Source organism: Cohnella lupini (genome assembly GCF_003386205.1).
GTDB lineage: Bacteria > Bacillota > Bacilli > Paenibacillales > Paenibacillaceae > Cohnella > Cohnella lupini.
On record NZ_QRDY01000001.1, the window covers coordinates 173,015 to 634,387 of the forward strand.

General features: G+C 51.7%; 447 protein-coding genes, 4 tRNA genes, 1 other RNA gene, 1 riboswitch and 1 other annotated feature (2 of these 454 only partly in view). Of the genes, 392 read left to right on the forward strand and 60 right to left on the reverse strand.

Going from position 1 to position 461,373, the window contains the following annotated elements; translation table 11 throughout:
* From spoVAD to DFP95_RS00805, 14 genes are all read left to right on the forward strand, one after another.
* Positions 1–60 carry the final stretch of a stage V sporulation protein AD gene (gene spoVAD, locus DFP95_RS00740; protein WP_181907236.1) on the forward strand. The gene continues 978 nt to the left of window position 1, outside the view, so the window shows 60 of its 1,038 coding nt (coding positions 979–1,038); its start codon lies off the left edge, out of view; its stop codon occupies positions 58–60.
* A 2-nt stretch (positions 61–62) separates the two neighbouring features.
* Complete coding sequence (gene spoVAE / locus DFP95_RS00745) at positions 63–413, forward strand: stage V sporulation protein AE (protein ID WP_115991310.1); 351 nt, start codon at positions 63–65, stop codon at positions 411–413.
* Between the two features lie 172 nt (positions 414–585).
* Entirely contained in the window at positions 586–1,539 is a 954-nt protein-coding gene (locus DFP95_RS00750; RefSeq protein WP_115990657.1) for an AAA family ATPase, read from the forward strand.
* A 2-nt stretch (positions 1,540–1,541) separates the two neighbouring features.
* A complete protein-coding gene (locus DFP95_RS00755; protein WP_115990658.1) occupies positions 1,542–2,783 on the forward strand; it encodes a DUF58 domain-containing protein in 1,242 nt (413 codons plus the stop codon).
* Positions 2,780–4,990, forward strand: a complete 2,211-nt coding sequence (locus tag DFP95_RS00760; protein WP_181907197.1) for a transglutaminase TgpA family protein — start codon at positions 2,780–2,782, stop codon at positions 4,988–4,990. The genes DFP95_RS00755 and DFP95_RS00760 overlap by 4 nt, the downstream gene beginning before the upstream one ends.
* Positions 4,991–5,171: 181 nt before the next feature.
* Positions 5,172–5,696 (forward strand): YqeG family HAD IIIA-type phosphatase, encoded by a 525-nt coding sequence (locus DFP95_RS00765; protein WP_115990660.1) that lies wholly within the window; start codon positions 5,172–5,174, stop codon positions 5,694–5,696.
* A gap of 1 nt (position 5,697) precedes the next feature.
* Positions 5,698–6,819 (forward strand): ribosome biogenesis GTPase YqeH, encoded by a 1,122-nt coding sequence (gene yqeH, locus DFP95_RS00770; protein WP_115990661.1) that lies wholly within the window; start codon positions 5,698–5,700, stop codon positions 6,817–6,819.
* 18 nt (positions 6,820–6,837) lie between these two features.
* A complete protein-coding gene (gene aroE / locus DFP95_RS00775; protein ID WP_115990662.1) occupies positions 6,838–7,716 on the forward strand; it encodes a shikimate dehydrogenase in 879 nt (292 codons plus the stop codon).
* Positions 7,716–8,012: a ribosome assembly RNA-binding protein YhbY gene (yhbY, locus tag DFP95_RS00780; RefSeq protein WP_115990663.1), complete on the forward strand. Its 297-nt coding sequence runs from the start codon at positions 7,716–7,718 to the stop codon at positions 8,010–8,012. The genes aroE and yhbY overlap by 1 nt, the downstream gene beginning before the upstream one ends.
* A gap of 21 nt (positions 8,013–8,033) precedes the next feature.
* Positions 8,034–8,621 carry a nicotinate-nucleotide adenylyltransferase gene (locus DFP95_RS00785; RefSeq protein WP_115990664.1) on the forward strand — a complete coding sequence of 196 codons (588 nt, stop codon included), beginning with the start codon at positions 8,034–8,036 and terminating at the stop codon, positions 8,619–8,621.
* A complete protein-coding gene (gene yqeK, locus DFP95_RS00790) occupies positions 8,611–9,174 on the forward strand; it encodes a bis(5'-nucleosyl)-tetraphosphatase (symmetrical) YqeK (protein WP_115990665.1) in 564 nt (187 codons plus the stop codon). Before DFP95_RS00785 ends, yqeK begins: the two co-directional genes overlap by 11 nt.
* Positions 9,175–9,201: 27 nt before the next feature.
* Positions 9,202–9,546, forward strand: coding sequence for a ribosome silencing factor (rsfS, locus tag DFP95_RS00795; protein ID WP_115990666.1), 345 nt, complete (start codon positions 9,202–9,204; stop codon positions 9,544–9,546).
* The gene (locus DFP95_RS00800) at positions 9,543–10,472 is read left to right on the forward strand and encodes a CvfB family protein (RefSeq protein WP_115990667.1); all 930 of its coding nucleotides are present in this window, start codon (positions 9,543–9,545) and stop codon (positions 10,470–10,472) included. The genes rsfS and DFP95_RS00800 overlap by 4 nt, the downstream gene beginning before the upstream one ends.
* A gap of 37 nt (positions 10,473–10,509) precedes the next feature.
* Positions 10,510–11,304 (forward strand): class I SAM-dependent DNA methyltransferase, encoded by a 795-nt coding sequence (locus tag DFP95_RS00805; protein WP_115990668.1) that lies wholly within the window; start codon positions 10,510–10,512, stop codon positions 11,302–11,304.
* Positions 11,305–11,373: 69 nt separating this feature from the next.
* Here the strand turns inward: DFP95_RS00805 and DFP95_RS00810 are convergent, their stop codons facing one another.
* Positions 11,374–13,602 (reverse strand): MMPL family transporter, encoded by a 2,229-nt coding sequence (locus tag DFP95_RS00810; RefSeq protein ID WP_115990669.1) that lies wholly within the window; start codon positions 13,600–13,602, stop codon positions 11,374–11,376.
* Between the two features lie 148 nt (positions 13,603–13,750).
* Here DFP95_RS00810 and DFP95_RS00815 point away from each other — a divergent pair, with 148 nt between their 5' ends.
* The gene (locus DFP95_RS00815) at positions 13,751–14,368 is read left to right on the forward strand and encodes a TetR/AcrR family transcriptional regulator (RefSeq protein WP_115990670.1); all 618 of its coding nucleotides are present in this window, start codon (positions 13,751–13,753) and stop codon (positions 14,366–14,368) included.
* Positions 14,369–14,427: 59 nt separating this feature from the next.
* Positions 14,428–14,674, forward strand: a binding site (T-box leader).
* Positions 14,675–14,746: 72 nt separating this feature from the next.
* Positions 14,747–17,182, forward strand: coding sequence for a leucine--tRNA ligase (gene leuS, locus DFP95_RS00820; protein ID WP_115990671.1), 2,436 nt, complete (start codon positions 14,747–14,749; stop codon positions 17,180–17,182).
* 603 nt (positions 17,183–17,785) lie between these two features.
* Here the strand turns inward: leuS and comER are convergent.
* Positions 17,786–18,619 carry a late competence protein ComER gene (gene comER, locus DFP95_RS00825; RefSeq protein ID WP_115990672.1) on the reverse strand — a complete coding sequence of 278 codons (834 nt, stop codon included), beginning with the start codon at positions 18,617–18,619 and terminating at the stop codon, positions 17,786–17,788.
* A 111-nt stretch (positions 18,620–18,730) separates the two neighbouring features.
* Here comER and DFP95_RS00830 point away from each other — a divergent pair, with 111 nt between their 5' ends.
* The 7 genes from DFP95_RS00830 (at position 18,731) to holA (ending at position 26,863) form a co-directional block, all read left to right on the forward strand.
* Positions 18,731–19,279, forward strand: coding sequence for a ComEA family DNA-binding protein (locus tag DFP95_RS00830; protein ID WP_115990673.1), 549 nt, complete (start codon positions 18,731–18,733; stop codon positions 19,277–19,279).
* Positions 19,280–19,373: 94 nt separating this feature from the next.
* Entirely contained in the window at positions 19,374–20,666 is a 1,293-nt protein-coding gene (locus DFP95_RS00835) for a homocysteine synthase (RefSeq protein ID WP_115990674.1), read from the forward strand.
* 26 nt (positions 20,667–20,692) lie between these two features.
* Complete coding sequence (locus DFP95_RS00840; RefSeq protein WP_425453214.1) at positions 20,693–21,220, forward strand: deoxycytidylate deaminase; 528 nt, start codon at positions 20,693–20,695, stop codon at positions 21,218–21,220.
* 132 nt (positions 21,221–21,352) lie between these two features.
* Positions 21,353–23,935: a ComEC/Rec2 family competence protein gene (locus tag DFP95_RS00845; RefSeq protein ID WP_115990676.1), complete on the forward strand. Its 2,583-nt coding sequence runs from the start codon at positions 21,353–21,355 to the stop codon at positions 23,933–23,935.
* Between the two features lie 193 nt (positions 23,936–24,128).
* On the forward strand, positions 24,129–24,677 hold the full coding sequence (locus DFP95_RS00850) for an RNA polymerase sigma factor (RefSeq protein WP_115990677.1): 549 nt from the start codon (positions 24,129–24,131) through the stop codon (positions 24,675–24,677).
* A gap of 14 nt (positions 24,678–24,691) precedes the next feature.
* On the forward strand, positions 24,692–25,612 hold the full coding sequence (locus DFP95_RS00855) for an anti-sigma factor family protein (protein WP_281273389.1): 921 nt from the start codon (positions 24,692–24,694) through the stop codon (positions 25,610–25,612).
* A 219-nt stretch (positions 25,613–25,831) separates the two neighbouring features.
* Positions 25,832–26,863, forward strand: coding sequence for a DNA polymerase III subunit delta (holA, locus tag DFP95_RS00860; protein WP_115990679.1), 1,032 nt, complete (start codon positions 25,832–25,834; stop codon positions 26,861–26,863).
* A 136-nt stretch (positions 26,864–26,999) separates the two neighbouring features.
* Here the strand turns inward: holA and rpsT are convergent, their stop codons facing one another.
* Positions 27,000–27,272 (reverse strand): 30S ribosomal protein S20, encoded by a 273-nt coding sequence (gene rpsT, locus DFP95_RS00865; protein ID WP_115990680.1) that lies wholly within the window; start codon positions 27,270–27,272, stop codon positions 27,000–27,002.
* 129 nt (positions 27,273–27,401) lie between these two features.
* Between rpsT and gpr the strand changes: the two genes are divergently transcribed.
* From gpr to deoC, 18 genes are all read left to right on the forward strand, one after another.
* Positions 27,402–28,406, forward strand: a complete 1,005-nt coding sequence (gene gpr / locus DFP95_RS00870; protein ID WP_115990681.1) for a GPR endopeptidase — start codon at positions 27,402–27,404, stop codon at positions 28,404–28,406.
* A gap of 197 nt (positions 28,407–28,603) precedes the next feature.
* Positions 28,604–29,872: a stage II sporulation protein P gene (locus tag DFP95_RS00875; RefSeq protein WP_115990682.1), complete on the forward strand. Its 1,269-nt coding sequence runs from the start codon at positions 28,604–28,606 to the stop codon at positions 29,870–29,872.
* Between the two features lie 19 nt (positions 29,873–29,891).
* Positions 29,892–30,272, forward strand: coding sequence for a hypothetical protein (locus DFP95_RS00880; protein WP_115990683.1), 381 nt, complete (start codon positions 29,892–29,894; stop codon positions 30,270–30,272).
* Between the two features lie 451 nt (positions 30,273–30,723).
* A complete protein-coding gene (locus tag DFP95_RS00885; protein ID WP_115990684.1) occupies positions 30,724–32,673 on the forward strand; it encodes an endonuclease MutS2 in 1,950 nt (649 codons plus the stop codon).
* A gap of 104 nt (positions 32,674–32,777) precedes the next feature.
* On the forward strand, positions 32,778–34,595 hold the full coding sequence (gene lepA / locus DFP95_RS00890; RefSeq protein WP_115990685.1) for a translation elongation factor 4: 1,818 nt from the start codon (positions 32,778–32,780) through the stop codon (positions 34,593–34,595).
* Position 34,596: 1 nt separating this feature from the next.
* Positions 34,597–35,781 (forward strand): radical SAM family heme chaperone HemW, encoded by a 1,185-nt coding sequence (gene hemW / locus DFP95_RS00895; protein ID WP_115990686.1) that lies wholly within the window; start codon positions 34,597–34,599, stop codon positions 35,779–35,781.
* Between the two features lie 232 nt (positions 35,782–36,013).
* Positions 36,014–36,514, forward strand: a complete 501-nt coding sequence (locus DFP95_RS00900) for an N-acetyltransferase (RefSeq protein WP_115990687.1) — start codon at positions 36,014–36,016, stop codon at positions 36,512–36,514.
* Positions 36,515–36,653: 139 nt separating this feature from the next.
* The gene (gene hrcA / locus DFP95_RS00905) at positions 36,654–37,679 is read left to right on the forward strand and encodes a heat-inducible transcriptional repressor HrcA (RefSeq protein WP_115990688.1); all 1,026 of its coding nucleotides are present in this window, start codon (positions 36,654–36,656) and stop codon (positions 37,677–37,679) included.
* A 52-nt stretch (positions 37,680–37,731) separates the two neighbouring features.
* Positions 37,732–38,328 carry a nucleotide exchange factor GrpE gene (gene grpE, locus DFP95_RS00910; RefSeq protein WP_245987264.1) on the forward strand — a complete coding sequence of 199 codons (597 nt, stop codon included), beginning with the start codon at positions 37,732–37,734 and terminating at the stop codon, positions 38,326–38,328.
* Positions 38,329–38,383: 55 nt separating this feature from the next.
* Positions 38,384–40,231, forward strand: coding sequence for a molecular chaperone DnaK (gene dnaK, locus DFP95_RS00915; RefSeq protein ID WP_115990689.1), 1,848 nt, complete (start codon positions 38,384–38,386; stop codon positions 40,229–40,231).
* An 86-nt stretch (positions 40,232–40,317) separates the two neighbouring features.
* A complete protein-coding gene (gene dnaJ, locus DFP95_RS00920; RefSeq protein ID WP_115990690.1) occupies positions 40,318–41,445 on the forward strand; it encodes a molecular chaperone DnaJ in 1,128 nt (375 codons plus the stop codon).
* Between the two features lie 128 nt (positions 41,446–41,573).
* A complete protein-coding gene (locus DFP95_RS00925) occupies positions 41,574–41,717 on the forward strand; it encodes a YfhD family protein (protein WP_245987266.1) in 144 nt (47 codons plus the stop codon).
* A 5-nt stretch (positions 41,718–41,722) separates the two neighbouring features.
* Positions 41,723–42,106, forward strand: a complete 384-nt coding sequence (locus DFP95_RS00930; RefSeq protein ID WP_147304116.1) for a hypothetical protein — start codon at positions 41,723–41,725, stop codon at positions 42,104–42,106.
* 537 nt (positions 42,107–42,643) lie between these two features.
* The gene (gene prmA, locus DFP95_RS00935; protein ID WP_115990693.1) at positions 42,644–43,663 is read left to right on the forward strand and encodes a 50S ribosomal protein L11 methyltransferase; all 1,020 of its coding nucleotides are present in this window, start codon (positions 42,644–42,646) and stop codon (positions 43,661–43,663) included.
* Positions 43,660–44,373: a site-2 protease family protein gene (locus DFP95_RS00940; protein WP_245987268.1), complete on the forward strand. Its 714-nt coding sequence runs from the start codon at positions 43,660–43,662 to the stop codon at positions 44,371–44,373. Before prmA ends, DFP95_RS00940 begins: the two co-directional genes overlap by 4 nt.
* Positions 44,374–44,433: 60 nt before the next feature.
* Complete coding sequence (locus tag DFP95_RS00945; protein WP_115990694.1) at positions 44,434–45,213, forward strand: 16S rRNA (uracil(1498)-N(3))-methyltransferase; 780 nt, start codon at positions 44,434–44,436, stop codon at positions 45,211–45,213.
* 1 nt (position 45,214) lies between these two features.
* Positions 45,215–46,564 (forward strand): tRNA (N(6)-L-threonylcarbamoyladenosine(37)-C(2))-methylthiotransferase MtaB, encoded by a 1,350-nt coding sequence (mtaB, locus tag DFP95_RS00950; protein ID WP_115990695.1) that lies wholly within the window; start codon positions 45,215–45,217, stop codon positions 46,562–46,564.
* A 110-nt stretch (positions 46,565–46,674) separates the two neighbouring features.
* Positions 46,675–47,379, forward strand: a complete 705-nt coding sequence (gene deoC, locus DFP95_RS00955; RefSeq protein WP_245987269.1) for a deoxyribose-phosphate aldolase — start codon at positions 46,675–46,677, stop codon at positions 47,377–47,379.
* On the opposite strand, the gene DFP95_RS00960 is transcribed toward deoC, so the two are convergent.
* Entirely contained in the window at positions 47,376–48,347 is a 972-nt protein-coding gene (locus DFP95_RS00960) for a Na/Pi cotransporter family protein (protein ID WP_181907199.1), read from the reverse strand. The genes deoC and DFP95_RS00960 overlap by 4 nt on opposite strands.
* A gap of 70 nt (positions 48,348–48,417) precedes the next feature.
* Here DFP95_RS00960 and DFP95_RS00965 point away from each other — a divergent pair, with 70 nt between their 5' ends.
* The 32 genes from DFP95_RS00965 (at position 48,418) to rnpB (ending at position 83,722) form a co-directional block, all read left to right on the forward strand.
* Positions 48,418–49,809: a class I SAM-dependent rRNA methyltransferase gene (locus DFP95_RS00965; protein ID WP_115990696.1), complete on the forward strand. Its 1,392-nt coding sequence runs from the start codon at positions 48,418–48,420 to the stop codon at positions 49,807–49,809.
* A gap of 131 nt (positions 49,810–49,940) precedes the next feature.
* Positions 49,941–50,162: a hypothetical protein gene (locus DFP95_RS00970; RefSeq protein ID WP_115990697.1), complete on the forward strand. Its 222-nt coding sequence runs from the start codon at positions 49,941–49,943 to the stop codon at positions 50,160–50,162.
* 148 nt (positions 50,163–50,310) lie between these two features.
* Positions 50,311–53,847, forward strand: a complete 3,537-nt coding sequence (addB, locus tag DFP95_RS00975; RefSeq protein ID WP_115990698.1) for a helicase-exonuclease AddAB subunit AddB — start codon at positions 50,311–50,313, stop codon at positions 53,845–53,847.
* Positions 53,844–57,716: a helicase-exonuclease AddAB subunit AddA gene (gene addA / locus DFP95_RS00980; RefSeq protein WP_245987271.1), complete on the forward strand. Its 3,873-nt coding sequence runs from the start codon at positions 53,844–53,846 to the stop codon at positions 57,714–57,716. Before addB ends, addA begins: the two co-directional genes overlap by 4 nt.
* 64 nt (positions 57,717–57,780) lie before the next feature.
* Complete coding sequence (locus tag DFP95_RS00985; RefSeq protein WP_115990700.1) at positions 57,781–58,395, forward strand: hypothetical protein; 615 nt, start codon at positions 57,781–57,783, stop codon at positions 58,393–58,395.
* Positions 58,396–58,888: 493 nt separating this feature from the next.
* Positions 58,889–59,416 (forward strand): hypothetical protein, encoded by a 528-nt coding sequence (locus DFP95_RS29675; RefSeq protein ID WP_342768164.1) that lies wholly within the window; start codon positions 58,889–58,891, stop codon positions 59,414–59,416.
* Between the two features lie 136 nt (positions 59,417–59,552).
* Positions 59,553–59,909, forward strand: a complete 357-nt coding sequence (locus DFP95_RS00995) for a histidine triad nucleotide-binding protein (protein ID WP_115990701.1) — start codon at positions 59,553–59,555, stop codon at positions 59,907–59,909.
* Between the two features lie 153 nt (positions 59,910–60,062).
* Positions 60,063–60,236 carry a 30S ribosomal protein S21 gene (gene rpsU / locus DFP95_RS01000; protein WP_115990702.1) on the forward strand — a complete coding sequence of 58 codons (174 nt, stop codon included), beginning with the start codon at positions 60,063–60,065 and terminating at the stop codon, positions 60,234–60,236.
* 15 nt (positions 60,237–60,251) lie between these two features.
* On the forward strand, positions 60,252–60,695 hold the full coding sequence (locus tag DFP95_RS01005) for a GatB/YqeY domain-containing protein (protein WP_115990703.1): 444 nt from the start codon (positions 60,252–60,254) through the stop codon (positions 60,693–60,695).
* A gap of 157 nt (positions 60,696–60,852) precedes the next feature.
* Entirely contained in the window at positions 60,853–62,223 is a 1,371-nt protein-coding gene (locus DFP95_RS01010; protein ID WP_181907237.1) for an NfeD family protein, read from the forward strand.
* 66 nt (positions 62,224–62,289) lie between these two features.
* Entirely contained in the window at positions 62,290–63,288 is a 999-nt protein-coding gene (gene floA, locus DFP95_RS01015) for a flotillin-like protein FloA (protein WP_115990705.1), read from the forward strand.
* 45 nt (positions 63,289–63,333) lie between these two features.
* Positions 63,334–63,825 carry a hypothetical protein gene (locus DFP95_RS01020; RefSeq protein ID WP_115990706.1) on the forward strand — a complete coding sequence of 164 codons (492 nt, stop codon included), beginning with the start codon at positions 63,334–63,336 and terminating at the stop codon, positions 63,823–63,825.
* Between the two features lie 180 nt (positions 63,826–64,005).
* On the forward strand, positions 64,006–64,299 hold the full coding sequence (yqfC, locus tag DFP95_RS01025) for a sporulation protein YqfC (protein WP_115990707.1): 294 nt from the start codon (positions 64,006–64,008) through the stop codon (positions 64,297–64,299).
* Between the two features lie 108 nt (positions 64,300–64,407).
* Entirely contained in the window at positions 64,408–65,586 is a 1,179-nt protein-coding gene (yqfD, locus tag DFP95_RS01030) for a sporulation protein YqfD (protein ID WP_115990708.1), read from the forward strand.
* Between the two features lie 30 nt (positions 65,587–65,616).
* Entirely contained in the window at positions 65,617–66,582 is a 966-nt protein-coding gene (locus DFP95_RS01035) for a PhoH family protein (protein ID WP_115990709.1), read from the forward strand.
* 22 nt (positions 66,583–66,604) lie between these two features.
* The gene (locus DFP95_RS01040; protein WP_115990710.1) at positions 66,605–68,872 is read left to right on the forward strand and encodes an HD family phosphohydrolase; all 2,268 of its coding nucleotides are present in this window, start codon (positions 66,605–66,607) and stop codon (positions 68,870–68,872) included.
* Positions 68,869–69,405, forward strand: coding sequence for an rRNA maturation RNase YbeY (gene ybeY / locus DFP95_RS01045; RefSeq protein WP_115990711.1), 537 nt, complete (start codon positions 68,869–68,871; stop codon positions 69,403–69,405). Before DFP95_RS01040 ends, ybeY begins: the two co-directional genes overlap by 4 nt.
* Positions 69,402–69,779: a diacylglycerol kinase family protein gene (locus DFP95_RS01050; protein WP_115990712.1), complete on the forward strand. Its 378-nt coding sequence runs from the start codon at positions 69,402–69,404 to the stop codon at positions 69,777–69,779. The genes ybeY and DFP95_RS01050 overlap by 4 nt, the downstream gene beginning before the upstream one ends.
* Before the next feature lie 20 nt (positions 69,780–69,799).
* Positions 69,800–70,225, forward strand: a complete 426-nt coding sequence (gene cdd / locus DFP95_RS01055) for a cytidine deaminase (protein ID WP_245987273.1) — start codon at positions 69,800–69,802, stop codon at positions 70,223–70,225.
* Between the two features lie 21 nt (positions 70,226–70,246).
* Complete coding sequence (gene era / locus DFP95_RS01060) at positions 70,247–71,149, forward strand: GTPase Era (RefSeq protein WP_115990713.1); 903 nt, start codon at positions 70,247–70,249, stop codon at positions 71,147–71,149.
* A 118-nt stretch (positions 71,150–71,267) separates the two neighbouring features.
* Positions 71,268–71,417 (forward strand): YqzL family protein, encoded by a 150-nt coding sequence (locus tag DFP95_RS01065; protein WP_115990714.1) that lies wholly within the window; start codon positions 71,268–71,270, stop codon positions 71,415–71,417.
* Between the two features lie 6 nt (positions 71,418–71,423).
* On the forward strand, positions 71,424–72,236 hold the full coding sequence (gene recO, locus DFP95_RS01070; RefSeq protein WP_115990715.1) for a DNA repair protein RecO: 813 nt from the start codon (positions 71,424–71,426) through the stop codon (positions 72,234–72,236).
* Between the two features lie 329 nt (positions 72,237–72,565).
* Positions 72,566–73,453, forward strand: coding sequence for a glycine--tRNA ligase subunit alpha (gene glyQ / locus DFP95_RS01075; RefSeq protein WP_115990716.1), 888 nt, complete (start codon positions 72,566–72,568; stop codon positions 73,451–73,453).
* Positions 73,446–75,533, forward strand: a complete 2,088-nt coding sequence (gene glyS, locus DFP95_RS01080) for a glycine--tRNA ligase subunit beta (RefSeq protein ID WP_115990717.1) — start codon at positions 73,446–73,448, stop codon at positions 75,531–75,533. Before glyQ ends, glyS begins: the two co-directional genes overlap by 8 nt.
* A 28-nt stretch (positions 75,534–75,561) precedes the next feature.
* Positions 75,562–76,368 (forward strand): pyruvate, water dikinase regulatory protein, encoded by an 807-nt coding sequence (locus tag DFP95_RS01085; RefSeq protein WP_115990718.1) that lies wholly within the window; start codon positions 75,562–75,564, stop codon positions 76,366–76,368.
* A gap of 435 nt (positions 76,369–76,803) precedes the next feature.
* On the forward strand, positions 76,804–77,280 hold the full coding sequence (locus tag DFP95_RS01090) for a YaiI/YqxD family protein (RefSeq protein ID WP_342768176.1): 477 nt from the start codon (positions 76,804–76,806) through the stop codon (positions 77,278–77,280).
* An 87-nt stretch (positions 77,281–77,367) separates the two neighbouring features.
* Positions 77,368–79,188, forward strand: a complete 1,821-nt coding sequence (gene dnaG, locus DFP95_RS01095; protein ID WP_181907200.1) for a DNA primase — start codon at positions 77,368–77,370, stop codon at positions 79,186–79,188.
* 38 nt (positions 79,189–79,226) lie between these two features.
* On the forward strand, positions 79,227–80,369 hold the full coding sequence (gene rpoD / locus DFP95_RS01100; RefSeq protein ID WP_115990719.1) for an RNA polymerase sigma factor RpoD: 1,143 nt from the start codon (positions 79,227–79,229) through the stop codon (positions 80,367–80,369).
* Between the two features lie 91 nt (positions 80,370–80,460).
* Entirely contained in the window at positions 80,461–81,294 is an 834-nt protein-coding gene (locus DFP95_RS01105) for a hypothetical protein (RefSeq protein ID WP_115990720.1), read from the forward strand.
* The gene (locus tag DFP95_RS01110) at positions 81,294–82,130 is read left to right on the forward strand and encodes a tRNA (adenine(22)-N(1))-methyltransferase (protein WP_181907201.1); all 837 of its coding nucleotides are present in this window, start codon (positions 81,294–81,296) and stop codon (positions 82,128–82,130) included. The genes DFP95_RS01105 and DFP95_RS01110 overlap by 1 nt, the downstream gene beginning before the upstream one ends.
* Positions 82,097–83,212, forward strand: coding sequence for a Nif3-like dinuclear metal center hexameric protein (locus DFP95_RS01115; protein WP_115990722.1), 1,116 nt, complete (start codon positions 82,097–82,099; stop codon positions 83,210–83,212). The genes DFP95_RS01110 and DFP95_RS01115 overlap by 34 nt, the downstream gene beginning before the upstream one ends.
* A 91-nt stretch (positions 83,213–83,303) precedes the next feature.
* Positions 83,304–83,722: RNase P RNA component class A (rnpB, locus tag DFP95_RS01120), an RNA gene on the forward strand.
* Positions 83,723–83,792: 70 nt separating this feature from the next.
* Here rnpB and DFP95_RS01125 read toward each other — a convergent pair.
* Entirely contained in the window at positions 83,793–85,655 is a 1,863-nt protein-coding gene (locus tag DFP95_RS01125) for a S8 family peptidase (protein ID WP_115990723.1), read from the reverse strand.
* Between the two features lie 229 nt (positions 85,656–85,884).
* Between DFP95_RS01125 and DFP95_RS01130 the strand changes: the two genes are divergently transcribed.
* The 5 genes from DFP95_RS01130 (at position 85,885) to thiI (ending at position 89,984) form a co-directional block, all read left to right on the forward strand.
* On the forward strand, positions 85,885–86,385 hold the full coding sequence (locus DFP95_RS01130) for a YpuI family protein (RefSeq protein ID WP_115990724.1): 501 nt from the start codon (positions 85,885–85,887) through the stop codon (positions 86,383–86,385).
* 82 nt (positions 86,386–86,467) lie between these two features.
* Entirely contained in the window at positions 86,468–86,680 is a 213-nt protein-coding gene (locus DFP95_RS01135; protein WP_115990725.1) for a DUF1540 domain-containing protein, read from the forward strand.
* Positions 86,681–86,783: 103 nt separating this feature from the next.
* The gene (locus tag DFP95_RS01140) at positions 86,784–87,467 is read left to right on the forward strand and encodes a lytic transglycosylase domain-containing protein (RefSeq protein WP_245987274.1); all 684 of its coding nucleotides are present in this window, start codon (positions 86,784–86,786) and stop codon (positions 87,465–87,467) included.
* 112 nt (positions 87,468–87,579) lie between these two features.
* Positions 87,580–88,758 carry a cysteine desulfurase family protein gene (locus DFP95_RS01145; protein ID WP_115990727.1) on the forward strand — a complete coding sequence of 393 codons (1,179 nt, stop codon included), beginning with the start codon at positions 87,580–87,582 and terminating at the stop codon, positions 88,756–88,758.
* Positions 88,755–89,984, forward strand: coding sequence for a tRNA uracil 4-sulfurtransferase ThiI (gene thiI, locus DFP95_RS01150; RefSeq protein WP_115990728.1), 1,230 nt, complete (start codon positions 88,755–88,757; stop codon positions 89,982–89,984). The genes DFP95_RS01145 and thiI overlap by 4 nt, the downstream gene beginning before the upstream one ends.
* 26 nt (positions 89,985–90,010) lie before the next feature.
* On the opposite strand, the gene DFP95_RS01155 is transcribed toward thiI, so the two are convergent.
* On the reverse strand, positions 90,011–90,739 hold the full coding sequence (locus tag DFP95_RS01155) for a TerC family protein (RefSeq protein ID WP_115991319.1): 729 nt from the start codon (positions 90,737–90,739) through the stop codon (positions 90,011–90,013).
* 145 nt (positions 90,740–90,884) lie between these two features.
* On the opposite strand from DFP95_RS01155, the gene DFP95_RS01160 reads away from it, so the two are divergent.
* The 8 genes from DFP95_RS01160 to DFP95_RS01190 all read left to right on the forward strand — a co-directional run bounded on the left by DFP95_RS01160 (position 90,885) and on the right by DFP95_RS01190 (position 96,881).
* Positions 90,885–91,568 carry a TerC family protein gene (locus DFP95_RS01160; RefSeq protein ID WP_115990729.1) on the forward strand — a complete coding sequence of 228 codons (684 nt, stop codon included), beginning with the start codon at positions 90,885–90,887 and terminating at the stop codon, positions 91,566–91,568.
* Between the two features lie 158 nt (positions 91,569–91,726).
* A complete protein-coding gene (locus DFP95_RS01165; RefSeq protein ID WP_115990730.1) occupies positions 91,727–92,209 on the forward strand; it encodes a hypothetical protein in 483 nt (160 codons plus the stop codon).
* Between the two features lie 81 nt (positions 92,210–92,290).
* The gene (locus DFP95_RS01170; protein WP_181907202.1) at positions 92,291–92,848 is read left to right on the forward strand and encodes a GNAT family N-acetyltransferase; all 558 of its coding nucleotides are present in this window, start codon (positions 92,291–92,293) and stop codon (positions 92,846–92,848) included.
* Between the two features lie 235 nt (positions 92,849–93,083).
* Positions 93,084–94,925 (forward strand): translational GTPase TypA, encoded by a 1,842-nt coding sequence (gene typA / locus DFP95_RS01175; RefSeq protein WP_115990732.1) that lies wholly within the window; start codon positions 93,084–93,086, stop codon positions 94,923–94,925.
* A 4-nt stretch (positions 94,926–94,929) separates the two neighbouring features.
* Positions 94,930–95,070: a hypothetical protein gene (locus DFP95_RS28750; protein WP_181907203.1), complete on the forward strand. Its 141-nt coding sequence runs from the start codon at positions 94,930–94,932 to the stop codon at positions 95,068–95,070.
* Positions 95,040–95,357 (forward strand): YlaH-like family protein, encoded by a 318-nt coding sequence (locus DFP95_RS01180; protein ID WP_115990733.1) that lies wholly within the window; start codon positions 95,040–95,042, stop codon positions 95,355–95,357. The genes DFP95_RS28750 and DFP95_RS01180 overlap by 31 nt, the downstream gene beginning before the upstream one ends.
* A gap of 79 nt (positions 95,358–95,436) precedes the next feature.
* Positions 95,437–95,751: a hypothetical protein gene (locus DFP95_RS01185; protein WP_181907204.1), complete on the forward strand. Its 315-nt coding sequence runs from the start codon at positions 95,437–95,439 to the stop codon at positions 95,749–95,751.
* Positions 95,748–96,881 carry an LCP family protein gene (locus DFP95_RS01190; RefSeq protein ID WP_115990734.1) on the forward strand — a complete coding sequence of 378 codons (1,134 nt, stop codon included), beginning with the start codon at positions 95,748–95,750 and terminating at the stop codon, positions 96,879–96,881. The genes DFP95_RS01185 and DFP95_RS01190 overlap by 4 nt, the downstream gene beginning before the upstream one ends.
* Positions 96,882–96,963: 82 nt before the next feature.
* Here DFP95_RS01190 and DFP95_RS01195 read toward each other — a convergent pair whose 3' ends face one another.
* Positions 96,964–97,983 (reverse strand): anthranilate phosphoribosyltransferase, encoded by a 1,020-nt coding sequence (locus DFP95_RS01195; RefSeq protein WP_115990735.1) that lies wholly within the window; start codon positions 97,981–97,983, stop codon positions 96,964–96,966.
* Positions 97,980–98,606: an ANTAR domain-containing response regulator gene (locus DFP95_RS01200; RefSeq protein WP_115990736.1), complete on the reverse strand. Its 627-nt coding sequence runs from the start codon at positions 98,604–98,606 to the stop codon at positions 97,980–97,982. Before DFP95_RS01200 ends, DFP95_RS01195 begins: the two co-directional genes overlap by 4 nt.
* A gap of 320 nt (positions 98,607–98,926) precedes the next feature.
* On the opposite strand from DFP95_RS01200, the gene nirB reads away from it, so the two are divergent.
* The 3 genes from nirB to DFP95_RS01215 all read left to right on the forward strand — a co-directional run bounded on the left by nirB (position 98,927) and on the right by DFP95_RS01215 (position 102,001).
* A complete protein-coding gene (gene nirB / locus DFP95_RS01205; RefSeq protein ID WP_115991320.1) occupies positions 98,927–101,365 on the forward strand; it encodes a nitrite reductase large subunit NirB in 2,439 nt (812 codons plus the stop codon).
* Positions 101,366–101,387: 22 nt separating this feature from the next.
* The gene (nirD, locus tag DFP95_RS01210) at positions 101,388–101,699 is read left to right on the forward strand and encodes a nitrite reductase small subunit NirD (protein WP_115990737.1); all 312 of its coding nucleotides are present in this window, start codon (positions 101,388–101,390) and stop codon (positions 101,697–101,699) included.
* A 104-nt stretch (positions 101,700–101,803) separates the two neighbouring features.
* Positions 101,804–102,001, forward strand: a complete 198-nt coding sequence (locus DFP95_RS01215) for a PNPOx family protein (protein ID WP_115990738.1) — start codon at positions 101,804–101,806, stop codon at positions 101,999–102,001.
* 19 nt (positions 102,002–102,020) lie between these two features.
* Here the strand turns inward: DFP95_RS01215 and DFP95_RS01220 are convergent, their stop codons facing one another.
* On the reverse strand, positions 102,021–102,584 hold the full coding sequence (locus DFP95_RS01220) for a YhcN/YlaJ family sporulation lipoprotein (RefSeq protein ID WP_245987279.1): 564 nt from the start codon (positions 102,582–102,584) through the stop codon (positions 102,021–102,023).
* Between the two features lie 201 nt (positions 102,585–102,785).
* On the opposite strand from DFP95_RS01220, the gene DFP95_RS01225 reads away from it, so the two are divergent.
* Complete coding sequence (locus DFP95_RS01225; RefSeq protein WP_115990739.1) at positions 102,786–104,117, forward strand: PhoH family protein; 1,332 nt, start codon at positions 102,786–102,788, stop codon at positions 104,115–104,117.
* Between the two features lie 26 nt (positions 104,118–104,143).
* Here the strand turns inward: DFP95_RS01225 and DFP95_RS01230 are convergent, their stop codons facing one another.
* The gene (locus DFP95_RS01230; RefSeq protein ID WP_181907205.1) at positions 104,144–104,614 is read right to left on the reverse strand and encodes a hypothetical protein; all 471 of its coding nucleotides are present in this window, start codon (positions 104,612–104,614) and stop codon (positions 104,144–104,146) included.
* Between the two features lie 168 nt (positions 104,615–104,782).
* On the opposite strand from DFP95_RS01230, the gene DFP95_RS01235 reads away from it, so the two are divergent.
* Positions 104,783–106,087: an ABC transporter substrate-binding protein gene (locus DFP95_RS01235; protein ID WP_115990741.1), complete on the forward strand. Its 1,305-nt coding sequence runs from the start codon at positions 104,783–104,785 to the stop codon at positions 106,085–106,087.
* A 6-nt stretch (positions 106,088–106,093) separates the two neighbouring features.
* Here the strand turns inward: DFP95_RS01235 and DFP95_RS01240 are convergent, their stop codons facing one another.
* On the reverse strand, positions 106,094–107,179 hold the full coding sequence (locus tag DFP95_RS01240; protein WP_115990742.1) for a coiled-coil domain-containing protein: 1,086 nt from the start codon (positions 107,177–107,179) through the stop codon (positions 106,094–106,096).
* Positions 107,180–107,323: 144 nt separating this feature from the next.
* Between DFP95_RS01240 and DFP95_RS01245 the strand changes: the two genes are divergently transcribed.
* The gene (locus DFP95_RS01245) at positions 107,324–108,511 is read left to right on the forward strand and encodes a class I SAM-dependent methyltransferase (RefSeq protein WP_115990743.1); all 1,188 of its coding nucleotides are present in this window, start codon (positions 107,324–107,326) and stop codon (positions 108,509–108,511) included.
* Positions 108,512–108,614: 103 nt separating this feature from the next.
* On the opposite strand, the gene DFP95_RS01250 is transcribed toward DFP95_RS01245, so the two are convergent.
* Positions 108,615–108,851 (reverse strand): DUF2626 family protein, encoded by a 237-nt coding sequence (locus DFP95_RS01250; protein ID WP_115990744.1) that lies wholly within the window; start codon positions 108,849–108,851, stop codon positions 108,615–108,617.
* 303 nt (positions 108,852–109,154) lie between these two features.
* Between DFP95_RS01250 and DFP95_RS01255 the strand changes: the two genes are divergently transcribed.
* The 26 genes from DFP95_RS01255 (at position 109,155) to DFP95_RS01380 (ending at position 139,025) form a co-directional block, all read left to right on the forward strand.
* Entirely contained in the window at positions 109,155–109,799 is a 645-nt protein-coding gene (locus tag DFP95_RS01255; RefSeq protein ID WP_115990745.1) for an RsfA family transcriptional regulator, read from the forward strand.
* Between the two features lie 95 nt (positions 109,800–109,894).
* Entirely contained in the window at positions 109,895–110,812 is a 918-nt protein-coding gene (locus DFP95_RS01260) for a ketopantoate reductase family protein (RefSeq protein ID WP_115990746.1), read from the forward strand.
* A 20-nt stretch (positions 110,813–110,832) separates the two neighbouring features.
* Entirely contained in the window at positions 110,833–111,228 is a 396-nt protein-coding gene (locus DFP95_RS01265) for a DUF3397 domain-containing protein (protein WP_115990747.1), read from the forward strand.
* 203 nt (positions 111,229–111,431) lie between these two features.
* A complete protein-coding gene (bshC, locus tag DFP95_RS01270) occupies positions 111,432–113,081 on the forward strand; it encodes a bacillithiol biosynthesis cysteine-adding enzyme BshC (protein WP_115990748.1) in 1,650 nt (549 codons plus the stop codon).
* Between the two features lie 42 nt (positions 113,082–113,123).
* Positions 113,124–114,386 carry an adenosylhomocysteinase gene (locus tag DFP95_RS01275; RefSeq protein WP_115990749.1) on the forward strand — a complete coding sequence of 421 codons (1,263 nt, stop codon included), beginning with the start codon at positions 113,124–113,126 and terminating at the stop codon, positions 114,384–114,386.
* 152 nt (positions 114,387–114,538) lie between these two features.
* Positions 114,539–115,702, forward strand: a complete 1,164-nt coding sequence (locus tag DFP95_RS01280) for a DUF4349 domain-containing protein (RefSeq protein ID WP_181907206.1) — start codon at positions 114,539–114,541, stop codon at positions 115,700–115,702.
* Between the two features lie 127 nt (positions 115,703–115,829).
* A complete protein-coding gene (mraZ, locus tag DFP95_RS01285; protein WP_115990751.1) occupies positions 115,830–116,267 on the forward strand; it encodes a division/cell wall cluster transcriptional repressor MraZ in 438 nt (145 codons plus the stop codon).
* Between the two features lie 74 nt (positions 116,268–116,341).
* Positions 116,342–117,298, forward strand: coding sequence for a 16S rRNA (cytosine(1402)-N(4))-methyltransferase RsmH (rsmH, locus tag DFP95_RS01290; RefSeq protein ID WP_115990752.1), 957 nt, complete (start codon positions 116,342–116,344; stop codon positions 117,296–117,298).
* 43 nt (positions 117,299–117,341) lie between these two features.
* Complete coding sequence (gene ftsL / locus DFP95_RS01295; RefSeq protein ID WP_115990753.1) at positions 117,342–117,773, forward strand: cell division protein FtsL; 432 nt, start codon at positions 117,342–117,344, stop codon at positions 117,771–117,773.
* Positions 117,774–117,803: 30 nt separating this feature from the next.
* Positions 117,804–120,068, forward strand: coding sequence for a penicillin-binding transpeptidase domain-containing protein (locus DFP95_RS01300; protein WP_115990754.1), 2,265 nt, complete (start codon positions 117,804–117,806; stop codon positions 120,066–120,068).
* A gap of 88 nt (positions 120,069–120,156) precedes the next feature.
* Positions 120,157–122,079, forward strand: coding sequence for a stage V sporulation protein D (locus DFP95_RS01305; RefSeq protein WP_115990755.1), 1,923 nt, complete (start codon positions 120,157–120,159; stop codon positions 122,077–122,079).
* A gap of 87 nt (positions 122,080–122,166) precedes the next feature.
* Positions 122,167–123,654 (forward strand): UDP-N-acetylmuramoyl-L-alanyl-D-glutamate--2,6-diaminopimelate ligase, encoded by a 1,488-nt coding sequence (locus tag DFP95_RS01310; RefSeq protein WP_115990756.1) that lies wholly within the window; start codon positions 122,167–122,169, stop codon positions 123,652–123,654.
* A complete protein-coding gene (locus DFP95_RS01315; protein WP_342768177.1) occupies positions 123,654–125,054 on the forward strand; it encodes a UDP-N-acetylmuramoyl-tripeptide--D-alanyl-D-alanine ligase in 1,401 nt (466 codons plus the stop codon). Before DFP95_RS01310 ends, DFP95_RS01315 begins: the two co-directional genes overlap by 1 nt.
* Positions 125,055–125,058: 4 nt before the next feature.
* Positions 125,059–126,021, forward strand: coding sequence for a phospho-N-acetylmuramoyl-pentapeptide-transferase (gene mraY, locus DFP95_RS01320; protein ID WP_115990758.1), 963 nt, complete (start codon positions 125,059–125,061; stop codon positions 126,019–126,021).
* Between the two features lie 61 nt (positions 126,022–126,082).
* The gene (murD, locus tag DFP95_RS01325) at positions 126,083–127,516 is read left to right on the forward strand and encodes a UDP-N-acetylmuramoyl-L-alanine--D-glutamate ligase (protein ID WP_115990759.1); all 1,434 of its coding nucleotides are present in this window, start codon (positions 126,083–126,085) and stop codon (positions 127,514–127,516) included.
* A gap of 45 nt (positions 127,517–127,561) precedes the next feature.
* Positions 127,562–128,659, forward strand: a complete 1,098-nt coding sequence (spoVE, locus tag DFP95_RS01330) for a stage V sporulation protein E (protein ID WP_115990760.1) — start codon at positions 127,562–127,564, stop codon at positions 128,657–128,659.
* A gap of 5 nt (positions 128,660–128,664) precedes the next feature.
* The gene (gene murG, locus DFP95_RS01335; protein WP_115990761.1) at positions 128,665–129,774 is read left to right on the forward strand and encodes an undecaprenyldiphospho-muramoylpentapeptide beta-N-acetylglucosaminyltransferase; all 1,110 of its coding nucleotides are present in this window, start codon (positions 128,665–128,667) and stop codon (positions 129,772–129,774) included.
* Between the two features lie 155 nt (positions 129,775–129,929).
* Entirely contained in the window at positions 129,930–130,835 is a 906-nt protein-coding gene (gene murB / locus DFP95_RS01340) for a UDP-N-acetylmuramate dehydrogenase (protein WP_115990762.1), read from the forward strand.
* Between the two features lie 16 nt (positions 130,836–130,851).
* Positions 130,852–132,126, forward strand: coding sequence for a UDP-N-acetylglucosamine 1-carboxyvinyltransferase (murA, locus tag DFP95_RS01345; RefSeq protein WP_115990763.1), 1,275 nt, complete (start codon positions 130,852–130,854; stop codon positions 132,124–132,126).
* Between the two features lie 120 nt (positions 132,127–132,246).
* Positions 132,247–133,032 carry a cell division protein FtsQ/DivIB gene (locus DFP95_RS01350; RefSeq protein ID WP_115990764.1) on the forward strand — a complete coding sequence of 262 codons (786 nt, stop codon included), beginning with the start codon at positions 132,247–132,249 and terminating at the stop codon, positions 133,030–133,032.
* A 187-nt stretch (positions 133,033–133,219) separates the two neighbouring features.
* Positions 133,220–134,467 carry a cell division protein FtsA gene (gene ftsA / locus DFP95_RS01355; RefSeq protein ID WP_115990765.1) on the forward strand — a complete coding sequence of 416 codons (1,248 nt, stop codon included), beginning with the start codon at positions 133,220–133,222 and terminating at the stop codon, positions 134,465–134,467.
* Positions 134,468–134,519: 52 nt separating this feature from the next.
* Positions 134,520–135,656 (forward strand): cell division protein FtsZ, encoded by a 1,137-nt coding sequence (gene ftsZ, locus DFP95_RS01360; RefSeq protein ID WP_115990766.1) that lies wholly within the window; start codon positions 134,520–134,522, stop codon positions 135,654–135,656.
* A 157-nt stretch (positions 135,657–135,813) separates the two neighbouring features.
* Positions 135,814–136,812: a sigma-E processing peptidase SpoIIGA gene (gene spoIIGA, locus DFP95_RS01365; protein ID WP_115990767.1), complete on the forward strand. Its 999-nt coding sequence runs from the start codon at positions 135,814–135,816 to the stop codon at positions 136,810–136,812.
* Positions 136,813–136,827: 15 nt separating this feature from the next.
* Complete coding sequence (gene sigE / locus DFP95_RS01370; RefSeq protein WP_115990768.1) at positions 136,828–137,550, forward strand: RNA polymerase sporulation sigma factor SigE; 723 nt, start codon at positions 136,828–136,830, stop codon at positions 137,548–137,550.
* A 124-nt stretch (positions 137,551–137,674) separates the two neighbouring features.
* Positions 137,675–138,457: an RNA polymerase sporulation sigma factor SigG gene (sigG, locus tag DFP95_RS01375; protein ID WP_115990769.1), complete on the forward strand. Its 783-nt coding sequence runs from the start codon at positions 137,675–137,677 to the stop codon at positions 138,455–138,457.
* Between the two features lie 301 nt (positions 138,458–138,758).
* Positions 138,759–139,025 carry a hypothetical protein gene (locus DFP95_RS01380; protein ID WP_115990770.1) on the forward strand — a complete coding sequence of 89 codons (267 nt, stop codon included), beginning with the start codon at positions 138,759–138,761 and terminating at the stop codon, positions 139,023–139,025.
* A 79-nt stretch (positions 139,026–139,104) separates the two neighbouring features.
* Here the strand turns inward: DFP95_RS01380 and DFP95_RS01385 are convergent, their stop codons facing one another.
* The gene (locus DFP95_RS01385; RefSeq protein WP_181907207.1) at positions 139,105–140,028 is read right to left on the reverse strand and encodes a transposase; all 924 of its coding nucleotides are present in this window, start codon (positions 140,026–140,028) and stop codon (positions 139,105–139,107) included.
* A 560-nt stretch (positions 140,029–140,588) separates the two neighbouring features.
* On the opposite strand from DFP95_RS01385, the gene DFP95_RS01395 reads away from it, so the two are divergent.
* From DFP95_RS01395 to DFP95_RS01435, 9 genes are all read left to right on the forward strand, one after another.
* Positions 140,589–140,867: a YlmC/YmxH family sporulation protein gene (locus DFP95_RS01395; RefSeq protein ID WP_115990773.1), complete on the forward strand. Its 279-nt coding sequence runs from the start codon at positions 140,589–140,591 to the stop codon at positions 140,865–140,867.
* A gap of 65 nt (positions 140,868–140,932) precedes the next feature.
* Complete coding sequence (pgeF, locus tag DFP95_RS01400; protein ID WP_245987280.1) at positions 140,933–141,763, forward strand: peptidoglycan editing factor PgeF; 831 nt, start codon at positions 140,933–140,935, stop codon at positions 141,761–141,763.
* 7 nt (positions 141,764–141,770) lie between these two features.
* A complete protein-coding gene (locus DFP95_RS01405) occupies positions 141,771–142,469 on the forward strand; it encodes a YggS family pyridoxal phosphate-dependent enzyme (RefSeq protein ID WP_115990775.1) in 699 nt (232 codons plus the stop codon).
* A 2-nt stretch (positions 142,470–142,471) separates the two neighbouring features.
* Complete coding sequence (locus DFP95_RS01410) at positions 142,472–142,930, forward strand: cell division protein SepF (RefSeq protein WP_115990776.1); 459 nt, start codon at positions 142,472–142,474, stop codon at positions 142,928–142,930.
* A gap of 7 nt (positions 142,931–142,937) precedes the next feature.
* On the forward strand, positions 142,938–143,204 hold the full coding sequence (locus DFP95_RS01415; RefSeq protein ID WP_115990777.1) for a YggT family protein: 267 nt from the start codon (positions 142,938–142,940) through the stop codon (positions 143,202–143,204).
* Positions 143,205–143,220: 16 nt separating this feature from the next.
* A complete protein-coding gene (locus DFP95_RS01420) occupies positions 143,221–144,006 on the forward strand; it encodes a YlmH family RNA-binding protein (protein WP_115990778.1) in 786 nt (261 codons plus the stop codon).
* A gap of 83 nt (positions 144,007–144,089) precedes the next feature.
* Positions 144,090–144,575, forward strand: a complete 486-nt coding sequence (locus DFP95_RS01425) for a DivIVA domain-containing protein (RefSeq protein WP_115990779.1) — start codon at positions 144,090–144,092, stop codon at positions 144,573–144,575.
* Between the two features lie 482 nt (positions 144,576–145,057).
* Positions 145,058–148,150: an isoleucine--tRNA ligase gene (gene ileS, locus DFP95_RS01430; protein ID WP_115990780.1), complete on the forward strand. Its 3,093-nt coding sequence runs from the start codon at positions 145,058–145,060 to the stop codon at positions 148,148–148,150.
* A gap of 142 nt (positions 148,151–148,292) precedes the next feature.
* Positions 148,293–148,694 carry a DUF5665 domain-containing protein gene (locus tag DFP95_RS01435; protein ID WP_220376307.1) on the forward strand — a complete coding sequence of 134 codons (402 nt, stop codon included), beginning with the start codon at positions 148,293–148,295 and terminating at the stop codon, positions 148,692–148,694.
* 211 nt (positions 148,695–148,905) lie between these two features.
* Here DFP95_RS01435 and DFP95_RS01440 read toward each other — a convergent pair whose 3' ends face one another.
* On the reverse strand, positions 148,906–149,658 hold the full coding sequence (locus tag DFP95_RS01440; RefSeq protein WP_115990781.1) for a TraR/DksA C4-type zinc finger protein: 753 nt from the start codon (positions 149,656–149,658) through the stop codon (positions 148,906–148,908).
* Positions 149,659–149,826: 168 nt separating this feature from the next.
* Here DFP95_RS01440 and lspA point away from each other — a divergent pair, with 168 nt between their 5' ends.
* The 27 genes from lspA to DFP95_RS01580 all read left to right on the forward strand — a co-directional run bounded on the left by lspA (position 149,827) and on the right by DFP95_RS01580 (position 181,650).
* Complete coding sequence (gene lspA, locus DFP95_RS01445; RefSeq protein ID WP_115991324.1) at positions 149,827–150,354, forward strand: signal peptidase II; 528 nt, start codon at positions 149,827–149,829, stop codon at positions 150,352–150,354.
* Entirely contained in the window at positions 150,323–151,321 is a 999-nt protein-coding gene (locus DFP95_RS01450) for an RluA family pseudouridine synthase (RefSeq protein ID WP_425453230.1), read from the forward strand. The genes lspA and DFP95_RS01450 overlap by 32 nt, the downstream gene beginning before the upstream one ends.
* Positions 151,322–151,458: 137 nt before the next feature.
* Entirely contained in the window at positions 151,459–152,712 is a 1,254-nt protein-coding gene (locus DFP95_RS01455; RefSeq protein ID WP_115990782.1) for an LL-diaminopimelate aminotransferase, read from the forward strand.
* Positions 152,713–152,990: 278 nt separating this feature from the next.
* Positions 152,991–153,551 (forward strand): bifunctional pyr operon transcriptional regulator/uracil phosphoribosyltransferase PyrR, encoded by a 561-nt coding sequence (pyrR, locus tag DFP95_RS01460; protein ID WP_115990783.1) that lies wholly within the window; start codon positions 152,991–152,993, stop codon positions 153,549–153,551.
* 47 nt (positions 153,552–153,598) lie between these two features.
* Positions 153,599–154,903, forward strand: coding sequence for a dihydroorotase (locus DFP95_RS01465; RefSeq protein ID WP_115990784.1), 1,305 nt, complete (start codon positions 153,599–153,601; stop codon positions 154,901–154,903).
* A gap of 12 nt (positions 154,904–154,915) precedes the next feature.
* A complete protein-coding gene (locus DFP95_RS01470; RefSeq protein WP_115990785.1) occupies positions 154,916–156,061 on the forward strand; it encodes a carbamoyl phosphate synthase small subunit in 1,146 nt (381 codons plus the stop codon).
* The gene (carB, locus tag DFP95_RS01475) at positions 156,048–159,266 is read left to right on the forward strand and encodes a carbamoyl-phosphate synthase large subunit (protein WP_115990786.1); all 3,219 of its coding nucleotides are present in this window, start codon (positions 156,048–156,050) and stop codon (positions 159,264–159,266) included. The genes DFP95_RS01470 and carB overlap by 14 nt, the downstream gene beginning before the upstream one ends.
* 86 nt (positions 159,267–159,352) lie before the next feature.
* Positions 159,353–160,093 carry an orotidine-5'-phosphate decarboxylase gene (gene pyrF / locus DFP95_RS01480; protein ID WP_115990787.1) on the forward strand — a complete coding sequence of 247 codons (741 nt, stop codon included), beginning with the start codon at positions 159,353–159,355 and terminating at the stop codon, positions 160,091–160,093.
* Entirely contained in the window at positions 160,090–160,737 is a 648-nt protein-coding gene (pyrE, locus tag DFP95_RS01485) for an orotate phosphoribosyltransferase (protein ID WP_115990788.1), read from the forward strand. The genes pyrF and pyrE overlap by 4 nt, the downstream gene beginning before the upstream one ends.
* Positions 160,738–161,092: 355 nt before the next feature.
* Positions 161,093–163,216 (forward strand): S-layer homology domain-containing protein, encoded by a 2,124-nt coding sequence (locus DFP95_RS01490; protein WP_115990789.1) that lies wholly within the window; start codon positions 161,093–161,095, stop codon positions 163,214–163,216.
* 97 nt (positions 163,217–163,313) lie between these two features.
* Positions 163,314–164,072: a YveK family protein gene (locus tag DFP95_RS01495; RefSeq protein ID WP_181907208.1), complete on the forward strand. Its 759-nt coding sequence runs from the start codon at positions 163,314–163,316 to the stop codon at positions 164,070–164,072.
* Positions 164,053–164,748, forward strand: coding sequence for a CpsD/CapB family tyrosine-protein kinase (locus DFP95_RS01500; RefSeq protein WP_115990791.1), 696 nt, complete (start codon positions 164,053–164,055; stop codon positions 164,746–164,748). Before DFP95_RS01495 ends, DFP95_RS01500 begins: the two co-directional genes overlap by 20 nt.
* A gap of 21 nt (positions 164,749–164,769) precedes the next feature.
* A complete protein-coding gene (locus tag DFP95_RS01505; RefSeq protein ID WP_115990792.1) occupies positions 164,770–166,611 on the forward strand; it encodes a polysaccharide biosynthesis protein in 1,842 nt (613 codons plus the stop codon).
* Between the two features lie 46 nt (positions 166,612–166,657).
* On the forward strand, positions 166,658–167,278 hold the full coding sequence (locus DFP95_RS01510; RefSeq protein WP_115991325.1) for a sugar transferase: 621 nt from the start codon (positions 166,658–166,660) through the stop codon (positions 167,276–167,278).
* The gene (locus DFP95_RS01515) at positions 167,259–168,176 is read left to right on the forward strand and encodes an NAD-dependent epimerase/dehydratase family protein (protein ID WP_245987281.1); all 918 of its coding nucleotides are present in this window, start codon (positions 167,259–167,261) and stop codon (positions 168,174–168,176) included. The genes DFP95_RS01510 and DFP95_RS01515 overlap by 20 nt, the downstream gene beginning before the upstream one ends.
* Before the next feature lie 11 nt (positions 168,177–168,187).
* Positions 168,188–169,285: a glycosyltransferase family 4 protein gene (locus tag DFP95_RS01520; RefSeq protein WP_115990793.1), complete on the forward strand. Its 1,098-nt coding sequence runs from the start codon at positions 168,188–168,190 to the stop codon at positions 169,283–169,285.
* A 79-nt stretch (positions 169,286–169,364) separates the two neighbouring features.
* Positions 169,365–170,687: a flippase gene (locus DFP95_RS01525; protein WP_115990794.1), complete on the forward strand. Its 1,323-nt coding sequence runs from the start codon at positions 169,365–169,367 to the stop codon at positions 170,685–170,687.
* A 72-nt stretch (positions 170,688–170,759) separates the two neighbouring features.
* The gene (locus DFP95_RS01530) at positions 170,760–171,860 is read left to right on the forward strand and encodes a nitroreductase family protein (RefSeq protein WP_181907210.1); all 1,101 of its coding nucleotides are present in this window, start codon (positions 170,760–170,762) and stop codon (positions 171,858–171,860) included.
* Positions 171,861–171,900: 40 nt separating this feature from the next.
* Positions 171,901–173,046, forward strand: coding sequence for a polysaccharide pyruvyl transferase family protein (locus DFP95_RS01535; RefSeq protein ID WP_115990796.1), 1,146 nt, complete (start codon positions 171,901–171,903; stop codon positions 173,044–173,046).
* 17 nt (positions 173,047–173,063) lie between these two features.
* Positions 173,064–173,864 (forward strand): glycosyltransferase family 2 protein, encoded by an 801-nt coding sequence (locus tag DFP95_RS01540; protein ID WP_115990797.1) that lies wholly within the window; start codon positions 173,064–173,066, stop codon positions 173,862–173,864.
* A gap of 1 nt (position 173,865) precedes the next feature.
* Positions 173,866–175,122, forward strand: coding sequence for an O-antigen ligase family protein (locus tag DFP95_RS01545; RefSeq protein WP_115990798.1), 1,257 nt, complete (start codon positions 173,866–173,868; stop codon positions 175,120–175,122).
* A gap of 68 nt (positions 175,123–175,190) precedes the next feature.
* Complete coding sequence (locus DFP95_RS01550) at positions 175,191–176,504, forward strand: UDP-glucose dehydrogenase family protein (RefSeq protein WP_115990799.1); 1,314 nt, start codon at positions 175,191–175,193, stop codon at positions 176,502–176,504.
* Positions 176,505–176,563: 59 nt separating this feature from the next.
* Positions 176,564–177,226 carry a hypothetical protein gene (locus DFP95_RS01555; RefSeq protein WP_115990800.1) on the forward strand — a complete coding sequence of 221 codons (663 nt, stop codon included), beginning with the start codon at positions 176,564–176,566 and terminating at the stop codon, positions 177,224–177,226.
* Entirely contained in the window at positions 177,186–177,914 is a 729-nt protein-coding gene (locus DFP95_RS01560; RefSeq protein ID WP_115990801.1) for a hypothetical protein, read from the forward strand. Before DFP95_RS01555 ends, DFP95_RS01560 begins: the two co-directional genes overlap by 41 nt.
* Positions 177,915–177,944: 30 nt before the next feature.
* Positions 177,945–178,889, forward strand: a complete 945-nt coding sequence (locus tag DFP95_RS01565) for a copper amine oxidase N-terminal domain-containing protein (protein WP_115990802.1) — start codon at positions 177,945–177,947, stop codon at positions 178,887–178,889.
* Positions 178,890–179,597: 708 nt separating this feature from the next.
* Positions 179,598–180,527, forward strand: coding sequence for an ABC transporter ATP-binding protein (locus tag DFP95_RS01575; protein WP_115990804.1), 930 nt, complete (start codon positions 179,598–179,600; stop codon positions 180,525–180,527).
* 1 nt (position 180,528) lies between these two features.
* Positions 180,529–181,650, forward strand: a complete 1,122-nt coding sequence (locus DFP95_RS01580) for an ABC transporter permease (protein WP_245987286.1) — start codon at positions 180,529–180,531, stop codon at positions 181,648–181,650.
* Between the two features lie 184 nt (positions 181,651–181,834).
* On the opposite strand, the gene nagZ is transcribed toward DFP95_RS01580, so the two are convergent.
* On the reverse strand, positions 181,835–183,151 hold the full coding sequence (gene nagZ / locus DFP95_RS01585) for a beta-N-acetylhexosaminidase (protein ID WP_115990806.1): 1,317 nt from the start codon (positions 183,149–183,151) through the stop codon (positions 181,835–181,837).
* A 72-nt stretch (positions 183,152–183,223) separates the two neighbouring features.
* Positions 183,224–184,876, reverse strand: coding sequence for a glutamine--tRNA ligase/YqeY domain fusion protein (locus DFP95_RS01590; RefSeq protein ID WP_115990807.1), 1,653 nt, complete (start codon positions 184,874–184,876; stop codon positions 183,224–183,226).
* A 308-nt stretch (positions 184,877–185,184) separates the two neighbouring features.
* Between DFP95_RS01590 and DFP95_RS01595 the strand changes: the two genes are divergently transcribed.
* The 12 genes from DFP95_RS01595 to DFP95_RS01650 all read left to right on the forward strand — a co-directional run bounded on the left by DFP95_RS01595 (position 185,185) and on the right by DFP95_RS01650 (position 194,936).
* A complete protein-coding gene (locus DFP95_RS01595; protein ID WP_115990808.1) occupies positions 185,185–185,967 on the forward strand; it encodes an ABC transporter ATP-binding protein in 783 nt (260 codons plus the stop codon).
* Positions 185,927–187,039 (forward strand): efflux RND transporter periplasmic adaptor subunit, encoded by a 1,113-nt coding sequence (locus DFP95_RS01600; protein WP_181907211.1) that lies wholly within the window; start codon positions 185,927–185,929, stop codon positions 187,037–187,039. The genes DFP95_RS01595 and DFP95_RS01600 overlap by 41 nt, the downstream gene beginning before the upstream one ends.
* Positions 187,040–187,042: 3 nt before the next feature.
* Positions 187,043–189,907 carry an ABC transporter permease gene (locus tag DFP95_RS01605; RefSeq protein WP_115990809.1) on the forward strand — a complete coding sequence of 955 codons (2,865 nt, stop codon included), beginning with the start codon at positions 187,043–187,045 and terminating at the stop codon, positions 189,905–189,907.
* Positions 189,908–189,910: 3 nt separating this feature from the next.
* Positions 189,911–190,801, forward strand: a complete 891-nt coding sequence (locus tag DFP95_RS01610; protein ID WP_115990810.1) for an ABC transporter ATP-binding protein — start codon at positions 189,911–189,913, stop codon at positions 190,799–190,801.
* Positions 190,798–192,321, forward strand: a complete 1,524-nt coding sequence (locus tag DFP95_RS01615; protein ID WP_115990811.1) for an ABC transporter substrate-binding protein — start codon at positions 190,798–190,800, stop codon at positions 192,319–192,321. The genes DFP95_RS01610 and DFP95_RS01615 overlap by 4 nt, the downstream gene beginning before the upstream one ends.
* A 184-nt stretch (positions 192,322–192,505) precedes the next feature.
* Positions 192,506–192,670 (forward strand): hypothetical protein, encoded by a 165-nt coding sequence (locus DFP95_RS28755; protein ID WP_181907212.1) that lies wholly within the window; start codon positions 192,506–192,508, stop codon positions 192,668–192,670.
* A gap of 69 nt (positions 192,671–192,739) precedes the next feature.
* Positions 192,740–192,925, forward strand: coding sequence for a YycC family protein (locus tag DFP95_RS01625; RefSeq protein ID WP_115990813.1), 186 nt, complete (start codon positions 192,740–192,742; stop codon positions 192,923–192,925).
* Positions 192,926–192,998: 73 nt separating this feature from the next.
* Positions 192,999–193,075 (forward strand) — tRNA-Met (locus DFP95_RS01630).
* 23 nt (positions 193,076–193,098) lie between these two features.
* Positions 193,099–193,175 (forward strand) — tRNA-Ile (locus DFP95_RS01635).
* 70 nt (positions 193,176–193,245) lie between these two features.
* Positions 193,246–193,334, forward strand: a tRNA-Leu gene (locus DFP95_RS01640).
* An 88-nt stretch (positions 193,335–193,422) separates the two neighbouring features.
* Entirely contained in the window at positions 193,423–194,124 is a 702-nt protein-coding gene (locus DFP95_RS01645; RefSeq protein ID WP_115990814.1) for a uracil-DNA glycosylase, read from the forward strand.
* Complete coding sequence (locus tag DFP95_RS01650; RefSeq protein ID WP_115990815.1) at positions 194,121–194,936, forward strand: SPL family radical SAM protein; 816 nt, start codon at positions 194,121–194,123, stop codon at positions 194,934–194,936. The genes DFP95_RS01645 and DFP95_RS01650 overlap by 4 nt, the downstream gene beginning before the upstream one ends.
* Here the strand turns inward: DFP95_RS01650 and DFP95_RS01655 are convergent.
* The 7 genes from DFP95_RS01655 to DFP95_RS01680 all read right to left on the reverse strand — a co-directional run bounded on the left by DFP95_RS01655 (position 194,933) and on the right by DFP95_RS01680 (position 198,321).
* Positions 194,933–195,811, reverse strand: a complete 879-nt coding sequence (locus DFP95_RS01655; RefSeq protein ID WP_115990816.1) for an S-layer homology domain-containing protein — start codon at positions 195,809–195,811, stop codon at positions 194,933–194,935. The two genes, DFP95_RS01650 and DFP95_RS01655, sit on opposite strands and share 4 nt — an antisense overlap.
* Before the next feature lie 149 nt (positions 195,812–195,960).
* Entirely contained in the window at positions 195,961–196,173 is a 213-nt protein-coding gene (locus tag DFP95_RS01660) for a DUF3006 domain-containing protein (RefSeq protein WP_115990817.1), read from the reverse strand.
* The gene (locus DFP95_RS01665; RefSeq protein WP_115990818.1) at positions 196,173–197,210 is read right to left on the reverse strand and encodes an MBL fold metallo-hydrolase; all 1,038 of its coding nucleotides are present in this window, start codon (positions 197,208–197,210) and stop codon (positions 196,173–196,175) included. Before DFP95_RS01665 ends, DFP95_RS01660 begins: the two co-directional genes overlap by 1 nt.
* Positions 197,211–197,390: 180 nt before the next feature.
* Positions 197,391–197,603, reverse strand: coding sequence for a DUF378 domain-containing protein (locus tag DFP95_RS01670; protein ID WP_115990819.1), 213 nt, complete (start codon positions 197,601–197,603; stop codon positions 197,391–197,393).
* Positions 197,604–197,680: 77 nt separating this feature from the next.
* Positions 197,681–197,905 carry a hypothetical protein gene (locus tag DFP95_RS01675; RefSeq protein WP_147304118.1) on the reverse strand — a complete coding sequence of 75 codons (225 nt, stop codon included), beginning with the start codon at positions 197,903–197,905 and terminating at the stop codon, positions 197,681–197,683.
* Positions 197,906–197,981: 76 nt separating this feature from the next.
* A complete protein-coding gene (locus tag DFP95_RS29580) occupies positions 197,982–198,116 on the reverse strand; it encodes a hypothetical protein (protein WP_281273385.1) in 135 nt (44 codons plus the stop codon).
* 129 nt (positions 198,117–198,245) lie between these two features.
* Positions 198,246–198,321, reverse strand: a tRNA-Val gene (locus DFP95_RS01680).
* Positions 198,322–198,506: 185 nt separating this feature from the next.
* On the opposite strand from DFP95_RS01680, the gene DFP95_RS28760 reads away from it, so the two are divergent.
* Positions 198,507–198,680 carry a hypothetical protein gene (locus tag DFP95_RS28760; protein WP_181907213.1) on the forward strand — a complete coding sequence of 58 codons (174 nt, stop codon included), beginning with the start codon at positions 198,507–198,509 and terminating at the stop codon, positions 198,678–198,680.
* A gap of 210 nt (positions 198,681–198,890) precedes the next feature.
* Here DFP95_RS28760 and DFP95_RS01685 read toward each other — a convergent pair whose 3' ends face one another.
* Positions 198,891–199,664, reverse strand: a complete 774-nt coding sequence (locus DFP95_RS01685; protein ID WP_115991328.1) for an MBL fold metallo-hydrolase — start codon at positions 199,662–199,664, stop codon at positions 198,891–198,893.
* 182 nt (positions 199,665–199,846) lie between these two features.
* On the opposite strand from DFP95_RS01685, the gene DFP95_RS01690 reads away from it, so the two are divergent.
* The 3 genes from DFP95_RS01690 (at position 199,847) to DFP95_RS01700 (ending at position 201,250) form a co-directional block, all read left to right on the forward strand.
* Positions 199,847–200,050, forward strand: coding sequence for a hypothetical protein (locus tag DFP95_RS01690; protein ID WP_115990821.1), 204 nt, complete (start codon positions 199,847–199,849; stop codon positions 200,048–200,050).
* Between the two features lie 197 nt (positions 200,051–200,247).
* A complete protein-coding gene (locus tag DFP95_RS01695; RefSeq protein ID WP_115990822.1) occupies positions 200,248–200,826 on the forward strand; it encodes a copper amine oxidase in 579 nt (192 codons plus the stop codon).
* Between the two features lie 124 nt (positions 200,827–200,950).
* Complete coding sequence (locus tag DFP95_RS01700; RefSeq protein ID WP_115990823.1) at positions 200,951–201,250, forward strand: DUF1292 domain-containing protein; 300 nt, start codon at positions 200,951–200,953, stop codon at positions 201,248–201,250.
* Between the two features lie 95 nt (positions 201,251–201,345).
* Here the strand turns inward: DFP95_RS01700 and DFP95_RS01705 are convergent, their stop codons facing one another.
* Positions 201,346–201,765, reverse strand: a complete 420-nt coding sequence (locus DFP95_RS01705; RefSeq protein WP_115990824.1) for a DUF1885 family protein — start codon at positions 201,763–201,765, stop codon at positions 201,346–201,348.
* Between the two features lie 166 nt (positions 201,766–201,931).
* Here DFP95_RS01705 and DFP95_RS01710 point away from each other — a divergent pair, with 166 nt between their 5' ends.
* The gene (locus tag DFP95_RS01710) at positions 201,932–202,219 is read left to right on the forward strand and encodes a DUF3055 domain-containing protein (RefSeq protein ID WP_115990825.1); all 288 of its coding nucleotides are present in this window, start codon (positions 201,932–201,934) and stop codon (positions 202,217–202,219) included.
* Positions 202,220–202,284: 65 nt separating this feature from the next.
* Here the strand turns inward: DFP95_RS01710 and DFP95_RS01715 are convergent, their stop codons facing one another.
* Positions 202,285–203,757: an aminotransferase class I/II-fold pyridoxal phosphate-dependent enzyme gene (locus tag DFP95_RS01715; protein WP_115990826.1), complete on the reverse strand. Its 1,473-nt coding sequence runs from the start codon at positions 203,755–203,757 to the stop codon at positions 202,285–202,287.
* A gap of 240 nt (positions 203,758–203,997) precedes the next feature.
* Between DFP95_RS01715 and DFP95_RS01720 the strand changes: the two genes are divergently transcribed.
* A complete protein-coding gene (locus DFP95_RS01720) occupies positions 203,998–205,173 on the forward strand; it encodes an MFS transporter (protein WP_115990827.1) in 1,176 nt (391 codons plus the stop codon).
* A 77-nt stretch (positions 205,174–205,250) separates the two neighbouring features.
* Here the strand turns inward: DFP95_RS01720 and DFP95_RS01725 are convergent, their stop codons facing one another.
* The 3 genes from DFP95_RS01725 to DFP95_RS01735 are packed head-to-tail and all read right to left on the reverse strand — an operon-like array spanning position 205,251 to position 207,737.
* Positions 205,251–205,916, reverse strand: coding sequence for a TetR/AcrR family transcriptional regulator (locus tag DFP95_RS01725; protein WP_115990828.1), 666 nt, complete (start codon positions 205,914–205,916; stop codon positions 205,251–205,253).
* A gap of 43 nt (positions 205,917–205,959) precedes the next feature.
* Positions 205,960–206,985, reverse strand: a complete 1,026-nt coding sequence (locus DFP95_RS01730) for an ABC transporter permease (RefSeq protein ID WP_115990829.1) — start codon at positions 206,983–206,985, stop codon at positions 205,960–205,962.
* A complete protein-coding gene (locus tag DFP95_RS01735) occupies positions 206,982–207,737 on the reverse strand; it encodes an ABC transporter ATP-binding protein (protein WP_115990830.1) in 756 nt (251 codons plus the stop codon). The genes DFP95_RS01730 and DFP95_RS01735 overlap by 4 nt, the downstream gene beginning before the upstream one ends.
* Positions 207,738–208,003: 266 nt before the next feature.
* Between DFP95_RS01735 and DFP95_RS01740 the strand changes: the two genes are divergently transcribed.
* Positions 208,004–211,024, forward strand: coding sequence for an efflux RND transporter permease subunit (locus DFP95_RS01740; RefSeq protein WP_281273386.1), 3,021 nt, complete (start codon positions 208,004–208,006; stop codon positions 211,022–211,024).
* A gap of 94 nt (positions 211,025–211,118) precedes the next feature.
* Here DFP95_RS01740 and DFP95_RS01745 read toward each other — a convergent pair whose 3' ends face one another.
* Entirely contained in the window at positions 211,119–211,763 is a 645-nt protein-coding gene (locus DFP95_RS01745; protein WP_245987288.1) for a YktB family protein, read from the reverse strand.
* A gap of 237 nt (positions 211,764–212,000) precedes the next feature.
* Here DFP95_RS01745 and DFP95_RS01750 point away from each other — a divergent pair, with 237 nt between their 5' ends.
* On the forward strand, positions 212,001–212,600 hold the full coding sequence (locus DFP95_RS01750; protein ID WP_115991331.1) for a hypothetical protein: 600 nt from the start codon (positions 212,001–212,003) through the stop codon (positions 212,598–212,600).
* A gap of 106 nt (positions 212,601–212,706) precedes the next feature.
* On the opposite strand, the gene DFP95_RS01755 is transcribed toward DFP95_RS01750, so the two are convergent.
* A complete protein-coding gene (locus DFP95_RS01755) occupies positions 212,707–213,237 on the reverse strand; it encodes a YceI family protein (RefSeq protein ID WP_115990831.1) in 531 nt (176 codons plus the stop codon).
* Positions 213,238–213,406: 169 nt separating this feature from the next.
* Between DFP95_RS01755 and gndA the strand changes: the two genes are divergently transcribed.
* Positions 213,407–214,822: an NADP-dependent phosphogluconate dehydrogenase gene (gene gndA, locus DFP95_RS01760; protein ID WP_115990832.1), complete on the forward strand. Its 1,416-nt coding sequence runs from the start codon at positions 213,407–213,409 to the stop codon at positions 214,820–214,822.
* Position 214,823: 1 nt separating this feature from the next.
* Here the strand turns inward: gndA and DFP95_RS01765 are convergent, their stop codons facing one another.
* Positions 214,824–215,108, reverse strand: a complete 285-nt coding sequence (locus tag DFP95_RS01765; RefSeq protein WP_425453218.1) for a hypothetical protein — start codon at positions 215,106–215,108, stop codon at positions 214,824–214,826.
* 134 nt (positions 215,109–215,242) lie between these two features.
* On the opposite strand from DFP95_RS01765, the gene DFP95_RS01770 reads away from it, so the two are divergent.
* Positions 215,243–215,779: a shikimate kinase gene (locus DFP95_RS01770; RefSeq protein WP_245987290.1), complete on the forward strand. Its 537-nt coding sequence runs from the start codon at positions 215,243–215,245 to the stop codon at positions 215,777–215,779.
* Here DFP95_RS01770 and DFP95_RS01775 read toward each other — a convergent pair.
* A complete protein-coding gene (locus DFP95_RS01775; RefSeq protein ID WP_115990833.1) occupies positions 215,776–216,081 on the reverse strand; it encodes a rhodanese-like domain-containing protein in 306 nt (101 codons plus the stop codon). The two genes, DFP95_RS01770 and DFP95_RS01775, sit on opposite strands and share 4 nt — an antisense overlap.
* Before the next feature lie 78 nt (positions 216,082–216,159).
* Here DFP95_RS01775 and DFP95_RS01780 point away from each other — a divergent pair, with 78 nt between their 5' ends.
* From DFP95_RS01780 to ptsP, 6 genes are all read left to right on the forward strand, one after another.
* Positions 216,160–216,540, forward strand: a complete 381-nt coding sequence (locus DFP95_RS01780; RefSeq protein WP_115990834.1) for a fluoride efflux transporter FluC — start codon at positions 216,160–216,162, stop codon at positions 216,538–216,540.
* The gene (locus DFP95_RS01785; RefSeq protein ID WP_181907214.1) at positions 216,537–216,917 is read left to right on the forward strand and encodes a fluoride efflux transporter FluC; all 381 of its coding nucleotides are present in this window, start codon (positions 216,537–216,539) and stop codon (positions 216,915–216,917) included. Before DFP95_RS01780 ends, DFP95_RS01785 begins: the two co-directional genes overlap by 4 nt.
* A gap of 28 nt (positions 216,918–216,945) precedes the next feature.
* Entirely contained in the window at positions 216,946–218,238 is a 1,293-nt protein-coding gene (gene aroA, locus DFP95_RS01790) for a 3-phosphoshikimate 1-carboxyvinyltransferase (RefSeq protein WP_115990836.1), read from the forward strand.
* Positions 218,239–218,275: 37 nt separating this feature from the next.
* Positions 218,276–218,704, forward strand: a complete 429-nt coding sequence (locus DFP95_RS01795) for a CoA-binding protein (protein ID WP_115990837.1) — start codon at positions 218,276–218,278, stop codon at positions 218,702–218,704.
* A 181-nt stretch (positions 218,705–218,885) separates the two neighbouring features.
* On the forward strand, positions 218,886–220,733 hold the full coding sequence (locus DFP95_RS01800; RefSeq protein WP_425453231.1) for a glucose PTS transporter subunit IIA: 1,848 nt from the start codon (positions 218,886–218,888) through the stop codon (positions 220,731–220,733).
* The gene (gene ptsP, locus DFP95_RS01805) at positions 220,730–222,484 is read left to right on the forward strand and encodes a phosphoenolpyruvate--protein phosphotransferase (protein ID WP_115990839.1); all 1,755 of its coding nucleotides are present in this window, start codon (positions 220,730–220,732) and stop codon (positions 222,482–222,484) included. The genes DFP95_RS01800 and ptsP overlap by 4 nt, the downstream gene beginning before the upstream one ends.
* A gap of 75 nt (positions 222,485–222,559) precedes the next feature.
* On the opposite strand, the gene DFP95_RS01810 is transcribed toward ptsP, so the two are convergent.
* Complete coding sequence (locus DFP95_RS01810) at positions 222,560–223,084, reverse strand: type 1 glutamine amidotransferase domain-containing protein (RefSeq protein WP_115990840.1); 525 nt, start codon at positions 223,082–223,084, stop codon at positions 222,560–222,562.
* Between the two features lie 109 nt (positions 223,085–223,193).
* On the opposite strand from DFP95_RS01810, the gene DFP95_RS01815 reads away from it, so the two are divergent.
* From DFP95_RS01815 to DFP95_RS01835, 5 genes are all read left to right on the forward strand, one after another.
* A complete protein-coding gene (locus DFP95_RS01815; protein WP_245987292.1) occupies positions 223,194–223,607 on the forward strand; it encodes a VanZ family protein in 414 nt (137 codons plus the stop codon).
* Positions 223,608–223,677: 70 nt separating this feature from the next.
* Positions 223,678–224,088 (forward strand): TraR/DksA C4-type zinc finger protein, encoded by a 411-nt coding sequence (locus DFP95_RS01820; protein ID WP_115990841.1) that lies wholly within the window; start codon positions 223,678–223,680, stop codon positions 224,086–224,088.
* A gap of 106 nt (positions 224,089–224,194) precedes the next feature.
* Positions 224,195–224,554 carry a bacillithiol system redox-active protein YtxJ gene (gene ytxJ, locus DFP95_RS01825; RefSeq protein ID WP_115990842.1) on the forward strand — a complete coding sequence of 120 codons (360 nt, stop codon included), beginning with the start codon at positions 224,195–224,197 and terminating at the stop codon, positions 224,552–224,554.
* A gap of 131 nt (positions 224,555–224,685) precedes the next feature.
* Positions 224,686–225,699 carry a catabolite control protein A gene (gene ccpA, locus DFP95_RS01830; protein ID WP_115990843.1) on the forward strand — a complete coding sequence of 338 codons (1,014 nt, stop codon included), beginning with the start codon at positions 224,686–224,688 and terminating at the stop codon, positions 225,697–225,699.
* Positions 225,700–225,793: 94 nt separating this feature from the next.
* Complete coding sequence (locus tag DFP95_RS01835; protein ID WP_115991335.1) at positions 225,794–226,495, forward strand: 5'-methylthioadenosine/adenosylhomocysteine nucleosidase; 702 nt, start codon at positions 225,794–225,796, stop codon at positions 226,493–226,495.
* A 55-nt stretch (positions 226,496–226,550) separates the two neighbouring features.
* On the opposite strand, the gene DFP95_RS01840 is transcribed toward DFP95_RS01835, so the two are convergent.
* Positions 226,551–227,765: an acetoin utilization protein AcuC gene (locus tag DFP95_RS01840; protein WP_115990844.1), complete on the reverse strand. Its 1,215-nt coding sequence runs from the start codon at positions 227,763–227,765 to the stop codon at positions 226,551–226,553.
* Positions 227,766–228,398, reverse strand: coding sequence for a GNAT family N-acetyltransferase (locus tag DFP95_RS01845; RefSeq protein ID WP_115990845.1), 633 nt, complete (start codon positions 228,396–228,398; stop codon positions 227,766–227,768).
* 247 nt (positions 228,399–228,645) lie between these two features.
* Between DFP95_RS01845 and acsA the strand changes: the two genes are divergently transcribed.
* On the forward strand, positions 228,646–230,370 hold the full coding sequence (acsA, locus tag DFP95_RS01850) for an acetate--CoA ligase (RefSeq protein ID WP_115990846.1): 1,725 nt from the start codon (positions 228,646–228,648) through the stop codon (positions 230,368–230,370).
* Between the two features lie 78 nt (positions 230,371–230,448).
* Here the strand turns inward: acsA and DFP95_RS01855 are convergent, their stop codons facing one another.
* The 4 genes from DFP95_RS01855 to rpsD all read right to left on the reverse strand — a co-directional run bounded on the left by DFP95_RS01855 (position 230,449) and on the right by rpsD (position 235,226).
* Positions 230,449–233,544, reverse strand: coding sequence for a transglycosylase domain-containing protein (locus DFP95_RS01855; RefSeq protein ID WP_115990847.1), 3,096 nt, complete (start codon positions 233,542–233,544; stop codon positions 230,449–230,451).
* Positions 233,545–233,706: 162 nt separating this feature from the next.
* Positions 233,707–234,213 (reverse strand): ferritin, encoded by a 507-nt coding sequence (locus tag DFP95_RS01860; protein ID WP_115990848.1) that lies wholly within the window; start codon positions 234,211–234,213, stop codon positions 233,707–233,709.
* Between the two features lie 62 nt (positions 234,214–234,275).
* Positions 234,276–234,500 (reverse strand): DUF1450 domain-containing protein, encoded by a 225-nt coding sequence (locus DFP95_RS01865; protein ID WP_115991336.1) that lies wholly within the window; start codon positions 234,498–234,500, stop codon positions 234,276–234,278.
* Between the two features lie 126 nt (positions 234,501–234,626).
* Positions 234,627–235,226, reverse strand: coding sequence for a 30S ribosomal protein S4 (gene rpsD / locus DFP95_RS01870; RefSeq protein ID WP_115990849.1), 600 nt, complete (start codon positions 235,224–235,226; stop codon positions 234,627–234,629).
* Between the two features lie 335 nt (positions 235,227–235,561).
* On the opposite strand from rpsD, the gene DFP95_RS01875 reads away from it, so the two are divergent.
* From DFP95_RS01875 to DFP95_RS01895, 5 genes are all read left to right on the forward strand, one after another.
* The gene (locus DFP95_RS01875) at positions 235,562–237,541 is read left to right on the forward strand and encodes a sensor domain-containing diguanylate cyclase (protein ID WP_115990850.1); all 1,980 of its coding nucleotides are present in this window, start codon (positions 235,562–235,564) and stop codon (positions 237,539–237,541) included.
* 110 nt (positions 237,542–237,651) lie between these two features.
* On the forward strand, positions 237,652–238,398 hold the full coding sequence (locus DFP95_RS01880) for a hypothetical protein (protein ID WP_115990851.1): 747 nt from the start codon (positions 237,652–237,654) through the stop codon (positions 238,396–238,398).
* Positions 238,399–238,423: 25 nt separating this feature from the next.
* Positions 238,424–239,539: an aminopeptidase gene (locus tag DFP95_RS01885; RefSeq protein WP_115990852.1), complete on the forward strand. Its 1,116-nt coding sequence runs from the start codon at positions 238,424–238,426 to the stop codon at positions 239,537–239,539.
* An 83-nt stretch (positions 239,540–239,622) separates the two neighbouring features.
* The gene (locus DFP95_RS01890; RefSeq protein WP_115990853.1) at positions 239,623–239,862 is read left to right on the forward strand and encodes an HPr family phosphocarrier protein; all 240 of its coding nucleotides are present in this window, start codon (positions 239,623–239,625) and stop codon (positions 239,860–239,862) included.
* Between the two features lie 224 nt (positions 239,863–240,086).
* Positions 240,087–240,377, forward strand: a complete 291-nt coding sequence (locus DFP95_RS01895) for an Fpa/YlaN family protein (protein WP_115990854.1) — start codon at positions 240,087–240,089, stop codon at positions 240,375–240,377.
* A 67-nt stretch (positions 240,378–240,444) separates the two neighbouring features.
* Here the strand turns inward: DFP95_RS01895 and cax are convergent, their stop codons facing one another.
* Entirely contained in the window at positions 240,445–241,503 is a 1,059-nt protein-coding gene (cax, locus tag DFP95_RS01900; protein WP_245987293.1) for a calcium/proton exchanger, read from the reverse strand.
* A gap of 199 nt (positions 241,504–241,702) precedes the next feature.
* Here cax and DFP95_RS01905 point away from each other — a divergent pair, with 199 nt between their 5' ends.
* Positions 241,703–242,083: an Asp23/Gls24 family envelope stress response protein gene (locus DFP95_RS01905; RefSeq protein ID WP_115990856.1), complete on the forward strand. Its 381-nt coding sequence runs from the start codon at positions 241,703–241,705 to the stop codon at positions 242,081–242,083.
* A 67-nt stretch (positions 242,084–242,150) separates the two neighbouring features.
* Here DFP95_RS01905 and ftsW read toward each other — a convergent pair whose 3' ends face one another.
* Positions 242,151–243,344 (reverse strand): putative lipid II flippase FtsW, encoded by a 1,194-nt coding sequence (gene ftsW / locus DFP95_RS01910; RefSeq protein WP_115990857.1) that lies wholly within the window; start codon positions 243,342–243,344, stop codon positions 242,151–242,153.
* 19 nt (positions 243,345–243,363) lie between these two features.
* A complete protein-coding gene (locus DFP95_RS01915; RefSeq protein WP_115990858.1) occupies positions 243,364–243,708 on the reverse strand; it encodes a YugN family protein in 345 nt (114 codons plus the stop codon).
* Positions 243,709–243,969: 261 nt separating this feature from the next.
* Between DFP95_RS01915 and DFP95_RS01920 the strand changes: the two genes are divergently transcribed.
* From DFP95_RS01920 to DFP95_RS01955, 8 genes are all read left to right on the forward strand, one after another.
* Positions 243,970–245,145: a M20 metallopeptidase family protein gene (locus DFP95_RS01920; protein WP_115990859.1), complete on the forward strand. Its 1,176-nt coding sequence runs from the start codon at positions 243,970–243,972 to the stop codon at positions 245,143–245,145.
* Between the two features lie 112 nt (positions 245,146–245,257).
* Positions 245,258–246,961, forward strand: coding sequence for a DNA repair helicase XPB (locus DFP95_RS01925; protein WP_115990860.1), 1,704 nt, complete (start codon positions 245,258–245,260; stop codon positions 246,959–246,961).
* Positions 246,962–246,965: 4 nt separating this feature from the next.
* Positions 246,966–248,927 (forward strand): helicase-associated domain-containing protein, encoded by a 1,962-nt coding sequence (locus tag DFP95_RS01930; protein WP_181907215.1) that lies wholly within the window; start codon positions 246,966–246,968, stop codon positions 248,925–248,927.
* Positions 248,928–249,048: 121 nt separating this feature from the next.
* On the forward strand, positions 249,049–249,531 hold the full coding sequence (locus tag DFP95_RS01935; RefSeq protein ID WP_245987343.1) for a YlbF/YmcA family competence regulator: 483 nt from the start codon (positions 249,049–249,051) through the stop codon (positions 249,529–249,531).
* A gap of 28 nt (positions 249,532–249,559) precedes the next feature.
* Complete coding sequence (locus tag DFP95_RS01940; protein WP_115990862.1) at positions 249,560–249,823, forward strand: YlbG family protein; 264 nt, start codon at positions 249,560–249,562, stop codon at positions 249,821–249,823.
* 281 nt (positions 249,824–250,104) lie between these two features.
* Positions 250,105–250,542, forward strand: a complete 438-nt coding sequence (locus tag DFP95_RS01945) for a hypothetical protein (protein ID WP_115990863.1) — start codon at positions 250,105–250,107, stop codon at positions 250,540–250,542.
* A gap of 132 nt (positions 250,543–250,674) precedes the next feature.
* Positions 250,675–251,580 carry a LysR family transcriptional regulator gene (locus DFP95_RS01950; protein ID WP_115990864.1) on the forward strand — a complete coding sequence of 302 codons (906 nt, stop codon included), beginning with the start codon at positions 250,675–250,677 and terminating at the stop codon, positions 251,578–251,580.
* Positions 251,570–252,424 carry a PHP domain-containing protein gene (locus tag DFP95_RS01955; protein ID WP_115990865.1) on the forward strand — a complete coding sequence of 285 codons (855 nt, stop codon included), beginning with the start codon at positions 251,570–251,572 and terminating at the stop codon, positions 252,422–252,424. Before DFP95_RS01950 ends, DFP95_RS01955 begins: the two co-directional genes overlap by 11 nt.
* A 58-nt stretch (positions 252,425–252,482) precedes the next feature.
* On the opposite strand, the gene DFP95_RS01960 is transcribed toward DFP95_RS01955, so the two are convergent.
* Entirely contained in the window at positions 252,483–254,225 is a 1,743-nt protein-coding gene (locus DFP95_RS01960; RefSeq protein WP_115990866.1) for an Rqc2 family fibronectin-binding protein, read from the reverse strand.
* A 179-nt stretch (positions 254,226–254,404) separates the two neighbouring features.
* On the opposite strand from DFP95_RS01960, the gene DFP95_RS01965 reads away from it, so the two are divergent.
* The 20 genes from DFP95_RS01965 (at position 254,405) to spoVM (ending at position 277,278) form a co-directional block, all read left to right on the forward strand.
* The gene (locus DFP95_RS01965; protein ID WP_181907216.1) at positions 254,405–257,218 is read left to right on the forward strand and encodes a calcium-translocating P-type ATPase, SERCA-type; all 2,814 of its coding nucleotides are present in this window, start codon (positions 254,405–254,407) and stop codon (positions 257,216–257,218) included.
* Positions 257,219–257,381: 163 nt separating this feature from the next.
* Entirely contained in the window at positions 257,382–258,542 is a 1,161-nt protein-coding gene (purT, locus tag DFP95_RS01970) for a phosphoribosylglycinamide formyltransferase 2 (protein WP_115990868.1), read from the forward strand.
* Positions 258,543–258,671: 129 nt separating this feature from the next.
* Positions 258,672–259,505 carry a diaminopimelate epimerase gene (gene dapF / locus DFP95_RS01975; RefSeq protein WP_115990869.1) on the forward strand — a complete coding sequence of 278 codons (834 nt, stop codon included), beginning with the start codon at positions 258,672–258,674 and terminating at the stop codon, positions 259,503–259,505.
* Positions 259,506–259,653: 148 nt separating this feature from the next.
* Positions 259,654–259,935 (forward strand): ArsR/SmtB family transcription factor, encoded by a 282-nt coding sequence (locus DFP95_RS01980; RefSeq protein WP_115990870.1) that lies wholly within the window; start codon positions 259,654–259,656, stop codon positions 259,933–259,935.
* Positions 259,936–260,003: 68 nt separating this feature from the next.
* Positions 260,004–261,215 (forward strand): MFS transporter, encoded by a 1,212-nt coding sequence (locus DFP95_RS01985; RefSeq protein WP_115990871.1) that lies wholly within the window; start codon positions 260,004–260,006, stop codon positions 261,213–261,215.
* A gap of 137 nt (positions 261,216–261,352) precedes the next feature.
* Positions 261,353–263,236: a bifunctional homocysteine S-methyltransferase/methylenetetrahydrofolate reductase gene (locus DFP95_RS01990; protein ID WP_115990872.1), complete on the forward strand. Its 1,884-nt coding sequence runs from the start codon at positions 261,353–261,355 to the stop codon at positions 263,234–263,236.
* A 190-nt stretch (positions 263,237–263,426) separates the two neighbouring features.
* Positions 263,427–263,687, forward strand: coding sequence for an extracellular matrix/biofilm regulator RemA (gene remA, locus DFP95_RS01995; RefSeq protein ID WP_027084220.1), 261 nt, complete (start codon positions 263,427–263,429; stop codon positions 263,685–263,687).
* A 13-nt stretch (positions 263,688–263,700) separates the two neighbouring features.
* Positions 263,701–264,327 (forward strand): guanylate kinase, encoded by a 627-nt coding sequence (gene gmk, locus DFP95_RS02000; RefSeq protein WP_115991338.1) that lies wholly within the window; start codon positions 263,701–263,703, stop codon positions 264,325–264,327.
* A 13-nt stretch (positions 264,328–264,340) separates the two neighbouring features.
* Positions 264,341–264,559, forward strand: coding sequence for a DNA-directed RNA polymerase subunit omega (rpoZ, locus tag DFP95_RS02005; protein WP_115990873.1), 219 nt, complete (start codon positions 264,341–264,343; stop codon positions 264,557–264,559).
* 110 nt (positions 264,560–264,669) lie between these two features.
* Positions 264,670–265,929, forward strand: a complete 1,260-nt coding sequence (gene coaBC / locus DFP95_RS02010) for a bifunctional phosphopantothenoylcysteine decarboxylase/phosphopantothenate--cysteine ligase CoaBC (RefSeq protein ID WP_115990874.1) — start codon at positions 264,670–264,672, stop codon at positions 265,927–265,929.
* Positions 265,926–268,421: a primosomal protein N' gene (priA, locus tag DFP95_RS02015; RefSeq protein ID WP_115990875.1), complete on the forward strand. Its 2,496-nt coding sequence runs from the start codon at positions 265,926–265,928 to the stop codon at positions 268,419–268,421. The genes coaBC and priA overlap by 4 nt, the downstream gene beginning before the upstream one ends.
* Positions 268,422–268,511: 90 nt before the next feature.
* The gene (gene def / locus DFP95_RS02020) at positions 268,512–269,003 is read left to right on the forward strand and encodes a peptide deformylase (RefSeq protein WP_115990876.1); all 492 of its coding nucleotides are present in this window, start codon (positions 268,512–268,514) and stop codon (positions 269,001–269,003) included.
* Position 269,004: 1 nt separating this feature from the next.
* Positions 269,005–269,958: a methionyl-tRNA formyltransferase gene (gene fmt, locus DFP95_RS02025; RefSeq protein WP_115991339.1), complete on the forward strand. Its 954-nt coding sequence runs from the start codon at positions 269,005–269,007 to the stop codon at positions 269,956–269,958.
* Positions 269,959–270,068: 110 nt separating this feature from the next.
* Positions 270,069–271,469 (forward strand): 16S rRNA (cytosine(967)-C(5))-methyltransferase RsmB, encoded by a 1,401-nt coding sequence (rsmB, locus tag DFP95_RS02030; protein WP_245987294.1) that lies wholly within the window; start codon positions 270,069–270,071, stop codon positions 271,467–271,469.
* An 80-nt stretch (positions 271,470–271,549) separates the two neighbouring features.
* Entirely contained in the window at positions 271,550–272,596 is a 1,047-nt protein-coding gene (gene rlmN, locus DFP95_RS02035) for a dual-specificity RNA methyltransferase RlmN (protein WP_220376316.1), read from the forward strand.
* Positions 272,596–273,369, forward strand: coding sequence for a Stp1/IreP family PP2C-type Ser/Thr phosphatase (locus DFP95_RS02040; protein WP_115990879.1), 774 nt, complete (start codon positions 272,596–272,598; stop codon positions 273,367–273,369). The genes rlmN and DFP95_RS02040 overlap by 1 nt, the downstream gene beginning before the upstream one ends.
* Positions 273,366–275,444, forward strand: coding sequence for a Stk1 family PASTA domain-containing Ser/Thr kinase (gene pknB, locus DFP95_RS02045; protein WP_115990880.1), 2,079 nt, complete (start codon positions 273,366–273,368; stop codon positions 275,442–275,444). The genes DFP95_RS02040 and pknB overlap by 4 nt, the downstream gene beginning before the upstream one ends.
* A 63-nt stretch (positions 275,445–275,507) precedes the next feature.
* Complete coding sequence (gene rsgA / locus DFP95_RS02050) at positions 275,508–276,413, forward strand: ribosome small subunit-dependent GTPase A (RefSeq protein WP_115990881.1); 906 nt, start codon at positions 275,508–275,510, stop codon at positions 276,411–276,413.
* Between the two features lies 1 nt (position 276,414).
* A complete protein-coding gene (gene rpe / locus DFP95_RS02055; RefSeq protein ID WP_115990882.1) occupies positions 276,415–277,059 on the forward strand; it encodes a ribulose-phosphate 3-epimerase in 645 nt (214 codons plus the stop codon).
* A gap of 138 nt (positions 277,060–277,197) precedes the next feature.
* On the forward strand, positions 277,198–277,278 hold the full coding sequence (gene spoVM / locus DFP95_RS02060) for a stage V sporulation protein SpoVM (RefSeq protein ID WP_041064529.1): 81 nt from the start codon (positions 277,198–277,200) through the stop codon (positions 277,276–277,278).
* Positions 277,279–277,367: 89 nt separating this feature from the next.
* On the opposite strand, the gene rpmB is transcribed toward spoVM, so the two are convergent.
* Positions 277,368–277,556 carry a 50S ribosomal protein L28 gene (gene rpmB, locus DFP95_RS02065; protein WP_115990883.1) on the reverse strand — a complete coding sequence of 63 codons (189 nt, stop codon included), beginning with the start codon at positions 277,554–277,556 and terminating at the stop codon, positions 277,368–277,370.
* Between the two features lie 203 nt (positions 277,557–277,759).
* On the opposite strand from rpmB, the gene DFP95_RS02070 reads away from it, so the two are divergent.
* The 7 genes from DFP95_RS02070 to DFP95_RS02100 all read left to right on the forward strand — a co-directional run bounded on the left by DFP95_RS02070 (position 277,760) and on the right by DFP95_RS02100 (position 284,655).
* Complete coding sequence (locus DFP95_RS02070) at positions 277,760–278,119, forward strand: Asp23/Gls24 family envelope stress response protein (protein WP_115990884.1); 360 nt, start codon at positions 277,760–277,762, stop codon at positions 278,117–278,119.
* Positions 278,120–278,241: 122 nt separating this feature from the next.
* Complete coding sequence (locus tag DFP95_RS02075) at positions 278,242–280,074, forward strand: DAK2 domain-containing protein (RefSeq protein ID WP_115991340.1); 1,833 nt, start codon at positions 278,242–278,244, stop codon at positions 280,072–280,074.
* Positions 280,075–280,103: 29 nt separating this feature from the next.
* Entirely contained in the window at positions 280,104–280,961 is an 858-nt protein-coding gene (locus DFP95_RS02080) for a DegV family protein (protein WP_115990885.1), read from the forward strand.
* A 38-nt stretch (positions 280,962–280,999) separates the two neighbouring features.
* Positions 281,000–283,051 carry an ATP-dependent DNA helicase RecG gene (gene recG / locus DFP95_RS02085; RefSeq protein WP_115990886.1) on the forward strand — a complete coding sequence of 684 codons (2,052 nt, stop codon included), beginning with the start codon at positions 281,000–281,002 and terminating at the stop codon, positions 283,049–283,051.
* Positions 283,052–283,137: 86 nt separating this feature from the next.
* Entirely contained in the window at positions 283,138–283,431 is a 294-nt protein-coding gene (locus DFP95_RS02090) for a stage VI sporulation protein F (RefSeq protein ID WP_281273387.1), read from the forward strand.
* Positions 283,432–283,578: 147 nt separating this feature from the next.
* Positions 283,579–283,962 (forward strand): YybH family protein, encoded by a 384-nt coding sequence (locus DFP95_RS02095; RefSeq protein WP_115990887.1) that lies wholly within the window; start codon positions 283,579–283,581, stop codon positions 283,960–283,962.
* Positions 283,963–284,004: 42 nt separating this feature from the next.
* The gene (locus DFP95_RS02100) at positions 284,005–284,655 is read left to right on the forward strand and encodes a helix-turn-helix transcriptional regulator (RefSeq protein ID WP_115990888.1); all 651 of its coding nucleotides are present in this window, start codon (positions 284,005–284,007) and stop codon (positions 284,653–284,655) included.
* A gap of 74 nt (positions 284,656–284,729) precedes the next feature.
* Here DFP95_RS02100 and DFP95_RS02105 read toward each other — a convergent pair whose 3' ends face one another.
* Positions 284,730–285,386: a Crp/Fnr family transcriptional regulator gene (locus DFP95_RS02105; protein ID WP_115990889.1), complete on the reverse strand. Its 657-nt coding sequence runs from the start codon at positions 285,384–285,386 to the stop codon at positions 284,730–284,732.
* Between the two features lie 272 nt (positions 285,387–285,658).
* Positions 285,659–285,868 (reverse strand): hypothetical protein, encoded by a 210-nt coding sequence (locus tag DFP95_RS28765; RefSeq protein ID WP_181907217.1) that lies wholly within the window; start codon positions 285,866–285,868, stop codon positions 285,659–285,661.
* On the opposite strand from DFP95_RS28765, the gene DFP95_RS02110 reads away from it, so the two are divergent.
* The 11 genes from DFP95_RS02110 (at position 285,843) to DFP95_RS02160 (ending at position 298,707) form a co-directional block, all read left to right on the forward strand.
* Positions 285,843–287,384: a peptide-binding protein gene (locus DFP95_RS02110; protein ID WP_181907218.1), complete on the forward strand. Its 1,542-nt coding sequence runs from the start codon at positions 285,843–285,845 to the stop codon at positions 287,382–287,384. The two genes, DFP95_RS28765 and DFP95_RS02110, sit on opposite strands and share 26 nt — an antisense overlap.
* Before the next feature lie 96 nt (positions 287,385–287,480).
* A complete protein-coding gene (locus DFP95_RS02115; protein ID WP_115990891.1) occupies positions 287,481–288,824 on the forward strand; it encodes a M20/M25/M40 family metallo-hydrolase in 1,344 nt (447 codons plus the stop codon).
* Positions 288,817–290,010 (forward strand): M24 family metallopeptidase, encoded by a 1,194-nt coding sequence (locus DFP95_RS02120; RefSeq protein ID WP_115990892.1) that lies wholly within the window; start codon positions 288,817–288,819, stop codon positions 290,008–290,010. The genes DFP95_RS02115 and DFP95_RS02120 overlap by 8 nt, the downstream gene beginning before the upstream one ends.
* 11 nt (positions 290,011–290,021) lie before the next feature.
* Complete coding sequence (locus tag DFP95_RS02125) at positions 290,022–291,308, forward strand: M20/M25/M40 family metallo-hydrolase (protein ID WP_181907219.1); 1,287 nt, start codon at positions 290,022–290,024, stop codon at positions 291,306–291,308.
* 12 nt (positions 291,309–291,320) lie between these two features.
* On the forward strand, positions 291,321–292,493 hold the full coding sequence (locus tag DFP95_RS02130; RefSeq protein ID WP_115990894.1) for a M24 family metallopeptidase: 1,173 nt from the start codon (positions 291,321–291,323) through the stop codon (positions 292,491–292,493).
* A 31-nt stretch (positions 292,494–292,524) separates the two neighbouring features.
* Complete coding sequence (locus DFP95_RS02135; protein ID WP_115990895.1) at positions 292,525–293,490, forward strand: ABC transporter permease; 966 nt, start codon at positions 292,525–292,527, stop codon at positions 293,488–293,490.
* Positions 293,491–293,518: 28 nt separating this feature from the next.
* A complete protein-coding gene (gene opp4C, locus DFP95_RS02140) occupies positions 293,519–294,439 on the forward strand; it encodes an oligopeptide ABC transporter permease (protein ID WP_245987296.1) in 921 nt (306 codons plus the stop codon).
* A gap of 14 nt (positions 294,440–294,453) precedes the next feature.
* Positions 294,454–295,560, forward strand: coding sequence for a M24 family metallopeptidase (locus DFP95_RS02145; protein WP_115990896.1), 1,107 nt, complete (start codon positions 294,454–294,456; stop codon positions 295,558–295,560).
* The gene (locus DFP95_RS02150) at positions 295,545–296,531 is read left to right on the forward strand and encodes an ABC transporter ATP-binding protein (RefSeq protein WP_115990897.1); all 987 of its coding nucleotides are present in this window, start codon (positions 295,545–295,547) and stop codon (positions 296,529–296,531) included. Before DFP95_RS02145 ends, DFP95_RS02150 begins: the two co-directional genes overlap by 16 nt.
* Positions 296,528–297,499, forward strand: a complete 972-nt coding sequence (locus DFP95_RS02155) for an ABC transporter ATP-binding protein (protein ID WP_115990898.1) — start codon at positions 296,528–296,530, stop codon at positions 297,497–297,499. The genes DFP95_RS02150 and DFP95_RS02155 overlap by 4 nt, the downstream gene beginning before the upstream one ends.
* Positions 297,500–297,522: 23 nt before the next feature.
* Positions 297,523–298,707, forward strand: a complete 1,185-nt coding sequence (locus DFP95_RS02160) for a pyridoxal phosphate-dependent aminotransferase (protein ID WP_115990899.1) — start codon at positions 297,523–297,525, stop codon at positions 298,705–298,707.
* A 122-nt stretch (positions 298,708–298,829) separates the two neighbouring features.
* Here the strand turns inward: DFP95_RS02160 and DFP95_RS02165 are convergent, their stop codons facing one another.
* The 5 genes from DFP95_RS02165 to DFP95_RS02185 all read right to left on the reverse strand — a co-directional run bounded on the left by DFP95_RS02165 (position 298,830) and on the right by DFP95_RS02185 (position 303,564).
* On the reverse strand, positions 298,830–299,684 hold the full coding sequence (locus DFP95_RS02165) for a class I SAM-dependent methyltransferase (RefSeq protein ID WP_181907220.1): 855 nt from the start codon (positions 299,682–299,684) through the stop codon (positions 298,830–298,832).
* Positions 299,681–300,391 (reverse strand): glycosyltransferase family protein, encoded by a 711-nt coding sequence (locus DFP95_RS02170; RefSeq protein WP_115990901.1) that lies wholly within the window; start codon positions 300,389–300,391, stop codon positions 299,681–299,683. The genes DFP95_RS02165 and DFP95_RS02170 overlap by 4 nt, the downstream gene beginning before the upstream one ends.
* The gene (locus DFP95_RS02175; RefSeq protein WP_115990902.1) at positions 300,375–301,991 is read right to left on the reverse strand and encodes a bifunctional glycosyltransferase family 2 protein/class I SAM-dependent methyltransferase; all 1,617 of its coding nucleotides are present in this window, start codon (positions 301,989–301,991) and stop codon (positions 300,375–300,377) included. The genes DFP95_RS02170 and DFP95_RS02175 overlap by 17 nt, the downstream gene beginning before the upstream one ends.
* Positions 301,988–303,076 carry a tetratricopeptide repeat-containing glycosyltransferase family 2 protein gene (locus DFP95_RS02180; protein ID WP_115990903.1) on the reverse strand — a complete coding sequence of 363 codons (1,089 nt, stop codon included), beginning with the start codon at positions 303,074–303,076 and terminating at the stop codon, positions 301,988–301,990. The genes DFP95_RS02175 and DFP95_RS02180 overlap by 4 nt, the downstream gene beginning before the upstream one ends.
* A gap of 89 nt (positions 303,077–303,165) precedes the next feature.
* A complete protein-coding gene (locus DFP95_RS02185; RefSeq protein ID WP_115990904.1) occupies positions 303,166–303,564 on the reverse strand; it encodes a hypothetical protein in 399 nt (132 codons plus the stop codon).
* 175 nt (positions 303,565–303,739) lie between these two features.
* A riboswitch (TPP riboswitch) is annotated at positions 303,740–303,854 on the forward strand.
* 160 nt (positions 303,855–304,014) lie between these two features.
* On the opposite strand from DFP95_RS02185, the gene DFP95_RS02190 reads away from it, so the two are divergent.
* The 5 genes from DFP95_RS02190 (at position 304,015) to DFP95_RS02210 (ending at position 307,377) form a co-directional block, all read left to right on the forward strand.
* Positions 304,015–305,022 carry an ABC transporter substrate-binding protein gene (locus DFP95_RS02190; RefSeq protein ID WP_115991343.1) on the forward strand — a complete coding sequence of 336 codons (1,008 nt, stop codon included), beginning with the start codon at positions 304,015–304,017 and terminating at the stop codon, positions 305,020–305,022.
* Positions 305,023–305,047: 25 nt separating this feature from the next.
* Positions 305,048–305,350 (forward strand): thiamine-binding protein, encoded by a 303-nt coding sequence (locus tag DFP95_RS02195; protein ID WP_115990905.1) that lies wholly within the window; start codon positions 305,048–305,050, stop codon positions 305,348–305,350.
* A complete protein-coding gene (locus DFP95_RS02200; protein WP_115990906.1) occupies positions 305,340–306,125 on the forward strand; it encodes an ABC transporter permease in 786 nt (261 codons plus the stop codon). The genes DFP95_RS02195 and DFP95_RS02200 overlap by 11 nt, the downstream gene beginning before the upstream one ends.
* Positions 306,122–306,910, forward strand: coding sequence for an ABC transporter ATP-binding protein (locus DFP95_RS02205; protein ID WP_115990907.1), 789 nt, complete (start codon positions 306,122–306,124; stop codon positions 306,908–306,910). Before DFP95_RS02200 ends, DFP95_RS02205 begins: the two co-directional genes overlap by 4 nt.
* A 98-nt stretch (positions 306,911–307,008) precedes the next feature.
* Entirely contained in the window at positions 307,009–307,377 is a 369-nt protein-coding gene (locus tag DFP95_RS02210; RefSeq protein WP_115990908.1) for a 4-fold beta flower protein, read from the forward strand.
* A gap of 16 nt (positions 307,378–307,393) precedes the next feature.
* On the opposite strand, the gene DFP95_RS02215 is transcribed toward DFP95_RS02210, so the two are convergent.
* Both DFP95_RS02215 and DFP95_RS02220 read right to left on the reverse strand, forming a co-directional pair.
* Positions 307,394–307,798: a DUF948 domain-containing protein gene (locus DFP95_RS02215; RefSeq protein ID WP_115990909.1), complete on the reverse strand. Its 405-nt coding sequence runs from the start codon at positions 307,796–307,798 to the stop codon at positions 307,394–307,396.
* Between the two features lie 142 nt (positions 307,799–307,940).
* Positions 307,941–308,192, reverse strand: coding sequence for a hypothetical protein (locus tag DFP95_RS02220; protein ID WP_115990910.1), 252 nt, complete (start codon positions 308,190–308,192; stop codon positions 307,941–307,943).
* Between the two features lie 199 nt (positions 308,193–308,391).
* On the opposite strand from DFP95_RS02220, the gene DFP95_RS02225 reads away from it, so the two are divergent.
* Positions 308,392–308,601 carry a hypothetical protein gene (locus DFP95_RS02225; RefSeq protein WP_115990911.1) on the forward strand — a complete coding sequence of 70 codons (210 nt, stop codon included), beginning with the start codon at positions 308,392–308,394 and terminating at the stop codon, positions 308,599–308,601.
* Between the two features lie 59 nt (positions 308,602–308,660).
* Entirely contained in the window at positions 308,661–308,927 is a 267-nt protein-coding gene (locus DFP95_RS02230; protein WP_115990912.1) for a YolD-like family protein, read from the forward strand.
* A 71-nt stretch (positions 308,928–308,998) separates the two neighbouring features.
* Here the strand turns inward: DFP95_RS02230 and DFP95_RS02235 are convergent, their stop codons facing one another.
* The gene (locus DFP95_RS02235; RefSeq protein WP_115990913.1) at positions 308,999–309,343 is read right to left on the reverse strand and encodes a WGxxGxxG family protein; all 345 of its coding nucleotides are present in this window, start codon (positions 309,341–309,343) and stop codon (positions 308,999–309,001) included.
* A gap of 762 nt (positions 309,344–310,105) precedes the next feature.
* On the opposite strand from DFP95_RS02235, the gene rsmD reads away from it, so the two are divergent.
* Positions 310,106–310,735: a 16S rRNA (guanine(966)-N(2))-methyltransferase RsmD gene (rsmD, locus tag DFP95_RS02240; RefSeq protein ID WP_115990914.1), complete on the forward strand. Its 630-nt coding sequence runs from the start codon at positions 310,106–310,108 to the stop codon at positions 310,733–310,735.
* Positions 310,710–311,240: a pantetheine-phosphate adenylyltransferase gene (gene coaD / locus DFP95_RS02245; protein ID WP_115990915.1), complete on the forward strand. Its 531-nt coding sequence runs from the start codon at positions 310,710–310,712 to the stop codon at positions 311,238–311,240. The genes rsmD and coaD overlap by 26 nt, the downstream gene beginning before the upstream one ends.
* Before the next feature lie 57 nt (positions 311,241–311,297).
* Here the strand turns inward: coaD and DFP95_RS02250 are convergent, their stop codons facing one another.
* Positions 311,298–312,548 carry a nucleoside recognition domain-containing protein gene (locus tag DFP95_RS02250; protein ID WP_115990916.1) on the reverse strand — a complete coding sequence of 417 codons (1,251 nt, stop codon included), beginning with the start codon at positions 312,546–312,548 and terminating at the stop codon, positions 311,298–311,300.
* 111 nt (positions 312,549–312,659) lie between these two features.
* Entirely contained in the window at positions 312,660–313,895 is a 1,236-nt protein-coding gene (locus tag DFP95_RS02255) for a nucleotidyltransferase (RefSeq protein WP_115990917.1), read from the reverse strand.
* A gap of 156 nt (positions 313,896–314,051) precedes the next feature.
* Here DFP95_RS02255 and DFP95_RS02260 point away from each other — a divergent pair, with 156 nt between their 5' ends.
* The 12 genes from DFP95_RS02260 (at position 314,052) to ftsY (ending at position 326,559) form a co-directional block, all read left to right on the forward strand.
* Positions 314,052–314,573, forward strand: coding sequence for a YceD family protein (locus DFP95_RS02260; RefSeq protein ID WP_115990918.1), 522 nt, complete (start codon positions 314,052–314,054; stop codon positions 314,571–314,573).
* A 54-nt stretch (positions 314,574–314,627) separates the two neighbouring features.
* Entirely contained in the window at positions 314,628–314,801 is a 174-nt protein-coding gene (gene rpmF / locus DFP95_RS02265; RefSeq protein ID WP_115990919.1) for a 50S ribosomal protein L32, read from the forward strand.
* A gap of 367 nt (positions 314,802–315,168) precedes the next feature.
* Positions 315,169–315,744, forward strand: a complete 576-nt coding sequence (fapR, locus tag DFP95_RS02270) for a transcription factor FapR (RefSeq protein ID WP_115990920.1) — start codon at positions 315,169–315,171, stop codon at positions 315,742–315,744.
* Positions 315,745–315,758: 14 nt separating this feature from the next.
* A complete protein-coding gene (gene plsX, locus DFP95_RS02275) occupies positions 315,759–316,748 on the forward strand; it encodes a phosphate acyltransferase PlsX (RefSeq protein WP_115990921.1) in 990 nt (329 codons plus the stop codon).
* Positions 316,749–316,757: 9 nt separating this feature from the next.
* Complete coding sequence (locus tag DFP95_RS02280; protein ID WP_115990922.1) at positions 316,758–317,744, forward strand: beta-ketoacyl-ACP synthase III; 987 nt, start codon at positions 316,758–316,760, stop codon at positions 317,742–317,744.
* A 19-nt stretch (positions 317,745–317,763) separates the two neighbouring features.
* Complete coding sequence (gene fabD, locus DFP95_RS02285; protein ID WP_115990923.1) at positions 317,764–318,690, forward strand: ACP S-malonyltransferase; 927 nt, start codon at positions 317,764–317,766, stop codon at positions 318,688–318,690.
* 40 nt (positions 318,691–318,730) lie between these two features.
* Positions 318,731–319,483, forward strand: coding sequence for a 3-oxoacyl-[acyl-carrier-protein] reductase (gene fabG / locus DFP95_RS02290; protein WP_115990924.1), 753 nt, complete (start codon positions 318,731–318,733; stop codon positions 319,481–319,483).
* Positions 319,484–319,545: 62 nt separating this feature from the next.
* A complete protein-coding gene (gene acpP, locus DFP95_RS02295) occupies positions 319,546–319,779 on the forward strand; it encodes an acyl carrier protein (protein WP_115990925.1) in 234 nt (77 codons plus the stop codon).
* A 108-nt stretch (positions 319,780–319,887) separates the two neighbouring features.
* The gene (gene fabF, locus DFP95_RS02300; protein ID WP_115990926.1) at positions 319,888–321,126 is read left to right on the forward strand and encodes a beta-ketoacyl-ACP synthase II; all 1,239 of its coding nucleotides are present in this window, start codon (positions 319,888–319,890) and stop codon (positions 321,124–321,126) included.
* Positions 321,127–321,204: 78 nt separating this feature from the next.
* Positions 321,205–321,906 carry a ribonuclease III gene (gene rnc, locus DFP95_RS02305; protein WP_115990927.1) on the forward strand — a complete coding sequence of 234 codons (702 nt, stop codon included), beginning with the start codon at positions 321,205–321,207 and terminating at the stop codon, positions 321,904–321,906.
* Between the two features lie 30 nt (positions 321,907–321,936).
* Positions 321,937–325,515 carry a chromosome segregation protein SMC gene (smc, locus tag DFP95_RS02310; RefSeq protein WP_115990928.1) on the forward strand — a complete coding sequence of 1,193 codons (3,579 nt, stop codon included), beginning with the start codon at positions 321,937–321,939 and terminating at the stop codon, positions 325,513–325,515.
* Positions 325,516–325,557: 42 nt separating this feature from the next.
* A complete protein-coding gene (gene ftsY, locus DFP95_RS02315) occupies positions 325,558–326,559 on the forward strand; it encodes a signal recognition particle-docking protein FtsY (protein ID WP_115990929.1) in 1,002 nt (333 codons plus the stop codon).
* An 83-nt stretch (positions 326,560–326,642) separates the two neighbouring features.
* On the opposite strand, the gene DFP95_RS02320 is transcribed toward ftsY, so the two are convergent.
* Positions 326,643–326,822: a hypothetical protein gene (locus DFP95_RS02320; RefSeq protein WP_115990930.1), complete on the reverse strand. Its 180-nt coding sequence runs from the start codon at positions 326,820–326,822 to the stop codon at positions 326,643–326,645.
* 156 nt (positions 326,823–326,978) lie between these two features.
* Between DFP95_RS02320 and DFP95_RS02325 the strand changes: the two genes are divergently transcribed.
* The 33 genes from DFP95_RS02325 (at position 326,979) to DFP95_RS02485 (ending at position 358,464) form a co-directional block, all read left to right on the forward strand.
* Entirely contained in the window at positions 326,979–327,869 is an 891-nt protein-coding gene (locus DFP95_RS02325) for a helix-turn-helix transcriptional regulator (protein ID WP_281273390.1), read from the forward strand.
* 605 nt (positions 327,870–328,474) lie between these two features.
* A complete protein-coding gene (locus DFP95_RS02330; RefSeq protein ID WP_115990931.1) occupies positions 328,475–330,079 on the forward strand; it encodes a PucR family transcriptional regulator in 1,605 nt (534 codons plus the stop codon).
* Between the two features lie 41 nt (positions 330,080–330,120).
* Complete coding sequence (locus DFP95_RS02335; protein ID WP_115990932.1) at positions 330,121–331,446, forward strand: 5'-deoxyadenosine deaminase; 1,326 nt, start codon at positions 330,121–330,123, stop codon at positions 331,444–331,446.
* Between the two features lie 16 nt (positions 331,447–331,462).
* Positions 331,463–332,518 carry an XdhC family protein gene (locus DFP95_RS02340; RefSeq protein ID WP_115990933.1) on the forward strand — a complete coding sequence of 352 codons (1,056 nt, stop codon included), beginning with the start codon at positions 331,463–331,465 and terminating at the stop codon, positions 332,516–332,518.
* The gene (locus DFP95_RS02345) at positions 332,478–333,137 is read left to right on the forward strand and encodes a nucleotidyltransferase family protein (RefSeq protein ID WP_181907221.1); all 660 of its coding nucleotides are present in this window, start codon (positions 332,478–332,480) and stop codon (positions 333,135–333,137) included. Before DFP95_RS02340 ends, DFP95_RS02345 begins: the two co-directional genes overlap by 41 nt.
* On the forward strand, positions 333,085–334,620 hold the full coding sequence (locus tag DFP95_RS02350) for an ABC transporter ATP-binding protein (RefSeq protein ID WP_115990935.1): 1,536 nt from the start codon (positions 333,085–333,087) through the stop codon (positions 334,618–334,620). The genes DFP95_RS02345 and DFP95_RS02350 overlap by 53 nt, the downstream gene beginning before the upstream one ends.
* A complete protein-coding gene (locus DFP95_RS02355; RefSeq protein ID WP_115990936.1) occupies positions 334,617–335,741 on the forward strand; it encodes an ABC transporter permease in 1,125 nt (374 codons plus the stop codon). The genes DFP95_RS02350 and DFP95_RS02355 overlap by 4 nt, the downstream gene beginning before the upstream one ends.
* A gap of 15 nt (positions 335,742–335,756) precedes the next feature.
* Positions 335,757–336,686 carry an ABC transporter permease gene (locus tag DFP95_RS02360; RefSeq protein ID WP_115990937.1) on the forward strand — a complete coding sequence of 310 codons (930 nt, stop codon included), beginning with the start codon at positions 335,757–335,759 and terminating at the stop codon, positions 336,684–336,686.
* A 23-nt stretch (positions 336,687–336,709) separates the two neighbouring features.
* Entirely contained in the window at positions 336,710–337,639 is a 930-nt protein-coding gene (locus DFP95_RS02365; protein ID WP_115990938.1) for an FAD binding domain-containing protein, read from the forward strand.
* Entirely contained in the window at positions 337,626–339,899 is a 2,274-nt protein-coding gene (pucD, locus tag DFP95_RS02370; protein ID WP_115990939.1) for a xanthine dehydrogenase subunit D, read from the forward strand. Before DFP95_RS02365 ends, pucD begins: the two co-directional genes overlap by 14 nt.
* Entirely contained in the window at positions 339,896–340,399 is a 504-nt protein-coding gene (locus DFP95_RS02375) for a (2Fe-2S)-binding protein (RefSeq protein WP_115990940.1), read from the forward strand. Before pucD ends, DFP95_RS02375 begins: the two co-directional genes overlap by 4 nt.
* Entirely contained in the window at positions 340,396–340,908 is a 513-nt protein-coding gene (gene uraD / locus DFP95_RS02380) for a 2-oxo-4-hydroxy-4-carboxy-5-ureidoimidazoline decarboxylase (RefSeq protein WP_115990941.1), read from the forward strand. The genes DFP95_RS02375 and uraD overlap by 4 nt, the downstream gene beginning before the upstream one ends.
* A gap of 24 nt (positions 340,909–340,932) precedes the next feature.
* Entirely contained in the window at positions 340,933–341,883 is a 951-nt protein-coding gene (gene pucL / locus DFP95_RS02385; RefSeq protein ID WP_115990942.1) for a factor-independent urate hydroxylase, read from the forward strand.
* Positions 341,883–342,242: a hydroxyisourate hydrolase gene (uraH, locus tag DFP95_RS02390; RefSeq protein WP_115990943.1), complete on the forward strand. Its 360-nt coding sequence runs from the start codon at positions 341,883–341,885 to the stop codon at positions 342,240–342,242. The genes pucL and uraH overlap by 1 nt, the downstream gene beginning before the upstream one ends.
* A gap of 11 nt (positions 342,243–342,253) precedes the next feature.
* Positions 342,254–343,519 carry a Zn-dependent hydrolase gene (locus tag DFP95_RS02395; RefSeq protein ID WP_115990944.1) on the forward strand — a complete coding sequence of 422 codons (1,266 nt, stop codon included), beginning with the start codon at positions 342,254–342,256 and terminating at the stop codon, positions 343,517–343,519.
* Complete coding sequence (locus DFP95_RS02400) at positions 343,516–344,754, forward strand: pyridoxal-phosphate-dependent aminotransferase family protein (RefSeq protein WP_115990945.1); 1,239 nt, start codon at positions 343,516–343,518, stop codon at positions 344,752–344,754. Before DFP95_RS02395 ends, DFP95_RS02400 begins: the two co-directional genes overlap by 4 nt.
* Positions 344,755–344,961: 207 nt before the next feature.
* On the forward strand, positions 344,962–345,315 hold the full coding sequence (ylxM, locus tag DFP95_RS02405; protein ID WP_115990946.1) for a YlxM family DNA-binding protein: 354 nt from the start codon (positions 344,962–344,964) through the stop codon (positions 345,313–345,315).
* 68 nt (positions 345,316–345,383) lie between these two features.
* Positions 345,384–346,772, forward strand: coding sequence for a signal recognition particle protein (gene ffh / locus DFP95_RS02410; RefSeq protein WP_115990947.1), 1,389 nt, complete (start codon positions 345,384–345,386; stop codon positions 346,770–346,772).
* 43 nt (positions 346,773–346,815) lie between these two features.
* Entirely contained in the window at positions 346,816–347,085 is a 270-nt protein-coding gene (gene rpsP, locus DFP95_RS02415) for a 30S ribosomal protein S16 (protein WP_115990948.1), read from the forward strand.
* Positions 347,086–347,111: 26 nt separating this feature from the next.
* Positions 347,112–347,345 (forward strand): KH domain-containing protein, encoded by a 234-nt coding sequence (locus DFP95_RS02420; RefSeq protein ID WP_115990949.1) that lies wholly within the window; start codon positions 347,112–347,114, stop codon positions 347,343–347,345.
* A gap of 266 nt (positions 347,346–347,611) precedes the next feature.
* Positions 347,612–348,133: a ribosome maturation factor RimM gene (gene rimM, locus DFP95_RS02425; RefSeq protein WP_115990950.1), complete on the forward strand. Its 522-nt coding sequence runs from the start codon at positions 347,612–347,614 to the stop codon at positions 348,131–348,133.
* Between the two features lie 2 nt (positions 348,134–348,135).
* Complete coding sequence (gene trmD, locus DFP95_RS02430; protein WP_115990951.1) at positions 348,136–348,918, forward strand: tRNA (guanosine(37)-N1)-methyltransferase TrmD; 783 nt, start codon at positions 348,136–348,138, stop codon at positions 348,916–348,918.
* Positions 348,919–349,087: 169 nt separating this feature from the next.
* Positions 349,088–349,432 carry a 50S ribosomal protein L19 gene (gene rplS / locus DFP95_RS02435; protein ID WP_115990952.1) on the forward strand — a complete coding sequence of 115 codons (345 nt, stop codon included), beginning with the start codon at positions 349,088–349,090 and terminating at the stop codon, positions 349,430–349,432.
* 77 nt (positions 349,433–349,509) lie between these two features.
* Positions 349,510–350,232, forward strand: a complete 723-nt coding sequence (gene lepB / locus DFP95_RS02440; RefSeq protein WP_115990953.1) for a signal peptidase I — start codon at positions 349,510–349,512, stop codon at positions 350,230–350,232.
* Between the two features lie 53 nt (positions 350,233–350,285).
* Entirely contained in the window at positions 350,286–351,152 is an 867-nt protein-coding gene (gene ylqF, locus DFP95_RS02445; RefSeq protein ID WP_115990954.1) for a ribosome biogenesis GTPase YlqF, read from the forward strand.
* A 142-nt stretch (positions 351,153–351,294) separates the two neighbouring features.
* On the forward strand, positions 351,295–351,753 hold the full coding sequence (locus tag DFP95_RS02450; protein ID WP_115990955.1) for a thiol-disulfide oxidoreductase DCC family protein: 459 nt from the start codon (positions 351,295–351,297) through the stop codon (positions 351,751–351,753).
* Positions 351,754–351,900: 147 nt separating this feature from the next.
* Entirely contained in the window at positions 351,901–352,548 is a 648-nt protein-coding gene (locus tag DFP95_RS02455) for a ribonuclease HII (protein WP_115990956.1), read from the forward strand.
* A gap of 425 nt (positions 352,549–352,973) precedes the next feature.
* Positions 352,974–354,803, forward strand: a complete 1,830-nt coding sequence (locus DFP95_RS02460; RefSeq protein ID WP_115990957.1) for a hypothetical protein — start codon at positions 352,974–352,976, stop codon at positions 354,801–354,803.
* Positions 354,800–355,135: an EscU/YscU/HrcU family type III secretion system export apparatus switch protein gene (locus DFP95_RS02465; protein WP_245987301.1), complete on the forward strand. Its 336-nt coding sequence runs from the start codon at positions 354,800–354,802 to the stop codon at positions 355,133–355,135. Before DFP95_RS02460 ends, DFP95_RS02465 begins: the two co-directional genes overlap by 4 nt.
* A 13-nt stretch (positions 355,136–355,148) precedes the next feature.
* The gene (locus DFP95_RS02470) at positions 355,149–355,559 is read left to right on the forward strand and encodes a YraN family protein (protein WP_115990958.1); all 411 of its coding nucleotides are present in this window, start codon (positions 355,149–355,151) and stop codon (positions 355,557–355,559) included.
* Positions 355,560–355,735: 176 nt separating this feature from the next.
* A complete protein-coding gene (hflK, locus tag DFP95_RS02475; RefSeq protein ID WP_115990959.1) occupies positions 355,736–356,812 on the forward strand; it encodes an FtsH protease activity modulator HflK in 1,077 nt (358 codons plus the stop codon).
* A complete protein-coding gene (hflC, locus tag DFP95_RS02480) occupies positions 356,809–357,675 on the forward strand; it encodes a protease modulator HflC (protein ID WP_115990960.1) in 867 nt (288 codons plus the stop codon). The genes hflK and hflC overlap by 4 nt, the downstream gene beginning before the upstream one ends.
* A gap of 24 nt (positions 357,676–357,699) precedes the next feature.
* Positions 357,700–358,464 carry a GTP pyrophosphokinase gene (locus tag DFP95_RS02485; protein ID WP_115990961.1) on the forward strand — a complete coding sequence of 255 codons (765 nt, stop codon included), beginning with the start codon at positions 357,700–357,702 and terminating at the stop codon, positions 358,462–358,464.
* A gap of 55 nt (positions 358,465–358,519) precedes the next feature.
* On the opposite strand, the gene DFP95_RS02490 is transcribed toward DFP95_RS02485, so the two are convergent.
* Positions 358,520–360,067, reverse strand: coding sequence for a YifB family Mg chelatase-like AAA ATPase (locus DFP95_RS02490; RefSeq protein WP_115990962.1), 1,548 nt, complete (start codon positions 360,065–360,067; stop codon positions 358,520–358,522).
* Positions 360,068–360,332: 265 nt separating this feature from the next.
* On the opposite strand from DFP95_RS02490, the gene DFP95_RS02495 reads away from it, so the two are divergent.
* The 3 genes from DFP95_RS02495 to DFP95_RS02505 all read left to right on the forward strand — a co-directional run bounded on the left by DFP95_RS02495 (position 360,333) and on the right by DFP95_RS02505 (position 363,474).
* Positions 360,333–361,649, forward strand: coding sequence for a type 2 periplasmic-binding domain-containing protein (locus tag DFP95_RS02495; protein ID WP_115990963.1), 1,317 nt, complete (start codon positions 360,333–360,335; stop codon positions 361,647–361,649).
* 104 nt (positions 361,650–361,753) lie between these two features.
* Entirely contained in the window at positions 361,754–362,638 is an 885-nt protein-coding gene (locus DFP95_RS02500) for a carbohydrate ABC transporter permease (RefSeq protein ID WP_115990964.1), read from the forward strand.
* Positions 362,635–363,474, forward strand: coding sequence for a carbohydrate ABC transporter permease (locus DFP95_RS02505; protein WP_245987302.1), 840 nt, complete (start codon positions 362,635–362,637; stop codon positions 363,472–363,474). The genes DFP95_RS02500 and DFP95_RS02505 overlap by 4 nt, the downstream gene beginning before the upstream one ends.
* A 73-nt stretch (positions 363,475–363,547) precedes the next feature.
* Here the strand turns inward: DFP95_RS02505 and DFP95_RS02510 are convergent, their stop codons facing one another.
* Positions 363,548–363,916: a hypothetical protein gene (locus DFP95_RS02510; protein WP_115990965.1), complete on the reverse strand. Its 369-nt coding sequence runs from the start codon at positions 363,914–363,916 to the stop codon at positions 363,548–363,550.
* Positions 363,917–364,274: 358 nt separating this feature from the next.
* Here DFP95_RS02510 and sucC point away from each other — a divergent pair, with 358 nt between their 5' ends.
* The 95 genes from sucC to DFP95_RS02985 all read left to right on the forward strand — a co-directional run.
* On the forward strand, positions 364,275–365,435 hold the full coding sequence (gene sucC, locus DFP95_RS02515) for an ADP-forming succinate--CoA ligase subunit beta (protein ID WP_115990966.1): 1,161 nt from the start codon (positions 364,275–364,277) through the stop codon (positions 365,433–365,435).
* Positions 365,436–365,466: 31 nt separating this feature from the next.
* Positions 365,467–366,393 carry a succinate--CoA ligase subunit alpha gene (gene sucD / locus DFP95_RS02520; RefSeq protein ID WP_115990967.1) on the forward strand — a complete coding sequence of 309 codons (927 nt, stop codon included), beginning with the start codon at positions 365,467–365,469 and terminating at the stop codon, positions 366,391–366,393.
* A 145-nt stretch (positions 366,394–366,538) separates the two neighbouring features.
* Complete coding sequence (dprA, locus tag DFP95_RS02525; protein WP_115990968.1) at positions 366,539–367,720, forward strand: DNA-processing protein DprA; 1,182 nt, start codon at positions 366,539–366,541, stop codon at positions 367,718–367,720.
* Positions 367,721–367,778: 58 nt separating this feature from the next.
* Entirely contained in the window at positions 367,779–369,875 is a 2,097-nt protein-coding gene (topA, locus tag DFP95_RS02530; protein WP_115991347.1) for a type I DNA topoisomerase, read from the forward strand.
* 29 nt (positions 369,876–369,904) lie between these two features.
* Positions 369,905–371,236, forward strand: a complete 1,332-nt coding sequence (gene trmFO / locus DFP95_RS02535) for an FADH(2)-oxidizing methylenetetrahydrofolate--tRNA-(uracil(54)-C(5))-methyltransferase TrmFO (RefSeq protein WP_115990969.1) — start codon at positions 369,905–369,907, stop codon at positions 371,234–371,236.
* 83 nt (positions 371,237–371,319) lie between these two features.
* The gene (gene hslV, locus DFP95_RS02540; RefSeq protein WP_115990970.1) at positions 371,320–371,865 is read left to right on the forward strand and encodes an ATP-dependent protease subunit HslV; all 546 of its coding nucleotides are present in this window, start codon (positions 371,320–371,322) and stop codon (positions 371,863–371,865) included.
* A gap of 32 nt (positions 371,866–371,897) precedes the next feature.
* Positions 371,898–373,286: an ATP-dependent protease ATPase subunit HslU gene (gene hslU / locus DFP95_RS02545; RefSeq protein ID WP_147304121.1), complete on the forward strand. Its 1,389-nt coding sequence runs from the start codon at positions 371,898–371,900 to the stop codon at positions 373,284–373,286.
* A gap of 203 nt (positions 373,287–373,489) precedes the next feature.
* Positions 373,490–374,257 carry a GTP-sensing pleiotropic transcriptional regulator CodY gene (codY, locus tag DFP95_RS02550; protein WP_115990971.1) on the forward strand — a complete coding sequence of 256 codons (768 nt, stop codon included), beginning with the start codon at positions 373,490–373,492 and terminating at the stop codon, positions 374,255–374,257.
* Positions 374,258–374,512: 255 nt separating this feature from the next.
* A complete protein-coding gene (gene flgB / locus DFP95_RS02555; protein WP_115990972.1) occupies positions 374,513–374,926 on the forward strand; it encodes a flagellar basal body rod protein FlgB in 414 nt (137 codons plus the stop codon).
* 3 nt (positions 374,927–374,929) lie between these two features.
* On the forward strand, positions 374,930–375,373 hold the full coding sequence (gene flgC, locus DFP95_RS02560; RefSeq protein WP_115990973.1) for a flagellar basal body rod protein FlgC: 444 nt from the start codon (positions 374,930–374,932) through the stop codon (positions 375,371–375,373).
* A gap of 58 nt (positions 375,374–375,431) precedes the next feature.
* The gene (gene fliE, locus DFP95_RS02565; protein ID WP_115990974.1) at positions 375,432–375,740 is read left to right on the forward strand and encodes a flagellar hook-basal body complex protein FliE; all 309 of its coding nucleotides are present in this window, start codon (positions 375,432–375,434) and stop codon (positions 375,738–375,740) included.
* Between the two features lie 91 nt (positions 375,741–375,831).
* Positions 375,832–377,403 carry a flagellar basal-body MS-ring/collar protein FliF gene (gene fliF, locus DFP95_RS02570; protein WP_115990975.1) on the forward strand — a complete coding sequence of 524 codons (1,572 nt, stop codon included), beginning with the start codon at positions 375,832–375,834 and terminating at the stop codon, positions 377,401–377,403.
* A gap of 11 nt (positions 377,404–377,414) precedes the next feature.
* The gene (gene fliG, locus DFP95_RS02575; RefSeq protein WP_115990976.1) at positions 377,415–378,425 is read left to right on the forward strand and encodes a flagellar motor switch protein FliG; all 1,011 of its coding nucleotides are present in this window, start codon (positions 377,415–377,417) and stop codon (positions 378,423–378,425) included.
* Positions 378,418–379,260 carry a flagellar assembly protein FliH gene (gene fliH / locus DFP95_RS02580; protein WP_115990977.1) on the forward strand — a complete coding sequence of 281 codons (843 nt, stop codon included), beginning with the start codon at positions 378,418–378,420 and terminating at the stop codon, positions 379,258–379,260. The genes fliG and fliH overlap by 8 nt, the downstream gene beginning before the upstream one ends.
* Positions 379,247–380,566, forward strand: coding sequence for a flagellar protein export ATPase FliI (fliI, locus tag DFP95_RS02585; protein ID WP_115990978.1), 1,320 nt, complete (start codon positions 379,247–379,249; stop codon positions 380,564–380,566). Before fliH ends, fliI begins: the two co-directional genes overlap by 14 nt.
* A 12-nt stretch (positions 380,567–380,578) precedes the next feature.
* Complete coding sequence (gene fliJ, locus DFP95_RS02590) at positions 380,579–381,025, forward strand: flagellar export protein FliJ (RefSeq protein ID WP_115990979.1); 447 nt, start codon at positions 380,579–380,581, stop codon at positions 381,023–381,025.
* Positions 381,026–381,068: 43 nt separating this feature from the next.
* Positions 381,069–381,980 (forward strand): magnesium transporter MgtE N-terminal domain-containing protein, encoded by a 912-nt coding sequence (locus tag DFP95_RS02595; RefSeq protein ID WP_115990980.1) that lies wholly within the window; start codon positions 381,069–381,071, stop codon positions 381,978–381,980.
* A 38-nt stretch (positions 381,981–382,018) separates the two neighbouring features.
* Positions 382,019–383,443 carry a flagellar hook-length control protein FliK gene (locus DFP95_RS02600; RefSeq protein WP_115990981.1) on the forward strand — a complete coding sequence of 475 codons (1,425 nt, stop codon included), beginning with the start codon at positions 382,019–382,021 and terminating at the stop codon, positions 383,441–383,443.
* A gap of 23 nt (positions 383,444–383,466) precedes the next feature.
* The gene (flgD, locus tag DFP95_RS02605) at positions 383,467–383,928 is read left to right on the forward strand and encodes a flagellar hook assembly protein FlgD (RefSeq protein ID WP_115990982.1); all 462 of its coding nucleotides are present in this window, start codon (positions 383,467–383,469) and stop codon (positions 383,926–383,928) included.
* The gene (locus DFP95_RS02610) at positions 383,921–384,307 is read left to right on the forward strand and encodes a TIGR02530 family flagellar biosynthesis protein (RefSeq protein WP_115990983.1); all 387 of its coding nucleotides are present in this window, start codon (positions 383,921–383,923) and stop codon (positions 384,305–384,307) included. The genes flgD and DFP95_RS02610 overlap by 8 nt, the downstream gene beginning before the upstream one ends.
* Before the next feature lie 95 nt (positions 384,308–384,402).
* A complete protein-coding gene (gene flgG / locus DFP95_RS02615) occupies positions 384,403–385,224 on the forward strand; it encodes a flagellar basal body rod protein FlgG (RefSeq protein ID WP_115990984.1) in 822 nt (273 codons plus the stop codon).
* A gap of 64 nt (positions 385,225–385,288) precedes the next feature.
* On the forward strand, positions 385,289–385,522 hold the full coding sequence (locus DFP95_RS02620) for a flagellar FlbD family protein (protein ID WP_115990985.1): 234 nt from the start codon (positions 385,289–385,291) through the stop codon (positions 385,520–385,522).
* The gene (locus tag DFP95_RS02625) at positions 385,519–385,998 is read left to right on the forward strand and encodes a flagellar basal body-associated FliL family protein (protein ID WP_115990986.1); all 480 of its coding nucleotides are present in this window, start codon (positions 385,519–385,521) and stop codon (positions 385,996–385,998) included. Before DFP95_RS02620 ends, DFP95_RS02625 begins: the two co-directional genes overlap by 4 nt.
* Positions 385,999–386,091: 93 nt before the next feature.
* The gene (gene fliM, locus DFP95_RS02630; RefSeq protein ID WP_115990987.1) at positions 386,092–387,093 is read left to right on the forward strand and encodes a flagellar motor switch protein FliM; all 1,002 of its coding nucleotides are present in this window, start codon (positions 386,092–386,094) and stop codon (positions 387,091–387,093) included.
* The gene (fliY, locus tag DFP95_RS02635) at positions 387,083–388,288 is read left to right on the forward strand and encodes a flagellar motor switch phosphatase FliY (RefSeq protein WP_115990988.1); all 1,206 of its coding nucleotides are present in this window, start codon (positions 387,083–387,085) and stop codon (positions 388,286–388,288) included. Before fliM ends, fliY begins: the two co-directional genes overlap by 11 nt.
* Positions 388,289–388,309: 21 nt before the next feature.
* Complete coding sequence (locus DFP95_RS02640) at positions 388,310–388,672, forward strand: response regulator (RefSeq protein ID WP_115990989.1); 363 nt, start codon at positions 388,310–388,312, stop codon at positions 388,670–388,672.
* A gap of 26 nt (positions 388,673–388,698) precedes the next feature.
* On the forward strand, positions 388,699–389,241 hold the full coding sequence (locus tag DFP95_RS02645; protein WP_115990990.1) for a flagellar biosynthetic protein FliO: 543 nt from the start codon (positions 388,699–388,701) through the stop codon (positions 389,239–389,241).
* Positions 389,238–389,984, forward strand: coding sequence for a flagellar type III secretion system pore protein FliP (gene fliP, locus DFP95_RS02650; RefSeq protein WP_115990991.1), 747 nt, complete (start codon positions 389,238–389,240; stop codon positions 389,982–389,984). The genes DFP95_RS02645 and fliP overlap by 4 nt, the downstream gene beginning before the upstream one ends.
* 33 nt (positions 389,985–390,017) lie before the next feature.
* The gene (gene fliQ / locus DFP95_RS02655) at positions 390,018–390,287 is read left to right on the forward strand and encodes a flagellar biosynthesis protein FliQ (protein WP_115990992.1); all 270 of its coding nucleotides are present in this window, start codon (positions 390,018–390,020) and stop codon (positions 390,285–390,287) included.
* 6 nt (positions 390,288–390,293) lie between these two features.
* Positions 390,294–391,079, forward strand: coding sequence for a flagellar biosynthetic protein FliR (fliR, locus tag DFP95_RS02660; protein WP_115990993.1), 786 nt, complete (start codon positions 390,294–390,296; stop codon positions 391,077–391,079).
* Positions 391,080–391,108: 29 nt separating this feature from the next.
* Positions 391,109–392,197, forward strand: coding sequence for a flagellar biosynthesis protein FlhB (flhB, locus tag DFP95_RS02665; protein WP_115990994.1), 1,089 nt, complete (start codon positions 391,109–391,111; stop codon positions 392,195–392,197).
* Positions 392,198–392,401: 204 nt separating this feature from the next.
* Positions 392,402–394,435, forward strand: a complete 2,034-nt coding sequence (gene flhA / locus DFP95_RS02670) for a flagellar biosynthesis protein FlhA (protein WP_115990995.1) — start codon at positions 392,402–392,404, stop codon at positions 394,433–394,435.
* Positions 394,432–395,877, forward strand: a complete 1,446-nt coding sequence (gene flhF / locus DFP95_RS02675) for a flagellar biosynthesis GTPase FlhF (protein WP_115990996.1) — start codon at positions 394,432–394,434, stop codon at positions 395,875–395,877. Before flhA ends, flhF begins: the two co-directional genes overlap by 4 nt.
* A complete protein-coding gene (locus DFP95_RS02680) occupies positions 395,870–396,736 on the forward strand; it encodes a MinD/ParA family protein (RefSeq protein ID WP_115990997.1) in 867 nt (288 codons plus the stop codon). The genes flhF and DFP95_RS02680 overlap by 8 nt, the downstream gene beginning before the upstream one ends.
* Before the next feature lie 72 nt (positions 396,737–396,808).
* Positions 396,809–398,293, forward strand: coding sequence for a protein-glutamate methylesterase/protein-glutamine glutaminase (locus DFP95_RS02685; protein ID WP_115990998.1), 1,485 nt, complete (start codon positions 396,809–396,811; stop codon positions 398,291–398,293).
* Positions 398,294–398,335: 42 nt separating this feature from the next.
* Complete coding sequence (locus DFP95_RS02690; RefSeq protein WP_115990999.1) at positions 398,336–400,429, forward strand: chemotaxis protein CheA; 2,094 nt, start codon at positions 398,336–398,338, stop codon at positions 400,427–400,429.
* Between the two features lie 30 nt (positions 400,430–400,459).
* Positions 400,460–400,921 (forward strand): chemotaxis protein CheW, encoded by a 462-nt coding sequence (locus DFP95_RS02695; protein WP_115991000.1) that lies wholly within the window; start codon positions 400,460–400,462, stop codon positions 400,919–400,921.
* A 37-nt stretch (positions 400,922–400,958) separates the two neighbouring features.
* Positions 400,959–401,543, forward strand: a complete 585-nt coding sequence (locus tag DFP95_RS02700) for a chemotaxis protein CheC (RefSeq protein ID WP_425453232.1) — start codon at positions 400,959–400,961, stop codon at positions 401,541–401,543.
* Positions 401,540–402,037, forward strand: a complete 498-nt coding sequence (locus DFP95_RS02705) for a chemotaxis protein CheD (RefSeq protein ID WP_115991002.1) — start codon at positions 401,540–401,542, stop codon at positions 402,035–402,037. The genes DFP95_RS02700 and DFP95_RS02705 overlap by 4 nt, the downstream gene beginning before the upstream one ends.
* Before the next feature lies 1 nt (position 402,038).
* A complete protein-coding gene (locus DFP95_RS02710) occupies positions 402,039–402,455 on the forward strand; it encodes a hypothetical protein (protein WP_115991003.1) in 417 nt (138 codons plus the stop codon).
* Between the two features lie 16 nt (positions 402,456–402,471).
* On the forward strand, positions 402,472–403,260 hold the full coding sequence (locus DFP95_RS02715) for a FliA/WhiG family RNA polymerase sigma factor (protein ID WP_115991004.1): 789 nt from the start codon (positions 402,472–402,474) through the stop codon (positions 403,258–403,260).
* Between the two features lie 15 nt (positions 403,261–403,275).
* Positions 403,276–404,691 (forward strand): flagellar assembly protein A, encoded by a 1,416-nt coding sequence (locus tag DFP95_RS02720; protein ID WP_115991005.1) that lies wholly within the window; start codon positions 403,276–403,278, stop codon positions 404,689–404,691.
* 46 nt (positions 404,692–404,737) lie between these two features.
* The gene (locus DFP95_RS02725; RefSeq protein ID WP_115991006.1) at positions 404,738–405,055 is read left to right on the forward strand and encodes a hypothetical protein; all 318 of its coding nucleotides are present in this window, start codon (positions 404,738–404,740) and stop codon (positions 405,053–405,055) included.
* Positions 405,056–405,081: 26 nt separating this feature from the next.
* Positions 405,082–405,696: a hypothetical protein gene (locus tag DFP95_RS02730; RefSeq protein ID WP_115991007.1), complete on the forward strand. Its 615-nt coding sequence runs from the start codon at positions 405,082–405,084 to the stop codon at positions 405,694–405,696.
* A complete protein-coding gene (locus tag DFP95_RS02735) occupies positions 405,689–406,261 on the forward strand; it encodes a hypothetical protein (RefSeq protein WP_115991008.1) in 573 nt (190 codons plus the stop codon). Before DFP95_RS02730 ends, DFP95_RS02735 begins: the two co-directional genes overlap by 8 nt.
* 213 nt (positions 406,262–406,474) lie before the next feature.
* The gene (gene rpsB, locus DFP95_RS02740; protein ID WP_115991009.1) at positions 406,475–407,173 is read left to right on the forward strand and encodes a 30S ribosomal protein S2; all 699 of its coding nucleotides are present in this window, start codon (positions 406,475–406,477) and stop codon (positions 407,171–407,173) included.
* Between the two features lie 139 nt (positions 407,174–407,312).
* Positions 407,313–407,963 (forward strand): translation elongation factor Ts, encoded by a 651-nt coding sequence (gene tsf / locus DFP95_RS02745; RefSeq protein WP_115991010.1) that lies wholly within the window; start codon positions 407,313–407,315, stop codon positions 407,961–407,963.
* 101 nt (positions 407,964–408,064) lie between these two features.
* Complete coding sequence (gene pyrH / locus DFP95_RS02750) at positions 408,065–408,793, forward strand: UMP kinase (protein ID WP_115991011.1); 729 nt, start codon at positions 408,065–408,067, stop codon at positions 408,791–408,793.
* Complete coding sequence (gene frr / locus DFP95_RS02755) at positions 408,793–409,347, forward strand: ribosome recycling factor (protein WP_115991012.1); 555 nt, start codon at positions 408,793–408,795, stop codon at positions 409,345–409,347. Before pyrH ends, frr begins: the two co-directional genes overlap by 1 nt.
* Before the next feature lie 89 nt (positions 409,348–409,436).
* The gene (locus DFP95_RS02760; RefSeq protein WP_115991013.1) at positions 409,437–410,237 is read left to right on the forward strand and encodes an undecaprenyl pyrophosphate synthase; all 801 of its coding nucleotides are present in this window, start codon (positions 409,437–409,439) and stop codon (positions 410,235–410,237) included.
* Positions 410,238–410,240: 3 nt separating this feature from the next.
* Positions 410,241–411,032, forward strand: coding sequence for a phosphatidate cytidylyltransferase (locus tag DFP95_RS02765; protein WP_115991014.1), 792 nt, complete (start codon positions 410,241–410,243; stop codon positions 411,030–411,032).
* Between the two features lie 42 nt (positions 411,033–411,074).
* Entirely contained in the window at positions 411,075–412,217 is a 1,143-nt protein-coding gene (locus DFP95_RS02770) for a 1-deoxy-D-xylulose-5-phosphate reductoisomerase (protein WP_115991015.1), read from the forward strand.
* 89 nt (positions 412,218–412,306) lie between these two features.
* Positions 412,307–413,569 (forward strand): RIP metalloprotease RseP, encoded by a 1,263-nt coding sequence (gene rseP, locus DFP95_RS02775; RefSeq protein ID WP_115991349.1) that lies wholly within the window; start codon positions 412,307–412,309, stop codon positions 413,567–413,569.
* A 64-nt stretch (positions 413,570–413,633) separates the two neighbouring features.
* A complete protein-coding gene (gene proS, locus DFP95_RS02780) occupies positions 413,634–415,082 on the forward strand; it encodes a proline--tRNA ligase (protein WP_115991016.1) in 1,449 nt (482 codons plus the stop codon).
* A 225-nt stretch (positions 415,083–415,307) separates the two neighbouring features.
* A complete protein-coding gene (locus tag DFP95_RS02785; protein WP_115991017.1) occupies positions 415,308–419,621 on the forward strand; it encodes a PolC-type DNA polymerase III in 4,314 nt (1,437 codons plus the stop codon).
* Between the two features lie 194 nt (positions 419,622–419,815).
* Positions 419,816–420,277 (forward strand): ribosome maturation factor RimP, encoded by a 462-nt coding sequence (gene rimP / locus DFP95_RS02790; RefSeq protein ID WP_115991018.1) that lies wholly within the window; start codon positions 419,816–419,818, stop codon positions 420,275–420,277.
* A gap of 74 nt (positions 420,278–420,351) precedes the next feature.
* A complete protein-coding gene (gene nusA, locus DFP95_RS02795; RefSeq protein ID WP_115991019.1) occupies positions 420,352–421,449 on the forward strand; it encodes a transcription termination factor NusA in 1,098 nt (365 codons plus the stop codon).
* Between the two features lie 11 nt (positions 421,450–421,460).
* A complete protein-coding gene (gene rnpM / locus DFP95_RS02800) occupies positions 421,461–421,781 on the forward strand; it encodes an RNase P modulator RnpM (RefSeq protein ID WP_115991020.1) in 321 nt (106 codons plus the stop codon).
* Positions 421,765–422,097 (forward strand): YlxQ family RNA-binding protein, encoded by a 333-nt coding sequence (locus tag DFP95_RS02805; protein ID WP_115991021.1) that lies wholly within the window; start codon positions 421,765–421,767, stop codon positions 422,095–422,097. Before rnpM ends, DFP95_RS02805 begins: the two co-directional genes overlap by 17 nt.
* Positions 422,090–425,206 (forward strand): translation initiation factor IF-2, encoded by a 3,117-nt coding sequence (gene infB / locus DFP95_RS02810; protein ID WP_115991022.1) that lies wholly within the window; start codon positions 422,090–422,092, stop codon positions 425,204–425,206. The genes DFP95_RS02805 and infB overlap by 8 nt, the downstream gene beginning before the upstream one ends.
* Before the next feature lie 30 nt (positions 425,207–425,236).
* Positions 425,237–425,593: a 30S ribosome-binding factor RbfA gene (rbfA, locus tag DFP95_RS02815; RefSeq protein ID WP_115991023.1), complete on the forward strand. Its 357-nt coding sequence runs from the start codon at positions 425,237–425,239 to the stop codon at positions 425,591–425,593.
* 21 nt (positions 425,594–425,614) lie between these two features.
* Positions 425,615–426,607 carry a DHH family phosphoesterase gene (locus tag DFP95_RS02820; protein WP_115991024.1) on the forward strand — a complete coding sequence of 331 codons (993 nt, stop codon included), beginning with the start codon at positions 425,615–425,617 and terminating at the stop codon, positions 426,605–426,607.
* Positions 426,604–427,566 (forward strand): tRNA pseudouridine(55) synthase TruB, encoded by a 963-nt coding sequence (gene truB, locus DFP95_RS02825; RefSeq protein WP_115991025.1) that lies wholly within the window; start codon positions 426,604–426,606, stop codon positions 427,564–427,566. Before DFP95_RS02820 ends, truB begins: the two co-directional genes overlap by 4 nt.
* Positions 427,567–427,581: 15 nt before the next feature.
* Positions 427,582–428,565 carry a bifunctional riboflavin kinase/FAD synthetase gene (locus DFP95_RS02830; RefSeq protein WP_115991026.1) on the forward strand — a complete coding sequence of 328 codons (984 nt, stop codon included), beginning with the start codon at positions 427,582–427,584 and terminating at the stop codon, positions 428,563–428,565.
* A gap of 176 nt (positions 428,566–428,741) precedes the next feature.
* Positions 428,742–429,011: a 30S ribosomal protein S15 gene (rpsO, locus tag DFP95_RS02835; protein WP_115991027.1), complete on the forward strand. Its 270-nt coding sequence runs from the start codon at positions 428,742–428,744 to the stop codon at positions 429,009–429,011.
* Between the two features lie 208 nt (positions 429,012–429,219).
* Positions 429,220–431,322: a polyribonucleotide nucleotidyltransferase gene (gene pnp / locus DFP95_RS02840; RefSeq protein ID WP_115991028.1), complete on the forward strand. Its 2,103-nt coding sequence runs from the start codon at positions 429,220–429,222 to the stop codon at positions 431,320–431,322.
* Between the two features lie 159 nt (positions 431,323–431,481).
* Positions 431,482–432,486 carry a polysaccharide deacetylase family protein gene (locus tag DFP95_RS02845; protein ID WP_115991029.1) on the forward strand — a complete coding sequence of 335 codons (1,005 nt, stop codon included), beginning with the start codon at positions 431,482–431,484 and terminating at the stop codon, positions 432,484–432,486.
* A gap of 69 nt (positions 432,487–432,555) precedes the next feature.
* On the forward strand, positions 432,556–433,836 hold the full coding sequence (locus DFP95_RS02850; RefSeq protein ID WP_115991030.1) for a M16 family metallopeptidase: 1,281 nt from the start codon (positions 432,556–432,558) through the stop codon (positions 433,834–433,836).
* Positions 433,799–434,242 (forward strand): dUTP diphosphatase, encoded by a 444-nt coding sequence (gene dut, locus DFP95_RS02855; RefSeq protein ID WP_115991031.1) that lies wholly within the window; start codon positions 433,799–433,801, stop codon positions 434,240–434,242. Before DFP95_RS02850 ends, dut begins: the two co-directional genes overlap by 38 nt.
* A 184-nt stretch (positions 434,243–434,426) precedes the next feature.
* Positions 434,427–435,326 carry a dipicolinate synthase subunit DpsA gene (gene dpsA, locus DFP95_RS02860; protein WP_115991350.1) on the forward strand — a complete coding sequence of 300 codons (900 nt, stop codon included), beginning with the start codon at positions 434,427–434,429 and terminating at the stop codon, positions 435,324–435,326.
* Positions 435,323–435,919: a dipicolinate synthase subunit B gene (locus DFP95_RS02865; RefSeq protein ID WP_115991032.1), complete on the forward strand. Its 597-nt coding sequence runs from the start codon at positions 435,323–435,325 to the stop codon at positions 435,917–435,919. The genes dpsA and DFP95_RS02865 overlap by 4 nt, the downstream gene beginning before the upstream one ends.
* A gap of 36 nt (positions 435,920–435,955) precedes the next feature.
* Positions 435,956–436,996: an aspartate-semialdehyde dehydrogenase gene (locus DFP95_RS02870; RefSeq protein WP_115991033.1), complete on the forward strand. Its 1,041-nt coding sequence runs from the start codon at positions 435,956–435,958 to the stop codon at positions 436,994–436,996.
* Positions 436,997–437,072: 76 nt separating this feature from the next.
* Positions 437,073–438,296: an aspartate kinase gene (gene dapG, locus DFP95_RS02875; RefSeq protein WP_115991034.1), complete on the forward strand. Its 1,224-nt coding sequence runs from the start codon at positions 437,073–437,075 to the stop codon at positions 438,294–438,296.
* A 24-nt stretch (positions 438,297–438,320) separates the two neighbouring features.
* Entirely contained in the window at positions 438,321–439,202 is an 882-nt protein-coding gene (dapA, locus tag DFP95_RS02880) for a 4-hydroxy-tetrahydrodipicolinate synthase (protein WP_115991035.1), read from the forward strand.
* 308 nt (positions 439,203–439,510) lie between these two features.
* Entirely contained in the window at positions 439,511–441,190 is a 1,680-nt protein-coding gene (locus DFP95_RS02885) for a ribonuclease J (protein WP_115991036.1), read from the forward strand.
* 156 nt (positions 441,191–441,346) lie between these two features.
* A complete protein-coding gene (locus tag DFP95_RS02890; RefSeq protein ID WP_115991037.1) occupies positions 441,347–442,108 on the forward strand; it encodes a ClpP family protease in 762 nt (253 codons plus the stop codon).
* Positions 442,105–442,365 carry a YlzJ-like family protein gene (locus DFP95_RS02895; RefSeq protein WP_115991038.1) on the forward strand — a complete coding sequence of 87 codons (261 nt, stop codon included), beginning with the start codon at positions 442,105–442,107 and terminating at the stop codon, positions 442,363–442,365. Before DFP95_RS02890 ends, DFP95_RS02895 begins: the two co-directional genes overlap by 4 nt.
* 63 nt (positions 442,366–442,428) lie before the next feature.
* The gene (locus DFP95_RS02900; RefSeq protein ID WP_425453222.1) at positions 442,429–445,107 is read left to right on the forward strand and encodes an FtsK/SpoIIIE family DNA translocase; all 2,679 of its coding nucleotides are present in this window, start codon (positions 442,429–442,431) and stop codon (positions 445,105–445,107) included.
* Between the two features lie 165 nt (positions 445,108–445,272).
* Positions 445,273–446,052 (forward strand): spore cortex-lytic enzyme, encoded by a 780-nt coding sequence (gene sleB, locus DFP95_RS02905; protein ID WP_115991040.1) that lies wholly within the window; start codon positions 445,273–445,275, stop codon positions 446,050–446,052.
* Between the two features lie 205 nt (positions 446,053–446,257).
* Positions 446,258–447,538: an EF-P 5-aminopentanol modification-associated protein YfmF gene (gene yfmF, locus DFP95_RS02910; RefSeq protein ID WP_115991041.1), complete on the forward strand. Its 1,281-nt coding sequence runs from the start codon at positions 446,258–446,260 to the stop codon at positions 447,536–447,538.
* 3 nt (positions 447,539–447,541) lie between these two features.
* On the forward strand, positions 447,542–448,822 hold the full coding sequence (gene yfmH / locus DFP95_RS02915) for an EF-P 5-aminopentanol modification-associated protein YfmH (RefSeq protein ID WP_115991042.1): 1,281 nt from the start codon (positions 447,542–447,544) through the stop codon (positions 448,820–448,822).
* On the forward strand, positions 448,819–449,553 hold the full coding sequence (gene ymfI / locus DFP95_RS02920) for an elongation factor P 5-aminopentanone reductase (protein WP_115991043.1): 735 nt from the start codon (positions 448,819–448,821) through the stop codon (positions 449,551–449,553). The genes yfmH and ymfI overlap by 4 nt, the downstream gene beginning before the upstream one ends.
* 76 nt (positions 449,554–449,629) lie before the next feature.
* Complete coding sequence (locus DFP95_RS02925; protein ID WP_115991044.1) at positions 449,630–449,884, forward strand: DUF3243 domain-containing protein; 255 nt, start codon at positions 449,630–449,632, stop codon at positions 449,882–449,884.
* 212 nt (positions 449,885–450,096) lie between these two features.
* The gene (locus DFP95_RS02930) at positions 450,097–450,867 is read left to right on the forward strand and encodes a DUF3388 domain-containing protein (protein ID WP_115991045.1); all 771 of its coding nucleotides are present in this window, start codon (positions 450,097–450,099) and stop codon (positions 450,865–450,867) included.
* Between the two features lie 41 nt (positions 450,868–450,908).
* Positions 450,909–451,757 carry a helix-turn-helix domain-containing protein gene (locus DFP95_RS02935; RefSeq protein ID WP_115991046.1) on the forward strand — a complete coding sequence of 283 codons (849 nt, stop codon included), beginning with the start codon at positions 450,909–450,911 and terminating at the stop codon, positions 451,755–451,757.
* Between the two features lie 104 nt (positions 451,758–451,861).
* The gene (locus tag DFP95_RS02940) at positions 451,862–452,353 is read left to right on the forward strand and encodes a YajQ family cyclic di-GMP-binding protein (RefSeq protein ID WP_115991047.1); all 492 of its coding nucleotides are present in this window, start codon (positions 451,862–451,864) and stop codon (positions 452,351–452,353) included.
* 84 nt (positions 452,354–452,437) lie between these two features.
* On the forward strand, positions 452,438–453,766 hold the full coding sequence (gene rimO, locus DFP95_RS02945; protein WP_115991048.1) for a 30S ribosomal protein S12 methylthiotransferase RimO: 1,329 nt from the start codon (positions 452,438–452,440) through the stop codon (positions 453,764–453,766).
* Entirely contained in the window at positions 453,763–454,341 is a 579-nt protein-coding gene (pgsA, locus tag DFP95_RS02950; RefSeq protein WP_115991049.1) for a CDP-diacylglycerol--glycerol-3-phosphate 3-phosphatidyltransferase, read from the forward strand. Before rimO ends, pgsA begins: the two co-directional genes overlap by 4 nt.
* A 58-nt stretch (positions 454,342–454,399) precedes the next feature.
* On the forward strand, positions 454,400–455,653 hold the full coding sequence (locus DFP95_RS02955; protein WP_115991050.1) for a competence/damage-inducible protein A: 1,254 nt from the start codon (positions 454,400–454,402) through the stop codon (positions 455,651–455,653).
* A 235-nt stretch (positions 455,654–455,888) separates the two neighbouring features.
* On the forward strand, positions 455,889–456,947 hold the full coding sequence (gene recA / locus DFP95_RS02960) for a recombinase RecA (protein WP_115991051.1): 1,059 nt from the start codon (positions 455,889–455,891) through the stop codon (positions 456,945–456,947).
* A 99-nt stretch (positions 456,948–457,046) separates the two neighbouring features.
* Entirely contained in the window at positions 457,047–458,039 is a 993-nt protein-coding gene (locus DFP95_RS02965; RefSeq protein WP_115991052.1) for a regulatory protein RecX, read from the forward strand.
* 254 nt (positions 458,040–458,293) lie between these two features.
* The gene (rny, locus tag DFP95_RS02970; RefSeq protein ID WP_115991053.1) at positions 458,294–459,835 is read left to right on the forward strand and encodes a ribonuclease Y; all 1,542 of its coding nucleotides are present in this window, start codon (positions 458,294–458,296) and stop codon (positions 459,833–459,835) included.
* Between the two features lie 118 nt (positions 459,836–459,953).
* Entirely contained in the window at positions 459,954–460,748 is a 795-nt protein-coding gene (locus DFP95_RS02975; RefSeq protein WP_115991054.1) for a TIGR00282 family metallophosphoesterase, read from the forward strand.
* A 169-nt stretch (positions 460,749–460,917) separates the two neighbouring features.
* Entirely contained in the window at positions 460,918–461,178 is a 261-nt protein-coding gene (gene spoVS / locus DFP95_RS02980) for a stage V sporulation protein SpoVS (RefSeq protein ID WP_027084382.1), read from the forward strand.
* 163 nt (positions 461,179–461,341) lie between these two features.
* Positions 461,342–461,373, forward strand: the start of a protein-coding gene (locus tag DFP95_RS02985) for a dipeptidase (protein WP_115991055.1). The gene runs 913 nt beyond the window's last position; 32 of the gene's 945 nt are visible here — the first part of the coding sequence; the start codon lies at positions 461,342–461,344; its stop codon lies off the right edge, out of view.

A 461,373-nucleotide genomic window follows, 5' to 3' on the forward strand; every position in this document is an offset into this window, starting at 1 on the left:
GCGCATGCCGTCGCCATCGAAGCGCCGCATAAATCGACTCAACGGGGAGGTGACGCTTAATGATGCCTTACGTATGGGCGTTCGTCGTCGGCGGAGCGATCTGCGTCGTCGGACAAATTCTGTTCGACGTGGTCAAATTGACTCCAGCTCACACGATGTCGTTGCTCGTCGTTACGGGAGCGGTTCTGGATGCCGTCGGTTGGTACGATCCGTTAGTCGACTTTGCCGGGGCGGGAGCTACCGTGCCGATCACGAGCTTCGGGAACGCTCTTGTGCACGGAGCATTAACCGAGCTGCAGGAGGTCGGGTGGATCGGCGTTATAACGGGGATTTTCAGCGTGACAAGCGCCGGCGTATCCGCGGCGATCGTATTCTCTTTCCTCGCCGCGTTAGTCGTGAAACCGAAAGGATAAAAGGAACGAAAAATATTTCCAAAAAGGCCAAACAGCCAGACCCCGTAGGGGTTTGGCTGTTTCTCTATTGTTTTTTGGAAGAAACTAAAATTTACGACAGCATCCAAATTCCGGTATAATAAGTGGAGGACTATATAAAAACATCAAAGTAGATCCCATAGGAGGAACGGGAATGGATCAGCATGCCGCGATGCAACTTTTAGATCTTATCAGACGAAACATGGAATCATGCATTTATGGCAAGAAAGAGGAAATCGCTTCCATGCTAACCGCGATGCTAGCAGGCGGTCATGTTCTTATCGAAGACGTTCCGGGAACCGGAAAAACTCAAATGGTCAAGGCGCTCGCGTTATCGATCGGCGGCGTGTTCCACCGCATTCAATGCAATCCGGATTTACTACCTACAGATATAACAGGAGTCTCCATCTATCATCCTAAATTAGAAGAATTTGTATTCAGGCCCGGTCCGGTCATGGCGAATTTATTGCTTGCCGACGAGATCAACCGCGCGACTACGAAGACGCAGTCGGCTTTGCTTGAAGCGATGGAAGAGAGAAGGGTATCCGTCGACGGGGAAACCCATGTTCTTCCCCATCCTTTCATGCTGTTCGCCACGCAAAACCCGATCGAATTCGAAGGAACCTATAGCTTGCCCGAAGCGCAGTTAGACCGTTTTCTTATGAAAATAAAGCTGGGATACCCCGACGAAGCTTCGGAAAAGCGGCTGGTGCTTGAGCCGAGCGCAAGCCGGGCCGCCGAATCGTTGAAGGCGGTCGCCACGGTCGAAGACGTTGCCCAGATGCAACGACTGGCGGAAGGCATACATTTGGAGACGACGGTAGCGGATTACTTAATCGCTTTGATTCGTGGCACCCGCCAGCATTCCGCGGTGCTGCTCGGCGCGAGTCCCCGCGCTGGCGTGGCATTGTCCTCGGCGGCCAAAGCTTACGCATTCTTGAATCATCGTACGTTCGTGCTTCCCGACGACGTGAAGGCGATGGCGCCACTCGTTCTTAGCCATCGGTTGCATCTCCGCTCGGAAGCGCGGATGCAAGGCGTCACGACGGTGCAAGTGCTGCAAGACGTTCTTCGCCTCTTGCCGGTGCCCGTTGGAATGGAGCGTTAATCATGTCGCGGCTGCTTTTTCCGCGCGCTTGGTGGCTAAGCGCGGTACTGTACTTAACCGCGTTCTGTTATTTGCTGTTCCAAGGAGGCAAAACCTCTCTCATGCTGTTCGTGATCATGAACGCGCTGGCCGTCTACCTGATGCTTGGGCGCTGGAGCGGCATCGGAGGGGTACAAGGCATAAGGGTTACGGATACGGGGGCGGGGAATTCCACGCTCTTGACCGCTGGAATGAGATTGCAAGTGAAGTTGCATATGCAGATTCCCGGCATATGGCCTCTTCCTTATATAATCGTTCGGGAGAAGCTGATCCGCTCCGCGGGCGGAGAATCCCAATTGTACGAAATGTCCTTCGTGCCGGATTATCGCCGCAGAGGGCAAGTTCAGTTCGAGACCGCTCCGCTACGAAGGGGAAGATACCAATTTCAACAAACGGATTGTTCGACGAGGGATATCTTCGGATTGTTCGAGCATCGGGGATCGTTTTCCGAGCCGCTTCATGTCCAGGTGCTACCGAGAACGATCGCGCTTAAAGACTGGAAGCTGTTCCGCCGGTCTCAACGCGGGGTGTTCCAGCATACGTTCAACTCGTTATGGGCGAGGGAGACTACGCAGATCGACGGAGTCAGGGAATACATTCACGGCGACCGGCTGTCGCGGATTCACTGGAACGCCACCGCCAAAACGGGGCAATGGAAGTCTAAGGAGTTCGAGCGGGAAGCCCTTCCGCGAGTCGTATTCGTTCTAGACCGCAATACGGCGTCCTACCGTTCGGCGGACCAATTCGAGCTCGCCGTCTCCGTTGCGGCCTCTATGCTCGAACTGACGATCGCCAAAGGCATGCCTATCGGTTTCGTCTCCTCGGGTCAAACCTCTTACCGATTCGGAGAAGGCAGAACTCCGGTTTCCAAGGACGAGGTTCTCCAGCATCTGGTCGATGTCGAACCCGACGGTAAACGGTCCATGGGAGAGGTGCTCGCTCAAGTCGCGGAACGCTTCGAGCCCGGGATTCATATCGTTCTCATCGGATCGTCGATGGACAATCAGACGGTACTGGCGATGAATGCTCTCGAAGGTAAACGGATGGTTCCCAACGTAGTTCATATTTCGGACAACCACCTGTCTTCGGAAGAGGTCGCTAAGCACCGCCAATGGCAGCTGTTGTGCCAATCTAAGCAATGGGAGTTCTGTTCCGTTTCGCAATTGGATCATTTGCCGCTCGCATTGGGGGTGGTATCGGCATGAAAAAGTTACTCTTAGGCCAATTCTGGCGCAGTTTAGTCCTGGAGAGACTTCATAGGTTATTGGCAATCGTCATCGTTTTACAGCTCATCCAATGCTTCTCCGATTACTGGTGGGAAGAAACGTACTCGATCGTTTACGGTGTCATGATCGTTACGGCGGTTACCGAATTGCTCTTAACGCGTTGGTTCGCCGTTCGTTACGCCGTTCAATGCCTATCCATCTTGGGATTTATTTTGTGGAAAATACCGATCGTTTGGTATGGGTGGCCCGCAAGCTGGAAAGTATGGGCGGACGTAACCCAATTCGTCTCGATTCACGTACAACAGTTGCATCCCTTCTATGAATTATCGATCGGAGTACTCGCGCTAGTCCACTTCATGTCATGGGTAGGCTCTAGGCGTATCGGCGCGATTATCGTCGTAGTGGTTTCCATTGCCCTTATGGCTACCGTTGATTCTTTCTTCCCGTTGGAGCTATGGCATAACATCGCGTGGATCGTTACGGCGGGCCTGGCTTGGCTTGTCGTTATGCATTTAAGACAATTGCAAGTCCGGCATCCGGATAGCTGGGAAGCCTTGGCGGAGAGACCGCTCGATATCGCGTTCCCGGCCGTTATCATTATTACCGTAGTCATCTTGGCGGGTATTTTCATGCCGAGAGCTCCGGTTATTCTCGAGGATCCTTATACGATATGGACGGAAGCCCAAGGTCGGGAAGTTCCGGTCTTCTCCGGAGAAGGCGGCGTGCAGAAGGTCAGCGCCGGAAGCGGGAACAAAGGATCCTCGCTATCCGGATACAGCAGGGACGATCGGAAGATCGGAGGCGGGTTCCAGTTCGATTATTCGCCGGTTATGACGATTACGACCTCGCAGAGCAGTTATTGGCGCGGAGAGACGAAAGCGATTTATACAGGTAAAGGCTGGGGTGACGTCAAGTCTCCGGAGCTGGTCGACAACGTTTACGGCAATGAGGGAGAGCTGGAGCTGGCAAGTCCCCGCGCCGACGAGGCGGCTACGAAGGAAGTCGTGCAGACGGTTACGGTCTTGCGCAAAGATAAGCTGCCCGTGTTATTCGGAGCCGGACCTGTTTCCCGAGTGTCGGAGCTGAAGAGCGACAATAACGCCGGCTTAAGATGGAACCCGGAAGAGTGGGAACTTCGTTGGAGCAAGCCGTCCCGCGTCCAATCCTATTCCGTCGTTTCGAATGTCGTTATTCTGGACGAGGAAGCCCTGCGCAAGGTTGAACCGTCGACGGTCGACGCCCGTTACTTGGAATTGCCGGATACGTTGCCGCAACGCGTTCGTGACCTGGCCATGGAGCAGACAGTCGGCTTGACGAACGACTACGATCGCGCGAAGAAGCTCGAGCAATATCTTAAAGATACGTTTCCTTACACGAACACTCCGGATGTGACTAAGCAAACCGATCGGGCAAACGGAGATATCGTGGATGCGTTCTTGTTCGAGATTCAAGAAGGTTATTGCGATTATTTCTCCACTTCTTTCGTAGTCATGGCCCGATCGCTTGGCATTCCTACCCGATGGGTTAAAGGTTATGCGACCGGCTTCGATCCGAACACATTGGAACGGGCCAGATTCGGAGGCCCTTCCGAGGAGCCGGACCCGTCCGGCGCCGGAACGTATACCGTACGCAATGCCGATGCCCATTCGTGGGCGGAGGTGTATTTCGAAGGATACGGTTGGATTCCCTTCGAGCCGACGTCAGGCTTCTCCGTCCCTCAGCCGGTCAAGGAAACCGTTGTTCAGGAGACTAGCCCCGAAGTAGCGGTTCCCGAAGCGCCGGTCGAGGAAGGAACGACGGAAAGCAACAAGGATTGGTTGGTTCTGGCAGGCGCGGCAGGCGTCGTTCTGATTATTCTGGTTCTCGTATTTATCGGATACCGGAGCAGACGAGCGCGTCAGTTGTGGAATCACATTCGCAACCGAGGCAATACGCCTAATCAGAGAGTCGTTCGCGAGATGGAGAGGTTGCTTTCCTTCCTCCATCGCCAAGGGTTGCGCCGGGAGTCTCACGAGACCATCCGGGAAACGTTCGATCGTTGGGGCAAAAGGTTTACGTCCCTTCACGGCGAATTCGAAGGAGCGGCGAAGACCTTCGAGAAAGCCAGGTACGGATCCGATGGCGGCAGCAGCCAAATGCTGGATGAATTCAACGAGGCCGCCACGAAAATTCGCAAAGCGTTATAGCGGGAATGTTCAATCGGAATCATCTTGTCGACAGTCCTATCGGGGAAGCGCGGGTCGTCCGCGCTTCCTTGTTTTATGGCATGGAACGAATGTGAACCTCTCGGATGTTTTACTTGATCGGGTGGGGTGTGGTATATTTTGAGGAAGTATAGCCGTTAACAGACAGGAGTTATTATTGAAGATGTTCAAGCGTTTGCTTCCCGATCAAATCGTGAATACCGTATTTGATATTGATTTGGACGAGTTGAAAACTCAAGGAGTTCGTGGCATCATTACGGATCTGGACAACACCCTGGTAGGCGCCAAAACTCCGCTAGCGACCCCGGAACTGGTAGGCTGGCTGGATTTAGTCAAGGAGCGGGGGTTTCAAGTTGTCATCCTTTCCAATAACAACGAGACTAGGGTAGGTAAGTTCGCCGTGCCTTTGGGTATACCGTATATCCCTGCGGCTCGCAAGCCTAGAGGCGCAGCTTTCCGCCGGGCGCTCAAGCTAATGGAATTGCCGTCCGGGCAAGCCGTCGTCGTCGGAGATCAAATGCTTACGGACGTGCTCGGAGGACGCCGGGCAGGATTGCATACGATCCTCGTAACGCCGATCGCTCCGCGCGAAGAAGGCTGGGCAACGCAAATCAACCGCAGGATAGAGAAGATCGCTCTGGCAAGACTGCGAAAAAAAGGGCTATGGCCGGACAAGGGAGGGCGCTAACATGACGCTGAATCAACTTAAACCTCCCCGTTGCGCAGGGTGTGGAATTCCGCTTCAAAGCGAAGATTCCATGAAGCCGGGTTTCGTTCCCGCTTCATCGATAGATAAGGAAGAGGCCGTATGCCAACGTTGCTTCCGAATCAAGAATTATAATGAAGTTTCATCCGTAACCGTCGATCAAGACGAATTCCTGAAGCTGCTCGGCGGAATCGCTTCGACGGATAGCTTGGTCGTGCATATCGTCGATTTGTTCGATTTTCAAGGCAGCTTGATATCCGGTTTGCAGAGATTCGTCGGGAATAATCCGATATTATTGGTCGTCAATAAGATCGACTTGCTTCCGCCGGTCACGAACTGGAACAGGCTTCGGAATTGGGTGCAGAAGCAAGCCCGCGAAGAAGGGCTGAAGGTCGTCGACGTCGTGCTCTGCAGCGCTAGGCGCAACATCGGATTCGATCGCGTCGTCGAAGCCGTTAATACGTACAGGCAGAACAAGGACGTATACGTCGTAGGCGCGACGAATGTCGGCAAGAGCACGGTAATCAACCGATTAATCTCGGATTACAGCGATTTGAAGCGTGAGCTTACCGTTTCCAGATATCCGGGAACGACGCTGGATGCCGTGCACATTCCGCTTGACGACGGCAAGAGCATCATCGACACGCCAGGTATCGTCTATTCGTGGAGGATGTCCGAAATCGTTCCCCGCAAGGACTTGGCCGCATTACTCCCGGACAAACCTCTTAAACCTCTTACTTATCAACTCAACGAGAAGCAATCGCTGTTTTTCGGAGGGTTGGCGAGGTTCGACTTCGTGGAGGGAGATCGTCAATCGTTCACTGTGAATATATCGGGCGGATTGACGGTCCATCGGACCAAGCTGGAACGGGCGGACGAGCTATACGAGCAGCATCGCGGCGTGATGCTAAGCCCGCCGAGTACCGAAGATCTTGATACTTTCCCGACATGGACCCGGCACCGCCTGAGGATCGCTCCGAATTCCAACCAAGATATTTTCATATCCGGACTCGGGTGGATCCAAGCGAACGGAAAGCAAGGCGCGACCGTCGACGTCCACGCTCCGCGCGGAATCAGAGTGTTGCTAAGGGAAAGCATTTTGTAATAGAGGAGCACGTTACCGATGGACAGCCATACCGTCTTATTCGGGGTTATCGGCGATCCCATTCGTCACTCCAAATCCCCGGTTATGTTGAATAGGGCATTCGGAGCGATAGGTATCAACGGAGCCTATGCCGCTTTCCATGTCTTACCCGATCAGTTGGAGCATGCCATCGCGGGCATTCGGGCCCTCGGGTTTAGGGGATTGAACGTCACCATTCCGCACAAGATCGAAGTCATGCGGTTTTTGGACGAGATCAGCGTCGGGGCTCAAGCAGCCGGCGCGGTTAACACGATCGTTAACGAGAACGGTCGATTGGTCGGATATAATACGGACGGGATCGGATACGTTCGCTCGTTGAAGGAAGAAGCTGAGCCGGATTTGGCCGGCAGAACGATCGTTGTGCTGGGTGCCGGAGGTGCGGCAAGAGGAATCTTATGGGCGTTGGCGCAAGAGAAGCCCGCCGCGATTCTCGTCGCTAACCGCACGGAATCCAAAGCAGCCGAACTCGCCGCGACGTTCGATTCGGAATTCCGTATTCAATCGATTCCTTGGGGCGATTTGGAAGCGGCATGTTCGACAGCGGACGTGGTCATCAATACGACTTCCGTTGGCATGTCTCCCAATATTGAGGCTCTTCCTCTAGATCCGGCTTGGCTTAAGCCAGGATCCGTCGTAAGCGATTTAATCTACAATCCGCTCAAGACCGCCTTTCTAGAGCAGGCCGAGCGGCTCGGATGCCGTATACACGGCGGTCTGGGTATGTTTATTTATCAAGGCGCGTACGCCTTCGAATACTGGACCGGACAGTCGGCTCCCGTCGACGAGATGCGGGAAGCGGTGTTGGAGTCTTTCCCGCAAACAAACGAGATTTTCCATAATAGAAAGCAGGAAACTTAATGCTAACAGGTAAACAGAAACGCCATCTTAGATCGCTAGCCCATCACTTGACGCCGATCTTCCAAGTCGGTAAAGGCGGAACCAACGATCATTTGATTCGCCATATCGAGGAAGCGATCGAAACGCGCGAGCTGATCAAGGTATCCGTGCTGACGAACTGCTCGGACGATCCCCGCGAGATCGGGGCCGAGCTTGCCGAGAAGTCGGGGGCCGAGCTGGCTCAAGTCATCGGCAAAACCATCGTCCTCTACAAGGAATCCAAAGACCACAAGCAAATCGTGCTTCCACGCAAATAGGGATCGGAAGGACTGGAGCTTATGCGCAGAATCGGATTGCTCGGAGGTACGTTCGACCCGGTCCACAACGGACATTTGATTGCGGCGCAAGCTGCCCGCGAGGCGGCGAAGTTGAACGAGGTATGGTTTATTCCAACGTCCACCCCTCCGCATAAACCTCAACCGGGCGCGGACGGCGAGAATCGGCGTCTTATGCTGGAGGCGGCCATCGGGGGGAATTCCTCGTTCCGGATAGAGGACATTGAGCTTCGGCGAGAAGGAACGTCTTATACGATCGACACCGTGACGGCCCTGCAAGAACAATTTCCGGAAGTTCAATTCTATTGGATCCTTGGATCGGATATGCTAATGGACTTACCCAATTGGCGCAGGATAGAAGAGCTCGCGGAACGTCTTTCCTTCATCGGATTGGAACGGCCGGATCAACCGGGCGACGATGGCTTGCTGCCCGTATTTATCAGACGCCGCTTGATCAAAGCCAAGATGCCTCCCATGGGGATTTCCTCTTCGGAGATCAGGCACCTGCTTAAAGAAGGGCGATCCATTCGTTATATGCTACCGGATTCGGTCCTTGATTTTATTCAAAGGAATGATTTGTATGAATCTTGACGCATTAAGGGAAGCAACCCGAAGCCAGATGCCTGAGAAGAGATGGAAGCATACGTTGGGCGTCGTCGAGACGGCCATTGCGCTTGCCAACCGCTACGGCGGCGACCCTGCTAAAGCGGAGCTGGGCGCCTTGCTTCACGATTATTCCAAAGCGTGGGCGATCGATCGGATGGAAGCGATTATTCGGGAACACGGACTTCATGGCGAGTTGCTGATTCACGACAAGGAGCTATGGCACGCCCATGTAGGCGCATGGGCGGTTCAATCGGAGCATGGCGTGACGGACGTAGAGGTTTTGGACGCGATCCGTTACCACACTTCCGGACGGGAAAACATGACGAAGCTGGACAAAATCGTTTGTTTAGCGGATTATATAGAACCGGGCCGAGATTATCCGGGAGTTAGCAAGATTCGCGAGCTCGCAGAGCATAGTATGGAGAAAGCGCTAGTAAGGGCTTTCGATTCGACCATAGAGGTGTTGATGGAGCGAGGAAAACGTATTTTTCCGTTAACCGTCCTCGCACGAAACGATCTCATTATTCAATACAAATAATTAACATTACAAAACGGAGGCTGAGACATGGCAGTAAATTCGGAACAGTTATTGAAATCGGTGCTTAACGCGGCGGAAGAAAAGAAAGCGCACGACGTCGTGGCTTTGAATTTGCAAGGAATTTCATTGATCGCGGACTATTTCGTGATTTGTCACGGAAACTCGGATACCCAGGTGCTCTCGATCGCTACGGAAATTCGCAAAAGCGCGGAATTGAGCGGCAAACGCGTTCGCTTGGAAGGCATGGATACGGCTCGTTGGGTGCTGGTCGACATGGGAGATGTCGTGGCTCACGTATTCCACAGAGACGAAAGAGAGTATTACCATTTGGAACGTTTGTGGTCCGACGCGAAGGCAGTTGAATCGGTATGAATTTAACGGCCGGAACCTTGCAGAGATTGTGGGTTCGCAGGGAGCTGTCCCCTTATGGATGGTTCCTTGGTTTTGGGCCGGAGGACGGCCCGGAGGTTCATCTTCCTTACGGGGAAGCCGCAGGTAACAAACCGGAAATCGATACGGATATCGAAGTGTTCCTCTTCCACGACGATAAGGAGCGGATCACCGCTACCTTGCGCAAGCCTTTGATCGTGCTAGGGGAAATGGCAAGGCTTACGGTCGCGGATTTCCATCCTCATTTCGGGTTTTTCCTGGAAATGGGGATCGGACGCCAGCTGCTGCTGCCGTTGAAATCCTTTCCCATCGAACGAAGGAACGTGTGGCCGCAAAAAGGGGACGAGCTATTCGTCGTCATGAAGCACGACAAAGAAGGACGGATGCTTGCCCGTCTGGCCAAGATCGACGATTTCGCTCCGCATGTATTCCGCGCTCCGACCACATGGCTTAACGAATGGCGGGAAGGCTGGGTTACGGACGTTTATCGCGATGGCGTATTTACGCTCGTGGAAGGCGGAGTGCTAGGATTCGGCGCCCTTGGCTACATAAACGACTCGACCATGAACCATCCGCTGAGGATCGGGCAGAAGTTCAACGCCCGCGTCACTCAAGTCCGGGAAGATGGCCGCGTTTCCCTAAGCATTCGGGCAACGAAGGAAGTCGGTCGGGTCGAGGACGCGGATCGCATTCTCGCGTTTATTAAAGAGCGGCCGGGCGGAGCGATGCCTTACTCCGATCAGACCAGCGCCGAGGATATCCAGCGCCGCTTCCAACTAAGCAAGTCCGCGTTCAAACGAGCGCTAGGCAAGCTGATGAAGGAAGGACTCGTTACGCAGAAGGGGAATTGGACTCATCTGAACGAGGTCGACGGAGAGCCCGAGAGTAAACCTGAATCGGATAATTGATATATCCGATAGAGACTGGAAGACTGGGGAGACAATCATGCGCACTTATCGGCAGTTTGCTGCCGTCTATGATCGTTTGATGGAAGAGATGCCTTATTCCGAATGGATGAGCTTCGCCCGCCGGTGCTGGGAAAAGTACGGCATACCGGCAACGGTCGTCGATCTCGGCTGCGGAACGGGCAATATGACGATCCCGCTTGCCCGCTCGGGGTTCACCGTCTTCGGAATCGATCTCTCCTCCGAGATGCTTTCGGTTGCCAGAAGCAAATGGGATGAACCGACGATCCGAAGCGGTTACAGGGATGAACCGGGAACGATCCGGTGGCTGCAGCAAGACATGCGAGATTGGGATTTGCCTCAGCCCGTGGATGCGGTAATCAGCTTCTGCGATTGCCTGAATTACTTAACCGAGCCCGAAGACGTTACGGCTACGATTCGGCGAACCTATGAAGGTTTAACCCCAGGTGGATTATTCCTATTCGACGTCCATTCGCCTAAGCAATTGGAAAGATACGCGGAGGAACAGCCTTTCGTTTACGACGAGAAGGACGTCGCGTATTTATGGACATGCGATTACGATCCGTCGCGGCTGGAAATCGAGCACTCGTTGACTTTTTTCATTCAGGAAGAGTCCGCCTCCAAGAGCGGAAGCGGCGTTTTATATAGCCGATTCGAGGAGTCCCACGTACAGAGGGCTTACGATCCCGATTGGATCGCGGATCAACTGGCGGAAACGGGATTCGAAATTCTTCATCGCGTTGCCGATTTCAAGTGGGAAGAGCCCGACGAGGAATCGGAAAGGCTGTTCTACGTCGCTCGCAAACCGGAGTAACGACGAAGCGGATTACCAAGCGGGGCTGCCCTCGAAGTCGAAGTCGACGTCGGAGCAGCCCCGTTTCGTTTATTTTCCGGCGGAAGTTTGGACTTGTTTTTGCACCGTCTCGTATTTGCCGGGCCAGAAGGAAAGACGCCCCAGTAATAACGTAATGGCGGGAACCAAGAACGGCCGGACGACGAAAGTATCGAGCAAGACGCCGATTGCCGTTATCATGCCGAACTGCACGAGCACTTGTATCGGAAGGGTAGCCAGCACGGCGAAGGTTCCTGCAAGAATGAGTCCGGCGGAAGTTATAACGGAACCGGTCTCTCCTACGCCTTCTTTAATGGCCTGCTTTAGCGGCATATATTTTCTTTTCTGCCAAATGCTCGAGATCATGAAGATATTATAGTCTTCTCCCAATGCGACGAGGAATACGAATGAATACAGCGGGATCGAACCCTGAATCGCATCCGCCCCCATGACATGATGTACGATGAGCCAGCCAAGTCCAAGTGCCGAGAAGTAAGATAGAATAACCGTGAGAACGAGATAGACGGTGGCAACGACGGAACGAAGATAGGCGAGCAGGAGCAAGGTAATCAAGCCGATAACGATCGGAATAATAAGCTTCGTATCCCTTTCGCCAGTCACCCTCGTATCGTGTTGCTCCGCGGTTTGACCGCTTATCCATACTCGTTCTTCCGGGTCGGAGACGCCGGCATCCGTTAGAGCGGCCTCCATCGCGGTTTGTAATTCGGGAACTTTGTCCATGGCTTCCAGCGAATACGGATTCAGATTGAATTCAACGTCGTATGCAATGATTTGCTCGTTCTGCTGACCGATATGCGGCTGGGATACATTATTGATATAGGGAAGTGCGGCAAGCGTTCGGTCCAGATCAATCTGTTTTCCTTGCGTGTCGACGATAACCTTGGCCGGAGCAAGTTCACCGGGAGAAAATTTCTCTCCGATCATGGAGAAGCCCTCGCGCGACTCCATATCCTTCGGAAAAGAAGACAAGATATCGTAGGTTGTCTTAATTTGCGTTGCGAAAGCAGCGAATCCGCCGAGGATTACGATACAGATAATCACGATCAACCCCGGTTTTCTGATTACGGCGTTGCCGACCCAGTTCCGTGGTTCCTTGGGCTCGACGATAGGAACGGGTTTGCCTTTGCGGACTGCCCGTTCCTGCTGCATTTCCGGCGTTCTTGGCACGAAAGGAAAGAAAGCGCCTCTGCCGATAATGGCGAGCATCGCCGGAACGAGAGTAAGGCTGGCAATGCCCATAATTAAAATAGCTATGCTGAATGGCGCAGCGAATCGATGGTAGGAGCCGTACTCCGCCACCAATAGCGCGAGCAACGACAGAACGACCGTAAGTCCGCTCATGGCAATCGCCCCCGATGAGCCCGTAATGGCCGCGAGCAATGCCTTGCCTTTGTCACTCTCTACTTTAAGAAGTTGGCGAAAGCGAGAGATGAGGAACAGACAATAATCCGTTCCGGCACCGAATAAGAGAACCGTCATGATCGAGATCGCCTGCGAGTCGACGACGATCCAGCGTTCATGCGCCATCCAACCTAACACGGGGTTAATGACGCCGTATGCGAAACCTACGGCAATGAGCGGAAGAAATGCGAGAATCGGCGAACGATAGATTAAGAGCAATAAGACGAGTACCAGAAGTACCGTACCGATCAATAACGAAATATCGGCGTTGGAGAACAGGCCGGTCGCGTCGATTTGAATGCCGACGGGTCCGGTGACACGGGCGCTTAACCGGTCGACGGAACCTTTGGCAACCGAGTAAGGATCCTCGCCGAACGTATTCACCGTATACTTCTTTATTTGGTCGACGCCTTCTTTTAATCCATCCACTTCCGCTTGTTTGTCGAACAAGACCGGGGTAACGAGCGTGCTTCCATCCTCGGATAAACCTTCTTTGAGAGCTTCGATCGGCATCCGATGATAAGGAGGAACGGAGGTTTGGTGGGATACCGGTACTGCGGTGAGCTTCTCGGCGAGTTGTTGAATTTTTTGCAGATCGGCATCCTGTAGACCGCCTTCTCTATGCCATACGAGAAGAGCCGGAATGTCGGCGCCCGCGGGAAACTCCCGCTTCGCGATCTGCTCCGCCTGAACAGAAGGTTTGGTGTAGCTTAAGTTAGGCGCGTTGTTGATTTCCTCATCGGTGACGGAGGGAAGCAGACTGGTTAATAGCCCCGCTGCCGCAATCCAGACGAACAACGTGATCCATTTACTCTTTTTGCCTGCAACCCATTTGCCTAATCCTTTACTTTGGTTCATGGTATAAGAGTCCTCCTTACGATTTTGACGATGTTTGCGCTAATCATTTGGGATATAATCGAAATATTAAGATCAACCTAATTATATATACCGGAAGGTTAATTATACAACTATTGAATTCGATCATCGGGAGGGCAGCCCTTTTCATATGACAGAACCTCATTCCAAGCGTTCTCCAGGAAGACCGAAAGCCGAATCCGGAGAAGCATCGATGCGAGATAAAGTACTCATGGCCGCTTCCGCGATGTTCATGGAGTTCGGGTACGAACCGGTGACGATCAACGCGATCGCGGAGCGAGCCGGAGTGACCAAGGCCTCGGTCTATTATTACTTTACGAACAAAGCCGTTCTTTTCGCGAAGTCCGTTTCCGCGATGATGCGGCGGATTTCGAGCTCCACCCGGAAGATACTGGAAGCGAATTCGGGTATACGGGATAAGCTCGAGCAGCTAGCGTTCACGAAAATGTCCCGCCCCCATTTGGAGTTCGAGAGCCTGTTAAGGGAAGCGATTCCCTTCCTCTCGGCGGAGCAACTGGACGACATTCGCAAGGCCGAGCATTCGATACACGAGGTCATTGCCAAGACGTTCCAGGAAGCGATGGATGCGGGAGAGATCGCCCGTGCCAATTCTCTTCTGCTGTCCCATGCCTTTACGGCGCTCTTGATGATCGGGACCAGGGAGCAGGTCGGCGAAGTCCATTATTCCGGACGGGAGCTGTCAGACGCGATCGTAGCTTTGTTCTGGAAGGGAATATCGCCCGATTAAGTTAGAGCAGTATCGTATCGCTTGACATCGTTCGAGTGAATTGGCTATAATCATGGCATACTTTGGCTGTGATAAGGAGCAGTACTCGTTAGACGTTACCCAGAGAGCCGGCGGATGGTGCAAGCCGGTTAACGCAGACGACGAACTCGCCTTGGAGCCTCCGAGCTAATCGGTTCATCCATTTGCGGATGCTTTCCGTTAAGCAAGGCGTCACCTCTCGTTACGAGGGCACAAGTGGGCGGCGATCCAAGCAGGATATCCGTCAACTAGGGTGGTACCACGGGAATTAATCCTCTCGTCCCTAGCGACAACGCTAGGGGCGGGAGTTTTTTGTTTGACCAGACGCGAATTTAAGAGAACATAAGGGAGTTAACGAACATGTCGCAAGAACAAGGACAAGGCTACCAACCATTGAAGATCGAGCCGAAATGGCAACGTTACTGGGACGAAAATAGTACTTTCCGCACGACCGAGGAAGCGGGCAAGCCTAAATTTTACGCGCTCGATATGTTTCCTTACCCGTCCGGCGCCGGCTTGCACGTAGGTCACCCGGAAGGATATACGGCGACCGATATCGTGAGCCGTTTCAAACGGATGAAAGGCTATAACGTTCTTCATCCGATGGGCTGGGACGCTTTCGGGTTGCCTGCGGAGCAATACGCGTTGCAGACAGGGCGCCATCCGCGCGAAATCACGGTGGAGAATATCAATAATTTCCGCCGTCAGATCAAATCCCTCGGTTTTTCTTACGACTGGGAACGCGAGTTCAGCACTACGGATCCGGATTATTACAAATGGACGCAATGGATATTCATCCAATTGTATAAGAAAGGTCTGGCTTACGTAGCGGAAGTTCCGGTTAACTGGTGTCCGGCTCTCGGTACGGTGCTCGCGAACGAAGAAGTCATCGACGGGCTGAGCGAGCGCGGCGGACATCCGGTCATTCGCAAACCGATGAGACAATGGATGCTGAAGATTACCGAATACGCAGAGAGATTGCTTGAGGATCTCGAGGAGTTGGATTGGTCCGAGAGCATCAAGGATATGCAGCGCAACTGGATCGGCAAGTCGACCGGCGCGGAAGTCGAGTTTGCCATCGACGGCCATGAAGCCGCGTTGACCGTGTTCACGACGCGGCCGGATACGTTGTTCGGCGCTACCTATTGCGTCCTGGCTCCGGAGCATGAACTTGTCGGAGTGATCGCTTCGCCCGAACAGAAGGCAGCCGTCGAGGCTTATGTCGATCAGGCCGCGCGGAAGAGCGATCTGGAGCGTACGGACTTGGCGAAGGACAAGAGCGGGGTGTTTACGGGTGCATATGCCGTTAATCCGGTTAACGGAGCAAAGGTACCGATCTGGATCGCGGACTACGTGCTCGGCGGTTACGGTACCGGAGCCATTATGGCCGTACCGGGACATGACGAGCGGGATTGGGAGTTCGCCAAGAAGTTCGGTCTGCCGATCATCGAAGTCGTCGCCGGCGGAGATGTAGACGCGGCGGCTTACACGGGCGACGGTAAGCTGGTGAATTCCGAATTCCTTAATGGTTTGGCGACGGCAGAAGCGATCGCGGCCATGATCGCCCGGTTGGAGAATGACGGTAAAGGGAAAGGCAAAGTGACCTACCGCTTGCGCGACTGGTTATTCAGCCGTCAACGCTATTGGGGCGAGCCGATTCCGGTATTGCACTACGAAGACGGGACGATGGATACGATTCCGGAGGAAGAGCTTCCGCTTCTGCTTCCGGAAGTCGATGCCATTCAGCCTTCGGGCACAGGTGAATCGCCGCTGGCGAACGTTACGGACTGGGTGAACGTAATCGATTCGCGCAACGGCAAGAAGGCTCGCCGCGAGACGAATACGATGCCGCAATGGGCGGGTAGCTGCTGGTATTACCTGCGCTTCATCGATCCGCATAACTCCGAAGAAATCTGTTCGCCGGAGAAGCAGCGCGAGTGGCTTCCGGTCGATTTGTACATCGGCGGCGCCGAGCATGCTGTTCTGCATTTGCTGTACGCCCGTTTCTGGCACAAGGTGCTATACGATATCGGCGTAGTGAATACGAAGGAGCCGTTCTACAAGCTAGTTAACCAAGGTATGATCTTGGGCAACAACAACGAGAAAATGTCCAAATCCCGCGGGAACGTTATCAACCCGGACGATATCGTCGGAGAATTCGGCGCGGATACGTTGCGCGTGTACGAAATGTTTATGGGTCCGTTGGAAGCGACGAAGCCTTGGAACACGAACGGAGTGGAAGGCGTCTACCGGTTCCTGTCCCGCGTCTGGAGATTGTTCGTTGACGAGAGCGGCAATCTGAACGGCAAGATCCAGGATGTTTCAGGGGACGAATCATTCCGCCGGACTTGGCATAAGAGCTTGAAGAAGGTCGGCGAGGATTACGAGGCGCTGCGCTTCAATACGGCGATCAGCCAAATGATGATTTTCGTCAACGAAGCCTACAAAACGGAATCGTTGCCTAAGGAAGCGATGACGCATTTCGTGCAGATGCTGTCTCCGATCGCGCCGCATATCGCGGAAGAGCTGTGGGAGCTGCTCGGTAATACGGGCTCCGTCAGTTATGTCGCATGGCCGCAATACGATGTGTCGCTTACGGTGGATGCCGAAGTCGAGATCGTCGTTCAAGTCAGCGGCAAGATCGCCGATCGGTTGAACATTGCGGCCGATCTCGACGAAGAGGGCATGCAAGCACTGGCCCTTGAATCGGAGAAGGTGAAGGAATTGCTCGCAGGCAAAACGATCCGCAAGGTCATCGCCGTCAAGGGCAAGCTCGTTAATATCGTCGCTAACTAAGTGCCGAATGAAACTAATGAATCAGTATCAAGTATGTAGCGTGAAGCACACGCCGTTTGCTCCTTTGCCGGAGCGAGCGGCGTTTTATATTTAACTTTCAGAAAGTATAAAATTTTGAAGGAAGTCGGCTGGGTGAAAGAGTTATCCGGTTCCGATACGATGTATTTCATTGTATTTTTGAAGCACGCTCAAGAATTAAGCTGGATAAGAATGTTTTTTATCCCTATTGGTCTCCGTTTGTTCAATTCCTTTCCTAAAATACGATCTATAGTGATGTTTTTCATCCTACTTTGATTGCAAATCTGCTCAAAAGCTCCAATAACGATGATTACCATTCTTATTACCTTGATTTCACCTTTTATAGCTTTGATAGGATCAAATCATCCGCAGAGCACGTTTTAATCTCGAAGAGACGGACGCGATTCCGGTTTTCTATCGAATTCGATAAGCACATAAATATGTAGTTATATTAAACGAGCTGCTTGGCTGGATAGCTACTTTGGTGGGGGTGGAGCAAATGAAATCCAACAAAAAAAGGCGGTTTTCACCGCCTAAGCCGGAACAAGCAAAGAAAGTGGGGGCTTCAGTCGGGCGAATCCGCGCCTAAGTGCGTTCCCTAGGAAAAAGCGAGGAATCGACTCGGTCGAGATCGTCGGCGAATTTCTCGTGGGTCGTGTAGAGAACTTGGAGGAAGGCTCCGCGGGTCGTTTTGCGGAGAACGTCTAGCGCCGCCGCGGTGATTCCGCCGGGGACGGAAACCTTCGCTTGCAATTCGTTCGGGGAGCAAGGAAGCTCCAGCATGAGCCGAGCCGTTCCGAGCATCATTTCGCAGGCCAGGGCGGTTGCTGTTTCGCGGTCCATTCCGGTAGATTTCACCGAGGCATCGATGAATTGCTCCAGCAGAAACGCGAGGAAAGCGGGGCCGCAGCTCGACAGGTCGGACGCGACTCGTACTTCCTCTTCGAGAATGGCAATCGGCCGGCTGATGGCGGAAAATAGGTTCCATAATGCATTCCGGTCATCCTCGGTCAGACGCGTGCCCCACATGAACAATGAAGCTCCGCTACCGACGGCGTTTACGACGCTGGGGATGATTTTGGCGACTTTGCAGGGGAGAAGCTCTTCCAGCGACGATATTTTGACCGGACTCGTAATCGAGATGACGATCTGGTCGGGTGTCATCACGGGAGCGATTTCATCGAGTACCCTGCGAAAATCCATAGGTTTAACGCATAAGAACAAATAATCGGCCCCAATCGCCGCTTCCTTGTTCGAAGCCGCAACATGCAAGCCGGGATATTGATTGGCCAGTTGATCAAGCTTGGATGCCGTTCGAGAGCTTATCGTGAGCTGGTCCGGCTGCATGGCACCGGCGCGTACGAACGCTCCAACTAATAAGCTTCCCATACTTCCCGCACCAATGAAGCCGATTCTCATCCTGTCCCCTCCCAAGGCGAATTCTTTACATCCCAATATATGAACCAATGCTTGGTTATCATGACGGTTTTCATTTTCATGCAAGACAATCGAGGAATGGAGGTTTGAATTATGTTTCGAAAATTCCTTTCATGGGATTCGCGTAAAATAGTCGTTTGCGCGTTGATGATAGCCGGGGGCTCATTGCTTGCTTACGGACTGTATCGCGGATCGATCGCTTCTCCAATTGCTGGCTGGACGCCCGTTAACGGACCGTTGACCGAAGCGCTCGATAAAATCACCGAGAATGGCGAAGAATCCGCCGTGCCGTTAGCTCGTCCTACTTTTCTTACTCCCGAACCCGAACCCGACTCCAGTTCAAGTAACGGAGCCGGCACCGATTTGTCCCCTATACCGCCCGAGACCGGCGAGACGAATAACGAACCTTCAATATCTAATTCGAATGAATCTATCTCGAACGAGGAGGGCTTGATGGACCTGAACGAGGCGACGCAAGCCGAGCTTGAAACGCTGCCCGGAATCGGCTCCGCCAAAGCCAGAGCGATATTGAACTACCGTGATCGGGTGCAAGGGTTTAGCAGCGCGGACCAATTGCTAGAAGTAAAGGGGATCGGACCGAAAATATTGGAGAAGATCATTCCCCTTATCCGAATCTCGTAGGAAATAAAATCCAATTCCGCCTTTTACATTCGTTCCGAATATGAGAAAATAGCAAAGTATGCATTCATCTATTTCCTTTGGGAGGTTTAATCGAATGAGCAAACAATCATCGTATTCACTGGAAACGCTAGCCGTCCACGGCGGGCAACAAATAGACCCCACAACGATGTCCCGCGCGGTACCGATTTACCAGACGACTTCTTATGGATTCCGCGACACGGAGCATGCGGCCAACTTGTTCGCATTGAAGGAATTCGGCAATATTTACACTCGTATCATGAACCCGACTTCGGATGTTTTCGAGCAACGAGTAGCGGCTTTGGAAGGCGGAGCCGCGGCATTGGCGGTCGGTTCGGGTCAGGCGGCGATTACATACTCCATCCTGAACATCGCGGGAGCGGGAGACGAGATCGTCTCCGCTGCTAGTTTGTACGGCGGAACGTATAACCTGTTCTCCACTACGTTACCTAAGCTTGGAATAACGGTGAAGTTCGTGGATCCGTCCGATCCCGAGAATTTTCGGGGAGCGATTACGCCGAAAACGAAAGCGATATTCGCCGAAACGATCGGCAATCCTAGAGGGGACATCCTCGATATATCCGCGGTAGCCGCCATCGCCCACGATAACGGAATTCCTCTCATTATCGACAGCACGTTCGCTACGCCGTTCCTTTGCCGCCCGCTTGAGCATGGCGCGGACATCGTGCTGCATTCCGCGACGAAATTCATCGGCGGGCATGGAACTTCCATCGGAGGCATCGTCGTAGACGGAGGCAAGTTCGATTGGAAAGCAAGCGGCAAGTTCCCGGGCCTTACCGAGCCTGATCCGAGCTACCATGGCGTTGTGTACGCGGATGCCGTTGGCCCGGTTGCTTATATTATCAAAATGCGCGTCCAGTTGCTTCGCGATATGGGAGCTGCCCTTGCCCCGTTCAATTCCTTCATGTTCCTGCAAGGCCTGGAGACTTTGCATCTTCGCATGGAGCGCCATAGCAGCAACACGCTGGCGGTTGCTAAGTTTCTCGAATCCCACCCTGCGGTCGAATGGGTTAACTACGCAGGCTTGGAAAGCCATCCATCATACGAGTTAGGTCAACGTTATTTACCTAACGGCCAAGGAGCGATTCTGACCTTCGGCATTAAAGGCGGAATAGAAGCCGGGAAAAAAGTCATCAATTCGGTCGGATTATTCTCGCATTTGGCGAATGTCGGCGATTCGAAGTCGCTCATTATCCACCCCGCGAGCACGACGCATCAGCAGCTTAGCGAGTCCGAACAGGAAGCCGCGGGCGTCCAACCCGGCATGATTCGTCTGTCGGTCGGAACCGAAGGCATCAAGGACATCCTAAACGATCTGGATCAAGCTTTGGCGGCAAGTCAGAAGTAAGAGGCTTAACAAGCTAGTCGGAGGTAATGAGTGATATGACAGCCCTGCGCAAGGACTGGGATACGTATTTTATGGACATCGCGTTCATGGTTTCGACCCGTTCGCGTTGTCCGCGCCGCCATGTAGGCACGGTTCTGGTCCAAGGGAAGAAGCTGCTTGGAACGGCATATAACGGAGCGCCGATGGGCGTGCAGGATTGCTCGGAGGCCGGTTGCATGATCGTCGAAGAATTCGAGCCCGCGTCGGCCGGTTCGTCGTCGGCGGAGATGGTCAAGAAGCAGCGGTGCATCCGGACGATCCATGCGGAGCAGAATCTGTTATTGTTCACGGATCGCGTGGACCGGGAGGGCTCGGTCGTGTACGTAACGGATCAGCCTTGCTGGACCTGCGCGAACATGTTGGCGAATAGCGGAATCGCGGAAATCGTCTACCACAGGCCATATCCTAAGGATCATGCTAAAGTCGCTTCCTTAATGGAACAGCGAGGGTTGCTGTTCAGGCAAATCGGGAATTACGTTCCCCCCGCGGATACCGAGGTACAGGACGGGTCTTAAGGTCATCTTCAAAGTCATGGAAGAGGAAGCACCTCTTCATCGAGCCAATCGGTTCGATGGAGGGGTGTTTTTTTGCCGACCCAAAGGAAGGCGAGGCCGTTAATACTTAGTCGGCGAGAAGGGGGCGGAATAATGAACGGGAGGCCGCTAGTCGCGATCGCTTGCTTCTGGATCGCGGGGACTTCTATCCTCTCGATTAGCAAAGGGACGGCCGCTTATATTTCGTTGAGCGCGATCCTGCTCCTCCTATTCGGATGTCATTTACTTGGGAGATTAACGCTGCGATTAACAATCCTATGCATCTTAGCTTTATTGTTATCGTTCGGCGAGAGAATAGGGGCCGAGCAACGAAATCTCTCGGATATCGAAGTTTCCGACGTCACGATGGAGAGCGAGGTCGAATTGACGGGCAACGTGGCTTCGGTCGTCGATGTGGACGGAGACGTAGTTACTTTCATGCTGACTGCGCATTCGGTAAAGCTCGCGGGTGCTTCCTCCGAACAAGCGATCAGGGATGCGGTAATCGTAAGGCTTAAGTTAAGCCGTCAACAGGACCAAGCGATTGCGTCGGATTGGAGACGGGGAGATAGCCTGCTTGTTAAAGGCGTTATAGAGCTTCCCGGAGATGCCGGGAACTTCGGTTCATTCGACTATCGCGAGTATTTGAATAGACTCGGCGTATTTTGGCAGGTAAGCGCCAAAGGCATAGATGCTATCACTCCGACGAATGTACCCATACCTTTATACTTCAAACCGCTTCGCTTTTTCGATCTATTGCGCGAACGAATCGGCGAGCTAATGGATCGATTGTATTCGGATGGAGATGCAGGTTATATGAAAGGGTTGGTGGTCGGCATCCGGTCCGACCTCGATCCCGGACAATACGATAATTTCGCGCGGCTCGGATTGACTCATGTGCTTGCGATCTCGGGATTGCACGTAGGGGTAATCGTCTATTTATTACTTCAGATCGGCGCTTGGATGAGATTAACCAGGGAACGAACGATCGATCTAACGATCGCGATGATGCCCGTGTATATGATGGTTACCGGCGCTTCTCCTTCGGCCGTCCGGGCATGCTTAATGGCCATGATCGCGCTGTGGCTTGCGCGACGTCACGCTTTGAAGGACGGACTGCATCTGCTGCTTGCCGCCGCCATGCTGATGCTGATATGGAATCCCTTGCTCATCGAAGACGTTAGCTTCCAGCTTTCTTTTCTCGTGACGGCGGGCCTGATTCTATTCGTTCCTACGGTTACCGCTTCGCTGCCGATCCCATGGAAATGGCTCAGAGGACCGGTTGCTGTAGCACTGACGGCGCAGGCGGTTTCGTTTCCCGTGACGATCTATTATTTTCACGCCGTCCACCTCTTGTCGTTACCCGCTAATTTCCTGCTCGTACCTTTTATCAGCTTCATTGTGATGCCGCTCGGAATGGCTTCAATCGCTTTCGGCGCAGGGTGGCTTCCGCTCGGACTCATTCCCGCCAAGCTGGCGACGTTAGGAAACCGACTGACGTTCGGGTTGGTAGATTGGCTTAACGGCTTCATCGATCTGAGAACGGTGTGGCCGCAGCCTTCGTTGCTATGGGTAGCGGCAGCTTATGTACTCATGGGAATCGGGATCGTCGGTTTAAAAAGAAGACTTGTCCGCAAGGATGAGCATGAATGGTGGAGGCAACAGGCTATGGAAGGCTCGGCCGGGGATGTCACGGCACCGTTGCCGGTTAACCCAAGCGCTGCGGTATACGGCTATTCCACTCGGCTTTCATTTGCTTTTCGCGTAACTTTTCTTGTTTTACTTGTTGGTTGGCTCGCGTGGGGGTATCAGCCTGCTTGGTTTAATCGCCAGGCAACTTTATCATTCGTTAACGTCGGTCAAGGAGATAGCATCTTGATCCGAACCGGAAGCGGTAAACATATTCTGATCGATGCGGGAGGGACGCTCGATTTCCGCAAGCCCGGCGACGAATGGCGTATTAGGAGGGATCCTTACGAAGTGGGCAGAAAGCTGCTTGTTCCTTTGTTATTGACGCGCGGAGTTCGGGAGTTGGATGCCCTTGTGCTAACTCACTTGGATTCGGACCACATCGGCGGCGCTCAGGCGGTGCTTGGCAATATCCCCGTGCGAAGACTTCTCTTTAACGGGACGATTAAAGACTCTCCCAGCGCGCTCGGTATATTCAAGGCGGTAACCGATAGGTCGATCGCAAGCTACGCGATCCATGCGCCGATGGAATGGCAGGTGGACGATTCCACGAAAATCGAAATCCTTTTTCCGCGATATGAGCAGCCGAATAGTAAAGCTTCCGAGAACGAGGTAACGGTCAGGGACGAACAAAACAACTTAAGTATCGTACTAAAGGTCACTATTTATGGCCGAACCTTCCTTCTTCCGGGAGATCTGGAAGAGAGCGGCGAGCGGGAGGTCGTCGCGACGGAACGAGCAAAGGGGGAGGCTGCGAGCGCAATCGACGTGCTCAAAGCAGGTCACCATGGCAGCAAAACCTCGACGATCGACGAGTGGGTAACTTATTGGAAGCCTAGGGAGACGGTGATTTCGGTAGGCGCGAACAATTTCTACGGACACCCGAATCAAGGCGTGCTTGATCGCTTGACCCGATCGGAAAGCCTGATCTGGCGGACGGATACGAACGGGGAAATCCAATATCGAATTCACCGCGACGGTACTATGGATAGAAGAAAACTCAGATAAGTCACCTCTATCCTATCAGACAGTGTATAATGGGATTCGGCTTGGATTATCCAGCATAAAACATTATGCCTTTGCGAATATTTTTGCTAGACTAAAAGTTAGATATTTTAAATTACCGTAAATTCCCTTGGGGGGATTGCAACCTTTATTTAGACCATAACGTCTGTGAAGGTGCAGGGGAGGAGGATCTTCTGTGGTGGAGCCGGCTCTGATTAAAGCCGCACAAGCGGGCGACCGGGAAGCACTCGTTACGCTACTCCGCGAAATTGAGAGTCAAGTATATCGCACTGCTTATTATTTGTTGAATAACGAGCAAGATGCTTTGGATGCGTCGCAGGACGCGCTTATCCGAATTTATACTAAAATCGATTCCTATGAAGAGAAAGCTCAATTTCGCACGTGGGTGCAACGAATCGTAACGAACATATGCATTGACAAATTTCGCCGTAAAAAACCTGCGGTATCCATTGACGAACATGATATGGTGTTTCAAGCCGGGGATAATGTAGAAACCGAGGTTCTTTCCGCATACGCCGCGGAGGAAATCCGCGAAGCGATCGGCAAGCTGCCGGAGCATCATCGTACAGTCGTCGTGCTGCGTTATTTGCAGGATTTCTCGTACAACGAAATAGCCGATTCATTAAATTTGCCGCTCAATACAGTTAAATCTTACTTGTTTCGAGCCCGACAACAACTGCAAACTCTTCTTCATGATTATCAGAAAGGTGGTGTCCGGGGATGATTTGCCAAGAGGTGATGGAACTCATGCAGCGTTACATTGACGACGATTTGGATCAACAAGAAACGTCGCTCATGATGGATCATATTGGTCAATGTCCTGACTGCGCCGCCATGTTGGCAAGATTGCAGAAATTATCCAGCGAATTGGAACAATTACCGCGCGTAGTTCCTAGATTCAGCCTGGTGGATGCGATCATGCCGGAATTGGAACGGCTTCATGCATCTGATTCGTCTGGCGGTTCCCATAACGACTCGGAAGTTTCCGAGTCCAAGCCTATAGTAAGATCAAGACGTCCGGCCCGTCATTTGTACGGGAAAATAGCCGGAGTCGTCGCTGCCGGAGTCGTCGCTGGCCTGTTGTTGTTCAGCAACCCGGGTCAATGGACGCTCGGCGGAAGCGGCAGCCAGAACGATGCGGCCGGTCCCGAAATGTCGCAACCAGGGGTTCAGGCTCAAAGAGGCCAAGACCCGGCGGCTAAAATAACGACAAATGACGTTAGGCTAATGGATCAATCCGAGTCTAAAAATGGATCCGATGCCGGCAACGGAGAAAACGGCTCTAACGCCTCCGGTGCCGAGAATTCGGGAGAGGGCGGCAGCGCAGGACTTGCTCCTCCGTTAAACGCTCCGGCTCCGGAAACTCCGGTCGAGGGAAGTAATGAAGGTTTTGCTCCGTTAGTAGACATTCCAGCAACATGGGCGGAATCCGCCGACGGGCAATGGAAAGCGATCGCGGTAGTCGACGCCGGTACGTTCCAAGTGTATAAAACGGGCGAAAAAGGCGAATGGTATACTTCCGCAATTCGCGACGGCAAGATCAGCTTGCTCAGCTGGAACGAGTCGAGCACGATTCTCTATTTTACTTTCACGGATGCCGGCGGCACGGAAACCCAATGGCAATTCGATACGGCTACGAGTACGGAATCATTGCGTTAATTCCATTGTCACCATTTGCTCCTTCGAGCGTATAGTGTACAGATGAAGTTGACGGTCGTTTTTGGACCATCGTCACGGTCGTTCGCGCACGGCACCATGGGCCGGCCTTCGAACGTTGATATAGATGTCCGAGAACAAAGGGATCGCGCCTTGCAAAAGGTGTGATCTCTTTGTTTTTTATTGTACAATCAAGAAAGCATATATACTTGGGGGAGAGCAATGGACGCCAAACAGGCTTTTCGCACAATCAAGCAAGGTAATGTATCCCCTATGTACGTTTGCTTCGGAACCGAATCGTACGTCATGAACGAATTCATCGAGCGGTTGCTGGAGAGTCTGGTTCAGCCGGAGCACAGGGAGATGGCTATCGTTCGCTTCGATACGGGGGAAACTCCGCTGGATGTCATCATCGAGGAGGCGGAGACGCTGCCGTTCCTCGTTCCGAGCAAGATCATTCTGGTCAGGGACAGCGTGCTGTTCGCGGCGGGCAAGGAGTCGTCCAAGGTAGAGCATCGTCCCGAGAGACTTCTCGAGTACATGGGACAGCCGTCGGAGACGACGGTTCTCGTCTTTATGGTTCCTCACGAGAAGCTGGATGAACGCAAGAAGCTGGTGAAGACGGCCAAGGGAAACGAATACGTCGTTTCCTTCAGCCCGTTGCAGTCCGAGGAGCTGCTTCAATGGCTGTTGAAACGGGCAGCGAACCAAAATCGCACGATGGGCAACCCGGCAGCGGAAGAACTGCTTAGGCGCGTCGGCACCGATATGCACTCTCTGGCCGCGGAGACGGACAAGCTGTGCTTGCACGCGGGATCGGGCGGCACCGTGACGCTCGAGTCCGTTCGATCGCTCGTGCCGATGGCCACGGAGCAGAACGTATTTAAGCTGACGGAGGAGCTGGCTGCTTTACGTACCGCCGAGGCGATCACGCTGTATTACGATTTGCTGAAGCAACGGGAAGAGCCGATTAAACTCATGGCGCTGCTCGTTCGCCAATTCCGGAACATGCTCTACGTCAAGGAATTAAGCAGCCAAGGCTATTCGCCTCAGCAGATGGCTTCCCAGTTAGGTTTACACCCTTATGCCGTTAAGATCACGGGGGAACAAGCGCGCAAATTCAGTCTGGATCGATTAGCCTCCATGTTATCGGAGCTGGCCGATCTCGATTACGCGATGAAAACAGGCCGCGTCGAGAAGTCTCTCGGACTTGAGCTTTTTCTATTGCGGACCGGCTCCCAAGGCGCGAGTTGAACAATTGGTTTCAATCAAATTAATGAAACCCGACAAAAAAAGCCATCCTATTAGCAGTGACCTGCTGAGGAATGGCTTTTCTTTGGCTGCAGTATCTTTAAGACAAGGCAGCCGCATATGCGTCAGGCACAAGAGATTAGGCTTGCGCGGACAATGCGTTGAGTTTTTTGGCCAGACGGGACTTTTTGCGAGCAGCAGCGTTCTTGTGAATGATTCCTTTGGTTGCCGCTTTGTCCAACTTCTTCTGAGCCGCGCCGTAAGCCGCTTTAGCTGCGGTTGCGTCCGTTCCTACGACCGCTACGTCAGCTGTTCTCACGACAGTACGTAGAGCGGATTTAGCCGAAGCGTTGCGTTGACGGCGTGCTTCGTTCGTTTTGGTACGTTTAATGGCGGATTTGATGTTTGGCATTTCTTTTCACCTCCAGCAAAAACAGAAGTATTTCTCCACACAACTTGTAACATTCTATCATGCAAGGGGGTAAAAAGCAAGTTGATTTCCCACCACAATCCGTAAGCGAAAGGGGCTTAATTTCACCCGATGGATAAAGATTTGGCTTTATATAACGTGCGAACGGATCTGGCGCTTGAAGCCCGGGAGATCGCGACCCAAGGACGAGAGACGACCGAGATCCCGGGGGTCTGGTCCGAGACGGACAGCGCGGATGGAATTACCGTTACCCGCATGGAGATCAAGACCGAGGAAGCCGCGCAGCAAATCGGCAAAATAATCGGACATTACGTTACGCTCGAGGTGCCGGAGCTGCGGAACGGGGATACGACGCTGCAGGACAAGGTAGCTACTTCTTTCGCGAAGGAATTCGAAGCTTTCTTGACTCGAATCGGCGTGAACGAGAAAAGCAGCGTACTTATCGTAGGGTTGGGAAACTGGAACGTAACACCGGATGCCTTGGGACCGATCGTCGTCGAGAACATCATGGTAACCCGGCACTATTTCGAGCTGATGCCGGACCAGGTCAGCCCCGGGTACAGGCCCGTCAGCGCGGTTGCGCCGGGCGTGCTCGGAACGACCGGCATCGAATCGAGCGACATCGTATTCGGAATCGTGGAAAGCTCCAAGCCGGATTTGATTATCGCCATCGACGCGCTTGCGGCCAAGTCGCTGGAGAGGGTGAACACGACGATCCAGATCGCCGATACGGGCATTCATCCCGGCTCGGGCATCGGCAACAAACGCAAAGGATTGACTAAGGATGTTCTAGGCGTGCCTTGCATAGCGATCGGCGTGCCCACAGTCGTATATGCCTCGACGGTCGTCAACAATACGATGGACATGGTATTCGAGCATATGAAGAAGCATACGGCGAATACGGAACCGCTGTTCGGAGTGTTCGGTCAAATGGACGAAACGGAGCGGCTGCAGTTGGTTAAAGAAGTGTTGAACCCGTTGGGCCACGATCTTCTCGTGACGCCCAAGGAAATCGACAAATTCATGGAGGATATCGCGAACGTCATCGCCAGCGGACTTAACGCAGCGTTACACGAAGCGGTTGACAAGAATAATGTAGCCGCCTATACGCATTAGCCCTCGATAATTGAATAGCGCAATTAAGCTACGATCCCGGCTCTTATTAAAGCCGGGATTCTTTGCGTTTCCAAACTCGACTCTATCAACCTCTGAAACGGGGTTCTATCATTTTCGATTCTCTCATATGATGGGATACCTTTAGAAAATAAGAGAAGGAACCCGCTGACTTTTAGGGATTCCGGGGAGGATGAGCGATGAAACGTATCGTCGTGGCGATGAGTTGGCCGCAAGTGCGCGCCAAATGGCGACGCATTCTGATTACCGGGCGCGCTTATTTCATCTTAAGCGTTTGTTCCATGGTTTTATTCGTATTGCTAGGTTTAGGAGGGATGCTGCAGAAGTCCTTGGCGGCGTCTCCGGTACAATCGATGAAAGGATTCGCAGCTTCCTTGTCCGGGCAGTTTTTTCAATCGCTGCTGAGCATGGAGCTTCCCCATATGGACGCCGCGGAAGGTTCTCCCTTTCAAACGGGCAGAATGGCTGCCTTCCTGCTAAGGTTTATGACCGACTTGAACCCTAACGATCCCAAGAGCTTACTCGCGTTGGAGATGCCGGGCATGGATCGGGACGAATCCGTATTGCTGAGACCCGGATCGGGAGAGCCCGAAGCTCCCGAGGATCATGGCCCTCTTGATGATTCCGCGCAGCAACCGGATGGCGGATTTACGGATATAACGGGCTTGCCGGAGCCGGGCGAAAACGCGCAACCCGATCAGAGTCCGAATTCTCCGGACGAGAATGTATCGCCTGATCCGTCTCCGACGCCGACGGATAGCGATAAGGCGAATGCGACGGACAAGCCGTCCACGGACGGTCGCAAAGTCGTATTCATCTACCATTCGCATAATCGCGAGTCTTGGTACCCTGAACTGAAATCGGAGAACAAGGATCCGAATTCCGATTCCGTGAACGTTACTTTGGTCGGAAAAAGGCTTGCCAATAAGCTGGAATCGTACGGCGTGGGATCGTCCCATTCTTCTAAGGATTATCCAACCTCTATAAGTGGGTATAATTGGAATTATTCCTATAAATATTCGTTGCAAACGGTGCAACAGGCGCTAGCCTCCAACAAGCAATTGAAATTTTTCTTCGACATTCACAGAGACTCGCAGAGACGGAAGAAAACGACCGCCACGATCAGGGGAAAGGATTACGCGCAAGTATACTTTATTATCGGCCATCGCAATCCGAACTGGCGGGAGAACGAGGAGTTCGCCAATCAGATTCACGAGCGGCTGGAGAAGGAATACAAGGGCTTATCCCGGGGAGTGTGGGGAAAGACGGCGGCCAACGGCAACGGAGAGTATAACCAATCGGTAGCTCCGGACAGCGTGCTGCTGGAAATCGGCGGAGTAGACAATACGCTGGAGGAATGTTACCGCACGGCGGACGCGCTGGCGAAAATCATCTCGGAGTTGTACTGGGAGAACGAAGAAGCAATCAAAGCAAGCACGTTAAAATAATCTAAAGGAGGGGACGTCCATGCGCCGGGATACATTTAAACTGCTGGTTTTCGCAGCGATCGTGGGATTTGCCATCCTGTACGGGATGGAGCTATCCTCGAAAGGAATCGAGAACGTTAACGGCCCCATGGAATCGGCTAACCCGAGCGAAGGGAGGGCGACGACGGTCGACGAGGGGGATTGGACGTTGCCTCCCCGGGAAACCGCGCAAGATAATCGAGTATCCGATAGAGACGCCGAACGGAACTATTGGGGGGACGAGGAAGAGTACGCCGTTCCTCGCAACGACCGCGAGCCGATCGTCGATCGCGTATCGGGCAAGACGGCCGACGTTCTCCACGATCTGTCGCGCAACGGCATACGGATGGTCGTATCGATTTTCGATCGAGTGACAGGCTAAGTTTGTTTCGTTAAATAGCTTTGTAGACAAGCCTTGAGGATCCGGGCTTGACGCTAAGGCGGGACTGATTTAAGATGGGGCTATCATGTTTTAAGGGGCAAATTTCTATGTTGGTATTGGTTCTTAACTGATTTATCCGATAGTCGCGAACGAGTAAGGGTGCAAAACCGTCCTTTGGAGGGTTTATTTCTCTGCTACAAATTCGCGGTACCGATAACCAGTGAAGAACCGGTCAAGACCGCCCCTACGAAGATTGATTTCGGGGAGATCAGCCGTGCTCATCAGGGTACGGCTTTTTTGCGCCAAAAAACGGGGATAAAATCCTGCTTTTCTTAGCGTACTCCGCGATACGATTTCCGGCAGGCCGCGAGCTTGCGCCGATGGCGCACGACTTTCGCGGCCTGTTTTTTTATACCCTCAACAACCCATAACGATCTGGAGGATCAATTAAATGAGACAACATTCGCTTAATAAATTGGAATACAACCGCGTAATCGATATTTTGAAGACTTATACGACCACCTATTTAGGCAAACGCCTTGCCGAAGCATTAAAGCCGCTCCAAAACAAAGAAGTCATCGGCCAAAGGTTAAACGAAACGAAGGAGGCTTCCCGCCTATTGGCAAAAGGAGGACATCCGCCTCTTCCTTCTTTGGATGGGATGGAGACGATGATGGGGCTGTTGGGAACGGGATACGTCATGGCCGAGCAGGATTTCGGCTTCATGGCGCAGTTCGCGAGAAGCTGCGAGCAATTGCGGCAGTATATGTCCTCGAAGAAGGCGGAGGCACCCGTCGTTGCGGCATACGGAACATCCATGTATGACTTGAAGCCGTTGAGAGAAGCGATAGAGGCATGCATCGATCGCGGCCGAATCGTGGATACGGCGAGCTCCGAGCTGCAGAAGGTCCGCAAGAAAATCCGCGTCGCGGAGGAAAGATTGCAGAAGCGATTGGAAGGGTTGCTGTCCAAGCACTCCGATATTTTGCAGGAGCGATTAGTTAGCCAACGGGGCGGGAGGTACGTGCTTCCGGTGAAAAAAGAATACCGCAAGAGGATTCCGGGGACGGTGCTCGACGAATCGTCTAGCGGGCAAACCGTGTTCGTCGAGCCTTCGGAGCTTGCGGGTTCGCAAATGGATTTAAGCGCGCTGAGGGCAGAGGAAAGCCGGGAGGAGACGCAGATTCTCGCCGTGCTGACGGGGGAAGTCGAGGGCTACTCCTATGAGCTGTCGGTGAACGTCGATACGGTCGGACATTACGACTTCCTGTTCGCCAAAGCGAAGTGGGGACTCGCGTTGGGCGGAATCGCGCCGGAGCTGAACGACAAGCGGCTAATCGACTTGCGGGAAGCACGCCATCCCTTGCTGTCGACGAAGCCGGTTCCGCTGAATATCAAAGTAGGCGACGGATATCGTGCATTGCTTATCACCGGCCCGAATACCGGGGGCAAGACGGTCGCGCTTAAGACGGTGGGACTGCTGACTCTTATGGCGCAGTCCGGATTGCTTATACCGGCTTCAGAAGGCAGCAACGTCTGCGTGTTCGGATCGGTGGAGGTGGATATCGGAGACGATCAGAGCTTGGATTCGTCTTTGAGCACTTTCTCGTCGCATCTTCGCAACGTTATCGATATTCTCTCCCATGCGGGATCGTCTACGTTGGTATTGCTGGACGAATTGGCGACCGGAACGGATCCGGGAGAAGGAGTTGGACTGTCCATTGCCGTTCTCGAAGAATTGTACCGCCGTCATTCGGTCATCATGGCTACGACCCATTTTAACGAGATCAAAGAATACGCCCGGGTGACCGACGGTTTCCGGAACGCGCGTATGGCCTTCGACGAGGAGACGTTGAGCCCGCTCTACCGTCTGGATATGGGGGAGGCCGGGAACAGCTACGCCTTCGTCATCGCGGCGAAGCTTGGGATATCCGCCGCTATTATCAAACGGGCGAGGACGATAGCGGACAGCTTGAAGGAAGGCAAAGGAAACCGCGAGATACCTAAGCAAGCGAGCGGAGGTTATGCGCAATCGCGCGGGGTGAAGGAGAGGAAAGGGAGAGCCGATTCGCGACAAGCGAAAGCTTCCGATGCCGGCGCCGAGCAATTGTCCATAAAGTGGTCCGTCGGAGACGTCGTATTCATTCCTCAACTGCGTAAGCCTGGAGTCGTATACCGGTTGCCGGACGAAAGGGGCAATATGATCGTGCAGGTGCAGAAGGAGAAAATCACGATCAACCACAAACGGATTCGCAAGTTCATCGACAAGAAACACCTGTATCCGGGAGAGGATTACGATTTGGATATCGTGTTCGAATCCGTCGAGAATCGCAAGAAGAGACATTTGATGGGCAAGCGGCACGTGGACGGTTTAACGATAGAGAAACCTTCCGAGGAATGATGCCGCTAACGAACAAGGCCAGCTCATTGATGCCATGGGAATACGCTGTTATAATGAAGTGATCGTCAACTGACGCATGGAACCGGCTGGGGGTACTCATTGGAATGGCTGAAATTACTTTTAAACAGACTCACATTCGCAATTTCTGTATTATCGCGCATATCGACCACGGCAAATCGACGCTGGCCGACCGCATATTGGAATATACGGGCACGTTGACTTCCCGCGAGATGCAGGATCAGGTATTGGATTCGATGGATCTCGAACGCGAACGGGGGATCACGATCAAGCTGCAAGCGGTTCGTTTGTTATACAAAGCGGACGACGGAGAAACGTACATGCTTCATCTGATCGATACCCCGGGACACGTGGATTTCACGTACGAGGTTTCTCGGAGCTTGGCTGCTTGCGAAGGCGCTCTGCTAGTCGTAGACGCCGCGCAAGGCATCGAAGCGCAGACATTGGCCAACGTCTATCTGGCGCTGGACAACAATTTGGAAATCGTGCCGGTCATCAATAAGATCGACTTGCCGAGCGCGGACCCGGAGCGGGTCAAGAAGGAAGTCGAGGACGTCATCGGTCTCGACACGAGCGACGCGGTGTTGGCATCGGCCAAGAACGGCATCGGAATCAAAGAAATCCTGGAGCAAGTCGTTCAGAAAATACCGGCACCCTCAGGAGATCGTAACAAACCGCTTAAAGCGCTCATTTTCGATTCCCATTACGACCCGTACAAAGGGGTTATCTGTTATATCCGTATCGTGGACGGCACGATTCGCGCCGGCACGCGCATGAAGTTCATGGCTACCGGCGCGAACTTCGACGTCATCGAAGTCGGCACGTTCATGCCGCGTCCTACCGCGGTTACAGAACTAGGACCCGGCGATGTAGGTTTCGTGACCGCTTCGATCCGGAACGTGAAGGATACCCGCGTGGGGGATACGATCACGGACATGAAGAACCCTACCGCGGAAGCCTTGCCAGGTTACCGTCGCGTTAATCCGATGGTGTTCTGCGGACTGTATCCGATCGAGACGACCGATTATAACGACTTGCGTGACGCTTTGGAGAAGCTGGAGCTTAACGATGCATCCTTGCGCTACGAGCCGGAATCTTCCCAAGCGCTCGGATTCGGCTATCGCTGCGGGTTCCTCGGCATGCTTCACATGGAGATTATCCAGGAGCGCATCGAGCGCGAATTCAATATCCCGTTGATTACGACCGCTCCGAGCGTTATTTACAAAGTCACGCAAACGAACGGCGACATATTGGAGATTTCCAATCCGGCGGATTATCCGGAAGCGGGTAAGATCGATTTCGTGGAAGAGCCTTACGTAAAGGCTTCCATCATCGTGCCCAACGATTACGTTGGAGCGATCATGGAGCTTTGCCAGAATAAGCGCGGCGAGTTCATCGATATGCAGTACTTGGACACGAATCGCGTGACGATCAAGTACAACATGCCGCTCGCGGAGATCGTCTACGATTTCTTCGATCAATTGAAATCCAGCACGAAGGGATACGCTTCGTTCGACTACGAAGTGATCGGCTACCGTCAATCTAGCCTGGTCAAGATGGATATTCTGCTTAACGCGGAGAAGGTCGACGCGCTTTCCTTCATCGTGCATAAAGACAGAGCGTACAACCGCGGACGGGTCATTTGCGAGAAGCTCAAAGAGCTTATCCCTCGCCAGATGTTCGAAGTGCCGATCCAAGCGGCTATCGGACAGAAAATCGTTTCCCGCGAATCGATCAAGGCGATGCGCAAGAACGTTCTCGCGAAATGTTACGGCGGAGATATTTCCCGGAAGCGCAAGCTGCTAGATAAGCAAAAAGAAGGTAAAAAACGGATGAAGCAGGTCGGTAACGTCGAAGTTCCGCAAGAAGCGTTCATGGCCGTGCTCAAGCTGGATAATGATTAATATGGCAACCGAATCCATCACCGTGCCACAAGTTCATCTGTGGACTCCGCGAGCGCTTTATATCCATATTCCTTTTTGCACGAATAAATGTTTTTACTGCGACTTCAACTCCTACGTAGCCGCCGGACAGCCGATCGACGCCTATTTAGACGCGTTGGAGAACGAAATGAAGCTTACGGTCGCGGAGTTGCCGCCGACGGTCATCGATACCGTTTTCGTAGGCGGAGGTACGCCAACGGTGCTTACGCCGACTCAGATGACGAGGTTCCTGGCGTCCGTTCGGAAGCACTTTCCGCTTGCGGATAACGTTGAGTTTACGATGGAGGCTAATCCCGGAACGACGGACATGGAGAAGCTGGCGGCTATGCGCGAAGGCGGCGTTAACCGGATCAGCTTCGGAGCCCAGACGTTCGATAACGGGCTGCTCGAGACGATCGGCAGAATCCATGCGGCCCAGGACGTCGTGGAGAGCATCGCGAACGCCAAAGCCGCCGGATTCTCGAATCTCTCCATCGATCTGATGTTCGGCTTGCCGAACCAGACGTTGCAGCAATTGAAGGACAGCGTGTCCAAAGCGTTGGAGTTGGATTTGCCGCACTATTCTCTGTACGGGTTGAAGGTGGAGGAAAACACGTTATTCCACCGCTTGTACCAGCGAGACGAGCTGCCTCTTCCCGAGGAAGACGACGAACTGGCCATGTACGAGCATTTGATGGAAAGACTAGGCGGCGCGGGTTATCGGCATTACGAGATCAGCAACTTCGCGAGACCGGGCTTTGAAAGCCGGCATAATACGACTTACTGGCACAATGAGCCGTATTACGGTTTAGGTGCCGGAGCCCATGGTTATGCGCTAGGCAAGCGCCATGTCAACATTAAAGGCGTTCAACCTTACATCGATTCGGCGAATAAAGCGCTGCCCCGATTAGAGGAAAGCTCCGTTAGCTTGGAAGAAGCAATGGGCGATTTCATGATGGTCGGCTTGCGATTGCAGGAAGGCGTGAACGCATCGAGCTTCGCCCATCAGTTCGACGGTGCGGATCTGGAGCAAATATACGGAGCCGAACTGAAGAAAATGGTCGGTCAAGGATTGCTCGAGCGTTGCGAACGGGACGATTCGGCAAGCTATCGGTTGACGCACCAAGGGATTCTGTTCGGCAACGAAGTATTCGGCGCTTTCGTATAAGCAGGGGCCAACGATTCGTTTAGATCTATCCGATCCGCCCTTGGCGATGCTTAGCATCTGCCGACCGGCGGATTTGTTTTGTTCGAATTGGCGTCTTAGACGAACTAGCGCCGAACGGTTAAATCTAAGCGCTAGATCGTCTAGTCGCTATGTTGGAAATGTCTCTTGAGAATTCATTCGCCATGTTGTATATTTATACATACAATTGATGCTAGAGAAAGAAGGAATCCACATGTCGGTCATCTGCCGTAAAGCGCAGCAAGAAGACGTTGATGCGCTTTATGAACTCATACAAGGGTATGCCGCCAAAGGCATAATGCTCCCCCGTTCGCGCGAGGCTTTGTCGCGTAATATCGATACGTTTATCGTCGCTCAAGACGGAGAACGGCTTATCGGGTGCGGTTCATTATGCAAGCTAGGCAGCGATCTCGTTGAAATACGGTCGCTCGGCATCGTGGATGGCTATAAAGGGCAAGGGATCGGCAGCAAGCTGGTGGATGCCTTAATGGAAGAAGCCAAAGCTCTCGGAATCCCTAAAGTCATGGCGCTCACGTACGAGTCGGCTTTCTTTCAGAAAAACGGATTCAATATCGTGGATAAAGAGATTTTCCCCGAGAAAGTATGGACGGATTGCGTACATTGCGCCAAGCAGCATTGCTGCGACGAGATTGCGGTCGTAAGGCTGATCGAACCCGCGGCCGTCGGAGAACGATTAAGTTTCGCCCAAATATGATCGAACATGCCGAATCGAGCCGGAACGTCCTTGACATGACCGCCCTCGGTTTGGTATTTTTGTATTAGCATTTAGCACTCAACGAAATGGAGTGCTAACGATAACCGAAATACGGTAACCTAAGAAGGGGGAGTCTAGCATGCTGAGCGAACGTCAAAGAATGATTCTCAATGCCATTATCGACGATTATATTCGTTCCGCCGAACCTGTCGGGTCTCGCAGCATCTCGAAGCGCGGCGACGTTACCTTTAGTCCGGCCACCATTCGCAACGAAATGGCGGACTTGGAGGAGATGGGCTTGCTCGAACAGCCGCATACTTCGGCAGGCCGGATTCCTTCCATTAAAGGTTATCGTTATTACGTGGATCACCTCGTTACCTTGGATGGAGTAGGAGATCAGGATGCCCGTAAGCTCCGGACGTATTTCGCGGAGAAAATGAACCATTGGGAAGGCGTAATCGGTCATGCCGCGACGATATTGTCGCAATTGACCAATTACACGTCAATCGTGCTCGGTCCGGAGATGTTCAGCACGACGCTGAAGCATTTTCAACTCATTCCGATTAACGACGTCTCCGCCGTGGCCATTATCGTAGCGAATACCGGACATGTGGAGCATAGAACGATTACGATCCCCGAAGGGATCTCGATGGACGATATGGCCAAGATCGTTAACCTTCTGAACGATAAGCTTTCCGGCGTTCCGTTCTACAAGGTTAAGTCCGTATTGCACAGCGAGATAGCCAAGGAATTAAGCCGCTACGTCGAGCATTGCGAAGATATTCTCGCGTTGCTGGAGCAGACGATTACCGAAGAGCAGGAACCCAAGGTTTTCTTGAGCGGAGCATCGAACATGCTCACTCAGCCGGAATTCAAAGATGTGGACAAAGCCAAGAGCATTCTGGGAATGTTGGAAGAGACGCAGCTGCTGATGCAACTGTTTCAGTCCAATCCCGGCGGGATCCAAGTGAAGATCGGCACGGAGAATACGTTGGAAGCCATCAATCAATGCAGCTTGATTACGGCGACCTATTCTTACGAAGGGCGGTCGCTTGGCACGATCGGCATTTTAGGCCCTACTCGAATGGAGTATGGCAAAGTCATTAGTTTATTGAATTATTTATCCAATGATATCGCGTTGATGATGTCGCGCTGGTATAAGTAAGGCATTGCATAGCCCCCGCTCAAGGGTGGCACGGTAAGGAGGTGAATCCTACATGAATACGAATGAAACGAAGGAGCCGGCAAACATGAATGAACATCAAGAAGACTCTTCCGAAGCAGTGGAAACGGGTTCGGAAGAGAACGAGGTATCTTCGCCGGAAGGCGAAGAGGTTTCTGCGGAACAATCCGGCGAAGAAACGTCTCCGGCCGTGTTAGAGCTTCAACGCTTAGCGGACGAGAACCATAGCCGATATTTACGGGCGCAAGCCGATTTCGATAATTTTCGCCGGCGGACGTTAAAGGAAAAAGAAGAGCTTACTCAGTACGCTTCCTTGAAGCTGATCACGCAATTGCTTCCCGTTCTGGACAATTTCCAGCGCGCGTTGCAAACCGGCGGAGAAGGCGCGGAAAGCGGTTCTTTCGCCAAGGGCGTAGACATGATTTACAGGCAGCTGACGCAAGTGATGGAATCGGAAGGATTGAAGCCGATGGAGTCGGTCGGTCAACCGTTCGATCCGGAATTGCATCAAGCGATCATGCAAGTCGAAAGCGACGAGCATGAAGAAGGTATCGTAGTCGAGGCTATCCAAAACGGCTATTGGCTGAAAGACAAAGTTATTCGGCCGGCAATGGTTAAGGTAAGCGGCTAAATCGTTTCGTTTTCACCCCAATAATTGCACTTATATGAAGGAGGAACATACAGTTATGAGTAAAGTAATCGGTATTGACCTTGGTACGACTAACTCTTGCGTAGCGGTAATGGAAGGCGGCGAAGCCGTAGTTATCCCTAACGCGGAAGGAAATCGCACGACCCCCTCGGTCGTAGGCTTCAAGAAAGACGGAGAACGAGTCGTTGGAGAGACGGCTAAACGTCAAGCAATCACCAATCCGGATCGCACGATAAGCTCCATTAAACGTCATATGGGAACTAGCCACAAGGAGTCGATCGAAGGCAAAGCGTATTCCGCTCCGGAGATTTCGGCGATCATTTTGCAGAAGCTTAAAGCAGATGCGGAAGCTTACTTAGGTCAACCTGTAACGCAAGCGGTAATAACGGTTCCCGCTTATTTTAACGACAGCCAGCGCCAAGCGACCAAAGATGCCGGAAACATCGCTGGCCTTGAAGTTCTTCGTATCGTTAACGAGCCTACGGCGGCAGCTCTAGCATACGGCTTCGAAAAACAAGAAGACCAAACGATTCTCGTGTTCGACTTGGGCGGCGGAACATTCGACGTCAGTATTCTCGAACTAGGCGAAGGGTTCTTCGAAGTTAAAGCGACAAGCGGCGATAACCACTTAGGCGGCGACGACTTCGACCAGATCGTTATGGAATGGCTAGCTGGCGAATTCAAGAAAGAGCACAGTATCGACCTGTTGAAAGACAAAGCGGCGGTGCAACGTCTGAAGGATGCTGCGGAAAAAGCGAAAAAAGAACTTTCCGGCGTCGTGTCCACGACGATCTCATTGCCGTTTATCACGGTCGTAGACGGAGTTCCTCAGCATTTGGAGCTTAACCTTAGCCGTTCTAAATTCGACGAATTGACTGCGGGCTTGGTTGAGCGCACGATGGGACCTACCCGTCAAGCGCTCTCCGATGCCGGAATGACCGCTAAAGACATTCACAAAGTCGTATTGGTCGGCGGATCCACTCGGATTCCTGCCGTTGTCGAAGCGATTAAGAAGCTGACGGGTCAAGAGCCTCACAAAGGCGTTAATCCGGATGAGGTCGTTGCTCTAGGCGCAGCTGTTCAAGCGGGCGTATTGACGGGCGAAGTTAAAGACGTCGTATTGCTGGACGTTACTCCGCTGTCCCTCGGTATCGAAACCGCAGGCGGCGTATTGACGAAAATGATCGATCGCAACACAACGATCCCGACGAGCAAATCGCAAGTTTATTCCACTTACGCGGACATGCAGACGCAAGTCGAAATCCACGTTCTGCAAGGCGAACGCGCGATGGCGAAAGACAATAAGACTTTGGGCCGCTTTATTCTAAGCGACATCCCGGCAGCTCCGCGGGGAGTTCCTCAGATCGAAGTTACTTTCGACATCGATGCCAACGGTATCGTTAACGTGTCCGCGCTGGATAAAGGAACGGGCAAAACCCAGAAAATCACGATTACTTCTTCCGGCGGCTTGAGCAAGGAAGAAATCGATCGCATGCAGCAAGAAGCCGAGCTTCACGCGGAAGAAGACAAAGCTCGTCGCGAGCTTGTCGAAGCGAAGAACAGCGCGGATCAATTGATTTACAGCGCGGAAAAAACGATCAAAGACCTTGGCGACAAAGTCGATGCGGGCGAGATCGATAAAGCGAACGCCGCGAAAGAAAGGTTGACGGGCGCGCTCGCTTCCGATAACCTTGAAGAGATCAAAACGGCTACGGACGAACTGAGCGAGATCGTTCAACAGCTTTCCGTCAAGCTCTACGAGCAAGCTGCGCAAGCTCAGGCTGCGCAAGGCGGAGCAGATGGCGCCGATGCCGGTCCGGGACCGTCTAAAGATAACGTCGTTGACGCGGATTACGAAGTCGTCGACGAAGACAAGAAAAACTAAGGTTATCTAGCATAAACCGAAAGTCAAAGTGACTTCGTCCTATTGGGCGGATTCATTTTGACTTTCCTTCATGAGGAGGTGGAGAAGTGGCGGACAAAAAGGATTACTATGATGTGCTGGAGCTGCAGAAGAACGCCTCCGCGGACGACGTAAAGAAAGCTTATCGCAAGCTTGCGCGTCAATACCATCCCGACGTGAACAAGGCGGCGGATGCGGAGACGAAATTTAAGGAAGTCAAGGAAGCTTACGATGTCCTGAGCGATGATCAGCAACGGGCTCGTTACGACCAATTCGGCCACCAGGATCCGAATGCGGGCTTTGGAGGCGGCGGAGGAGGAGCGGACTTCGGCGGCGGCTTCGGAGATATTTTCGATATGTTCTTCGGCGGCAACGGCGGCGGACGGAGAGATCCGAACGCGCCTCAGCGCGGCAACGACTTGCAATATACGATGACGATCGAATTCAAGGAAGCGGTATTCGGCAAAGAAACCGACATCACCATTCCTCGCACCGAGACTTGCGATACGTGCCATGGGAACGGCGCCAAGCCGGGCACGAAACCGGAAACCTGTACGACTTGCCGCGGCTCCGGCCAGCAGGATGTCGCTCAGAATACGCCGTTCGGAAGAATCGTTAATCGTCGCCCATGTACGACATGCTCCGGTCGCGGAACGATCATCAAGGAACGTTGCGGAACTTGTTCGGGCAGCGGCCAAGTGAAAAAACAGCGCAAGATTCACGTCAAGATCCCGGCAGGCGTCGACGAAGGCGCTCAGCTTCGCGTAACAGGCGAAGGAGAAGGCGGAGTGCGCGGCGGTCCGTCGGGCGATCTTTATATCGTGCTACGAGTGAAATCGCATGAATTCTTCGAGCGCGAGGGCGACGATATTTTCTGCGAAATACCGCTTACCTTCACGCAGGCGGCTCTAGGCGATGAAATCGAGATTCCTACGCTGACCGAGAAAATAAAGCTGAAGGTACCCGCCGGCACGCAGACGGGAACATACTTCCGCTTGAAGGGCAAAGGCGTTCCCAAGCTGCGCGGTTACGGGCAAGGCGATCAACAGGTGAAGGTGACGATCGTTACTCCGACCCAGTTGAGCGAGGATCAACGCGAGCTCTTGCGGGATTTCGCATCCAAGAGCGGAGAATCCACTCACGAGCATAGCAAGTCGATTTTCGAAAGAATGAAGCGCGCAATCTTAGGCGATTAATAGGAATTAGGAAGACCGTCGGGAAACCGGCGGTTTTTTGTTTGCATAAGCGGGAATCGGATGGAGAATGATAGGTAAATCATTGCGCTACGGACCTTGTCCGCTCGCAAGAAGGAGGAATGATGAAATTGACCGAAAATCATAAACACTTGCCCGTCGTTTCCGCGGCGGATGTGGAATTCGCCGACGAGCTTGCGGATGCGGACGACAAGGAAGCTCAGGAACGGGCGGCTGCGGCAGATCGGCGCGTAACCGAAGGCGAGGGGGAATGACGGCGTTGGATATGCAACCTCTTCAGGCAAGGTTCGCGTCGCAGGATCAGGCAGAAGCCGCCATGCGAAAGCTTGCCGCGCTTCGAAGCGATCGATTCAGGTTGGAACGGGCTGGCGCCGGAACTGCGGGGGAAGCTTTTGCTTCCGTCGAGATGCAGCAGCCATCTCAGGATGCCGCAATAGACGGATTAGCGGCATCCGTAATGGAGGCCGGCTCCGCTATTCAAGCATCAGCCGGAGTCATGGCATCCACGGATGTCACGGCATGGGGCGTGACGCCTCAAAGCTCGGGACTTGTTGCCGAATTTACTCTATCCGCGAACGTTCCGGATTCCGCGACCGAACAAGCTCGAACCGTCATCCAGCAAGCAGGCGGCGAGCTGATCTAACCCTCGAAGACGTATCGCGCACTTACGCGCGGTGCGTCTTTTCTTTTTTTCTACCCCTATCGCCACTATCCCGCTCGCTCAGAACCGTGCCGCCGCCATCGTCGCCTCGACCTTCTATCGCCACTATCCCGCTCACTCAGAAATCGCTCTACCGTCGTTGCTCCGGCTTCTATCGCCACTATCCCGCTCGTTCAGGTTCCGATCTTTCGCTTAGGACGAAGATAGGCTGGAATGAAAAAAGAATAGTTAGTTGTTGGAAACGCTGAACAGCGACTGAACAATGCAGCTTCTGAACGAAGGGGATAGTGGCAAGAGGAATGGGATGGGGGAGACGCGTTTATTACTATTTTTGTATCCGAAGGCTTAGATGAAGGGCAAGAAAAATATAGCGCCTGAACGAAGGGGATAGCGGCAAGAGGAATGGGACGAGAGATTCGCGTCTCGCTGGTAGAGATGTATTTTTGCATCCGACAAAACAGTGCGTGTATAATGGGATTCATTGAACAGCCGTAGGGTTGCATACAGGGAGGAACGGATTTGCGCTGGCATGAACTGACCGTCTTAGCGACGGAATCGTCTCAAGAAATGGTTACGCATTATTTAACGGAGCTTGGAGCGGGAGGCGTTTCCGTCGAAGAGTCTTGGTCTGAGGACAAGCCGAGGGATACCTCGTTCGGGCAATTATACGATACGCCGTTAAACGATATCAGACCGGGCTACGCGGTCTTTAAAGCTTATTTCTCCGAAGACACCCTAATGGAGCCGATAACGGTAGAACTGAAAGCGCTATTGGCCGGTCTTCCGGAGTTCGGGTACGATGCCGGAGAGTTTACGATAGAGATCGGCGACGTGCATCAGGACGATTGGGCGGATGCCTGGAAGCAGTATTTCAAACCTATCGCGATTACCGATCGGCTAACGATTAAACCGACTTGGGAGGACTATACTCCCCATGGAGACGAACTGATAATCGAGCTTGATCCGGGCATGGCTTTCGGAACGGGGACTCACCCAACGACCGCGCTCTGCCTCAAAGCATTGGACAATGCCATTACCGGCGGAGAACAGATCATCGACGTCGGCACGGGTTCGGGCGTGCTTGCGATCGGGGCGATGAAACTCGGCGCGTCGAAAGTTTTGGCGCTTGATCTGGATCCGGTAGCGGTCAAATGCGCGCAAGAGAATATCGAGCTTAATGGCTACGAGAAAGACATTGAAGTTCGGTTAAGCGATTTGCTAGGCGTACTCCACGAAAACGAGAACTCATCGGAACAATCAACAGCGGGGGAAGCGTCATCGGAAAAAACCGTCCAAGTAACGCCACCGGTCGATCTGGTCGTCGCAAACATTCTCGCGGAGATTATTTTGCTTTTCCTCGGCGATGTCATGGAAGTGCTTAAACCCGGCGGCATCTATATCACTTCCGGTATTTACAAGAACAAAGAGATGATCGTGGAAGCGGGGTTGCTCGCTGCCGGCTTCGAAATCATCGACGTGTTAAGGCAAGAGGAGTGGATCGCGTTCGTTGCGGGTAAACCTAAGGGGGACGGCCAGTGAGCTTTTTCTGGTTTCCGATAGAACATCTTCCCATTATTATCTTGATTATGCTAATCGCTTTTAGCGTGCACGAATTTGCCCATGCTTGGACTGCATGGAAGTTCGGAGATAATACGGCTTATCTCGAAGGACGGGTTACATTGAACCCGCGAGCCCACTTGGACTGGATCGGGATGTTATTTCTGGTTATAGCGGGATTCGGTTGGGCGAAACCCGTACCGGTCCGCCGAAGTAAATTCAAGCACCCTCGGCTTATGAATATTATCGTGACAGCGGCCGGTCCCGTTAGCAATCTATTGTTGGCTTTTTTATTTTTGCTGCTGATAGATATCTTGCATGCGTTCCATGTATTCGATAATGTATCGGGGGATTTTCTGAATAACGTCGTTATTTTCATCGTGTACTGGTCCCAGATTAATATGGCTTTATTTCTTTTTAACCTCATTCCCGTGCCTCCGCTTGACGGATACCGGATCGTGGAAGAATTTCTTCCCATAAGACTTCGCATCAAGATTCAAGAAGCCGGCCAATGGATTACGTTCGCTTTCTTGCTTATCGTCTTCGTTCCGCCGCTTCGCGACTCGACGATAGGCCCATTAATGAGCCTAAGATCGCCTATCGGCCACGGAATGACTTGGATATTGGATAAGTTATTTTCGTCATCCGGGGGAAGCCTGACCAAGGCTATTTTCGACAGTATTGGGTGGTAGCAAAACAACCGAGAACAAGGTATGATGGACGATGGAGTATAATGCGGGAGGCAATTAGGGATGCAGCGTTATTTTGTTCCGGCGACGCAGATGGGACAGCAATCCGTCGCGCTTGAAGGAGAAGACGCCCGGCATGCGGCCGCCGTCATGAGATCCAAACCCGGAGATTGTTTCATAGCTTGCGACGGTCAAGGCAGAGACGTATTGGCTAAGATCGTAACGGTTGATAAAGATAACGTTCATGCGGATATTATGGAAGAGCTGACGTCGAACGCGGAAATGGCTTGGCAGGTAACGGTTGCGCAAAGCTTGCCCAAAGGGGACAAGCTCGAGATCGTTATCCAGAAAGGGACGGAAGCTGGAGCGGTCGCTTTTCAGCCGTTTCTATCCCAGAGAACCGTCGTCCAATACGACGATCGTAAGGAAGCCAAGCGGATCGAACGCTGGCGCAAAATAGCCAAGGAAGCGTCAGAACAAAGTCACCGGAGTCTCATTCCGACTATCAATGCAGTTCTGACATGGAAGTCGCTAATCAAACAATTCGCCGAATTCGATCTTGTCTTATTGTGTTACGAAGAAGAAGGCAGAGCCGGCAATGAAACGGGAAACGGCTTACGAGATGTTTTGCGTGAATTCAAGCAATCTCAATCGTCGACCGCCCCCCGCGTTATGGTCGTGATCGGGCCCGAGGGAGGCCTTACCGCGCAAGAAGCGGAAACGGCAGCGGCATCCGGCGCGAAATTGATCGGATTAGGAAAAAGAATATTACGGACGGAGACGGCGGCTTTATTCGCGCTTGCTTGTCTTGCTTACGAGTCCGGAGAGTTAGGAGGGAACTAGGATGCCGAACGTGGCATTATACACGCTGGGCTGCAAAGTCAATTTTTACGACACCGAGGCGATCTGGCAGCTCTTCAAGAACGAAGGCTACGAGCAGGTCGATTTCGAGCAGACGGCGGACGTATATTTGATCAATACATGTACCGTAACGAACACGGGCGACAAGAAGAGCCGGCAGATTATTCGCCGCGCCATTCGCCGCAATCCGGACGCCATCATCGCGGTAACCGGATGTTACGCCCAGACTTCGCCCGCGGAGATCATGGCCATTCCCGGCGTCGATCTTGTTATCGGCACGCAGGACCGGGAGAAGCTGATGTCGTTCGTTACCGAAATTCAGAACGATCGTAAACCGGTTAACGCCGTTCGCAACATCATGAAGACTCGGGAGTTCGAGGAATTGGACGTTCCGGATTTCGCGGAGCGTACCCGCGCGTTCCTCAAGATCCAAGAGGGCTGCAACAACTTCTGCACGTTCTGCATCATTCCTTGGTCCAGGGGCTTATCGAGAAGCCGTAAGCCGGAAAGCGTGCTTAACCAAGCTCGGCAGCTCGTGGAGACAGGGTATAAAGAAATCGTTCTGACCGGCATTCATACGGGTGGTTACGGAGACGATTTGGACAATTACCGTCTCGCGAACCTGCTTGCGGATCTCGATAAAATCGAAGGGCTCGAGCGCATTCGCATCAGTTCGATCGAAGCGAGTCAAATCGACGAGAAGGTGCTCGCGATTCTGAACGGTTCTCCTAAGATGTGCCGCCATTTGCACATTCCCCTTCAAGCCGGCGACGACGATATTTTGAAAAGAATGCGCCGTAAATACACGACCGCGGAGTTCGCGGAGAAAATTCGGCTGATCCGGGAAGCGATGCCGGGTGTCGCCATCACGACCGATGTTATCGTCGGATTCCCGGGAGAAACCCAGGAGCAGTTCGAGAACGGATATAAGTTCATGCAAGAGATGAACTTCGCCGAAATGCACGTATTCCCATACTCCAAGCGGACGGGAACGCCGGCAGCCCGCATGGATGAACAAGTGGACGAGGAAGTCAAACACGATCGCGTTCATCGGCTTATCGACTTATCCGAACGGATGCAAGCGGCTTACGGCCGCGAGTGGGTGGGGCGGGTGCTTGACGTTATACCGGAGCGCGAAGCGAAGGGCGCCGAGGGAACCGGTTTGATTTCCGGGTACACCGATAATTATATTCAGGTCGTCTTGAACGGAGATCCCTCTCTGATCGGCAAGCTTTGCCGCGTACGGATCACGGATTCCGGAGTGAACGATTGCAAGGGCGAGCTCCTGGAGGTACTGGAGTCGGAAGGACGTCCGGCCGTCATGCAAGCTTAGTAGCAAGAGCGAAGATTTCATCGCGGAGGGCAGGCATTCAGAAGCTTGCTCCGAGCGGTGAAGTCTTTTTCTCGTCAGCAGGATTGTAGGTATAAACGAGGTGAATCCCATTGCCCGAGGAAATACGTTTACCCATATGGCGAGCGGCGGACAGCTTGGCCTTATTCATCGATAACACGCTCGTCGAATCCGGGGCGGGAGCCCAAGAAGTAATCAAATCGTGCGAGGAAGCCGTTCGCGAAGGCTTTCACAGCCTGTGCGTCAACGGCGGATGGGTCCGATTGTGCAGGGAAAGATTAAGCGGAACTAACGTCAAGGTGAGCGCAGTCGTCGGATTTCCTTTGGGTGCTCACGCTACGAGAGCGAAAGCCTTCGAAGCCGCGGCCGCGCTTGACGACGGCGCTTCCGAGATCGATATGGTATTGCCCATCGGCAAGCTCAAGGACGGCGATCATGACGCGGTCGAAAGAGATATCGCCGCGGTCGTGCAGGCCGTTCAAGGCGGCGCGTTGATCAAGGTTATTATGGAAACGGGATTGTTGACCGACGAGCAGAAAAGGCTTGCCTGCGGCATCGCCGAAGCGGCGGGAGCCGATTATGTTCAAACTTCTACCGGGTTTGGGGGAGCGGGCGCGACGGAGGCGGACATTAAGCTGCTCAGGCAATCGCTGTCGCCCACTACGGGCGTTAAAGCCTCGGGAGGCATCCGTAACGCCGAAACGGCTATAGCGTTGCTTAAAGCCGGAGCAAACCGGATAGGCAGCAGTTCGGGACTCGCGATCTTGCGAAGCTCGGTCGAAGCAGATCCGACTTAAGCCGACTTCGTCGCGGAGTCGCGAAAGGTTATATAGGCAAACGGAAGGGCAAGCAAGGAGCAAGCGACGTTAAATATCGTTTGCGCATGGGCGATTTGCGCGGATGGATCGCCGGGAGCCAATGCAATCGCAATTGAATTCAGAACTCCGATCAACGGGAAGAAGAGCAAAGCGCCACCAGTGTTCAGGGCGAGCTGCGCCAAAGCGACGAATCGTCCTCCGGGACCTCCCCCGAGCGAAGCGACCATTCCGGTGAAGCAGGTACCTATGTTCGCGCCGAGAACGATCGCGATGCCGGCTTCCGGCATGATCGCTCCCGTGGCAGCTAGTCCCATGCACATGGCGATGACAGCAGCGCTGGAATGAACGAGCGCGGTAAGCGCGGCGCCTCCGAGCACCGCCCACAGCAGGTTGTCGTTCGCGTGGCTCATCATCGCATCGAAGGCGCCGTTGTCCCGCAGGACGGGACCGACCCCTTGCAGCAGCTTGAAGCCGACGAGCAACAACCCGAAACCGCCCATAGCAACGGATACATAACGAATGGATTGACCCCATCGGGGAGTGGCGTGCGGGTCTCGCATTTCGTTTACAGCGAATGTTGCGATCCATCCGATAGCGCTCAAGGCGAGAATCGGCCATCCGTAACGATGCAGTTGAAGGCTCATAAGCTCTGTCGTCACGCACGTTCCCACGTTCGTGCCCAGGATGATCCCGAAGCTGCGGGAGAGGGTAAGCCATCCGGCATTGACGAAGCCGATCGTCAGAACGGTTACGGCAGTACTGCTCTGAAGCAGGGCGGACGCTGCCGTTCCTACGGCGAATCCCCGAAGGGGAGTGGCGGTCGATCGGGAAATCCAGGCTGAAAGCCTTCGGCCGGCCCAACGCTGAAGCGCGACCTCCATGACCTTCATACCCGACAACAACAGGGCAAAACCCAATAAAGACGGAATAATGAAACCAATTATCAAATTCTCACCCCCAACTTAACACTATGCTTCGAACGGACAAGTTTATGATCGGATAAGGAGTGGACGTCTAATGAGCAATCAAGCATCGGTATGGTTAAATAAAAGCAGGCGCCCCCGTCTGGAAGAAGGCCATCCGTGGATATTCGCCAACGAGATCGCCAAGACGGAGGGAGAAGCGGTACCCGGGCACTTAGTCGAGGTGCGCGATCATCGCGGCCAGTCGTTAGGCACCGGTTATTGGAATCCGGCATCGCAAATCACCGTTCGAATCGTGGCTTACGGTCCGTTGGAACGGATGGATACGGACTTTTTCCGCACGCGGTTCTTAAGAGCAGCTTCCCATCGCTCCCGATTTCTGGGAGAAGACGTATCTTGCAGGCTTGTTTACGGAGAGGCCGATTTTCTGCCCGGGTTAGTCGTCGATCGGTTTAATGACATTCTGGTCGTGCAAGTATTGACTTTAGGCATGGAAATCGCGAAGGAAGAATGGCTTAAGGCTTTGATAGAAGTATTCTCGCCAAGCGGCGTTTACGAGAGAAGCGACGTCGGTGTGCGCACGCTGGAAGGGCTGGAAGAAAGAACCGGCGTTCTATACGGGGAATGTCCGCGGCACGTAGAGATCGTCGAGAACGGACTGAAGGTGCAAGTCGACATCGAGGGCGGGCAGAAAACGGGCTATTTCTTCGATCAACGAGAAAATCGGGCATCCATCAAGCCGCTGGTCAAGGGCTGGGGTGCACGAAGCGGAATCAAGCTCGCCGAGAAGACGAACGACGAGGGCGTTAGCGAATGGATTCCCCTCAACGAGAAAGGGAGCCACGTGACGTTCCCTTATTGGGACGGAGCGACCGTGCTGGAGTGCTTCGCGCACACGGGAAGCTTCACGCTTCACGCCTGCGATTACGGCGCCAAGAAAGTGACCTGCTTGGACATTTCCGAGCATGCCTTGCAGACGGCCCGTCATAACGTGGAGATTAACGGGTTCTCGGATCGCGTGGAGTTCGTGGCGGCGGATGCTTTCGAATACTTGCGTCAACAGGTTGCCGGTCGGGACGAGAGGCAGGTCAGGGCGAATGCCAAAGCCGCCGGAGTTAAGGTCGATACCTCCAAACCTCTCGTTGCGGAGGGAAGAACTTGGGACGTAATCATTCTGGATCCGCCTGCGTTCGCTAAGACCAAGCGGGCGGTCGAGGGAGCATGCCGGGGATACAAGGACATCAACCTGCAAGCCATGAAGCTGCTGAACGAGGGAGGTTACCTGGTTACGGCAAGCTGCTCTTATCACGTTCGTCCCGAGCTGTTCCTTGAAACGATCCAGGAAGCGGCCAAGGACGCGGGCAAAATCATTCGGCGAATCGAGTGGCGAGGGGCGGGAAAAGATCATCCCCAGCTCGCCGGAGTCGAAGAGGGACACTACTTGAAATTCGGTATTTTCGAAGTTCGAAGCCGCAAAGAAATTTAACTTCAAGCCTCCGATGTATTTGTTAAGAAAATGTTAGCAAATCGCGGAATGATTTCCTCCCGTTTCGGGAACATTTCTAACGCCTCTGGATTATCTTTAAGGGTAGAGGCAGGGAAACGGGAGGAATGGAAATGGTACACGAAGTCATTTTATTCGGGAAAAGGGCCGTGCCGCTCGAGAATAGGGCGAAAGCGCTGAGCAGCCGGAGCCGATTCAACAACCGAATGCAAGATATGAAAGGCGATCTGGAATTTCGTCGCAGGTGGAAGCACGTAAGCTGTATCGAGCTTTGGTCGGACGCCGCGATATTCAAATACGACGACGGCAGCAAGTGGTACATGAACATTTCGTGATTCGCCGTCGTCCGAACGCACCTACCCGGTTACGGGAGGTGCGTTCTTTTTATGCCGATGACCGAACGCCTGTGCGCCTATTGGCATTTGTGGTACAATTAACTCCATATGCGATCATGCCGATCGGTGCGGGAGAGGGGTTGTCGAAATGTCGCTTAGGCTGATAACGGGTCGTTCCGGAAGCGGAAAGACGCGCCTTTGTTTGGATGAAATTCGGACCAAGCTGCAGGAAGATCCGCTGGGTCCGCCGCTTATATTGCTAGTGCCGGAGCAGGCGACCTTTCAAGCGGAATTCGCGATGGCTACGACGCCGGGGTTGAACGGATTCATGAGGGCGCAAGTGCTAAGCTTTCGCAGGCTCGCGTTCCGCGTTATGCAAGAGACCGGCGGATCGGCCGTCGTTCCCATACAAGACAATGGTAAAGCGATGCTTTTACATAAGGTTCTCGAAGCAAGAAGAGAAAGTCTCCGTTTGTTCCGGGGGGGCAAGGCGGAGTCGGGTCTGATTAGCCGAATCAACGATTTGCTTACGGAGATGAAGCGTTACGGAGTAAACGGGGACAAGCTGGCGAAGCAGGCCGAAGCAGTGGCGGCGAGAGCGCGATCAGGCGGCGAATCGCTGCTGCTCTCGGACAAGCTGCACGATCTGTCGTTGATTTATACAGAGATGGAGCGGCAATTGAGCGGTCATTGGCTGGATGGCGAAGATATGCTGGATTGGCTTGCCAAAGGGGCTTCCGAGTCCACGTTGCTGAATAACGCCGAAATATGGTTAGACGGCTTTCACGGCTACACGACGAGCGAATATGCCGTCGTGGAGACGTTGCTCCGCAAATCCGACAAGGTGAGCGTTACGCTGTGCGTAGATCGGCCTTACGGAGCGGGAGAACGTCCGGACGAGTTGGACGTTTTCCATCCGACGGCGGAAACTTCGGCGCAATTATGCGAGCTGGCTCAATCCGCCGGAATAGCATTGGAGCCTCCCGTGCTTCTCGAACCGGATATTTCACCGAGGTTCAAAGACAGCCCGATGCTCGCGTTCATGGAACGAAATTGGGGTAACCGGCTAAGGTGGGATGGCGATACCGAGGTATTGCGGCCGGATCATGACCGCTGCGGGCTCTCGCTTCACGCGGCCGTCAATCGCAGAGCGGAGGCGGAAGCCGTTGCCAGGGACATGCTGTTCAGGGTCAGGGAGCGGGATTACCGTTGGCGCGATATGGCGATATTCGTTCGTAAAATGGACGATTATGCCGATTTGCTCGCGGCCGTGTTCGGAGACTATGGCATACCGTATTATTTGGACGGCAAAGCGGGCGTTTCCCATCATCCCTTCGTGGAATTCATCCGCTCGGCTTTGGAATGCGTGACCGGAGGCTGGAAAGCGGAAGCCGTATTCCGATGCGCGAAAACGGATCTGCTAGGAACGCCCGAAAGACGCGTTACCCGGGATGAAATCGATAGGCTGGAAAATTATACTTTGGCTGCGGGGATCGACGGATGGCGGTGGCACTCTAGGCAGTCGTGGTTCCCGCTGTATCGGGGCGATCTTGAGGAAGAGACGTCCGGCGTCGATGCGGACGAAGCGATGCAAGGATTGCTCGAAGTGCGCGACGCCCTTCTCCTGCCGTTGTTGGCTCTGGAGGAAGGGATGAAAAGGGCGGGCTCCATGAGGGACCTATGCGAGAGCCTGTACGAGTTTCTCGAGCGAACCGGCGCCGCCGACACGCTCGAGAGCTGGAGCCGCGAAGACGAGCTGGCCGGCAAGCCGGGACGAATGGCCGTTCATCGCCCGTTATGGGACGGAGTCGTTCAATTGCTAGACCAATTGGTAGAGTTGATGGGCGAGCAATCTCCCGATTCCCTCTTGTTCGCGGGTATGGTAGATTCCGGGCTGGAGGAGCTGAAGCTCGGCGCCGTTCCTCCGTCCCTGGATAGCGTGCTGATCGGAAGTCCGGAGAGGACGCGGTCCGATCGGATTCAGGTCGTCTATTTGCTAGGAACTAACGACGGCGTCATGCCGATGCGGTTTCCCGAGAACGGATTGCTCGCCGAAGAGGAACGCGACAGATTGTCTGCATCGGGGTTGAAGCTCGCTCCGGGCTCTCGACGGCGGTTGCTGGACGAAGCGTTCCTAGGTTATTTGACCTTGACGACGGCATCGCGCCATCTATGGATCAGTTACCCGCTGGCCGACGATGAAGGTCAAGGTCTCTTGCCTTCGGAATGGATAAGCAGGCTGAAGAAAAAGTTCCCTGGTATTCCCGTCCGAACGATAGCCGCGGAACCTCAAGAAACGCAGTCGGAAGAGGAACAGTTGGGCTTCGCGGCGCATCCGGGAAGGGCGATGACCCACTTATTGTCGAGATTGCGAAGCTGGCGGCAAGGGGAAGCCCTGTCTTCAGGTTGGTGGTCGGTGTATAACTGGCTAAGGGAACAGGATAGCTGGAAGGACAGGCTAGGCTCCTTGATTTCTTCCTTGCACTATACGAACGAAGAGAAGCCGCTGGCTCCGGAGACGAGCAAATTGCTGTACGGAGATAGGTTGTTGGCCAGCGTGTCGCGGATGGAACGCTTCATCGCATGCCCGTTCCAGCATTTCGCGGTCCATGGCCTGAAGCTTCAGGAACGCCGGTTGTTCAAGGTCGATTCTCCCGATATCGGTCAGCTGTTCCATGCCGCGCTAAGGCAAACGACCGAGAAGCTATTTGCGGAAGGAGCCGCGGGCATGGATGCGATGCGGTGGCAGATCGAGGCCGCAGCCGCGGTGGACAGGCTACTGCCTCGCGTGCAATCGCAAATTCTGTTGTCCACGCAACGCCATCAGGTGATGGCGCGCAAGCTGCGCGATATCGTCACGCATGCTTCGGCCGTACTGGGCGAGCATGCCGCGTTATCCGCGTTCAAGCCGGTCGGGCTCGAACTGAGCTTCGGACCGAACGGATTGCTTCCTCCGCTATCGCTGCAATTGGAAGGCGGAAGCTGGATGGATATCGCCGGCAAAATCGATAGAGTAGACGCGGCGGAATCCTCGTCGGGGCTGCTTCTTAGAATCATGGATTATAAATCCAGCGCGATGAAGCTGAAGCTGGACGAAGTGGCGCACGGCTTGTCGTTGCAGATGCTGACGTACTTGGACGTCGTCGTCACGCACGCCCCTCACTGGCTGGGACGTGCCGCGAAGCCGGCGGGGGTGCTATATTTCCACGTGCAGAATCCGCTGCTGCTCACGCCGAACGGGATGGCTCCTGACGAAGCTAGGAATGCCTTGTTCCGCCAATACCGCATGCAAGGCTTGCTGGTCTCGGACGGGGAATCCGTCAAGCTGATGGACGAATCGCTGAATCAAGGCAACAAGTCGGCGGTCATTCCGGTAGAGTTCAAGAAGGACGGGACGTTCTCCGCCCGCTCGCAAGTCGCGAACCGGAGCGAATGGGAAGTGCTGCGGGGCTCGGTCCGCTCGCAAATCCGCAAAATCGGCAAGCGGATCGTGGACGGGGACGTGGCGATTACGCCTTACAGGCTCGATAAGCGAAGTCCGTGCGCCTATTGCGATTTCCGTCCGGTTTGCCATTTCGACAGTCAAGTCGAAGGCAACGCGTATCAATCGTTAAGCAAAGCGGGAAGCCGCGAGCAATTATGGCAAAGACTGGCCGACGGCATCGAAAGGAGGGAACCGCATTGAAGCAAGGCAGGTTTTGGCCCGCCAAGCCGGCGAATAGCCGCTGGACGGACGAGCAATGGGCCGCCATAACGGCGGACGGTTCCAACCTTCTCGTCGCCGCGGCCGCGGGTTCGGGCAAAACGGCGGTGCTTGTCGAGAGAATCATATCCAGGATAGCCGACGAAGAAAGACCGTTGGACGTCGATGCGATGCTCGTGGCCACGTTCACGAAAGCGGCGGCCGCGGAGATGAAGGAAAGAATCCGTCATGCCCTCGACGACGCGTTGGAGAGCAATCCGGAATCCAGACATTTGCGACGGCAGCTCGCGTTGCTTCCGAGGGCGTCGGTGACGACCCTTCACTCGTTCTGCCTGGAGGTCGTCGAACGTTACGCTCCGTTAATCGAGCTCGATCCCGGATTCCGAATGGCTAACGAGACGGAAGCCGAACTGCTCCGGATGGACACGCTCGACGAGCTTTTCGAGGAAAGATACGAAAGCGAAGGGGAAAAGGGCGAGTTAGCGGCGCTCGCCGACAGGTTCGGAGGAGAAAGAAGCGACGAACCCCTTCATAGGCTAGTATTAGAGTTGCACGAATTTGCGGGAAGCCATCCATGGCCGGAACAATGGCTAAGGAGGACGGCTGGCGAGTTCCGGGATGCTCAATCGGACACGCTTCCGAAATCCCAATGGATCAAAAGCTTGCGCCAGGATGCCGCGTTGTTGCTGCAAGGAACGCTGCACCTGCTTCGGGGGGCGCTTCGCACGGCTCACGAGCCCGGCGGTCCGGAACCTTATATAGACACCCTATTCGCCGATATCGACGGATTGGAGAAGGTCGCGGCGGCTTTCGACGACGGCGGTTGGGAGGACTGGCAAGCCGCGGTGGCCGATATCTCCTTTGGACGGCTTAAACCGTGCAAAGGAGACGAATACGACGTCGCTCTTATCGAACGGGTCAAAGGATTGCGAGACGCCGCCAAGAAAGCGGCGGGCAAGCTTTCGGAAGAGTGGCTCGTCCGATCGCCGGAACAATACGCGTCGGAGCTTCGGACGCTAGCTCCTTCGATGGAACAGCTTGCCGAGCTTGCCATTCAATTCGGCGCGCGTTACGAGCAAGCCAAAAGAAGCAAAGGGCTGCTCGATTTCGGCGACTTGGAGCATTACGCGCTAAGAATTTTGCGTGATCCGTCCTCCACGCCGGACCGAAGCGTGCCGTCGTTGGCGGCGCAAAGCTTCGTCGACCGTTTCTCGGAAATTTACCTGGACGAATACCAGGATACGAACGAGGTACAAGAAGCGATCGTTTCCCTGATCTCAAGGAAGGAACCGGGAAACGTATTCATGGTCGGCGACGTCAAGCAGAGTATTTATCGCTTCCGCTTGGCAGAGCCGGGATTATTCCTAGACAAATACAAAACGTACGAAGCTTTCTCGACAATCGGCGATATGTCCGGCGAGGCGCCCGCGGACGGCTTGCGAATCGATTTGGCGCGTAACTTCCGCAGCCGAAGGGAAATCGTGAACGCGGTCAACCATGTTTTCCGATTGATCATGCGCGAGCCCGTAGGGGAAATGAACTACGACGAAAACGCAGAGCTGATATACGGCGATGGATATCCGGATGCGGAGGAACCGAACCCGTATGGCGTAGAGATGATCTTGATCGATTCCGCCGTCCCGGCCGCGGCCACGGAAGAGAAATCCGTTCCTCCGGCTGCGGAAGGCGACGAAGGCATGGAGTCTCCGGATGCCGGAGTCGCGGAAGAAACCGAGGATTTGGAATCCGCCCAGTTGGAAGCGAGAAGCATCGCGGCCGAAATTCGCAAGCTGATGGGGGCGGACGGGGAAGCTCAAACCCCGTTCATGGTTTACGACGGCAAAGCCAAGCTCCACAGACCGGTGCAATACAGGGATATCGTTATCCTGCTTAGAGCCGTTACCGCGCTCGCGCCTACTTTCATCGACGAGTTGAAGGCGGCGGGCATTCCCGCTTACGCGGACTTGGCGACCGGATATTTCGCGGCGACGGAAGTCGATATCGTGCTGTCTCTTCTCTCCATCATCGATAATCCGCATCAGGACATCCCTCTTGCCGGAGTTCTGCGTTCTCCGATAGGAGGCTTGACGGCCGAGCAGCTGGCGCAGATTCGATTGGTCCGTCGATACGGCTCCTTCTGGGAGGCCGTGACCGATGCCGCCGCAGGTCGCGACGACGTCGATCTTATCAACGCCGAGCCTGAAGGATTAGGCAAAGCTTTGGCGGCGTTCGTAACGAAGCTCGGCGAGTGGCGCGATTTCGCGCGCAGGGAACCGCTTGGCGACCTGCTGTGGATGTTGTATCGCGAAACCGGCTATTACGACTACGTAGGCGGATTGCCGGGAGGCGGACAGCGGCAGGCCAATTTGCGGGCGCTCGTCAACCGGGCCGTTCAATACGAGCGGTCCTCCCGTTTTCGCGGACTGTTCCGGTTTCTGCGTTTTCTCGGCAGGATGCGAGATACTGGCGCGGATCTCGGTGCCGCCCGAGCGCTCGGCGAGAGCGAGAACGTCGTGCGAATCGTGTCGATACACCGTAGCAAAGGACTTGAATTTCCGGTCGTGTTCGCGGCCGGGTTGGCGCGGAACTTTAATCGGAGAGATCTTAACGGAGCCTTCCTTAAGCATAAGAAGCTTGGCTTCGGTCCGAGGGTCGTGGAGGAAGAGGCGCGCGTGGCCTATCCTTCGTTACCCCAGCTAGCGATTCGAAGGAAGCTGGCAGCGGAGATGCTTGCCGAGGAAATGCGCGTCTTGTACGTCGCCCTGACGCGTCCGAAAGAAAAGCTTTATCTGATCGGTACGAGCAAGGACGCGGCCAAGCAATGGGAACAATGGAGCGAAACCGCGGCGATGGCGGAGGAAAGCCTTCCTACGTACTCCGTAGCGGCTGCGGGCAAGTATTTGGACTGGCTAGGTCCCGCGGCCGTGCTGGCAAGCAGGATGACGGATGCCGCGCGGAAGTGGACATGCCGGATCGTTCCGGCAACGGCTTATACCCGTCAAACGACGACGTCGTCCACGCGGACGGAAGAGGGAACGTTGTGGAATTCCGTGCTCGCCGGAGACAAGGTAGAAACGGAGGCATCGGCGGCGGCCGAGCTCGCAGCCCGTATTCTATCGTGGACTTATAAGGAAACGGCTGCTACGAAGGTTGCGGCCAAGACGTCCATTACCGCCTTGAAGAAACAATTGAATTCGAACTCGGATCGGATTTCGGCCCAAAACGAAGGCTGGACGGAAGCGGCGGAACAGCCGTTCGATCGACCGCAGATCGTTGCCGGGGAGACGTTCCGGCTACGGCGTCCGAGGTTTATGTCGGACAAACGGCTGACTCCGGCTGAACGAGGCACGGCATTCCATTTGGTCATGCAGCATCTACCCTTGAAAGAGGGAATCGGCGCCGAAGAAATCGCGGATTTGCTCGAAAGCATGGTAGAGAAGAGGATTTTGTCGCCGGAACAGAGAGCCGGGATCGATGGCGGAATCGTCGAGGCGTTCTGCCGAACGTCGCTCTACGGACGATTGCGATCGGCTTCGAGGGTTTGGAGGGAAATCCCTTTTACTTACGGTATGGAGGCATCCGCGGTATATCCGGACGTCGACGACCCGCTTGCCGGGGAGACCGTTATCATCCAAGGCGTAATCGATTGTTTGTTCGCGGAAGCGGACGGGCTCGTTCTGGTCGACTACAAAACGGATTTGCTTAAAGGAACGAGTGCCGCGGAAGCCGCGGAAATTCACCGTTTTCAAGTCGAAAAATACGGCGAAGCGGTGCAGAAGATTTTGGGTTTGCCCGTGAAGGAAGCTTATGTCTATTTCTTCGACGGCGGCCACGAGCTACGCTTGATTTGAGCCTGCTCTTTAAATTCAACTTTTTGAGCTTGCCATACGGCAAGTACGCAGGAGGAAATTTTCCATGTCGGATAACGTTCAAAGAAAAAGATCTTATGCGGCTCCCGTGCTATTCGTCATCATGGTCGTGCTCGTGACGATGATCATCATGGCTTATTCGAAGTACCTTCTGACCCGGCAGACCCACACGACGGATCAAGGGCAGCAACTTTCCGAGCAATACAAGTACGCGCTTATCTTCGCGAATCGGCTTCACGAGGGCTCCGAAGGCTTTCTGAACGCCCGAAACGAAGCGGAAAAATTGCGCGCGGCCCGTATGCTTGGTGAAGCGTCGATAGCATCTACGGAGTCGTTGGAATTGTTCGCGGAAGCCGAGCTGCTGTCGAACGGGAAGTCCGACGACGACAACCGCGAGGCGCTGACCGCGGCGATGAATGCCGTTATCGGGCCGGACAGCCTTATGGCGAGCATCGGCGAGCATGAGGGGCCTCTAACCGACGAAGAGAAAGCTACCTTGACGGTCGTCCGCGACGGCGCGGAACGGATGAGGCAAAGCCTTAGCCGGTTTCGTCCGCCATCAGGCGAGGCCGGCTACCGCCAGATGATGACGATCGGGGAATGGATTCCGAGCGCAAATCAAGCCGGAGTCGAGCTCAAAGCTTTGTCTGCCCAATTATAAAGTTCATAACCGCGTGATCAAAAGCCGATTTTTCGAACCACAGTTCAGATCAAGTTCGAAAAGTCGGCTTTTCAGCACCGAGAAAATTGGATGAAGCTTAGGAACAGAGGAACGGAGCGTAGGCAAAACCTACGTGAGCACCGGAAGGGCCGGCTGAATTCAAGATTCGACGTCGAGTCCGCTCCATGCATAACCACATGATCAAAAATCGATTTTTCGAACCGCAGTTCAGATCAAGTTCGAAAAGTCGGCTTTTCAGCACCGAGAAGATTGGATGAAGCTAAGGGACAGAGGAGCGGAGCGTAGGCAAAACCTACGTGAGCACCGGAAGGGCCGGCTGAATTCAAGATTCGACGTCGAGTCCGCTCCATGCATAACCTCGTGATCAAAAGTCGATTTTTCGAACCGCCTTGCGCCCATTTTGATTCTTGGAGTAGCCATTCGCCCATAAGCGCATATGCTGTGGGAAAAGGCGCCCAAGGAGGGAATGCTCATGGAAAAAACAAAGCCGGCCCAACAGGCGGCGAATCAAATACCTAAACATTCGAATCAGGCGGTCATATCGCCGGTTCAAACGATGCCAATGCCGATGAATGCACCGATGCAAATGCCGATGCAAATGCCGATGCAAATGCCGATGCAGATGCCGATGAAGACACCGATGCAGATGCCAATGCAGACGCCAATGCAGACGCCAATGCAGATGCCGATGAAGTCCAATGTATCTGCTCAACCAATAGCCAAAAAAGTTACGAAATCCCATTGCGAAGCGCATATGCACCGGTACGTCGAGATTCAAGCGGCGGACGGATACTGCTACGACGGAATCGTAGAGCATGTCGACAACGAATGGATATGCCTCGCCGTCCCGGGATGCGTAGACGAGATGCGCGGCTTTTTTCCGGGTGCGCCGTTCTATCCGCCGTTCGGACCGGTCTATCCTTACCGTCCGCGCAGGTTTAACCGGCTCGTGCTTCCGTTGGCGGGATTGGCGGCTTTATCATTATTGCCCTATTATTGACGAAAGCCGATAGGAACGGACTCGGGGACCCGCAGAGTTGCTGCAGGGTCTCTTTTTCTTTTACTTGTTATACGGTTGGACGGGGCGGGCGGAAATGCGTTATGATGGAGTTAGCCGACGTTAAGGGGTGAATAAATTGTCCGATTGCCTTTTCTGCAAAATCGTCGAGGGAACGATTCCTGCTCGTAAAGTATACGAGGATGACTCCGTCCTCGCCTTTCATGACATTCAGCCCCAAGCTCCCGTGCATCTCTTGGTCATTCCCAAGAAACATATCGCCACGATGAACGACTGCCAACCGGAAGATGCCGAGTTGTTGGGAAGAACTTTGCTTGCCGCTCAGCGGATCGCCGGAGAAGCGGGATTGGCGCAAGAGGGATATCGGCTCGTGAACAACTGCGGAAGCAATGCCGGGCAAGTGGTATTCCACCTGCATTGGCATATTCTTGGCGGGGAAAAGCTGTCCGCTCTAAATCCGGTTTCGAACTCGTAATACATATCGAATGACAGCCCATGCGGGAAAGGAAAAACTTAGCGCCGAATTAATCTTATTTTTCGGCAGTCTCAAGTTGACACCCCCTTTCTTCATCACATATAATATAGTTTGATAACCGTGTTGGGTCTGTTGCGGAGGGAGGGAAAACAGGTGGCCGAAACAAAAGTACGAAAAAATGAAACAATCGACGCTGCACTCCGCCGCTTTAAGCGTTCCATTGCCAAAGACGGCGTTCTCGCGGAAGTGAAGAAACGTAAACATTACGAGAAACCGAGCGTTAAGCGGAAGTTGAAGTCCGAAGCCGCGCGTAAACGGAAGTTCTAGGAGGAATCCGCACTCATGAATCTTGCGGAACGATTGAACGAAGACATGAAGAAAGCGTTAAAGGACGGAAACAAATTTCGCCTACAGACGATTCGCATGGTTCGTGCCTCGATCAAAAACCAAGAAATCGAGCTGCGCCGCCCGCTTGACGATAACGAATTGCTTAATATATTGAGCCGTGAACTCAAGCAGCGACGCGATTCCCTCCAAGACTTCGAAAGAGGCGGAAGGGAAGACCTCGTAAGCAATGTCAAAGCAGAAATTGAGATCATCTCTGAATATCTACCACGACAGCTTACGGAAGAAGAAGTCAAAGTTATTGTTGTACAGACCATGCAAGAAACCGGTGCTTCTTCTAAAGCCGACCTGGGGAAATTAATGGGTGCCCTTATGCCCAAGGTGAAGGGAATTGCTGACGGCAAGCTCGTCAATGCAATTGTCCAACAATCTCTGCAATAATTCCGACTTGAACGACAGGCATCCCCGCGAGGGGGTGCTTTTTGCTATACTAGGTTATAGTTACATATTCAACCAGCATGAAACTATAGTCGGAAGGAATCGTATTAAATCGTATCTAGAAAAAAACGCCACATCGGGAGGAATGGTCTTGATTTCAATGGTTCTAAGCCGCCAAGCCAGAACAGGTTGGTCAAGCGCAATGAGATTGGTGTTACTGATCATGCTATCCTTTATTCCCCTAGTGGGCATCGTCGACGGCGTTCGCGCCGCGGATTCTCCGTCGGCTGGCTCGGTTTACGTCATCCCCGTGCAACAGACGGTGCAAAGCGGACTCGCATCCTTCTTGGATCGCGCTTTGAAGGAAGCGGAGGAAGCTAAAGCTTCGCTCGTCGTACTCGATATCGATACTCCCGGCGGCAGGCTTGACACTGCCGAGGAAATTGGTAAGCGCATACGCGGATCGTCCGTCCCGACGGTAGCGTTCGTAAGCGGCAAGGCGGCATCGGCCGGCGCCTATCTCGCATTAAACGCGGGAGATATCGTCATGACTCCCGGATCCACGATCGGAGCGGCGATGATCGTCGACGGCTTGGGCAATGCCGTCGAGAATCCGAAGCTCGTATCTTTCTGGAGCGCGGAGATGGCCGCCGCCGCTCAGATTAACGGTCGCGAACCGGCGATCGCGGTCGGGATGGTGGATCCTAGCCGAGTGGTCGAGATGAAGGAAATCGGCGAGACCAAGGAAACGGGGCAGATCATTTCCTTGAGCGCCGATAAAGCATTGCAAGTCGGTTACGCGGATAAGCTGGCGAAGACGGTGGAGGAAGTCGCCGCATGGAAAGGCTTATCCGATCGTCCGGTCATCGAAATTAAGCCCTCGATCGCCGAGAGGATTTCCACCGCCGTCACGAGCCCGGGAATGGCCACGCTGCTTCTGATAATCGGCATCGCGGGCATCGCCATCGAGTTCCTTGTACCGGGCTTCGGAGTACCGGGGATCATCGGTTTGATCTCGTTCGGGCTATATTTCTTCGGACAATCGATCGCGGGCTTCGCGGGGATGGAGGCATTGGTCGTATTCCTAATCGGAATCGGTTTGCTTATCCTAGAGGTTTTCATTCCAAGCTTTGGAATACTTGGTATACTTGGAATAGCGGCGTTGGCGTTCGGGATCACGATGGGTGCCTACGATACGGGAAGCGCTTTGCAATCGCTCGGAATCGCCTTCCTCGTTGCCGCGGTTATCGTGATCGTATTCGTCTATATTTTCCGCAAGAGGGGTATTTGGAACCGGTTTATCTTAAGCGATCAGCTTACGACGGACAAAGGCTTCGTTCCCCAGCAATCACGCGAGCAATGGATCGGGCAAGAAGGGTTGACCACATCCCTGCTCCGTCCTTCGGGAATGGCGGATATCGGCGGGCAACGCCTCGACGTCATTACGACCGGGGAGTATATCGAGAAGGGCAAGCCGGTACGAGTAGTGTCGGCCGATGGAACTCGGATTGTGGTAAAAGAGATCAATTGATGGGCTGGACCGAAATTCTAGAAGAACTGTTTCGAGGTAAGACCAATAAACCGTCGGAGGTACACAATGGATAATGCGGACATTCAGTTATTGGTAATCATTGCGGTTGCCGTTGTAGCGATTTCGATTTTTATGAGCTTCTTCCCGTTCATGCTTTGGATATCGGCTTTGGCTTCGGGCGTACGGATCAGCATTATTACTTTGGTCGCCATGAGACTGCGCCGGGTCGTTCCGAGCCGGATCGTCAATCCGTTAATCAAAGCGACCAAGGCAGGCCTTGGTCTGAACATCAACCAGCTCGAAAGCCATTTTCTGGCCGGGGGCAACGTGGATCGCGTCGTCAATGCGCTAATCGCCGCTCAGCGCGCCGATATTCCGCTTATCTTCGAACGGGCCGCCGCCATCGACTTGGCTGGCCGGGACGTACTGCAGGCGGTTCAAATGAGCGTAAATCCCAAAGTCATCGAAACTCCCGTCGTCTCCGCGGTCGCGAAGAACGGTATCGAGGTTATGGTTAGAGCCAGAGTAACCGTGCGCGCGAATATCGACCGACTCGTCGGCGGCGCCGGAGAAGAAACGATACTAGCCCGCGTCGCGGAAGGCATCGTCAGCACGAACGGCGGTTCGGAATCCCATAAAGACGTTCTAGAAAACCCTGATCTCATTTCCAAAACCGTCTTGGCGAAAGGTTTGGACGCGGGGACCGCTTTCGAAATCCTGTCCATCGACATAGCGGACGTAGACGTAGGCAAGAACATCGGAGCCCATCTGCAAACCGAGCAAGCGGAAGCGGATAAACGCATCGCCCAAGCGAAAGCGGAAGAACGCCGCGCAATGGCCGTCGCCCATGAGCAAGAGATGAAAGCGCGCGTGGTCGAAATGCAGGCTAAGGTCGTAGAAGCGGAGTCCCAAGTGCCTCTCGCGTTAGCGGAAGCCTTAAGGGCCGGGAAAATCGGAGTCATGGATTATATGAATTTGAAAAACATCGAAGCCGATACCCAAATGCGCGGATCCATAGGCAAACAAAACGACGTGCCTGGCGAAGACGGAAACGTTAAGCCATGATCTTGCGTTGGGATGTAGTATGGATGGAAGGAGGCTGATTGAATCATGGAACAACTGATTTCGTTCCTGATGCATAACTTTTATTTCGTCATCGTTGCGGTAGGAGTTATCTATTCGTTGTTTTTTCGCAAATCTCCTTCCGGGCGGAGGTCTCCTAACCGGATGCCGGACTTCGGAGGCGGCGGCAAGCGGCTTCCTAGAAGGCCTGATGAGTCGGGGGCGCCCATTCCTTCGACTTCGCTCCCCGAATCGGAGGAGAGGCCTTCGCAAGCCCTAAGACGGCAAACGCCGCCTCCGGTGGCAAGGCCGCAGCAACCCGTTCGCGCCGAAACAAGGCATTTGGATGCGATTGCGTCGCCTTTGTCTTCTCCGATTGTCGCCTCTGCGAAACCGAGATCCAGCGCGGCCCCGACTCCAATGTCATCATCGCTCGTGGGCTCCGACGTCAGGGGATTATCCAAGGAAGACTTGACGCGAGCGGTCGTATGGGCTGAAATTCTTGGTCCTCCGCGGGCGCGCCGTCCTTATCGGAGATGAATAAGCTCGAACGTTATTAACATTACTTACGCGACAGGTCCTTAGGGGGCCTGTTTTTTATTTCCCCGAAGGATTCGGAATCCGCTCTTCTTTCGTTCGGGCAAGTAGCTTGACCTCGTCGTGCTTCATAAAGAACGGTGCTTGCGCATATGTTTACCCTATAGGAGGGAGGACCGCCCAATGATGCGTGTAAGTCGGAAGCTGCGCAAATGGACCGCAACGATTCTCGACCTGCCGCAGGATGTGGTGCTGGACTTGCCGCGCATCACGATGATCGGGGGCCTTCAGATCACGGTGGAGAACCACCGCGGGATCCTCCATTTTTCCCCGCACAATCTCAGGCTGGCTATGGATAACGGGGAATTGGAAGTAACGGGCCAAGATTTGATTATCCGGAATATCGGGGCAGAGGAAGTATTCGTGGAAGGAAAAATAACGGGCGTCCAATTGCACCAGAAGGGGCAATCGAATTAATAACGGGCGCGAATAGATCTTTGAGGTATACGAACGAGTCCGTTTGATCGCGAAAAGCGGACTTTCGTCTTGTGCCAGGACAAGCTCTAAGTCGGGGGGAGAGCAAGGATGAAAGGGACTTGGGTAGCAATGTTGCGCGGTTACGTTTGGGTCAAGCTAGTCGGGGGAGAAGCGGAATCGTTCCTCAACGCGGCGACGCGAGATAACGTAACGCTATGGGATATCGCTTTTACGCCGTCGGGGGAGCTGACTTTCGGGATTGCCGTTCCCGATTTTTTTCGCTTGCGACCGTTATTGCGCAAGAACGGCAGCCGAATCAGAATTCTGTCCAGGCATGGGCTGCCGTTTAAGATGGAACGCCTGTCGAGAAGAAAAACGTTCGCCGGCGGGATGCTTGCGTTCGTCGCCGCCATGTTCGTTCTCTCCATGCTAGTCTGGAACGTGAAGGTGGAGGGAGGCTCCGCAATCCCCGAGGAAAAAATACGTCAAGCGGCCATGGCCGAAGGGATATATTCCATGCAGTGGTCGTTCCGTCTCCAAGACGCAGCTTCCCTTTCACAGCGGTTATCCTTGCGGTTGCCGGAGGCTGCTTGGGTCGGCGTGGACAAAAAAGGGACTTCGATCACGATTACGGTCATCGATTCGACGCAACCCGAGAAGAAGGTGCTGGAAAATCCACGGCACCTGGTAGCCAAAACGGACGCGGTCATAACCCGGATCGTCGCCGAGAACGGAAGGCCGAAGGTAGAGCGCAACGACCGCGTTCGCAAAGGGGACATCTTGATCTCCGGTATTCTGGGGGACGAGAAGCATAGTAAAACGGTCGTTTCCAAAGGTAAAGTAATGGGGTTGGTGTGGCATGAATACCGAATCGTTTCGCCGTTAACGACGAAGGCGAACAACCTGACCGGGCAATCCCAAGAGCGCAAATATTTGCTGATCGGCAATCGGGCTTTGCAAATATCCGGATACGGCGGAGAGCCGTTCCCGCTTTCGCAGACGCGCACGACGATTCAGCGCAAGTCGTTGTGGAATCGAGTGTTGCCATTCGGAACGATGAAGGAGAGCGAGCTCGAGGTAACGGAGACGGAGAAGAGGCTGACTCCCGCCGAAGCGAAGGAAGCGGGGCTAGCGCAAGCGCGCGCCGAATTGCTCGGCAAAACCGGACGGGACTCCACCATAAGAGCTGAAAACATTTTGCATGAACATACCGAGAATGGTAAAGTGTTGTTAACCGTTCTTTTTGAAGTGGAACAATCTATCGAGGTCGAACGTCCTATACTATAAGCATCCATCGATTTGGGGGAATGAGGCTTCTTGACGGAACTGAAAGAATATACGACTATCCCGTTACGCAATGCGGCCGAAGGCCTAGCGCTATTCGGTCCGCAGGACAAGTTCCTGCGTCTAATCGAGAAGGAAACCGTGTCGTTGATTCGTTCGAGGGACGCGGAAATTTATATTGAAGGACCGGCCGAAGAGGTGAGATCCCTCCAGCAGTTATTCGATACCCTCATTCAGCTCGTGCAGGGCGGACTGCAACTGAATGAACGAGACGTCCGGTACGCTTTGGAGTTGTCGCGCGAGATGAAAGCGGATGAATTGCTTTCCTTGTTCAAAGGCGAGATCATTTCGACCTTCCGCGGTAAGCCGGTTATCCCTAAGACTCTAGGGCAAAGGCATTACGTGACGACGATCAGGAAAAAGGAAATCGTACTCGGAATCGGCCCGGCGGGCACGGGAAAGACGTATTTGGCCGTTATGTGCGCGGTTTCCGCGTTGAAGGAAGGCAGGGTTAAACGGATCTTGCTGACCCGTCCGGCGGTTGAAGCGGGCGAAAGCTTGGGCTTCTTGCCCGGGGATTTGCAGGAGAAGGTCGATCCTTATTTGCGGCCGCTCTACGATGCTCTTAACGATGCGCTCGGACTTGAAGGCGTAGCGAAGGCCATGGAACGCGGTCAGATCGAAATCGCTCCGCTCGCCTACATGAGAGGTCGGACGTTGGACGATTCTTTCGTTATATTGGACGAGGCGCAGAATACGACGCCCGAACAAATGAAGATGTTTTTGACGCGTTTAGGCTTCGGTTCCCGGATGGTCATCACGGGAGACGTGACCCAAATCGATCTTCCGAAAGGGAAAAAGTCGGGCTTGATCGAAGCCGAGCGGATTTTACGGGAAATCGAAGAAATCGGCATCGTTTATTTCACCGATCAAGACGTCGTCCGGCACGCGCTCGTGCAAAAAATAATATTGGCCTACAACGCGAACAACGAACAATGATTATAAGGGAGGGGAGTGCCGGATGAGTCGGAAAAACAGCGGCCAGCCAAGCAATCCGATTTCCTTATCTGGGGCAGCGGCAGGATGGAAGCATAGCGCGGCGATGCGCTGGCTCCTGCTCCTGCTTTTTGTATTTTTGTTTTATTTCAGCATATCTCCGCGGCTTGTACCGGAAACCTACGATATTACGCTAAACGCCAAAAGCGACAAAGATATCAAGGCGCCTAGGCAGGAATTGGACGAAAAGGCGACGCTGCAAGCACAGGACGAAGCGGCGGAAAAAGTCGGACCTATTTATTCGATCGTAGCGCTGAGAAACGAGGCGTTGATCGACGAAATTTTCACGAGGATCGAGGAGCTTAATCTAGACGATTTGATTACGGTATCCGACAAGGTCGATATTTACCGCAGGGTCATTCCTGAACGCGTCGATCAATATATCGTGAATTTCGTAACCGCCAACAAAGGATCGGAAACGTATTCCGAAGGGCTATTGGCGGAAATGGAAAGCGTGATCCTATCGCAGAAATACTCCATTCCCGAAGAAACGTTCTACAAGATTCCGAATTTGACCTCGGATCAATTGCTAGAAATGCGTTCCGTCGGCCGCGAAGTCGTGCGCAAGCTGACCGGTGAATCGCTTACGCAAGCGGAGACGGCCAGAACGAAAGTGGCGGAGCTCGTCAATGCCAGCTCGCTTTCCCAGAGAACGGAACGGGAAATCGTTCAGGAGTTGGCCAGGCTTGCGATTCTGCCCAATAAATTCTATGACAAACAGGCCACGGAAGATGCCAAGGTAGAAGCGAAGCAAAATACGCCTCCCGTATTGATCAAGCAGGGAGATATCGTCGTCAAGGCGGGGCAGGTCATTACCGACAGCATTTACGAAAGGCTCGACTCCCTAGGTCTTCTGCAAGAGCGCAAAAGCTATCTGCCGCAGCTAGGGGTACTTCTGTTCTCGATTATTTTCACTTTAGCCTTATACGGTTATGGGGAATTAACGACGAACGCAGCGGGCGCGCAGAAAAGGACGAACGTGCAGTGGGTGATGCTGTTGCTCATTTTTGCGCTCAACATCCTGTTTATGCATCTCGTGGCGTTAACTCACAGCGAAGAATGGCCTTTCGTCGGATATTTGGCGCCGATCGCGATGGGAAGCATGCTCGTGACGCTCTTATTGGATATGCATATCGGGTTGGTCAGTTCGTTCCTGTTTACGCTTCTCGCCAGCCTGATCCTTAACGTGGAGCAGGAGCATATTTTCGATTTTCACTACGGGTTCGTAGCTGCCGTCGTTACTTTTACGTCGGTATTAGCCATACATCGCGCTAGTCAGCGATCGTCCATATTAAAGGCGGGAATAATGGTCAGCCTGTTCGGCTCGGTTGCGGTCCTCGCGCTTATGCTGGTTAATCCGGAGCCAAGCCGAGTCCAGCTCGTCCAATCGGTTATCTTCATGTTCTCGAGCGGGTTGCTCACGGCGGTATTGGTAATCGGGCTTATGCCGTTCTTCGAAGTGACGTTCGGAATTTTGTCCGCGCTTAAGCTCGTAGAGCTGTCCAATCCGAACCATCCGTTACTCAGGAAGCTGCTCACGGAGACGCCGGGGACCTATCATCACAGCCTTATGGTCGGCAATCTATCCGAAGCCGCGGCCGAGTCCGTGGGAGCGAACGGCTTGTTATGCCGCGTCGGCTCGTTCTATCACGACGTAGGCAAGACGAAGAGACCGCTCTATTTTATCGAGAACCAGAACGCATCCGGCAATCCGCACGATAAGCTCGATCCCAAGGTTAGCGCGTCCATCATCATCGCCCATGCGAAGGACGGGGCGGACATGCTCAAGGCTCATAAGCTGCCTAAACCGATCAGGGACATCGCGGAGCAGCATCACGGGACGACGTTCTTGAAATACTTCTATTACAAGGCGGTCAAGCAAGCGCAGGAGCAAGGCGTGGAGAACCAGTGGACGGAAGACGATTATCGTTATCCGGGTCCGAAGGCGCAATCCAAAGAATCGGCTATCGTCGGAATAGCGGACTGCGTAGAAGCGGCCGTACGCTCGCTTAATCATCCGAAGGTGGAGCAAATCGAGGAAATCATCGGCAAAATCATTAAGGACAGGTTGGACGACAACCAGTACAACGAGTGCGACCTTACGCTAAGAGAGCTGGACAAAATCGCGGAGACGCTGAAGGAAACGGTCATCGGGATGTTTCATTCCCGAATCGAGTATCCTGACGATAAAGAGATTAAGAAAATGAAGGAAGCAAAGGAGATTCGGGCATGACATTGAGCTTGGAATGGATCGACGAACGGGAAGGCGGGGCCGGTGCCCGCGAGGAACAATGGATGGATATGCTGGAGAAGCTGCTGAAGATAGCCGGGGAAAAAGAAGAATTCACGACCGGGATCGTAACGCTCACTTTGACCGACGACGAAGGCATTCGCGAGCTGAATCGTCAATATCGCGGATTGGACAAGCCGACGGACGTATTATCCTTTTCGTTGCTCGAGGGAGAACAGCCGGATATTCAGTACGACGGAGACTACGAAGGCTCGGAAGAAGGCGACGAGGAGTGGAAGGACGAAGACAAAGCGGGAGATCCGTTCTCGGATCTGCTTGGGGATATCGTCATTTCCGTGCCTAGAGCCGAAGCGCAGGCGGAAGATTACGGGCATAGCTTCGAGCGCGAGCTCGGGTTCTTATTCGTTCACGGATTTCTGCATTTGCTCGGATACGATCACGGCGACGAGGAACAAGAGCGGGAAATGTTCGCGAAGCAAGAAGAGGTGCTTAAGGAAGCTGGGCTTATCCGGTGAGCGGCCGGCGTTCGCGAGAGCTTGATTCTTTCCGTTACGCGATTTCGGGAATCGCCGGTGCGCTGAAGAGCGAACGTCATATGAAATTTCACATGCTGGCTGCCGTGGCCGTCGTTGTTTTATCGGCGTTGCTAGGAATTTCCCGTTCCGAATGGCTTTGGATATTGGCTGCCATCGCGCTCGTCTTAGTGTCGGAGCTGTTCAACACGGCGGTAGAACGAGCGGTGGATCTCGCATCCCCGGAGATTCATCCGCTAGCCAAAACGTCCAAAGACGTCGCTGCCGGCGCAGCGCTCGTCGCGGCTTTGTTCGCGCTGTTCGTCGGAGCGCTCGTACTCGGCCCCCATATATGGACCGCTATTATCGATAGATGAATGATTCGGAGGAAATCGTAATGAGCATGAATGGCCTACCTCTAACGCATGATGAATTATTGGAAGCAGCTAAAATCGCGCGTGCCCGCGCGTATGTACCTTACTCGGGTTTCGCGGTCGGCGCCGTGTTGGTCGATTCGCAAGATAGGCTGCACTATGGCTGCAACGTTGAGAACGCGGCTTACAGCCCAACGAACTGCGCCGAGCGCACGGCATTGTTCCGCGCCATCGCGGATGGCTGCCAAGCGGGTGAATTCAAGGCGCTAGCCGTCATCGGAGATACGGATAAGCCGATTACGCCTTGCGGAGTCTGCCGGCAGGTTATCGCGGAGCTATGCGACCCGGAAATGCCCGTCATTCTAGGTAACATGCAAGGAGACTCCCGGGTAACGACGATGTCCGAGCTGCTTCCAGGAGCGTTCACATCCCGGGATTTGAACAATTGATCGATCCGAAGGAGAATAACGATGAATAAAAAAGGCTTTAAATCGGGGTTCGTAGCTATCGTAGGGCGGCCCAACGCAGGCAAGTCGACTCTGATGAACCAAGTGATCGGACAGAAAATCGCCATCATGTCGGATAAACCTCAAACGACCCGCAACAAAATCCACGGCGTCTATACGACGGACGACATGCAAATCGTATTTTTGGACACTCCGGGCATAACCAAGCCGAATTCCAAGCTTGGCAATTACATGCTTAAAGCCGCGGAAAGCGCATTTAACGAAGTGGAAGCCATTCTGTTCCTGACGGACGTGACCGAACCGATAGGCGGCGGGGACCGTTACATCATCGAACAGCTTAAGAAGGTACAAGGTACTCCCGTGTTTCTGGTGCTTAATAAGATCGACAAAATCCATCCCGAAGCTATGCTTCCGGTCATCGATAAATACCGCAAGCTGATGGATTTCGCGGAGATCGTGCCGGTGTCCGCCCTTCAAGGCAACAACGTGAACTCGCTTCTGGAGCAAGTGTCCAAGTACTTGGGCGAAGGCCCGATGTATTATCCAGCCGATCAAATCACGGATCATCCCGAGCAATTCGTTTGCGCGGAACTGATTCGAGAGAAGCTTCTGCAGCTTACGCGCGAAGAGGTTCCGCATTCCATCGCCGTGGAGATCGAGAGCATGAGCGTGGAGGACAATGGTCTGGTAAACGTAGGAGCGGTCATCTTCGTAGAACGGGACTCGCAGAAGGGAATCATCATCGGCAAAAGCGGAGCGCTTCTGAAGGAAGTAGGACGGCTGGCCCGAGTCGATATGGAACGGTTGCTCGGATCCAAGATTTTCTTGGAACTGTGGGTTAAGGTGAACAAAGATTGGCGCAACCGGGATTCGATGCTTAAGACTCTTGGTTACCGTAACGATTAACCGCGTAAACATAACAAACCCTGATTTGTTTATATGTGTCAGGGATATCGCAACCGTACAAGTGACATCCTAATCCTTGAAAGTGCAATTCATTTTCGCCCGGAGAGGATGAGGCGCTGTGCGGGATTTCACGTGGCACGTGTTTACGCAAACCGGCGATATCGAAGCATACCTGCTGTACAAAGAAGTGCGCAATTTAGGCGCATCGGAGCTTGGAACGAATATCGGGGTTGAGGACGAAGATGGCAACGTCGCGGACGAGGAATGAGAGCCGATGCTTTATCGGGTAGAAGGATTAGTCATTCGAAGCACCGATTACGGAGAAGGAAATAAAATTATTACCCTGCTTACGCCGACATACGGGAAGCAGGGCATTGTCGTGCGCGGAGCCAAGAAGCTGAAGAGCAGATACGGTTCGTTGGCGCAATTGTTTACATACGGAGATTTCTCTTATTACAAAACGGGAACGTTAGGCACTTTGAACAGCGGCGAGATTATCGAATCGTTCCGGGAGCTGCGGGAAGGGCTTGAAGGTCCGGCATACGCGGCTTACGCTTCCGAGTTGACGGATCGGGCAATCAACGACGACGAAGCGGCGGCTCACTTGTTTCATCAGTTAAAGGCTTGCCAGTCCGCGCTCGCCGGAGGTAAAGATCCTCAGATCGTTATTCGAGCTTACGAAATGAAGGTTGTTAACGCCTCGGGATACGCCCCCATGCTCGACGAGTGCGTGAACTGCGGCAGACAGGATGGGCCTTTTCGTTTTAGCGCAGCGGCAGGAGGGGCTTTATGCTTGTCGTGCAAGCACAAGGATCCTACCGCGTTGGAGTTAGAGGAAACCGTATGGAAGTTGCTGCGCGTTTTCTCGGCATTGGATTTGCGCCGGTTAGGCAACATAGCGGTTAGAGACAGCTCGAAACGCCAATTGCAGCTTGCGCTTCGCCGTTGGATGGACGTTCACTTGAACTTGAATTTGAAATCGCGTAATTTTCTCGACCAATGGGAGAAATACGGAGATTTGCTTGGCGAAAGGATGAAACGTCCCGAGCCGATACCCGAAACCGAAGCGGGGGAAGGGAAGGTTTGACAGCCCGCGCTTAGGTAGTTTAGAATGGCATCATATGTTATTGTCCCCGCGAAGGAGAAAGTAACCGAATACCGTTAGCAACATCAGCGAGCCGGGGATAGTGCAAGCCCGGAGACACGGATCGGCGAAGGGCGCTCTGGAGGGATTGCGCAAGAAAGAGGAGGGCTATCTTGAACGGTATCCGTTGCGATTCATTTCGCCGAAACCGTTAAGGAGCCAAGTAGGGTGGAACCGCGGGAATGTTCAGCTCCCGTCCCTACGTCTGCCAAGGCAGACGTAGGGACGGGAGCTTTTTATGATGATTAGGAACGCAAAGGGGCGAATGATCTATGAATTTTCAGCAAATGACGTTAACGCTGCAGCAGTTTTGGGCCGAGCAGAATTGTATCGTCGTACAGCCGTACGATACGGAGAAGGGCGCGGGCACGATGAATCCGATGACATTCCTGCGCGCGATCGGACCCGAGCCGTGGAACGTGGCTTACGTGGAACCGTCCAGGCGTCCGGCGGACGGACGATACGGCGAGAATCCGAACCGTCTTTACCAGCACCATCAATTTCAGGTCATCATGAAGCCTTCGCCTGACAATATTCAGGAGCTATACTTGGAAAGTCTGAAGAAGCTCGGTTTGGATCCTCTGGATCATGATATTCGATTCGTCGAGGATAATTGGGAATCTCCTACTTTGGGGGCATGGGGCTTGGGTTGGGAAGTTTGGCTGGACGGAATGGAAATAACCCAATTCACTTACTTCCAGCAAGTCGGAGGCATCGATTGCCAACCCGTAGCCGTAGAAATTACTTATGGCATGGAGCGGCTGGCTTCTTATATTCAGGACAAAGAGAACGTGTTCGATTTGGAATGGGTTAACGGGGTCTCCTACGGAGACGTCTTTAAGCAACCCGAATACGAGCATTCCAAATATACGTTCGAAGTATCGGATACGGCGATGCTCTTTCAATTGTTCTCTACTTATGAAGGCGAAGCGAAGCGGGCGATGGACGTTAATCTCGTGTTCCCGGCTTACGATTACGTGTTGAAATGCTCCCATGCGTTTAATTTATTGGACGCAAGAGGGGCGATCAGCGTAACCGAACGGACGGGTTATATCGCGAGGGTACGTAACTTGGCTCGCCAGGTGGCGGCCACTTATTTGCAGGAACGGGAACGCCTAGAATTCCCGTTGCTGAAGAAGGGAGCCGTGAATCATGGTTAAGGATCTGCTACTGGAAATCGGATTAGAAGAGGTGCCGGCCCGCTTCGTGCGCGCCGCCATGGAGCAATTGAAGGAGAAAACGGAGAAGTGGCTGACGGACAGCAGACTGGCGTACGAACAAGTTAAAGCTTATTCGACGCCTCGCCGTTTGACCGTTCTCGTTCGGGGACTGGCGGATAAGCAAGCGGACGTCAGCGAGGAAGTTAAAGGCCCTTCCCGCAAAATCGCGTATGACGAGAACGGAGCCCTTAGTAAGCCTGCGTTAGGCTTCGCGCGCAGTCAAGGCGTAGATCCTGATACGTTGTTCATTCGCGAGGTAGCCAACGTCGAATACGTATTCGCCGTGAAGAGCAGTCTTGGTGTAGAAACCTCCTCCTTGTTGCCCGCAGCGCTTCCGGCGTTGGTCACTTCGCTGAGCTTTCCGAAGAACATGAGGTGGGGCAATTACGAGCTGAAATACGTTCGTCCGATTCGTTGGCTCCTGGCTCTTCATGGCAACGAAGTCGTGCCTTTCGAAATTACGGGCGTGAAGACGAGCAATATTACGCGCGGCCATCGCTTCCTTGGAACCGAGACTGTCGTGGACGAGCCGGCTTCATACGTAGATAAATTACTTGCCCAGCATGTCATCGTCGACGTGGACAAACGTCGGGAGACCATACTTGCGGGAATTAAGAGTCTTTCCGAAGAACGGGGATGGAATATCGCGGTGAAGGAAGATTTGCTCGAGGAAGTACTGTTCCTCGTCGAGACTCCTACCGTTCTTACGGGCTCGTTCGACCCGTCTTTCCTGGACATCCCGCAAGAGGTTTTGATCACGTCGATGAGGGAACATCAGCGTTACTTCCCCGTATTCGATGGCGAAGGTCGTCTTCTGCCTCATTTCGTAACGGTACGCAACGGAGATAGCCGCTCACTCGAGGTCGTTTCGAGAGGTAACGAGAAGGTGCTGCGCGCGAGGTTGTCGGACGCGAAGTTTTTCTACGCGGAGGACGAGAAGCTAGTCATCGGGAACGCGTTGGCCAAGCTGGAAAACATCGTATACCACGAGGAGCTGGGATCGGTCGCGGATAAAGTCCGCCGCGTTCGGGCCGTCGCCGACCGGATTGCCAAGCATTTGCGCTTGGAGACGACGGAGCTCGAGGACGTCAGCCGTACGGCCGATATTTGCAAATTCGACCTGGTATCGCAAATGGTATACGAATTCCCTGAACTCCAAGGCATCATGGGCGAAGACTACGCGCGCAAAGCCGGCGAACGCGAGGCGGTAGCCAAGGCGATCAACGAGCATTATTCGCCTCGCAACGCGGGTGACCGGCCGGCTGCTTCGTTAGTCGGAGCGATCGTAGGCATCGCGGACAAACTGGATACGATCGTGGGCTGCTTCTCCATCGGTATTATTCCGACGGGATCCCAGGATCCATATGCTCTTCGCAGGCAAGCTGCGGGAATCGTCAATACGTTGCTTGTTCATGAAATGGAAATTACGTTGGCCGAGTTGTTCCAATTGGCTCTAGACGTTCATGCCGGCAGAGGCTTTAAACGCGAGGCTTACGATATCGTCAACGACATGCAGGAGTTCTTCTCCTTACGGATCAAAAACGTGCTATCCGACCAGTCGATTCGATACGATGTCGTAGATGCGGTGCTTGGCGCCGGCGTCAAAGACGTGCGCAGAGCGGTGCTTCGGGCACATGCCCTGCAAGCTGCGACCGATTCGGAGAGCGGTAGTAAAGCCGAATTCCGTCCAGCTGTAGAAGCCTTCAATCGCGTTTGCAATCTCGCGGCCAAAGCCGATTCGAAGCAAGTGGACGCGAATTTGTTCGCGGACGAGGCGGAGAGATCTTTGTACGAAGCATGGCAGCAAGCGCACGGACAGTTTCTAGACGCCGTCACGCAAGCGGATATGGCTGGCGCTTTATCCTCGTTGTCTTCGCTAAGCGGACCGGTATCAACATTCTTCGAGGCGGTCATGATCATGGCGGAGGACGAAGCATTGCGTCGCAATCGCCTGGCCATATTGTCGCTTGTAGCGGACGACGTCAAACAATTCGCGGATTTCTCCAAGTTGTCCGGTTGAATCGACTCGAGAGGGAGGAGCAGGGTTCATGTCACAAACTAGCGTAACCGTGTACGTGGTTTCCGACTCCGCCGGCGATACGGGCGAACTGGCCGTGCGCGCGGCGGCCGCGCAGTTTCATCCCTTGACCGTACACATTCGGCGGGCGGCGTTCATACAAACCCGTGAAGGGATTGACGCGGTTCTTGCGGCTGCCGAAGCCGAGAACAGCATCGTGCTCTACACATTGGTTATTCCGTTCCTTCGGGACTACATGGTCGAACAAGCGGAACAATTGCAATTGTCCGCGATAGACCTGCTCGGACCCTTGATAGACAATCTCGAGCGCACCCTCGGCCACGAGTCCCGTCACGTACCGGGCTTAAATCATATTCTCAACGCGGATTATTTCCGCAAAGTCGAAGCGGTCGAGTTCGCGGTCCGATATGACGACGCGAGGGATGTAACGGGAATCCTCAAAGCCGATATCATTCTCGTCGGAGTGTCTAGAACGTCCAAAACCCCGCTGTCGATGGTGCTTGCGCACAAAACATTCAAAGTCGCCAACGTCCCGCTGATTCCCGAGCTAGTCCCGCCAAGAGAATTGTATTTGGCCTCGCCTAACAAGGTTATAGGTCTTACCATCAATCCGAATTCGTTAAACGCCATTCGCAAAGAGCGCCTTAAAGCGCTCGGATTGCCCGATTCTGCGCCCTACGCGACATCGGAAAGGATTCACAAGGAATTGGAGCACGCAAGACAAGTAATGGAGAAAATCGGTTGTATCGTCATCGACGTTTCCAATAAAGCGGTGGAGGAGACGGCCAGCCTGATTCTGGAGCATTTCCAGAAGTGACTTTCGATTTCCGGCCAATACCGATTCGCGCTTGACAGGGTTTAATCGGTGGCAAAACGGTCGATGATAGCAATTAGCGAGTGGATGTTTCTTTAGACGCGTTTAGACGATTTCAAACTTTTATTACAAGTGTGAGCATTGTGTGAACGATAACCGCAACCTCCAAACGGGAATAACGATTCAAAGAGCATGTCGAATTTGTCCTAAATTGTCGATTTTTGCGTTGATATCGAATAATTTGCGGGGTTTGAAACCTATATTCTCTTATTTTCGTATAAATATGGAATAGGCAAATGATATTTTCATGGTCCCAGCGAACGTAAAGATTCAAACGGCTTTAATGGGGAAACATAAAATTTGATAAGGCCAAGGCAGGATTTTGGATCCCGTTAGCGTATATAATAATACGGCAAACTTTGGGTGAATCGTGTGGTGATGTCGATGCTTGTCCCGCGTCATCGGGTAGTGGTGGATGGCGACGCTTGTCCGGTTAAGGCGGAAATTGCCAGAACGGTGAGAGGTTGCGGAGCGACGGCGCTACTCGTATCGAGCAATGCGCACGTGTTGGTTCCGGAGCCTTCCGTGGAAGTCGTTACGGTGGACGCCAGCGATCAATCGGCGGATCTCTATATCGCTAACGTTCTGAACAAGAACGATATTCTAGTTACAGGCGATTATGGATTAGCGGCTTTGGGGCTTGCCCGGGGAGCGGCGGTCATAACGCCAAGAGGCAAAGAGATCAGGGAGGCCGATATCGAAGGCTTGTTGGAACAACGTCATTTCTCGGCGAGATTGCGCCGCGGAGGCGTGCGGACGAAAGGTCCGAGGGCGTTCACGGAAGAAGATCGCGACCGGTTTCAACAAAAACTGACAACTCTATTGCATGGGTTGCAGGAGATTCCCGACCTTTAGCGAATTGTATTACGTGCAAGAAATCGACTGACTCTGAGGAGTATTCATCCGGTCGGTCGGGTGCACTGGGAAGATAAGGTGGAAATCATGAATTACGGAATGATACCCCAATCGGTTATTGACGAAGTGCTGCGGCGCCATGAAATATCGGAAACGGTAGGCAAATTCGTTCATCTGACCAAGAACGGTAAATACTTGAAGGGACTCTGCCCCTTTCATTCCGAGAAAACGCCATCGTTTACCGTAACGCCCGAAAAGCAGATCTTTCATTGCTACGGCTGCGGAAAAGGCGGCAACGTCATCAAATTCATTATGGAAATGGAAGGGGAATCGTTTCCAGAAGCGGTCAAAGCGCTAGCCGAAGATGCTGGCATTCCCGTTACGTGGACGACCGCAAGTGCCGACGAACCCTCCGCTTTCCAGAAGGAAAAGAAAGTTCTTCACGAAGCTCATGATTACAGCGCTAAATTGTATCATTATCTTCTTCGCAATACGGAAGTGGCAAAGCCGGCTCTGGACTATTTGCTTTCCCGCGGATTCAACGACGCCTTGATCGAGCAATTCGGAATAGGTTACGCTCCCGCAAGATGGGACACGTTGACTCAAGCGCTGGAACGCAAAGGGTATGCTCTTGCCGAGATGGAAGCGGGCGGATTGCTCTCCCGCAGACAGGAATCCGACGGTTACGTCGATCGATTCCGGGATCGGATCATATTTCCCATTCATGACTCTAACGGGCAAATCATCGCTTTCGCGGGAAGAATGCTTTCGGATGGACAGCCTAAGTATCTGAATTCTCCCGAAACCGTGCTCTTTAACAAAAGTCGCACGTTATATCGGTTGCACGAAGCGCGTCCGGCCATTCGCCGAGCGAGGCAAGTCGTTCTATTCGAAGGCTACGTAGACGTCATTAAAGCTTGGTTCGCGGGAGTCCATAACGGAGTAGCGACGATGGGCACGGCGTTGACCGGCGAGCATGCGGCAATGCTAAAGCGGTTCGCCGACGAGGTCATTTTATGTTACGACGGAGATGATGCAGGACAAGCCGCTGCTCATAAGAGCATACCTTTGCTGGAAGAAGCGGGATTCCGGGTGCGGGTTAGCGTGCTTCCGAACAGAATGGATCCCGACGAGTACATCTCGTCTTACGGACAAGAGCCGTTCGTACGGGAATTCATCGAGGGAGCGGTATCCGCAGTCAAATTTCAGCTTATATATTTAAGGAAATCCCATATACTCCTAGAAGAAGATGGAAGGATTAGGTATTTGCGCGATGCCGTTCGGATCGTAGCAAGACGGGATTCTCCAACGGAGCGGGAGTTGTTGCTTAAGGAGCTAGCCAATGAGTTCGGCGTTTCCTTGGATACGCTGAAGCAGGAAAGCCTCGAGTTCAGGCAACAGGAGAAATTGGGAAACACAGGGGATATTCCGGCTGGTTCGTGGAATAATGTATGGAATGAAAAGAGAACTACATCCAAGAACCCGCCGCTGGGAGCCGCGAACGTAAATGCGGAACGCCAACTGCTGTCCTGGATGATGCAGGACAAAGAAACGGCAGTCCTCGTTCAGCAGAAGCTTGGCGACCGTTTTTACGTAGAGGATCACGCGGCTTTAGCTGCTTATTTATATGCTTATTACGCCCAGAACAATGATCCTGATGTCGGCAGGTTCGTTGCGGTCTTGCAAGACGACCGTTTAGAACGAACGGCCAGTGCCATCGCATTAATAGACATCCCGTATGGCGAACGGGAACTGGAAGATTTGGTTAGAACCATCAACGACGCATACTTGACTCGGGAGATCGAACAATTGACCGAGGAAGGAATTCGGGCGGAGCGAGCTGGAGATTATTCTCGCGCAATACAAGTGGGAACAGAGATCATCGCCCTGAAAAAGCAACGCAAGTAATTGGATGCGCGCGCTTCTCAGGGAGGAGGGAGTCGGTAATGGCAAACGATCAACACACCGGACTGGAAACGGAATCGACACTAGAACAGGTCAAAGCTCAGCTCATAGAACAAGGTAAGAAAAAATCTTCCTTGACCTATAAAGACATCATGGAGAAGCTTTCTCCATTCGATCAAGATCCGGAGCAAATCGACGAGTTTTTCGAGCAGTTGGCGGATATCGGAATTGAGGTCTCCAACGACCACGACGAATTGGGACGCGAGAGACACGGTCATGGCAACGGAGAAGAGGAAGAGCGGGACGAATTCAATTTCGACGACGATCTTTCGCTACCGCCGGGTATCAAGATCAATGATCCGGTTCGCATGTATTTGAAGGAAATCGGACGGGTACCGCTTCTCGGCGCGGATGACGAAGTCGAATTGGCCAAGAAGATCGAAATCGGTGGTCCGGACGGCGAAGAAGCCAAAAAAAGGCTGGCGGAAGCCAACCTTCGTCTGGTTGTCAGCATCGCTAAGCGTTACGTCGGACGGGGAATGCTCTTCTTGGATCTAATCCAGGAAGGAAATATGGGGCTATTGAAGGCGGTCGAGAAATTCGATCATGACAAAGGCTTCAAATTCAGCACTTACGCGACGTGGTGGATTAGGCAGGCGATTACCCGCGCGATCGCGGATCAGGCGAGGACGATTCGGATTCCCGTGCACATGGTCGAAACCATCAACAAGCTCATTCGCGTCTCGCGGCAGCTCTTGCAGGAATTGGGCAGAGAACCTACGCCCGAGGAAATTGCGGAGCAAATGGAATTAAGCGTGGATAAAGTCCGGGAAATCATGAAAATAGCGCAAGAGCCGGTTTCCTTGGAAACGCCGATTGGCGAAGAAGACGATTCCCACTTGGGCGATTTTATCGAAGACCAAGAGGCATTAGCTCCTGCCGATGCCGCGGCGTACGAGCTTCTCAAAGAACAATTGGAAGACGTGCTCGACACGCTGACCGAGCGGGAAGAAAACGTGCTTCGCTTGCGTTTCGGATTGGATGATGGGCGTACACGCACGCTCGAAGAAGTAGGCAAAGTATTCGGCGTAACGCGCGAGCGTATTCGTCAGATCGAAGCCAAAGCTCTTCGCAAGTTGCGCCATCCGAGTCGAAGCAAACGCTTGAAGGATTTTCTAGAATAATCGATAATTAGAAAATAATATGGATTATGAGACCTTTGCCGTTATGGTTGAAGGTCTTTTTCTTCAAATGGCAATAGGAGGGACCGTCGGCATGGCCGCGTTGGATGAAGAGAAGCGCAATTTAGTCGTTAAAGAAATTGAATCTTGGCGCCGCAGCAAGCTGTTGCCGGAGCAGTATTGCGACTTCCTGCAGAACCTATATTTAGAAGATTTGAATGAGCGTTCGCAAGGATATATGGGTAATGCGATCAAGAAAATCGGTCAAGCTTCATGGAAGCTCTGGCTTCTTGCATTTGGAAGTTTTACCTTGATTTGTTTTGTTGTACTTCATTTTAGCGCGTTTCCATTGCCATTGCAAATAGGACTTCCCGGTGTAGTTACAACGGCTTTTGTGTTCGTTGGAGTCAAACAAAGAGGCAATAATCCAACGCGGGGATTGCTGCTGATCGGGGTCGGCATGGCAATACCTTTGGGCGTCGGATTCGCGGTTTTGCGTCTGAACGGATGGATGGACGACTTCGGCCCATTGTGGCTACTTGGCCTTTGCGCGATAACATGGATTAGCTGCGGAATTTATTTAAGTTATGCGTTGCTTCATTGGTTCGGATGGATGGCGACCATCGTGACGTACGCGTTACTGTTAGCTAGGCAAGCTCCGAATCCTTCGATTCTCGAGGTTCAAATATTCTGGATACCGGCTGCGTTATTGTTTATCTGGTTAAGCTGGTTTCTTCACGTTCGCAACAAATCCGTCGGAACGGTTTTATTCGCGACGGGTTTGATCCTATGGTTTATGCCCGAAGTGTATTCGGCTTTGTATGGCATTCGAGAGAACTGGATTCAGCTGGAAATCATGATTAAGATTTTAATTGCGGGAGTCGCAATGTTCCGGTTAAGAAAACAATGGATGGAATGGGTTGCTTAATGATGACGAATACGAAAGAGAATGATACGAAAATGTTCAAGGTTGAAGGAGTAGCGCTGAAGCTGTCCCGCCGATTATCGGCATTGGCGGATTGGGTTCCTCAAGGGGCTCGCTTCGCCGATATCGGGACGGATCACGCATTGCTTCCCGTTTTTTTGGCGCAAAGCGGCAAAATCGTCTACGCGGTAGCGGGAGATGTCCATGAAGGGCCTGTTGACGCAGCTAGACGCCAAGTTTCGGAAGCCGGATTGGATAGCGTCATCTCCGTACGTCTAGGCGACGGAATGTCCGTGCTGTCGTCCGGAGAAGTAGATACCGTCACGATTGCCGGAATGGGCGGGAGCTTGATGACCCGCATACTTGAACAGGCTGGCGACAGCCTGCTGGGAGTCACGACGCTTGTGCTTTCGCCTCACGTAGCGGAAGATGCTGTTAGACGTTGGCTAACTAAGAATCATTTTGTCCTCGATCGGGAAATGCTTCTGGAGGAAGACGGCGTTATCTATACGCTTATGCGCGCCGTTCTCGAGTCGGATGCTGATGAAGCACGTGCCCGTAATATGCGTTTATACGATGCGTCTATGTTAAATCCGAAAATGCCTGCGATTTCTTCAGCCTTGTTGTACGAGATGGGACCTCTGCTTTTAAGTAACTCGAACGAAGTCTTCCATAGGAAATGGGAGGAAGAAATCGCCAAACGGGAAAGAGTCATCAATCAGCTCAGTCATTCCACCGCTCCCGAGGCCGCAGAAAAAGCCAAGGAATGGCAAGAAGACGTGCGCGAGATTCGGGAGGTGTTAGCATGTTTGCCCGCGGAGAAACCATCCTCCAACTAATGGAGCGACTCGCACCTAAGCATTATGCGGTTCCGGACGATAAGATCGGTCTCCAGGTAGGGTCGGTCGCCAAAGAGGTACGTAAGGTGCTCGTCACGCTGGATGTGACCCCGGCGGTAGTGGAAGAAGCGGCCGAGCTTGGAGCCGAGCTCATTATCGCGCACCACGCCGTCATTTACCGTCCGTTAGCTCATTTGCGCACGGATACGCCTGCCGGAGCTTTGGCGGCTAGCTTACTTCGGAAAGATATCGCCGTCTACGTTTCCCATACGAATTTAGATGCAGCCGAAGGCGGCATTAACGATTGGATGGCCGATGCGTTGGAGCTAACAGGTCGCGACGTTTTGGAGGAAGTGCATACCGACAAACTGTTCAAGCTCGCGGTGTTCGTTCCGGAGTCGCATCACGAGCAAGTTAGAGCCGCGATGTTCAATGCCGGCGCTGGATGGATTGGCGACTACAGTCATTGCAGCTTTAATACGAAGGGGATTAGCACCTTCATGCCCCTCGAAGGCAGCGAGCCGTTCATCGGCAAGCAAGGTAAATTGACGCAAGCCGAAGAAATCAAATTGGAAACCGTCGTATCCCATAGCAGCAAGAAGAAAGTGATTTCCGCTATGCTGAAGGCACATCCGTACGAAGAGGTTGCTTACGATTTATACGGCATGGATTTGAAAGGACGATCTTTCGGCCTCGGAAGAGTGGGTGTGCTTCCGGAGAAGGAAAGCTTGGATCGATTCGCGGAAAGAGTCAAGACGGCGTTGCAGGTCCCGTTCGTGCGAATGGTCGGGGACGGTTCGAAACCGATCCGTAAAGTAGCCGTTTTGGGCGGGGCGGGGGCAAGATACATCCGCCACGCCATCTTCGCGGGGGCAGACGTACTTGTAACGGGGGATATCGATTTTCACTCCGCTCAAGATGCGCTGGCCGCAGGAATGTCCATTATCGATCCCGGTCATCATGCCGAGAAAATCATGAAGCCCCATGTCGCTAAGTGGTTGTCCGAGCAGCTTCTTCAGAAGGGATACGCGACCGAAGTATTCGCTTCCCGCTTGGACACCGAGCCGTTCCAATTGCGATGAACGGCCGGATAATATCGCCGGATTGCGAAATCTCCATTCATTGACGTTGTCAGGGCGGTCGATTCGCGATATACTAGTCGTTGCAAACCGGAAAGTTTGACAGACAATCGCTGGTGGCTTCGCGCCACGAGAGGAAAGTCCGGGCTCCACAGGGCAGGATGCTGGATAACGTCCAGTCAGCGCGAGTTGAAGGATAGGGCCACAGAAATGGACCGCCGATGGCTGCTAACGCAGCACAGGCAAGGATGGAACCGTGGTGTAAGAGACCACGAGGAGCACTGGTGACTTTGCTCCTGGTAAACCCCATTTGGAGCAAGACCGAGGAGAACGCCGAGCGCCGTCAAAGGCGACTCAGCCCTAGCCCGGGGTGCGTTCGGGTTGGTCGCTTGAGCCGTATAGCAATGTGCGGCCTAGAAAGATGATTGTCGCTTCAGCAAGTGGGAGGATCGCTTCGAGCGATCCGTTATGACCACGTGAAGTACAGAACCCGGCTTACGGCAAGCTTTCCGGCTGTCCTTACTAAAGACGAAGAGGCTATCCCATCGAGGGATAGCCTCTTTTTTAAGTTGTATAAAGCGAGTTACTCCTTGGTATTTAATCGTTCGAGCTGACGGCGGACTTGAAGCGGATAGAGCTGCAAAGATGTATCCGTACCGCTGGCCGATTGCAATGCGGATTTGACGTCGATCTGTCCATATCCGTAATCATTGTCTTTACCTGACGGGCCTAAATCCTTTGCGGTGCTTCTAAGCAAGTCCATGACCTCCGCATTGGACAGATCGGGATTCGCGGAACGGACCAACGAAGCCAGCGCGGCGACGTGAGGCGAAGCCATCGAAGTCCCTGACAATGCGGCATAGCGGCTGCCCGGATACGTACTCGGTATGGACGTTCCCGGAGCCGCAACGTCGATATAGTCCCCGAAATTAGAATATTCGGCCCGCGATTCATCGGGATCGGTCGCGGAAACGCCGATCACTTCGTCGTACGCCGCCGGATAGCCCGGCCGGTCCGTACTGTCGTTGCCGCTAGCCGCAACAATCACGATTCCTCGATCATAGGCATATTTCAGCGCATCGTGCAGAAAGTCGGCTTCAGCGTAATTTCCCAGGCTCATATTAATGACTTGCGCTCCGTGGTCCGCCGCCCATATGATGCCTTCGGCAACGGAGTAGGTAGAACCTGCCCCCGAACTGTCTAGCACCTTGACAGGCATAATCTTGGTAAACCACGTCATGCCCGCTACTCCTTCGTTATTGTTGATTTCGGCAGCGATTATTCCGGCTACGTGCGTACCGTGCCCGACATCGTCATCGGGAGGCTGGGAAGGATCGACGATATTGGTTCCCTTTACTAAGCGTCCCTTAAGATCCGGATGATCCATTTGAACCCCGGTATCCAATACGGCAACGACGACTTCCTTGCTGCCTTTCGTAATCGCCCAGCCGTTTGCTGTGGCGATTTCCGGCAAATTCCATTGATACTCCGAATATAGTGTATCGTTGGGGACAATGGTCTCGTTATCCGCGCTTTCGATCCGGCTATTGGTTAAATAAAGATAGTGGGGCTCGACGAATTCGGGATTCCATTTGTCCTCGAAGTATTTCTTGAGTGCTTTAGTCTCATGCTTCTTGGAACGGAATACATAAGTTCTGCCCGTATGGCGAACGATCGTGAGGCTAAGCTCCTGACGAAGCTGCAGCAATTGCCTGTCCGTCAGCGGAGCGCGAAACTTAACGACGATTTCGTCAACCGAGTAATGGCTGGCATTGCCGTTATCTTCTCCATCGTGGACCGTCGTTTCTTCATTGGAACCCGGAACTACCGACTCCGTGCGATATCGTCCTTCCGGAGGAAAAGGCACGAGACGGAGATTGCGCCGTTGATGCCGTTCCACGGCTTGGATAACCTCGGTGGAAATTAAAGCGGCGACACCGTGCTTTCCGTTAGGAGCAGGCTGGGACAAGACGAAATAACTAAATCCGTCATGGGAGAAAGTAGGGGATGCATAACTATTTCCTTGTCTGATTGCGGTTCTGGCTTTGTCAAGATAAGAGTTCGCCTCTTGCATAAGTTCAGGTTTAGGCTTGCCGTAGGTTTTGTTCTTCTCTTCGTTCGCCCATTCCGCGTAAAGAATTTCGGGATGCGTTTTTAACAAAGCCTGAGATTGAAGTCCGAAGTCGGCGACGGGACCTTCCCGCAGGAACTTTCGGATATCCCGCGTCACTTGCGAGCGCGATAATCGGTCGGTCGCTTCCATGTCCCTTTTCACGGTTTGCAATTTATACGTTTTCTCGTTGGCCTTCTCCGAAGCGGATCGCATGGTGCGAGGGTGAGAAGGAGCAGCCCCATTATCGGGCTTCGCGGTAGGCAACAAAAAGGGAAAAGCGAACAGAACGACGGCAACGATAAATAAGAAGACTAACAGCTTGTTTCGGCGCAAGGCGCACCTCTCCTTTACGGCTCTATTCTAAAGGGAGCACATGCCATTAGGATGAAGGGGAAGCGCTAAAAATATACGGCTCAATTTACCCTTGACAGTACCGTTTTCTCCGGATTTGTGTTACGATAATTAGGGTTTCGCGAGTTCTTCTAACAGCGGGACTTTTTAACTTGATAACCATCAATGTCCATAAGGATATGTTTTTGCACAATGGAAAGGGGAACAACCCATGCCAGTTACCAATATTAAAGCGCTGTCCGAATCCAGCAGAGACAAACTAAAAGCGGCGATCGATCCGATCGAACAATTTCTAAACCACAACGCGCTGGGGCAACTCGTTTCTGAGGACAACCCCGATAGCCCAATTTTCTACAGCGGATTATTGTCCGACTTGCGTCATCTGCTCGTATTCTCCGAAGTCGCTTACGAGAAGCTCGGAGCTGTGCTTAGACGCCCGAATTTCGATAATGAGCTGGCTGAACGGGCGTTATACGAAGTGTATCATAACGGCGTGAATTCGTTTTTCTATCCGAAAAACGAATGTTATTCCGAGGACGGCCGTTACGCTTACACTGGACAAGACGCGATCCGGTTCCGCGCTAAGCCGGTTCGTTCCGCTCGCGACGTCATCTTGAGCATTTCCCGCATTTACGAGGAATTGCGCGACGATCTGTCTTATTATGAGAGCGACTACTTGACGCACCGCCGCATGCAAAGCCAATCTAAATAACATTTATGCCTGCAACCTCCACCCCTCTGTCCGCATACCCTCCTTCTCTGGGTACACAATAGGACAGGGGGGTGATTTTAATATGCCGAATGGCGTAGCTTGCAGCGTAAGCAATTGTTCATTTTGGAATAAAGGAAATCAATGCGGAGCAAGCGATATTGCCATCGAAGTCGATTCTCACTCCAAGAATCATTGGAACGAGGAATTCGCCAACGAATTTTTCTCCCATCAAGACATGGCTCGGTCGTCGTCCATTACCTGTTGTCTAACTTTTCAACCGAAAGGCGACAAATAGGTCCAAGGAACGAGTTGCGCGGATTTTGTCGGGACTAGCCGGAGTCCGATAGTTGATGTACAATGGGAATAACCTACAAATTGACTATCGGGAGCTAACCGACGTGAATGTAACGACGGATCCACGCATCATAAAGCAAATTCTTCTCACGCAATGGATGTCCGAGTTGAATCCTTTAAGCAACGTCAAGGAAACCGATGGAACGGCCAGCGAAGGCTCGAGCCTATTCGACATGTTATTGAATCAATTATCGACGAATACATCGTCCCAAGCTTCGATTGTTGACGCTTCGGCTGATTTATCTCGTATTTCGGCGCTTTCAATGCCGACTGCTTCCTGGGGAGGGGCATTAACCGACGATAGCGGTTCGTCCTCGGCATACGATGATTTAATTGCCGCCGCCGGCGCGAAATACGGCGTAGATCCGGCATTGATTAAAGGAGTCGTCCAATCGGAGTCGTCCTTTAATCCGAATGCCGTTTCCTCGGCGGGAGCCAAAGGACTTATGCAACTCATGGACGATACGGCGAGGGGCTTAGGCGTGGAAAATTCCTTTGATCCTGCACAGAATATCGACGGCGGAACGAGATTCCTATCGTACTTGCTCCGCAAATACGAAGGGAACGTGTCGACGGCTCTTGCCGCATACAATGCGGGGCCGGGTCGCGTAGACCGTCTGGGTATTAAGAATGATCAGGATATCGCCATTAACCTGGACAAGCTGCCGTCTGAGACGCAGAAGTATATTTACAAGGTTCTGAACGCATCCGCGCAATGGAGCATTTAGAAGCGTTTAACAATTAAAACAAAGGCTTGCAAAGGGGATCAAGACGGGAGTTATCCCGTTTTTGATCCTTTTATTATGAAATATGCCGGCATGAAAAGAATGGAGTCATCGAATGAAAACCTACTATTTCGACCATAGCGCGTCAACCCCGATGTTGCCGACCGTTATCGAAACGATGAGCGAGCTGATGAAGCTTCATTACGCCAATCCGGGCGCTTTGCACCGTTCCGGTGCGGAAGCGCTGAAGCTGGTAGACAGGGCTCGCGGGAGCATCGCCGAGAGAATGGGGGCGAAGCCCGAAGAAATTATTTTTACGTCGGGCGGAACCGAGAGTAACAATCTGGCGATAAAAGGATCGATCCATAAAGCGACAAGGGCAAACAAACATATTATAACTTCGGCCGTGGAGCATGCTTCCGTGTACGAGTGCGTACGTCAGCTTGAAGCGATGGGTATTCGTACGACGGTCGTACCCGTAGATCGGTTTGGCAGAGTGAATCCGGAAGACGTGGAAAGTGCGATCACTAAAGACACGGTACTCGTTAGCATCATGCAGGTAAACAACGAAACGGGAGTCGTTCAACCTATAAGTGAGCTAGGCAATGTCATTTCCCGGTTTCCTCATGTTCGTTTCCATGTAGACGGAGTGCAGGCGATCGGCAAAGTACCCTTCGATTGGACGGGGTGGGGCGTCCATATGTATTCGGGATCGGCCCATAAATTCGGAGGGCCGAAAGGAATGGGTTTCCTTCTGCTTAAATCGGGAGTCGAGCTTGCTCCCCTGTTGAATGGCGGCGATCAAGAACAAGGCTTCCGTTCGGGTACTCAGAACGTTCCTGGCATCGTTGCGATGTCCCAAGCATTGAGGTTGACCATGGAGAGCAGAGACAGCAGAAGAGCGCGGATGTACGCTATGAGACGCCAATTGCTGGACGTCGTGGATCAGATACCGGAGCTGTTCATAAATGGCGTACATTCGAACATGGATAATGCCGAAACGGAGACAGCTCCGCACGTAGTGAACTTATCCTATCCGGGAATGCGTCCCGAAGTTATAATTCATATGCTTGAAAAGCACGGGATTCTCGTGTCCACCCAATCGGCTTGTTCCTCCAAGAGCTTGTTGCCGAGCAGAGTGCTCCTTGCGATGGGACACGACGAGGATCGAGCATCGGGAAGCATACGGATTAGTTTCGGAGACGAGCATACGGATAAGGATATCGAAATTTTAGGCGAAAGGCTGAAGAGCGTCGTCGCCAAGCTCAAGCCGTTGGAAAGGAACATCAAATGAATTACGAGCTGATATTGGTTAGATTCGGGGAAATTACGATTAAGGGGCGCAATCGCAATCGGTTCGAGATGATGCTGCTCACGCAAATCAGGTTGGCGCTAAAGGCAATGCCTTTATTGACCTTTGAGCGAGGATACGCGAGAGTGTACATTCGCTTAAACGGGGAGAAATACGAAGCGGTAGCGGCGCGGCTTAAAGATATTTTCGGCATCGCGACCTTTAGTCCGGTAATGAGCTCGGAGCAAGAGCTAGAGGCGATCCAGCAATGTTCCCTGGAAATGATGAGAAGCTTAAACCCCGCTCCGAAGACGTTTAAGGTGTCGGTAAAGCGCGGGTGGAAGCAATATCCTTATGATTCGGTTGAAATGAATCATTTGGTCGGCTCTCACATATTGCGCAACACGCCGGAACTGAAGGTAGACGTGAGACAGCCGGAAGTCGAATTGAAGGTCGATATCCAGCATCAAACCACTTATATTTATTGCGAAGTAGTGAAGGGCGCGGGGGGATTTCCGCTCGGGATGAACGGCAAGGCGATGCTCCTTCTGTCGGGGGGAATAGATAGTCCCGTCGCGGGCTGGATGGCTATGAGAAAGGGACTTAGGATCGAAGCGGTCCATTTCCACAGTTATCCGTTCACGAGCGAGCAAGCCAAAGAGAAAGTGATTACGCTGTCGAAGCGTCTGGCGTATTACGGCGGTAAAATCAATTTGCATCTCGTACCGTTTACGGAACTGCAGACGAAGCTGGCTCAGTCCGGACACGATAGCTTGATCATTACTTTGATGAGACGGAGCATGCTGAAGATAACGGAGCGATTAGCGGAGAAACACGGGGCGCTTGCGATCGTGTCCGGAGACAGCCTCGGGCAAGTCGCGAGCCAAACGCTCGGCAGCATGAACGTCATCGGGCGATCATCGTCGCTCCCGATGTTACGCCCGCTCGTCATGATGGACAAGCAGGATATTATCGGATACGCGGAGAAGATCGGTACGTTTACGACTTCGATATTGCCTTTCGAAGATTGCTGTACGTTATTCGTGCCGAAATCGCCCGCGATCAATCCCAATTTAAGTCTGGTGGAAAGCATTGAGGCTTACTTGGGGGAAGAGCTCGAACGATTGATCGACGAAGCGGTGAAGGGAACGGAAGTGCTTGTGTTGAAAGAGGACGGAGAATCGACGAGCGCGGATTTGGACAATAATCCCGAGGATGCATGGTTCTAGTTAAAAAAGTAAAGCCGTGAAACGCATTAATGCGTTTCGCGGCTTTTTTTCGTGGCAAGCGGAGGGGCGACTTTTTTTACTTTTTCGTCTTTGCGGCGGGCGTTGATCGCATTCGTCCATACTCCCGCTACCATGACCAGCACGACCATAGTCGCGATGAATATCCAAGTGAGTACGGGATTGCTTATGAAATAGCTTTTGAATTCGTTCTCGTGCGTTATCATTTTCGCGGCGGTGTAAGCAAGAACGCCGGAGCCTAAGTAGATGATCCAAGGGAATTTCTCGATAATCTTGATGAATAACGTGCTTCCCCAAACGACGATCGGAATACTGATCAGAAGTCCGAGAACGACAAGGAAATAATCTCCATGGGCCGCGCCGGCTACGGCAATGACGTTATCGAGGCCCATCGCCGCATCCGCTATGACGATGGTTCTTATGGCTGCCCATAATGTAGTACCGGGTTTAACGTTTTCTCCGTGGGCTTCTTCTTGAACGAGTAGCTTGTATGCAATCCAGATAAGCAAGACGCCCCCGATGGCAAGCAAGAACGGAATTTTAAGTAAGGAGACGACAAGCATAGTGGCCACGATACGGATGATAACCGCACCCGCTGTTCCCCAGATAACGGCTTTCGTTTGCATTTCCTTTGGTAAGTTTCTTGCAGCGAGACCAATGACGATCGCATTATCTCCAGCCAACAATAGATCGATGAATATGATCGTCATTAAGATCGACCAGAATTCCAAGCTCATTAAATCCCATCCGAATAGTTCCACGATTAGTCCCCCCTATATTATTCCAACCAGTAATACGTGCGGTATTCGAAAACGATTCAAAAAAAAGTGGCTACATATCTGGAGCGGCTTGTACATAAAACTGGAAGGAGGAGGTGTGCGCATGGGAACGATGGAAACCTTGATCATTTTTCTTGAAATCGTCATGATTAATTTGCTTTTAAGCGGCGATAACGCCATCGTCATAGCTATGGCAGGACGCAGATTGCCGGCAGCGCAAAGAAGGAAGGCCGTATGGTGGGGCGCCGTCGCGGCGATAGGTTTGAGATGCATACTTACGATAGGCGCGATAAAGCTCCTGCATGTGCCTTTCCTTCAAACGGCGGGAGCGATATTGCTCCTTATTATTGCCTTGCAGCTTCTGCTTGACAACAAGGAGAAGACGGAAGCGACCAAAGCGGCTGCCTCCACGTTAGCGGGAGCCGTATGGACGATCGTCGTGGCCGATTTCGTCATGAGCCTCGATAACGTGTTAGCCGTCGCGGCGGTCGCGAACGGCGATACCGCCATGTTGATAATCGGAATCGTTATGAGCATACCGATTATCATTTGGGGTAGCACCTTTATTATGCGAATGCTAGATCGGCTGCCGGGTTTGCTGTATCTCGGAGGCGGTCTGCTCGGATATACGGCTGCGGAAATGATGTTAGGGGATCCGGGATTGAAGGCGTACGTACATTTGCTTCCCCATGACTTCGATAAGCTTTTTCCGATATTCGCCGTAGGTCTTCTCTTAATCCTTGCCTTGATTCTCAGAAGGCGGTCCCACGGGCAAAGCAATCATTAATATTCGTTCATAGAATGCGCGTTCCGGTCGATAAAGGGAAATTTTTGCTTCTATGAACTAGTTTTTTCCCCGAACTTCCATTAAACTAAAGAAAAAGATGTCACGTTGCGTAACTTAGCCGTGGCGCACAGAGAATGGTATGAAGTGGGGGAACCTTTGTGAACAGACAATCCGCCGCAGTCGGAATCGGAGTCGTGGCTGTTGGATTGATTATTCTTTTGGGCAAATTGGGCGTATTTTCATTTTTCGGCGCCGTATTCTGGCCGCTGTTCGTTTTAATACCCGGCGTACTTCTTCACGTCCTTTATTTCGGCCGAATGGTTCCGTCCGTAGCATTGATTCCGGCCGGAATCCTCACCGTCGTCTCGGTCATTCTATTGATCGGAAATTGGTTCGGATGGGGTTTGATGAAGTATTTATGGCCGTTATTTATTTTTGCTATCGCGGTCGGTCTATACGAATATTACGTGTTCGGGTATAGCCGTTCCAAACAAATATGGACGCTGTCGGTCGGACTTACCGTCGTAGCGGCGATTCTATTCGGATTGACTTTGCTATGGACTTGGGGAATATATTTGATCGCGGCGGGGCTGATCGGTTTCGGGGCATGGCTTGTCATTCGCAGACCTAGATCATGGTGAGATAGAATTTATAACGGAGGAGCCCGAACCTAGGGCTCCTATTTTGTTCTTATCCCGAACGCAGGAAGGAAGGGCTATGGTTTGGATTACCGATCGACGGACCAATGGAACGAATCTTTGTGGTCGAGGGCGGAAAAAGTCTACGATGACGCGTTTCCCGAGCACGGAAGGAAAACACTGACGATCATTCGCCGGATGTTCGATAGAGGCATGTGCACGTTGGATACTTGGAGCGAACAGGGGGAAGTCGCGGCGATGGCGCTTACCTCGTATAACCTTCAAGACAAAATGCTGGTCATCGATTATCTAGCGGTTGGACAAGATTGGCGCGGTAAGGGAATAGGCATGCTGTGCATCGAAAATATTCGAAAGCGGATTTCGGCAGCCATGCCGGATTGTCGGGGAATCGTCATCGAGGTAGAAGCTGAACGATCGAAGGAAAACGAGGAACGCATTAGATTTTGGAAAAAGGCAGGGTTTCATTTAACAGAATACGTGCATTCCTATATCTGGGTCCCGGAAAAGTACAGGGCAATGTTTCTAAGCTTGGATGGTGATTCGACATTGGCGGACGACGGAAAAAAGTTGTTCGAGACCATTACGAAGTACCACGAGAAGGCATACCGCGGGAGGGCTTGAACATAGTTCTGTACAATGTTGTTGGCTTTTCGAATTTTGTAGCGTATAATAGAAGGGATTAAGACTAACGCACTCTTGTAGTCGCGATACGTCAGTCGTACCGGTGATGCAAATTAACGTCGGCCTCGAGTCGGCGTTTTGTTTTGTGGATTTAGAGAACCCTATATGAGCAAGTTCAAAAAAACCTTTTTGAACAATCAATATAAGGGACCAGAGATAAACGAGGAGTGGAAGTATGCATTCAAGAGACCGTATTCGTAACATCGCCATTATTGCCCACGTTGACCATGGCAAGACAACGCTAGTAGACCAGTTGCTTCGTCAATCGGGAACTTTCCGCGATAACGAACAGCTTCAAGACCGCGCGATGGATTCCAACGATCTGGAACGCGAACGCGGAATTACCATTTTGGCTAAAAACACGGCCGTGCAGTACAAAGATTACTTGATCAATATCGTGGATACGCCAGGACATGCCGATTTCGGCGGAGAAGTGGAACGTATCATGAAAATGGTTGACGGTGTTCTTCTTGTCGTCGACGCGTTCGAAGGCTGCATGCCGCAAACGAAATTCGTGCTTCGCAAAGCTCTTCAGCAAGGTTTGACTCCGGTAGTCGTATTGAACAAAATCGACCGTCCCGCCGCTCGTCCCGCAGAAGTGGTAGACGAAGTACTCGAGCTGTTCATCGAGCTTGAAGCCACGGACGAGCAATTGGAATTCCCGGTTGTTTACGCGTCCGGACTTAACGGAATCGCGGGCAACACGCCGGATGATTTAAGCGCTACTATGGAGCCATTGTACGAGATGATTCTCGAGCACATTCCGTCGCCGAAAGAAAACCCGGACGAACCATTGCAATTCCTTGTTACATTGCTTGATTACAACGAATACATGGGACGCATCGCCATCGGTCGCGTGAACCGCGGACGTATCGCTCAAGGTCAAGTCGTTGCGGTTATCAATCGCGAGGGACAAGTCAAGCAAGCCCGAATCGAGAAGTTGTTCGGATTCCAAGGACTTAAACGGATCGAAGTCGAAGAAGCCGCAGCCGGCGACATCGTAGCGATTGCGGGTCTTAAAGAAATCAACATCGGCGAAACGATTGCCGATCCGGCTAACCCGGAAGCATTGCCGGTTCTTGCGATCGACGAGCCGACATTGCAAATGACGTTCCTCGTTAACAATAGCCCGTTCGTAGGACGCGAGGGCAAATGGGTAACTTCCCGTAAGCTTCGCGAACGTTTGTTCAAGGAAATCGAGACCGACGTCAGCTTGCGCGTTGACGAAACGGATAGCCCGGACGCATTCGTAGTAAGCGGACGCGGTGAATTGCATCTTGGTATCCTTATCGAGAATATGCGTCGCGAAGGCTTCGAGATTCAAGTTTCCAAGCCGGAAGTTATTCTTAAGTTGATCGACGGCGTGAAGAGCGAGCCGATCGAGCGTCTATTGATCGACGTACCGGAAGAGAGCATGGGCTCGGTCATGGAAAGCTTGGGAACGCGTAAAGCCGAAATGGTCAACATGATCAACAACGGAACGGGCCAAGTACGTTTGGAGTTCTTGATTCCAGCGCGCGGTCTGATCGGTTACCGTACGAACTTCCTGACCTTGACTCGCGGCTACGGCGTCATGAACCATGCGTTCGATAGCTATGGCCCTTTGATCGGCGGCCAAGTCGGCGGACGCCATCAAGGCGTTCTCATTGCCAGCGAAACCGGCAAAACGACTATGTACGGCATGATGTCCGTCGAGGATCGCGGAATTCTGTTCCTTGAGCCCGGATTGGACGTTTACGAAGGCATGATCGTTGGCGAGCATACGCGCGACAACGACATCATCGTTAATATCTGCAAAGAAAAAGCATTGAACAACATCCGTACGGCGAACAAAGAAGAGACGGTAAAGTTGAAATCGCCGCGTCTGATGTCGCTTGAAGAAGCGTTGGAATATTTGAACGACGACGAGCTCTGCGAGATTACTCCTAAGAGCATCCGTCTTCGTAAAAAAGTTCTGAACAAGAGCGAGCGCGAACGTTCCGAGAAACAACGCCGCACGGCTGATTCCGGAGTATAATAGCATGGTGAAGACGACCGACCTGCACGTAACCGCGCAGGTCGATCGCATCGTGAAGACGACCGACCTGCACGTAGCCGCACAGGTCGATCGCATCGTGAAGGAGGGATTTCTATGCAGCAGTGGTTTCATGATCACCAGTTGATTTCCTATCTGCTCATTGTCGCCTGTACGATTTATATCTTTAATACCGTATTCAGAATGGGTAAGCTTCCCATCCTTAAGGAGATTCTCGTTCATATCGTATTGGCGCTCGGCTGTTTGGTCTTGCTTGTGTTGCAGCTGGACAAATTGCCGATCATCCAATGCATGGCCGTTGCCGTCGGGATGATGGCGCTTCTGAGGATGCGTCAATTCTACGACAAGCGTAAAGCTTATCGCGCGAATAAGGCGGGCGGTTCGCCCGGAGTGAATTCGGCCGATCCGCAATAGCTTAGCTATGACAAAAGCGACAATCTCTGTCCAATAGGGGACGGCGATGCCGTTTTACTTGGAGAGGGGTAAAACGCCAATGTCTTTAATGGATGCGTTGTTTTATTGGTTACAGATGAAGTGGGTTTCCTCCGCCCATCCCGATGATGAGGCGGCGAGGGAAACACTTCTCTTTTTTGCGCAGATTTTGTCGGAAGATCACGAATTGGCGTCGCATGAAGTCGATTCTGTGGATGCCGCCAAAGTACATGTCACCTATGTAAAGACTGACGGTTCCACTCGTACCGTTTGGTTTGATCGGGAAGCCGTGGAGCAATTAAACCGGGACATGTTCGGCGCCCCGGATATCACGGAAGAAGATTCCGGCGAAGAGGATGAGGAGGAAACGGTTTGAGTCAGGATACACCATTGCCGTCTCGCGGGACCAATCGGGTTTCACCCCCGAAAAAACCGATACCGAAGAAAAATAAATTTCGGTGGGGCAGGTTCATATTTCTTATTGTAAGCCTTTTTATAGTTGCGTTGATCTGTTACGCAGGATATCTGTACATAATCGGAAATAAAAATCTCGATAAAATAGCTCAAAAACCCGAAGGCGGCAAGGGCAGCATTAGCATTCCGAAAGAAGATCGCGCGCAAGTCAAGCCGATCGCGTTGGTTCTGTTGGGATTGGATACGCGAAGCGAAACGGGCAGCATGAATACGGACGTTATGATGGTGGCCGCGTTTAATCCGAAGACGAAAACCGCAACGGTCGTATCCATCCCCCGCGACAGCGATCTGAACATGGAAGGCTATAAGCGGCACAAAGCCAACGGGTACTACGCGGCTTTCAATTCGTTCGGACGTAACGAGGAGGATTTGGAAGGCGAGCAGGTTCCGGCTTACGCGAGGGACGAAACGAGGAAAATGCTGGCCAAGTTCTTCGGAATTTCTATCAACTATACGGCAGTTATAGACTTTCAAGGATTCGTTGACGTCGTGAACGCGCTCGATGGCGTAACCGTTACGGTCGACAAAGACATGCGGTACGTGGATACGGTCGACGATACGGATATCAACCTGAAGAAGGGCGAGCAGAAGCTTAACGGCGAGCAGGCGCTAGGATTCGTTCGTTACCGGAAATCCAATCATAACAAGGGCTTCGAGCCGACGGCGGAATCCAGCGATTTCGAGCGCAACGAAAGACAGAGTCAAGTGCTGGGAGCGATTACGGACCGTTTGAAGTCCTTCGGTACCATCGGCAAGGTGGACGATATTCTCAACGCCATGGGCGACAATATGAGAACGGACATCCCGAAAGCGCAAATAGAAAATATGATCAAAACGTATTTCGGCATTAACCGTTCGGATATTCGGTTCATCCCGCTGGCCGGCACGTGGAAGAGTCCTTACGTTTACTTGGACGAAGAGAAGCTTCAAGAGGCGAAAACCGCCTTGGCGGAAGAACTGATTCCCGAAGGGCGTCCCGTTTCGGATGTTTCTTCTTCGCCGAACGCATCGTCTTCGGCGACGTCCGAGTAGTTAATTTCGAATGAATGGCAAAATCCCCCTGGGGCAGCGTAATGCTGCTCCAGGGGGATTTTTTTTGCCGTGCCGGCTCGGTTCATCTTGCGAGAAGGCTGCGCCATTTCGTATACGTATTCCAGGCATCGCCGGATTCCAGCAGTGCTTTGCAAATGTATAAGGCTTCTTCTACGGAGCCAGCACGATCCGCATGATGCAGCCTATAAGCCGCGTTCAACAGCACTTGATGCATGAATGCCATATCGGCCTCTCCGCGCAGCACTTCCTCGGTTACGCTAATCTGCGAGGCCGCTGTCCAAACCGTCTCGGGTATCGGCGTATCAAGGCCTAACGTCTCCGGGTTAACGACGTGCAAGGTAGCGATTCCGTTCTCCACGATGTAGGTACGAGTCGGACGGTCGATGAACAAGTCTTCTGAGCCTTCCGTTCCTTGCACGATTAGAGATTTTCGATAATTAAGCTTAGTCATTAACCGCGATAGCCGGTCGAAAACCGTGTTGTGATAGACGCCAAATACGAGATAGGGAGAATGGCTATAATCTATGAGCTTCTCCGCGGTATTCAAGACCGTTCGCATGCCGAGCTCCTCTCTGATCGGACGCAACGCCTTTAGCGGCGGGCACCACTCCTCGGCGGGGACATAGAGCACGCCTGTTTCCTTGGATGCGCGGATCCAATCTTCGCGCTCCAAGGAATCGGGTTGGATTCCGATCTGACCGAGCAGATCATGGAGCGTGATTCCCCACTTTGGAGGAAGGGATGCAGTTCCGTGAAGCGTAACGGGCAGGCCGGCCGCCGCCAGAACGAAAGAGCAAGCGAACGTGGCATAGAACGACTTTTTACGTCCGTCATACGGCCCGGCGCAATCGATGCCTTCTTGGGATGGCAGCCGGTAGGCGGATTGTCGGCAAACGTCGACGAACGCCTCCAGTTCTTCGACGCTCTCCATTTTAATGCGTTCGGCGATGAAGAAGGCTCCGATCTGGGCCGGGGTTGCCCGCAAGCTCAATATTTCCTCCGCTGCCCGCAACGATTCCTCGTAAGTCAAATCCCGGGCTCCGCGTTTGCCGCGTCCGACTTCTTTGAGTAAAGTGATCATTTACGCTTCGCCCCGTTTCCTTTGTTCTCTTGCAGCAATTGATAGACTTTAACGATCGAGGTAGCTACGTCGACCATTCGCTTGCGTTCGTTCATCGCCTGCTTGCGCAAAATGTCGTAAGCTTCGGATTCCGTTACGTTCTTAATCTCGCAAAGGATGCTCTTGGCCATGTCGATCCATTTCCGCTCCTCGATTCGGCCGAGCAATTGCTCGCGTTCGTTATGCCACTGACGCCGTTCCATGAATTGCTTGGCGCTGAAATGCAATGTCCAATGAATCTCATGGCCGACCATCGAGGGAGTAAGCAAGCCATCCATCATGACGTCGTCCTCGCAGGCGTCCAAGGATTCGGATGCCGCGGTTTCGTCGCACCACCACAACAAAGGCAGCTGCTTTAATTCCAATAAATGATTGCTCCATTCTTTGATTTCCGATATCGGCAATTGTAGAATGACCGCATCCGCGTCTACGATGAAATGCGCGGTCTCTTCCTTCAACTTGGTCCGCGTGACGATATAACCGTGCGACCGAAGCACGAATTCGGGGGGGAGGGACTCCGGCGAGGAGGCTAGAGTTCTCGCCGGTGCCGACGTTTGGTTGTGAACTACCAACAAAGAACGCATGTTAAACGACCCCCTCTCATAATTAATTACTCTAAATATTAGCACACGCGTCACATAAACTCACGTAAATTATATACCACAGGTCAATTCGAGCTGTCTATCGGGAAAATTTAATTTTAATGTGTTAGGTATATTGACATAACTCTCGCGAATGTTGTATATTCGGAATAACAACTGAATTATATATTGGGGTTACAATGAAGTACCTTCCAATTGCGGCAATGAAGCCTGCTAACGAATTCACGGAGAATTATTTTCCGCGAAGCGTAGCGGGCTTTTATGTTTTGATCCGGGCAACGCGAAGGGAGAGGGAGAGAAATATGAAGAAAACAAAGAGGAAATTGGTGCTTGTCGGCAACGGAATGGCTGGCGTGAGAGCGATCGAGCATTTGATCAAGCTGGCTCCCGAAGCATATGAAATTACGATCATAGGGGCTGAGCCGCATCCCAATTACAATCGGATCATGTTATCTTCCGTTCTGGCCGGCGGAGCGAGCCTTAAAGAAATCGTCATTAACGATTGGGAATGGTATAAGGATAACGGCATTAGGCTACTCGCGGGCCATCGCGTTACGCAAATCGATGCGAACCGCAAACGGGTCGTATCGGATCAAGGAGCGACGGTCGACTACGATGAATTGATTTTGGCTACCGGCTCGAATCCTTTCATGCTACCGCTGCCTGGAGCGGACAAGGAAGGCGTCATCGCTTTCCGCGATATCAAAGACTGCGAAACGATGGTGGATACGTCTAAAAAATATAAAAAGGCAGTCGTCATCGGAGGCGGCTTGCTGGGTTTGGAAGCGGCAAGGGGATTGCTGCATTTGGGAATGGACGTTTCGGTCGTTCATATCAACCCTTACTTGATGGAGCGTCAGTTGGATGAAACGGCGGCCAAAATGCTGCAAAAGGAACTGGAGCAGCAAGGGATGAAATTCCTGCTTCGCAAAAACTCGGGAGCCATTCTCGGGAAGAAACGGGTCAGAGCCCTTAGCTTCACGGACGGGACGGAAGCGGAAGCCGATCTTATCGTCATGGCGGTCGGCATTCGGCCGAACGTAGAATTGGCGAAATCGTCGGGCATCGAAATTAACCGGGGAATCGTCGTCAACGATTGGCTGGAAACGAGCGTCGAAAGAATCTACGCCGTCGGCGAATGCGCGGAGCATCGGGGAATCGCATACGGCTTGGTAGCGCCGCTATATGAGCAAGGGTCCGTCCTTGCCAAGAAGCTGGCAGGCTTGGAAACGACGGGGTACGCCGGCTCGGTCACTTCGACGAAGCTGAAGGTATCGGGCGTGGACGTGTTCTCAGCAGGCCGATACGACGAGCCGGAAGGATCGAGATCGCTTCGATACCAAGACGAGGTCGACGGAGTCTACAAGAAAATCGTCATTCAGAACGACAAGCTGATCGGTGCGGTACTGTTCGGCGATACGAACGATGGAGCAAAGCTTTTCTCGATTATCAAAAGCGGCGAATCCGTCGTCGGGCGGGAGAAGGAGCTGCTGCTTGGAATGGCGGTCAGCGGCCAAAGCGCGTCACCGGAAGCCCGGCTGAAGGAAATGGCCGACGAAGAAATCATCTGCGGTTGCAACGGAGTTTCCAAGGGGACGATCGCCGACGCCGTTCTGGCGAAAGGTTGCATGAGCGTCGGCGAGATTAAAGCCTGCACGAAAGCATCCGGTTCCTGCGGGGGATGCAAACCGCTCGTAGAAGGCTTGCTTAAGCTCTATGCGGGCGACGAAGCTGGAGTCGGGGTCAAGGAAGGAATTTGCGGTTGCACGCCGCTCGGCCGGGACGAGATCGTAGCGGAAATCAAGCGGATGCGGTTGAAGAGCATCAAAGAAGTCATGAATGTGTTGGAATGGCGGAATTCGGAAGGCTGCTCGAAATGCCGTCCATCGCTTAATTACTATTTGGGAATGCTGTTTCCGGAAGAATACGTGGACGAGAACGAGTCGCGCATCACGAACGAAAGATACCATGCCAACATTCAGAAGGACGGTACGTATTCGGTGGTCCCGCGGATTTACGGCGGCGTTACCTCTCCGGCCGAGCTGAAGAAAATAGCGGAGGTTGCCGAGAAATTCGACGTTCCGATGGTAAAATTCACCGGCGGGCAAAGACTCGACCTGCTCGGAGTCAAGAAAGAGGATCTCCCGAAAATGTGGGAAGAGCTCGATATGCCGTCAGGGCATGCCTATGGCAAAACGCTTCGTACGGTGAAAACTTGCGTCGGCAATACGTTCTGCCGATTCGGAACCCAAGATGCCATCGGGATGGGTATTCGATTGGAGAAGGCGTTCGAGCGCTTAAACACGCCGGCCAAGGTGAAATTAGCCGTATCCGGCTGCCCGAGAAACTGCGCGGAAGCGACGATCAAGGATTTCGGAGTCGTCGCGATCGACGGAGGATGGGAGCTGCACGTCGGAGGCAACGGCGGCGTTCAAGTCCGTGCGACCGAGCTTTTATGCGTAGTCAAGACGGAGGACGAGGTCGTAGAATGGGCAAGCGCTTATTTGCAATATTACCGGGAAAACGCCCAGTGGAACGAAAGAACGTCCACCTGGATCGAGCGAGTGGGTTTGGAAGAGATAAAGAACGCGCTGGAGAAGCCGGAGGATCGTCTAGCTTTGGTAGAGAGAATCCAGAAGACGTTAAGCCTGACGACGGATCCATGGAAACAAATCGTGGAGAACGATCATTTGCGTAAAAACTTCGAGCCATTGACCGAGGCTCTAACGATCAACTCATAACGGAAAGGAAGGTGCAGAGCCAATGGCCAAACACCTTGTCGGTAAAATCAACGAGATCGATCGCAAAGGCTCTCGCACCGTTCGTATTCAAGACGTGGATATCGCATTGTTCAAGTTATCGGACGAGGAAGTGCTCGCCGTCGAGAATAAATGTCCGCACAAAGGAGGCGCATTGTCCGAAGGCATGGTCTGCGGCAAGGTCGTTCATTGCCCGTTGCACGACTGGAAAATCGATCTTTATAGCGGAAAAGCGCAAGAGCCAGACGACGGTTGCGTTACGACGTTCGCGGTAGAAGTCGATCCCGTTAACGGTTCGATCTTCATCACGATGTAAGTTTTGAGGAAAGATGTTCTGCGCGGATGCATGCGAAAGTCCGTTGGAAACTCATTTTGCATATGATATAATGAAGCTAGGAAATCCACTTAGGAGGGCTGCGGGTGGCGGAAACGAATACTTCTCTTACCGAAGCTCCATTCGTACAATTGCAGAAAGAGGATTTCGTTCTCCTGCATACCGACACCGAAGACGGCAGTCCGACTTCAAGCACGATTTCTTGGGACGAGAAAACATATGATCTTAGAGCCGCTAACCGCTTGGATATCCAAGCGTTCGCTGCCATGAGAAAAGCCCAGTGAGGAATCACTGGGCTTTTTGTCACTTTTTGAGCTTGTTCAGCGAGCTTGTCCCCATGTTTTCCGGGGCTTTCGGCGGAATGATATTTCGCGGAATTTGCGGGATGACCCTTCCGATCATGTCGGAAAGCTCTTCCGCGAAACCGGAGATCGGACGTCCGTTCTTGACGTCGACCCTGATTTCCCTAACGCGCTGAGCAAGGTCGAGATCGGCCGTGACGATGGCATCGATCCCGTAGGGATCTTTGCGGAAAGCCTCGGCAACCGCATATTTAAGCGTTCCGACCTGAGATCTTTCCATTTTCTTGTCAACGTCAATGCCGACGATCGCATACTTGCCGAATACGACGCAGTTGGCATCCTTCACGCCTTCCACGCCGCGAGCCAACGATTCCAGGTGGGCGGCAACCTTCTTGGGATTGTCGATTTTCCTTTTCGCTGGCGCGTCGTTGGTAGTCAGGGTTCGCACCCGATTATCCGTTGGAGCCGGCGCCGATTGTTTGGTACCACAGCCTGCGATACCCGTTGCCAATGTTGTCACCACGAGCAATGAGGTAGCGTAAGCGATTATTCGATATAGCTTCAATGTTGTCACCACCCTGGTTTGGAGGGATGCCCGCACTAGCCGAGGCGGTTAGCGAATCATGTAGCGTTCGGCTAATACTGGAGAGAGCATTCGATGGTTGTATTGTTCCCTGTCATCCGATCCCTATGTAAAGTTCACAGCAGGGAAAACTTTTTTCCAAGTCGCGTAAGAGGCCAAATCGCCGAACCGGGAGGGAACACCATGCGTAAAATTTATGTACTGGATACGAACGTATTGCTGCATGACCCGCTCTCCTTGTTTGCTTTCGATGACAATGAAGTTATTATTCCCTCCGTCGTACTCGAAGAGATCGATTCCAAGAAAAGGCTAGCCGACGAAATCGGGAGAAACGCCCGAAATATATCGCGCGAGTTGGATGGCATGCGGGCTTTGGGGCAATTGCATAACGGGGTAATGCTTCCAAACGGCGGGTTGCTAAAGGTGGAAATGAATCACCGCCGATTCGTGAGAGTGCAGGAATTGTTCGGGGAAATGACTAACGACAACCGGATTCTCGCGGTGGCGTTGAATTATCATATGGAAGAATTGGAAAGCGGCGATCCAAGGCCGGTTATTATCGTAAGCAAAGACGTGCTCGTCCGAGTCAAGGCCGACGTGCTCGGAATTATCGCCCAAGATTACCTGTCGGACCAAACCGTATCCATCTCGGATCAATATACGGGGCATCTGACGTTGCACGTTCATCCATCCGTTATCGATGAATTTTATTCCACTCGATATCTCGGAGTGAACCAATTAGGTATCAAAGTGAAATTGAACCCTAACGAGTTCGTCATTTTGCGGGATGAGCTCGGTACTTCCAAATCCGCATTGCTTAAGGTAACCTCAGACGGGCACCGGCTGGAGCCTCTCCATATGAGCAATGACCCGATATGGGGAATCACCGCGCGAAATGCTCAACAGCGCATGGCGTTGGAATTGCTTCTTAACGACGATATCCCCTTGGTCACGTTAACCGGACGCGCGGGTACGGGCAAGACGCTGATTACTTTGGCGGCCGGCTTGATGAAGGTGGAAGACGAGCACAAGTTCAAGAAGCTTCTGATTGCCCGTCCGGTCGTTCCGATGGGCAAAGACATCGGATATTTGCCCGGGGAGAAAGAAGAGAAGCTGCGTCCGTGGATGCAGCCCATTTACGACAATTTGGAGTTTCTATTCGATACGAAGAAATCAGGAGATCTCGATAAGATTCTGATGGGAATGGGAAGCATTCAAGTCGAGGCTTTGACGTATATTCGCGGCCGATCCATTCCGGGGCAGTTCATCATTATCGACGAAGCGCAAAACTTAAGCAAACACGAAGTAAAGACCATCGTTTCCCGAGTCGGAGAAAACAGCAAAATCGTGCTGCTCGGAGATCCGGAGCAAATCGATCACCCTTATTTGGATTCGCAAAGCAATGGATTGACTTATCTGGTCGAAAGATTCAAGGAAGAGGGCATAAGCGGTCACGTTACTTTGGAGAAGGGAGAGCGTTCGCGTCTAGCGCAGCTGGCGACGGAAAGATTGTAATCTTAACGGTCGGCAACGGCGTCTATTTATTCGTAACGCCAAGTAACGCCGCAACCGTAAGCGACCGCGATCCGCTCCGCTAATTCGGTAAGCTGTCGGTCGATCATATAGACGTCAGCGCCGTCGATCGACAGGCTTCCGATCAAATGTTCCTTTAACTGCAGCAAAGCCGGGGCGGGTTCCGCTTCCGGCTTTGCTTTGTTCAGGGAGAACAGGGCCGTCAGAGCTAGATCCATGTATACATTCTCGTTGCGGGTCACGATGGCATAATCCTCGTACAAATCTCCTTGGACCAATCCTTCCGGAGGCAGCAAGAGCAACTCGCAACGCTCCGAGGTTACCTTATATTTATTAAGCAGCTCCAGAACGGGAGGCAAATGCTCCTCCGAATCGAAAATTAGCAGCTCCTTGTAACGATCGAACAAAGGCGCGCGCTCCGCGATACCTTTTACGATTTGAGCGTAAAATCCGGGAATTTTGCCTTCGGGTAATTGCATGTCCAGTCCTGCTAAACGTCGAGGGTTCATCGGGATTCCTACTTTCCTATTAAATGCTTCCTTCTTAGCATAACCGATAAAGCGCTTTCTGAAAAAGCGAGACATGCGGGCGATGTCCTGTTATCATGAATAAAGCGATCTATAAGTTACGATGAAAAAGGTGAGACTGTGGCCCGTCGTAAATCGGCCTTGGTGTTCCTGTTGTTATGCGTAATGGTATTGTTCTTATCTCCGTGGGCGAACGTTCCGTCGTCTCCCGCAACCGTCGTTCCAGTGCCCAAAGGGGAGACCTTGGCCACCGAGGAGCCTGTTGTCGCGCGCGAAGTATCGCATTTGACCGTAGACGTCGCGCTTGAGGAACCGGAATTCAATGCGTTAGTCTTGCAGAACGATGAGTTTACGTTAAGGCATCCCGATATTATGGTCGAATTGACCCGGGTAGATCCCAAGCAGGCATATCGCGCGTATAAGAACGCTTCGGAGTTGGACGAAGCATCCGATATCATGCTGCTATCCAATGAATGGGTGAAGGAGTTCGCTTCTTCGGGCTTCTTGCTTCCGGCGGATGCCGCTTACGAAGGCAAGGCGTTAACCGAGCAGTTCGACGCCGTGACGGCTCCGTTGAAATGGAACGGTTATTTGTGGGGAGTGCCGCGCGCGATGGATCCGTTCGTCCTCATATGGAACATGGACTTGCTACATCAATGGTTAGGCGAGGACGTCGCCCTGCCGTTAACGATCGAGCAATGGACCGATCTCGCAACCATGAGCGCGCAAGCGGCGGAAACGGATCTGCCCTCGTGGTTAACGATAGACCGCAACGACCCTCTCTCGCTCTTATCCTGGTTAGAGAACGCCACCGCGGAAAGAAGCGATGGAATTTGGGATGAAGAGGAAAAGCCATGGACGGACACGCCATTCGGGCAGGCGTTAACGGTAATAGACCAGTACAAAGCTAACGTACGGTTCGTAAGCGGAATTGAAGAGGCCGAAGCTTTACTTAATGGAGGGAAAACTCTCGCGGCAATCGTTCCTAATTCTTTGGCCTCCGAGTGGATGGAAGAGCCGAGGTCGAACCTCGAGCCTAAGCTCGAGGTCGATAGACATTCCTGGAAGTTGCCTTATGTATGGACGCGCGGAAGCAGCTTCGCCATCTCATCCGATACGGCAGCGGAAGAAGCGGCCTATACTTGGATTTCGGAGATGACGAACGATCGAAATCAACGGCTCAATAGGGAGAAGTGGGGAATCCTCCCCGTCTACCGGTCGTTATACGATTCAGATCGTACTTTAGGCAATCTGTTACCGGGAAGAACCGGGCAAACCTTTCCGAACCAGCCGCCATTATATACGGGACCGGAGCTTCCCGAACGTTTAGAGCAACTGGCCGCTCTGTGGAGCAGATTGTCCACGGGCGCGATTGAGGCAGAACAATTCAAGACGGACTGGTCGGAAGAAAAAGGCAATGAATAATCGTAATTAACCGCCGATCGCGAGCTGTACGATTAGTTTGCCGTCATTCATCTCGACGCTCGTGGCTTTAACGAATTTAATAAGCTTCTGCGGGTAGAACCCAAGATCGAATTCCCTCTCCAAATCCGCCCTAGTTGTATCGGGTAAAGTCAATCCGTTAAATACTAGCGTATCCACGTGAAACCGAATGGCATTTTCAGGTTCTTCTTCGAGCGTATATCGACCTTGAATTTTCACCTGAATATTGCCGTTATCCCCTTCCATCGTCAACAGATCGTTATCGAAAGAAAACGAGAAGTCATTGAAACGGCTGTCTTCCGAACGTAGGAATTCATTTAATTGCGTATCGGTTAAAGTTAATTTTGTTTTGAGACCATTGGTTTGTATGATGCCGGGAGTGTTCTTGACGTAATCGGGCAAATTCCCCATCGCTTCCGCCAGCGCTTTGAAGTGCTGCTTTACCTCGTAAAGGCCTACGTTTCGCCAATAAGCCTGCAGTTCGTCCATAAGTCGGAGCAACATCTGCTGATCACCGCTAGCCTCGAGGGATTGGTCGAGTTCGTTCTGCAAGGTTAGAATTCGTTCCCGCTGGGTGACGAGCTGCTCCTCGACCGCGGCCAAATCTTCTTTGTCATGGCGCAGCTGATCGTAACCTTTTTTAAGATTCAGATATTCGGCTGCGTAGCCGTCCATCGTCTTGTGGTCAGACTGAACGATCATGTCCATCGTATCCCACACCTTAAGGAGATCCGGCAGGGAGTTTGCGTTTAACAAGGCGGATAACCAGAAATCCTTGTACCCCATATAATAGGATCTAAGAACCCGTCCGGCTTTCTCTCGCTGTACGGCTATCGCGATTTCTTGCTCGGAGAGTTTATGTTCGTTGTTCTCGATATCGGTTTGGGTTTTACCCTTCAGTCCGGATATTCTCTCGATTTCCCTGTCGATTTCCACGACGGACAAGCTTTTTTCCAGAAGCTTTCTCGTTTCTTCCGGAAGGGGTTCGGCGTTGACCGGCCAAAGCGCTCCGGCGCGGGGGATGAATAACAGTATGGCCGCAATCCCCAGCAGGGCCATAAGCAAGCGACGCATCGGGGATCCCTCCTTTTCCGTGATGCTACTCGTCAGGGCACTCATAAGGGCTCTGAACGGTCGTCGTTAGCCGGACGAGCGGCGCGTCGTCTGATCCTATGTTATTATGATATGACAAAATGACCAGTGGAAGGTGTGAACCATTTGGACTCCGTTAAGACCGCTTTCGCCCAAACGCCTCTCTTTGCCATTATAGAGGATTCGATACGAAACAGCATCCTCGCCGGGAGATTAGAAAACGGCTCTAAGTTGTCCGCGATCTCCTTTTATCATTATATGACGCTTTGTCTCTATCATCCCGAATTTGGTTATTATCGTTCGGGATCTTCGAAAGTCGGCCGGAACGGGGATTTCTATACGAGCGCTTACGTAGGCGAATTGATGGGAGATCAGCTTGCTTCGGAGTTGTCTCGCCTTGCCGAGCAGTGGTTTCCCGGGGAAGAGTCGGTAAACGTCTTGGATTGGGGAGGCGGAACGGGACGGTTAGGAAGACAGATGATGGATTCGTGGAACGGGATAGGGGATGACGGGCCGGGGCCGGAGAGGGGATTAAAAGGATTCACGCTCACGGTCGTAGAGGGAAATCCGGAGCATCGACGGCTGGCATTCGAGGAGCTAGAGCCATACATAGAAGCGGGCAAGGCACGCGTGCTCGATAACGAAACGGGAGTCAACATCCCGATGGGCGAGCAACCTACGATCATCGTGGCGAACGAGTTGCTAGACGCGTTTCCCGTTCATCGCCTTGTATGGCGGGATGGAAAGTTGCAGGAGTGGGGAGTCGCGTTGAATGAAGCAGGGGGCGGATTCGTCCGATGCCTGATGGAGCCGACGAATCCTCGTCTTCCGGAATGGGTTCGAGATGAGCAAATCGCGTTGCTCGATAATCAAACCTTCGAGGTTAACCTGGATGCCGCCGACTGGGTTGCCGATCTGTCGGAGCGCTTGGAACGCGCGATCCTGGTCATCATCGATTACGGCGACGAAACCGAGGAGTTGATAGCACCGCACCGAATGGACGGTACTATGCTCTGCTACCGCCAGCATCGCGCTCATAACGATCCTTTCGAAGCGCCGGGCGAACAAGATTTGACCTCGCACGTCAACTTCAGCCATATTCGCCGAATTGCCGCCATTCATGGATGGACCGAAAGGTGGTACGGATCGCAGAAGAAGTTCCTGGTAGATTCCGGAATTCTCCAGAAGCTGAGCGCCCATGCGATAACGGATCCGTTCCATCCCATGGTCAGGCGCAATCGTGCCATTCGCCAGCTTCTGCTGTCCGACGGAATGAGCGAATTGTTCAAGGTACAAATTCTCGTAAGAACATGAAAAAGAGGCTGCCGCCCGCGTCTTGTCGACGGGTGCGCAGCCTCTTTGCTAGTTCATTGTTTAAGTTAGCGTAGGCATATGTACTTGCCGGGACGATAAAGGGCTATACCGGGATGCCCATTTCGAAGACGGTCCAATACGTAAATCCCAGGAACGCCAATACCATGTATCCCCAGAACATCATGAGATACGTTCTTTCGGTGAAATTCAAATATCCGAGCAAGAAGAAAACGGCTGTTTGCATAAAGAACAACAATGCGAATTCGTACATGTCGCCCGCAAACGCCATTAGGGCTATTACCAGTGTCCAGAAGCCCAGCACCCTAAACATTCGTGCCATGTTATATTCCCCTCCCTTACGCGCAAGACGATTTCTAAAGCATATTATAACGTTTGGACAAAAGAGTGTAAACTAACAAGTCGTGACGAATCGGCAAACTTTTTGGCTATGTTCCTAATGTTCCCGCGTATCGGGTATATATGTATTCCGCTTTCTGGCATAGCGATTTAACGTTCAAAGGTATAGTGAATCGAAAAATGGATATAAATAGAAGTATCCGATAGATTCTATGAATTCTACTACGGGCATAGAAATGAAGAAAGCAGCAAAATATACGTGATTCTTAAGGAGGGAAGGGCACCCATGACGGCTGTGAGACAAGACGCATGGAGTCCGGATGATGATTTGATATTGGCGGAGGTTACTCTGCGCCACATCCGCGAAGGCAGCACTCAATTATCCGCTTTTGAGGAAGTAGGGCAACGAATTGCCCGTACTTCTGCCGCTTGCGGTTTTCGTTGGAATAGTTGTGTCCGGAAAAGATACGACGAGGCCATCGGCATGGCTAAGCAACAACGGCAAAAACGGAATTATCTCAAAAAACAAGGGATTTCCACCATCTCCGGCGCGGAACGTTTAGTCGTCGAAGAAGGCGACAACGCGAAGGCGGAGTTATTGTCGGCCGAGTCTATGTCATTGGAAGCGATCATCCGTTATTTGCGCCAATGGAAAAGCACCGTGCAAGAGATGAGCAGGCAAATTCGCCATCTCGAGAAGGAATTGAAGGACAAGGATGACCGTCTCAACGAATTCCGCGAGGTTAACGAACGCCTATCCAAGGAAGTCAACGAAGTACAAACGGACTACAGGGTCGTGAACGACGATTACAAGGCGCTTATTCGGATCATGGATCGCGCTCGCCGTCTTGCATTTCTGACGGAGGAAGTAGACGAGGATCGGGCTAGGTTCAAGATGGACGCGAACGGAAACCTGGAGCGAATCGAATAATATCCGGAAGTACGCAAGCAAAACCCGCGGGGACTATCCTCGCGGGTTTTGCTTTGGTATGGTTAACGGAAAGACGGAGAAGGGAACGGGATTATATGAACAAAGTAGCCGTATTGGGCGGCGGTTCGCTAGGGTTGTTACTGGCCGGGAAGTTAAAGGCCTCCGGATGCGATTGCGTATTATGGACAAGAACGCGTCTACAAGCTTCCTTGGTGAACGCTCGCGGAATAACGATCGAGGAACGGGAAGGCGATCCATCCACCCTAGTGCCTATCGAGGCGCGCCCCTTCGAAGACGTGAAAGCTTTCGATGGTTTCCTCCTATTGGCGGTGAAACAAACCGCGATAAAGGATGATTTTGTTATCCGACTTGCCGAGATCGTCCCTGTCGGCGGCGTTATCGTGTTGCTTCAGAACGGAATCGGACATGCCGAGCTTCTCGAGCAAGCATTGCCTGGGAGGAAACTCGTCATTGCGGTGACGAGCGAAGGAGCTCGCAGAATCGACGAAACTACCGTGCGGCATACCGGAATCGGAGAAACGAGGTTAGGCGAAGACGTAGAAGTCGACAAAGAACACCTTCTATTCATTGAACGAGAGATGAAACAGGCAGGATTATCCGTTTATTTGTCGAAACACTTGAAAGACGAGATTCTTCGGAAACTGCTAGTCAACGCTGTCATTAATCCTACGACCGCGATTTTACGCATACGCAACGGTGAGATCACGCAGTCGAAGGAACGGCTGGAATTCGTTCGGAGCTTATTCGCGGAAACATTCGGAATTTTACGCTCCGAGGGTCTTTCGGCCGATGAATCCGGGCTTTGGAATGCGTTATTGAACGTTAGCCAAGCGACTTCCCTCAACGAGTCGTCCATGCTGCAAGACGTGCTCGCGGGCAAGGAGACGGAAATCGAATTCATTAACGGAGCTATCGGCCGCATGGCTGCCCGCCAAGGCAAGGAATCGCCTTGGAACAATGCCGTCACGGCTCTTGTTAAAGCCATTCATTAATTAAGGGGAAGAGGAATCCCATGAACTCCATATGGAATGCGTTAGTGCAGTCCTACGCGTTTTTGGCAACGATACCCATCATCCCGTTTCTATTAGTCTATATCGTTGCTTCCGTGCGCGGCGGCGACCGCAAGAGGGCATTCCGGCTGGCGATGGACGTGACGAACGCCTTCTTGATCGGTTGCGTCGCCTTTTTGTTGAACAGTCGATTACATACGAACTTCGGACTCTTCTTTCTGATATTGTTGATGCTCATCGGCGGCGGATTGATCGGTAACGCCCAGAACCGGATTAAGGGCAAAGTAGACGCTAACAAGCTGTTTCGCGCGGTCTGGCGATTGTCGTTTTTCTTTTTGGCCGTGTTGTACGTGATCTTGATGTTATTGGAGTTTATTTTTCCTACCGTCAAAACTTAATCGACCCTAGGCTTGCTACCCCAAATAGCCTGATTCTTGAAGCCGAAGCCCGAACGTCACGGAGACCGTAAACGTATAATTGAGCGAATGCCATAGAAACAACCACCCGATAATGACATTGCCAAGTAAATCTTTTGACGATCATTCTGCTGTTGTGTACAATCAATCTGATAGCACAACGACAGATCGGGGGAAGTTTCCCTTTGAATATTTCATCTCTAAAAGAATCCAATCCTTCCTCAATGGCGGAACGTTACAGGATAGGACAATCAGAAGTAGTCGAATTGTTCGGGAGACATCCTTCCCGAGAGAACGATTGGCACGAAAGGGCTGCTTGGTTAGACGCATCGGCATCGAGTCGGGCGGATCTCAGACAAGTCGCTAACGTAATAAGGGAGTATCAGTCCCGATTGCCGCATTACGCGGAATCCGCGAATTCGCTGAGCAAGCTAGAGCAATCGAATTGTCTCGTCGTCGTCGGAGGCCAGCAAGCGGGTTTGTTCGGCGGCGCGATGCTCATTTTCTACAAGGCGTTATCGGTCATTCAGGCCGCGAAGGATGCGGAGAAACGGCTTGGAAGGCCGGTTGTTCCGATTTTCTGGATTGCGGGAGAAGACCATGATTTCGACGAAGCGAACCACGTGAATATCCAATCCGCGGAGGGCGGAATCAGACGGGTACGGATCGAGCGTCCGGAAGGACCGCGCCTTGCGGTCAGCAGAACACCTATTAAGGCTGAACAGTGGGAATCCGCCTTGCAGGAGTTGGCCTCGCAATTGCCGGATACCGAGTACAAACCGGAACTTCTTCGGCGGCTGCAAAGCCATGTCGAAGATTCGCCGACGTTAAGTCTTTCCTTCGCCCGTTTGATCGCGGATATGTTCGGGCGCCAAGGACTACTGTTGCTCGATGCCGACGATCCGAAGCTACGTGCGCTCGAAGGACCGATGTTCCGTGAGCTGATCGTCAGAAACAACGATCTGGAGGCCGCGCTGAAAGTCGGGGAAAGCCGTGTCTTGAGCAAAGGCTTCGAGTTGCAAGCGGAAACCACTCCGGGTAGCGCGAATTTATTTTTGCATCACGAGCAGGGCAGGCTGCTGCTTCATAAGGAAAGGGACGTGTTCGCCGATCGGAAAGGGAACGTTGCCTTTACTTCCGAACAAATGTTAGAACTAACGGCCAACTCTCCCGACCGCTTAAGCACAAACGCTCTTACGCGGCCGCTTATGCAGGATTACGTACTGCCTGTGCTTGCAGCGGTTCTGGGACCTTCCGAACTGGCGTATTGGGGAATTCTGGCCCCGGCGTTCGCGGAGTTCGGTTTATCCGTACCATTATTGATTTCTCGCCAATCGTTTACTTTCTTGGAGCCCAATATTACCAAGCTATTGGCCAAATACTCCTTGACGGTCGAGCAAGCCATTTCGGACTGGGGAAAGAAGAAGGCGGAATGGCTCAGCGATCAGGACGAATGGAATTTGGAAGAGGAATTCCGGCAGGCTAGGAAAAGCTTCATCGATATCTACGAGCCCATAAGGAATACGGTAGCATCGCTTCAACCCGGGCTTGCCAAGCTGGCTGAAACCAATCGCGACAAGATACTGGAACAAATGGCTTATTTGGAGTCTCGTTCCTTGGATGCGATAGCCAAGCAGCACGAAGCCTCGTTGCGTCAATGGGACAGAATCAATCAATCCCTCACGCCGCTCGACAAACCGCAGGAGCGAGTATACGGGGCCGTGCATTTCTGGAATCGTTACGGCTGGGAATGGCTGTCGCGTTGGACCGACGTGCCCTACGAGCGCAATGGAGGGCATCGGTTAGTGGAAGGTTTGACGGGATCCGGAAGCTAAGCGGATAGATACAGTAGAATCGAATATGGAGGAATTATTCTTATGAAAACAGCTTTGACGAGCATCGTGCGCGACCCCTCATTGGCATCCGAAGGCAAGCTTAAGATCGACTGGGTGCAAGCCCACATGCCCGTTCTAAACCAAATTCGCAAAGAATTCGAGAGAGATCAGCCTTTCAAAGGACTCCGCGTCGCGATTTCATTGCACTTGGAAGCCAAGACCGCTTACCTGGCGAAAGTCGTGCAAGCTGGAGGAGCGGAAGTCGTTATTACGGGAAGCAATCCGCTGTCCACCCAAGACGACGTATGCGCCGCGCTCGTTGAGGACGGAATCGCGGTTTACGCGAAGTACAATCCCGATCCGCAAGAGTATAAAGACCTCATGGTCAAAACATTGGAAACGAAGCCAGACCTTATCATCGATGACGGAGGAGACCTCGTATCGATTCTTCATTCCGAGCGTCAAGATTTGTTAACTCAAGTTCGCGGCGGAGCGGAAGAGACGACGACCGGAATTCTGCGATTGAAAGCGATGGAGAAGGACGGATCTCTTAAATTCCCTATGGTTGCCGTAAACGATGCCTATTGCAAATACTTATTCGATAACCGTTACGGTACGGGTCAATCCGTCTGGGACGGCATTAACAGGACGACGAACCTGGTGGTTGCCGGAAAAACGGTCGTCGTTAACGGCTACGGCTGGTGCGGCAAAGGAGTGGCGATGCGCGCGAAGGGTCTTGGAGCTAACGTAGTCGTGACCGAAGTAGACGCCATCCGCGCCGTCGAAGCGTACATGGACGGCTTCACGGTGCTGTCGATGGAAGAGGCGGCTAAGGTAGGGGAGTTCTTCGTCACGGTTACGGGCAACAAAGACGTTATTCGCGGAGAGCATATCGCGAACATGAAAGATGGCGCCATTCTCTCGAACGCCGGCCATTTCGATATCGAAGTGAATTTGGTCGAGCTTGCGGCATTGTCGGTATCCAAGCGCATCGTACGACGGAATATCGAAGAGTACGTGCTGAAGGACGGACGCAAGATCTACGTGCTTGCCGAAGGCAGATTGGTCAACCTTGCCGCGGGCGACGGACATCCCGCGGAGATCATGGATATGACTTTCGCTCTGCAGGCGATCGCGTTGCGTCACGTGAACGAGAATTACGAGAGCATCGGCAGCAAGGTCGTCAATGTGCCTTACGAGTTGGATGAGCTCGTAGCCCGCACGAAGCTAGAGTCGCTTGGCATTAAGATCGATACGTTGTCCGACGAGCAAAAGGCTTATTTGGATAGCTGGGCTTCCCACTAATCGGGAATAATTCCGAATAGATTTGTTCATAGAACCGCTTATACCTTCGATTAATTCGCGGGAATAAGCGGTTTTTCTTTTTTCTATAACAGGAAACATTTTCCTATCCATCGGCGTCTATGATTCTAGAATCCAAAAAAGGGGAGATCTGGATGAAAGGGAAGGGCAAACGTCTTTCTAAAGGCTTGGCACTGCTAATGGCAATCGTTTTGCTGCTGTCGGGAATAACGGCTTGCTCAAGCAGCAACGATGACGGCGACACGAGCGCTGCGGCGAAACAAATGGCGGCGGTACCGGCTGAGGGAGGGGCAATGATGGACCAAAATGCCTTATCCGTCACGAGCGAAGACTTAAGTTATTCCGAAGCCGCTTCGGAAGCGGAGGCTCCTCAAGCCTCGTCCGGGACAACGGATTCTTCTTCCGCCTTTGGCGGAGGAATCGGCCCGATCGCGGACGCGAATGCAGGATTCGACCGCAAGGTCATCTATCGGGCCAACCTTGTCATGAAGGTGGAGGAATTCAAGTCGGCCGAGGCGGAGCTGCTCGACCTTATCCATCTCGGAGGGGCATACGTCCTTCAGTTCTCGGATAGCCGGAACACAGACGAGATCGGCGCCTCCTACGTCATTAAGGTTCCATCGGAAGGATTCTCTCCTTTCCTGGAAAAGTTGCAGAAAATAGAGAACTTGAAGTTCGAGCGGGAAGTCGCGGGAGACGACGTTACGGAGGAGTTCGTCGATCTGGATGCCAGGCTCAAAGCGAGGCAGGTAGTCGAGACCCGCTTGCTCGCCTTCATGGACAAAGCCACGAAGAGCGATGATCTCGTAAGGTTCTCCAACGAGCTTGCGAGGGTTCAGGAGGAGATCGAACAGATTAAGGGGAGAATCCGCTATCTAGATCAGAACGTTGCCTTCTCCACGATTAATCTTCGCCTTTACCAAGGAACCGGGATCGTGGAGGTTCTCAAAGAAGAGAAGAAGGAGAGCTTCGGAGACCGCATTTCCGACGCCCTTACGGGCAGCGCGAAAGCGCTCAGGCAATTCGGAGAGGGATTGCTGGTGGCTATCGCCGCCGTGCTGCCGGTGTTGATCGTCGTTGTCGTAATCGGCGTGCCGATATACTACGTCGTCAATAAGCGAAGGATCTCCCGAAGGAACGCATCCGAGGAATTGAGAAAAGCATGGAACAAGCCGAACGATCCGACATCCGCCCCTGTTACCAAGGCTGACGACATGGAAATCGAGTTGCTCCAACCGGAGTCCCAGTCGGAGCCGAACGGGCCGAATGGGCAAGATCCTAAAGACGGGGGTCGTTAATCCCGTAAAATATATTTATTAAAATCCTGCTCATATAGCAGGATTTTTATTTTATGCCGCGAATAATCATCATAAGTGGTTCAGAGTGGTGAAAAGTGGTGGAAGATGGGGGAGGTGTGGAGAGCTAATGTTTTTGGGCGAATTTCAGCACAGCATCGATGATAAGGGACGTATTATCATCCCTGCGAAATTTCGCGAAGCTCTCGGCACGGACTTCATCGTCACCCGCGGACTGGACAGCTGTTTGTTCGTCTATCCCCGCGAAGAATGGGCCCATCTAGAACAGAAGATCAAAAGCCTGCCATCCATGGCGGCGAACGCCAGGGCATTCTCCCGGCTGTTGTTCTCCGGCGCATCCGAATGCGAGTGGGATAAACAGGGAAGGGTAAACGTACCGAATCATTTGCGCGATTACGCCAAGCTGGACAAGGAGTGCACCGTTATCGGCGTGTCCAGCAGAGTAGAAATTTGGGACAAGGCGACATGGGAAGAATATTCCCGTCAGTCCGCGGACTCCTTCAATGAAATCGCCGAGAAGCTGGTCGATTTCGATTTTAACTTCTAAGTCGCTTACAACATGCACAAACCTACATAAAAAAGAAAGACGGACCCATATCCGGGTACCGGGAGGCAACGAATATGTTTCACCACGTTACCGTTTTGAAAGAAGAATCCGTAAAAGGCCTGAACATTCGTCCGGACGGTATATACGTCGATTGTACGCTTGGCGGCGCAGGGCATAGCGAGCTAATCGCATCGCAGCTCGGACCGCAGGGGCGTTTGATCGCGCTGGATCAAGACGAAACCGCCCTTGCCAACGCGAGGGAGCGTTTAGCCGGATACGGTGATATCGTGACGTTGGTGAAAAGCAACTTCCGGTACCTGAAGATGGCTCTCCGCCAAGCGGGCGTCCCGGAAAAGGACGGCGTTCCGCAAGTAGACGGCATTCTATACGACCTTGGCGTGTCCAGCCCGCAGCTAGACGAAGCGGATCGCGGATTCAGCTACAACCTCGATGCCGACTTGGATATGAGGATGGACCGCGAACAATCGTTGACCGCGAGAGAAATCGTTAACGAATGGGACGAGCGGGAAATTTCCAATATTCTTAGGGACTATGGCGAAGAGAAATTCGCCCGCAAGATCGCGGCGAATATCGTTAAAGCCAGGGAAAAAGCGCCGATCGAGACGACGGTGGAGCTAGCCGAACTCGTCAAGGTTTCCATTCCCGCCGCAACGCGCCGCACTGGACCGCATCCGGCGAAACGTTCCTTCCAGGCGCTTCGAATTGCCGTTAACGACGAGTTGGGGGCATTCCAGGAGGCTTTGGAGCAGTCCATCGACTGCTTAGCTCCGGAAGGAAGAATAGCAGTCATAACGTTCCATTCCCTGGAGGACCGCATATGCAAATTGGCGTTCGCCAAGGAAGTCGCAAGCTGCACCTGTCCGACCGATTTCCCTATTTGCGTCTGCGGTGGCGGCGAGGGCCGCTTGAAGCTTACGCCGCGCAAACCGATTTTACCTTCGGAAGAAGAACTCGAGGCCAATCCTCGCGCCCGATCTTCCAAGCTACGAATTGCAGAGAAGCTCGGATAACCGAGCCTTTTATAGATATAACTGAGAGGGGCACAAGAATTACATGGCATACTACGGCAACTTGGCGCTTCGTCCGGAGCGCGTGCAGGAAGAGACGGTTCAGCCGAAACGTACGCAACCGAATCCGACGGGCAAAACCAAAGTCAACCGTCGCCGTTCGATTTCGATCGGAGAGAAGCTGCTCTATTTATTTACGGTAGGCGTAGTCGTATTCGTCGCGGGATTCATTATTTTCCGTTATGCGCAAATCTATCAAATCAACGGACAAATCCAAGCGAAGAATAAAACCTACGAGCAAGCGACCGAGGAAACGAAGGAACTTAAACATGCTATAGAGAGCCTGAGCGATCCTCAAAGAATCAAGGAAAAAGCGATAGAGAACGGGCTGGTTCCGACAACGTCCACCGACAAAATCATCGTTAATTCTAATTCTTCAAAATTCGATCGGAATGCCGTTGCGATAAAGCAGCCTTAAGCATGATCGGGAAAAGAAGAGGGCTACGCTATGACGAAAAGAATCAAATTGCGTTCGATATTGATGGGAGGGATCATTACCCTCCTTTTTCTTGGTTTAATCTTCCGGTTATATTGGGTGCAGGTGCATAAAGGAGAAATGTATTTCCAGCATGCGATGGACTTGTGGAATACGAGCGAAACGATCCGCCAGGAGCGGGGACAGTTTCTGGATCGCGACGGCAAAGTATTGGCCGCGGATACCGTCGCCTATACGATCGCCGTAAATCCCAAGCGCATTGCCGAGCTTGAAGCCAAGAATCCTGGCTGGAAGCTGACGGACAGAATCGTGTCCAAGCTTCACATCGTGCTCGGAACATCGGAAAGCGATCTCCGCAAAATCATTACCGCGAAGAAGGAAAACGGAGATTACCTGGATCAACGCGAGGTTCGGCCGGACGGATGGAAGGTCGACAAAGAGATTAAGGATAGGCTGTCCGCATTTCGCGAGGAGCTTAGGAAGATCATCGATGCCGACAATGTCGGCCTTACGTTCATGGAAGACCAGAAACGGTATTACCCATACGGATCGCTCGCCTCGCATATTCTAGGTTACGAGGATAAACAGGGCAAGGCGATCAACGGATTGGAAAAGAAGCTTAACGAAGAGTTGAGCGGAACGGAAGGTTACCTTAAATACCAGAAGGATGGTTCGCGGACGCAGCTTCCGAACGGAGAAGTGGACTATAAGAAACCGGTCGACGGCAAGAGCGTAACTCTGACCATCGATCGGGACATTCAGTTCTACGTCGAAGAGGCGCTAAAAACGGCTTACGACCAGTATCATCCGATCAGCATTACGGCGATCGCCGCCGACCCTGATACGATGGAAATTCTCGGCATGGCGAGCATGCCGGATTATAATCCGAACTCGTATTGGGATTACGCGAGTAATCAAGCTGCTTTCAAGGATAACGCGATACAATCGTTATACGAGCCAGGCTCGACTTTTAAGATCGTAACGCTGGCGGCGGCCGTCCAAGAGGGCATATTCGATCCCAACGACACGTACAAATCCGGTGCAATCAGCTACCCGAACGTAAGCGCGATTCACGATCATAACTGGTCGGGCTGGGGAGAAATCACTTACCTTGACGGATTAAAGCATTCTAGCAACGTCGCTTTCGTTAAGCTGGGCTACGAGATGTTAGGCAAAGAGAAGCTGGTCAAGTATATAGACGATTTCGGCTTTGGACAGAAGACGGGCATCGAGCTCCCGAACGAAGTGTCGCTTCCGTACAGCTTGGATTACCCGAGCGAAGTGGCAAGGGCAACTTTCGGACAAGGGAAGGTTCTGGTAACGCCGATCCAGCAAGTCGCGGCGGTAGCCGCAGTGGCTAACGGCGGCAAGCTCATGGAGCCGCATGTCGTGAAGTCGATCAGCGATCCCGCTACGGGCGAGAAAAAGGTGACGGAGCCTAAGGTCATTCGTCAGGTTATATCCCAGGAATCCTCTCGCAAGGTCGGCGAATATCTGGAAACCGTAGTGAGCGATCAGGATATCGGTACGGGGAAGAGCGCTTATATTCCAGGTTATAGAATTGCAGGGAAAACCGGCACCGCGCAGAAGGTCGTCCGTAACGAAGAAACGGGGATCATGGAGTATTCGAAGGATAGATTCGTAGTCTCCTTCATCGGGTATGCGCCTGTAGAAAATCCTAAAGTCGTGCTCTACGTCGTTGCCGACGAGCCGCAAGTCGACAATGCCGGAGGGGGATCCGTAGCCGGACCCGTGTTCAAGGATATTATGGGCAAATCCCTAAAGCACTTGGGCATTGAGCCTAATTTGCCTAAGACTCCGAAGGATGATGCCGACTCGACCGAATCGGAAGGCAAGGACTCCGAAGTAACGGCTACCCTCCCGGACGTATCGGGAATGACCGTCGCTCAAGCGCGCCAACGATTGAAGCAGGGATCGTTCAAAATCGGCGTGCTTGGCAAAGGCAGCAAGGTGCTGCAGCAGCTGCCGAAGGGCGGTAGCGTGTTGCCGGCTTCGCAGCAAATCTACTTGCTTACGGATACGAAGCCGGGCAACGTGCCGAGCTTGAAAGGGATGTCCCTTAGGGACGCGATAGAGATGTGCTCGCTGCTGAAGGTGACTTGCACGGTAGAAGGCCAAGGCTACGTCACGGAACAGAAATCCGTGAAGGTCGAAGGAAAATGGATCGTTCAGCTCAAGCTCGCCCCGCCAGGATCCGCCGATAATAACGGCTCGGAGTCTCCGGATGCATCGCCTGACGTAATGGTCAACGAATGATGGCTTGTTCTAACCCACTTGTCCCGGGAATAGTCTGAAACTAAGCGAAAGCACGTTCAGACGTTCCCGGTAAAGGGGGTTTTTCATTTTGAAAATATCGCAGGTTACGGTTCGCAAGAGGCTTTATTTCGCATTGGTATTTCTGGTGATTGCCTTCGCGGCTCTGATTATCAGGCTCAGCTACGTTCAGTTGGTGGCAGGGGCGGAAATCACGAAGAAAGCCGAGGATTCTTGGAGGCGCGATATTCCGTTCCAAGCGAAGCGGGGAGAGATCCTTGATCGCAACGGGATACGACTGGCTTACAATATCAGCTCTCCGACGATTATGGCAATTCCGATTCAAGTGAAGGACAAGCGCGAGACGGCCCGTCAGCTATCAGGACCGCTGGGCATGTCGGAGGATCTGCTGTTCAAGATGCTGTCCAAACGCGAGTCCAGCGTCGAACTGAAGCCGGGAGGACGCAAGCTGACTGCGGAGAAAGCCCAGGAGATTCTTGCTCTTAAGCTCCCCGGCATCGTCGTTTCGGAAGACAATAAACGATTCTATCCCTATCGCAATTTGGCGGCTCACGTGCTCGGGTTCACGGGCAGCTACAACCAAGGCTTGACGGGATTGGAGCTTCAATACGACGAGCGTCTGACGGGCTTTAAGGGGAGCGTCTCTTATTTGGCGGATGCCGCAGGTCGCAAAATGCCGCAATCCTCGGATCAATTCATGCCTCCGCTGGACGGGTTGTCGCTTCAATTGACGATCGATCAGACGATCCAATCCATCGTGGAACGCGAGTTGGATCAGGCGATGCTGCAATATCAGGCGAACAGCGTCATCGCGATCGCGATGAATCCGAATACGGGCGAGATTTACGCGATGGGCAGCCGCCCCACGTTCCAGCCGGACAAGTATCAGGAAGTGCCCGTAGAGGTGTACAATCGAAACCTTCCGATCTGGATGACCTATGAGCCCGGATCGACTTTCAAGATCATAACGCTTGCCGCGGCATTGGAAGAAGGTAAAGTGGACTTGGAGCATGAACGCTTCTATGATCCCGGTTACATCGAGGTGGGGGGAGCCAAGCTTCGGTGCTGGAAGAAAGGCGGGCACGGCAGCCAGACCTTCTTGGAAGTCGTGGAGAACTCCTGCAACCCTGGATTCGTTACTCTCGGTCAAAGACTGGGCAAGGAGAAGCTCTTCTCTTATATTTACGATTTCGGATTCGGCAAGAAAACGGGGATCGATCTCAAAGGCGAAGAAAACGGGATCATGTTCAAGCCTAAGCAAGTCGGACCGGTGGAGCTCGCGACCACCGCTTTCGGCCAAGGGGTTTCGGTGACGCCGATTCAGCAAATCACCGCGGTCTCGGCCGCCATTAACGGCGGCAAGCTGTTTAAACCCTTCGTGTCCAAGTCGTGGATCCAACCGAAGACGGGCATGGTGCTCGAGGAAACGAAGCCGGAGCTGGTTAGGCAAGTCGTTTCTCCGGAAACTTCCAAGAAGGTGAGAGAAGCGCTTGAGAAGGTAGTCGCGCAAGGGACGGGGGCGAAGGCCTTCCTGGATGGTTACCGGGTTGGCGGCAAGACGGGGACCGCGCAGAAGGTCGTGAACGGGCGTTACTCTCCGAACGAGCATATCGTATCGTTCATCGGCTTCGCTCCGGCGGACAATCCGCAATTGGTCGTTTACGTGGCGGTCGACAATCCGCAAGGGATTCAGTTCGGCGGAGTCGTCGCCGCGCCGATCGTGCGCAATATTATGGCGGATGCTTTGCCGCACTTGGGCGTCAAGCCGAGAACCGAACAAGTAGAGAAGGAGTTCAAATTCGGAGAACCGCGCATCGTAACCGTTCCGAATCTGGTAGGCAAGACGGTATCGGACTTGTACGAGGATATGAACTCGAACTTTCAGTTGGCAACTTCTGGAACGGGGAATACGGTCATTCGTCAAGCGCCGTCAGCCGGGGCGCGGGTCGACCAAGGTTCGGTGATCCGGATTTACTTGGGGGCTTCGGATTAAAGTTTACTTTTTCTCTTGAATGAATGGGAGTCATTGGACCATAATGAGTGTACATTGTACATAAGGTCGATAGGAGGCCGATTTCATATGAAATTAATCGAATTATCTCAACAGCTGCTGCTATCCCGAATAATCGGCGATTCTACCATTTCCGTTCAAGGTCTGGAGATCGATTCCCGCCAGGTCAAGACAGGGGATTTGTTCTTCTGCTTGCCCGGTCACACGGTGGATGGTCACGATTACGCTCCCCAAGCGGTAGCGATGGGAGCGGCGGCGCTCGTGACGACTCGAGAGCTACCGATCGACGTTACGCAGATTATCGTCCCGGATACTCGTCAGGCGTTAGCCATGATCGCCGATTTCTTCTACGGACGGCCATCTCATAAACTGCGTCCGATCGGGATTACGGGAACGAACGGGAAAACGACGACGACTTATTTGATCGAGCAGATCTGGTCGGACGTCGGCGTGTCGGCCGGAGTCATCGGCACGATCGAAACCCGTTACGGGGGCAGAAGCTTCCCGATGTCCGGAACGACGCCGGACGTACTTGAGCTGCAACGGATATTCCGTTCCATGGTCGAGGCGGGAACGGAACGCTGCGTCATGGAGGTATCATCCCACGCTTTAGAGCAAGGACGCGTCAAGGGCTGCAGCTTCCGTACCGCGGTATTCACGAATCTCACTCAGGACCATCTGGACTACCATGGCACGATGGAAGCTTATGAAGCCGCCAAAGGACTTTTCTTCTCGCGGCTAGGCAATACTTATTCCGATAATCCGACCGATCATACATACGCGGTGCTTAACGGCGACGACGAGGCGTCGGCGCGGTTCTCCAAGCTGACATCCTCGGAAGTGCTTACCTACGGAATCGATAACGCCGCCCATCTGAAAGCGTCCGATGTAATCATTACGGCGAACGGAACCTCGTTCGCATTGGAATCTTTCCGCGGCAATCGTCAAGTGAACTTGCGGCTCGTCGGTAAGTTTAACGTATACAATGCGCTTGCCGCGCTCGGAGCGGCTCTTTGCGAAGGCATTGAGTTAGACGACGCTATCAGGAGCTTGGAGAGAATCGAAGGCGTTCCCGGACGCGTAGAGCCGGTGAACGAGGGGCAGCCCTATTCCGTTATAGTAGATTACGCCCATACGCCCGACAGCTTAGAGAACGTCTTGAAAACGGTCAAGGAGTTAACGACGGGGAAAGTGATCTGCGTTTTTGGGTGCGGCGGAGATCGCGACAAGACTAAACGTCCGATTATGGGACGCATCGCGTCGGAGATCGCGGACCGACTTATCGTGACAAGCGATAACCCCAGAACCGAAGATCCGCTCGCGATCCTGAAGGATATCGAAGCGGGATTGAAGGAGGCGGGCGTATCACCGGATAGGTACGCTCTTGAGCCCAATAGGCGCATCGCGATCGAAAAAGCGGTTGAAATGGCAAGCCCCGGCGATGTAGTATTGATTGCGGGGAAAGGGCATGAAACCTATCAGATCATCGGCGCGGTTACCCATGATTTCGATGATCGCCTCGTGGCGAAAGAAGCGATAAGGAGTCGAATCCAGTGATGCAGGCAACGGTTCAAGCGGTAGCCGAATGGAGCGGAGCCGAAGGATTAAGCGGTCGATCCGCGTCGGAAGGGCTGCTATTAACGGGCGTTTCGACGGATACGCGCACGATAAAGCCGGGTCAATTGTTCGTCCCTCTAAGGGGAGAGCGTTACGACGGGCATGATTATATCCGCACGGCGGCGGAAGCCGGAGCCGCGGCTTCCTTATGGGACAGCGGACTGCCGGTTCCGGATATTGATATTCCGTTGATTCTGGTAGCGGACACTCTGCTCGCCTTACAGGCTCTTGCCGTCGGATATGCGGGCAGCTTGAGCGCGAAAGTGGTCGCGGTAACCGGAAGCAACGGCAAGACGACGACGAAGGACTTCGTATCCGCCGTTCTCTCGACCAAATACCTCGTACATAAAACCGACGGGAATTTCAATAATCATATCGGTTTACCGTTAACGATACTTCGCGCTCCTTCGAATACGGAGATCCTCGTGTTGGAGATGGGAATGAGCGCTAAAGGCGAGATTTCCTTATTGTCCAAGATGAGTCGTCCGGATCTGGCGATCATCACGAATATCGGAGAGTCGCACCTCCTGCATCTCGGATCGAGAAGAAATATCGCCAAGGCCAAACTGGAAATCGCGGATGGCTTGAAGCCGGGAGGAACGCTTTTCTACTATGGCGACGAGCCGTTGTTGTCCGAGGAAATCGCGGCTAACGGTGAACTGAACAAACTAAAGACCGTCACTTTCGGCGAAAATCCGGGTAACGATTGGAACGCGAGATACATTAGGGTAACGGCGGAAGAAACCCATTTCTCGATAGCCGGCGAAGGGGACGTGAGCTTTGCCTTGCCGGTGGCGGGAAGACATAACGCCATTAATGCCCTGGCCGCGATCGCCGTCGGCAGGCATATGGGCTTAACGTTCGACGAGATACGCGAAGGACTGGCTTCCGCGAAGCTGACGGGCATGAGAATCGAACGCAGCGCCGCGAAGAACGGAGCCCTTATTCTCAACGACGCGTACAATGCGAGCCCGACGTCCGTTAAGGCCGCCATTCATCTCGTGGCCGAACTGACCGGCTATAGGCGGAAATGGATCGTGCTAGGCGATATGCTTGATCTTGGGCCGGAGGAAGAGGCCATGCACGGAGGTATCGGACGCGGCTTGAACGATGCCAAGGCGGATGCGGTGCTTCTCTACGGACCGCTTTCGAAGAATACGTACTCGGAAGCGAAATCGAATTTTCCCGAAGGAAACGTATTGCATTTCGGAGAGAAGGAAGCTTTGGCCGATTATTTGCTTGAACGACTCGAGAAGGACGATTTGGTACTCGTTAAAGCTTCCAGAGGCATGAGGATGGAAGAAATCGTATCGATATTGCAGAAAGGAGCCAGGGGGTGAAGGAATGGATTATACATCGATTTTTTGGACATTAGGCGTTTCATTCGTACTATCGGTTTTATTCGGCCCCCTCTTCATTCCATTGCTTCGAAGGCTTAAGTTCGGACAGCAAGTACGGGTCGACGGCCCTGAATCCCATTTGAAGAAGACGGGAACCCCGACGATGGGCGGCATTATTATTTTGGCCGCGCTGACGTTGGCATACTTGAAATTCGCCGATCAAGGACTGGAATATTGGGCTTTGCTAACCGCGTGTTTGGGGTTCGGAATGGTTGGATTCCTCGACGATTATATTAAGATCGTATTCAAACGCTCGCTAGGATTGACGGCCAAGCAGAAGCTTTTCGGTCAATTGCTGTTTTCCGCTATTTTCTGTTATATCTTATACAAGATGGACCACAGTACGGTATTAGGCGTTCCGGGGACCGATTGGTCGATCGATCTGGGCTGGTCTTATTACTTGCTGGTCGTCGTCATGTTTCTGGGCTCCACGAACGCGGTAAATTTTACGGACGGACTGGACGGGTTGTTGTCCGGGACAAGCGCCTTGGCTTTCGGAGCCTTCACGATCATCGCGCTCGAGGCGACGCAGCCGCAATCCGCCGTATTCAGCGCGGCGGTAGTAGGCGCTGTATTAGGTTTCCTGGTCTACAACGCGCATCCAGCAAAAATTTTCATGGGCGATACGGGGTCGCTTGGACTCGGAGGCGGAATCGCGGCCGTCGCGATCCTAACGAAGACGGAGCTGCTGCTCATTATCATCGGCGGAGTGTTCGTCATCGAAATGCTTTCCGTGATCATTCAGGTCGCATCGTTCAAGACGCGAGGCAAGAGGGTTTTCAAGATGAGTCCGATCCACCATCACTTCGAATTGTCGGGCTGGTCGGAATGGCGAGTCGTCACTACTTTCTGGTTTGCCGGTTTAGTGCTTGCCGGGGCGGGACTATTATTGTTCAAAGTAAGTTAAGCGCGGCTAACGCGCAACGATATCGTTGCGCGATGCCGTTTCGAAAAAGGGGCTATACGAGATGATGCAACTGGAATCCTATCGGGGACGGCATGTTGTCGTACTCGGCTTGGCGAGGAGCGGCGTAGCCGCAGCCAAGTTGTTTCACGGCGTCGGAGCGGACGTGGTCGTCAATGACAAAAAAGAGCGCGAACAGTGCCCTGAAGCCGATGAACTGACGGCTTTGGGCATTTCTGTTGTGTGCGGACATCATCCTGACGGGCTAGTCACGGGCGAAACCGCATTGCTGGTCAAAAATCCGGGAATCCCGTATTCGGCGCCTCCGATCGTCGCCGCCCAGAAGCTTGGCGTTGAAGTGGTAAGCGAGGTGGAGGTCGCGGGGCAACTTTCCCCGGCGCCGATCATCGGCATAACGGGATCCAACGGCAAGACGACCACGACGACGTTGACGGGAGCGCTGTTGGAAGCTGCAGGGCTTAAGCCGCTAGTAGCGGGCAATATCGGGCGTCCGTTAAGCGAAGCGGCTGCGGAGATTTCCGCCGACGGTTGGCTGGTTGCCGAGCTGAGCAGCTTCCAGTTGAAAGGGACGTCCGAATTTCGTCCGCGCATAGCGTGTTTGCTTAACTTGGCCGAGACCCATCTGGATTACCATGGAACGATGGAGGATTATGTCGGCTCCAAGGTGAAATTGTTCGACAATCAGACTTCAGAAGACGTAGCGATCTATAACGAGGATGACGAAACTTGCCGCAGGTTGGCGGAGAGCTTCAAGGGAATGAAAATGCCCTTCTCCGTTACCCGGCAATTGGCGCAAGGCGTGTTCGTGGATCCTCCGTATCCGGATATCAAGCCCGCCGAGGGCGAACCTGTTCTGGAGCGATGGATTATTCATCGCGTCGAGGGGAAGCCGGATCAACGGATTATTCGAGCCGATGAGATAGGCATTCCAGGTCGCCACAATGTCGCGAACGCATTGGCCGCGATCGCGATCGCTCTCGCCGCAGGCGCGCGCCCGGATAGTCTAATCGAGCCGTTGCGGGATTTCCGCGGAGTGGAGCACCGTTTGGAATTCGTCGGAACGTTCGGAGGCGTTAAATTCTACAACGACTCCAAAGCGACGAATCCGATGGCGACGACGATGTCGATTCTCTCCTTGCCGGCGCCATTGATACTTATCGCGGGCGGATTGGACCGCGGGTCTGATTACATGGAGCTATTGCCTGTTTTTCGAGATAGGCTTAAAGGTTTGGCCGCAATCGGGGAAACGCGGGAGAAGTTCGGCCGCGTCGCCGCGCTTTCCGGTTTAGCAAGCGTGAAAATCGTCGAACCTGTAGAGGACGCCGAGCAAACGCTTCGCCGAGCCGTAGAGGAAGCCGCCGCCATGGCTGCGCCGGGAGATATCGTGCTTTTGTCTCCCGCATGCGCCAGTTGGGACATGTTCGCTTCTTATGAGGTAAGGGGTCGCATTTTTAAGCAATCGGCGCATACGTTGTAGAAGGGGGCTCGTCCCCACTTTTACAAACCGCGAGGTGTCCGGTTCATGGCCAAATCCCGTTCCGTTCCCGATGCATGGATGATCGCCGCTACGCTTGGCATATTGGCCATTGGTATAGTGATGGTGTATAGCGCTAGTGCCGTTGCGGCTTTCCATGATTACGGGGATTCCTATTACTATGTGAAGCGGCAGCTGATATTCGCCTTGCTAGGCGTAGCCGCTATGTTCGTAACTATGAACGTAGAGTATACGTTCTGGCGCAAATGGGCGGTGCCTGCGTTGCTCGTTTGCTTCGGCATGCTGATAATCGTGCTCGTTCCGGGACTCGGCGTCGTTCGCGGCGGTGCCCGAAGCTGGCTCGGCATCGGCTCCTTCGGCATTCAGCCATCCGAATTTATGAAGCTGGCAATGGTTTTGTTCATAGCCAAGCTGCTTTCGGAGAGACAGAATCAAATCACTCAATTTTCGAAAGGTTTGCTTCCGCCTCTCGGAATTATCGGAGCCGCATTCGCCTTGATTATGCTGCAACCGGATTTAGGGACGGGAACCGTTATGATAGGCGCGTGCTTGCTCGCGATTTACGTAGCCGGAGCCAAACTCGCCCATTTAGGTGGATTGGCGTTGCTAGGCGTGTTAGGATTAGTAGGTCTTATAGCCGCTGCGCCTTATCGCCTACTGAGAATAACGGCTTTTCTCGATCCGTGGCAGGATCCGCTAGGAGCGGGATATCAGTCTATACAATCGCTCTATGCGATCGGACCAGGAGGGCTTGTCGGTCTCGGTCTCGGAATGAGTCGCCAGAAATATAATTATTTGCCGGAACCGCAAACCGATTTCATTTTTTCTATTTTAGCCGAGGAGCTCGGATTTATCGGGGGTTCCCTGCTTATACTCTTATTCTTGCTGCTCATATGGAGAGGCATGAGAACTGCGATTACTCTCACCGATCCGTTCGGCAGCCTGCTTGCCACCGGAATCGTCGGCATCTTCGCCGTACAGGTGCTGATTAATATCGGCGTCGTTATCGGCTTGTTACCTGTTACCGGAGTAACATTGCCGCTCGTGAGCTATGGAGGCTCATCGTTGACCCTATTGCTTACCGCTCTTGGTATTTTACTTAATTTATCCCGTTATTCGAGGTGACGTTCATGCGTGTCGTGTTAACCGGAGGAGGTACGGGGGGGCACATATACCCCGCGCTGGCCATTGGCCGTGAAGTAGCGGAAAAACAGCCCGGATCGGCTTTGCTCTATATCGGAACGACCCGCGGATTGGAGAGCCGAATCGTTCCGGAGCAAGGCATCGCGTTCGAAGACATTACGATCACCGGTTTCCGGCGTTCACTATCCTGGGATAATGTCCGGACCGTAATGCGTTTCGTACAAGGCGTGCGCCGCTCCAAACAATTACTTAGAAAATTCAAGCCGGATATCGTCGTCGGAACGGGGGGATACGTATGCGGACCCGTCGTCTATGCCGCATCCAAGCTCGGCATTCCCACGCTAATACACGAACAGAACGTGATTCCGGGTCTTACCAATAAATTTCTTAGCCGCTATGTGGACGGCGTAGCCGTTAGCTTCGCGGAATCCGCGGCTCTATTCAATAAATGCCCCGACGTTGTGTACGCGGGCAATCCATGCGCGACGAGAGTCCTTCAGGCGAATAGAAGCAAGGGCTTCGAATCGCTGGGGCTGCCGGCGGAAACGCCGTTCGTGCTCACAGTGGGAGGCAGCGGAGGAGCTAAGGCTCTTAACGACGCCATCGAACGGATGGTACCGTTGCTAGGTAAGTTGCCGAACGCTCATTTCGTATTCGTAACCGGCGAGAGATTCTATCAAACTACGGAAGCGGCGATCAAGAAGCTGCTTCCGGAAGGGCGCCACAACGTTCATGTGTATCCTTATCTTCACAACATGCCCGAGGTTCTGGCCGCGACCACGTTATTCATCGGACGGGCGGGAGCTTCGTTCTTGGCGGAGATTACCGCGCTTGGCATTCCTTCTATTCTTATTCCTTCGCCTAACGTGACGAATAACCATCAAGAAGCGAACGCAAGGAGTCTAATGGACGCGGGCGCCGCGAAGATGATCTTGGAGCGCGACTTAACGGGCGAAGTGCTCTTCGGCGCGATCAGCGACATCATGGGCGAAGCCGCGCAGAGAAAGTCCATGGCGCAAGCCTCGCGCGGGTTAGGAATGCCCAACGCGGCAGGTACGATCTATAATCAAATCATCAGAATAATACGAAAAAGATAATTATCTCGTCTTTCGCGAGCGGCTTGCAATTAGGCGTTTGTCACCACCCCCGCCCAGTCGTCATAAGATACAGCGTGATCGTGACTGCTGAACACGAAGGCAACGGTAACGACGGTAACGTGCAGCCCTGAAGGACTTGTAAGGAGGATAACGCCATGCATAAGTTAGTCGCTGAGCTGGAACAAGCGAAAGTCGGCATCGTGCGGATGAACGAACCGCTTGCCGGATACACGACTTGGAAAATCGGGGGTCCCGCGGACATTTTTATCATCCCGGGAACCGAAGAGGAGCTCGCAACGGCTTTGCAGCTTTTGCATCGCCATGGCATTCCGTGGTGCGTGTTAGGCAGAGGGTCCAATACTCTGGTGTCCGATAAAGGGGTAAGAGGAGCCGTCATTAGGTTGGGCGACGGTTTCGATAATGTACGATTTGAAGACGAAACGGTGTCGGCAGGCGCATCGTATTCGTTCATCAAGCTGTCGGTCATGACGGGCAAAGAAGGGCTTACCGGTCTGGAATTCGCGGGAGGAATCCCCGGAACGGTAGGCGGAGCCGTATACATGAATGCCGGTGCCCATAGTTCGGACATTTCGCGTATCTTACAGTCAGCCGACATCGTCTGGGAAGACGGAAGTCGGGCCGTATTTGGGAATGAAGAGATGCAATTCTCGTATCGCCATTCTATTCTGCACGAACGGCGGGGAATCGTTACCGGCGCGGCTTTCCGTCTCGCTGTCGGAGACCGCAAGGAGATCGCCGCGGCGATGGCTTCTTACAAAGATCGCCGACGTCGGACCCAACCGTTGCAGAGCGCGACCGCGGGAAGTGTTTTCCGTAATCCCCCGAACGATCATGCCGCTAGGCTGATCGAAGCGGCCGGATTGAAGGGGTTGCGAGAAGGAGCGGCTGAAATTTCCCAAGTGCATGCCAACTTTATCGTCAATCAAGGCGGCGCCAGTGCTGAGGACGTGCTCACCCTCATGCAACGAGTTCAGCTTACAATCGAACGAACAAATGGAGTCCTACTCGTACCTGAGGTACTCTTGTTGGGTGAGCGGTAACCCGGAGGTGAAACCCTTGGACAATTTGGTGATTGAAGGCGGGCACCCGCTTTCGGGCACCATTCGTATCCACGGAGCCAAAAATGCCGCTTTGCCGATTTTGGCCGCTAGCTTGCTCGCGGAAGGAACAGTGACGATCCGCAACGTGCCCCGGCTGCTGGACATCGAAGTCATGCTGGACATTTTGCGGGATCTCGGGTGCAAAGCCCGGCATCAGGATACGGTGGTGACCGTTGAAACGGCAATCGCGACATCCTCTCACATTCCGGAGACGCTGATGCGTAAAATGCGTTCTTCGGTGTTCTTGATGGGGCCGCTTCTCGCTCGTTTCGGAGAAGTGCAGCTCTATCAGCCTGGAGGATGCGCCATCGGTGAAAGAAAGATAGACTTGCATTTGCGAGGTCTTGCGGCTCTCGGTGCGAAAATAGAAGAGAAGGGCAGCAGAATCGTCTGTTCCGCCCGCAGGCTTAAAGGGGCCGAGATCAGCTTGGATTTTCCAAGCGTCGGCGCCACGGAGAACATTATGATGGCGGCCGTTCTGGCTCAGGGTAGAACAACGATTATCGGTGCTGCCAGGGAACCTGAAATATTGGATCTGCAACAATTCCTGAATCAAATGGGCGCGCGAGTTACGGGGGCAGGTACGGATACGCTAACGATCGATGGCGTGGACTCCCTGTACGGCTGCGATTTCGAAGTGATTCCCGACCGGATCGTAACCGGTACCGTGATGGTCGCTGCCGCGGCTACGCGAGGAGAAGTCACTCTCGAGAATACGCAGCCAGGCCAACTTACTTCGCTTATCCACGTCCTTCGCCGTGCAGGTGTTCAAATCGAGGTCGGCAATGATATAATGAGAGTCGGTGCATTCAAGCGCCCTACTGCGGTTGATCGCATCGTAACCTCGCCTTATCCTGCTTTTCCTACCGACCTTCAGGCGCAAGTCATGACTTTGCTAGCTTTGGCGGACGGTGTAAGCGTGATGAAGGAAACGATATTCGAAGGTCGATTTAAGCATGTGGACGAATTGTGCCGCATGGGGGCCGACATTCGGGTTGATTTAAACAACGCGTTTATCCGCGGAGTGCCTCAGCTATATGGAGCGACGGTTGAAGCGACCGATTTGCGGGCCGGGGCCGCGCTCGTAATTGCGGGTTTGGCGGCACAGGGCCGTACCGTAGTCGAGCAGGTCCATCATATCGACCGCGGCTACGATCGGATAGAAGAGATGTTCCGGCAGATTGGCGGCAACATCATCCGCGAAGTTCACAAAAGCAAGGTTTACAGTTAATGGTGAAGCGTTCCCCGCCGCAGAAGCCTTCTTCCGCGCGGGGGATTTTTATGATGAATATGGGACAAGCTCGCCGAAAACTTTCAGATACCGAAGATATGGAAGGAAGGGGGAGGCGGAATGACCGAACGAATCCCCGCGTTGAAACGCGAGGCAGTAATGCCTAAGACTCGCCGCGGGAAAAAGATTCTGAGATTATTGATCGCGCTTTTCGCGATTGTGCTTATCGTGTTGTTCTTCCGTTCCCCTTTGTCCGAAATATCGGATATCGAGGTGACGGGGATGAATTACTTAAGCAAAGAGGAAGTGTTGAAAGAGCTTGGAGTAGCTCCGGGGGATTCATTCTTCGTTCCTAGCATCGGGAAGCTCACGAAGAGAATGGGCAATCTTAAACCGCTCGAAAGCGTTAAGATCGTCAAGAAATTTCCGGGCTTGCTTAGCGTGCAAGTGAAGGAGTATCCGCAAGTCGCCGTACAACTGGCCGAAGACGGACGGATGCTAGCAACGCTATCGAATGGATTAACTTTGCCGATACCTGAAGGAGACCCCGTCGACAAGCCGATTCTATCTAACTGGAAGCCCGATGATCCTAATTTAGTCGCTCTTTGCCGCGCTTTGAGCGGCTTGCCGCCATATCTTCTGGCAGATTTATCCGAAATCCATCCGGATCCGTCTATTTCTTATCCGAATAGAATTAAACTTTTCACACGATCGCGGTTTGAAGTCGTCACGACGGTGCAATTGCTGGCGGAAAAAATCCCATTTCTAAGCGATATCGTGCAAAATCGGGAGCCAGGAAAGATAATTATGTTGGAAGTGGACACTTATTTGCCGTATTCGGCAGAAAATGTTACAGACGCGGCGCGGGAAGCCGATAAAGTTAAGGAAAAGGACTCTACTCAATAAACAAAAAGAATGCTAGAATTTCATTTATGGGTGGAATGGGTAATAGATTTAGTTGCCTTCGAACATCCTTTATGAGCAACTAAAAAAATTGTAGAAAAAAGAGGGAAAACCTCGTGGATGTGGAATAAGTAGAAGAAGCATCCCTTGTACGCAGCCACTTTCATCGATCTACGGGAGGTGCCACCGGTTGAGCAACAATGACCTCATCGTCAGCCTGGATATTGGAACATCGAAAATTCGGGTGATTATCGGGGAGATCAGCAACGGGGCCATTAACATCATTGGTGTAGGATCTGCAGATTCCGATGGAATCCGCAAAGGCGCCATTGTAGATATTGACCAAACCGTGCAGTCCATTCGTAATGCCGTCGATCATGCGGAACGCATGGTCGGTATTGGAATTAGCGAGGTTTACGTCGGGATTTCCGGCAATCATATCGCATTGCAGAGTAATCACGGAGTCGTCGCCGTTTCCAATGAAGATCGGGAGATTGGCGAAGAAGATATCGAACGTGTTTTGCAAGCTGCGAAAGTGGTTGCCTTACCGCCTGAACGGGAAATCATTGGACTTGTTCCCAAGCAGTTTTTAGTTGACGGGCTGGCGGATATTCAAGATCCGCGCGGCATGATTGGCGTTCGTCTCGAAGTCGAATGCACGATTATTACAGGAACCAAAGCAGCGGTACATAACTTGATGAGATGCGTAGAGAAAGCAGGTCTGCGTATTTCCGGCCTTATCTTGATGTCTCTGGCATCGGGCATGATGGCTTTAACCAAAGACGAGAAGCAAATGGGTACGGTCCTTGCCGATATCGGCGCGGGCTCTACGACACTTGCCATCTTCGAAGGCGGAAGCCTCGCGGCCGTTTCGACGCTTCCGATCGGCGGAGATTATGTGACAAGCGATATTTGTTACGGACTCAAAACCCAAACGGAGCACGCGGAGAAGATCAAGCTCAAGTATGGGTGCGCCCGTACCGAGGATGCCGCGGAGGATCAGAAGTTCAAGGTTATGAGAGTCGGAAGCAATATGGAGAAAGAATTCTCCCAATTGGATCTGTCGAACATAATCGAGCCCCGCATGCAAGAGATTTTCCAGATGATCCGGCAAGAAGTGAAAAGACTGGGTTACCAAGACAAAATTAACGGATATGTGCTGACTGGCGGTTCCGTCTCATTGCCTAGCGTGCTTCCGTTGGCGCAGATTGAACTGGAATCCAATGTGAGAATCGCTGTGCCGGATTATATAGGCGTTAGGGATCCTTCTTTCAGCAGCGGCGTCGGTATGATCCAGTATGTAACGAAATATGTTCGAACACGCGGCGCGGTTGGAACCAAGCGCACCCCGAAAGCGAAAGTTTCGGGAGGCGCAACTACAGGGTCCAAGCCTGGCATTGTTGAATGGTTCAAAAACATGTTCAAGGAATTTATCTAAGCCGCCGCTTACAAGGAACCATTCAAGCGAAGCAAGGAGGAGTTAGCAAATTATGTTGGAGTTTGATTTTGAAATGGAACCACTCGCAAAAATCAAAGTCATCGGAGTCGGTGGCGGCGGCAGCAATGCTGTAAACCGCATGATCGAGAACGGTGTTAAAGGCGTCGAATTTATTACCGTTAACACGGATGCGCAAGCATTGCATTTAACGAAATCCGAACAGAAGCTGCAAATCGGGGATAAGCTTACCAGAGGTCTGGGAGCCGGTGCTAACCCGGATGTGGGTAAAAAAGCTGCCGAAGAGTCTCGCGAATTTATTACGAATACTCTTCGTTCGGCGGATATGGTATTCGTGACGGCGGGAATGGGCGGCGGTACTGGAACAGGCGCTGCTCCCGTAATCGCAGAACTGGCAAAAGAATGCGGAGCATTGACCGTTGGCGTAGTCACTCGTCCCTTTACGTTCGAAGGACGCAAACGGTCTGCGCAAGCGGAACTGGGTATTGAAGCCTTAAAAGAAAAAGTGGATACTCTTATCGTCATCCCCAATGATCGACTGTTGGAGATCGTTGATAAGAAAACGCCTATGCTTGAAGCTTTTCGCGAAGCTGATAATGTTCTGCGTCAAGCCGTACAAGGCATTTCCGATCTTATCGCCGTACCGGGATTGATTAACCTTGACTTCGCGGACGTTAAGACTATTATGTCGGAACGCGGTTCTGCCTTGATGGGAATCGGAATGGCATCGGGCGAGAATCGTGCAATGGAAGCTGCTCGCAAAGCAATTATGAGTCCGTTGCTAGAAACTTCAATAGAAGGCGCGCGCGGCGTCATCATGAATATTACGGGCGGCTCCAACTTATCCTTGTATGAAGTCAACGAAGCTGCGGAAATCGTTATTTCAGCATCGGATCCGGAAGTGAATATGATTTTCGGGGCTATCATCGACGATAATTTGAAAGACGAGATTAAAGTGACCGTAATCGCTACGGGATTCGAGCACAAAGGTCCTTCTCGTCGTCCTGCTGCTCCCGCTAATCCCCAAGTTCAGCCTATAACTGAAACTACTACTAACGCTAACGAGACGCGTCAAACGGGAAACCTTAGACCGTTCGGTAATCAGAGCTTGTCTAGCGATCAGTTGGATATTCCGGCATTTTTACGGAACCGTCCTCGCGGAGACCGCTAATCTCTATTAAATAACGTTCTACTAAAGCTCCGGCTTCCACATTTGTGGACCGGAGTTTTTTTATCGACAAAAAAAGGCCTTGAAGGCCGGCAAGATTAGACAGACACCGAATTTGAAAGCGATTATACTTGGTTCATCCATCCCGGCAGGTTCATAAATGAATGATTCCGGGGATATTGGATGGGGGCTTCCCATGACCGTTTATGTGGATTTAGTCTTTTTTAACAATCTAGCTGTAGACGGAACAGTACTTCTGGCGACGGCTAAAGTACGTCATCTTCGGCCAACCCGGACCCGATTGTTCTCTGGGGCTATATTGGGTGCGTTGTATGCGGCAGTAATGTTCTGGGCCCATATTCCTTACTTGTATTCCTTCGGCGTCAAAGTAATGATTTCTTTATTTATGGTGTTACTCACTTTCGGTTATGGGGGGCCGTTGCAGCTTGCGCGCAATTTCTGCGCTTTTTATCTGGTCAATTTCGCTACGCTAGGCGGGGTTATCGGTCTATCCTTCCTCCTGCAATCCGCGGATTCTCCATGGGGCGGTATGTCGTTTACCCCGGACGGGGGTTTGATCTTGAAGTGGCAGATGCAGCTCGGAATGTTTATCGTTACTTTTCTTTTATCGGTTTGGTTATTCCGCAGTTCGTCAGAGACCCGTAAAAAGCGTCAGGAATTAGAACAGCTTTTTTGGGAAATCGAAATCAAGCTAGCTGATGGCAGTTGGAAGATGAGAGCTCTCCTGGATACGGGAAACCGGCTTTACGACCCTTTAACCCGAATTCCAGTCATGATCATGGAGGCGAGCATTTGGAGAGAGGAACTGCCTGCAGGATGGTGCGACCGGCTTAAGGAAGTAGCTCCGGATCAACTCTTATCGGAAATGGCTAACCAATCTATGGAACAGTATCCGTGGGCAGATCGACTTCGACTCGTTCCATATCGCGGAGTTAACGGAAATACCCGTCTTATGCTGGCCGTAAAGCCGGATGCTGTCTTATTGTCTAAGGAAGGACATCCCCCTCTTCAGGTGAACCGGGTACTTATTGGTTTAGATGGAGGCACTTTGTCATCCGAAGGAACTTACCGCGCCATCGTCCATCCGGACATGGCTCTTGCCGATGCTGCGTCATCGGCTCCATCTCAACCTGCGTGACAGGAGGTAGCAGAAATGTTCGTGAACTTGAGATTAAGGTCCCAATTATCGCTTTATCGCCTGTTATTTTGGTTTGGTTGGAAGAGCGAGGAAGTTTACTACATCGGAGGCAGCGAAGCATTGCCTCCACCGCTTAGCCGGGAAGAAGAAGAATATTTACTGGAAAGGTTATCTACGGGAGATGCCGCGATCCGTGCGATGCTCATTGAGCGTAATCTGCGGTTAGTCGTTTATATCGCTCGAAAATTCGAGAACACGGGAATTCATATCGAAGACCTTGTATCTATCGGAGCCATCGGACTTATTAAAGCCGTAAATACATTTGATCCAGATAAGAAGATCAAATTAGCAACTTACGCTTCACGCTGTATCGAGAATGAGATTTTGATGTACTTGCGTCGGAACAGCAAGACGAGGACGGAAGTTTCTTTCGATGAGCCTTTGAATATCGATTGGGACGGAAATGAATTGTTGCTATCCGATGTTCTGGGAACGGAGAATGATACGATTTACCGTAACATCGAAGAGCAAGTAGACAGGAAACTTCTACACAAGGCTTTGGATAAGCTTAGCGAGAGGGAACGAACGATTATGGAATTACGTTTTGGTCTTGCGGACGGCGAAGAAAAAACTCAGAAGGATGTTGCTGACCTTTTAGGAATATCCCAATCGTATATCTCAAGGCTAGAAAAACGCATAATTAAGCGGCTGCGCAAGGAATTCAATAAAATGGTTTAGAAGTTGAGAGAAAATTCGCGCATTTCATACTTTTGCCGAGACTGCCATAAGTCTCAAATAGCGGAATAAAAACCCCCTTCCCGGAGATACTTTACATTAATGCTGCTCCCCGGGAGGAATTGCCTTGACCCGCAACAAAGTGGAGATTTGTGGAGTGGACACCTCAAAGCTGCCCGTTCTAACCAATGCCGAAATGAGGGAACTATTTCTTGCTCTACAAACCCGAGGAGAGATCACCGCCAGGGAAAAATTAGTAAACGGTAACCTGCGACTGGTGCTGAGCGTGATCCAACGGTTTAATAACCGAGGAGAATTCGTCGATGATTTATTTCAAGTCGGTTGCATTGGGTTGATGAAAGCGATCGACAACTTTGATCTAGGCCAGAACGTTAGATTTTCGACCTATGCCGTTCCGATGATCATCGGGGAAATCCGTCGTTATCTGAGAGATAACAATCCGATTCGCGTGTCGCGTAGCTTGCGAGATATCGCTTATAAAGCGTTGCAGGTCAGAGACCAGTTAACGAATCAACATTCTCGCGAGCCGACAATACTGGAAATTTCGCAGGTTCTTAACGTACCCAAGGAAGATATCGTATTCGCTTTGGACGCGATTCAGGACCCGGTATCCTTGTTCGAGCCGATCTATCACGACGGCGGAGACCCGATCTTCGTCATGGATCAGATCAGCGACGAGCGCAACAAAGATGCTCAATGGATAGAGGAAATTGCACTTCGCGAAGCGATGAGAAAACTCAATGATCGCGAGAAAATGATTCTGTCCATGCGTTTCTTCGAAGGAAAAACCCAGATGGAAGTCGCCGACGAGATCGGCATCTCCCAGGCTCAAGTATCTCGTCTCGAGAAATCCGCGATCCAGCAAATGCAAAAGCACGTAAAAACTTAAAAAGCAGCTTTCTTTGCGAAAGGATGGGGCATATGCTTCATCCTTTTTCGTTGGAATCCTTTATATCCATTATCCCGTCGTCTCAGGTAGGAATTTCTTAGACCGCATATCATTCATTAATCCGCAATGTCCTTTTCCCCCCTTATGTCCACTATCCCCTTCGCTCAGAAAGTGGTCTAACAGTAACAGCTATTACCCCTAGGTATGATCCCATTACAAAGCTAAAAGCAAAGGGCAGATATTACTTCCTAGGAAATAACCTAAATGCTACGACCAAAGCAAGAGTCGCAATCGCACCAAAATGCAACAGCCAATATATCCGGAGCAATACCAAAGCAATACCAAAGCAAAAACCAAAGCAATACCAAGCAATAACCAAAGCAATAATCAAAGCAAAGTGAAAGCAAAAACCAAAGTACAAACCAAAGTACAAACCAAAGTACAAACCAAAGTACAAACCAAAGTACAAACCAAAGTACAAACCAAAGTACAAACCAAAGTACAAACCAAAGTACAAACCAAAGTACAAACCAAAGTACAAACCAAAGTACAAACCAAAGATGGGTAGCCACAGCAGAACTAAACAACGATTTAAGTAGGATTTTTGAAATCTTTAATGTGTAATCAAAATCAGCATCTATACTCGATCAGCCTGTTTTCAACAGCGAGTCAAAATAGTCGCGTTTAAGATGAGCCGAGTTGTCCTCGCGACGAATTAGAACCGGGTATTGTAAAACAGGAGTAGTTGAACAATGATTAAGCAAATTTTCAAATAAATTACCTTGTTTGATTGTCGCATTGAAACCATAACAAAACTGATCTAAGTAGGACTGTAAGTGTTTAGGTCCTATGCCAGTGAATGTCTTATTTATCCAAGAGGAGGCGCGTTGAGAGAGTTGAATTAAAGGTCTGATTCTATGCCGGCTGAACTTTTGAATAACTATGCTTAAATCTGTTACCGAAGGATCAACATGTTGGCGAATGAAGAGATGACCTGCGTGGGGTGTGATACGATCATATATAAGCTGATTATCGGGAATTTTTTGAATCTTCAAATGAGTGATTTGTTGATCGTTATCCATAGAAACGCCAACGAGCAAAGGTTGTTCTTGAGGATGCCGAAAGATGGTTGGGTTATAAGGTCGGCCGTAAATGCCCCAATTAATACGAACTATGCCCGATAATAATTTTTGGGAATTCGAATGAATCATGGCTTGTCTGATTTTATGACAGATGAGCCAGGAAGTTTTATAAGTTACATTTATTGTGGAACTGAGCCTGGTGGCGCTGATACCATGAGGCATCGCATGAAGAAAAATCGCTTGAAACCAGAGCCGCAAGGATGTCCGCGATCCTTCCATAATTGTACCGGCGATTAAGGATGTTTGAGCCCGGCAATCCCGGCATTCGTACAAGGGAAGTTTACGTGAACGTATTAAATAGAAGTGGCGATGGGAACAACGTGGACAATGGAATCCATCGGGCCAACGAGAGTGAAACAAGGCTTGGATGCATGATTCCTCGTTGTCGTATCTAGAGCAAAACTCCTCAAAACTTATCGTTTTCTCCAAGTTCCCACCTCCATAAATAGAACATGTGTTCTTATTTTATTTTACATAAAATGTATGAATTAATCAAGCGTTATTATTAAAAAAGATCATAAGCGAGTTGAGCATGTGGAGTAACTGCATTGAAGTGGGGTAGGATTGGGCGTTATCTCTGAGGGACCGGGATAATGGAGATAAGATGAAAAAGAGGACAGTTATTCTGAGGCGAAGGGATAGTGGCCATAACGGGAGAAAGAAGAGTCTTGTTCTGAGGCAAGGGGATAGTGGCCATACGGAGAAAAAAGGGGGGCTTGTTCTGAGGCGAAGGGATAGTCGCCATAGCGGGAGAAAGGGGAGTCTTGTTCTGAGGCAAGGGATAGTGGTTATAGAAAGGAGGTTGGGGTATTTAGTTCTGAGCTAGCGGGATAGCGGGCGTAAGGAGCGAATGTAGAACGAATCCGACCGAGGCGAAATAGACCATTAATTTATTGCGAGGTACGAGCCCTACATTGTACATTTTTTCGGACCGGATCATATATTTAATAATAGGTACGAATGCCTGGTCGGACTGGGGGCGAACGGTTATGAAAATATCCGATTTTCAGACGAAGGACGTTATCAATATAGTGGACGGAAAGAAGCTGGGCCAAGTCAGCGATCTGGAATTGGATCTCCGTCAAGGGCGGATCGATTCCATCGTGGTTCCTACTTCCACCCGGTTGTTCGGAATGTTCGGCGGAGGCAACGATGTCGTTATTCCTTGGAGAAATATCGTTAAGATCGGCACGGATGTCGTTCTGGTTAGATTGGACGATTCGAAAATATACCGTCTTGAAGATGGCGAGCAGCATACCGGCCGGTAGCGGACGCTTACATTTCTTCCGATTGACTCTTACCTATGGTACACTGGCTTCGGAGGTGTAATTTTTTGGAGCCTTTTCTATTGAACGCGAAGAATGATGAGTCGTCATTGTTAATGTTGGAGTCTTGGCTCGAGTGGAGCGGGGTTACTGCCGGGTTTACGACGCGGCATGCGGGGAATACGGCGCTCCATGTCGGGAATGATCCACTGAACGTATTGGCTAATCGCAATAAAGTTACGGAACATTTAAGTTGGGACTACGAAGCTTTTACCTGCGCCGAACAAGTGCATGGGCATGACGTGCACGTAGTTAAACACGAGGATGCCGGCAGAGGGCGCGATGGCAGATTAAGCGCGATTCAGAATACGGATGCGATGATTACGAACGAACCGAACGTATTATTGGCGATGTATTTCGCCGACTGCGTACCTTTATATTTTTACGATCCTCATACGGAAAGCATGGGACTTGCGCACGCTGGATGGAAGGGGAGCGTAGCTGAAATTGCCGTTCATACGATTGCTGCTATGCAAGCTTCATACGGTTCTAAACCTGAACATATACTGGCCGCAATCGGACCTTCCATCGATAGTTGTTGTTACGAGGTGGACGAAAAGGTGCTTGGCCAAGTTCGTTTGATTATAGAATCACTACGTAAGGGTAATCCGACAATAGAGGCTTCGGACGTCATCAAACCCTCCGGTAGGGAGGGGCACGCACGACTGGACTTGAAACATTTAAACCGACATCTTATGATAAAAGCAGGAATTTTGCCGAGCCACATCGAAATATCTTCATGGTGTACAGGCTGTCGAACGGACCTCTTGTTTTCCCATCGCAAGGAAAACGGGGCTGCGGGACGGATGATGAGTTGGTTGGGCAGGAAATCGAGGTGATCGTTTCGTGACATTGAAGAACCGTCTGCGAGACGTGGAAATCCGACTTGAGCAGGCTTGCGAGAGAAGCGGAAGAAATCGCGAAGACATACAGATTATCGCCGTTACCAAGTACGTAACGGTGGAAACGGTGCAAGAAGCCGTGCGAGAAGGGGTAACCCATATCGGGGAAAACCGATGGCCGAACGCAAAGGACAAATGGGACGCTCTGAAGGGACAAGCCGTTTTTCATTACATAGGCTCGCTCCAAACGAACAAAGTGAAGGACGTAGTCGGTAAATTCGAGTATATTCATTCCCTGGATCGACTTTCATTGGCGGAAGCCATTCAGAGCCGTGCCGAAGCGCTGGATCTTCAAGTTTCTTGTTTTCTGCAAGTGAACGTTTCTGGGGAAATTTCGAAGCACGGTTTGGAGCCGGCCGACGTTAAGCCGTTCCTGATCGAACTTCAAAAGTATAATCGCATTCGACCCGTCGGTTTAATGACGATGGCTCCTTACGAAAGCGAACCAGAAGCGACTAGGCCGATATTCCGGGCGCTACGGCAGTTAAGGGACGACTTGAATGAAATGTCCATCTTGGCAGAGCCGATGCTGGAGCTATCGATGGGAATGTCTAACGATTTCGAGGTTGCGGTGGAAGAAGGAGCAACCCGGGTGCGTTTGGGAACCGTATTGGTAGGGAAAGAAGAGACAGAGGAGGGATAACAATGGGTGTTATGAATAGGTTCTTGAATTATTTGGGACTTCAGGAAGAGCATGAACAAGAGATGGAGCGAGAACGGATAGCTTCCGAGTCCGAGGAGCAAGAAATTGAAACCCCATCGTTCGAATCGCGTAAACAATCAGGAAAGAACAATGTCGTAAGCATACATTCCCAGAAAAATGCCCGAGTCGTTCTAACGGAACCGCGTTCATACGACGAGGCGCAGGATATCGCGGATCAACTCAAGTCGCGACGTTCCGTCGTCGTTAATCTCCAACGCGTGAGAAGGGATCAGGCGATTCGGATCGTGGACTTCTTGAGCGGCACGGTATATGCTCTTGGAGGCAATATTTCCAAGCTTGGACCGGATATTTTCCTCTGTACACCGGACTCGGTGGAAGTGTCCGGGACGATAACGGAAATATTATCTGAGGAATCAGCTGACTACCCCAAAATGAGGTGACACCAGGTTGGAGCAAATAGAACAATTTATCGGTATATTGTATAGAATCTACTCGTACATGATCATTATTTACGTGCTCATGTCTTGGTTGCCAGCCGTTAAAGAAAGCTTCGTCGGCGAGATGCTGGGGAAACTCGTGGAACCGTACTTAAAGCCATTCCGTCGTTTTATTCCTCCTATCGGAGGAATGATAGACATATCTCCGATCGTTGCGTATTTCGCATTAGGTTTCGTCGTGCGAGGGCTTCTCGCCGTATTAAGTATCGTGTTCTAAGATTGAAGGTGCCATAATGTCACGCAGAGAAATTTACGAGCATTTTCATCCGGATGAAAAAGCATTTGTGGATCGCGCCTCGGAGTGGGTCGAACGTGCCGCCGAACGTCATGAGACGAAGCGGACGGATTTTCTCGACCCGCGACAGGCGCATATTTTATTTACGCTGGCAAACCGTCACCCGGATGCGCAAGTGGTGTTAGGCGGCGGAAGCTCCCAAGCGGAGCGCCAGAGGGCAATCATCGCTCCCGACTACAGGTCATTGGACGATGAAGACATGGGAATCTCAGTTCTGGATATTACATCAGACGATAAACGAATATCCGATTTGGACCACGGAGATTATTTGGGCGCGTTGCTCGGACTCGGGATCAAGAGAGATAAAATCGGCGATCTTCACGTTAGCGAGGAAGGGTGCCATGCCCTAATCGCCGACGATATCGGCGGTTTCCTTATAGGTCACATGAAACAAGCTCACCGCGTCGACGTGACCGTCTCCGTTAGGCCGTTGTCGGAGCTTAGGGAAGTCGTGTCCGTAGTCGAGGAGCAAACGCTCTCCGTCGCTTCCATGCGTCTTGACGGCGTCGCCAGCGACGTCTTTCGGCTGAGCCGGACGAAAATTCTCGCCCCGATCAAAGCCGGGAGATGCCGGGTGAGCTGGAAACCGGTAGAGGATCCCTCCTTTCAATTGAAAGAGGGAGACATCGTTTCCATGAAAGGTTTCGGCCGATTTAAGGTGCTTGAAGTCGAAGGCGTATCCAAAAGCGGCAGGATTCGAGTGCGTATCGGTAAATTTGTGTAAAAGAATAGAAGGATTTCCGCAGCTTTCGTCGAATTCAGTCAATGAACGTGCTAGACGGAAATCATGACTTAGGAGGTGCGCCAATGCCACTTACTCCATTGGACATCCATAACAAAGAATTCTCCCGCCGGTTACGCGGATACGACGAAGATCAAGTAAACGAATTCCTCGATCAAATTATCAAGGATTACGAAGCGATGATTCGCGAGAACAAAGAGTTGCAAAACCTGGTCGCGGCATCTCAGGACAAGCTTGGCCATTTCTCGAATATCGAGGAGACGTTAAGCAAGACGATCATCGTCGCGCAGGAAGCAGCCGACGAGTTGAGGGGCAACGCTAAGAAGGAAGCTCAGCTTATCGTCAAGGAAGCGGAGAAGAACGCCGATCGAATTATCAATGATGCGCTTTCCAAGTCCCGCAAGGTCGCTTTGGAAGTCGAAGAATTGAAAAAACAGGCGACCATTTACCGTGCCCGCTTCCGCGCGTTGATTGAAACGCAAATGGAGCTTCTGACGCAAGACGGATGGGACTCTCTGGACAATCGCGAAGCTCGCGGCATCGAAGCTTAAAGGTCGGGAACGGCGAACTAAGAGAACAAGAAAGATCCTCGCGGATCTTTTTTTTCTTTCTAGACATAAGGGGTTTGCCTATAGGCGAATTCGATTTGACAAATGACGTGGCAAAAAGTATAACAAGGATATAAGAAATCCATATTCATGTCGCAGAAGGGAAACAAGTCGCGCGTATCCAAAGCCCAGAGAGTTGGCGGTTGCTGCGAGCCAACGTGAGGGACGTGACGAATATCCTCCCAGAGACGCTCTGCCGAACTTCAAGGACTCGTCCTTCGAACATTAAGCGGCGCCGGATGTCCTCCGTTACAGGGAACGCGCATAACGTAAGGACCGGCGGAATAACCGGCGACCTTCTGTGCGTTGCGAGTTGCCGTCGCATCTCCGAGAGGAGCTTGGACGGAACAAGGGTGGTAACGCGAGCTAACCTCGTCCCTTTCCAGGGATGGGGTTTTTATTATGGTTACGAGAGGAAGAGGACTATGCAACGCGTAGACGTCAAGGAAAAAGCCAGAACCCGCGAGCAAAGGATACTCGGGCAATGGAGACAAGAGGACACGTTCCGTAAATCGATCGATAATCGCGAAGGAAAGCCCAATTTCGTTTTCTACGAAGGACCTCCGACGGCAAACGGCAAACCACATATCGGTCATGTGCTGGGAAGGGTCATTAAAGACTTCGTGAGCCGTTACAAGACGATGTCGGGCTACCGCGTAATCCGTAAAGCAGGTTGGGATACGCACGGGTTGCCGGTCGAACTAGGCGTTGAGAAGCAGCTTGGCATTTCCGGCAAACAGGAGATCGAGAAATACGGCGTCGAGCCTTTCATTATCAAATGCAAAGAAAGCGTGTTCGAATACGAGCGTCAATGGCGCGAGCTGACCGAAGCGATCGCGTATTGGACGGATATGGACGATCCATACATCACGTTGGACAATCGATATATCCAGAGCGTATGGCATATCCTGGCGACGATTCACGAGAAAGGGCTGCTGTATCGCGGACACCGCGTTAGCCCCTATTGTCCATGTTGCCAGACGACGCTCAGCTCGCATGAAGTAGCGCAAGGATACGAAGACGTTAAGGATCTGACGGCAACGGCTAAATTCAAGGTGAAGGAAACAGGCGAATTTATTTTGGCATGGACGACCACGCCATGGACATTGCCTGCGAACGTTGCCCTTGCCGTTAACCCGGAAATGGACTATATCCGCGCTCGCCAAGACGGCGAGACGTTAATCGTCGCTGCGGCGCTTGCGGACAAAGTGCTAAAGGGCAAGTACGAGACACTTGCGACCGTGAAAGGACGCGAGTTGGTAGGGCTGACTTATGAGCCGCTATTCCCTTATGTGACCGTGGAAAACGCGTATCGCGTTATCGATGCCGAATATGTTACCGATTCGAGCGGTACGGGAATCGTTCATATCTCCCCCGCGCACGGGGAAGACGATTATCGCGTTGCCCGTCTGCATGGCGTTCCGATGCTGATGGTCGTGAACAACGAAGGGAAATATATCGACGAAGTGACGGATTTGGCCGGACGTTTCGTCAAAGATTGCGACATCGACATCGTCAAGATGTTATCCGAATGCGGATTGTTGCACCATAAGGAAAGAATCGAGCATAGCTACCCATTCTGCTGGCGCTGCAAAACGCCTTTGCTCTACTATGCGACGGAAAGCTGGTTCATCAAGACGACAGCCGTCAAAGATCAGCTAATCGAGAACAATAAGTCGATCCAATGGTATCCGGAGCATCTGCGCGATGGCCGATTCGGCAAGTTTCTCGAGGATTTGGTCGATTGGAATATCAGCCGGAACCGATATTGGGGTACTCCGCTGAACGTATGGACGTGCGAATCGTGCGGACTTGAGAAAGCGCCGCATAGCATCGAAGAGCTTCGTTCGCTCGCCATCGGAGATGTCGCGGAAAATATCGAGCTCCATAAGCCTTACGTAGATGCGATTCAGCTGCGCTGCGAATGCGGCGGCGTTATGAATCGGGCTTCGGAAGTGATCGACGTATGGTTCGACAGCGGATCGATGCCGTTCGCGCAATATTTTCACCCTTACGGCGACGAGAACAAATTTAACGAGCAGTATCCCGCGGATTTCATCTGCGAGGGAATCGACCAAACGCGCGGATGGTTTTTCAGCTTATTGGCCGTCTCGACCCTCTATAACGGGAAAGCTCCTTACAAATCCGTTATTTCCACCGGCCACGTTCTCGACGAAAGCGGCCAGAAGATGAGCAAATCGAAAGGCAACGTCATCGATCCGTGGGAAATCATCGACGAATTCGGTACGGATGCGTTCCGCTGGTCGCTTCTTGCGGATAGCGCGCCGTGGAACAGCAAACGATTCTCCAAAGGAATCGTCGCCGAAGCGAAGTCCAAAGTGGTAGATACGCTAGTCAATACGCATGCGTTCTATGCCCTATATGCATCGATCGACGGCTACGTCGCAGCCGAGCACGATCAAGTGAAATCGAACAACAAGCTCGATCGCTGGATCCTGTCGCGTTTGAATTCCTTGATCGCGGACGTAGCGAAAGGTCTGGAGGTCAACGACTTCCTCAATCCGGCCAAGGGAATCGAAATTTTCATCGACGAGCTATCGAACTGGTACGTTCGCCGTTCCCGCGACCGCTTCTGGGGAAGCGGCTTGACGGATAACAAAATCGCGGCTTATCAAACGCTGGGCGAAGTTCTGTTGACTTTATCCAAGCTGATAGCGCCTTACGCGCCGTTCGTATCCGAAGATATCTACGGAAATCTAGGCGGCAAAGGAAGCGTCCATCTGGCGGATTATCCGCAAGCCGATCCAACGGCGATCGATTCGGCTCTGGAGAGGGATATGGCTACCGCGAGGAACATCGTGGAGCTTGCTCGCAATATCCGCAACGAGTCCAGCTTGAAGACTCGCCAGCCTTTGTCCGAGCTGCTCGTTTCCTTGAACGGAGATTTCGACCTAGCGGGTTACGAAGATATCATCAAGGATGAAATCAACGTGAAGACGATCACGCTCGTGAGCGACGACAGCGGCTTCGTGAATTTCAATCTCAAGTTGAACTTGAAGGTAGCCGGGAAAAAATACGGTAAACACGTCGGTCCGATCCAAGCTGCGTTCAAGGGATTGTCCAGCGACGAAACTCGCAACGTCGTACAATCCGGAAGTTATGCTTACGTCTCTGCGGACGGCGAAGCGCTGTCGGTCGGTATCGACGAAATCCTCGTCGAGAAGGAAGCGAAAACAGGCTTTGCGTCGGCATCCGGAGGCGGACTGACCGTTGCGTTGAACACGGATATTACGCCGGAGCTGGAGCAAGAGGGTTGGGTGCGCGAAGTCATTCGCGCGGTTCAGGACACTCGCAAGAAGCTCGACCTTCCGATCGAGAAGAGGGTAGACCTCGTTCTTCATGTCGATGCGGAGTTGGAAGCCGCCTTAAAAGCGTTCGATAACGTATTGAAGGATAACGTGCTCGTGAATCAAGTATCGTTCGGGAAAACCGCCGATATGGAAACGGTGTTGGCGGGAGAGAAATCAATCGGCGTCGCCATCGTAACGGAAGCATAATTCAACGGCCGACAGGCTAAACATAATAAGGAAGACGATAAGACGAGCTCCAATCTTAGCGAATGGCATTTATTGCTTTCGCGAAGAGGGCTCGTTTTGTATTCGGCGGGTTCCGAACGGATACGCGGAGAGGTTGAGGGGAATGAGCAACGATTCCAAGAACGATAAGCCGAATCAAATCAAAGTAAGGACGCCATCTTCAGGCGCCGTCGCATCGACGAACCACCTTGCGGAAGAAGCGAAGGAACTGAGGGGGACGCTAAGATTCCTGACGGAGAAGCTGGAGCGGATATCGGTTGATATGGAGAAAGCGCAGCTAAAAGAATACGTGAACTTAATGCAGAAACCATGGCAGTTGATATGGAGAAATTTCATTTCCGGATTGTCCCGCGGAGTAGGTATCGCGCTCGGATTTACTTTCTTCGCCGCGACGATCGTATACTTGCTGCAGTTTCTCGGGGCGCTCAATTTGCCTATCGTGGGGGATTATATCGCGGATATCGTGCGGATCGTTCAGCGGCAGCTTGAGATTAATCCTTATTAAATCGTGTTTTTTGACGCCGGAAAGCCCGGCCTTCGCAGATGTATCTCTCTCCAGCCGCGTGCTCTCCGCCCATTGCCCTGATTAGAATTAAAGGTGGCAATGGGCTCCAAGAGGCGGACGTAAACTCTTACGAGAGATACATCTGCTGCGGCGTGCTAGCGGCGACCTAAAACACAATAAAGCAAATCCCAAGCTGGCTGAACTGGCTATTTTAGAGTTCGTCCGCGAGCTCGTCCGGCTCGAGGAGGTGGTCGCCTTCGTTGTTCGCCATATATCGGCGGTAAGCGTTGTTTCGTACGACCGTTACGTTATGGCCGGTAATGTCGGTGGCCAAGAAGCTTTCCAGCGGTTCGACGAATCCATCGTTTTCGTCGGCTTCGATCGCCATGTGATCATAATCCGAAATGTTGTTACCTTCAGCCATAGCAGGGCTGTTGGAGCTTCCCCAAGACTCGACGATCTGCCATGCATCTTCGCCGTCGAATCCGTTCTGACCTTCCTTTTCGTCCAGGCTAGTGCGTCCGAATGGCGGATAAAGGAATTCTTCTTCGACCGGTCGGTCGTTGGACGGCTCTTGGCGCGGTTCATGCTCGATGCAATAGATGGCAGTGGGGAGAGCTTCGAGCCTTTCTAGAGGAATAAACTTGCCGCACGCGACACAATGACCGTATTCCCCTGTGTCCATCCGCGCCAATGCGGCGTCAACCCGTTCCAGCCGGAAAGCTTCCTTTTCCAGTAAAGACAAGTCTTTGCTTCGCTCGAACATTTCGGTAGCCGAGTCCGCAGGGTGATTATCGATTCCCGATAACTCTCCGGTCGAATCGCGAAAGGAAGCCGCCAATCCGAAATGGCCGTTTCCGCGCACGCGTTGCTCAAGATCGCTTCGTTCCTGAAGCAGACGCCGCCTAAGCGTTTGGATTGCTTCTTGATCTAACGGAATAGTCAAGATGTCCACTCCCTTCATTTTCTGTCTGACCGATAGTTTTCACGGTTTCGATCGGTTTTACGTGCGGTCGGCGAAGGGCAAGTATGGAGGCGCTGTCGTTATTTGCAAGCTCTTCATGGACGCTCCTTATCGCATTGTGATAAAATCAACACGCAGGAGAAACAGACGAAGGGCGGAAAAGAACGGATGCAACGTCGTATTTGGCCAATTTGGGCATATTATGTGGTAGCTATTGTCGTGTTCCTGATCGATTACGCAAGCAAAAAAATAATCGATCGAACGGTAGAACTCGATACGGAGAGAATACCGGTATTAGGGGATTTCTTCATCGTGACTCACATCCGCAATTCGGGCGCGGCTTTCGGAATGCTGCAAGGCGGACGATGGTTTTTTCTGGTCATTACGATTGTAGTGGTCGTAGGAATACTATGGTATCTTCATCGCTCCTATCGCACGGGCAGCGGGCTGTTAATGTTCGCTTTAGCGACGATTCTAGGCGGTGCGGTCGGCAATTTCTTGGATCGCGCGTTGTTCGGAGAAGTAATCGATTTTCTGCAATTCAATTTTGGCTCTTACACGTTCCCGATTTTCAACTTGGCGGATTCCGCGATCGTATGCGGCGTTGCTCTGGTGATCTTGGACGCGCTGCTGACCATGAAACAGGAGAATAACTCGAATGGCAATGAAGAAAAACCACATGAACGACCCGTCTGAGTCGTTGGAGCTTGACGCCAACTCCAAGGATGACGGCATAGATAACCGATTTGATTGGAACGTAGAGGAAGAGCACGCCGGAGAACGGATCGATAAGCATATCGCCGAAATAATGGCCGATAACAAATCCGTTTCCCGTTCCCAGGTTCAAGAGTGGATTCGAAACGGGGCCGTGACAATTAATGGAAGCCCGGTCAAAGCGAATTCCAAAGTAGCGAAGAACGACCAAATTCACGTCACCTTACCGGAACCTGAGCCTCTGGAAGCGCACCCTGAGAATATTCCGCTCGAGGTGATTTTCGAGGATAGCGACGTCATCGTCATCAATAAACCCCGAGGCATGGTCGTTCACCCGGCAGTCGGACACCCGAGCGGGACGGTCGTAAACGCGCTGCTGTATCATTGCAAGGATTTGTCCGGCATTAACGGCGTGATGAGACCGGGTATCGTGCATCGAATCGATAAGGACACTTCGGGATTGCTTATGGTGGCCAAGAACGATTTGGCGCATTCTTCGCTCGCGGAGCAGCTTAAGGAGCATACCGTTAACAGACGTTATTCCGCGCTGGTATACGGGGTCATGCAGCATGACAAGGGAACGATCGACGCTCCGATTGGACGAGCCAACCATGATCGGAAGCTGTACGTCGTCACCGACAAAAACAGCAAGCACGCGGTTACGCATTTCGCCGTTACCGAGCGCTTCGATGAATATACGCTGCTCGAGCTTAAGCTTGAAACCGGCCGTACGCACCAGATCAGAGTTCACATGAAATATATCGGCTTTCCGCTCGTCGGAGATCCTGTATACGGAGGCAGAAGCGGTCGTACTCTCGGCATGCGCGGACAAGCCTTGCACGCGGAAGTACTCGGCTTCAACCACCCCCGTTCCGGAGAATACATGGAGTTCTCGGTACCTATTCCGGCCGACCTAGAGCATTCGCTGGATATCTTAAGAACTCGCTAAACGAGCCAATTGGACAAGCGAGCCGATTTCTGCAAATGATCTGCGTAAAAATCCATGGTTAATCCCCGACGGTTAAGCCATAGTTTGAATTATAGTAGAGAAACTAATGACTTTCTAAGTCTAAGGAGTGTCGTGACTTGAGCGTGGAACAATATCAATCGACTTTCATTCAAGAGCAATTCGCAAGCCGCATCGGCGGCTCCAACTATGGCAAGGATACGAACATCTATAAGTTCGAGAAAATCAAAAGAGCCAAAGCGGCTGCCAAGAAAGCTCATCCCGACGTGGAACTGATCGACATGGGCGTCGGCGAGCCGGACGAGATGGCGGATGCCGGCATCGTGGCTAAGCTGGCCGAAGAAGCTGCGAAGCCCGAGAACCGCGGATACGCGGATAACGGGATTCCGGAATTCAAAGCGGCGGCTGCCAAGTATTTGAAGGAAGTATTTTCCGTTGACGGTATCGATGCCGAGAGCGAAGTTCTTCATACGATCGGCGCCAAGCCGGCCCTGGCGATGTTGCCGACGGTGTTCATCAACCCGGGCGACGTCACGATCATGACCGTGCCGGGCTATCCGGTTATGGGCACGCACACCAAATATCTTGGCGGCGAAGTTTACAATATTAAGCTGACGAAGGAAAACAACTTCCTGCCTGATATCGAAGCGATTCCGGAAGATATCTCGAAGCGCGCGAAGTTGCTTTACTTGAACTATCCGAACAATCCAACCGGCGCCGCGGCAACGGTCGAGTTTTTCGAGAAGGTAATCGCGTGGGCGAAAAAATACAATGTCGTGGTCGTACATGATGCTCCTTATGCGGCGCTGACTTACGACGGCGTTAAACCGTTCAGCTTCTTGTCCGTACCGGGTGCGAAAGACGTCGGCGTGGAATTGCATTCCTTGTCCAAGTCCTTCAACATGACGGGCTGGCGGATCGGCTTCATCGCCGGTAACCCGCTTATCGTCAAAGCATTCGGAGACGTCAAGGACAACAGCGACTCCGGACAATTCATCGCCATCCAGAAAGCGGCGGCATACGGTCTTAACAATCCGCAAATTACCGAAGCGATCTCGGCCAAATACTCGCGTCGTCATAACATGCTCGTAGCGGCATTGAACGAAATCGGCTTCCGCGCCGAGAAACCGAAAGGCTCCTTCTTCCTTTACGTAGAAGCACCTAAAGGGATCGTCGGCGGACAGCGCTTCGAATCGGCGGAAGATTTCTCTCAATATCTAATCCGCGAGAAGTTGATTTCAACCGTTCCGTGGGAAGACGCGGGCAAATTCGTTCGGTTCTCCGTCACTTTCATCGCCCAAGGCGAAACGGAAGAAGCACGGGTTATCGACGAGATTAAACGCCGTCTGACGGACGTACAATTCGAGTTTTAATTCGACTCGAATTCCTTGACACTTCATGTCGAACATGGGATAATAATCGTTAATGAAACGGGTACCTTTAACTCAGTCCTGAGAGACTGGCAAGGTGGCGCAGAGTTGACACATATCTAGGGAGTTCGATTTAGCATGTCCGGCGACCGTTGCTTCGGTGCGGACAGGTTGCGCGAATCGAACGCTAGCCCCGCGATATTCTCATCTAACTGATTCCTCCTTGCGTATGACGCAAGGAGGTTTTTTATGTGCCGTTACCGCGTGAAGGAGGGCTGGATATGTTAGACTCCCGCGTCATCATGGATGAATCCGCAATAAGGCGGGCGCTTACCCGGATTGCCCACGAGATGGTCGAGAAAAATAAAGGGATTCAAGGCTGCGTCTTGATCGGGATTCGCACTAGGGGCGTATACCTCGCAAGAAGAGTAGCGGAACGAATTCTTGATATCGAAGGCCATCCGATCGCGGTCGGAGAGCTGGACATAACCCGATACCGGGATGACCGTCCTTATTCGCCGGAAGCAAGCAACTCCGTTCCCGACGAAGTGCTTAAGCATCTGGTCAAGGATAAACGAATCATACTGTTCGACGACGTGCTGTATACGGGCAGAACGATAAGGGCGGCTTTGGACGCGCTGATGGATTGCGGAAGGCCGCAATCGATACAGCTTGCGGTACTGGTTGACCGGGGACACCGGGAGCTGCCGATACGCCCGGATTACGTAGGCAAGAACGTGCCGACCTCTCGGCATGAGAAGATAGACGTCTCCTTAAGCGAGATAGACGAGAGCGATTGCGTCACGATCCTCCATCCTCGCGAAGCGGAAGTCGGACGATAACGCCAGCAATCAACACACCAGCATCAGCAGAGGAGGCGCTACTATACATGGCAACCTGGATTATCAACGCCAAGAGCCTTAATCAGGACAATGGCGAAGTAGAGATCAAGCACGTGCGCGTAGAGAACGGATTGATTGCCGAATGGCGCGAGGGTTCCGACCTGCCGGATACGACCGGCGCGGAAGTCATCGACGCTCAGGGCAAGCTAATCTCTCCGGGACTTATCGATATGCACGTTCATTTGCGCGAGCCGGGGTTCGAATACAAGGAAACGATAGCAAGCGGTACGGAGTCGGCAGCCAAGGGCGGTTTCACGGTGATCGCTCCGATGCCGAATACGAGGCCTGTCATGGACACGCCGGAAACGATCAGTTTCGTGCTCGACAAGGCGGCTACGGAAGGCGTAGTTCGGGTATTGCCTTACGCGGCCATCACGAAGAACGAGCTTGGACGCGAGTTGACGGATTTCGCCGCGCTGAAGGAAGCCGGAGCCATCGGATTCACGGATGACGGCGTTGGCGTGCAGAATGCTCAGATGATGAAGAACGCCATGTCGCTAGCCAAGTCGCTCGACATGCCGATCATCGCTCACTGCGAGGATGACACGCTTGTCGAAGGCGCGGCCGTCTCGGAAGGCGCATTCGCAAGGAAGCACGGTTTGAAAGGGATCCCGAACGAGTCGGAAGCGATTCATGTCGGCAGGGATATTCTCCTATCCGAAGCGACCGGCGTCCACTACCATATCTGCCATGTCAGCACGGAGCAATCCGTTCGGCTCATCAGACTCGGCAAATCGGTCGGCGTGAAAGTTACCTCGGAGGTGTGTCCCCACCATCTTCTGCTCTCGGATGAACAGATTCCGGACAATATGGACGCCAATTGGAAAATGAACCCGCCGCTACGAACGCCGAATGACGTGGAAGCTTGCATTCAAGGACTCGAGGATGGAACGATCGACATCATCGTGACGGACCACGCTCCCCATAGCGAAGAAGAGAAGGCGCGCGGCATGGAAAGAGCCCCGTTCGGAATCGTCGGATTCGAAACGGCCTTTCCGCTACTCTACACGAAATTCGTTCGCACGGGACGCTGGAGCTTGGACTTCCTGCTTCGCAGAATGACAAGCGACCCGGCAAGAATCTTCCGTCTGCCATATGGGACGATGGACGTTGGCGCACCTGCGGATCTTATACTTATCGACTTGGAGAACGAACGGGAAGTAAATCCCGCCAAGTTCCTGACTAAAGGTCGAAATACCCCGTTCACGGGTTGGAAATTATTTGGCTGGCCGACTTTAACGATGGTTAATGGCAAGATCGTCTGGACAGAAGAGAACGGCATTAACCGCTAAGGAGTGATTGGGATGCAAGCTAGATTATTATTGGAAGACGGCACGTTGTTCACCGGTCAAGGGTTCGGCGCCGAAGGCGGATCGGTTGGAGAAGTCGTGTTCAACACGGGTATTACGGGTTATCAAGAAGTATTATCCGATCCGTCCTATTGCGGGCAGATCGTGACGATGACATTCCCGCTGATCGGGAACTACGGCATCAATCGCGACGACTTCGAAAGCATTCGTCCTTACATTCACGGCTTCGTGGTTCGTCGCCACGAGACCGTGCCAAGCAACTGGAGGGCGCAATATACGATCGACCAATTATTGAAGGAATACGGCATCGTCGGAATCAGCGACATCGATACCCGGATGCTTACCCGTATTCTTCGCCAGCACGGCACGATGAAAGGAATCCTGACGACCGGCAACGAGCGTATCGAGGAGCTTAAGGAGCGCCTTGGAACGACCGCGCTGCTCCGCGATCAAGTCGCTCGCACGTCCACGAAAAGCCTGTTCTCCAGCCCTGGGGAAAAGGAGCGCATCGTACTGGTCGACTACGGCGCCAAAAGCGGAATCCTTCGCGAGTTGACGAAGCGCGGCTGCGACGTGGTCGTCGTTCCGCAAGACGCGACGGCGGAAGATATTCGCCGCTTGTCTCCGGACGGTATTCAACTGTCCAACGGACCCGGGGATCCAAAGGACGTGCCCCATGCCGTACAAACCATCCGCGAGCTCCTCGGGGAATATCCGATCTTCGGCATCTGCCTAGGTCATCAACTATTCGCGCTCGCTTGCGGTGCGGATACGGATAAATTGAAATTCGGACACCGCGGAGGCAATCACCCGGTGAAAGAATTAGAATCCGGACGTTGCTTCATTACATCCCAGAACCATGGCTACACGGTTAAGGAAGAGTCCGTGTCCGGAACGGAGCTGGAAGTCACGCATATTAACAACAACGATAAAACAATAGAAGGTTTGAAGCATAAGCGCTTTCCGGCCTTCTCGGTTCAGTATCACCCCGAGGCTGCCCCGGGACCTTACGATTCCAGCTATCTGTTCGATCGTTTCTTGCAATTGATTCGCGATAACAAGATCGCGAATCCCGAACGCCCGCGCCAAGCGCAATTGTCGGAGACGCTGAAAGGAGAACTGCTGTATGCCCAGAAATAATGACCTCAAGAAAATTCTCGTTATCGGCTCCGGCCCCATCGTGATCGGACAAGCGGCAGAATTCGATTACGCCGGCACGCAAGCTTGCCAAGCGCTTAAAGAAGAAGGCATCGAAGTCATATTGATCAACAGCAATCCGGCTACGATCATGACCGACACGAACATCGCGGACAAAGTATACATCGAACCGATCAACTTGGAATTCGTATCTCAGATCATTCGCCAAGAGCGCCCTGACGGATTGCTGCCGACGCTAGGCGGACAAACCGGCCTTAACATGGCCGTGGAATTGGCTCGCGCGGGCGTGCTGAAGCAAGAGAACGTCAAGCTGCTAGGTACTCAGCTTGACGCGATCGAACGCGCCGAAGACCGCGACTTGTTCCGGGATCTGATGCGCGAGTTAGACCAGCCCGTTCCGGAAAGCGATATCGTCACGACGGTTGAAGCAGCAGTAGATTTCGCGAACGGATTGGGATATCCTGTAATCGTGCGCCCGGCTTACACGCTCGGCGGAACGGGCGGAGGAATCGTAGGAAACGAAGAAGAGCTGCGGGAAACCGTTGCTAACGGCATTCGTTACAGCCCGATCGGACAATGCCTCATCGAGAGGTCGATCGCGGGCATGAAGGAAGTCGAATACGAAGTCATGCGCGACGCCAACGATAACTGCATCGTCGTCTGCAACATGGAGAACTTCGATCCGGTTGGCGTGCATACGGGCGACAGCATCGTCGTTGCGCCAAGCCAGACGCTGTCCGACCGCGAGTACCAAATGCTTCGTTCGGCATCGTTGAAGATTATCCGGGCTTTGAACATCGAAGGCGGATGTAACGTACAGTTCGCGCTAGACCCGCAAAGCTATCAATATTACGTCATCGAAGTTAACCCGCGCGTAAGCCGCTCTTCGGCTCTCGCATCCAAAGCGACAGGATATCCGATCGCGAAAATGGCGGCGAAAATCGCGGTAGGTTATACGTTGGACGAGATCGTTAACCCGGTTACGGGTCAAACATACGCGTGCTTCGAGCCGACTCTCGATTATATCGTGACGAAGATTCCGCGTTGGCCGTTCGACAAGTTCACTTCGGCTAATCGCAAGCTCGGAACGCAGATGAAAGCGACCGGAGAAGTCATGGCCATCGGCCGTACCTTCGAGGAGTCGATTCAGAAAGCCGTTCGTTCCCTGGAGATCGGAGTTCATCGGATCTATCTGAAGGGCGCCAACGAGCTCGCTGACGATGTTCTTACGAATCGTTTGGTTAAAGCCGACGACGAGCGCTTGTTCTTGGTCGGCGAAGCATTCCGTCGCGGTTGGACGCTGCAGCACATCCAAGATCTGACGAACATCGACTGGTGGTTCCTGGACAAGATCGAACGAATCGTCCAATTCGAGGACGTCATTCGCAACGAGCCCGTGCTTACGCCGGAAACTCTGTATACGGCAAAGAGAAACGGATTTACTGACCGCGCGATCGCAGAGCTTCGCAACGAAGGTCATCCGAACGGCGCGCTGACGAAAGAGGCGGATGTTCGTACTCACCGTCTGGCCCAAGGCTTGAAGCCTGTTTATAAAATGGTCGATACTTGCGCAGCCGAGTTTGAAGCGACGACTCCGTATTACTACTCGACTTACGAGACGGAGAACGAAGTGATTCCTAGCGCCAAGGAGAAAATCATCGTACTCGGCTCCGGTCCGATCCGGATCGGCCAAGGGATCGAATTCGATTACTCCACCGTTCATGCCGTTTGGGCGATCCGCAATGCGGGATACGAAGCGGTTATCATCAATAACAATCCGGAGACGGTTTCGACGGACTTCAGCACTTCCGATCGCTTGTACTTCGAACCTCTTTTCTTCGAGGACGTCATGAATGTCATCGAGCAAGAGAAGCCGATCGGCGTTATCGTTCAATTCGGCGGCCAAACCGCGATCAACCTTGCGGCTCCTCTTTCCAAAGCCGGCGTGCGCATCCTGGGAACTTCCCTGGAGAGCATCGACGAGGCGGAGAACCGGAAGAAGTTCGAAGCTCTGCTTAGCAAGCTGAACATTCCGCAACCTAAAGGAACTACGGTGACTTCGGTTGACGAAGCCGTAGGCGCCGCGCAAGAGCTTGGATATCCGGTACTTGTTCGTCCTTCGTACGTGCTCGGCGGACGCGCGATGGAAATCGTATACTCCGATGAAGAGTTGCTCTCCTATATGGAGATTGCCGTTAAGATCAATCCGGAGCATCCGGTCCTGATCGACCGTTATATGCTTGGCAAAGAGATCGAAGTCGATGCGATATGCGACGGAGACACGGTGCTTATTCCCGGGATCATGGAGCATGTCGAGAGAGCGGGAGTTCACTCGGGCGACTCGATCGCGGTATATCCTCCGCAGTCGTTATCCGATGATATCAAGCAACAAGCGATCGATATCACGATCAAAATCGCCAAGGAACTGAAGACGATCGGTCTTGTCAATATCCAGTTCGTCGTATGGCAGGGTAAAGTGTACGTAATCGAGGTTAACCCTCGTTCATCCCGTACGGTACCGTTCTTAAGCAAAGTTACTAAGATTCCGATGGCCAACTTGGCTACGCAAGCTATACTAGGAACGAAGCTGGCCGACCTTGGTTATCAAGAAGGCCTGTGGCCGGAAGACGAATTCGTGTCGGTCAAAGTGCCGGTATTCTCCTTCGCCAAGCTTCGCAGGGTCGATCCTACGCTTACGCCGGAGATGAAATCTACCGGGGAAGTGATGGGGCGCGATCGCTATTACGCGAAAGCCCTGTATAAAGGATTGGTCGGCTCCGGCATGAAAATCCCTAATTCGGGTTCGATCATTGCGACCGTGGCCGATAAGGATAAAGACGAAGCGATTCAGATTCTCAAGGGCTTCTATGCTCTGGGCTACAAGCTGATGGCAACGGGCGGAACCGCCGATGCTTTGGAAGCGGCAGGATTGAAGGTTCGCCGCGTCAACAAGCTTTCCGACGGCTCGCCGAATATCCTTGACTTGATTCGTACCGGTCAAGCGCAGTTCGTCGTAAATACGTTGACGAAAGGCAAGACACCGGAGCGGGACGGATTCCGCATTCGCCGCGAAGCGGTCGAGAACGGCGTTGTCTGCCTAACGTCGCTGGATACGGTCAAAGCTCTTCTCGTCATGCTTCAAGCGCTGCGGTTCTCCAGCGAACCTATGCCCGCATTCCATTCTTAAATCCAGTATGCCGCCCGGTCCCGCGCACGAAAGGGATCGGGCTTCTGTATGAACAATAAGTCCAATCTGAAAGGGGGCATCTTTCTATGGCAATCCTCAGCCGTGCAGAGGCAGCAAGCAAAATCATGGTCGCGCTCGATAAACCGGATGCCGCTGCGGCGTTAGCGTTAGCCGATCAGCTTCAAGACGCGGGATGTTGGATGAAGGTAGGGATGGAGCTTTATTACGCGGCCGGCCCGTCGGTCGTTCGCGAACTGAAATCGCGAGGATTTCGTATTTTTCTCGACGTGAAGATGCATGATATTCCGAACACCGTAAGAGGCGGAGCTCGCAGTATTACTCGGCTTGGAGTCGACCTGTTTAACGTGCACGGCGCCGGAGGCATCGCGATGATGAGCGCTGCGGCGGAAGGCGTAAGAGAAGCGATTAAGGCCGGCGAAGCAGAGCGTGCTCCAATGGTTATTGCGGTTACGCAGCTTACGAGCACGAGCTTGGAGACGCTCAATCAAGAAATAGGCATTGCGGGCTCGGTAGAAGACGCGGTGGTGAGATATGCCAAGCTTGCTCGCGAAGCCGGGCTACAAGGCGTGGTCGCTTCTCCGCTCGAGGTTACCGCTATCAAAGCCGCTTGCGGTCGTGAATTCCTTACCGTGACGCCTGGAATTAGGCCGCTTGGCTCCGATACCGGAGACCAATCCCGAATAACGACGCCTCGCGATGCCGTTTCAGGCGGAACGGACTACTTGGTGATCGGTCGCCCGATCACGGCGGCGCCGAATCCTGCCGAAGCTCTTAACCACATTTTGAAGGAGATGACTGAATCATGAGCAACGTATCCTTGGAACAATTACCTGCCACGATCGCAAGCAGTTTACTAGAAATCGGAGCCGTTAATCTTCGGCCGAACGAACCGTTCACTTGGACTTCCGGCATTATTTCGCCGATTTATTGCGACAATCGGTTAACGATGAGCTATCCGGCCATCCGCGAAGCGATCGCCGAGGGATTCGCGGCATTGATTCGCGAGAATTATCCGGACACGGAGGTCATCGCGGGAACAGCTACCGCGGGCATTCCCCATGCGGCTTGGGTGGCGCAGAAGCTGAATCTTCCGATGGCTTACATACGCGATAAGGCTAAAGGACACGGTAAACAGAATCAGATCGAAGGTATTATTAGAGAAGGACAGAAAGTCGTCGTGATCGAGGACTTGATCTCCACGGGAGGCAGCTCGCTCAAAGCGGCTCTGGCTGTCATTGAAGCAGGCGGAGACGTCCAAAGCGTACTGGCTATCTTCACCTACCAGCTCGCCCAAGCGGAAGAAGCATTCCGGGAAGAGGGAATCGAGCTTCAGACGTTGTCGAACTACTCGGCACTCGTGGAAGAAGCCCGTCGCAAAGGTTCGATCAGCGATGCGGACGTGAGCTTATTGCAATCATGGCGCGAAAGCCCGCATACGTTCGGGAAATAAGGATTTAAAAACCAGATACTGATAGATTGACTGGAACCGCTTCGGAAGGAATTTTTCCGAAGCGTTTTTTTGTCTTTTTTACTCTGAAAATAGCGGATATGACCCTTGAACCAAAGAAAAAAGTATAGTGAGACTAAAGATGTGTAATTTTAATTCATAAATTTAGTTCGCATAGTGCATAAGTCTCAATATAAATGTTCGCTATTTGAATAATATGGACACAAAAAACCTAAAATTTACCTAAAAAAGGACTAGATATTCATCTTTGTCGATAAAATAACAAAATATTCCTTCTGTATCGGAGCCAAAATTGGTATAATCATGTAAAAATAATAGAAATAAGAGGTGTGTCAGAGTGAAATTGAGTAATAAGTTACTTGTGAGTGCATTATCCGCTAGTATAGTCGCAGCATCTGTGTCTTATGTCCCATCGAGTGTGGGAACGCATTATAACGTGCTTGCCAAGGCTTCGGCTTCGACTGGTTCTGAGTTCCTAGAAAAGCTTCATGCGATTTACGCAGAAGTTTCGGTTGCTGACCAAGTCTATGTGTCAGATTTTAAAGATGAGATTGGTACTCTTAATTTCGGCGATGATAACGATTTGCTTTTGCCGATTACGAATGCTTTAGCTAATACAACTCCTGTTACTACATATCAGCCAGAAGATCTCTTCAATTTTATCCAAGAGCTGTCGGTTGCACTACTTGAACCAACGACGGATATCGACAGAGTGAAGGATATCAAGTCCGAATATCAATCCGTTATTGATGACTTGTCCGCGAATACAGGAACAGCACTGACTGAGGACAACCTGGTCACTTTTTTGACTGAAGTGCAGGAATCGTTGTTGACGGTGTTAGGGACGAAGTCATTAAGTCAAATCATTGATCTTTATACGAACACTTCTGCATTGACGAGCTTTGCGAAAGAAGTTTTTGCAGATGTACTTGCCAAGGAAACTGATGTAGGAGATTTGCTGACAGCGAAGGGGCTAACCGCCGATGTGTTATCCACGGTTGCTACCAACTTCAGCGCAAGGCTCACTACTGAGAAATCCGCGCTTGCAGTACTTGCCGCTGCTTACATCAAGCTTAACGATGTAAAAGGAAAACCGCCGGAAACAAATACGGGAACTGGCGTTTATTATCCTCCAGCAAATTCTGTACCATCTCTAGCGGACTTGTCTAAGGTATACGACGAACTAGCAACGAAGCTTAAAGATGCTGCAGCTGGCGAGAAGGACAAGCTTGTCCAGGATGCCATTGACAAAACAATCGCCGCGATTAAAGCAGTAAACGGATATGAATCAGACAAGATGAAGACGGTCGTAGATGGTAAGACGACGATTGCGGCTTCCGGCGAAGGCTTGCTTAGCAAGATTGCAGCGATCGGCGAAGCTTTAGCTAAGCTGAAGAGCGTATTGGATGCAGCAGGTGTCGATAGCAGCATGGAGAAAATAAATCTTGTTTTGAATGCATCGGATGTTGATGCGACTAATGTCGAATTGAAGCTTACGGAAGATGTGATTAAGAAGGCTGCAGAAGCTAATATCGACGGTATCGAGTTCATAACGAAGGATGTTAGCATCATCATCCCGGTAGAAAACGATAACGTTGGTGGTATCAACGCTAGTATCAATAAACCGACCGATGTAGTTGTTCCATTGAATTCAACCGTTCAAGTGGCCTCCGATGTCTATAATTTCGAGTTCACTAACAATAGCGGTACGAACATTGTGTTCGTACAACCTGTTGTCGTGAAATTTCAGCTTGTGCCTACTACAGTAGACACCGATCTACTCGCGCTTGCCAAGATTATTAACGGGAAGCTTGAATTCTACGGCGGAAACTATAATTCTTCAAGCAAGTATTTTGAAGGCGAACGCAGAAGCTTCTCCAGCTATGTCATCGTCGAGCACAAAGTAGAGTTCGGAGATATTGGAAGCGTGCAAACTTGGGCTGGCAGACAGATCGAAGTCATCGCGGCCAAAGGTGCAATCGAAGGCAAAGCGACGGGAAAATTCGCTCCTAAGGATCTCGTTACTCGCGCTGAATTCGCTAAGATGCTCGTGCGCGCACTCTCTTTAGATGTACCTAATGCCACAACGAAATTCTTGGATGTTGCATCAACCGATTGGTTTGCTCCTTTTGTAGCTTCCGCTGCTGATCTTGGAATTGTTACGGGAACTACGGCGACTACTTTCGCGCCGAAAGCGACGATTACTCGTGCCGAGATGTCGACCATGATTGCTCGCGCGCTCAAGCTGAAGTACGAGCTTGACGATGTGGCCAATGCGGACGATGCCGTGAAACAATTCAAGGATGCAGGAGAGATTATCGCATCCCTGAAAGCCGGAGTCGCCTTCGCAGCCGAGAATGGATTGGTTGTCGGCAACAACAACAAGTTCAGCCCGAATGCTAATGCAACTCGTGCGGAAGCCGCAGTTATTCTCTACCGGGCTTTCAATTACGCAGAATAACCAATAACACCTACGAATCGTACATCCTCCTCGCCGTTATTAAGGGAGGGGGATGTACGCCATTCTAGAGAGTACACAAGCACTGGAGGAAAATAAAGTGTCCGTGGAGTTAGATTTGAAGGATTATATTCGAATTCTTCGTAAGAGGATATGGATGATTCTTGTTATTGTAATTGTTTGCAGCTCTATTACAGCAATCGTCAGCATGGTCTGGCTTCAACCGATCTATCAGGCCTCGACGAAGCTAATCGTGAATAAAACGGATGAGGCATTAAACGCTTCGCAGCTGGATATCAATGCCGTGAATCTGAATATTAGATTAATTGATACATACAAGGAAATCATTAAGACGCCAGCCATTATGGACAAGGTCGTTCAAGAGTATCCGGACCTTGGACTTACGTCGGAGCAACTAACCTCACAAGTTAAGATAAGCTCCGTCAATAATACGCAAGTCATGACCGTGTCTGTTCAGAATTCGTCCTTTCGCAAAGCAACTGAGATCGTAAATGCGATTTCGGTTGTATTCATTCGCCAGATTCCCACGATCATGAAGGTGGATAACGTATCGTTCCTCGCTCCTGCCAATCCGGACAAGACCCCGTTGCAAGTGAAGCCGCAACCGGTCCTGAATACGGCGATCGCGTTTATTGTATCGCTGATGTTAGCGATCGGAGTAGCGTTGCTCATCGAATATATGGATGACACTATTCGTACGGAGCAAGATGTTGATCAATATTTAGGTCTACCGCTTATTGGGTTAATACCGGTGCAGAAGGAAGAAGACACGAAGGAAAAGAATAAGGCCGCCGCCTTAGGTAGGGGGAGGGAGAGCAATGTCCAAGCTCAGTCCTGAGAAGAAGAAACGTCATATCATCGTGCATAACAATCCCAAATCGCCTATCTCGGAAGCTTATCGAAGCTTGCGTACGAATATCCAGTTTTCTTCCTCAGATGCCAAGGTGCAGATCATTATGGTAACTTCGGCCAATCCGGGGGAAGGGAAGTCGACAACGGCAAGTAACCTTGCTGTTACGTATGCGCAAGCAAATCAGAAGGTATTGATGATCGATGCCGATCTCAGGAAACCGACGGCACATCATACCTTCCTCGCATCGAATCGAAATGGATTGTCGAACGTGTTGTCCAATCAGTGCCAACTATCGGAAGTCATAGTGGACACGTTCGTTCCGAATCTTTCCTTGTTACCTAGCGGTATAACGCCACCTAATCCTGCAGAGCTGCTAGGCTCGAACAAGATGAAGGTACTGTTATCAGATCTCAGAGATCAGTTCGATATGATCATCGTGGACACTCCACCTGCGCTTGCGGTTACAGATTCGCAGATCATCGCTTCGATCTGCGATGGAGTCATCCTCGTCGTCGATTCCGGTAGAGTGAAGCATGCCCAAGCGCAGAAAGCCAGGGATAAGCTTACGCACGTGAACGCTAGAATGCTGGGTGTCGTGATGAACAATGTAAGACACGGGAATAAAGATGAATACTATTACTACTATGGGGCTTCGGAATAGTTGCTCGAAGGAGGAAGCATGATGAGCTATCACAAGAGAAATCTTACTCTAATTCTACTAGATATCTTGCTGGTATGCGTCAGCGTCTATTCATCCTACTTTTTCCGATTTAAGGGTGACATTCCGGCGGAAAATATTACTCAATTCATTGTATATATGATTGTCTCAAGCATTATCTGCACGGTATGTATGCGGGTTTTCAAGCTATACAATCGGTTCTGGCAGTATGCTAGCATTGGCGAACTGATCTCGATCCTTAAAGCGGTCGTGATCAGTTGCTTGCTCGCCTATATCGTAACCTACCTCTTTGTAGGGAAAGCCGTTCCGCTCTCCATTTTCGCTCGGAATGCAGAGACGTTGCTGTTGCTATTGGGTGGATCGCGGTTCATATGGAGGGCGTTCCGCGATAATTACAAGAAGCGCACTAATCTTCGTAAAGCGTTGATTGTCGGTGCCGGGGAATGCGGCATGCTCATCGCGAAGGAGCTTAAGTTCAACAAACAATCGAAAGTCTATCCCTATGCCTTCATAGATGATGATATGAACAAGAAGAATCTTCAAATCTATGGCTTGCCAGTAATCGGGAATCGCAAGAATATACCTGCCTTGGTCGAGAAGCATGGGATCGAGGAGATTATTATTGCCATACCTTCCGGATCGAAGCTGGAGATCTCGGAGCTCATCGATATTTGCAAGCGGACGAAAGCGCAGCTTAAGATCATACCGCCATTGCAGGATATTATTCAAGGCAAGGTGACCTTAAATACGATTCGCAATATTCAAGTAGAAGACCTGCTTGGTCGTGAGCCCATAGAGACAGACTTAACTGCTATATCTAGCTATCTCTCTAACAAAACGGTACTCGTAACGGGAGCCGGAGGTTCTATCGGATCGGAGCTATGCAGGCAGATCGCGAGTTTCGCACCGGAGAAGCTACTGGTATTGGGTCATGGAGAGAATAGCATCTACACAATCGAGTTGGAGCTTAGAAGAAGCTTCCCCAATCTTACTCTAGAATCGATCATAGCGGATGTTCAAGACCGTGAACGAATAGATCAGGTGTTCAAAGAATTCAGACCAAGTGTCGTTTTCCATGCAGCCGCGCATAAGCATGTCCCTCTCATGGAGCGTAATCCATCCGAGGCGGTCAAGAATAATGTATTCGGCACGAAGAACGTTGCGGATTGTGCGGATCTGTACGGAACGGAGCGTTTCGTTCTAATCTCGTCCGACAAGGCCGTTAATCCATCCAGCGTCATGGGAACAACGAAGCGTATCGCCGAGATGTACATTCAGAGCTTGAACGAGCGTAGCAAGACATGGTTCTCGGCCGTTCGGTTCGGTAATGTGCTGGGAAGTCGAGGCAGCGTCATTCCTCTATTCAAGGATCAGATCGCTAGAGGGGGGCCGGTTACCGTTACTCATCCGGAGATGGTCAGATATTTCATGACCATTCCGGAAGCCGTTCAACTCGTCATCCAATGCGGTGCCTTATCCGAAGGAGGCGAGATCTTCGTTCTGGATATGGGCAAACCTGTACGGATCGTAGAGCTTGCCGAAGATTTGATAAGAATGTCTGGCTTCGAGCCTTACGAGGAAATCCCAATCGAATTCAGCGGTATTCGGGAAGGCGAGAAGCTATTTGAGGAATTACTGTTCATAGAAGAGGAAGTCACCTCAACCCAGCATAATAGAATCTTCATCGGGAAGCTCGGTGATATCAATCAGTTCCAATTAGAACTTGGGTTTACTCGATTAGAAAAAGTAATGGTTCACGAGTTTAATGAGTTGAGAGGTGTATTAGAGGATCTAGTGCCTTCTATTCATCGAAAAGTGAATTATGAATTGGCGAGTGTCCCCTGAATGATGAGGAGATAAAACTATAAAAATTAATATGGGTGATAAAAAAATGAAAAGCTTTTATATAGTTAAGAGAGCAACTGATATATTTATTTCCCTTGTTGTGTTATTAGTATTCTGGCCAATATTTATAATTATTTCAGTAATAATAAAACTTGATTCAAAGGGTCCAGTTGTATTTAAGCAGAAACGCATTGGGATATACAAAAGTACTTTTTATATTCTAAAATTCAGAACTATGAGAATAGATGCTCCAAATGATATGCCGACACATTTACTTAAAGATTCAGGCAATATGATTACTTCTTTTGGGAGGTTTTTAAGAAAGACGAGTTTAGATGAACTTCCTCAAGTACTAAATATATTATTTGGTCACATGAGTATGGTTGGCCCTCGTCCTGCATTATGGAATCAATTTGATTTGATCGAACAACGAGACGTATATAACGCCAATGATATTAAACCTGGACTAACGGGGTGGGCACAAATAAATGGCCGTGATGAATTAACTACTGATGCAAAATCTAAATTTGATGGTGAATATGCTCAGGAAATGAGTATATATTTCGATACCTATATATTGATGAAAACCATTTTGAAAGTGTTAAGAAAAGAAGGAGTAAAAGAAGGAGTAAAAGAAGGAGCAACACTTGATCATAATATTTTGTGAAGTTGGTGTTATATTGAGGGTTTTAGTAACAGGTGAAAATAGTTATATAGGAAAAATGTTTGCAAAATGGGTATATAGTTTTCCCGACACTCTCGAGATCACTTTTATATCTCTTCGAAATGATGATTGGGTTAAACAAGATTTCTCTGTTTTTGATGTGGTTTTTCATGTCGCAGCTATCGTACACGAAAAAGAAAAAACTAAATTAAGAACTTTATATTTTCGAATTAATAAAGAGCTTCCAATTTTAATTGCAAAAAAAGCAAAAAATGCTGGAGTTAAACAATTTATCTTTATGAGTACTTTATCTGTTTATGGACTTGATGGTTTAATTGGTGGACAGAATGTAATAAATTTAGATACACTGTGTCACCCAAAATCATTCTATGGGCGTAGTAAATTAGAGGCAGAAATTGAGTTGAAAAAAATAAGCGATGATACGTTCAAATTGGTAATAATAAGAGCGCCTATGGTGTATGGACCAGATAGTCCAGGAAATTATAAGCGATTGCGAAAATTTATTCTAAAATCACCAGTGTTTCCAGCCATCGATAATTCAAGAAGCATGATCTACATAGATAATCTTTCAGAGTTCATTAGACTTATTATAATAAATCAAGAATCTGGGTTGTTCATTCCTCAAAATCAAGAATTTATAAACGTTGTTGAAATGGCCTCATTAATTTCAATGTCTAATCATAAGAAAATAGCCTTTTCTAAGGTGTTGGCACATGTTATTTATCTTATCGGGAACCACAGTGGCTTATTACGAAGAGTATTTGGTAATTTGACAGTGGAAAAGGAATTGTCTGTTTTTGAAAAATACAAATATTCTAATTTTAGTTTAAAACAATCTATAAATACCTGTGAAACAAATGTGGTAAATAGACCTATGTAAGGTGGATTTCTATGAAAAAGATCTTGTTTACTGCTTCAATTGATAGTCACATACTGAACTTTCATATTCCCTATTTGAAGTGGTTCTACGAGAGGGGATTTGAAGTTCATGTAGCTAGTAATGGGACAAGTGAGATTCCGTATGTTTCTAAGAAATATAATGTCCCAATTAAAAGGTCACCATTTAATATAGAAAATATGTATGGTTATAAACAATTGTGTAGGATTATTAATGAAAATAATTATTACTTAATTCATTGCCATACTCCAATGGGCGGCGTTCTAACTCGATTTGCAGCAAGGAGTGCTAGAAAAAGAGGCACAAAAGTTCTATATACAGCTCATGGATTTCATTTTTACAAAGGTGCACCTATGAAAAATTGGATTTTGTATTATCCGATAGAAAAGTTACTTTCTGTATTTACAGATGGTTTACTTACAATTAATCATGAAGATTTTGAAATGGCAAAAACCTTTATAAACACCAAAACATTTTTAGTTCCAGGTGTTGGTGTTGACTTGGAAAAATTTAAACCTCAAAAAAATGAAATGAAACTTCTACTAAGAGAATATTATAATTTTCAAAAAGATGACTTTATTTTAATCTATACTGCTGAATTAAGTTATAGAAAACGCCAAGATTTCTTGTTTGATGTTATAGAGCAGCTTAAAAATAAAATACCCAAAATAAAATTACTCCTTGCTGGATCAGGTGAATTATATAGTAAATATCTTGAGGTTGTAAGAGTAAAGGGTATTGAGAAATATGTAATATTTTTGGGCTATCGAAGCGATGTAAGCAAGTTGTTAGAAATGTCAGACTTAGCCGTTTCATCATCAAGGCAGGAAGGACTGCCCGTCAATGTAATGGAGGCAATGGCTGTTGGACTGCCTATTGTAGTAACAAATTGTAGAGGAAATAGAGATTTAGTAGTAAATGGAGTGAATGGATACACGGAGAAGGATCCGACTGGTTTTGCAAATGCAATTCTCAACATTTATCACTCAAGAGAGTCGGATTTTGGAAAAAAAAATCAAGAACTAATAAAAAAGTATTCAATTAGTACTGCACTTGAGCGTGTTGGAGAGATTTACAAAGAATATCTATGAGATTTGTTACTTCAATTTATTTATATTTTGATCTTAAGATCAATTCTGAGTGAAGTGTCGATAGGGTGGCGATAGAAATATGATCTCAAAAATTTCAGAATTAATTAGAGTAGATAAAGTAGTATTTTCAAATGTTATATGGTTAGTCTTTGAAAAAGTGCTTAAAATGATTGTAAGTATTTATATTTTTTCACTATTAGCCAGATATCTGGGTCCAAGTGATTTTGGTTTTTTAAATTACGGTATCGCCTTTGTTTTTATTATTACTATTTTTATAGATTTAGGTTTATCGGGTTTAGTTGTTAAAGATTTGGTTCAAAAACATAATGATAATAGTGTCATTATAGGCACGACTTTCTACTTAAAAATGATTGCAAGTATAATCGGATTCACGTTGCTGATTATCTATGTATTATTCTTGGATACTATTGAAATAAAAATTGTTCTTATTTTTGTGGGAATTTCAATATTATTAAAGCCTTTTGAAGTAATTGATTTATATAATCAAGCAAACCTAAAATCAAAATTATCTGTAATGTCCAAAAATATTGCATTAATTCTTATATCATTGATACAGATATTTTTTGTTTTTTTCAAATATCCATTGTATTATTTTGCTTTTGCACAATCGCTCGAAGTCTTATTTTCTTCTGTTTTATTATTCATTTTGTATAAGCGTGACGGGAATTACAAAAAGTGGACTTATTGTACTAAAACCGCGAAAAATCTATTAAGCAGGTCATGGCCGCTTATTTTATCAGGTGTTGCATCCGTATTATATTTAAAAGTGGATCAAATAATGGTGGAGTCAATGAGGGGAGAAGCGGAATTAGGTATTTACTCTGTAGCTGTTAGAATATCTGAGGCCTGGTATTTTATAGCTATTGCAGTTGTAACTTCGCTTTTTCCACAATTGATTAGGATGAGAGAACGAACATTTGAATATCGAAAAAAACTACAGGCGGTTTACAATTTATTATTTCTCATTGCTTTTTTTCTGTCCATAGTGTTATCACTAATATCGTCCAAACTAATATCTGTGTTATTTGGTGAAGAATATATGCCGGCCGTAAGTATACTAATAATACATATTTGGGCTTCATTATTTGTGTTTATGAGGGCATTGTTGAGTAAGTGGTTGATTATCGAAGAATTACTTATGTTTTCCATCGTTAGTCACGGTTTTGGGTTAGTGATAAATATTGCTGCAAATATTATTTTGATTCCCAAATATGGAGGGGAAGGTGCAGCGATAGCAACAGTATTAGCCTACTTTACATCGACCTATTTATTTACTTTTTTTTCAAAGAAGACTTATGATAGCGGCATTATGATGACTAAATCATTTTTTGCTCCTGTATTATTGATTGTTCAAATTTATAGATCAATTAGAAGAATGTAATAATTAATGCTCTAAACATAAATGTTTTGGAATATAAATCTCGGCGCAATTGATTTCCAAAGGAGGATGGCTGTGAGAAATGTCATTAAAAAAAATGCTGTAAAAATGTTTTCTGAAGATAGAATTGATTCAGTTATGATAAAATTCTCTAAATTAAAATTGGTTTTAAACTACTATTGTATTTTTATTATTTCGAAATCTAAATTTATTACAGGTGTCTACTACCTTTTCTCAGGTGAATTTAAAAGAGAGCAATATTCTGTAATTATTGGAAAACGAGTTCATATGGAAGACTTAATGAGAAAAAGAAATAATTATTATTTACTTAGGCGAAATACTCATAGGATAGAAAAAGGATTATTGATGATGCCTCGTAAAGATATATTTGCAACCAGATTTATTACAGAAACTATGAACAGCTTTATATTTTTACTAAATCAAAATGATTCTGAAATCAACAATAATCCGCAGTTCAAATGGACCTTCGATGTTTTAGATAAGTACTTTAAAGTAACTGCCGACAATATCATTATTAATAAAGAAAGAGAAAGATTTAATAAAATGACAACTGATCTACAACCAACTGAACAGAAGAAATATGTTCCCTATAAGAGAGATTTAAATAAACAAAAAGTAATATCTATAAATCAATTCAAGGAACTATCCGAAATAAGGAGGTCTGTTAGGTTTTTTAAACAAATTAACGTACCGAGAAAAAAAATAGATAATGCAATTGAAATTGGATTACTATCCCCAAGTGCGTGTAATAGACAGCCTTTTAGGTATCAGGTATTTGATGATCCAGTTCTAGTTAAGAAAATCGGAAGAATACCCTCTGGAACAAATGGCTTTTATCATAATATACCAATGTTAATTGCAGTAATAGGTGATCTCTCCGCATATCCAAATGAATGTGACAGGCATCTAATTTATATAGACGCAGCACTATCTGCGATGCCATTCATGTATGCATTAGAAGTTCAAGGATTAAGTTCTTGCCCCTTAAATTGGCCGGATATTGAGGAGAAAGAGAAAGAATTAGATAAAATATTATCATTAGATAAATATGAACGTGTGATTTTATTTATTGCAGTTGGTTATCCAGATGAGGAAGCTGAGGTTGCGTATTCAATGAAGAGAGAACTAAAAGAAATGCGAACATTTAATCTTTGATTTGTCAGCTTGAATTTATTTCAACGGAGGAATCATCCATATGTTTATTGAGTTAAGAGGAGCTAATTTTGTTAATAAAGGTGCAGAATTAATGTTACGGGCTGCAATTGAACAATTAACTATAAGAGGTAGTTCAAATGAAATTGGAGTGAACTTAAGATGTGGTTCTTTTAGTCAGAGAAAATCGGCAAACCTTAAACATTTAATGTGGATAGACTCTAATAAGCATCCTTTCATTGGAAAAGTTGCAAATGTAATCGGGACCATTATTCCAGCTGGTATTAGGAAATATAATAGATTAATTCTAAAATCAGAGGTAAAAACCATATTAGATATCTCAGGATTTTCTTACAGTGATCAATGGGGAACGGAAAGCTGTACAACTATGGCTAAACTAACTTCCAACTGGAGAAAAGAAGGAAAAAAGATTATTTTAATGCCGCAGGCATTTGGACCATTTAATAAAAAGGAGTCACAAGATGCATTTAAGGAAATAATTGAGAATGTAGATTTAATTTTTGCTCGTGATTCAGTTTCATTAGAATACATAAAAAAACTTGCTCCGAACGCACAAAACATTAGGGAATACCCAGATTTTACTAACTTACTAATTGGGAAGAAACCTTTTTATTTTGATGAAGCACAAATGGAATCATGTATTATCCCAAATTACAGAATGTTGGATAAAGCAAAAAAAGATATAAAAGATCATTATTTAAACTTTTTGATTACGTGCATTAAATATTTGATTGATAAGAAATTAAACCCCTTTATTTTAGTACATGAATCTGATCGTGATTATGAACTTGTTTTAGAAATAGAGAAGAAGATCAATAAAAAGATAAGGGTTATAAGAGAAGATGACCCCGTACTAATAAAAGGAATTATCGGAAATTCAAAGCTGGTGATTGGTTCTAGATTTCATGGTTTAGTCAGTGCATTATCGCAAGGTGTTCCGAGTCTTGCAACTGGTTGGAGCCATAAATATAATATGTTATTTAAGGATTACGGAGTTGAAAATTATATTTTACATAATCTTAGTTCTGAAAAGGATATTATAGATAAGTTAGATTTATTTACAAATTATTCAAACCAACTTGAGATTAGGAATACTCTTAACTTCCATAAAGACCATCAAATAAATCTTACTAATCAAATGTGGGATGAAGTTTTAAAATACATATAGCAAGAGGGTTTCCAACAATGATTGTATCTGTAATTTGCACTGTTAGAAATGGTGAGTCAATAATTGGCCAAACAATAGAAAGTATAATGAACCAATCTTTTCAGAATTGGGAGATGGTTGTCGTTGACGATGGATCCGATGATAATACATTAGAAATATTGAAAAACTATCATGCTAAAGATAGTCGAATTAATTATATATCGTCAATAAAAGTAGGTAGAGCAAAAGCTCTTAATATTGCAATAAATTCGTGTAACGGTGAATTTATTGCAAATATTGATTGTGATGATCCTAGTCATCCCAATAGATTGGAGTTTCAATTAAAGGCTTTTGAACACTTTCCCAAAAGCTCTCTTATCACTACAAAATTTCATATAATCCTTGATAAACAATTAATTAACTGGGATATGGTTCAGTATAACCGTGAAATAACTGATATAACACAAAGCTTAATTTACGGTAACTCAATCAATCATAGTTCTATAATGATTAAGAAGAATGCATTATTGTACGTTGGTGGCTACAATGAGAAATTACAAAAACAATTAGATTATGATTTATGGCTAAGATTGGTTAAAAAAGGAATTTGCATTCATCAGTTAAATGTGGCTCTCGCTACGAAGAGAATTCATAAAGATCAGTCATTTGAAAACAAAAATAGATTACGATATCTATTTTCATCTTTGAATGTTCAAAAAGATTCAATTATTTTCTTAAAGGGAGGGATTAATTCATGGATCCTGCTTTTCTCAAGAATGTTTTGGGGAATAATGCCTCAAAAAATAAGATTAGTTATTCGAGGATGGATAAAAAAATAATATGAATAGACATCATATTTGGTTTTTATTATTTCTATTGATGGCTATAGTAGCGCCAAAGATTTCATTAAGTTGGATTGTTGGGGGAAATAATAGTTTATCTTTAGGTATCATTGGTCTGCTTGGTTGGTTAATATTTACTAAAAGAGGTCAAATTAAAGTAGTTGAAAGTAATCAGAAATACTTATTAAAAATTATATTATGTATAGGGCTTTATTGTTTGACAATTTCAGTTTTCACATTAAATATTGTATCTATTTTGTATTCGATTCAATATTTTATGTATATATTCTTGAGCTTATTGGTATATAGAAGGTACTTAAATGAAATTGTAATTAGTCAAATTGGAATGAATACTTTAGTAAACATATTATTAGTGGTTGGGTTCATTTCGGCGTTAGGTGTATTCCTCTCACTTGCTGTTGGTCCGATTTATGCCTCACAAGTAGGAGCCTATACTATTCATTGGAATGGATTAAATTTAACAAGAGGAGTAGGCTTTTACTCCTCAGCAAATTTTGCTGGTACATTTCAAATGATATTCAGTTTAGTAGGAATCTTTCTACAAAAATACGCAACACTTCGATATAAAAAGTTGATTACTTTCCTCATTATTGTTTCCCTATTATTAACTTTTTCAAGAAGTGCTATTTTTTCATTTATTATTGCTTTTTGTTTTGTTTATGGAATTCGATTGTTTTCTGGACTTCTAAACAATAATTTGAAGCTCAAATTAAAAAGTGCATTAATACTTATCCTAGTTATAAATATCTTTGTAATCTTCGTAATCAGTTTGTATCTAAATAAAAATAGTGTTATTTTACAAGGATTTTTTGGCGAACAATTTAGCAACGATTTACTTTCGAGAACTGAAAAATGGAATTCTGGATGGTCTATGTGGTTAGAAATGTCAAAAACACAAGAAGTTTTAGGTGTTGGATTTAGAAATAGTATGCAAATTAACCCTATAACTGGTGCATGGATGACTCCCCATAATTTCTATATTGCTTTTTTAATCGAGTTCGGATTGATTGGCCTAGCTCTATACTTAATCATCATTATTTCAATGTTTTTAAGAACATGTCTAAATATATACAATAAGTTTGAGCAAATGAATAAATTTATTTTAGGAACGTTTATAGCATTGATGATTCAAAATTACTCAGAATTATTCCTATATGATCCTGTGTTAGTTTCAATATTAATATTAGTAATTTACTTTTCAATTTATCAGAAACATCTAAAACTCGGTAATTGACACAGCAATATTCAATATTTTTTATAGTTTTCATTCAACAACCAAATAAGAGACAGGATTGGTGAATAATGAACATATCGATAGTAGGTGCTGGCTATGTGGGGCTTGTAACTGGAGTATCGTTAGCGGAAATTGGTCATAATGTGGTTTGTATAGATACAAATAAGGAAAAAATTGAAATGTTGAAAATCTTTAAGTCTCCGATTTATGAACCAGAACTAGAGGAACTGATAAGTAAGAATGTAAAAGAGGGAAGGCTTTCATTTACCCATAGTTATGAGGAAGGCTTTAATAATTCAAATGTCATTTTTATCGCAGTTGGTACTCCATCTAAAGAAAATGGAAAAGCTGATTTGTCTGCAATAGAAAATGTTGCATCACATATTTCAAATTTTATTAAAAGTAATGTGATCGTAGTTATAAAAAGTACTGTACCTGTAGGAACAAATGAATACATAAAAGAATTATTGGATAAAACAAATAATTCTAGATTCACTATTGATATTGTTTCTAATCCAGAATTTTTACGTGAAGGATCCGCGATAAACGATATATTTAACGGCGATAGAATTATTATTGGTGCTGAAAATAATAAAGCATCAAGGGTGGTGGAAGAGCTATATAAACCATTTAATATCCCGATCTTTACAACATCTATTAGAAGTGCAGAGATGATAAAATATGCTTCTAATGCATTTTTAGCAACAAAAATTAGTTTTATTAATGAAATATCAAATCTATGTGAAAAATTAGGAGCAAACATTGATGATGTTGCAATAGGAATGGGGAAAGATAAACGAATAGGAAATTCATTTCTTAATGCTGGGATTGGTTATGGGGGTTCTTGCTTTCCCAAAGATACTAGCGCATTAGTTCAGATAGCTGGAAATGTGGATCATAATTTTATGTTATTAAAATCAGTTATTGAAGTAAATAAAAAACAACAAATGAGCTTAATCGAAAAAGCAAAGAAAAGATTTACTTCATTAAAGGATTTGAAAATTGCATTACTGGGGCTTTCTTTTAAACCAAATACTGATGATATAAGAGATGCAGCATCGATTGTCATATCTGAAGAACTCTTAAATCTTGGAGCAACAGTAACAGCATATGATCCAGTTGCGACTAAACAAGCAAAAAAGATTTTAAATAAAAATATTTATTTTACAGATTCCATCGAAGATGCAATAAAAAAAGCAAATTGTGTTTTTATATTAACTGAGTGGGAGGAAATAAAAAAATTTGATTTGAGTAAATTAACAGAATTAATGATAGAACCAATTGTTTTTGACGGTAGAAATTGTTTTACGATTAATCAAGTTTCTGCTCATATTATTGAATATCATTCAATGGGTAAAGAATCAGTAATAAATCTTAATTGAAAAAGAAGTGGTCTTGCATTGTTTACTAAATAAAATTTAGAAGGAATGTTGAGTTATTAATGGAGAATAAACGAAAATTCTCGTGGAAACGATTGCTAATTTGGTCATTAGCTTTGATAGTTGTACTAGGAATTTCTGGTATTATCGCCGCGAATTATGCTGTAAACAAAGTAATAGATTCTATGGCTAATAATCTAGTTTTAGAAGAGATTACAGAACCGATTGAGACCGAACAAAGTGTCATACCCACTGGTACTAATGAATCTAGCAGTCCGGTTGTTTCAGAAGAAGTTCCAATGTCGACTTCGTCAGTTCAACCTGACAATAACGAGCCTATTCAATCAGCAGAAAACACTCCGGAGCAGCAACCCTCTACACCTGGAAAGGCTGAAATCAATGACACAGACAAAGCAGGCGTTTACAATCCTGAAGTGTCTGTGAAAAAGGCTAATGACATCAAGGATAAAGTAACAGTATCCGAGAAAGTAGACGTCACATCTATCCTTATGGGCAATTTGTCCCTCTCAGATATTAAGTTGATTCAAGAACTTGCAGGTGGTGGAATGACCAGGGACGAAAAGCGAGAAGCCCGCAAGGTCCTATTGGACAAGCTATCACCGGAAGAATACAATACTCTCTCTAAAATTGCGAAGAAGTATGGAGTAAGTCAGGGGAAAACATATGATCAAGCCGAAGAAGAAGAGTCGAAAGCTTCTCAATAACCAGATAGTAGCTTTGTGTGCCATTATCGTCATGGTCATGACGGCGACAGCCTGTTTTTCCGACAAAACATCGGAGAGCATCCAATCGCCAACTCCCTCAGCAAGCTCAACAGCGACGGATCCCATCATGGATTCTCAAGAGCCAAGTGAAACGAGTGAAATTGGAATTGTCACAGAGAACACAGACAGCCCAGAAGAATCAACGAACACAACACCGAGTGCCACTCCAACACCCACGCCTCCAATTGAAACCAATGAAGTAACGCAACCCCAGACTTCTCCAAGCAACAGTAACACCGCAGAGCCTCAAGAAACGACAGTTGTTTTATCGGAAGATGAAATAGCTCTTAAGCTTAAGATCGATACTAAGTTCGAAAATGAAATTAGCAGCTTACGTAATGAATGCAAGGCGAAGAGTGACGGCCTTATTCAAGATATGGTCGAAGAGCTGACTAGCAATGAAGAGGCAACTCTGGTGACATTGCAAGCGAAGTTTCTTGGCAAGCTTATAACGGCAGAGTCGGGGTGCGATAGTAGCTTCAAGGCTCTTGTTACGGATGCGACGGATGAATATGAAGAGGCGGGAATCCCGGTATCGGAATTGCCAGCGTGGGAGAGTCAGTATAGCAAGCAAAAGTCTGCGGTTAGGGCATCGGCAATATCCAAGTTGGCCGCCGCTCTTAAATAATTTACTTACGATGAAGGAGACAACGATCAAATGAAAGCGTTACATAGGAATAAAACAATGTTAGCCCTATTCACACTTGCGTTCGCGTTACTATTCCAAGCAAGTGTAGTTTCTGCTGCTTCTACCGATAACTTGAAAGTATCATCGCAAGAGGTGCAACTGGTCTTCGACGGTAAAATCTTGATTATTCCCGAAGGACAATATGTATTCAATATCAAGGGGACGAATTATGTTCCTCTTAGATTTTTCTCCTATGCCTTACTCAAGAAAGTGAGTTGGGACGGGAAGACGAGCACAGTAAGCGTCACGGAGCCTACTAAGCAACAAGCTATGGTACTCAAAGAATATCTAGTTAATGCATTAGGACAAGAGGGTCAATTCTCCTCGAAGAGTGGGACTAAGAACATAGTATCTCCGGTGGAAGCTACTTTCAGCTTCGATGGCAAAGTAAAGTCGCTTCCTGTGGGTCAATCGGCCTACTCGTTGGGCGGTTCGATTTACGTTCCTGTTCGATTCATGTCGGAATCCGTGAACATGGATATTAAATGGGCAGCAGGAGGTAAGATTCTAGCGGAATCAGCGGCCTACAAGCTTGAACAAGCGGGAGAAAACGAGACGGTTGATCCGGCTGAAGGAACGCCAGAGCCAACAGGTCCGACGGCTAAACCAACCTACGAATCTATTACTGCGAGCGCGAAAGCATCGCTGGATTCCTTAGAGCAGAGCTATAAGAGTCAGCTTATGCCGCTAGGCTTGCAGTTAATTGATGAGACTGACCCTGATACGATCAATCAGTTAACTATTCAGATTAATGGAATCATTAGCCAATGTACGGAGCAGTTCAATACAATTATCTCTCAAACGGAGAATTTGCTAACGGCTAATGGTTATAACACATCGGTTATATCTGAATATCGTCAGAAGTTCCAGGATGAGATGGATGGCGGTAGAGAATTACTGGATCAATTGACGTAGTTGTAAAATAGTAGAGCATTTGAACTGATTATTTGATGAAAAATGTTCCTGCCTATGCTAGTATTGGTACATTAGAACCATTTAAGCGAGGTTGGTGCGCATGTCGATAGAACTACGAGTCGCACATTGTCCCGGTTGCGGGAACGTTTTTCAGAAAAATTCTCGGAATCTTTGCGCGAGTTGCGCATCGGTCGCGGATGATCAATTAAATACGATCGAACGCTTCTTATTACGCAATCGATTCGCTAATACGGATGAGACGGCCGCTGCGACTATGCTCCCTCCCGAGAAGATTCGTTCGTGGATCAGACAGGGCAAGATCAAGTTGTTTGATTACCCGAATTTATCGGATGAATGCGACCTATGTCGCGCCGCTATTCGCAGAGGACACATTTGCGGTGCCTGCACGATTAGGATCAACGACGATCTTACCCGCACTCTCGAACGGGAGAGAGTCATGAAGGAACGCCTACGCGTCGCTAATAGCTATATTTCCAAAAATTAATAGAAATAGATTATGACGAACACAGATGCCGTCCATGGGATGCCCCAAGCTCCCAGTGAGACGGCTTTTTTCTATGCTTGTAACTGCACCTCCTCCGTCTGAAGACTGAGGAAATAAGCGTACCGTAGACCGTTCAGCTATCCGGAAGGCTGAGTTACAATAGGGTTAGTTATGTAGAACTGGTAAATGAAGGAGAGGAATTCATGTCCATCTTAGAAGTAAAAGGGTTGCGCAAATCGTTCGGGACGGTGAAGGCGGTCGAAGAAATCAGCTTCTCCGTGGAAGCCGGGGAAGTGTTTACGATTATCGGACCCAACGGGGCGGGGAAAACGACGACGCTGGAGATGATCGAGGGTCTCCAAACTCCGGACTCCGGAACGGTGACGATCGACGGGCTGACGTGGGCCAAGAATTCGGATCAAATCAAATACCGAATCGGCGTGCAGCCTCAATCCAGCGCGATGTTCGAGCTGTTGACCGTAGAAGAGAACCTGGATCTGTTCGCCTCGTTCTATCCGCGATCGAAGCAAGCCTCGGAAGTGCTGGAGATGATCAATCTGACCAATCACCGCGGCAAAAGAGTAAAATCTCTATCCGGAGGGCAACGGCAGAGGTTGGCCATCGGGCTCGCGATGATTAGCGATCCTCAGATCATTTTCCTAGACGAGCCGACTACTGGCTTAGATCCGCAAGCGCGGCGGAATATTTGGGATATTGTACTTAAGCTGAAGGAGCTCGGAAAAACAACGATACTAACGACGCACTATATGGAAGAAGCCGAGAAGCTTAGCGACCGGGTTTGCATTGTGGATCAAGGTCGCATTGTCTCGCTGGATACGCCAGCGGCGCTAATAGATCGCTTGACGAAGGAACGGGAGGTTCGTCTTCATTTTCAAGACGGGGAAAATGCAGCCATCGACACGGAAGAGGTTGCGAAGGAGATGTCGACAGTCGTGCGTACGGCAAGAGAGGGCCAGGCGTTAAAACTATGGTCGATACAGCCGGAGGAAACGCTGTACGGCGTATTCGGGTTCACGAAGGAACGCGGATATCGAGTGGAGCAGGTTTCCATCCGCGAGATGAGCTTAGAGGATGTTTTCATCGCCTTTACGGGGAAAGAGTGGAGGGATTAGAGTGAGCAACGGAAAGCAGCTAAGGAAGCTGTTCGGCGCGCAGATGAAGATGATGTTTCGCGAGAAGCAGGTCTGGTTCTGGAGTCTATTTTTCCCTATTATTCTTATGGTCCTCTTTATGGTTATTTTCGGAGGGGGCGGTAGCGGCGGCGAGTTCAAAGCCAGCATCGCAGTTGTGAAGTCGAATGCCAACGCAACCTCGGATATGCTGGAAAACCAATTAAGGCAAGTGACCGTATTCGAATGGAAGTCGGAGCAACCGGTCGATAAGGAGAAGGCGGATACTTGGATTAAAGACGAGGATGTAGATGCCGTCATCATTCTTCCCGCCAGCGAGGACATTAAGCTACTGGAGCTCGTCGTGAACAAGGAAAACGAGCAAAGCACGACGACTCAAGCGATCAGGGGGATTCTGGATCAATTCGTGCAACAAACGAATTATGCCGTAGCCGGCGTGGAGCCTACCTTCAAGGTCGAAATGCAATCGGTGTCTAATGGAAGCGAAGATTTAAGCTACGTTGATTTTCTGCTTACGGGTATGATCGCGTTATCCGTGGCCCAGGGCGGTTTGTTCGGAATGGTGGATATGGTCGAGATGCGGAGGAAGGGTCTGCTCAAGCGGTTGAAAATGACACCGGTCAAAATGGGGCTGTTCGGCATCGGCGGAATGATGGTTCGTTTTGTTCTCGGCGTTATACAAATTGTGTTTCTGACCGTCATCGGGGTGTTCGGGTTCGGCGCGAATTTGCACTTGGATGTCTCGACGCTGGTCGTCGCTTTCTTCATAGGCACTCTTGCATTTAACGCGCTGGGCTACTTATTCTCGTCGTTTAGCAAGTCGATCGAAGCCTATATGGGAATGGCCAACATCGCTAGCTTCTTGATGATGTTCCTTAGCGGCATCTTCTTCCCGACGGAAGGGTTTCCGGACTGGCTGCAGCCCGTCTCGCACGTATTGCCTCTCACCTACTTCGTGAACGGGATGCGTGACGGAATGGTATACGGCAGCGGAATCGCGACCGGTGAGTTCTGGGAGGGTATCGCCATCTTAGGCGCTTGGGGAATCGTCGCTTTCGGTATCGGTTTGCTTATCTATCGAAAAGGAAAAGCAGAAGTCAGGTAACCATTCGCACATTATATTTGAAAATGAAGCTGCCCAATCGCCCTTTACAGGTGGTTGGACAGCTTTTCGTTGCCGTGACTACATTTCTGATCGAAAGGGATAGTGGCCGTAGGATATGGAAAATGGGTTACAAACAAACGACGACTCTGGACCTGACGAGCGAAGCCGCCGTAGCGATCTATATTTATAGCTTAGCCAGCCATTGACGAATCGCATCGTTCGGAAGATCTTTTTCCGTCGGCACGGGAACCGGCGAATCCGATAGCTTGTACTTCAGTTTCAGGCTTAGAATTCGCCTTACACTCTCGTCGATACGGGTTTCCGTAATCCTTCCGTTCTTAACGGAGTCGAGCAGCTTATCGTATACTTTTTTCTCCACGTCGTAACCGTGCGCGACTAGGATGATGTCGGTTCCGGCTTCGACGGACAGAACCGCCGCATCTTCGATTCCGTAATGCTCGGCGATGGCGCCCATCGTCATATCGTCAGTGATCACTACTCCGTCGTAACCTAACGTATCCCGCAGCTGTTCTCCGATAATGACCTTGGAGAAGGAAGCCGGCGCGTCCGGATCGATCTTCGGGAACAAAATATGCGCGACCATGACGGCATCCGCCTTCTCGTCGATCGCGGCTTGGAAAGGCACCCATTCCATTTTCTTGAGTTGCTCGGTCGTCTTATTGACGACGGGCAGATCCAGATGCGAGTCGACCGAAGTATCGCCGTGTCCGGGAAAATGCTTAACGACGGCAACGGTGCCGCCATCCCGCAATCCGTTCATGACCGCGATTCCCATCTTCGTGACGGTGTTGGCATCTTTACCGAATGAACGGGTTCCGATAACCGGATTGTTCGGATTGCTGTTAACGTCAAGCACGGGAGCGAAATCGACGTTGAAGCCCATCAGATTCATTTCGCGCGAAAGTAAGCTGCCCATTTCCTCGGCGAGTTCGGCGTTACCCGTTAGCCCAACCTTGGCCGCATCCGGCATGGCAACGAAATCTTTTGGAAGACGGCTAACTTTGCCTCCTTCTTGATCGACGCTCATGAATAAGGGAGCGGGGTTTCCGTGATTGGCTTGCTTCAAGTCGTTAACCAGGCCGACCGATCCCGACAAATCGGAAAAATTGTTCTTGTACAAAATAATGCCGCCGACGTGTTGTTCGGCAATCATCTTCTTCATCGAAGAATCTATCGACGTGCCGTCGATGCCGGCGAGAATCATTTGGCCGATCTTTTGCTCTAACGTCATTTCGTCGATAACGGCGCTTATTTCATCTTCTTCCGCGGGAGAAGGGGAAACCGGGGGCGAAGAAGGAGAAGCAACGGAGTCCGTCGGCTCGCCGGAAGAGGAGGGTGACGAGGATTCCGAAACCGTCGGCGTTGGCGCGGGCGTAGACGAGGAGTCGGAATCTTTACCGCCATTTCCGCAACCTAAGGCGAGCAACAGAATCAAGCTCATGCCCACAACCGCTAAGTATCGTATAACGCAATTTTTCATCGTAGTTATCCTCCCTGTAAGCAAAAGGCTCCCGCACTCCCCGATTTCGGGGTGCAGGAGCTCTTTCTTTTGTTATACCTCGAACGAGCTCTTCAACGATACGATTCGGTTAAACACCGGACGTCCGGCCGCGGAATCCTTAGGATCTACGTTGAAGTAGCCATGACGGAAAAATTGGAACTTATCTCCCCCGGTTGAATCCTTCATCCCTTGCTCGACGAAGCCTTCGAGCACTTCAAGCGAATTCGGGTTCAGATGATCGAGGAACGATTGGCCTTCTTCATCGGCTTCGTTCGATATTAGCGGCTCGTACAAACGGAATTGAGCGGCAACGGCATGCGAGGCTTCGACCCAGTGAATCGTTCCTTTGACCTTGCGGCCGGTAAAGCCGGAACCGCTCTTCGTCTCGGGATCGTACGTGCAGCGAAGCTCGATCGCGTTGCCTTCCGAATCGTGCACGACTTCCTCGCACTTGATGAAGTAGGCATGTTTCAAGCGAACTTCGTTGCCGGGAAACAAGCGGAAATATTTCGGCGGCGGATTGTCCATGAAATCGTCTTGTTCGATATAGATTTCCCTGGAAAACGGAATTTGACGATGCCCCATCTCCGGATTCTCGGAGTTATTCTCGGCATCCAGCCATTCCACTTGTCCTTCGGGATAATTGGTGATGACGACTTTCAGCGGCTGCAGAACGGCCATCGTCCTAAGCGCCTTAAGCTTGAGATCTTCCCGGATAAAATGCTCGAGCATCCGTTCGTCGACGATTCCGTAGCTCTTCGCGACTCCGATCTCGCGGCAGAACGTACGAATCGCTTCGGGTGTATATCCTTTGCGGCGCAAGCCGGAGATGGTCGGCATGCGCGGATCGTCCCAACCGTCCACCGCTTTTTCGTCCACGAGCTGTTTCAGCTTTCTTTTGCTCATGACGGTGTTGGTCAGATTTAGCCTCGCGAACTCGTATTGGTGGGGGACCCACTTCATCTCGCACTCGCGAACGACCCAATCGTAGAACGGACGTTGGTCTTCGAATTCCAACGTGCAGATCGAATGGGTAACGCCTTCGATGGCATCCTCGAGCGGATGCGCGTAAGCGTACATCGGGTAGATGCACCATTGATCGCCCGTATTATGATGGTGCGCGTGCAATACACGGTAGATAATCGGATCGCGCAGATTGACGTTAGGCGAGTTCATGTCGATCTTGGCTCTCAGAACCTTCTGGCCATCGGAGAACTCTCCGTTTTTCATGCGGGCGAACAGATCCAGGTTTTCCTCGACGGAACGGTTCCGATAAGGACTTTCCCGACCGGGCGCGGTTAACGTTCCCCGGGTCTCGCGAATTTGATCGGGGGTTTGATCGTCGACGAACGCTAGTCCTTTGCGAATAAGCACGAGCGCGCGCTCGTACATCTCTCCGAAATAATCGGAAGCGAAGAACAGGCCGTCCCACTGAAAGCCCAACCACTTTACGTCTTCCTTGATGGACTCCACGTATTCCACGTCTTCCTTAACGGGATTCGTATCGTCGAAGCGCAAATTCGTTCTTCCCTTGAATTCGGCCGCAAGCTCGAAATTCAGGCAAATCGACTTGGCGTGTCCGATATGCAGATAACCGTTCGGTTCCGGAGGGAAGCGGGTAACGACTTCCTTGACTTTGCCGGAAGCGATATCCTCGGTCACGATGTTTTTGATGAAATTCGATGACGGCGTCTTAGTTTCCATACGGACCAACCTTCCTCACAATAAAAAGTATATCCTCTAATAATACACAAAAAAGCGTGCTCTTATAAAGGGCTGAGCGAAAAAATGGTGAAATGTCGGACGTTGTCGCCATCGAATGGCTATATTAAGGCGGATTTCTCTTAAAAAAATGATAAAGGTTTAATTTTATCGTAACTTTTCTTAGTAAAGGCTCGTTATAATCAATGAGAGTTTAGAAATTCGTGCGAGCCTCTCGTCACGGAGATAAGAATCGATGCAGCCGCCCTTGGCGTCGCGGAATCGATGATAAAGAATAGGGAGGAAATGGCATGCTGTCATGGATGGGCCGAAGTTCCACGGCGGAGAAAACCGGCGATCTAGAGCAAGCTCTGCCTGCGGATACGGAAACGGTAGCCCCGATCGCGGCGTCCGTAGCGGAGCCGTTGCTAACCGTTCGCAACGTGGAACGATCTTTCGACGTCGGCAGCCAGAAAATCCGGGTGTTGAAAGGAATCAATTTAAGCCTGTATCCGCAACAATTGATCATGCTTAGAGGACGTTCCGGCTCCGGCAAAACTACGTTAATGAATCTAATGGGAGGGCTCGACACCCCCACCGAAGGAGAAATCCACTTCAAAGGACGCCCGTTCCATACTTGGAATGACGATAAGCGCACGGAGGTGCGCCGCAAGGATATCGGGTTTATTTTCCAAGCGTATGCCTTGATGCCCATGTTGTCCGCTTACGAGAATGTCGAATTATCGCTTCGCATGGCGAAAACGCCAAGGTCCGAATGGAAAGCCCGGGTTACCGCTTGCTTGGATCTCGTAGGTTTGTCCAAGCGGATGCATCATCGCCCGTTCGAGCTGTCCGGGGGAGAACAACAACGGGTGGCCATTGCCAAAGCGATTGCCCATAAGCCCAGCTTATTGCTGGCGGATGAGCCGACGGCGGAATTGGACAGTCAAATGGCCGCGCAAGTCATGCAGGTCTTCAAGGAAATCGTCAAAAGCGAGAACGTTACGATCTGCATGACCACTCACGATCCTACAATTATGGAGGTAGCAGACCATGTCTATGAAATGGTGGACGGCATATTCGTCGGCGAATGAATCCATGCCGGCCAAAAGAAGAAACCGCAAGAGGGCCGGATTGCTGGCGGTACTATCCCTATCGATCGCGATAACGGGATGCAGCATGCTTCCGAGCGAGCCCGAAGAAGAAGATTTATCCGGAATCCAGCTTCCGCAAATTTCCGAGAAACCGAAATACGACGTGACGACCAAGACGCTGGAAACGACGGCGCAAGGCTCGGGTAAAATCATGTCCACTCAAGAGAAGCAATTATATTTTACCCTAGACGGCAAAAGGCTTAAGAAGCTATACATACAGACCGGGGACAAGGTCGAAACGGGACAAACCATCGGCGAACTGGACGTCGACGACATGAAGAAGACGTTGCGAAGCCAGAATTTAGCCTTCCGGAAAACCGAGCTGACGATGAAAGAAACGTTGCGCAAGAAGGATGAGATGGACCCGATCGAGTTCGAACAAGCGCTGCTCTCCTTCGAAGAGGCGAAACAAGCTCTTACAGATGCCCAAGAGGATATCGACAAAGCGGTTCTCACCTCGCCGTTCTCCGGCACCGTCGTCTCGGTCGCGGTACAGGAAGGCGCTCAGATCAAAGCTTACGATACCATAGTCACCATCGCCAATCCGAGCAGCTTGATCGTAGCGGCTAGCTTATCCAAGGAAGATCTGGAGAGAATCGCTCTCGGAATGGAAGTTCTGGTCGACATCAACAACGCAGGGCAAGTAAAAGGAACGATCAAGCAATTCCCGGTTCCGGCCGATCCTCAGAACGGCGGTAACGGCGGGGGCAACGGGCAAGGCGGAGGCAACGTCGAGAGCATCAGCAATTATTTGCTGATCGACGTGAAGGATTTGCCTAAGACGGTAACGCGCGGAACGCCTTTATCCGTTACGGTTATCGTAAACCGGAAGGAAAACGCGGTAGTCATTCCATTGGCTGCGCTTCGGACGATCGGCGCCAGGACTTACGTGCAAGTCGTCGAAGCCGACGGCAGCAAACGGGAGGTGGACGTCGAGGTTGGGCAACAAACGTCTACGGATGCGGAAATCTTGAACGGATTGACGCCTGGACAGAAAGTCGTAGGTCGGTAATCGATGAACGCACTCATTCGGTTTCTCTTTCGCAAAATGTGGAACACGCGCTGGATGACTTTAAGCACGCTTGCGGGACTGTTCGTGGCCGTCGCCTTTACGACGAGTATCCCGATGTACGCTGACGGAGCGCTTAAGCGGGTCGTAACGCAATCCTTGCAGGATAACAGCAACGGCTTGCCCGCCGGTGCGATGTTGATCCGTTATCAATCGACCGATGGAAAAACCGATATGGCGGGCTTTAACGACGTCGATAAGTATATTCGGGAAGACGTAGCCAATGGCATCGGATTTCCGTTGGAGGTTAGTCAACGCAGCTTGACTCTGCGGGCGGCAGAGGTGTCTCCGGAGGATCCGAAGACCGTGGACGCCAGCCGGACGCGCAAGCTGACGCTAGCCGCGTTCAGCGGCTTGAAGGATCAAACGGAGCTGGCCGGAGGGAAGTGGTTCTCCGATCGCGCGGAATCCGACGGAACGCTTCAAGCGGTCATGATGGAAGAAGCGATGTTCCGCAACGATCTTCATGTCGGAGACGTTCTGTTATATCCGATATCCGGAGGATTGGATTTAACGCTCCGGGTTCAGATCGTCGGCTCCTTCAAGGCCGTCGACGAAAGCAGCGCTTATTGGTATCAAGGCCTCGAAGGCCTCATGAATAATATGTACATCGCGGATTCCGCGTTTCTCGAGGATTTGAACGGCGAGTTGAAAATTCCGATTCAGATGGCGGGATGGTTCTCCGCCTTCGATCTAAGAGAGATCAAGACGAGTCAGCTGTCTCCCTTGTCGAGCAAGCTGAACCGCGTGGATATCGAAGTGTACAAAAGGTTAAAGGATACGCATCTGGAGCTCTCCTTCGCCGATATGCTCGCCGATTTCCGCCGACAAAGCATTCAACTTCAGACGCTGTTGTTCACGTTGGCCGCACCGATGATCGCAATGGTGTTCTACTTCATCACGATGAACACTCAGCAGGCGCTTGAGAAACAGCGATCGGATATCGCGGTTATCAGAAGCCGCGGAGCGAGCACGAGGCAGGTTTTCATGCTCTTCCTGTTAGAGAGTATGCTGCTAGGCATCGTCGCTCTGATACTCGGACCGTTATTCGGCTGGTTCATGGCGAAGAGCATCGGCTCCGCCAGCGGCTTCCTCGAATTCGTCGACCGGAAAGCCATACCCGTCGGCTTCTCGACGGACGGCGTATTAGCGGGCGTCGCGGCGGTCGTAGTCGCGATCTGCGCGACGGTTATCCCCGCGCTCGTGTTCACCCGGACCTCTATCGTCGATTATAAGAGGCAGATGGCTCGGGGCAATCGGCAGCCGTTCTGGCAAAAATGGTTTTTGGACGTCGCGTTGCTCGGCGTTGCCGGCTACGGTTGGTACATGTTCAACGAGCGCCAAATGGTCTCGTTCCAAACGGGAATGACGACCGACCAGTTAAACGTGCAGCCGTTCTTGTTTTTCGTACCGGCGCTAAGCATCTTCGCCGCCGGGCTAGTTTTCCTCAGATTGTTCCCGCTTCTATTGAAGCTGTTCAACTTTATGGGGAAAAGAATATTGCCGGTTCCCTTTTACTTGACGCTTACCCAGCTGTCGCGGTCATCTAAATCCTATTATCCGCTAATGATTCTTCTTATATTGACGCTCGGCCTAGGGGTATATAATTCTTCCGCGGCCCGCACGATAGGATTGAATTCGGAAGAACGGATCATGTACAAATACGGTTCCGACGTTATCGTGAAAACCGTTTGGGAAGGTCAAGCGGAGTTTCAGCAGCCGTCCCAATCGCAAGGCGGAGGTAGCGGAGGCGGTTCCGGGGGCGGAAGCGGAGGCGGTGGAGGCGGCGGAACTCGTCCGACGCCGACCAAAATCAATTATAACGAGCCGCCGTTCGAAGTATTCCGCACGTTGCCTGGCGTCGATTACGCTGCCAGAGTGTTACAAACCCAGAGCAGCATAACGATTTCCGGTAAAACCGCCGGCCAAGCGACGATCATGGGGATCGACAATGTCGATTTCGCCCGCGTCGGGTGGTTGCGCAAGGATATGTACGAAGTTAATCCTTATAAATATTTAGCTTGGCTGGGGCAGGTTCCCGAGGGTGCGTTCATTTCCTCCAACGTGGCGAAGAAATTCGATCTCAAGCGAGGCGATCGAGTCGAAACGACCATTCAGGAGCAGAAGATGGAATTCATCATCTTGGACACCATTCCTTATTGGCCGAGTCAATATCCGGATGAAACTCCTTTCCTGATCGCAAACTTGGATTATATCTATGATCAAGTACCGATGATTCCTTACGATGTTTGGTTGAAAATGGAGCCGGACGCCAAAACGGCGCCGATTATTCCCGTGTTGCAAGACAAGGGAATAGAAATCGCCTCCATTGACGATATGAGGAGCGAGCTCATTACTCAGGGCAAGCATCCCGCAAGAGGAGGAGTTTTCGGAATTCTGAGCCTAGGCTTCTTGGTAACGATAATCGTTTCCTTGTCCGGATACATTCTCTTCTGGTTTTTCAACCTGTCGAGGAGGGTTGTGCAGATCGGCATATTGCGGGCGATGGGATTATCCCGCAAGCAGTTAACCGGCATGCTCCTATTGGAGCAAGTGTTTACCGCCGGATTGTCGATCGGCCTCGGAATCGGAATCGGGAAGCTCACGAGTATCCTGTTCCTTCCGTTCCTGCAAACGACGGATAACTCCGCGAACCAAGTTCCGCCTTTCCACGTCGTGTTCGATTCCAGCGATACGATGAGGCTGTACGCGGTCGTCGCGGTGATGATGAGCATCGGCGTCGCGCTTCTCATTACTCATATTAGGCGCTTAAAGGTTCATCAAGCCGTGAAGCTGGGAGAGGAGCGATAATCCATGATTCAATGCGAAGGTCTCGTCAAGATTTACAAAGCCGACGATCTGGAGGTCGTTGCTCTCCAAGGACTTAATTTGTCCGTCAAGCCCGGAGAAATGATGGCCATTATCGGCAACAGCGGCAGCGGTAAATCGACTCTTCTTAACATATTGGGAGGACTCGACCGCCCATCCGCGGGCCAGGTTCAGGTCGGACCTTGGAATTTGCTCAAGGTAGACGATAAGGATCTGGTGAAATACAAACGCGATACCGTAGGCTTCATCTGGCAGAACAACGCGAGGAATTTGCTGCCCTTCTTGACCGCTCTCGAGAACGTCGAAATGCCGATGATGTTCTCCGGGAAGCTTGACCGGGCGTACGCGAAGCAGCTGCTGGACTGGGTAGGACTGAAAGAACGCATGCACAACAAGCTTCAGCAGCTGTCGGGCGGAGAGCAGCAGCGGGTCGCGATCGCGATCTCGCTGGCAAACAAGCCGCAGCTCCTGCTGGCCGACGAACCGACGGGTTCCGTCGATTCTCGGACGTCGGACGTCATTATGGATATTTTCCGCAGGTTTAACCGGGAACTTGGGCTTACGATCGTCATCGTTACGCATGACTTGTCGTTAGCCGGCAAGGTGGATAGGGTCGTCGCGATTCGCGACGGCTTGACGAGCACGGAGTTCATCAAACGCAATCCTAATCTTGATCTCTCGAAACCTCTGTCCGAAGGACAGTCGGCAGAAGAGATTCATGAAGCGTTCGTCGTCGTGGACCGGGTCGGACGGTTGCAAATTCCGAAGGAATATCTCAAGGCGTTAACGATCGGCGACAAAGCGACAATGGAATTCGACGGCGACAAGATCGTCATTACTAAACCGAAATCAATCGAGGGGGATCAGCCCGAATGAACAAGAAGACGAAACTAACGCGCAAGTGGATCATGTCCGGCCTTACTCTATCTTTATTAGTACCGACCCTTGCGGCGTGCAACACGAACAAACAAGAAGATTCGGATAGCGTGCGTACGCTTCGCATCGGAACGATGTACGGAAGCAAGCAGGATGAACAGTATTTCCGCCAGCAATTCACGGACATGTTCGAGTTCACCCATTCCAACATCGAGATCGAGGTCGTCCCGGCGATCGATTACTCGGAAATGCAATTCGGAGACCAGACGGAGCAAGCTCAAGTGGATCCGTTGAAGAAAATCAAAGACATCATGACCGGATCGAATCCGGTAGATGTTATGATCATCAACGACCTAAGCATGCTCGGGACTTTGGTGAACGAGAACTTGCTGAAGCAACTCGATCCGATGTTGAAGGAAGACGAGATCGACATCAACGAATTCGTTCCGACGGTCATTGACGGGATTAAGGAAGAAGGGAACGGTTTCCTCTACGGCCTTACGCCGACGTACACGCCTTCCGCGCTTTACTACAACAAGAAAATATTCAGCAAAGCCGGAGTCGAATTACCGACGGACGGAATGAGCTGGGATCAAGTGTTCAATTTGGCTAAGCGGTTGAAGTCCGGAACAGGCAAGGATTCCGTATTCGGCTTTTCGTTCAACCAATGGGGCGCCGGCGACAATTATTGGGACGTACAGAACTTCGCGGCTCCGCTGCAGCTTAGAATGTACGACGAGAAAGCCGAAACGATGACCGTTAACACTCCGCAATGGGAAGCGATCTGGAAGTCGGCAACCGATCTATACAAAGACCACGTCACGCCGCATCAAGACGATATGCAATACGGTCCTACGGACGGTGGTATGGGGGCCGGCAAGGAAGTCTACAATCCGTTCCAAGGACAATTGTTCATGAACGGCAAGGTCGCCATGACGGTTGGCGATTATGGCTTGATTAACCAGATTCAACAATTGAACGACAATAGCGAGAAGCTCAAAATGGATCCTCTGGAGTGGGATGTCGTATCCATGCCGTATCATGTAGGCAAAGAAGGCATCGGCGGCAGCATTTATCTGAACCAGCTTTCCGGAATCAATGCGAACGCGGCCAATTCCGAAGACGCTTGGGAGTTCGTTAAGTTCATGAACGGCAAGGAATGGGCGAAGCTTAAAGCCCGCAGCACCTATGAGTTATCCGCGCGCAAGGAATACGTGAAGCCGCGCGATGGAATGACCTACAACGTAGAAGCGTTCACGAAGATGAAGCCTGCTCCGCAATTGAATTCTTCGTTGAAAGATCAAGAACTGCTTCGCAACGCACCGAACTTGAATTTGATTTCGGAGCTAGGAACCAAATATTACGCAGAGGTCATCGAAGGCAAGAAAACGGTCAAAGAAGCTTTAACGGAATGGGAAACGAAGGGTAACGATCTCCTTCAGAAAATCAAAACCAATCCGAAAGGCGCGATCGAGGGCTATGGCGAAACTGGCGGTGGCGGCGTAGTTAGGCCGCTGTAAGCCGTGCTAATGGAAGCAGCTGTAGAAAGCTGACAATAGCTTAAGATCGAAGCGATCCTCATTAAATGGGGGATCGCTTTTTTTTCTATTTCATTACAGAAACAAGGGGTGTCGGAGATTCAAAATAACAAAAGCCGCGCATGCTATGATCATCATCAAGATTCTACATTTCGGAGGGAACGACATGAAGTGGATTTATTGGTCGAGATTGTACGACAGCAAATTTCAAGCAGGCTGCCTCGTTCAGCGCATGGAGCATGACAGCTGGGTGTTCGGAGTGGAGGTCCCGCAAGAGATCGAAGTGTTCCGGTCCAAAAAAGGCAAGTATGGCGTTCGGTACTTGCCTTAAGCGCCGTCTTGGCAATGACTGTCCTCTTATGCTAAGCTGAAGGCTAGGAATAAGGACGGGGGAATCAACATGCGTAGAATGCCGTTATCCGCGGACACGGCCGTTAAGCTGGCGGAATACATGAAGGTGCCGCTCGAGCACTTGATGCATATGCCTCAGCATATTTTGCTGCAGAAGCTCGGCGAAATGGCGAAGGCGCAAACCGAAGAGCCGATCAAGGAATCGTCGGCGGAATCGCAGGAAAAAAAGGAATAAAGTTCTTGACGTTGGAGTGTGCGATGTAGTATATTATTACTTGTCGCCAATAAAGGCAACATGGAAAAAATGACGCGGGGTGGAGCAGCCCGGTAGCTCGTCGGGCTCATAACCCGAAGGCCGCAGGTTCAAATCCTGCCCCCGCAACCAACCTTTTCTCTGGACCGAGACGGGGGCCTTTAGCTCAGTTGGTTAGAGCGGTCGGCTCATAACCGATTGGTCGGGGGTTCGAGTCCCTCAAGGCCCACCAAGTAAATTTAACGCTAGGCCAAGTAATAGTTTTAGACGATTGAACATGAGTGACCTTCATCGTTCCGTATGCCGGGATGGCGGAATTGGCAGACGCACAGGACTTAAAATCCTGCGGTAGGTGACTACCGTACCGGTTCGACCCCGGTTCTCGGCACCACTACATAACTAATGAAACGAGAAGCTCCCCGACTAGAGGAGCTTCTTTTGCTATAATAAAGAAAATAAGAATCGGAGGTGGGGGCCATATGGGGACAAGCGTGCTCGCGCAGCCGCGCAACGATTGGGACTCTTTATTGAAGGAAGAGCATGAGAAACCTTACTTTATAGAGTTACTGGATCGCGTCGAAGTACAATACCGGGATCACGTTGTTTATCCGGCACGGGCGGATGTCTACCGGGCGCTTGAGCTAACGCCGTACGAGAAGGTTAAGGTCGTTATTCTCGGCCAAGATCCTTATCACGGACCGGATCAGGCACATGGACTGAGCTTCTCCGTGCGGAAGGGCGTGAAGCTGCCGCCTTCTCTTAGAAATATTTTCAAAGAGTTGCAGGACGACATAGGGTGTCCGGTTCCCGATCACGGCTTTTTGGAGCATTGGGCGAAGCAAGGAGTGTTGCTCCTCAATAGCGTGCTGACCGTAATCGAGGCTAAGCCGAACTCCCATCGCAAGCTGGGTTGGGAGAAGTACACGGACAAGATAATAAGTCTGTTAAACGAGAGGGAAACGCCGATCGCTTTCGTATTGTGGGGCAAACACGCGCAAGAGAAAGGCCGTTACATCGATGGATCGAAGCATCTGGTGTTGAATTCCGTTCACCCGAGTCCATTGTCCGCTTACGGCGGATTCTGGGGCAGCAAGCCTTTCTCGAAGTGTAATGAATTTCTTAGAAGAGAAGGGCTGAAGGAGATCGATTGGCACATTCCAAGCGTGGAGGACAAGCCGTGAGTACCGCTAGGTGGCTGACGCCGACGTCGGGTTATTTACAAGGCTATACGCACACCTTGAATCCTTATGTCGGATGCTCGTTCGGTTGCTCCTATTGCTATGTACGCCGTATGCCGATCGGACTATTCCGAAGCGAGCCTTGGGGAAGCTGGGTCGACCGGAAAAAAGCCGACCCCGCTACGCTGCGCCGAGAGCTGGCCAGAGCGAACGGCAAAGGACCGGTAACCATATTCTTTTCTTCCGCTACCGACCCTTACCAGCCTCTGGAAGCTACTGCCGGTGTCACTCGTTCCTTGCTTGAGGCGCTGGCCGATGAGCCGCCGGCCTTTACATTGCTGCAGACAAGGAGTCCGCTCGTCACCCGAGATATAGACGTGCTGTTGCGTCTGCAAGGCAGGTTGAGGGTCAGCTTGACCGTAGAGACGGATAGGGAGGACGTAAGGAAGGTTTTAACGCCATATGCGCCGCCGTTAGCCGCGCGTTGGAAGGCGTTAAAGGAGCTGAGAGAGGCGGGAATAGACACGCAAGCAGCGGTGTCTCCGGTTCTTCCGTACTCTCCCGATTTTGCTCGCATGCTGGCGGATGCCGCTCCGAGGGTCGTGGTGGACGATTACTTCGGCGGCGACGGGAGCGGAGGGAGAAGGAGCGAGGCTCTCGGAATGAGGTCCCTGTACGACAAAAACGGATGGATCTCGTGGTACGATCCATCCGTTGCGGAACGATTGTCGATCGAACTCCGGGAACTCATGCCGGAGAAGGCGATCGGGATTAGCGCGGCGGGTTTCTCGCCGCCAAGCGTTGATACCGATTAGCCCGGGAAAGGTACCGTTGTGATAACCTGGCTCAATACGGCTTTGAAGTTGGAAGGGATGTAAGTGACCGCTTTGACTTCGGTAATGACCTGCGGGTACATTTTATCCGGGTCGGGTTGAATCGCTCTCCATTGAATGACGGCCTCGCCTTTAGCGAATTGAATGCCCGTAATTTCGAAGCCGTAGCCCGGATGAGGCGCGGTTGCGGATAAAGTTACTTTCGTAACGGCGTCCGATTCCTTGTCGGAGGACAGCTTCACGTCCGTTAACACGGGCGGTTCCGGCTCGGTGATCGGTTTCGGAGCGTCCTTGATGAATTTAGCCGTTCTCTCGATCATGACTTTGGCGACGCTGGATGTCATGTAGCTCTTAGGATAAAATTTCTGCTTGTTGTCCAACGTGGCGATCTTGGCGATCAAAAGCTTCTGGATGCTGTCCATATAGCCGCTGGTCACTTGCTTCTCATCGGCGATGGAGACGTAAAGGTCGATCCAAGCAAATTCTCCTTTATGGCTGAGGGCTCCGAATAGCCACTTGGAGAACTGCTCGCGAGTTACTTTAGCTGCGGGGTTGATGTCTTTAGGAAGTTCTAAACCATTGAATTGCGCGATGATGAAGTCGCCCGAGTATGGTGCGTTATTCTTCACATTGGTATAGTAGTCGCTTGCCTTGGGCTCTTTGATAAAGCGAATAGTATCGATGTTCAAGCCCAAGCCTTTCACGATCATGCTAACGGCAGTCGATACGGTAATGCTGTTCTTGGAGTTGCTTTGGTGATTTCCATTGTTGTGCGCGTATGCCGATCCGCTGACGGCCATCGTAAGAATGGTAATCAGCATTAGCAGCATGAACGGTTTCTTCATTAGTTTACTCATCTGGATATCCCTCCGTGTTTCTTTTGTCGTTTCCCTATCGGGATAACCCCTAGACGCGAAATGGTTGGTAAATGTTGCGTTTTAATCTATTTATTCCACTGACTGCGATCATAATAATAGAAACAATGACGAGTCGGGCGGCAGTTCGATTACTCGAATAATTCATCCATCAATTGTTTGGCTTCGGTCTTTCTCTTCGCGGTTTCATGGGCATCCACCCGTATTGCTCCGTTCTCGATAATAATAGCGTCCCCGACCTTACATTCCTCGGGTAAGAACGACTTAAGGATATTCCTCGTCGTTCCTTCGGTCTCGATAACGACCCATTCTCCTTCAAACCGATCGATAATGCCGCGTTCCATTACTTCACCTTCAAAAAAGAGATTTTTTTGCCGTCGCTGACGGCCGTGACGGTTCCGTTAAGGTCGGTTCTATAAACCGAAGCTTTCGCAGCTTTAAGCCGGTTTAATATGGTTGCTGCGGGATGTCCATAGCTATTCTTGCCTACGCTGATTACCGCATACTTGGGAGCAACCGCTTTAAGGAAAGCGGGACTGGTGGACGACACCGAACCGTGGTGACCCGCCTTCAAGACGTCGGCTTTTAGCGCAAGCTTGCCAGCCAGCATATCTGTCTCCGATCTCTTCTCCGCGTCGCCCGTAAACAAAAATTTATTAATGCCGTAGGTCAAATGCAATACGGCGCTCCAATCGTTAAGGTCGTCTCCGTAAGCGGCAACCGGTCCAACGAAACGAGCCGTCACGCCTTTCAACGGGAGCAGGACGCCGGCTTTGGCTTCTTTGATCTTCAAGCCTTCTTGTTTGACCGCGAGCAGGAAATCCTTGAACGTGTCCGTCGTGTGCGATACCTTGGGCGCATATACGTTCTCGACCTTAAAGTTCCGCAGGACGGTATCCAATCCTCCGACGTGATCCGCATCGGGGTGGGTAGATATCATGATTTCGATATCGTCGACGCGAAGCTGCTTCAGGTAATCGACGACGACGTCTCCGGCTTCGTTCTTGCCGGCGTCGATAAGGATGTCATCTCCCGCGGCCGTCCGAATGTACGTGGCATCGCCTTGTCCAATGTTGAGGAAGTACACGGAAAGCTTGCCTTTCGAAGCAACTTTGATCTTATCCGCGACCAACGTTGCGTCCGAAGAGTCGTCGTCCGTTTCTTTGGCAGGATCGGGAGTTTCGGCGGTCGACTCTGCAGGTTTTATCGTCCCAGCGGCATTATGATAGTGGTATTCGCCGTCCGCGAGTCCCCATTTCGCGCAATTCGTGCGGCAAGTATGACCGCCGTTGGCGTCGGTGCGTCCAGGGTGCGCCATCGATACGGCCGTATTCGATAAAAGCATGGATATAGTTAGTAATGCAAAACAGATTTTGCGCATGGGAGTGCCTCTCCTCTATAATGGCGAATATATCCATCTTACATGGATCATCGGTCATTACAAAGTTAAAATTTATCAATAACGACGGAAACGACAAAAAGGAAGCTTGAGCGGGTCAAGCTTCCCGTTGTTGCTCGTTCTAATGGACATCTTGTGCGTTGGGTGGACTTCGAATGCCGATTAACGGGTAGGCGCGGTGTCGTTCACGTCGTTGAAAAATTTGAATGCGTAAATCGCGCAGATTCCAACGACGATATAGATGAAACGGGATGCGCCTGCATCCTGGCCTCCGAAAATATCCGCGACCAAGTCATACTTGAATAGTCCGATCAAAAGCCAGTTGATTCCGCCTATAATCAGTAAAGCGAGAGCCACGATGTTTAACGTTTTCATTTCAAGCCAGCTCCTCTTAGCAAGTATTGGGTATTCATTAAGAACCTTCCCAAGTCCCGCCAAGATTATGCACGGCTTCATTTGACCGTCTCCGCCGTGCGGCTGTCCACATCCTCCTCCACCGGCATTTCCGAAAAGAAGTCTTCAAGATGAGCGACTGCCAAGTCTTCGGCCATTCCAATTACCTTCATAAAGTAATGAAGCATATGCTCGTAAACCGATTCATACTGCTGAAGCTCATCTGGATGCTTGATGGCGTAGGCCATGTGCTGGCTAACCAGCATATTAGTTAGTCGTCTCATGAAGAAGATTATATCCGGTTAAACAACCGCACGATAGAGGGTTTTATTGTCGAATAAACGGAAAGAGTAGGGGGGACTAACCCTCATTTTGCTCTATCGCTTGAATGATTTCGAACTGTTCATCTTCATCGCTTTTGTCAGCCGTAAGATCGGCTGTTTGCTTGTCTTCGGGTTGATTTTCTTCGTCGTTTACTGAATGGCTTTCGGTCATTGGGATGTCTCCTTCGCTGGTCGGATTTGATACCACTAACATGCTTGACTATCGGATTGCCTTTTATTCATGCGATATCGAGAAACTAAAAAGAAGCCTTACCGAAGTAGGCTTCTCTGAATTTAAGTATGGTGATCTGAACAGGGATCGAACCTGTGACCCCCACCCTGTCAAGATGGTGCTCTCCCAGCTGAGCTATCAGATCATATTCGTTTAGCGGCGACAGGTAATATCATACCAAGTCACGGAATTGAAGTCAACCTAATTCTCGTAATTTTTTTTACAATATTCACGCCAACAATTCTAGGCATTATTTCAAGCCAAATAGGGATGTTTCCCATAAGGCCGACGTACAAATGTACTAACGGAAATCGGCGGGAGGAACGGCTTATGAGGGATGCGGCATTATTGGCGGTATGGTTAATCGGGACATTTGGTTTGATCGGCGTCGTTATGGCAGCGCTTGCCCGGTTCGTAGAACGGGATTCTATGGAGTACGATAAGCAATTTACATGGAAATCGTTCTCATCCTGGACCGAACGCAATCCGGGCAACAAGAAGTAAACCTCTTTATATTTTCCGATAGCAGCAAAAGAGCGATCTTAAGTCTGCCGACTAAAAACCGCCCACGATCGATCCCATTATTCTTCTTCGTCCCATTTGCGGGAGTAAGCTTTCTTGGTTGCCCAGAGGACGACCCAGATGAGCAATGCGGCAATAATGCCTCCGATGATAAACGTAGCAAGCAATGAGTGTCTTCCTTTCCGGATGTTATTACTCCATGATACCGAATTGGCGGGCAAAAGTTAACGGGTTCAAATCGTAGGCTTTCTGTTGTTCAATGAATGACATATGGCCCGTGTGTCCGATGAATTCCCGTTGATCATCCCCGTAATGCATAAGATATACCCGTTCTTGAACGGATTGGCGTAAGGTGAGCAGCTGCGGTAAGCAGGCATGGACGACTCCCGGGGGATGCAACTGACAGTCGTGGAAGATGACTTGGACCCCGCGATTGTCGACCAAGTCGTCGAGTAAATCTGCATCGAATACCATGTCTCCCGAGTAGAAGAAAAACTCATTGAACAGCAGGGAGTAGCTCCGTTTATTCGGGATATGCTTCGTAGCGATCAGTTCTACGCTTAATCCGGGTACGAGCTCGTGCGCAACGCCTTCATTCAAAGGCCTGACGTCGAAGAAATCCTCCAGCGTTTCGGTAGGATCCTGCTGCAATCCGCCCTTAAGCGAGTTTTCCCAAAGCGTGCCGACTAACGCGTCCGCTAAATATAAAATCGGCTTGCGGCCGAATATGAACTTCATTTGAAAAGCCAGCTCTTCCAGTCCTCCGATATGATCGGCGTGAATATGGGTGATCAGGATGGCATCGAGGTCGTTAAAGCTATAGCCTAGTTCGTAAAGCGCTTTAGGAGCTGTAATTCCGCAATCGACCAATACGTTAAGGCCATCGACCGTAAGCAGTGCGTTGTTATTATTGAACGCTTTGGCAAAGGCGCTTCCCGTACCTAACATCTGAATCTTCAAATCGATACCTCCTAGCCATGGATGCGGTTTCTTTTCGACAATAGCTTTTACCAATGTACCATAATCTACCTCGTTAAGTAAGAAGAATACGGAAAAAACCTTAGCTGCTTCGGTGACGGTCTAGGCTTATTTCGCATAGTCTGAGGGGGAGATATTTCCACCCATGCGTTTGCGAAAGGAAGATCCCGATGGCGAAGGTCAATAAGAAGAAAAAGTCGGCCGCCGCGGCCGAACAAAAAAGGGCGCAGATGAAAATCGTAACCTCAGAAGTCTGCGCCGTTTGCAAAACTCCTTGCACGAGAGGCTTAGCTTATCTCGAGAAAATGGGAGAGCCCGGAGAGGTCGGTTACGGAGTTCCGTGCGTCTTGACTCTGCCTGGCAGAAAGCCGTAAAGCCATATAAAGAGGGGCTTGTCGCGCCAAGCATTTCCCGGGTAAGCGCAAGCTTCGCCACGATGCGACAAAACGGCGCCGAAGCCCCGGAAAAAACAGGTTAATTTTTTTGTTTTCCCGCGCAACTTTCCGTCCGACGGTCGGTATAACCAAATACAGACAAGAATGCGAGTCGGTGAAGACGGAGGATGCTAATAATGAAGGTCCGTAAACTTGCGCTTTTAACTTTGGCGTTGACATTAATTTGCGGTGGCGTAGCTTATGCGGATACCGTGTCGCAGAAATTGCGCGTACTGGTAGTGAACAAGAAATCCGAGAGCTACAACGGTATTATCGTTGACAATAAAGTCTACGTTCCGGTCGATCTGATTACCGACAAGCTTCAGGGAATCGTGATCACGGACGAAACGGACAATAAAGTAACGATATACAAGCCGAACGTGCATATGGTAACCAGCAAGAATAAAGGAATCTTCGGCGACGTCGAGAAAGGCGCCAAGGTCGATTTTTTCACGCATATCCAAGTCGACTCGTTAAAAGTAGATATTAACGCTTTGAAGCTGACTATCGTGGATCCCTATGGCGAGGAAACTTTAATAGAGTCGCGCAAGGCCGGAGACAGCGACTTCCCGGAAAGAGAGAACATCTGGATGTCGACGAAAGAGTTTTCCTACACTTTCAGTTCTACCGGGACGTACACTCTTCGATTCTACGTTAAACCCGTAGGACAGTCCTCTTTCCAAGTGATTTCCGAGAAATCGATCGCCTCCAAGTAATCGTCCATACGCAGCGCCCAAACCGAATAGTCGGGATGGGTGCTTTTTCGTTTGACCCTCGATACGGGAAGTGATACGATACGTGGGTAGGTAAATTCAACCGATTGAACGGAGGTTCCCCACCATGAGCGATCATGTCCATGATGAGAACTGCGAGCACGACCACGATGAGGAAGCCGTATTCATCGTAACGGACGAGGACGGTAAAGAGCACGAGATGGTGCTCGTATACAGTTTTGAATCCAATAACCGCGCTTATGCCGTTCTATTGGATCGTAACGATCCAGAGGACGACGGCGTCATTTTCCGAGTCGAAGAAGAAGGCGAAGACGAAATCCTCGTCAATATCGAAGACGATCAAGAATGGGAAACGGTTATGAAGGTATATGAAGAGTTGGCTGCCCTCGAGAACGAGAACGGATAAGCTAGCTATCGTCATCTACATTAATGAAGAACAAGTGAAGCCTCTTACGGTTGTAATAAACCGGAAGAGGCTTCATGTATTATCGTAGTTAATTTTTATTTGCGCGGATTGAAGAAGATAGTCCTGCCGTTGAACATTTTTACTTCGGCCTGCAACTGCTTGCCGATCCACTTGCAAAGCTCGTTCGCCTTTGATTTGTCTCCGTGGGTAGAGTCGCTCGGCAGTACGAGATGAATGTAAGGCACGACCGCCCCGTCCGTCTCCCGCTGGCCGGTTCCGACGACGATATAGCGATATTGCGGATTGATTCCCTTTAGATAGAACCATTGATCTTGCGCTTCGGGTTTACTCTCTATGCTGTAAGGGAAAGCGGCTTCCGCGTAATCCCATCCGAGCTGCTGGCCTGTTAACGTCATCTGTTCCCGATAACGATGGAGCTGTTCCTTCACTCCGTTCAGATCGATTTCGGCAACGGTCGAGCCTTGAACAAGAGAAATGTAAGCGCTTTGACTCATCGGTTCCACCCCCACGCCCATGATAGCATTTCCGGTAATCATTGGCAACGGTTTACCGTGACCGGTAGGGAAGAATGGGCACTTCGCCTGATTGATATGTACAAACCGCGCATGTTAAAATAGACATAATATTCAGATAATTTAATTCGAGCCGGGAGGGAAGCAAATGCTTGAGAACCTCTACGATGTGATCGAATCTTCCAATGTTAATTTCGTCGGCTGCATCTCCGAAGAGAGCCGTTTTGATTTCGCTATCGTGTACACGAGCCACTTTTTCGGAAAACCTCTTGTCGTATGCATGCAAACAGGAAGATCATCTCCTTTGAGCGCGGATGATCTGGGAGACACCGAAATTCTCCGTACGCGATTCCTCGTTTCAGCCGAAGCAGCGGAAGAGCTCGGCAGCTTGCTTCGCGGCCGATTACCCAAATTAGAAATGCAGGATCAGTATTAAGCAATCAATAGAATTTGAAAGGTCCGGCTCGCGCAAAGCGTGAGCCGGACCTTTTCATATGACCTTTATGAGATAGCGGTTTCTTCCAAGATCACCTTTACGTTGGTGACGGACCGGTCTTCGGGACCTTTAACCGGTAAGCCTACTTCGAGATGATCGACGATATAGTCGATGTTTTCTTGCGATATGACTTCGCCCGGGAGCAAGATCGGGATGCCCGGCGGGTAGACGTAGATGAATTCGGCAATGATCTTGCCGGCCGATTCCTTGAACGGTACGAGCTCGGTTTCACCGTAGAACGCATCGCGCGGCGTTAGGGCGAGATGGGGGATTTCCGGAATTTTCACGACCACTTCGAGAATTTCCCTATTATCTGCATGGTAGGCATCGGACATCGCTTGCAAAGCTTCCAAGAGGATGGATATCGATTCCTCGTCGTCTCCTGGGGTGATCAAGCAAAGAATATTGTACATATCGCTCAACTCGACTTCCAAGCGGAAATGCTCGCGCAACCAATTTTCCGCATCGTAACCGGTAATGCCCAAGTGGCGGACGTGAACCGTGAGCTTCGTCGGATCGTAATCGTAAGTCGCTTCCTCGCCAAGCAGCTCCTCCCCGAAGCTGTATAACCCCTCAATCTTATTGACCGCCGTCCGGGCTTTTTTCGCCAGATTCAACGTTCTTTCCGCGATTTCTTTCCCGTGGATGGCAAGCTGCCGACGAGCCGTATCTAAGGAAGCCAGAAGAGGATAAGAGGTCGAGGTCGTCATCAATAAGCTAAGGATCGTCTGCACGCGGTGCGGATTGACCAAACCCTTGCGTACGTTGAGAACAGAGCTCTGGGTCATCGACCCGCCTAGCTTATGAATGCTGGTTGCGGCCATATCGGCACCGGCTTGCATAGCCGATAAGGGCAACTCGTCGGAGAAATGAATCAATGCGCCGTGAGCCTCGTCTACGAGTACCGGAATATCGTATTCGTGAACGAGGTCTACGATTTCCTTGAGGTGTGTGCAAACGCCGTAATAGGTCGGGTTGATGATCAGAACGGCGGAGGCATCCGGATGTCGTTCCAATGCCCTCCGAACGGACCGCGTGGTTACCCCGTGATCGATTCCGAGGTTCGTGTCGCGAACGGGAGAGAGAAAGACCGGACGGGCGCCGGCGAAAATAATAGCGGATAAAATCGACTTGTGAACGTTCCGCGGCACGATGATTTTATCTCCATGGCTGCATGCGGACAAGATCATGGTCATGATGGCCGTACTCGTGCCTTGCACGGAGAAATAAGTCGCATCCGCGCCGAACGCGTCCGCGGCCAGCTGTTGCGCTTCGAGAATGACGCCGACGGGCTGATGCAAGTCGTCGAGCGGAGCGATATTGATCAAGTCGATGTCAAGGATATTTTGGCCGATATAGTCACGGTATTCGGGATCCATTCCGGCGCCTTTCTTGTGGCCCGGAATGTGGAATTGCACCGGATTTTGTTTCGCGTGTGAACGCAACGCGTCGAATAAAGGAGTACGATTATGATCCAAGAGAAGTTCACTGCCTTTCTCATACGTGCTTCAAGTAGGTTTGAACGCATTTGTGCAAACAAGCATGAGTATAACAAAAATAGGGGGGAAATCAACCGCTGTCTATTTCGATCGGAACTTGTCACGAAAACGTCAACGAATCCGATTTGGAACATAGCGTTCGTTATGCTACCATCAAATGTAGAATGTTAACGCGAATGATATCCTTTATTGTAGTAGACAGAGGAGAGAGAATTTTCCGTGAAAAGCAAATTAGCTATCGTAGGACTCATGCTCTTTACGATTTTTATCGGTTTCGGCATCATTATTCCGGTATTGCCTCAATTGGTGACCGAAGCGAGCAAGGAGTCGGCGAATTGGCATACGGGCGCGATGTTGGCGGTCTATTCCTTGATGTCTTTCCTGCTCAGCCCTCTCTGGGGGGGATTATCCGAGCGTATCGGACGCCGACCGGTTATTATGATGGGAGTATTGGGATTCAGCATAAGCTTCCTATTGTTCGGCATGTCCGGTGAAAATCTAGCGATCATGTACGCGTCTCGGATATTGGGAGGTTTGTTCTCCGGAGCCGTCGTCTCGTGTATCGTCGCTTACGTCGCGGATATTACGACCGAAGAGGAACGGACGAAGGGAATGGCGGTCGTCGGAATGAGCATCGGCCTCGGCTTTACGTTCGGCCCGGGCTTCGGGGGCTTCTTAAGCGAGATCCAGATTCACACGCCGTTCTACGCGGCTTCGGCATTATCGTTCGTCGTGTTCATTGCGGCATTCTTCAAGCTTCCGGAATCGCTGCCTCCGGAGCGCCGGGCATCGAAAGAAACGAGCAAGCGCGTTTCCCGCTGGACTGCCTTCCAAGGGCCGCTTAAGTATTTGTACGTGCTCGCCTTCTTCGTAACGTTTTCATTGGCCATCCTAGAGGCGACCCTTCAATTGTTCGGAATGGAGAGGTTCGAGGTAACGCCACTGCAGATCGGAATGATGTTTTTCTTCTGCGGCCTGGCGGGTGCTCTCGTGCAAGGCGGAATCGTTCGACGTCGGGTGAAGAAAGGTCAGGAAAGCCAGTACATCGCCATCGGATTGGTCATTTCCGCCGCCGGTTTCTTCTTGCTTCTTACCGCCAATAGCTGGGGGATGGCCACGGTCTATCTGTGCATTTTTGGAATCGGCAATTCGCTCATTAAACCTTGCGTCACTTCGCTGATTACTCAGAAGACGACGGTCGGCCAGGGAATCGCATCCGGACTAAGCTCTTCCATGGACAGCCTGGGTCGGATCGTCGGTCCTCTGCTCGGGGCAGCGTTGCTGGGCGCGACTTCATGGCTGCCTTTCGTCGTATCGGGCGTGTTATCACTTGCCGCGCTAGGGTTGTTGGCTCAATACCGCAGCCAGGCTCGTCAGAAGGTGCATGCTTCCTGATCGACGTTTCCGCCCTCGATGATAAATCGGAATATACGTACAAAACCGGAGGTTCTCGCCTCCGGTTTTTTGTATTATTATTTAGCTTCAATCCGGCTGCTAAGGCCATGCAGGATGTATTGCACGGTAGCTTCCCTCTCCAGGGAGTCGTCCCAGCCGGTAGGCGCGAATAGAAAACGGACGATTAAATAACCGAAAAGGGTAGATCCGACTAGCCGAACCGCAGTCAGTGGAGGGACTTCGACGATATGGCCTTGTTCCCGGTAATGATTTACGACGTTGGTGATCTTCCGCAACACGCGATCGGCGACTTTGGATAAAAATTGCTCCCGCAGCTCGGGATGGAACGGCACTTCTTGCAGCAGAATTCGAATCACTTTAATATTCTTTTCGGCGAAAGCGATCCGATTGTCCAGAATTCCGCGAATGAATCCTTCGAAGGTCGGATGCGGATTGTCGATCAACGGATAGAGATCGCGTAATACGAACGGTTCGATAAGTCTCGCTACGAAGGGGGCGACGATCGAGTAAAGCAAGTCCTTCTTCGTGCGGTAATGTCGGAATATCGTACCTTCGGCAACCCCAGCGCGCTGCGCGATTTCGCTAGTGGCCGCGCCGGAATACCCTTTCTCGGCGAATACTTCGACCGCGGCTCTCAATATCCGCGATTGCTTGTCGGTCATCCTCTCTCCTTCATGCTTCTCCAGAAGCTCCTCAAGCCACTGTTCCAACGGGTCTTTCATCTTACGCACCTCCCGTCATGCCGTAGACATGCTCTATCGCTCATTATATTCGACGGTGTTTGCGCAGCGCCAGCACGTTCAACGAAGCGAACAATACGGCAAACCCGAGCAACGCGCCGGAATCTATCCAAATTTCGCGCCATCCGTCTCCTCGTAACATGATTCCCCTAAGGGCATCCGCGCCGTAATAGAGCGGGAGCGCCTTTCCGACGGCTTGCAGCCAATCGGGCATAGATTGAAGATCGATAAGGCCGCAGAAGAATATTTGAGGAACGACGATGAGCGGAATGAACTGGAACATCTGAAATTCGTTCTGGGCGTATGCGGACAATAACGTACCTAAAGTAAGAGCGGCAAGCGCAAGCAAGAGATTCATGAAAAGCACCAGAAGGAAGGAGCCCTCGAGGGCAATGCCGAGAACGCTGGTCGAATACCATGCGATGAGCGTAGCCTGCAGCAGCGTGAACAGGCCGAAGCCCAGTAAATAACCGGCAACGATTTCCCATCGTCGAAGGGGCGTGGCAAGCAGCCTCTGCAAAGTTCCCGTCGTCCTTTCCCTTAAGAAAGATACTCCTGCAATCAGGAAAACGAAGAAAAAGGAGAAAAAACCGACGAGCACGGATCCGTAATAGTCGAAAATATCGCGGTCTCCCGAGCCGTGCAAATACGAGAGGGCGGGCTGGATGCCGGAAATGCCGGTAAGCTGTTGCAAGGCTTTCTGCGCAACTTCCATGACGCTGCGTATTTTCGACGGATTGCTGCCTTCTAGCGTAATATGCGGCTGCAATCCCTTCAGGGATAGCACGGCATCAAGCTCGGCTTCGGCCATTCGATCCATTGCCGTCCGTTCGTCTTCGTATGGAATCACGACCGCGCCGTTCTTCTGCAACGATTCGATGACGGGAGAAGGAAGCTTCACCGCTCCGATTCGAGGATCGACGGCCTGACCGTCGAACACGAATTTCATTAGCGTCAAGACGAGAAGTGGCGCCAGCAACATCAAGGCCAACGTTCTCTTGTCTTTAATGAACTGACGGACGATCCGAAATGCGAGGGCTTGGATTCTCATGCGACACCTCCGCGGAAAGCAATGAAGGCATCTTCCATGCTGGATGCCTGCGAGTCGGCCTTTAATTGCTCCGGGCTGCCTAAAGCGATTACCTTCCCGTCGCGGATCATGGCCAATCGGTCGCATTTCTCCGCTTCGTCCATGACGTGAGTCGTAACCAGCATCGTCACCCCTGCGCGGCGCAGGTTATCCAATTCGTCCCAGATCGATTTGCGCAGCACGGGATCGATGCCCACGGTCGGTTCATCCAGGACGAGTACTTCCGGCCCGTGCATCAGCGCGACGGCGAGAGACAGTCTTCGCTTCATGCCGCCTGAGTAGAGCTGGACGGGCTTCTTCAAATCGTCCGACAGCTTCACCAATTCGGCGACTTCCTTTATCCTGCTCTTCAACTTAGTGCCGCGCAGACCGTAGAGAGCGGAGAAGAACTCCAGGTTCTCTTGAGCGGTCAATTCCCCATAGAGAGCGTCGGATTGCGCCATATACCCGATCCTGCTCAAGATGTCGAGCTTCGGCATTTTCTCCCCAAGCAGGGTGATGGTACCGCCGTTCGGAATATCGAGTCCGGTTATTAAGCGGACTAGCGTTGTTTTCCCCGAGCCCGAAGGACCGAGCAAACCGAAAATTTCTCCTTTTCTTACCGTTAAGGAAATGTCGTCCAGCACGGTTCTTTTGCCGAATGAACGAGAAACATGAACGGCCGCGATACAATCGGAATGAGAATCGTCATTGGGTTGCGTAACTAGATTCATTGGTCATCCCTCCATCAAAATGAGTGATTACTCACTTTTTATTATAAGTTTTACTGGATGATATTGTAAAGGATTGCGGTTCATATTCCGTTCATATTTATCGCTTATGTTAGGCGAGAGGCGACGGTAAGGTAACCGCGGCCCGACGACGAATCAGACTTTAGTCTAGGTTTAAGTCCGGTCTCCGGTCGTTTCCAGAGATGGCGAGGTATCCGTTATGCTAATTCAAAGAAAGATTCAATGGAGTGGAAGGGGAAAATAACAAAGTGAAAAGTATTATTAACGGAGCGTTTCGCAACAAAGCGGCTATGATCATCATCGTGATCATGGTACTTGCCATGGGAATTCTGAGCTACACGAAACTCCCGATGGAGTTTCTGCCGGAGGCCGATAATCCTCAGGTAACGGTATCCGTCATTGGACCGGGATACGACGCGTCCTCGATGGATAGAGAGGTCACGGGCAAGCTGGAGCAATCCTTGTCCGCGATTAAGGGAAAGACGAACGTATTCTCCACGTCCGGTGATGGCTTCTCGCAAGTCAACTTGAACTTCGATGCCAACACGGACATGAAGGAAGCGAAGCTGGAGGTCGACAAAGCGGTCAGCGCCGTACAGCTGCCGGCTAACGTATCTCCGCCTTACGTCATTCAGTTCAACACTTCGATGATCCCGATCTCCTTCGTCACGCTTACTTTCGCGGACGGCGTCAGCGATGCGCAGAAGGAATTGCTCGAGCAGGATGTTCTCGACGCATTCCGAGCCATAGACGGCGTCGGGGAAGTGCAAATGTCAGGCAAATCCCAGCCTAAGGTCAGCATCGTTCCGGATGCGGATAAGCTCGCCGCCAAGGGCGTTCCCGTGCAGGCTCTGTACGGAGTGCTTCAAGGCAGAGACGCTTCGGCATCCGTCGGCGAGAGCACCTTGGACGGCCAAATCGTTAACTTGAACGTATCGGCGAGTCTACAGGACGTCGAGTCTTTGAAGAAGCTTCCCGTAGCCGATGGCGTAAAGCTCGGCGACGTCGCGGAAGTGAACTTCGACGATGCGAAGGAAAGCACGTTCCGCATTGATGGCAAAGACGCATTGGAGTTCATCATCTCGAAGGGAGCTAACTCCAACGCGGTAAAAGTCGGAGACGGCGTGGACGAAGTCATCAAGACCTTCAACGAAGAAAATAAATCCGTCAACATGAAAATCATGATCAGCACGTCCGAGCAAGTCGTTCATTCGGTTAACAGCATGATGAGGGAAGTTCTGCTCGGAGCGCTGTTCGCAACGATCGTGATCCTGATTTTCATGCGTAACGTTAGGGCGACTTTGGTCACGATCGTGTCGATTCCTCTTTCGTTGGCCATGACGCTATATTTGCTGGATTTATCTGGAATTACGCTTAACATTCTGACGCTCGGAGGCGTGGCGGTTGCCGTCGGACGATTGGTCGACGATAGCATCGTGGTCATCGAGAATATTTTCCGCCGACTGCAGAAGGAGAAGTTCTCTTCAGAGTTGATCATCGACGCGACGAAAGAGGTCGCAAGGGCCATTACGGCATCCACGCTGACTACGATCGCGGTTTTCTTGCCGATGAGCTTGCTCAGAGGCGGATTGCAAGCATTCTTGCTTCCGTTCGCGCTAACGATGACTTATTCGTTGTTATCGTCGCTGCTTGTCGCTTTAACGATTATCCCGTTAATGAGCGCGGGCGTATTGAAAAATTCGACGATCAAAGAGCATCAGCCTTCCAAACGTTTCGTGAAGCTTCTCGAGTGGAACCTGCGTCACAAGTGGCTTCCTATCGTCGCAGCATTCTTGCTTTTGATCGGATCCATCGCGACATACGTTGCTATGCCTAAGGGTGCCATCGATTCCTCGAGCGCCGAGAATCTTACCGTAAGCATGGAATACAAACCGGATACGCCTATTTCGGAAGTCATGGAGAACGGCAGCAAGCTTGAAGCCTTCTTAATGAGCAGGGAAGAAGTAGAGTGGGTTACGTTGACTAACGGCAATAGCGCCGACGCCGCCAAATACGGCGCGGTATCGTCCCCGACGCTCGTATCCTACATGCTTAAGATGAAACCGGACGCGGATGCCGAGAAAGTCATGGAAGCCGTTAAAGCAGAACGAGACAATTACCCCGGCGCGGAAATCAATACGGGGACGGGGAATTTCTTGTCCGGAGGCAGCTCCACTCAAGTTTTCGTCGACGTAACCGGGAATAATCTAGAAGAAATCGGCAAAACGGCGGACGAAGTCGTCGCTAAGATGAAGACCGTCAAGGACGTTCTGAAAGTGGAAAGCAACCAAGAAGAGAAGAAGACGGTATACACGCTTGAGGTTAACCCAACCGAAGCGAAAGCCGGAGATATCGCGACGCAGTTACAAGGCATGCTGAACTCCGTTCCTGTCGGAGCGATCACGGTGGAGGGCCAGTCCGTACAAGTACTGCTCGAGCCTTCCTTGAAGCCTACGTCCGAGAGCGATCTGTCGTCGCTTACGGTCATGACCGATACGGGGCCCAAACCGGTATCGAGCGTAGCGAAATGGGTTAAATCGGAACAATCCACGACTTTCTTCCACAAGGACGGGAAGAGCTACGTACGGATATCGGCTTCCGTGGAGCCATCCCAATTGTCCAAGGTCGGGACCGCAATCAAGTCCGAGCTCGCGGACGTGAAGCCGCCTGAAGGCGTTGAATTGTTCGTCGGCGGAGCGTCCGCGGATCAATCGGCCGATATGATCAGCTTGTTCATGATGATGCTCGTATCGATCGGAATCGTATACTTGATCATGGTTATTACATTCAAGACATTACGTGCGCCGCTCGCCATTATGACATCCATTCTCTTCGTGCCGATCGGTGCCGTACTAGGCTTGATAGTCACCGGAGTAACTCCCGACTTTACGGCAATCTTCGGAGTCGTCATGCTCATCGGTATCGTCGTCACGAACGCGATCGTGCTCATCGACCGCGTGAAGCATAACGAAGAGAAGATGACGATTCGCGAATCGTTGCTGGAAGCTGCGGGAACCCGCATGCGTCCGATTCTGATGACGGCCATCGCGACCGTAGGCGCCATGCTGCCTCTCGTGTTCGGTTCTTCGGAAAGCGGAAGCATCGTTTCCCAGAGTCTCGCCATCGTCGTTATCGGCGGCTTGGTCGTATCCACGCTGCTGACCTTGGTCATCGTTCCTTGCATCTATGAGTTGCTTCACTTCCGCAAGTCCGCTCGCCAGCGTAAAGCCGCCGCGACGGCGATGCGCGAAGCAGCCATCACGCAATAAAGCAATTCCCGTAACGAAAAGGGGATGTTCCCCAAGGTCATAACGACCTTGGGGAACATCCCCTTTATATAACGAGCGAACGGGATAACGTCTATTAAGCGAACGACATTTTATACAAGGGCAGCAGCGTCCGGAAGGTGTCGTCGACGAGTCTCAGGAACGCTTCGCCGTTCGCGAGAACCGGATCTCCACGTTGAATGTGAATGCCGCAGGTCAACTCCGAAGCTTTAACCGTCTTCAGCCGCAGCATGAAGTCCGCAAGCTCGTCGTCCGATAGCTCGCTATGGATATGCCCGGCCGGAACCATATGATCCTTCGACCAGACGAAGTGATTCGGAACCGCTTCGCGAACCGATTCGAGCTCGTCGAGCGCGCGTTCGGCGAAGACGTTCTTGTTCGGACATTCATATATGATGGCGAATTGGACGAATACGTGGGTAGACCAAAGTCCGATTTGAAAGTGGGGATGCGCTTTATAACCTCTTTTGTTATTGGCGAAGGCGACCCAGGAATCGTTCGGCGCGTTAACGGTTCTCCGCGCGTGCTTAGCTACGTGGGTGAACATTTCTTCCTCGCACAGTTCGGACAGGGATTGCGAAACCCGTTCCCCGATCAGGTTGAATTTCGGCCGTACTCTATCGATCAACGCTTCCATTCGAGCTTCAAGGCCTTCGATCTCGAATACTTCGAAATCCCGCTCGTCAAAACCGTTAAAAACTTCGATCATAGCTGTGCTCATGGATGATTCTCCTTGCTTTCGGTGATGGGATTATCTCGCGAGTTTAACACTACCGCCCGCATACGCGCAACGTCGGTTTCGGAACCTGCCCTTTCCGTGTAAAAATAGGAAGGAAAATAGTCAAGAAACCAAGTTGCCAGAACATAAGATGGAGTATAAGATAGTAGTAAGCCACAATATTCAGACAATTCGGTCAATATCTCAAGCCGTGCGTTTAGTGCAGGAGGGGGGATGGCCGTGAACCGCAGTCATGAAGTGGAATATTGCAACCTGGAGCTTCGTTTCGATCGCCGACAAATCCAGAATCTGATCCGAGAATTGATCCAGGACGGTTATTCCTTGTATTGGAACGAGAACGAGCATCAATTCATCGTTTCCGTACGTACGGGACGAAAGCTGCTCAAGCTCAGATTTCTAAGGGTGCTTAATCGTTACAAAATGGTAGGAGACTATCTGGTCAAGGATGAGAAACTGGCCCAATGGATCGAGAAGCTCATCAACGATTCCCGCGGCCACGCCATTGTTAAACGGTTCCAAGACCGTCAAGTTCTTAGGATCGAGAACATCATGTTCGGTGAAATTATCCGTCTCGTGGAGGTGTCCGGCATGGAACATCGGATTATTTTTCAGAAAAGACCGCAAGTTACGGTAGAAGACATGGTGCAAGCTTTCAAGTCCAAGAGAGCCGAGCATCGAGCGGGAGTATTGCGTCTTGAAATCGATTACGAGCTTGCCGTTCTTCACGAAGCGATCGAGAGCGGATGGACCGAAACGATCGAGTCTAGCAAGGAGAAGCTGAAAGGCATGCGAACCGAGATGCTGATGTTGGAGCTCTAACGATGAAGCGGCAAACCTATATAATACGAAAGCGGAGCTCCTCTAAGAGGCAGCTCCGCTTTCGTATTATATAGGTAATATAGCTTAAGACGGTCACTCTTCCGAATTACGCTTGAGTGAATTCCAATTCGATATGGACTTTGATCGCATCGCCGATCAGGATTCCGCCGGTTTCCAGCGCCGCATTGTAAGTCAGTCCGAATTCGGAGCGGTTGATGGCGCCGGAAGCAACGACTCCGAACTTGGTATTGCCCCAAGGATCTTTGGCCGGACCGGCGATCTCGGTGTTAAGCGTGATCGATTTCGTAACGCCGGCAATCGTGATGTCGCCGGTTAACTTATATTCCTCGCCGCCTTTGGATTCAAGAGCGGTTTTCTTAAACGTGATGTTGGGGAACTGCTCGGCGTTGAAGAAATCCGGGGATTTCAGATGACCGTCGCGTCCTTCATCCTTAGTGTTGACGCTGTTGACGTCGATCGTAACCGTCGCTTCCAATGAAGGAAGGTTAGCGGGATCAGCGGAAACAACCGCATCGAAATCGTTGAAGCTGCCGCGAACGTTAGTAATCATCATGTGGCGAACGCTGAAAGTAATGCCGCTATGCGCTTTGTCGAATACCCAATTAGTAGCTGCCATAATTAACACTTCCTTTATTTATTATATTTACTATTAAATAATAAGTAACAGGAAAATGCAAGGGGAAATTTGGAGATCGATGGAAAATGAAATGTAGGTTTTCTTCTTCGATCAAAAAGAGTACAATAGTTTTATTGTGAAAATTTTGTATTAAAGGATGAAAAAAAACATGTCGAATGCAAACATTGGCGTCGTCGGCTTAGCCGTAATGGGTCGTAATCTTGCTCTCAACATCGAGAGCCGCGGATTCACCGTCGCGGTATATAACCGTTCGCGCGAGAAAACGGACGATTTATTGAATACGGACGGTCAAGGCAAGAAGCTCGTAGCTGCTTACTCGGTCGAAGAATTCGTGAATTCCTTAGAGAAACCCCGCAAAATTCTGATCATGGTTCAAGCGGGCGCAGGTACGGACGCAACGATCGAATCCCTTATTCCTCATCTGGATCAAGGCGATATCATAATCGACGGCGGCAACGCTTATTTCCCGGATACGCAACGCCGCAGCAAAGATTTGACGGCGCAGGGCTTCCACTTTATCGGAACGGGCGTATCCGGCGGAGAAGAAGGCGCGCTTAAAGGCCCGTCCATCATGCCGGGCGGACCTCTTGAAGCATACCGTCTCGTGGAGCCAATCCTTACGGGAATTTCGGCTAAAGTAAACGGAGATCCTTGCTGTACATATATCGGGCCGGACGGCGCCGGACACTACGTTAAAATGGTGCATAACGGAATCGAATACGGCGATATGCAGCTGATTTGCGAAGCATATCAATTGTTGAAGGACGTTCTTGGCGTATCTACGGACGAACTCCACGGAATTTTCGGAGAATGGAACAAAGGCGAACTCGACAGCTACCTTATCGAGATCACGACGGATATTTTCTCTCAGAAGGATCCCGAAACGGGCAAACCGATGATCGACGTTATCTTGGATGCCGCCGGGCAAAAAGGAACGGGGAAATGGACGAGCCAAAGCGCGCTCGACTTAGGCGTACCTCTTTCCATCATTACGGAATCCGTATTCTCCCGCTTCCTCTCCGCCATGAAGGAAGAGCGCGTTGCCGCAAGCAAAGTGCTTAAAGGACCTCAAACCAAGCCGTTCCAAGGCGATAAAGCCGCGTTCATCGAGAGCGTGCGCAAAGCCTTGTTCGCAAGCAAGATTTGTTCGTATGCCCAAGGATTCGCGCAAATGCGCGCCGCTTCCGAGGAATACGGCTGGGATCTGCGTTATGGCGATATCGCGATGATATTCCGGGGCGGCTGCATCATCCGCGCGCGCTTCCTGCAAAATATCAAAGACGCTTACGACCGCGAACCCGAGCTTCGCAACCTGTTGCTGGACGAGTACTTCAAAGGCGTAGTGGAGTCCTATCAGGATGCATGGCGCGAGGTCGTATCCACGGCGATCGCATACGGCATTCCGGTGCCTTCGTTCGCCAGCGCGATCGCTTACTACGATAGCTACCGTTCGGAACGCCTTCCGGCCAACCTGCTTCAAGCGCAACGCGATTACTTCGGCGCCCATACGTTCAAACGTCTGGACAAAGAAGGCTCGTTCCACCACAACTGGATGAACTCTTAATTCAGTCGCGAGGCAGATGTTCCCTTAGCATCGTTCGAAAGCATGCGGTCTCATGATTGCTAGGACTACGACGATGCAAGAGCAACAAAGCCATATCCGCGAAACAGGCAAAATGGGCAAGCAGCTGTGGCCGATCGAGCCCCGACCATTCGGGAGCTCCGTCGGCCACTTTTTTCTTGATGAAGCCCAGCGCCCATAGCACGTCTTCCCTGCATAACGGGTAAGAGGGATCTAATAATCGACGAAGCGGTTGTTCGATCGATTTGGGATTTCGGTTATTATCCAAATGCAGCATCACCTTTGACGAGGGTTCGTACACTCCGTGCACTATCAAAGTTACGGATAAACTCGTCGTTTTATACCTTAGGATCGGTATGATATGATATAAAAAGCGTAAAAACAAGGAATGGGGAGCTCTTGTTGAACGGAAAAGACACTAGCCGCAATATCATCATCGTCGGTTTCATGGGAACGGGCAAATCGACGGTTAGCCGGTTGTTGTCCGAGCGTCTTGGTTGGGAGAGCATCGATACCGACGAGGAAATCGAGAGAAGAGCCGGTCTTTCTATTAAGGAAATGTTCGCGGAGCAAGGGGAAACGGTCTTTCGCGATTGGGAAAGCCGAGTGCTGAAGGATGTGCTCGAACAGGGTAAGCTGGTCGTGGCGACTGGCGGGGGGGCCGTGCTTAGAGAGAGCAATAGGAGACGGATGCTGTCGGGAGGTTGGGTCGTCTGCCTAACGGCGGACAAGGCAAGCTTGATCAGCCGAGTGACGAGTGCCGCGGCGGCGGGATCGAGACCGCTTCTGGCCGGCGATGCGGAGGAACGCGTCACCGCCTTGCTGGAGTCTAGGCGGCATGCCTACGACTTCGCGCACGCGACGGTGGACACGTCCGATCGAACGCCTTCCGAGATTGTCGATCTTTTGATCAATTGGTTGCCCAGGTCATGGAGTTAGGGTAGATTCGTCCAAGCAATCATGCCGCCGATGAGGTTGGTCGTTCCTTTGTATCCAAGGGAGGACAAATACTGGCAGGCTTGATCGCTACGATAACCGCTGCGGCAGATGAAGATGACTTCTTCTTCTTTAGGGATCTGGTCCAACTGTTGCGGAACTTGCCCGAGCGGCAGATGAAGGGCACCGGGAATCATGCCTTGGGCGACTTCCTCGTCTTCGCGCACGTCTATAAGATGAATTTTTTCTCCGGCATCCAATCTTGATTTCAGCTGTTCCGGGGTAATGGTCGTATAGGAGCTCATAATCGGCCAACCTTTCTTTTTGAATATAGGTTCATCATAAGAATTGAGCATGGGGATGTCAATGCGGAAGCGGAGGTCATGATGAGAATCGTTGTCGGAATAGCCTTCGCCGGCTTTCTTGGAGCCATATCCCGTTACGGGGTCGGATTTCTTTTTCCTCGTGCGGACTCGGGCGATTTTCCGTGGGCTACGCTATTCATCAACCTCTCGGGTTCGCTGCTACTCGGAGCGTTGGCCGGTTTGTTGATCCGGCGTAGGGCTCCCGTGTGGTTCGGAGAAGTGGCCGGAACCGGTTTTCTGGGAGCGTTTACGACTTTCAGCGCGTTTAACGGACAATTGTGGCAAATGTGCCAGCAACAAGCTTATGCTGCGGCTTCAATCTACGCTCTATTAAGCATGTTGGGCGGATGGGGACTTGCAGCGGCCGGCTTGGCGTGGGGAAGGAGAGGAGCTTCGTGAAAAGCATCTGGCTAGCTGGATTGGTCGGAGTCGGCGGCTCGATTGGCGCTCTTATGCGTTATGGGATCTCCCGGGCTACGGTCGCCTCGCGAAAGCCTGCCTACTATGGCACGCTTCTCGTAAACCTTGCGGGATCGTTCGCGATCGGGATGTTTATCGGATTCGAACTGGAGTCCGAGCATGTTGCGGAGTATGCCTTTTACGGAATTGGCATCTTAGGCGGATTAACGACCTATTCTACATTGAATGTGCAGAAGGTCACCATGCTCCGCCAGGAGCGAGGACGAGTTTTGGTTTATTATTTGGCGGCGACTTACGTTGGCGGATTCGGGTTAACCGCCGCCGGAGCCGGCTTGGGATATCTACTACATACCTAATACATAGTTTCAAGGAGCGTGTTTATCAATGGATATGATCGTCACACCTACGGGAACACTCAAAGGCGAAATTCAAGCGTTATCCTCCAAAAATTATACGACCCGATATTTGCTAGTGTCCGCATTGGCGGAAGGGACGAGCACGATTTTATATCCGGCTCACAGCGAGGACGGGGAAGCTATGCGCCGTTGCATTCGCGACCTGGGTGCCACCGTCGAAGAGGACGCCGAGAAAATCGTCATTACCGGATTCGGTCGCAATCCGCGCGCAACCAAGGAATTAAACGTCGGTAACGCGGGCGCCGTTTTGCGTTTCGTCATGTCGATCGCAGCTTTACTTCCGGAGGTGCACTTCGTCAACGCTTATCCGGAATCCTTGGGTAAACGTCCGCATGACGACCTGATCGTGGCGCTTGAAAGCATGGGCGTAACCATTGAACACAACAACGGAAGATTGCCGATGACGATCAAAGGCGGCAATCCGCGCGGCGGCAAAATTCAGGTGTCGGGCAACGTCAGCTCCCAGTTTTTAAGTTCGCTGTTGTTCTTGACTCCTCTTCTGGACGAAGATAGCGAGATCGAAGTACTGCACGACCTGAAGTCCAAAGTGGTCATCGGCCAAACGCTCGAGGTGCTTGCTCAGGCCGGCATAATCGTCGAGGCCTCCGAGGATCTGATGCATTATCGCATCCCCGGCAAGCAGAAATACAAAGCGCAGACGTATACGGTTCAGGGAGATTATCCCGGCTCGGCGGCGATTCTGGCAGCTGCGGCGGTGACGGAATCCGACGTTGTCGTTCATCGCCTCTTGGAAGAGAGCAAGCAAGGCGAACGAGCCGTCGTAGACGTGCTGCGCGCCATGAACGTCCCGTTGACGCACGAGAACGGAATCGTTCACGTTCGCGGCAACGGTCGGTTGACCGCCGGCGAATTCGACGGCGACGAGTTCACGGACGGAGTATTGGCTATGGTGGCGGCCGCGGTATTCGCCGAAGGTACTTCCCGATTCTACAATGTTGAGAATCTGCGATACAAAGAATGCGATCGCATTACCGATTATTTGGCCGAGCTGCGCAAAGCGGGTGCCAACGTCGAGGAGAAGCAAGCCGAGATTATCGTCCACGGCCGTCCCGAAGGCGTGGAAGGCGGCGTCGAAATCGACGCTCACTTCGACCACCGGGTCATTATGGCGCTCACGATCGTCGGGTTGCGCTCCGCTCAACCGATCCGCATTAAAGACGCGCACCATGTCGCCAAATCCTATCCGATCTATTTCGATCATTTGAAGTCGCTTGGCGCCAAGGTCGACTGGGTAGACTAATTCAGTCCGAACATAAAGCAAAGGGAGGCAACCCATGATGTCGTACGAACATCCGTCGAGAGACGAAATCAAGCAGTTATTATTGGATACGCAGACGATTGCCGTAGTCGGATTGTCCGATGATCCATCGAAGACCTCGCATATGGTATCCGAAGCGATGCAAAGCAAAGGTTACCGGATCGTTCCGGTAAATCCGAACGCTGCTTCGATTCTCGGGGAGACGAGCTATCCTTCCCTGAAGGATATTCCTTTCCCGGTCGACGTCGTGAACGTGTTCCGCCGTCCCGAACATACGCCTCCCATCGCGGAGGAAGCGGTCGCCATCGGAGCCAAGGCGCTCTGGCTCCAACTCGGCATCGCTAACGAGGATGCCGCCAGAATCGCCACGGAAGGCGGCCTTCGGATCATCATGGACCGCTGCATTAAGGTGGAGGATTCCATTCTCCTTCCGAACGGCAAGTCTTAACGAAAAGATAGACGGTGAAAGACTAGGACGACGATATACCTCCTCGATGGAGGTATATCTCTGTCCTTTTTATGCTTATCTATATCAATGTATTAACATTACCGCGGACAATCGCCTGGTTGAGAGAGGGGGGATAAAGGAAGTGTACGGAATAGGTTACCTCCAAAGGCTAGGACGGGCCATGATGTTACCGATGACGGTGCTTCCCGCTGCCGCCATATTCTTGATGCTCGCGCGATTGCCATGGGACTCCTTCGGATGGCCTCAAGTACCGGAGGTTCTCCATGCCGCGGGGATGGCGATCTTTCAATTCGTTCCTTACATATTCGCGATCGGCATCGCGCTCGGAATGTCGAACCAGACGGCAACCGCCGGCATGGCCGCGTTAACCGGAATGTTCATTTTTCATATGGTGACCCATACCTACGACCCGAACGGCGTTCAACCGTCCATGTTCGCCGGCGCGGTCATCGGGGTCGCATCAGCGTGGGCGCATGATAGATTCAAGTCTTTTCAATTGCCGGAATTTCTGCAATTTATCGGCGGATCGCGTTTCGTTCCCTTGTTTATGAGTTTTGTCTCCCTATTGTTCGCCTGGATCATGATCGGGGTCGGAGAGGGGCTAAAGGATTGGGCATCCTCCGCGGGGACGCTTGTTTATTCGGCTGGCGGCTTCGGCGTCTTTTTGTACGGTTTCCTGCATCGGATCCTCGTCGCTTTCGGCCTTCATCACATACTTAACCATTTATTCTGGTTCCAGGTCGGAGAATACCAAGGAGCGGACGGAGCCGTCTATTTCGGCGATTTACCGAGATTCTTCGCCGGGGATCCTACGGCGGGGGCGTTCATGGCCGGACTCTATCCGATCATGATGTTCGCGTTGCCGGCCGTTGCGTTCGCGATCATCCATGAGGCCCGCGAAGATCTAAAGCCCAAGACGAGCAAACAATTCCGCATGGCCGCTCTTGGCTCCTTCCTCACGGGGATCACGGAGCCCGTTGAATTCGCCTTCTTGTTCGTCGCGCCGTACTTGTTCCTCATTCATGCGTTGATCTCTGGCGGAATCATGTGGCTCGTTTACGAGCTTGATATCCATCACGGCTTTACCTTCTCCGCGGGAGCGCTGGAATACTTGGTGAATTTGCCGCTTTCCAAGCGAGGATGGATGCTGCTTCCGATCGGAATCGCGGTGGGTCTTATCTACTACGTCATGTTCCGTTGGAGCATCCGGCGATTCCAGTTGGCGACGCCGGGACGCGAGGACGCGACAAGGTTGGACGATTGGGCGGGTGATATTCCGTACCGCGCGCCGTTAATTCTTCAGGCGCTCGGAGGCAAGGAGAACATGATCCGATTGGAGGCGTGCATTACGAGGCTACGGTTGACGCTGGAGGACGACCGTAAAGTCGACGTGCAATCGCTGCGCCACTTAGGGGCCGCGGGAGTCATTCGGCTTGGGGGCGGGCACGTGCAAGTCGTATTCGGCACCTTCTCGGAGCTGATCCGCGAAGAGATCAACAAGCACATGCAGATGGACGTGCAGCAGGTGCAGTTCCATTCGCCGATGCAAGGTAGGATGATCCCGCTCGAAGAAGTCGACGATCCTATTTTCGCGCAGCGGTTGGTCGGACGAGGAGTCGCCTTCATCCCTGACAAAGGCGAACTGGTAGCTCCCGTTCAAGGGAAAGTCATCCATATCCATCCTTCCTTGCACGCCATCGGCTTGCTGACGAAAGACGGCTTGGAGGTGCTCCTCCACGTCGGGATCGATAGCTCCCATTTAGGAGGAAAAGGGTTCACGATTTTGGTGAAAATAGGAGACGAGGTTTCGCCGGGGCAACCGCTTCTGAAATTTCATCTTCCGACGCTTAAGCAGCATGCCAAGTCCTTGGCGACGCCGATGGTCATCACGAATAGCGATATCGTTAAATCATGGCGTTTCGCGCCGTTTAAGGCAGTCAAGAAAGGTCAAGCGGCCGTTATGTCGGTCGTCGTGAACGAGAGAGAGAATAAGGGGGCGGGGAAATGATTCAAGCGCTAGGAGCCTCGCAAGGAATCGCAATAGGCAAGGCGTTCGTATTGCCGCACTGGGAGTGGGAGCTTCCGGAGCAGAAAATCGACGTGGCCGATTTGGCCAAGGAATTCGATCGCTTGTATGAAGGCATTCGCCGATCCAAAACGGAGATCAACCGAATGAGGACCGAGCTGGACGAGGTCGTCGGTTCGGAGGAAGCCAGCATTTTCGATGCGCATCTGGCCATTCTCGAAGATCCCGTGTTCATGAACGAAATTCAAGGCATTATTCAAAGACAATATAAAGTCGCGGAAGTCGCCGTAAAAGAAGCGATCGATCATTTCGTGACGATGTTCGACCTGCTTGACGACGAATACATGAAGGAGCGGGCGCTAGACATCAAAGACGTGGGGAACAGGCTGCTCAAGCATCTGCTAGGAGCGCCGGATATCGCCTTGCCCGAGGATACCCAGCCCTTCGTTCTTGTCGTGCGCGAATTGTCTCCTTCTCAGCTCGTGCATCTGAAGCCGGAGCTAGTGCTCGGAATCGTCACGATGGTCGGGAGCCCGACATCCCATTCCGCGATCATGGCTAGGGCTTTCGGAATCCCGATGGTCATGGGCGTGGAAGGAAAGCTGGAGCAGCCGATCGGGACCGGTGACTTGATCATCATCGATGGCGGAACCGGGATGCTTCAAGTAGATCCGACTTCGGACATGGTTTCCCGTTATACGGAACTGCGTAAAAGGCAAATAGCGGATAGGGAACAATTATTAACGCTCGCCCAGGTGCCGGCCGTAACGCAGGACGGAGTCTCGTTGACGCTTGCTGCGAATATCAGCTCGCTTAAGGAGCTTGAGGCGGCGTTGAGCAACGGAGCGGTGGGAGTAGGATTATTCCGGACCGAGTTTCTGTATATGGATCGGGTCCGATTTCCTTCGGAGGAGGAGCAATTCGAGGTATACCGGGCCGTCGCGCAGAAGCTTAAGGGGGAAACCCTGATCATCCGCACGCTCGACATCGGCGGAGACAAGCAGCTCGACTATCATGAATTGCCGGAAGAGGAAAATCCGTTCCTGGGCTTCAGGGCGATCCGCTTCAGCCTGGAACGCAAGGATTTGTTCAAAACGCAGCTTCGCGCCATTCTTCGGGCTTCCCATTTCGGAGACGTTCAGATCATGTATCCTCTCATCACGTCCGTGGACGAAGTGCGCGAGGCTAACGAAGTGCTGGAAGAGGCAAAGTCGGAGCTAGCTCAAGAAGGCATTTCTTTCCGGCAGGATACGAAAGCGGGGATCATGATAGAGGTACCCGCCGCGGTGGCAATCGCGGATTTGCTGGCGGAGGAAGTCGCGTTCTTCAGCATCGGCACGAACGACCTGATTCAATTTACGCTAGCCGTAGATCGGATGAACGAACAAATCAGCCATATGTACGAGCCGTATCACCCGGCTATTTTGCGGATGCTGCGCACGGTCGCGAACTCGGCAAAGTCGCGAGGCATCCCCGTGAGCGTTTGCGGGGAGATCGCCGGGGATGTAAACGCTCTGCCGATCTGGATCGGACTCGGAATAGAGGAGTTAAGTTTGTCGGCTCAAGCGATATTGCCCGTGAAGCAAAGCATGCTTCGAACGAGAGCGTCGGATTGCCGGAAACTCCTGGAAGATATGTTCCGATGTAAGACGGCCGGCGAAGTCCGGGCGCTCGCCACCCAATTTTACGCGGAAGCAGCGCTCTCGCCGGGTAACGTACAGCCTCGGAAATAAATAAAGCTCGGAGCTGCAATATAAAATGCCTCCGCGCCGTCATCCGGTAAACCGGCAGCGCGGAGGCACAAAGAATTAACGACGACCAAACAGTAAATCGCAGAAGGCTTTGGCGTATGGAGGAAGGTCGGGCGGCCTGCGCGCGGATACGATGTTCCGGTCGACGACGACCGCTTCGTCCAGCCAAGTAGATCCCGCGTTCTCCATGTCGTCGCGAATGCCCGGCGTGGAGGTAACGGTTCTTCCTTCGAGAATTTTGGCCGAGATCAGCACCCAGCCGGCATGGCATATTTGACCGATGGGCTTATTCGCATCGTTCATTAAGCGGGTGAATTCCAGAACGCGGGCATCCCTGCGGATTTTGTCGGGAGCCCAGCCTCCTGGTACGAGCAACCCGTCGAATCGGTCGGCATCGAGCTCGTCGTACGAGATATCCGCAACGGCGGGCACGCCATATTTGCCAATATGCTTGCGGCCCTTTTCGGGACCGGCGTATAGAACCTCGGCGCCTTCTTCGCGCAAGCGGTAAACGGGATACCACAACTCCAAGTCTTCGAATTCATCGTCAAGCAAACATACGACTCTTTTAGTAGCCGTCATTTGAGATCCCCCATTTCATGATTCCGGATAACGAACAGAGTTCCATTGTACCAAATCGAGAACAATCCTTCACGCTAGATATCGGAGGACGCAGAAAGGAGAAATCCATGTGGCGAAAAGATGGAGATACATCCCGGTTATTGTGTGCATGCTCGCGATATTCGGCTTTTCCTCCAGAAGCGGAGATCAGTTGGATACAATCCTTCCTTGGGTTCAGAAGTGGATGCCGTGGTTAACGGACTTTAATCCGATGCATTACGTCGCTTACTTCGCGCTAGGCTTAACCGTCGCCTTCGCGCAGGGGAGAAAAGCGGCTACTTGGCAAGGCTTCCTATTAAACGTCTTGATATGCGTGCTGTACGGGCTGACCGACGAATGGCATCAATCCTATGTTCCGATGAGGAGCCCCGATCCTCTCGATCTGCTTCACGACGCCATCGGCGCGGCGGCTGCGGGTCTTCTCGTATTGCTTTTGTTTAGGCTTCGCAACCGGCGCAGTTCCAGAAATTACACTATCGGGTAAAGCAGGATTTAATAGGCTTCGGAACGAATATATTCGGAGTAACCTCTTTGTTTATAAGGAGAGAATCCCGTTGCTTAAATCCTGCTCATGCGGAAGAGAAATGCATCTCATGCTCCGCACCGTCATTTTCGCGAAAAAAGTAAATATCAACAATGTTCCGGTCTATAATTGCTCCCATTGCGGACGAAACGATGTGTTTCCGGGTGTCAAAGAAGACGTAGGAAGACTGGTCGGCGAATTGGGGAACCAGCCTGCTCCCCATAGCATTCCTTTCGATCAGGTTCACGAATGGGCAGGGGTTCTATCCCGGGCTATGAATTTGTCCGACTCGCTTCAGGCGACCGTAATCGCCAGAGCCGCCGAAGAGAGAATCAATCAACTGCTGGACTTATGGTTGATCGCTTCTTCCTTGGAAGACGAAACTTGGAAGAAGGAGCTGCAAAGCCGGCTGTCTCAATTAAGCGCTCAGTACATATCCTAGCTTTTAGGACGAAGAGGACGGGGAGATTAGCGCTCCCGTCTTTTTTTGCGCGCCGATGTTTTTTCTGATACGATTAACGGATAGAATTCCGGAGGAGGCTGCGATAATGGCTACAATTCAACAATTAACGTCCGTTCAACAATGGGATCAAGCGATTCAAGGAACTTCGGTGAAGCCTTTGCTCGTTTTTAAGCATAGCACGACCTGCCCGATAAGCGCCGCTGCGCACGAAGAAGTGATGCACTTCATCGAAGACGACAAGGACTCGCCCGTAGATTATGCCATCGTGCACGTCATCGAGGACCGTCCGGTAAGCAACGCGATCGCCGATCATTTGGAAGTTAAGCACGCTTCTCCGCAGGCGATACTCGTGAAGGACGGACAACGGGTTTGGGATACTTCGCATTGGAATATTACGTACGCCTTTTTGTCGGAAAAACTTGCGCCTTCCGTAAACAATCCCTAATCTCGACTTCATACGCTTCATAATCCCTCATGTCAGATTGCTAAACATGCGGATTTGTCGTATGATTACCTTAATCATCCATGACTGGACAAGTTATTGCTTGTCGGTCACGAACATTGGAGCGAATTATTGTGACGGTAACCATTTACGACGTGGCACGCGAAGCTGGAGTTTCGATGGCGACTGTATCTCGCGTCGTCAACAACAATCCGAACGTTAAGCCGCAAACGCGCAAGAAGGTATTCGAGGCAATTGAACGACTTGGTTATCGGCCTAACGCGGTAGCCCGTGGTCTTGCAAGCAAGAAGACGACGACGGTCGGCGTTGTCATCCCCGATATCGCGAACGCTATATTCGCGGAGGTAGCGCGCGGGATCGAAGATATCGCAAATATGTACCATTACAATATCATTCTTTGTAATGCCGATAAGCGCAAAGACAAAGAGATTCGAGTCATCAACACGTTGCTGGAGAAGCAGGTCGACGGCTTGCTGTTCATGGGCGGCGCGGTAACCGACGAGCATATTCAGGCTTTCAAGACTTCTAACGTCCCTATCGTGTTATGCGCTACTACGGATGAGAAGGGCACGATTCCTTCCGTGGATATCGACCATGAAGCGGCGGCGTTCGATGCGGTTAACCGTTTGATCTCGGAGGGGCATTCCTCGATCGCGATGATCAGCGGCACGCTGCAGGATCCGGCGAACGGATACGCTAGATACCAAGGCTATAAGCGCGCTCTGTCGCAAGCCGGATTACCTTACCGTGAAGAGTTCGTTCGGGTAGGGAATTACAAATACGAGTCGGGCATCGAAGCAATGCAATATTTCCTCGATCTACCTGAACGTCCATCCGCCGTATTCTCGGCAACGGACGAGATGGCTATCGGAGCAATCCATTGCATTCAAGACGCCGGTCTGAACGTTCCGGAAGATGTGTCGGTCATTAGCGTGGACAACAGCCGTATATCCTCGATGGTTCGTCCATTGTTGACGACGGTAGCGCAGCCGATGTACGATATCGGAGCGGTTTCCATGAGATTGCTTACGAAGCTTATGAAGAAGGAATCCGTCGAGAACGCCAAGGTGACGTTACCTCACGAACTAATCGTTCGTCGTTCCGTTACCGGGCCTAAAGGCAATTAATTCATTCGCAACGCTAGAATAGATAGCCCTGCTTCGGCGCTTCTGCGGCCGGTGCGGGGCCTCTTTATGATGATGTAGAGGAAGGAAGATGACGATGACTTACGGTACGATCGGAATTATAGGCGCGATGCAAGAGGAGATTGAGCTGGTGTTGGCGCGCTTGGAAGATAGACAGACGGAGAAACATGCGGGGATTGTTTACCATAGAGGAAGCTTTCAAGGCAAGAAGGTTGTATTGACTCGTTCTGGAGTCGGGAAAGTGAACGCGGCGGTATGCACGCAAGTGATGATCGACCGTTATGGCGCAGATGCGATAATCTTTACGGGAGTGGCGGGCGCCGTCGATCCGCAGCTCGATATCGGGGACATCGTAATCTCAACCAGCAGCTTGCAGCATGATGTCGACGTAACGGCTCTAGGATTCCCTCGCGGCACGATTCCCTATCAGGAAGTGTCGGAATATCCTGCCGACGCCCGTTTGATCGCATTGGCGGCGGAAGCAGGCCAGAAGGTCTTTCCGGACCGCAGCCATACGGGAAAGGTACTCTCGGGCGATCAATTCATCGCCGATCGTGCCGTCGTGAAAGCTTTGTACGAACAATTAGGCGGAGCTTGCACGGAGATGGAGGGCGCATCGGTCGCTCAAGTCTGTTACATGAACGATGTTCCGCACGTCATTATCCGTTCGATGTCGGACAAAGCGGATGGATCCGCCCACGTGAATTTCGCGGAATTCACCATCGAGGCGGCCAATCGCTCGTATGCGATCGTAGAAGAAATGATTAAAGCCATTTAATTCGATAATATCTAAAAAGGCGTCGCTGGGTCGAATTCGAGCTGCGACGCCTTTTTTAACCGATATGCTGAAGGGCGATCTCCAGATTCGCTTTGTTCTTCTCGGTAATTTCCGCTCTGCGGGGCATCGGCGTCCAAGAGTTTAAGTCGTCCAGCCAAGTGATGGGTAAAGGCTCGGAGTGCGTAGGTTTTGCGCTGATCGTCGGCCAGGCTTTCGGGAGTTGACCGCCATGGAGCTCCGAGTCTATGTTGGCTAGCAATGGGTGGTCGTTCATTTCCAGCCAGAGTAAGCTCCAGGCACGGGGGACGACTCTCCAATGGTCGTAGCCGCCTCCGCCCAGCGCAACCCATTTGCCGTTGGCGTACCGATCGGCAAGCCGATGAATGATTTTTGGCATTTCGCGATAGATTCTCATGCTGCAATGAATGTGCGCGAGCGGATCGAAAGCATGCGCGTCGCAACCGTGTTGGCTGACGATGATATCGGGGCGGAACGTACGTGCGGCTTGCTCCACGGCTTGACCGAAACATTCGAGCCAGGATTCATCCTCCGTATACGGCTCCATGGACACGTTAAGGCAAGCCCCGTAACCAGATGAGTCTCCTCTTTCATGCGGGAAGCCGCTTCCGGGAAACAGGAATTTTCCCGTCTCGTGAATGGATAACGTGAACACCTCGGGTTCCGTATAGAAAAACCATTGCACGCCATCCCCGTGATGAACGTCCGTATCGATATACAAAACGCGCGCATTATACTTTTTTCTAAGATAGGAGATGGCGGCAGCCGCATCGTTGTATACGCAGAAGCCGGACGCGCGGTCGGGAAAGGCGTGATGCAAGCCGCCGGCCAGATGGAGGGCGCGATCGGCGCGACCGGACATCACGGCGTCGGCTGCAGCGATAGAGCCTGCCGCGACGGCTACGGCCGCTTCGTGCATGCCGGGAAAGTAAGGGGTGTCCCCGTCGGCGTCGAGGCCGTAGCGATCGGCTTCTCGTATCGCTGCGAAGCCGGGATGTTCCTTACTTAATTGTTCTACCGTATCTATGTAGTCCGCGCGATGTATCTCTCGTATTATTCGTTCGGTCTCGGCGTAGGAGAACTGCGCGATCATCCGGTCGTCTTGCAGTGCGCCGCTCTTGCGCAAGAGGTCTTCGGCTAGCTCCAATCGCACGGGATGGAAAGGATGATCATCATGAAACCGGTAACGCTCCGACGCGTTATTATTGATCCATACGGTTCTGGAAGCCAGTGAGGTTCGCCTGCCTTTCATCTAGTACATGAAGCGTTGCCGAAAACGAACGCGATCGAATTGCTCGACGGAAGACAAGGGGACGTCTTTGCCGATACGAACCATCAGACAGTTGGCGGGATGCGCGCATATTTCCGGGTCGTCCGTCGCAAACCACACCATGCCGACCGACTTCATCAGCTTTTCCATCATTTCGCGATATTCCCATACGTTCAAGCCGCTGGATTCGAGATCCCAATGCCAATAATATTCCGTCGTGAATACGATCATGTTGTCTAATTGGCCGTTCTCGAAAGCGGCGGATATAAGCGCTTTGCCAAGTCCGAGGCTTCGGTAATCATCGGCGACCTCGATCGCTCCGAGTTCGACCAGGTCGAGCATTCCGCCTTCCGACCATCGTTCCATCTCGTCAGGGTAATGGAAGGTCACGTAACCGACGACGACGTCCCCGTCGCGGACGGCGATGATTCTGCCTTCCGGCAACTCGGCTATCTCTATTAATGCTTGGTGCTGCTCCTTAGGTCTGCGGAAAGCGTCCAGCTTGGGATGCAACGCGAGCTTGGATAATGTTTCGGGGGGAACTGGTCCTTCTACGACCAATAATCTGCCGTTTCGATCTAAGGGATGGCGAACATAAGTTTTAATATGATTCATACCGTTCTCCCTTCAGACGAGCTAGAACTTCGATGTCCATTATATCATCAATGGGAAAGATGGAGGAACCGCTTGCGAGGGAAGCTAGTAAAATTTGTCCCTTTAATGGCGGAAAATGTCCGATTCCCCTGTGCCGAGCCGCATCGCGCTGTGTTATAATGTCAATGGCAGAGGAGAGCGTTTCCTCAAGATAATGAAAGCGCATTCGAACTTGGATGCCCGCATTTCAATGGGAAGGTGATGAATCGTGACATTTCAATCAGACGAGAAATTGGCCGTCACGGCGAATTTGTCCAACATGGCATCGTATGAAGAGGCGGTAAAGAGCTTTAACTGGGCGGATGTCGAGAAAGCATTTTCTTGGGCAACGACCGGCAAGGTTAACATGGCTTACGAAGCGATCGATCGCCATGTGGAAAACGGCCGCGGAGATAAGGTAGCGCTGCATTACAGCGACAGTCAACGAGATCAAAGCTACACCTTCGCCGAAATGTCGAGGCAATCCAACCGGTTTGCCAACGTGTTGCGCGAGTTGGGCGTAAACAAAGGCGATCGAGTATTTATTTTCATGCCGCGCACTCCCGAATTATACTTCAGTCTCTTCGGAACGCTTAAAGTAGGTGCCGTCGTAGGTCCTTTATTCGAAGCCTTCATGGAAACGGCGGTTAGAGACCGTCTGCAGGATAGCGGCGCGGTTGCGATCATTACGACGCCATCGCTTCTGGGGCGCGTCCCTAAGGCGGAATTGCCGGATCTCAAACATATTATCGTGTTCGGAGATTCGGTGGAAGAGGGGAACGGTGTCGTTGATTTCAGCGCCGCCATGGAGAAGGCTTCCGATGAAACGGAGCTGACATTCCTCGACCGGGAAGACGGACTGATTCTGCATTATACTTCGGGATCGACAGGCAAACCAAAAGGCGTATTCCATGTTCAGAACGCGATGCTTCAGCATTACCATACGGGGCGCGTCGTTCTGGATTTGAGAGAAGACGATATCTATTGGTGCACGGCCGATCCGGGTTGGGTCACTGGAACCTCTTACGGAATATTCGCTCCATGGCTTAACGGAGTAACGAATGTCGTAAGAGGTGGTAGATTCAGTCCGCAAGATTGGTATTCTACGATACAGAAATACAAAGTCACCGTATGGTATAGCGCACCGACGGCGTTCCGCATGCTGATGGGGGCGGGAGACGACGTAGTGAAATCCTTCGACCTCTCCAGTCTGCGTCACGTCTTAAGCGTCGGAGAACCGTTGAACCCGGAAGTCGTTCGTTGGGGCAACAAAATATACGGTCAACGCATTCACGATACATGGTGGATGACCGAAACGGGCGGACAGTTGATCTGCAACTATCCGAGCATGGAGATTAAACCGGGCTCGATGGGGCGGCCCGTACCGGGCGTTCAAGCGGCTATTATCGACGATCAAGGCAACGAGCTGCCGCCTTTCCGGATGGGGAATCTTGCTATTCGGACGCCATGGCCTTCGATGATGCGCACGATCTGGAACAATCCGACGAAGTACGCCGAGTATTTCCATATCCCGGGATGGTACGTGTCCGGCGACTCCGCTTATCAGGACGACGAAGGTTACTTCTGGTTCCAGGGACGGATCGACGACGTCATTAACACCTCCGGAGAGCGAGTAGGCCCATTCGAGGTAGAGAGCAAGCTCGTCGAGCATCCGGCAGTAGCCGAAGCGGGTGTTATCGGGAAACCGGATCCGCTCCGCGGAGAGATCATCAAGGCTTTCATCTCGTTGCGAGAAGGCTACTTGCCGTCGGATGAGCTTAAGGCCGACATCTCGAAATTCGTGAAGGAAGGCTTATCCGCCCATGCTTCCCCCCGCGAAATCGAGTTCAAGGACAAACTTCCGAAGACGCGCAGCGGCAAAATCATGCGTAGGGTGCTGAAGGCGTGGGAGCTTAATTTACCAACGGGAGACTTATCCACGATAGAAGACTAGTCCAAGTCGGTATCGCAATATAAAAAAAGGTTGAGCAGGAAAGCCTGCACAACCTTTTTTTTATTGACATTATGTGATTTATTGCGCTCCTGCTTTTACCGAGATCGGGGTCGTGGGCGGAGACTCCCCGGCAGGATTATTCGCCGTTATGCGGTACCAGCCCTCCGACATCGGCGCGATGTATTCGAACGTCGTGGCTTCCGTCGTTCCTAACAATTTGTATTTCCCTTGTTCGGATTGGCTGTACCACACTTGATATTGCGTTACTCCTTCTTGGGCGGCGTTCGCGTTCCAGGATAGCGTAACGCCGATTTCCGTTCCTTGCGCGTTTAAGCCGCTTGGCGTCGTCGGAGTACCTTCGTTATTTCCGCCGTTTGGATCTACCGGGAACATTGGATCGGTGCCTTCATCAGGGAAATTCGGATCGACGTCGACGGATCCTCCGTCGGCCGAGATTTTCTCGCTTGGAGCCGACTCGTTACCCGCAACGTCCACCGCTGTCACGTAATAATCGTATCCTTGGTTTGCGCTGATGTAATTAACGAACTTCGGATCCGCGCCTGTCGGAACGGATGCTTCGACTTTCTGGAAAACGCCTCCGTTGACGGAGCGATACAGCCTATATCCCGCAACGTCCGACTGAGCAGATGGATGAAAGGTTATTCTCGCCAGGTTATTCAACGATTCCACGCTAATCTGCGATGGCGGATTCGGAACGGCGCCGTCGTCCGCGCGCGGATCGATCTTGGAAGGCGCGCTTTCCGATGCGTCCTTAGGCAAGTAATAGGAGAGAGCTTTGCGCGCATCGGCGGATACTTGGCCAAGCTTCGCTTGCAGCTCTTCGGTCAAGATATCAAGCGGAGCTTCTCTGACGACCATGACCGATTCGCGAAGAAGATCCTCCGGCGTTCCCGGCTGCGGCAAGTAATTGACGCCGTTGTAGGAGATGTACTTCACCTTCACGAGAGCGTCGTCTTCCTCCGTCGGAATGAATTTACGGTTGAAGATGTCGGTTACGAGCTTGCCGGCCGCTTTCGTCAGATCCGTCGGCAGCTTGCCGCTTACGCTGGATACGGTCATCGATACGATTCCGTCCGGCTTGTCGAACGTTTTCGTCGGGAATAGCTCAGGCTTGGCATCGGTCACTTCGTTCATGATCTTGGCCCAGATGGAGCGCGCGCGCCCATGGCTGTCCGTCGACAACGTATGGATGGCTTTCTCGTAGCCTGCCCATACTCCGAGCGTAATGTCGGGAGTATAGCCTTCGAACCATACGTCTCCGTAATTTTGGGTCGTTCCCGTTTTGCCGACGATCGGGATGTTCTTATAGTTCTTGAATTGGGACATAAGCGACGTTGCGGTACCGTTGGTAACGACCGTGCGAAGCATATCCGTCATCAGATAGGCCGATTGCTCGGACACGATCCGTTTCGGATCCGCTTCGTGCTTGTATACGATTTCGTTATTGGCATCGCGGATTTCCTCGATCAGATAGGCATCGTTGAAAACGCCTTTATTAGCGATCGCGGAGTAAGCATTCGTCAACTCTTCGACCGATACTCCGTACTTAAGTCCGCCGATAACGCCGGTTTGCGCTTCGTCGTCTTCTTTCACGAGGGTCGTAATTCCAAGGGAACGGGCGAAAGCCCACGATTCCTTGATAGTGACTTTATTCAAAAAAAGTTTAAGTGCCGGAATATTGTAAGAGTTATTGAGCGCTTGACGGGCGGTAACGAGTCCCGAGTAACGATTGTTGGAGTTTTTCGGGATATGGTAACCTCCGCCTCCATTTTTCAAGATGATAGGCGAATCGTCCAAGACGCTTCCGGGTTGGACTAGACCTTTGTCGATCGCCGGCAAGTAAGCGCCGATCGGTTTCATGGCGGATCCCGGTTGCCGCGTCATCTGCGTGGCGAAATTCATTTGCTCGATATGGAAATCGCGTCCTTCGATCATACCGAGAATGGCGCCCGTCTTCTGGTCCATCATGACGGCGGCGGTTTGTTCGACGCCTTTAACCGGATGGTCCGGAGCGAAGTTCTCCGGATTCTCCGCGACGTCGTGCATGAGGTTGTATACCTTTTTGTCGATCGTAGTCTTGACCTTGTACCCGCTGCGGAGCAGCTGCGCGCGCGCTTCCTCGATCAAGGTAGAATTTTCTTTTTTCTTCAAGTCCTCGGGCGTGAGGTCGGGATTATTCTTCAGAACGAGCAGCTCGGCTGCTTGGCGTTCGACTTCCAGCATGAGATAAGGATATGTATTGTAAGCTTTCTCGCTAGGCTTAGCCAATGAACCGTAGAGATCGAACGCTAACGCTTCCTCGTACTGGGCTTGGCTAATCTTGTGTTCTTCGAGCATGCGGCTTAGAACGAGCTTCTGCCGTTTTACCGCGCCGTTGAAATTCTTTTCGTTGAAGTCTCCTTTGCCGTTAAAAGCGGAGTACACGGAAGGCAGCTGCGGTACTCCCGCCAGATAGGCTGCTTGAGCGATGTTCAGGTCATCGAGATTTTTGATGCCGAATATGCCATTGGCTGCGGCTTTGATTCCATATACCTGATAACCGGAAGATCCGTTACCGTAAGGGATTTTATTTAAGTAAGCCGTTAAGATTTGCTCCTTGTTCAGAAAACGTTCCAAGCGGAGCGAAAGGAAAATTTCCTTGGCCTTGCGGCTGGAGGTTTGATCCAAGTTAAGGAATACGCGTCTTGCCACCTGCTGAGTAATGGTACTGCCCCCGGTTTGCACGCTTTCGTTAAGCAGTTGCTGTCTAACTGCGCGAAGCAAACCGTTAGAATCGACGCCGGGATGCGTGAAGAAGTTTTTGTCTTCGATCGCGATAACGGCGTCGATCATGATTTGCGGAATTTGATCGTAAGTAATCGGACGGCGGTCTTCTTCGGAGCGCAGTTGTCCGATCGGACTATTATCGTTGAAATAGACGAACCCGGTAACCGCGTTCTCGTTGATCTTCTCCTCAATGAAGCTTCGGTCGCGTATCGGGTCGTCGCTGACGAGCGACGCGATGAATCCCGTTACCGCGCCTGCGCCGACAAGCCCGGCAAGCACGCCGAACAAGATAAGCCATAACACGGTAAAACCTGCGATTTTCCCCGCTGTCTTGAAACCTTCGCCTTTGCGTACCGGCGCGGAAGGGGGTTGTTTAGTATTAGACATGTAAGAAAGCCTCCTTCAACAAACAGAACTATTATAGCACATTTAACCATCGTATGACTTGGACTCATCATAATTACGCGTGCCCCCGGAATAGGTTGCGCAACAAAAAAGGCTGCCTCCGCAAAATGCGGAAGGCAGCCAATGTCATTCGGATGTCGGCGATTACAGCGCGGGTGGCGTAAAGGTACGCAGAGCGAATTCGGAATCCATCATGAAGAAGGCGTTGCTGTCCTTGTCGATGCGTTTCAGCTTATTGATGATGCTGTCGAACATCGCTTCTTCTTCCACTTGCTCGTCGATGAACCATTTCAGGAACTGGATCGTAGCGTGCTCCCGATCGTTCATGGCGATATCGGAGAGATGGTAAATCCGGCGAGTTACTTCTTGCTCGTGCTCGTAGGCATGCTCGAAGGCTTCGAGGATCGAGGTATACTCGTTGTTAGGAGTATCCATTCCTTCCATGGTTACGCGTTTGCCGCGGTCGTTCAAGTACTTATACAGCTTCATCGCGTGAAACTTTTCTTCTTCCGCTTGAACCATGAAGAAGTTAGCGAAACCGTCGAGGCTTTCGCCCGAGCAATAGGCAGCGATGGCCAAGTAGACATGAGCGGAATAGAGCTCGAAATTGAGCTGTTCATTTAATGTTTTGCTTAGAGAATCGTTTAACATGGTCTCCTGTCACTCCTTTGGTCTCTGTAGAATATACCCGAATTGTACCATAAAACATCGGGTCATCCTATCCGCTGCTTTAATTTCTCGTAAAGCACCTCGGGAGTAGGAGCGACGATAACTTCCGTTTTTCCGATGAGAACCATACATTGCTTCGTGCAAAGTCTGCATTCTCCAAGGCAATCTTTTTTCTTCTGCTTCATATCGGGAAACTCGGCCTTTAACGTTTTGTAAACCGCTTTGGATCCGTGCTTGAAATTTCTACAGCAATACTTGATTTTCCTCATGAAAGAACCGACTCCCGTAGGAATTTTCAATCTCAATATGATGATATTAATTCTCATTCTCAATGTCAATAGAGGACAAAGAAAAAACCACTCCAGTTCGCTGGAGTGGTTTGATCGGGATAACGATTAACGGCTGTAGAACTCAACGATTTGTTTAACGTCGATATCTTGGGACAGCTCGCCGCGGTCCGGAAGACGAACATACTTGCCTTCCATGGCATTGGCATCGAATTCAACGTAGCCCGGCAGATGGTGACGGCCTTCCGAAGCTTCTTTGATCGTTTTCAGGGAGCGGGAACGCTCGCGAAGACCGATTTTGTCGCCAACTTGCACGGTGTAGGAAGCGATGTCGACTTTCTTGCCGTTAACTGTCACGTGACCGTGAGATACCAGTTGACGGGAGCCGTAACGGGAGTTAGCCCAGCCAAGACGGAATACAAGGTTGTCGAGGCGGCTCTCAAGCAGGAACATGAAGTTCTCGCCGGCGATACCTTGTTGCTTCTGAGCGCGATCGAACAAGTTGCGGAATTGCTTCTCGTTCAAACCGTACATGTGGCGAAGCTTTTGTTTTTCTTGTAATTGCATTCCGTATCCGCTGATTTTGCGGCGAGTGTTAGCGCCGTGTTGTCCTGGCGGGAATGCGCGTTTTAATTCTTTTCCGGATCCACCGAGGGAAATTCCAAGGCGGCGACTTAACTTAAACTTAGGGCCTGTATATCTTGACATGAGTTAGAAAGCTCCTTTTTCAAAAGAAAGTGTTTTGAAAATGGGTTTCATTGCGCGGATTTCTCCATAACCGATTTTCGGTTCCAGTAGGGATGTTCAGCCGCAGCCCGCTGGCGGATTGTCCGAGAGGGTGTCACAAGAGCTAAGCCCAGTATTCAACAAGTATATTATAAGAAAATGAGCGTAAATGTCAAGTTGTTCGTTTATTTTTCCGAATGGAAGCCATTTGAAGAAAAATAAGCCATTAGACTATAGACTTCTATGAACCTAGTGCAAAAATCACTGTTTCATTGTATAGTTAAGGAAAGAGGACATCGGGGGCGGAGGTGTCGGGCATGGTCAATAAGAGAAAGATGCAACAACATCATGATGTGCTAGAGGATATCAAGAATCCATCCCGCACCCGTCAGCAGCTGCCACACTGGTTGCAGAAGCAGGATTTAACGGAAGCCGATCTACCTTATATTCATGAGATGCTCGCAGGAAGCTTCGTGGATTGGCTGGAAGAAGTAGACGGGTTTCCCTGGCTAGGCGGACGGATGATCATGTTGCATCCGGACGGCAATAGCATAGCCGCCGCAGGACAGGCAGACGACGAACATTCGCGCTTCGACAGTTGGAACGAAACGGATATCGGTCCCAATGCCGCCAGCACGGCGCTCATAACTTGCCGTCCTACGCTGATGCGCTCCGAGGAGCATACGCATCAGGAACTTAAAGGTTTCGATTCCATCGCGGTCCCCATCTTCACCCGAACGACCGGAATTCCATGCGCGATCGTTGCTTGCCTGTTGCCGGCAGGAACGGCTCAAGCCGGAGATTTGAAGCTGCTGCAAGCCGCCGCGTTACATATTCGGACGTGCATCTATCGGCATTTCGAGAATTTATTCGTCGGCGGGCTTTTGAGAGAGCGGAAGCTCTCGAAAAAAGAAGAAAGCCGAAGGGATATTTTATTCGACGTCATGCGCCGTTTAAATGATCATATCGAAGTGGAGAACGTACTGTCGGAAGTATTGGACAGCTTGGAACAGCTATACCCGATTTGCAAGGCGGACTTATTTTTGTCGCAAGACTATAACAGCCCGAACGAGAAGGTAAAGCCTCTGGCGTTCCATCTCAACGATATGGATTTGTGCAAAACCGCTTTCGTCGAGGGACGAATTCGGGAAGAACGCAGCGCCGGTCGACATCAACTCGCATTGCCTTTATCAGGTAAACAAGGCGTATACGGAGTGTTGCGCTTGGATTTGCCTGAGAGCGAATTCGACGAAGCCGACATCAGCTTCTTAACGATGCTTGCGGCCGCTACCGGCGCGGCTTTCGAGAAGGCGAAGCTCCACGAACAAGCGAACGTACTCGTGGGGGAGCTCAGGCTCATAAACGAACTGACGCAAAGGCTTAACAGTAGCTTAAAGCTGTCGGAAACGATGCAATTCGCTACCGCGGAATTGTTATCGATATTTAGATCGGATTTCTGCTGCATTCTGCAATTCGACTCCTCGACTCAGCAGTTCGTAGTGATGTCGGCGAACGTGGCGGAGATGATCGGCGAATCCTACTCCAAGGAGTACGGCTTTTGCGGAGTAATGTGGACGACGAAAGAGCCGATCATATTATCCGATTATTGTTCGGCGACGCCCGTATCGTCCCATCTCATGGACGTGACGAAATCGCGCTCGTTGCTGGCATCGCCGCTTTTGTTGAACGGTGACGTCATCGGGGCGGTATTGATTACGAAACGTGAAGCGAATCATTTTTCCTACGATAATTACAAGTTGCTGCAGGTTTTGTCGGCTCATCTCGGACTTGCCATGTCTAACGCTACGTTGCACGCGGAAGTGCGCAGAATGGTCATCACCGATAATTTGACCGGTTTGTTCGCCCGGCATTACTTGAATGAAAGGATCGGACGAAAGCAGATCAGGGATAGCTCGGGTTCGCTCATCGTCGTGGATATCGATCATTTCAAGAAGATCAACGACACGTACGGACATCAAGTAGGCGACGATATCTTAATTCAAGTAAGCGGAATTATTAGAACTTCGATTCGCGATGGAGATATCGCCGCACGATGGGGCGGCGAAGAACTCGCAATCTACTTGCCTTTGCTCGGGATGGAACAAACGGAAAGAGTCGCGGAAAGAATCCGGCACCGGGTCGAGTCCGAGACGAATCCGCAAGTGACCGTATCCTGCGGAATTTCGGAGTGGCGGGTATCGGACGACAAGGTCAGCGTCGAATCCTTGTTCTACAAGGCGGACATGGCGTTGTACGAAGCCAAGCATCAAGGACGGAATTGCATCGTGATCGGATAATTTTCATTACAAAAGCTTGCTTGAAGTCCTCGGACTTCGGGCAAGCTTTTTTTTTGCGCGAATAGCGCTCGGAAATGGGGAAACGATACGAAGCGAAAGGGGAGAAAGCGATGATAAAGCATTTCGGTATATTTTCTGTTACCTCGGGCGCCCTCGCCATTTTGATCTGTTTGCAGGGGTGCATGACATCATCGACTTCCTTGCCGGCTAACGAAGCATTCGCTTTGTCGGCTTCGGCGCTCTCGGGAAGCGATACTTACGGTTTTGCCGGAGAGGTGTCCCTATTCAAACCGGGAGGTTCGATAGGCAGCAAGGCCGCGTATGAAGGGGAGGTGACGCTGCACGGCAATATGAAGATGCAATGGATAAATTCCGGCTTATCGGCAGCCTCGGCCCATTCCTCGGCATCTAGAGCGTATCGGCCGTTACAACTGCTCGAATCCGTGAACGATAAATCCAACGTCATTTCGTACGCCGAGAAGCCTATGCAGGCTAAGCCCGTTCAAATTCGGATACAATTGAACGAAAAAGCAGCGAGCGATCGGGTCGCGGAGGGCTTGAGGGAAGAGATCAAGCTCCTACGCTCCGATAAAGAGCTTCTCCGGGGCGATTCCGTAAAGGCGGAACAAATTCTCGCGGCGGCGGACGAACGGCTTGAGAAGGCGCTAACAACCTTAAAGGCGAATACGGTATGTTTGTGGACGGCCGACCCCAAAAGCTGGTTCCCGGAGCGAATGCGGGAAGAAACGTCGCTTACTTACGTTTGGGAAGGCAAAACCTACAAGGAAAAACGAATTTCGGAAACGAATTTCCTACGCAAAGTCCGAAATGGTACAATGTTAAAGGTAAACAAGTAATGTAGCAAAGGAGAGTCGTACGGTAATGAGAGATTCACGATTGCAAAAATTAGCCGCCAATCTAGCGGGGTATTCCGTCAAGGTTCAGCCTGGCGACAACGTGCTGATCGAGATGATCGGTTCCGAGCGCGAATTATTGAAATGCTTGATCGAAGAGGTCGCGCGTTTGGGCGGAAACCCTTTCGTCGAAATAGAGGACCGCTCCGTGCTCCGGACGCTGCTTAATCACGCGAACGAAGAGCAGTTGGCGACATGGGCCGCATACGATCTGGAGAGAATGAAGAAGATGGATGGCTATATCGGCATTCGGGCGGGAGAAAACGTTAACGATCTCGCGGACGTACCCGCAGGCAAAATGAAGATGTACGATAGAATTCATCGCCATCCGGTACATATGGAGCAACGGGTGAAGAAGACGAAGTGGGTCGTTCTGCGATATCCGAACAGCTCGATGGCGCAATTGGCGAACATGAGCACGGATGCGTTCGAGGATTTCTATTTCGACGTTTGCAACTTGGATTACGCGAAGATGGATCGTGCTATGGATCCGCTTCAGCAGTTGATGAGCGGAACGGATAAAGTAAGGATCGTGTCTCCGGGTACCGACCTTACGTTTTCGATTAAAGGCATCGGAGCCCAAAAATGCTCCGGCGAGCGAAATATCCCGGACGGAGAAGTGTATTCTTGCCCGGTTCGCGATTCCGTTAACGGAACGATCGCCTACAACACTCCAAGCGTATACAACGGTTTTACGTACGAGAATATTAAATTCACTTTCGAGAACGGCAAAATCGTCGACGCTACCGCCAACGATACGGACCGCATCAACGCTCTCTTGGACAGCGACGACGGAGCCCGCCATATCGGGGAATTCAGTCTCGGGTTCAATCCGTTTATCCTGCATCCGATGAAGGACACGCTGTTCGACGAAAAAATCGCCGGGAGCTTGCATTTTACGCCCGGTCAAGCTTACGAAGTTACCGACAACGGAAATCGTTCATCCATCCACTGGGACTTAGTTCTCATTCAAAGGCCCGAATACGGCGGCGGCGAAGTGTATTTTGACGACGTTCTCATTCGCAAAGACGGAATTTTCGTCATTCCGGAGCTCGAGGGCCTTAACCCGGATTCATTGAAATAATCCATTCTCCCCTTGCGTGAATTTGGGGGAACAAGGTATGATGTGGGAGAGAATGAAATGCCTAATATTTAGGAGGGAATACCATGTCTAATAATGCGGCTATTGTAGAATTGTCCCAAACAGCCAATAAGTTCCGTTCGTCTATCGTTCTTCAAGCAGAGAACAAGTACATTGACGTTAAGAGTATTCTAGGATTGTTCACGACTCTGGTAGGCAACCTTTCTTACGAACTTCATGTTCATGGTCCGGATGCCGCCGAAGCTAAGGCAGCTTTGAGCGACGTGTTTGCTAAACACAGCTTGAACGTTAAAGTCGTGGAATAAAGCGCAACGAATGATAATGGCAAACATCTCGTCCCTAGCGGCGGGATGTTTTTATTTTTTAAACAATCTTAAAGTTAATTAGGGAATGATACCGCCCTGTCCTTGTACTTCTGCTCAATATCGCTTAATATAAAAGTGATAGCTAGAGAAAGCAGCATGCGACGTTCCATCACGAGCGCGGCAGCTCGCTCTTTATTGGGAGTCTGGGCACAGGGGGAGTGGGAATGGCAGCATCGGAGACCATGATCGATCTGAATGAGAAGGCTTTGCGTCTGCTTCGGGAAGATGCCGACAAAATCGAAAAGTTGATCGCCATCCAGATGGAGAACTTAACGACGCGTAAATGCCCGCTATACGAGGAAGTGCTGGACACCCAAATGTACGGCTTTTCTAGAGCGGTCGATTTCGCGGTTAGAACGGGATTGTTAGTAGAGGGCGCGGGCAAATTGTTGATTAGCCAGCTGGAACGGAATCTGGCGATTTTATACGAAGCGTTGGAGAAGAAAGAAGAGTAGCGCCCCTGGGGTTGCTGCTCTTCTTTTTTTGTGCGTATTTAGTTGCGTAGACCGGACAAAGGTTGCCCTAGACGAAGTAAAACGATACGCCTAGTATAACGTAAACGATGAGCAGGAGCTTGCCTTCGAACCAGGTGGTCGATCCGTCCCTCGAGATGGAGGTTGCGATCAACACGGATACTCCGATGGCCGCAAGCTCGATCGTGGTGAAGATCAGATTCATTTCCTTGCCGAACAGCAAGCTGATGAACACGAGCACCGGAGCGACGAATAGAGCGATCTGCAAGCTGCTTCCGACGGCGATTTCGACAGCTGCTCCCATTTTGTTCTTCAAGGCCAGCATGACGGCCGCACTGTGCTCCGCAGCGTTACCGACGATGGCGACTACGAATGCGCCTACGAACAATTCCGACAAGCCGAACCGAGACGAGAAGGTATCAAGGGTATGTACTAGCCATTCGCTTATGAACGCGACCATGACCGTGGCGACGACGAGGAAAACGACGGACATTCCTTTCGTCCATGCAGGCTTCTCACCGTGATCCGCTTGCGTGTCCACGTGATCTTCCAGCAAGTCCTTGTGCGTGAACATGGAATAAATCAACCATCCGATATAAGCGAAGATGAGGAACGCGGCGACGATAATGCTGATCGACATCGTGTCATGCTCGGAAATATGCTCCGTTTTCACGAAAATAGCGGGAATGAACAGGGCTATGATGCCAAGCAGCATCAAGGAGGCATTCTGCCCGGCTAGATGGACGTTGAATTTCTGCTCCTTGAATTTCAATCCGCCTACAAAAGCGCTTGCTCCCAATACAAGAAGCAGATTTCCGATAATAGCACCCGTTAAGCTTGCTTTGACGATATCGAATAATCCTTCCTTGATCAGGAAGATGGCGATAATGAGCTCGGCAGCGTTTCCGAACGTCGCGTTAAGAAATCCGCCTAGCCGTTGACCGGCATAATGGGCAACGGATTCGGTCGCTTTGCCGAGCAGTCCCGCGGCGAACAGGATGGCCAGACCCGCGAAGCCGAACTCGAGCTCCGCTCCCCAATGCATAAAGTGGGATAAGGCGCTGAGGATAAAGGTAATGATCAGTAGGGGGAAAAACAGCTTTTTCAACGAATACACACCTCGTCGTAGTAGATATTTTATAGTTGTTCCGATTGGCATTTAATACTATACCCAATATAGAATCCGAAGTAAACGGAAAGTCTGGCAAATAAACGAAAGTTGGGATATGCTGGCAACGCTTTCGGTTGCTTCTGACCTAGTCTTCTATTACAATGGAAGCATACTAGGTTCGGGAGAGTGAGCCGCCATGACGGAAGAGCTGCAGCAAGGTTTAATAAGAATTTCGGATGATGTCGTTGCTACGATTGCCGGATTAGCGGCGTTGGAGACGCCTGGAGTCGCCGCCATGTCGGGCGGGATTTCGGAAGGCTTAGCCAAACGGTTAAGCGGACGTAATGCGCAGAAGGGCGTATCCGTCGAAGTAGGTCAAGTGGAGGCGGCCATCGATTTGCGGATCGTCGTTCAATACGGCATTCCTATTCAAGAGGTTGGGCGCAGGTTGCAAGATAATGTCCGTGAAGCGGTTGAGAATATGACCGGGCTTACCGTCGTGGAAGTTAACGTAAAAGTGGAAGGCGTTGCTTTCAAGGATGAGGAAACGACGGATGAAGCACATCGCGTCAAGTAAAAGCGCGATTAGCAGCATAATTAAAAACGTGATTAAGTCGGCTTGGAGCCGCTTAACCACGTTTTTTTTAATGTTTCGCGGAGTACGTCCTCGCGGACGGTACCCGTTCAACCCGTTCTACTCGATTATACTCTCGCGAAATGCTTAGAAGTATTCCCATACCCGTAAGCAACGTGAGCATGGAGGAACCCCCGTAGCTGATGAACGGCAGGGTGACGCCCGTAATCGGTATGGCGCCGCTTACGCCGCCCATGTTAATAAGGGCTTGAATCGAGATCAAGGATACGAGACCTATTCCGACTAACGTTCCGTAGATGTCCGGGCACCTAAGAGCTACGATCAGAGCTCTCCACAGAAACAAGATGTAGAACAGGATGAAGATCGTCGTGCCGACGAATCCAAGTTCCTCGCCGATGATCGCAAAAATGAAATCGTTGTAGGCATAAGGCAAGTAAAACAGTTTCTGGACGCTGTTTCCTAAACCCGCGCCGAAAAAACCGCCGTGACCGAACGCTTCGAGGGAACGGATGAGATGATAACCGGTTCCTTGCTGATCCTCTAGCGGATTCAAGAAGGCAGTAAATCGCGCCCCCCGGTAACCGAAGCCGGCATCGGGATTAATCAAGAAGTAGAAGCTTGTCCCGAGCGCCGCAAGACCGAGCAATACGCCCGATGAGAGCGTGATATGCTTCAGATTGGAGCCTCCGGCAACGACGATCGCCGAAGCGCACATCACGAGGATGGCGCAGGAGCCGAAATCCGGCTGAAGCATGATCAAGAACGCGAAAAATCCCACTACGATCATGACCGGAAGCAATCCCCGCTTGAAGTCGCGAAATTTCTCGTCCTTCTTCGCTATGATAGCGGCTAAGTATAATATAATGGCAAGCTTGGCGAATTCCGTTGGCTGAACGCCGAAGCTGCCGATTCCGATCCAACTCTTCGCTCCGTTCCTATCTTCCGCAACGAAGGGAACAAGGACGAGCAGGAATAAGGTTCCTATGAAGAAGATCAGGAATAGCTTCTTGTATTTCTGAAAATGAATGTTCATCATCACGAACATGATCAAGGTGCCAAGCCCGACCCACATTAACTGGCGCTTTACGAAATAAAGAGCGTCGTAGTTGTAGTCGGGCTCGGTTGCCGCCATGCTCGAGCTGGCGCTGAAAACCATGACGAGACCGAATCCCACGAGCAGAAGCGTCAGAATAAGCAACATGAAATCTGGCGTACCCCGCTGGCCGCTCTCCGGAGTCTTCATCCTCGATTCCCCCGTGCCCCTATGAAAGCAGCTTTTTTAAATCCTGCGTGCGCTGAGTAGCGGCATTTAAGATCGGTTGCGGAATCGCCGATTCGTAATCGAGGCCATGGGGGAAAGTAGCGCGTCCGATGTAGACGGCTTCGACTTCGAGAATGGCTTCCGGATTTTCCAGCTTGCCTTCTACGGCTCTAGTCGTGATGCGCAAGAAGTAGTCTTGTCCGTTCGTACGGTCGTGAAGCTTAAGATCATATGTAGCGCGGCGATATTCCCATTGCCAGCGTACGAAGCCAAGCTTGTCTCCGGACTCGTCCAGATGACCGAGATCGCTTCGCATTCCGTTTAATCCTGTATTTTCGAGTAACATTGGAAAATCCTCCTTAGTATGTGCGAACAATCGGGCAGCGTCCTTGACGTCTGCGGTTTGTCGTCATCGAGGTCAAAGCGTGCATTGTACCCTTCCATGATAGACGGTTTATGAGCCTTCTGCAAGCCCGCAACCGATCGGAAGTTCGAACGTTCATTGACAATTATCTCCTTTATCGCCGAATACGAAGGTTACGGATATGCATGCTTTCTGATACAATAGTACAAACATACGGACACAAGGGAAAAGGAGGCGCCGACCATGACGGTAAAAGAACTTACGTTGCAATCCCTATATGAAGATATGGTGAAATGGCGCCGTCATCTGCATCAGCACCCCGAGCTTTCTTTCCACGAATTCGAAACTTCGAAAATGATCGCGGATCTGCTGGATTCCTGGGGACTCGAGGTTCGCCGCGGCGTTTCGGGAACCGGGGTCGTCGCCCGTCTTAAAGGCGACTTGCCCGGGAGGACGATCGCATTGCGGGCGGATATCGACGCACTGGCCATTCAAGATGCCAAATCCAGTTCTTACAGATCAACGGTGCAAGGCGTGATGCACGCTTGCGGACATGACGGACATACGGCCGAGTTGCTTGCCGTTGCCAGATATTATAGCCTTCATAAAGAGGAAACGGCAGGAACAAGGGTGTTCTTATTCCAACCCGGCGAGGAGGTTCTCCCGGGCGGGGCGGTCGGAATGATCGAGGACGGAGCGCTCGAAGGCGTCGATGCGATATACGGAGTTCATCTATGGTCGCCTATGCCTTACGGTACGGCGACAACCCGTCCCGGACCTTTCATGGCGACTCCCGATGAATTCGAAATAACCATTAAAGGGCGCGGCGGGCACGGAGGGCTTCCTCATGAATGCAAGGATGCCTTGGTTGCCGGCGCGTCGTTGGTGGTGGCTCTTCAAACGATCGTAGCCCGCAACGTCAATCCGCTCGATGCCGCGGTTCTATCGGTAGGAAGATTCGAATCGGGAACGGCTAATAACGTCATTGCGGCGAACTGCAAGATAAGCGGCACCGTCCGTTCCTTCAACAAAGGAATTCGCGACATCGTCCGGAAGCGGATGGAGGAAATCGTCAAGCACACTTGCGAAATGCATGGCTGCGATTACGAATTTCGCTACTTCGAAGGGTATCCGCCTGTCGTGAACGACGAGCGCGAAGCGCTGAGGGTTCTTCGGGTCATTCAAGACGTATTGCCCGAAACGGCCGCGGCACCTGGCGAACGAATTATGGCCGGCGAAGATTTTTCTTACTATTTGGAACGTAAGCCCGGTTGCTTTTTCTTCGTAGGCGCCGGCAGCGAGACGGAAGCTTCGGCTCCTCACCATCACCCGTTGTTCGACATTGAAGAGAAAGCGATGCTGCATGCGGCAAGATTGCTGATTGCGGTCGCGGACGACTCGGCATTGGATTTAACATAAAGCGGTCGTTACGGCTCCCTCCGAGTAGGAGGGAGTTTTTTATGTTGCGCCGTTATCCGTTTATAAGACGATTCCGGAATGGGAAGGCTGTAGGTGCATGGAGGGATGCTGGATGAATATTCCTTTGCCGCTGTGGGCCCAATCAGACGGGACGATATTGTTGGATGAACGGCATCCGGAATACGAAGAAGCTAGAAATCTGCTTAGAACGGTAGCGGAGTTGCATAAACGACCGGGAGCCGTGCATACATACCGGATAACGCCGGTGACTCTATGGAACGCGGCCGCTTCGGGCCTGCGTTCCGCTGATATCGTCGAGAGGCTTGGGGCGATGTCATCGTCCGGTCTGCCGCGAGCCTTGGAAGAAGAGATTCGTAAGCAAATGAACCGATACGGCCAAATTCGTCTACAAACGATTGCAGGCGAATTGGTACTCACGATTGAACAACCCGAGATAATGGAACAAATACTTCAATGGGAAGATATCGTTTCGGTGTTGTCCGGAACTTCTTCCTCAACTCGAGCTAGCGTCAAGCCATCCGCCAGAGGTTGGATCAAAAGGGAGTTGGCGGCACGAGGCTATCCGGTTAAAGATGAAGCGGGATTCCATTCGGGCAATGCGCTAGAGGTTTCGTTCCTTAGCGTATCGGATTCCGGCAGGCAGGTCGTGCTTAGGGATTATCAGGCGGATGCGGTCGATGCCCTGCTTGGCAAGGAAAACGGAAGCGGAGGAAGCGGCGTAGTCGTACTTCCTTGCGGAGCAGGGAAAACTTGGGTCGGCATGGCCGCGTTGGCTCGATTGAAATGCGACACCCTCATTTTGACGCCGAACGGCGTTTCCGTTTCCCAGTGGATTTCCGAGCTGCTCCGCCATACGACGCTAACGGAAGAAGAAGTAGGCGAGTATACGGGGCAAACGAAGAACGTGCGCCCCGTTACGGTGGCGACGTACCAAATCCTTACGCACAGACGATCCAAAGTAGAGGATTATCCTCACTTGGAGCTTTTCGGCAACCGGGATTGGGGTCTCATTATTTATGACGAGGTGCACCTTCTCCCGGCGCCGGTATTCAGAATCACCGCGGACATTCAAGCGACAAGAAGACTCGGCTTAACGGCTACGCTCGTACGAGAGGATGGACGGGAAAGCGACGCGTTCGCTTTGATCGGACCTAAACAATACGAAATTCCTTGGAAAACGATGGAGGAAGGCGGCTGGATTGCCAAAGCCGCATGCACGGAGGTGAGAGTACCGCTCGATCCGCGCACCGCCAAGAGCTATTCGGAAGCACCTAAGAGAAACAGGCACCGAATCGCCGGGGAGAACCCTCGGAAGGCTGAGGTCGTCAAAGCCTTGCTGAAGCGGCATAGCGGTTTGCCGACGCTCGTCATCGGACAGTATCTCGATCAACTGCACGAATTGGCGCGCGAGCTATCTTTACCGTTAATCACCGGCGAGATGCCCAATAGAAATCGCAAGCAATTGTTCGACAGCTTCAACCGCGGGGAAATCGACGTGCTGTTGGTATCCAAGGTCGCCAATTTCGCCGTAGATCTTCCGGATGCGTCGGTTGCCATTCAGGTATCCGGAAGCTATGGCTCGAGGCAGGAGGAAGCGCAAAGGCTAGGTCGAATATTGCGGCCCAAAAAGTCCGGCAACGAGGCGACGTTCTATTCTTTGGTAAGCGAAGGAACCGATGAGGTGGAATTCTCGCGTAACCGAGGACGGTTTCTATTGGAGCAAGGGTATCCCTACACGGTCGACCGATGGATGTTGCCGAGAATGGAAGACCAACATCCAAGCGAAGGAAGGTGAACGCATGGATTTGAAGTTATCCGTCGAAAAGCTGCCCGATCCGGTGCGGCAGCTTATTCAAAGCGAACCGACGATCAAGAGCAGGCTGGACGGAGGCGAGAAGTTGGAAGCGATTCTTCGCAACCGGGAATGGGCCGAAGAATGGCTCGAGCATAGCGCGGATTTTTACCAGCTGGAAGGATTAAAAAAAATCGTAGTCCGGTACGCGGGCTTACCTTTCGAGATCGATTCGTTGATTAAAGCGACCGGAGAAGAGAACGTGCTGACCGGCGCCGAAACGCGAGTAGCCGTAGCCAAGCTGCGCAGAAGCGGAATCGTGCACTCCGTAAGGAAGGCATGGGGAGACCAATTATTGTATTTGCCCGAGGATACGGTTCCGATGTGGCTGCCGCTGTTGTTTCCGATCATTCATTCGCCCTTGAATGAAGCTGCGAAGTTAGAAATTTCTTACGCAAGCAAGGAATATCGCCTGCCGTTGTCGCTTGAGCTGTTGGCAGCTTGGCAACAATTCGATCGTCAGCCGATGACTTGGACGGTAAAAGGGAGGCTGCATCGGCATCCGTTCGTCCGCATGCAATCGGGGCTGCGCATAACATCGCAAGAATTGGCAGACTTGACCATTACCTATCCGAATAACGATCAACTTCCGGCTTATGCCGCATTGGCATTAGACCTTGGCTTGCGGAGCAAAGTGCTCCGCAGGCAGAATAACGAAATTCGTCTATCCATGAGTGGGTTGTCTGCTTGGCTGGCTCTTGAGCCTACCGAGGCGGATTCCCGCTTGCATGATTGGATTATGACAAGAATAGGCGAGTCCGACCCGGCTATCCATATAACGGCATCCGCCTTGTCCGCTATCAACGGCTTGGATTGGCATGAGGATCATTGCTTAGCCGTGACTATCGGTCAAGAGAAGGCGATAGAGCTTTGGCTTGGGCTGATGGAATCATTCGGCTGGCTGGAAAGAGGAAGCTATCGAGACGGCAAGGTGTTTCGAAAGAAGTATTCCAAGAGATCGGCGAACGATCAGACGACTCCCGAATCGGCATCGATGTTCGTACAGCCGGACGGAGAAATTTTCGTTCCGCCGGCAACGTCCCTGAAACAAAGGTGGGTATTGTCGGAAATCGCGGAACTAGTTACAGCGGACGAGTTAGTCGTGTATCAATTGACTAGAAATGCTTGCATCAAGGCATTCCAGGCAGGTCACACGTTCCAATCCGTGATTTCCTTCCTGGAACAGGGTGCCGCTATACCTTTACCCGAGCCGGTTACCGGAGCTTTGGCGGATTGGTTCTCGCCTTTAGGCAAAGTCGTATTCGCAGATGTATTGCTGCTGCGTGCGATAAATCCCGAAGTCGCCGATCATCTTAAGCAAAATCCGGAGATCGCCGAGTTGCTGTTGGAGCATGTAGGGGATCGAGATTTCATTATCGATCGGGAGTCATATCCGGACATGCTCGCGCGGCTGCAGAAGATCGGGTATCCCGCGCAAACAGTCGATCAAGCCTTATCGCGCAAGCATGAAATTATGCCTCCCGTTCCTCCGGACGATGAATTTTCCGAAGAAGAACAGGGCTGGATATATAGACGTCAAGCATTGTCGGCGTTCACCGCCGATCGGGCTATTCCAGGGACGGAGGAGCTATTCCCGGGAATTTCGTCCGTTCCCGCGGCGTGGCTGTCCAAACCGCGGACTTATCACGCTTCCACGAGCAAAGAGGTCATCCAACGGGCGATCGATTGGCAAACCTCCATTCGGTTGGAGGTTAACGGAGCCGAGCGAACCTTCCATCCGAAAAATTTCCGGGACGAAGGGGAGAAGTGGTCCGTGTTAGGGCAGTGGAAAGTCGACCCGGGTAATGACGTTATGAACGTTCGGCCGGAAACGGTTAGTATTCTAGCGGACGAGATCTCGGAAGTGATGATCGTGCTGCCCGCCTTAGAGGAGCTTGAAACCCATTGACCGGAAACGTTCCTTTTGTGTTATGATAGTTAGGTATAACATAGCCGATTTGTAAATGTTCCGATCGCTTCGGCTTTTAGGACATTTGTCAAACAAAGGTGAGGTGAGGCCGTTGGCCAGCATGACACAAACCCTCCCTGCGGCAGTAGAAGGTGTGATGGAGAACGCGCCTGCCGATATGGCGTTGCTCTTATCCCACGCCTTCGAGCTGGGGGATTCACTTAAGAATTCCGCTTACGCGGCGGAATACGTTTTCTGGAAAGATCGAGTTCATAGGGATGAAGAAGTGCAAACCTTGACCAAGCTATTCGCCAAGGCGAAAGAGAAATTCGCCGAATGCGAACGTTTCGGAAGGTTCCACCCGGATTATAACGCCGCTTTGGATCAAGTGTACGAAATGGAAAGCCGACTTGATCAAGTGGAATCCGTTCGCAATTTCAAAGCCGCCGAGAACTCTTTGGATGAATTGCTTAACGATGTTTCCCGGACGATTGCCTATGCCGTATCGCAAAGCATCAAGGTTCCGGATAACAATCCGAATCCCAAAGCTTCGGGTTGCGGCAATGGCGGCAGTTGCTCATGCGGAAGCGGCGGTTGCGGGTAAGTTATTTAGACAGACCGGAGGGTTGGACATGTTTGCCGAACGGACAGGTTATATCGTATGGTTTAGCGATTCGAAAGCGGCCAGAGGCTTGGACAAATACGGAACTCTGCACTATTTGTCCCGCAAAATGCAATATGCCGTCATGTACATGAATGCCGACGTTGCGGAAGAAGCCGTTCGTAATTTGCAGCGTCTACCCTTCGTACGCAAGATCGAGCGCTCGTATCGCAACGAGATCAAGACGGAGTACGAGAAGAACGTACCCGACAAAACCAGGTTTTACGGTTTATGATTTTAGCCCCCTAAATAATGGGGGCTTTTCTATTATCCACCTTTCGTTTATGATTAAACGATTCCGTGCAATTCTATCTTGGAATCTATCTTTCTTTCATTTTATGAGCGTGATAGCATAAAATAGAGTAGGGAAATAGTATCCAAAAGTTGGAATGTAAGGGTTCATTTTATTTTATTGTTGAATCATCGGGAATGAATGCGGTAAAATGAACTTAAGTTCCTAGGTATACATGGACTCGAGTGGGTCATTAGACCTAGTATCGGGAAGGGGATAGCCCGGTGAAGGATAAACATACGGATCGGTGGAATACTTACGAACCCTTTCACGTCGTTCTGGGCGATAAAAAGGTTGTCGACATCATCATAACCAATCACGCTCGCACACGTTGGACGGACCGCGTGGAGAGCGAGAGAACCGGCTATTCGGATATCGCCGAATTCATGTGGGAATGCTTGAAGGAAGACCGCATCGTCTCGTATTACCGGAACGAACAAGATGTATATACGATCGACGACGACCTTGTTTTCGTCGCGGAATTCGCGGTCAGTGAAACGGATACCGATTTGCTAGGAAATCCGTTGCATAAGATGATCGTCGTTACGTTCTTAGGGAGAATGTCGGAGACGATGGAGCTCCGAGATTTGAAAACGTATTATTCTTGGCTGCGACACTCGCGGCGCATGACGCTGATCAAAAATAATCGCAAACGCCGTTAAGGCTTATATAGTCGAAACAGCCGGGAAGGAGAATATCTCCCCCGGCTGTTTTCCGTTTCCGGCATCAACGCGCTCAACGTTATTATGGTATAATTCGAAATAAAATATTATCGGACGGAAGGCGTGACCGGGGTGGCACTGAACGTTCATCAACTTCATATTTTCTACACGGTGGCGGAACGCGGTAGTTTCTCGGCAGCGGCCCAAGCTTTGCATATGACGCAACCGGCCGTCACGATGCAGGTGCAAGCGCTCGAAGAACGATTCGGAACGAAGCTATTAAACAGAACGACGAAGAAGCTGGAATTGACCGAGGCCGGGCACATGCTTCTGCCCCAAGCGCGCAAGGCGGTTGAATTGATGCGGGATACCGACGTCATGATGGCTAAATATATCGAGGATTTAAAGGGTAGACTGCAATTCGCGGCTAGTTTAACGATCGGGGAATACGTGCTGCCAAGGCTGTTGGGAGCGTTCTTGAGGAGATTTCCGGAAGTGTCGGTCGATATGAAGGTCATGAACACGACCGAGATCATCGACGCGGTTGCCCATCAGGGACTGGATTTCGGAATTATCGAGGCTCCCTGCGATGTTCCGGGCTTCGATGCTCAGCCGGTCATGGACGATGAATTAATGCTGGTCGTACCTAAGGACCATCCGTTCGCATCTTTTGACGAGATAGGATTGGATGCGGTTATTCGGGAACCGATGGTTCTGCGGGAAAAGGGCTCCGGAACGAGGCAAATTATGGAGGAAGAGCTGCATAGGCACGGCGTCAAAGAATCCGAGCTGCGCGTCGTAAGCGAATTCGGAAGCACTGGAGCGGTTAAATCCGCGGTGGAAGCCGGCTTAGGATTATCGATTCTATCTGTGTGGACGTTAAAGCACGAGATCTCGCTGGGATTGCTTAAACCGGTGAAGATCACCGGCGTCAGCTTTAGGCGCCAGATCTTCGCCGTCCGATTGAAATCTTCGATTCTACCGATGCCGGCGGCTGCATTGCTGCACGAATTAAGGGAGTTATCCCATGATCAATAGAGCGGATTTGCATACTCATACGTTAGCATCAGATGGGATGTTTAGCCCTGCAGATAACGTCAGGATGGCCAAGGAAGCAGGATTGGCCGCGGTGGCCATTACGGACCATGATACGGTCGCGGGAATAACGGAAGCGCTGGCGGCCGGCATAACGTATGGAATAATCGTCGTCCCCGGCGTAGAAATAAGTACTGCCGCCGGAGGAAGGGATATCCATATTCTTGGTTACGGATTTTCGCCCGGGGACGAACTGCTGAATAAGCGATTGGCGTCGTTAAGAGATGTCCGGAACCGCAGGAACGAGGAAATCTTGTCTTTGTTGGTCGGGTTGGGTTTGCGAATAACGAGCGGGGAAGTCGAAATAGCGGCAGGCAAATCGATGCGAGGAGATGGCTCGGTTGGCCGGCCGCATATCGCGCAAGTGCTCGTCGACAAAGGTTATGTTACAGATATCAAGTCGGCGTTCGATCGGTATTTGGGAGAGGGCAAGCCGGCATACCCTATTCCTAAGCGGGTATCGCCCGAAGAAGCGATCGCTTGGATCCGCGATGCAGGAGGCATAGCAGTCATCGCCCATCCCGGACTTTATTCGGATGATTCCCTCGTGCAATCGATCTTGGAAGCCGGAGCGGACGGACTGGAAGCTTTTCACTCCGACCACGACTCGGAAATGGAGCTCCGTTATTCGGAGATGGCGAGAAGCCGAGGCAAGCTCGTTACCGGAGGATCCGATTTTCACGGCACGAAGGACGGAGTCGCTTTCCACGGAGAGATAGGGAATCGGACGGTGGATGCCTCGATCGTTGACAAGCTTATGAGGAGAAGCGGAACGGAATCGCTTTGAGTAAAAGAACGGGGCAGTCCTCAAGGTCTAATCGACCTTTGGGACTGCCCCGTTTTTGTTACTTTACCGTAGCCGGCATTCGTTGAACGAGCGTGATGTCAGGCGTTACGTATAAAGTTTTTTGACCGTCGTATATGACGAAACCAGGCTTGGCACCGCTCGGCTTGCGGACGTTGCGAATGCGGGTATAGTCGACGGGAACGCTGCTGGACTCTCTCCCCTTGCTGTAATAAGCCGCCAGAACCGCCGCTTCGTGAAGAGTCGTTTCGCCGAATTCGGCGCTGCGGATCAGGACATGGGAGCCGGGGATGTCTTTGGTATGGAGCCAAGTATCCGATGACATGGCCAACCGGTTCGTCACATAGTCGTTCTGGGTATTGTTCTTGCCTACGTAGATGGGAACTCCTTCACTGGACGTATAGCAGAGAATGGCCGGGGTGTCCTTCTTTTTCTTCTTCGCCCCTCGTTTGGCGCCGCGTTCGCGGATATAGCCTTGCTCGATCAGCTCCTCGCGGATCTCGCCGATATCGTTCGGCGTAGCCGCCTCGAGGCCCTGCAAGACGGATGCCAAATATTTAAGCTCCGCGGTCGTCGATTCCAACTGCTCGGTAACGATCGCTCGGCTGTTCTTGAGCTTGTTATATTTACGGAAGTATCTTTGGGCGTTCTCGTTGGGCATTAGCAGAGGGTCGAGCGAGATCGTTCTCGTCGGTTGTTCTTCCTCGTAATAATCGATTACGTCGACCGTTTTGTCGCCTCTTTTGAAGGCATGCAGATGCGCGGTCAACAGTTCGCCGGATCTGCGCACGAGATCGGCTTCGTTCGCTTCTTGCAGCGTATCTTGCAATTTAATTAGCTTTTTCTCGTTTTTAGCCATTTCGTTAAGCAAGAAACGGTTTAAATCGGTCGTGCGTTGCCGAACCAAGTCCCTAGAAGCTTTTTCACGGTAAAAAGTATCCAAACATTCGTGCATCGAAACGAATGTCTGAATGTCGCCTTCAGCCTGAGTTAAGGAGATTGCCGAGAACAGTGCTTTGCCGTCCTCGGAAACGACGATATTCGGTTCGTATTCATGGTTCGCGGCTTGGCGCATGACTTCATCGAAGATTAGCCAAGGTTCCGTCTTCCGGGTCGCCGTCCGATAGGCGATCTCGCGGGCGATCAACGGGCTAATTCCCGTATACGCGTTCAGTAAAGCCGACGACAGGGAGTTCAGCGACTCGTCGTCATGGCCGATCGGAAGTGGGTTCACCGCAGCTTCGAAAACGGCTTTCGACTGCTCGAGCGGGTTCACTTTATCTTGCGAAGGCGGAGAAACGTATGCGCTGCCGGGCAGAACGACCCGGAAGCTGCTGATGGCGGGAGTGACATGGCGAATGCCGTCATGGATGATTCCGGATATCGGATCCATTAGGATTAAGTTGCTATGCCGCCCCATGATTTCGAGCACGATTCTCTTTAATGAAGAGTCGCCGAGCTCGTCGCGATGCCGCACTTCGATTTCCACGATCCGCTCCAGCCCGACTTGGCGAATGGACTCGATGACGCCGCCTTCGCAATACTTGCGCAGCAGCATGCAGAACATCGGCGGTTCCTGGGGGTTGGCCCAAACCTGCTCGGTCCAATGAATGCGCGGCATCGAAGGATGCGCGGACAGCAGCAGCTTTCCGTTGACGCCCTGTCCTCTAACGTGCATGATCAATTCGTTTTCCGTTGGCTGGTAAATTTTATGAATACGCGCTTTGACGCAAGCTTGCAGCTCGTGCACGAGCGCCCGTGTTACGATTCCGTCCAATGACATAGCGGTTTTCTCCTGTGACATCCGCTTCGGATGCTTGATTTTCTGTCTTCCTATGATGCCATACATTGCCGCAAAGGGAAAGCGGAGGCAACCGTTCCGGTTAACCCGGGGGATATTTCCGAGCTTGTCTGAATACACATAGGTCATAAACGCGGATAAGACGGAAGGGGATGACCATCGTGGAAGGAAAGGCATGGCATCAGCTTAACGAGGAACAATTACTCACGGTACTTGACTCCGATTTCAAAGCGGGGCTATCGGCGGAGGAAGCATCCAACCGCTTGCAATCTCTAGGTCCCAACGAGCTTGCGGAGAAGCGGGGAGAGTCTCCGCTCAAGCTGTTGCTGAACCAATTCAAGGATTTCATGGTGCTGGTCCTGTTGGGAGCTACGGTGATCTCAGGCTTGCTGGGGGAGATGCTTGATGCCCTGACGATCGTCGCGATTATTCTGATCAACGGAATACTGGGCTTCTATCAGGAATACAGGGCGGAACGCTCGCTTAGAGCCCTGAAGGAGTTATCCGCTCCATCGGCCAAAGTCATCCGCGGAGGAGAGTACCAGCAAATAGCCGCGCGCGAGCTCGTTGCCGGCGATATCGTGTTCTTGGAGAGCGGCGACCGGGTTCCGGCGGATTTGAGATTCATCGAATGCAACGAGTGTTCGGTCGACGAAGCGGCGTTAACTGGCGAGTCCGTTCCGGTCGTCAAGGAAGCGGTTAGCATAGCGGCGAACGATCTTCCGCTCGGGGATCGGAAAAACTGCGGTTATCTGGGCACGATGGTGACCCGGGGGACGGCAAAAGGCATCGTAACGGTGACGGGCATGAACACGGAAATGGGAAAAATCGCGGACCTGATCCAGCAGACGGAAGAAGCCGATACGCCGCTTCAGCACCGTCTGGAGCAATTAGGCAAAATATTGATCGTCGTCGCGATCATTTTGACCGTCGTGGTCGTGCTTGCGGGCATTCTTCACGGACAACCCATGTACGACATGTTCCTGGCCGGGGTCAGCTTGGCCGTTGCCGCGATTCCTGAAGGACTCCCTGCAATCGTGACGATCGCGCTTGCGCTCGGCGTCCAGCGCATGATCAAGCGAAGAGCCATCGTTCGCAAGCTTCCATCCGTCGAGACGCTCGGATGCGCCTCGGTTATCTGCTCGGACAAAACCGGCACGCTAACGCAAAATAAAATGACGGTGACCCAGCTATGGCTCGGAGGAAGAACGATAGAAGTAACGGGCGAGGGTTACGAGCCGGTCGGAACGTTGAGGGAAGCAGGCAAAGGAATCGACGTGAAAGGCGATGCCTCGCTGCGCAGGTTAACCCAGATCGCGGCCTTGTGCAACAATTCGGATCTGTCCCAGCAAGAGAGCGCCGAGGATCCGAAGAAACGCAAATCCGCCAAAGGCGAGCCGACGGCCGGAGAGCTATCGGAGTGGAAGATCAAAGGCGACCCCACCGAAGGCGCGCTTCTCGTTCTTGCAGCCAAGACGGGCCTGGCAAAATCCACGCTGCAAACCTTGTATACGCGGGTTAAGGAGTTCCCTTTCGATTCGGAACGGAAAAGAATGTCCGTTCTCGTCTCGCACCAAGGCGGCAAGCTGATTTGCACCAAGGGGGCGCCGGACTTGCTCGTAGGGCAGTGCTCCTATGTTCTATGGGGGGATCAGGTCGTTCCTTTCACGGGCACGTTAAAGCAAAAGGTCATTACGGCTAACGAAGCCATGGCCAAGGAATCCCTGCGCGTCCTCGGATTGGCGTTCCGCGAAGTAAAGACCCAGGACGAGTGCAACAGCAGCGAGCAAGCGGAGAACGGATTGATCTTCGTCGGGTTGACCGGCATGATGGATCCGCCGCGCAAAGAGGTTAAGGAAGCGATCTACAAATGCAAGCAGGCAGGCATCAAAACCGTCATGATCACGGGCGACCACGGAACGACCGCGGAAGCGATCGCGAAGACGTTGGGCATCATGGGCAGGGAAGGTCGAGTGGTGACGGGCGCGGAGCTGTCCGTTATGAACGACGACGAGCTGGAGAAAATCGCCGACGACGTGAACGTCTATGCCCGCGTGTCTCCCGAGCATAAGCTGAGAATCGTCCAAGCCTTGCAACGAAGAGGACATGTCGTGGCGATGACCGGCGACGGGGTGAACGACGCTCCCGCCGTTAAAGCCGCGGATATCGGAATCGCGATGGGCATTTCCGGAACGGACGTCACGAAGGAAGCGTCCGCGCTCGTGCTCGCCGACGATAATTTCTCCAGCATCGTTGCCGCCGTCGAAGAGGGCAGAGGCATTTACGAGAACATCCGTAAATTTATTCGATATCTGCTTGCTTCCAACGTCGGGGAGATCATGACGATGTTCATGGCGATGATGGCGGGATTGCCTCTGCCTCTCGTTCCGATTCAGATTCTATGGGTAAATCTCGTCACCGACGGTTTGCCGGCGATGGCGCTCGGCGTCGATCAAGCGGAGAGCGATCTCATGCAGCATAAGCCGCGTTCGGCAAAGGAAAACATTTTCGCCCGACGTCTCGGCTGGAAAATCATCAGCCGCGGAATACTGATCGGCGTCTGCACGTTGGGCGCGTTCGTCCTTGCTCTTAATGAAAGGGCAGGACATTCCGATCAGCTCATCCACGCGCAAACGGTAGCTTTCGCGACGTTGGTCATGGCTCAGCTCATTCACGTATTCGATTGCCGCAGCTCCCGCTCGATCTTCCACCGGAAGCTGCTCGAGAATAAATTTCTCGTATTGGCCGTGCTGTCGTCGCTGCTGTTGATGCTCGCCGTGCTCTACGTGGAGCCGTTGCAACCGGTGTTCAAGACCGTGCCGCTGGATCTGCGCGATTGGGTGCTTGTCCTCGTCGCAGCCGGTATTCCAACCTTCGCGATGGGAATCGGAAGCGTGTTAGGGACCTCGAAACAGAAGAAAGGCCGCAAGATCAATTATGGCGGGAGCTCTTCTCCGCCGAGCGCAGTTAGATAAACGCGAGTGAACTTTTGACCCACGACTGCCGTTTGCGGAGCTCGATTCCGCGAACGGCAGTTTTTTGCGTTCAACGGTAAGCCCGGTCGTTACTCGATGGCGAGAAACGCGACTTCGTGTATAATGGACGGTATCGAATAAGCATCTCTGGAGGAATCATGACATGTACATAGGCAAGAAATTAATGCTGCTCGGTTCAGGGGAGCTAGGAAAAGAAGTCATTATCGAAGCTCAGCGACTAGGACTGGAAACGATAGCGGTCGACCGTTACGACCACGCGCCTGCGATGCAAGTCGCCCACCGCAGCTATGTGATCGACATGCTGGATCGCCAAGCTCTTCGCGAAGTCGTGGAGCGGGAGAAACCGGATCTGATCGTTCCGGAGATCGAGGCGATCGCCACCGCCGAGCTCGTGAAGCTGGAGGAGGAGGGCCACCGCGTCATTCCTACGGCCAGGGCGGCGCAGCTCACGATGGACCGAGAAGGAATTCGACGCCTGGCGTCTGAAACGTTGGGTTTGCCAACCGCCGATTATCGGTTCGCGGATAACTACGAACAATTCGCTCAAGCGGCGAGGGAAATGGGCTTTCCGTGCGTCGTCAAGCCGCTGATGAGTTCGTCGGGCAAAGGACAGAGCGTATGCAGGTCCGAGGAGGACTTGGATCGTTGCTGGACGATCGCGATGGAAGGCGGGCGAGTTCAACAGACGAGAGTCATCGTGGAGGCGTTCATCACATTCGAATCGGAAATCACGCTGCTGACGGTTCGTTCCGCGAGCGGAACGTTATTTTGTCCGCCGATCGGACATATTCAGAAGGACGGGGATTACATCGAATCTTGGCAGCCCCATGAGATGACGGAGCATCAACTCGCCGAGGCGAAAAGGATCGCGGGAGTCATTACGGATGCGCTCGGCGGCACCGGGATTTTCGGAGTCGAGTTATTCCTTGCCCAAGATAAAGTATATTTCAGCGAGGTTTCCCCGCGTCCTCACGATACGGGTCTCGTTACGCTTGCGAGCCAGAACCTGTCCGAGTTCGCGCTACATGTTAGGGCGATACTCGGCTACCCGATTCCGGAAATTTACGTGACGGCTCCCGGGGCAAGCCGACCGCTTAAAGCAGAGAACGAGCTTGGAGACTACAGGATTGATGGTTTAGAGAAAGCATTGTCCGTTCCGCAGACGCAATTACGCGTGTTCGGCAAGCCGGTTACGAAAGTAGGTCGCCGAATGGCGGTCGCTCTGTCAACCGGAAGCTCCGTGGAGGAAGCCCGGGAGAGAGCTTCGCAAGCGTTAAAGCACCTTAGCATTCAAGGCGAATAATCGTCGCCGATAGTTGGAAAAGTGCAAAAAAACGGATGATTGTTGTATGCTCATTCGAGGAATTGACCGCTATGATTAAGGTAGTCGGGAGTAGAAGACGGGCATTCAATCGCGGGAGGGTTCAAGATCATGGAATTTACGAAAATGCACGGATTAGGAAACGACTTCATCGTCGTTGCCGGGGAACAAAAGCTACCGGATAACGTCGCGGATTTAGCCATACAGCTATGCAATCGTTTCTTCGGAATCGGGGCCGACGGACTAGTCTATATATTGCCGTCCGACAATGCCGATTTCAAGATGAGAATCATCAACTCCGACGGGTCGGAAGCGGAACAATGCGGAAACGCGATTCGTTGCGTCGCCAAATACGTATACGATAACGGTTTGACGAGCAAAACGGATCTGACCATCGAGACGTTGGGCGCAGGCGTACAGCCCGTGCAATTGACGACGGAGCAGGGAAAAGTCGCTCAAGTCACCGTAGACATGGGACGTCCTATCTTAAACGGACTGGACGTTCCGACGACGATCGACGCGAATCCGGTCATCGGACATTCGGTTACGGTCGACGGGCGCGAGTTTTCCTTCACGGCCGTATCTATGGGCAATCCGCATTGCGTCATCTACGTAGACGATGCGGCTAATTTCGACCTGGCGACATGGGGACCGAAGCTGGAGAAGCATCCTTTGTTTCCTCGCAAGATCAACGTCGAATTCGCCAAGGTCAATTCCCGCAACCAAGTGGACATGCGCGTGTGGGAACGCGGTGCGGGACCTACGCTGGCTTGCGGAACCGGCGCTTGCGCAACGTTGGTGTCTTCCGTTCTGAACGGGCTGACGGACCGCAAAGCTACGATATCGTTAGCAGGGGGAGACCTGCTGATCGACTGGAACGAAGACAACGACCGAATCTACATGACGGGACCCGCAGCTTTCGTGTTTACAGGGAAATTAGTTTAATAAAGTAAGTCAGTACTGCTTGTCGTACTAATCATTTGCCCGATTGCCGTGTATTTCCACGCGATCGGGCTTTACTTTACGCATTTGCCGTGCTATTCTTTATTTCGATACTTATAGAAATATAATCGAAACCGTCGAGGTGATGAAGATGGCGGAAGACAACGCGGAAGTCCAGCAAGCGGTTAAGGTATATAAAGCGCTGGGCGAGCCGACAAGATTGAAGATAGCCCTGTTACTTACCGAAGAGAAAAATTTGTGCTGCTCCGACATAGGAAGCAAGCTCGAATCCGTAGCCGGCTCGACGCTGTCGCACCATCTTAAGCAACTCACCGATTGCGGATTGCTGACCCTCCGCAAGGACGGCACGTATATTTACTATAGCGTCAACCGGGATATGGCTAAGAAGTTCGCGCCTTATTTGCTGGCGTAAATTTTTTTCTTTATATTTCGATATTTTTAGAAGTATAAAAATAAGTGGAGTGGAAGGGAGCATTATGTATGCCGAATTCATGGAAAATTTACATGCTGGCAATCGTCAGCTTTCTGGTCGGAACATCGGAAAATATAATCGCGGGGATATTAGACATGGTTGCCGGCGATATGGGGGTATCGGTAGCGGCCGCGGGACAGTTGATTACCGTTTTCTCGCTTGCCTACGCTTTTGGAACTCCGATTCTGATGGCTTTAACGGCGCGCGTGGAGCGGAGAAAGCTGATGCTTTCGGCGCTTTCCATATTCTTCGTGGGGAATGTCGTCGCCGTAACGTCTACCGGTTATCTTTCTTTAATGGGTTCAAGAATAATCTTGGCTTTAAGCACGGGATTGTTCGTGGTCGTCGCGTTAACCGTTGCGGCTAAATTGGCGCAACCAGGGAAACAAGGCAGCGCCATCGCCACGTTGGTGATGGGCTTCAGTACCTCGTTGATCGTTGGCGTTCCGTTGGGGAGAGTCATAGCGGCCGCGTATGATTGGAAGATCATTTTCGCGGGGATCGGGATACTTGGTCTGCTTGCGATGGTAGCTATTCTGCGCACGATTCCAAAGTCCGAGGGGGAAGCTCCCGTTCCGGTACGCACGCAATTGACTATGCTGCGCAATCCGAAAATCGCCATAGCTTTATCGATTACGTTTTTCTGGATATTCGGATATTCCATCGTTTATACGTATATATCCCCATACCTTCTAACGATAACGGGCATGAGCGAGAAGGCGGTCAGCATAGGCTTGTTCGCTTTCGGGGTAGCGAGTCTAATCGGTTCTAAGCTTGGGGGCGTCAGCACGGATAAATGGGGCGTACCGAAAACTCTAATCGGCGGGATGCTGCTTCATTCCGGAGTGCTGTTCCTGCTTGCGGCTTTCTCTCAATCCGCGTATCTTATGTTTCCTTTGCTTATGTTATGGGCACTCTTCGCCTGGTCGTCCGCGCCAACTCAGCAATACTACCTAATCACGTTGTCCCCGGAAGCATCGGGCATTATGCTGAGCTTGAACACTTCCGTGCTCCAGTTGGCAATGGCTGCGGGAGCGGGTGTCGGAGGCATCGTGGTAAGCGGCATCTCGCTGTCGGCGGTCGGTTGGCTTGGCGCGGCGGGCGTAGCCGTTGCGGTCGTTCTATCGGCATGGACGTTCGCGTACTCCAGAAACGAAACGAAGAATATCGAAGAAAAATTAAGTCTGGCTTCGGTTGAATCGAAAGCCACTTCAGCCTAACCTGAACGATATCCGGGAAAACCGATCGATTTCGATCGGTTTTTTCCATTTTCCCCTTGATGAATTTGTGCTACATTATAGATCAAGTTTATTACCTAATTATAATACTTTATCGATGGAATGGATGGGGAAGCTTCATGAAACCGGACTTGCGCACGGCGCTAGCTCTTAAGCCCCGGGTCGGCGACGGTGCGATGGCTACTTATTTATATCAACTCGGGCTGCCCGTCGGAGTTTCGTTCGAGGAGTTCAATTTGCTCAAGCCCGACGTCATCGCTGACGTTCACAGACGTTACGCGGCTGCCGGAGCGGAGATTATCGAGACGAATACGTATTCGGCCCAGCATAATAAATTATCCAGATACGGTTTGGAGAAGAAAACCGAGGAAATTAACGCAGCCGGCGTTGCGATCGCGCGCAGAGCCGTTGGTCTTGAGGCTTACGTAGTCGGCTCGATAGGAGCCGTACGGGGCGGGGCGGGCAAGAACGTCAGGACGGCTGTCGTAAAACGGGACTTCGAGGAGCAGGTCGGCGCATTGCTGGCTGCGGGCGTGGACGGCTTGTTATTGGAAACGTTCTTCGACTTGGAAGAGCTATCGTTGGCGCTATCGATTATTCGCAAGAAGAGCGATATTAGCGTCATCTGCCAATTCGCCGTCGAAGACGCCGAAAGAACCCATGACGGAACTCCGTTGCCCGAAGCCTTCCGTCGGTTGAAGGGCGAAGGAGCCGACGTCATCGGATTTAATTGCCGAAGCGGTCCTAACGGAATCCTGCGGGCGTTGGAAACGATTCCGAGAGATTTAGGCGTGCCGCTTAGCGTGTTCCCGAATGCGGGAATACCGGATTACGTCGATGGCCAAGTCATCTACTCGGCGACTCCGGAATATTTCGCTTCGTCCGCCATTAAATTCGCTAATGCGGGAGCGCGCTTGATCGGAGGCTGTTGCGGAACGACGCCGGAACATATTGCCGCGATCGCATCGGCACTGCAAAGCTACACTCCGCAAGCGCTGCCGGATGCATCGTTTGCCGCGCCGTCCGCGCCGGCGATCGAGATCGTCGGCTCCGCGGCGATTGCCGACTTGAACGATTCCCCGCCGCAGGCCGTCGAGCCTAGCATCGTCGATCTCGTAAGGGAACGTCATACGGTCATCGTCGAATTGGATCCTCCGCGGGATTTGGATATCGCCAAATTCATGGCCGGTGCGCAAGCGTTGAAGGATGCCAAAGCGGATGCGCTTACGATGGCGGACAACTCGCTCGCCGTTACCAGAATGAGCAATATGGCGCTGGCCGCCTTGTTGAACGAGCGGATAGGAATTAAACCGCTGGTGCATATCGCTTGCCGGGATCGTAATCTGATCGGTACCCAATCCCATATGATGGGCTTCGACGCGCTCGGAATCGATCACGTGCTCGCCGTTACGGGCGATCCGGCCAAATTCGGGGATCTGCCCGGGTCCAGCTCCGTTTACGATTTAACTTCATTCGAAATCATACGCATGATCAAACAGTTGAACGAAGGGATCGCCTTCTCCGGCAAACCGCTGAAGCAGAAAGCGAATTTCATCGTCGGAGCGGCCTTTAATCCCAACGTTAAGCATTTGGACAAGGCGGTTCAGAGGTTGGAACGCAAAATATCGGCCGGCGCCGACTACATCATGACGCAGCCCGTGTACGACCCCGAGCTGATCGAGCGGATCGCGGAGATGACGAAACACTTGAACGTCCCGATTTTCCTCGGCATATTCCCGCTCGCCAGCGGGCGGAACGCGGAATATCTCCACAACGAGGTGCCGGGCATTCAGCTTTCCGATTCCGTCCGCCAACGGATGAGCGGATTGGAAGGGCCTGCCGGTCGCGCGGAGGGCGTCAAGATCGCGGAAGAGCTACTGGACGTCGCGATGGCTCATTTTAACGGAATCTATTTAATGACTCCGTTCATGGCGTACGAGATGACCGTTTCGTTAACGGAATACGTAAGAGAACGAAGCGGGAGTTTAACTTCGAGTAAGTAACATGCTTGGTCCTCTTGTCCCCCATGGGGATTTGCAGTACAATAAAACAACAATATATCGAAAGACGAACACAATAGGCATTTTCAAGCCTGCAGTATGCGGCGATCGGCTTTCGGCAACAATGGAAGCGTAGTTCGGTTGCCGGCCCTGGTGCTGTTAGGCAGGAATGACCGGAGGGAAAGTGCTAATCATGGCGATCAAGCTGATTAATATCGGATTTGGCAATATCGTTTCAGCGAATCGGATTATTTCCATTGTCAGTCCGGAATCGGCTCCGATAAAACGGATTATTCAGGAGGCGCGCGACCGGCATATGTTGATCGACGCGACCTACGGACGACGCACCCGTGCCGTTATCATCACGGACAGCGATCACGTTATATTATCGGCGGTACAACCGGAAACGGTCGCTCACAGGTTGTCTACCAAAGACGACGAACACGATGAATGAATTGGGGAGCACCATGAGCAGAGGTATTTTATTCGTATTATCCGGTCCTTCCGGAGTCGGCAAAGGTACCGTATGCGCCGCACTGCGCCGCAAGCTTCCGGAACTGATCTATTCCGTTTCGGCGACGACCCGCGCTCCCCGCGAAGGCGAGCAGGACGGGGTTAATTATTTTTTCAAATCGCGCGATCAATTTCGGCATATGATAGAGACGGACGCTCTACTCGAGCATGCGGAGTACGTAGGCAACTATTACGGTACGCCGCGGGATTTCGTGGAGAAGACGTTATCGGAAGGCAAAGACATCATATTAGAGATCGAAGTTCAAGGTGCGTTGAAGGTTAGGGAGAAGTTCGCCGAGGGCGTGTTTATTTTCCTGATGCCGCCTTCCCTTAATGAATTAAAGCAAAGAATCGTCGGCAGGGGGACGGAATCCCAGGCGACGATCGACCATCGGCTTTCGGTAGCCGTGGAAGAGATGAATTTGCTCCACCATTACGACTACGCGGTAGTGAACGACGAGATAGAATTGGCTTGCAACCGAATCGACTCTATCATCACCGCGGAGCACTGCAAACGCGAAAGATTTCTAGGCGAGCTGTTCCAGCAGCTGGAAGTCGCGAATACGGCCGATAACATCTGAAAGAGGTGAAACTATGTTATATCCATCCATCGATGAATTGGTCAAGAAAGTAGACAGCAAATACACGCTCGTCGTGGCTGCTTCGAAGAGAGCCCGCGGATTGCGCGAAGGCGTCATGTGCAATCTTGCAGCGCCGAAGTCCCACAAATACGTCGGAGTCGCTTTGGAAGAGATTTATCACGAAGCGATCAAAGTCGAGCACCTGAAGACGAACACGTTGAATAGAGACTAAGATTACGTAACTGGATACGAACGGAAGGAAGGGACAACCCATGCGGTTGTTTTTTTTCTAGTTATCGTGATCGAAGCATGACTTTTTGAATTTCCTCCAGGAGGGTAACCATGAACAAACCGCTTTCGGGCAAAACCATATTATTAGGCGTGACGGGCGGGATTGCCGCGTATAAAGCGGCTACGTTGTGCAGCCGGTTAGTTGGCCTCGGAGCCACCGTTAAGGTAATCATGACGGAAGGCGCCACGAAGTTCATACCTCCGCTTACTTTGCAGGTTCTCACGCGCAATCCCGTCGCTACCGACGTTTTCGACGAACGCGAAGCCGCCGGGGTACAGCATATCGACTTGGCGGACGCCGCCGATCTTGCGGTCATCGCTCCTGCGACGGCGAATATATTGTCCAAGCTGGCAAACGGATTAGCGGACGATATGCTAAGCACGACGATGCTGGCGACGACGGCTCCCTTGCTCGTTGCTCCGGCCATGAACGTTCATATGTGGGAGCATCCCGCCGTTATCGAGAACGTGAACAAGCTCGCATCGCGGGGAGTCACGTTCGTAGAACCCGGTACGGGTCAATTGGCGTGCGGCTACGTCGGCAAAGGGCGGCTGGCAGAGCCGGACGAAATCGTCGATGCCGTCGTGAAGATGTTAATCGGGGAAAAGCCGCTGGCAGGCAAGAGAGTTCTCGTTACCGCTGGCGGTACGGTGGAGAGAATTGATCCCGTTCGCTATATCACGAACGATTCCTCGGGGAAAATGGGCTTCGCCATAGCGGAATCTGCTAGAGATCGCGGAGCGGAAGTGACTTTAATATGCGGCAGGACGGACGCGGCACCGCCGAACGGCGTTCGGGTCGTTAAAGTGGACTCCGCCATGGAAATGCACGACGCGGTGATGAAACGCCTTCCGAATACGGATGTCGTCGTGAAAGCCGCCGCCGTAGCCGATTATCGTCCTTTGCACAGGGCAGCGCATAAAATGAAAAAATCGAATGAATCGCTAACGCTGGAGCTCGTGCGCAATCCGGATATCTTGCAGGCCATCGGGGAGTGGAAGTCCGAAGCGGCCGGCAGGGACAAGCCGTACGTGATCGGTTTTGCCGCGGAGACGACCGACTTGGAGAAGAACGCGATAGACAAGCTGATTCGCAAAAAATGCGATCTGATCGTTGCTAACGATGTTACTGAGTCGGGAGCGGGCTTCGGGACTGAAACCAATATCGTCAACGTATACGGAGCGCTTGGGTTGATCGAGCGAATTCCGCAAATGACGAAAAGAGCCGTTGCCGAACGGCTGTGGGAGTTGGCGCAGTCCGGCATGAACGCGGCGAAATCCGCGGGCGACGGGAAGGAATCGGAAAGATGACGGTTGCAAGGGTGATTGTGGACGTGCCGAGCCGGGATACGGACCGCACGTTCGACTACTTAATTCCGGACCGATTGAAGGGCTGGGTCGAGGTAGGCAGCCGCGTGGCCGTTCCTTTCGGTCCGCGAAAGCTGCAAGGGATCGTAACCGGACTGGCGGAAGACGCGGAAGTGGAATACTCCAAAATGAAGCCGATCGAAGATCTGCTCGACGCGATTCCCCCGTTATCCGCGGAGCTCGTCGAGTTGGGGGAATGGATCAGCAAGAGATGGTTGTGTCCTTTGACCGTAGCGCTTCAAGCGATGCTTCCCGCCGCGCTTAAGGGACGTTCGGAGAAGTATGTGTTTCCGGCCGCCGGAGCGGATTGGTCCGAGGAAGAGACCGCCCAAAGTGGCGGTCTCTTGCTTGCGCTCAAGAAAGGGAAGCCGCTTAAGTTGACCGGGTTGCTACAGCAGTACCCGGAGCAAGGGCCGCTTCTTAAGCGATGGTTAAGGCAAGGCCGGCTGGAAGAGCGGCAAAGAATCGAAGACCAGTTATCCGTAAAGACGGTCCAGACGGTTTTCCCGGAAGAACCGGCCGCCTTACTGGAGGGGTTGGAAGGAATTCCGGCAAGAGCGAACAAACAACGGGAAGCATTGAGGTATTTAGCGGAAAATAACGAGCCGATCGCGGTTCTGAAATTGACGGAAGTCTTGTCGACGACTTCGTCCACGATTCGTTCCTTGGCCGACCGCGGGTTGATCGAAATTCGTGCGGTAACGGAGGATCGCGATCCTTACGCCAATCGGGAGTTCCCCGCGTCATTGCCAATGGTTCTAACTCCGAAGCAAACGATAGCTTTAGCGCCGATTCAGTCCGCGCTCGATGCCGGACGTTGCGAGACGTTCCTTCTTCACGGCGTCACCGGCAGCGGCAAAACGGAAGTGTACTTACAGGCTATTCAGAGATGCCTGGAATTCGGACGCGAAGCTATCGTGCTCGTTCCGGAAATCGCCTTGACCCCTCAAATGGTAGAGAGATTTAAAAGTCGTTTCGGTGCAAGGGTGGCCGTCTTGCACAGCCGTTTGTCCCAAGGGGAACGATATGACGAGTGGCGAAAAATCAGGGAGGGCAGGGCGCAGGTCGCCGTAGGCGCCCGGTCTGCTATTTTCGCTCCATTCTCTAGCATCGGGCTTATCGTAATCGATGAAGAACACGAGACTTCGTATAAACAGGAAGAAAGCCCGAAGTATCATGCAAGGGACGTCGCCGTCGAGCGCGCCCGTCTGCATGGGGCCGTCGTCGTGCTCGGTTCGGCGACGCCGGCTTTGGAGACGTATGAAGCGGCCAAGTACGATGGCTCCGAGACGGCTCTGGCGGGGATGAAATATATCGCGCTTCCGGAGAGGGTGGCTAACCGACCGCTGCCCGGCGTCGAAATAGTCGATATGCGGGAAGAACTCAAACTCGGCAACCGCGCCATGTTCAGCAGGCCGCTGGCCGACGCGATCCGGGATCGGCTAGCCAAAAAGGAACAGATAGTGCTGCTCCTTAACAGGAGAGGATACGCCACGTTCGTCATGTGCCGTTCATGCGGCTATACGGCGGCGTGTCCGCATTGCGAAATCTCGCTTACCTATCATCGCGGCTCGCAAAATCTTCGATGCCATTATTGCGGCTATTCCGAAATCGAGCCGAAAACTTGCCCAAGCTGCGAAAGCCCCCATATTCGCTTCTTCGGTACGGGAACGCAGAAGGTCGAGGAATCGTTGGCCGAGACGTTCCCGGGAATCCGGGTCATTCGGATGGATGTCGACACGACGACCGAGAAGGGTTCCCACGAGAAATGGCTGACCGAATTTCGCGAACGCCGGGCGGACGTGCTTCTAGGCACTCAGATGGTCGCCAAGGGTTTAGATTTTCCATACGTGACGTTGGTTGGCGTATTGGCGGCGGATGCGGCGCTCCGATTGCCGGATTTCCGGGCTTCCGAGCGAACGTTCCAGCTGTTGACGCAGGTGGCAGGAAGGGCGGGCAGACACGAGCTACCCGGCGAGGTAATCATTCAAACCTACGATCCCGAACATGAATCGATCACATCCGTTCAGGGTCATGATTACAATGGTTTCGTGGAGAGGGCGCTTATCCTGCGCAAGCAGTTAGGCTACCCGCCTTACGGACGGCTCATATCCGTCACGTTCTCCCACGAATCGGTGCCGATGCTGTTATCGATCGGCGAAAGATTCGCGATCGGCATGCGCGAGCTGGCGGCTTCGCTGGGCATTCGCAAAGACTTTGACGCGGGAGGGTTGGCGGCATTGGAAATACTGGGGCCGGTTTCTTCTCCGATAGCCCGGTTGAAGGATCGCTACCGTTTTCAATGTATGGTAAAATATCGAGGAGAAGTAGACGCAAGCTCGTTGACCTCCAAAGTGCTAGAAGAAATGGGAGACGCGGTCAAGCGGAGCGGCGTGCAAATCAGCGTCGACGTGGATCCGCAGATGATGCTCTGATCTCATACGATCATATTCAGCAAGAATCGAAAGCCTCGTGATCAAAAGATAACTTATTGAACTACCTTTTAAGAAGGATGGATGCCGTTTATGTCAATTCGATTGATCGTGAAGCACCCCGATGCTGTGCTTAGAGAAAGAGCGCAGGAAGTAACGAAGTTCAATTCCAATCTGCACAAGCTATTAGACGACATGGCAGACACGATGTACGATGCCGACGGAGTCGGGTTAGCAGCGCCGCAGGTCGGCATATTGAAACGCGTTATCGTCGTTGACGTAGGTGATGAACATGAGCTTATCGAGTTGGTCAATCCCGAGATCGTTCTCGCGGAAGGCGAGCAGTTGGGACCCGAGGGCTGCCTGAGCATTCCCGGGCTTCAAGGAGACGTTAAACGGTCTAACCGGATCGTCATTCGAGGCCAGGATCGCAACGGCAAGCCGATACAATACGAAAGCACGGAATTTTTGTCCAGGGCTTTCCAGCATGAGGTTGACCACCTGAACGGCGTATTGTTCATCGATACGGCGGAATCGGTGTATGAAGCCCGCAAACCCGAAGAGAATCGGCAGGATGGAGAATAGCATGAAAATATTGTTTATGGGAACGCCGCAGTTCGCGGTTTCCTCCTTAGAGATGCTGTTGGATCAAGGATACGACGTCGTTGCGGTCGTTACGCAGCCGGATCGGCCTAAAGGCCGCAAGCGGGAGCTGACTCCGCCTCCGGTGAAGTCATTCGCGCTCGAACGCGGACTCAAAGTGTTGCAGCCGGAGAAGCTTCGTTCTCCGGCCGGCGTCGCCGAAGTCGCGGAGCTTGCACCGGATTTGATCGTCACCGCGGCGTACGGACAGATCCTGCCCAAATCGGTGTTGGATTTGCCACGGCTGGGCTGCATTAACGTGCATGGATCGTTGTTGCCCCGTTATCGGGGAGGCGCGCCGATCCAACGGTCGATCATTAATGGCGAGACGGTTACGGGCGTCACCCTCATGTTTATGGCCGAAGGCTTGGACACCGGAGATATGATTGCGAAGGTCGAGGTTCCGATTACCGACGAAGATACCGCCGGAACGATGTTCGAGAAATTGAGCGAATCTGGCGCCGGACTCTTGAAGGAATGGCTTCCGCGCATCATCGAAGGCACGGCAGCCCGAATTCCGCAGCAGGACTCCGAATCGACCTACGCGCCGAATTTGACCCGCGAGGACGAGAAGCTCGATTGGTCCCAAGGATCGAGACAGCTGTTCGATCGGGTAAGGGGTCTCAATCCGATGGCGGGCGGGTTTACTTACCTAGACGGAGAAGTCTTCAAAGTTTGGGGATGCCGGATTCCGCAAGGGTCAGACACCGTTATGAGGCCGGAGTGGACGACTCTCGTTCCCGGATCGATACTCGAGACGGGAACCATCGGCATTCGAATCCGCACCGGAGACGGAAGCATCGTGTTAACTGAAGTTCAGCCGGCCGGCAAAAAAGCGTTAGCGGCGACGGAATTCGCCAAAGGCGCACGGCTTGCCCCCGGTAAGGTGCTCGGGTAACCCCGGGCTTTTTTCATTACCGGAAATGTAATTGCTGCCAAATATATAGAATCGATAATCAATGAAATATGCAACATAGGACTATTAACGAGAGACGGATAAGGATGCGAATGATGAATAAACCTAACCGATTGCCCGGCGGCAAGCCCCAGGGAGCCCGAGAAGTCGCCATGAACGTACTTCATAACGTGGAAACGAAAGGCGCGTACAGCGGGTTGGAGCTTAACCAGGCGCTGCAAGCAGCGGGACTTTCCCGTCCGGATGCCGCCCTCGCGACGGAACTCGTCTATGGGACGATTCAGCGGCTGAATACGATCGACCACGATCTGAAAACGCGAGTGAAAGGTTGGCCGGGCAAGATCGAGCCTTGGGTGCGAAGCCTCCTTCGCATGAGCTATTACCAACTGAGATGGCTCACGCGCGTTCCTGCTCACGCCGCAGTGGACGAAGCGGTGACAATCGCCAAGAAGCGCGGCCATAAGGGGATCGGCGGTCTTGTGAACGGAGTATTGCGCGGGTTGCTGCGGGATGGGATTAACGCTTCATTGTCGGAAAACCTGACGGCAGCGGAGCGTATCTCGCTTGAGCACAGTCATCCGCAATGGCTTGTCGAGCGTTGGATTGCCGAGTTCGGAGAAAGATTGACGGAGAACATCTGCTCGGCGAACAATGAGCATCCCCATGCATCAGCGCGAGTGAACCGAATGAAAGCGTCCCGGGACACCTTGGTGGCCGGAATGACGGATGCGGGATTCGAGACTTCTCCATCGCCTCTTGCCGGATACGGGATCATCGCGACGAAGGCGGGAAATCTGGTTCACTCGGATTGGTACAAGCAGGGCTTCCTGTCGGTTCAAGACGAGAGCTCCATGCTCGTTGCCGCGGTAGCCGACCCGAGGCCCGGCATGCGCGTGCTCGACTGCTGCGCGGCCCCCGGCGGGAAGACGATGCATATGGCCGAGCTCATGAACGACGAAGGTACGATCATCGCCAATGACGTGCATCCGCACAAAGAAGCATTAATCAAGCAGCAAGCCGAACGCTTGGAACTCAAGAACGTGCATACGATGGTTGGCGACGCCTTGGAGCTGTCGGAACGCATCGATCGAGAATCTTGCGATGTCGTGCTACTCGACGCTCCTTGTTCGGGTCTTGGCGTCATCCGCCGCAAGCCGGAGATTAAATGGAATAAAACAGCCGATGATATTACTAGCTTATCCGAGCTGCAAAATCGATTGCTGAACGAAGCGAGTTCCCTGGTCAAGCCATCTGGCGTTCTCGTCTATAGCACTTGCACGATAGCCAGGGAGGAGAACGAGGACACCGTTCGGCGTTTCATCGCGGAACATCCCGAGTTCTCGCTGGATGCGGAATGGCCTGAAGAGGTGCTTGCGCCGATCCGGGAAAGCGGAAACCTTCCGGACGATTTTCGCGGCATGCTCCAATTGCTTCCGCAGATGTTCGGCAGCGACGGGTTTTTCATCGCCCGGTTACGCAGGCAATCCCGGTAATTATATGTTAAAATGGACGAATGGTGGTGACGAAATTGGAAAATGAACAAGCAGTAAAGAAGCAAGAGGTTAAGGAGCCGATCAAACCTTTTATTTACGATCTATCTTTGGAGCAAATCCAAGACTGGACGAAAGAGCAGGGAGAACCCGCTTTTCGCGCCGGACAAATATTCGATTGGTTATACGTCAAACGCGTCGGTTCCTTCGAAGAGATGTCGAACCTTCCGAAGCCTTTGCGGGATAAGCTGATCGAGAGCTTTAATTTCGTGACGTTGACGGAAATCGCGAAATTCGAATCCAAAGACGGCACGATGAAGTTTCTGTTCGGTTTGCAAGACGACCATGCGATCGAGACGGTCATCATGAAGCACAATTACGGTAACAGCGTCTGCGTCACAACGCAGGTCGGCTGCCGTATCGGCTGTACTTTCTGCGCTTCCACTTTAGGCGGGTTGAAACGAAGCCTGACGGCCGGGGAAATCATCGCGCAGGTTGTGCAATCGCAACGGATACTGGATCCCAGTAACGAACGCGTATCGAGTATCGTCATTATGGGAATAGGCGAGCCGTTCGAGAACTACGACGCAACGATGAGCTTCCTGCGGACGATGATACATCCTAAAGGTCTGAATATCGGGGCTAGGCATATTACGGTCTCGACGAGCGGAATCGTTCCGAGCATGATCAAGTTCGCGGACGAGAACACCCAAATCAATCTGGCCATATCGATCCACGCGCCGAACGACGCGCTTCGCTCGAAGCTGATGCCCGTCAATAGACGGTACCCGTTCGTGGACGTCATGAACGCTTGCAAGTATTACATCGAGAAGACGGGCCGACGGATCACGTTCGAATACGCGTTGATCGGAGGCGTGAACGATCGTCCCGAGCATGCGGAAGAGCTGGGGGACGTTCTGCAGGGCATGTTATGCCACGTCAACTTAATCCCCGTCAATTATGTGCCGGAGCGGAATTACGTAAGAACTCCACGGGAAGACATCTTCGAATTTCAACGCGTTTTGCAGAAGAAAAACGTTAACGTAACGATTCGCAGGGAGCAGGGTCACGACATTGCCGCGGCATGCGGACAATTACGTGCGAAGCATATGGAGACGACGACGGGGTGATGGATGTGAAGACGGTATTACGGAGTCATGTCGGCAAAGTAAGGCAAGTCAATGAAGATCAAGCATGGAGCGGACTTTTGTCCGGCGGTCAGACGGCCGCGATCGTTGCGGACGGAATGGGCGGACATCGCGCGGGCGATGTTGCCAGCTCTCTCGCCGTGGACAGCTTAGTGCAATCGTTGCAAGCTTGGGGGCAACCATCTTCGCAAGAAGACGGGGTCTCCGCACTGCGGGATATGATTCGCAAGGCCAATTCCGCCGTCTATGAAACGGCGTCCCTGAACGAACAATACCACAATATGGGGACGACGGTCGTGGTGGCGATATTGGCCGGAAGTACCGGATTGATCGGCCACATCGGCGATAGCAGGGCATATCGGCTGCGAGGCGGTCGATTAGAGCTGTTGACGGAGGATCATACGCTGGTCAACGAGCTTACGAAGTCGGGTCAGCTAAGTCCTGACGAGGCCGCGCGGCATCCGAGACGCAACGTGTTAACGAGAGCGCTGGGAACCGACCGCGAGGTCGACGTAGACGTCCAGGTCATCGAGTGGCTCGCCGGCGACCTGTTGTTGTTATGCAGCGACGGACTTAGCGGATTAGTCGAGCCGTCGGACTTGCAAGCGACGTTAGACGACACGAACGCGCTAATGGAGCAACAAGCGCAGAAGCTTATCGATCTGGCGCTCGAAGCGGGCGGAGACGATAACATTACCGTCGTTCTGATTTCGGACGATGGACAGGCAATTGCCGCAGGAGGGGAATCGGCATGATCGGACTTACGCTAAGCGGGCGTTACGAACTGCTGGCTCGTGTTGGCGGGGGCGGAATGGCGCTTGTCTACAAAGCGCGAGACTTATTGTTGAATCGGTTCGTGGCGGTTAAAGTATTGCGACAGCAGTTCACCCACGACGAGGACTTCGTGAAGCGATTCCGTCGCGAGGCGCAAGCCGCCGCATCGTTGTCCCATCCGAATATCGTGAGCATCTACGATGTAGGGCAGGTTGAGGACACCCATTATATCGTTATGGAATTCATCGACGGCGCGAATTTGAACGAAATCATACGCGAACGGGCGCCGTTTCAAGCGGACGAAGCCGTTAAAATCACGTCGCAAATTTGCGACGCGTTGGAACACGCCCATCATAACCAGATCATTCATCGCGACATTAAACCGCATAATATTCTAATGGGCAATAACGGCCGGGTCAAAGTAACGGATTTCGGAATAGCCCGCGCCGTTACGTCTTCAACGATAACCCAGACGGGCTCCGTGATCGGGTCCGTGCATTACTTTTCTCCTGAGCACGCCAAGGGCGTAGCCACCGGCGAGAAGTCGGATTTGTATTCGCTTGGAATCGTGCTGTACCAGATGCTCACGGGCAGGCTTCCATTCTTGGGGGAAAGCCCGATCAGCGTCGCGCTCAAGCATTTGCAGGATCCGTTCGAGCAGCCACGCAAGGTGAACCCTTATATTCCGCAAAGCGTGGAGAACATCATTCTCAGGGCAATGCGCAAAAATCCCCAAGAGCGGTACCAATCCGCGCGGGAGATGCTCACGGATCTTGAAACGTGTCTGCAGCCCCAAAGGTTAAACGAGCCGGCGGTGCAGTATTCTAGCGACGAGGACGACGAGCACGACAAGACGAAGGTGATACCTGCCATTCGTCCCGATATGCGGAATACGATAGAAGCCCCCGCGGTTAAAGTGACGACGAACGAAGAACGTTGGAATTCGGACGGACTCGGAGAGCGCAAACGCAAGTGGGTGTTGCCTACGATTCTTGGCGTCCTGGCTATCATTCTGATCGGAGTGCTGCTGTGGGCCGTTGCGGCGTTAAGAGACCAGATGGAGACGAAAGACGTTATGGTCCCTACTGTGATCGGACAAGATGAGGATGATGCGATCAAAACCTTGACGGATGCTGGCTTCACAATAATGGAACCGACCCTTAAAGACGTAAGTACCGATGAACAAAAAGGCAAAGTCATCAAGCAATCGAAGCTCGAAGTGGAAATCAAGGAAGGTTCGCCGGTACAGTTGACCATCGGTACCGGGAAAGAAATGTCGACGATGCCCGATTTGAAAGGAAAATCTCTGGAAGAAGCAAAAGGCCTGTTGACGGATCTCGGCGTGGATCCCGCGAATATCGGCACGAATCCGATCTTCGACGAGAGCGAACCGGACACGGTGCTGGACCAGGTTCCGAAGAGCGAGGACCTGTTCGATCCGGAGAAGGCGGTCGTCAACCTGACTATAAGCAAAGGCGAAGAATCGATTCCGATGCCTAACTTGATCGGCAAGACGGAAGCCGAAGCGAAAGCGACCATCGAGCAAAAAGATCTGAAGCTTCCGGCGGATAAAATTTTCAGAGAAAAGAGCTATTTGAAAAAGGGAACCGTGTTTAAACAATTCCCCGCGGAAGAGAATGAAATGGTGCAGCCTAAATCGGAGGTTTCGATCTGGGTCAGTGACGGTTATCCAGCGGAATCCCGCGCGCAGAAGCTGAACATTACCGTTTCGCCTGCCGTCGAAGGTCAGTCAAGCAAGATCAGGATCGAATATACCGACGCCACGGGAGAGAATATCCAGTGGGGCACGAAGACGATTAACCAAACAACCAATTTCGAGGTCACGCTTATCCTATCGCCGACTAAAGACGGCATCATCAGGATATACCGCGACGGGCAGTTCCTGCAGGAAGAGCCGGTACCGTACTTGGTTATTCCGGCATCAAACACGGAAGAGCCTGTTCCGCCCGGATCCGGAGACGTGACTGAAGGCGGGGAAACGCCCGTCGACGGCGACGGAACGGATCCCGTCGAAGGCGAAATCTTGAATCCATAACGACCTTCAATCTCGGAAAGACATCTAGAGCCGATTCGGGCTAGGAGAAGGAGCGATTATCCAATGCCCGAGGGCTTGATCGTGAAAGCATTAAGCGGATACTACTACGTGCAGAAGCCCGAAGGCGGAACCCCCGTGCAGTGCAGGGGCAGAGGCATATTCAAGAAACGGGGAGAATCGCCTCTGGTCGGAGATCGCGTCGTCTACAGCGAGACGGAGAACGGGGAAGGCTCGGTCGAGGAAATACTGCCGCGCAAGTCCGAGCTCATCCGTCCGCAAATCGCGAACGCCGACTTGGCCGTGCTCGTATTCTCCGTCGTGCGTCCCGAGCTCAATTTGATATTGTTGGACAAATTCCTGGTCCATACCGAGTTTGCCCGGATGGACGCATTGCTCGTATTGACGAAAATGGATCGAATTCCGGAAGGAGAAGAAGGGGAGAAAATTCGCCGAACGGTGGAAATCGCCCGTTCCCTCTATTCTTCGATCGGTTATCAAGTCATTCTTACAAGCGCGCATGAAGGACAAGGCTTGGAAGAATTGCGGACCGCGCTTGCAGGTCATATTAACATGCTGGCCGGCCAGTCCGGAGTCGGCAAATCCTCGCTCGTAAATTCTCTCGTCCCGGGCTTGAAGCTGGAGACGAACGAAATCAGCGTTAAGCTTGGTCGCGGGAAGCATACTACTAGGCACGTAGAGCTTATTCCGATGGCTGGAGGAGGATTTATGGCCGATACGCCGGGGTTCAGCCAGCTTGATTTCGGAGAGCTCGGCATCGACGAGATCGGTTCCTGTTTTCGCGAATTCAGGGAATTGTCCGGACAGTGCAAATTCCGCGGCTGCACGCACACGCATGAACCGCATTGCGCCGTTCAGAACGCGAAGGAGCGAGGCGAAATCGCGGAATCCCGTTATCAGAATTACGTCAGCTTCTTGGCGGAATGGAAAGAAATTAAGCGGAGGTATTAACATGACAATAATTGCACCCTCCATTCTAGCGTCGGATTTCTCTTCCTTGGGAGACGAGATCCGCAGCATAGATGCCGCTGGAGCGGATTGGGTACATATCGATATCATGGACGGCCATTTCGTTCCTAATCTGACGTTCGGACCGCCGATCGTCTCCATGATTCGTCCCGTTACCAAGCTGTTCTTCGACGCTCACCTCATGGTCGAAAATCCGCAACTGTTGTTTCCGGCATTGGCTGCCGCGGGAGCGGATAGGGTCACCGTTCATCCCGAAGCTTGCGTGCATTTGCATCGTACGCTGACCGAAATCAAGAGTTTTGGAATGAAGGCCGGAGTTGCTCTTAATCCGCACACGCCGCTGTCCGTAATCGAATATGTTCTGGACGAGATCGACCTGGTATTGATCATGACGATCAATCCGGGCTTCGGAGGGCAGTCGTTCCTGCCAGCCATGTTACCGAAACTCAGGCAGCTTCGCGAAATGTTGGAGCGGCATGGACGTAGCGACATCTACATTCAAGTTGACGGTGGCATAAACAAGGAAACCGCCGCATTGGTTAAAGAAGCGGGAGCCAATTCGTTGGTAGCCGGCACCTATATTTTCGGGCACGAAGATCGGGCGGCGGCCATTTCCTCTTTACGATAAGAAGACTTATACAATAATCGCCCATTTCCTTCCTTCGTCTGGCATAGGACAAATTGAGGGCCGCATACATTGGAATCAATAGCGCGCTTCGAACTTAGGAGCCGGCAAGGGTTCAGCCTGCGGAGGAGGGATGGGACGATGAAGTTTTACACCATCAAGCTGCCGAAATTTTTGGGTGGCTTCGTCAAAGCGATTCTCAATACATTTCACAAAAATTGACGTGTTCCATTCAAACAACAACAAAAAGAACCGTCAGGATGACCTGACGGTTTTTCTTCATTCAAGTTCGATATGGCCACAGACGTGAATTATACGCGAGTTACTTCTCCGGATTTCAGAGCACGGGCGCTTACATATACACGTTTCGGTTTACCGTTCACCAGAATGCGCACTTTTTGTACGTTAACCCCCCAAGAACGGCGGGTAGTGTTATTCGCGTGAGATTTGTTGTTGCCGGAACCCGGCTTTTTCCCTGTGATATAACATTTACGAGCCACTAAAAATACACCTCCCTACCACGTCCATACAAATACTTCACTATCTTAGCACAGCGCATAACCGGATGCAACGGAAATTGGCGACAAATAAGGCATTTAAGGGTCTAATCGCGAGATTTACCTAGAAAACGGCTTCATTCTGCCGATTTTTTATAGTACAATGAGGTATGGTCCATAATAACGGCATAAAGGAGAGAATTTCCATGCCATTGCAGCTTGTTTCGGAGAACGGAAAGATAGACGTGGCGGATCAAGTCATCGCTGTGATCGCCGGATCGGCGGCATTAGATTGTTATGGGCTCGTGGGCATGGCATCCCGCAAAGGATTGAAGGACGGCATCGCCGAGCTGCTCGGCCGGGAGAATTTGTCGCGGGGCGTGGAAGTCCGCCACGAGGGAGAGCTTGTCCATCTCGATCTTTATGTCATCGTTAGCTACGGAACCAAAATCTCCGAAGTCGCCCATAATATCCAATCCAAAGTGAAATACGTATTGGAGCAAGTCGTGGGGCTGAAGGTCGATTTAGTGAACGTGAACGTTCAAGGAGTACGCGTGTTGAAGTAGCTTAAAGAGGTTGTTCGAAAAAGGCCGACTTTTAATCAAGAGGCTAATCAAGAAGCAGATTTACATTGGCGCTTGCCATCGTGCTTCTTGAACTTGCTCATATTAGGAAGGGGAATACGTCATTGAGTAAGCGCTTCTTGAACGGAAGTGAATGGGCGGCTATGATTCTGGCCGGAGCGGAGCGGTTAACGCGCAACGAAGACCGCATAAACGCCTTGAACGTGTTTCCCGTGCCGGATGGCGATACGGGGACGAACATGAACCTGACTATGACGGCCGGTGTGGCCGAATTGAAAAATAAACCTTCGGACGACGTCAGCCGAGCGGCCGAGGTGCTTTCCAAAGGCCTTCTCATGGGAGCGAGAGGGAACTCCGGGGTCATTTTGTCCCAGTTGTTCCGCGGATTCTCGCGGTCGTTGACGGGTCAGCAAGAGCTTACGGTGCCAATGTTCGCCAACGCTCTCCAACAGGGAGTTGATACCGCTTACAAGGCGGTGGTCAAGCCGGTTGAAGGAACGATTTTGACGGTGGCGCGCGAAGCGGCCAAGCAAGGACTTACGGCGACGCGGCGAACTTCCGATCTGACGGAGTGGATGACCGAAGTCCATGCCAAAGCATTAGAGACGCTGGCGCGTACCCAAGAAATGCTTCCCGTACTCAAGCAGGTCGGAGTCGTAGACTCCGGAGGACAGGGCCTTGTTTGCTTGTATGAAGGTTTCTTGGAGTACTTAAGCGGCGGAGAGATCAGTAGCGCTGTTCGGCCGATACGCGAGCCGAAGCCTGCCGAGTCTAATTCGGTGCCGGCAACATCATCGAAAGCGCCAGCTCCACGCGCCATTGCTTCGACGAACACGGCTGCCCAATCCAAGCTTACAACGGAAAGCATAGCCTTTCCTTACGATATGGAGTTTTTCATACAGCTGTTCGCGGCATCTTCGCCGTTCTCCGAACGGACATTTCGTCAGGCTCTGGAACGGGACGGCGATTCGATCATCCTGATCGAGGATGAGAATATCGTGAAGGTACACGTCCATTCCCGCCGTCCCGGCGACGTGCTCAACATGGCGCTTACCTACGGCGAGATTACGCACATCCACATTCTTAATATGCAAGAGCAGCATCGCGAGCTGCTGGCTCAAAGATCGGACGACCATGGAGCTCCTGTTCCCGCTAGCGATATCGTTGAGCCTGTTTCCGGGAAAGCTGTCGTCGACTATTCGCTGCCGGGAGTCGTTAATCTGCCTGCCGTTATGGCATCGCCGGAAAGCGAGCCGAATCCGGACGTCTACGAGATGGCTTCCTATGGCGTTATCGCGGTCAGCGTCGGGGAAGGTAACGCGGAATTGTTCAAGAGTCTTGGCGTCGATATCGTTATCTCGGGCGGTCAGAGCATGAATCCGAGCACGGAAGATCTGCTTGGAGCGATTTCATCGTTATCGACCAACCATATTTTCATCCTGCCGAACAATTCGAATATCATCATGGCCGCGAAGCAAGCGGCAGAGCTGGCGGAATATCCCGTTACGGTCATTCCGACCCGGACGCTTCCGCAAGGGATGGCGGCCATGCTCGCGTTTCAAGAGAACGACTCCGAATCTTCCAATATCGATCGGATGACCAAAGCTTACGAACGCGTCGTCACCGGTTCCGTTACGCAAGCAGTAAGGGATACGGAAATGGACGGCTTGCAAATCAAAGAAGGCCACTATATCGGAATCAAGGACAAGACGATCGTAACGTCCGCTCCGAGCCAAGCCGAAGCTTGCCAAGCGTTATTATCCGGGCTTCTCGTATCCGGAGGCGAGATCTTGACGATTCTAACCGGCGAACTGGCCGACGCGGATCAAACCGCCGAGTTGGAGCAATGGATCGCGCTACATTTCCCGGACGTTGAAGTCGAAGTGCATGAAGGCGGTCAGCCATTGTATCCATACTTGTTCGCGGTCGAACCGTAAAACCAAATCAAGCGAAGGAGGGACCCGTATTGGCTTCTGTCGTTATAGTTACCGATAGCACGGCGGATATACCCCTAGAAGCGAGAGATAGGCTTGGCATATCGATGGTGCCGCTTAAAGTAACGATCGGCGACGAAACCTATTTGGACAACATTACGTTGCAGCCCGTGCAATTTTACGAGAAGCTGATCGCAAGCGGAAATCCGGCGACGACCTCGCAGCCATCTCCGGCGGATTTTCACGAAGTGTACAAGAAGTTAACGGATGAAGGCCATTCGGTGATTTCGATACAGCTATCTGCGGCGCTCAGCGGGACGTATCAGTCGGCGACGATCGCCAAGTCCATGCTCGACGACGAGGCGGACGTTACGGTTATCGATTCCAAATCGGCCTCTTACGGGTATGGAATGCTTGTCGTGACCGCGGCTGAGATGGCCAAGGCGGGTGCTTCGAAAGAAGAGATCATTGCCGAGGTTCATAGATTGCGCACGGAGTTAAGGCTTTATTTTCTAGTGGATACTCTGGAATACTTGAAGAAGGGCGGTCGAATCGGCAAAGCATCCGCCTTGTTGGGGGCTCTTCTTAATATTAAACCCATTTTGTCCATAGACGACGAAGGTCTCGTATTCCCTTTCGATAAAGTGAGAGGTCAGAAGAGGGCGATGGCCAGAATAGCCGAGGTTCTCGAATCCGATTTCAAGGATCGGCCGGTCACCTTGGTGATCGCGGTCACGCCCGGTTATAGTTCGGGACTAACCGAAATATCGGAGCTTCTGAAAGAAAGATTAAACGTGCGGAACTACATGGAGACGGAAATCGGTCCGGTTATCGGCACGCATGCAGGTCCGGGAACGATTGGTTTGTTCGTGTTCCCCGAGCGAATCTAAGCACTCATTCGTAACAGAAACATAAAGAGGTTGGTCTTATGTCTAATCATTTGTTCCAGGTTCCTCTGACGAAAATTCAAGGCGTGGGCCCTCAAAAAGCGGAGGAGCTCCACGCCTTGGGCATTTCCTCGGTTGGAGATCTAATCGAATATTATCCGTTCCGTTACGAGGATTATCGGGTTCGGGAGCTCGGCGAAGTAAAAGACGGGGAAAGAATCACGATACAAGGGACGATCGCTTCCCTTCCGACCATGCAGCGCTATGGCGGGAAATCCCGCTTAATGTGCAGGGTCACCGTGGATTCGGTGCTCGTGACGGCGGTATGGTTCAATCGGGCATTCCTGAAGGACCAATTAACGGTCGGCAGGGAAATCACGCTCACGGGCAAGTGGGAACAAAGACGTCGGCATCTGACGGTCGCTGATTCGGAGTTCCCCGATCGGGGAACGGCCAAGTCGGGAACGTTGCAGCCGGTCTATTCCGTCGGAGGCAGCATTACGCAGTCTACGATTCGGAAAATGATCGACCGCGCATTGACGCAATTCGGCGCTTATATCCCGGAGATCCTGCCCGACGAGCTATTGGAAAGCCATTCGCTCATTCCGCGAAGCGAAGCGATTACCCGCATCCATCGACCCGAGAATACGTCTGAAGGACAAGAAGCGAGACGACGGATGGTATACGAGGAGCTATTCTTATTCCAGCTTAAGCTGCAAGCCTACCGGGCGACCCATCTCAAACAGGCCGACGGATTGGTCCATGTCGTGAACAACGATGAGATCCGGCAATTCGTAAGCGTGCTTCCGTTCGATTTGACGGATTCGCAGAAGCAAGTCATCAACGAGATTTTACATGACATGAAGCAGCCTTACGTCATGAACCGGCTGCTTCAAGGAGACGTCGGATCAGGCAAAACCGTCGTCGCTGCGGTGGGTTTATACGCTACCGTCAAGTCGGGCCACCAAGGCGCGCTTATGGTTCCGACGGAAATATTGGCCGAGCAGCACGCCAGATCGCTCAAGAAAATGTTCGAGCCGTACGGAATCGAAGTCGGATTGCTGACGGGCAGTCTTACGGAACGTAAACGTAGGGATATTCTGGCTTCTTTGCAGATGGGGTTATTGAATATTCTCGTGGGTACGCACGCGCTCATACAGGAAGACGTGTTTTTTAGAAGCTTGGGATTAGTCGTTACGGACGAGCAGCACCGTTTCGGCGTGAATCAAAGAAGCATTCTCCGGCGCAAAGGAATGAATCCCGACGTCTTGACGATGACGGCCACGCCGATCCCGCGCACGCTGGCGATTACCGTGTTCGGCGATATGGATGTCTCCACGTTAAGGGAACGTCCGAAGGGGCGCCTCCCGATCAAAACCTATTCGGTCAAACACGATATGATGGATAGGGTACTTGGCTTTATAAGAAAAGAGGCGGGGTTAGGCCGGCAAACTTTCTTCATATGCCCTTTGATCGAAGAGTCGGAGAAGATTGACGTGCAGAACGCCATCGATCTGCATATTCAATTAACTCAGGCGCTGCCGGAGCTTGCCATCGGCTTATTGCATGGCCGGATGATCGCCTCGGAGAAGGAGTCGACGATGGGCGCGTTCGCAGCCGGCGATACGAACGTTCTCGTATCCACTACCGTCATAGAGGTCGGGGTAGACGTTCCGAACGCCACTTTGATGATCGTGATGGATGCCGACAGGTTCGGCTTATCCCAGCTTCACCAGCTGAGAGGTCGAGTCGGACGCGGTGAGCATCAATCCTATTGTATTCTGATCGCCGATCCGAAATCGGAGAACGGGCAGGAACGAATGAGAGCGATGACCGATACCGACGACGGCTTCGAGATCTCCCGAAGAGATTTGGAAATCAGGGGGCCGGGAGAATTTTTCGGAACGAAGCAAAGCGGGATGCCGGAGTTCCGGCTCGCGAATTTGCTAAATGATTTCGAAGTTCTGGAGCAAGCCAGGGACGATGCCGCCGCCATGACGTCCAAAGAGGAATTCTGGTCTTCGCCGATATACGGCGGCTTGCGGGATCATCTGGCCCGCGAAGCGCAATCGGGCGGAGAACCGTTGGATTAATGCAGATGGGCGGGGGACTTTGTCATTGCGCTCCATTTCGCGGCATATGCTGTACCGAATAGCTGCCGGAAGGAGCGTGAAGCCGTTTGAGCCCAAGCTGGCAAAAGTACGGTATCAAAGCGGAGTTCGTGGAACGAGTCAAAGTGAAAATGAAAAACCCGGCGACCAAAGAGCGGATTAAGGGTCTGCTAGATGGCGTCACGAAATACGATCTGCAGGATCGCGCGAAAGTGCGCAGATGGGTAAAGCTGTTCGCCAAGGTTCTAAACGAGACGTTGACGGATACCCAAGAGGATCAGCTGGTAAATTTCATCATCGCACAGAAAATCGATCCCAATAATATGCTGCATCTCCTCAAGCTGTACACGATGTTCAGATAACCAGCCGATGTTAAGGCCGCTATCCGGGTTTGTTTCCGGTTAGCGGCCTTTTAATATTCATATAAAGGCAGAGCAAAAACGCCAAATTGATAATTAATTATTACTGTGTTAATATTTTTTTATTATTAATGAATAGGAGGTTATTATATGGCAGCGCATACGCCGATTGAAGTATTGGAAGGCATCGCATCGATTTTCCCGACGGCAGATTTGGACAAGCTGTTGTCGCTGTACGAGCCGGAAGCCGTATTCGTGGCAGAGCCGGGGAAGGTAGTTAAAGGCGTCGAGGCGATTCGCGAAGGCTTGGGAAATATGTTGGCCATGGGCCTCGATTTTGAATTGATTCCGAAGACCGTTCTGGAGAACGGGGATATCGCTCTAGTGATCTCGAAATGGAAGATGACCAAGCCGGGGACGGCCGAGGTGGTTATGGAAGGGAGGTCCTCCGACGTCGTGAGGCGTCAGTCGGACGGAAGCTGGCTGCTGCTTATCGACAATCCGCATGGATTGGAATGGGCGGTTGCGGATTAAGGATAGAGGCGGTAGGATGGAGTAAAAGGAGGGGGAATGCGATTGTCTCCCGATGAGATTCTGAACTCCTATAAACCTATGGTGGAGTTTATCGCAAGAATAAACGGCAATAACTGCGAGGTCATTCTTCATGATCTGCGGCAGTTGGAAAACTCGATCATCGCCATAAGCAACAGCCACGTCACGGGAAGAACGGTCGGCGGTTCGATTACGGACTTCGCGCTGAGCATTATTCATGACAAGAAGTACGAGGATCGCGACTTCATCGCCAATTATACGGGCAAAGTCGCTAATCAAGAGAGAGAGCTAAGATCGTCTACATACTTCATCAAGGACGAAGGGAAAACGGTTATCGGGATGCTGTGCGTTAACGTAGACGTTACCCCGTTGCGGAAGGCGAGAGAGGCTCTCGACGAGATGCTGTCGAGCGACGCCTCGATCGAAGAACCGGGCCGGGCGGCACAGCGGGAAGCTTTCGTTCCCTCCATGGAGGATCTGTTGCGTCAATCGATTACCGAAGCGATCGCGAACTACGGCATCGAGCCGTCGCGGATGCTGGCGGACGAGAAGAAGCGAATCGTCGGAGACTTGAACGCCAAGGGAGTGTTCTTGCTGAAGGGCGCCGTTACCGAAACCGCCAGACGGCTGGAAACGTCGGAACAAACGATTTATCGTTATTTGAAGGATTTCTAATGTCGATTTCGGGCCGCATTCCCTTAGTTAGGGGGTGCGGTTCTTTTCTTTTCCTAACTTTACCTAAGTCTCGATCACACGTTTAGAATTTGTTTCAGCTGTTCCATGTCCGAAATATAAATATACCCGTCTTCTTTGGTAATGATGTTTCTCTTGAACATGACGCTCATGATTTTGGATACCGTTATCCGAGAGCAGCCCATCAAGTCGGCGAAAAGCTGGTGAGTAATTTTCGTGTTGATCTTAATGCCCCGCTCCGTCTCCTCTCCGTAGTTGAAGCTAAGCCGGTAAATATACTTGCAGATGATCTGCTCTTTATCCAGGAATACGAGCTCAGATACGTGATCGACCAGAAATTCCATGATCTCCGACAGGTTTCCGATCCACTTTTCCGTCAACTCGGGATGACTAAGCAGGACTTGGATAAAAGCTTTGGGCTCCATCGTTCTCAGGGTACATTTGGTCAGGGTAGTGGCGGTCATGAAATACGGGCGGCCCGCGGAGGACCACATATCCCCGATCAGCTCCCCTTTGTTCACGATATACATGATTTTCTCATTGCCCTCGGCCGTCGAAATGGCGAACTTCACTCTGCCGGACTCGATGTAATAAATTTGATTAACGGTCGCACCTTCCTCCGCGACGATGCTGTTCTTATTTAACGTTACGGCCGGACAGGCGGCAAAGTATTCTTCCCAAATACTGGCTTGTACATAGTGGGTTTTGGACATAATCGTTCTCCGTCCTCCGATGTATGTGAGATAACATGACGTTGTGGGGCTATTTCGGATGAGTGAAGCCGGGAATGAGAAATGACCGTAATGGATAGAAACGAGGAAGAAATACGTATAATGCCGAGAGTTTCTATCATTATATCAAAAAATTACGTAGAAATCGGGATAATGTAGCTTGCGCTACAGTTTTAAATCGACAACCTGATTAGAATAAAGTCTAAGTTACATCGCTAGTTGATGTAATAAAACCTTACACAAACGAGAGGGGACTAATCGATGAAAAAAGGTCTTTCGGCAATTTTAACCTCGATAATCGGCTTGAGTCTAGTGCTTTCAGGTTGCAGCTCCAACAATTCCGGCTCATCTCCATCCGCAAGCGGTCCGGCATCTCCAAGCAGCTCGTCAACGGCTTCCGAATCCGCTGCTCCGGCAGCTTCGGGAGGCACGGTCACCGTGGCGCAATCATCGGAACCGGGCAACTTGAATCCTCTCATCTACGCCACGACTTCGGACACCAACGTTACCCACATGATCTTCGATCCGTTAGTCAAACCGGACGATAAACTAAATATAATCGGCGGACTCGCGAAGAGCTGGGACGTTTCCGAAGACGGTCTCACCTATACGTTCCATCTGAACGAAGGGGTGAAGTGGCACGACGGTACGCCTTTCACGGCTAACGACGTAGCCTTCACCTTCAGTTCCATCGCCAGTTCAAGCTACGACGGCGGAGCGTACAGCCGCGTTCAACCCGTAGTCGGAGCGGAAGACTTCCACGCGGGGAAAGCGGACGGCGTATCGGGAATCAAAGTCGTGGACGACAACACGATCGCGTTTACCTTAGCGAAGCCTAACGCATCCTTCATAGCCAACTTGTTTATCGGCATCTTGCCCGAGCACATCCTGAAGGACGTCTCTCCGGCGGACTGGGCGAAGAACGACTTTAATCGCAACCCGATCGGAACCGGCCCTTTCAAGTTCGCGAAATGGGAAACCGGCCAATATATCGAAGTGGACGCGAATCCGGACTATTTCGGCGGCGCTCCGAAGCTGGACAAAGTGATCACGAGGTTCGGCGACGCCAATACGATGCTCGCGGCGTTCATGAACAACGAAATCGATATCGTGCCGGTTCCGGCCGATCAAGTCGCAGGCGTGAAGTCGTTAGGCTTCGCGGAAGTAAAAGCCGCAAACGATCTGTCCGTCTACTACGTCGGGTTTAACCTGTTGAACGGTTTCTTCAAGGATCCTAACGTAAGAAAAGCTCTCGCGTATGCCACAGACAAAAACTTGATCGTATCGAGCATCATCGGCGAGTACGGCGAAGTAAGCGACGACTTGTTTCCGAACGCCCATTGGTCTCACAATCCCGACGTAACGAAATATCCGTTCGACGTGGCCAAAGCGAAACAACTGTTGGAAGAAGCGGGTTTCAAGCTGAATTCCGGCGGCATTTACGAGAAGGACGGCAAAGAGCTTAAGTTCACGCTTAACGTTCCGACCGGCAAAGTAGAACGCGAGAAAACCGGAGCGCTTCTGAAGCAGCAATGGGGTGCCATAGGAGTCAACGTGGAAATCATTTCTCTCGACTTCTCTACCTTGGTAACGAAATTGCTGCCGACGGGCAGCGACGGCAAGCAAAGAGCGGTGACGGCCGAAGATTACGACGCCTACATTCTAGGCTTCGGCGTGGAAGTCGATCCGGACGAATACCGTTCTTACTTCGACTCCGCGTTCATGCCGCCTAACGGCTACAATTTCGTGAACTATAGCAATCCGGCCATTGACGAATTATTCGATAAGGAGCTTTCCCAGACGAATCAGGAGGAAAGAACGGCAACGTTCCACGAGATTGCCAAGACCTTGTCAGACGATCAACCATGGATACCGATTTACGGACAGAAAACCGTATTCGCCTCCAATACGAAGATCGATGGGTTTAACCCCGACTTCCGCGGCGTGAGCTTTAACGCCAGGGAATGGAGCTTGAAGTAATCCGCAGATCAGACATGCTTCGAGAATATAGAGACTCCTTCGCCGGAGTTTCTATATTTTCCTTTATTTTCTCCATATAGAAGGAGCTTAGACGCGATGACGAAGTCAGAAGAGATTCAACTTGAAGCGACTGAGATTCTCCGGCGATTAATCCGAATAAACACGTCCAATCCTCCCGGCAACGAGATGGAAGCCGTTAAGTATATCGTGTCCGTCGCGGAAGAAAGCGGAATTCCGTACGAGGTCGTCGAAACCGCGCCCGGCAGGGGGAATGTCTTGCTGAAGCTTCAAGGACGCGAATCGGGGCCGCCTCTTATTCTGTTATCGCATTTGGACGTCGTCGGCGCCAATGCGGAGGAATGGAAGTACCCGCCGTTCGAAGGAACGATCGCGGAGGGGTATTTGTGGGGCAGGGGAACGATCGATACGAAGCAGCTGACGGCGATGGAGCTGATGGCGATGCTCATGCTCGCCAGACAGAAATTCGTGCCCGAGCGCGATATTTATCTCATCGCGACGGCGGATGAGGAGAGCGGGAGCGTTTACGGACTCAAATCGTTGCTGGCGAGCCACGGAGAGCTCTTTCGAGACGCGGACGTCATTAGCGAAGGAGGCGGATTTCCGATTCTCGTTAACGGCAAAACCTTCTATCTATGCGAAGTCGGGCAAAAAGGACTTTGCCAGGTGAAATTTACCTACAAGCGCATTCCGAACGCGAATCCGTTCTACCCCGAGAATACGGGATTAAGGAAGTTTTCGGAGCTGATCGGCAGAATCTCGCGCAACAAATGGGAAGGGACCGTTCCTCGCACGACGGAGAAGCTCGTTCGGAAATTAATGGACGCGTGCGAAGGGCAAGCGCGGGAAAGCAGTTCCTTGGAAGAACAAATCGATTATTTGAAAACCAAAGTGAGCCCCTTATTCGGAAACATGATCAAGGCGATGACCGAGAGCACGATCGCTCTCACGATATGGAACGGCGGCAGAAGCCGCAAAGAGCTTGCGGGCGAATACGAAGCGATGGCCGATATTCGGCTTTTGCCGGGAGTGACCCGGGAGACGGTCGAAGCCAAGCTCGCGGAGCTATGCTCGGATTTATCGATCGATTGGGAAATCCTGATCTGCCAGCAAGGGTACGATTCCGGCAGCGAAGGCGCGTTATTGGATCGCTTCGGCGACGTGATCGCTCGTAAGGTCGAGGGCGCGGAAGTGCTTCCGTTCATCGCGACGGCTTCAAGCGACGGAAGATATTTGAGGGAATACGACAGCAAGGTGTTCGGATTCTCGCCGGTGCTCGCGGAAGACATGACCTTCGAGCAGGCCGTAACGATGGTGCATGGCATCAACGAGCGAATCTCTTGCGATTCTATAGGTTTCGGAGCGGAAACGCTCTATCAGGCGATACTTCAATACGGTTCGGGAGGGAATAAGCATGATTAAAGAAGAATACCGGGTCGCATACGAGAAATTGGGAGCGGCGGCAGTCTTGCTTAGCGAGAAACGAATAGACTGCTGGTTAATCCTGAACCGCGAAGCTAGCGATCCGTCCTTGCCCCTATTGATCGGCACGACCTCGATTCACGAAGCCGCCGTTATCGTGCGCCCCGACGGCAGGCATATGATTCTTGCATCCGAGAGCGACCGAGGAAACTTCGAGAATACCGGATTATTTGCGGAAATCATAACTTACGGACCTAATTTCGAGGAGGCGTTGGCAGGATTAATCGAGCGATTGAATCCGTCAAAGCTTGCCCTTAACTTCTCTCAGCATGATCATCTTTGCGACGGGCTGACGGTAGGCCAATATTTGATTCTTCAGAGGGCGATCGGACGAGACAAGCTTGCCGGAATCGAGGTGTCCAGCGAAGAGGTTCTCAAGGAAATCAGAAGCGTCAAAACTCCGGCAGAATTGGAACGGATTCAGATCGCGATCGATTACACGCACGAGATCTTCGAGGAGGTCGCGGCGCAAGCGCGAGTCGGTATGACCGAGAAGGAGATCGGAAGCCTCTTCGTGGAAGGCATGAAGAAGAGAGGAGTCAGCAACGGAATCGAGCATCCTTTCGATCCGCCTCTCGTGTGCATCGTAAGGGCCGGCTTGGCTCACCGTAAGCCGGGCAACACCAAGGTCATTCCGGGAGACATCGTAATCATGGACATGTGCGTGAAGTATCGCGACTATTGTTCGGACATCGCGCGAACGCTGTATTTTCTCCGGCCGGAAGAACTGACGGCCCCTCGCGACGTCCAACATGCTTTCGATACGGCCGTTGGCGCGATTACGGCGGCGATCGAAGAAATCTCGCCGGGCAAGAAGGGATACGAAGTGGATGCGGCGGGAAGACGACATATCGAAGCCGGCGGGTATCCGACGATCCGGCATTCCGTCGGTCACCAGATCGGCAGGGCTTGCCATGACGGCGGAACGAGATTGGGGCCGCTTCATAAGAAGCCGGACGTGGAAGGCGTCATTAAAGCCGGCGAAGTATACGCGATCGAGCCGACGGTCATCCAAGACGGAGGCCTGCCTTGCATGCTGGTCGAAGAGAACGTAGTCGTGACGGAGAACGGATCTATCATTTTGAGCAAGCGGCAACTGGAACTTGTCACGATTCCATGCGGATAAGGGAGAGGCTTATGAGCGGCAACGTCTGGACGGATACGTGGGAACGACAATCGCTAGATCTATTCAAGAGCCTGATTCGGATCGATACCTCGAATCCACCGGGGAACGAGGCGGAAGCAGCCCGCTATATTCGGCGAAAGCTGGAGGAACGGGGAATCGGCAGCATCTGCTTCGAACCGGAACCGGGACGGGCGAACGTCATCGCCAAGCTCGGATCGGGCTCCAAGCCTTCAATCGTCCTTTTGTCGCATTTGGACGTCGTTTCCGCGGACTCCTCGCAATGGAGTCATCCTCCATTCGAGGCGCACGAAGAGGACGGAGTCATCTACGGCAGAGGGACGCTCGACACCAAGCAACTGACGGCCATGCAGCTTACGGCATTCTTGATGCTCAAGGAGCACGAGGAGTCTCTCGATAGAACGATCTACTTCGTGGCCACGGCCGACGAAGAAACGGGAAGCCGCCTAGGGATGGAGAAAGTCGTCGAAGCGTTCCCGGAATTGCAAGAAGACGGCTACGTTATCAGCGAGGGCGGAGGATTTCCGCTGCTGCTTAACGGCCGAAACATGATTCTGTGCGCCGCCGGAGAGAAAGGCGTCTGCAAAATAAGCATTCGCGCCGAAGGCGGATCGGGACACGCTTCGTGCCCGCCGGACAACCAAGCGATCTTCAAGCTGTCGGATGCGCTCGGAAAGCTGGCCGGTTATAAGTTCCCGAAGAAGTACACCGAATTGTCTCGGAATTTCATACTGGAAACGGGCTTAAGCCCGGACAGCAAGAAGATCGTCGAGTCGACGTACAACAATCTGCTGCAGTACATGTTATACGACGGGCTGATGATCAACGACGTACGCGTTGGCGAGCGATCCAACGTAATCCCCGGTTCGGCGACGGCCGAGATCGAATTCCGCGTGTTGCCCGGAACGACTTCCGACGACGTGGGGCAGCTCATGAAGAAGCTGATGCGAGGCATTGACGCCGAATGGACAATCGTCAGCTTCGAGGACGGATACGAAAGCTCCATCGATAACGAGCTACTGACTTTGTTCGAAGAAAATTGCTTGACGTTCGGTTTGGATACGAAGCTGGTTCCATTCCTCGCGCTGGGAAGAACGGACGGTAGATTCATGGGTCCATACACGGATCGGATATACGGGTTTTCGCCGACGCTTCTGGAAGATCATTTCGCCGCGGTATTGCAAAGAGTGCACCAACACGACGAACGAATATCGAGGGATTCCTATCTATTCGGCGCCAAGGTCTTAACGAAAACACTCATGGACCTATGCGTCCATTAACGGAGGGGCTATATGGATTATTCGGTTAACCGGGAGAAAATGGAGCAGGCCGCCGAGGCGTTAAACCAACAGGGAATCGACCTATGGCTCATTCTGACCAGCGAAGGAAGCGATCCGTGTCTTCCGCTAGTGACGGGAGTTAGGACCGTCGGACCGGGAGCATTCCTACTGACCTCCAAGGGAGAGAGATACGCGGTATGCACCTCGATTGACGCGCAGGACATCGAGGAGAGCGGATTGTTCGACAAGGTGGTCAAATATACGGAAGGTTTGGCCGGGGCTTTGCGCGAACTGGTCGACTCGATCCGGCCGTACCGGATGGCTTTGAATTATTCGGAAGGAGAGCACCTATGCGACGGGCTTACGTTAGGCAGGTACCGTTGGCTAATGGAGGCGCTCCATGGCATCGAATGCGAATTCGTGTCGTCGGAGTCGTTCCTGACCCGTCTTCGGAGTCTAAAGACGCCGGAGGAAATCCGCAGGACGAAGAAGGCAATCGACATCACGCTGGACATTTACGACGCGGTATTCAAGAAGCTGAAGGTCGGAATGACCGAGAAGCAAGCCGGGGAGCTCTTCCTCGGAGAGATGAGCGCCCGCGACGTGGTCAACGGGCTTGACCGGACGTTGTCCATGCCGATGGTATTGAAGGATAACATCTCGCATCGCCAGCCTTCGGACAACGTCATCGAATACGGCGATATGGTGATCTTCGACTATAGCGTGGATTACGAGGGATACGTATCCGACATCGCGCGGACGGTGTATTTCCTAAAGCCGGACGAAAACGACGCGCCGGAGGATATGAAGTTCGCTTTTCAAGCCGCTTACGATGCGATTAGCGCGGCCCGGTTAGCGCTTAAGCCGGGAGCGATCGGGCATGAGGTGGACGGGGTGGCCAGGCAATTCCTGCTGGATCGCGGAATGCCCGAGATCAGCCATGCGACGGGACACCAGATCGGCAGGCAGACGCACGACGGGGGAACTTTGCTCGGTCCGCGTTGGGATCGCTACGGGAGCGCACCATACGGATCAGTGGAGAAAAACATGATTTTCACGCTCGAGCCTACGATTCTTCCGGGCAAACAGCCTTATATTTTGCTGGAAGAGAATTTGGTCGTTACGGACGAGGGTTCGGAATATTTAAGCTCGCGGCAAGAAAGCCTCGTTCTGATCCGCTCGTAAACCGCCAGCAGCGCTAGAGGGGGGAAGGCCTATGCAAAAATATATTTTAAGAAGACTACTATCGACGCTGCCACTTATGGTCGGGATTACGCTTCTGACGTTTCTTATCATGCAAATTACGCCGGGAAATCCGATGCAGACGATGATCGATCCGAAAATCTCGACCGCGGATCTAGCCAGGGCGCAAGAACGAATGGGCTTGAACGACCCGATGATCATGCAATATTTTCGCTGGCTGAAAGAGATAGTCGTCGGAAATCTGGGTTATACGATCAAAACCGGGCAATCCGTCGCCGGAATGATTACGGAAAGACTGCCGGCAACGCTCTTGCTGACGGTCACCGCGTTTTTGTTCAGCTTCGTGATCGGAGTGCCGCTCGGAGTCTTCTCCGCGACGAATAAATATTCGAAGAGGGACTACGGCCTCACCGTATTTTCTTTTATCGGCATATCCGTACCTTCCTTTTTCTTCGGCGTCGCCCTGATCTACGTATTCGCCGTGAAGCTTAACTGGTTCCCTACGTCGGGCCTCGCTACCATTAACATGGCAGGCGGAAGCTTCGACATTTTCGTGGACAAGGTCAAGCATCTCGTGCTTCCGGCTCTCGTGCTGGCCATGCCGAACTTGGCGGTCATTATGCGCTTCACGCGCTCGAGCATGATCGAAGTGCTGACCAACGACTATATCCGAACGGCGAAGGCGAAAGGCTTGAGCGAACGGACGGTCAAATACAAGCATGCGCTTAGGAATGCGATTATCCCCGTCGTCACGTTGTTCGGCATTTCGATACCGACCCTATTCGGCGGAGCTTATATTACGGAAACGATCTTCAATTGGCCGGGCATGGGAAGCTTGGGCATTCAAGCGATTACCTCGAGGGAATACCCCGTCATCATGGGCTTGAACTTATTCACCTCCCTATTAGTTTTATTCGGGAATCTAACGGCGGACGTTCTATATGCAGTCGTCGATCCTAAAATCAGGTTGTCCAAATAACGCTTAGGCGAAAGAGGAGCGAGCGAATATGGAGATGACCCAGCAAGGCGGAGTTTCCGAAGCTAAACGCGGGAGCGGTGAAACGAGCGGCGCGCGCCAAGCCTGGCGCCGGTATAAGAAGAACAAGCTCGCGATGTTCGGGCTCGGCTTTATCGTTTTGTTGGTCTTGATCTCGTTATCGGCGCCGTTATTGGCGCCCCATAGTCCGTTTAATTCCATCAAGAACGCGGCGGGAAGCTTGGATATCATGGCTAAACCGTCCCACGAATATTTACTTGGAACGGATAGTCTCGGCCGCGACGTATTCGCGAGGCTTATGTACGCTGGCAGGATTTCCTTAAGCGTAGGAATCGTTTCGGTGACGATCTCGACCTTGCTCGGAGTGCTGCTCGGCTCCATTGCCGGTTATTACGGCAAATGGATCGATTCCGTCATCATGAGGATCGTCGACGTCATTTATTGTTTTCCCGTCATGTTCCTTATCATCACGGTATCCGCATTGCTGAAGCCAAGCATTTACAACGTCATGATCATTATCGGTCTCGTCAGCTGGACGAGTACCGCAAGACTCGTGCGCGGGGAAATATTGCGCGTAAGGGAGCTAGAGTACATCCAGGCATCCAAAGCGCTGGGGGTCAAGGATTTCTCGATCATCGTCCAGCATATCATTCCGAATATTATGGCCCCGATTCTCGTGCAGGCGACCCTCATGACCGCGGACGCGATTCTGACGGAAGCGGCGCTCAGCTTCTTGGGAGTCGGAGTACAGCAGCCGACGCCGAGCTGGGGGAACATGCTGAACGAGGCGATGTCGATTATGGTGCTTCGTTTCAAATATTGGATTTGGTTATATCCGGGACTTGCCATTCTATTGACGGTTCTGAGCATTAATTTCATCGGCGACGGGCTAAGGGATGCATTGGATCCGAAGCTGAAAGGCCGGAAGTGACGGAGGGAAAACGGATGCCTAGAGTAGCCCGGATCAGAAACATGCTCGTCGAAAAGGGATTGGACGGCGTCTATGTCTCCTCCTCCGAGAATCGGGCCTACTTTTCCGGATTTACGGGAAGCAACGGCCATTTGTTCGTGACGACGGAACAGTCCGTTCTCATTACCGACCCTCGGTATACCGAGCAAGCGAACGACGAAACGAACGAGTGGACGATCGTAACTCACGGACTAAACGCCATGGCAACGATCAAGGAACAAGTAAGCCTGCTTGGAGCGGTCAAGATCGGCTATGAGACGAATAAATTGACGGACGCGGAATGCATCGGATTGAAACGCGAGCTCCCGGAGGTCGAATGGATTCCGTTGCAAGATTACGGTCTCGAGTTCCGTTCCGTAAAAGACGACGAGGAGCTTAGACGTATTAAGACGGCAATTCACATCGCGGATCGCGCGTTGATCAGGCTCGCGGAGAAGATCAAGCCGGGCATGAGCGAACGCGAAATCCAGATTGAATTGGAACATCTAATGGCATTGGAAGGTAGCGAAGGTCCGGCTTTCGGAACGATCGTAGCATCGGGTCCTCGCGCTTCTCTACCGCACGGGACGGCGACCGATAAGAAGGTCGTGCCGGGTGAGATGGTCGTCATCGATTGCGGCGCCACCTTTAAAGGTTATCGGTCCGATATTACAAGAACCTTATGGGTCGAGGTCCCTGAGCCCGAGATATTGGCGATTTTCCATATCGTCCTGAAGGCTCAGGAGGCGGCGCTCAATGCCATCAAGCCGGGAATGACTTGCGGAGATATAGATAGGATTCATCGCGACGTATTCGAACGGGAAGGGATGGAGCCTTATAGTCTGAGAGGTTTAGGGCATGGCGTAGGGCTACATATCCACGAGTTGCCCCGAGTCGTTATGGGAAGTTCGGAGAAGATCGTGCCGGGAATGGTATTCACGGTCGAACCGGGGCTCTACGTCCCGGGAGTGGGAGGCGTCCGGATCGAGGACATCGTTAGAGTGACGGAGGAAGGTTGCGAGGTGCTTACCAATTGCCCTAAAATTTTGAAGGTACACGGCGACGGGCAGAAGGGAGCTGAGAAACGATGGAGCAAGTTTTAGAAGTCAAAGGGCTCAAAACCTATTTCTATACGGAAGACGGCGTGGCCAAATCGGTTGACGGCGTCGATTTCACTCTCTCGAAAGGAAAGACGTTAGGCATCGTAGGAGAGTCGGGCTGCGGCAAAAGCGTAACGTCCCTCTCCGTTATGCGGCTCGTTTCCGAACCCGCGGGGAAAATCGTCGACGGAGAAATTCTGTTCAACGGCGATAATCTGCTCGCAAAGACGGAGAAGGAAATGCGCGACATTCGCGGCAATCGGATTTCGATGATTTTCCAAGAGCCTATGACCTCCTTGAATCCGGTATTCACGGTCGGAAACCAGATTAACGAAGTGCTAAAGCTTCATCAAGGGATGACGACCAAAGAAGCAACGCTGAAAAGCATCGAAATGCTGAAGCTCGTCGGAATACCGCTGCCGGAGAAACGGGTGCATGAATATCCTCATCAGCTCAGCGGGGGCATGAGACAGCGCGTGATGATCGCAATGGCGCTTGCCTGCAATCCGGCGCTGCTGATCGCGGACGAACCGACGACCGCGCTGGACGTTACGATCCAAGCTCAAATTCTGGAGCTGATGAAAGACTTGAAGGAGCGGCTGGGGACGGCGATTATGCTCGTTACCCACGATCTGGGAGTCGTCGCGGAGGTCGCGGACGAGGTAATGGTCATGTACGCGGGAAGGGTTGTGGAGCATGGGGCGGTCCGGGAGATTTTCGCCAAGCCGATGCACCCGTATACCCAGGGGCTGTTAAAATCGATTCCGGACATTTCCGAAGAGGTAGAGTTCTTGGAGACGATCGAAGGGTTGGTCCCCAACATATACGAGATGCCCGCCGGATGCAGCTTCGCTCCGCGGTGCAAACACGCGATGGACGCGTGCCGGGAAAGGCAACCGGCTTTGACGTACGATGGCGGACATAAAGTGCGTTGCTTCTTGTACGGCGATGCAAGCGAGGGGGAAGTCGGATGAGCAAGGACGTTCTAGTCGAGATCAAGAACCTCAAGGTACATTTTCCTACGGGCGATTCCGGCTTGTTCGGCAGAAGCAAGCAAGTCGTCAAAGCGGTAGACGGCTTGGATTTCACGATCCGAAAGGGAGAGACGCTGGGCATCGTGGGAGAATCCGGCTGCGGGAAATCGACGACCGGGAGGGCGATGCTCCGTCTGATCGAACCGACGGAAGGCGAAGTTCTCTTCGAAGGACGCGATATCATGAACCTGCGCAAAGGAGATTTGCGCGGCTTGCGCCGGGAAATGCAGTTTATTTTCCAGGATCCTTACGCTTCGCTCGATCCTCGCAAGAACGTAGCCAGCATTATCGGCGAAGCTTTCAAGGCGCACGAAAAAATGTCCGCGAAAGAACGGAACGAGAGGGTTCAAGAACTGCTCGGCCTCGTCGGGCTTCGCCCGGAGCACGTAAAGCGGTATCCTCATGAATTCAGCGGCGGTCAGAGACAACGAATCGGCATCGCGCGCGCGTTGGCGCTCAAGCCGAAGTTCGTCGTCTGCGACGAGCCGGTTTCCGCGCTCGACGTTTCCATCCAGGCGCAAGTCGTTAATCTCATGAAAGAGCTGCAGCAGAAGCTCGAATTGACTTATCTATTCATCTCCCACGATCTTAGGGTCGTCAAGCACATCAGCAATCGCGTCGGGGTCATGTACTTGGGCGCGATGGTGGAGATCGCGGACAAGCAGGATTTGTACGCCGCTCCCCGGCACCCGTATACGAGGGCGCTACTATCCGCGATTCCTTCGCCGAATCCGGAGATTAGGCGCGAGAGAATATTGCTTCAAGGAGACGTGCCGAGTCCGGTTAATCCGCCGAGCGGTTGCCGTTTCCGGACGCGCTGTCCGGAAGCGACGGAACGCTGCGCCATTGAAATTCCGGCTTTGAAAGACGTCGGCGACGGCCACATGGTTGCTTGCCATTATCGATAAAAGACAGCGAAAGGTCGTGCGACATGAGGATCGACGAAAATTGGCTAAAGCTCAAATCGCCGGATTTTTCGGCATACAACGCGTTGGATCCCGAGAAGAAATTGATGCTGGTCGGCGCGGATCCCTTTTTCCCCGACCCTTGCATTCCGGACCACGTCATTAACGCGACCAAACGGGCGCTCGACGAGGGCAAGACCCATTACGCGCTGGATAATAGTTACGCCGTGCCGGAACTGAAGGAAGTGTTGGTGCAAAAGCTCAGGGATTTCAACGGCTTGGACGTCGATCCGGAGCACGAACTGATCGTCGTTCCGAGCTCCGCCTTCGGTTTGTACGTCGGCATCCGAATCTGCGTTCGCCCCCATCACGGCGACGAGGTGCTCAACATCGATCCCGGGTTCGCGGAAAACTTCAACGACGTCTATCAAATGGGAGCGATAAGCGTTAGCGTTCCGACTTATATGGAGGACGGTTTTCAATTGCGGATGGAAGAGCTCGAGAAGAAGGTCACGCCGCAAACCCGCTGCTTGGTGCTGACCCATCCGAACAATCCGACGACGACGGTATACTCCCGCGAAGTGCTGGAGGAATTGGGCAAATTTTTGGTTAAGCACGACCTGATGGTCATCGTGGATCAAAGCTTCGAGCGCTCGATCTACGACGACAAGGAATACATTACCTTCGCGACGCTTCCCGGGATGCGGGAAAGAACGATCTCCGTGTTCGGGACATCCAAGGATCTCGGATTGACGGGCTTCCGGGTCGCGTATATGGTCGCACCGAAGCCGATTATAGATATTCTGAAGGTAGCCGCCTTCAATTACGTCGGTCCGACGAACACCTTCGCCCAATACGGGGTCGCCGCGGCATACAAGGATCCGTCCTACGTGGACGATTGGAACAAAATCTACGAATACCGCCGCAAGTTCGGCTACGAGAAGCTGAACGGAATCCCGGGAGTGGAGGTATTGATGCCGGAAGGGGGCTTCTTCTTCTGGGTTAACGTCTCCAAGCTCGGAACCTCGATCGAGATTCGGGATCATCTTATCCACGACGCCAACGTAGGCGTGTCGCCGGGCACTTGGTTCGGCTCGAACGGGGAAGGCTTCCTTCGTATCATGTACGGGACGATGAAGGACACGTCCAAGTATGAGGAAGCCATACTCCGTATCGTCCAGTCGCTGAACAAGCTTCCTCTTAAAGCATAGGTTCGATTATAAACGACATCAGCTATTTAATTATAAACACCTTGGCTACAAGCTGATTCCGGCACTTCATTTGGAGTCAGCTTGTAGCACTATACGGTATCTCCAAAGCGCGTTTGCGTCGATTACCGCTTCTTACGACAGACGGCAACGACGTAGGAGGGCTGAGCATTCTTAATATGTGCAAAAGGCACAAGCTCGTGGCTAGTGGTTTCCGGTGAGTAAGGCGGAACCCAAGCCGGATCTTTGCCTCGTAATTGTCTATCCCACATAAATCCGGAATTGATTTGATCTCTTACTAGGGTTTGACCATACAGCTCGAGAATGTCAAAGGAGACAAGGAGCTCGCCGACAAATTCGGAAACGGAATATTCATAATGATGATAGGGGTTAATGGGATGCTCCTCATGATAAGTGCCTGGGTTAGTGATGCTGCGATTCGGAGTAGAAACCAAGAACAGACCGCCAGCTTTCAATAGGCGGGCTGCTTCAGCAATCCATTCCCTGCCGCTCGAAATATGTTCAATGGTTTCAAAGGATACGATGATATCGAAAAATTCGTTCTTAAAAGCATGAATATTTCTTACATCTCCTTGTGAATAGTGAATCCGATTTCCGGAATAAGAGGCTTGAGCGTGTAGAAGGGATTCTTCAGATATGTCTACGGCATAGACGGCCTTTGCTTCGGCCATCTCCAGCATTTTAGCTCCAAAACCAGCACCGCATGCGGCATCTAGTACGATTTTGTCGGAAACAAACCTCGTGGCAAAATCGTATCTGATTAAATGTTCATGAAACACGGGAGTATGAACTGATTTAATAAAGCTGTTAATGACAGCTCGTTCTCCTGTAAATGGAGTTTCATTATGATCGGTTAGAGTGATGGGGTGATGAAGGCCACGAAGACCTTCTAGCTGCCAGACCTTTCGATACTGTTTAATGATCTCGGACGTAGGGTCTTGCTTAAAAGGATTAATCACTCTGCTCCTCCTGTCGTAATTCCGGTGGTTTTTCGGTCGTCCGAATACTCTGCGCAGAAAATTCCGCGAGCCTCTTGAAAGGAGTAACTAATAGCAGCAATCTTGCAATCGTGTAAGCACCATGGGCTATCCTGGTGGGGGATGACAACCTGATAACCGGCGCGAATAACTTCCATGCACTGAGAGGAGTCATAAAAATGCCATCCAGCGAAAAGGTCATCCCGCCATGGAAGATCCACTTGAGTTGCCAATAGAAGTCCATCAACAGCTTCTACAACGGAATGGGTTGCATCGCTGTACGGAATCGGATTGTAATCAAGTAAATCGATTCCTCGACCAGTATTAAGGAAGACCTTCCCTGTTTTCTCTGTGGAATCCCACCATATTGCATTTTCGGGAAGTTCTTTGGCTCCGATAACACCAATGAGCCCGATAGAAGAGTTATTTCGGAAGATATGAATGATATCTTCGATAAATTTACGATGGATTATCAATGTATCCTGATGTAAATAGACCTTGTACTTGGCATTGGATTGCTTCATAGCTCTTTGATAACCTACGGCAATACCGGGGGCATCGAAGATCGGAATCATATCCACGACAATCCCCATGGGGATATCAAGAGCATTTATAAAGGCTAAGCATTCCTCGAAAAGCTTTGCATCGTTTACACAGCAGATGAACGCCAATTTATTTGGATTTATCATCTTTCTTGATCCTTTGTTCGATAAAGGGTTTCCATAACTGTTCTATCTCCTTAGGTTTTGTTGAATCCCGTTCGAGAAATAGGTTGAAATCCAACATCGTAATATCGCCACTATCGATCAATGCGTTGATTTCCTGCAGGCTTTCATCGGGAGTGACTCCCCATTCTATCCGTCGGAAAGCTCGCTTAAATGCCGTGTAGGCTTTGGATTCATTTTTGTTGTACGTAATGACTGTTTTGCGTGCTTTCACGAGGTATTGATAGACAACCCAGTTCTTCTTTGCTTCGTCTCCGAAAATGCGTGCCATCTCGTTCAACCATTCCTCGTCTTCTTGAGAGTGCGCTAATTGAATTTGATTCAATTCGGCACTGGTATAACCGGACGATGAGAACAACCTTTTAATGCTGTTTACAGTAAAAAAACGGAGATGAGTAATATCGAGCAGGCCTCTGTCCGTGTAGTTCCAATGACCTTGAATCAAGTCTCGAATAACTGAAAAATGAGCAACGTTAGGGATGCTAGCTAGCACCTTACCATCGGCTTTGATCCAATTCTTGAGCTTGCTTAATACATCCCAAGGATCCTTTAGATGTTCAAGAACGTCGGCGCAAATAATATAGTCAAAGTAATTGTCATAAGAGTCATTGTTAAAGGTTTCAATGTTCCCCGTCGTTATAACTCCAAATTTTGCTGCAATATTTGCGGCATTCGGATTCAATTCAAGTCCGAATATTTCAGTATTTGTATAATGATTTTGAATTTCTAGCAGTGTTGCTCCGCAAGCGCAGCCTATTTCCAATATTTTTAGCGGTTTATCGGCTTCTTCGTTGATCAGGGACATAATGTCATACCTAATATTTAGAGAATATTGGGGATTAAAGCCCCAATGATTCTCGAAGATTTTGGCGTTGTTTTGCAGTAACTGGAGGAAGGCTGCAGGATCTTTGCCGAAGGTTCCGCTCCCTTCATGATGGATAAACGTATCGCCGCAAAGAACAAGACGAAATCCAGCATTTAGAATACGAAGACAATAATCGTCATCTTCAAAGTTGCCGGGAGAAAATTGTTCGTTTAATTCTCCTACTTGTTCATAAGCTTCCCGTCTGATCAGAAGACAGAAGCCGATTAATTTCAATCTGTTCATCCAACGCTTCGGATTGGAGTGGTTGTAGTTGTCGGCAAATGCTTGCATTTCTTCAGTGGATTGATAATTAACGGAGATAGTTGAATAGTATGAGGCATTATTCGTAACTGGACCAACGGCGCCTATGCGGCTATCGCTATTAGCGCAGACGAGAAGATTGTCTAACCACCTCGGCGTGACGATAGTGTCATTATTGAGTAGGAGCAGGTACTGTCCGGATGCTGCTTTCATCCCTTGATTGCAACCCGCAGGAAAACCCATGTTCTCTGAATTAAGAATGGTCTTAATATCATCATCCTGATTAAGCCATTCAACCGTTCCGTCCGTGGAGGCGTTGTCGACAACGATGAGCTCATAAGTGCCGGGTATCGTATGGTTCCTGATGCTTTCAATGCAAGCCTGAGTATGTGCTAAACCGTTATAAGTTAGTATGATAATACTGGTTAGCTCGTTCATAGGCTTGCTCTTGCTGCATCAAGCTGAGCTTTATTTTTCAAGAGATTGGGCTCGTCGGGTAGATAAGTTAAAGCAATTTCGTTATGTTCATAAGCTTTATCCAATTCACCCAGCTTACCAAAGCATATGGCTAGCTGTGCGTGCGGCCCCCAAGTCCAGCACACCTTATTGATAAGTCCAAGAGAATATTCATCACCTGATTTGACTTGTATGGCGAGTTCATACCAGAACACAGCTTTATCATAAGCTTTATGTTCTTCGAACCATATTCCGATTCGGCAGCAGTAGTCAGGTCGTGGCTTCGTGTATTCGAACGTTTTAAGCAAATATTGAAGCTCCTTATCCGGTTGATTACGTTCATGATAAAAGTTGGATAAGGTGCCGCAAGCCGCGATATGATCTTCGAAATATTGTGTTTCTCCAGCAAGGAAGGATTCGAATGTAGCAATTGCTTCGTCGATCTGGCCGTTACCTATGAGCTCATTGGCTAAATAGAAATGGTACCTCCGGGATAGCTGGCCTCCATCTCTAAGGATCGCTTGACGAAGAATTCGGATATTGCGACTGCGGTCTTTCTTCTCGAGGAAGGGGGAGTGAGAAATTTCGATATCTGAAATCTTAACTGGACCTTGGACTGGAATGTACTCGTGTATCGGATAAATCCAACGGAAATGACAATCTCGCTTGAGGAGACGGTGGCGGCGAGTCATGTTCTGAGCGCTTCCGGTCTGATCGCGACTAAGGACGTAATCCATAAGCACGGCATGAAATTCTGGCTTCATCGAATGCTTTAATTTTTGGAGGGCTTGACGGTCATTTTCAAATAAATAATCATCCGCATCTAGCCACATAATATAGTCCTTCGTCGCTTGTTCGAAAGAGAAATTACGAGCGGCGGAGAAGTCTTCAATCCATTCGAAATCGAATATCCGATCGGTATATAAAGATACGATGCTTTTCGTTTGGTCCGTGGAGCCAGTATCTACAATGTTGATTTCATCTACTAAATCATGTATGGAATCTAGGCAACGTCCGATTGAATGCTCTTCGTTCTTGACGATCATGCACAGGCTGATCGTAATCAACGTTATCCGCTCCTTCCATTAACGCATTTCGTTTCATAGAAAAAAAGGAAGCTCTAGGAGCGTGTCCGCTCATAGAGTTCCCCGCTTCATTAGGAATTAGCGGAAGCGATACCCCAAAATGCTTCAGGGCCTACCCGCGTAATGGCTCCTCCGGTGAGAGAGACGAATGATGCATAAGCAGTTTGTAGTGCTGCAGGTGCCAATAAGTCCTGCGCGTTAAACGAGACCAGTTCAGATCCTGCGGCTTCAAGCGTAATGATAGCCGTGTAAATAATCGTATCTGTCAGTGTGGTTCCACGAACGACGTTAATAACGGCTGTACCGGTTGCAGGTGTTCCCAAGCCAATCGTTCCCGAGAGGTCTACAATCGGACCGGCAACCGCTTGGGTTTGTAATCCAACAACGCCAAAGAGAGTCGGTGTTGTAAGTGCAACCGCAATTTCAGTGCCTGCATTCATCGAGCTCCTTTGGTCTAGGAAGCGTCCCATAGTTGTTCCACCTCCTTTCGTTTTTGCATGCTCTATCGTATGAAGACGTGTCCGAATTGGTATGGACGAACAGTTTATGTTATAGCGGATTGTTGGAGAGACCATAGAGATATAGATAGACATCCACGGCGGGTTTGCTATAATGAAGAATGTAAGAAGCGGGTTTCGTTAATTGAATAAGCCCCGGGGGAGCTGGAGCAAGGCCGGCTGAGAGTGCATCCCGTTCTAAGATGCAGACCCTTATACCTGATCTGGTTAATGCCAGCGTAGGAAGGTGGGAACACGACGGTTTTCCGTCGTGTCATTCGTCCCTATTTATTTTTAGGACGCCCTCCGGACTCGGGGGGCGTTTTTTGATTGCGCGATACCCTCTTCACCATACAAGCAAGCAGAGAGAGGGAGAGAAAAGTGAAAGCGAAGAACAGGATTTGGCAAGGTTTAAGCGTATCCATGCTGGCGGGAATGCTTATGCTGGCGGGGTGCGGAAATAATGAGGGTAACAATGCTTCGGTTAACCCGGCTGCTAGTTCGACCGGAAGTCCGGAGGGAACGGCAGAGGCATTGCAGAAAGTAACGCTCGTGCTGGATTGGACGCCGAATACGAATCATACCGGTCTGTATGTCGCCCAGGATCAAGGATTATGGAAGAAATACGGACTGGATGTCGAGATTATTCTGCCTCCGGAAGCGGGAGCGAGCGCGTTGGTCGCGAACGGAACGGCGGACTTCGGGATCGGGGCGCAGGAAAGCATGATTTTGGCCCGCGAGCAAGGATTGCCGCTCGTATCCATCGCTCCGATCATTCAACACAATACGTCCGGGTTCGCGTCTCCGGTCGATAGGAACATTAAAGAGCCTAAGGACTTCGAGGGTAAATCCTACGGAGGTTGGGGTTCTCCGGCCGAGCAGGCGGTCATAGAATCGATGATGAACGTCCAGCAGGCGGACGTCGGCAAAGTGAATTTCGTTAGCGCCGGCTCGGCGGATTTCTTCACGGCGGTTAAGAAAGGCATCGATTTCGAATGGATCTTCTACGGATGGACGGGAATCGAAGCCGAGCTTCGCAACGAGCCGGTGAACATGGTGTATCTGACCGATTACAGCAAACAATTGGACTACTACACGCCATTGCTGCTGACGAACGAGAAGCTGATCAAAGACAAGCCCGAGCTCGTCCGCGCGTTCTTGGCAGGCGCTTCGGAAGGTTATAATTACGCGATCGAGCATCCGGACGAAGCCGCGGAAGTGTTGATCAAAGCGGTTCCCGAGATCAACGCGGAGCTCGTCAAGGCAAGCCAGAAGTGGCTGAGTCCGAAATACAAGGACGACGCTCCGAGATGGGGCGAGCAGAAGCGGGAAGTATGGTCCGGTTACGGGGATTGGTTGAAGCAGAACGGCCTCATGGAGAAAGAGCTTAACTACGACGATATGTTTACGACGGAATTTTTACCTCAATAATCATAAGGAAAGAAGGATGGCTATAATGGCGCAAGCGTTGCTAAGCATTCAAATATCTCCGAAGGTGAAAGCGGGAGAAGACGTTATCCCTTACGTGGACAGAGCAATCGAAATCATTAAACAATCGGGCGTTACTTACCGCGTCGGCCCTCTGGAAACGACGATGGAAGGCGAACTGGACCAATTGATCGATATCGTAAAACAAATGAACGCGGCTATGTTCGAGAAGGGCAGCACATCCGTCATGTCCCACATCAAATTGGTCGTCGACGGTCAAGAAGGCGCTTCGATCGGGCGGCAGTTAAAGAAATATCCAGATGGGCAATAAAACGCTTAGAAGTTTTCTATTGCCGACCTTAGCGTTGATCGCGTTCATCGGCGTCTGGCAGGCGATATGCGAAATTTTTCAAATCGATACCTTTACTATACCGTCTCCATGGGATATAGCAGGGACTATGTACGAGGATTCCGCGTTGCTCGCGAAGCATGCGCTGGCTACAATGAACCTGGCGCTTATCGGGCTCGGATTGGGCTTGGTTTTCGGGCTCGTCGTGGCAGTAATTCTGCATCTCGTGCTTCCTTTGCGGGAGGCGCTCGCTCCTTTCTTGATCTTGTCCCAGAACGTGCCGCTAATCGCCCTTGGTCCGTTGCTGATGATTTGGTTCGGTTTTGGAATAACGCCAAAATTGATTTTACTCGTCCTTGTTTGCTTTTTTCCGATTACGCTTTCGGTTCTAGTAGGGCTTGGTCAAGCAGAGCCGCAATTGCGGGAATACTTGGGCATGATAGGCGCATCGAAGTGGGAGAGATTACGGAGGCTGGAGTTTCCCGCTTCTCTTACTTATTTGTTCTCGGGCTTGAAGATCGCGGCGACTTACGTGGTATCGTCGGCAATCGTGGCGGAATGGCTGGGAGCGAACATGGGGATCGGATACTACTTAAACTTTAAGTGGAAAGGATTCGATCAGCCCGCCGTGTTCGCCTCTATCGTCTGCGTCATTGCTTTGAGTCTCTTGTTCTATTATGCGGTCGTTCTGGCCGAACGATTGGTGGTCCGATGGAAGCCTCGGCCGCAAGGCGATTGGAAGGGGGCTTCCACATGAACGGGTACTCGGGACATTCGGGGCTTGGGAGCGCTTTGGAATTAAAAGGGATTACCAAAGCTTATAGGAGAGGCAAGGATCGCATCCCGGTTTTGAACGATATCTCTTTGCGGGTGTCCGCGGGAGAATTCGTGACGCTGTTAGGTCCGTCCGGAAGCGGAAAATCGACGTTGTTCCGTCTCATCGGCGGGGTTGAACGTCCCGATAGCGGCCGTATATTTATCGAGGGTAAGGACACGACCGGGCAACGCGGTCTGATCAGTTACATGCCGCAGCAAGCGGCCTTGTTTCCTTGGTTGTCGGTCGCGGACAACATCTCTTCGGCGTTGATGACGGCGGGCACCTCTAAGAAAGAAGCGAAGGAACAGGCTGCCGAATGGCTGGAGCGAATTCGTTTGGGCGGAGTCGCCAAGGAGTATCCTCACGTCTTATCCGGGGGGATGCAACAGCGGGTGTCCTTCCTGAGGGCGCTGCTCATGCGCAGGGATATTATGTGTCTGGACGAGCCGTTCGCCGCTCTGGACGCATTAACGAGGGCGGATATGCAGCGATGGCTGCTGGAATTATGGGAAGCGGATAGACGTTCCGTGTTATTCGTTACCCATAGCATCGAAGAAGCGCTTCTGTTGTCGGACAGGATATACGTGTTATCGCCCGCTCCCGCGACGGTGCTGAGCGAGATCGTCGTTCCGTTCGAACGTCCCCGAAGGGCAAGCGTATGGACGGATCCGTCGTTCGTGGAGCTGAAATTGGAAGTGTTGCGGCTATTGGAGCAAGGGAAGTAACGAGGTCTTCGGATTTGCCTAGTATATTGAGGCGAATCCGGAGGCTTTTTGTCGTAACGGATGTTATAATAGGTAAAAATATTCGGAGGAATATCACGATGAACGATTGGTACTTCGATAGATTCGGACAAGCTGCGTTCGTGCTGGCGGAAGGCGATCGTTTCGTTAGCCGAAACGGACGCAATCTAGGCTGGCTGCACCTGGGAAAGCAAGTTTTCTCGCTAACGGGACAGCCGTTGGGTTGGCTGGATAACGGCGTTCTGCGAGACCGTTCGGGCGGAGTGGTCGGATTCATGCGATCCGCTGGCCCGTATTTGCCTTCGATTCCGGGAATGAGCGGAGCGCCGGGCACGCCATCGATTCCGGGGCGTCCGGCAAAGCCGGGCTTTGCCGGTTCGGTGAGCGATCCAGGCAACGGGGGATGGTCGAACAAGACCATCCGCGAATTTTTCGGCACCGACGTCTAGGCGCAATGAAGCTCGATCATTTGATTTTGATCAGCACGGGGCGCGGAGAGCTTGCGGAAGGCGGCGGGTTTACGTTCGACGCGCTTCCGTTCAACGGATTTCCGGTAGGAGCGGCCGTATGGGCAAGAACCGCGGCCGCTTGTTTGGTCACCGTATGAATGACTTCCCCTACGTCGTGCGCCGTCTCTAATATCGGATTGATCGTTTCCATCTTCCCTTTGAGATCGACGGTAACTTGGTTCGCTGTGTGGATTAGACGGTTCGCCTCGCCCGTCAAACCATGGACGGCATTCCTGACCTCCGCCAACGTGCGGTTCGTTTCTTGGAGCGTGTCCATTCCTTTTTGCAGAATACGGATCAGAAAGACGACCAACGCGATGAAAGCGATGGCGATTCCGACAACGCTAATCTCGATGAGCATGGTTAAACCTCCATCCAAAACTTGATTCGATAGCTTGTATCACCTGCGATCAATATAGAGCCGTTCGGATCAGTTTATGGATTGCCGGCCCCGGATATGACAACAGCGGCCCCAAAGGACCGCTGAATTAATTAAAACCGTATTAACCTCGCTGGAGTAGGTAATAGCCGCTTACGTCCGTCGTTTTTTTGCGAGCGACGATCCTAAAGTCGTTTCTTTCTAAACATTTCAAAGCGGCTCGCAACGACTGGCCGGATTGGATCAAGCTTCTGCAAGGGCTGGAACTGCCGATGACGCGAGAAGCCGTAATCATGCGCTGGGATCCTTTCTGCAACGGGTTTCTTGTCCAACTTATGAGCACGAGGTCGGGTTCTCGAGGAATGGTAATAGACATGGGAGATTCACCTCTTTTCCTAATGCACTTCTATTAAATGCCGGTTTAATAGAAATTGATCCGATGCGATGACCCGATGAACGAACACAAAAAGTCGACCGTCTTTTGGAGCGATAATTTTCGATCGAGAAAGCAACTCTTGCATAAGAACGAATGTTCCCCATATAATAAAGGGACGAACGTTCGTGCGGAGGCGAGAATGTTGACGGGTGGAAAATATATCGGCCGGATCGTCGAAATCGTTTACGAAGACGGCAAAGAAAATGTCGCGAAGCAACGAATTCTCATTTACGGAATCAGGGGCAGTAAAGTGATGGTTTTCGACGTGGAAAAGCAGTCGTTCCGAACGCTGCGTCTTCAATGCATTTTATCCGCGCAACTAGTCAGATCACGCGTCAATATGGACTAAGCTGGCTGTCATCCAATCCAATTAATCTAGAGAGAAACGAATACGAGGAGTGCTCAATAATGCCGCCAGTGCTTAAACCGAAAAAGAAATTCAAGGACAAAAGGCCAACGCGAGACGAAGCGATTCTCGAGGAAATCGGCGAGAGGATTGTGGAGGCTAAAGAAGAAGAGAATGAGGTAGTTTTGACCGTCTGGGGGTTGGATGAACCGGTTCAGGGCCGAATCGTCAATCTGGATGCCCGAACGAAGCTAGTCCACGTGCAAAACAACGGCGAGACGATCAAGGTGCCTTTTATGGATATTATGAAAGTTGATAATCCCGATTGAAGCACTTTTTAAATACAAATAACCCGCAAGCTCACCGAGCTTGCGGGTTATTTGTATTTAATTCAATTTCATTAGCTTCTGTCCGGAGATCCTTCGCGACCCCTATTTCGTAATCCGGCCAATCCGATTAATCCGAGAAGACCTAACCAACCCCAATTATTGTTGTTATCGTCCTTCATATCGTAAGTTCGCAATGTATTTATATTCGCGAAGGAACGATTGACGTTGGTATCTTGAATCGGGTTTTCGTTCGTTTCTCTAACGCCGTTATCGTTATCCGATCGTTTTCCGGTATCGGGAACAGTGCTTCTTAAGCTTGTCGTATCCATTTTATGTCCTTGCTCTTCCGCATAGACGGGAACGGAAAGCAGCAACAAAGCCAACGCGACGACTACTGAAAGAATCGATGTCCTCATATTTCTTCTCCCTTATCGATCATATGGTTGCGCTATTAATTTATCCTTGAATAAGGAAACGCATCCCGAACAAATTGCTCTAAGGTTGGAAGGGTATGGGGATTGGGGTTGTAGCCGGGTAGTTGGACAAGAATATGAATTTGAACAATTGCGTAGACTGGCTTAAGACGATAGTGAAAACTATTCCGATTAAGTAAGGGAAGTGAAGCCTGTGAAAGTTACAATTCCGTCCTTCGATCCGAAAACTGGAGAAATCGAAATGGAAGAGATTGAATTGAATCCAGATGCGGAACCAAGCGAAAAAGAGAGCCAATAGGCTCTCCGTCGGGAAACCCAAGTCTACTTATAGACGTTGGGTTTCTCTTTGTTTTGATAATTTGGCGGACTAACGTTGGACATTACTGAATCATAAAAAGTCGACCCCCGTCTCGCGACGAGGGCCTTCATGGGAGAGGAGAAACCGGACGAAGATCTTATGGGGAAACGTAAGTCTTCTCCGCGGTTGTCCCCGACACCTCTCGGTGCCGGTAATATCATTGTGACCCCGTCAGAGGAAAATATACGTTGATCAGGAAAATAATTAGGGTTCGAAGTACGTTCCGTTGAATGTTCCATGCTTTTGAAACGCTGGAGATTGTGGTAACATAACACCAGTTAATCTGTTGAAAATGAATAAGGACAAATCCCGAAGAGGGCTCAAACAGCCGTCTTTTCAACCTCGAAAGGGTAGTTGGAATACAGGGATTCGAGGAGCGGTACGAATTGAGGGTCATATCAGGACAAGCCAAAGGACTCCGGCTCAAAGCGGTTCCGGGCAGCGATACCCGTCCGACTACGGACAAAGTGAAGGAATCTTTATTCAGTATCATAGGGCCGTATTTCGAAGGGGAACGGGTTCTCGATCTGTTCGCGGGAACAGGGGGCTTAGGGATCGAGGCTTTGAGCAGAGGAGCGGCGAACGCGGTTTTTATCGATTCGAGCGCTAAAAGCATCGAGGTCGTTCGGGCCAACCTGGCATTCACTAAATTAACCGAACGGGCAGAAGCGTACCGCAATGATGCGCGAAGAGCCTTAAAGCTACTGCAAAGAGCGGGTAAACCGTTCGACCTTATTTTCCTGGATCCACCGTATGCGATGAAGGACTGCGACGAATTGCTGCTGGATATGGCTTCCAAGGATTTGGTGGCGGAAGACGCGGTCGCGGTCGTAGAGCACCATCCGGACGTCTTATACAAGGATGTTATCGGTAGGTTTAACAGAGTAAGATACGCGACGTACGGCGAGATCGCGTTATCGGTATATCGGTATCACAAACTAGACGAGGCGGACCTAGATCCCTCCTCGGAAATGGAGGAGGATACAGAAGATGAGTCCTCAACAAGCCCGAACTGAGCATGAGTTTCGCATTGCGGTATACCCGGGAAGCTTCGATCCCGTGACGTTCGGACACCTGGATATTATCCGTCGAGCAGCTAAACAATTCGATCGGGTAATCGTAGCCGTCTTGAACAATACCGTGAAAAGTCCGTTGTTCAGCGTCGAGGAAAGAAAAGAACTGCTCGCCGAAGTGACGCGCGATTTGCCGAACGTGGAAATCGATAGCTTTCGCGATCTGCTCGTCCGTTACATGAGATCCCGTCAAGCGCAGGTTATCGTCCGCGGTATTCGCTCCGTGACGGATTTCGAGTACGAGCTGCAAATGGCATCCACGAACAGACAACTGGATGAAGGCATCGAAACGGTATTCATGATGACTAATCCTAAATACTCCTATTTAAGCTCCAGCATCGTTAAAGAGATCGCGAAGTTCAACGGCCCCGTCCAAGATTTGGTCCCGCCGGCGGTCGAGGTCGCTTTGCAGGGGAAGTACGTACCTCCTAACGACTCAACAACTTAAGAGCTTATTAAAAAACCGTTTCCCATTTTGGGAAACGGTTTTTTGTCCACTATTATTTCAAAGAGGCGGGGTATTCTTTTCTTTATTTTTCGCGGGAGTTTTCGGCCGAATGAGAGCGGCCAGCAGCGCTAGCAATAGGAACACGGCGAATCCGGCCAACGCGACGATCATATTCTCGGTTAGATATCCCCAGCCATTGGGAATTGCACCCGCGGCGGCCCATGCCTCCGTTGCCGGCCAGCGATCGGGCCATAGGGTGTCTATAAAGTTCCTGATCGGACGGGATAAAGCCGCCAACGCAAGAGGGTAAGTGATCAACAGCGCGACTGCCCCGTGCAGGAGGCGGCTCGTGACGACCTTGCCCCAAGGAAAAGGAAAGCCCGATCCGAAGGCGGCGCGGGCTTGCAACAGGCCACTCCAACCGCTCCAAGCGAGAGCCGCGGCCAGAAGGGCGGCTGCCTGCGCGGGAGCGCTGGAGAAAAGAGAAGAGCGACTGCTCTCGTATGCGCCTAAATGCATTTCGTAAATACCCGGAATCGCCAGCCATAAATCGTTACCGGGGAAAAATAATTGAATCAAGCGAACGACGACGGCGCAGATCATCATTAATCCGCCTAAGGCCATAAGCGTGCCGACGGCATTGGTCACGGCATCGGCAAGCTGCTTGCCGAACGGCCTTCCGTCGTCCTTCCGGGCGTCTGCCGAAGCGCGAAGCGCTCTTCGGAGCAAAGCGCGGGGATGCGATAAAGGAATTTGCGGTACTCGCGGTTTCCGAGGCTTAGTCAACCGAACCCATAAATAACCCGATATCATGGCGGATATCCATAAACCAAGGGCTATTGCCCATCCTAACTCGGGAGATTGCAGGAAGCCGCTGCCGATGACGATGACGACAAGGAACGGGTTCGGCATATGGGACACGAGAAGAACGGTATCGACGTCGTCGTCCCGAATCATTTCGTTATCCCGGAGTCTTGCGGCTTCCTTCGCTCCGGCGGGGATGCCCGCCGACCAGCCGAACGCGATCGCCCATCCGGACGCGCCGGGCAACCGGAATAGACCTCTCGTCAGCGGCTCCGCAAGAGTGGCCATGCCATGCAGCAATCCCGACGCGGCCAATAGCTCGGCCAACATCAATGGCGGAAGCAACCCCGGGAATACGTTCTGCCACCACACCTGCAAGCCCGATAAAGAGGCGCGGAACGCCTCTCCGGGCGAATGGACGATTCCGACTACGACTAGCAAAGCCGCCGTTCCGAGGATGAGGGAAAGGAAGGCGGAGCCTCTATTATTCGTAACTTTAACCATGCAAATCCCCTCCCCAAGCGGACAAATACATTACAATGTACGCCTTGGGCGGAAAGGATAGACCATCTTGTCCGAGATGAAACGGTTCAAGCATGGCGAATTCGCTATTGATCAAATGCGTATGGGCGGTTTCGTGTAGTCGCGATAAGCCGCCGAGGCGTCCGGATTACGAAAAGCGAGAGAGTAAACGGCGGTCGCTTGAGCATCTAGCGCGAGGAAGGGCGAGCTCTCTTTGGCCGCGGAAGCGACGATGGGGACTTTCGCTTTGGCCCGCATGTCATGAAGCAGCCGCTGTCCGCGTTCGTTGAATCCAAGAACGCGAATATAATCGATTCCCGCGGCAAGCTTCGTCGGGCCGACCGATTCTTTACGATGACCGAGCAAGATTCTAAGCAGCATTCGCTGCAGCTTCGTATGCGTATACCTCTTTGTTTTCAGAGCTTGAAGGAGAGCGGCTATCGAATGTTCCGGGAGTCGGGGGAGCAGGCTTTTGATCCGATGCTCCAAACCTTCGGTTACTTCGGCGTATTCAGAGAGCTGCGATTCGTTCTGACGGTATAATTCATGGAAGAGTTGACTACGGTAATGTTCCCAATGAATCGGCGCCCGCCCTGCCTGAATCTCACGTTTCAGAATATCCAGCGTCGTAGCGGGGACGTAGGCTTCAAGCTGATCGAGGGAACCGGATTGTCCGAGCAATAGCTTGCGAAGAGCGGTAGCGCTGGCAATTCGGATATCCGTGATATCGGATTGCCCGTACTCCGATTTTTCTCTTCTAATTGAAAAAGGGACCATTTTACTGTTGATTTTACGCATCGCTATCAGATAATGTAGACCAAGAGTGTGATTCGGCTCGGTGAGCGAGAAAGCTAGGTCATTCATTCCCTTGCTTTGTAAGTAGGTTTTGGCGGCGGCGGTAAAAGCGGAGGGATAGGGTAGACCTTCCTTTAGACGCGCGGACAGAGTCGATACGAAGTCAGCCGGTTCTTCCGCCAATAACGCGGCCATTGTCCGCAGCGATTCCACGTCTCCGCTTTCGCTTCCGAAACAGACGGAATCCACGATGCCCGTTGCTTCCAGAACGGCGACGGATCCGTATGCGAACCATTGGGCGGGCTGGGAGCTATAAGCCACCGGGAGCTCGAGGACCAGATCGCAGCCCGCTCGCAGCGCCATTTCCGCCCGCGCCCATTTGTCCGCCAACGCCGGTTCTCCCCGTTGCAGGAAATGACCGCTCATGACGGCTACGACGGCATCCGCCCCCGTTATTTTCTTGGATTGCTGCAAATGATAGAGATGTCCGTTATGTAATGGGTTATACTCTACTATGACGCCAACCGTTGACATACCAGTCTCCTTAGCTTAAAAAGGTGAAGTGCCCGTTTGCCACAATATAACACGCGAAGAGCGCGCAAGAGAAGATTACTCGAAAACTCTTCGAAATTGTTGACAAAGGACACGTAATCTCGATATAATAATTTTTGTCTGTTTGGAGTGATATCATTGTTGTTAAAAGTACAAGAGCTTGTAGCCAGGCAACAGCCGTTAGAGCTGCAAGGAACTCTCGACATCGCGGAGTTGTTCCGGGATAGTTCGGAATACAACCCCTTAACGCCGATGAAATACGACCTCGTGGCGAAAGCCGCCGATGATCGTATTCTCGTGTCGGGTCAGCTCGGTTGCGATGTTCGCATGCAGTGCTCGCGCTGCTTGGACATTTTCGACGAATCCGTCAAGCTTCCTTTCGAGGAACAATTCCGGGTCGTTGAAGGCGAAGAGGCTGAACTCAACGAAGACGACGACGAAGCCGTGCCGGTAACGGAAGAGCGGATCGATCTTGCGCCTTATTTAGCGCAGGAGATTGTGGTCCAATTGCCTTATGCACCCCTCTGCAAAGAAGATTGCAAAGGTTTGTGCCCGGATTGCGGAGTGAACCTGAACGAACAATCGTGCGGTTGCAATACGGAGAAAGTAGATCCTCGTATGGCTGCGCTTCAGGATTGGTTTAAATCTCAGAAAGAATAGGCTTTGCTTTGCAGAAGCAATGCGATATTCGGACCTGATAAGGAGGTGGCAGCAATGGCAGTCCCTTTTGCGAAGACATCGAAAGCCCGCAAACACAAACGCCGGACGCACTTTAAGTTGGTAGTTCCTGGTATGGTGAAATGCGAGCAATGTGGAGAATTGAAAATTTCGCACCGCGTATGTAAGGTTTGCGGTACGTACAAATCACGCGAAATCATCAAGCAATAATGTATAGACGCGTCTGGGTTCACGACGGGGCAGCGCATTCGGCCGTACTAGGGGTCGAAGAAGCGCAACTCGCGGTCGTTGCATGCCGGCGCGTTTTTCTTTACGTAGATATTGGCACCAGGTATTAAAGGTTGAATTCAAGATTCGATGTCGAGTAGGCATCTAGGTTTTTACTTCGTGATCAAAAGTTGATTAGTCAGCTTTTCAGCACCGAGAAGGTTGGATGAAACTAGAGACTGAGGAGCGGAGCGTAGGCAAGCCTACGTGAGCACCGGAAGGCTCGGTTGAATTCAAGATTCGATGTCGAGTAGGCATCTAAGTTTTTACTTCGTGATCAAAAGTTGATTAGTGGAAAGCGGTGGTGAGTATGGAACGGCTACCTAAACGTCAGCGTCATCAACAGCTTAGCAAGCTTTTGGACGAAAATCCGTTCCTCACCGACCGGGAACTGACCCGCCAGTTGAAGGTTAGCATCCAGACGATTCGATTGGATCGTTTAGAGCTTGCCATCCCGGAACTCAGGGAAAGGCTGAAGCTAATGGCGGAGCGGTCGTACGATTCCGTTCGCTCTTTGCCTTTGCATGAAGTCATCGGCGACATTCTTGATTTGCAATTGGACAAAAGCGGTATATCCTTGTTCGAAATCAGCGAAGAGCACGTTTTCTCCCGGTCGGGCATCGCACGCGGACATCATGTATTCGCGCAGGCGAATTCGCTCGCGGTCGCGGTCATCAACGATGAGATCGCATTGACGGCTTCGGCGGACATCCGATTCATAAGACCTGCTCGTTTGGGCGAGAAATGTATCGCGAAAGCATACGTTAGAACGATGGGCGAGCAAAAGGGAAAAGCAAAAGTCGAAGTTTTTACATACGTTGGCGAAGAAATGGTGTTTCAAGGAAACTTCATCATCTATCGATCCGCGGGCGAATCGAAAACATAAAGGGAGTGTAGCTTATGCGGATTGCCATTGATGCCATGGGCGGAGACCACGCGCCGCGCGCCCACGTCGAAAGCGCATTGTCTGCGGCAGCCGAATGGCCGGATACGCATCTGATTTTGGTTGGCAATCCGGAAGTGCTCCAGCCTTTATTGGGCAACGGCGCTCCTAGCAATATATCCATCGAAGCCGCTCTGGAAGTGATCGGGAGCGAAGACGAACCGGTCAAAGCCGTTCGTCGCAAAACGGATTCTTCCATGGTCGTAGCGGGCAGAATGGTAAAGGAAGGCAAGGCGGACGCCATGATATCGGCAGGCAATACGGGTGCTCTAATGGCGACCGGCTTGCTTGTCGTCGGTCGTCTTAGCGGCATAGAGAGACCGGGATTGGCCGCTATTTTCCCGACTTTGGACAATAAGGGCATTCTAGCCCTCGACATGGGCGCGAATATGGATGCGAAGCCCGAGCATCTGGTGCAATACGCGCTCATGGGAAGCTTATATCGCAGCAAGGTACATGGAATTGATAAGCCGCGCGTCGGACTGCTGAACGTCGGTACCGAAGCGGCTAAAGGGAATGAGTTAACTAAGGCCGCGTTCGGCATGCTGGAGGAAGCGCCGATTAATTTTATCGGCAATATCGAGTCCAGGGATGTCCTAGCAGGCAACTGCGACGTGATCATCTGCGACGGATTTTCGGGCAATATCATGCTGAAGGCCGTGGAAGGAGCGGCGTCGACGATCTTTCAGCTGTTGCGGGAAGAATTGACTTCTACCCTTACGTCCAAGATTGCTGCCGCAATGCTTAGACCGAGCTTCCGTCGCGTTCGGGATAGAATGGATTATAACGAGTATAACGGCGCGCCCCTGCTCGGCGTTAACGGATTGGTCGTCAAGGGACATGGCTCCTCGGATGCGAAAGCGATGAAGACGGCGATCCGGCAAACGCGCACGGCAATCGGCAACGGGCTAATCGCGGCTTTGGCCGATGAATTCAGCGGAAAGTGAGAGAGGCGCATGAATGGAATTTCCGTCGGTATTCTCGGAACGGGTAAATACGTTCCGGAACGCCGCTTAACGAATCAAGATTTAGAGCAGATGGTAGACACGAACGATGAATGGATCGTTACGCGCACGGGCATACGGGAGAGAAGGATCGCGGCTCCCGAGCAAGCAACCTCGGACCTTGCTTACGAGGCTTCCGTTCAAGCGTTGAAATCTGCGGGTATAACGGCGGATGAGCTCGATCTGATCATCGTGGCGACGATAACTCCGGATATGTTCTTCCCTTCGACGGCTTGCTTGCTTCAGGAGAAGCTAGGCGCGAAGAAAGCCGCGGCGTTCGATTTATCCGCCGCGTGCTCGGGTTTCATATACGGATTGGCGAACGCGAACGCGCTTATCGCGACGGGAATGTATCGCCATGTTCTCGTAGTCGGCGCGGAATGCTTGTCCCGGATTACGGATTATACGGACCGTAACACTTCCATCCTCTTCGGAGACGGAGCGGGCGCCGTCGTGCTTGGACATGTTCCGGAAGGTAGGGGCTTCAAGTCCTTCAAGCTCGGAGCGGACGGAGCCGGCGGGGATCTGCTACGCATTTGCGGTGGCGGGTCGCGTCTGCCGTCCACCGAGCAATCGGTAAGCGATCGCCGTCACTTCATCGAGATGAACGGTCGGGACGTATTCAAATTCGCCGTGCGCGTTATGGGAAGCGCGGCGGAGGAAGCCTTATCCAGCGCAGGTTACGAGAAAGCGGACATCGATCTTCTTATTCCTCATCAAGCGAATATCCGAATCATCCAGTCGGCGCTCGAAAGATTGAATCTATCCGAAGACAAAGCAATGATCAACTTGGACCGCTACGGAAACGTATCCGCCGCATCTATCCCGCTGGCGCTAGCGGAAGCTGTCGAACAGGGGCGGGTAAACGAAGGGGACTGCCTAGTGCTCGTCGGCTTCGGCGGGGGATTGACTTGGGGCGCGTCCGTTCTGATTTGGTAAGGTAGAGGAGGAATTGATCTTGGGTAAAATCGCATTCGTATTTCCGGGGCAGGGAGCGCAAGCCGTCGGCATGGGGAAAGATGCATACGAGGGCAACGATGCCGCTCGGGCTATCTTCGATCAAGCGGACGAGCTTCTTGGATTCTCGCTGACTAAGCTAGCATTCGAAGGGCCGGACGAGCTCTTGCGCCAAACGGCGAATACGCAACCGGCATTACTTGCGACGAGCATCGCGTTATTGGAGACTTACAAAGCCCAGAACGTGAAGCCGGATTTCGTGGCCGGACACTCTCTGGGGGAATATAGCGCTCTTGTCGCGGCGGGAGTGCTGTCGTTCGCGGATGCCATTCGACTCGTACGTGCGCGCGGTCAATTCATGGAGCAAGCGGTCCCTAGCGGACAAGGCGCAATGGCGGCCGTGCTTGGAGCCGAGCGAGAAGCGCTGCAAGCGCTGTGCGTCGATATCTCGGCTACGACGGGGCTCGTGGAGCTTGCCAACGTGAATTGCCCGGGACAGATCGTCGTATCCGGTTCCGCCGAAGGCGTAGCCGCCGTAGTAGAACGGGGCAAAGAGGCCGGGGCGAAACGAGTGATTCCGCTGGACGTCAGCGGGCCGTTTCATTCTTCGCTTATGCAGCCCGCAGCGGACAATCTGGCCGTCGAGCTAGCCAAGGCGGATTTCCGCGATTCGGAGATTCCCGTTATCGCGAACGTGAATGCTAGCCCCGTCACTTCCGGGCAGGAGCTTCGCGGGTTGCTCGTGAAGCAGGTTGTATCGCCGGTTCAATGGGAGGACTCCATTAAATATCTTATCGCGCAAGGCGTAGATACGTTCGTGGAGATCGGTTCCGGCACCGTGCTTGCGGGCTTGATCAAGAAGATCGATAAGTCCGTTCAGGTCATTTCGATAAATAACGCGGCGTCCGCCGCGGCAGTTGCACAATGAAGCTGAAACAGCGACAATGTACGAGAGGGTGATTGAAATTATGGCGACGTGGGATTTGAACGGAAAGAGCGCTTTGGTAACCGGAGCGTCCCGGGGAATCGGCCGTGCGATCGCGATCGCGCTTGCGGAAGCCGGCGCCGACGTGGCGGTCAATTATTCGGGGAGCGAAGCGGCCGCTGCCGAAACCGTTAAGGCGGTGGAGGCGCTCGGACGCAAAGCGATCATGGTCAAAGCGAACGTCGGCAAGTCAGCGGAGTTCGAGGGCATGGTATCCGCGACGATCGAAGCATTCGGCAAGCTCGACATACTCGTGAATAACGCGGGCATCACGCGTGATAACCTAATCATGAGAATGAAGGAGTCCGAATTCGACGAAGTCATCGAAACGAACTTAAAAGGCGTGTTCAACGGCCTTAAAGCCGTTACCCGCTCGATGATGAAACAGAGGTCCGGCCGAATTATCAACATCACCTCCGTCGTCGGCGTTCTTGGTAATGCCGGACAAGCGAATTATGTCGCCTCGAAAGCCGGAGTAATCGGCTTAACGAAGTCTGCGGCAAGGGAATTGGCGTCCCGGGGAATTACGGTAAATGCCGTGGCTCCCGGTTTCATCGAGTCGGATATGACCGACAAGTTGCCTGCCGAGTATCGGGAGAAGCTGCTTGGGGACATTCCGATCGGACGCATGGGCCGTCCCGAGGACATTGCGGCGGCCGTCGTATATCTCGCTTCCGAAGCGGCTTCTTACATGACGGGCCAAACGATTCACGTCGATGGCGGAATGTACATGTAGCTTCGTTCGCGGTAGCTTTTTGTCCATGTTTCACGTATAATACGTTAAGGGAGGTGAACCGGATGTCCGATGTACAAGAACGCGTAAAACGCATCGTTATCGAACGCCTAGGTGTTGAAGAGGCGGAGGTAACAGCCGAAGCATCCTTTAAAGACGACTTAGGCGCTGACTCTCTAGATGTGGTAGAACTCGTTATGGAACTCGAAGACGAATTCGACTTGGAGATTTCAGACGAGGATGCAGAGAAGATCACAACCGTGGGAGAAGTCGTTAAATACATACAATCTCATGCGTAAATGATCGACCGGGTCCCGTTATTGCGACGGGACTTCTGCACATTTATTATGCCGCTTCACACTCGGGAGCGTAGATTAAACGGAATTACCCTGAAGAGGTGAATGGTTTTGACACAGCGTGTTGTCGTCACAGGTATGGGGGTCGTCACGTCCCTCGGATCCGACTTGCCAACGTTCTGGAACAACTTGCTGAACGGGAAGTCGGGCATTAGTCAAATAGAAGCATTCGATACAACAGAATATACAACGAAGATTGCTGCGGAGATCAAGGATTTCGATCCTAGCGTATATATCGACAAGAAAGAAGTCCGCAAGATGGACCGTTTCGTGCAATTCGGCGTGGCCGCAAGCAAGATGGCCATCGAAGACGCGAAGCTCGTTATCGGCGAGAATGCCGATCCCGAACGGGTCGGCGTCGTCGTCGGCTCGGGAATCGGCGGACTGGGCACTTGGGAAGACCAGCATACGTTGCTGATGGAGAAAGGTCCTCGTCGCGTAAGTCCGTTCTTCATTCCGATGATGATCGCGAACATGGCCAGCGGCCAAATTTCGATGGTCACGGGAGCGAAAGGTCCGAATTCCGCGGCCGTTTCGGCTTGTGCCACCGGAACGCATTCCATTGGCGACAGCTACAAAATGATTAAATACGGGGATGCCGACGTGATGATCTGCGGCGGCGCGGAAGCGACGATTCGTCCGATCGGAATGGCCGGATTTTGCGCCATGAGAGCAATGAGCACCCGCAACGATGAGCCGGAGAAAGCAAGCCGTCCATTCGATGCGGACCGTGACGGTTTCGTGATGGGCGAGGGCTCTGGAGTAGTAATTCTTGAATCGCTTGAGCATGCGCAGAAGCGGGGAGCCCATATTTATGCCGAAATCATTGGCTATGGTATGAGCGGCGATGCGCATCACATGACGGATCCTGATCCGGACGGTGCTGCGCGTTGCATGAAGAAGGCTTTGAACGACGCGGGAATCGAGCCGGAAGCGGTTCAATACATTAACGCTCACGGAACTTCGACCGGTGCCGGCGACAAATCCGAGACGACCGCGATCAAGAAAGCTTTCGGCGACCACGCCTATAAGCTAGCGGTTAGCTCGACGAAGTCGATGACGGGACATCTGCTCGGCGCTGCCGGCGGAGTCGAAGCTATTATTTTGGGCTTGACCCTTCAGAATGGGATCATTCCTCCGACCGTTAATTTAGACAATCAAGATCCCGAATTGGATCTGGATTTCGTACCGAATAAACCGCGCGAAGCGGATGTGACGGTGGGATTGTCGAATTCCTTCGGATTCGGCGGCCACAACGCAACCATTATCATGCGAAAATACGAAGCCTAATAAGCGCGTGAACGTCGACGCAGGCGGCATATGCTGCCTGCGTCGTCTGTTTATGGGGCGCAGTCGAGGTGAGAGACAATGGATGATGTATTCCGGCAATTGCAGGAGCGAAGCGGCCTGACCTTTCGTAACCCGGCGCTGCTGAAGCAAGCCTTCACGCATACCTCCTACGTTAACGAACAGCGCGGAGCTCGAATCGCCGATAATGAAAGACTCGAATTTCTTGGCGACGCGGTGCTGCAATTAACCGTGTCCGAATATTTATACCGGATTTACCCGGATTCTCCGGAAGGGGAAATGACCCGTTTGCGGGCGAGTATCGTCTGCGAACCGTCGCTTGTCCGTTTTGCCGAGGCGCTCGATTTCGGGCAGGTCGTGCTGCTCGGCAAAGGGGAGGAGCAAACGGGAGGCCGAACCAGGCCGTCGTTGCTCGCGGACGCTTTCGAAGCGTTCTTGGGCGCTCTTTATTTGGATCAGGGATTAAACGCGGTACGCGCGTTTTTGGAACGGCATCTGTTTTCCTTGTTGCCTCAGGACGGACAGGCTCCTCTCAAGGACTTTAAGACGGAGCTGCAAGAGAAGGTTCAACAGTTGTCGATGGGCGCGCTTGATTACCGGATCGTCGAAGAGCGCGGACCCGCTCACGACCGGGAATTCGTGGCCATGGTCGCTATCGGCAAGCAACGTCTGGGCAAGGGGATCGGGCGTTCTAAGAAAGAAGCGGAGCAACGGGCGGCTTCCCAGGCGCTCATTACGTTCGCGAAGCAATATCCAGGGTAACCGACCGACTCGAGAGGAGAAATCGTCCTTATGTATTTGAAAAGAATCGAGCTGACCGGGTTTAAGTCGTTCGCGGACCGAACCGAACTGGAATTCGTACGGGGAATCACCGCGGTGGTAGGGCCGAACGGCAGCGGCAAGAGCAATATATCCGACGGCATCCGATGGGTGCTCGGCGAGCAGAGCGCGAAATCGCTTCGCGGCGGCAATATGCAGGACATTATTTTCGCCGGAAGCGATTCCCGGAAGGCGGTTAATTTCGGCGAGGTTTCGCTCACGCTTGATAACATGGATAAGGCATTGCCCTTGGATTTCAGCGAAGTCACGGTAACGCGCCGCGTTCATCGGAACGGGGAAAGCGAGTATCTGATCAACAAGCAGCCTTGCCGGCTGAAGGATATTACGGAGCTGTTCATGGATACGGGGATCGGCCGCGAAGCTTATTCGATTATCGGTCAGGGCCGCATCGAGGAAATTCTGAGTACGCGTTCCGAAGATCGCCGGGGAATATTCGAAGAGGCTTCCGGGATCGTGAAGTACAAGAGCCGGAAGAAGGAAGCACAGAAGAAGCTCGAGGATACCGAGAACAACTTGATTCGGATCCATGATCTCGTCGTCGAGCTGAAGGCGCAGATAGATCCGCTTAAGGATCAATCGGAGAAAGCCGAAGCCTACAAATTATTAAAAGAAGATTTGAAAAACAAAGAAATCGCGCTTTACGTTCATCAGATCGAGGGAGTTCATACTTCCTGGACGCAGACGAACGAGAAGCTTGCGGTTCTTCGCGACGAACAGCTCGGATTATCTACTTTCGTCAGCAAGCACGATGCCATTCTAGAGGACGAACGTCAAGCATTGGTTCGTTTAGAGGAGCTCTTGGAAAGGCTGCAGGACGAATTGCTCCGTTGCAGCGAGGAAACGGAGAAGTCGGAAGGTTACGTAGAGTTGCTTAACGAACGTCGGGTGCATTTGGATCGCACCCGCGAAGGATTGCAACAGTCGCTGACGTCCGCTGAAGAACGTTTCTCGATAGCTACGGCGGAAGAAGCGACCTTGAGGTTAAAACGGACGCAGCTAGAGACGGAATTGTCATCTTTGTCGGCGAAGCTGAAGGATGAGGAAGAGAGGCTCGCGCTGGCCGACGGAAGCACGGAAGTCGAAGAGCGCCTGAAAGGCGAATTGTTCGACACGTTAAACGCGATGGCGCAAGCCCGCAACGATATTCGATACGGCGACGGCCAGCGGGAAGTGCTGGAGCGTCGGGTCGCCCGTATCGCGGAAGAGGAAGCCAAGTGGCGCGAACAAATGGATGCGCTATCGGCAAAACGCGAGAAGCTCGACGAGAAAATCGCGGAGGTGACGAGAACGCTCGCGGAAGTTCGCGACCGTTATGTCTCCGAAGGAGCGCGATCGGGCGAATTGCAGCGGAAGCTGGAGGAAGCGCAAGCTTCCGTGCGCCGATTCGAGCAGAAGAAGGAGGCTCTCGTATCCCGAAGGGATACGATCAAAGAGCTGCAAAACGATTACGACGGTTTCCAGCACGGCGTTCGGGAAGTGCTCAAGGCTTCCAAACGAGGAAATCTTCACGGCGTCCACGGCGCCGTGGCGGAGCTCGTCAGCGTTCCGGGTCACCTCGAGGTCGCGATTGAAACGGCGCTTGGCGCCGCTCTTCAGCATATCGTGATGGAAGACGAGAAAACTTCGCGCACCGCGATCGCATACTTGAAGCAACGCCAATCGGGCAGGGCTACGTTCCTGCCGCTTGACGTCATCCGGGCGAGAACCTTGCCGGATAGCGACCGCCGCATGCTGGAGCAAGCCGAAGGGTTCATCGGCGTGGCTTCCGAGCTCGTAGGTTCCGAGCCGAAATACGCGGGAATCGTAAGCAGCATGCTCGGCAACGTGCTTATCGCCGAGTCGCTGGAATTGGCGAATCGCATCGCATCCAGGCTGCAGTATCGTTTCCGGGTCGTAACGCGGGACGGAGACGTCGTGAATGCCGGTGGTTCGATGACGGGCGGCAGCTTGCAGAAGAAATCGTCCAGCTTGCTCGGTCGTCAGCGACAGCTCGAAGAGCTGGAGCGGGAGATCAAAGAAGCCGAGACGGCAAGGGAACGAGCCAAAACGGAAGTCGACGGCTTGAAGAAAGAACATGCGCAAGTCGCGCAAAATATCGAGTTGCTTCGTAATCAAGGAGAGCAGGAGCGCCTTAAGGAGCAGCAAACGACCGGAGAGCGCGATCAGCTGTCTCAGGATGGAAAACTGCTCGAGGAGCAGCATGCCTCGTTGCAGGGCGAGAAGGCGGCTTTCGACGCGGAAGCCGGCGGATTGAACTCCAGCAAGGAGGAAGCGGAGGCGAGGCTCGCCGCCTTAACGTTGGAAGAAACGCGGATTCAAAGCCGGATTCGCGAAGCGGAAGAGCTCCGGCGCAAAAGCGCGTCCGCCAAGGAAGAGTTGCAGGCGACGCTGACCGAACTGAAAATATCCATCGCGAGGCTAGAACAGGATCGAAGCGCGATAGAAGAGCAGGCTGGGCGCCAACGCGCCGATCTTTCCCGCCTAACCGCGGAAAGAAAGCAATTTAAGGAGCAGTTGGAGCATAACGAAACGGAAACCGCGCGTACGACGGAGGAATCGGTTCAGCAGCGAGAGCGTTTGAACGAACTGAGAATCCAGAAGAAGCAATTCACGGAAAACATAGAATTCAAACGCGCGGATCGCGCGGAGAAGCATCGCGAGCTGGAGCGTAAGGAAGGCGAGACGAAGGATCAGCGCGCAAAGCTTCGCAACGTAGAGGAAGGTTTGCGTCAAGCGGAAATCGCCGTCAACCGGATGGACGTCGAGCTCGACAACCTGCTTCGCAAGTTGACCGAGGAATACGAGATCGGTTTCGAGCTAGCCAAGGAACGGTATCCGGTTCCCGAGGATATTCCGACGACGCAGAACGAAGTTCGCGACATGAAGCGGAAAATCACTTCGCTCGGGGACGTAAACCTGGGAGCGATCGAGGAGTACAAACGCGTATTCGAGCGTTTCCACTTCCTCACCGAACAAGAAAACGACCTGATCGAAGCGAAGACGAAGCTGCACGGTATCATTCGCGAGATGGACGAGGAGATGTCCAAGCGTTTCCGCACGACGTTCGAGGAGATACGCAAGCATTTCGTCGTCGTGTTCTCCAGAATGTTCGGCGGGGGACGCGCGGATCTCGTCTTGGTCGAGCCTGATCGCCCGCTGGATACCGGCATCGACATCGTCGCTCAGCCGCCAGGCAAGAAGTTGACGAATTTGCAATTGCTATCCGGTGGCGAGAGAGCGCTAACGGCCATCGCATTGTTGTTCGCCATCCTGAACGTGAAGCCCGTTCCGTTCTGCGTACTGGACGAAGTCGAAGCCGCGCTGGATGAAGCGAACGTGGCCCGATACGCGCAATACATGCGCGAATTCTCGGATTCGACGCAATTCATCGTCGTAACCCACCGCAAAGGAACGATGGAAGAGGCGGACGTGTTATACGGGGTTACGATGGAAGAAGGCGGCGTATCGAAGCTCGTATCCGTCCGGCTGGAAGAGGACGCGGAGAAGTTTACGGAGCCGGCAACGGCCTAAAACAAGCTATAATTCAGGATCGACGAGTTGGAGGAAACGGATATGAGTTTTTTCAAGCGGTTAAAGGAAAGTATCGCCTCTAAGACCGAAGCGGTAACGAGTAAGTTCCGCGAAGGCTTGGCGAAGACGCGCGACGCTTTCGTCGGTAAAGTGGAAGAGTTATTCAGCCGGCGCAAAAAGATCGACGAAGAGTTCTTCGAGGAGCTCGAAGAAATATTGATCGGAGCGGACGTCGGAGTAAATACGGTTATGGGATTGATCGACGAACTTCGAGCGGAAGTCAAAAAACGCAAAATCGAGGAGCCTTCCGAATTGCGTCCGATTTTGTCCGAGAAGCTCGTAGGGATGCTGAAGGGTTCCGGCGAAGAGGTCGGAATCAACGAAAGCGCGAACGGAATTACGGTTATTTTGTTCGTCGGCGTGAACGGCGTAGGGAAAACGACGACGATCGGAAAGCTCGCTTGGCGTTACAAGCAGCAAGGCAAGAAGGTGCTGTTGGCAGCGGGGGATACATTCCGTGCCGGGGCGATCGAGCAATTGGAAGTGTGGGGCGGAAGAGTCGGAGTCGACGTCATCAAGCAAGAGTCCGGGTCCGATCCGGCCGCGGTCATGTTCGATGCGGTTCAAGCGGCCAAGAAACAGAACGTAGACGTGCTAATCTGCGATACGGCCGGTCGGTTGCAGAATAAATCGAACCTCATGGAAGAGCTCGCCAAGATCCATAGAGTCATTCAACGGGAAATTCCCGGCGCTCCGCACGAAACGTTGCTCGTTCTCGATGCGACGACGGGTCAGAACGCGTTGCAACAAGCGAAGCTGTTCGGCGAGAAGAGCGGCGTCACGGGACTGGTACTCACGAAACTGGACGGAACTGCCAAAGGCGGCATTGTTATCGCGATACGCAACGAGCTGTCCTTGCCGGTCAAGTTCGTCGGCTTGGGAGAGAAGATGGACGACCTGCAGCAGTTCGACGCGGATCAGTTCGTTCACGCTTTGTTTGCCGGTCTGGCAGGCACGGAAGAAACGGAAGAAGCGAACGGTTAACCGAGTTTACATTCAAAAGGCCTCCGAATTCATCGGAAGCCTTTTGCTCTATTACCCGCTTTTCAATCGATCGGACTCCTATTTTATCGCGAAGGTGCATTCGGCTCGGGGCTGCTCATCGTAAAATATCCTTTGCCTATTCGCTTAATATCGTTTTCGGTAGCCGGCCTGACAATAAAAGCTTTATTCTTGATCCAGATGATTTCCTCGTCTTGCGAATGCAGCAGATAGTCCTCGTACGGCAAAGTGGCGTTGTTGTTCATAGTCTCTCCTTTCGCTGGATTCCATCGCAGATGCGAGGGGTTAGTACAGTATAATTCATGAAGGTTAAGAATGTTGTTGAATATTGTCTTTCACAAACTTTTTACAATTATTTTACAAATGGGGCGATCTCGATCAAGTTAGAGCGTCTAATATCGATTACATACGCGTTGCTGAACAACGAGGTGATTTCGGCTTCGGAGTTGGCCGATAAATATCAAGTTTCCCAACGAACGATATACCGCGATATCGAAGCGATCGGAGCCGCCGGAATTCCCGTCGTTTCCTATCAAGGGGTTAACGGAGGCTTCGGCATTATTGAGGAATACAAAATGGACAAGAGTCTTCTGCGGACGGTCGATATACAATCCCTGATCACTCTTCTTCATAGTACGGCGACCGTATTCAAGGATTATCGCGCGGAAGAAACCTTGAATCGGCTCCAAACGATCCGGCAGGGCGATCCGAATCCGAGTCTTACGCTCGATTTCGGGAGCTGGAGGACGAACAACGAAATTCTGCATACGTTACGCAAAGCCATCGAGGAACAAAACGTCATTCGTTTGGAGTATACGAACGCGGGCAACGAGACGACCGATCGCGTCATCGAGCCCGTCGGCTTGCACTTTAAATATTACTCTTGGTATTTGCACGGGTTTTGCAGGGAGCGCAAGGACTACAGGGTTTTTAAGCTGTCCAGAATAACGGGTATTCAATGCTTGAAGGAGAGGATCATCGGAAACCATGCCCAGGCGCCGAGAGACATTTGGAACAATTTCAAACCGTCGCCGGAAATGGACGAGGCCGAGATCGTCGTTTCGGGGAGCTCGATTACGAAGGCTTTGGATACGTTCTACGGCGATGACTTGCAATTCAACGAGGACGGAACGCTTACTTGCAACACGACGTTTAACGCGAAGGAGCCGGAGTGGCTCCTGTCCATTGTTCTGGGCTTCGGCGAGAACGCGGTCGTGAACCGGCCCGAGGAGCTCAAGCGCTTGCTTCGAGAAAAAATCGTAAAAATGCTGCAGAGATATCCCGAAGTATGACAGTCAGCTGTCATACTTCATCTTCTATGATGTTCTTATAAAGAACGCATAGAGGAGCTGGGGAAATGCATTATCATCATCACATTCTTGAAGAACAGGTTCGGGAGCAAAGCAGGGCAATTCGTTTCATCGACCGAAACGGATGGAAATGGAATTCTCGTAGAAGGCGTTCCGACCTAATGGTGCGAATATCGAACTTCTTGCTACTTAATGCGTTTTGATCATTCCCTAATAGAGAATTGCGATGGCGACAGGGCTAATGAAATGCTCCGTCGCTTTTTGCGTTATTCGCTAAAGCAGTTACATTCTCCTCGACGTAGGTGTAATTTACTAAAATCCAGCTTTCGCGTTATGTAATCTAACAAAGAAGGAGAAGCGACATTGATGGCGTACGCAAAGTCGTCATAAAATGAAGCATTAGCGATTCGATTATGGACTTTGAGAGATTAATCCGGCTGCCATCAACAATAATTAATGTAATAATACATAACATACTTATTGCAACGAAACAATTTTACCCCTAATATGTTATATATATTTACAAACAATTCACATATTTAATTGCTAAAAGGGTTAAATATGAGCTTGATAAGGGAGGGACGTCCATGTATTTGACAGTCGAGCAAGCTTTATCGGTATACCCGCTGTCCGAAGGGAAGCTCATTGCCGGCAATACGGGAATCCATCGCATCGTAAAGTCCGTTAACGTCATGGACGCGCCCGACATCACGGATTGGATCAAAGAAGGAGAAATGCTGCTTACGACCGCATACTTGTTGAAGGACGACCCGGAGGATGCCATGAAGCTTCTGAATAGGCTGAACGAATGCGGTTCGGCGGGCCTTGGTATCAAGCTGGGGAGATTCTGGACGTCCGTGCCCGTCAATCTGGTCGAGCAAGCGAACGAATTGGGTTTCCCGCTTATCGAACTTCCCTATCAATTCACGTTTTCGGATCAAATGAACGGCTTGTTTCAAGCCGAGATGAAGCGTAGCACGGGGATGCTGCAGGATGTTCTGAACAAACAAATCCGCCTGATGAGATTCGCTCTCCAATCGGAGCCGATACATCGTCTTTTCGAAGCGGTAACCGACGTGATCGGCGATCCGGTAGCTATTATCGGTTCTAGAGGCCAGATCGTCTATAATTCGTCGAACGTACCCGAGGAGAGGTTATTGTCCGAACGACCAACTTCTCCGCATTCTAAGTGGGTCAAGCACAAGGAGTGGCAAGCTTATCAGGTTCCGCTAATGAAACAGGACCAATGCACGGGATACGCGATGTTCTTTAATTCAAGGTTCTTCTTGTCTTCTATAGAAGAAAGTTTATATTTGCAAGCGGCGGAGTTGTTATCGTATCACCTGAATTTCAATTACGAAGATTATTTCGAGCATTCCGTCCAGAAAGACTTTGGTCTGCTCATTAAGCGACATCTGAAACACGGGCTTCCCATCGAGACGGTTATGGAGTACGAGCAACGCTGGGAAATCGACTTATTTAAGCAACCCTACCGTTGCGTTCTGACCGATTTTCCCCTCTCGTCGCAATCGGAGGTCCGCATGGAAAAGCTGGAATTCCTGAAAAAGGAATACTTGAGCCATACGAGACTGCAGGAGCTAAGAGGCATCCACTTCGTCGTGGACGAAGGAGTCGTCTCCTTGTTCCCCGATCGGGCGGAGGATGGCGGAGAAGCTTTGTTATCCGCGCTCGACTCGTGCTTTTCCGGCAAAACGGATAGGGCGGAATTGCCGATCGCCTCGATCAGCGGCCGCAAGAAAAAGGCGGAGCAATTATTCGAAGCGTTCGACGAATGCCGAGAAACCCATCGGTTGGCGAGAAGCTGGGGAATGACCGACAGACTCCTCAAATTCGAGACGCTGGATATGGCGTTTATTTTCGAATCCGTACCCAAGGAAAAGATGAAAACGTATTGCGATAGATGGCTGGGAGGATTGCTCGGCCGGGATCCCGAGTACGTCCAAGAGATGATGAGAACGCTAGAAACCTACCTCGATAATGACGGGCAGTTAAACGAAACGGCGAAACGGTTGTTCATCCACCGCAATACGGCGACTTACCGGATCGAGAAACTGGGGGAACTGCTCGACGTCGATTTCAAAAGAATCGACGATATATTGAGATTAAAGATGGCATTTCTCTTCAGAAGGCTGCTGAGCAGGGAAACCTCGGCGACGGATCGCATACGGTGAAATAGGAAGCAAAGAAGGCAGCGCAGAGGAGACGTGGATCAATGGCGACGAAGCTTATCCGCAACGCGGTAATCATGACGATGAATGCAGGGAACGAGATCGTTCAAGGCGATATTTTCATCTCGGATAACGTAATTAAAGAGATAGGCGCTAATCTGAACGCCCAAGCGGATAGGGTCATCGATGCGGGAGGAAAAGTGCTTCTCCCGGGTTTCGTGCAGACTCATATTCATTTATGCCAAACCTTATTCCGAGGCAGGGCGGACGACCTGGCTCTAATCGACTGGCTTCGCCAGAAAATATGGCCTCTGGAAGCCGCGCACGACGAAGATTCGGTTTATTATTCCGCGTTGCTCGGGTTGGGAGAACTGATTCGCAGCGGCACGACGACGATATTGGACATGGAGACCGTCCATCATACGGAGTCCGCCTTCCGCGCTATAGAGGAAAGCGGGATGAGGGCTTTGTCGGGCAAGGTCATGATGGATCACGGAACAGAGGTTCCGCTGGCGCTTCAAGAGAATACGCAAGCCTCTCTGCAGCAAAGCGTGGACTTATTGGAGCGTTGGAACGGCGCCGCGAACGGTAGGATTCAATACGCCTTTTGCCCGAGGTTCGTCGTCTCTTGCACGGAAGAGCTGCTGGTCGGCGTTAGGGACTTATCCGAGCGATACAAGGTTAAGGTCCATACGCACGCATCGGAGAACTTGGACGAAATCGCGTTGGTCGAAGCGGAACGGGGCATGCGCAACGTCGTTTATTTGGATCACATCGGACTCGCGAAGCCGAACTTGATTCTTGCGCACAGCATTTGGCTGAACGACGAGGAGAAAAGAATTATTCGAGACAGGGGAGTGAAGGTAACTCACTGTCCCGGCTCCAACATGAAGCTGGCTTCCGGGATTGCCCAAGTTCCCGAGCTCTTGAGGGAAGGTATTAAAGTGGGGATCGGAGCGGACGGTGCCCCCTGCAACAATAATCTGGATATGTTTCAAGAAATGCGTTTGACCGCCTTCATTCAGAAAATCCAGCATGGGCCAACGGTGATGGATTCCAGAACGGTGCTTCGGATGGCCACGATGGGCGGGGCGGAAGTGTTAGGCATGGAAAACGAAATCGGGAGCATCGAAGTAGGCAAATTGGCGGATTTGCAGCTTCTCGACTTGGAAGATTTTCACGTCTATCCTTCCTATGACGCGGATTTGTTCTCCAGAGTCGTCTACGCGGCCACAAGGGGAGACGTGGATACGGTTATGATCGACGGAGAAATCGTCATGCAAGGCAAAGTCGTCAGGACCATCGATCGTACAAGAGTGCTGAAGGAATCCGATCGTACGCTGAAAGGGTTATTAAGCAGAATAGGATAGAACGGGGGATGACGGAATGGATGGTTACTCGATCTTGACCTATGCGCATCAAGTTGGAAAGCCGGCCGTGCTCGCGACCCTAGTTCATACGGAAGGACATTCTTACCGCAAAGTAGGAGCTTCCATGCTGTTATTGCCGGGCGGCGGCAAAATCGGAAGCTTAAGCCCGGGTTGTCTGGAATCGGATCTGTGGGAGAGGGTAAACGAGCTTCTTCTCGCCGGAGAGGCCGAACTCGTCACTTATAACATGAAGCCGGAGGAGGATGCGATCTGGGGAGAAGCTATCGGTTGCGGCGGCATTGTGCGAATCTTGCTTGAGCCGCTGGACGATCGTTCTCTTGCTTCGCTCGCGGAAGCTTACGTTGCCGTTTCGGCAGGAAACGAGGTCGAAATGATTCGCTTTCCTGCCGGAAAACGATTCGACTACGAATTTGTTCCCGTTCATGGCGGGACTCAGCCTCTTCGAACGGCGTTACCCACGCGGGATAATCGGAGGAATCCGTTGTTCTCGACCGTTTTCAAACCGAGGCCAAGATTGTTCGTTTACGGAGCGGACGAAGGAACGAAGCCGATTGTCCGATTGGCGACAAGCGTTGGATTCCGCGTAGCGGTCGGGGATTGGAGGTCGTCCCTATGCAATGACCGACGCTTCCCCGAAGCGGAGCTCGCGGTCGGGTCTCCGATGGAAATCGCAACCGCGCTTGGATTGGATGCCTCCGATTATTTCTTGATATGCAGTCACCAGCTTCGGATGGACCGCGAGATGCTGGAACATGCATTGCCTATGCGGCCAGGTTATATCGGAGTCATGGGATCCCAAAATAGAATTCGGCACTTGCTGGAAGGACTCCCCGGCACGGATATTATTAGCGCCCCTGTAGGCGTCGATATCGGCGCGGAAGGATCGGAAGAGATTGCCGTAAGCATCGCGGCTCAATTGATCGCGGCAAGGAAAGATCGGCAAAGCAGGCGAGGGGTGAGCGGCATTGCGTATCGTTGGGATCTATATGGCAGCGGGGCAGAGCAAGAGGATGGCGGTACCCAAGCTTTCCTTGGAGCTTGCGCCAGGTAGTCGTCTTGGGACGTTGGCGATATCCGAAATGATCGGCAGCGATCTATTCGATTCCATCATCGTCGTCGTTCGGGAGCAAGACGGATTGTTATGGATTCCCGAGCCGTCGCGGCGGAGTAACGGAGAAGCAGAAGCGGAAATACGTATCGTACCTTGCGCGGAAGCTTCTCGAGGCATGTCCTTCTCTCTTCGCGAAGGGCTGAAGGAGGCGTTGGCGCTGCAACCCGACGCCGTGATGATCGTGCTTGCGGATCAGCCATTCATTACTTCGAGATTACTGAGCAGCTTGATTGCCTCGTATAAGAACGAACCGGATTCGGATTTCGTCGCTTGCGCGGGACGTTCGAACGCGATGCCTCCCGTATTGTTCTCTCCGTCCATGTTCTCCGCGTTAAGCGGATTGGAAGGAGACGCGGGAGCTAGGAAGCTGTTAGCTTCCCCCGCGTACCGCGGCGTACTCGTGGAGGTTGCATCGGAAACGATGTTCACGGATGTCGACACTCCCTTCGATCTGCAGGAGGCGCGCCGCCATTGGTCTGAAACTAAGGGGAAGGGAGGCCATTCCGATGAGTCCGACGATTTCGGTGGAAATGAGCCAAATATGCAAGCAATTCGGTAAAGTGGCTGCGAACGATCATGTCGATTTTAGCGCCAACGCCGGTGAAATCCATGCATTGCTCGGGGAGAACGGAGCGGGGAAAAGCACGATGATGTGCATGCTGTCCGGCGTATATCGTCCGACAAGCGGAACCATTCGGCTATTCGGCCACTCGGTAAAAATTCGTTCTCCCAAGGAAGCCGCTCAGTTGGGCGTCGGAATGGTGTTCCAAAATTTTCGGCTCGTGCAAACGTTGACCGCCTCGGAAAATATCGTTCTGGGAGAGAAGTCTTCATTCTGGCGCGGGGCGAAGTGGATGAAGGAGAAGCAGGAGGAAATTCGCGGGATTTCGGAGAAATTCGGTCTCGCATTTCCGGTTGATCGTCCGATCTGGCAATTGTCGGTCGGAGAACAGCAGCGCGTTGAGATCGTGAAGACGCTCTATCGCGGAGCGGGACTTATCATCTTGGATGAGCCCACCTCCGTGTTGACGCCGGGCGAGGCGGACCAGTTGTTCGTTACGCTGGAGAAGCTGAAAGCGGAAGGAAAGACGATCATCTTGACGACGCATAAGCTCAAGGAAGTCATGGCGGCGGCGGACAGAATATCGGTCATGCGCAAGGGCCGAATGATCCGTACCGTCGATAAGAGCGATACAAGCGAGCGAGAGTTGGCGCAGATCATGGTCGGGAAGGAAATTTCGCCTCCGCGAGCGATGGCCAAGCGCGAGAAAGGGAAATCGTTGCTCAGCGTGCAGCATCTGGACGTATATGCCGAGCATGGGCGGAAGGCATTGGATCGATTATCGCTGGAAGTCCATCAAGGGGAAATCGTCGGCGTCGCCGGCGTTGCGGGCAACGGACAGAAAGAATTGGCGGAAGTGCTTTCCGGTTTGCTTCCGTGGAAGCAAGGTCGAGTCGTCTTTAACGGACAGGAAATGAGAACCGCCTCGGTCCGCCATGCCATCGAATCGGGCATCTCCCATGTTCCCGAGAACCGCATGAAGAGCGGATTGGCGGGTAGCCTGGGTATCGTTGATAATTTGTTGTTCAAATCCTACCGTACGAAGGAGCGCTCATGGCTCGGCTTTCTACGGATCGGACGCAACCGACAGTGGTCGCAGGAGCTGGTCGAGCAGTTCGACGTGAAAACTCCGGATTTGGACACGCCGGTTCAGCAATTATCGGGAGGCAATCAGCAAAAGCTTCTATTCGCGCGAGAGATTAACCGTCAGCCTCTTCTGATGATCGCGGTTCACCCGACGCAGGGTTTGGACATCGGGGCAACGGAAGGCGTGCATAGACTGCTAGCGAATTTACGGGACTCCGGAAAATCGGTGCTGCTGATTTCGGAGGATTTGGACGAAGTTATGCAACTATCCGATAGAGTGCTCGTGATATACAACGGTGCCATCATCGGAGAGATGTCTCGGGAGGAAGCGGACCGGGAGAGAATCGGTCAATACATGGCGGGTCTTCATGACGGCGGGGAGGAAGCGGTATGAACAAGCAACCGGTGACGGGAGAGGTTCCCCTTAACCAAGGAGGAGCTTCCTCATCGTCTAGATTCATTCGTCTTCCGTATCGGTTGGAATACGACCCTAGCAAACGGGTAAACGTCTGGTGGATAACGATAGCGTCCGTCTTGCTTGCTTTGATCGTCTGCGGAATATTCATCGCGGCGAACGGGATGAATCCGTTTCCCGTATACAAAAAGCTATTATCCGGCGCTTTCGGAAGCTCTTTCGGCTTAACGGAAACGTTGGTCAAATCCATTCCGTTGCTCTTATGCGGATTAGGGGTATCCATTGCTTATCGAATATCGGTGTGGAACATCGGTGCCGAGGGACAATTCGCGGCCGGCGCGATCGCGGCGACGGCCGTCACGATCTATTTCCCCGAATTGCCGATCTATATTAGCATACCGCTCATGATGGCATTCGGTGTCGCGGCCGGCGCCTTCTGGGGCTTGTTGACGGCGATTCCCCGAACTTATTTTCAAGTCAACGAACTGATAACCTCCTTAATGCTTAATTACGTCGCCTTGTTGGCTTTGAACTACGTCGTTTTCGGACCTTGGAAAGATCCGAAGGGCTTTAACTTCCCGGGAACGCCGGTGTTCACCGCGTCTCAATCGTTGCCCGTACTCGGCGATTCCCGCTTGCATCTGGGGCTCGCGTTCGCGATAATCGTGGTCGTCCTGTACGCGTTCACGATCAAGTACACGCGATGGGGATACGAACTGAGGTTGATCGGAGCCAACGCGGAAGCCGCTAAGAACGCCGGGATCCGCATCTCGCGCCACATCATCATCGTCATGCTCATTAGCGGAGGTTTAGCGGGGCTTGCCGGGATGAGCGAAGTATCCGGCGTCACGCACCGCCTTATGTACGGAATATCTCCGGGATACGGCTACACGGCCATTATCGTAGCCTGGCTTGCCAAGCTGAATCCCGTGGGGCTCGTCGTCTCCTCTTTCTTATTCGGAGGTTTGATCGTCGGTGGGTATAGCGTTCAGACGCTCGGATTACCGTCGTCCATATCCAACATGCTTCAAGGCGCGATATTGTTCTTCTTGATCGCGGGCGATACGATAGGCAAATTTCGACTAAAGCGCAACGATTAAGGAGGCGGAAAAGCGATGGATATGTTGATTCAAATCATAGTCGCCGCGGTCGGCTCCGGGACTCCTCTCTTGTTCGCGACGTTGGGCGGAATTCTTATCGAACGGTCGGGTATCATTCAATTGGGCGCGGAGGGGCTCATGCTCATGGGTGCCGTCGTGGCGTGCATGACTTACTTGAATACGGGGAGTCTGGGTTTGGCGCTGTTGGCCGTATTCGCCGTAAGCGCCATACTTGGCGTCATCCACGGGTTTTTGACCGTAACGCTTATCAGTAACCAGATCGTATGCGGACTTGCGATGACCTTGTTCGGCGCGGGATTAAGCGCCTATCTCGGCAAATCCTACAGCGGCATCCCGCTTCCGGGCTCCGTGCCGAAATGGCACATGCCGGGACTGGAAAATATCCCGTTGATCGGCGATCTGTTCGCCCATCTGGACGTGCTGACTTGGTTTAGCTTCTTGCTCGTCATCGTCATGCATCTGTTCATACATCGGACTTCGTGGGGACTTCATCTTCGCGCGATCGGCGATAATCCTCCTACCGCGGACGTCATGGGCATCCGAGTTCAGGCTTTCCGCTATGGATATATCGTCGTCGGCTCCATGCTGATCGGATTGGCCGGCGCGGACATGCTGCTGGTATATTCCCCGACGTGGACCGAAGGAATGACTTCCGGACGAGGCTGGATCGCCGTCGCCCTCATCATCTTCGCCAGGTGGAATCCCGTTCGCGCGTTGGTATGCGCCTACTTCTTCGGAGCGCTGGATACGATCGGCTTCCGGTTTCAATTGCTTGGCAGCCATATTCCGTCTTATTTTCTCAAAATGATTCCTTATATCGTAACGATTCTCGTGCTGATGTACTTAGGTTGGCGCAATCGCAATAAACCTTCCGGGGCTCCGGAGGCGTTGGGAATCCCCTACATCAGGGAGCAAAGATTCTAATTAAATGAGAAGGAGGGGTAACGATGGCGTCCGGATACGAAGACAAGATAATGTCTCCCTCCGTGTGGCATCCCCGGGATACGACGGAAGCTTGGACCTTCAAGAAGCTGCTGGATTCGGATGCGATTTACGTGGCCGGCGGAACGTTGTTGCGCACGCAATGGGAATCGGGATTGGCCGCCGTTCCCAAGCATCTGATCGATTTAAGCTCTATTCCCGGCTTGACGGGGATCGAGAAAAAGGAGGATTCGTTGGCGATCGGCGCGCTGACGACGCTGGGCCAATGCCGGAAGGATCCGGACGTATTGCAGCACTCCCCGCTGTTGGTGGAGGCAGTAAGGTCTATCGCGGCTTCCTCCGTCAGAAACTTGGCTACGATCGGGGGGAACATCGTTTCCCGAGTAGGCGACTCGCTTCCCGTATTCATCGTCTGCCAAGCCGAATTCGAGTGGAACACGGGACTTAGTCCGATGACGGAGGACGCTTCGGAGTGGGTCGAACGACTTCAGGTGCAATTGCCGAAAGCCTCTCATTTGTTAACCCGTGTCCATCTTCCTCTATTCAGGGAAACGGATCTTGTCCCAAAGCGATTCGGAGCTTTCCACAAGGTCGGCAGAAGAGAAGCTTTTACGCCGTCGTTGGTGACGGTCGCCATTAACGGAGGAATGAAGCCGGACGGGAAAATAGCGGATATTCGAATCGCCGTCGGCGGAGGCCAGACGATTCCTCATCGGCTAGTCGCCGTAGAGAAGATATTGAAGGGTCAAATACCGAACCGAGAATTGCTCGGCGAAGCCTATCATGCGGTCATGAACGGTTATCGGCCGAAATCGGATCCCTTCGCGACGGACGACTACCGAAAGAAAACCGCCGCAAATTTAATCATAACGGAGATATGGAAGACTTACAGCGAATGGGCCGACGGAGGGAGGGAGCCAGATGGCGCTTACTAGGACGACTAGCGGAGAGAGATGGCGGATCAGACCGGACGGACCGGATAAAGTCACAGGCAAACTTGCCTACTTAACTGACATGTACCAGGAAGGCATGCTCATCGGTCGCGTGCTTAGAAGCCCGCATCCCCATGCCGGCATCGTATCGATCCGAACGGACAAGGCGAAGCGAATCCCGGGAGTGCATGCGGTCATCACGCACGCGGATGTCCCGGGAATGAACCGATTCGGCATCGTGAATCCCGATCAACCGGTTCTGTGCGAGGATAGAGTCAGATATATCGGCGACGCCATCGCGGCCGTAGCCGCCGAGACGCAGGAAATCGCGGCGCTTGCGCTAGAAAGCATCGAAGTGGAATACGTATTGCTACCGGTCGTCGACGATCCGGCGTTCGCCCAGACCAAGCAGGCGCCCAGGCTTCATCCGGGAGGAAACGTGCTTCACCGCAATCAATACGGTCACGGCGAAGTTGGCAAAGGATTCGCGAAATGCAAGCATATCGTGGAAGAAAGCTATTCGACCCCAAGGCAGATGCACACTTACATGGAGACGGAGGGGGGCTTGTTCATTCCGGAGGACGGCGGCAGATTGACCGTATATTCTCCCACCCAACACGGCTATAAGGATCGGATGCAGCTTGCGCGCATATTGGGGCTGCCCGAATTTAATATTAGAGTGGTTTCGAGTCCGATCGGAGGCTCCTTCGGGGGCAAGGACGAATTGAACGTTCAGCCCTACGGAGCGTTACTCGCATTGGTGACGGGGAAACCCGTCAAGATCCACAATTCCCGCTATGAATCGGTTCGCGCGGGCTTAAAGCGCCATCCGATGAAGATCAAGATGAGAACGGGGGTAGACGAAAACGGGCGCATTATGGCCCATCAGGTTCATATAGTCGCGGATACGGGAGCATATGCCACTCTTGGCGCCGAGGTATTGAATTTCGCGATCGAGCACGTAACCGGACCGTATACGTACGAATCCGTCGAGGTCGAAGGCGTCTCCGTCTATACGAATAACGGCGTCTCCGGAGAATTTCGAGGCTTCGGCGGCAACCAAGCGATATTCGCCCTGGAAGGCCAGATGGATCGGCTCGCGGAGAAGCTGGGAATGGACCCGTGGGAATTCCGCTTGGCGAATATGAGAAAGCCGGAGGATCCGGGTCCGCTTGGACAGACGATCGTTCGGACGGACGGAGCCATGCGAACATGGGAGTCGCTTGCCCGAAGTCCGATCTGGCTGCGGCGTCATGATCGTCGGACTTCCGAACCTTGGATCCGGCGCGGAACGGGAGCCGCCATTGCCATGCACGGATCGGGACTCGGATTCGGGATCCCCGACCCGGCCGGAGGAATGCTGGCTTTGGCCGAGGATGGCAAAATCGAAGCGATATTCGGTTACGAGGAGTTCGGCCAGGGACTCATCGCGACGTTGGAGCTGATGCTTATCGAGCAATTCGGCTTCGGAGCGGAGGACGTGAGAATCGTGATCGGCGACACCGATCTTGTTCCCCATAGCGGATCCAGCACGGCGTCCAGAGCGACGAGCATGATGTGGAAATCCTTGCAGAAGCTTCGCGGACCGTTTCTGGATCGAATGCTGAATGAAGCTTCGAAGCTGCTCTCCCAACCGGCGGATAATCTGCGAATCGGAAGAGGGGGCATCTGGGATAAGAGCGGAGAGCACCTCCTTCTGACGTATGCGCTATTAGCACGGAATATCTCGGAAGAAATTCGGTTCCAAACGCACTTTCCGTTCCCGGTATCGCCAACGAAGAGAGTTGGGGCTCATTATTTGTACACCTATGCCGCGGTAGCCGTGGAGGTCGAAGTCAACGTGTTGACCGGAAGGGTCAAGGTACTGAAGCAATTCCACGCGATAGCCGCAGGTCCGGTCATGAATCCGCAGGGCTTCCTAGGGCAGATCGAAGGGGGCAGCGGTATGGCGGTAGGCTTTGCCTTAACCGAGGATTCCTTAATGGAGCGAGGGGCTTACTTGACCCGGAATCTGGATACCTACTTGATTCCCAGTTATGCCGACTTGAACGGAGAGATCGAGGTTCACGCGATCGAGGAGCTTCCCGAGGATGACGATCATGGTCCGCGGGGAGTGGGAGAGATCGGCTCTGTATGCATCGCACCGGCCATCTCCGAAGCGGTCTTCCAGGCAACCGGCAAAAGAGTGAATAAGCTGCCCATCGATCCGGAGCTACTCCAAGAAACGCCCGACTTCCTTGCAAAGGCGGTGGATGGAATATGATCAACAAAAGCTTGGCCGAGCGCAGATCCGACAAAGAGCTCGAATGCGAAATAAACGGGCAACCGATGAGTCTAGAAGTTCCGCCGACAAGGAGGCTGCTCGCGATTTTGCGGGATGATCTGCAACTGACGGGAACGAAAGTATCTTGCGAAATCGGCCGCTGCGGGGCTTGTATGGTTTTAGTCGACGGGCGACCGGTCAATTCATGCTTAACGATGGCTTATCAATGCCAAGGCAAGAAGATCACGACGATCGAAGGAATCGGCCAAGACGAGGTAGATCCGATTCAGCAATGTTTTCTGGAAGAAGGCGGATATCAGTGCGGTTATTGCACACCCGGAATGATCGTATCGGTGAAAGCGTTGCTGGACGATAATCGCGATCCCGGCATAGAAGACATCGAGGAGGCGCTTTCGGGCAATCTATGCCGATGTACCGGTTACGGGGGAATCGTTCGATCCGTTCATAAAGCCGTTCAATTAAGGAGGAATTCCTCATGAGAACAAAAGTCGCCATCCCTATGCTTGTTATAAGCAAAATGAGTCGCGAGCAGTTCACGGAAGTGCTCGGAGGCATTTTCGAGAATGCGCCGTGGGTCGCGCAAGGCGCATGGGAGCATAGGCCGTTCAAGACCCGCAAGCAGCTTCACGACAAGATGCTGGACATCGTGAGGCAAGCTTCTCCGGATACGATAACGGATTTGTTCCGCGGACATCCCGATCTGGCGACGCGCCTGGAGGTGACGGAGTATTCCGCGGCCGAACAGCAAGGTGCCGGGCTGAATCAGTTAACCCAAGAGGAATTCGATCGATTCGCCGCCTATAATCGCGAATATACGGAGAAGTTCGGCTTTCCTTTTATCATGGCGGTGAAGGGGAAAAGCAAGAACGAGATCATGCTCGCTATGAAAATTCGCGTTCACCATTCGGAGCAAGAGGAGAGGGAGACGGCGCTCGGCGAAATCGGGAAAATCACCGGCTTCCGGCTAGAGGATTTGTTGGAGGCTTAATCAGAAGACGGGGAGCGGGATACCATGAAAAAGCTCGACAGCGGGCGGACTCTTTACTACGGCAAGGGTGACGTGATGACTTACCGAACTTACGCGGCTCCCTTAAGCGTGGGGGCGATAGAGGAGTCTCCTTTCGCCGGGAACGAAAACGTCATTTTCGCACATAATATCAAGTTCTCGGTCAGCGGCGAAACGTTGCTCGCTTCGTTCACGGAAGGAGATAACGGTCAGGTCGTAGCTACCGATTCGATGAAAAACTTCATTCTGCGTCAAAGCGCCTCGTACGAAGGAAGCACGACGGAAGGTTTGCTTGCCTATATCGGCGAGAAGTTTTTCGAGAAATACGAACACATTTCCGCCATCGATATCGAAGCGTTCCGCATTCCTTTCGGCCAAGTGCTCGTTAGGGGAGAACATGGCTACGAGAATAGCAAGCTCGTATATAGGCCGTCCCATAATGAGCGGGCGCATGCTAAGCTAGAGCTTATTCGAGAAGCAAACGGTGCGTCCGCGACCTCTCTTCATAGCGGAGTATCGGATCTGCAGCTGATCAAAGTGAGCGGGAGTTCATTTTACGGCTTCATTCGCGACGAATATACGACTTTGCCGGAAAGCTATGATCGGCCATTGTTCATATTCCTGAATATCAACTGGACCTATATCGACCATTCCGACGCGCTGAGCGGGGAGTCGTACGTGGCGGCAGAGCAAATTCGGGACATCGCCCATCACGTGTTCCATGAATACGAAACGCCTTCGATTCAGTATTTGATCTATCGAATCGGCTTGCGGATCTTGACTCGGTTCCCTCGATTGTCCGAGGTATTCTTCGAATCCAACAACCGGACGTGGGAGACGGTCGTCGAACCTGCCGGCATAGCTCAAGCGGGAGTATATACGGAGCCAAGGCCGCCTTACGGGTTCCAAGGCTTCACGGTCACCCGCGAAGACTTAGAGGAAGCGGGGATCGGCTGATGGGGCGATCCGGACAATTGACGACGCACGTTCTGGACATCTCGGGCGGCAAGCCCGCGGCGGGGATGAAGGTGCAACTGTGGAAAAGGGATGCGGACCGGAATTCGTCGATGCTGAAGGATGACCGCTTGAACGCGGACGGCAGGTTGGACGTTCCCCTCTTATCGGGCGATGGGATGGTGCCGGGCGTCTACGAAATCGTGTTCGAAGCGGGCGATTATTTTCGGGAAGTCCGCGGGATAGAACCGTTACTGTTCGATCAAATCCCGATTCGGTTCACGGTTGAAGACGTTCAAAGCCATTACCATGTACCGCTGCTGGTCGCTCCGGGCGGGTATAGTACTTATAGAGGAAGTTAGGGGGGATTAGGATGGGGGAGCTAATTCGATTCGAGAAATCTTCGGAGCTTTGCCGTCTTATCGATACTTTGGCCGAGTTTAGCGAAGGACAAGAAAATGGAGACAACGCCGGTGTAACCAGGTTGTTATACACGAAGCCTTGGATAGAGGCGCAATATTTTCTCGCGGAAACGATGAAGGACGCCGGGCTCGAAGTTCGCTTCGACAAGGTAGGGAACCTCATCGGACGTCTTGCGGGCAAAGATCCCGGCGCTCCCGTCATTCTGACCGGCTCGCACGTCGACACGGTCAGGAACGGCGGGAAGCTGGACGGCGCTTACGGAATTATCGGAGGTATCGCCGCGCTGAAGCATTTGAAAGAGACTTACGGAGCCCCTGCCCGCACTCTCGAGGTCGTTTCCTTCTGCGAGGAAGAGGGGAGCAGATTCCCTATCGCGTATTGGGGTTCCGGCAATATGACGGGGCAGCTCGACGGACGCAACGGACACGAGCTCAAGGATTCCGAAGGCATAAGCTTGCAGTCGGCGATGGAGACGTCCGGCTTCGGTTCAGGCGAGCATCCGAATTACGCTCAGGGCAAGTTGGCGGCTTTCGTAGAGCTGCACATCGAACAGGGCGTCATTCTCGAAAGAATGGCGAAGCAAATCGGCATCGTCGAGGCGATCGTCGGGCAGCGAAGGTACTCGGTAACCTTGCGCGGCGAAGCCAACCATGCCGGAACGACGCCCATGAACATGAGAAGCGACGCGATGGCGGGGGCGGCCGAATTCATCGTGCGGCTGGAATTGCTGGCAACCCGCGCCGCGTCGCTCGTCGCCACCGTCGGAAGAATCCAAGCGACGCCGAATATTCCGAACGTCATTCCGGGCACGGTAGAGTTCACGCTCGATATTCGCCACGATAACGAGGGGACGCTTTCCTGGTTCTGCGATTATCTCTTCCAGGAGTACGAGGATATCGCGAATAGGAGAGGCTTGGCGCTGGTCGTTACGCCATGGCTGGCGACGACTCCGGTTCCGATGAGCAAAGCGCTCGCCGGACAGATCGAACAGCTGTGCGGCAAGCTTTCCTTAACCCATAGGAGAATGTTCAGCGGAGCGGGGCACGATGCCCAGTTATTCGCCGGCCTTTGCCCGACGGCCATGATCTTCGTTCCGAGCAAAGCGGGAATCAGCCACTCTCCCGAAGAATATTCATCCCCGGAACAACTGGCCGACGGCGTGTCGGTATTGGCATCGCTGCTGCATGAATTGGCTTACGAGGAGCAATTGACATGACCGTCTACTCCGAGCTATCGCCTTCTCCGCGCACGATCCTGACGCCCGGTCCGGTAGAAGTGGATCCGCGCGTGCTTCGCGCGATGTCCTATCCGATTCTCGGACAATTCGATCCGGAATTCACGGCGATTATGAACGACGCGATGGCCATGCTGAGGTCCGTTTTCCGGACGGGGAACGAATGGGCTTATCCGGTGGACGGAACTTCCCGTTCGGGCATCGAAGCGGTGCTCGTCAGCTTGATCGAACCGGGTGATAAAGTACTCATTCCGATCTTCGGCAGGTTCGGTTATTTGCTTCAGGAAATTGCCGAACGTTGCGGTGCGGAAGTGGTCGTTCTGGAGAAAACGTGGGGACAGGTGTTCGACCCCGAGGAAGTCATCAGCGCCATTCGCCGGGAAAAGCCGGAGTTGGTGGCGATGGTCCATGGGGAAACTTCTACGGGTCGCATTCAGCCGTTGAAGGACATCGGCCACGCCTGCCGCGAAAACGACGTCCTTCTCGTCGTGGATGCCGTGGCGACGATCGGGGGGGTTCCGGTCGACGTGGACGACTGGTGCTTGGACGCGGTCATCGGAGGAACCCAGAAATGTCTCTCCATCCCTTCCGGAATGTCCCCGATCACCTATAACGAACGGGCGGAACGCAAGATTCTAAAGCGCAAACGCGTAGAGAAGGGGATCAGGCAGACCGCCGATTACGGAGATCCTTCGAAAGAAGGCTTCAGCCCGATTCGCAGCAATTACTTCGACCTCAGTCAATTGCAAGACTACTGGAGTCCGCTTCGGTTGAATCATCATACGGAAATGACTTCGATGCTGTACGCTCTCCGGGAAGGCTTGAGGATCGTGCTCGCCGAAGGCCTGGATGCGCGTTTTGCTCGTCATCGCCGACAAGAAGCCGCTTTGGTCGCCGGTCTGTCCGCGATGGGACTGAGCTTGTACGGCGACGCTTCCTGCAAGCTTCCTGTCGTAACTTGCATCGATATACCTGAAGGAGTCGACGGAGAATCGGTACGCGCGATGCTGCTGGATTCCTTCGGCATCGAAATCGCCAGTTCTTTCGGACCTCTCAAAGGAAAGATATGGAGAATAGGGACGATGGGCTACAGCTGCAGCCGGAAAAACGTTCTTCATCTGCTGGGGGCGTTGGAAGCCGTGCTTGTTCGTCATCGAGTGCCCGTAAACGTCGGAGCGGGCACGCAGGCCGCGTTGGATGCGTATGATAGCGTTTGATGGGACGACATTGTTATACGTTCAAGCCCTGTCCCTTCCGCGGAAGGATAGGGGCTTTTTTCGTTGCTCTTATCGCCAGCCCAGGCGGAAAAAATATGTAAAGGATTATACCTTGACATCCATCTTCGTTTTTCGTAGTATAGGGAAGTGAGTTTGGTGTCAAGTGCTTTGCCTTGACGCATGGGTTTGACGAAGGAGTGACACAGGTTGCCCTTGGACAACGATGCCCTAGAGAAGACGAACCGGATTAACGTGCTTTATGATTTCTACGGAGCTTTGCTGACGGAGAAACAACAAACGTTCATTAAATGTTACTTTCAAGACGACTATACGTTGGGCGAGATCGCGGCGGAATTTCAGATTAGCCGACAAGCGGTATACGAGCATTTGAAGCGGGCGGAGCAAGTGCTGGAGGATTACGAATCCAAGCTCGGCCTGGTGGATCGGCACGGACGATTGCTCGCCGGAATCCATCTGTTGGAGTCGCAGATCGCCGGACTGCCGGCCGAATGGCGCGAGCCTTTCACCGCGACGGCGGCTAAGCTGCGAAGCGCGGAATGACTCGCCGCGAAGCCTAAGCAAGCATGCGAATAGATTAAGCGAAACCGTTCCGAAGGAGGGATGGGATTATGGCATTCGAAGGATTATCGACCCGGCTGCAGAACGTGTTCAGCAAGATTAAGGGCCGCGGCAAGGTTACGGAGGACGACGTTAACGAAGCGATGCGCGAAGTGCGCCTTGCGCTATTGGAAGCGGACGTTAACTTTAAGGTCGTCAAGGATTTCATCGCTAAGGTGAAGGAACGCGCGACCGGCCAAGAAGTCGTGAAGAGCTTTACTCCCGCGATGGTCATTATCGACATCGTTAACAAAGAGTTGACGGAGCTTATGGGCGGCACGCAAGCGACGTTGGCGAAAGCGAACAAGCCCCCGACCGTCATTCTAATGGCCGGCTTGCAAGGCGCGGGCAAGACGACGTTAACCGGGAAGCTGGCCAAGCTGCTGCAATCCCAGAATCACAAGCCGTTGCTCGTCGCCGGCGATATTTATCGCCCTGCGGCCATCAAGCAGTTGGAAGTGCTTGGAGGGCAGATCGGAGTGCCCGTATTCACGCTCGGGGATCAAGTCAGCCCCGTCCAGATCGCCAAGCAAGGCGTCCAGTTGGCCAGAGATCAAGGCAACGATTACGTACTGATCGATACGGCCGGCCGTTTGCAGATCGACGCCGAGTTGATGCAAGAGATCAAGGACATCCATTCCGCGGTTAATCCCGACGAAGTGCTGCTCGTCGTCGACGCCATGACCGGTCAAGAAGCGGTTAACGTCGCGCAAAGCTTCCACGAGCAACTTGCCGTGACCGGGGTCGTTCTGACGAAGCTGGACGGAGATACTCGAGGCGGCGCCGCCTTGTCTGTCAAAGCGGTAACGGGTTGTCCGATTAAATTCGCGTCCACGGGCGAGAAGATCGATCAGCTCGAAGCGTTCCATCCGGATCGGATGGCATCGCGAATTCTCGGAATGGGCGACATGCTGTCGCTGATCGAGAAGGCGCAGACGAACATGGATGCCGAGAAGGCCGCGGAGATGGAGCGCAAGATGCGCACCGCGGATTTCACCTTCGACGATTTCCTCGAGCAGATGGAGCAGGTTCGCAAGATGGGGCCTCTCGATCAGTTGCTCGATATGATGCCCGGAATGAACAAGCTTAAAGGCAATCCGAACTTCAAGATCGACGAGAAGCAAATCGCGCGCACCGAAGCGATCGCCAAGTCGATGACGAAGGTGGAGAAGAAGAAGCCGGATATCATCAACTATAGCCGTCGCAAGCGCATTGCGGCGGGCAGCGGAACGACCGTCGCCGATGTCAACCGGCTGCTCAAGCAGTTCGAGGACATGAAGAAAATGATGAAGCAGTTCTCCGGAATGATGGGTCCTAAAGGTCCAAAGGGCGGAATGAAGGGCCTCAAGAACATGAAAAACATGCTCGGCGGCGGCAAAAACATGAAGTTTCCATTTTAATAATGCAAAGAGAGTCCATTCTTTTTCAAGGAGGTGAAAGTCAATGTCAGTTCGCATTCGTTTGAAACGTATCGGTGCTCACAAAGCCCCGTTCTACCGCGTAGTCGTATCGGATTCCCGTTCCCCGCGCGATGGTCGTTTTATTGAAGAAATCGGCGTGTACAATCCGGTATCCCAACCGGCTCAAGTACAAATCGACGAGGAAAAAGCTTTGAAATGGTTGCAAAACGGCGCGCAAGCGTCCGATACCGTTCGTAACCTTCTGAGCAAAGCCGGTGTTATGAAGAAATTCCACGAATCCAAGCAGAAGTAATCGTCATCATACCGGAGGGCTGAGCCATGGAACAATTGATTCGGGTTATTGCCCGAGCTTTGGTGGATCATCCGGAAGACGTGCAAATTCAGGTCAAGGAAGACGCGAGAGGCCTGGTGTACGAGCTTTCCGTTCATCCCGACGATGTCGGCAAAGTAATCGGCAAGCAGGGACGTATCGCGAAAGCGCTACGTACGGTAGTCTCTTCCGCCGCCGTCAAGGAGCGGAAGCGCGTCATCGTGGACATTGTTTCGGAATAATAATTGGCGGAAGGCCGTACCGTGCTTATTGCGCGGTACGGCCTTTTTTAACGATTCAGAAAGTATAAAGTTTCTATACTTGTCCTGAATCGTCTACGATAAAAACGACATTCTCTGTCCTTCTAAGGATGACGAAGTCGTTTTTACTTGCTTGTTCGATCGTCGGAAATACATAGAGCTAGGCTTGGTTTGCGAAGAAAGACATCGGTGCTATATTATAGTTAATGAGCTTTTTTTGTCGCACAGGTTGAAGGGAGTTTTATTCCATGTCCGAAGAACGTTTGCTCAATATAGGCAAGGTCGTGAATACGCACGGCATCAAGGGAGAGATCAAGGTCTGGCCGCAAACCGATTTTCCCGAGGTCAGATTCAAGCCGGGTAACAAGCTACTGATGTTTCCGCCCGACTCCGGACAACCTCTCACGGTCGAGATCGTTGCTTCCCGCGAACAGAAGAAGATGTACGTCCTTCAGATCAAGGGATTCGATAACATTAACCAAGTGGAAAAATATAAAGGCTGGGAGCTGAAGGTTCCCGAAACCGATCGAGTACCGTTGCCGGAAGGCGAATATTACGTCCGCGACATCGTCGGCTGCGCAGTGGAGACGGACGAAGGCGAACAGCTAGGAACGGTAACGGACATATTGTCCCCTGGAGCGAACGATATTTGGGTCGTCAAGATGCCTAAGGGCAAGGAACTGCTCCTACCGGTTATCGACGATGTCGTTCTGAACGTCGATATCGCCGGGCGTAAAATCACGGTTCATCTGCTGGAAGGGTTGCTCTAGAGATGCGAATAGACGTATTAACGTTGTTCCCGGAAATGTTCTCGGGAGTTTTCGGTTCGAGTATTCTCGGCAAAGCGCGGGATAAAGGGCTTGTATCCCTCAATACCGTGAACTTCCGCGACTTCTCGAACAACAAGCATAACACGGTCGACGATATGCCTTACGGTGGTGGAGGAGGTATGGTTCTCAAGGCCGAGCCGATCTTCGGAGCCGTCGAGCACGTCGTCGAACGGCAGTCGGAACATTCTGACGGTAAAAAGCCGAGAATTATTTTAATGTGCCCGCAGGGGGCTACTTTCTCGCAGGAGATCGCGCAGGAGTTATCCGGCGAATCGCACTTGATCTTCGTTTGCGGCCATTACGAGGGCTATGACGAGCGTATTCGGGAGTTTCTGGTAACGGACGAGCTGTCCGTCGGCGACTACGTGCTTACCGGAGGCGAGCTTCCGGCCATGGTCGTCGTCGATGCGGTCGTTCGTCTTCTTCCGGGAGTGCTCGGCAATGATCAGTCCGCCGTAACGGATTCCTTCAGCGACGGTTTGCTGGAATACCCGCATTATACGAGGCCGGCGGAGTTTCGGGGTTGGAAGGTACCGGACACGTTGCTGTCCGGACATCATGCGGAAATCGTAAAGTGGCGCAGGAAGCAATCGTTGGAAAGAACGCTGGACAGGCGTCCGGAATTGCTTGAACAAGCGGAATTGACTCCCGAAGAACGAAGATGGGTAAATGCTTTACGGATCGAGAAGGAACAAAGGGTCAAGGTCGCGAAGGAAAGGTTGTAATTTCCTCGTAGGTATGATAAAATTTCAAATGTTGTGTTTTGTCTTTGGGCTCATTAGAGTTTGGACAAACGATAGACACGAGTAGGGCGGTCCTCTGCACGCCATGATCCGAATGAGAGCATTCGGGGAGCGGGGTACGAACGTCTGTTATGGAAGGAGTGAACACTCAATGAGTAACCTTATTCAAGCGATCACGCAAGAACAATTGCGCAAGGACGTACCTAATTTCCGTCCGGGCGATACGCTTAAAGTACACGTGAAAGTCGTCGAGGGTTCCCGTGAGCGCGTACAGCTGTTCGAAGGCGTTGTTATTAAACGTCGCGGCGGCGGAATCAGCGAAACCTTCACGGTTCGTAAAATTTCTTACGGCGTTGGCGTAGAACGTGCTTTCCCAGTACATTCTCCGCGCCTCGAGAAAATCGAAGTGGCTCGTCGCGGTAAAGTTCGTCGCGCGAAACTGTACTACTTGCGCAATCTGCGCGGTAAAGCAGCACGTATCAAAGAAATTCGATAATTGGCGTCAGAGGAGGGCTTGGCGAAGTTCAAGTCCTCCTTTTTGCATTTCTATATGAAAGCTAGAGGCGATTGCGAATGGAACAACATCGGGATAATAAACCAAACGAATCAGCCGAAGGAACAATCTCTGTTTCCGATGAACATGCGGTTCGTGATCAACAGGTAGACAACGCGAGCACGGAAGGCGCGGATCCGGAATCGGGTTCGGGAGCTCCGAATAAACCGAAGTCATCGCGAGCGGGGAACGAAATAACGGAATGGATTAAAGCGCTAGCTATCGCGGGAATACTGGTATTCGTAATCAGATGGTTTCTCGTCAGCCCTTTTATCGTAGACGGACCGTCCATGCAACCGAACTTCTGGAATCGCGAAAGAATTATCGTCAACAAAATCATTTACGATATACGCGAGCCGAAACGCGGCGAAGTTATCGTATTCCACGTACCCGAAGAAGGCCGGGATTTCATTAAGCGGGTCATAGGCATACCGGGCGATACTGTTAAGGTTGAAGGCGATACCTTATACATAAACGGCCAGCCCGTTGAAGAAACTTATCTTAAGGGTGCATACGAGAAGGCTCACGCCGAAGGCGGCCTCTACAATAGAAACGACGGCGATTTCCCGAATACAGAATTCCCCGACGGCGTAGTGCCCGAAGGAACGGTTTTCGTAATGGGAGATAATCGCTCGAATAGCGAAGACAGCCGAATGATCGGCTACATCGAGACGGGTCGGATCGTAGGCCGCGCTGACTTGATCTTCTGGCCGATCAAAGATTTCAGTCTAGTTAAGCATTAACGACAGCGAGGGGAATCCCCTCGCGTTTCTTTCTGTAAGGGAGGTGTTTCACGATGACGATACAATGGTTTCCGGGCCACATGACCCGAGCGAAGAGACAGATCGAGGAAAAGCTCAAATTGATCGATGTCGTCTTCGAGCTGTTGGACGCCCGAATTCCGCAATCCAGCCGAAACCCGATGGTGGATGAAATCACTTCGTCGAAGCCCCGTTTGGTGCTGTTGAATAAAGCGGATTTGGCAGACCCTAAGCAAACGGCGGAATGGAGCGATTACTTCCGTTCGAAGGGGCTAGCGACGCACACGATCGACGCCAATGCCGGGACGGGAGTCAAAGATCTCGCGAATAAAGCGAAGGAATTGCTCCAAGAGAAAATCCAGCGTCAGATCGACAAGGGAATGAAGCCTCGTCCGGTGCGCGCGCTCATCGTCGGAATACCGAACGTAGGCAAATCCACGTTGATCAACCGTTTGGCTGGCAGGAATATCGCCATTACGGGAGACCGTCCGGGCGTAACCAAGGGGCAGCAATGGATTCGGTTCGGCGGCGAGCTGGAGCTACTCGACACTCCCGGTATTCTGTGGCCTAAATTCGACGATCCCATCGCGGGTTTCCGATTGGCCGCGACCGGAGCGATCAAAGAAGACGTCATTCATATCGACGAAGTGGCTTGTTTCGTACTGAAGGTGCTGGTAGAAAACTACGGGCCGGCATTGAAGGAGCGTTACGGCTTGGAGGGACTGCCTTCGGAGCTGCCCGATATGCAAGCGGCAATCGAAGTTCTGGAAAGCATCGGTAAGCGGCGGGGGTGTATCGTTAGCGGCGGACATGTCGACTACGATAAAACCGCTACGTTGCTGTTGAGGGATCTACGTTCGGGCAAACTAGGACGTATGACGCTAGAAAGCCCTGAAGCTTAAAAACATTATTGAATTGCAACTGCTGCCAGAGTGGATAATTCCGCTAGGGGCAGCTTTTTGTGTTGCTGAGGGCTTAAATATGGTAAGTTACGATTAACAGTCGACTACGTATGAAAACGTTAAAAAGGGGGGGGCGGCGAGCTTGAGTAAAAAAAATAAAAATAAAAGTCCCGGCGAGCCTATCCTTTTGCTGATCGACGGACAGTGCAATTTGTGTCATGGCATTACTCGTTTCGTCATCGCGAGGGATCCGGCGGCGACGTTCCGCTTTGCTTCGTTGCAATCCGGAACAGGCAGGCGTTTGCTGGAAACGGGTGGCTTGCCCACGACGGAGATGAATACGGTCGTCATGATCGATAACGGTCGGTATTATACCAAATCCACTGCGGCGTTGCGTATATGCAAGAATCTCGGAGGGCCATGGAAACTACTTTACGCGGGAATCGTCGTTCCGCCGGCCATTCGAAATCGGGTGTATGATTTCATCGCGAAGAGGCGCTATCGCTGGTTCGGACGACAGGATAGCTGTCTGATGCCGACGGAAGATATCCGCAGAAGATTTTTGCCGGACGCGTGGGGCGCGGAGAAAGACGACGGCTGATTTCACAAAATAAGACTTGGCTTTCGGCGGCTCATGTCGGAAAATAGGGATATGAACGGATTTGTCGGGAGGCTACACGTGGCTGTAGGGAGTTTAACTGAAGAGTACATAGATATAAATGTTCGGAGTTTAGGAGGCAATACATAGATGAACGGGAACGAGAATGAAAGCAATGCGATAAATCGCTTGGAATACGAAAGCGCGATTTGGTCTCAAGGTTTGACGGCGATTGCCGGCGTCGACGAAGTCGGACGGGGCTGCCTTTTCGGGGACGTCGTTGCGGCTGCGGTTATTTTGCCGGTCGGGCTCGTACTCGAAGAAGTTAACGACTCGAAGCAGCTTAGCGAGAAGAAACGGGACAGGTTATACGAACAAATAATAGAAGAAGCGGTGACGTGGTCGGTCGCAAGAATAGAGGCATCCGTCATCGATTCGATCAATATCAGGCAAGCGTCCAGATTGGCGATGAAACAAGCGGTTCAAGGTTTAGACGTCGTTCCGGAGCATTTGCTCGTCGATGCGGAAACCGTGGATTTAGCGATCGAACAAACGGCCATTATTAAGGGCGACAGCTTGAGTCAATCGATTGCCGCCGCGTCGATCGTGGCTAAAGTGACGCGGGACCGGTTATGTACGGAAGTGTGGGAGCAGATATATCCCGGATACGGTATAGCCGGACACAAAGGGTATGCGACGAAAGTCCACAGGGCGGCGTTGCTTGAACTGGGGCCGACCCCTTTGCATCGGAGGAGCTTTCTGAACAACTTATTCACGGAGCAGCAGCAACTATTTTGAGTTGGTTGGCGGTGGGAGGCTAGCGAAGCAACTCCTCGGGAGTTTCTATGAGCAGACCGAGCTGTAACTATAAAAAGTATGCTTACAGCGCATTTGAGATGCCCAGGTCGAGTTGTAACCATAAAAAGTATGCTTGCAGCGGATTTGAGATGCCCAGACCGAGCTGTAACCATAAAAAGTATGCTTACAGCGCATTTGAGATGACCAGGCCATGCTGTAACCATAAAAAGTATGCTTGAAGCGCATATGATTGCTGAATTCATTTTTGAGCTGGCAGGTAGCGTTGAAATCGAGTAGGATGATATGGATTGGAATAGTTGAGATTATGGAAAGGCTACTCAAGTAGACAATGAGAATATATTCATTCAACTGCGGCAGGGCTCATACCGATACATAAGATATAGGTTTTGCGAGGAGGAAGCGGCGTGAGCATGAATATCGGCCCGATGATTCGGGCGTTGATGGGCGAAGCGCAACCGACGGATGCCCGTTCGCTGGAGTTGAGAATCGGCCAAATCGTAAGAGGCGTGCTCATGGAGCTGCTTGAAAATCAAGAGGGTCTAATCAATATAAACGGCGTCCAAGTGAGAGCGAAGCTTGATGCGGAGATGCCGCTTGGCAGAAGCACGCTCTTGCAAGTGCAACCGGGCGGAGCCGGAGGGCTGGTCACGCTTAAGCCGCTTGCGGATTCGTCGGACGCCATGCCCGAAGAGGGGCTAAAGGACGTATTGAAAACGTTCGGTTTGCCGGAGCAGAAATGGGCGATGGAACTGTTACGGGGATTGAAGAGGGACGGGTATCCGATCGGGAAGGAGGCTGCGGCGTTTTTCCATACCGCGGCGTCTTTGAAGCCCGCAGGGGTGGATGCGGCATCTTGGTCGGACGCATCGGACGTGGCGTTCCGCAGAGGTCTCGCGCCAACGGAAACGACGCTGTCTTCGCTTCGGCAAGCATTGTTCGGGCAACCGATCCACGAAGAGCTCGCGAGCTTGCGCACGGCCGTGGACAGCTGGATGAGCGGGGCTAAAGCACCGACGCCCGAGGCGGCGGCATTGGGACAAAAGCTGCAAAGCCTACTAGCCCAAGGAGCCTCATTGCTTGCGGACGGGGAAGCTCAAATGGCGGGGGAAGAGCCGTCACAGAGCTTATCGAATCCGAAGGAACCAGATGCGGAGAAAGCGCAAGCCGCCAACTTGGCGAAGGAGCCGTTGGCCTCCGGCGTAAGAATGGCCGGCGAGCCGGCGATCAAGGCTGGGGCGGATGCCGCGGCAATGGCGAAGGGCGATGGCGCGACACGCGCGGGAGCAGGCTCAGCCGCGCCGGCTCCGGCGATCCAACCGGCCGCAGCCAGCGCGGCGTCGCCGGGCAGTTCCCAGCCGAGCGCGCAGGCTGCGGCCGGGCTTGCTGCGGCGGCGAATAGCGCCGCAGCAAGGGCTAGCGCGGGCGAGGAGGCCGTCAGCCTCCGCCCCGCGAACGGCGCCGACGCTGCGCAGCCGTCGGCGGCCAAACCGGAAGCGGCGTGGATAGGCCGCTTCCTGCAGTGGCTCGGCGTCGGGCATGAGCGCCAGCTCCTGCACGCGGCCGAGCCGCGGTTGCCCGGCGGCGACGCCGGGCTTCCTGCGGGCGCAGCCGCAGCTCCTGCGCCCGGGGCGGATGCCCCCGGGCAAGAGGCGCGGCCCGCCGCGGATACGCTCAAGGGCGCGTTGCTCGCCCTTGCGGCGCATGACGACGTGCCTCCGGCCCTGCGGGAAGCCGCACAGACGTTGGCCAATCAAGTGACCGGCCAACAATTGCTGCTTACCTCGGACCGGAACGCCGTAGCACCTTTCAGCCACATGACGCTGTTCGTGCCGATGAAGGGCCAGGACGGCGATACGACGGCCACCGTCCATGTGCAGACGCGACGCAGCCGCCGCGGAGAATGGGACATCGACAATTGCCATCTGCTGTTCGATCTGAGAATGAGGAACCTCGGCGATACCGTCGTAGACGTTCAGGTCGTCGATCGAATCGTTTCCCTTAAACTTCTTAGCGATTTTCCCGGTATGTCGGAATTGCTCGATCACGCTCGGGAGGAGCTGGCATCGGGAATGTCCACGGCAGGCTTTCAACTGCTATCCTTGTCGACTTCGCCCCTGCCGCAGTGGAAGAGCGGCTCGGCAGCCTCGTCGCTTCCCGCCGCGAGCATCGAAAAGTCCGCATTAGCCAGCGCGTATTCCGCCAAACCGTACAAGGGAGTCGACTATAGAGCATGAGCATGAACGGCGGCAACGGCAGCAAGCCCAACAAACGACACGTTCCCAAAAAAGCGGTAGCGCTCAAATACGAACCGGAGAACGGTTCCGCGCCTTCCGTCATCGCCAAAGGGCAAGGCGTAATCGCCGACGAGATCATGAAGCGCGCTTTGGAGAACGGCGTGCCCGTGCAGGAGGATTCCTCATTGGTTGAGGTTCTCTCCAAGCTTGATCTGAACCAAGAAATTCCGCCGGAGCTTTACAAGCTCGTAGCGGAAGTTCTTAGCTTCGTGTACCGGTCGGATCGCCGAGCCGGAATAAACGCCAAGACTAACAAGCCAATGTTGCCTTGAGGAGAGTAAGCTTATGGGAGAAGACTCGAGTTATCGATTGTCGCCTTCGCCGGCTTCCGCCAAGAACAGCAGAGCGGCGGTCGGGAAAGCGGGAGAGGAAGTGGCGGCCGCGCATTTGCTGCAATCGGGATACTCGGTGGAAGCCCGCAATTGGAGATGCCGATCGGGAGAGATCGATCTGATCGCCTTGGACGGTACGACGCTAGTCGTCGTCGAAGTCAGATCGCGAACGAATCCGACGAGGTTCGGGACGGCGGTCGAAGCCGTTACTCCTCGCAAATGCCGGCAAGTCCGAGAGCTTGCGACCATCTATCTCAAGCAACGCGGGAACGCTCCGCGGTCGATACGCTTCGATGTCGTCGCCGTTACTTTCCGCGATGATGGTTCCGTCATGGAGATCAAGCATATCGAGGGTGCTTTCTGAAGAGCCGCCGGTACTGATTCGAGCTTACGCGCCGTCACCAAAGCTTCCCTTTGCGGGCGGCTTTTTATTTTTGCTTTTTCAACCTTAAAGAATTGGATAAATTGTGGAACGCTTTAACCGCCGTCTGCGTAACAACTAAGGAACAATCGAAGATATCAAGGGAGGCACAAGAAAGAATGGAACTCGTCAAGATTCCTAAAAGGCCTAATAATCCATTGGATTTACCGCCGGGCTTACTAAAGAAAATCGCTTTTGGAGTCGCGGCTCTGCTCGTCATCATAATCGGGTATTCCTCGTTCTACACGGTGCAGGAGCAAGAAAGGGCAGCCATCCTCACTTTCGGCAAGTTCACGAAAGAGTCTTCGGCCGGTTTGCATTTCAAATGGCCCTATCCGATCCAGCAAGTCATAATCGTGCCCGCGGAGCTTACCCAACGAATCTATATCGGCTACCGTCAAGAAGGCGACGTGATTACTCCCGTCGACGAGGAAGCTTTAATGATTACGGGGGACGAGAACATCGTTTCCGCGGACGCGGTCGTCCAGTGGAAAATACACAATATTCAACAGTACTTATACAACATCGATAATCCGGAGCAATTCCTGCGCAATGCCGCAAGCTCTTCCATTCGTTCGGTCATCGGATCGGAGAAGCTGGATTACGCGATAACGGACGGAAAAACGGAAATTCAAGATAAAGTTCGCGTTAAGCTGCTCGAGCTTCAAGGGAAGTACAATACGGGCATGCAGATTATCGACATCAAGTTCCAAGACATCGAGCCGCCGATCGGCCAGGTGGCGGACGCTTTCCAGAAAGTAACGAACGCTCGGGAAGAGAAAAACACGAAGATCAATAACGCCGCCAAATACGAGAACGATATTATCCCGAAAGCGCGCGGGGAAGCTCAAGCGTTGCTCGAGAACGCGGAAGGCGTGAAGAAATCCCGTATTCTGAACGCGGAAGGGGACGTGGCGCAGTTCAACGCCATATACGCGGAGTATGCCAAGAGTCCGGGGGTTACCGAGAGTCGGTTAATCATAGAGACATTGGAAAAAATTATGCCGAAGGCGAAAATCTTCATTTCCGATTCCAGCAGCGATACGGTCAAATATTTGCCAATCAACGAACTGTTGCGTAATACGGGATCCTCTTCCGCTTCGGCAACGGGCTCTGCTTCCGGTTCCGGCGCTGCTTCCGGTTCCGGCGCTGCTTCCGGTGCCGCGGGTACCGCACAAGGAGGAACGCCTAAATGAGTAAAAAACTAATCCTGTGGGTCGTCGGAGTCGTCGTCTTCATTATACTGATCTCGGGCTCTCTGTTCATTGTCAAGGAAGGCGAATATAAGGTTGTCCTTAAATTCGGCGAAGCGGTAAGGGTTGAACAGAATCCTGGACTCTATATCAAAATACCTTTCGTGGAGAGCGTATCGAGGCTTCCTAAATATCAAATGACATACGAAAGCAATCCCACTTCGATTCTCACCAAGGATAAAAAACCGATTATCGTGGATAATTATACGGTTTGGAGAATCAGCGACCCTCAAGATTTCCTGAAAACCGTACAAACGGTGGGCGGAGGCGTGCAACGAATCGACGAAGCGGTATACAATACGGTTCGCCGCAAGCTTTCGGAAATCAATTATGATAATATAATTAGTGAGAATACCGAACGAGGCAACATCAACGACGATATCACGCGCGACGTCTCGGACGCGGTCATCCGGGACAACTACGGTATCGAGATCGTCGACGTACGAATCAAACGCACGGATTTGCCCGAAGGAAACAAGCAGAGCGTCTACAACCGGATGATCTCGGATCGAGAGTCAATCGCCGCGCGTTATCTGTCCGAAGGCGACGAGGAATCCCGCAAGATTACGTCCAAAGCCGACCGTACGGCTACCGAGCTGTTGGCGCAAGCCGAAGCGGACGCTAAGAAAATCGTGGCGCAAGGCGAACAAGAGGCGGCGAAAATATACAATGAAGCCTACGGCAAGAGTCCTGAATTCTATTCCTTCTACCGCACGCTGCAAAGTTACGTGACTACGTTGGAGAACGAACCAGTGATCATGTTGCCGATCGATTCGCCGTACACCCGAATTCTTCTTGGCAAATAACAGAAGCAAACGAGCAAAGGGTGAATGAATCTGAGCAGCAACTTACCGCTACCGATGGAGCAATTCAAGAGATTCAAAGACGAGATCACCCGTTTCATGATGATGTACAAATTCGCGCTCGACTCGTTGGAGACGAAAATCGAGATTCTCAAAGAAGAATTTCATTTCCTGCACGATTACAATCCGATCGAGCATACGAAGTCGCGGCTCAAGTCTCCGGAAAGCATATTGAGCAAGATTAACCGCAAGCGTTTGGATATTTCCTTTCCAAGCATCAAGAATAGCATTAAGGATATCGCCGGGTTAAGAATCACTTGTTCGTTCGTTACGGATATTTACCGTATCAGCGAAATGCTGCGAAGCCAGAGCGATCTTACGATCGTAGACATGAAGGATTACATCAAGAATCCGAAGCCTAACGGGTATCAAAGCCTTCATATGATCGTAGAGGTTCCGGTATATATGTCCGACAGGCACGAGAACGTGTGCGTGGAGGTGCAAATCCGGACGATCGCGATGGATTTCTGGGCGAGCCTGGAGCATAAGATCTTCTACAAGTACAACGAAGCGGTGCCGTTAAGGCTGCTTCAAGAGTTGAAGGAGGCCGCGGATTCCGCGGCAGCCTTGGATAAGCAAATGGAGCGACTTCATAACGAAATTTCCGAAATCAAGGAAAATCAGGAAGAAGAAGCCGCTAACGGTTCGAAACGAATCATCATTCGCGATCAAGAGTTTCAAATTCCGGCGGCGTTGCTGGAACTAATCGACATCGGACAAGGAAAAGAATAGTTGCTTCATGCTAACGGCAATACCCTCTTTCATCGGAGGGTATTGCCGTTTTGCGTTATTCAACCGCCTGGTCCAAGCAACGATAGCCGATAGCCTCCGCGACGTCTTCCGATCTTATCGATTCTCTATCCGCCAAATCGGCGATCGTGCGGGACATCTTCAATATCCGGTCATGAGCGCGGAAGCTGAGTCCAAGCTGCTCGAAAACTTGCTGGAGAAGCATCTCGGCATCGGAGGACAGCTTTGCGTATTTTTTTAATAAAGGCCCTTGTAGTTGGCTGTTCCACTGGATGCCGTGTTTGGCATAGCGGGATTTCTGCCTATAGGCTGCTTCCAAGACGATTTCCCTAGCCTGGGAGGAGGACATACCGGATTCTGAAGTTGCTCGTACCGTCTGACGAGGCAATTCGACTTGCAAATCCAGTCGATCCGCCAGAGGTCCGGACATGCGCGCCCGATAACGCGCGATAGCGATAGGCGTGCATGTACAAGGACGGTCATGAATGCCGCCGCCGTTGAATCCGCACGGACAGGGATTCATTGAAGCCGCCAGCATGAAGCGGGCAGGGAAGCGGCAAACGCCGCGCGCTCTCCCGATCGTGACCTCCCTATCTTCCAGAGGTTGTCTCAACGCTTCCAGGCACATTCTCGAAAATTCGGGCATCTCGTCCAGGAACAGAATGCCATGATGTGCTAACGTAACTTCTCCGGGCTTCGGAATGGATCCTCCGCCGATGAGTCCGGCTTGCGAGATCGTATGGTGCGGAGCGCGAAATGTACGTCGGCGGATTAAGCCGGACCGAAGTTGCCCGAGTTTCCCGCAAACGCTGAATATTTTCGTCACGGACAGCGCTTCTTCATCGGTAAGCGGAGGCATAACCGTCGGCAATCTTCGGCACAACATCGTTTTACCGGTTCCGGGAGGTCCGACGAACAGCAGGTTATGCATTCCGCTGGCTGCGATAATTAGTGCCCGCTTTCCTTGTTCTTGCCCGATGACGTCGGCTAAGTCCAACTCGGCTTCCTGCGGAGCGGAGAGTTGCGGATTGAGGTTTGCTCCGCGCGAAGCGATAGACTCCGCATCGATTTTCGGATCATCGACGAATCCATGTATCCACTCCGCCAGGGATGAAATGCCGAAAACATCGATTCCCGATATAAGAGAAGCCTCGACTACCGAGGAATGAGGGACGACGACCCGGCGTATTCCCGCGCGGCGAGCGAGCTCGGTCATCGGCAATACGCCGGGTACGTTCCTTACCGTTCCGTTAAGGGAAAGTTCGCCGATGAACAATGTATCTTCAAGTAAGCCGGCGTCCACTTGACCGCTCGCGCACAAGATGCCGGCGGCGATTGCCAAGTCGAACGCGCTGCCCTCTTTGCGAAGATCCGCGGGAGCGAGGTTAATCGTGATTCGGTCCATCGGGAACTTCATGCCGCCGTTCTTGATTGCCGCACGCACGCGCTCAACGGATTCTCTTACTGCGGAATCCGGAAGTCCAACAACCGAAACCTGCGGTAAACCGGAACAAATGTCTACCTCGATCTCAATAAAACGCCCTTCCACGCCTAAGACGCTCGCGCTTAGCAACTTCACATACATAACAAAAAGCACCTTCCTCCGACGTTAGTTAACGTACGGGAAGGTGCTTCCTTCCGAATCGACTTCCATATGCGTCCAGTCTACCTCGCTAAGACGGATGTGTCAATCCCGAGGAAATGATCTCGGACACGATGTAATTACTTGCAAGAAGTCATTAGATAAAATTATCCCTTCATAATGGATTAGGTAACTTACCACAATTTACTAATCCTACTATAATTGACATTGGAAGCGAATTAAATATATTTTAGGAGGCACGCGATTCATGAGAAAAAGTCTTCTATTGATTGTGCTCAGCGTGATTCTTGTGGCGACAACGGCCATAAGTTCAGTGGGCGCAGCAACAAAAAGCATAACCATCAAGGTACGTCATACGCAATTGGGCGAGTCGAAACAACAACGACTTAATATACTTAACGATGTTTTGAAGAAGGTTCAAAAGGAAGTTCCGGGCGTACAATTCAAGTTGGACGGCGTGGACTCCGACGTAAACCGCAAAGAGAAACTGCGTTCGGAAATGGTCATCAACAATCCTCCGCCGATTTTCGACCTGTTCGGCGGCTCCGACACTCAATTGTACGTGCAAGCTGGAAGACTGCTCGATCTTACGCCTATTCTTAAAGAGCTCGGCCTGCAAAATAAATTTATATCTTTAGGCGAATTTACGGTAAACGGCAAAGTATACGGTTTGCCGATCGGCGGCTATCAAGAAGGGTATTTCTACAATAAAGAATACTTTAAAGCCAAAAACCTTAAGATCCCACAAACGCTGGAAGACCTTGAGAAATTAGCCGACTCTATAAAAAAAGACGGGAAAACACCGTTTGCCCAAGCTTCCAAAGCGGCATGGGTTCCGTTAATGGCAGCCAATACGTTGTGGGCCCGTTATGCCGGTCCGGATATTAGCGCCGGATTCTCGACAGGAAAAACCAAATGGAACAGCCCGGAAATGGTAGCTGCTTTTAATAAATACGCGGATTGGGTGAAAAAAGGCTATTTCAAAGAAGGCGAACTCGGTCTAGAATACGCGGAACAGCGCAACCAGCTCATTCGCGGCGAAGCCGCTATGATGTACGATGGTTCATGGGCATCCAGCGTGTTCGCGGATCCTAAGCAAGCCGGGGATTTGACGAACAAAATCGGATACTTCCCGATGCCGAAAGTATCGAACGGCAAAGGAAGCCAAACCGCGGTGAACGGCGGTTTCTCCAACGGTTACGGCTTCTCGGCCAAAGTCAAAAAGGATAAAAAGCAAATGGCCGTCATTAAATCGTTTATTAAAAACATGTACAACGACGAAATGCAAATTCGCGGTTTGGAAGCGGACGGCGTCCTGCCATCCATGAAAGTAGACGCGGGCAAGTTGGCCAAAGCCAAAGTTTCCGATCTAGTGAAAGAAATCATCGCCGTTGGAAACAAATCGAGCGGCGCCTTCCCTGCTTTCGATTCTTTGGTTCAACCGGACGTCAATACGGCGCTTAGCGAAGGAATCCAAAAATTAATTGGCGGGAAAATCACGGCAAAGGCGATGCTGGACGGCGTTCAAAAGGTTCAAGCCGAAGCCAATAGCGCAGACGATTAAACGAGTAAGAAATAGGTTGAAAAGTACCACCCGCCTTAGAGTGGGTGGTACTTTTTATAAGTAAGGATCGATATGGATGATGTCTGATCATCACGGAGGTAACGATGAATAAAGCGCTTAGAAGCCCGTGGACGTATGCGTTGTTTTTGTTGCCCGTCATCGTGCTTTATATCCTGTTTTTCATTTATCCGATGTTCGCGGCTTTCATCAAAGGCTTTACGAATTGGAACGGCGTCGAAGCGGCCCGATTTAACGGGTTGAACAACTTCGAGAAAGCGATAACGGACGATAAATTTTGGAGCGCCGTCAAAAATAACGCTTATTTCATTCTGTTTTCGGTTGTCGTGCAAGTACCCGCGATCGTCTTTTTCTCGCTGTTGATCAGCAACGTAAAGAAACTCAAGGGATTATATAAAACGGCGGTTTTCGTCCCCTCCGTCATGTCTACGGCGGTGATCGGCATTTTGTGGAGCTTCATCTACGAGCCGGATATCGGCTTGTTTAATTTGATTCTCATGAAACTCGGCCTGCAGCCCGTCATGTGGTTATCCGACCCGAATTGGGCCATGTTCTCGATCTTAATAACAAATGCTTGGCAGTGGACCGGATTCTATATCGTCATGGTTCTCGCCGCGATCTTATCGATTCCGAGGGAAATCGACGAAGCCGCGATCGTCGACGGAGCGGGAAGCTTCATGCGCGCGACCCGAATCACGGTGCCGCTCATCACTCCCATCATATCCGTTGTCATCATGCTCTCCATCGCGGGCGCGATGAAAGCGGCCGATATTGTCATCATCATGACGAGAGGCGGTCCGGGGGGAGCAACGGATGTCATGTCAACCTACATGATTAAATACGGAATAACGAATATAAAATACGGATACGGCAACGCCATAGCGGTATTGATTTTCGTTTTCACGTTAATTCTTACCGCGTTATACCAATTGCTGATTGCCAGAAGAATTGAAAGGGTCGAATACTCATGACGATGACGGTAAGATCGGTGCAAAAGAGTATCAGCCATATTATTTTACTAATCTATGTGATCGTGATCCTTTACCCGTTCCTGTTCGTCCTCTTTTCTTCAGTAAAGTCGGATAATCAGGCGATTGCGAGCAATCCGTTCGGTTTCCCTTCATCTTTTCATTTTGAAAACTATTACGAAGCATGGGTGAATGCGAAAATCAGCGTTTACTTTTTGAATAGCTTGTATATCGCAACTCTTTGTTCGATCGCGACAATTGTTTTTGCGGCCATGGCATCATTTGCAATTACGAGGATGAGGTTTTGGAAATTGAGCAAAGGGATGTACCAATTTATCTTGATCGGCATGCTCATTCCCAGTAATGCCTTATTGCTGCCTATCTTCATTATGTTAATGGATGCCGGGATATTGGACACCCATTTGGCGCTCATCATCCCCTATACCGCAGGGGCAATACCTTTGAACGTCATCATTTTGTCGGCTTTTATGCGCTCGATTCCGAGCGAACTCGAAGAAGCCGCCGTAATGGATGGTTTGAGCGCAAAGGGCGTTTTCGCAAAAATCATTTTTCCCCTTACAATCCCGGCACTGGTGACTGTATTTATCCTGAACTTCATTGGGAACTGGAACGAGTTTCTCCTTGCGAATTTCTTCATCTCCACAGATGAACTGCGTACTCTGCCCGTCGGTATGGTCGGATTCCGCGATACCTATAATACGAATTACGCGCAAATGTCGGCGGGGATCGTATACAGCGTCGTTCCGGTTATGATTATTTACGCAGTTCTGCAAAAACAAATTATCGAAGGATTAACCGCAGGCAGCATTAAAGGCTGATCCCCGTATAAGTCAGCATTTGACGTACCCTTGCGGTGCGTCTTTTTGTTCGTTGAATCCGGCCCACGGCCTATCAGATCTTGATTATAACGATCTCTTTCGCCGTAAGATCGGGAGCTTTTCCCTTTTCAAAGGCACCTCGGATATCGACGGACCGGGTTAAATTCAGTTTGACGGACGAGCCTGCGGATAAAAGACCGACCGTCGACAGGTTGCCCTTTTCATCCCGTACAATCGTTCGGTCGGTCAGCTTCACCGTGCAAACGTAGCCGATACTGTCGATGCCGCCCTTTTTCCCTTTATTGGCTTCATCGGAACAAGCGACCAACAAACTATCCGAGCGAACCTCTTCGATATGCGTTTCGAAGGAACTCGTTGCCCTGCCGCAACCGGCCGCTATTATGCAGCAGAGAATGATCCATATTATTGCTAACCGTTTCATGGAAATTCCTCCTTTACTACCCATTAATGACGTAACGTCTGCGGGGAATGTTCCGCGGGAACCGGAATAATAACCCGATGAATAGCAAAAGCTATATATGTTTGCCTTGTTCCCATATCAATATGAGATGAAACCATTGCCAAATTAGACTAATAAATTGATGAAAAAGTGAGGAACCGTTAATCAAATAGTGTTACAATGGTGAAGGTTTTGTTACATAAATTCATTTGTGTGACAGCTATGGGCGATAAATCGAATCGCTAACAGAAAGTCACCTGTGACGAATGCGTTCGGCTTTATTGCCGTTTACGACATTCGCACTCGATATTAAAGCGCACAACGGGAGGATGCCAGAGTCATGAATATTCATGAGTATCAAGGCAAGGAAGTCTTGAAACAGTATGGCGTTAACGTGCCGCGCGGCAAAGTGGCGTTTACCGTCGAAGAAGCCGTAAGCGCCGCGAAAGAACTCGGAAGCGCGGTAACCGTCGTTAAAGCCCAGATCCATGCGGGCGGACGCGGTAAAGCCGGCGGAGTTAAAATCGCCAAGAGCGTGGAAGACGTAGCGGTTTACGCTAAAGAATTACTCGGCAAAGTATTGGTCACGCACCAAACGGGTCCTGAAGGCAAAGAAATCAAACGTCTTCTGATCGAAGAAGGCTGCGACATTAAGAAAGAGTATTACATCGGCGTCGTCGTCGACCGGGGAACCGGACGCGTCGTTATGATGGGCTCGGAAGAAGGCGGCATGGATATCGAAGAAGTAGCCGCTCATTCTCCCGAGAAAATCGTCAAAGTCGTTGTCGATCCCGCTGTCGGACTTCTGAGTTTCCAAGCCCGTCAATTGGCTTACGACATTAAGATTCCTGCAGGTCAAATCAACAAAGCGGTGCAATTCATGCTCGCGTTGTACAAAGCGTTCGAAGATAAAGATTGCTCCATCGCCGAGATCAATCCTCTCGTCGTTACGGGTTCGGGTGACGTTATGGCGCTCGACGCCAAGCTAAACTTCGATTCCAACGCTTTGTTCCGTCATAAAGACATCGTCGAGCTTCGCGATTTGGACGAAGAAGACGCGAAGGAAATCCAAGCATCCAAATTCGATTTGTCCTACATCGCCTTGGACGGCAACATCGGCTGTATGGTTAATGGAGCCGGTCTTGCAATGGCAACGATGGACATTATTAAATATTTCGGCGGATCGCCTGCTAACTTCCTTGACGTTGGCGGCGGCGCAACGAAAGAAAAAGTAACCGAAGCGTTCAAGATTATCCTTTCCGACCCTAACGTCAAAGGGATTTTCGTTAATATCTTCGGCGGCATCATGAAGTGCGATATTATCGCCGAGGGCGTCGTGGCTGCGGCTCGCGACTTGGGTCTGGATCGTCCGCTCGTCGTCCGTCTCGAAGGCACGAACGTAGCATTGGGTAAAGAAATCTTGAACGGATCCGGCCTGAACATCGTGGCTGCGGATTCCATGTCCGACGGCGCGAAAAAAATCGTGTCGCTCGTGCAATGACTAGGGAGAACCTACCGGGGAGTGTATAATCATGAGTATTTTGATCGATAAAAACACCAAGGTGATCACCCAAGGCATCACGGGCGCAACGGGAAATTTCCACGCCAAGGGTGCATTGGATTATGGTACGCAAATGGTTGGCGGAGTCACGCCTGGTAAAGGCGGAACGAACGTCGATTTCAACTTGGAGAATGGCACGACCGTATCCTTGCCGGTATTCAACACGGTACGCGAAGCCGTTGACGCAACTGGCGCGACAGCGTCCGTTATCTACGTCGCTCCTCCGTTCGCGGCTGACGCGATCATGGAAGCGGTAGATGCCGAGCTTGACCTCGTTATCTGTATTACGGAAGGAATTCCGGTGCTTGATATGGTTAAAGTTACGCGCTTCATGGAAGGCAAGAAAACTCGCCTGATCGGACCGAACTGCCCTGGCGTTATTACGCCGGGAGAGATCAAAATCGGTATCATGCCTGGTTATATTCACAAGAAAGGCCATGTAGGCGTTGTTTCCCGTTCCGGAACTTTGACTTACGAGGCGGTTCATCAACTGACTTCGAGCGGAATCGGACAATCTTCGGCGGTAGGCATCGGCGGAGATCCGGTTAAAGGCTCCGAGTTTATCGATATCCTTAAGCTGTTTAACGAAGATCCGGATACGTATGCGGTCATCATGATCGGCGAAATCGGCGGTACGGCGGAAGAAGAAGCGGCTGAATGGGTGAAAGCGAACATGACGAAACCCGTAGTCGGCTTTATCGGAGGCGCTACGGCCCCCGCAGGCAAGCGCATGGGACATGCAGGCGCGATTATTTCCGGCGGCAAAGGAACTGCGGCAGAGAAAATCTCCGTACTCGAAGCTTGCGGCATTCGCGTTGCTCCGACACCTTCCGACATGGGCGCGACTCTTGTCGCCGTTCTCGAGGAAAAAGGCTTGCTGGAAAAATGCAAAGGTTAATGGTACATTGAGCTTATGTGAAATTTGAGCTTCTTAATAAGAAGCTTTCGGCAAGGCAAGCAGCCTTCTGCCCCCTCATCGAGGGAGTGGGAGGTTTTTTTGCGTTCTTGCGATTGCCCATCCATGGATAAGGAGCGATGTTCATATGGCGGAAGAGAAAAACGGATCCGTTCCGGCGGTAACCCGATCGGAAGCGCGGCAAACGGGGATTACGAGAGAGACGTTGATAGCTTTGCACGAAACGGATGGCGTGGGCAGAATCTCGATTGCGACGATCCTCTTGCATGGACTCAAGAAAGGAAAAGATTCGTTGAAGCACGCTTCCCATTTCATGCCGATGGATTGGAAGGATATGGGGCTTCATGCAAGCCAAGCGAGCGCGATCGTGGCAAGCTTAACGCCGGAAGCCGCGGTAAGACGAGCTCGAAGGCATGAGACGCGGGAGATGAAGGTTGTTACCTATCTGGACGAGGAATACCCCGATTTGCTCTACCAGATCAATGATCCTCCTTGGATACTTTATTACAAGGGGAAATGGGAGTTGACGTCCAATCCGGCGATCGCGATCGTCGGAACGCGTCTGGCTACAGGATACGGACGCAAGATGACGGAGGATATCGCGGCCGGCTGCGCGCAGCGCATGACGGTCGTTAGCGGTCTTGCCAGGGGTATCGATGCCGCGGCCCATTCCGGCGCCTTACGCGGCGATTACGGGACGATCGCGGTATTGGCCGGGGGCGTGGACGTCTGTTATCCGCCGGAGAACAAATCCTTATACCGGGAGTTAGCCGTCCACGGCCTCATTATCTCCGAAAGTCCTCCGGATACGATCCTTAAACCCGGTCTGTTTCCCTTGCGCAACAGGATTATCGCCGGTTTGTCGTTCGGAGTCATAGTCGTGGAAGCAGCCCAAAGAAGCGGGGCTTTGATCACGGCGGATTTGGCGCTAGGGTACAATCGGGACATTTTCGTCGTTCCTGGTCAAGTGACGTCGCCCCGTAGCAAAGGAGCACTGGAATACTTCAGGAAAGGGGCGAACCCGGTTCTGGACGAGTCGGATATTTTCCAGGCCTATTCCCATAGATTGCCTCCGAGAGAGCTGTTCGCGATTAGTCTGCCGGAAACCGCAAGCGCTGATTCCGAAACGGCCGTCCTTACTCCCGACGAAAGTCGCATCTATAATATTTTACTCGATCAGCCTTGTTCCAGAGACGATCTTACGGTACAATCCGGGATGACATTTGGACATTTACACTCGGTTCTGTTATCTTTACAGATAAAACGACGGATTCATCAGCAACCCGGTTCCGTATATCATGTCCTTTAATGAAGACATTTGCACATAGGCACAAGGACTTGTCGACCGTAGGAGAGGAGGAATGGACGTGGCGGATTCACTCGTTATCGTGGAATCACCGGCTAAAGCCAAGACGATCGGAAAATATTTAGGAAGCAAATTTATCGTCAAAGCGTCCATGGGGCACATTCGCGATTTACCCAAGAGCCAGATCGGGGTAGAAGTGGATAACGATTTTTTGCCTAAATACATTACGATTCGAGGCAAGGGGAGCATTCTGAAGGAGCTCCGCGATGCCAGCAAGAAAGTCAAAAAAGTTTATCTAGCGGCTGACCCCGACAGAGAGGGCGAAGCGATCGCATGGCATTTGGCGCATTATCTCGAGATAGACGAGAAAGACGCATGCCGCGTCGTGTTCAACGAAATCACGAAACAAGCGGTCAAGGATGCATTTAAGAATCCTAGACCGATCGATATGGATTTGGTCAATGCCCAGCAAGCAAGGCGGGTGTTGGACCGTCTCGTCGGATACAAGATCAGCCCCCTATTATGGAAGAAAGTCAAAAAAGGGTTAAGCGCGGGCCGGGTTCAGTCGGTTGCCGTTAAGCTTATTTACGACCGCGAGAACGAGATCAACGCGTTCATTCCGGAAGAGTATTGGAGCATAACCGCGCATCTGCTAAAGGGGAATGCTTCGTTCGAAGCCAAGTTTCATTCGCTGAACGGAGAGAAGAAAGAGCTAACGAGCGAGTCGGACGTGAAGGAAGTGCTCGCCCAGCTAGGGACCTCCGGCTTTACCGTCGGAGAAGTGAAAGAGAAGGAAAGGCAACGCAATCCTTCGCCTCCGTTCATTACGAGCTCCCTTCAACAGGAAGCGGCGCGCAAGCTTAATTTCAGAGCGTCCAAGACGATGCAGATCGCCCAGCAGTTATACGAAGGGGTCGATCTCGGAAAAGAAGGAACAGTCGGTCTCATCACTTACATGCGTACGGATTCCACGCGAATTTCTCCGATCGCGCAGGAAGAAGCCAAAGAATTTATCGAAGGCAAATACGGCGAGAAATTTTATCCGGAAACGCCGCGCGTGTACACGAAGAAGAATGCCGGCGCACAAGACGCGCATGAAGCGATTCGCCCGACATCCGTACTGCGGGATCCGGAATCCGTTAAGGCTTTTACTTCTAAAGACCAACTGCGCTTATATAAGCTAATCTGGGAACGATTCGTCGCCAGCCAAATGGCGTCCGCCGTTCTGGATACGATGACGGTCGATCTAGCCGATGGGCCTGTCGTATTTCGCGCGAATGGTTCGAAGCTGAAATTTGCCGGATTCATGAAGGTGTACGTCGAAGGCAACGACGATGGAACGACGGACGAAGACCGTTTGCTTCCCGCTTTAGCCGCAGGCGACAACGTAAACTCCGATCAAATCGAACCCAAGCAGCATTTCACCCAGCCGCCGCCGCGTTTTACGGAAGCAAGACTGGTTAAGACGCTTGAGGAACTCGGTATCGGACGCCCAAGCACGTACGCTCCGACGTTGGAGACGATCCAGAAACGGAACTACGTTGCTATGGAAGAGAAGAAATTCATTCCGACGGAGCTTGGCGAGCTGGTGATCCAACTCATGGAGGAGTTTTTCCCGGAGATACTGGACGCGGAGTTCACTGCCAACATGGAAGGCGACTTGGACCATGTCGAGGAAGGGACTCAGGATTGGGTTAACGTTATCGGGGATTTCTATAAATCGTTCGAGGTGAGATTGAATTTCGCCGAAGAAGAGATGAAGGAAATCGAAATCAAAGATGAGCCCTCCGACGAAGTATGCGATAAATGCGGAAGCCAAATGGTTTATAAAATGGGACGCTTCGGCAAGTTCCTGGCATGCTCGGGTTTCCCGAATTGCCGGAATACGAAACCGATTATCAAGGATACCGGCGTTCATTGCCCGAAATGCGCGGAAGGCCAAATCGTCGAAAGGCGAAGCAAGAAGGGGCGCATGTTCTACGGCTGCAACCTCTATCCCGAATGCGACTACGTCTCTTGGGATAAGCCGGTCGCGAAGCCGTGTCCTAGCTGCGGCGGGATGATGGTGGAGAAGCGCGTCAAAGGCGAAATACAATATCATTGCACGGTCTGCACCCACTCGGAGAACGTCGACGACGCGGAAGAGGCCGCAGAATAACAGCTAGGCTGCTTAGGAGGTTTATCGCTTTGAATGAAGTCCAATCCGTTACGGTGATCGGCGCGGGTCTTGCCGGCAGCGAGGCCGCTTGGCAAATCGCCAAGCAAGGCGTACCCGTCACGTTATACGAGATGCGTCCGGTTAAGAAAACGCCTGCCCATCACACGGGCGAGTTCGCCGAACTGGTATGCAGTAATAGTCTAAGAGCAAACGGCCTAGCCAACGCGGTAGGCGTATTGAAGGAAGAAATGAGAAGGCTGGATTCCCTAATCCTGTCGTGCGCAGATCAGCACGCGGTACCTGCCGGAGGAGCTCTAGCGGTAGATCGCGACGGATTCTCGGCCGAGGTTACCAAGCGGCTTCGCGAGCACCCCCTTATTACGGTCAAGAACGAGGAAGTCACGCAAATCCCTCAAGAGGGTATCGTCGTGATCGCAACGGGTCCTCTTACGTCTCCGGAGCTATCGGAAAGCATCAAGCAGCTGATGGGCGAAGAATACTTTTACTTTTTCGACGCGGCGGCACCTATTGTCGAGAAGGACTCTATCGATCTGGACAAAGTGTTTTTGGCATCGAGGTACGACAAGGGCGAAGCCGCTTATTTGAACTGCCCGATGACGGAAGCTCAGTTCGATGTTTTCTACGAGGCTCTGACGACCGCGGAGACGGCGGAGGTCAAGGATTTCGAGAAAGAGATGTATTTCGAAGGCTGCATGCCGATCGAGGTTATGGCCAAGCGGGGCAAGCAAACGGTATTGTTCGGTCCGATGAAGCCGGTAGGCTTGATCGATCCACGTACCGGAGAGAAGTCGCACGCCGTCATTCAATTACGACAGGATAACGCTGCAGGGACGCTGTATAATCTCGTAGGATTCCAAACTCATCTGAAGTGGGGAGAGCAGAAACGGGTTTTCTCGTTGATTCCCGGCCTCGAGAACGCGGAATTCGTTCGTTTCGGAGTGATGCACCGCAATACTTTTATCAATTCCCCTAAGCTTTTGAAAGCGACCTATCAATTCCGAGGAAGAGATTCGCTCTTCTTCGCGGGGCAGATGACGGGCGTTGAAGGATACGTTGAATCGGCCGCTTCCGGCTTGATCTCCGGGCTAAACGCAGGAAGGCTAGCCAAGGGCATGGAGCCCCTGACGTTGCCGGACCATACGACACTGGGAAGTATGGCGAATTACATTACGACGGCCGATTTCAAGCATTTCCAGCCGATGAACGCGAATTTCGGTCTTTTTCCGCCCCTCGGTCACCGCGTGCGCAGTAAGAAAGAGAAGAACGATGCGATCGCTGCGCGTGCTCTTGCGAGCATCGACGAGCTAAACGCGGAGCTCAAGCATAGTTCCGTTTTGTAACCTATCAAGCAGCGGCAGCGTATATCTCCATAAGCCGCTGCTTTTGCGGCTTTAATAACAACAATGATCGGGAGGTTCAGCCCATGGATATGAGTTTTCATGCCACGACGATTTGCGCGGTCCGGCATAACGGGAAAGGCGCGATCGCGGGCGACGGACAGGTAACTTTCGGCAACAGCATGATCATGAAAAATACGGCGAAAAAAGTTCGCAGGCTCTATCGCAACCAAGTCATAGCCGGATTTGCGGGTTCGGTCGCGGACGCGATTACGTTATTCGAGAAGTTCGAAGGGAAGCTGGAGGAGCATCATGGCAACCTGCAACGCGCCGCGGTTGAATTGGCCAAGGATTGGCGTTCGGATCGGGTGCTTCGCAGGCTGGAGGCAATGATGATCGTCGTCGACGCTACGGGCATGCTGCTATTGTCCGGCAACGGCGAAGTCATCGAGCCGGATGATGGCATTCTGGCGATCGGTTCCGGCGGAAGCTTCGCTTTAGCAGCCGCGAGAGCGCTCAAAAAACACGCTCCTGATATGGACGCGAAGCAGATTGCGCGCGCGGCATTGGAAACGGCCGCGGAAATATGCGTATTCACGAACAATAACCTGATCGTCGAGGAAATAGGATGATGAACCTTGACAAGCGCAAAGGAGAGGATCTCATGAACGATTCGCTAACGCCTCGCCAGATCGTGGCGGAATTGGATAAATACATCGTAGGCCAGAAGCCGGCTAAACGGTCGGTTGCCGTTGCGCTTCGCAATCGTTACCGCCGCAGCAAATTGCCCGAAGAAATACGCGATGAGATCGTCCCTAAGAATATTTTGATGATCGGGCCGACAGGTGTAGGAAAGACGGAAATCGCCAGAAGGCTCGCGAAGCTCGTTCATGCACCATTCATAAAGGTCGAAGCGACGAAATTCACGGAAGTCGGCTATGTCGGCAGAGATGTCGAATCCATGGTCCGGGATCTCGTAGAGACGGCTATACGCATGGTTAAGGAAGAGCGGACGGAGAAAGTGAAGGATCGGGCAGAGAAAGCCGCTAACGAACGTTTAGCCGCTTTGCTGGTTCCTTCGCCCGCAAAACCGAAATCGCAGAAAAACCCGCTCGAAATGTTGTTTGGCGGCATAAGCACGCCAAACGATGAGCCGGAGCCAGTGGATCCAAGCCTCCATGATAAGAGGAAGGATACGAAGGCGAAGTTGGACGCCGGAGAGTTGGAGAACGATACGATCGAAATCGAAGTTGAAGATAATTCGCCTAACATGCTAGATATGCTCGGCGGGCCCGGTCAAGAACAGATGGGGAACATGCAAGAGATGTTGGGACAGTTTCTGCCTAAACGGCGCAAGAAACGCCGGCTTACCGTCAAGGAAGCCCGTAAAGTATTGATTGTTGAAGAAGCTAACAAACTCATCGATATGGACGACGTCATCTCCGAGTCGGTTAGACGCGCGGAACAATCCGGCATCATCTTTATCGACGAGATAGACAAGATCGCGAGTCAAGGTCGCGGACAAGGGCCTGACGTCTCGCGCGAGGGCGTGCAGAGGGATATTCTCCCAATCGTCGAAGGGTCTACCGTCATGACCAAGTATGGCCCCGTCAAAACCGACTACGTGCTCTTCATGGCCGCAGGCGCGTTTCATATCGCCAAGCCTTCGGATCTGATTCCGGAGTTGCAGGGGCGGTTCCCTATTCGCGTAGAGCTAAGCAGCTTGACGGACGACGACTTCATCCGGATATTGACGGAACCGCAAAATGCGTTGACGAAACAATACACTCAGCTTTTGCAAACGGAAGGAATTCGTATATCTTTCACGGATGCCGCTATCTCCGAGCTGGCGCGCATGGCTCAGGAAGTCAATCACAATACGGAGAATATCGGTGCTCGCCGACTTCATACGCTATTGGAGAAGTTGCTGGAGGACCTCTCCTTCGAAGCTCCTGAACTGCAACTGGAGGCGATGGAGATAACTCCGGAATATGTTAGGGAGAAGCTGGCGAGCATTGCAAGCAATAAGGATTTAAGTCAATATATTCTGTAGTTGCCATACACCAATCGCTCGATAGGAACGAACGACGCCGTCCGATGGACGGCGTATCCGTTTGTCGAGGATTCGGAGAGCTCTGTATAGATTAGATTTGAAAATCCGATACATAGCTGGATCATTTGACGCAACAAACTTTGCCATCACTATTAATGCAAAGTGGGTTTATTTGATTGTCGTACTAGGAGGAAGCACAATTCATGAAGCTGTTGATGAAAACCCGGACGCTTAACAAATTACTTCAGGAAGCTGCCGGCAAACCGCTAAATTTCCGCGAGATGGCGGAAGGTCTTCGGGAGACGATGGAAGTAAACGTCTTCGTCCTCAGTAGGAAGGGCAAAGTTCTAGGTTCGTCGCTATCCGCTGGATTTCCGGATAGCTGGCTTCGAACCGAGCAACCCGAAGGATTAAGGTTTCCGACGGAGACAAACGAACGCCTTTTGCGTATATCGGAGACGGTCGCCGATCTCTCTTCAGATGAGGAAACGTTAACCCTGTTCGACGAGATATTCAAAAACGAGATCATAACAATAGTTCCTATTATAGGTGGCGGCGACAGACTTGGTACTTTAGTCCTATCTAGAGAGAATAAATTTTTTGGGGACGACGATCTTATTTTAGCGGAATATGGGTCTACGATCATAGGTATGGAGATACTCCGCGAGAGGATAGAAGAGAGGGAAACAGAGGCTAGAAGCAAGGCGATTGTCTCCGTTGCCGTCAATTCGCTCTCCTTTAGCGAAATGGAAGCCGTTGAGCAGATTTTCGAAGAGTTGGAAGGGAAAGAGGGGCTTCTCGTCGCTTCCAAAATCGCCGACCGGGCAGGTATTACTAGGTCTGTAATCGTTAATGCACTGCGGAAACTCGAAAGCGCCGGCGTAATCGAGACACGTTCGCTCGGTATGAAAGGCACCTATATTCGCATTCTAAATTCCCAGTTATTGTATGAACTTGCAAGCCGAAAATAGAAGGATAAAATTCGACGAATTGTCACGAAAGCCCAATCTTTGAATAAAAGATTAGGGCTTTTTTCTTATTGTCACAAGACCGCTTGTCGTAGATGATGTTCTTAGAAATTTTTAATTTGTCATATCGTGTAGGTTTATTTGTAGAAATGAGGAAAATCCTGTCGTTTTGAGCAGGAATATGAGTTCTTAGCGTGGAATACACTTGAAATGGCCTAATTAAGAAATTCTCATCTACAGCGAAAAGAGGCGACTTGAATGGAAGTATTAGGTGGCGCTGCGTTTCATCGCTTAGAGAACGCAATTAACGCTGCGACGATGAGACAACGCGTACTGTCAAACAATATTGCTAACGTCGATGTTCCCTATTTCAAGAGATCCGACGTGGCTTTCGAAGAATTTTTGACCCAAGCCATAGGCGGACAAGGAACAAAGGCGCTTGCGGGCAAATTGACCGATCCTCGTCATATTCCGATCAACGGGGCTTACCCTTCTCCGTCGCCGCAAGTGGTCTCCGACGAGTCGACAGCTATTAATAACAACCGCAACAACGTGGATATGGATAAAGAAATGGCATTGTTGGCGGAGAACCAACTCCGGTACAACCTTCTCAGTCAGCAAGTCGGTCACGAAGCCAAAATGATGCGAATTGGTATTCAAGGGAGTGCGTAACGAATGAAGTTAGGCGGTTTCGACATAAGCGCTTCGGCGTTAACGGCACAGCGTCTTAGGATGGACGTGATTTCGGCAAATATCGCAAATGCCGAAGTGACTCGCGCCGGATATGTGAACGGACAGTTCGTTCCCTATCGACGCAAAATGGTCGTGATGGAAGCCGTGCAACCCCGGTTTCAGGATATGCTGGCACAGCAAATGAACGGCAACTCTGCGCAAGGCGTGCAAGTCACGGCCATACAGGAGGATTCCACGCCGTTTAAGCAAGTATACAATCCGACCCATCCGGATGCGGATGCGAGCGGAATGGTCTATTTGCCTAATGTCGATATTCTGAAAGAACAGGTTGACCTTCTTGCGGCAACTCGGTCTTACGAGGCGAACGTAACAGCCTTGAACGCAAGAAAAGCAATGTTCATGAAAGCTTTGGAGATGGGACGTTAAGAAACCGCAGCTAAGCAACGTATGACATAACGAGAGATGAGAGCGGGGTGCAACAAACATGATTACAAACTCGATGATCAGTCCTGTCGGTCTATTACCCAACATAAACGCGCTTCAAACAACGAAAGAAACGACTCCCGCCGAAGCGACCGAAAGTTTTGCGACTTTTCTAAAAAGCGCAATCGACGGAGTAGCCGCCCAAGAACAAAACGTACATAAAGTAAACGACCAGTTTCTTATCGGGGAAGTAGACGAGAATAAAGTCATAATCGCCGCGACGCAGGCGGAATTAAGCCTTTCATTGACCGCGCAGGTACGAAATAAGGTAATTGAAGCCTATCAAGAGATTATGCGCATGCAAATGTAGCCTAGTCCTATTGAACGTTGTATCAACGCAACAGAGAGAGTGCGGATCATTCCGTTTCAACTGTTGTGCCAACCGCAGGTGAGGTGAAATCGTGAACGAGAAGTGGGCACAGGTTCGAGAAAAGCTACTTGGTTTCTGGAACCAGTACAGCAAGGCGCAAAAATGGGTTCTCGCTTCAACAGCAGCCTTATTGATTTTTGCCATCATATTACTAACGTACTTGTTCACTAGAACCGAGTATCAGGTCGCCTTCCAAAACTTGGATAGTACGGATGCTGCGGCGGTCATGGAGTATTTGGACGCTAACGGAGTCAGCTATAAACTGGGGGATGCCGGAACCAGCATTTCCGTTCCTAGCGCTTCGGCTTCGAAAGTAAAAGTGGATGTAGGTTCGCAAGGTCTCGTGCAATATGGCACGATCAGTTCTTTCGCTAAGATGAGCGAGAACTCCTCGACCATCGGTACGACGAACCAGGAGTTCGACGTTAAGCTTCGCGATGCATTCAATGGGGAAATCCAGCAATTGCTCATGAGCAAGCAAGGAATCGCGAGGGTCAAGGCTATCGTGACTTTGCCGGAAGATTCGGTATTCCTGAACGAAGCCGATAAAGAGAAGGCTTCGGCCGCGGTCGTGATTACATTCAAACCGGGATTCAGACCGAAGCAAGAGGAAATCGACAGCTACTACAATCTTGTTAAATCTTCCGTTCCCAAGCTGGATATCAAAGACGTTACGATAAGCAGCAGCACGGGAGACTTGACCCCGTCGTCCCAATTAGGCGGAGGCGCGGCATCAGGTGGAGCACTCTTCGAAACTCAGTTCGCGATTCAGAACGAATTCGAGAATTCGTTGAAGAGAAACATTCAGCAATTCCTTAATCCGATCGTCGGCATGGACAACATGGTCGTTAGCGTTGTATCGTCGTTGAATTTCGATAGGAAGATTTCGGAGGAAAAGCTCGTTCAGCCTCTCCCGGACAACGATAATAAAGGAATTATTCGAAGCGAAGAGAATTCGAACGAAACTTACGAAGGCGCGGACGGACAGTCCGGCGGCGTAGCAGGGACGGGAGAAACGGACGTTTCCAATTACCCGGGCGCTGGAGGAACAGGATCTTCATCGTCGGAGAAAGTTCATAATATCGTGAACTATGAAGTCAGCACTATCACTAATAATATCGACTACGGTCCATTCAAAGTGAAGGACATATCTGTAAACGTCGGAATAGACTCTGCAGACATGACTCAGGAACGGCTGGACGAGATTAAAGGTGCCTTGCTTAACAACGTCAGAGCGTTATTAGCCGATTCCGGGTTGGAGTTAACTTCGGAGGCGTTGGCTGAGAGAGTGTCGCTATTGGCTCAAACGTTCTCCGTGAACGCGGATTCGAGCGGCGGCACAACGCCTTCGACATACTGGTTAGCCGGAGCCGGTCTGCTGGCCTTAGCTTTACTTGGCGGAGGCGGATATTATCTGTATCGCCGTCGCAAAGCTCAGCGCGAAGCGGCCGAACTCGAAGCAATGCCGCGCGTGGAATTGCCAACGATCGATATCGACAGCGTGGCTAACGAAAGCCAAGTGCGCAAGCAATTGGAGAGCTTGGCGAAACGCAAGCCGGACGAGTTCGTCAATCTTCTCCGGACATGGTTAGTGGATGAATAGAGGTGGCAGTGGTGGCGAAAGGAATTCAGTTATCCGGTAGGCAGAAGGCGGCTATTCTGCTCATAACCTTAGGACCGGAAGTATCCGCTCAGGTGTTCAAACATCTGCGGGATGACGAAATAGAGCAGCTCACACTCGAGATCGCCAACGTTCGAAAGGTCGACGGCGGCGAGAAGGAAATGATACTTAGCGAATTTCACCAAATATGCGTCGCGCAGGAGTATATCACCCAGGGCGGTATCACTTACGCGAAAGAAATTTTGGAGAAGGCGCTCGGTTCCCAACGGGCGCTGGATATTCTCAACAGGCTGACCGCAACGTTACAGGTTCGACCCTTCGATTTCGCCCGCAAGGCGGAACCGTCGCAAATCCTTAACTTTATACAGAACGAAAACTCGCAAACGATAGCATTGGTTCTCTCTTACTTGCAGCCGGAACAATCTTCCGCCGTACTATCGTCCCTTCCGCAGGAGAAGCAAGCAGAAGTTGCGCGTAGGATCGCGTTGATGGATAGTACTTCGCCTGAGGTTATCGCTCAGGTCGAGAGGGTTCTGGAGCAGAAGCTATCATCCACGGTGACCCAAGACTACACGAATGCCGGAGGCATCGAGGCAATCGTTCAAATCTTGAACGGCGTAGACCGCGGGACGGAACGCACGATATTGGATTCTTTGGAGATACAGGATCCGGAGCTTGCGGAGGAAATCAAAAAACGGATGTTCGTATTCGAGGATATCGTCAATCTGGACAATCGGTCCATTCAGCGTATTATCCGCGATATCGAAAATGCCGATCTCCAATTGGCGCTTAAAGTGGCCAGCGAAGAAGTTCGCGAATCGATTTTCCGAAACATGTCCAAGAGAATGGCCGAAACGTTCAAGGAAGAAATGGAATACATGGGGCCGGTGCGGTTGCGTGACGTCGAGGAGGCTCAGACTCGCATCGTAGCGACGATCCGCAGACTGGAAGAAGCCGGGGAGATCATTATCGCTCGTGGCGGAGGAGACGATATTATTGTCTAATCTCATCAAGTCCTCTCATGTCGTTTCGCTGGAAGATCTAAGGAGATTAGAATTCATTCGCAAAATAACGGCTGATCCGCAAAATATTTCGGATTCGGGTGTCGACGGCGAAGGAAATCAGACGATTGATGTCGAAACACAATCTTTGAAAGACCGCATTATCGCGGACGCGGAGCAGACGGCGAAGCAGATCCTGCTTCAGGCTCAGGCGGAAGCATCCGATATTCGGGAAAGAGCGACGGCAGAAGCCGAGGTCTGGTGGCAATCCCGTCGAGAAGAGGATGATCGGCATCGCGAGGAAGCCAGCCGCGAAGGTTACGACGAGGGTTACCAAGTAGGTGCGGGTCAAGCGGAGGCGGACGCTCAGCAACAATGGGAATCGCGTCTGCACGAAGCTCAAGCTATCGTCGAACGCGCCTATGCGACTAAAGAAGCCGTTATCGCCGAAGGCGAAGCTTTCTTAGTGGAGCTGAGTTGCTCGATCGCCGAGAAGATTCTGAATCGCAAAATATCCAAAGCTCCTGAAATGTCCATGAAGCTGTTCGAAAAAGCGCTATCGCGGAGAAAAGAACAGGGAGTCATCGTTCTATGCGTCTCCCCTTCGCAGTACGCGTACGTGGAAGCCGCGAAGGATGAACTGATCGTTGCGTTGGATGCGCAGGCAGAGCTTCAGATCGTTCCGGATTCATCTATTAAAGAAGGCGGTTGTATCGTCCGATCCTCCTTTGGGAGTATCGATGCTCGAATTGATACTCAATTGGAGGCCGTTAAGGAGCAACTGCTCAAAGTGGTCGCTCATGGGTCCAAGGAGAGTGACAACGATGTCGCGCCTTGATATTAGCCGTTATACGGAAGCTCTAAGTCTAATGGATCCCGTTCGAGTGAACGGGAAAGTGATCCAGATCATCGGCTTGACCGTTGAATCCGAAGGACCCGATGCCAGCATCGGCGATGTGTGCACGATCCATCCGATGAAAAACGGTAAACCCGTGTTGGCGGAAGTCGTCGGCTTTCGTGACAATCGAGTGTTGCTCATGCCGCTGGGAGATCTTCATTCGGTAGGCCCAGGCTGCGACGTTGTCGCCACCGGTGGGCCACTGACGGTGCAAGTCGGGTCCGAGCTGCTTGGCAAGGTGCTAGACGGGTTAGGCAAGCCGTTAGACGGCTCGACCTTGCCGATGAGAATGCCGCACTATTCGACGCATAATTCGCCTGGGAATCCCCTAAAACGTCCAAGAGTCAAAAACCCTCTTGGTGTCGGCGTTAGGGCAATCGATGGTTTACTTACGGTAGGTCAAGGGCAAAGGGTAGGAATATTCGCCGGTTCCGGCGTCGGGAAGAGTACGCTGCTCGGCATGGTAGCCCGGAATACGTCGGCGGATGTAAACGTGATTGCGCTCGTAGGAGAACGCGGGCGGGAGGTTCTCGAGTTCATCGAGAAAGATTTGGGACCGGAGGGACTCGCACGATCCGTCGTCATCGTCGCGACGTCCGACCAGCCGGCTCTCATCCGCATTAAAGGGGCGCTCATCGCGACGACGATTGCCGAATATTTCCGCGATCGCGGCCTGAACGTCATGCTGATGATGGATTCCGTCACGCGCTATGCGATGGCGATGCGCGAGGTTGGCCTTGCGATCGGCGAACCTCCGGCAACGCGAGGATATACGCCTTCCGTATTCGCTGCGCTTCCTAAGCTGCTTGAGCGCGCGGGGACAGGCCCAACGGGTTCGATTACCGCGTTCTACACCGTTCTCGTCGACGGCGATGACATGAACGAACCGATCGCCGATGCTGTTCGAGGCATATTGGACGGACACATCGTGCTTCATCGCAATTTGGCCAATAAGGGGCATTTCCCGGCGATCGACGTGTTATCCAGCGTCAGCCGGGTGATGAAGGATATTATCAGCGACGAGCAGCAGAGCGCCGCGGAGCAACTGAAACGTTTGCTTGCCGTATATCGCGACTCCGAGGATCTGATTAATATCGGAGCCTACCAGCGGGGATCCAATGCGGAGATCGATAAGGCGATCCAATTTTACGATCTCATTAAAACCTTTACACAGCAACGTACGAACGAGAAGGTTACGTTGGAAGAAGCGCAAGAGCGGCTGATCATCGATTTCTACAGGAGATGAGAATAAGCGAATATGAGATTCCGATATCCCTTGCAGAAGATCGTAGATCTTAAAGGCAGCGAAAAATCGATGGCGGAATGGGAATATGCGGCATCGCTCGGGATGTTGCGAACCGAGGAAGAACGCCTGGAGCAATTATTCGAAGAGCGGCGCGGTCAGGAGCGTTCCTTGCAGGAAACGTCTGAAAGACCTACGTCAATGATTGAACTGAGGATATTGCAGCGTTACATAGAAGTATTGGACGAACGAATTCAACGGCAACGCGAAGGAGTTCGCTCCGCAGAAGGTTTGGTTATTAAGCGTCAAGGTCATTTGAAGGATAAAATGGTCGACGAAAAAGTATGGCTCAACACCAGAGATAGGGCGCTTGAGAGATTTCGGATCGATAGGTTGGCGAAAGAACAGAACGAGTTGGACGAAATCGCGATCGTTCGCGCTGCTTCAGCCTCGCGGGGTTGAATGAAAGCAAGCTAACGCATTGCAAGAGAAGGGAGGGAGAATCGTGGCGAACGCGGATGTGGAAAAAAGCAGTTACAGCGGATTCGAACGATTTCTCTTTTTTGTTACCCCGATCTTGTTTACCGCAGTATTGCTAGGCGTATTGCTGTTGATGTTCAACACGGAGTGGCGGAACGCCGCGCTTGAGATGGGGAACAAGGTTCCGGTCATTAAGTCGATGCTGCCGGATCCGGATCTCCCTCAGGAGACATCGACGAATACGGATGAAGAAATAACGGTAAACAACGCCAAAACGAAGGTGGAGGAGCTTAACGCTCTCCTCGTAGATCGGGAAACGGCATTGAAACAAGCGACCGAGCAAACGGTCGAGCAGAAAAAACAAATCGATAGTCTGCAAGTCCAAGTAGATCAGCTTACGAAGGACAGCGCGGAGAAGACGATTACTAACGATGAGTACCACGCTCGAATTTCTTCCTTGGCCGACATGTACGGAAAGATGACCCCAAGTAAAGCGGCTCCGATATTGGAGAATTTAACCTTGGATGAATCGGCGCTCGTATTGGGAGAGATGGCGGATACGGAGCGGGGCAGAATTCTTGAACGGATGACTCCCAAGAAGGCTGCCGACGTCACCATGAAGCTGAAAGATTCAGATTCGGTAGACAATCGCGAGATCGCCGCTCTTCAATCGCGAATAAAGGAGCTTGAGCTCAAGGCGGGAGAGCAATCCACAACGTTGGACACCGCGGAGCTAAACAGAACCTTCTCGACGATGAAACCTACTAACGCGGCAGTGCTGTTGCTGCAATTGGCGGGAACGAATCAAAGCAAGGTTTTGCGAATCTTAGGCGTTCTGGACGATGCTCCGAGATCTGATATTCTGTCCGCGATGTCGGATCTGGATAAGAAAGCGACAGCTAATCTGATAAGTAAATTAATGCCGACTAATCCTTAAAGCGACTTCGGTTCGAATATGGAGAGGAGGTGAAAAAAATGAATATGGCCATCTCATCGACCCCTATTGCTTCGGGGAAAAGTGCGACATCCGCTACAACGGGATCTGCTGCCGGTTCGGCAACGGGAAGCGGCTTTGCAGGCGCTCTAGTTCAAGCGATCGACGGAAGCGGCAATGCCGCTGGAACAAGCGGTAACGGCTTAACTCTTCCCGTCGGGTTGGCAGGGTTGCTCGGACAACTAGGCTCGGACGCTGCCGGCGAACAGTCTCAAGATTTGCTGGAAATGTTATCTCAGCTTGTTAGTCAATTACAACAAATGGAACAAGGCGCTGATGAATTATCAGAGGAAGCCGCCGAGCAGTTAGCGGGATTACTTGCATCTCTGCAAGGGCTTATGCAGCAGTTGAGCCAGAATCAACCTGCTCAAGCGGAGGTTCTAACGGAAGTTCCGGAAATTGCCTTAACGACGGAACCGACTCAACAACTAACGCCTAAGCAAAATTTGGTCAAAGCTCTACGCGAAACTTTGCAACAGCTTGCTTCCATTGTTTCCGGCAATGATGACAATCAGCTTGTGGTTAATTTCGCGGGACAGTTGAAAGCCGTGCTGAATTCATTGGCGGCTCAGACAACTAACCCTAATCCTTCAAGTTCGATCGACTCGATTGATATCGCTAAAGCTCAACCGACAGGCGATGCAGTCGCTACAACCGGCAAAGGAAACGCGATCCCGGCAGAAGCGGCTAATCAAGCGGCGACAGTCGTGGTTGAACCGCGTCGTCCGGCACAGGCGTTACGGGACCCGATTTGGAGGTTCAATTTAACAGGTAGCACAGATGCGGCGATTACGAATAGCCAGGTAGCAGTCGTTCCTTCCGTAGCAGCCGCTGAAGAAGCTGGTAACTCGGAAGCACAACCGGCGTGGACTTTCATGCAGAACGACCCGTTGGCGAATCCGGAAAGCTTGACTGGCAAAGCATCCGTTCCCGTTCAAGTACCGGTGCAACAGTTTGCCGAGCAGATGGAGAAATTCCTCGTCAAGCAATTTTCATTGACGCAAGGCAACGGAATATCCGAAGCGAAGCTATCGTTAACTCCGGAGCATCTTGGTCAAGTAGATATCCGTATCGTCATGCATAACGGCCAGCTTACGGCGCAATTCATTACGGATAACGCTATGGCTCGTGAACTGCTTGATAATCAAATGGCACAACTTAAAACGGTATTAAGCAGCCAAGGATTGCAGGTTGAACGGCTTGAGGTTGTGCAACAATCCCCATCCTCAACGGGTACATCCTTCATGCAACAAGAACATCGCCAATCGAACTCGGGCAACGGCAACGGTTCTAATGGCGGCAACGGAGATACTTACGAAGATCCCGCGGTTTTCGCGGCAGAGCTTGAACGAAACTCCTCATTGAAGGAATTCGGATTCGGCAGTTCATTGAACGTCACGGCGTAGTACCGGTTAAGGAGGTGAATCCCGTGGCTGATATTAGCACACAGAATATCTGGCCCTATTATTCGGCTCAGAATGTTCAGGCAGCGGCTAGAAAACCAGTTAAAGAACTAGGCAAGGATCAGTTTTTACAAATCCTGGTCACGCAGCTGCGCAACCAAGATCCGATGCAGCCCTTGCAGGACAAAGAGTTCATTGCTCAAATGGCTCAATTCTCATCCCTGGAACAAATGATGAATATGTCCAAAGAAATCACCTCGCTGAGGCAATCGGCCGGAATGGTAGCCGGATTGATCGGCAAGGAAGTGACCTGGTCCGAGGAAACGGAAGGCGGAGTTTCGGTTTATACAGGCACCGTGAATTCAGTACTATGGCGCGATGGTGTTCAATACGTCAAAGTCGAGGATGCGGAAGTGCCGATCGACGAAATCATCTCTATCGCTGAACCGTCCGCGGAGAACGAAGAGGAGGCGGCCGCAGATGAGTGACCGGATGCTCGTTGGACATCTGTCGACGGGACGTACGGGTCCGATTCAACCGAGCCGCAACATTGATCGAAGCAGTCAAGGGGTAACGGAATCCACACCTTTCAGCGAAGTGCTGAGCAGCAAGCAATTGAAGTTCAGCCACCACGCCGAACAACGGCTGCAGCAGCGAGGCATCGAATTGTTGCCCGATCAAATTAAGCGCATTACCAATGCGATAGAGCAGGCAGCTGCGAAAGGCGCCAAAGATTCGCTGGTGTTGTTCCGAGACATTGCCATGATCGTTAATGTTCCTAACCGTACCGTAGTGACCGCTATGGATGGCCAATCTATGAAAGAGCATATTTTCACGCAAATCGATAGCGCGGTAGTCGTCAGTTAAATGAAATAACCGGGCTGGTCCTGCCAAGGAAGCTCGAAAGCCGCCGACCGATTGAAGCGGTTCAAATCCACCCACTAAATGGAGGTAGGCAATTCATGTTGCGTTCAATGTATTCTGGTGTTTCCGGTATGCGCGGGTTTCAAACGAAGCTAGACGTCATCGGCAATAACATCGCCAACGTCAATACCGTAGGATTCAAAGCCGGACGAGTTATGTTCAAAGATATCTTGAGCCAATCGATGTCTGGAGTTACCGCTCCAGTCGAAGGTACTACCGGCGGCGTAAACGCGAAACAAATCGGGTTAGGAGTCACGGTTGCCGCCATCGATACGATCCACACGCCCGGTAGTGCCATGACGACTTCCAAATCGACGGATCTTCGCATCGACGGCGACGGATTCTTCATGGTCAAGACTTCCGCCGACCAAGAAGTTCCTTATCTTTCGAGAGCGGGCAACTTCGATCTTGACGCCGCGGGACAATTGGTCAACGCCGACGGCATGATGGTTGTAAGCGCCGACGGGGAGCCGATCGTGCTTCCTCCCGAGATCACGGCGTTCAACATTTCCCAGGATGGCAGAATCATTCAGATCGATGCGGACGGTTTGGCTACGGACAGCGGTTTCCAAATCGGGTTAGCGAAAGTGTATAACCCTAACGGATTGGAAAAAGTCGGAGGTAATATGTATCGGTTGACTCCGAACGCCAACCTAGAGAGCGAACTGATCACCGGAGCTCCCGGAGATCCGGAGCTTGGTCTAGGAGCGATTATCTCCGGACAGCTTGAAATGTCCAACGTCGACTTGACGAACGAATTCACTGAAATGATCGTCGCTCAACGCGGTTTCCAAGCGAATTCCAAAATCATTACAACTTCAGACGAAATTCTGCAAGAAGTCGTTAACTTGAAACGGTAATTGATCTCCTGCCTCGGGAGGGCGGCTTAGCTCTCCCCTCGGCAGTTTAAGGGGAGGCCCTGAAATGATTCATGTTACGCGCCTTAATGGCAGCAAGTTCCACGTTAACGCTTTATTGATCGAAACGGTGGAAGACACGCCGGATACGATTATCACGCTTACCACGGGCAAAAAATTCATTGTTATCGAAAATTCTTCGGATGTAATCCGGGCTACCCGGCATTACTTGCGCAGTATCGGCGTGCTGGCGGCCGTAACAGGCCCAACGGACACGCAATCGGAGGGAGCTACGTCATGAGAAAATTGTTGCCATGGCTCGTTTCGCTATTATTGGCGATTACGTTGATTGTCATTGCCACCTTCTATTTCTGGACTAATCTGTTCGGGGACAAAGCAGCGGATCCCGAGCAAGCCATAAAAGAAGTAGCCGGCAATGAGCAAGTGGAGCCAATATCTGCGGATGAAATGGTAAAGGTCACATCCGAATTAATTGATATCAGAACTAATCTTTCCGACACGGATTATGTCGTCCAAATTAGCTTCTCGTTCCAATTCGATAACGAGAAAGCGAAAGAGGAGTTCGACAAAATCAAGGAAAGCCAAATTAAACCGATCGTTAACCGTGCATTATGGGTGATGAGCCCTGATGATATGAATGGAACCAAAGGAAAAGACCAGTTAACAGCGGGACTTATCAACTCCGTGAACTCGGTATTGTCCGATGGCAAATTGCTGAGGGTAGGAATTAAAGGATTTATTATGACTCCTATTTGATAAAAACCCGCATCATCGATTGATTATTGGCAGAACACTTGACCGCTGGGGAAACATATCGTTTCGCTCCGGTTTAAGAAAGGGGTGAGGGATTTGGTAGATGTACTTTCGCAGAATGAGATCGATGCGTTATTGGCGGCGCTCTCTTCGGGAGAAATGGATGCGGAAGAGCTTAAGAAAGAGGATACGCAGAAAAAGGTGCGTGCGTACGACTTTAAACGCGCGACGCGCTTTTCTAAAGATCATATTCGCAGCTTGACCCGTATTCACGAGAACTTCGCGCGATTCTTAACAACATATTTCTCCGCTCAGCTTAGAACGTTCGTTCAAATTAACGTCGTTCAAGTAGAGCAGCTGCCTTACGACGAGTTCATCCGTTCCATTCCTAAGATGACGATACTCAACATCTTCGAAGCGGAGCCGCTGGAAGGACGAATGGTTCTAGAGGTACATCCCAATGTCGCTTTCGCCATGCTCGATAGGCTACTGGGTGGCGGTGGAACGGCTCCGAGCAAGATCGGCAGCTTGACGGAAATCGAAACGATCATCATGGAGAAAATTTTCAGCAGAGCTTTCGAAAGCTTGCAAGAAGCCTGGAAAACGATTATCGACATACAGCCGCGGATGGAAGCTCTTGAAACGAATCCGCAGTTCATGCAAATCGTCTCTCCGAATGAAACGATCGCGCTCATTTCTCTTAGCACGAAAATCGGAGATACGACGGGAATGATTAATCTATGTATTCCTCATGTCGTCATCGAGCCGATCATGCCGAGACTTTCCGTGCATCATTGGTTCGTTTCCCAGAAGAAAACCCGGGCGCCGGAAGAGCAACAGTTACTTGAACTAAGGGTACATAAAGCCAAACTTCCGATAGTCGCGGAGCTTGGAACTTCACAAATATCCGTCCAGGAATTCTTGAACCTCTCGATTGGAGACGTTATTGCTTTGCATAAGCCAACAGAAGAAGGTCTGGAAGTGAAAGTCGGCGACAAGGTGAAGTTTATCGCCAGTCCGGGTACGGTGCGAGATAAAATGGCGATTCAAATTCACGAGATCGTCAGCGAAGGAGTAGATGAGATCCATGACGAGTAAAGATTATTTATCCCAAGAAGAAATCGATGCTTTATTGCGTCAATCTTCCGGCGGAGAGGAAGAGCCAGCCGGCGGTTCAATCGGTGCCGAGCGGTCCATCGGCGACTACCTTACTCCGATGGAACAGGATGCTCTAGGGGAAATCGGCAACATTACTTTCGGAAGCGCCGCAACGGCACTATCGACTTTGCTCGGCAAGAAAGTCGATATTACGACTCCGACGGTTTCGATCATCGAACGGCAGCAGTTCGAATCGGAATTTCCGAAGCCGCATGTTGCCGTGCACGTGAGCTACGTTGAAGGTTTCGAAGGAATTAACTCCCTTGTCATCAAGTCCCATGACGCCCAAGTTATCGCGGACTTGATGCTGGGCGGAGAAGGAAACGTTACATCCGCGGAACTAAATGAAATACATATTAGCGCGGTTCAAGAAGCGATGAACCAGATGATGGGATCCTCGGCGACTTCCATGTCGACGATCTTTAATCGTATGGTCAACATTTCGCCCCCTGGCATCGATATTATGGACGTCAAGAATAACTCCGGAGTCAGCAACATCCCTCAAGAGGAGGTATTCGTCAGAATCTCCTTCCGTTTAAAGATAGGGGATTTGATAGATTCGTCCATCATGCAGTTGCTAGCCGTTACCTTCGCGAAAGAATTGGTCGATTCGCTCATGGGCGGCGTTTCGGAAGAACCGGCTCCTCAGCAAGCTAAACCGCCGCAGCCTGCCGTGCAAGCCGCACAACCGGCGCCTACTCCGGCTGTTGCAGCTCCTGTTCATCAGGCTCCGCCGATGGCAGCGGCACCCCCGGCTTATGCGGCGCAAATGCCGGCTTATCCGCAAACGCTAGGCGGCGGCGTTAATCGGAACGTGAACGTTAATCCGGTGCAATTCGCTAATTTTCAAGGCGGAGGTTTCGCTCAAGCAGAAGAAACGAATTTAAATCTGTTACTCGACATCCCGCTGAAGGTCACGGTAGAGTTGGGACGTACGCAGAAACAGATTAAAGATATTTTGGAATTGTCCCAAGGCTCAATCATCGAACTCGATAAATTGGCCGGCGAACCCGTAGACATCTTAGTAAACAACAAATTAATCGCCAAAGGCGAGGTCGTCGTAATCGACGAGAATTTCGGCGTGCGTGTCACCGACATTGTTAGTCAATGGGATCGCGTCCAAAAAATCCAATAAGTTTATCGGGAGGAAATTGAAATGGCAAACCGCATTCTCATAGTAGACGACGCAGCATTCATGCGCATGATGATCCGCGACATTTTAACAAAAAATGGTTATGAGGTCGTTGGAGAAGCGCAAGACGGCGCGCAAGCGATCGAGAAGTACAAGGAGCTTAATCCGGATCTGATCACGATGGATATTACAATGCCGGAGATGGATGGAATTACGGCGTTAAAAGAAATTCGCAAATTGGATACCAACGCCAAAGTTATTATGTGTTCGGCAATGGGACAACAAGCAATGGTAATCGACGCGATTCAAGCCGGCGCCAAAGATTTTATCGTAAAGCCGTTTCAAGCGGACAGAGTCATCGAAGCCATCAAGAAAACACTGGGTTAAGTCAAAGTCAGGAGCGTTGAAGATTCATGCGTACTTACGGGCTAGTAGAAGAGTTTCCAGGGACTGGATCCGGATCGGCATGGGATCTGATCTGGGTATTGTTCGTCCTTGCCATTATCGTAGGATTAATCGTTCTCGTTTTACGGTTTTTCGCTAAACGCAATCGCGGATGGGGAATGAATCGGGCGCTTCGGTCTTTGGGTGGTTTTCCTCTAGGGACGAATAAGTCGATGCAAATCGTGGAATGGAACGGTCGGATTTACGTGCTTGGCATCGGGGACGACGTGACGTTGCTCGAATCCATCACAGAGCCGGAGCTCGTAGCCGCTTTGCTGGCGGAACATGATTCGGTCACGGCCAATACGGGAGCTTCGCTGCCAGAATGGCTACGCAAGATGACTCAGCGCAACAATCCGCAAAACGAAGAAACTTCATCCAAAGCGTCCTCTAACGGTACTAGCTTCGAGCAAACCTTAGAGAACCGACTGCGCCAATTGTCCGAAAGAAGACAGAAGGTCGAACAGTTGTTGGAGGATAGCCGTTCCGGAGATCGGACAGATAATTCATGAAAAAAAAGATCCTTTATAGCTTCCTGTCGCTGCAAACGATACTGTTCGGTTTCCAAGCCTCTTCGTATGCCGATCCCATTATTGGAGTCACCCTCGGTGATGGGACCGAGCCCGTAGGCGCATCGGCTTTATCCATGCTGTTGCTGATTACGGTCCTTAGCCTAGCCCCGGCCATACTCGTGCTGATGACAAGCTTTACAAGAATCGTTATCGTGCTCGGGTTTGTTCGTACTTCGTTGGGAACGCAACAAATGCCACCCAATCAGGTGTTGATTGGATTAGCGTTATTCATGACCTTATTCATCATGGCTCCAACATTCTCGCAGTTAAACGAGACGGCTTTAAAGCCGTACTTGGCGGGAGAAATCAGTCAAACGGTCGCCTTAGAGAAAGCTTCGATTCCGATGAAGGAATTCATGTACAAGCATACGAGAGATAAAGATTTGCTCTTATTCATGAATTATACGAAAACGGAGAAGCCGGAAACGTATCAAGATATCCCGATTACGGTACTCGTTCCTGCTTACGCCATAAGCGAGTTGAAAACGGCTTTCCAAATGGGTTTCATGATATTCATACCTTTTCTCGTCATTGATATGGTCGTAGCCAGTACGTTGATGGCGATGGGGATGATGATGCTTCCACCCGTTATGATCTCGCTTCCGTTCAAGATATTGCTCTTCGTGCTAGTCGACGGTTGGTATCTCGTTGTTAAATCTCTGTTGACCAGCTTTAATACTTGAACGCCGGCGGAACCGTAAGGCAGGAGGGGTAACATGAGCTCTGAATTTATTATCGGCTTGGCGGGACAAGCATTGTATACCGTTCTGAAGGTAAGCGCACCGATGCTTGGAATCGGATTGATCGTAGGGTTGCTCGTCAGTATTTTTCAGGCGACGACCCAAATCCAGGAGCAAACTCTCGCTTTCGTGCCCAAAATCATCGCCGTTTTTCTAGCGCTGCTGATTTTTGGTCCATGGATCCTCAATGTCATGGTCGATTTCACCACTCAGTTGCTTGGAAATTTGTCGAATTACATTGGGTGATGAATGATGGAATTAATTATGCAGATGTTTCCTGCCTTTTTGCTTGTATTTTGTCGAATAACGTCGTTTATTATTGTAGCGCCCATTTTATCATCCCGGTCGGTTCCCAAAACCGTTAAGATCGGTTTGGCCTTCTTCGTATCGCTGATCGTCTTTCTGACGGTCGGGTTCGATACTAAAGTAACGGCGGACGCTACTTACATACTTGCCATTATCCGCGAGATTTTTGCCGGCCTGTTGATAGGCTACACGTCTTATATGTTTTTCACGATCGTACAGACCTCGGGCTCTTTCATGGACATGCAGATGGGTTTCGGGATCGCGAATATCGTAGATCCCATTACCGGCGCGTCAGCTCCGATGTTAGGTAATCTGAAGTTCATGTTAATGATGCTCGTTTTTCTTTCGGTGAACGGTCATCACTACTTATTAGCGGCAATCATGGATAGCTACAAGTGGCTTCCCCTTGATAATAATCTCTTCCAAGTGTATTACGGAGGAGACGTAACGCAATTTTTAACTCGTACTTTCGCGGATACTTTTCTGTTGGCTTTGCAAATATCGGCACCTATCGTCGTAGCCATGTTTTTAACGGATTTCGGATTGGCTTTGTTGGCAAGAACGGCACCGCAATACAACGTATTCGTCATCGGTATTCCTATTAAGATCCTTATTGGTTTGGCTATGTTGGTCATTCTTTTGCCCGGCTTTAGTGCATTGTTTCAGTTGATATTCGACAATATGTTCGAAGCATTGGAGAAATTGTTCACGATATTGAAAACACCTTCTTGAGCAAAGGTAACGATAGAGGAGGTAGCGTCATGCCCCGCAATCGTCTTAGGATGGATTTGCAATTGTTCTCGGGCGAGAAAACGGAGAAGGCGACACCGAAAAAGCGAGGAGAGAGCCGCAAAAAGGGTCAGGTGGCCAAGAGCGTGGAAATTCCGAGCTCGCTGATCCTTCTCGCTTGTATCTGTTGTTTGCTGATGCTCGGTCCTTTTCTCCAGAAGCAAATCTTGACCATGTTCGGCGATGTTCTCTTGCATCGTTTGGAGATGGAAGTAACGGCCGAAAATATACTCACTTTGTTCAATCATTATGCCGTTCAATTGTTGATCGTTCTTGCCCCGATCTTCGTCGTAGTGCTTATCGTCGCTTTTGCGTCGTATTACGTTCAGATCGGTTGGTTGTTTACTTTGGAGCCTCTTCAGCCGAAGCTGGAGAAGCTTAACCCACTGACCGGCGCCAAAAATATTTTCGGAGTCAGATCGGTCGTCGAGTTTCTAAAGAGCTCCTTAAAGTTAGCTGCAGTGGGATTAATCGTTTATTTGGTCCTTTGGTCGGAAAGGGAACGGTTTCTTGATTTGGCGCATTTACCGGTGCAGGATATATTCGCTTTCGTGAGCGGCCTGACTATGGAAATGGGAATCTTCGTCGCAGCGCTCCTATTCGTACTGGCCATCGGCGATTTCATGTACCAGCGTTACGAGTTCGAGAAAAACCTGAGAATGAGCAAGCAAGATATTAAAGACGAGTATAAGAACTCCGAAGGCGATCCGCTTATTAAAGCAAAAATAAAAGAACGTCAACGCAGAATGGCGCTTATGCGAATGATGCAGGAAGTTCCGAAAGCGGATGTCGTCATTACCAACCCGACGCATTTCGCGGTAGCTTTGAAATACGATCCGAGCAAAATGGACGCTCCGACCGTTATCGCTAAAGGGCAAGACTACTTAGCTCTTCGGATCAGGGAGATAGCCAAGAAAAACGAAGTTATGACTATGGAAAACAAGCCGCTCGCCCGTGCGCTGTTCGAGAGGACGGAAGTGGGACAAAGCGTTCCCGGCGACCTCTTTCAAGCGGTAGCGGAAGTGCTGGCATACGTATATCGGCTCAAGGGCCGGAGGTAATAAATATAATTAGAACGGCCGGCTTACGAAAGGGCGCAGAGGAAAAGGTTTTGCCACGGAGAGTTTACGTCCGCCTTTAAAATCGAGTTGCAACCGCAAAATAAATTCAACAGCAACTCGATTTTAACAGCGGCGTAGTGGCAATCCTTTTCCGGCGCGCACCGCAGCGTAAGAGGACGTATCGCTAGTCGGGAGGGACGCGTCATGAAAATTCGGGACTTAAGCATACTCATAGGCGTCATCGGAATTGTCCTGATGATGGTCGTTCCTATTCCCAAAGCACTCTTGGATATTTTACTTATCATTAACATTTCGGTTGCCGTCATGATCCTTCTGATCGCGATGAACACCCAGGATGCGATTCACTTTTCGATATTTCCTACCCTCTTGTTGCTCACGACGATTTTCCGATTAGCGCTTAACGTTTCTACTACGCGGCTGATTTTATCGGAGGCAGATGCGGGACACGTCGTCGAAACGTTCGGACGTTTCGTAGCCGGCGGGCAAATCGCGATAGGTTTCGTTGTATTCCTTATCCTTGTCGTCGTGCAATTTATCGTTATCACGAAGGGGTCCGAGCGCGTCGCGGAAGTAGGAGCCCGCTTCACTCTCGATGCGATGCCCGGCAAACAAATGAGTATCGACGCCGATTTGAACGCCGGTCTCATTAATGAGCAACAAGCCAGGGAACGCCGGGAAAAGATTGAAAAGGAAGCCGATTTCTATGGCGCGATGGACGGAGCCAGCAAATTCGTCAAAGGGGATGCTATTGCCTCCATCATTATCGTTTTCATCAACTTGATCGCCGGGTTCGTTATCGGGATGGCCATTCATGGAATGGATGCCATGACCTCCTTGGAGACATACTCCATCCTATCCATCGGGGACGGTCTAGTCAGTCAAATTCCAGCTCTATTGATTAGTACTGCAGCAGGTATCATCGTAACTAGAGCCGCTTCCGAGGGCAACATGGCGGATGATATCAGCAAACAAATGCTTCGGTATCCGAAGTTGTTATACATCGTAGGAGGCACGGTAGCGCTATTGGGCTTGGCAACTCCTATTCCTTTGATCAGCACGCTTCCGTACGCAGCTATTCTGATAATAGCTGGTTATCGTTTGCAAGCGAACTTGAACCGGAAGCAGCAAGAAGAAGAGCTTCTCGTTGAAGAGAAGCATATCGAGGAAGTGCGGAGTCCGGAAAGCGTCATCAGCTTGTTGCAGGTCGATCCGATCGAATTCGAATTCGGGTACGGGTTAATCCCGCTTGCGGACACGCAGCAAGGCGGAGATCTACTCGACAGAATTATTATGATTCGACGGCAATGTGCCCTTGAAATGGGCTTAATCGTCCCCGTTATCCGAATTCGCGACAATATTCAACTAAAACCGAATGAATATGTCATTAAGATGAAAGGAAACACGGTCGCTCGCGGCGAATTATTGATACATCATTATTTGGCAATGAGCCCAGGGTTTGACGACGAGTCCGTTACGGGAATCGAGACTCAGGAGCCGGCATTCGGTTTACCCGCTTTGTGGATCGACGAAGCGACGAAGGAAAGAGCGGAGATGGCCGGTTATACGGTCGTCGATCCTCCATCGGTGGTCGCGACCCACTTGACGGAAGTCATCAAGAAGTATGCGCATGAGCTAATCGGCCGTCAAGAAACGAAAGCGTTGATCGAGAGCGTCAAGGAAACTTACCCTGCGCTTGTCGATGAGTTAATCCCATCCATCCTAGGCGTTGGAGATGTCCAGAAAGTCTTGTCGAAGCTGCTTAAAGAAAAAATATCCATTCGGGATTTGGTCACTATTTTTGAAACGTTGGCGGATTACGGTAAATATACGAAAGACCCGGAGGTTCTAACGGAGTACGTGCGGCAAAGCTTATCCCGACAGATTACCCAACAATACGCCAGCGCTTCAGAGCCACTTAAGGTTATTACGGTTAGTCCCGCAGTCGAGAAGAAGATAGCCGATGCGGTTCAACAATCCGATCAAGGAAGTTATCTAGCGATGGATCCGGCGTCATCGCAAGCGATCTACCAACGTTTGACCGAGCAAGTGAATAAGTTGGTGCAGTCGGGTCAACAGCCTATCATACTAACGTCTCCGACGATTCGCATGTATTTGCGCCAGTTGCTGGAGAGAAGCCTGCAAGATATTCCGGTCATTTCGTACAGCGAGTTGGAGCCAAGTATTGAAGTGCAGAGCGTTGGGGTGGTGAGTGCATGAAGGTAAAAAGATATATCGTCGATGATCTTCCCGAAGCCGTTCAAATGATTCGCAGCGAACTGGGGTCGGATGCCGTTATTCTGAATACGAAAGATATCCGCGTCGGCGGATTTCTTGGCATGTTCCGCAAGAAACGAGTGGAGGTTATCGCAGCCATTGACGAAGCGGCAAAAAAACCGCAGGCTAGAGCACCGATACCCGCTCGTCCTATCGAGAGGAAGATGCCTGCTGCTATATTCGACGAGACGGACGCACCGTTACCCGTCATTTCCTCGAATGCGGTTAGGGAGAGATATTCGCAGCCTCCATTCGCGGATAGCGGCCGAAGGCCGACATCGCCGTTACCCGAGGTGCAAAGCAGCGGCGGGCCGATCAGCCCGATCAAGCCTAACGTTTTTCAATCCGCTCTGGAGCAATCTAGCGAATCTCAAGACCTGCAAGAGCGCGATCGTACAATCTCGGATATTATCCAAGAAGTGCCTCAACGCTCCGATACGCAAGCGGCCACGTTAGCGATTGCGGTTCAGGCGCTCGAGAAAAGAGAAAATAAACAAGCCGTCGAAGAAACAGCGGATTTATTGACGGAGCTTCGTTCCATGAAGGAAATGATGAGCAAGATGGCTAAGCAGCAGACTTTCAGGAGTATGCCCGAAGCCGTCATTAAATGGAGCAGGCGATTGGCGGAACAGGGAGTCGAGCCTTCTTACGTCGAACAATTCGCCGAAGCCGTTAACCGAAAGATCGACGAGCATCGCGAAGAGGACAGAGAGATATCGTCTTATGAAGCTTCTCGTTCGGTTCTATTGGAATGGTTGGGCCTCGCGGTCGGGACAGGAATAGACGATACAACGAGAATCGTACATTTCGTTGGTCCTACCGGCGTCGGGAAGACGACGACTATCGCTAAGCTAGCCGCGGAACAATCCTTCAACCATCGGCGGAGCGTGGGTTTCATCACGGCTGATACATACAGAATCGCGGCGGTTGATCAGTTGAGGACGTATGCCGATATATTAAATGTACCCCTTGAGGTCGTATTTTCGCCAAGCGAGCTTACGAGGGCATACGGAAAACTGGGCGATCGTGACCTCTTGTTCATGGATACTGCCGGTCGTAATTACCGCAACGAGCTCTTCGTCTCGGAAGTGAACAGCTTGTTAGCGCCGGGAGAGCAGACGGAGACGATTCTCGTACTCAGCATGACTCACAAGTATAGCGATATGAAGATGGTAGCCTCTCAATTCGCTAAGTACGGCGTTAATCAATTGCTACTGACTAAATTCGACGAAACGGACACATTCGGTACCCTCATTAATTTGGTTAAGGAATTCGATTTCCGAATATCTTACATCACTTGCGGACAAGCGGTGCCCGACGATATCCGGCCATTCGAGCCGGAGGACTTGGTAAAGCGGATATTGGGGGTTTCAACCGATGATTGATCAAGCGCAGGCGCTAAGGCATTTGGTTCATTCCAAGGAATTACGCGCGGCGCGCACGACACGGGTTATTACCGTCACGAGCGGTAAAGGCGGCGTCGGGAAGTCGAACTTCAGCTTGAACTTCGCCATGGCTTTGCAGAATAGAGGATATAGCGTGCTCGTCTTCGACGCCGATATCAGCTTCGCCAATATAGACGTCCTATTAGGAACGCCGGCCCAGTACAATCTCATGCACTTGCTAAAAGGAGAAAAGTCCATCTGGGAAATTATCCAGGTAGGTCCCGGCGGGTTACAGTTCATTGCGGGCGGATCGGGTTTTCAAGACTTGGTTCGGTTGAGCGAACAGGAGTTGGAATACTTTTCGGATCAGATATCGAAGCTCCACGGTCATGTCGATTTTATCTTGTTCGATACAGGGGCCGGCTTATCTAAGGAAACGGTTCGCTTTATTACCGCAGCCGAAGAAACGATCGTAGTCACGACTCCCGAGCCGACATCGATTACCGATGCCTATGCTTTAATTAAAATGCTCAAGTCGATGGGGCACGAAATTTCCTTCAGATTAGTCGTGAACAGGGTTGCCGACGAACGCGAAGGAAAACAAACGGCGGACAATATTCGTCAGGTGGCAAGCAAATATTTGGACATCGAAATACCGGTGCTTGGCTTTATCCCCGATGACTCCAACGTCACGAAAGCCGTTAAACGCCAAACGCCTTTATCCATAGCGTTCCCTGATAGCGAAGCAACGCGAGGAATCGACCGAATCGCTTCCCGGTTCTTGCTTGAGGAAAGAGAGCCGGTCTCTAACCGGGGGTTATCCAGCTTCGTCCAAAGAATAAAGAAGTTATGGAGTTAAACACGTTGAAATAGAGAAGCGCCGAAACATCGAAGCCGTAAATTCAGCTAGAATCACGGGGAGGGTCGCAAGATGTCGGAATTTAAGGTTCTAATCGTAGATGATTCCCCATTCATGCGCAAGGTGTTCAGCGATGTCATAGACGCTGATGCTGCCTTCAAAGTATTGGCGACAGCCTCGAATGGCAAAGAAGGCGTCGATTTAGCGCTTGAGCTTAAACCGGATATTATTACGATGGATCTGGAAATGCCGCAAATGAACGGTCTCGAAGCGTTGCAACGCATTATGAACATCCAGCCTACTCCGGTTATTATGCTCTCCGCGGTCACGGACAACGGAACTAGGGATACTATCAAGGCGCTCCAATACGGCGCGATCGATTTTATACGCAAGCCGGATGGCGCGGTGAAACTGGATATACGCCAGGTGGGGGAACAACTTCTCGAGAAGCTGCATATCGCGTTGGAAACGATGAGTAGCGGCTCTCTAAGAATGCTACCGGCAGTAGAGGAAAAAGCCGTAATCATTGTTCAGCCGACTCCCGCACCGCCATTGACGCTTTCTCCGATTGTGGAAGACCCCGCTAACAAAGTTGGGAAGCCGGATAAGCCTGGAATTGCCGTCGATACGATTCCTAGTAATATAGCATCGGTTAAAGAGGTTCAGCCGAAAGAGAACGTAAGCAAAGAAGGCGCGACTCATTCCCGAAAACCGGAAGCGAAAACGGACAAACCAGCACCTCGAATATCATCCGTGCTGCCCGTTGCCGAAACCGGAATGACAAAGCCCAAGTCGCAGGAAACTCGAATGGCCAACGAAAGTTCGCAACGAGCAAAACCCGTGGCCCGGGTTCAGAGCGATTCGGTCGTTGCCGGTAAGAAAACGTCCAAGCCGGCAGTTACTTCCGAGAAAGCGTCTTCCTCCCTAACGAATGCCGGCACAACAGCGAAGCCGAGAGGTTCGACGCAATTCGAGCAATTGGTCGCGATCGGGACGTCTACGGGGGGGCCAAGAGCACTCCACGAAGTACTGACCGGCATTCCTGCCGAATTTCCGGCTCCGATTCTGGTCGTCCAGCATATGCCGCCCAAATTCACCTTCTCGTTAGCGCAACGCTTGGATAATTTTTGCAGCATCCATGTACGCGAAGCGGTCGAAGGCGAGCTCGTGGAAACCGCCACGGCATATATCGCTCCAGGCGGGAAACATATGTCGCTGAAGAAAGAGGCTTCGGGCAAATATCGCATCCGATTGTCCGAAGAAGGCCCGCGGTCGGGACATATGCCTTCCGTTGACGTCCTATTCGAATCCCTGATCGGACAACGGCAGCTTGTCAGGCACATCGTTCTCATGACTGGAATGGGAAGCGATGGCGCTAAAGGCATGAAGGCACTGCGATCGGACGGCGCCGCCACGACGATAGCGGAATCCGAGCAAACCTGCGTCGTATACGGAATGCCGCGTTCCGCCGTAGAGTTAGGCGCCGTATCGCACCAATTGCCGCTTCAAGGAATTGCCCCTGCGATCGTGCAGGAAGTGAGATCGCGCAAACCATAAATTCGTACTTGAAAGCTCAGCCAACAAGGAGGTGTCCGGCCAGTGGAAATGAATCAATACATGTCCATCTTTATCGATGAGTCCAACGATCACTTGCAATCACTGAACGAGAATATGCTTCGGCTGGAGCAGCAACCGGAGGATATCAGCATCGTTCAAATTATATTCCGTTCGGCGCATACGCTGAAGGGAATGTCGGCTACGATGGGATTCGAGGATCTCGCCGCGTTGACGCATGAAATGGAGAACGTTCTGGATCTCGTGCGCAACGACAAGCTAAGCATGAACGGCAATATTTTCGATACGCTGTTCAAATGCTTGGATGCGCTGGAAGCCATGGTTCAAGATATTATTAACGGCGGTACGGGTAAAGGCGACGTAGTGGAGCTTGTGCAAAGGCTTAAAGAAATCGTTAAAGGCGACGCGGCCGTCGTCGGTTCCGCGAAAGCCACTATCAGTGCGCCCGCGTCTAACGTGCCGGCTTCGCTTGTGCTGGACCAATACCAATTGTCCGTTCTTAGCCAATCCTTGGATGGCGGGCATAAAGCCTATTACATCGAAGTAAAGGTCAGGGAAGATTGTTTGCTCAAGGCCGCTCGCGCCTATATGGTATTCGACGTGCTGGAAAGAAACGGAGAAGTGGTTAAAGCTTTCCCATCCGTGCAGGAAATCGAACAAGAGCAATTCGAGCGCAGCTTCTCGGTCTACTATATTTCGCAAACGGACGAAAACTTACTCCGCGACCAAATCTCGCGAGTATCCGAGATAGAGTCCGTGACGCTGAACGCGGTGGATCGTTCCTCGTTGGAGGAACTGGGAAGCGCCGAGAGCGCGAAGGATCAAGCGGAAGAAAGAATCAAGCAAACGGCCTCTACGCTTTCGGTCGCTCCGATTACTAACGCGAGCGCGCCGGCAGCGCCGCTGACGGATGGCAACCCGACCCGGCCGGTAGCCGCTACGGCACCTGTCTCCGGAAGCGCCGCGCCCCGAACGATTCGGGTCGATATCGAACGTCTTGATTCTCTTATGAATCTATTCAGCGAATTATTGATAGACCGAGTTCGCTTGGAACAGCTTGCTTCAGAGGTCCGGCGCAACGACTTGACGGAAACGGTAGAGCATATGGCTCGCGTCAGCGCGGACTTGCAGAATATCGTTCTGAAGCTGCGCATGGTTCCTGTGGAAAGCGTGTTTAACCGGTTCCCGCGAATGGTTCGCGATTTGGCTAAATCACTCGACAAGAAAGTAGACCTCGTCATTGTCGGCGCGGAAACGGAACTAGACCGTACCGTCATCGACGAGATCGGAGATCCGCTCGTCCACCTAATTCGTAACGCCGTCGATCACGGAATCGAGCCCATAACCGAACGTAATCAATTAGGCAAGCCGGAAGTCGGAACGGTTCATTTGCGAGCATTCCATAGCGGAAACCACGTTTTTATCGAGATTGAAGAAGACGGCAAAGGAATCAATCGTCCTAAAGTGTTGGAAACGGCCGTCAAACGCGGAGTCGTTACTGCGGAAGAAGCCAAGAACCTTACCGATGAGGAAGTGAACATGCTCATTTTCGCCGCCGGGTTCAGCACGGCCGACAAGGTTTCGGATATTTCGGGCAGAGGTGTCGGGCTGGATGTGGTCAAATCCAAAATCACTTCGTTGGGCGGTCACGTTACGGTTCACTCCGTATTGGGGTCCGGAACTAAATTCTCGATTCAATTACCGCTGACGCTATCGATAATCGCGGCGATGTTGATCAAGCTCGGGTCCGAGAAATACGCATTCCCGCTTTCGTCGATCGTGGAAACGGGCTCGGTTAAGCGGACGGATATCCGGACATTGCACGGTAATCGAATGATCGACTATCGTCAATCTATCATTCCGGTCGTTTCCTTGGCTAAACTGGTCGATTCGCCCGATTATAGCGACGATGAGGAAGCGGAAACGGAAATGCTAGTTATCCGCAAAGGGGACAAGGTGGCAGCCGTTCTGGTAGACGAATTCATCGGACAGAGCGAAATCGTATTGAAGCCTCTCGGCAAGTATTTGGCAAACAATCTTGGCATCGTATCTGGCGCGACGATTCTCGGTGATGGGCAAGTCGCTTTAATCGTAGATCCCAATGCACTCATTAAGTAAAATACCGGACTCTAAGGGAGGATTTCATCCATGGCAGAGGAATTGAAAGTCATTGTCTTCACGCTGGCGCAAGAAGAGTACGGTATCGAAGTGGACAAAGTCCGCACGATCGAACGCTTGGTACCGATTACCCGCGTTCCGAAAACGCCGGAATTCGTCAAGGGTGTCATCAATCTAAGAGGCATAGTCATTCCGGTGATCGACCTGCGCGGACGGTTCGGACTCGCGGAGACGGAGCTTACCGACAATTCCCGGATTATTATCGTTGCCGCGAATGAATTGGAAGTCGGCTTCATCGTGGATTCGGCCAACGACGTCATGGACGTCATGAGCGATGCCATCGAGAATCCGCCGGAAGTGCTAGGCGGCATTAAAGCGAAATACATAAGCGGCGTTGCCAAGATCGGCGAAAACCGCCTATTAATCCTCTTGAATCTAATTGAAGTACTAAACCGCAACGAAATCATCCAGTTAGAGCAGTTTGGAGAGTAGGCGCGTGAGCCTGTTTAAGAACGACTCGGATTTCAAGATGGACGTGCTTAGGGAAGTCGGAAATATCGGCGCGGGAAACGCGGCTACCGCTTTATCGACGTTGTTGAATAAACCCGTGGACATGGCGGTCCCAACCGTAAGCCTGCTACCTTTCGAGGCGATAGCGGAGCGGGTCGGGGGCTCCGAAGCGGTTGTCATCGCGATATTCCTGCGAGTCGACGGCGATGCTCCAGGCAATATGTTCTTCATCATCAATAGGGAACCGGCGCGTCGTATCTTGCAGGGACTGCTTGGCTTCGATGCGGCAGAGAACGATAATTACAGCGAGCTGGAGCTATCCGCTCTCAGCGAAATCGGCAACATACTAGCCGGCTCTTATTTAACCTCCTTAGCGGATTTTACGGGATTGCACATGTCTCCGACCGTTCCATCGTTGGCCGTAGACATGGCTGGAGCGATTCTTAGCTATGGATTACTCCAATTCGGCACGATGGGCGATGATGCTCTGCTCATCGATACGACTTTTCTGGAAGGCCAACAAGAGGCGGAAGGACATTTCTTCCTCATCCCGGACCCCGAGTCGTTCGATAAGCTCTTTCGTGCGTTGGGAGTGCCGCTCTGATGACGGAAGGCACCCTGATTAAAGTGGGGATGGCTGATCTGAATATCGCGGATGGAGGGGCGATGCTCAGAACGACCGGATTAGGCTCATGCGTAGGATTGACCCTTTACGACCCCCATCTAAAGCTAGGCGGGATGGCGCATATCATGCTGCCTTCATCCGACATTGCCCGGGAAGGACAGCTGAACATCGCCAAATACGCGGACACTGCCGTCCCGGAACTTCTTCAACGCATGATAAGCAAAGGGGCAGTAACGGGACGTCTTCTTGCGAAGATGGCCGGCGGAGCTCAAATGTTTGCCTTCATGGGCGGCACGGATACGATGCGGATTGGTCCTCGCAATGTGGAGGCGACGAAGCTGGCGCTGGAACGATTTGAAATACCGCTCGTCTCGGAGGATACGGGCGGCAATTACGGGCGAACCGTAGAGTTGAACAGCCTGACCGGTGTGTTCAGCATTCGAAGCGTTCAGCATGGAGTAAAGGAGATTTGAAATGATTGGTTCTTGGCGCTTAAATGTCGCATTCGGCGGATTCGGCGGGATATTGACTTTCTTAATCTCGCTCTCCAATAACCCTCTAAGTACGACTTTGATGCGAAGCTTGTATGCATTCCTGGTTTTTACCGCGATCGCTTTTGTCGTAAGGTTCGTATTGAGTCAATTGTTAAGTCCTGTTCGGAGAACGGAAACGATCGAGTCATCCTTGGATAACGAACGCGGAGCAGCGCTTGATTTAATGACTCCGGACGATGGCGAATCTCTGTCCGAGATGATGAAAGAACAATGGGCGGATGGCAAAGGAGAGCCGATTAAAGGCTTCCAGCCCTTGCAGCCCAAGCGATTGGTGTCGCTCGACAATCCCAATCCCGAGGAAGTGGTTCAGGCGATTCGTCGTCTAACGGACGAATAAGGATGGTGAGGATAGAATGGTCGATCAAACACGTTCCCGGTTATCCCATCAAGATTTGTGGCAGCGCTGGAAAGAGGACGAGGATCCGGAAGCGAGAAAGCGACTGATCGAGCTCTATTTACCGCTCGTGGACTATGTGTCCAGCCGAATGGCGGTCGGCTTACCGAAAAATGTAACCAAAGACGACTTGGCAAGTAACGGGGCTATGGGATTAATCGATGCCATCGAGAAGTTTGACTATCGGCGAGGACTGCAATTCGAAACCTATGCTTCTTGGAGAATCAGAGGAGCGATCATAGACGGACTGAGGCAAGGCGACTGGGTTCCGCGTTCCGTTCGTGACAAAGCGAAAAAAATGGAGGACGCATATGCGGTGCTGGAACAGAAGAATTTGAGATCTGCTTCAGATGACGAAATATGCGCCTATTTGAATATTAGCGATAAAGAATTTCAACAGATGCTTCAGGAGGTCGCAGTCGCCGCCGTATTTTCCCTGGAAGATCCCATACGCGAGGAAGAGTCCGAAACAAGGCTATCGCTCCTCGTAGATGAGAAAGCGGTCAGCCCGGAATCGAAGGTACACGAAACTTATCTGAAAGACTCTTTAAAATTCGGTATAGAGAAACTTACGGAAAAAGAAAGAACGGTGGTTTCCCTTTTCTATTACGAAGATCTTTCGTTAAGCGAAATCGCCGAAGTGATGAGCTTGTCTCCTTCTCGAATTTCGCAACTCCACTCCAAAGCCATATTAAGGCTAAGAGGGGCATTGGCGAAACAAAAGGAGCAGCTGCTTCAGAACGGATAAAAAGGGGGCCTATTAATGCCTGACAATGGAAAAATACCATTGGAGGAAAGCCTGCAGGTTACGATTTCGGATGATAAAATGCAAGCTTTCTTGGTATTCAGAAGAGTCGAGGGAGAGTTAAAGCTGACTTCCCGCGAGTTAGAGGAATACCTGATGTCGCAAGGAGTCAAATACGGACTGCAGAAGGATACGCTCTATCTGATTTCGCAGAAACCCCAAGATTTTTACTTTACCCAGAACATCGTTGCCGTCGGCACTCCGACCCAGCCGGGCAAGGATGGTTTCGTTAACTTGTTGTACGGCGAATCGAAGGAGGAAGAACGGCGTCCTACCGAAAGAGAGGACGGAAGCGTCGACTACAAAGAAGTGATCCAATTGGCTAACGTGAAAGCCGGTCAACTGATCGCCGAACGCGTGCCAGCTCTGCCCGGAGTTGCCGGAAAATTTGTGACCGGGGAAGATATTCCGCCGCGAGACGGCAAGGAAGCACACTTTAAGATCGGCAAGAACGTCGTCGTTAATCCCGAGAAAATCGGGATGTATGCGGCGATCGACGGACTAGTGACGAAAACGGACAAAGAAAAGATTAACGTGTTTCCCGTTTATGAAGTGAACGGGGACGTGGACTATAATATCGGAAATATCGATTTCGTGGGCACGGTAGTTATCAGAGGAAATATTCTGACAGGTTTCCGCGTGAAAGCTTCGGGCGATATTCGCGTTACGGGCGGAATCGAAGGCGCGGAGGTCGAGTCGGAAGGTTCGATCGAAATTTCCGGCGGAGTAATCGGCAGTAATAAAGGATACGTAAGGGCCGGCCGCAACGTTCGTTGCTCCTTCATTCAAGACGGCAATGTCATTGCCGGCGAAGATATTATCGTTTCGCAGAGCATTATGCATTCTAACGTACGCGCGGGCCGGACGGTCAAATGCATCGGCGCCAAAGGTCTTATCGTCGGCGGAATCATTCAAGCCGGAGATCGCGTCACCGCTAGAATGATCGGGAATTCCATGTCGACGGCAACGGTGATCGAGGTTGGCGTTCGTCCCGAGCTTCGTCAAGAGCTGAATGAACTCAGAGTGACTATGCGTCAACTTGCGGATAACGCCGATAAATCGGAGAAAGCTTTAGTTATGTTGGATCAGATGGCATCGATAGGGCAATTGGCGCCGGATAAGCTCGCGCTTCGTATTAAACTGTCGGCCACTAAGCGCCAAACGCTTGAAGAGCTAAAAAGCGCGAAGGAACGGGTGTTGGAAATCGAGAAGACGCTCGAAGATGCGACTACGGCGCGCGTCGATGCCGTTCATACCCTGTGGGGAGGGACAAAGATCGTTATCGGCCGGTACACCCGATTCGTTAAGGATGGCTCGCAAAGAGTATCTTTCCGTTTTTCCGAGGGCGATATCGTAATGGTTCCTTTTAATTAACAATAGTCACTTTCATTGTTACGATCAAAATGCGAGGTGAACCGCCATGAGCTTTAAGCCGATCGACGTGCAAGTATCCATTCCGCGTTCGATGGAGTTGTCGCCGATGCAGCAACAGCAGCAGCAACGTTCGGCGACCGAGCAGTCTTTATTAGGTCAGCAGGTACTCAAAACAGCCGAACATGATGCTAAAAGAAGCACGAAAATGGAATCGACTACAAACGATACGATCTCGGAACGGCAGCCTCGCGGCAAGAACAAACAGTCGTTTTCCTCCAACAAAGAAGCCCATGAGGAGACTCCGGAACATAGTAAAACCCCGGAGCACCCGTTTAAAGGGAAGCATATCGATTTCACGGGCTGATCTACAAGCAAGAGAGGGGTTAAAGGATGAGCCCATGGTTAAGTATTGTATTGCTTGGCATAGCGATTAGCGGATATGCGTGGATGATGCCAAGAACGGCAACGAAGTCTAACAAAGAAACAGAGTTTGTCAGCGAAGAGGCTTACAGTCAGCTGCTCGAAGATTTAGAAACCGAAAATCGGGAGTTGTTCGACGCTGTCGCAAAATTTAAATCCGAGCAAGATGAAACCGTCGGTAAATTAAATCGTCGAATCGTAGACATGGAATATCAGATGAAAAAATGGTCGGAGCAATCCCTTCAGCCTACAACGCCGACGGAAGTCAAGCCTCCGTATACAACGGCTGCGTCTTTTCCCACTAACGAAATTTACGTGCCAGCAGCGGCTACTTCAGAATATGTTCAAGCTTCCGCTCCGTTACCTGTCGTCGAAGATCGAAGCCGGATGATGGACGGGGTCGCCGCGGAGCCGGCAGAAATCGAAATCGCACCTACGACCATTCGCGGCAGATATCCCGAATTGCTCGCCATGCACGATAAAGGCAGATCGATAGAGCAAATCGCCAAAGCGCTCGGGATGAACAAAGGCGAGGTGCAATTGATCTTGCAGCTCGTTCGGCGGGAGGAGCAACAGAATGCGTAAATATAGGAACTGGTTGATAGGATTCGGAGTGGGCATCATAATCGGCGCATCCATGTTGCAAATGATTCTGGTGGCGAAGGATCAGTCAGCCATGGTTGCCCAAGAGTCTCTGACACGCGATCAGTTGGACGCCGAAGCGGAGAAGGCGGGACTTGTGCTCCTCACCGAAGAGCAATTAAACGACAAGGTAGAGGAAGCCGTAGCCGCATCGCAGGAGCAATCCAATAAAGGCGACGACAACGGGCAAGAAGGGATCAAAGACTCGGATGATGAGGCATTGAAGACACCTGCTCCGTCGGATTCGCCGGTGCCCGAGGAATCGGGACCCGCGTCTACGGATGACAACGGGCAGGAAGTTACGGAGCCGGTTTTTTTAAGAGTGGATTACGGCATGACCTTAACGGAAGTTGCCGACGAGCTTAAGAAGCTCGGCTTGATCGACGACGCGAAAGACTTTATTAATGAAGCGAGACCGATCTCCAAGAAGATGAAGGTGGGAAAATCCGAATTTACAGGCAAGCCGACCTACGAGCAAATCATGAATGAGCTTACCCGCAAAAAATAACGATGTTCACGCCGGATCTCGACATTTTCATGCTATAATTCGGATTATGCATTGCGCGACGGTTATCGATATGGTATATTATTTTTCGGTGTAAAAAACACACGCATTTCAATTTCGTCAACGGTGCTTTTCTTGTGCGAAACGAGAGAAGTTTTGACGGAAAGAGCGAATTGCGGCGGAGATTCACCAAAAACCAATAGGAGGTGCAGGAAGATGGCAGTCATTTCCATGAAACAACTGCTCGAAGCAGGGGTACATTTCGGTCACCAAACACGTCGTTGGAACCCGAAAATGGATAAGTACATCTTTACTGAACGTAACGGCATTTACATTATCGATCTACAGAAAACGGTTAAAAAAGTAGACGAGGCTTACAACTTTGTGCGTCAGCTCGGAGAGAACGGCGGTACGATGCTGTTCGTTGGAACGAAGAAACAAGCTCAAGATTCCGTTAAGGAAGAAGCCGAGCGCTCCGGTCAATACTACATCAACCAACGTTGGTTGGGCGGTACTTTGACTAACTTCTCCACGATCCAGAAGCGTACGGACCGTTTGCACCAATTGGACAAATGGGAACAAGACGGCACTTTCGAAGTGTTGCCTAAGAAAGAAGTCATCATTCTCCGCAAGGAGAAAGATCGCCTCGAGAAATTCCTCGGCGGCATCAAGAACATGCGCAAATTGCCGGATGCTTTGTTCATCATCGATCCTCGCAAAGAGCGTATCGCCGTTGCTGAAGCTCGCAAGCTAGGCATTCCAATCGTTGGTATCGTCGATACGAACTGCGATCCGGATGAGATCGACTACGTTATCCCTGGTAACGATGACGCTATCCGCGCGGTTAAATTGCTTACGGCTAAGATGGCAGACGCAATCGTAGAAGCACGCCAAGGCGAAGAAACTACGGCTTAATAAGCCACTTGCATTTATAGAAACAAGTAGAAAGGGTGGTCAGAAGAGAACCTTCTCACCGCCCTTTTTTTCAAAAATTACTATGTGCATCCCGAGTAGACATGAGTCTTAGGGAGCCTAAATCTTAGGAGGAATTCACGTGGCAATCAACGCAGCAGACGTAAAATCTCTTCGCGAAAGAACCGGAGCAGGAATGTTGGATTGTAAGAAAGCGTTGGAGGAAGCGAACGGCGATTTGACGAAAGCAGCCGAGCTGCTTCGCGAGAAAGGCCTTGCGGCTGCAGCTAAGAAAGGCGACCGCATCGCAACCGAAGGCGTAGTCGAATCTTATATCCATGCCGGCGGACGTATCGGAGTTCTAGTTGAAGTCAACTGCGAAACCGACTTCGTAGGCAAGACGGATCAATTCCGCGCGTTCTGCAAAGACATCGCGATGCAAATCGCGGCGGCTAACCCTAAGTTCCTCGTTCGCGAAGAAGTGTCCCAAGCCGAGCTGGACAAAGAAAAAGAAATTCTTCGCAATCAAGCTCTGAACGAAGGCAAACCGGAGAAAATCGTCGACAAAATGGTAGAAGGCCGCATGAACAAGTATTACGAAGAAAATTGCCTGATGGAGCAAGCGTTCGTTAAAGATCCGGACAAAACGATCACGACGTTGCTCAACGAAAAAATCGCCGCCATCGGCGAAAAAATCTCCATCCGCAGATTCGCTCGTTTCGAATTGGGCGAAGGCTTGGAGAAAAAAGTCGACAACTTCGTAGAAGAAGTCATGGCGCAAGTCAAACATTAATAATAACGAAATTAGGGAGCACAGTGTGTTCCCTATTTTTTAACGATTCAGACGCATACATTTTAATTACTTAACTCAAGACACGATGGAGGTACAAAACGTTGAAGCTTCCCGTATTTAAACGCGTAGTATTAAAGGTGAGCGGAGAGTCGTTATCCGGCCCGAACGGTTACGGCATTGACGCGACGACCATCTTGTCGATTGCGGAACAAATCAAGGAAGTCATCGAATTAGGCGTCGAAGTCGCGATCGTATGCGGCGGCGGCAACATCTGGCGCGGAATCGCAGGAAGTCAGAAGGGGATTGACCGGGCGACGGCGGATTATATGGGTATGCTAGCCACCGTTATGAACTCGCTGGCGTTACAGGACGCGCTTGAGCAGATGGACGTACCAAGCCGCGTTCAAACGTCGATCGCCATGCAACAGATCGCCGAGCCGTATATCCGCAGGCGGGCTATCCGCCATTTGGAGAAGGGCCGAGTCGTTATCTTCGCTGCGGGTACGGGCAATCCGTTCTTCTCGACGGATACGACGGCTGCTCTGAGAGCTGCGGAAATCGAAGCCGAAGTTATTTTGATGGCAAAAAATAAAGTAGACGGCGTATATAGCGCGGATCCGTTCAAGGACCCTACCGCTGTCAAATACGAGCAATTAACGTATATGGACGTCTTGAATAAAAATCTAGGCGTCATGGATTCAACCGCTTCCTCGCTATGCATGGATAACAATATACCGCTTCTCGTATTCGCGATTACCGAGAAAGGGAATATTAAACGTGCCGTCATGGGCGAGCGGATCGGTACAATAGTGAAGGGGAGTATCGACTAATGCCTCAGTCTATTAAGAAAGACGCAGAAGAACGCATGGAGAAAGCATTGGGCGCGTTGAAACGCGATCTTCAAACTTTAAGAGCGGGCCGCGCTTCGGTCAATATGCTGGATCGCATTCAAATCGATTATTACGGGACGCCGACTCCGATCAATCAGATGGGCTCCGTCAATACGCCGGATTCCCGTACGTTAATTATCACGCCATGGGACAAAACGGCATTGTCGGCTATCGAGAAGGCTATCCAGAAGTCGGATTTGGGATTAACGCCCGCTAACGACGGTTCGATCATTCGGTTGAACATCCCGCCTCTCACGGAAGAGCGCAGATCGGATTTGGCCAAATCGACGAAGAAGTTCGGAGAAGAGTCCAAGGTTGCCATCCGTAACATTCGTCGCGACGCTAACGATGAAATCAAGAAAAAAGAAAAAGGCGACATTTCCGAGGACGAATCGCGCCGCCACCAAGAAGACGTGCAGAAAATGACGGACCGTTTTGTCGCCGAAGTAGACAAAATTCTGGTCGCCAAAGAAAAAGAGATCATGGAAGTATGATCTGAACTCGCAAGGCCCCTCCGAAAGGTGGGGTTTATTCTCTTTTTGGTTAGCTAGCGGGAGCTTTGTCGCTATTGGGGGGAAGAACCATGGGTTTGTTCAGGACGTGGCTTCGTAAGCTGCGGGTAGGAATATTTACGGATAACGACATTCAGCAGCATAAAGTTAAGTCGGAAGAAGTCCCCACGGGGGATAATATTCCGGAGCATATTGCCATCATAATGGATGGCAACGGGCGTTGGGCGAAGGCGAGAGGACTTCCTCGCATTGCCGGCCATCATAATGGAATGAAAGCCGTGAAGAGGATAACGAAGGCTGCCGATCGAATAGGCGTCAAGGTGCTGACTCTTTACGCATTTTCCACGGAAAATTGGAAGCGTCCCAAATCGGAAGTGGAATTCCTGATGAAATTGCCGCAGGAGTTTTTGTCTTTGGAATTGGGAGAGCTTATCGAAAATAACGTTCAAGTCAAAATGATGGGTATTCGCGAGTTGCTGCCGGATCATACTGTAGCCGCGGTTGAAGAAGCCGTTCGTAAAACGCAACACAACACCGGTCTTATTCTTAATTTTGCGCTTAATTACGGAAGTCGACTTGAAATGGTAGACGCCGCCAAGCAATTAGCGAAGCAAGCCGTCGCGGGAGAGATAAACCCGGATGCCATTGAGGAAGCCGATTTCGAACGGCTATTGTTATCGAGCGGTCTTCCCGATCCGGATTTGCTTATTCGCACCAGCGGGGAGCTTCGTTTAAGCAACTTTATGTTGTGGCAGCTCGCGTATAGCGAGTTCTGGTTTACGGACGTTTACTGGCCGGAATTTAGCGAACAACATTTATACGACGCGGTTCGCGAATATCAGCAGCGCGCACGTCGATACGGGGGGCTATGAAGAATGGGTCAGCGGATTGTAACCGGAGTTATCGCCGGTGCGGCATTCATCGGCCTTCTGGTCGCGGGAGGCTGGTATTATACCGGGTTGCTTCTCTTGCTGGCGCTTATCGGTTATTGGGAGTATGCCAGATTGAACGGACAAGCTTGGACGCGGCTTGACGTGTTGCTAGGCTTTGTAGCCGTGCTGCTGATCGCTTTGCCGAAGCTTCCGAATGACTGGGAGTTGCCTTCGTTTACGACGGTTGCCTGGGTTCTTATGTTCGTTCTGCTTTGCGGAACCGTATTTAGTAAAAACCGTATACAGTTGGAGCATGTAAGCGTCATGTTCATGGGAGCGATCTACGTCGGATCGGGATTTCATTACATGGCGTTAACACGTGTGCTTGATCACGGCATTTTCTGGTCGGCGCTTACGTTCGCATGCATATGGGCATCCGATGCCGGCGCTTATTTCGTCGGAAAAGCGATGGGCAAGACGAAGCTGTGGCCCGCTATCAGTCCGAATAAAACGATTGAAGGCGCTTTGGGAGGTCTGGTCATTGCCGTTATCGTCGGATGCGTCTTCGCTTACTCCATGCCGGAATGGCTGGGATACGGACAAGCGATGCTTATTGGCTTAACGGCAGCCGTCGCGGGACAACTCGGCGATCTCGTGCAATCGGCGTATAAGCGTTTCCGCAACGTGAAAGATTCAGGGCAGCTGCTTCCGGGACACGGCGGCGTATTGGATCGGACGGACAGCTGGCTCATCGTGTTTCCGCTTGTTCATCTTCTCGGGCTTCTGACTCTATAATTCGAATATTTTCATACATATTGCGCAAGCGGAGGTTCTCATATGAAAAAGATTGCCGTTCTCGGGAGTACGGGCTCCATCGGAACCCAAACGCTCGACGTCATATCGCGTTATCCGGAGGACTTTGAAGTTGTCGGCTTGGCTGCCGGTAACAATGCGGCTCTGCTGCTGGAACAAGCGAGGCAATTTAAGCCGAAGTGGGTTTCGGTCGGAAATGAAGCTTTGGCAGACCGGCTCCGCTCGGAATTGCCGACTGACGTAAAAGTCCTACACGGAGAAGAGGGACTGATTGAAATCGCGGGCGGATCCGGAGCTGATTACGTCGTCTGCGCCTTGGTCGGTAGCTTAGGGCTAAAGTCTACGCTGGCGGCAATCGAGGCTGGAGCCGATATCGGGCTTGCCAATAAGGAATCGCTAGTGACGGCCGGGCATCTCGTTACGGAGAAGGCAAGGCAACGCGGCGTTTCCATCCTACCCGTCGATAGCGAGCATTCGGCCATTTTTCAATGCTTGAACGGGGAGAATATGAAAACGGTCAAACGTCTAATGATAACGGCATCCGGAGGCAGCTTCCGTCATCTCGATCGAGCGCAATTGCTAGACGTGACGGTGGAGGACGCCTTGAAGCATCCGAATTGGAGCATGGGCGCTAAGATTACGATAGATTCGGCAACGATGGTCAATAAGGGACTGGAGGTCATCGAAGCACACTGGTTATTCGGGTTGGCTTACGATCGGATAGATGTCGTCCTCCATCCCGAGAGCATCGTGCATTCGATGGTTGAATTCGTGGATACTAGCGTAATGGCGCAGTTAGGCAATCCGGATATGCGAGTGCCGATTCAATACGCGCTAACTTACCCGGAACGCAAAGCATCCCCCGCTTCGCCCCTAGATTTGCTTAAGCAGGGAACGCTCCACTTCAGCCCTATGGATTTCGATCGGTATCCTTGCATTCGATTAGCTTACGAGGCCGGACGAGCGGGCGGCACATCCCCTACGGTGTTCAGCGCGGCCAACGAAATCGCCGTCGCGCGGTTTCTGCAGGGCGAAATTTCGTTTCTTGCGATCGAAGCGATCATCGAGAAGGTTCTCTCGCGTCATACGGTAGTAGCCGCTCCGAGCTTGGAAGCCATCCTGGAGACGGATGCGTGGGCAAGACTTGAAGCATCGGCTATGCAATAAAACGCAAGGTTGTATTCTCTTGTAACGGCTCGGAGAATAATGTTAATCTAAGGACAGCCGTTTGCCGCGGTACGAAGGGGTTGGAAATGATGGAAAATATACAGATCGCGTTATCGATCGTGCTGATGTTCTTCTTATTGGTGTCGCTGCACGAATGGGGTCATTATTATTTCGCACGCAGGGCGGGTATCTTGGTCCGCGAGTTCGCGATCGGATTCGGGCCGAAGCTGTTTTCCATCAAACGCGGGGAAACCCGGTACACGTTGCGCTTGTTGCCAATCGGCGGATTCGTGCGGATGGCCGGGGAGGATCCGGAGCTCGTCGAAGTTCAGCCCGGACAGACGCTAGCCGTCCGCGTGAAGGACGATCAGGTCACCCGTCTATACTTGGACCGCTTAGATGAACGATCCGGCGTCATGCGCGGAGAAGTGAAGGCGCTCGATCTGGAAAAAGACTTATATATCGCGTTGGACGTTGACGGCGACATCGAAAGGTACTCCTTGCATCCACAAGCCCTGATTATCGCCAGAGGCCGGGAGACGCAGATAGCGCCTCTCGATCGCCAATTCGGGCATAAGCCCGTTCGTAAGAGAGCATTGGCTATAGTCGCCGGACCGGTGATGAACTTCTTGCTGGCTTTCGTCTTGTTTGCCACCTTCTTGCTCATTCAAGGAGTTCCGCTTGAAAATTCGTCCAAAGTGTTTATTTCCAAGGTTCTTCCCGATACGCCAGCGGAACAATCCGGGTTAACGGACGGGGACTGGGTGAAATCCGTCAACGGCGAGCCGGTCGGCGGAGACGTCGATAAGTTCGTCGCGCAGATCAATGCCTCCAAGGGCAAGACGATGAACTGGGTCGTCGATCGGGACGGAACGGATGTCCCTCTTACCGTAACTCCCGACGCCACTACGGGGAAAATCGGAATCTATCCTGCCGGAGAAATGAGAAGTCCGACCGCCGTCGAAACCATACAATACGCGGGTAACTCGATGGTCGAGATGACCAAAATTATTTTTGATAGCTTTAGGAAGCTGATTTTCGGCGAATTCAAGCTGGACGATCTGGGCGGGCCGGTCAAAACAACGCAAGTAAGCATCGAGATCGCGCGCGAGGGTATTGACCAGTTAACGTTATGGGCCGCCATGCTTAGCTTGTACCTTGGGATATTCAATCTTCTGCCGATACCGGCGCTGGATGGAAGCCGATTATTATTCCTTGGTATAGAAGCGATCCGGGGCAGACCGATCGATCCTAATCGGGAAAGCATGGTGCATTTAGTCGGTTTCGCCATGCTCATGCTACTGATGATCGTGGTCACGTATAACGATATCGTTGGATTGGTAACAAATTAAGACTTTTAGAGCGTTTCGCTAGAAGAACGCATCGTAAGCATAAGCCAGGAGCTGGAGGATCATCATGTCGAAGGAAAAAGGATTCGTAACGGAAATTACCCCTCAGAGCGAAGATTTCTCGCGTTGGTATATCGACGTTATCAAGAAAGCGGAATTAATGGACTATTCTCCCGTTCGCGGCTGCATCGTGTTTCGTCCGGACGGGTACGAGCTATGGGAGAATATGCAGAAGGAGCTTGACCAACGGTTCAAGGACACGGGCCACCGTAATGCTTACTTCCCGTTGTTCATTCCGGAGAGCTTCTTCAATAAGGAAAAAGAGCACGTGGAAGGCTTTAATCCCGAGCTTCCGTTCGTCACCGAGGCCGGCGGGGAGCAGTTGGAGGAGAAGCTCGCGATCCGTCCGACGTCGGAGACGATGTTCGGGCACATGTACGCGAAGTGGATCAATTCTTACCGCGATCTGCCGCTGTTGATCAATCAGTGGGCAAACGTCGTTCGTTGGGAAAAAAGAACTTTGCCGTTCTTGCGGACAAGCGAGTTTCTATGGCAGGAAGGCCATACCGCCCACGAAGACGAAACGGATGCGCGCAAGGAAACGATGCAAATGCTCGACGTGTACACGGATTTCGTCCAGAACGTATTAGCTATACCGGTCATTAAAGGACAGAAGACGCCATCCGAGAGATTCGCAGGCGCCGTGGATACGTTTTCGATCGAAGCGATGATGAAGGACGGACGAGCGGTTCAAGCGGGAACGTCGCATTACCTCGGCACGAAATTCGCCGTCGCGTTCGATATTAAATATCTCGACCGCGAGAATACGCAACAATATTGCCATACGACATCGTGGGGAGTTAGCACTCGCTTAATCGGGGCATTGATCATGGTGCACGGAGACGATCGCGGTCTCGTGCTACCTCCGAAGGTCGCGGCTACTCAAGTCGTCATGATCCCGATCGGACCTCCGAAAACCAGGGAAGTCGTAATCGGCAAGACGGACGAGCTGTTCGCTCAGCTTAAAGCAGCCGGAATCCGCGTTCGCGTGGACGATCGCGCGGACGTATCTCCGGGCTGGAAGTTCAATGAATACGAGATGCGCGGCATACCAATCCGTCTCGAGCTCGGACCTCGCGATCTGGAGAACGGTCAATGCGTACTTGTCTCACGCGTCAGCGGGGAGAAGAAGTCGGTGCCGATCGACAATCTCGTCGAAGAAGTCAAATCGCTGCTAGAGCAAATCCATAACGATATGTTCGAACGGGCGCTTGCTTTCCGGCAGGACAACTTTTATTCGATAGATACGCTCGACGAGTACAAAGCGGCGATCGAAGAGAAGCGAGGCTTTGCGTTGGCAGGCTGGTGCGGTTCGGATGCGTGCGAGAAGCAGGTAAAGGAAGAGACGGGAGCGACGAGTCGGAATATTCCGTTCGAGCCTGCCGAGAAAAAATCGACTTGCCTCGTTTGCGGAGACGCGGCGGAGCATACGGTCGTATTTGCGAGAGCTTACTAACACATATGGCAGCCGCGTCTGGACATATCGTCCTCTCGCGGCTGCTTTCTGCTCTGGCGCCTACCTTTTTCTGTTGATGACGGGATGGCGTTCAGGTAGAATAATAGAAAGCGAGAAAGTCAGCTTCTGATTGAATAGAGCGTCGGGAAACGTCGAAGCGTCCGGTGCCTATTCACGGAAGCTTTTATATTTGCGGGGAATGCAAGGACAGAGAGGAACGTGGGAATGCAGCCGACGGAAGATGGACGCAAACGGTTCGAGGTACTGCTGCAGCAGGCGGAGCTGCCGACCGAGTGGTTAGGGCAGCATTTTCGGGACGGACATATCGAGAAGGTGGAAATTAGCCGATCCCGCAAAGAGTGGACATTCTATATCGGAAAGAACGCTTTGCTACCCAAATCGATCTATATGGGTTTTATCGAAAGGGTTAAGACAAAGCTTGGACATATCGCGGAAATCAAGAAAGTATTCCATTACGGGGAAGCCGTATCAACTGAAAATATCGTTCGCGAGTATTGGTCGGTCTTCGTGGAAGGCATACAGCAGGAAATCGTTTCGGTCAACGGTTGGTTGGCGAAAGCCGATCTGGCAGTCGATGGAGACATCCTAACGATTACGTTGCTTAACGGCACGAATTTCGAATTAGCCCGGAAGAAAGAGATAGACGTACTGGCCGCGCGATTTTACGAGGAGCGGTTCCAACGGATTTGCCGGGTAAAGCTCGCCGTCGGCGAGTCGAAACCGGAAACGTATACGGAATTCACTCAGAAGATCGAGCAAGAGAACCGTGCCGCGATCGAGCAGATCATGGCCAGCGTAAGAGACGAAGCGCCAATTGAAGAGGGCGGCGAGCCTCCGCAAGTACTGCAACACGGTTACGAGATCAAGGAAGCCGCCGTTCCGATCCAGGAAATTCGCGAGGAAGAGAAGAAGGTCACGGTGCAAGGCGTTATATTCGGATTGGAGACGAAAGAGCTCCGGACCGGAAGCACGTTGTTCCAGTGCTCGATTACCGACTTCTCGGATTCCTTGTCCATCAAGATTTTCGGCAAGAACAAAGAAGACATTAAGATGCTTGGTTTGCTTGCCAATGGTAAATGGGTGAAGATGCGAGGCAAGGTCGAATACGATCGGTTTCTTAATCCTCCGGAGCTGGTCATGTTCCCGAGCGATATCCGCGAAGTTCTCGCGCCTTCGGAGCCAAAGGATACGGCCGAGGAGAAACGCGTCGAGTTCCATCTGCATACGACGATGAGCACGATGGACGCGGTTACGCCCGTGGATGCATACATAAAAACGGCAGCCAAATGGGGACACAAGGCGATCGCGGTGACCGACCATGCTAACGTTCAATGTTTTCCCGATGCCGCTAAAGCCGGCAAGAAGCATGGCATTAAAGTGATGTACGGCGTCGAAGCGAACGTCGTTAACGATGCTGTGCCGATGGTTATCCAACCAAGGGAGCAGAGCTTGTCCGATGCCGAGTACGTCGTATTCGATATCGAGACGACCGGCTTGTCGGTTACGAACAACAAAATTATCGAGCTCGCGGGCATCAAGATGGTAAACGGTCAGGAAATCGGCCGGTTCGAAACGTTCGTGAACCCGCATGAGCCGATCCCCTATAATATTCAGCAATTAACTAACATTACAGACGAGATGGTCAAGGATGCGCCGGAGCTTGAGCCCAAACTCAAGGAATTCTTAGCTTTCATCGGAGATGCGGTGCTCGTGGCGCACAACGCCAGGTTCGACGTCGGTTTCATGCAGGAAGCTTGCAAGAAGCACGGTCTTCCACCGCTGCGGAATCCCGCGCTCGATACGCTTGAGCTCGCGAGGTTCCTCCATCCGACAATGAAGAATCACAGATTGAACACATTGGCATCGCTATACAAGGTTTCTCTCGAGAATCATCATAGAGCGATAGACGATACGATCGCGTTAGGCGGCATTCTAGTCGGCTTACTGAAGGATATCGCGGCTAAGGGCATCGACGAATTGCACGCCTTGAACGAAGTAAACGTCAACAGTTGGAAGACGACGCGACCGTTCCATTGCGGTATCTACGCTTTGAACGCGATCGGCAAGAAAAATTTATACAAGCTTATCTCTTTGTCGCATACGGACTACATGAATCGGGTGGCTTGCATTCCGAAGAGCAAGCTTATCGAGCTTCGCGAGGGATTGCTCGTTATTTCGGGCTGCGAGAAGGGTGAATTGTTCGAGACCGTTCTCAATAAGTCGCAGGAGGAAGCGGAAGATATCGCGGCTTTCTACGATGTGCTGGAAGTACAGCCGATCGATTTCTACATGCACCTGCTCGATAAGGGGCTGGTCGGAAGTCGCGCGGATTTAGAAGAAGCGCTTCGCCGCATCGTCAGAATCGGAGAGAAGCTGACCAAACCGGTAATCGCTACGGGCAATGTACATTACTTGTTGCAGCGCGAGAAGATTTTCCGCGATATTACGATTAACGGTATTACGGGTTTCAGTCCGCTCAAGGATCAGCGAAAACCGGATGCCCATTTCCGCACGACATCGGAAATGCTGGAAGCATTCCAATTTCTCGGCGCTGACAAGGCTTACGAGGTCGTCGTGAAGAATACTTCCGAGCTTGCGGACCGCTTCGAGGAAATCAAGCTGTTCCCGGATGAGCTGTTTACGCCGATTATCGAAGGAGCCGACGACGAAATTCGGGAAACCTGCTACGCGACGGCGAAAGGCATGTATGGCGACGAGCTTCCCGAAGTCGTGACGGCGCGGCTGGAGAAGGAGCTCGTGCCGATTATCAAGTACGGCTTCTCCGCCAACTATTTGATTTCCGAACGTCTTGTGAAGAAATCCAACAACGACGGCTATCTCGTCGGCTCTCGGGGGTCCGTAGGCTCGTCCGTCGTCGCCACGTTTCTCGGGATATCCGAGGTTAACCCGCTTCCGGCCCATTACTTATGCAAGAACGGCGATTGCAAGCATAGCGAATGGTTCTTGGACGGCAGCGTGCCGAGCGGCTTCGACTTGCCCGACAAGACATGCCCTCACTGCGGCACGATCATGCGAGGTGAGGGACAGGATATTCCGTTCGAGACTTTCCTCGGGTTCAAGGGCGACAAGGTTCCCGATATCGATTTGAACTTCTCGGGGGAATATCAGCCGCACGCGCACAATTATACGAAAGTACTTTTCAGCGAGAAAAGCGTCTTCCGCGCCGGAACGATCGGTACGGTCGCGGAGAAAACGGCATTCGGTTACACTAAGAAATATGAGGAAGAACAAGGGAAGTCGTGGCGTGGAGCGGAACTGAACAGGCTTGCTGCCGGGTGCACGGGCGTAAAGCGCAGTACCGGACAGCATCCCGGAGGAATCGTCGTCGTTCCGGATTATATGGAAGTGGAAGACATTACTCCGGTGCAATTCCCCGCGGACGATAAAAACTCGGAATGGAAAACGACCCATTTCGATTACCATGCCTTCGATGCGAATCTGCTCAAGCTCGATATCCTCGGCCACGACGATCCGACGATGATGCGAATGCTCCAAGATCTCACCGGCGTAGATCCGACGACGATTCCGATGAACGATCCAAAAGTCATGAGCATGTTCAATTCGGTGGAATCGCTCGGCGTTTCTCCTCATCAGATCCGATCGCCGGTCGCGACGTTCGGCGTTCCGGAGATGGGAACAAGATTCGTAAGGCAAATGCTCGAAGAAACGAAGCCCGCCTCCTTCGCCGATTTGCTGCAAATATCGGGTCTGTCGCATGGCACGGGGGTATGGATCGGCAACGCGCAAGAGTTGATCAAGAACAATACGTGCACGATCAAGACGGTTATCGGTTGCCGCGATGACATTATGTTATTTCTTATTTATAAAGCCGGAATGGACGCATCCTTGGCTTTCAAGATTACGGAAAGCGTGCGGAAAGGGAAGGGGCTTACTCCGGAGTGGATCGAAGAGATGAAACGCTGCAAAGTGCCGCAATGGTATATCGATTCCTGCCTTCGCATCGAGTACATGTTCCCGAAAGCCCATGCCGCCGCTTATGTTATATCAGCGGTTAGGACGGCATATTTCAAATTATATTATCCGATCCAATATTACGCGACTTATTATTCCGTACGCGCCGCGGATTTCGATGTCGAGCTGTTCTGCCAAGGGTACGACGCGATTCTGAAGATGCTCCTCGAGATCGAGGAGAAAGGCTTCCAAGCGACGACCAAGGAAAAGAACATGATTTCGATTCTGGAGATGGGACTCGAGATGACCGCGCGCGGATTGAAGTTCAAATCCGTCGATCTGTACCGCTCGGAAGCGACTCGATTCATCATAGACGGAGATAGCTTGATTCCGCCTTTCGGATCGATCCCCGGCGTTGGGGAGAATGCCGCTCGCAACATCGCCGCATCCCGTCAAGAGGGGGAATTCCTGTCTATCGAGGACTTCCAGCAACGTTCCAAAGCGAGCAAGACGATCGTCGAAGTGCTGACCGGTTTAGGAGCCTTTAGGGGTCTTCCGGAGTCTAATCAGCTCATGTTGTTCTAAGGTTGATCAGCCAGGGATGCAGGAAAGTTGTGGTTGCCAGCCGCTTTAAGGTTATGTTATATTAATTTTGGTAATCATGTGGATATCACTGTCTGCAGAAGAGTGGGGAAACCCACTCTTTCCGTTTTGTCTGCGGGTCTTTAAGGGTAAGACGGACTGCAGGAATCCATTGGAGCATCGGGAGGTAAACCATTTTGAATTCAGCGCAAATCAAGTCCATCGTGGAGAACTTCGCGACTTCCTTCTTGGAGGAGAACGGTCTTTCTCTAGTGGACGTGGAATACGTGAAGGAAGGCAGCAACTGGTTTCTGCGCATATACGTGGATAAGGAAGGCGGCATCGACATCGACGATTGCGGCCGCGTTTCCGAATTCGTAAGCGCGAAGCTGGACGAACTGGATCCTATCGAAGAAGCGTATTTCCTTGAAGTCAGCTCCCCCGGCGCCGAGAGGCCGCTCAAGAAGGCGGAGGATATTACGAAAGCGGTAGGCAAACACGTGTTTGTCACTACTTACGAGCAGATTAATGGAGCCAAGGAGTTTGAAGGACGGCTGGACGGATTCGACGGAACGACTATGATCGTGGTGATCGGACGCCGTAAACAAGCCATCCCTTACGATAAAGTGGCCTCCGCACGGCTGGCCATCGTTTTCTAATACCATTATAGGGACGTCGAATCGCAACGATAGCGTTGCGAGATTAAGCGTACACGAGGAGGAATAATCAAGACATGAGCATGGAGTTCATCGAAGCGCTGTCCGAAATCGAGCGCGAGAAGGGCATCAGCAAAGACGTCCTGATCGAGGCTATCGAAGCGGCACTTATCTCCAGCTACAAGCGTAACTTTAATACGGCACAGAATGTTCGCGTCGACATCAATCGGACGACCGGGCAAATTAAAGTATACGCTCGTAAGACGATAGTAGAAGATGTGCTCGATCCGCGTCTGGAGATCTCGATCGAAGCATCGCGCGCCATTAACCCGCATTATCAGTTAGACGACATAGCCGAGATCGAAGTCACGCCGCGTGATTTCGGACGTATTGCCGCGCAAACGGCGAAGCAGGTCGTAACGCAACGGATTCGCGAAGCAGAACGCGGACTCATCTATCATGCTTTCGTAGATAAAGAGCAAGATATCGTTACCGGTATCGTGCAACGCATGGATTTGCGCAACTTGTACGTCGATCTCGGCAAAGTCGAAGCGGCGTTGCCGTTGACGGAGTTAATGCCGACCGATAAGTTCAAGCAAGGGGACCGCGTGAAGTCCTTCATTACGAAAGTGGAGAACACGAGCAAAGGCCCGCAAATTATTTTATCTCGTACTCATCCAGGGCTGCTGAAGCGTTTGTTCGAGCTTGAGGTTCCGGAAATTTTCGATGGCACGGTCGAGATCCGTTCCGTTGCTAGGGAAGCCGGCTTCCGTTCCAAGATCGCCGTATTCTCCCGCAACGAGGAAGTAGATCCGGTCGGTTCATGCGTCGGTCAACGCGGCATTCGCGTTCAATCGATCGTAACGGAGCTTAAAGGCGAGAAAATCGACATCGTGAGATGGTCCGAATCGATCGACGAGTACGTTGCGAACGCTCTGAGCCCATCTAAGGTGCTCGAGGTCATCGTTTTCGAAGCGGAGAAGATGGCCCGCGTAATCGTTCCGGATTATCAATTGTCCCTCGCGATCGGCATTAAAGGCCAGAACGCCCGTTTGGCTGCGAAGTTGACGGGGTGGAAAATCGACATCAAGAGCGAAACGCAGGCCGAGCAGGAGTATGGACGTCCGAAATCGACCGGAACGACGATGCATCAGGACAGCGTATCCATCGACTGAGGGGGATTACCTTGAGACCGAGAAAGATACCGCAGCGCAAATGCGTTGCCTGTCAGGAAATGATGCCCAAGAAGGAACTGATTCGAATCGTTCGTTCTCCGCAAGGAGAAATACAAATCGATCTGACCGGCAAGAAGCCGGGACGGGGTGCCTATCTTTGCGGTAAAGTCGCTTGCTTCAAGCTGGCGAAAAAATCGAAGGCGTTCGAACGCGCGCTGAAAACGCCGGTCGGCATCGATATATATGATCGCTTGGAAGCCGACTTCATTCAAGTCGAAGAGGAGTTCCAAGCCGGCAAGGAGCTTGAAGTCGACGATGACGACAGGGAGTAAGGTTCTATCGCGATTAGGATTGGCGACGCGAGCCGGCAAACTGATCAGCGGGGAAGAAGTCGTGCTTAAAGCGATTAGATCGGGCGAAGCTAAGCTGGTCTTGCTTGCCGGGGATGCATCGGATAATACGACAAAGAAAATCAAGGATAAATGCAACAGCTACAATGTTCCGTTATTGGTAGGTTTTACCCGATTCGAACTGGGTTCTGCCGTTGGCAAGCCCGAGCGTGTACTATTCGCTGTAACGGATCGGGGCTTTGCCGACATGCTAGCCGTCGGTTGGGGTCATCATTCGGAGGTGGAGAATATTGAGTAAACAAGATAATACGGATAACAAAGATAAGCTCAGAGTTTACGAATACGCCAAGCAGCTTAACATGAGCAGCAAAGAGGTCATAACGATTTTGAAAAGACAAAACATGCCGGTCAACAACCACATGAGCGTTATGGAAGACGGAATGACCGGAGCGGTCGAGAAATTCTTCCGCGACATTAAAGCGAATGCGGCCGCGAAAATGGCCCAAGCTTCCAAGCCGGCGGCTCCCGCGGGAGATCGTCGTCCACAGTCGGAAGCTCCGGCTTCTTCAGGCGCGCCGATTCAAAGCGCTCCGCAACAACCGCGTCCGGCTGCACCGGCACCTACTCCGGCTACACCGGCACCTACTCCGGCGGCTCCGGTCGCTCAAACTTCGGCAGCTCCTAGCCCGACGCCTGCTTCTTCGGACTCTGCTCCGGCGCCTACGGCAACTCCGGCACCTTCGACGACGCCTGCTCCTTCATCGCAAGGTCAAACGCCTCGTCCGCAAGGTCAAGGCGGATACAACCAGCGCGAAGGCGGAAGCCGTCCGCAAGGTCAAGGCGGATATAGCCAGCGCGAGGGCGGAAGCCGTCCGCAAGGCCAAGGTGGTTATAGCAGCGGAGGCGGAAGCCGTCCGCAAGGCCAAGGCGGCGGATATAGCAGCGGTGGCGGAAGCCGTCCGCAAGGCCAAGGCGGCGGATATAGCAGCGGTGGCGGAAGCCGTCCGCAAGGCCAAGGCGGCGGATATAGCAGCGGAGGCGCAAGCCGTCCGCAAGGTCAAGGCGGGTATAGCAGCGGAGGCGCAAGCCGTCCGCAAGGCCAAGGCGGCGGATATAGCAGCGGAGGCGCAAGCCGTCCGCAAGGCCAAGGCGGGTATAGCAGCGGAGGCGCGAGTCGTCCGCAAGGTCAAGGCGGCGGGTATAGCAGCGGAGGCGGAAGCCGTCCGCAAGGCCAAGGTGGCGGGTATAGTAGCGGTGGCGCAAGCCGTCCGCAAGGCCAAGGTGGCGGGTATAGTAGCGGTGGCGCAAGCCGTCCGCAAGGTGGTCAAGGCGGCGGATATAGCAGCGGTGGAGCAAGCCGTCCGCAAGGTCAAGGCGGCGCTAGCAGCGCGGCGAGCAGTCGTCCGGGTCAAGGCGTTGGCGCAGGTCGCAGCCCTGCAGCTTCGGCAGCAGGCGCACGCGGTGGACGTCCGGGTGAAAAAGGACGTTCGGATAGCGATTTCAACCGCGGTCCTAACGGCGGCCCAGGTGCTGCCGGCAAACGTAAAGAAACCAACAGCCGCTTCGACGACAGAGGAAACTTCAGAAGCGCTAAAGGCAAGGGCGGCAAGAACGCTCGGAAGAGCAATCAACCGCCGCGCGAGAAAATCGACAATACGCCGAAGAAGGTTATCGTTCGCGGTAACATGACCGTAGGCGAATTGGCGAAATTGTTGCACAAGGACGCTTCCGAGGTTATTAAGAAGCTTCTGTTGATGGGCGTTATGGCCACGATCAACCAAGATCTCGATCTGGATACCGTTCTACTCGTCGTTTCCGAATACGGAGTCGAGGTAGAAGTCAAAATCGTGGTCGAGGATACGCAATTCGAAACGATCGAAGAGAATGACGATCCGGATGCTTTGATCTCCAGACCGCCGGTCGTTACGATCATGGGTCACGTCGATCACGGTAAAACAACCTTGCTGGATGCCATCCGCGAAACGAAAGTCGCGAGCGGCGAAGCAGGCGGAATTACCCAGCATATCGGCGCGTACCAAGTCGAAATCAACCATAAGAAAATTACGTTCCTCGATACGCCCGGTCATGAAGCGTTCACGACGATGCGTGCCCGCGGCGCTCAAGTTACAGATATTACGATTCTCGTCGTAGCGGCGGATGACGGCGTTATGCCTCAGACCGTTGAAGCAATCGCCCATGCGAAAGCGGCTAACGTACCGATTATCGTCGCAGTAAACAAGATCGATAAGCCGGGCGCTAATCCCGATAAAGTGAAACAAGAGCTGACCGAGTACGGTCTCGTTCAAGAAGAGTGGGGCGGAGATACGATTTTCGTCGAAGTATCCGCTAAGCAACGCACGAACCTTGACGGCTTGCTCGAGATGATTCTTCTCGTGGCCGAGATGAACGACTACAAAGCGAACTCCGACAAACGGGCGCGCGGTACGGTCATGGAAGCCGAGCTCGACAAAGGCAAAGGACCGGTTGCCCGGATTCTTGTGCAGAACGGTACGCTTAAAGTTGGCGATGCCTTCGTAGCGGGCGACTGCTTCGGACGTATTCGCGCCATGACGAACGATCGCGGCCGCCGTATTAAAGAAGCCGGCCCGTCCACGCCGGTCGAAATTACCGGGTTGACGGAAGTTCCGCAAGCCGGAGATCCGTTCATGGTGTTCGAAGACGAACGCAAAGCGCGCGAAATCGCCGATAAGCGTTCGATCAAAACCCGTCAATCCCAAGTTAAAGCCAACCAAACGGTTACGCTGGAGGATCTATTCAGCAAGATCAAGGAAGGCGATATTAAAGAGCTTAACGTTATTCTTAAAGCCGACGTTCAAGGTTCTCTTGAAGCGCTCAAAGGCTCGCTCGAGAAAATCGAGATCGAGGGAGTTCGGGTTAGAACGATATACAGCGGCGTAGGCGGAATCACCGAGTCCGATATCCTTCTGGCTTCAGCGTCGTCGGCGATCGTCGTCGGATTCAACGTTCGTCCGGAGCCTCGCGCCCAAGGAATCGCGGAGCAAGAGAAAGTGGACGTTCGCCTGCATTCGATTATCTACAAAGTTATCGAAGAGATCGAACATGCGATGAAGGGAATGCTCGATCCGATATTCAAGGAAAGAGTTACCGGACATGCGGAAGTTCGCGAAACGTTCAAAGTCACGAAGGTCGGTACGATTGCAGGCTGTATGATTACGGACGGCAAGATTGCCCGCAACGCCGAAGCTCGCCTTACCCGCGGAGGCGTCGTCGTCTATACGGGTAAAATCGACTCCCTCAAACGTTTCAAGGATGACGCGAAGGAAGTTTCGGAAGGCTATGAGTGCGGTATTACGTTAGACAAATTCAACGACCTTAGACAGGGCGACATTATTGAAGCATTCGTAATGGAGTCTGTCGAGCGTTAATATTAGCAAGCAATTTAAGGTGGGTTCTGAATGGCCAAATTCCGTGTCGGACGGGTCGGCGAACAGATCAAGAAGGAGATCAGCTCCATCATTCAGACGGAGTTGAAAGATCCACGCATCGGATTCATTACGGTTACCGGAGTGGATATCACCAACGATTTGTCGCTGGCAAGGGTTTACCTAAGCATTCTGGGAAGCGAAGAGCAGAAGGAAGAGACGCTAAAAGCAATTGGACGCGCGAACGGATTTCTGCGTTCGGAGCTCGGACGGCGCGTGAAGCTTCGCCACACTCCTGTGATGGAATTCCGTTTCGACAGCTCGATTGCTTACGGTAGCCATATCGAAGGTTTACTGCAAAAAATTAACAAAGATTCTCTGGAGTCTTAAGATCGGCTAGGGGGAAACAGCATGTGGGCCAAGGATCTCAAGGAAGCGGCCGCTTTCATACGTGAAAGGGACGATTTCCTTATCGTTTCTCATGTGCAGCCCGATGGTGATGCGATCAGCTCCACTGTTGCCACTGGTTGGTTGCTGGAGAAGCTAGGCAAGAAGTTTACGATGCTTAACGAAGGACCGGTGCCTTCACGATTGCAATTTCTATGGAGAAGCTCGGATATCCTGACATTGGAACCGGACGGAACCGTAAACCAAGCGAATCGAACATATCGCAACGTGATTTGCGTGGATTGCGCGGATTTCGCTCGGGTCGGTAAAACCAAAGAATTGTTTGCTCAAGATGCCGAGCTGCTTAACATCGACCACCACCCAACGAACGACGGTTTCGGCCGCGTGAAATTAATGAAGTTTCATGCGGCGGCTACCGCCGAGATTCTTTTCGAATTAATCGACGAACTCGGTTTGAAGGTCGATTTGGACGTCGCGACCGCTATTTATACGGGGCTACTGACAGATACCGGAGGATTTCGTTACTCCAATACGAGTCCGTTGGTGATGACGATGGCATCTCGTTTGCTCGAAGCGGGCGTGAAAGGTCCTGAGCTAGCCGAGCTTCTGTTGGAGCGGATGACGATGGGTCAGCTACAAGTTATCCAGCGCGGATTATCTCGTCTTTCGTTCTCGCCGGATCAACGAATAGGTTGGCTCTGGGTGAACTCCGAAGATTTGGAGGAAACGGGAGCCAGCAATGAAGATCTGGAGGGTCTCGTCAATTATCCTCGCAACATCGAAGGCGTGGAAGTCGGGATTCTGTTCAAGCAGAACGGACAGGAATCCGTTAAAGTCAGCTTACGATCGGCGGGCCGAGTTAACGTCGCGGCCGTCGCCCAGCATTTTGGCGGCGGCGGGCATGTCAGGGCCGCCGGATGCCGGTTGACTGATCCGCTTTCGGAATCGATCGCGCAAGTCGTTGCCCATGTTCAGAAAGCGTTGGATGAACGATGAGCCAGCGGAACGAGCAAGGGTGGGACGGAGTATTGGCGATCTGGAAGCCGGCCGGGTGGACCTCTCACGACGTGGTAGCGAAAGCGCGCGGATTGCTCCGAGTGCGCAGAATAGGGCACACGGGCACGCTAGATCCTGCGGTTACCGGCGTTCTTCCGCTCTGTATCGGCCGTTCCACGAGATTCGTGGAATATTTGCAGGAGATGCCCAAGACATACCGGGCAACGCTTCGTTTCGGTCTCGCTACGGATTCCGAGGATCTAAGCGGGGCTGTTATCGAGAGGAAGGATGCGTCCTTCTTAACGAAATCCATGATGGTCGAAGCCGCTTTATCTTTCGTAGGAGAGATCGATCAGGTTCCGCCTATGGTGTCGGCCGTAAAGATTAACGGACAGCGTCTATACGAGCTTGCGAGGCAAGGGATAACGGTAGAACGTCCTTCCAGGCGGGTATGCATCTATGAATTGAAAATTCTGACGGTCGTCGAAGGTATCGAACAACCGGAAATTACTTTTTCCGTTACTTGCTCCAAAGGCACGTATATACGCACTTTATGCGTGGATATCGGTCGCCGTTTAGGAGTTCCGGCAGTCATGTCGGAGCTTGTTCGTACGGAAAGCGCGGGAATGAAACAAGAGCACTGCGTGACCTTGGAGCAGATTCCGCAGCTTCTAGCGGACGGGGAATTGGAGAGTAAGTTGCTAGCTCCCGATAGCTTGCTTACGAATATGCCGGCATCTACGGCTATACCTCCGGAATCCTTGCACGCGATTCAGGGCAAAGGGATCGGGGCGGCGAAATTGCTGCCCCCGCCCGATAAAGAAGGCTTATTAAAACTATACCGATCGGATGGGGTTTTTCTCGGATTGTTCTCTGTCGATGAGAATATGGAAACGGTCCGTCCGGTAAAAGTGTTCTACTCTCCGGGAGATCAGCCAAACGACAGTCAGTCCGATTAAGCAGGAGGGCATCAGGTGGAACGGTATGATTTATCAATTGCGAACATAACGGGTCAGCTCCCCGAGGGAGCAAGTAAAGAACAAGGGATATCCCTTGCGATCGGTTTCTTTGACGGCGTACATTTGGGCCATCAGGAAGTCGTACGTCAAGCAGTATCTTTGGCGCGACAGCAGGGACTCGTTCCGGCGGTGATGACTTTCGATCCTCATCCTAGAGTCGTTCTTGGACACGGATCCCAATATCAAACGGTGCTAACTCCTCTTGCGGACAAGCTTGAATTGCTCGCGGACCTAGGGGTGGAAGCTGCATATGTTATTCATTTCGATCACGATTTCTCGGAAGTAACGGCGGAGAAATTTATTAAGTCTTTCATTTCTCCTCTCGGAGTCAAGGCTACGACGGTAGGCTTCGATTTCTCGTTCGGACATCGGGGCGAAGGCAATGCGGACACTCTCCGGCTCTATGGGAACGGCGAGATTCATGTTCAAGTTATTTCGCCGGTTTTTCTCGAGGGAGATAAGGTAAGCAGCACTCGGATTCGCGATCGCTTGGCAGACGGCGAGTGTCATGATGCTTCGTTATTGCTCGGACGGCCATACGTCATCAAAGGCACTGTCGTGCATGGAGACGCTAGGGGAAGGTTGCTTGGCTTCCCTACGGCTAACCTAGAGCCCGAACAGCCATACGTCATTCCGCGTCTAGGCGTTTATGCGATTTATGTAGACGTGCTTGACGACGAAGGGTTTAGCGAAGGTCGTTATACCGGGGTTCTTAACTCGGGATTCCGCCCCACGTTCGACGCGCCGGGAGGTGCGTTAAAGTTGGAAGCTCATTTGTTCGATTTCGACGGCGATCTATATGGTCGTCAACTGGCTTTGACGCTTGATACTTTTTTACGGGCCGAGAAGAAATTCGAATCCATCGACCAGCTCGTCCAGCAAATTTCTAGCGATTCCGCTCAAGCCAAGGAAATTTTCTCCGTTCGGTCGGAGGATTAATCAGGCCTGCTTTGCGTTCATAACATTTCCGAAGCTTAAGCATTGTATGTATTGTAGAGACTATGCTATACTGTATGACGTTGCACGTAACCGTGCAAATTGAACCTTAGCTTGGCAAAGCGTTCTCACCGGCGCCTGCTTGGCTAACGGCGATTCTATGAAGGAGGTGAACAAGGATGGCATTGACACAAGAACGCAAACAAGAATTGATCGAAGAGCATAAGACGCATGCAACGGACACCGGATCCCCGGAAGTCCAAATCGCTATCCTTACGCAGAACATCAACAATCTGACGAATCACTTTAGGGAGCACAAGAAAGATCATCACTCCCGCCGCGGTTTGCTCAAGATGGTTGGTCAACGTCGTAAGTTGCTGGCATACCTGAAGAACAAAGAAGTTAGCCGGTATACTGCCCTGATTGCAAAATTGGGACTTCGCCGTTAATTTGTATCCGCACGAAAGCAACCTGGCCACGTCGAATGGGGCTCAACGCCCCTTGCCGGCACAGGTTGCTTTTTCCCATATATGAGGTAGTTTGAACTTTCTCTATTAGGGATACGTTTCCGAAACGCGATGCCTAAGCTATCGTCTAGCAGGAAATAATGGGAATAGCGTCGAAAATACATAAAGTTAATTAAAGGAGGGAATCTGTTTGGAACATCGCGTAGAAATGCAGCTTGGCGGTCGTTCGTTCGCGCTCGAAACAGGACGATTGGCTAAACAAGCGAATGGCGCCGTCGTCGTTCGTTATGGCGATACCGTGGTATTGTCCACCGTAACGGCTTCTAACGAACCGAAGGATCTTGATTTTTTTCCGTTGACCGTTAACTATGAAGAGCGGTTATATGCGGTAGGGAAAATTCCCGGAGGATTCATCAAGCGGGAAGGGCGTCCAAGCGAGAAGGCGATTTTGTCCAGCCGTCTGACGGATCGTCCGATTCGTCCGCTTTTCTCGGAAGGATTCCGTAACGACGTACAAATCGTGAATTTGGTTCTAAGCGTGGATCAAGATTGCACGCCCGAAATCGCGGCGATGATCGGAACTTCAGCCGCGCTGGCGATCTCGAACGTACCGTTTAACGGGCCGATCGGAGGAGTCATCGTCGGACGCATCGACGGTAAATTCATCGTTAACCCGACCCAGGCGCAAGAAGAAATCACGGATATGTTCGTCGTCGTCGCGGGTACTCGCGATGCGATTATGATGGTCGAGGCGGAAGCCAACGAGGTTTCCGAAGCGGATATGCTCGAAGCGATCATGTTCGGTCACGAAGAAATCAAGAAAATCGTAGATACTATCGATCAATTGGTTGCCTCGGCAGGACAACCGAAGATGGCCGTTAAGCTGCATAGCGTGGACGCGACCGTGGAAGCGGAAGTTCAAGCTTTCGCCAAAGCGCGGTTGGTACAAGCCGTCAGCATCTCCGAGAAGCATGCACGTCAAGAAGCTATCGATGCTATCAACGGTGAAACGGTTGAGCACTTCGGCAATCTTTACGCCGAAACGCCTAGCAAGCTTAAAGACGTTAAGGAAGTTCTGTACGATATCGTCAAGAATGAAGTTCGACGGTTGATCACGCATGATAAAGTGCGTCCCGACGGACGCGGCTTGGCCGAAATTCGTCCGATTTCCAGCGATACGTCCATTCTTCCACGCACGCACGGTTCCGGATTGTTTACCCGCGGTCAGACTCAAGCCCTTAGCATTTGTACGCTTGGACCGCTGGGCGAAGTTCAAATCTTGGACGGCATCGGCACTCAAGAATCCAAAAGGTTCATGCACCATTACAACTTCCCTCCGTTTTCGGTCGGCGAAGCGCGTCCGTTGCGTCCGCCAGGTCGTCGCGAAATCGGTCATGGAGCATTGGGCGAGCGCGCGTTACTGAAAGTATTGCCTTCCGAAGTTGATTTTCCATACACGATTCGCTTAGTGTCCGAGGTTCTTGAATCCAACGGCTCTACATCGCAAGCAAGTATTTGCGCGAGCACTCTCGCGATGATGGATGCGGGCGTTCCGATTAAAGCGCCGGTAGCCGGCGTAGCCATGGGATTAATTAAGGATGGAGACCATACTTCGATCCTAACGGATATTCAAGGTATGGAAGACCATCTGGGCGACATGGATTTCAAAGTAGCAGGAACGGCTGCGGGTATCACCGCCATTCAAATGGACATCAAGATCGACGGAATCGACCGCCAGATCCTTGGAGATGCCTTGGAACAAGCCAAAGAGGGACGGTTGTACATCTTGGGCAAGATGATGGAAACCATCCAGGAGCCGCGCAAGCAATTGAGCAAATACGCTCCCAAGATTATTTCCCTTAAAATCAATCCGGATAAAATCAGGGACGTCATCGGTTCGGGCGGTAAAATCATCAACAAAATCATCGAAGAAACCGGCGTTAAAATCGATATCGAACAAGACGGAACCGTATATATCGCATCGACGGACGAAGCGGCCAACCAACGCGCCCGCGGAATTATCGAAGGCATCGTCAAGGAAGTCGTTATCGGCGAAGTGTACATGGGAACGGTCAAAAGAATCGAGAAATTCGGTTGCTTCGTAGAGATTCTCCCGAATAAAGACGGGCTCATCCACATTAGCCAACTGTCCAACGAACGGGTAGCTAAAGTCGAGGACGTCGTCAATATCGGAGATCAGATCGAAGTGAAGGTTACCGAGATCGATAACATGGGTCGCATTAACTTATCCCGCAAAGTTTTGCTTAGCCCTGAACAAACGTCCTCCGTATAAAGAGGATTATAACCGCATAAGATTGACAAAAGAGACTCCGTCATGCAGGTCTCTTTTTGTTTTGCATAATTCCCCCCGATCATAGGCAAGCTCACTCATAAAGGCCGATATCCAGGCATAGGATGATGCAGGGAATCGGACAGGCGGAGGTGAGCGGAAATGAAATCCAAGAAAACCGCGGGAATGCTCTTGGCGATAATATTGTGCATGTCCGCCGTTTTGCTTGCGGGTACATACGGGCCGCTGCAACCGTTCGTGCAGTCCGTTAAATCGGTTCAACCGCAAAGCGTATCCGCGATCGCGTTCGTAGACGGTCAAGCCGAAGACGAATTGATGAAATGGATTAAATCGGAAGCGGTTAAACAGGAGAGGCCTGCGATCAATGCCGTGATCGACAGGGTTTGGAAAGCTATACCGGGGTATGACGGGCGTACCGTCGATATCCGAGCCACTTATGCAAGAGCGAAGCAGCTGAGCTCAGCGCCATTGGGAGAACGGTCGATTCCTTGGGTATACCGTACGGTAAAGCCTGCGATCGGGCTGAACGATTTACCGCTGCAGCCGATATACCGGGGAAATTCCGCCAAGCCTATGGTCGCTTTCATGATCAACGTGGCATGGGGAGACGAGTATTTGTTGCCGATGCTCGATATTCTGAAAGAAACAGGGGTCAAAGCGACCTTCTTTTTCGACGGAACATGGCTATCCAAGCACGCGGATACCGCGAAAAGCATTATCGCTCAAGGGCACGAAGCGTCCAACCACGCGTATACCCATCCGGATATGAGCAAGCTGGGCGAGGCCAGGCAGCGCGAGGAAATCGGCAAAACAGAGGCGCTTTTGAAAAATTTAGGCGTGAAGAACGTATGGTTCGCGCCGCCTTCCGGCTATTACAATTCGAATACGGTCAAAGTCGCTTCGGAGTTCGGACTAAAGACGGTCTTGTGGACTCTGGATACGATTGACTGGATGAAGCCCGATCCATCGACCGTCGTCGCCAAAGTCGCGAACAAAGCAGGGCCCGGAACGTTAATTCTGATGCACCCGACTTCCTCGTCCTTGGGGGCGTTAAGAGGGATGATCAAGGTCGTTAGAGCGAAGGGCTACGTACTGGGAACGGTATCGGAAACGCTGTCTCCCGAACGGGTAGACGCTCGGTTGTGACAGATGTCGTAATTTGATATAGTTGTATCACTGTTCGTTAGGTATTCAGCGAAAAAAGGGGGAAATCGGATGAACAAATACGTACTTAAGAACGGATTGCGCGTGATGATCGAATCCATTCCGACCTGTCGGTCGGTATCGTTCGGTATCTGGGTGAAAACCGGTTCCCGCTATGAAGATTTAGATAACAACGGGATCTCTCACTTCATTGAACATATGTTGTTTAAAGGAACGAAACGCCATAGCGCTAAAGATATCGCAGACCGCTTCGACGGAATCGGCGGCAACGTAAACGCCTTTACGTCCAAAGAATATACCTGCTATTACGCCAAGGTGTTGGATTTGCATTTGCCGATCGCCGTTGATATTTTGTCGGATATGTTTTTCGAGTCCCAGATGGCGGACGCGGAGCTTGCGAAAGAGAAAAACGTCATCCTCGAAGAGATATCCATGTACGAAGATACTCCGGACGACACCGTGCACGATCTTGCTTCGCGTGCGGCTTACCTTGACCATCCGCTGGCGTATTCCATACTCGGAACGGCCGAACGGTTAAATGCCATGGGACCGGATCATTTGCGGCAATACATGAGTGAGCGGTACCGCATAGACGATACCGTTATCAGCGTGGCGGGCAATATCGGGGAAGAAGTGTTGGAGCTGTTGGAGCAGCATTTCGGAAGGTTCGACGTCAAGGGATCCGATAAGGCATTAGAAGCGCCGAAGTTTCACTCGAGGGCGTTGTTCCATCGCAAGAAAACGGAGCAGAACCATCTTTGCCTGACTTTTCCGGGAAGTTCGATCCAAGCCCCGAATTTATATGCGATGATTTTGCTGAACAATACGATCGGCGGTGGGATGAGCTCCCGATTATTCCAAGAGATCCGGGAAAAACGCGGGCTTGCTTATTCGGTCTATTCTTACCATACGTCTTATGCCGATAGCGGTTTGTTCACCGTATATGCGGGAACGGCGCCCAAGCAAACAAAAGACGTCTACGATATCACCATGGAGTTGCTCAATGATATTGCCTCTTCGGGGTTGAACGAGGCCGAATTGTCGCGCGGCAAGGAACAGTTGAAAGGAAACTTGATACTGAGCCTAGAAAGCACGAGCAGCCGAATGAATCGTCTCGGGAAGAACGAGTTGATGCTCGGACGACATTATACGTTAGACGAGATGCTGGAAAGAATCGATCAAGTTCAATTATCCGACTTGAACGAAATCATGGAAACGATGATGGCGCAACCTTGCGCTGTTGCGCTTGTTGGCGCTAATGAGAAAGTGCTGTCGGGAATCGGGAGGGAATTCATTGTATCCAATTCAGTTGAAGAGGTTGCCGGGGAATGAAGACGTTGCTTTGCCCCGGCAGATGTCGGAATGGGCTGCGGGGTTTGATCTGCACGCAGCGGTAGCGGAGCCGCTCTTACTCGCTCCGGGAGAAAGAGCGTTAATACCGACCGGCTTCGCGATGGCGATGCCTAGGGAATTAGAAGCACAAATCAGGCCGAGAAGCGGCTTGGCATACAAGCATGGCATAACGTGCTTGAATACGCCCGGAACGATCGACGCGGATTATCGCGGCGAAGTGAAAGTGCTACTTATTAACCTGGGTCAAGAACCGTTTACGATCGAACGCGGAGAGAGAGTGGCGCAGATGGTCTTCCAACGCGTGCCGCAGGTCATTCTCGAAGAAGTGTCGGAGTTGACAGAGACGTCCAGGGGCGAAGGCGGCTTCGGCCACACCGGCAAATAAGCGCATGAGAGCGATAGAGAATAACAGAAACAACCTAACTGGGCCTTGCGCCGGGTTAGGTTGTTTCTGTTATGGGCACTAAAGGCGATGCGCTTAAGGAGGCGAGATCGGGAAAGGTCGGCACCCCGGACTGGGCGTAAGCATAAGATGTGCTATGCATGATTGCCGAGAGGAGGGGGCTACGATACTTACGGGAATTCAGATCGTTCTCGCGGGTGGAGACGCTCGTCAGTTGGAAGTGATTCGACGGTTAACGGAATTGGACGCCGCGGTTACGATAGTGGGTTTCGATAGGCTGGAAACTCCTTTTAGCGGCGTCGTTAAAGCGGAGTGGTTGCCGGATATCTTAAAGCAGGTAGACGTATTGATATTGCCTGCGGTCGGTACGGATGAGGAAGGGGTTATCTCGACTCTCTTCACGGATCAGGAACTAAGGCTCACGGATGCTCATTTAGCGGCGATTCCGAAAACTTGCAAGGTCATCACGGGTATGGCGAAGCCGTATTTAAAGAAGCAGTGCGATAAATACCACCTCGAATTGATCGAGTTGTTCGAACGGGACGACGTAGCCATTTATAACTCCATTCCGACCGCGGAAGGCGCACTGATGATGGCTATTCAGAATACCGATATAACGATTCACGGTTCAAACTGCATCGTTCTCGGACTTGGAAGAACAGGCTTCACGATGGCAAGAACGCTGCAAGCGATCGGAGCCAATGTTAAAGTGGGGGTACGTCGGGACGAAGCGTACGCACGTGCTTTCGAGATGGGTTTCGAGCCGTTCTATATGCCTGAATTAGCGCGTCAGGCGGGGAATATCGACTTGATTTTTAACACAATTCCGACTATGATAGTCACAGCACAAGTGATCGCTCAACTTCCCCTGCGCGCATGTATTATCGACCTGGCTTCCAAGCCCGGCGGCACCGATTTCCGCTTCGCCGAGAAGCGAGGAATCAAGGCGCTGCTCGCTCCCGGTTTACCCGGAATCGTGGCTCCGAAAACTGCCGGTCGAATCATCGCGAACAGTCTCACCCAGATTATTCTGGAAGACAACCGATTACGGGGGAATAAACCATGAATTGGCAGGGAATTACCGTCGGGTATGCCTTATCCGGATCTCACTGCACGTTAGAGGAAATCATGCCGCAAATCCAGCGTTTCGTGGATGCGGGAGCCAACGTTGTACCTATCGTATCGGCAACGATCATGAGCACGGATACGAGATTCGGGACTTCGGACCATTGGCAGAAATCTTTGTTAGATATAACCGGCAATAAAATCATATCTTCTATCGTAGACGCGGAGCCGCTCGGCCCCTCCAAGCTATTGGATGTGCTGGCCATCGCGCCTTGTACCGGCAATACGACAAGCAAACTCGCGAACGCTATGACGGACGGTCCGGTGCTGATGGCGGCGAAAGCCCAGATGCGTAACCAACGTCCTCTCGTCCTTGCCATCTCCACTAACGACGGATTAGGCCTTAACGCCGCGAACATCGCCAAGCTTCTTATTATGAAGAACATTTACTTCGTGCCTTTCGGCCAGGATAATCCGATCGCCAAGCCGAATTCGCTAGTTGCTAGAATGGATCTCGTAATGGAAACCTGCGAAGCCGCGATGCAAGGAAAACAGTTACAACCTTTGCTCATTGAGCGTGTCATACACGCTTGAGATATACTTGCTACATCCGAGGGGAGAATATACCAAATGTCGACACAACAGTTGTTTAACGTCGCCGTCGTGGGAGCGACCGGCGCCGTTGGGGAACAAATCCGCAGACTGCTCGAAGAACGCAACTTCCCGATCGCCAGCTTGAAGCTGCTTTCTTCCGCTCGTTCGGCGGGCTCCGTCGTTACTTTTAAAGGGAAACCCGTTACGGTCGAAGAAGCTACTCCGGAGAGCTTTCGCGGGGTAGATATCGCCCTATTCAGCGCTGGCGGCGATGTTAGTAAAGCACTTATTCCTCATGCGGTCGAGCATGGCGCCGTATGTATAGATAATACGAACGCATATCGCATGGATCCGGAGACGCCACTTGTCGTACCGGAAGTCAACATCGATAAAATAAGCGAGCACAAAGGCATCATCGCTAATCCTAACTGCTCCACGATCCAAATGGTAGCGGCTTTGAAGCCTCTTTACGACCGTTACGGCATCTCGCGCATCATCGTTTCGACTTACCAAGCCGTATCCGGAGCAGGAGCTTCGGCGGTAACCGAAATGTTGAGGCAATCGGGCGAAGTGCTCGCGGGCAACGATTCCAATCCGGCTATCCTTCCCGTATCTTCACTGCCCGTCAAGCATCAAATCGCGTTTAACGTCATTCCGCAAATCGATAAATTCCAGGACAACGGGTTTACTCTGGAAGAGATGAAGATGATTCGCGAAACGAAGAAAATCATGGACGATGAAACGCTTGAAGTGACGGCGACTTGCGTACGCGTACCGGTCGTATACGGTCACTCCGAATCCGTCTATGTCGAACTGAAGAACGACTTCGACGTTGAAGAAATCAAGAGCTTGCTATCCGATTCTCCGGGCCTCGTGCTCGTAGACGATCCGTCTGGCCAGCAATATCCGCTTGCAACCGATGCCGCGGGCAAGAACGAAGTATTCGTTGGACGCGTACGCCGCGATCTATCGAACCCTCGCGCCTTGAATATGTGGATCGTATCGGATAACTTGCTGAAAGGCGCGGCATGGAACGCGGTTCAGATCGCGGAATATATCGCGATTCCGCAACGATAATCATTCTTTGCCGCAGATTTCCTATCTTTTTCTATCCCCTCGACTTTCAATACTACCAAGAGCGGAGGAAAACGAGATGGACCTGATCGTACAGAAATTCGGAGGGACGTCGCTGTCCGACGAGAATAGTCGGCGCCACGTCCTCCGTCATATTGTTCGAGAAAATGAAGCCGGGAGCCGGCTAGTCGTCGTGGTCTCGGCCATGGGAAGAAGCGGAGAGCCGTATGCCACGGATTCGCTGTTGGAGTTAATCCGCACGAACGGCAACGCGTTGCCGGCACGGGAGAAGGACTTGTTGCTTTCTTGCGGCGAATTAATATCGGCTACCCTGCTGTGCAGCATTCTTCAAGCAGAGGGTATCCCTTCCGTTGTATTGACGGGAGGACAGGCAGGCATCATAACGGATAATCGATTCGGTTCCGCCAGGATCACGGAAATCAAGACGGAGCGGATTCATAAGCTGATTTCGGATGGTTTCGTCGTAATCGTTACGGGGTTTCAAGGGATGACTCCCGATGGAGAAATGACGACGCTCGGAAGAGGGGGCAGCGATACTTCCGCTACCGCTTTAGGTGCTGCATTGAACGCGGATATTGTCGATATTTATACGGACGTCGACGGAATTTTAACGGCGGATCCGCGTTGGGTAAGCGATGCTCGCCCATTATCAACCGTTAGCTACGAAGAAATATGCAATATGGCGCAAAACGGGGCAAAGGTCATTCATCCGCGAGCCGTCGAGATCGCGATGAAAGCCTCGATTCCCGTTCGCGTTCGCTCTACCTTCTCCGAGGGTGAAGGTACGCTGGTGACGAACGCTCACGCTCTTCGCAGTCAAGGAATCTGGTTTGACAAGACCGTTACAGGCCTTGCCCATGTAAGAGGAGTAACCCAATTAGGCGTGACGAACAACAATGGCCCGTCCGATGTTCAATTGCGGGTTTTCCGGGCGATGGCCACGCACGGCATAAGCGTCGACTTTATTAACGTAATGCCTTCCGGCGTAGTATATACGGTGTCGGAAACCGACACTTCACTGGCTATGGAATTGCTTCAAGGGTTAGGTTTCGAGCCGAACGTCCGCAGAGGATGCGCTAAAGTGTCCGTCATCGGCGGCGGCATGAACGGAGAGCCTGGAGTTATGGCCGTAATCGTGGAAGCGTTGACGAACTCGGGTATTCCGATTTTGCAGTCCGCGGACTCGAATACTACCATTTGGGTGCTCTTATCCGAAGAGGATTTGGCTGAAGCTCTGCAAGCTTTGCATACGGCGTTCGGATTGCATCTTACTCCGAACTGAGGACTATAGAGGAGGATATTTGAGATGAGTTTCGGTCGTTTGATTACAGCTATGGTAACTCCTTTTGACGAAAATCTAAATATCGACTGGGAAGCGACGGCGCGGTTGATCGATTATTTGATCGACGAGCAGAAATCCGACAGCTTGGTCGTTTCGGGTACAACCGGAGAATCGCCGACTTTGTCGGACGAGGAAAAGGTGGAACTATTCCGGTTCGCGGCCAAGCACGCCGCAGGGCGTTGCAAGATTATCGCCGGGACGGGGAGCAACGAAACCGCGCATTCTATTCAATTGACGCGTAAAGCCGAGGAAGCGGGTGTCGACGGCATACTGCTAGTAGCCCCTTATTATAACAAGCCTTCCCAAGAAGGGATTTACCAGCATTTCCGCGTAATTGCAGAAGCTACATCGCTGCCGGTTATCTTGTACAATGTTCCTTCCCGGACTATTGTTAGCATATCTACCGAAACGACCTTGCGCTTAGCGCAAATTCCGAATATCGTGGCGACGAAGGAGTGCGCTTCTCTTAGCCAGATGATTGAAATCGTAAGCGGAGCACCGGAAGGCTTCGTTGTCTACAGCGGAGACGACGCGGTCACGTTACCTACCCTTTCCGTCGGCGGTTTCGGAATTATCAGCGTAGCGAGCCACCTGATCGGCGCCAAGATGAAGAGTATGATCCAAGCATATCTCGAAGGCCGGGTTAACGATGCTAAGGAAATCAACGAGGAATGTTATCCGTTTTTCAACGGGCTGTTTAATTGCCCGAACCCGGTTCCGAATCCGGTCGCGGTGAAGTATGCCCTGTCTTTGGTAGGCATGCCCGTCGGTGGCGTCCGTTTGCCGTTAGTGCCCGTGGAAGACGGGGAAGCGGCTTTCTTGCAAAAGTTGATCGAAAAAAGGTAAAAGTGCGTTGGTCGCTCCGTCGTCATTGCGAGAACCGATGCCGCGAAGGGCATCGGTTTTTTGCACGATCAGATAAGCAGAAGTGCATGAACTTATGTTCATCTGATCGTTCGATACATACGTATAACGCCGTCCTACGAGTTGGCGAATCCGTTTTATTTGACAGGGAAAGATAATATCGTCGATCTTGTAATTCCTGAATTGCTTCATGTATAATGGTTGAGAGTGATTGGGTGCGGCTAATATTTTAGCAAATTGAAAATTTCATATCGATCGGGTGCGTCGAATGGATCTAGGAGGTACTAGGAGTGTCAAAGAAAAACAACCAAGACAAATTACTGATTTTCGCGCTCGGTGGCGTTGGCGAAATCGGCAAAAACATGTATTGCATTCAGTATGGTAACGACATCGTGGTCGTAGATGCTGGATTGAAATTCCCGGAAGAAGAGATGCTCGGAATCGACGTCGTCATCCCGGATATTACCTATTTAATGGAAAATCGCGATAAAGTGCGCGCTATTCTACTTACCCATGGACATGAGGATCACATCGGTGGATTACCTTACGTCCTGAAGCAGCTTAACGTTCCGATCTACGGAACGAAGCTAACGCTAGGCTTGGTGGAAAACAAGCTGAAGGAAGCCGGTTTGCTTGGGGATACGAAGCGCCACTTGATCAACGAGCAATCCGAGCTGACGTTAGGTACGATTAAGGCAACCTTTTTCCGTACGAACCACAGTATTCCGGATTCCGTCGGAGTATGCTTGGAGACGCCGGAAGGCCTTGTCGTTCATACGGGAGATTTCAAGTTCGACCATACGCCGGTCAACGATCAATTCGCCGATCTGCAGAAGATGGCGGAAATCGGAAGCCGCGGAGTGCTTGCGCTCTTATCGGACAGTACGAATGCGGAACGCGCGGGATATACCCCTTCCGAGAGCAACATCGGCAAAGAATTCGAATCGCTATTCCGGAGCGCTAAGCAACGGGTAGTCGTAGCTACTTTCGCTTCCAATGTGCATCGGATTCAACAAGTCATTAACGCGGCCGCGGAAACGCGTCGCAAGATGACCGTAATCGGCCGTAGCATGGTTAATGTCGTAAGCATCGCATCCGAGCTCGGATATTTGACTATCCCGGAAGGAATGCTGATCGAGCCCGAGGAAGTGAACAAGCTACCAGCTGATCGCGTCGTCATTCTCTCTACCGGCAGTCAAGGAGAGCCGATGTCCGCGCTTACGCGAATGGCTCGTTCCACTCACCGTAAAGTAGACATTTTGCCAGGTGATACCGTTATCATCGCGGCTACGCCGATTCCGGGGAACGAGAAGTACGTCGGCCGTACGGTAGACGAACTTATGCGTTTAGGAGCTAGCGTTATCTACGGTCCGGGTTCGGTATCCGGAGTTCACGTATCCGGTCACGGAAGCCAAGAAGAGCTTAAGCTCATGCTTAACCTGATGCGCCCGGAATATTTCATTCCGATTCACGGAGAATACCGGATGTTACGCCATCATGGATTGCTCGGCGAAGCCGTAGGGATTCCGAAGGAAAACATCTTCTTGCTGGACAACGGCGACACGGTCGAAATCCAGAACGGCACCGCCCGCAAAGCAGGGAAAATTCCCGCAGGCAACGTCTTAATCGACGGCTTGGGCGTCGGCGATGTCGGTAATATCGTGCTTCGCGACCGCAAGCTTCTGTCGCAAGACGGAATCCTGGTCGTCGTAGTTACGCTAAGCAAGCAAGACGGTACGATTATGTCGGGTCCGGACATTATTTCGCGCGGTTTCGTATACGTCCGCGAGTCCGAAGGCTTGCTGGAAGAAGCCAACCGCATCGTAACCAGCACTTTGCATAAGCTGATGAACGAGAACGTAAACGAATGGGCGTCTCTCAAGACGAACGTCAAAGACGCGCTCGGCCGTTTCTTGTACGAACAAACGAGAAGAAGACCGATGATCTTGCCGATCATCATGGAAGTGTAGAAACATAAACCCCACACTCACTTAAACCGTTTCCCACCGCTCCGGCGGCTGGGGGCGGTTTTTATTATATTTCATGGAACAAAAATAAGTTTAAGGATAATGTAAGGATGAACGCCCATACTATGTCAAGCCAAGAATACAGTAGGAGGCTTAGACATGAGCGGAAAACCGAAACCTGGGGAGACGGCGGAACAGCCAGCAGCCCCGGCGCCATCCGAGGATGGACGCAAAACGGCCGTTATTACGGAATCCATCGTCCAATTAGGCCAAACTTCCATTCCGTCCGGGGAAAGCAACATCTTTTGTCTGACCATCATCGGTCAGATCGAAGGCCATCTTATGCTCCCTCCGCAAAATAAAACGACGAAATACGAACATGTCATCCCCCAATTGGTTGCTGCCGAACAGAATGCCAAGGTCGAAGGACTTCTGATCGTATTGAATACGGTAGGCGGCGACGTAGAAGCGGGACTTGCGATCGCGGAGATGATCGCTTCCCTGACGAAACCTACGGTAACGATCGTTCTTGGGGGAGGTCATTCCATCGGCGTGCCCATAGCGGTGTCGGCGGATTATTCGCTTATCGCCGAAACGGCAACGATGACCATTCATCCCATTCGGATGAACGGACTCGTCATCGGCGTACCGCAAACGTTCGAATATTTAGAGAAAATGCAAGAGAGGGTGACGAGGTTCGTTACCCGACATTCCCGCATTACGGATGAAACCTTCAAACACCTTATGTTCAAGACAGGAGAATTGACGAGGGATATCGGGACGACGGTTATCGGGGGCGATGCGGTTAAGCACGGTTTGATAGACGCCGTAGGCGGTCTTGGGGAAGCGCTGAAAGAGTTGAACCGTCGAATCAAGGAACGCAGAACGAACGACGGAAGCGAGGAGGCCAACGACGAATGACGATATATACGGCGATGCCGCTCGAGTTAGTGTTGGACGGGATTCAGAACGAACCTGGCCCGTTCGTGGAAGTGGCGGTGCAAGGCGTAACCATGCAATTAACGCCGGTAGCTCCGGGGATCGGAAAGATCGTCAGACTGCTATCCGCGCCATTGGATTGCTATCTGATGTCGGAGTACTCTCCGGGGAGTACGATCTGTTATTATCCCGCACCGGGTATACCGGCCGCGACGCATGTCGCCGACTTTGAAATGTAACCCGGCTTAGTCTGCCAACCTCCCGCCAACTGTGTTATAATGTTGAACCGGGAGGTGGCAAATTTGGCCAAGCGCAAAAAGAAAAGGGCCTCGTTCGGAGCGAGCTTGAAATACGAAGTTTACGGAATTCTGATGATAACGATTTCCGTTATCGCCATCTCCGGAGAAGCCGCCGTCGGACGATCACTTTCCAAGCTATTCGGCTTTTTACTAGGTAAACATTATTATTTGATCGCATTGGCATTTATTTGGGTTGGTTTATACGTGATGGTTAAGCGTACATGGCCGAAAGGCTGGACGGCAAGAAGATCCGGATTTTTACTCATCTCCCTCATAGCGGCGCTATGGAGCACGATGACGGCAATCGATAATACTCTTGGCGCCATCGGAAGCACTGAACCGTTAACTCCTTCGACCATCGTCAGTCAGACAATGGTTCAGCTTAAGGAAATGCTGCAGGCAACACCTGCGCCTGACACGGGCATACAGCACGTAGGCGGCGGAATCGTAGGAGCCATGCAGTATTCCGTTCTCTATTGGCTCTTCGGATACTATGGAGCTAAGTTCGTACTGATTATTGAAATGGCTATCGCGGTAATGTTGGTAACCAATCGGTCCTATGTCGAAATCGGACGTTCCGTCAGGAAGTTCCTGCTCAGGGTGATGCCTATGCTCGCGGCCAGACTCTCTTCCGGACGACGGTTGCTTTCGGCAAGAGTCATCCCGGTGCGAGGCGCGGGAAGAGGGAATCGGCCCGTTGCGCAAGCCGATATCTCGACGCTTCCAGATGACGGCGGAATGGACGCGGACGAGCCGACGCTTATTCCGCGCGCAAGGAGAACTCCCTTATTCTTTCAGTTGTTTCATGGCAAGCCGGAGCGAGAGTCCAACGCGACTCAAGAGGAGCATTGGGACGAAGAGGAGCCGATCGCCTATTCCGCGAACTCCGGAAATTCCGGAAGACAGGCACCGGCGCAAACTTCAAGAAACAGTCGTCCTGCTCCTGTTCCCCGATCGGATTTCGAGCCGGACGAATCGGACGACGAGCTTCCGATCGCATTGGAGACGGAGCAACCGGCTCCGAGGTTTACGGACTTCACGGCGCAGGGATACCCCGATTATGAATTAGATGACGAGAACGTTGAGCATCAGGAACTACCGTTAACGAACCAGCCTGACACCCAAACGGGGAATATACCCGAAATTGCCGATGACATGGACTTGGAAGTGGGCGAGCAAGTCGAACTGGATTTGGAAGTAAGTCCGGAAGCGATCGCCGCCGCCGCGCCAAAACCGGTTCGCAAAATTCAGAAGCCTTACCGTTTGCCGGGCGTTAACTTGTTGGACAAACCGTCATCAAGCGCCAAATCGGGCAATCCCGCGGATTACATGAGCATAGCCCGTAAGCTCGAAGCGACGTTGGAAAGCTTCGGCGTAAGAGCCAAGGTGTTAGATGTGGCTCGCGGGCCAGCCGTAACCAGATACGAGCTCCAGCCGGACGTCGGAGTCAAGGTCAGCCGGATCGTCAGCCTTACGGACGATATCGCGCTTGCTCTAGCGGCGAAGGACATTCGGATGGAAGCTCCGATTCCCGGTAAAGCGGCGATCGGAATCGAGGTTCCGAACAACGAAGTCAGCGTCGTTACGCTTCGCGAGGTACTGGAGACGCAACCGTTCCAGGAATCCGCGGCTAAGCTGACGATTGCCTTCGGCAGAGATATTTCCGGACAGCCGATCGTCGGCAACCTGGCGAGAATGCCGCATTTGCTCGTAGCAGGCGCCACGGGATCGGGGAAATCCGTATGTATCAACGGCATTATCACTAGCTTGCTGTACAAAGCGAAGCCGGACGAGGTTAAATTTCTGATGATCGATCCGAAGATGGTCGAGCTTAACGTCTACAACGGCATTCCCCATTTGCTGGCTCCGGTCGTAACCGACCCGAGACGGGCATCTCTGGCTTTGAAAAAAATCGTGGTGGAAATGGAGAAAAGGTACGAGAAATTTTCGAAATCCGCCACGAGGAACATCGAGGGGTACAATGCGTTGATGTTGAGCGGGAATAACCCTGACGCCGTCTTGCCTTATATCGTCGTCATCGTGGACGAGCTCGCGGACTTGATGATGGTCGCCGCCGGAGACGTGGAGGACGCGATTTGCCGTCTAGCCCAGATGGCGAGAGCTTCCGGCATCCATCTGATCATCGCTACGCAGAGACCGTCAGTAGACGTTATAACCGGCGTTATCAAAGCCAATATTCCGAGCCGGATCGCTTTCGGCGTTTCTTCGCAAGTCGACTCGCGAACGATTCTGGATATGGTCGGCGCCGAGAAGTTGCTCGGACGCGGAGACATGCTGTTCCTTCCAATGGGTGCATCGAAGCCGATTCGCGTTCAGGGCGCGTTCCTGTCCGACGGAGAGGTCGAAGCGGTCGTGGGTTATTGCCGCGGACAAGCGGAAGCGGAATACATCGAGGATCTCGTTCCGGAAATCGACGAGACGGGGAACGACGCAGCGGAGGAAATATTGGACGATCTCTTCGATCAAGCTGTACATATCGTTCTGGAAGCGAAGCAGGCTTCCGTTTCCTTGCTTCAAAGGCGCATGAGGATCGGTTATACGCGCGCGGCAAGGCTGATCGACTCCATGGAGGCCAAAGGAGTCGTCGGTCCTTACGAGGGCAGTAAACCCCGCGAAGTGCTTATGACGATGGAGCAGTATCAGCAACGGATTCCATCCTAAACGACGCATAATCGCTAGCTGGAATCGAGCCCGGCATCTCTAAAGAGATGCCGGGCTTTTTTCGCATGGGGACAGAAACGATACAGAAATGGGTATAAGAGGCTTTCGCCTACCTCATACTAACGTTCGAAGACACAACTTAGAACAAGAAAGGCGTGACCTTGAGTGAGTTATCGTCTAGTGATTTTAACAGTATGCGTCGTATTCGGCTTGCTTGGGCTTTATACGATACAGCATTCCACGCAAAGCAAGGAAACCTTCAGCAGCGCCATCCTCAAGCAAGGCTCTTCGGGAAAAGATATATACGAGCTGCAAGGCCGGTTGAAGGCGCTAGGGTTCTACAACGGCAAAGTGGACGGACAATTCGGAGCAACCACGAAAAGCGCTGTCACTTGGTTCCAGTGGAAGTTCGGCATGAAGTCCGATGGCGTAGTTGGCGCCAAAACGAAGCTGAAGCTATGGAACGCGACGAAAAACTGGAAGCCGACGGCGGCGGATTTGCCTCAGGGCTCGGGCGGCGGGGCGCCGGCGAGCGGAGCTAAGCCGAAAGAAAGCGAGAGCAAGCTCCCAGCTTCCAACAACATGGGTATTTCCGAGAAAGAGCTGAAGATTATGGCCAACGCCGTTTACGGAGAATCTCGGGGTGAGCCGTACGAGGGCCAAGTCGCGGTAGCCGCGGTCATTCTAAACAGAGTTAAGTCATCGCAATTTCCGAACACGCCGACCGGCGTGATCTATCAACCTGGCGCTTTCACGGCGGTTGCAGACGGACAGATCAATCTAGAACCGAACGATAAAGCCAAAAAAGCGGTTAAAGACGCGCTTAGCGGTTGGGATCCAAGCGACGGTTGCCTATACTATTTCAATCCGGAAACCGCAACCTCGAAGTGGATTTGGTCAAGACCGCAATATAAAACGATCGGTAAGCATATATTCTGCAGATAACTACTTTGGGTATGCCAAGTTCTAACCGCAGCTAACGTACAAGCCCACATTCCGCGCCTTCGGGCGCCGCGTGTGGGTTGTCGTATTTTCAACCAAGCCTCGCATTCCCAATATTTGCTTCCTGTTCGTCCAATCGGTTAGAATGGGGCTGAAATGTCACAATGGACGCATGCGAAGCGACTTTAGCTAAAAGGGGCTTGAGAAGATGTCGGAACAGTTCCAAAGAGGAGTTCAAGGACGGCTGCGGGTGCACGTGTTGCCGACCAAACGGTTCAAAACGTTCGCCATATCGTTGTTTGCGGGCGTTCCATTATCGGAGGACAGGGTGTCGCCTATCGCTCTGACTCCCTTCGTACTAAGACGGGGAACGAAATCGTATCCGGAAACCATATCGTTCCGCGAGCGTCTAGATGACTTGTACGGAGCCGGGTTCGGATTCGATCTGTACAAGAGGGGCGACAACCAGATCGTCCAATTCAGACTGGATATCATTAACGATCGGTTCGTATCCGTAACGGACTCCCTGCTAGGAGAAGCACTGTCTTTTTTAGGCGAGGTACTTACGGCGCCGGCCGTCGAGGACGATCGCTTCCGCGGTAAATACGTTGAGGCCGAGAAAACGACGGTCAGCAATCGAATCGATGCCATTATCAACGATAAGATCCGTTACGCGTCGGAGCGATGCATCGAGGAAATGTGCAAGGATGAGCCCTTTCGCCTACCGGCACTTGGGACGAAAGAGCAGCTAGCGCAGTTGAACGCAAGCAATCTATACGAGGAATATCGCCGTTGGCTGCAGGATGCGTCTTTCGACCTGTACGTATCCGGCGATACTTCCTTGGACGAGGTGCTGGCATTCGTCTCCAAGTCGTTCAAGCTGCCCGAAGGACAGCCGTCGTCTTATTCGCCCCCTAAGCTTAGATCGGCGCGCGGAGAGGTTCAGACGATAGTCGAGAAGCTCGAGGTTGGTCAAGGCAAGCTGAACATGGGCTTGAGAGTCGGAGCGACGTACGGCAGCGATCAATATGCCGCTTTACTCGTCTATAACGGACTGCTGGGCGGTTTCCCGCATTCGAAGCTGTTCATCAACGTCCGGGAAAAGGCCAGCTTAGCTTATTATGCTTCATCGCGTCTCGACGGACATAAAGGGATAATGACGTTGCAATCGGGCGTAGAGATCGCGAACTACGAGCGTGCCGTCGTTATCATCAAAGAGCAGATCCAAGCGATGAAAGCGGGAGAGTTCGCGATTGAAGATTTACGGAAAACGCAAGCGATGATCGTGAACCAGCTTCGGGAGCTGCAAGACTCTGCTTTCGAACGGATATCGTTCGATTTCAGCAATGTATTATCCGGGGTGGAAAGAACGGGAGACAGCTTTATCGCCGAAATACAAGCAGTGACGCCGGAAATGGTGACCGCCGTCGCCCAAGGCGTGGAATTGGATACGATCTACTTCTTGCGCGACCGGAAGGAGGAAGCTTAAACGATGTCGACTCAACCTTATCCGAAGCTTCAGGAGACGCTGTGGCACGAGAAGCTTGATAACGGGTTGGAAGTGTTTATTCTTCCGAAGCCGGGCTTCACGAAAACCTACGCGACTTTCACGACGCGTTACGGTTCCATAGACAATCACTTTGTTCCTCCGGGCGGGCAATCGATTAAAGTGCCCGACGGTATCGCGCATTTTCTCGAGCATAAGATGTTCGAGGAGCCGGAAGGCGATATTTTCTCCAAATTCGCCGATCAAGGCGCTTCCGCGAACGCTTATACGAGCTTCGATCGGACGGTGTACCTATTCACCGCTACGCACGAAATCGAGGCTAATCTGGATACTTTGCTGCACTTCGTGCAAAATCCTTATTTTACGGACGAGAACGTGGAGAAGGAGAAAGGTATCATCGTGCAGGAAATCGATATGTATAGGGATAACCCGGATTGGCGCGTCTATTTCGGTTTAATCGAAGCGATGTACCAGAACCATCCCGTTCATATCGACATCGCGGGCACGGCCGAGTCCGTTCGTTCGATTACGAAGGAAATGCTGTACGATTGCTACAACACGTTCTACCACCCTTCGAATATGACGCTCTTTATCGTCGGTGGCATTGATCGTCAAGAGACGATGGAACGCGTTAAAAAAGATCAAGCGAATAAAAAATTCCCTCCCGGAGGGGAAATCAAGCGGTTGTTTGAACAAGAGCCCGATCAGGTTAAAAACGAGAAAAGAGAGCTCGAGCTTCCGGTCTCTTTGCCGAAGTGTCTGTTCGGCTTCAAGGAAGAGCCAGGAGAACAGAAGGACGCCGTCCGCAAGGAACTCGCAAGCAAGCTGATGCTCGAAGCCCTGCTTGGCGCGAGCTCCGCCCTGTATCAGCAACTGTACGACGATAACTTAATTTCCGACGGGTTTGGCCACGAGTACAATACGGGGCCAGGTTATTCCTTCTCGATTATCGGCGGCGAAACCCGCGATCCGGACGAACTCGTATCCAGAGTAAGCCAAGCGTTGTACGATGCCGCCGACAAAGGGATTCCATCCGACATCTTCGAGCGGACGCGCCGGAAGAAAATCGGAGCTTTCTTAAGAATGATGAATAGTCCAGAATCGATAGCGAGCGAATTTACGCGTTATCGCCATAAGGGCGGAGATCTCTTCAAGCTCGTTGAAGTATACGAAAGCTTGACTCTCGAGGAGATTAACGAGAGGTTGAGGGAGCACGCGAAGCCGGACCGCCGAGCGATCTCCATCGTCCGGAGCGGCAAGGCGTGAAGCGCGTTGCCCTCGTGACGGGCGGCTCCCGCGGCATAGGCGCCGCGGTTGCCCGTCAATTGGCTCAGGATGGCCGCGATGTCGCCATCCAATATTATTCGGCATGGGAAGCCGCCGAAGCCGTACTGAGCGATTGCAAGCGCTTCGGCGTTCAAGCGGTAGCGGTGCAGGCGGATCTTCGCGCCAAAGAATCGACCTTGGGCATGAAGCAGCGATTGGACGAGTTGGGTTGGGAGCCGGATATCGTCGTTCATTGCGCAGGGATGGCGCATTACGGATTGTTGGACGACATGGAAGAACAAATATGGGACGACTTGATGAACGTCAACCTCAAAGGCGCGTATTATTTGACTCGATGGTTCGGTCCGCGGATGAGGTGGAAGCGGTGGGGACGTTTCGTTCACCTCTCCAGCATTTGGGGCGAGGTCGGGGCATCCGGCGAAGCGGCGTACGCAGCGTCCAAAGGCGGGCTGAATGCTTTTACGAAGTCGATGGCGAAGGAAATGGCATCCTCTTATATTACGGTAAATTCGGTTAGCCCAGGAGCGATAGAGACCGACATGCTGACTTCATTGGATTCCGGCGACCGCGAACGACTGTACGGCGAAATTCCCCTCGGAAGATTGGGACAAGCGACCGAAGTCGCTATGCTCGTCCGGTTTCTTGTTTCCGAAGAAGCCGGCTATATTACTGGGCAAACGATCGGTTTAAATGGCGGCTGGAAGATGTAACTCCGCATACATGCGGACGAAATCGGACATATTAGCGATGAGCTTTTATCCCCAAACATCGTTAGGAGGCTGCTCCATGTCAACCGTACTCAGTAATTTCGATACCTGGAAGAAGTTTTTGGGCGACCGTGTAGAGGCGGCTAAAAAGCTTGGCATCAATGAAGAAGCCATCTCTAAGCTCGCGTACGAAATCGGCGAATTCCTGGATCAGAAAGTCGATCCGAAGAACAATGAGGAGCGCGTGCTCAAAGAACTGTGGGATGTTGGCGACGAGTCCGATCGCAAAACGATGGCACGCTTAATGGTTAAATTGGCTGGCCATAACGACTAAGCTAGCGAATAAAGCAAGAAAGCCTCCATTTGGAGGCTTTCTTGCCATCGAGTCATTAAAACTAGGTCTTTCGAAGTAATAATCCGTTTTATTTTGCAGGATAATGATGAGCGTTGTAGAATAAAAGAGAAAGCCGAGAAAAACGGAAAATCGCTCAAGCGGCGATGATAATTATATAGGCATTATTTTCCGTAATATGAATGAGGTGCAAGATGGAACCCAAACAATGGTACATGGAGTACAAAATCCACAAAAATCGTCCGGGATTGCTTGGCGATATCGCTTCATTGCTTGGGATGCTAGAAGTTAACATTCTAACGATCAACGGCGTCGAAGACAGAACGCGCGGGATGCTGTTGCAAACCGACGATGAAGAGAAGATCGAGTTGCTAGGGAAAATGCTTCGCAAAGTCGAGAACATCACGATTAATACGCTTCGTCCTCCGCGTTTGACGGATATTCTGGCAGTTAGGCACGGACGTTATATCGAGCGCGACTCGGACGACCGCAAGACCTTCCGGTTCACGAGGGACGAATTGGGACTGCTCGTCGATTTTTTAGGCGAACTGTTCAAGAGGGATGGCAACCAAACGATCGGTCTTCGCGGCATGCCGCGCGTCGGCAAGACGGAATCGATCATTGCTGGAAGCGTATGCTCGAATAAGCGCTGGGCTTTCGTATCCTCCACATTGCTGAGGCAAACGGTCAGAAGCCAGTTATCCGAAGAAGAAATGAATCCTAACAACGTCTTTATTATTGATGGTATCGTCAGCACGATTCGTTCGAACGAGAAGCATTATTCCTTGCTGCAGGAAATCATGGCCATGCCTTCGACGAAGGTAATCGAGCACCCCGATATTTTCGTGCGGGAGTCTCAATTCGATTACGACGTATTCGATTGCATCGTTGAACTGCGCAACACGCCGGATGAGGAAATTTCTTACGAAAACTTCACGACCGCAGGCTTGAGCGACGATTTCTAACTACATACCGCCAACACCATGAACATCGGGAGGTGAAAGGCATGTCCGATTTGGGCGCCCTGCTTCGCAAAGCGCGCGAGCAGCGCGGTTATACATTGGAAGATATTCAAGAATATACGAAAATCCGCAAGAGATATCTGGAGGCCATCGAGACGGGCGAATACAAAGTATTGCCCGGATCGTTCTATGTGCGGGCTTTCGTGAAAACCTACGCGGAAACGGTTGGTTTGGACGCGGAGGAGGTTTTGCGTCTATATCAAAAGGAGCTGCCGCAAGGTCCCTCGACGGAGCCCGTCATGGCGGAGCCTCGAATCAAGACAAGCCGTCGCAGCGTCCAGCATAACGACCGTTGGGGTAAAGTCGCCGTTTCTTTGCTCATGTGGGCTTTCCCTATTCTAATCGTTATCGTTATCTATATTTATTGGAGCAACAACAAGGAACCCGCGACCCAAGAGCTGAATTCGAATCCGCCGATTACGTCGGAAACCTCTACTCCCAGCCCTTCGGTAAGCTCTTCCCCTAGTCCTGCCAATTCCCCGAGCTCAACACCGACTCCGTCGGTCGGCGCCGTGACGATTACGTTTAAGGAAAAGAAGAACGGAATTAATTATTACGACGTGACTCCCGGAACCGGCAAAAAGCTGAAGTTGCAATTGACGGGCGAAGTATGGCTTGAGGTGCGCGAAGACGGTAGATCTGGTAAGTCAATCTACATGGCAACCACGGAGGAACCGCAAAACTTATTCTTCGATTTAACGACTCCGCTATACGTAAATACCGGTAGGACGGATCACGTCGACTTTTTCGTCGATGAAGCTACATTCGATGACGGCAATGCAGCCGGCTCGACCAAGTACATTTTCACGCCCGTGACGGAAACGCCGCAATAAGTCGCGATCGGCCTTCTTCGGAAGGCTTTTTGTTTTTATATGGACGTTCACTCATGCTATAATAAGGGCATAATTGGGTAATACATGAAAGGAAGAGGATCGGAATGGCATCGGAGTATTCGTTCGACGTAGTATCGAAGGTGGATATGCAGGAAGTGAATAACGCGGTCCAGCAGGCGCTTAAGGAGATCGAAACGCGCTTTGATTTCAAAGGGAGCAAGAGCAATATCACCTTGGAGGAAGAGCAATTGGTCGTCGCCTCGGACAGCGATTTCAAGCTGAAAAGCGTGGTCGACATTCTTCAGTCCAAGCTCACCAAGCGCGGAGTGCCCATCTTGAACATGGAATACGGCAAGATAGAGCCGGCTTCCGGAGGAACGGTACGCCAGACCATTAAGATGAAGCAGGGAATCGACCAAGAAAACTCCAAGAAAATGAATATACTGATCCGCGATTCCAAGATCAAAGTGAAAAGCCAAATCCAAGGCGATCAGCTGCGCATAACAGGGAAGAGCAAGGACGACCTTCAAAGCATAATGACGCTATTGCGGGGCGCCGGTCTCCCGTTGGAACTTCAATTTATTAACTATCGCTAAACGTCGGGCAGTTTTTGACACGTTTAGGGGGTTCGATTATACTGTTGTGGATAACAACGGACGTACGTTTGGGGGAAGTCATCGATGATTGAGAAAGTCAGCGTCGTCACGCTTGGCTGCGAGAAAAATTTAGTCGACTCCGAGATCATGTCGGGGCTTATTCATCAAAGAGGTTTTTCTCTGGTCGAGAAGCCCGAGGATGCGACTGTCATTATCGTCAACACTTGCGGATTCATAGACGCCGCCAAGGAAGAGTCGGTCAATACGATTCTGAATTTGGCCGAGCTGAAGGATACGGCCCGGTTGAAGGCGCTAATCGTATCCGGCTGTTTGACCCAAAGGTACAAGAAGGAACTGATGGACGAGATGCCGGAAATCGACGGAATCGTCGGTACTGGCGACTTTCATCGCATCAATGAAATTATCGACGAGGCGCTTCGCGGACGCAAGCCGGTCTACGTGGGTAACCCCGTCTTTAACTATGAAGAAAACTTGCCAAGGCTATTAAGTACTCCTCGCCATACGGCATACGTGAAGATCGCCGAGGGCTGCGACAACGCTTGTACGTTCTGCAGCATTCCGATCATGCGCGGGCAGTTTCGGAGCCGCTCGATGGAGTCCATCTTAACCGAGGTGAAGATGCTATCCGGGCAAGGCGTTAGGGAAATTAGCCTTATCGCTCAAGATTCCACGAATTACGGGACGGACCTGTACGATGGCTTTAAGCTTCCCGAATTGCTTAATCGTGTGAGCGAAGTCGAAGGAATCGCATGGGTGCGGCTTCACTACGCGTATCCCGGTTTTTTTACCGACGAATTGATCGAAGCGATAGCCGGCAATCCGAAGATCTGCGATTACATAGATATGCCGTTGCAGCACAGCGAGGATTCGATTCTCAAAAGAATGCGCAGGCCCGGACGTCAGCGCGACGTTCGAGAGCTGATCGGCAAAATCCGTTCCCGCATTCCGGAGGTGGCTCTTCGCACCTCGATGATCGTCGGTTTTCCGGGCGAGACGGAAGAAGACTTCGAAAAGCTGTGCGAATTCGTCCGCGAAATGAAGTTCGATCGTCTTGGCGTTTTTGCATATTCCCAAGAGGAAGACACTCCGGCGAATCGATTGCCGAATCAATTGTCCGACGAAGTGAAGCAATTCCGCGCCAATACGCTAATGGAAATCCAACGTCAGGTGGCTAAGGATAATGCGGCGAAATACGTGGGACGCACGATCGAGGTGCTGGTCGAACGATATGACGGTCGCAGCGACGTCTATATCGGCCGCAGTCAATACGACGCGCCGGAAGTCGACGGCGAAGTGTTCATCTCGAAATGTCCGGTGCAAATCGGCGAATTAAGCAAGGTTAGAATTACGCATGCGTACGAGTATGATTTGTCAGGGGAGGGAATTGCGTGAACCTCGCCAACCGGATCACGCTTGCTAGAATTTTTCTTGTACCGATCGTGACGATTTTTCTGTTGGTCAATATCGACATGGAGCCGCTTCACATCGGAAGCTATTCCATTTCCTACAACCAGGTGTTTGCCCTCCTTCTATTCATTATTGCGGCTAGCACGGACGGATTGGATGGCTATATCGCTCGCAAGCGCAAAATCGTGACGAACCTGGGCAAGCTGTTGGATCCGCTCGCGGACAAGCTGCTCATGGCGGCCGTGCTGATTGCATTGGTTCAGATGGAGAAGCTAGGCGCTTGGGTAGCTATCGTCATCATAAGCCGCGAATGGGCGGTTACGGGTCTTAGGCAGATCGCTTTGCTAGAAGGGTCGGTACTGGCTGCAAGCAAATGGGGCAAGTGGAAAACCGCTGTTCAAATCACGATGATCATCGTGTTGTTGCTCAATAATTTCCCCTTCAACTTCATCGATCTGCGAATCGATTTGGTCGTGGTTTGGGCTGCCGTGCTCATTACGGTTTACTCGGGCATCGATTATTTCGTGAAGAACAAAGATTTAATTCCGGTTTCGACCTAAGTCGCCCGTTTCTTCCCGGATGGCTTAGCGTCGAACGCGACGAGGTGCGTTAAGTAGCATGAGAGCAGAAATCATAGCTGTCGGCACGGAGCTGCTCCTCGGTCAAATCGTAAACACGAACGCCCAGTATCTGTCGCGCGGGTTGGCAGAGCTGGGCATTGATGTTTATTATCAGACCGTGGTCGGCGATAACAAGGATAGGCTGATCGAGGCGATCGGCATCGCGCGAGGCAGAGCGGAGCTGCTCGTATTTACGGGCGGATTGGGTCCGACTCTCGACGACCTTACGCGCGACGCGTTGGCCGATTATTTGGGCCGGGGCGTCGAGTTGCATGAACCTACGATGACTAAGATCGTGAATATGTTCGCCGGCCGCGGAGGTTCATTCGTCGAGAGCAATCGCCGCCAAGCCTTGCTGGTAGACGGGGCGACTCCGCTTCGGAACGATACCGGGCTTGCCGTCGGCAATGCTCTAAACGTCGAAGGAACTTGCTATATGCTGCTTCCCGGTCCGCCGAGAGAGATGAAGCCGATGTTCGATAACGATGGTTCCGCGTGGTTAAAGGAACAGCTCGGGCCGGCTTCGGCGCTTCATTCCGTCATGCTCAAGTTCGTGGGGATAGGCGAGTCCGGACTCGAGGATTTGCTGATCGACCTCATCCGCGAACAGCAGGATCCTACCATTGCTCCCTACGCCAAAGAAGGGGAAGTCGCCATTCGCGTTTCGACGAAAGCGGGGGACGCCGAGGAAGCTTCTCGCAAAATGGGCGGCACGCTGGCCGAGATCCGCGGAAGAACGGCGGCGTATTTGTACGCGGAAGAAGACGTGCCGATCGAAGCGACCGTCGTACGGATTCTGACCGAGCAACGGCGGACGTTATCGCTGGCGGAGAGTTGCACCGGCGGAATGGTGTCCGAATTGATCACGACCATTCCGGGTAGCGCCGTTGTCTATCTTGGCGGCGTAGTCACGTACAGCAACGGCATGAAGACGAGTCAACTCGGCGTTCCGAAGGAAATGCTGGAAGGCCCGGGAGCGCCCGGGGCGATCAGCTCCGAGACGGCGGCGGCTATGGCGGAAGGCATGAGGAAGGCCGCGGATTCGGATTTCGCGTTGTCGGTGACGGGAAACGCGGGTCCCGCCGCCGCGGAGGATAAGGCCGTCGGCCTTGTGTACATAGGGCTAGCCGAACGGGGACGCGAGACTCGGGTAGAGAAGCTGCAAATGTCCGGAGACCGCGAGGGTATTCGTTTGCGGGCTACCAAGAGGGCTCTCTACATGCTTTGGCTATCCTTGACCGGTCGCGAGTAGTTTCCTTCGGTGTTGGCGTTTCTACCGAAATTTCCGACGAATAATTGTCGATACTTGTCAATTTATTGCGAGTATGATAAAGTCGACTAGAAAGTTGCGGAAGAACCGTAGCGAAGATTACTTTGCTGCGGTTCTTTTTTCGTAAAAAAATCGAACAAATGTTCTCAAAATGCTTGGCAAACGATTGGAAACAAGGTATGATAAAACTATCAAAAAGGATAAGGATGTGGGTGTGTTGTCAGATCGTCGCGCCGCATTAGACATGGCCTTGCGCCAGATTGAAAAGCAATTCGGTAAAGGTTCGGTAATGAAATTGGGAGAGAACCCGCAGCTCGCCGTTGAAACGGTTTCCAGCGGAGTACTAGCGCTGGATATCGCGCTCGGCATAGGCGGATACCCGCGTGGGCGGATCATAGAAGTATACGGACCGGAATCCTCCGGTAAGACAACGGTTTCCCTTCACGCAATCGCGGAAGTGCAACGCGCAGGCGGAACGGCGGCATTCATCGATGCCGAGCATGCGCTGGATCCGGTTTATGCGAGAAACCTCGGCGTGAACATCGACGAATTGCTTCTCTCGCAGCCCGATACGGGAGAACAAGCTTTGGAGATTGCAGAAGCGCTGGTACGAAGCGGAGCGGTTGATATTATCGTCGTCGATTCCGTGGCCGCGCTCGTTCCCAAAGCGGAGATCGAGGGAGACATGGGAGATTCGTTCGTCGGGCTGCAAGCCCGCCTCATGTCCCAAGCGATGCGTAAGCTTTCCGGAGCGGTTAGCAAATCCAAGTGTCTGGCGATTTTTATTAACCAACTTCGCGAGAAGATCGGCGTTATGTTCGGGAATCCGGAGACTACGCCGGGCGGACGGGCATTGAAATTCTATGCAAGCGTACGTCTGGACGTTCGTCGCGTCGAAGCGATCAAGCAAGGCAATGACGTTGTCGGTAACCGGACCAAGATCAAAGTCGTGAAGAACAAGGTGGCGCCTCCGTTTAAGCAAGCGGATGTCGATATCATGTACGGCGAGGGCATCTCCAAGGTCGGAAGCATCATCGATATCGGCGCGGAGCAAGACATCATCCAGAAGAGCGGAGCTTGGTTCTCTTACAATAGCGAACGGCTTGGCCAAGGACGAGAGAACGCGAAGCAGTATTTGAAGGACAACCCGGAGGTTTCCGACAAGATCGAGAAGCAGATCCGCGAAGCCTTATTGTCCTCCTCGTTAGCGGCAGCCGCCACCGGCGCGTTCGCTGTTAGCGAAGACGACGATGCGGAGTTTGGCGAAGACGCTTAATCGGATACTTAGCTCATAGGTAATTTGAACATATTCTAGACACATTAAGCGGCATATTTTGCCGCTCTTTGTGTTTTTAGGAAGGAGGAACTAAACGGGATGTACAAATCGAGACGTTCGGGGACGGGCAAGTCTTGGGGCGGCGAAAGCGGTAGCGCAGGGGCCAGAGGTAAGCGAGGCGGCGACAAAAAACCGGGCTTAACGAACGATGAGACGAATCCTTTGAGTCTGCCCGTTATGGGCGCGGTCGTAACCGCGATCGAATCGCATCCGAAGAAACCCCATATGTATAGAATCGTGCTGATGCTCGAATTGGACGAGTTCGCGACCGGAAATATCGCGTCGGGCGAAGCTGGTCTAGAATTTGCCGGGGCGAATGATCAATCAGACGCGGAACAACTGGCTATCGATTGGACGGATGAAGTGGACTCGCTTATCGCAGGCGCCCAGTCTGCTCGCGGAGCAGGAGAAGCCACGCTGACGGTTCACGAAGATACTTTGGTCAGTTGGAGGCTGCTGAAGGGCCGCCGATTGACCGCGAAAGAATACGAAACGTTGAAGCAGGACGAGCAAAAGGAAGACGCTTACCGGTCCGCTCTAATGATGCTGGAACGAAAAGCGAGAACGACTTCGGAATTAACCAAAGCGCTTAAGAGTAAAGGGTATGTCCCAGAGGTCGTGGAAGCTTGTCTAGTGCGTCTGCGCGCGGGAAGGATGATAGATGACACCGCTTACGCCAAACGCTTTACGGAGCAACGTGCGGTCGGTCAGCGCAAGGGGCGGATGCTTATCAGGCAGGAGCTGTTACAACGAGGCGTAGGTCGGGAAGACGTCGATCAAGCGATCGGCGAGCTGGACGGGGAAGTAGAACAGGAATCGGCTCTTGCGATCGCTCGCAAAAGGTGGCCGAATATCAAAGGAAATGACAGGGAGCGCAAACAGAAACTGATGGCGGTGCTCTTGCGCCGGGGATTCCCTTCCGGAGTCGTAAGAATGGCGGTACAGCAGGCTTCAGCCGAGTCGGAAGATTCGGAATCGGAGTCCGATTACGGAGAGTTCGACCCTTACGATACGGAATATATGGAAGATTAATGGAACGCGGAGCCGCGAAGCCTCATTCCTCTATAGAACCTTGCTTGACAATCTAATTTATCAAAAGATAAAATGATTCTGTATTCCATCTTCCCACTCTGAACGTTTTTTCCTTCCAAGAAGCGATTCGGAACGCGTTTTTTCGACTTTAATGCTTTGTTCACATGTAATCAAACGGTTTGGAAACCGGAAAATCAATTGAATATGTGTCCCCAAGCGGTTGCCTTGGTGATGCAACGAGGAGGTGAATGACCATGGATATTACGATATGGGTCCTCATCGTTCTCGTTGTTGGCGTCCTTTGCTTTGGGATCGGTTATGTCGCTCGCAAATCCATTGCGGAAGCCAAAATCTCTAGTGCCGAAGTGGCTGCGGTTCAAATTGTCGAAGCTGCCAAGAAAGAATCGGAAGCCGTACGCAAAGAAACGGTGCTGGAAGCCAAAGACGAGGTGCACAAACTCCGTAACGAAGCGGAACGCGATATTCGCGAACGCCGCAACGAAATTCAACGCCTGGAAAGGCGGCTGCTACAAAAAGAAGAGTCGCTGGATCGCAAGTTAGAAGCGTTGGAACGCAAAGAGGAGCAAGTCGCCAACAAAGAGAAACGGATCGAAGAGACCCAAGATCAGATCGAGACGCTGCACAAACAGCAGATGAACGAATTGGAGCGCATTTCGAACCTATCGACGGAAGACGCGAAACAAATGATTCTGTCGAACGTGGAACAGGAAGTGCGTCACGAAACGGCTCAGCTGATCAAGGAAATCGAGAATCAAGCCAAAGAAGAAGGCGACAAGAAAGCGCGCGATATCATCTCCTTAGCCATTCAACGTTGCGCCGCGGATCACGTGGCGGAGACGACGGTATCCGTCGTCACGTTGCCTAACGAAGAGATGAAGGGACGCATTATCGGTCGTGAAGGTCGTAACATCCGCGCACTCGAGACTTTAACGGGTATTGACCTCATTATCGATGATACGCCGGAAGCGGTTATCCTATCGGGCTTCGACCCGATTCGCCGCGAGATTGCCCGGACCTCCCTGGAGAAATTGGTGGCGGACGGACGGATTCATCCGGCTCGCATCGAGGAAATGGTGGAGAAGTCCCGCAAGGAAGTCGACGAAAGAATTCGCGAGTATGGCGAGCAAGCCACTTTCGAAGTGGGCGTGCACGGCCTGCATCCGGATTTGATCAAGATCTTGGGTCGTCTGAAATTCCGGACGAGCTACGGTCAGAACGTGTTGAAGCATTCGATGGAAGTCGCTTATTTAACCGGTCTGATGGCCGGGGAGCTAGGAGAAGACATCACGCTTGCTAAACGCGCCGGACTGCTTCACGATATCGGCAAAGCGCTCGACCACGAAGTGGAAGGCTCGCATGTCGAGATCGGCGTGGAACTGGGGAAGAAATACAAGGAGCATCCCGTCGTCATCAACAGTATCGCGTCCCATCACGGCGACGTGGAAGCGACTTCGGTTATCGCTATGCTCGTCGGAGCGGCAGATGCGCTTAGCGCAGCTCGTCCCGGAGCGCGCCGCGAAACTTTGGAGACTTATATCCGCCGGCTCGAGAAGCTGGAGGCTATCTCCGAATCGTTCGAAGGCGTCGAGAAATCGTACGCGATTCAAGCCGGACGCGAAGTTCGCGTTATGGTTCAACCGGAGAAGATCGACGATACGGAGGCGTTCCGCTTAGCTCGGGATATTACGAAGAAAATCGAGGGTGAGCTGGACTATCCGGGTCACATCAAGGTTACCGTCATTCGTGAAACCCGCGCGGTCGAATACGCCAAATAATTCACGGAATGCAGGGAAGGCTGAAAAGTGGCTGCGGCAACATGCAGCCACTTTTCCCTTTTCATCAGCGAGTAGGATTTTTGAATGAACGGATTTGGAAAGAGAGAGTGAACTGGTTATGAAGGTCGTTTTCATAGGCGATATCGTCGGCAATATAGGCAGGGACACCGTTAAACGGTTGCTGCCGTGGATCAAAGACAAATATAATCCCCATATTATCATCGCTAACGGAGAAAATGCCGCCGGCGGACGCGGAATTACGGCCACGATCGCTCGGGAGCTGTTCGAGTGGGGCGTGCACGGAATTACGATGGGTAACCATACGTGGGACAATCGAGATATTTTCGAATTCATCGACGATGAACCGAGAATCGTCCGTCCTTCCAACTTGCCGCACGGGACTCCAGGACGGGGCAGCATGATTGTAAAAGGAAACGGCAAAGAGCTTGGCGTCGTCAACCTGATCGGACGCACGTTCCTTCCTCCGGCGGAATGTCCTTTCCGGGTGGCTGACGAAGAGATCGAAGAGCTTCACCGTCAAACGAAATGCGTCCTCGTGGACTTTCATGCGGAAGCTACTAGCGAGAAGATCGCTATGGGCTGGCATTTAGACGGATACGCGTCATTGGTGGTCGGCACGCATACGCACGTTCAGACGAACGATGCTCGGATTTTGCCGGAAGGCACTGCGTACTTAACGGATGCCGGTATGACGGGTCCTCGCGATGGCGTTCTGGGGATGGAAAAAGAAACGGTATTGCGTCGATTCATTACGGGGATGCCGGGTAGATTTAACGTCGCGGAAGGAAAATGGACCTTAAACGGCGTATTCGTGGACATCGACGAGACGACAGGAAAGGCTTTGAAAGTTCAAAATATTACCGTAGACGAGGATTCGTGGATCGCTGTTTAAGAATTTTCAGAATATATTGACACTTTTGTGGCCAAACCCCTCGGGAAAAGAAGGAATTATCGTCCGGGTTACCGAATAAGTATGCCTTAGTGGGCCCATCCTTTGATTCCGATGAATTCCCGATGCAACCGTAGAAAGATGCGGGTTGTCATAAGAGGAGGTACTGGTCATGGAAGTATTAAAGGTTTCCGCAAAGTCCAATCCAAATTCCGTAGCAGGCGCACTGGCAGGCGTTCTCCGCGAACGCGGGGCTGCCGAACTGCAAGCCATCGGTGCCGGGGCGCTCAATCAAGCCGTTAAGGCGGTCGCTATCGCCCGCGGGTTCGTTGCTCCGAGCGGGGTAGACCTGATCTGCATCCCGGCTTTTACGGATATCGTGATCGATGGAGAAGACCGGACGGCAATTAAACTTATTGTGGAGCCAAGATAATCTATCAGCATGCATAAACTGTCGACCTGTTACAAGATGATCGTCGCGAAGTAGCTTGAAAGAAGCTATGGGGCGATGACATCGAAGCAACAGGTTTTTTTGTGCCAACAATGGTTGTTCAAAAGCCGTCTTTTGATCACGAAGTGAAGCAGGGAGGAGACGAATGATGAGGGTAGCCGATTTGCATGTTGACGT

Excerpts from the sequence above, each read along its gene's own strand:
- mraY (WP_115990758.1), top strand. The coding sequence starts at position 125,059 with ATGGATTATACATCGATTTTTTGGACATTAGGCGTTTCATTCGTACTA.
- flhA (WP_115990995.1), top strand. The coding sequence starts at position 392,402 with ATGAAAATTCGGGACTTAAGCATACTCATAGGCGTCATCGGAATTGTC.
- DFP95_RS01665 (WP_115990818.1), bottom strand. The coding sequence starts at position 197,210 with ATGCGCAAAATCTGTTTTGCATTACTAACTATATCCATGCTTTTATCG.
- DFP95_RS01810 (WP_115990840.1), bottom strand. The coding sequence starts at position 223,084 with ATGACGGCTACTAAAAGAGTCGTATGTTTGCTTGACGATGAATTCGAA.
- dnaG (WP_181907200.1), top strand. The coding sequence starts at position 77,368 with ATGAATTACGGAATGATACCCCAATCGGTTATTGACGAAGTGCTGCGG.
- rbfA (WP_115991023.1), top strand. The coding sequence starts at position 425,237 with ATGGCCAAATTCCGTGTCGGACGGGTCGGCGAACAGATCAAGAAGGAG.
- DFP95_RS01930 (WP_181907215.1), top strand. The coding sequence starts at position 246,966 with ATGGATTTGAAGTTATCCGTCGAAAAGCTGCCCGATCCGGTGCGGCAG.
- DFP95_RS01275 (WP_115990749.1), top strand. The coding sequence starts at position 113,124 with ATGAAAACAGCTTTGACGAGCATCGTGCGCGACCCCTCATTGGCATCC.
- DFP95_RS01005 (WP_115990703.1), top strand. The coding sequence starts at position 60,252 with ATGAATCTTGCGGAACGATTGAACGAAGACATGAAGAAAGCGTTAAAG.
- dapF (WP_115990869.1), top strand. The coding sequence starts at position 258,672 with ATGGAATTTACGAAAATGCACGGATTAGGAAACGACTTCATCGTCGTT.
- DFP95_RS01690 (WP_115990821.1), top strand. The coding sequence starts at position 199,847 with ATGGCGAAGGTCAATAAGAAGAAAAAGTCGGCCGCCGCGGCCGAACAA.
- truB (WP_115991025.1), top strand. The coding sequence starts at position 426,604 with ATGAGCCAGCGGAACGAGCAAGGGTGGGACGGAGTATTGGCGATCTGG.
- acpP (WP_115990925.1), top strand. The coding sequence starts at position 319,546 with ATGTCCGATGTACAAGAACGCGTAAAACGCATCGTTATCGAACGCCTA.
- DFP95_RS02335 (WP_115990932.1), top strand. The coding sequence starts at position 330,121 with ATGGCGACGAAGCTTATCCGCAACGCGGTAATCATGACGATGAATGCA.
- yqeH (WP_115990661.1), top strand. The coding sequence starts at position 5,698 with ATGACGCTGAATCAACTTAAACCTCCCCGTTGCGCAGGGTGTGGAATT.
- DFP95_RS02695 (WP_115991000.1), top strand. The coding sequence starts at position 400,460 with ATGGCAGAGGAATTGAAAGTCATTGTCTTCACGCTGGCGCAAGAAGAG.
- DFP95_RS02965 (WP_115991052.1), top strand. The coding sequence starts at position 457,047 with ATGTACAAATCGAGACGTTCGGGGACGGGCAAGTCTTGGGGCGGCGAA.
- glyS (WP_115990717.1), top strand. The coding sequence starts at position 73,446 with ATGGTTAAGGATCTGCTACTGGAAATCGGATTAGAAGAGGTGCCGGCC.
- DFP95_RS01225 (WP_115990739.1), top strand. The coding sequence starts at position 102,786 with ATGCGTAAAATTTATGTACTGGATACGAACGTATTGCTGCATGACCCG.
- hflC (WP_115990960.1), top strand. The coding sequence starts at position 356,809 with ATGAGTAAAAAACTAATCCTGTGGGTCGTCGGAGTCGTCGTCTTCATT.
- addB (WP_115990698.1), top strand. The coding sequence starts at position 50,311 with ATGTCGCTTAGGCTGATAACGGGTCGTTCCGGAAGCGGAAAGACGCGC.
- DFP95_RS01230 (WP_181907205.1), bottom strand. The coding sequence starts at position 104,614 with ATGCAATTACCCGAAGGCAAAATTCCCGGATTTTACGCTCAAATCGTA.
- DFP95_RS02400 (WP_115990945.1), top strand. The coding sequence starts at position 343,516 with ATGACCGTCTACTCCGAGCTATCGCCTTCTCCGCGCACGATCCTGACG.
- dapA (WP_115991035.1), top strand. The coding sequence starts at position 438,321 with ATGAGTTTCGGTCGTTTGATTACAGCTATGGTAACTCCTTTTGACGAA.
- DFP95_RS01780 (WP_115990834.1), top strand. The coding sequence starts at position 216,160 with ATGATGAGAATCGTTGTCGGAATAGCCTTCGCCGGCTTTCTTGGAGCC.
- DFP95_RS01600 (WP_181907211.1), top strand. The coding sequence starts at position 185,927 with ATGTCTATGAAATGGTGGACGGCATATTCGTCGGCGAATGAATCCATG.
- DFP95_RS02355 (WP_115990936.1), top strand. The coding sequence starts at position 334,617 with ATGAACAAGCAACCGGTGACGGGAGAGGTTCCCCTTAACCAAGGAGGA.
- DFP95_RS01615 (WP_115990811.1), top strand. The coding sequence starts at position 190,798 with ATGAACAAGAAGACGAAACTAACGCGCAAGTGGATCATGTCCGGCCTT.
- DFP95_RS01200 (WP_115990736.1), bottom strand. The coding sequence starts at position 98,606 with ATGCGTTCTTTGTTGGTAGTTCACAACCAAACGTCGGCACCGGCGAGA.
- rseP (WP_115991349.1), top strand. The coding sequence starts at position 412,307 with ATGGAAAATATACAGATCGCGTTATCGATCGTGCTGATGTTCTTCTTA.
- opp4C (WP_245987296.1), top strand. The coding sequence starts at position 293,519 with ATGGAGATGACCCAGCAAGGCGGAGTTTCCGAAGCTAAACGCGGGAGC.
- rpe (WP_115990882.1), top strand. The coding sequence starts at position 276,415 with ATGACAATAATTGCACCCTCCATTCTAGCGTCGGATTTCTCTTCCTTG.
- spoIIGA (WP_115990767.1), top strand. The coding sequence starts at position 135,814 with ATGAATGATTCCGGGGATATTGGATGGGGGCTTCCCATGACCGTTTAT.
- flgB (WP_115990972.1), top strand. The coding sequence starts at position 374,513 with ATGGAAGTATTAGGTGGCGCTGCGTTTCATCGCTTAGAGAACGCAATT.
- DFP95_RS00755 (WP_115990658.1), top strand. The coding sequence starts at position 1,542 with ATGTCGCGGCTGCTTTTTCCGCGCGCTTGGTGGCTAAGCGCGGTACTG.
- DFP95_RS01755 (WP_115990831.1), bottom strand. The coding sequence starts at position 213,237 with ATGGCAGCTACTAATTGGGTATTCGACAAAGCGCATAGCGGCATTACT.
- DFP95_RS02175 (WP_115990902.1), bottom strand. The coding sequence starts at position 301,991 with ATGAACGAGCTAACCAGTATTATCATACTAACTTATAACGGTTTAGCA.
- yfmH (WP_115991042.1), top strand. The coding sequence starts at position 447,542 with ATGTCGACTCAACCTTATCCGAAGCTTCAGGAGACGCTGTGGCACGAG.
- DFP95_RS02135 (WP_115990895.1), top strand. The coding sequence starts at position 292,525 with ATGCAAAAATATATTTTAAGAAGACTACTATCGACGCTGCCACTTATG.
- rny (WP_115991053.1), top strand. The coding sequence starts at position 458,294 with ATGGATATTACGATATGGGTCCTCATCGTTCTCGTTGTTGGCGTCCTT.
- rsfS (WP_115990666.1), top strand. The coding sequence starts at position 9,202 with ATGGCAGTAAATTCGGAACAGTTATTGAAATCGGTGCTTAACGCGGCG.
- DFP95_RS01985 (WP_115990871.1), top strand. The coding sequence starts at position 260,004 with ATGCCGAATTCATGGAAAATTTACATGCTGGCAATCGTCAGCTTTCTG.
- DFP95_RS02720 (WP_115991005.1), top strand. The coding sequence starts at position 403,276 with ATGCCTGACAATGGAAAAATACCATTGGAGGAAAGCCTGCAGGTTACG.
- DFP95_RS02195 (WP_115990905.1), top strand. The coding sequence starts at position 305,048 with ATGGCGCAAGCGTTGCTAAGCATTCAAATATCTCCGAAGGTGAAAGCG.
- dprA (WP_115990968.1), top strand. The coding sequence starts at position 366,539 with ATGGCGGAAGAGAAAAACGGATCCGTTCCGGCGGTAACCCGATCGGAA.
- DFP95_RS01895 (WP_115990854.1), top strand. The coding sequence starts at position 240,087 with ATGGCAGCATCGGAGACCATGATCGATCTGAATGAGAAGGCTTTGCGT.
- DFP95_RS02230 (WP_115990912.1), top strand. The coding sequence starts at position 308,661 with ATGCCGCCAGTGCTTAAACCGAAAAAGAAATTCAAGGACAAAAGGCCA.
- DFP95_RS00875 (WP_115990682.1), top strand. The coding sequence starts at position 28,604 with ATGAAACGTATCGTCGTGGCGATGAGTTGGCCGCAAGTGCGCGCCAAA.
- DFP95_RS02205 (WP_115990907.1), top strand. The coding sequence starts at position 306,122 with ATGAACGGGTACTCGGGACATTCGGGGCTTGGGAGCGCTTTGGAATTA.
- DFP95_RS02805 (WP_115991021.1), top strand. The coding sequence starts at position 421,765 with ATGACGACAGGGAGTAAGGTTCTATCGCGATTAGGATTGGCGACGCGA.
- DFP95_RS02610 (WP_115990983.1), top strand. The coding sequence starts at position 383,921 with ATGAGTGACCGGATGCTCGTTGGACATCTGTCGACGGGACGTACGGGT.
- leuS (WP_115990671.1), top strand. The coding sequence starts at position 14,747 with ATGTCGCAAGAACAAGGACAAGGCTACCAACCATTGAAGATCGAGCCG.
- hrcA (WP_115990688.1), top strand. The coding sequence starts at position 36,654 with ATGCTGAGCGAACGTCAAAGAATGATTCTCAATGCCATTATCGACGAT.
- DFP95_RS00985 (WP_115990700.1), top strand. The coding sequence starts at position 57,781 with ATGTCGGATAACGTTCAAAGAAAAAGATCTTATGCGGCTCCCGTGCTA.
- DFP95_RS02320 (WP_115990930.1), bottom strand. The coding sequence starts at position 326,822 with ATGAACAACAACGCCACTTTGCCGTACGAGGACTATCTGCTGCATTCG.
- DFP95_RS01110 (WP_181907201.1), top strand. The coding sequence starts at position 81,294 with ATGATGACGAATACGAAAGAGAATGATACGAAAATGTTCAAGGTTGAA.
- priA (WP_115990875.1), top strand. The coding sequence starts at position 265,926 with ATGACGGTTGCAAGGGTGATTGTGGACGTGCCGAGCCGGGATACGGAC.
- DFP95_RS01420 (WP_115990778.1), top strand. The coding sequence starts at position 143,221 with ATGTCACGCAGAGAAATTTACGAGCATTTTCATCCGGATGAAAAAGCA.
- smc (WP_115990928.1), top strand. The coding sequence starts at position 321,937 with ATGTATTTGAAAAGAATCGAGCTGACCGGGTTTAAGTCGTTCGCGGAC.
- DFP95_RS01565 (WP_115990802.1), top strand. The coding sequence starts at position 177,945 with ATGAAAGCGTTACATAGGAATAAAACAATGTTAGCCCTATTCACACTT.
- DFP95_RS01655 (WP_115990816.1), bottom strand. The coding sequence starts at position 195,811 with ATGAGTAAACTAATGAAGAAACCGTTCATGCTGCTAATGCTGATTACC.
- DFP95_RS01520 (WP_115990793.1), top strand. The coding sequence starts at position 168,188 with ATGAAAAAGATCTTGTTTACTGCTTCAATTGATAGTCACATACTGAAC.
- DFP95_RS01145 (WP_115990727.1), top strand. The coding sequence starts at position 87,580 with ATGAAAACCTACTATTTCGACCATAGCGCGTCAACCCCGATGTTGCCG.
- DFP95_RS01960 (WP_115990866.1), bottom strand. The coding sequence starts at position 254,225 with ATGTCATTGGACGGAATCGTAACACGGGCGCTCGTGCACGAGCTGCAA.
- flhB (WP_115990994.1), top strand. The coding sequence starts at position 391,109 with ATGCCCCGCAATCGTCTTAGGATGGATTTGCAATTGTTCTCGGGCGAG.
- hflK (WP_115990959.1), top strand. The coding sequence starts at position 355,736 with ATGGAACTCGTCAAGATTCCTAAAAGGCCTAATAATCCATTGGATTTA.
- DFP95_RS01590 (WP_115990807.1), bottom strand. The coding sequence starts at position 184,876 with ATGGAAACTAAGACGCCGTCATCGAATTTCATCAAAAACATCGTGACC.
- coaD (WP_115990915.1), top strand. The coding sequence starts at position 310,710 with ATGAGTCCTCAACAAGCCCGAACTGAGCATGAGTTTCGCATTGCGGTA.
- yhbY (WP_115990663.1), top strand. The coding sequence starts at position 7,716 with ATGCTAACAGGTAAACAGAAACGCCATCTTAGATCGCTAGCCCATCAC.
- DFP95_RS02715 (WP_115991004.1), top strand. The coding sequence starts at position 402,472 with ATGGTCGATCAAACACGTTCCCGGTTATCCCATCAAGATTTGTGGCAG.
- DFP95_RS01505 (WP_115990792.1), top strand. The coding sequence starts at position 164,770 with ATGAGCTATCACAAGAGAAATCTTACTCTAATTCTACTAGATATCTTG.
- DFP95_RS02345 (WP_181907221.1), top strand. The coding sequence starts at position 332,478 with ATGGCGGTACCCAAGCTTTCCTTGGAGCTTGCGCCAGGTAGTCGTCTT.
- DFP95_RS00945 (WP_115990694.1), top strand. The coding sequence starts at position 44,434 with ATGCAGCGTTATTTTGTTCCGGCGACGCAGATGGGACAGCAATCCGTC.
- ylqF (WP_115990954.1), top strand. The coding sequence starts at position 350,286 with ATGACGATACAATGGTTTCCGGGCCACATGACCCGAGCGAAGAGACAG.
- DFP95_RS01265 (WP_115990747.1), top strand. The coding sequence starts at position 110,833 with ATGAACTCCATATGGAATGCGTTAGTGCAGTCCTACGCGTTTTTGGCA.
- DFP95_RS02185 (WP_115990904.1), bottom strand. The coding sequence starts at position 303,564 with ATGGGACGCTTCCTAGACCAAAGGAGCTCGATGAATGCAGGCACTGAA.
- spoVS (WP_027084382.1), top strand. The coding sequence starts at position 460,918 with ATGGAAGTATTAAAGGTTTCCGCAAAGTCCAATCCAAATTCCGTAGCA.
- DFP95_RS01845 (WP_115990845.1), bottom strand. The coding sequence starts at position 228,398 with ATGAATCATATTAAAACTTATGTTCGCCATCCCTTAGATCGAAACGGC.
- DFP95_RS01675 (WP_147304118.1), bottom strand. The coding sequence starts at position 197,905 with ATGAGACGACTAACTAATATGCTGGTTAGCCAGCACATGGCCTACGCC.
- typA (WP_115990732.1), top strand. The coding sequence starts at position 93,084 with ATGCATTCAAGAGACCGTATTCGTAACATCGCCATTATTGCCCACGTT.
- DFP95_RS02785 (WP_115991017.1), top strand. The coding sequence starts at position 415,308 with ATGCAGCCGACGGAAGATGGACGCAAACGGTTCGAGGTACTGCTGCAG.
- DFP95_RS01090 (WP_342768176.1), top strand. The coding sequence starts at position 76,804 with ATGTCGATGCTTGTCCCGCGTCATCGGGTAGTGGTGGATGGCGACGCT.
- sigE (WP_115990768.1), top strand. The coding sequence starts at position 136,828 with ATGTTCGTGAACTTGAGATTAAGGTCCCAATTATCGCTTTATCGCCTG.
- DFP95_RS01160 (WP_115990729.1), top strand. The coding sequence starts at position 90,885 with ATGGGAACGATGGAAACCTTGATCATTTTTCTTGAAATCGTCATGATT.
- DFP95_RS00750 (WP_115990657.1), top strand. The coding sequence starts at position 586 with ATGGATCAGCATGCCGCGATGCAACTTTTAGATCTTATCAGACGAAAC.
- DFP95_RS01185 (WP_181907204.1), top strand. The coding sequence starts at position 95,437 with ATGTCTTTAATGGATGCGTTGTTTTATTGGTTACAGATGAAGTGGGTT.
- uraD (WP_115990941.1), top strand. The coding sequence starts at position 340,396 with ATGAGAACAAAAGTCGCCATCCCTATGCTTGTTATAAGCAAAATGAGT.
- DFP95_RS01240 (WP_115990742.1), bottom strand. The coding sequence starts at position 107,179 with ATGCGTCGCTTGCTTATGGCCCTGCTGGGGATTGCGGCCATACTGTTA.
- DFP95_RS00880 (WP_115990683.1), top strand. The coding sequence starts at position 29,892 with ATGCGCCGGGATACATTTAAACTGCTGGTTTTCGCAGCGATCGTGGGA.
- DFP95_RS01800 (WP_425453231.1), top strand. The coding sequence starts at position 218,886 with ATGATGTTACCGATGACGGTGCTTCCCGCTGCCGCCATATTCTTGATG.
- DFP95_RS01135 (WP_115990725.1), top strand. The coding sequence starts at position 86,468 with ATGCCGAATGGCGTAGCTTGCAGCGTAAGCAATTGTTCATTTTGGAAT.
- DFP95_RS02925 (WP_115991044.1), top strand. The coding sequence starts at position 449,630 with ATGTCAACCGTACTCAGTAATTTCGATACCTGGAAGAAGTTTTTGGGC.
- DFP95_RS01700 (WP_115990823.1), top strand. The coding sequence starts at position 200,951 with ATGAGCGATCATGTCCATGATGAGAACTGCGAGCACGACCACGATGAG.
- spoVAE (WP_115991310.1), top strand. The coding sequence starts at position 63 with ATGCCTTACGTATGGGCGTTCGTCGTCGGCGGAGCGATCTGCGTCGTC.
- nagZ (WP_115990806.1), bottom strand. The coding sequence starts at position 183,151 with ATGAAAAATTGCGTTATACGATACTTAGCGGTTGTGGGCATGAGCTTG.
- DFP95_RS01535 (WP_115990796.1), top strand. The coding sequence starts at position 171,901 with ATGTTTATTGAGTTAAGAGGAGCTAATTTTGTTAATAAAGGTGCAGAA.
- DFP95_RS00885 (WP_115990684.1), top strand. The coding sequence starts at position 30,724 with ATGAGACAACATTCGCTTAATAAATTGGAATACAACCGCGTAATCGAT.
- DFP95_RS01315 (WP_342768177.1), top strand. The coding sequence starts at position 123,654 with ATGCAGGCAACGGTTCAAGCGGTAGCCGAATGGAGCGGAGCCGAAGGA.
- DFP95_RS01470 (WP_115990785.1), top strand. The coding sequence starts at position 154,916 with ATGCAAGCTAGATTATTATTGGAAGACGGCACGTTGTTCACCGGTCAA.
- rsgA (WP_115990881.1), top strand. The coding sequence starts at position 275,508 with ATGCCCGAGGGCTTGATCGTGAAAGCATTAAGCGGATACTACTACGTG.
- rsmB (WP_245987294.1), top strand. The coding sequence starts at position 270,069 with ATGATGAATAAACCTAACCGATTGCCCGGCGGCAAGCCCCAGGGAGCC.
- fliQ (WP_115990992.1), top strand. The coding sequence starts at position 390,018 with ATGAGCTCTGAATTTATTATCGGCTTGGCGGGACAAGCATTGTATACC.
- DFP95_RS02375 (WP_115990940.1), top strand. The coding sequence starts at position 339,896 with ATGATCAACAAAAGCTTGGCCGAGCGCAGATCCGACAAAGAGCTCGAA.
- carB (WP_115990786.1), top strand. The coding sequence starts at position 156,048 with ATGCCCAGAAATAATGACCTCAAGAAAATTCTCGTTATCGGCTCCGGC.
- plsX (WP_115990921.1), top strand. The coding sequence starts at position 315,759 with ATGCGGATTGCCATTGATGCCATGGGCGGAGACCACGCGCCGCGCGCC.
- DFP95_RS02040 (WP_115990879.1), top strand. The coding sequence starts at position 272,596 with ATGGATGTGAAGACGGTATTACGGAGTCATGTCGGCAAAGTAAGGCAA.
- glyQ (WP_115990716.1), top strand. The coding sequence starts at position 72,566 with ATGAATTTTCAGCAAATGACGTTAACGCTGCAGCAGTTTTGGGCCGAG.
- fliY (WP_115990988.1), top strand. The coding sequence starts at position 387,083 with ATGACGAGTAAAGATTATTTATCCCAAGAAGAAATCGATGCTTTATTG.
- aroA (WP_115990836.1), top strand. The coding sequence starts at position 216,946 with ATGGATATGATCGTCACACCTACGGGAACACTCAAAGGCGAAATTCAA.
- coaBC (WP_115990874.1), top strand. The coding sequence starts at position 264,670 with ATGAACAAACCGCTTTCGGGCAAAACCATATTATTAGGCGTGACGGGC.
- fliJ (WP_115990979.1), top strand. The coding sequence starts at position 380,579 with ATGAGATTCCGATATCCCTTGCAGAAGATCGTAGATCTTAAAGGCAGC.
- DFP95_RS01450 (WP_425453230.1), top strand. The coding sequence starts at position 150,323 with ATGAAGAAAAACCACATGAACGACCCGTCTGAGTCGTTGGAGCTTGAC.
- DFP95_RS02890 (WP_115991037.1), top strand. The coding sequence starts at position 441,347 with ATGAGCGGAAAACCGAAACCTGGGGAGACGGCGGAACAGCCAGCAGCC.
- murD (WP_115990759.1), top strand. The coding sequence starts at position 126,083 with ATGATGCAACTGGAATCCTATCGGGGACGGCATGTTGTCGTACTCGGC.
- DFP95_RS02865 (WP_115991032.1), top strand. The coding sequence starts at position 435,323 with ATGAATTGGCAGGGAATTACCGTCGGGTATGCCTTATCCGGATCTCAC.
- yfmF (WP_115991041.1), top strand. The coding sequence starts at position 446,258 with ATGTCGGAACAGTTCCAAAGAGGAGTTCAAGGACGGCTGCGGGTGCAC.
- DFP95_RS01775 (WP_115990833.1), bottom strand. The coding sequence starts at position 216,081 with ATGAGCTCCTATACGACCATTACCCCGGAACAGCTGAAATCAAGATTG.
- DFP95_RS01795 (WP_115990837.1), top strand. The coding sequence starts at position 218,276 with ATGTCGTACGAACATCCGTCGAGAGACGAAATCAAGCAGTTATTATTG.
- DFP95_RS28760 (WP_181907213.1), top strand. The coding sequence starts at position 198,507 with ATGAGGGATGCGGCATTATTGGCGGTATGGTTAATCGGGACATTTGGT.
- rpsB (WP_115991009.1), top strand. The coding sequence starts at position 406,475 with ATGGCAGTCATTTCCATGAAACAACTGCTCGAAGCAGGGGTACATTTC.
- fapR (WP_115990920.1), top strand. The coding sequence starts at position 315,169 with ATGGAACGGCTACCTAAACGTCAGCGTCATCAACAGCTTAGCAAGCTT.
- DFP95_RS28750 (WP_181907203.1), top strand. The coding sequence starts at position 94,930 with ATGGTGAAGACGACCGACCTGCACGTAACCGCGCAGGTCGATCGCATC.
- DFP95_RS01705 (WP_115990824.1), bottom strand. The coding sequence starts at position 201,765 with ATGAGTCAAAGCGCTTACATTTCTCTTGTTCAAGGCTCGACCGTTGCC.
- DFP95_RS01710 (WP_115990825.1), top strand. The coding sequence starts at position 201,932 with ATGCTTGAGAACCTCTACGATGTGATCGAATCTTCCAATGTTAATTTC.
- DFP95_RS02395 (WP_115990944.1), top strand. The coding sequence starts at position 342,254 with ATGGGGGAGCTAATTCGATTCGAGAAATCTTCGGAGCTTTGCCGTCTT.
- murB (WP_115990762.1), top strand. The coding sequence starts at position 129,930 with ATGCATAAGTTAGTCGCTGAGCTGGAACAAGCGAAAGTCGGCATCGTG.
- aroE (WP_115990662.1), top strand. The coding sequence starts at position 6,838 with ATGGACAGCCATACCGTCTTATTCGGGGTTATCGGCGATCCCATTCGT.
- DFP95_RS02115 (WP_115990891.1), top strand. The coding sequence starts at position 287,481 with ATGACGAAGTCAGAAGAGATTCAACTTGAAGCGACTGAGATTCTCCGG.
- DFP95_RS01465 (WP_115990784.1), top strand. The coding sequence starts at position 153,599 with ATGGCAACCTGGATTATCAACGCCAAGAGCCTTAATCAGGACAATGGC.
- DFP95_RS01660 (WP_115990817.1), bottom strand. The coding sequence starts at position 196,173 with ATGGAACGCGGCATTATCGATCGGTTTGAAGGAGAATGGGTCGTTATC.
- DFP95_RS02160 (WP_115990899.1), top strand. The coding sequence starts at position 297,523 with ATGAGGATCGACGAAAATTGGCTAAAGCTCAAATCGCCGGATTTTTCG.
- floA (WP_115990705.1), top strand. The coding sequence starts at position 62,290 with ATGGATAATGCGGACATTCAGTTATTGGTAATCATTGCGGTTGCCGTT.
- DFP95_RS02600 (WP_115990981.1), top strand. The coding sequence starts at position 382,019 with ATGAATATGGCCATCTCATCGACCCCTATTGCTTCGGGGAAAAGTGCG.
- DFP95_RS02710 (WP_115991003.1), top strand. The coding sequence starts at position 402,039 with ATGATTGGTTCTTGGCGCTTAAATGTCGCATTCGGCGGATTCGGCGGG.
- DFP95_RS02220 (WP_115990910.1), bottom strand. The coding sequence starts at position 308,192 with ATGTCTATTACCATTCCTCGAGAACCCGACCTCGTGCTCATAAGTTGG.
- DFP95_RS01155 (WP_115991319.1), bottom strand. The coding sequence starts at position 90,739 with ATGAGCTTGGAATTCTGGTCGATCTTAATGACGATCATATTCATCGAT.
- DFP95_RS02150 (WP_115990897.1), top strand. The coding sequence starts at position 295,545 with ATGGAGCAAGTTTTAGAAGTCAAAGGGCTCAAAACCTATTTCTATACG.
- flhF (WP_115990996.1), top strand. The coding sequence starts at position 394,432 with ATGAAGGTAAAAAGATATATCGTCGATGATCTTCCCGAAGCCGTTCAA.
- DFP95_RS01115 (WP_115990722.1), top strand. The coding sequence starts at position 82,097 with ATGTTTGCCCGCGGAGAAACCATCCTCCAACTAATGGAGCGACTCGCA.
- DFP95_RS01885 (WP_115990852.1), top strand. The coding sequence starts at position 238,424 with ATGAGAGATTCACGATTGCAAAAATTAGCCGCCAATCTAGCGGGGTAT.
- DFP95_RS02210 (WP_115990908.1), top strand. The coding sequence starts at position 307,009 with ATGAACGATTGGTACTTCGATAGATTCGGACAAGCTGCGTTCGTGCTG.
- DFP95_RS01855 (WP_115990847.1), bottom strand. The coding sequence starts at position 233,544 with ATGTCTAATACTAAACAACCCCCTTCCGCGCCGGTACGCAAAGGCGAA.
- DFP95_RS02620 (WP_115990985.1), top strand. The coding sequence starts at position 385,289 with ATGATTCATGTTACGCGCCTTAATGGCAGCAAGTTCCACGTTAACGCT.
- ffh (WP_115990947.1), top strand. The coding sequence starts at position 345,384 with ATGGCATTCGAAGGATTATCGACCCGGCTGCAGAACGTGTTCAGCAAG.
- DFP95_RS00965 (WP_115990696.1), top strand. The coding sequence starts at position 48,418 with ATGAGCAATCAAGCATCGGTATGGTTAAATAAAAGCAGGCGCCCCCGT.
- flgG (WP_115990984.1), top strand. The coding sequence starts at position 384,403 with ATGTTGCGTTCAATGTATTCTGGTGTTTCCGGTATGCGCGGGTTTCAA.
- DFP95_RS01395 (WP_115990773.1), top strand. The coding sequence starts at position 140,589 with ATGAAAATATCCGATTTTCAGACGAAGGACGTTATCAATATAGTGGAC.
- DFP95_RS02470 (WP_115990958.1), top strand. The coding sequence starts at position 355,149 with ATGGGAGAAGACTCGAGTTATCGATTGTCGCCTTCGCCGGCTTCCGCC.
- DFP95_RS01695 (WP_115990822.1), top strand. The coding sequence starts at position 200,248 with ATGAAGGTCCGTAAACTTGCGCTTTTAACTTTGGCGTTGACATTAATT.
- DFP95_RS01905 (WP_115990856.1), top strand. The coding sequence starts at position 241,703 with ATGACGGAAGAGCTGCAGCAAGGTTTAATAAGAATTTCGGATGATGTC.
- DFP95_RS01435 (WP_220376307.1), top strand. The coding sequence starts at position 148,293 with ATGAGCAACGATTCCAAGAACGATAAGCCGAATCAAATCAAAGTAAGG.
- DFP95_RS01645 (WP_115990814.1), top strand. The coding sequence starts at position 193,423 with ATGGGGACAAGCGTGCTCGCGCAGCCGCGCAACGATTGGGACTCTTTA.
- DFP95_RS02420 (WP_115990949.1), top strand. The coding sequence starts at position 347,112 with ATGGAACAATTGATTCGGGTTATTGCCCGAGCTTTGGTGGATCATCCG.
- ftsW (WP_115990857.1), bottom strand. The coding sequence starts at position 243,344 with ATGAAGACTCCGGAGAGCGGCCAGCGGGGTACGCCAGATTTCATGTTG.
- DFP95_RS02145 (WP_115990896.1), top strand. The coding sequence starts at position 294,454 with ATGCCTAGAGTAGCCCGGATCAGAAACATGCTCGTCGAAAAGGGATTG.
- nirD (WP_115990737.1), top strand. The coding sequence starts at position 101,388 with ATGGCCAAACACCTTGTCGGTAAAATCAACGAGATCGATCGCAAAGGC.
- rpsD (WP_115990849.1), bottom strand. The coding sequence starts at position 235,226 with ATGTCAAGATATACAGGCCCTAAGTTTAAGTTAAGTCGCCGCCTTGGA.
- DFP95_RS01605 (WP_115990809.1), top strand. The coding sequence starts at position 187,043 with ATGAACGCACTCATTCGGTTTCTCTTTCGCAAAATGTGGAACACGCGC.
- era (WP_115990713.1), top strand. The coding sequence starts at position 70,247 with ATGAATAAAAAAGGCTTTAAATCGGGGTTCGTAGCTATCGTAGGGCGG.
- DFP95_RS01560 (WP_115990801.1), top strand. The coding sequence starts at position 177,186 with ATGATCAAGCCGAAGAAGAAGAGTCGAAAGCTTCTCAATAACCAGATA.
- DFP95_RS02625 (WP_115990986.1), top strand. The coding sequence starts at position 385,519 with ATGAGAAAATTGTTGCCATGGCTCGTTTCGCTATTATTGGCGATTACG.
- DFP95_RS01280 (WP_181907206.1), top strand. The coding sequence starts at position 114,539 with ATGAAAGGGAAGGGCAAACGTCTTTCTAAAGGCTTGGCACTGCTAATG.
- DFP95_RS01545 (WP_115990798.1), top strand. The coding sequence starts at position 173,866 with ATGAATAGACATCATATTTGGTTTTTATTATTTCTATTGATGGCTATA.
- sucD (WP_115990967.1), top strand. The coding sequence starts at position 365,467 with ATGAGTATTTTGATCGATAAAAACACCAAGGTGATCACCCAAGGCATC.
- DFP95_RS02940 (WP_115991047.1), top strand. The coding sequence starts at position 451,862 with ATGGCATCGGAGTATTCGTTCGACGTAGTATCGAAGGTGGATATGCAG.
- ptsP (WP_115990839.1), top strand. The coding sequence starts at position 220,730 with ATGATTCAAGCGCTAGGAGCCTCGCAAGGAATCGCAATAGGCAAGGCG.
- DFP95_RS02360 (WP_115990937.1), top strand. The coding sequence starts at position 335,757 with ATGGATATGTTGATTCAAATCATAGTCGCCGCGGTCGGCTCCGGGACT.
- DFP95_RS01890 (WP_115990853.1), top strand. The coding sequence starts at position 239,623 with ATGTCTAATAATGCGGCTATTGTAGAATTGTCCCAAACAGCCAATAAG.
- gmk (WP_115991338.1), top strand. The coding sequence starts at position 263,701 with ATGAGCAGAGGTATTTTATTCGTATTATCCGGTCCTTCCGGAGTCGGC.
- DFP95_RS00835 (WP_115990674.1), top strand. The coding sequence starts at position 19,374 with ATGAGCAAACAATCATCGTATTCACTGGAAACGCTAGCCGTCCACGGC.
- DFP95_RS00800 (WP_115990667.1), top strand. The coding sequence starts at position 9,543 with ATGAATTTAACGGCCGGAACCTTGCAGAGATTGTGGGTTCGCAGGGAG.
- DFP95_RS01595 (WP_115990808.1), top strand. The coding sequence starts at position 185,185 with ATGCTGTCATGGATGGGCCGAAGTTCCACGGCGGAGAAAACCGGCGAT.
- DFP95_RS00810 (WP_115990669.1), bottom strand. The coding sequence starts at position 13,602 with ATGAACCAAAGTAAAGGATTAGGCAAATGGGTTGCAGGCAAAAAGAGT.
- DFP95_RS02935 (WP_115991046.1), top strand. The coding sequence starts at position 450,909 with ATGTCCGATTTGGGCGCCCTGCTTCGCAAAGCGCGCGAGCAGCGCGGT.
- ftsY (WP_115990929.1), top strand. The coding sequence starts at position 325,558 with ATGAGTTTTTTCAAGCGGTTAAAGGAAAGTATCGCCTCTAAGACCGAA.
- DFP95_RS02130 (WP_115990894.1), top strand. The coding sequence starts at position 291,321 with ATGGATTATTCGGTTAACCGGGAGAAAATGGAGCAGGCCGCCGAGGCG.
- DFP95_RS02155 (WP_115990898.1), top strand. The coding sequence starts at position 296,528 with ATGAGCAAGGACGTTCTAGTCGAGATCAAGAACCTCAAGGTACATTTT.
- DFP95_RS01020 (WP_115990706.1), top strand. The coding sequence starts at position 63,334 with ATGGAACAACTGATTTCGTTCCTGATGCATAACTTTTATTTCGTCATC.
- DFP95_RS02215 (WP_115990909.1), bottom strand. The coding sequence starts at position 307,798 with ATGCTCATCGAGATTAGCGTTGTCGGAATCGCCATCGCTTTCATCGCG.
- DFP95_RS02725 (WP_115991006.1), top strand. The coding sequence starts at position 404,738 with ATGAGCTTTAAGCCGATCGACGTGCAAGTATCCATTCCGCGTTCGATG.
- DFP95_RS01250 (WP_115990744.1), bottom strand. The coding sequence starts at position 108,851 with ATGGCACGAATGTTTAGGGTGCTGGGCTTCTGGACACTGGTAATAGCC.
- DFP95_RS02975 (WP_115991054.1), top strand. The coding sequence starts at position 459,954 with ATGAAGGTCGTTTTCATAGGCGATATCGTCGGCAATATAGGCAGGGAC.
- purT (WP_115990868.1), top strand. The coding sequence starts at position 257,382 with ATGTACATAGGCAAGAAATTAATGCTGCTCGGTTCAGGGGAGCTAGGA.
- DFP95_RS02070 (WP_115990884.1), top strand. The coding sequence starts at position 277,760 with ATGCCATTGCAGCTTGTTTCGGAGAACGGAAAGATAGACGTGGCGGAT.
- DFP95_RS02770 (WP_115991015.1), top strand. The coding sequence starts at position 411,075 with ATGAAAAAGATTGCCGTTCTCGGGAGTACGGGCTCCATCGGAACCCAA.
- DFP95_RS02225 (WP_115990911.1), top strand. The coding sequence starts at position 308,392 with ATGTTGACGGGTGGAAAATATATCGGCCGGATCGTCGAAATCGTTTAC.
- rnc (WP_115990927.1), top strand. The coding sequence starts at position 321,205 with ATGGATGATGTATTCCGGCAATTGCAGGAGCGAAGCGGCCTGACCTTT.
- DFP95_RS01255 (WP_115990745.1), top strand. The coding sequence starts at position 109,155 with ATGACGGCTGTGAGACAAGACGCATGGAGTCCGGATGATGATTTGATA.
- DFP95_RS01935 (WP_245987343.1), top strand. The coding sequence starts at position 249,049 with ATGACACAAACCCTCCCTGCGGCAGTAGAAGGTGTGATGGAGAACGCG.
- DFP95_RS01010 (WP_181907237.1), top strand. The coding sequence starts at position 60,853 with ATGGTTCTAAGCCGCCAAGCCAGAACAGGTTGGTCAAGCGCAATGAGA.
- DFP95_RS00785 (WP_115990664.1), top strand. The coding sequence starts at position 8,034 with ATGCGCAGAATCGGATTGCTCGGAGGTACGTTCGACCCGGTCCACAAC.
- DFP95_RS01735 (WP_115990830.1), bottom strand. The coding sequence starts at position 207,737 with ATGAATCTAGTTACGCAACCCAATGACGATTCTCATTCCGATTGTATC.
- DFP95_RS02760 (WP_115991013.1), top strand. The coding sequence starts at position 409,437 with ATGGGTTTGTTCAGGACGTGGCTTCGTAAGCTGCGGGTAGGAATATTT.
- DFP95_RS02870 (WP_115991033.1), top strand. The coding sequence starts at position 435,956 with ATGTCGACACAACAGTTGTTTAACGTCGCCGTCGTGGGAGCGACCGGC.
- hemW (WP_115990686.1), top strand. The coding sequence starts at position 34,597 with ATGGCAACCGAATCCATCACCGTGCCACAAGTTCATCTGTGGACTCCG.
- DFP95_RS02680 (WP_115990997.1), top strand. The coding sequence starts at position 395,870 with ATGATTGATCAAGCGCAGGCGCTAAGGCATTTGGTTCATTCCAAGGAA.
- ftsZ (WP_115990766.1), top strand. The coding sequence starts at position 134,520 with ATGTTGGAGTTTGATTTTGAAATGGAACCACTCGCAAAAATCAAAGTC.
- DFP95_RS01865 (WP_115991336.1), bottom strand. The coding sequence starts at position 234,500 with ATGAGGAAAATCAAGTATTGCTGTAGAAATTTCAAGCACGGATCCAAA.
- rplS (WP_115990952.1), top strand. The coding sequence starts at position 349,088 with ATGAGTAACCTTATTCAAGCGATCACGCAAGAACAATTGCGCAAGGAC.
- ftsL (WP_115990753.1), top strand. The coding sequence starts at position 117,342 with ATGGCATACTACGGCAACTTGGCGCTTCGTCCGGAGCGCGTGCAGGAA.
- yqeK (WP_115990665.1), top strand. The coding sequence starts at position 8,611 with ATGAATCTTGACGCATTAAGGGAAGCAACCCGAAGCCAGATGCCTGAG.
- spoVM (WP_041064529.1), top strand. The coding sequence starts at position 277,198 with ATGAAGTTTTACACCATCAAGCTGCCGAAATTTTTGGGTGGCTTCGTC.
- DFP95_RS01980 (WP_115990870.1), top strand. The coding sequence starts at position 259,654 with ATGGCGGAAGACAACGCGGAAGTCCAGCAAGCGGTTAAGGTATATAAA.
- DFP95_RS02350 (WP_115990935.1), top strand. The coding sequence starts at position 333,085 with ATGAGTCCGACGATTTCGGTGGAAATGAGCCAAATATGCAAGCAATTC.
- dapG (WP_115991034.1), top strand. The coding sequence starts at position 437,073 with ATGGACCTGATCGTACAGAAATTCGGAGGGACGTCGCTGTCCGACGAG.
- DFP95_RS02685 (WP_115990998.1), top strand. The coding sequence starts at position 396,809 with ATGTCGGAATTTAAGGTTCTAATCGTAGATGATTCCCCATTCATGCGC.
- DFP95_RS01540 (WP_115990797.1), top strand. The coding sequence starts at position 173,064 with ATGATTGTATCTGTAATTTGCACTGTTAGAAATGGTGAGTCAATAATT.
- lepB (WP_115990953.1), top strand. The coding sequence starts at position 349,510 with ATGGAACAACATCGGGATAATAAACCAAACGAATCAGCCGAAGGAACA.
- sucC (WP_115990966.1), top strand. The coding sequence starts at position 364,275 with ATGAATATTCATGAGTATCAAGGCAAGGAAGTCTTGAAACAGTATGGC.
- uraH (WP_115990943.1), top strand. The coding sequence starts at position 341,883 with ATGGGGCGATCCGGACAATTGACGACGCACGTTCTGGACATCTCGGGC.
- lepA (WP_115990685.1), top strand. The coding sequence starts at position 32,778 with ATGGCTGAAATTACTTTTAAACAGACTCACATTCGCAATTTCTGTATT.
- DFP95_RS00855 (WP_281273389.1), top strand. The coding sequence starts at position 24,692 with ATGGAACTCATGCAGCGTTACATTGACGACGATTTGGATCAACAAGAA.
- mraZ (WP_115990751.1), top strand. The coding sequence starts at position 115,830 with ATGTTTTTGGGCGAATTTCAGCACAGCATCGATGATAAGGGACGTATT.
- DFP95_RS01555 (WP_115990800.1), top strand. The coding sequence starts at position 176,564 with ATGGAGAATAAACGAAAATTCTCGTGGAAACGATTGCTAATTTGGTCA.
- DFP95_RS02365 (WP_115990938.1), top strand. The coding sequence starts at position 336,710 with ATGGCGTCCGGATACGAAGACAAGATAATGTCTCCCTCCGTGTGGCAT.
- DFP95_RS01085 (WP_115990718.1), top strand. The coding sequence starts at position 75,562 with ATGTCACAAACTAGCGTAACCGTGTACGTGGTTTCCGACTCCGCCGGC.
- DFP95_RS29580 (WP_281273385.1), bottom strand. The coding sequence starts at position 198,116 with ATGACCGAAAGCCATTCAGTAAACGACGAAGAAAATCAACCCGAAGAC.
- nusA (WP_115991019.1), top strand. The coding sequence starts at position 420,352 with ATGAGCATGGAGTTCATCGAAGCGCTGTCCGAAATCGAGCGCGAGAAG.
- DFP95_RS01875 (WP_115990850.1), top strand. The coding sequence starts at position 235,562 with ATGGTCAATAAGAGAAAGATGCAACAACATCATGATGTGCTAGAGGAT.
- DFP95_RS02455 (WP_115990956.1), top strand. The coding sequence starts at position 351,901 with ATGAACGGGAACGAGAATGAAAGCAATGCGATAAATCGCTTGGAATAC.
- pucD (WP_115990939.1), top strand. The coding sequence starts at position 337,626 with ATGGCGCTTACTAGGACGACTAGCGGAGAGAGATGGCGGATCAGACCG.
- DFP95_RS02105 (WP_115990889.1), bottom strand. The coding sequence starts at position 285,386 with ATGTCCAAAACCCACTATGTACAAGCCAGTATTTGGGAAGAATACTTT.
- rsmH (WP_115990752.1), top strand. The coding sequence starts at position 116,342 with ATGTTTCACCACGTTACCGTTTTGAAAGAAGAATCCGTAAAAGGCCTG.
- remA (WP_027084220.1), top strand. The coding sequence starts at position 263,427 with ATGGCGATCAAGCTGATTAATATCGGATTTGGCAATATCGTTTCAGCG.
- DFP95_RS01880 (WP_115990851.1), top strand. The coding sequence starts at position 237,652 with ATGATAAAGCATTTCGGTATATTTTCTGTTACCTCGGGCGCCCTCGCC.
- lspA (WP_115991324.1), top strand. The coding sequence starts at position 149,827 with ATGCAACGTCGTATTTGGCCAATTTGGGCATATTATGTGGTAGCTATT.
- rimM (WP_115990950.1), top strand. The coding sequence starts at position 347,612 with ATGTCCGAAGAACGTTTGCTCAATATAGGCAAGGTCGTGAATACGCAC.
- frr (WP_115991012.1), top strand. The coding sequence starts at position 408,793 with ATGCCTCAGTCTATTAAGAAAGACGCAGAAGAACGCATGGAGAAAGCA.
- DFP95_RS01195 (WP_115990735.1), bottom strand. The coding sequence starts at position 97,983 with ATGATCACTTTACTCAAAGAAGTCGGACGCGGCAAACGCGGAGCCCGG.
- DFP95_RS02700 (WP_425453232.1), top strand. The coding sequence starts at position 400,959 with ATGGACGTGCTTAGGGAAGTCGGAAATATCGGCGCGGGAAACGCGGCT.
- DFP95_RS02645 (WP_115990990.1), top strand. The coding sequence starts at position 388,699 with ATGCGTACTTACGGGCTAGTAGAAGAGTTTCCAGGGACTGGATCCGGA.
- DFP95_RS02280 (WP_115990922.1), top strand. The coding sequence starts at position 316,758 with ATGAATGGAATTTCCGTCGGTATTCTCGGAACGGGTAAATACGTTCCG.
- pucL (WP_115990942.1), top strand. The coding sequence starts at position 340,933 with ATGAAAAAGCTCGACAGCGGGCGGACTCTTTACTACGGCAAGGGTGAC.
- hslV (WP_115990970.1), top strand. The coding sequence starts at position 371,320 with ATGGATATGAGTTTTCATGCCACGACGATTTGCGCGGTCCGGCATAAC.
- DFP95_RS02505 (WP_245987302.1), top strand. The coding sequence starts at position 362,635 with ATGACGATGACGGTAAGATCGGTGCAAAAGAGTATCAGCCATATTATT.
- ybeY (WP_115990711.1), top strand. The coding sequence starts at position 68,869 with ATGACATTGAGCTTGGAATGGATCGACGAACGGGAAGGCGGGGCCGGT.
- trmD (WP_115990951.1), top strand. The coding sequence starts at position 348,136 with ATGCGAATAGACGTATTAACGTTGTTCCCGGAAATGTTCTCGGGAGTT.
- rpsP (WP_115990948.1), top strand. The coding sequence starts at position 346,816 with ATGTCAGTTCGCATTCGTTTGAAACGTATCGGTGCTCACAAAGCCCCG.
- spoVE (WP_115990760.1), top strand. The coding sequence starts at position 127,562 with ATGGCCAAATCCCGTTCCGTTCCCGATGCATGGATGATCGCCGCTACG.
- DFP95_RS02490 (WP_115990962.1), bottom strand. The coding sequence starts at position 360,067 with ATGTATGTGAAGTTGCTAAGCGCGAGCGTCTTAGGCGTGGAAGGGCGT.
- fliI (WP_115990978.1), top strand. The coding sequence starts at position 379,247 with ATGTCGCGCCTTGATATTAGCCGTTATACGGAAGCTCTAAGTCTAATG.
- DFP95_RS01670 (WP_115990819.1), bottom strand. The coding sequence starts at position 197,603 with ATGAAAACGTTAAACATCGTGGCTCTCGCTTTACTGATTATAGGCGGA.
- DFP95_RS02845 (WP_115991029.1), top strand. The coding sequence starts at position 431,482 with ATGAAATCCAAGAAAACCGCGGGAATGCTCTTGGCGATAATATTGTGC.
- DFP95_RS02465 (WP_245987301.1), top strand. The coding sequence starts at position 354,800 with ATGAGCATGAACGGCGGCAACGGCAGCAAGCCCAACAAACGACACGTT.
- DFP95_RS01860 (WP_115990848.1), bottom strand. The coding sequence starts at position 234,213 with ATGTTAAACGATTCTCTAAGCAAAACATTAAATGAACAGCTCAATTTC.
- fmt (WP_115991339.1), top strand. The coding sequence starts at position 269,005 with ATGAAAATATTGTTTATGGGAACGCCGCAGTTCGCGGTTTCCTCCTTA.
- DFP95_RS01410 (WP_115990776.1), top strand. The coding sequence starts at position 142,472 with ATGGGTGTTATGAATAGGTTCTTGAATTATTTGGGACTTCAGGAAGAG.
- DFP95_RS01725 (WP_115990828.1), bottom strand. The coding sequence starts at position 205,916 with ATGAAAGACCCGTTGGAACAGTGGCTTGAGGAGCTTCTGGAGAAGCAT.
- DFP95_RS01300 (WP_115990754.1), top strand. The coding sequence starts at position 117,804 with ATGACGAAAAGAATCAAATTGCGTTCGATATTGATGGGAGGGATCATT.
- DFP95_RS01625 (WP_115990813.1), top strand. The coding sequence starts at position 192,740 with ATGCGTAGAATGCCGTTATCCGCGGACACGGCCGTTAAGCTGGCGGAA.
- fabG (WP_115990924.1), top strand. The coding sequence starts at position 318,731 with ATGGCGACGTGGGATTTGAACGGAAAGAGCGCTTTGGTAACCGGAGCG.
- DFP95_RS02125 (WP_181907219.1), top strand. The coding sequence starts at position 290,022 with ATGAGCGGCAACGTCTGGACGGATACGTGGGAACGACAATCGCTAGAT.
- DFP95_RS01925 (WP_115990860.1), top strand. The coding sequence starts at position 245,258 with ATGAATATTCCTTTGCCGCTGTGGGCCCAATCAGACGGGACGATATTG.
- DFP95_RS01840 (WP_115990844.1), bottom strand. The coding sequence starts at position 227,765 with ATGAAAGGCAGGCGAACCTCACTGGCTTCCAGAACCGTATGGATCAAT.
- DFP95_RS02895 (WP_115991038.1), top strand. The coding sequence starts at position 442,105 with ATGACGATATATACGGCGATGCCGCTCGAGTTAGTGTTGGACGGGATT.
- DFP95_RS01955 (WP_115990865.1), top strand. The coding sequence starts at position 251,570 with ATGATCAATAGAGCGGATTTGCATACTCATACGTTAGCATCAGATGGG.
- rpoZ (WP_115990873.1), top strand. The coding sequence starts at position 264,341 with ATGTTATATCCATCCATCGATGAATTGGTCAAGAAAGTAGACAGCAAA.
- rpsT (WP_115990680.1), bottom strand. The coding sequence starts at position 27,272 with ATGCCAAACATCAAATCCGCCATTAAACGTACCAAAACGAACGAAGCA.
- DFP95_RS01130 (WP_115990724.1), top strand. The coding sequence starts at position 85,885 with ATGCCAGTTACCAATATTAAAGCGCTGTCCGAATCCAGCAGAGACAAA.
- DFP95_RS00900 (WP_115990687.1), top strand. The coding sequence starts at position 36,014 with ATGTCGGTCATCTGCCGTAAAGCGCAGCAAGAAGACGTTGATGCGCTT.
- rpmF (WP_115990919.1), top strand. The coding sequence starts at position 314,628 with ATGGCAGTCCCTTTTGCGAAGACATCGAAAGCCCGCAAACACAAACGC.
- DFP95_RS01835 (WP_115991335.1), top strand. The coding sequence starts at position 225,794 with ATGACTTACGGTACGATCGGAATTATAGGCGCGATGCAAGAGGAGATT.
- DFP95_RS02765 (WP_115991014.1), top strand. The coding sequence starts at position 410,241 with ATGGGTCAGCGGATTGTAACCGGAGTTATCGCCGGTGCGGCATTCATC.
- DFP95_RS01260 (WP_115990746.1), top strand. The coding sequence starts at position 109,895 with ATGAACAAAGTAGCCGTATTGGGCGGCGGTTCGCTAGGGTTGTTACTG.
- DFP95_RS01425 (WP_115990779.1), top strand. The coding sequence starts at position 144,090 with ATGCCACTTACTCCATTGGACATCCATAACAAAGAATTCTCCCGCCGG.
- murG (WP_115990761.1), top strand. The coding sequence starts at position 128,665 with ATGCGTGTCGTGTTAACCGGAGGAGGTACGGGGGGGCACATATACCCC.
- rpsO (WP_115991027.1), top strand. The coding sequence starts at position 428,742 with ATGGCATTGACACAAGAACGCAAACAAGAATTGATCGAAGAGCATAAG.
- mtaB (WP_115990695.1), top strand. The coding sequence starts at position 45,215 with ATGCCGAACGTGGCATTATACACGCTGGGCTGCAAAGTCAATTTTTAC.
- DFP95_RS29675 (WP_342768164.1), top strand. The coding sequence starts at position 58,889 with ATGGAAAAAACAAAGCCGGCCCAACAGGCGGCGAATCAAATACCTAAA.
- yqfD (WP_115990708.1), top strand. The coding sequence starts at position 64,408 with ATGAAAGGGACTTGGGTAGCAATGTTGCGCGGTTACGTTTGGGTCAAG.
- DFP95_RS01350 (WP_115990764.1), top strand. The coding sequence starts at position 132,247 with ATGACCGAACGAATCCCCGCGTTGAAACGCGAGGCAGTAATGCCTAAG.
- DFP95_RS02200 (WP_115990906.1), top strand. The coding sequence starts at position 305,340 with ATGGGCAATAAAACGCTTAGAAGTTTTCTATTGCCGACCTTAGCGTTG.
- comER (WP_115990672.1), bottom strand. The coding sequence starts at position 18,619 with ATGAGAATCGGCTTCATTGGTGCGGGAAGTATGGGAAGCTTATTAGTT.
- DFP95_RS02955 (WP_115991050.1), top strand. The coding sequence starts at position 454,400 with ATGAGAGCAGAAATCATAGCTGTCGGCACGGAGCTGCTCCTCGGTCAA.
- DFP95_RS02735 (WP_115991008.1), top strand. The coding sequence starts at position 405,689 with ATGCGTAAATATAGGAACTGGTTGATAGGATTCGGAGTGGGCATCATA.
- DFP95_RS02930 (WP_115991045.1), top strand. The coding sequence starts at position 450,097 with ATGGAACCCAAACAATGGTACATGGAGTACAAAATCCACAAAAATCGT.
- nirB (WP_115991320.1), top strand. The coding sequence starts at position 98,927 with ATGAAGAAAACAAAGAGGAAATTGGTGCTTGTCGGCAACGGAATGGCT.
- DFP95_RS02510 (WP_115990965.1), bottom strand. The coding sequence starts at position 363,916 with ATGAAACGGTTAGCAATAATATGGATCATTCTCTGCTGCATAATAGCG.
- DFP95_RS02500 (WP_115990964.1), top strand. The coding sequence starts at position 361,754 with ATGAATAAAGCGCTTAGAAGCCCGTGGACGTATGCGTTGTTTTTGTTG.
- DFP95_RS02485 (WP_115990961.1), top strand. The coding sequence starts at position 357,700 with ATGAATCTGAGCAGCAACTTACCGCTACCGATGGAGCAATTCAAGAGA.
- DFP95_RS01940 (WP_115990862.1), top strand. The coding sequence starts at position 249,560 with ATGTTTGCCGAACGGACAGGTTATATCGTATGGTTTAGCGATTCGAAA.
- DFP95_RS01575 (WP_115990804.1), top strand. The coding sequence starts at position 179,598 with ATGTCCATCTTAGAAGTAAAAGGGTTGCGCAAATCGTTCGGGACGGTG.
- rpoD (WP_115990719.1), top strand. The coding sequence starts at position 79,227 with ATGGCAAACGATCAACACACCGGACTGGAAACGGAATCGACACTAGAA.
- thiI (WP_115990728.1), top strand. The coding sequence starts at position 88,755 with ATGAATTACGAGCTGATATTGGTTAGATTCGGGGAAATTACGATTAAG.
- DFP95_RS02495 (WP_115990963.1), top strand. The coding sequence starts at position 360,333 with ATGAGAAAAAGTCTTCTATTGATTGTGCTCAGCGTGATTCTTGTGGCG.
- DFP95_RS00840 (WP_425453214.1), top strand. The coding sequence starts at position 20,693 with ATGAGTGATATGACAGCCCTGCGCAAGGACTGGGATACGTATTTTATG.
- DFP95_RS01990 (WP_115990872.1), top strand. The coding sequence starts at position 261,353 with ATGAAACCGGACTTGCGCACGGCGCTAGCTCTTAAGCCCCGGGTCGGC.
- recO (WP_115990715.1), top strand. The coding sequence starts at position 71,424 with ATGCTTTATCGGGTAGAAGGATTAGTCATTCGAAGCACCGATTACGGA.
- fliE (WP_115990974.1), top strand. The coding sequence starts at position 375,432 with ATGATTACAAACTCGATGATCAGTCCTGTCGGTCTATTACCCAACATA.
- DFP95_RS01610 (WP_115990810.1), top strand. The coding sequence starts at position 189,911 with ATGATTCAATGCGAAGGTCTCGTCAAGATTTACAAAGCCGACGATCTG.
- DFP95_RS00765 (WP_115990660.1), top strand. The coding sequence starts at position 5,172 with ATGTTCAAGCGTTTGCTTCCCGATCAAATCGTGAATACCGTATTTGAT.
- grpE (WP_245987264.1), top strand. The coding sequence starts at position 37,732 with ATGAATACGAATGAAACGAAGGAGCCGGCAAACATGAATGAACATCAA.
- DFP95_RS01510 (WP_115991325.1), top strand. The coding sequence starts at position 166,658 with ATGAAAAGCTTTTATATAGTTAAGAGAGCAACTGATATATTTATTTCC.
- DFP95_RS00805 (WP_115990668.1), top strand. The coding sequence starts at position 10,510 with ATGCGCACTTATCGGCAGTTTGCTGCCGTCTATGATCGTTTGATGGAA.
- DFP95_RS00760 (WP_181907197.1), top strand. The coding sequence starts at position 2,780 with ATGAAAAAGTTACTCTTAGGCCAATTCTGGCGCAGTTTAGTCCTGGAG.
- DFP95_RS01525 (WP_115990794.1), top strand. The coding sequence starts at position 169,365 with ATGATCTCAAAAATTTCAGAATTAATTAGAGTAGATAAAGTAGTATTT.
- DFP95_RS01310 (WP_115990756.1), top strand. The coding sequence starts at position 122,167 with ATGAAATTAATCGAATTATCTCAACAGCTGCTGCTATCCCGAATAATC.
- DFP95_RS01440 (WP_115990781.1), bottom strand. The coding sequence starts at position 149,658 with ATGAAGGGAGTGGACATCTTGACTATTCCGTTAGATCAAGAAGCAATC.
- DFP95_RS01730 (WP_115990829.1), bottom strand. The coding sequence starts at position 206,985 with ATGAGAATCCAAGCCCTCGCATTTCGGATCGTCCGTCAGTTCATTAAA.
- fliP (WP_115990991.1), top strand. The coding sequence starts at position 389,238 with ATGAAAAAAAAGATCCTTTATAGCTTCCTGTCGCTGCAAACGATACTG.
- DFP95_RS28755 (WP_181907212.1), top strand. The coding sequence starts at position 192,506 with ATGAAGTGGATTTATTGGTCGAGATTGTACGACAGCAAATTTCAAGCA.
- pyrE (WP_115990788.1), top strand. The coding sequence starts at position 160,090 with ATGAGCAACGTATCCTTGGAACAATTACCTGCCACGATCGCAAGCAGT.
- cdd (WP_245987273.1), top strand. The coding sequence starts at position 69,800 with ATGAGCATGAATGGCCTACCTCTAACGCATGATGAATTATTGGAAGCA.
- DFP95_RS02850 (WP_115991030.1), top strand. The coding sequence starts at position 432,556 with ATGAACAAATACGTACTTAAGAACGGATTGCGCGTGATGATCGAATCC.
- DFP95_RS00830 (WP_115990673.1), top strand. The coding sequence starts at position 18,731 with ATGTTTCGAAAATTCCTTTCATGGGATTCGCGTAAAATAGTCGTTTGC.
- DFP95_RS01550 (WP_115990799.1), top strand. The coding sequence starts at position 175,191 with ATGAACATATCGATAGTAGGTGCTGGCTATGTGGGGCTTGTAACTGGA.
- ileS (WP_115990780.1), top strand. The coding sequence starts at position 145,058 with ATGCAACGCGTAGACGTCAAGGAAAAAGCCAGAACCCGCGAGCAAAGG.
- DFP95_RS01180 (WP_115990733.1), top strand. The coding sequence starts at position 95,040 with ATGCAGCAGTGGTTTCATGATCACCAGTTGATTTCCTATCTGCTCATT.
- DFP95_RS00845 (WP_115990676.1), top strand. The coding sequence starts at position 21,353 with ATGAACGGGAGGCCGCTAGTCGCGATCGCTTGCTTCTGGATCGCGGGG.
- DFP95_RS01105 (WP_115990720.1), top strand. The coding sequence starts at position 80,461 with ATGGCCGCGTTGGATGAAGAGAAGCGCAATTTAGTCGTTAAAGAAATT.
- DFP95_RS02640 (WP_115990989.1), top strand. The coding sequence starts at position 388,310 with ATGGCAAACCGCATTCTCATAGTAGACGACGCAGCATTCATGCGCATG.
- DFP95_RS01380 (WP_115990770.1), top strand. The coding sequence starts at position 138,759 with ATGCAACAGCCAATATATCCGGAGCAATACCAAAGCAATACCAAAGCA.
- rimO (WP_115991048.1), top strand. The coding sequence starts at position 452,438 with ATGATTGAGAAAGTCAGCGTCGTCACGCTTGGCTGCGAGAAAAATTTA.
- DFP95_RS01500 (WP_115990791.1), top strand. The coding sequence starts at position 164,053 with ATGTCCAAGCTCAGTCCTGAGAAGAAGAAACGTCATATCATCGTGCAT.
- hslU (WP_147304121.1), top strand. The coding sequence starts at position 371,898 with ATGAACGATTCGCTAACGCCTCGCCAGATCGTGGCGGAATTGGATAAA.
- DFP95_RS02095 (WP_115990887.1), top strand. The coding sequence starts at position 283,579 with ATGGCAGCGCATACGCCGATTGAAGTATTGGAAGGCATCGCATCGATT.
- DFP95_RS02235 (WP_115990913.1), bottom strand. The coding sequence starts at position 309,343 with ATGAGGACATCGATTCTTTCAGTAGTCGTCGCGTTGGCTTTGTTGCTG.
- DFP95_RS01745 (WP_245987288.1), bottom strand. The coding sequence starts at position 211,763 with ATGAGCACAGCTATGATCGAAGTTTTTAACGGTTTTGACGAGCGGGAT.
- flgC (WP_115990973.1), top strand. The coding sequence starts at position 374,930 with ATGAAGTTAGGCGGTTTCGACATAAGCGCTTCGGCGTTAACGGCACAG.
- DFP95_RS01915 (WP_115990858.1), bottom strand. The coding sequence starts at position 243,708 with ATGTTACTCGAAAATACAGGATTAAACGGAATGCGAAGCGATCTCGGT.
- pknB (WP_115990880.1), top strand. The coding sequence starts at position 273,366 with ATGATCGGACTTACGCTAAGCGGGCGTTACGAACTGCTGGCTCGTGTT.
- DFP95_RS02730 (WP_115991007.1), top strand. The coding sequence starts at position 405,082 with ATGAGCCCATGGTTAAGTATTGTATTGCTTGGCATAGCGATTAGCGGA.
- DFP95_RS02255 (WP_115990917.1), bottom strand. The coding sequence starts at position 313,895 with ATGTCAACGGTTGGCGTCATAGTAGAGTATAACCCATTACATAACGGA.
- DFP95_RS02120 (WP_115990892.1), top strand. The coding sequence starts at position 288,817 with ATGATTAAAGAAGAATACCGGGTCGCATACGAGAAATTGGGAGCGGCG.
- dnaK (WP_115990689.1), top strand. The coding sequence starts at position 38,384 with ATGAGTAAAGTAATCGGTATTGACCTTGGTACGACTAACTCTTGCGTA.
- proS (WP_115991016.1), top strand. The coding sequence starts at position 413,634 with ATGTCGAAGGAAAAAGGATTCGTAACGGAAATTACCCCTCAGAGCGAA.
- DFP95_RS01920 (WP_115990859.1), top strand. The coding sequence starts at position 243,970 with ATGACGGTAAAAGAACTTACGTTGCAATCCCTATATGAAGATATGGTG.
- yqfC (WP_115990707.1), top strand. The coding sequence starts at position 64,006 with ATGATGCGTGTAAGTCGGAAGCTGCGCAAATGGACCGCAACGATTCTC.
- DFP95_RS02190 (WP_115991343.1), top strand. The coding sequence starts at position 304,015 with ATGCTGGCGGGAATGCTTATGCTGGCGGGGTGCGGAAATAATGAGGGT.
- recG (WP_115990886.1), top strand. The coding sequence starts at position 281,000 with ATGTCTAATCATTTGTTCCAGGTTCCTCTGACGAAAATTCAAGGCGTG.
- DFP95_RS02330 (WP_115990931.1), top strand. The coding sequence starts at position 328,475 with ATGTATTTGACAGTCGAGCAAGCTTTATCGGTATACCCGCTGTCCGAA.
- gpr (WP_115990681.1), top strand. The coding sequence starts at position 27,402 with ATGGATAAAGATTTGGCTTTATATAACGTGCGAACGGATCTGGCGCTT.
- DFP95_RS00815 (WP_115990670.1), top strand. The coding sequence starts at position 13,751 with ATGACAGAACCTCATTCCAAGCGTTCTCCAGGAAGACCGAAAGCCGAA.
- DFP95_RS02170 (WP_115990901.1), bottom strand. The coding sequence starts at position 300,391 with ATGATAAATCCAAATAAATTGGCGTTCATCTGCTGTGTAAACGATGCA.
- pyrF (WP_115990787.1), top strand. The coding sequence starts at position 159,353 with ATGGCAATCCTCAGCCGTGCAGAGGCAGCAAGCAAAATCATGGTCGCG.
- gndA (WP_115990832.1), top strand. The coding sequence starts at position 213,407 with ATGTCGAATGCAAACATTGGCGTCGTCGGCTTAGCCGTAATGGGTCGT.
- pyrR (WP_115990783.1), top strand. The coding sequence starts at position 152,991 with ATGTTAGACTCCCGCGTCATCATGGATGAATCCGCAATAAGGCGGGCG.
- DFP95_RS02820 (WP_115991024.1), top strand. The coding sequence starts at position 425,615 with ATGTGGGCCAAGGATCTCAAGGAAGCGGCCGCTTTCATACGTGAAAGG.
- DFP95_RS00970 (WP_115990697.1), top strand. The coding sequence starts at position 49,941 with ATGGTACACGAAGTCATTTTATTCGGGAAAAGGGCCGTGCCGCTCGAG.
- DFP95_RS02250 (WP_115990916.1), bottom strand. The coding sequence starts at position 312,548 with ATGGTTAAAGTTACGAATAATAGAGGCTCCGCCTTCCTTTCCCTCATC.
- ytxJ (WP_115990842.1), top strand. The coding sequence starts at position 224,195 with ATGGCTACAATTCAACAATTAACGTCCGTTCAACAATGGGATCAAGCG.
- DFP95_RS01040 (WP_115990710.1), top strand. The coding sequence starts at position 66,605 with ATGAGTCGGAAAAACAGCGGCCAGCCAAGCAATCCGATTTCCTTATCT.
- codY (WP_115990971.1), top strand. The coding sequence starts at position 373,490 with ATGAAGCTGTTGATGAAAACCCGGACGCTTAACAAATTACTTCAGGAA.
- fliR (WP_115990993.1), top strand. The coding sequence starts at position 390,294 with ATGGAATTAATTATGCAGATGTTTCCTGCCTTTTTGCTTGTATTTTGT.
- def (WP_115990876.1), top strand. The coding sequence starts at position 268,512 with ATGTCAATTCGATTGATCGTGAAGCACCCCGATGCTGTGCTTAGAGAA.
- DFP95_RS02340 (WP_115990933.1), top strand. The coding sequence starts at position 331,463 with ATGGATGGTTACTCGATCTTGACCTATGCGCATCAAGTTGGAAAGCCG.
- holA (WP_115990679.1), top strand. The coding sequence starts at position 25,832 with ATGGACGCCAAACAGGCTTTTCGCACAATCAAGCAAGGTAATGTATCC.